Origin of the sequence: Ralstonia pickettii (genome assembly GCF_000607165.1) — a bacterium.
GTDB classification, from domain to species: Bacteria; Pseudomonadota; Gammaproteobacteria; order Burkholderiales; family Burkholderiaceae; genus Ralstonia; species Ralstonia holmesii.
In genome coordinates, this window is sequence record NZ_JFZG01000006.1 from 171,722 (window position 1) to 626,397 (window position 454,676).

The following is a 454,676-nucleotide window of genomic DNA, read 5'->3' on the forward strand; positions in this document are numbered from 1 at the left end:
TGTTCTGCTGGTGATGCGCCAGCGCGGCTTCCACGTAGGCCTTGAACAGCGGGTGGCCATCACGCGGCGTCGAGGTGAATTCCGGGTGGAACTGCACGCCGACGAACCACGGGTGCATCGACGCCGGCAGCTCCATCATTTCCGGCAGGTTTTCCGACGGCGTGCGCGCGGAGATGATCATCCCGGCCTTTTCCAGCTGAGGCACGTAGTGATTGTTCACCTCGTAGCGGTGACGATGGCGCTCGTTGACTTCCGCGCCATAGATTGCCGCTGCCTTGGTGCCAGATTGCACCGGCACGCGCTGCGAGCCCAAGCGCATGGTGCCGCCCAGGTCGGAGTCGGCCGAGCGCTTTTCCACGCGGCCATCGCGATCCAGCCATTCGGTAATGAGCGCGACCACCGGGTGTTCGGTCTCGTCGTTGAATTCCGTGCTGTTGGCGTCTTTCATGCCGGCCAGATGGCGGGCGAATTCGATCACTGCCAACTGCATCCCCAGGCAGATGCCCAGGTACGGCACGCCCTTTTCACGTGCGTACTGAATTGCGCGGATCTTGCCTTCCGTACCGCGCTTGCCGAAGCCGCCCGGCACCAGAATCGCGTCCAGCGTGTCCAGCACCTGCGTATGGCCCGATTCCAGTTCTTCGGAATCGATGTACTCGATATTGACGCGCGTCGAGGTATGCAGGCCGGCGTGGCGCAGCGCCTCGATCAGCGACTTGTACGACTCGGTCAGGTCAACATATTTGCCGACCATGCCGATGGTGATCTCGTGCTGCGGGTTTTCCAGCGTGTGCACCATATGCGCCCACACCGACAGGTCTGCCGGCGGCGCTTCGATGCGCAGCTCTTCGCAGATGATGCGATCCAGCCCCTGCTCGTTGAGCATTTGCGGGATCTTGTAGATGGTGTCGACATCCCACACCGAGATGACCGCGTCCTGCGGCATGTTGGCGAAAAGCGAAATCTTCGCGCGCTCATCGTCGGGAATCGGGCGGTCGGCGCGGCACAGCAGCGCGGTCGGCTGCACGCCGATTTCGCGCAGCTTCTGCACCGAGTGCTGGGTCGGCTTGGTCTTCAGCTCGCCGGCGCTGGCAATGAACGGCACCAGCGTCAGGTGTGCGAACGCCACCTGGTTGCGACCCAGGCGCAGGCTCATCTGACGTGCGGCTTCCAGGAACGGCAGCGATTCGATATCGCCCACCGTACCGCCGATTTCCACGATCGCCACATCGGCCTTACCGCCATGCGATGCAGCAGCACCGCGCTCGATGAACGCCTGGATTTCGTTGGTGATATGCGGAATCACTTGCACCGTCTTGCCGAGATACTCGCCGCGACGCTCCTTGCGGATCACGGATTCGTAAATCTGGCCGGTGGTGAAGTTGTTCGCCTTGCGCATCTTGGCCGAGACAAAACGCTCGTAGTGGCCAAGATCGAGGTCGGTTTCTGCGCCGTCCTCGGTCACAAACACTTCGCCGTGCTGGAACGGGCTCATCGTGCCCGGGTCGACGTTGATGTAAGGATCGAGTTTGAGGAGGGTGACTTTGAGGCCGCGCGACTCGAGAATGGCCGCGAGCGAGGCGGCGGCGATGCCCTTGCCGAGTGAGGACACTACGCCACCGGTAACGAATACGAACTTGGTCATGACCTAGCTTGCCGGGGAAAGCCGGATTATAGCAAAGGTCCCCTCTCCGATCCGTGACAGAACGGTGGAATTTGCCCCAAGGCAGCCTCGCCTATGCGGCGTGCCGCATGGCGCCTGCGTTGGCGCGCATTTCGTTGATCAACTCGCGGATCAACCGGGCCGTTTCGAGCGGCTTTTCCATCGGATAAAGATGACTGCCCTCGATCCAGCGCAGCCTCCCGCCGACGATGCGCCGGGTCGCGCCCAGTCCGACTTGGCGAATCTCGCGCGAACGCGTGCCAGCCACAAAGCTGACGGGGAACGCCGTGCCGCCAGCGACTTTACGCCCCATGTTGGTCGGCAATGTCCGATAGATTTGGTATTCGATTTCGCGCGAGAAGCGCAGTGTGCGCTCGTGGTCACGCCCGGTAGGCTCGGTGCCGTGCTCGACATAGTCGCGCAACACCTCTTCGTCCCAACGATCGAACTTGCGTTTGGCCTTGAAGTGGCTCCAGACGGAGTCGAGATCGGGCCACAGATGGCGCCGGTTTTTCGTCGCTGCAGCAGGTGATTGGCTCTCGTCGATGTCCAGCCATTGCGCCACGCGCAGCAGCTTGGCGCGCCATCCCGCGATGATCGGCGAATCGAGCATGACGACGCCACGCACGCGCTCGGGCCGGCGCAGCGCCGCCATCAAACTCAAGAAGCCGCCCAGCGAATGACCCACCAGCCAGACCGGCTCGGCCTGCGCGTCGATTTCGGCGAGCAGCTCCTTCACAAGACCTGGCCAGGAACGGGTGACAGGAAACCTCGGATCATGCCCAAAACGCTCCACGGCGCGGATGTCGAATTCGTCACCCAGCACGCCCAGCATCTTGCGATACGTTCCCACGGGAAAGCCGTTGGCATGCGAAAAAAGCATCACATCACGCATCGCAGATCCTGTGCCTCAGTGCGACTTCTGCGATCCGCCGGCCACGCGCTGGATCGTGGATACCTGCTCCAACGCAGGACCGGGCGCGCGCTCCGGCACTGCGGGCGCGTCAGCGGCGGGCGGCGCGATGCGCACGGGTCCGACCTCCGCGGAGGGATGACCCTCGCGGCGCAACGGGTACGAAGGCGAAGTGCCGGTTTCCCAATCCGGATCGTCGATTTCGGCAAACACCTGGCGCAGGCGCTTGCCCCATGTGCCGCGAATCATCGTGAAATATGGGTTCTCTTCGTCGATGGCGACAAAGCGCGTCACACGCAGGGAGTCGGTCTCATAGACCAGCAGATCCAGCGGCAAGCCCACGGAAATATTCGATTTCAGCGTTGAATCCATCGAAATCAGCGCGCATTTTGCAGCTTCGTCCAGCGGCAGCCCCGGGCTGACCACGCGGTCGATGATCGGCTTGCCGTACTTGGCTTCGCCGATCTGGAAATAGCAATTCTCGGGCGTGGCTTCAATGAAGTTGCCTGCCGCGTAGACGTTGAACAGGCGCGGCCGCTCTGCGCCGATCTGCCCGCCGAAGACGATGCTGACGTTGAAGTCGATTTTGGCCTTGGCCAGCGCTGCCGCGTCGCGGTCGTAGACGTCGCGCACGGCCTCGCCAACAATCGTGGCGGCCTCGAACATGTCCCGCGCCGTCCACAGCGAGCGCGGCTTGCCGCGCGCTTCGGTCAGCACTTGGCGCACCGCCTGACTGATCGCCAGATTGCCGGCCGTCAGCAGCACCATGACACGATCGCCTTCGCGCTCGAAGACGGTCATTTTGCGGAACGTGGAAATGGCGTCCACGCCCGCATTCGTGCGGGAGTCGGACAGGAACACAAGGCCTGCGTCCAGGCGCATGGCGACGCAATAAGTCATGGGCGAAGCAACAAACGGAAACGGTGGGTTGAAGGCATTCTAGCGCGCCGATCGGAACCCATCTGCGCGCTTGGAAGAGATGCTCAATTCACTCGGGTAGTGTCGGCGGGCAATGGCTCGATGGAAATGCTGACATCCAGCGTCTCGGCACCCCCGCCCTGCCGCACACCGCGAACCGGAGCCGCGGACTGGTAATCGCGCCCGACTGCCAGCCGGATGTGGCGGGCATCGGTAAAGCACTGGTGGGTGACATCGATGCTGCACCACGTGTGCGATTCGGCGTCGAGGCAAACGTCGGCCCAGGCGTGACTGGCAAGATCCTCTTCGCCCACGGCATGGAAATAGCCGCTGACATAGCGCGCCGGGACACCCAGCGCCCGGCAGCACGCGACCATCACCTGCGCCTGGTCCTGGCATACGCCCGTGCCCAGGCCAAACGCCTCCGCAGCGGTGGTGCCAACGTGGGTGGTGTTCGGCTTGTAGCTCACGCGCGTGGCGATGGCTTGCGCAAGGCGTACCGCAGATTCCGCGTCTCCGTGCACCAGCGCGTGCTCGCGCGCAAAGTTGATCATCTCGGGCGGCGCGGAAGTCAGCGACGTAGCACTCAGAAAATACAGCGGCGACACGCGATAGCGCCCTTGCCCGGGCGCATCGACAAACCGATGGCTGCCGGGCGCGCCCGCAGGAAACACCTCGACAATGCCACGCGCGTCGATGATGACGTCATCCGTGCGGTTGCCGAGGGTGAAGTGATGGACGACATTGCCGAAACCGTCCGTGGCACGCGTGAGGTTGCCAGGCGCGTGGATCTGCCAGCTGTCCACCTGCTGCAGCTCGCCGCTGCGAGGCGTCAGCCGCAGCTCATGCACGCTGTGGCGCAGCGGCTCGGCATAACGGTAGACCGTCGTGTGTCGAATTTGGTATTTCACGATGACACGGGCACCACCCGAAAATGGCGCCCCGATGTATGCACATTGTCCTGCACGTCACGCCACCTCGAGCGGCACCAGGAAATCCTGGCTGATGCCGTTGCCCAAGTCGCCGATCCGCTCCAGGAAGTTGGTCAGCCAGGCATGCAGGCCGACCGCAAAAATATCTTCGATGCGGGCGTACCGCAGGTCGGCGTGCAGTTTACCAGCGCGACGTTCGGTCTCTGCCGATTGACTGTTGCGCACAGTCGCAAGAATCTCAACCACCTCGTCCATGCTGGCCAGCAGCGAACGCGGCATGTCGCTGCGAAGAATCAGCAACTCCGCCACGCGCGTCGGCGTAATGACGTTGCGATAGATCTTGCGGTAGACCTCGAAGCCCGACACCGAGCGCAGCGTGGCGGCCCAATGGTAGAAGTCGCCCTGCTCCGCCGCGGTTTCATCGCGCGTGGGCGTGGACTGGAACTTCACATCCAGCAGCCGTGCAGTATTGTCTGCGCGTTCCAGGAACGTGCCCAGGCGCATGAAATGGAACGCGTCGTCCGTCAGCATGGTGCCGACCTGCACGCCGCGCGACAGATGCGAGCGGAACTTCACCCATTCAAAGAATTGCGACGGATCGTCCCGCAGCATGCCTTCGGCAATCAGGCGCTGAACGTCCAGCCACGTGGTGTTGATGGTCTCCCAAACCTCGGTCGTGATGGAGCCGCGTACCGCCCGGGCGTTCTCACGCGCGCCGCGCAGGCAACTCATGATCGACGACGGGTTGGTCATGTCACGCACCATGAAATCGATCACATCATCGCGCGAGAGCAGGCCATAGCGTTCGTCAAAGACCTGCGTCAGTTCGCAGATGTCGAGCATTGCCCACCAGCCCTGCTCGGCCACTTCCGCGGATTGCGGCAGCAGCGAGGTCTGGTAGTTCACGTCGAGCATGCGGGCGGTGTTCTCGGCGCGTTCGGTGTAGCGCGCCATCCAGAAAAGGTGGTCTGCGGTGCGGCTGAGCATGGCGTTCCCTTCTACGTATTCGATATGCAATTGATCGACTGCCAGTTGCGACAATGCGCGAGCTTTCAGCGCTCCAGCACCCACGTATCCTTCGTCCCGCCTCCCTGCGACGAGTTGACCACCAGCGAGCCCGCCCGCAACGCCACGCGCGTGAGGCCGCCCGGCACCATGCGCACATCCTTGCCGGACAGCACGAACGGCCGCAGATCGATATGGCGCGGCGCGATGCCTGCTTCCACATACGTTGGACAAGTCGACAACGCCAGCGTGGGCTGGGCAATGTATTGTTCCGGGCGAGCCTTCACCACCTCACGGAAGGCGGCAATCTCTTCCTGCGTGGCGGCCGGACCGACCAGCATGCCGTAGCCGCCTGCACCGTGCGTTTCCTTGACCACCAGTTCGCCCATGTGGTCGAGCACGTATTGCAGGTCGTCCGGCCGGCGGCACATGTACGTCGGCACGTTATTGAGGATCGGCTCTTCGCCAAGGTAGAAGCGGATCATGTCCGGCACATACGGATAGATCGACTTGTCATCCGCCACGCCGGTGCCGATGGCATTGCAGATCGTGACGTTGCCCGCGCGATAGACCGACAGCAGCCCTGCCGCACCCAGGGAAGAATCCGGCCGGAACACCAGCGGATCGAGGAAATCGTCGTCCACCCGGCGATAGATGACGTCGATGCGCTGCGGACCCTGCGTCGTGCGCATATAGAGGTGATCGTCCTGCACGAAAAGATCGTGCCCCTCCACCAGCTCAACGCCCATCTGCTGCGCAAGAAACGCATGCTCGAAATACGCCGAGTTGTACATGCCGGGCGTGAGCACCACCACCGTCGGATCGGCAATGTTCTGCGGCGACACGCTGCGCAGCATGTCGAGCAGCATGTCGGGGTAATGCGCGACGGGCGCCACACGATTGCGCGCAAACAATTCCGGAAACAGCCGCATCATCATCTTGCGGTTTTCCAGCATGTACGACACACCGGAAGGCACGCGCAGGTTGTCTTCCAGCACGTAGAACTCGCCCTCGCCGGCACGCACGATGTCAATGCCGGCCACGTGCGCGTAGATGTCGCGCGGCACGTCCACGCCGAGCATGTCGGGGCGGTATTGGGCGTTGTTGTAGATCTGATCGGGCGGGATAACGCCGGCACGCAGGATGTTCTGCTCGTGATAGATGTCGTGCAGAAAGCGGTTGAGCGCATCAACGCGTTGCCGCAGGCCGCGTTCGAGCTTGGCCCACTCACTGGCCGGGAAGATGCGCGGAATGATGTCGAACGGAATCGTGCGCTCGGTGCCGCTGTTCGATTCGTCCTTGTCGCCGTACACGGCAAAGGTGATGCCGACGCGGCGGAAGATCAGGTCTGCCTCGGCGCGCTTGTTCTGCAGCGTCGTGGCGGACTGCGCGCCCAGCCATTCGGCGAAACGTCCGTAGTGGCCGCGCACCTCGCCTTGCTGGACGAGGGCTGCCGGGGCCGGTTCGGCGGCGTGAGGGTTGCGGTCCCCGTCATGCCAGTTGAGCATTTCATCGTAGAACCGGACTGCCATGCTTTTCTCCCCTGACGGCGCCGCGCGATGTACGCGGCACGTGGTTTTTATAGCACAGCGGTTTTGACCCCCACAATGGGGCCAACCCGTTATGCCTCCAAGTTTACGGCTGGGCGTCGAAGGCGCCGGTGGCCGTTGCCAGGGATTCCACTTCCTGCGCGGAAGACCAGTACCGCGGCCGCATGGTACGCGCAGTCTGGACGTCCAGCACATCGCCGTCGGTCTCGATGACGACGGCACCGGTCCTGTCCGTGCGCAAACCGTCGATGTCGCGCGACACGTAGCGCTGCCAGACGTGCGGATGCGGATGTCCGTACCGGTTGCGGTAGCCGACCTGGAAAACTGCCACCTGCGGAGAAACTGCGTCCAAGAACGCGCCGCTGGAGCTTGTCTTGCTGCCGTGATGCGGCACAAGCAAGATGTCTGCCATCAGTCGCCCAGGCGTTTCGGCGGCGATGAGGGCGCTTTCCTGGGCGGCTTCGATATCGCCGGTCAGCAACGCAGCGTGGCGGCCATTGGCGATGCGCACCACACAACTGCGGGCGTTGCTGGACACGCGCTCGCTTTCAGCAGGCTGGCGCAGCGGGTGCAGCACCTCAAAGACAACGCCATCCCACGTCCATGCTTGCCCAGCCAAACAATCGGTAAAGCGGATGCCGTTTTCATCGGCCACGCTGCGCAAGGCGTGCCGTTGAGGCAAAGACGCCAACATGGTGCGCACTGGCACCGCATCGATCACCGTTTCGGTGCCACCGGCGTGGTCGCTGTCTTCGTGGCTGACGACAAGCGTGTCGAGCGATTCGACGCCGTGGCCCTGCAGATAGGGCGTGATGACGCGGGCGGCGGCATCCGCCTGATCGCTGTAGCGCGGGCCGGTATCGAACAGGAGTTGATGGTTGGTGGTTTCGACCAATGCTGCGGCACCTTGGCCGATATCGAACGCGATGAGCCGGAATTCGCCGGGCGGTGGAGCTGGCACACGCGCCAGCACGAGCGGCAAGAGGAGCAAGGCCCCTTGAGCGCGCCATGCCCATGCGCGCATGCCGCCAGGCAACAGCAATAGCGCCACGCCGCCCATCGACAGCAGCAAGGCCCACACGGGCGCGACCGGCGCAACCCACACCGACCAGCGCGGCTGTGCCAGCCATTCAAGCCAAATGGCCAGCCAGCGGAAGCTCGCCTCGGCCAACATCAGCACCGGCCGCGCTACCGGATCAGGGAGCGCCGCGCCGATCAGCGCCAGCGGTGTCGTCACGAAACTCACCGCGGGAATCGCCAGCCCATTGGCCACCGCGGAAACCACCGAGGTCTGCTGGAACAACAGCAAGGTCAACGGTAAAAGGCCGAACGTAACCGCAAACTGAATCCGCGTACCGGCCGCCAATGCATGCCAGGTGCGCTTCATCCAGCCCTCTGCTTTGCCATTGCGCCGGCCATCGAGCGCCATCTGCGCGGCGATGAAGATGATCGCCACCGCGCCGAATGACAGCCAGAACCCGGCCGACATGACCGCCCACGGGTCGACCACCGCCACCACGGCGGCCGCCCAGCACAGCGACAGGCTGGCCGGCACATTCCGATCGGTCAACCTGGCGATGGCTACGGTGGACAGCATCAGCAGCGTGCGCTGCGCAGGCACGCCCATCCCGGCAAGCAGGCAGTAGCCGAACGCCCCCAACATGGCCGCGATGGCGCCTGCGCGCGGGGTGGGCATGCGCAGCGGCAATGGCGTGTGCTGCCAGCGCGCCAGCCCGAACGACCGGCGCCACAACGCCATCCACAACGCGGCAAACAGCCCGGCGATCATCGTAATGTGCAGCCCTGAAATGCTGACGAGGTGACTGATGCCTGTGCGGCGGAACAGGTCCCAGTCATCGCGGGCGATGCCGCTTTGGTCGCCCACCACGAGCGCCACCATGACGGCCGCGTAGCGTGCATCGGGCAACGTCGCGAGGATGTGGCGCCGCACGCTGGCACGCCAGCGCTCTACCTCAACGCCGAAACCGGTGCCGGCCTCATCCAGCGCGACGTTCTGCGCGCGCTTTCCCGTACGGACGTAGCCGATGGCGCGGATGTTGTCGGCCAGCATTGCGTATTCGCCATCGAAGCCACCGGGGTTGGTCAGGCTATGCGGGCGCTTTACGCGTAGCGTCAGCTGCCAGCGTTGGCCGGGTTTCAGATCGGGGATGCCGGCACGTTGGTCGGGCTTTGCGCCCTCCTCGCTTACGTTGCCCCAGGTTCGCGTGCCATACCAGGACAGGCGCACGCGTGGCGGCACGGCATCACCCGCATTACTGGATTCGATGTGGAAGAGAAAACGCGTGGCGTCGTCGCCATTCTGCGGCAGCTCGGCAACCACCCCGGTTGCAATGATGTCCTTGCCTTCCCACGCAGGGCTGAGGGCCACGGCCATGCGCTGCTGCGCGCACCAATCGCTCCAGCCAAAACCCGCCGCGATGGCGCTGGCGACCAGCAAGACGGGAAACAGCATTGGCCGACGTCGCATGACAACTGCCAGCAACAGGCAGAGCAACACCACGCCCAGCGGCTGCCACACCGGCGCGAGCGTCGCCTGCATCTGCAATGCCATGCAGCCGGCAACAAAGCCGATCAGCCACAGACGCACGCGCGGCCGTCAGACTGGCAACAGCGCTGCCAGGCGAGGAATGGCTTCGATGCTGTTGCGGCACGCCTGCTCGGCCAACGCCTCAACGGAGATGCCACGCAATTGCGCCATCGCGTCGGCGATGCGCGCGACTTCTGTCGGAACATTGCGCACACGACCCTGCTCGCCGAACTGGTCGTCGGCCAACCAAGCGGGCGCGAGGTCGGGCGCGTCGGTTTCCAGCACGATCGACTCGATCGGCAATTCCTGCGCCAGCCGACGCACGCGATTGGCGCGCGAGAAGGTAAAGACGCCGCCGAATCCCAGCTTGAAACCGGAATCGACAAAGCGATGCGCCTGTTCCGGGCTGCCGTTGAACGCATGCGCAATTCCGCGTACGCCCGCCTTGGCGGCGGCGCTATGCACCTGGTCCTGCGACTTGCGCACGTGCATCAGCACAGGCAGGTCGAATTCGCGAGCGATGCCCAGTTGCGCACGGAAGACGGCGTTCTGCCGCTCAACGTCGTAGTCGGGAATGAAGAAGTCGAGGCCGATCTCGCCGACGGCCACAAAGCGCGGGTCATCCATTGACGCGGCGACCTGGCGGCGCAGTTCGAGCAGGTCGTCGTCGGTGGCCTGCGCGGCGTAGATCGGATGGATGCCCAGCGCATAACTGCAACCGGCATGCCGATGCGCCAGCGCCCGCACCGTATCGAAATTCCAGCGCGCGACCGCCGGCACGACGATGTGGTTGACGCCCGCCGCATGCGCCTGCGCAACGACTGCATCACGGTCGGTATCAAAGTCGCTGGCGTCGAGGTGGCAATGGGTGTCGATCCACATGGTCAGTTCTGCGCTAGAAAAGGCGGCAACGTACCGGAAAGCGCGGTGTTCTGGAATCCGCCTTTTCCGATTGTGCCGCCCGGCTCAGCGCTCTTGGTGCAAATGGCCTTCCCGCAGGCGGAAAATGCGGTCGCAGCGGCCCGCCAGTTCGATATCGTGCGTGACGATGACAAAGCTGGTGCCCAGCGTGCGCGTGAGTTCCAGCATCAGATCAAACACTTCACCGGCGGTGTGGTCGTCGAGGTTGCCGGTGGGCTCATCAGCCAGCACGCAAGCCGGGGACCCGACCAGCGCACGCGCAATCGCCACGCGTTGGCGCTCGCCGCCGGACAGCTCGCCCGGGCGGTGCGCCGTGCGCGGGCCCAGGCCCACGCGCTCGAGCATCGCCTGTGCGGTGTGGCGCGCTTGCGCTTCTTCCACGCCACGAATGCGCAGCGGCATCGCGACGTTGTCCAGCGCGGTGAATTCCGGCAACAGATGGTGGAACTGATAGACAAAGCCCAGCGCCCGATTACGCAGGGTGTTGCGCTCGCGCTCCTTCATTGCGGTGAAAGGCTTGCCGAGCAACGAGACGCGGCCCGACGTCGGCTCATCCAGCCCGCCCAGCACATGCAGCAACGTGCTCTTGCCGGAGCCCGACGCGCCGACGATGGCGACCTTCTCGCCCACGCCGATGCGGATGTCCACGCCCTTGAGCACGTCGACATTCAAGCCGCCCTGGTGGAACGACTTGGATAGTCCTTCGGCCTGCACCACCACACCCTGCGGCGCTGCGGCCGGCGCTTCCATGGAAGTCATGACGGCCTCACTCATAGCGCAGCGCCTCCGCCGGATTCACGCGCGAGGCGTGCCAGCTCGGATACAGCGTCGCCACCGACGCAAGGATGAAGGAAATGATGCCAATGGTCGCAATGTCGTTCACGCGGGGGTCCGAGGGCAGTTCGCTGATGAAGTAGATGTCACGCGGCAGGAATTGCACGTGGAAGAGACGCTCGATGAAAGGCACGATCACGTCGATGTTGTACGCGATGAGCGTGCCGAAGCCCACGCCCAGCAATGTGCCGATAAACCCGATCGCCACGCCTTGCACGATAAAGATCTTCATGATCGAGCCCGGCTGCGCGCCCATCGTGCGCAGGATGGCAATGTCGGCCTGTTTGTCCGTCACCGTCATCACCAGCGTGGACACCAGGTTGAATGCCGCCACGGCGATGATCAGCGTGAGGATGATGAACATCATCTTCTTCTCGGTCTTCACGGCGGCAAACCAGTTGCGGTTCTGGCGAGACCAGTCGCGGATGTACAGCTCGCCGGTCAGCGTGCGCGACAGGGCTTCGGCCACCTGCGGGGCACGGTCCATGTCCACCAGCTTCAGGCGCACGCCGGTCGGGCCGTCCAGGCGGAACAGGCGCTCGGCGTCTTCCATATTGACCAGCGCCAGCGAGCTGTCGAACTCGTAGTGGCCCGATTCGAAGATGCCCGTCACCGTGAACTGCTTCAGGCGCGGCAACACGCCCGCCGGGGTGATGGTGCCCTGCGGCGCCACCAGCGTGACCTTGTCCCCCTGGTGCACGCCCAGGCCGTTGGCCAGTTGGCTGCCTAGGGCGATGCCGAATTCGCCAGGTTTCAGGTCGTCGATCGTACCCGCCTTGAAGTCCTTCGCAATGTCCGAAACCTTCGGCTCGTCCGCCGGCGACACCCCGCGCAGCAGCACGCCGCGCACCGCCTCGTCGCGCGTGATCATGGCCTGCGCGCCCACGTATGGTGCCGCCCCGATGACTTCCTTGTTCTGCATCGCCTCATTGGCGGTACGCTGCCAGTCCGGCAGACTGTTCGGCGCCATGACCTCGATATGTGCCAGCACCGACAGCATGCGGTCCCGCACTTCCTTCTGGAAGCCGTTCATGACGGAGAGCACGATGATCAGCGCCGCCACCCCCAGCGCAATGCCGAGCATGGAGATGAGCGAGATGAAAGAGATGAAGCTATTGCGGCTGGCGCGCTTGCTTGCGCGCGTATACCGCCAGCCGATCTGCCATTCGTATGGAAGTTTCAAAGGGGATTCCCCGTGGGTGTGATTTGTCCGGCTCACTGGCCGACGAGCCGGAAGTTTACAATCTCGGAGCCATGATTCCTGAACTCACCCTGATTGTCCCGTTTTGCGCGCCCGCTGCCGAGGTGGCGGACGACGCTTACCGTCAATTGACCTTGCCAGGCCTGGAAAGGTTGCTCGCGCGTGCACGCGAGGCGGAACGCGAGCGCCACGACGACGCCTACCTGCCCACGCTGCCGCACGAGCGCTGGCTGGCTGCGCATGCCGGGCTACCCATTTCTCCGCTGCCGTCGGCGCCGTACATGCGACTGGCGGACGGCGGCAGCGCCGACACGCGCACCTGGGCCTGCCTGCAGCCGGTCCACATCCACGCCGCCCGGGACCATCTGGTGATGCTCGACCCGGCCCAGCTCCGCCTGGAAGCCGCAGACGCCGACGCCCTGCGCGCCGCCATCACCCCCCTGGTCGCCGAAATGGGCATCACGCTCGATGCCACGCACGCCGCCCGCTGGTACGTCGCCGATTCACCCTTTGGCGACCTCATTGCCGCCGCGCCGCAACGCGCAACCGGCCACAACATCGACATCTGGATGCACAAGGGCGAGCAGGAGCGCGCCTGGCGCAAGTTCCAGAACGAGATCCAGATGACCTGGTACGACCACCCCGTGAACCAAGCGCGCGAGGCGCGTGGCCTGCTGCCGGTCAATTCGGTCTGGCTATTCGGCCAGGGCGCGCTGGTCGACGCCCGCCCCATTGCCGAGCGCATGATCGGAGCCGATCCGTTCTTCGCCGGCCTGTGTCACGCCGGCAACGCCACTGAACTGTGCGCGGAAACGCTGGCCGCCGTGCCGTTCGACGACACGAGCGCCGCCGCGCTGCTGGACAACGCCGGCAAGCCGTATCTCTCCGCCGACTGGTACGACTGGATCGAAACCCTGCGCGCGTACGACCGCGACTGGTTTACCCCTGCCGCCGATGCGCTGGCCGACGGCCGCATCAATGCCGTCTCGCTCGTGCTGACCGGCGACTCGCACTACGCCCACTACCGCGTCACCCGCCGCGAACTCGCCAATGGCCCGTTCGGCTGGCTGCGCCGCTTCAGTCGTCCACGCACCTTGCGTGATGCGCTCTCCCCGCTTTCCATGGCCGCTTGAGGCTAATCCTGCATGACCCGCATCGCTGTCCGTTCGCATTCGGCCGACGCCGCCACCACGCTGGCCGGCCACGGCATTCACCCTGTGCTCGCACGCATCCTCGCCGCCCGGGGCGTCGCCCGGCCCGACGAACTGTCGACCGAGCTGACCGACCTGCTGCCGCCCGCGCAACTCAAGGGCATTGACGATGCAGCGCGCTACCTCGCCGATGCCATCGCCGCCAGCAAGCGCCTTCTGATCATTGCCGACTACGACTGCGACGGCGCCACCGCCTGCGCCGTCGGCGTGCGCGGCTTGCGCATGCTCGGCGCGCAGGTCAGCTACATCGTCCCGAACCGCTTTGAGTATGGCTACGGCCTGTCGCCCGAAATCGTGGCACTGGCCGCGCGCGAGAAGCCGGACGTGCTGGTCACCGTCGACAACGGCATCGCCGATGTGGCGGGCGTGGCTGCGGCCAATGCGCTGGGCATCGATGTTGTCGTGACAGACCACCACATGCCCGGGGCGCAGTTGCCCGAGGCGCGCGTGATCGTCAACCCGAACCAGCCGGGCTGCGGCTTCCCGAGCAAGAATCTGGCGGGCGTGGGCGTGATGTTCTACGTACTGCTGGCGCTGCGGGCGGAGTTGCGCAAGCGGGGCGTGTTCACGCCGCAAGATCAGCCGCGCCTTGATGCGCTGCTCGATCTGGTAGCACTCGGCACCGTGGCCGACGTGGTCAAGCTCGACGCCAACAACCGGCTGCTGGTCGCGCAAGGCCTCAAGCGCATGCGCGCCGGGCGGATGTGCCCGGGCATCGCCGCGCTGTTCCGCGTGGCCGGCCGCGAGGCGCGTCGCGCGTCGACGTTCGATCTCGGCTTCGGCCTCGGCCCCCGTCTGAACGCCGCCGGGCGCTTAGCCGACATGTCACTGGGCATCGAATGCCTGCTCACCGATGACTACGACCGCGCCATGGCCATCGCCGCGGAACTCGACGGTATGAACCGCGAGCGCCGCGAGATCGAAGCCGGCATGCAGCAGGAAGCGCTCGCCATCCTCGACAGCATGAATGCCCTGGACGGCGCGGGCCGCCACACCATCGCGGTCTACAACGAGACGTGGCACCAGGGCGTGATCGGCATCGTCGCCTCTCGCATCAAGGACAAATTCCACCGCCCCGTCTTCACCTTCGCGCCCGGCGACGATGGGGTCATCAAGGGCTCGGGCCGTTCGATTCCCGGCTTCCACCTGCGCGATGCGCTGGACGCCGTGCACAAGCGCAGCCCGGGCCTGATCGTGAAGTTCGGCGGCCATGCCATGGCGGCTGGGCTCACGCTGCGTGAAGACGGGTTCGATGCATTCGTCTCGACCTTCGAGGCCGTCGGCCGCGAATGGCTGACCGAGGCGCTGCTCTCACGCGTGCTCGAAACCGATGGCGAGGCGGACCCCGAATGCTTCACGCCGCAGTTCGTCGAGCTGCTCGAAACCCAGGTCTGGGGTCAGGGCTTTCCGGCGCCAAGCTTCTGCGGCGAATTCGATGTGCTGTCGCAGGCCGTGCTGAAGGAGAAGCACCTGAAACTCAAGCTTGGCCGCGGCAAGCAGCATTTCGACGCCATCTGGTTCAACCACGCGGAGCCGCTGGGCGCCTCGGCGTATGTGGCCTACCGGCTCGACAACAACACCTTCAACGGCATTACGCGCGTGCAGATGGTGATCGAGCATGCGCAATAGCAGATTGGTCAAACCTTGCGCGAACGCATAAACACATGCCAAAACTGTCTGACGGCACACAGATGACGCAGCAGTCGGGCACGGCCGGTGCGTTACAATGCGGGACTGCCGGCATGGGAACGCACAAGCATCCATGACCGCGCGCCCCACGAATTCCTAGCATCAACTTCCAAGCGAAATGACTCACGTCGTTACCGAAAGCTGTGTCCGCTGCAAGTACACCGACTGCGTGGACGTCTGCCCCGTCGACTGCTTCCGCGAAGGCCCGAACTTCCTGACGATTGATCCGGACGAGTGCATCGACTGCGCCGTCTGCGTGGCCGAATGCCCGGTCAACGCCATCTATGCTGAAGAAGACGTGCCCGCTGATCAGCAGAAGTGGATCGCCATCAATGTCGAGCTTGCACAAGCCGGCTGGCCGTCCATCACCAAGACCAAGCAACCCTTGCCCGACGCCGACGACTGGAAGGACGTGAAGGACAAGGAGCAGTACCTCGACCGCGGCTGAACTAGTTGAGTGAACTTGTCGGACACATTTTTGTAGTGCATCGCAAAAAAAAGGTGTTGACGGGCAGATCGAAAACTAGCTAGAATTCATTTCTTCGCTGTTGCAGCGATTCCCCGATAGCTCAGTCGGTAGAGCGCCGGACTGTTAATCCGTAGGTCCCTGGTTCGAGCCCAGGTCGGGGAGCCAAAATAACAAAACGCCTCGCTTCGTGCGGGGCGTTTTCATTTGTGGCGTCGGTCTCGTGTATTGTTTTGCACCCGCCCCAAGCCCGAGTGGTGAAATTGGTAGACACCGCGGACTTAAAATCTCCGGTGGATGTAGTATTGGCAAGGGATTGCGCGCTGTCGTGTGTAAATGTGCGTAATCCAGTCAAACTGCACATTCGGGGGCACCATGGGGTCTATCACCACGCGCAAAACGCCGGACGGCAAGACGGCATATCGCGCCTTCATCCGCCGCAACGTCAACGGCAAATCCGTCAGCAAGTCGAAGGTGTTTGCGAACAAGACGGACGCAAAGAACTGGCTACGCGAGAACGAAAACAGCGCTGGGCTGGCGGCGCTAGGCGCGGCAACTGGCCCGACCTTCTCTGACCTTCTGGACTCGTTCGTCAAGGCACCACCGACCAAGGGCACGCGGTACTGGTCCGCCGCTCACATTGATTTCTGGCGGGCCGAACTGGGCGCCATGAAAACGGGCGCTGTAGACCGAGGCGCTATCAACGCGTGCAAGGCCAAGCTGATGGCACAGCAGGCGCGGCACCACACCCCTGAAGGCACGAAGACGACAGACAAGACGCTGACCCCGGCGACAGTGAACCGGTATCTGGCCAGCTTGAGCAGCGTCCTGAACTTCGCCGTACAGCGCGGCGTCATCGACCACCACCCGATGAAGGCTGGACAGGTAAGAAAGGAACAAGAATCGAAGGGCCGGCGCCGCATTCTGACGGCAGACGAAGAACAGCGCCTGTACACAGCGTGCGAGGCGTCATCCTGGCCGATGATGCGGCTATTCCTGCGGGTGTGCCTGACCACTGGCGCGCGCAAGTCGGAAGTGTTGAACCTGCGCTGGCAGGACCTGGACATGGCGCAATCAGTGGGCTGGCTGCACGACACAAAGAACGGGGAATCGCGCGCCCTGCCCTTGGTGCGCGACGTGAAGGCATCACTGGCCGATGCCAGCAAGGTGCGCCCGCTCGGCAGCGATTACGTGTTCTACGATCCGCGCCACCCGAAGCGCGCCAAAGACATAAAGGAAGTCTGGAAGGCCGTCCGCAAGCGCGCGGGGCTATGGCAGGACCGCACTGACCCGCTGGACCAGGTTGTGCTGCACAGCGCGCGCCACACCGTTGCAACACGGCTTATCCGCGCCGAGAAGAACATCGCCAAGGTGCGGAACGTCACCGGACACAAAACGCTCGCGGCCCTGCAGAAGTACGTGCACCTGGACACCGACGACGCCGTGGAGCTTGCAGAGCGAACGCTTGGCATTGGTGGTGCCTAAACAACACACCGCTAAGAATTATTCTGAATTTCAAGGGGCGCAAAATGCGCCTCTTTTTTCATCAACAGAATCATCCTCATTCACGCGCGCTAACACCGATTCATAAAAGTATTCATGCACGTGAATACATGTCCTCACTCACCGCGCAAGCATCGAAGTTCAACGCCTATACGTTAGCCTTGTTTAAAAAACAGCGCGCGCGAAAATGACATCCATCGCAACCAAATCGATGGATTTAAACCGTGCAAACCACTCAAATAGAATTGTCGGACCTGTTCACCGTCAAGGAACTGGCTGCGCGCTGGCCGAAGATTCTTTCGGTACTGACGCTGCGCTACCAGCTTCGGAACCGCGATAACAACGGTCTTTCAAAAGCTGTCGTCAGGATCGGAAAGAAGTTGCTTATCAGCGAAAGCCGCTATCAGCAGTGGCTTGCTGAAGCAGCCGTGGAATGCAAATAAAAAGAGGCAGCCACCGAAGATGACCGCCTCTAAGAAAAACGCCTGCCGGAATTATAAGCGGACGAACACCAAATCGCCGCGCAGTTACCTTCGCTATTTTGAGCGTGTCGCTTTTGCGCACAACCTAGCGCAGATTCATATCGCGCTTGCTGACCTAGTGCCGCGCCTGTTGCGCCTGGGCCAGTCCCCCGAGACGGTGGAGCATGATCTGTCGCTGTTGGCGAGTCTCAACGGCTTCCGCGATTGCGTGGCGCCTGTCGTCAACGACCTGGCAATGCAGCGGGGTGAGGCATGAAATCCAATGCCGTGCGCACCACGTCTGCACATGACGTGATCGAACAATTCCGCGCCGCCATTGTTGCCGCTGGCGTCACTCCGCCCGACCACATTGAGGCAGACGGCAGCCTGCACCGATTCAGCACCACTGGACGCGCTGGGGGCAGGGCTGGTTACTATGCCCTTCACCTTGACGACAGCCCTGCGGGTTTCTTCGGCTGCTGGCGCGCAGGCATTCAGCAGAACTGGAAGTCCGGCACCGCGCAAGACTTCACGCCGAAAGATCGGGTGCAGTTGCGTGCGGCTCGCGCAGCCCGCGACGCTGAGCAGCAATTCCGTTGGATGGGCCGCGCCGGCATCGCTGCTGCGGTTTGGGAACTGGCCGACCCGGTAGACCCGTCGCACCCGTACTTGGCACGCAAGGGCATCACCAACGCGGCCGGCGTAAAGCAGGTGACCATCGAGCGCGCTGGATGGTTTGATGACCCCGAACAAAGCGGTGTGCTGAAAAACTGCCTCCTGGTGCCGGTGCGCGATGTCTCGGGCGAAATCCAGTCGCTGGAGGCCATCATGCCGAACGGCGACAAGTTTTTCCTGAAGGGTGCGCGCAAAGGCGGCGGCATGCTGGTTCTGCCTGGCACCGACAAAACAATTTTCGTTTGCGAAGGCTACGCGACGGGCGCGAGCGTGAGTGCTGCAACGAACGCCACCACCGTCATCGCCTTCGACGCTGGGAACCTCGGGCGTGTAGCCAAAGCCTTGCGCGAGAAATACCCGTATTCACGCCTGGTGGTCGCCGCCGATAACGACCATGCTTCGGCCGAGAACCGGGGACTGATCGCTGCCAGGGATGTGGCTGCTGAACTTGGAATAGACGTTGCTGCGCCGTCGTTTGAGCCTGGCGAGTCCGGGAAGGATTGGAACGACTTTGCGGCAACACACGGCATCGCTGCTGTGCGCGATGCTCTGCGGACGCACATGGCTGCAGCGAACGACAACGAACCGCCCACGTCCAATCGCTTTGCGTTCCTGAACGTGGGCGCCATGGTCGAACACCTGAAGCCCATTGATTGGCTGGTGCGCGGCTACGTCGAACGCGATTCCATGGCTGTCATCTACGGTGAGCCTGGACACGGCAAATCGTTCGTTGCCATCGACGTGGCGTGCAGCGTCGCCACGGGCACGGAATGGCACGGCCGCCCCGTCAAGCGCGGCGCCGTGTTCTATATCGCTGGCGAAGGCCACAACGGCCTGGCGCGTCGTTTCCGTGCGTGGAGCGAGGCGCGCGGTGTGAGCCTAGCCGATGCGCCGCTGTACGTGTCCAACCGAAGCGCCGCGCTGACAGAGGGCGCGAGCGCGAAAACCGTTTCTGCCACCGTACGCGAACTGGCCGCCGCAACCGGCGCAACGCCGTCGCTGATTGTGGTGGATACCCTGGCGCGAAACTTCGGTGCAGGCGACGAGAACAGCGCCGCCGACATGGGGGCGTTTGTCACCAACCTGGACAACGAACTGCGCCATCCATGGAAAGCCACCGTTGCCATCGTCCACCACAGCGGCAAAGACACCAGCAAAGGCGCGCGTGGATCGACCGCCCTACGTGGCGCTGTTGATGCGGAATACGAAGTCACCAAGGACGAAAGCGGCACCATCCGCATGCAACCGCACAAGATGAAAGACGCCGAGAACCCCGAACCGCTGGCGTTTCGACTACAGGGCGTCGAATTGCCCCTGACGGATGAAGATGGCAACCGCGTGTTTGGCGCGGCGCTGCATTCCACTGACTTCATCGAAGCGCCGAAGGGCGGAAAGGCTGGCCGGGGCAAGCATCAAACAGAAATGCTGCGCGTGCTGCAAGAACTGGAGCGCGAACACCGTGAACGGCTGTCAGCATCAGGATTTGATGAAGGCCAGGCGATGGTGAAGGTGGAGACGTGGGAAAACCGGATCAGGCGCGATGGGCACGTCCCACGTCAGCGCATGTATGACGCTCGGAAGTCGCTGGAGGAACAAGGGCTGATCGAATTCCTTTCTGGCGGTTACGTCCGAACACGGTGAGGGCTGTCCGGTTTGCGTCCGGTTTGCCCGTCCGGTTTGTCCGGTTTGTCCTGTTTCGCCGTGTCCGGTTTGTCCGGTTTGCCTATAGGCACCGGACGGACGGACAAAACCGGACAGCAGCATTCAGTTCGCTTCGCCCAGCTTCGTGTTGGCAGCTTCCCATGCTTCGACCTGGGCAGGCGGGTAACGCACCTTCGCGCCTAGCTTCATGTATGCAGGGCCGCGCTTCTGTTGGCGCCAATTGGCAAGCGTGCCCTTGCTGACGGCACCGGCCCAACGCTCGACAAGCTGATCGGGCGTGAGGAATTCACCTTGTGACATTGCTTCGTCTCTACCTGGCGGCTCACAGGCGGCCGCATCGCTGCCGGTGCGTAGCCTGCGCGCCGCTGGTGAGCAAGAGGGCGCGCAATCCCACGCGGATGGTGCGCTGCTGTGGAAAAGTGATCGCGGGTCCTCCCCGAAGGGGTGCGGGCCTCGGGGGCAAACGACCCCCGTGCATTCCTATCTGCCTGCGTTCGCCAATCGAACTTTATGATTAGCAAACGCAACACAGTTGCATCTACGCAGCCTAGTGGGCGCTGGCTGCGTGGCTTCCTGCCTGCGTACGACGGTAGCAAGAAAGCGCAGGCGTGCGCGCGGAAATCGCGCAGGTGGAATCCGGCCCATCAATCCGGAAAATCGTTCGCAGTTCTTCCACGCAAATCCTGCAAATGGAATCCCCCTGACACATCCGGAAAATCCTTCCTAACGGCAGCACTTTCCTTGGAAATTCCGCAAGAGGAAAAGCCATTGCAGCGCTGCGAAACTGGCCCCGCCATCAACGCCAACCAACGATCCCACGTGAAAAACAAAACCATCTCCGAGCTTCAAGTCCTGGTAGACACGCCGGAAGTCCCCACCGCTACCCGCGACGCAGCGCGCCTGGAGCTTCTCCACCGCGAGCGCAGCGGCCAGCGCGCCAACGCCAGCCGCACCGTGCAGGCAAACCCGCTGGACGGCCTGGTGGACGCTGCTTCGCGCGCCCTCGGTTTCCGCGACTACGGCCACGGTGACGACATGCGCCGCATGGCCCAGCCGGCTGCTGCATCGGCCAGCATCGACCTGGCGGCATTCATCAAGGATGGCAACCCGTCTCCAAACGTGTACGGCGTGCAGAACCGCCCCGCTGGCGAAACGCTGCCGCTCGATCCGCGCGCCGTGATCGAACAGCATTCCGTCGTCGCCCAGGCTGGCGCCCGAATCATCATCGCTACACCGCGCGACAAGGCCATTGCGATCAATGGCGAAAAGACGGATGCGCTGCTGGGCTTCTATGAAGACCCGCAACTGCTGCGCGTGGTCGATCCCGCAGCATTCCAGACCCTGGCGGACGGCTCCGACGCGACGGCCAGCGCGCTGCCGACCCACGATGCCGTGTTCACGTGGCCGAGCGTGCCGACCGCTGCATTCCGCACGACGATTACGCGCGCACAGAACCGCGCCCTGGGCGGTGGCGAAGACCTGCGCAGCGCATTGCTGGATGCGGTCTTGCGCGGCGTGGCCGAGTACGCAGACAAGCTGTTGCTGGCGGCAATCGCTGCCGCGACGCCGTCCGCATTCACGTTCGCGCTGGCTGCGGCGAAGCACCTTCAGGAAGGCGACCTGCGCGCCATCACGAACGGCACTGGCGCGGGCTATCGTGGCGATGGCGTTTTCAGCGTGCAAGGCGTGCCGGCGATGCTCAGTGCGCAGACTGCAGCCGCATACATCGGCGCGTTCGGTACGGCTGCCGTTGCTGTGTGGCCGGAACTGACTGTCACGGCCAAGCGCCTGAACGTCAGCGGCGACCTGGACGTTACGTGCCTGGTGAATGCCCAAGCCGTCGTGCCGGACACGTCGAAGTTCTGGACTGCATCGTGATGCGCCGCCTATTTGGCCGCACGAAGCCTGCGGGCACCGATGCCCTGCCGGCAGAAGTGGCAACGATCATTGCCGGCGCTTCGGTCGTGCCGCGCGGCGCGGACCACGACGGAAATCCACGCATCGTGATCCAGGCGGGCGCTGGCGGGTTCGTCTACAGCCGCGACACGGCGCGCGCTTGGTTCATCGCCCGCTGGCCCTCGCTGTCGGAAGCGCAGATGCGTCGTGCACTGCAGATGCTGGCCGCCCACGTGCGCGACCGCATAGAGCGCAGCCGCGAAGACGGCCTGCATCGGCTCCACGCGAACCGCAAGCGCTGGCGTGACCACGCACGGGACAACTGGCTTCATGAGGCATGAGCATGGACACGAAGAAACAGCAGAAAGTGAGCCTGGCCCTTCCAAGCCAGATGCTCGAAAAAATCGAAGCCCAGCGACGCGATATGTCGCGGCGTGTCGGCGTTGAACTGAGTTTCAACCAGGCAGCCACGTCGCTCCTGCACCGGGCTTTGTCCCAGAGCGAACCAGTTTCAGTTTCCGGCTGACGCCGAAACGCAGCGCGGCTCCTACTGCGCGGACAAAAGTGGGGCCACCTATTCACCCTGCTGCGTGGGCAACGCAGACCAGGCTGCTCGCGTCGCCTGGCCTTAGGCAAGTACGCGAGCGTGGCCTAGCCGCACCACGATGCTAGAACGCGGCTGATTCATTCGCCCGCAGGGGGGCCGGTAATACCCCTGCACCCAACGACAACACCATGACCACGCAACGACACACACTTATCGAAGCAGCCGACCAAATGGGCGCAGCGTCCACACTACTAGCGCGCTATCGCTCGCTGTTCGTGGCTGCTGGCAGCCTGCAGGCGCCCGCCATTGAGCACGCGATTCACGACCTGCGGCGCACCGCGTCCGAATTGGAAGTGCTTTCCATCACGCTGTCCCAAGCCCAGCGGGGGAATGCGTGAAGCTGCTTGCAAAGCTGTTTAAACGACTTGCGCGCCGGCAACGCGTGGAAGCACCGGCACCGGTTGCCGCCCCTGTGCCGACATCAACGCCAGCGCCGACAGCACACAAGCGCCGCCGCAAGAAACGCAATTCCAAACGCCGCGCCCCGGCTGGCTCGCGCCGCATCGATGCGAACGCGCCGTGGCTGGATCAAGCGCGACGGACCAAAGAATGAGCAAGGGTCACGCCTACCGCTTCGACGCGGACAAGCCGCTGACCGAGCCTCAATCCTGGGACTCAGTAGTGCGCCATCTACTGGGGCCGCGTTTCGTTGGCGATCCTGCCGACAAACGCCGTTGCAATGCCATCCAACTGGCGGCCGCTGCGCTGCGTGCCGCTGGTGACGATGCCCTGGCTAGACAGATCAGTTCCGCCGCCCACGATGCGCCCGTAACACCAGCACCCACCAAATGAACTGCAGTCTCTTCGACCTCATCACCGCCGCCGCCAGCTTGGCGGCAACCATTGGTAACGATCCCTCCATCACGGGCCGTGACAAGCTAGCCGCCCAGGTTCTAGCCGAAGACCTGCGCGCGCTCCGGACGCTGGCGTTTCGGTTCAACGACTACGTTCCGCTGGTCACACAGGCATGACCGTCCGCCCTAGCCTTGCCACTGCTCAGCATCAAACGTATAGGGCGTCAACGTGCTTACACTACGCCATAGCTTGACACGGGCCTTCAAGTCATCTGACGCGCAGTCCTTTATCACCGTCCCCCATTTCCCCTTTAGCTCCCCACGTAGGTACATGCTGCGCAACTCGTCTACCGTTGCTCCTACGAACGAACATGGACGCGCGAACACCGAAGCAGCACCGTACTGTCCCTCGGCAGCGAGCAACCTTCCGGCAACCCACGTGTAGGCAAATTTAACGGTTTCGTCCCTACAAAACTCAACGGGGTCCTGAATTTCCAACCCTTGGATAAGCGCGGTGCCAAAGGTAACTTGTCCGATCGAGATATGCCCCCCTTGGGCTGCCGTCAGTAGGCGATATTCCCCGATGAGCCCATCGCCCGAGCTATGATTTTCATCGACGGTAACGATCAGCATCGTTTCCCCTAAAACACCGGGGTGTGCATTCTCCAGGCGATAGATGAAATAAGGAGCCGTGTTCGGCATGTTGTCTCCCGTAGGTGTATCAGATGTTGGGCGCGCGACCGCGACAGACGAGTATAGATCGCACTAGACGCCGATTGACTGGCGACTCGATCGATAGTTAGCCTGGTGTGCACTCGCGAGTGGGAGCGCACTGACGTGCCCGTCGAATCGATTGAACCATGACATGATTATCTTGGTTGCCCTATGTACACTCGCGCCATGAAACTCGACCCCGAATCGCTGTATGTGCACCTGGGCCGCCTCGTTGAGACGATGCCCAACCTGAACCGCCCCGGCCCCGTTACGACGGAGACGAATCAGTGGCTTGGGCGAGCGGCGGCGCTCGTTGAGGCGGCATTCGGTCAATCTGTAGAACTCATTTCCTTCAACATCGCCGCAGAGAATCTTGATTCCGTACTCCGTGCCACGAATGCGCAGACCATCGCAGCTATCGTGCATCGGGCGCTCGCCAAAGCCGAATTGACGGCCCCAGCCGCTTCGCAAGGAGCGTTCATCCCAGTCGGAGAATCGTTTTCCGCCGTTGCAGCCGTATCGAAGGTTCTGTCCGCAGCACGCCAAGCTGTCCTGATTGTCGATCCATATGCAGACGCCAAAGCGCTTACAGACTTCGCAGTGCTGGCGCCTGAAGGTGTGCATGTCCGCATCCTGTCTGACGCAGGCACGGTGAAACCGAGCCTCAAACCGGCGGCCGAAAGCTGGGCGAAGCAGTACAACAGCACGCGGCCGCTGGAAATTCGACTGGCACCCGCCAAAAGCCTGCACGACCGCATCATCACCGTGGACGACGCACAAGCCTGGACCCTCACGCAGTCGCTGAAGGATTTTGCGGCGCGCTCTCCCGCGACCATCGTGAAGGCGGACGCCGAAACGGCTGGCCTGAAGATCGGCGCGTATGCAATCATGTGGCAGAGCGCAACGGCGCTGTAGCTTCCTACCCTGGAATGACAAAACCCCCGACACACCGCAATGTGTCGGGGGTTTTTGCTTATGCGGCATGGTGCCTGGGACGGGACTCGAACCCGTACAGCTTGTGGCTGGCAAATTTTAAGTCTGCTGCGTCTACCGATTCCGCCACCCAGGCGAGGCCGCGAGTATAGCGCCCCGTGTGTAATTCGTGCGTAACGCACATCGCAAACGACCACAAGCAAGCGACACGAACGTGAACGCGCGTGAAGGTATCTCAATGAAATCAATGCGTTACGTTGTGCACGATGTCACTGCTTTGCGTTGGGCCTAGACTTAAAATCCGCTGCGCCCTAATCGGCGCGTGCCGGTTCGATCCCGGCCTCGGGCACCAATCCTTTCTTCTCTTCTCCCCGCTCCTTTCCGCTCCTGCGCCTTACGACGCGCAGCACGCGTGCGCCTTCGGTGCATCTTCGTATTCATCGTGACGGCGCACCCACGACAAAGGACCCGCCTCGTTGCGGCCGAGCGGCGCGCGATCGAGCAGCAGCAGCGTACCGACCATGTCTTCCAAGCCGCGCGCATACGTCGAGTACGTGTGGAAGACAGCGCCCGTCTCGTCCCTGTAAAACGCGCTCAATCCGGGCAGTTCGTCATGGGCTTCTTCACGGGGCGTTGCGGTGTAGTTGTAGTCGACCGAGCCGCTTGCGAGTTCGTCTTGCGAGAAGCTCACGCGATAGTCATGGTTGAACGTCGTGTCGAACGACGATACCCACGGGAATCGCCAGCCCATGCGCTTTTTGTAAGCCGCGATTTTGTCCATCGGCGCGCGAGACACGGCGACGAGCGTCACGTCATGGTGGTTCAGATGCGTGAGCATTCCGCCAACATGATCGGAGAAGAAGGAGCACCCTGGGCAGCCTGCATCCCAGTCGGGGCCGAACATGAAGTGGTAGACCACCAACTGGCTGCGGCCGTCGAACAGTTCGGCCAGCGTCTTCTTGCCTTCCGATGATTCAAATACGTATTCCGTATCGACCTTGACCCAAGGCAGTGCCTGGCGTTCGGCGTTGACGGCGTCGCGCAGGTGGATGACCCCCTTCTCGCGGGCCAGCAGCGCACGGCGTCTGATGAGCCATTCATCTCTTGAAACTACCGGATGCGTTTGCATGGCAGCCCCTCTGTCTAAGACTCAGGACTTCATACTAGGCGGCCTCACGCGAATGAAAAGCCGCGGCGCGCAAGTCGCCAACCGGATGCGACTTGCGTGCCATGGAAGAGAATCAGCCGCCTCTGCACATGCCACTTCAGTGCCGGATCAACCCACCAGCCAGCGCACGCCCACGTTGATGAGCGCGCCGCCGCCCACCAGCCCCACCCACAGCACAGCGGCGCACAGCAGCGGACGCATACCGGATTTCAGCAGCATCGGCACATGCGTTTGCGTGCCGATGGCAAACATCGCGCAGGCCAGCATGGCGGTGTCGATGGCGTCGATGGGGGCGTGCCAGGCGGCGGGGATAGCACCGGCAGAATTGAGCAGCGTCACGATCAGCAACCCCACCGCAAACCAGGGCATCGCTTTCCAGGCGTGGCCGGCGGCTTTGCGAAGCGCATTCTCAGGAGACGTCGAAGCGGTACCCCGAGCTTCACTGGGCGTTGTGCAAGCCAGCACCACGAGCAACGGGGCCAGCGCCAGCACACGCACCATCTTGCTGACGACCGCCGCGTTGGTGGCGTCGTCGCCCAGCGGACGCGCCGCGGCAATCACCTGCGCAACCTCGTGCATCGTCGAACCGATGTAGACGCCAAAGTGCTCCGGCGTGATGGCCACACCGGCATGCGTAACAAGCGCGTACAGCCACGGATACAGAAAGATGCCGATCGTGCCGAACAGCACTACGCTGGCGATCGCCACGGCCGTTTCGCGTGGTGAGGCCTTCACGGCTGGCGCAACGGCCAGCACGGCCGCTGCCCCACATACTGCACTGCCGGCCGCCACCAGCACGGCTTGTGAGCGCGTGAGGCGAAACCAACGTGTGCCGATCCACGTACCGGCCAGCATCGTCGCTGCCAATACGACCAGCGGAATCACCACGCCCGAAGTACCGAGATCTTGGATCTGCGCCAGCGTCAGTCGGGCGCCGTAGAGAATCACGCCCGCGCGCAGCAGTGTATGGCGCGCAAACTGGATTGCCCCTGGCGTCAGCCAACGCTGGTGCCCAGGCACATGACCGACAGCCATGCCGAGCAGGATGGCGAGCGTCAGCGCACTCAAGCCCAGGTGCCCAGCCCACGGCATTGCCCCGAGCGCCACCGCAATCCCCGCACACCCGAACAACACCGCCACGCTGGCGAGCGTTCGCCCATCCAATCCCGCTGCCACGCCCTGGGGGGCCAACTGTTTCTGTGCAATCGTCATCACGTTCGCCTTGCTTATTCGCTATGCGCATAACGATATGCGTGTCGTGATAACATGTAAAACAGGTAATTTTCGTCATTTCAACTACTTTTATGGATAACAAAGCACCTCGGGTCACACTGCGGCAGTGGGCCGTCTTCGCCGCCATCGCCCAAAGTGAGACGACCACCGCTGCCGGTGAAACCCTTGGCCTGTCGCAATCGGCCGTAAGCGCGGCGCTGGCGGAACTGGAATCCACACTCGGACATCCGCTGTTTGACCGGCATGCGCGCCGTCTGCATCTGAATGCGCTGGGCCGGCAGCTTCTGCCGCAAGCGCAGGCGCTGCTTGATCACGCCGATGCGCTGGAACACGCAACCGCCCAGCCAAACGTGCGCCTGAAGCTCGCGGCCAGCAGCACGATCGGCAACTACGTGCTGCCCGCCCTGCTCGCGGGCTTCCGGCACGAGATCGCACCCGACAGCCAGCTCGACGTGCTGATCGGCAACACGCAAGACGTGGTCGATGCCGTGCAGCGTTTCGAGGTCGACATCGGCCTGATTGAAGGCACCTGTCGCGGCGAGGCGCTGGAAATCGAAACATGGATCGATGATGAGATGGTGATCGTGGCCGCGCCCGGGCACCCACTCACGCAAGGAACAGGGCCCGTCTCCCACGCAGCGCTGCGCGAAGCGGGCTGGCTGATGCGCGAACCCGGCTCCGGCACGCGCGAACTGATCGATAGCCGCATTGCTTCGGTGGTCGGGCCGCTGCATGTGGCGCTTGAACTCGGCCACTCCGAAGCCATTCAGCGCACGGTGGCGGCAGGCTACGGCATCAGTTGCCTGTCGCGCCACGTGGTGGCCGATGCGTTGCGCGATGGCCGCCTTGTCGAGGTCGCCAGCGGCCTGCCGCGCATCGCCCGACCGCTGCTGATCGTGCGCCATCGCGACAAGCATCCGACGCACGGGCTCACGCAATTCATCGACGTGCTACGCGGTCACACAACCGATTCGAAAAAAATTCGCGCAAAGGACTAGCGTGATCCAAAAAAGGTTGATATAGTCTCGTTTCTTCGCGGGGCGTTAGCTCAGTTGGTAGAGCAGCGGACTCTTAATCCGTAGGTCGAGTGTTCGAGTCACTCACGCCCCACCAGAATATGGAAGGCCCGACAGGCAACTGTCGGGCCTTTTTCATTTGCGCGATTTGCGACGCGCTTTCGCTTCAGTACGCACAAAACAAAACGGCCGACGCTCGTGGCGCCGGCCGATCGCTCTGCAAAGCCCCTCTCCCGCTCAATGCAGCAGCTTGAGCAGGATCGTCGCGGTCACCACCATCGCGGCCCCGCCGATACGCGTCGAGATCTGCGCGAACGGCATCAGCCCCATGCGATTCGACGCCGAGAGAATCGCCACATCACCCGTACCGCCCAACCCGCTATGGCACGCGGTCACGATGCCCGACTCGACCGGATACATCCCCAGCCATTTGCCGACGAAGAAGCCTGACGCCACCAGCGCCAACACCGTAGCCGCGCAGATGGCGAAATAGCCCGGTGTGAACGCCGCCATCAGCTCCTTCCACGACACGAACAGCACGCCAAGGCCGACAAGAATCGCGAACGTCAGGTTGGTCGAAACGAACTTGTACATCTGGTAGGCGCCGAGTTCCATGTTCTGCGGCAACAGCTTCGACACCTTCAGTAGCGCCGCACTGATGATCATGAGGATCGGGCCGGGAATCCCGGTGAAGCGCGAGAGCAGCGCGCCGAAGATAAAGAACGCGCAGCTGATCAGCAGGCCGGCACCCATGAGGCCCAAATTGAGCGGCGCCCCGGCGCGATCATTGCGCAGCAGATCGGTGTCACTGCACGATCGAACGAGATCGCCATCGCCGGTCAGGTGCGGCTGCTTCTCGCCCAGTGACTTGAGCACGCCGCTCGCGAGGATAGCGACAACATTGCCCAGCAGCGCCGCCGGCACCAGCATGGCGATCAGCTCTGCCTGCGGCCGGCCGAGAATCTCAGAATATCCGATCGACAACGGCAGGATGCCTTCGCCAATACCGCCGCCGACAATCGGGATGACGATGAAGAAGAACGTGTGCTTGGGCTCATAGCCGAAAAACAGCCCCACGGTCACACCCGCCACGATGGCCGCCAACGTGCCGATCAGCAGCGGAATGAACATCCGCATGAACCCCTGCACCAGCACCCGATGGCTCATCCCTAGAATGCTGCCCGCCACCAGGCAGGCGATGTACAGGTACTGCAGGTTGGCCGTCTTCATGGTGGTGGTGAGCGCCTTCAGCATCTCGGGGTCGATCACCTTGTAGCCGACCAACGCCGACGGCACGAACAGGCACAGGATGGCCGCGCCACCAATGTGCTTGAACACCGGCAGCCGAGCGCCGATTTCGCCCAGCAGGAAACCGAGCAGCATCAGCACGGCAAAGCCGCCGATCATGTCGTTGGGCAGCTTCTTGTTGAGCGCTGCAAGCAGCGTGATGACGGCAGTTGTGGCGTACACGGGAAGAGGTAGCGGCCCGATGCTGTAGCCGGTAAGCGCGCGCCAAAGGCCCACGCGTGTGCCTTCCTGCGCCCGGACGGATGCTTCCATGATGGTCTCCTGATCAGCCGTGCGGCGCGCCTCGTCTTCAAGCGAGCTGGCTGAGCGCCCGCGCCGTTGTATGGGGTTTCGAAAACGTGTTGGGAAAAATTCAGAGGGGGCTGCCCGGCGCCATTGCCGCCAGACGCGCGCGGGTCGTGGCCGCGACGTCGCGCAGCCACGGGCGCGCTTTCCAGTGCGTCTGCTGGAAGGCGCTGATGTCGCTCCAACGCGCCAGCGTCGCGCCGATCATGTCGAGCCCGTGCAGAAACATGTGGCGGTGGCGCTCGGACAGCGAGAACGATGCCTCCACGCTGTGGCTACGGACGGTCATCGATTCCACGTCGATGGCGATGTGGCTTGTGGATGCATCCGACACGTCTGCCAGGATGCGCTCCACATCAGCCTCATCAAGCATCACCAGCAGCAGGCGATTGTTCATGGCGTTGCTGTAGAAGATCTCGCCAAAGCTCGGCGCAATGACGGCGCGGATGCCGAATTGCTGCAGCCCCCACACCGCGTGCTCGCGGCTGGAACCGCACCCGAAGTTGCTGCCGCCCACGAGAATGGACGTGCCCTGATACGCCGGCTGGTTAAGCACGAAATCGCTACGCAGTTGGTGATTGGCGTCGTAGCGCAGGTCGTAGAGCAGGCCCTTGTCGAGCCCCGATTTGTCGATGCCGCGCAGGAACTGCTTGGGCATGATCTGATCGGTGTCGAGGTTGGGCGTGGGCAGCGGTGCTGCCATGCCGTCGATGTGTTTGGTATCAGGCATGGGCAGCCTCCGAGTGCTCCGATTGTGGTTGCAGGCGCAGTTGACGGACGTCCGTGATGCAGCCTGTGATGGCAGCGGCCGCCGCCATGGCCGGACTCATCAGATGCGTGATACCGCCCCGCCCCTGGCGCCCTTCAAAGTTGCGGTTGGTCGTGGAGGCACAGCGCTCGCCGGGTGCGAGAACGTCGTCGTTCATGGCCAGGCACATCGAGCAACCCGGCTGACGCCATTCGAAGCCGCTGGCGATCAGGATGTCGGCAATGCCTTCCTGCTCGGCCTGGGCACGCACGGCACCCGAGCCGGGCACCACCATGGCGCGCACGCCGGGTGCCACCTTGCATCCCTTGACGATGCCCGCCACGGCGCGCAGGTCTTCAATGCGCGCATTCGTGCACGAGCCGATGAACACGCGTTGCACCGGCAAGCCCTCGATGACAGTACCTGCCTGCAGGCCCGCGTAGCGCAATGCCCGGGCCGACGCCGCACGCGCGGCTGCATCCCTGGCCGCCTCGGGTTGCGGAATCCTGCCGGTGATGGGAATCGCCTGGTCGGGGCTGGTGCCCCAAGTCACGTACGGCGCAACCTCGCTCGCATCAAAGACATGCTCGACGTCGAAATTCGCCTCTGCATCGCTGAACAACTGCCGCCAATCCGCCAGTGCCACGCTCGCATGTGTGTGCGCCACATCGCGCGCATGTTCAAGCACGTAGCGCGTGGCCTTGGCATCTGGGGCGATCAGTGCGCCGCGCGCACCGGCCTCAACGGCCATGTTGCACAGGGTCATGCGCGCTTCCATGGAGAGCGCGGCAATCGCATTCCCCGTGAACTCGACCACATAGCCGCGTGCGCCCTGCGCGCCGATGCGGCTGATGATGTGCAGAACCAGATCTTTTGCCGTGGTGCCGACGGGCAGTTCGCCCTCCACGCGGATGCGCATGTCCTGCGCCAGCCGGTAGACCAGCGTCTGCGTGGCGAGCACGTGCTCCACCTCCGACGTGCCGATGCCGAAACCGAGCGCGCCGAACGCGCCATAGGTGGTCGTGTGGCTATCACCGCAAAGCACCACCATGCCCGGTCGGATCATGCCCAGCTCGGGCGCAATCACATGCTCGATACCCTGCAACGCATCGTTGGTGTCGAACAGCACGATGCCGTGCTCGCGGCAGTTCTTTGCCAGGTTGGACGCCTGCAGCGCCGACGCGGGGTCCTGGATCACCCGCACGCGCACGGGGTGCGTGGGGATGATGTGGTCCACCACCGCCATCTGCTGGCCGGGCGCAGCCACCGTGCGGCCCGCTTCCGCCAAGCCGGCAAAGGCCTGCGGGCTGGTGTACTCGTTCATGATGTGCAGGTCTGCGTAGAGCAGTACGTTCTGCGCGTCGAGCTGGGCAACGGTGTGCGATTCGACCAGCTTCTGATACAGCGTCTTCGCCATGCTTCCTCCGATTCGCGTGGCCGGCTGTATCAATCGAAACCGGACCACTGGCGAGAGGAAGTGTAGACATGCACAATGCTTTTATAATTGGCGCATATCTTTATCTATTCTTCATTTCATCTGAATAATGGATCGCGTATCGAATCTGGAATTTTTCACCCAGCTCGTCAAGCAGGGCTCGCTCGCGGCGCTGGCGCGCGAGCTTGGTGTGACGCCACCCGCCATTACCGCGCGCTTGGCGCAGTTGGAAAAGCGGCTCGGCGTGCGGCTGCTGAACCGCACCACGCGGCGCCTGAGCGTCACGCACGAAGGTGAAATCTATTTGGCCACCGGCGCACGCCTGCTCGAAGAGCTGCAAGAGCTGGAGCAGACCGTCTCCAGTAGCCGGGGCACGCCCAAGGGCTTGCTGCGCATCAACGCCACGTTCGGCTTCGGGCGGCGGCATGTGGCGCCCGCCATTGTGGAATTCGCGCGGCGTTATCCGGACGTGGAGGTGCAGCTTGAGCTGACCGACCGCTCCGTCAACCTGACCGACAAAGCCTTCGACATCGGCATCTGGTTCGGCACGGTGCCGGATTCGCGCATGGTGGCGCGCAAGATCGTGAGCAACAAACGGATGCTGTGCGCCTCGCCCAGCTACCTGGAGCGCGCAGGCCTGCCGCAGGTGCCGCGCGATCTGCAATCGCATCAGTGCATCGTGCTGCGCGAGAGCGACGCCGCTTACGGCACGTGGTACCTCACGCGTGGCAGTCGACAGGAGACCATCAAGGTGCGTGGCGTGCTCAGCACGAACGACGGCGAAACGGGCGTGCTCTGGGCACTGGCCGGTTACGGCATCCTGATGCGCTCGGAATGGGATATCCACGAGCACGTGCGCGCCGGCCGGCTGGTGCCGGTGCTGACGGACTGGACGCTGCCCGTGGCAGACATCTTCGCGGTGTATCCGGAACGCGCCCACCTGTCGGCCAAGGTGAGCGCATTCATCGACTTCCTCACGGAGTGGTTCGGCAAAGAAGCGTCGTGGGCTAGCGAGCGCCACTAACGCAGCGTCGCATTTCAGGCCGTGGTTTCGATGCGCAGTTGCATGCGCATCTGCAGCGTCTCGCCGGGCACCAAAGCGCGCAGGCCCGTGCCTTCCCATCCCTGGGCCGCCAGGTTGATCGCGTCGGCCACGTGCGAAACAGGCTCCAGACAGAAATACGGTTGCGCGTGGGGTGCGTGCAGGATGAAGTGATCGAGCGGGTCGTCGGCGGTGAGCGTGAGCACGCCGCCTGCACACGACACCACGGCACGCTGCCGCCATTCGCTGTAGTAGACGCTGAGCGCTGCGTCCGGCAATGCGCGGGCGTGGCGGAAATCTTCCTGCTCCGTGATCGGCTCGCGGCGGACGGCAACTTCACCCACATCGGTCGGCCACATCGTCGCAGCATCGAACTGCACACGTGTATCAGACGTGCGCGCGAAGTACGGATGAAAGCCGCCACCTGCCGGCATGCTGCTGTCGCCGTCATTGCGCAGCGTCATGACGGCATCCAGGCCGGACTCGCTCAGCAACAGCGTTTGCGTGGCGGTGAAAGGCCACGGCCAGTTGTCTGCCTCGGGCACATAGCGCAAACCAAGCTCGATCGACGAGGCGGTAACCTGCTTCACCGTCCAGGCACGTGCATGCGCCAATCCATGCATGGCATGCGCCTGGCCCGGGTGCGGTGCGAGACGAATCTCGCGCCCGTCCCAGTGGAAGCGCCCATCGCGGATGCGGTTGGAGAACGGCAGCAGCGGATAGCATCCGGCCTTGGGCCATGCCAGCCCCTCGAAGCCGTCACGCAGGCAATCGGTCGACATCGGCGCCAGCCAGTCGACACGATGGCCGCCCTCGCCGGCCGAAGCCAGCGAGGCGATGCGGCCCCCTGCCGCCGGCGCGACATCCATCGTCAACGCGCCGGCCTGCAGCGTATGCACCGGCCCCGGTGCGAGCCAAGTTTTGGTCTTGCTGTCCATCAGAACGAATGCCGAATGCCGACCATGCCCACAAACTGGCTGCGCCCGTTCGACGGCGTACCGTTCTGTGAGTCACCCACCGACGCCACCGCGTCCACGATGGACGTGCTCGCCCCAGAAGCGCGCAGCGTCTGGCCGTTGGCGCGCTGGTAAGCCTGAATCGCATAGAACGCAGTGCGCTTGGACAGCGAATACAACTGCTCCATCGAGAACTGGTTGTACTTGGCCGGCGAGCTGATGCCGTTGCGTGCCTTCTCAGCCGTGTAGCTGTAGCCAAAAGCGAGCCGCAATGCGGGCGTCAGATCGTAGGTGGCAATCGCGCCCACCGTATTGAACGTGGCGGACTGCGTGAACAGCGAGAGCGCACCCGGCTTGTACTGAACGTTCGAGTAGTTCAGACCCACCATCAGCTTGCCGAACGTATAGCGCGCGGCCGTAGCGATGAGCTGGGCGGAATCTGCCGTGGCGTAGCCGGAGTTGACCGGCGAGTTGTTGGCGAACGTCCCGACGTTGCTGAAGTTGCCTGCCGTCGTGCCGCTTGATACGTTTTTCAGGCGCGTGTAGCCCACGCCCCACGAGAAAGCCTGGTAGTCGTAGCGCAGCGCGGTACTCACGCTGCTGCCGTTCGAAACGCTGCCCGCTTGTTCACCAAAGCCGTATTGCACACCCGCTTGCAGACCGCCCCACACCGGCGTGGTGTAGGTGATGGAGTTGTTGAAGCGTAGCGTGGTGTCCAACGCATCCACGTCGCCGGGGTGTGCGCCAGTGGCACCCGTCAGCACGTTGGTCGGGCCCAGAGATGCGACGTATTGGAAGTACGGCGTGTACGCACGGCCCAGCGTGACCTGGCCGTAGTTCGTGTTGCTCAGGCCAACGTAGGCCTGACGGTTGAAGATGAAGCCGGCCTGCGCTTGCTGACCCGTGTCGGCATTGAAGCCGCTCTCCAGACGGAACAGCGCCGTGTTGCCGCCGCCCAGGTCTTCCGTGCCATACAGGCCAAACTTGCTGGCCAGCAAGGCGCCCGAATTGATGTAGGCGTTGGAGTGGCCGCCCTGGTTGCTCGAATAGGCAAAGGCGTTGTCGACCACGCCGTACAGCGTGACCGACGTTTGCGCTGCGGCATGCATCGAAGCTCCCGCGCAAAGCAGCGCAACCGACGCATAGACCGGCGTGAGGGAACGGGAACGTTTGGCTCGTGTGGTTTTCATCGTTGTTATCTCGGAAATCTCCTGCACCAAGGGAACACCGTGCATCCCGGGGTCTCTCCGGACCCCGCACGTGATGCGCAGCGAGGATGCGGCACTAGGCCAGCAATTGCAACTTCAGGCGGCGCCAGCCGCCCGCAACATCGGTTGCCAGCACGCGGGCACGCGGCGTCTGCACTTGCCGTGCATCACCCGCGGGCAGGTGAATCTCGACCGTGTCGGCGTGCGTCGGCATCTTGCCTTCGCGCGAGACGTGCAGCGTGATGGCCTCGGCGTCAGACACCGCACGCACACTCCAGCGGCCCTGCTCGCCATTGCGCCACGCTTCGGTTTCGCCGTCGTCTTCAATGCAGCCTCCAACCGCCTCGCCAACACCTTGCATGGGCACGACAAGGAAGCCGCGTTGATCGGCGCGCTGATCGAAATGCTGCTCCGCCACGTTCAGCGCGATCACGCCGCCTTCGCGAATCAGCATGACGGGTTGGTCCCACGGCGAAGGCAGCGTGATGGTCTGTCCGCCCTCGAACGCCGCGCCGCTCCAGTACGACACCCAGCGCGCGCCGGCCGGCAGATAGACAGTGCGCTCGGTCTGCCCTTCCTCCACGGTCGGCGCCACCAGCAGCGACGCGCCGAGCATCATGTCATCGCACTCGGCGTAGCAGCGGCGGTCGTTCGGGAACTCGGCAAACGTAGGCCGCAGCACAGGCTCATAGGCCTGCGTGGATTGCCACAGCAGTTCGTACAGATACGGAATCAGCCGATAGCGCAGCTTGATCAGCGAGGCGATTTGCGAGGTGACCTGCGGATACATCCAGGGCTCGTTGACGGTCTTGTCGTCGTTCCAAGAGTGGATGGAAAAGCGCGGCATGAACACGCCAAACGCCACCCAGCGCACCAGCAGCTCCGGCGACGGCGCGGGGCCCGCAAACCCGCCGATGTCGTGACCGATGTTCGAGACACCCGACAGCGCAAGCCCCAAACCCATCTTCAGGTTGTAGCGCAGCGTCTCCCACGAGGTGTAGTTGTCGCCGGACCACGTCTGCACATAGCGCTGCATGCCGACACCACCTGAGCGCGACACAAGAAACGGCCGACGCTGCGGCGCAAACTCAAGTTGCGCCTCGCGCGAGGCGCGCATCATCAGCATCGTGTGCAGCACCTTGGCTTCGCGGATGGGCGCCTTCTCGCCGAACCCGTGGGCGAAAGCGTCGGGCGTCCAGACTTCGAACTCGTTGTTGTCGTTCCAGGTCGACGCCATGCCGTACTCGAGCAGCGCGCTCTTGACGTTGGCCTTCCACCAATCGAGCGTTTTCGGGTTGGTGAAGTCGAGATACGCGCCGACCTCATCCCAGAATTGCACCCACGCCGGCTCACCCTTTGCATCGCAAATCAGCAGGCCGGCCTCTTTGGCTTCTTCAAACTTCGGGTGGTCGCGCAGCAGGCACGGCTTGATGTTCGGACACAGGCGGATGCCGGCGTCCAGATAGCTCTGGACGAAGCCGCGTGCATCCGGAAACTTATCGGTGTTCCAGTTGAAGACGTAGCGCTTCGGGCCGATCGACGTATAGCCCGACGAAAGGTGGAACGAGTCGCACAGGATGTCGTGCTCTCGACATCCCTTGATGAACTCGGCCATTTGTTCCTGCGCATCGGGCGCATCGGTGTACGTCATGGTCGAGCCGGAGTACCCAAGGCCCCACTTCGGCATCCACGCGGGGCGACCGGTCATCCACGTAAAGCGGCGCGTGGCATCGAGCGGCGTGTCGGGCGAGGCGATGAAGTAGTAATCGAGATCGCCATGCGGCGCCACAAAGTAGCGATAGTGGCCGTGATAGTTGTCCAGCTCGCGGCCCATGTCGAAGCTGCAGTCGGACAACGTGTCGTAGAACAACCCGAAGCCGGTGCTGTTTTCCGGTTGCCACGTCACGTAGAACGGGATGTGCTTGTACAGCGGATCGGTCGTGCGCGCGCTGTAGCCCATCGCATCGATGTTGCGCATCTCGTAGCGCTGGTGCGCACGGTTCATGTCACCGGCGCGCTCGCCCAAGCCAAAGTACATCTCGCCGGGTTCGCGGCGCACGTAGTGGTAGACCTGCTCGTCCCAGTAGCCAAAGTTGTAGGCCTGCGTGGGGCGATCATTCAGCACCGTTTGCCATTCGCCGGCCCTGCGGATCTGCCATGTGCAAAACCCGCCGGCGAGCGCAACGCTCAGGCGGATCTTGCTGGTTTCCACGCGCAGCGTGTCGGCATCGCTCAGCAATTGGAATGCCGGGAGCGAGAAGCCGGCGAGGTCTCGGCGGTCGCGCCCTTCGAGCGGCGTGTCATCACCGCCGGGTGCAATCGACCACGTAGCCGGGCCACGCAAATCGCCCTGCGGCAGCACCAGCACGCGAATGATGTCTTCTTCCAGCACGAAGAGTTCAATCGCAGCGCCGGTGCTGCTGGCCAGGCGCAGCCGGTTGCCTTCGTGCGCCTGGAGTTCGAATCGGGGGGGATGCAACATGGACATCGGTTTCAACTCAGTGTGAAGCAGAAAGACTCATCTGACGCGCGGCGCGCTCTTCCTGCGATTGCCCGCGAATCAACACGATCAGCAGCACCGCGCCGATCAGATCAAATGCGCCCAGCATGCCGAACAGCGGGCCATAGCCCACCTTGTCGGCCAGCGCGCCCACCAGCAGCGAGAAACCCAAGCCACCGATCCACGCTGCCATGCCGGCAAAGCCGCTCGCGGTGCCCACCTCTTCCGGGTCGAACACGTCCGCAGACAGCGTGTTGACCAGGCCAGAGATCATCTGGTGCGCGAAGCCGCCCACGCAGAACAGCGCAATCGCCGTATAGGGAGACGCCACGAGCCCGACGCACGCCGGGCCAATCATCATGAACGCACCCAGCACGACCCCGCACACACGCGACCACACCAGCGGAATGCGGAAACGCTTGATCAGGAACGGCGACAGATAACCGCCCGCCAGGCCGCCCAGGTCAGCCGCCAGGAACGGCAGCCACGCGAACATGGCGATCTCCTTCAGATCGAGGTGGCGCTCGTTGACGAAATAGAGCGGAATCCAGAAGCTGAAGGTTTGCCAGGCCGGCTCGGCAAAGAAGCGCGCCAGCGCAATCGCCCAGAAGCGGCGCGACGTCACAACATCCCTGACCGGGCGCTTGCCGCGCTCGGCACTCACGGGACGGAGCTGCCCGCTGATGATCTTTTCGCGCTCAGCATCGGACAGTGCAGCATGGTCCTTCGGCGAACGATAGAACGCGAACCACAACGCGGCCCACAAGAAGCCGAGGGCGCCAGTCACAACAAATGCCGACTGCCAGCCGTAACGCAGGTGCAGGAAGATCACCAGCGGCGGCGCCAACATCGCACCGAGCGACGTACCCGAATTGAACCAGCCGACGGCAACGGATTTTTCCTTGTCGGGAAACCATTCCGCCACGGCCTTCATGCCCGACGGAATGGCAGCGGCTTCGGTCAGCCCCATCAGGGCGCGAAAACCCGCCAGTGACAGCCACCCGCTTGCGCCCGCATGCAGCACGCCAGCAAACGACCACAACACACCAAACAGCGCAAAGCCGATACGCAAGCCAACCAGGTCAACGATAAAGCCGCAGACCGGCTGCATGACGGTGTAGCCGACCTGGAAGGCGGCCACCACGTAGGAATACTGCTGGGTGCTCATTCCCAGTTCATCTTTGAGCGTGGGCGCAAGCACACCCAGCGAGTTACGCGCCAGATAGTTGACGATCGTGCCCAGGCACACCAGCACGATGATCCACCAGCGCAAGCCCTTGATGGTCTTCACGGTGTTGTCTCCGATGTCTTCTTATTGGTTATTGATCTACGAGGCGACGTAATACCGCTTGCGCCGCCTCGGGTTCGCCGTAGCGGTCAGCGCACCATGCAGGGGCGCTTGTTGTCGAACTGCCAGTTGGGAATCAGCTGGCGCATGGCGATCGCATCGTCGCGTGCGCCCAGGCCGTGCTGCTTGTAAAGCGCGTGGGCCTTCTCCAGTTGGTCCATGTCGAGCGTGACCCCCAGGCCCGGCGCCGCCGGTACGGCAATCTCGCCGCCCACGATCTGGAACGGCTCGCGGGTCAGGCGCTGGCCGTCCTGCCAGATCCAGTGCGTATCGATGGCGGTGATGTTGCCCGGCGCGGCTGCGGCCACGTGCGTGAACATCGCCAGCGAAATGTCGAAGTGGTTGTTGGAGTGCGAGCCCCAGGTCAGGCCCCAGTCGTCGCACATCTGCGCCACGCGCACCGAACCCTGCATCGTCCAGAAATGCGGATCGGCCAGCGGAATGTCGACCGAGTGCAACTGAATGGCATGCCCCATCTGGCGCCAGTCGGTGGCGATCATGTTGGTGGCCGTCGGCAAGCCGGTGGCACGGCGGAACTCGGCCATCACCTCGCGGCCCGAGTAACCGCCTTCCGCGCCGCACGGGTCTTCGGCGTAGGCGAGCACGTCGTGCTTGTCGCGGCACAGGCGAATAGCCTCTGCCAGCGACCACGCGCCGTTCGGGTCCAGCGTGACACGCGCCTCAGGAAACGCTTCGGCCAGTGCCGTCGTGACGACCATTTCGTCATCGCCGCTCAGCACGCCACCCTTGAGCTTGAAATCCTTGAAGCCGTAACGCGCATGGGCCGCCTTGGCTAGGCGCACCACCGCTTCCGGCGTGAGCGCTTCTTCGTGGCGCACGCGGGTCCAGTCGTCAGTGGCGTCGCTGCCGTCTGCGTAGTCCAGGTCGGTACGTTTGCGATCGCCCACGAAGAACAGGTAACCGAGCACCGGCACCCTGGCGCGCTGTTGCCCCTGCCCCAGCAGCGCCGCCACGGGCACGCCCAGGTGCTGGCCGAGCAAGTCGAGCAGCGCGCTTTCCAGCGCCGTCACCGCATGAACGGTGGTGCGCAGATCGAAGGTCTGCAACCCGCGGCCGCTAGCGTCGCGATCGGCAAATTGACGGCGCACGCTGTTGAGCACGTTGTTGTATGCGCCGATCGGTTGTCCGACAACCAGCGGCGTCGCGTCCTCGATGGTCTTGCGGATGGTCTCGCCACCCGGCACCTCGCCGACACCGAGATGACCCTCGGAGTCTTCCAGGATGACGATATTGCGGGTAAAGAACGGGCCGTGTGCGCCGCTCAGGTTCAGCAACATGCTGTCTCGGCCGGCCACGGGAATGACCTGGAGGCGCGTGACGCGCGGCGTGTGCAGTGGGGGTTCGGAAGCTTGGTGATTCATGGTCATCACGTATGTCATCAGTCGTCGTACAACATGGAACGGGACTATAATTGACACATTCCTGCTGAACTACCCCTGGTAAACCCGCCCCTTTCCGGAGATTGCATGCCCACCCCCAATCCGCCCGCAACGCTTGTGCGCCGCACCCAAAGCTTGGCGGACGTCGTGGTGGACCACATCAAGGGGCGTATCGCGAGCGAATCCCTGCGCGTTGGCGACAAGCTGCCGACGGAATCCGCTTTGATGGAAGCACTGGGCGTAAGCCGCACCGTGATACGCGAAGCCATTTCGCGCCTGCAGGCCAAGGGGCTGATCGAAACACGTCACGGCATCGGCAGCTTTGTGCTGCCACCGCGCACAGACAACAGCATCCCGCTGGGCGACGCATCCACAATGCACGACATCCTGAGCATGCTGGAACTGCGCGTCGCCATTGAGACGGAGTGCGCGGGCCTGGCCGCCCAGCGCATCTCTCCCGCCGAGATCGACGCCCTGCGCATGGCGCTCGAAGCCATCGAGCAGGACCAGGCAGACGGCAACGACAGCGCCACCTCCGACCTGCAATTTCATCTGAGCATCGCGCGCGCCACGGGCAATGAACACTTTGTTGGCGCCCTCGCCCAGCTCGGCAAAACGCTCATCCCTCGCACGCGGATGGGACTGGAGCAGGTGGGTTACCTGAACGCTCCGGAACTGCGCGCCACCGTCAACCGCGAGCACCACAGCGTCTTTGACGCCATTGCCCGCAAAGACCCTGAAGCCGCGCGCGCTGCCATGCGCATGCACCTGTCAAACAGCCGCGAACGCCTGCGCCGCGCGCACGAAGCGGCCGGCACGCAAGCAGCGGCAACGGCGGGCTGAGTTGGCCCGAAGACCGTACAGTTGTACGACGTCTTATTACCCAGCACCAACCATCTCCCGCCCCAACGTATTGGCGCCGTTGATAAAGATTTGCATTCCCTCGCTCTCAGCCACGTAACCTGAGCTTGCACCGACCCCTCGTGGGTGCGCTCCGGTCGCGGAAGAGAGAGCCGCGGCCTTCTTGGCCCTGATGCTGCTGTCCCGAGTATCAGGGCGTTTCTTTTTGGCAGCCGTCACTCGATCCGCCTGCTCGAGCAATAAAAAAGCCCCGACTCGCGGGGCTTTTATGTTTGCGAGCGCTGCACTCAGCGATCGCGAGCCATCAGATGATAGCCGGCCAGCAGGATGACGGCGCCGGCCACCGAACCGACAAACCCCGCCGACTGGCCAGGCTCATACCAGCGCATCAACTGCCCGAGAAAGGCGGCCGCCAGCGCGCCGGCAATGCCAACCATGATCGTGAGGAGGAAGCCGCTCACACCCCGCCCTGGCGTGATCCACCGGGCCACAAGCCCGACCAGAAAGCCGATGAGGATGGTGATGCAGAGCAGTTGCATGGCAGTGGCTCCGTGGGTTGAGGCTGTCAGTGCGTTGCAGCCACATCCATCACGCGCTCCAGGCAGAAGCCCTGCCCGTAGATGGCGCGCAGGCGCAGGCCGTTCTCCGTGCCAAGCCGCAACTTCTTGCGCAGGCGTGAGACATGCGTATCGAGCGTGCGTGAATACGGGCTCAGCTCGCGGCCCCAGAGCGCGAGTTCGATGTCGGCGCGCGAGAGAACACGCCCCGCATTCGCGAACAGCAACAGCGCCAACTCAAATTCACGCGCATGCACTGACACCGAAGCATCATGCAGGCGGATGGAACGGTTCTGTCGATCGAGCGTGTACGGCCCCAGGCGAATCTCCGACGCTCTCACAGCCCGGCTCACGGCAAAGCGGCGGATCAACGCATCGAGCCGCGCCAGCAACTCAGGCGGACGGATATCACCTTGGAAGCACAGGTCTGCACCGTGGTTGAGCGCCTCTGCGGTTTCGGTATCGGCCTGGCCGTCGGCAAGGTAGACGATCGCCATACCAGGGCCGACGCGCTCGCGCACGGTACGCACCAGCGACAGCCCGGGCATGTCGTGCGCATGGGCACCGACCATCAACAGGTTGATGCCGTGCACATCAATGGCTTCAAAAACTTGGCGGGAGAGAAACAGCGGCACACATTCGAAGCGCGTGGGCTGCAGAGCGGAGTGGATCGCCTGCTGGCGGGCGAGGTGCGTGTCGATCAGACCGATTTTCATGGCTCGGTTTCGAGGTTGACTGCGTGCGGCGCGGTCAAGCGGTGGTGCGACGATGGTGCTGTGCATTGCCGTCGTCGCGACCACCGCCGCGCCACATGGATACATGCCGACCAGCCAGCCAGAAGCGTTCGACCTGCGGCGGGTTCCCGTCGCCGCGCAGGGCTTGATGCAGTTGGGCGCGAACGCGTTCGTAATCGCATTCGCTCAAAACATCGGTTGCAGTCTGGCTCAACATTCGTGGCGCCTCGGGCGTGTCTGTGCTCGGTTTTCCAAGGTGCCGTCGTCTCTCGACCGGCGTGTCACCGGCGCATGCTGTGCGGGTCGGCCAATGAACTGTAGGGCCGCCGCAGTGCCAAAATGCAAATGATTGAAAAGGAAATGTGGCAAAGGCCACACGAGACCGCGATGGCCTCAGGCGTCGTGGCGATGTGTGCCGCGCGGCAGCCACAATGTGAAGGTGGAACCCAGCCCCGGCGCGCTCTGCACGGCAATGCGGCCGCCGTGCCGGTCAACCACTGTCTTCACGAACACGAGGCCCAGCCCACTACCGGATGGCGCATTGGCCGCGCCCTCATGCAATCGATGGAACGGCTGGAACAACCGAGGCTGATCGGCAAGGGCAATGCCGGCACCCTGATCGGCCACGGCCACCGAGAACATCGCCTCGTCCTGCTCCACCGACACCGTCACCACAGAACCGGCCGCGCTGAACTTGATGGCGTTGTTAAGCAGATTCACCAGCGCGCGCACCAGCAAGCGCGGCTCGCCTCGCACGGTCGCTTCGATGTCGGCTACCACGCGCACTTCCACCTGGTGACGATTCGCGAGCGGCCAGACCTCATCGGCGGCATCGAGAACAAGGCCCAGCAGATCCACATCCACCAGCTTCAGTGTTTGCGATTCGGCACGCGCCAGGTCGATGAAAGCATCGGCCAGTTCGAGCGTGCGCGACGACAATTGCCCGATGCGCGAGAGCAGCGCCTCGCGATCCAACGCGCGGGATGTGTCTCGCTGCAGTTCAATCAGGGCGAGGATGGCACTCTGGGGCGAACGCATGTCGTGTGAGATGAAACGCAGCGCTTCCTCGCGGTGGCGCTCGGCCTGTCGCACCGGCGTGATGTCGGCAAAACTGACGATGATGTCGACGGGGCGACCCGCTTCGTCGCGCAACGCGGCAGCGTGCATCAACATCGAGCGGCCGTCGTGCGTTTGTAGCTCGACAGGTTCGAGCCCGGTGGGGTCGGCCAGCCAGCGCGCCCAGTAGTGCTCGCCAGCGGCGGGGTCGGGAAACGCACGCGCCAGCAGTGTCGGCAGGTCGCGCAACGCAGCCGCGCGGTTTTGACCGGGCGTCTGCAACTGGCCGGCGAGGTCCGCGCTGCGGCCATTCGCCAGGCGGATCGTGCCGTCGCGCGTGCAGACAACCGTGGCATCGGGCAGGCTCTCCAGCGCATCGGCCAGGAAACGGCGCAGCGCGCGCAGCTTGTCCGTGAGCGCGGCGACGGCATCCATGTGCGCACCCAGGGTGCGGCCGGTGCGAGTCAGCGGCGCGGTATCGCCCAACAGGCCGGGCTCGCGCGCCAGGCGCTGCATCTCGTCGCGCAGAAAGCGCAACGCGGCTTCCTGCTGACGCCAACTCCACAGCGGATACAACACCAGTGGGCCAACCAACGCAGCAAACGGCGGCAACCAGCGATTGCCGAACACGAGCACGCCAATCGCGCTCAACAACAACACGGCGGCACCCGTCATCGCCACGGCAAGCGCCATCCGCGGCGTGAGCCAACGCACCGCAAACGCGGTCATCAGCAGGGGAAGCAGCGTCATCGCCCAGAACACGCCTGGCGCCACCGGCAGAATGGCACTGCCGTCGAGTACCGTCTGCGTGGCATTGGCCAGCACTTCGACGCCGCTCATCGTGCGCGAAGGCGGCGTCGCAAAGATATCGGACACGCCCGATGCCGTCGCCCCGATCAGCACCAGCTTGCCGGCAAGCGCCTCGGGCGGCACGTGGCCGTTGAGCACGTCCAGCGCCGGCACATGCCGGTATGTACCGGCCGGCCCGGCAAAATTCAGGCGAATATGCGCCCGCCGCGTCCAGCCGCCGGCATCGGTCTCCACATCAGGCAGCGCCGGTATGGAGGCCGGCGGTCGCAGCGCCTGCCGCGCGAGCTGCACGGCAAGATGGTCCAGCACATGCGCACGCGGGCCCTCGGCCAGGTATATGCCGCGCACCACGCTGTCCGCATCGGGGGCGGCATTGATATGCGCGACGGACGCGTTGATACCGAGAAACGGATAGTGATACACGCGCCCGTGCTCCGTCCGTTCAGGCAGCGCAGGCAGGATGACGTGTCCAGCCTGCTCGATGGCGGCGGTCAAAGCCCGATCCCCTTCGGGCTGCGCAAGATCGGGTTCGATCAACAGAATATCGACACCGATGGCGCGTGGCTGCGCCTGCCCGACGCGCGCAATCAGATCGGCCAGGCGGGCGCGCGGCCAGGGCCAGCGTCCCACCGCATCGAGACTTTGGTCATCAATGGCAACGATGACGATATCGTCGCGCGGGGCATGCCCGTGCAGCGTGACGGCGGTGTCGTACAGGGCGGCGTCAAGCCGGGCAACCACGCTCCAGCGCACCGCACCCAACGTCAGCAGCGCAGCCAGCACCACCAGCACACCCCACTCCACCAGCGCGCGCCGCCCAAGGCTGCGCACGTCCGATTTGGCGGGTACGGGTTCAGTCATTGAGAAGGAGATTGCTGCCGCCGCTCTGCACCGGGCTGCGCGCGGAATCGCCGACGAAGGTGCCGACGTCAATGCGCTGCGGCTTGGCGTAGACCACCGATGCCGCATCGCCCAGGTCTACGCCGGTGCGGATGTAATACACGCCGGACGGCGGCCGCGGAATGGTGGCCTCGTTGCCTTCGCTCACAACGTCGGCGATGGGCTTGGCGAAGCTTGTGTCGCCGGCCAGTTGCACACGCGTGCGCGCGCCAGATGCCGCCAGCTCGGGCGACAGCGCAGACCAGTGGGCGTGCAGCTTGCCATCGTTGCCCGCTTCCACGGCGGCTGTCGGCACGGCATCCGGCGGAATGTCGAGCACGCGAAAACGCAGCGCGTCGCTCCACGGGCCAGTTTTGCCGTCCGCGGCCACGGAGCGCACACGCCACCACCATGTGCCTGCCGTCAATGGCTTGGTCAGACGCACATCGTTGGCATGCTGCTGAATGGCTGGCGAGGCGAAGGTCTCAGTGTCCGCGACTTCCATGTCGTAGCTGCCGGCATCGGACACGGCAGCCCATGCGAACGCCACGTCGCCGCTGCGGTAGGTCCGGCCGCTAGCGGGCTGGATCGTATATGGCGCTTCCGGGTGCAGGCGCACGGTGAACGGCCGCGTGGCCGACTCGCTTGTCAGCCCGAGCGCATCGATGCTTTGCACGACGAGCGTGTAGTCGCCGTCCTCGTCGCCGCAGAGCGTTACCGCGGGCGTCTTGCTCGATTGATAGGCGCTGAGTTCGGTCAGCGCGGCATCGCGCGCCACGGCAGCGCGATAGCCGACCGCGCCCTTGACCGGCTGCCACGTCGCGCGCAAGCATGGTGTCTGCACAAGTTCGGGAATGGCGTTCAGCTTGGGCGCCGCGGGCAGCGCTGCCCGCTTGAGATGCCCAGCCGATGCCTGCACGCCAAAGCCGGCCTTGATCGCCTGCTTCTGGCGACCGGCGGTCGTGGCCACCTCGCCTTCGAGCACGGAACTCGTCGATACGGCTTCGCTCGCCTGCACGCGGAAACGTGTACCGCGCACACCCGTCACCAGCGCCGGCGTGGAAATCTCGTACCGGCCCACGCCGTTCTTCCTGGGCGAGACATTGGATTCGGCCTCGCCCTGCTTCACGTGCACACGCACATCGATCAGCCCGGCACGCGCAAATGCTCGCACACGCGACAGCGCCACGTGGCTGCCCGGCGGCACCGTAACGCGCGTGCCGTCATCAAATGACAGGGTAACGGCGCCCTTGTCGCCGGTATCAATCTGCGACGCTTCTGCGAGCTTCATGCCCGCTTGCAGAGGCTTGCCGCCGGACGTTGCATCGCGGGCAAACACCACCTGCGCCGCCGCCGGCACCACCGGAATACGATCGAACGGAATCCGAAGGAGCGAGCCAGGCTTCAACCGATACGGATCTGCCACATGGTTGCGCTGCTGCAGCAAGCGCCAGCCTTCGACGCTGTCCATGTAACGCGCCGCGAGGTTGATCAGCGTGTCGCCCTGCTGCACGCGATAGAGGAAATCGGTGCCATCGGCGCCGGAAGGCTGAGCCGTCGCCGCCTGCCACACGCCGCCAAAAAGAACGAACGCGCCGACAAACGCGGCGCGCCCAATCAAACCACCCCAGATTGCGTCAGCTTGCTTCACCATCTTCCTGCGTGGTTTCGAGGCGATAGCCATGCGAATACACCGAGACCAGCCGCACGCCATTCTTCTGATTGAGATCGAGTTTGAGCCGCAGCTTGGAGATATGCGTGGCCAGCGTGCGCGAATCCGGGCCAATGCTGCGCCCCCAGACCGCCTGCTCGATCAGCTCACGCGGCACCAGCTTGCCGACATTACGGAACAGGTAAAGCCCAAGATCAAACTCGCGCGGCGACAGCTCGACCTGTGAGCCATTCAGCGTCAGCACGCGCCCGACCGGGTCCACCGCATACGGGCCGACGCGAATGCGCTCAAGCGATTCGCCCGTGCGCGGTGCAGCGCGGCGCAGCAGCGCACCCACGCGCGCCACCAGCTCGGCGCGGCGCACCGGCTTGATGACGTAATCGTCCGCGCCGGCGGCCAGCCCGCGCACCACATCGTCTTCGAGCGACCGGTTGGTCAGGAACAGCACCGGCAGCGCCGGGCCGACTGTCTGCCGCACCCAGCTTACAAGCTGAATGCCGCTGATATCAGGCAACTGCCAGTCGAGCAGCAGCAGGTCGAACGTGCGATCCCGCAGCGCCTTGACGAAGGCATCCCCGTTACTGAAACACTCGCATTCGTATCCGGACGAAACCAGGATCTCGCGGATCAAATCGGACTGCGCCTGGTTGTCTTCTACCGAGGCAATTCGTATCGCCATCTGGACTGCCCTTTCCCCGTAACGGGTCCGGCTATCGCTATGCGGAATGCCGGGTCACTCCCTTGGTCGTTGTGATCGGGGTCCCGGACCGGTGCATCGGTGTTCGATCCACCAGCCACCATTGGCGCGACATGTGCCCGCCGCGCAAGACCTTACCCACGCCCCACCAGCATGTATCGCACACCGGCTTGAGCCCAGCTCATGCTAAAAGGCCGCCCCCGTCATATTGCAAACAATTGTGAAAAGCTAAGCGCAGAGCCGAGTTTCCATGGCGTTCTATCATTTTTTATCACGCCATTACAAGGTGCGAGTTCTCAGGAAGTACAGGAGCGGGCCCACGGGCTGGTGGGGCTACCGGGTATACGCTGCCCGGGATCCCCGTTTCCGAACCTTCCGCTAGCGCGCTTGCCCGCGCGTCCAAGCCGCGGTCGCCGCCCAGAATCCAAGCGCCGCCAAGCTGAGCACCGCCCCCAGGACACACACTCCCGACCACCCTGCCGACGCATACACCGCAGTCGAAGCCATCGCCCCCAGCCCGCTTCCTGCCGCGTAAAAGAGCATGTACGCCCCAACCAGCCGGCTTTGCGCTTCCGGCTGCAAGCGGAAAATCAGACTCTGATTCAGCACGTGCACGGCTTGGCCACCCAGGTCCAACAGGATCACGCCGGCGATCAGCCACGCCAGATGCTGCAATCCGAGACCGAGCGGCCACCACGCGAGCAGCAACAAACCCAGCGCGACGCCGGTGGCCGTCTGCGCCCAACCACGGTCCGCCAGATGCCCGGCTCGCGCGGCAGCCAGTGCGCCAATCGCTCCAACCAAACCGAATGCACCGATGCCTGCCGGTGAGAGCGCATAGGGAGGAGCGCTCAAAGCGATCGCCATCGCGCTCCAGAACACATTGAACGCCGCGAACATCAACAAACCGATCAGGCCGCGTACCTGCAACACACGTTCGGTCAGCAAGAGTTGCCACATCGAGCGCAGGAGCGCGGCGTATCTCATGGGCGAAAGCGCAGTCGGCGGCGCAGGCAACGAGCGCCAGAGCATAAAGAGCATCGCTGCCGAGAGGCAGGCTGACACCGTATAGACGGCACGCCAGCCGGCGGCATCCGCGATCCAGCCAGCAACGGCCCGCGCCAGCAAAAGACCGATCACGACCCCACCCTGTACCGCGCCAACCACACGCCCGCGCTCTGTCGATTGCGCCAACGCGGCAGCGCAGGCGATCAGTCCTTGCGTCATCGCTGTGCCAAGCAAACCAACGGAGAACATGCCGAGCAACAACCACCAGCGCACCTCTGCACGTGCCACCGCGAGCAACGCCAGCGTGAGCAAGACGAGCTGCACCAACAGCAGCGGCTTGCGCGGCCAGCGATCCCCCAGCGGCACGACGAGCGCCAGGGCAAGTGCACAGCCAGCTTGTGTCGCGCCGATGATGCCGCCCGCCCATGCATCGCTAAGTGCGAACTCACGGGCCAATGGTTCGAGCAACGGCTGGGCAAAGTAGACATTCGATACGCTAGCCGCTGCGCAAAGCGCCAGCATGACAACCCACGCGCGGGGCAGCGCTGGGGAGGAAAAGGCACGCTCGGTCGACGAATGTTCGGCAACGCAGTCAGAGGGCATCGGCTGTCTCACATGGTTTCAAGTTAAAACCACTTGAGTCTAGGCAACCCAGTTTTTTCATGCAACCACTTAACCGAGGGGGGATTGGCTGGCGATGCCGTCTGGGTCTGCGCCAACGCCGCGGTGACGCACTGTCCAAACTGAGGAATGCAGGACGGAGACGTTAAGCCGAAGCACGCGCATCGCGCACGGTGCAAAAACAAAAAGCCCCGAACCAGTCGGGGCTTTTTTCTTGCATTCTGGAGGCGGAGGCCGGAATCGAACCGGCGTACACGGCTTTGCAGGCCGCTGCATAACCACTTTGCTACCCCGCCAGGGGCTCAGCACCGCATTGTAGCAATTCGTGAAGAACCGCGTGCTTGCCGTGCCGATAAAGAAAAAGGGAAGCAAGGCTTCCCTTCGGGATTGGAGCGGGAAACGAGGCTCGAACTCGCGACCTCAACCTTGGCAAGGTTGCGCTCTACCAACTGAGCTATTCCCGCGTAACCGGTTATGCCGCCGTGCCATCACATCAACACGGCCACACATTTCAAACTGGAGCGGGAAACGAGGCTCGAACTCGCGACCTCAACCTTGGCAAGGTTGCGCTCTACCAACTGAGCTATTCCCGCATTTTGGCTATCAGCACTGCCGTACAACCTTTGTGCTGCCAGACCGTTTGCGTCACATCACTGCAACGCGAGAACGAAATTATGGCAAAGAAAGCTCGTCCTCGTCAACAGTTTTGCGCAAGAGTTTTTACAGGCTCATTTTGCGCGCTCGCGAATCTGTGGCCAGGCGAGCTTCATGTAGTACGCCATCGACCACAGCGTGAGCACCGCCGCCACGTAAATCAGCCACGTGCCCCACACCTGCGCATCGATCATGCCGAACAGGCGACCCTCGAACAGCAGCAACGGAATCGCGATCATCTGGAAGGTCGTCTTCAGCTTGCCGAGGAAGTTGACGGCCACGCTCTTCGACGCGCCAATTTGCGCCATCCACTCACGCAGGGCAGAGATGGTGATCTCACGGCCAATGATGACGAGTGCGATGACGTCGGACACGCGGCCCAATGACAGCAGCACCAGCAGCGCGGCGGCCACCATCAGCTTGTCGGCCACCGGATCGAGGAAGGCTCCGAAAGCAGAGGTCTGGTTCCAGCGGCGGGCAAGAAAGCCGTCGAACCAATCGGTGAGGCTTGCAACGATGAAGAACACCGCAGCCGTCAGGTTCTTGGCGGGCAGTGCCATCCAGGTGTCCGGCACGTAGAACACGCCCACCACCAGCGGGATCATGGCCACACGCAACCAGGTCAGGAGGATCGGGAAGTTGAAAGGCATGGCAAATCGAGAGGACAACCGCCGCGCAAGCGCAAACCAACGCGACAAGATGGGGCATTGTCGCCGATCAATGCAACTGACGGTAGATTTCTTCGGCCAGAGTCTGCGAGATACCTTCCACCGTGGCGAGTTCGTCGACGCTTGCGGCCATCACGCCACGCAGGCCACCAAAGCGCGCCAGCAAACGCTGCCGGCGCTTGGCGCCGATGCCTTCGATCTCTTCCAGCCGCGACGTATTGCGCGCCTTGGCCCGCTTGGCACGCATGCCGGTGATGGCAAAGCGGTGCGCTTCGTCGCGAATCTGCGCGACGAGCATCAGTGCGGCGCTGCCCTGCCCCAACTCCAGTGACGGACGGCCATCGGCGAAGATGAGCGTTTCCAGGCCGACCTTGCGCCCCTCTCCCTTGGCCACGCCGACGAGCAATCCAATATCCAGCCCCAGCTCCTCAAAGACCTGGCGCGCGACTTCCACCTGCCCCTTGCCGCCGTCGATCAGCACAATGCCGGGCATGTTCGGGGTGTCTTCGCCAGCCTGCTCGACGATCTTTTGATAGCGGCGTGTGAGGACTTGCCGCATGGCCGCGTAGTCGTCGCCCGGGGTGATGTCCTGAATGTTGTACCGGCGGTACTCGCTGTTTTGCATGGCGTGGCTGTGGAAAACCACGCACGAGGCTTGCGTGGCCTCACCGGCGGTGTGGCTGATGTCGAAGCACTCGACGCGCAGCGCGGCCAGGTCTTCGAGGTCAATGCCGATGGTCTCGGCCAGCGCGAGTGTGCGGGCCTGCTGGCTGCCTTGCTCGGAAAGCCGGCGCATCAGCGACAGCTCGGCGCCCTTCTCCGCCATCTCCAGCCACGCGCGGCGCCCGCCCTGTGGCTGGCGCACAACCGAAACGCGACGCCCGGCCTGCTCGGCCAACGTGTCGATCAACTCGGTTGCGTGAATCTGATGACTGACCACCAACACTGGCGGCACAAACTGATCGAGATAGTGCTGCGCAACGAAGGCTTCGAGGATGTCGCTGGCCATGCGTTCGGCATCGCGTGCTATCTCTGCGGCAGCCTCACCGTCGGCTTCGACATCCACGCCGACAATGGCGGCGCCCTCTTCCACGTGCGTGGGGAAGTAAGCCTTGTCACCCAGATGGCGCCCGCCGCGCACCATCGCGAGGTTCACGCAGGCGTGGCCGCCCTTGATGGCAACCGCCAGGATGTCGATGTCGCTGGCATGGCCGACTTCTTCCACCGACTGCTGCTTGAGCACCGTCGACAATGCGCCGATCTGGTCTCGCACGATGGCGGCTTGCTCGAACTCCAGCGACTCGGCGTAGCGCTGCATCTTGTCCTGCAGCGTCTGCATGACTTCGTCCTGACGGCCTTGCAGGAAACCGGCCGCGTTGGCGACGTCGCGTGCGTAATCCTCTGCGCTGATCGCCTGTACACACGGGCCGCTGCAGCGATGGATCTGATGCAGCAGGCACGGCCGCGTGCGGTTGTTGAAGACCGTGTCTTCGCACGTGCGGAGCTGGAACACCTTCTGCAGAATCTGCATGCTCTCTCGCACGGCATGCGCACTCGGGAATGGGCCGAAATACTGATGCCTGCGGTCGGTCGCGCCGCGGTAATACGCCATGCGCGGATACGCGTGCTGCGTGAGTTTCAGATACGGATACGACTTATCGTCGCGAAACAGGATGTTGTAGCGCGGCGCCAGCGCCTTGATGAGGTTGTTCTCGAGCAGCAGCGCTTCGGCCTCGCTGCGCACGACCGTGGTATCGATGCGCGCGATCTTCGCCACCATCATCGCGATGCGCGGCGAAAGCAGCGTTTTGTTGAAGTAGCTCGACACGCGCTTCTTGAGGTCGCGTGCCTTGCCCACATAGAGCACGTTGCCCTGCGCATCAAAGTAGCGATACACGCCCGGCAGGTTCGGCAGGCGCGCGATGTGCGCTTTAGCGTCGAACTCGGGCACGTTTGCAGGCGCGCTGGGCTTGACGCTCTCGGGCGTCTCGGAGGGCTGGGGTTGCGTGGGGTCGGACGACATGGCGTTCGCTGGATCAGAGGCCGTCAGTGTAGAACAAGCCGCCGACTACAATGTCGGCCCATCTTCTTCGCTGTCCGGCTAGCCTTCCTGCATGCGCACCATCACATCCTGGGATCTCTTCTGCCGCGTCGTCGACAACTACGGCGACATTGGCGTCTGCTGGCGACTGGCTCGCCAGCTTGTGCAGGAGCACGGGCACACCGTCCGCCTGTGGGTCGACGACCTTCGCTCATTCGAAAAGATCTGCCCCACTGTTGACGCAAAGGCCGATGCGCAGCGCGTCTCGGGCGTGGACATTCGCCACTGGGTTGACGATGCGCAGGCCGCCAGCCTGCTCGCTGCCGACGCGCACCCCGCGCTGCACGACGTGGTGATCGGCGCCTTCGCATGCGCCGTCCCCGAGCCCATGCTGAAGCTCATGGCCGAGCGGGCATCCCAAGGATCGGCGCCGGTTTGGATCAACCTCGAATACCTGAGCGCCGAGAACTGGGTCTCCGAGCATCACGCGATGCAGTCGCCACATATGCGGCTGCCGCTCGTCAAACACTTCTTTTTCCCCGGCTTCGCCCGCAACACCGGCGGCGTCCTGCGGGAATCGCATCTGGGCGCCCAACGCAAGACGTTCGAGGCGAGCCCCGCCGCCCACCAGGCGTTGTGGCACCGGCTTGGCGTCGACGACCTGATGCGCGACAGCCCTGACGCCCTGCGCGTGAGCCTGTTCGCCTATGCCAACCCGGCACTGCCAACGCTGGTCGCTCAATGGGAGGCGTCGCCCCAGCCGGTGATTTGCCTAGTCCCGGAAGGCTTGGCCGCCCAGCAGATCGCCGAGCTGTTGGGTGACGCCCGTGGCGCCAAGACGGGCGCCCGCTGGACGCGCGGCAACCTGAGCGCGGCGGTCGTGCCGTTCGTGCCACAGGAGCACTACGACCCGCTGCTCTGGGCGTGCGACATCAATTTCGTGCGCGGAGAAGACTCATTCGTGCGCGCCCAATGGGCGCTGAAGCCCTTTGTTTGGCACATCTATCCTCAAAGCGACGAGGTGCACCTCACGAAGCTGGACGCCTTTCTGGCGCGCTATACCACCGCCCTGGCAGAGGCCGACGCCAAGGCGCTCGTCGCCTTCTGGCACGCCTGGAATGGTGCGCCCGCATCACTCAACTGGGCGCACTTTGCAGCTACGGCGGCGCGCCTGCGCGCACGGGCCGTCACCTGGGAACAAAGCTTGATGCAACTAGGCGATCTCGCCGCGAATTTGGTGGCATTTTGCCAAAAACAGGTAAAATAGCGGGCTGATCTGTATGCGACCCCCGGCTCTGACCTGGTTCGCGCGGCCCGGAGGGTATCGCGCGGTGCTTCGTTGCTTGGCGCGCATCGAACCCTCTTACTCTCAGGAAATGTGAAATGGCTTTGAAAATCGCGCAGGAACTCCGCGCTGGCAACGTGTTCATGATCGGCAACGACGCAATGGTCGTTCTCAAGACCGAGTACAGCCGTTCGGGCCGTTCGGGCGCCGTCGTCAAGATGAAGTACAAGAACCTGCTGACGGGCGCAGGCGGCGAGTCGGTGTTCAACGCCGACGACAAGATGGACCAAGTCATCCTCGAGAAGAAGGAAGCCGAGTACTCCTACTTCGACGGCACGATGTACGTGTTCATGGACCCGGTCACCTACGAACAGTACAACGTTGAGCCGGCCGCCATGGGCAGCGCGCTGAACTACCTGCAAGACGGCATGAAGGTCGAAGTGACGTTCTACAACGAGAACGCCATCTCGGTGGAACTGCCGACGACGGTTGTCCGCGAAATCGTCTACACCGAACCGGCCGTCAAGGGCGACACGTCGTCGGGCAAGGTTCTGAAGGCGGCTCGCATCAACGACAATGAAGAATTCACGATCATGGTCCCGCTGTTCTGCAACATCGGCGAGAAGATCGAAATCGACACGCGTACCGACGAGTACCGCAGCCGCGCCAAGTAAGCTGGCGTCGCAGTAAGAAGAAAGGCTCCCTCGGGAGCCTTTTTCTTTTGCGATCAATCTTCTTGGCGTTTGGACGCTACTTGATGAGTTTCGCCTCGCGCAACGTACGCAGCGCCTGCTTGTAAGCCGATTGCTGCTGCAGCTTCGCCCAGTCCTTCACGGCGCGACCACCAAACAACCGCCGCACGCGCCGCTGCGACGCCTTGCCCATCGGCACATCCAACTCGCCGAGCAGTTGATCGGCCTTTTCCGGCGCATTGCAGATCAGCACCATGTCGCAGCCGGCCGTGAGCGCCGCTCGTGCGCCATCGACGACCGTGCCGGCAACGCTCGCGCCTTCCATGCTCAGGTCATCACTGAAGATCACGCCGTCGAAGTTGAAATGCGCGCGCAGCATGTCCTGCAGCCAGAAGCGAGAGAAGCCCGCCGGATTCGGATCGACCGCCGAGTAAATCACGTGCGCCGGCATCACTGACTGCAGGCCGATTCCCATCCACCCGTAGGGCTGCGCGTCGTCAGCGAGGATAGCCTCCAGCGGGCGCTCGTCCACCGGCACGGCGATGTGCGAATCAGCCTGGACGTAGCCGTGGCCGGGGAAATGCTTGCCGCAGTTCGACATGCCGGCTAGGCGCAGGCCCAGTGTCAGGTGGTTGGCCAGCATCGTTACCACGCGCGGGTCGCGATGGAACGCGCGATCGCCGATCACGCTGCTGCTACCGTAGTCGAGATCGAGCACGGGCGTGAAGCTCAGGTCGATATCGCACGCGCGCAGTTCGGCGGCCAGCACGTAGCCGCAAGCCGTGGCAACGCGCGTCGCGGCCAGCACGTCGGTGTCCCAGAGCTTGCCCAGCGCGCCCATGGCGGGTAGATGCGTGAAACCGTCGGTCTTGGCGCGCTGCACGCGACCGCCTTCGTGGTCGATGCAAATCAGCACGTCGTTGCGAATCGCGCGAATGGCCTGCGTGAGCGCCGTCAATTGCGCGCGCGATTCAAAGTTGCGCGCAAACAGGATCACGCCGCCCGTCAGCGGATGGGCAATGCGTCGAACATCGTCGGGGCCGAGTTCCAGGCCGGCAACATCCAGAACGATCGGGCCCGGGTGCTTCTGCTTCTTGGTTTGAGTCATGCGGAGGATTTCGTTTGCAACTCGGCAACGGCGAAGGCGACTGCATAGTCGCGTTCGTCCGTCACACTGATCTGGATATGAAGGCCGTGCTGCGTGATCCAGTCGGCCAGTTCGCCGCTATAGCGCACCACAGGTTGGCCGGATGGCAAGTTCAGCGTCTGTACCGCCCGCCACGTCATCGGCCAGCGCATTCCCAGGCCGATGGCCTTGGACACGGCTTCCTTGGCGGCAAAACGCGTGGCAAGGAACGCAAGGCCACGCCGCTCGGAGCGCGCCTTCCGGGCATGGTAGACACGCAGCTCATCGGGCCCGAGCACCTTTTCGGCAAAGCGGCCGTTAGTCCGCTGCATCACGCCTTCGACGCGCTCGATCTGGATGATGTCGGTGCCGATGCCGTAAATCGCACCGGACGCCGCGGCGGCGGCGCGTTCGTTCATACGGGCACGCCCGGGTGTGCGGCCGCCGGCGTGGTGGACGACAGCCGCGCCGCGACCATGATCGCCTTCATCTCGCGCACCGCGTTCTGCCAACCGGCAAACACCGCGTGCGCAACGACGGCGTGGCCGATGTTGAGTTCGTGAATGCCAGCGATGGCCGCAATCGGCTGCACGTTCGTGTAGTGGAGGCCGTGGCCTGCGTTCACGCGCACGCCCCAGCGGATACCTTCTTCCACCGCGGTTTCGATGCGAACGAGCTCTGCCCGGAGCTCGGCGTCGTCCGTAGCTTCGGCATAGCGGCCCGTGTGTAATTCGATGACGGGCGCGCCGGCAGCGGCCGCCGCCTCGATCTGTGCCGCATCCGGATCGATGAACAGCGACACGCGGATGCCCGCATCGGCCAGTTGCTTGCAAGCGGCTTGCACCTTGGCGAAACCACCCACCACGTCCAAGCCGCCTTCGGTGGTGACTTCCTGGCGGCGCTCGGGCACGAGGCAGACATCCTGCGGGCCGATGTCGCACGCGATGTCGAGCATCTCCTGCGTGACGGCGCACTCCAGGTTCATGCGCGTGCGCAGTTGCGGCCGCAGCGCGCGTACGTCGGCGTCCTTGATGTGGCGACGATCTTCGCGCAGATGCAGGGTGATGAGGTCGGCGCCGGCTTCTTCAGCCAACAGCGCCGCGGCGATCGGGTCCGGGTAAGTGGTACCGCGCGCGTTGCGCAGCGTGGCGACGTGGTCGATGTTGATGCCCAGGTCGATGATTCCCGGCGAGGCATGAAAGATCATAGTTTCTGCAAGTCGATCAGGATCTGGCGCGTCGAAAGCGGCGTGCCGTGCAAATGATAATGCAGCAGGAAACGCATCAGGCTGCGGCTTTGCTGCGCGGTCGTTGGGCGTGACGCGTAATCGTCATGTTCCATGTCGATCAGCGTCTGGCCCCGCAAAACAGGCCAGGACGATGGATCGCTCGGCAGCGTCCGTCGGATGCCGCGCTCCGGGTGATAGACATATTCGGCGTCGGCTTGCACCGGCTCACCGTCGATGCAGCGGTCGAGCCGTGCAGCGAAGCCAGTCTCACGTAGCAGCACACGTTCGAACGCGCGTAGCGTGAAGGCCGCGGGTTCACCATGAGCAAGCTTGTTGAGCGCTTCGACGTAGTGTGAGAACAGTACCGGGTGGCCGTCTTCGCGGGCGACGAACTTGACGAGCAGTTCGTTCAGATAGAAACCGGATAGCAGCCCCTCCCCGCCCAACGGCAGCATGCCGCCGACCCACTCGGCACGGGTCAGCGTGCGCACATCACCTCGCCCGCTCCAGGAAAGCGACAGCGGCTGAAATGTCTGCAGCACCGCGCGCAGGGCCGAATGCGGTCGCTTCGCCCCCTTGGCGACCAACGCCATGCGCCCATAGTCCGGCGTGAAGACATCGATAATGAGGCTGGTTTCCCGATATGGGTAACTGTGCAGCACGAAGGCCGGCTGCGCAGCGACGCGTGTTTCGGAACGCCCGGCAGGAAAGCTCTTGCGCGGCGCGGCGCCGGCTACGCTTTCCTCGGCGAGCCATTCCGCGGCCTCGTCCGGAATCGGATCGGATCGTCCCGCCATCGAGCGTGTGTAGAGTGGCCCGGCTGAGTGGTTACTCGTAGCCGTAGGCGCGCAGGCCGGCTTCGTTGTCGGCCCAACCGCTCTTGACCTTGATCCAGACCTCCAGATACACCTTGCCGTCGAACAGTTTTTCCATGTCCATGCGGGCTTCAGTGGAGATCTGCTTGAGCTTGGCACCCTTCGCGCCAATGATCATCGCCTTGTGCGCATCGCGGTCAACCAAGATGGTCACGAATACTCGGCGCAGGCGGCCTTCGGTCTCGAATTTGTCGACGATGACGGTGCTGGAATACGGCAATTCGTCGCCAGTCCAGCGGAAGACCTTCTCGCGAACAATTTCTGCGGCCAGGAAGCGCTCGCTGCGATCGGTCAGCGCTTCCGGGTCGTACATCGGTTCGCCTTCCGGCAGGTACGGGCGCACGATGCCGAGCAAGCGGTCGATGTCGTCGCGGTTCTTGGCCGACATCGGCACGATTTCGGCAAACGGAAACACCTGTGCCATGTCCTGCAGGAACACGGCGACCATCTCGGCGCGCGTGTATGCGTCGAGCCGATCGACCTTGTTGACAATCAGGATCACGGGCGTCTCGCGCGGCAGCAGCGAGAGCACCTTCTCGTCGTCCGGGCCATAGCGGCCCGCTTCAACCACGAACAACACGGCATCCACCGACGTAAGCGTGGAGGTGACTGCGCGGTTCAGCGAGCGGTTCAGCGCCGTGGCGTGGCGTGTCTGAAAGCCCGGCGTATCGACGAAGACGAACTGGGCGTCATCGGTCGTCTGAATGCCAGTGATGCGGTGGCGCGTGGTCTGCGCCTTGCGCGATGTGATGCTGACTTTCTGGCCCACCAGGGCATTCATCAGCGTGGATTTGCCGACGTTCGGCCGCCCAACAATGGCGACCATGCCGCAGCGGAACCCCTCCGGCACACCAGATTCTGGCTGCGGAGGTTGCAATGGGGTGTCGCTCATTTATCTGATCATTCCTTCAACCTGAGAGACAACTGCGGATCGGGCGGCGTAGCCTGCTTGCGCGTCTTGCCGGTGCGCTCGGCGCGGCTGCGCTTGACGAGCTGCGGCACTAGGCGATGCGCTTCATCCAGGGCCAGCTTGGCCGCCGATTGCTCGGCCGCGCGCCGCGATGCCCCGCTGCCAGAGACGCGAATCTCCAGCTTCGGGATCGAGCACTCGACCTCGAACTGCTGATTATGCGCCGCGCCGTGGGTAGCAACCACCGTGTACAGCGGCAACGCAATCTTGTGACCTTGGAGGTACTCCTGCAACAGCGTCTTGGCGTCCTTGCCGAGCGTGCGCGGGTCGACCTGTTCAAGGATCGGGATATAGAGTTTGCGGATCAGGGTGCGGGCAGCATCGAAGCCGCCGTCGAGGAACACCGCCCCGAAAATCGCTTCGAGCGCATCAGCCAGGATCGAAGGCCGGCGGAAACCACCGCTCTTCAATTCACCTTCGCCCAAACGTAGGGCATCGGGCAACAGCAACATCTGCGCAATCTCGTACAGCGCCTGCTGCTTGACCAGATTGGCCCGCACGCGCGAGAGATCGCCCTCATCCAACTTGCCGAACATGCCGTAGAGCATGTCGGCGACGGCGCAATTCAGGATTGAATCGCCAAGAAATTCCAGGCGCTCGTTGTGCATCGCGCTGTGGCTGCGATGGGTGAGCGCCTGCTGCAGCAACTCCGGTTTGCTGAAGCGGTAGCCAAGACGTTGCTGTAGTGCATCCAAACTCATGTCAACGCTGGGTCCCCGAATAGGTGATCACCAGACCGATGGGGCCATACAACGGGATATCTCGCTTATAGGAGAAACGCACTGCCTGGATGGAACCACTGCCATCCAGCACTTCCAGATCTTCACCCTTGATCGACGTGATGTCGTCGATCGCGGCTTGCTTGTCAAAGGCGTTGGCCACTTCTTCGCGCGTGCTTGCACGTTCACGCGCCTGCTTCACGGCGCGCGTGATGGCTTGATATTCCATCAGGCTTGGGACGGATCGAATAGCCGGCAGCACAAACGTGATCAGCACAATGATGCCGATCAGGATGCCGAACATCGTAATCCCGCGCGACGGGCGTTTCAGACCGGCCTGACGAATCCGCATTGCATTTCCCCCGTTGTGCAATTGCCGAGTTTCAATAAGAGCTTTTTGCATCACTTACCGGATCAATGGAAAGCACCGATCCGCTTCAGGTCACCCAGGTTCATCCAGATGAAGAACGCTTTCCCGACGATGTTCTTGTCCGGCACGAAACCCCAGTAACGGGAGTCCGCACTGTTGTCGCGATTATCGCCCATCATGAAATAGTGACCTGCAGGTACCTTGCAGGTGAAACCGGTCTGATTGTAAGTGCAGTTTTCGCGGAACGGAAAATCGTCCGGACCGGAGACATAAGCGGGGCGGTCGGCGTCGTTCAGGATGTTGTGCGTGACGTTGCCGAACGTCTCCTGATACTGCTTCGAGTACGTCAAGCGCTCGCCATCGAGGTAATCGGACTGCGGTGCGTAGGTGGCCGGTTGGCCATTCACGGTCAGGCGCTTGTTGTCGTACTTCACCACGTCGCCGGGCACGCCGATCACGCGCTTGATGTAGTCCATCGACTCGTCTTTCGGATAGCGAAAGACCATCACGTCGCCGCGTTGCGGTTGATTCAACTCGACGATCTTCTTGTTCACGATGGGCAAACGGATGCCATACGTGTACTTGTTGACGAGGATGAAATCACCGATCTGCAGCGTGGGAATCATCGAGCCCGACGGAATCTTGAACGGCTCGATCACGAACGAGCGCAGCAGGAACACTGCGGCGATGACCGGGAAGAAACTGGCCGTGTACTCCAGCCACCAGGGCTGGCGCAGCTTGTCTTCAGCCAGTTGCAGACGCGCGGCACCGATGTCGCCACCGCCGCCGTACTGCGCTTGCACCTGCGCACGCGCGTCGAATTCAGCCAGTGCCGCGGCCGCAGCCGCCTGACGCTGGCGCTGGAACACGAGCTTGTCAGCCACCCACGCAATACCGGTGAGGACGACGAGAACAAACAGAATCAGGGCGAAGTTCATGGATGAGAGATCGTCCGAGCGATGTCTGGATTATTTTTCTTCGACGCGCAGGATGGCCAGGAAGGCCTCTTGCGGAATTTCAACGGTACCAACCTGCTTCATGCGCTTCTTGCCCTCTTTCTGCTTTTCGAGAAGCTTCTTCTTGCGCGAGATATCACCGCCGTAGCACTTGGCCAGCACGTTTTTGCGCAGCGCCTTGACGTTTTCGCGGGCGATCACATTGGCGCCAATGGCTGCCTGGATTGCCACGTCGTACATCTGGCGCGGAATGATCTCGCGCATCTTGGCGGCCACTTCACGGCCACGGTACGTACTGTTTGAACGGTGGACGATGATGGACAGCGCATCGACCTTGTCGCCGTTGATCAGGATGTCGACCTTGACCACGTCCGACACGCGGTACTCCTTGAACTCGTAATCCATCGACGCATAACCGCGCGAAACGGATTTCAGCCGGTCGAAGAAGTCCAGCACGATCTCGCCCATCGGGATCTCATACGTCAGCTGAACTTGGCGGCCGTGGTAGCTCATGTTGATCTGTGAGCCGCGCTTCTGCTCGCACAACGTAATCACGGCGCCCACGTAATCCTGCGGCATGTACAGATTGACCGTGACGATCGGTTCGAGAATCGCCTCGATCTTGCTCGGGTCCGCGGGCATCTTGGCGGGGTTTTCCACCTGCATCATCGTGCCGTCGCGCAGTTGCACCTGATAGACCACCGTCGGCGCGGTGGTGATCAGATCCATGTCGAATTCGCGCTCCAGGCGCTCCTGCACGATCTCCATGTGCAACAGACCAAGGAAGCCACAGCGGAAGCCGAAGCCCAGCGCCTGCGACACTTCCGGCTCGTACTGCAGCGAGGCGTCGTTGAGCTTGAGCTTTTCCAGCGATTCACGCAGCGCTTCGTACTGGTTGGCTTCCACCGGATACAGGCCGGCAAACACCTGCGGCTTGACTTCCTTGAAGCCCGGCAGCGGCGCCTCGGCCTTGCGCGGTGCAACGTGGGTGATGGTGTCACCCACCTTGGCGGCCTTCAGTTCCTTGATGCCGGCGATGACAAAGCCCACCTGCCCCGCGGACAGCGATTCGCGCGGCACCGACTTCGGCGAGAACACGCCCACCTGTTCCACCAAGTGCTGCGCACCGGTTGCCATCAGCAGGATTTTATCTTTGGCGCGCAGCGTGCCGTTCACCACGCGCACCAGCATCACCACACCGACATAGTTGTCGAACCACGAGTCGATAATGAGCGCTTGCAGCGGCGCGGCCGGGTCACCCTTGGGCGCTGGCACCTTGGCAATCAGCGCTTCCAGTACGTCGGCCACGCCTACGCCGGTCTTGGCAGAGCAGCGCGTCGCGTCTGTCGCGTCGATGCCGATCACGTCTTCGATTTCCTGGATCGCGTTGTCCGGATCGGCCGCAGGCAAGTCGATTTTGTTGAGCACCGGCACCACTTCCACACCCAGCTCGATGGCGGTGTAACAGTTGGCAACGGTTTGCGCCTCCACGCCTTGGGAAGCATCGACCACCAGCAGAGCACCTTCGCACGCGGATAGCGAGCGACTGACTTCGTAGCTGAAGTCGACGTGTCCCGGGGTGTCGATCAGGTTGAGGTTATAGACCTTGCCGTCCCGTGCTTTGTAGGACAACGCGGCGGTCTGCGCCTTGATGGTAATGCCGCGTTCCTTCTCGATGTCCATCGAGTCCAGTACTTGGGCTTCCATCTCGCGGTCGGAGAGCCCGCCACACAACTGGATGATGCGATCGGCCAGCGTCGATTTGCCGTGGTCGATGTGGGCGATGATCGAGAAATTGCGGATATTGTCCATCGAATGCGTCGAAAAGCGCCCATCCCGGGCGCGTCTGCCGGGAGCGCGAGGCGGTACCGGCATGGCCGGCGCACATTGGCTGCGCTGGCGGGAGGTATTGGATTCCAAGCCGAACTTGCGACACAGAAATCGTGCAATGCAAAAATCGGCGCTAACAGGCGATTTTACCGGATTTCAGGGGGCTTCCCGCGCCTCTTTTTGCGGCAGGGGCGCTGTGTCAGGCGCACGCGCCGTCTGCGCTGCAAGCCATGCCTGCACGGCAGGCACATCGAGAAAGTAGTGACACAACTCCCGCACGTCTTGGGGCGAGGCCGCCGGGCCCCCGGTCATCAGTACGGGCACCAACTCGTCAAACCGCGCTTCCAGCGCCGGATCGCTGTCGACGTCCACTTCGTGCAGCACAAAAGAAAAACCGCGCCGGAGCGGCTCCAGCGCGTTCTTCATGTCGTCGCACAAGTGGCAGTACGTGCGTCCGTAGAGCGTCAGCTCGATCACTGGCCGCTACCCGAACGGGCCGCGCTCGGGCGCAGTGTCACCACCTGGGTCGCATCGCCACGGCGTACAAACACGGCAACCATGCGGTTTTTGTCGAGCTTGGCGACCACCTCGTTGAACTGCTTGGCGTTGGAGACGTCGGTATCGCCCACGCGCAGAATGAGATCACCCGGTCGAATGCCGACGCGCGCCGCCGGCCCTTCAGAGACCTGCACTTCAACGCCACTCTTGGTCTTGAACTCGCGACGCGCGCCGTCAGACAAGTCAGCCACCACCAGCCCCAGCGCATTCGGCTTGCCCGGACCCTGCTGGCTGTTATCAGGCTGCGCGCCCTTGGCGCGCTGCGCCACCTTGGTGTCGGCCTGCAACTCGGCGACCGTCACGGTCAGATCGCGCGTTGCGCCCTTGCGCCAGACCTGCACGGTAGCGCGCGCCCCCGGCTTGGTTTCGCCGACTTGGCGCTGCAGGTCACCCGCCTTCTCGACATCGCGGCCGTTGTACTTCAAGACGATGTCACCGGCCTCGATGCCGGCCTTGTCCGCCGGACCGCCCGATTCGACATTGCCAACATAGGCGCCGCGCGCACGGCCCAGACCCAGCGACTCCGCTGCATCCTTCGGCACGTTGTCGATTGCCACACCGATGCGGCCGCGTGTCACGCGCCCCGTCGCCTTCAACTGCTCAGCCACACGCATCGCCTCGTCGATCGGAATCGAGAACGAGATGCCCATGTAGCCGCCGCTTTGGCTGTAGATCTGGTTGTTGATGCCGATCACCTCGCCGCGCAGGTTGATCAACGGGCCGCCCGAGTTGCCGGGGTTGACGGCTACGTCGGATTGGATGAACGGCAGGTAGTCGCCCGTATCGCGCCCCTTGGCCGACACAATGCCTGCAGTCACCGTATTGTCCAGCCCAAACGGGGAACCGATTGCGAGCACCCACTCGCCTACGCGCACCTTGTCGGAATCGCCGAGCTTCAGGCTAGGCAGAGCACTCGCCTCGACCTTGACGAGCGCAACGTCGGTACGCTTGTCCAGGCCGATCAGCCTGGCCTTGTACTCGCGCTTGTCGATCAGCGTGACATAGATGGTTTCCGCGCCTTCCACCACATGCGCGTTGGTCAGGATGTAGCCGTCGCCTGAAATGATGAAGCCGGAACCGACACCGCGGCTCTGCTCCTCTTCCTGTTGCGGCGGCGCGTTGCGGCGCTTCTGACCCTGCCCCGGCATGCCCGGCATCGGTACACCGAAGAAGCGGCGGAAGAACTCGGCCATGTCGTCATCGTTCGGACCACCCTGCTGCATACGGACCTTTTCGGTCGTGCGGATGTTGACGACAGCGGGGCTCACCTTCTCGACCAGATCGGCAAAATCAGGCAAACCATACGTGCCCGTGGCCACGCTACCCGTGGCGTTCTGTGCGTGGGCCGGCGCCAGCGCGCTCCCAACCGCCACAGCGGCGGCAACGCACAGCAGACGCAAGGCGTGAACGGATCGAGCGGTACGCATGAAAGCTCCCCGGAACAAGAACAGATAGAGAATTGGCACTGCGCGACCACGTCGCGCACCCAAGATAGATGCCGGCTTGTGGCTATTACGGCGCGCTGGCCGGCTTGTTGGCCGCGTTGGCGGACACCGGCTTGTAGTCGACTGCTGCGCCAAACTGCTTGATGGTAGCAAACGGGACTTCGCCCACGACCGTCAGCCAGAAATCGGCAACACGTCGCACCATCACATGCGTAGCGCCTTGTGAGATGAAGCCTTCGCGGCGCGTGCGCTTTTCCGATACCGGCTCGATAAAGAGCGACAGCCCTGCCAACCCGTCGCTAAACACGACCTGCTGGACCTCGAAACCGGAACTGTTCTTGCCGGCTGGCGCAATGTCGCCCAGCGGACGGCGCACCTCACGGATCTTCTGGAAGCCCTTGACAGGGTTGCCGATCGTCCAGCCTTGCTCGGCAAGGTTAGTCGGCTGGGTCACGATCTCGTATTGATTCCAGCCGTTCAGGTTCTTGAGCGCAGTAACGATCTTCTGCTTTTCCGACGGCACACCCAACTCAACTTGCGAGAAGGCAACCTGTTCAAGCACCTTGCCGTCTTCACCGATGGTCTGGGCGCGCATCAACAAACCACTGTTGCGCTCCGCCCAGATTCGGTAGGCATAACGGTAGCCGTCCTTCGGATCGAGCTGAAAGACTTCACAATCCATGCCTGCGACGCGCTCGGTCGGCAGGTGGCGCATGTCGTACTGATCAAGCACATCGCCATTGGTGGTGGCGAGCAGCGCGGGGAAGCTGTCCTTGTGCTCCTGCTTCTCCGTCACAACGAGTTTGACGTCGTAAATCAGGTTCCGGACGACGTCATTCTGGCGCAGCATTTCGCGCTGCTTGCCGTCCAGCGCCTCGACGCGCTCGTATTCGTTGTTGAAGAGATCAGCGTAATGCTGGATGCGGGTGGAGTGCATGCCGGTGCCACGCTGATACGTGAGCGTACCGACATAGTTCTGCTTGAGCGCTGCGCGATGGATTTTGGCCAGCCAGGAGGCGGCCTCCTTGCGCGGCATCGGATCGGGCTGCGGCTGGGCGGCTGTTGCCAGCGCCGAAACACACAGAAGGAGAAAAACCGACCGACGAACGGCCTGCAGCTTGCGGGCGCCTGCCCCGGCAACGGGGTGCCACACCTTCGACATGGATGCCCGCATTATTCCTGATTGGAGTCCTGGGTGTTCGCCACCCCATTGGCCACTGCACGCAGATAGGGAACCACCATACCGTTGGTCGCTGATTGCCGGTGGGCACTCAGGTATTCGTCCAGACGGGCATCGCGGATCATCGGCGTATTGTCAGTTGCCGCCACGGTCAGCGCCTGCGCGCCAGCACCTTGCGTCGCTTTGGCGACCAATGCTGGGGAGCCGTCAGCGCCATCGGCAGGACCGCGCAGTTGCGGCACGACAACCCAGCTAACAGCTGCCACCGCCGCCGCCACGGCAGTCGTAGGCACGATCCGGCGGACCCAAGCAGGACTGACTAGGAAGCGGTGCCTCTCTTGGGTTTTCGCACGCTGCGCTACTGCCGGCACCAGCAAGTGAGGCTCGGCGTCGAGCTTGGCCGAGAACCGGCTGAGGAAATCTTCAGAGGAACGCGTGTTCAGCAGATCTTCCGACCGGAGCACGTCGCCGATCAGTTGATATTCGCGCCAATGTGCTGCGCCCTCGCCATCCTTGGCGACTTCCACGGCAGACGACACCTCGTGCGCTGCGACTTCACCGTCCATCAAGGCAGAGATGCGTTGTGCGAACTCCGCTTCTGCCGTTTGCAATTGAGCCTGACCCATTTCCCGACCCCAAAAACTCCAACGTCCAATCAACGATCCGAGAGAAGACTTCCCGAGGTTTCACCGTTTGCAGCCGCATGCGGCCGCCGGCTTGTCATATCGGCTGGCTACCACCGTTTGCCCTCCACTGTTCCCAGCAGGGGGCGCAATTTCTCGGCAATCGCCTCGCGCGCCCGGAAGATGCGGGACCGGACCGTGCCGATCGGGCATTCCATCGCTTCAGCGATTTCCTCATAGCTCAGACCCTCGATCTCCCGGAGCGTGATTGCGGTACGCAATTCTTCGGGCAGCGCTTCCATTGCACGGTTGACCGTTTCGGCCACCTGCTTGGTGTGCAGCATGGAGTCCGGCGTATTGATATCCCTTAGTAGCTCACCGTCGGCAAAAGTTTCAGCCTCTTCGGTGTCGATGTCGCTGGACGATTCCGGGCGCCGCCCCTGAGTCGCCAGGTAATTCTTGGCCGTGTTGACGGCGATGCGATACAGCCACGTATAGAACGCGGATTCCCCCCGAAATTGGGGCAACGCACGGTAGGCCTTGATAAAGGCATCCTGTGCCACATCCTCGACTTCGGCCGGGTCACGGATCAGGCGCGAGACGAGCCGGATGATCTTCCGGTGATACTTGACCACCAGCAGTTCAAACGCTCGCTTGTCGCCTTGCTGGACGCGCTCGACGAGGATCTGGTCGGCTTCGCGTTCGCTCACGGATTCTTCACCTGCAGTGTATCGCCTTGAATTTTTGTGACTTGGAAACGTTGTATTTTACCTACGACACACCGGACACCTGGGAAACCACTCGCGGAGGCCCCAAGCGCAACAGACTTCGCATACGACGTAGCGTCCCGGCGGAAAACCACGGCGGCATCAGCACAAAAATCTGTGGACACCACCCACGCCGCGCGACCCCCAGGACCAAGACGCGCTCACCGAGCGCCCATGACCATAACAGAGCCGCATTTTGGACAGCTTCTGGTGCTTTCAATCGGACCTGCCACGCGGCTTGGCCGGGCTCTCCGTCTTCTTTGAGACGAGCGCGCCACATCAGTTCCATAGCAAGCGGCGAACGGTTCACCATCAAAGGAAGGCAGGCAACCATCGTCAACCCGCTGATGATGCCCCAAGTCACCGACGGCAACATGGCACCCCACGTTTTGATCGCCCAGAACACAACAGCGCAGACAAGGGCGACAATGCCGAATCGGCTGATCGCGCACAACCGCCGATACAGCGCCGGAAAAACAATGTGCTGGACAACCAAGGCAAGAACGAAGCAGCACGCGCCGTGAGGCTACGTGCCGCTCTGCCTTACGGGCGCTTAAACACCAGCGTACCGTTCGTCCCGCCGAAGCCGAAGTTGTTCTTCACGGCCACGTCGATCTTCATGTCACGCGCGGTGTTGGCGCAGTAATCGAGATCGCACTCGGGATCCTGGTTGAAGATGTTGATGGTCGGCGGCGACACCTGATTGTGCAGCGCCAGCACCGTGAACACCGACTCCAGACCGCCCGCGCCGCCCAACAAGTGGCCGGTCATGGACTTGGTGGAGTTCACGACGACCTTGCTGGCATGATCGCCAAAAGCCGCCTTGATGGCTTCGGACTCGTTCTTGTCGCCCAGTGGCGTGGAGGTGCCGTGCGCATTCAGGTACTGGATCTGATCTGCGTTCATGCCGGCATCGCGCAGCGCGTTGAGCATGCAACGACGCGGGCCGTCCATGTTCGGCGCCGTCATGTGGAATGCGTCGCCGCTCATGCCGAAGCCTGCGACTTCCGCGTAGATCCTGGCGCCGCGCGCCTTGGCCGACTCGTACTCTTCCAGCACCATCACGCCCGCACCTTCGCCCAGGACGAAGCCATCGCGGTCCTTGTCCCAGGGGCGCGACGCGGTGGCCGGATCCTCGTTGCGCGTGGACAGTGCGCGGGCGGCGGCAAAGCCGCCGATGCCCAGCGGCGACACGGTCGATTCAGCACCGCCCGCAACCATCGCGTCGGCATCGCCCGCCTGGATCAGGCGCGCAGCCAGACCAATGCTGTGCAGACCAGTCGTGCAAGCCGTGACGGCTGCCAAGTTCGGGCCTTTCAAGCCGAACATGATGCTTAGATGGCCGGAGATCATGTTGATGATCGAACCCGGCACAAAGAACGGCGAAATCCGGCGCGGCCCGCGATCGACATAGGTCTGGTGCGTATCTTCGATCATCGGCAGACCGCCGATACCGGAACCGACCAGTACACCGATGCGCTCTGCATTGGCTTCGGTGACTTCCAGCCCGCTGTCCTTCAGCGCTTGCACGCCGGCAGCGATGCCGTAATGGATGAAGGTATCCATGTTGCGGGCTTCCTTCGCCGGGATGTAATCCTCAGCGTTGAAACCCTTCACCTCGCCAGCGAAATGCACGGCCAGGTTCGACGGATCGAATTTGGTGATGGTGGCGATCCCGGACTTGCCGGCGACCAGATTGGCCCACCCCTCGGTGACCGAGTTCCCTACCGGAGAGACCAGCCCCAGGCCGGTTACTACTACGCGACGACGGCTCACTATGCTTTCCTGCAACTCTGTATCAGCGACAAAGGCCACAGAAAACGCGCCACCCGGTCAAGCCGGACAACCGCCCTTTCTGTGGCCCGCGATGTCAAGAGATCGATTGACGCTTACGCCTTGACGTGGGCGGTCGCGTAATCGATGGCTTGCTGCACCGTGGTGATTTTCTCGGCTTCTTCGTCCGGAATTTCCATACCGAACTCGTCTTCCAGAGCCATCACCAGCTCAACCGTATCGAGCGAATCCGCGCCCAGATCGTTCACGAACGACGATTCGTTCTTGATGTCTGCCTCGGCCACGCCGAGTTGCTCAGCAACGATCTTCTTAACGCGTGCGTCGATGTTGTCCATTTAACCCTCCAGGGAAGTATTCGACAAAAAGTGCGCGCATTCTAGCAGGTTTGCGCGGTGAAAAACCGCGCGGGAATCCATGCAAAAACTGCGCCCAACATGATGCTAAAAGCCAGTTAAATCAGCGATCGCGCAGGATTCTGCACATGTGCAAAGCCCGCGCAGCCGCCGCCGGGACGGCTTCCTTATCCCATGTACATGCCGCCGTTGACGTGCAGCGTCGAGCCCGTAATGTAGCCCGCCGCCGGTGACGCCAGGAAGGCAACCGCGCTGGCGATGTCCTCAGGCGCACCGAGCCGGCCCAACGGAATTTGCGCCTTCAGCGCGGTATGTTGCTCTTCCGACAGGACCTTGGTCATGTCGGTATCGATAAAGCCCGGTGCAATGCAGTTGACCGTGATGTTCCGGCTGCCGATCTCACGCGCCAGCGCGCGAGCCATGCCTTCCACGCCGGCCTTGGCCGCGGCGTAGTTCGCCTGACCCGGGTTGCCGACGGAGCCCACGACCGAGGTGATGTTGATGATGCGGCCACCGCGCGCCTTCATCATCGGGCGCAACACGGCGCGCGACAGGCGGAACACGGCGGAGAGGTTCGTATCGATGACCGACACCCATTCGTCGTCCTTCATGCGCATCGCCAGGTTGTCCTGCGTGATACCTGCATTGTTGACGAGAATGTTCAGGCCACCGTGCGTCTTGATGGTTTCGTCGATGACCGCCTCGCAGCGCGCGGCGTCATTCACGTTGAGCACCACACCCGAGCCCTTCACGCCGGCCTCGGCAAAGTACGCGGTGATGGCTTGCGCGCCGGCTTCCGAGGTGGCCGTACCGATCACCGTCGCACCTTGGCGCGCTAGTTCCAGCGCAATGGCACGGCCGATGCCGCGCGAAGCACCGGTAACGAGGGCAACCTGATTGTTCAATGCTTGGGTCATACGAATCCCGTTGATTATTTGAGTTGGCCCAGCACGGCTTCTAGCGACGCCGGATCGAAGATCGCGTCGCCAACGATCTCACCATCGATACGTTTGACCAGACCCGCCAGCACCTTGCCCGGGCCGCACTCGACCACGCGGGTAATGCCGTCGGCCTTCATCTTCTGGACCGTCTCGACCCAGCGCACCGGCGACGCAGCCTGGCGCACGAGCGCATCCTTGATGGCAGCCGGGTCGCTCACCACAGCCACGTCAACGTTATTGATAACGGGGATCACCGGGGCATTGACCGTCACGTTGGCGAGATACTCGCGCAGACGATCCGACGCCGGCTTGAGCAGCGACGAGTGGAACGGTGCCGACACCGGCAGCGGCAGCGCGCGCTTGGCACCCTTGGCCTTGGCGATTTCGCAAGCCTTCTCGACAGCCGCCTTGGCACCGGCGATCACCACCTGGGCCGGCGCGTTGAAGTTCACGGCTTCGACCACACCCGCACCCGAAGCTTCGGCGCATGCGGCGCGTACGTCATCGTCCGACAGGCCGAGGATCGCGGCCATGCCGCCCTCGCCCACCGGTACGGCTTCCTGCATCGCCTTGGCGCGGAAACGCACCAGCGGTACAGCGTCTTTGAACGCGATGGCACCTGCGGCGACCAGCGCCGAATACTCGCCGAGGCTATGGCCGGCCACGACGGTCGGCGTCGGGCCGCCGGCAGCCTGCCATGCGCGATAGACAGCAACAGCTGCTGTCAGCATGACGGGTTGCGTGTTGGTCGTCAGATTCAGCTCTTCAGCCGGGCCTTCGGCAATCAGCTTGCCGATGTCCTGGCCCAGCGCGTCGGACGCCTCGGCCAGCGTGGCCGCCACGGCCGGATGATCGGCAAACGCATTGAGCATGCCGACCGATTGCGAACCCTGGCCGGGGAAGACGAAAGCGAATGTCATGGCTCGTATTGTTCGTTCTGGAAATTCGTCGATCAGAAGCGCAGCAGCGCGGCGCCCCAGGTAAAGCCGCCACCTACGCCTTCGAGCATCACGTGCTGACCGCGCTGGATGCGGCCATCGCGCACAGCAACATCGAGCGCCAAGGGAATCGAGGCAGCCGACGTGTTGCCATGCTCGTCGACGGTCACGATCAGGCGCTCGTTCGAGAGGCCCAGCTTCTTGGTCGTGCCCTGCATGATGCGGATGTTCGCCTGGTGCGGGATCAACCAGTCGACTTGCGAGGCTTCGAGCTCCGCGGCCGCCAGCGCTTCACGGGCAACCTTGTCGAGCACCGTGACGGCCAGCTTGAAGACGGCTTGACCATCCATGTACAGGAAGGCGCTACCCTGAATTGCCCCTGCGGCCACGTTGCCCGGCACGCACAGGATGTTGGCGTGGCTGCCGTCAGCATGCAGCGCAGTCGACAGGATGCCCGGCTCGTCAGAAGCCTGCAGCACCACGGCACCAGCGCCATCGCCAAACAACACACAAGTGGTGCGGTCGCTGAAATCGATGATGCGCGAGAAAACTTCCGAACCGATCACGAGCACGTTGCGGTACGCACCCGAGCGGATAAATTTGTCGGCGGTCGCCAGCGCGTAGACGAAGCCGGAACACACGGCCTGTATGTCGAACGCGGGACACCCGTTGGTGATGCCGAGCTTTTGCTGCACCAAGCAAGCCGTGCTCGGGAACACGAAATCCGGCGTGGAGGTCGCCACCAGGATCAGGTCGAGTTCGGAGCGATCGATGCCGGCAGCTTCGATAGCGCGCTCAGCCGCCTTCACTGCGAGGTCGCTGCACGTAACATCAGGCTCGGCGAAATGACGCGCCCGGATGCCGCTGCGCGAGACGATCCATTCGTCGCTCGTCTCAATACCCTTCTCGGCCAATTGGGCCGCCAGTTCGTCATTGGTAACCCGCTTGGGCGGCAGGTAGCTGCCCGTACCGATGATCCTTGCGAAACGTGTCATGTGCGGTGGGGTGAAATCTGACTCGGGAGCGACGCGTTCAAGCAGCGTCGGCAGCCGGAGTGGAAGTGGAGACCGGCGCAGCGCCCGCTGCGTCATGGTGCGATTCGAACGCCTGCGCAATGCGGGCGATCACGCCGTTAGCCGCAGCGTCGTAGGCACGTTTGATGGCCCATTCGAACGCGTAGGCATCGGCCGAGCCGTGGCTCTTGATGACCAGACCACGCAGGCCGAGCAGCGCGGCGCCATTGTAGCGCCGATGGTCCACGCGCCGTTTGAAACGCGTCAACACTGGCAGCGCCACGACGGCGAGCAGCTTCGTGAACAACGAGCGGCCGAATTCCTGGCGCAGCATCTCACCGATCATCTTGGCCAAGCCTTCGGTGCTCTTGAGCGCTACGTTACCGACAAAGCCATCACAGACAACGATGTCGGTCGTGCCCTTAAAGATGTCGTTGCCTTCAACGTTGCCGAAGAAGTTGAGATCGGAGGCACGCAGCAACTCACCCGCCTGCTTGACGACCTCGTTGCCCTTGATGACTTCTTCGCCGATGTTCAGCAGCCCAACCGTCGGACGAGGCTTCTGTTCAACCACCGACACCATCGCCGAGGCCATCTGCGCGAACTGCAGCAGATGCTCGGGCTCGCAGTCGGCATTGGCGCCAAGATCCAGCACGGTGGTGCCGGCACCTTTCTCATTCGGGATCGCGGTGGCGATGGCTGGGCGGTCAATGCCGTCCAGCGTCTTGAGAACGTAACGCGACACCGCCATCAATGCGCCGGTATTACCAGCGGAAACGCACGCCTGAGCGACGCCTTCCTTGAGCTGATTGATGGCCACGCGCATCGAAGAATCTTTCTTCTTGCGCAGCGCAACCTCGACCGGATCCTCCATCGACACCACCTCGGAGGCGGGAACGATGTGGACGCGCGGGTTCGCGGTGGCGTGAAGTCGCTTGAGCTGCGCCGCAATGGCATCGGGCTGCCCGACGAGCAGCATTTCGACGTCTTCGTGTGCGGCGAGAAAATGAATCGCTGCAGGGATTGTCACGCCAACGCCGTGATCACCACCCATGCAGTCGATGGCAAGCTTGATGGTCATGCGAGTCTGAGTTGCGGTTTCATGTGCGGCTCCGGCCGTTGGCGCGCGTATGGTACACAAACCCGTACACGCATTGCCGAATTTCGCTCAACAAAAAAGCGGCAAATTGGCTTGCCGCTTTTTCGCTTGCATCATGAACCTGTGCGTTCAGACCAGCCCAACACGCTTGCCAGAAAACTGGCAAATCGCATCAGTCGTTCTTGGTCTTCACAACCTTGCGGCCACGGTAGTAGCCGTTCGGGCTCACGTGGTGACGCAGGTGCACTTCGCCGGTGGTCGGCTCGACAGCGACCGGGGCCACCGTCAGGAAATCGTGCGAACGATGCATGCCGCGCTTGGACGGCGACTTCTTGTTTTGTTGAACAGCCATGACTGACTCCTAAGCAATTTAATCAATTTTATCACATCACACGGAGCCGGAGCGTAGCCATTCCGGTAGGCGTGTGAAACGTACTGCCATCAGCGCGCGCAATACTCGCGCACGCCTAATGTTTGGTTTTCAGGTTGGCCAGCACCGCGAACGGCGACGGCTTCTTTTCAGCTTCAGCCTCCTCCGGCAATACCTCATCCGGACAGGCTGCATGACGCGGCGACACCGGCAACGCCAGCAACAGCTCATCTTCGATCTGCGTGATCAGATCAAAGTTGCGCGAGCCGACGATGACATCGGCCTCATCGTCATCCAGCGGAGCGGCATCGGCCTCGGCTTCCGAGCGCATGACCTCCAGGCGCATGCGCACCGGCAGAGGTTGCTCGTACGCTTTGAGGCATCGCTGGCATTGCAGCCAGACCGCACCCTCCACTTCCAGATCCACGAAGAGCCGCTGGCGCGGCAACTGACCGGCGGTGGCTTCCTCGCGCACCAGACCCTGCAGCTGCCAACGGAACTGCGCGTTGGCGTCAGCCGGAGCATCGGCTGCTTGCTCGGCAAGCAGGCGAGGCATGTCGGCCAGATGAACCGCGCCACTTGCCGGCTCGCCTGCGCGAATGAACGCGAAAAGATCGAATGCACGAAAATCCACGAATCGAACCTGCTAAACGCGTTGCTGTTGGTGCGCGAACCGGATCGACCGCCCTGCAGCGCCCGACACCTTGCGCCTGGGCGCCCGGTTTGCGACACTGCGCGGCCAAACCGCGAAACGCGGGATTATAGCGGGCAGAAACCTCTGGCGTCAAAAGGTTTTGCTCAAAATCCACTGCATCTTCAAGCACTTATGACTTCTGCATCGCGTCCGCCGCTAATTCTTGCCTCCAGCTCGCCATATCGGCGGGAATTGCTCGAACGCTTGCGCCTGCCGTTTGAGATCGTGGTACCGAACATTGACGAGACCCCCGCTCCGGACGAGTCGCCCGACCGGACCGCTCTGCGCCTCGCCCGGCAAAAGGCGGAGAAGGTCGCAGCGGGCCATCCCGGCGCGCTGGTCATCGGCTCCGATCAGGTCGCCACACTGGACGGCAAGCAGGTCGGCAAACCCGGCGACCATGCCCGCGCACTGGCGCAACTGCACTGGATGCGAGGACGCACCGTCACATTCCATTCAGCGTTGTGCCTGTACGACGGCCGGACCGGGCAGCACCAGAGCGAGGACATCCGCACGCTGGCGACCTTCCGCGATCTTTCCGATGAGGAATTGGACGCCTACTTGCATCTGGAACACCCGTACGACGTTGCAGGAAGCGCCAAATCGGAAGGTCTGGGCATCGCCTTGCTTGAACGCGTGGAGTCGTCCGACCCGACCGCGCTGGTTGGCCTGCCGCTGATCGCCCTGACCAGCATGCTGCGCAACGTTCACTACCCGCTCTTCGCCTGAACCATGGCCGGTACGCTTTACCTCATTCCAAATACGCTGGGCTCGCGCGATGCGGCTGACCCGCTCCCTGACGTGATTCCGGCCGGCGTGCAGCAGGTCACCGCGCGACTCGATTACTTCGTCGCGGAGCATGCCAAGACCGCACGCGCGCTACTGAAGAAGCTGGCCGAGACCACGCCGCTGGCGCGCCCACTGCAGGAAATCACCATCCGCGAGCTGAACGTCAAAACGCCCGAATCGGAGCTGGAAGCGCTGCTGGCGCCGGTGGTTGCCGGCCAGGACGCGGGGCTGATGTCGGAAGCCGGCGTGCCGGCGGTGGCCGATCCCGGCGCAAATCTCGTGCGTCTCGCGCACCGACGCGGCGTGCGCGTAAAGCCACTGGTGGGGCCGAGTTCGATCCTGCTGGCGGTGATGGCGTCTGGCTTGAACGGCCAGAGCTTTGCGTTTAACGGCTATCTGCCGGTCGACGCCGCGGAGCGTAAGACCAAGCTGCGCGCGCTGGAGCAGCTTTCACGCTCAGCGGGCCAAACACAGGTGTTTATCGAAACGCCATACCGGAACGGCGCGTTGCTCGAGGCCATTCAGGCTGGCTGCGCGCCAAGTACGCTGCTATCGATTGCAGTGGACCTGACGCTGCCCGACGAGCAGGTCGTCACACTGCCGGTGAGCGACTGGCGCGCCGACCGCATGAACCTGCACAAGCGGCCGGCAATCTTCTCGCTGCTGGCGCGGTAGCGCGCCTCTTCCCTCTTCTACTCCTTCATCAGCAGCTTGAGCTGGCCCGTAGAGGCCAGCGCCTTCACAGCGCCCGCGCCCATGGCCGTGCCGAGCTTGCGTGCCACGCGCGAGGCGAAGTTTTCCTTGACGGTGTAGTCGACCACGTCCGGAGCCTTGATGACGCTGCGAGCGACGAAATCCGAGCTGCCGATCGCGTCGGCCAGACCAAGATCCACGGCCTTGGCGCCCGTCCAAAACAGGCCCGTGAACAGCGTCGGATCGTCCTTCAGACGGTTGCCTCGCCCCTGCTTCACCACATCGATGAACTGCTGGTGCACCTGATCGAGCATCTCCTGCGCATACTGCTTCTGCTGGGGCGACACGGGCGAGAACGGATCGAGCATTCCCTTGTTCGAACCGGCCGTGAGCAGGCGGCGCTCCACGCCCACCTTGTCCATCAGACCAGTAAAGCCGAAGCCGTCCATCAGCACGCCGATCGAGCCGACGATGCTGGCCTTGTCGACGTAGATTTTGTCGGCAGCTGCGGCCACGTAATAACCGCCTGACGCGCACATCTCTTCGACCACAACGTACAGCGGAATCTTTTTGTACTTGGCGCGAAGACGGCGGATTTCATCGTTGATCATGCCCGCCTGCACCGGCGAGCCGCCCGGCGAATTGATCTTCAGGATCACACCGACGGTGTTGTCGTCCGCAAACGCGGCTTGCAACGAGGCGTTGATGTTCTCGGCGCTGGCGTTTGTATTGGCCGCAATTTCGCCGTCGAGCGTGACAACCGCCGTGTGGCGGCCCGTGCTGACGGTCTCGCCTTCCAGACTGGCGAACGCGTAAATAAGCACCCCGATCAGGCCCAGTGTCACGAAGCGGAAAAAGATGCGCCAGCGGCGCGCGGCGCGCTGCTCACGGACGGTTGCCATCAATACTTTTTCCAGCACCTCTCGCTCCCAGCCGCCGGCCTGCGCGGATGCTGCCGGCGCAGATGCCGATGCGGGCTTACCGGCAGCCGGGTTCCGCAATTCGGCTTCAAGCGGATGATCAGCGTGCTGGGTGACTTCCAGCGCTTCTGATTTGCCTGCACCCTCGTTGGGGGCGTCGTCGGGCCCTTTCGGCGGAATCGAGTCGGTCATAGACAAGGAGAAAAACGGTCGAGAAGAAAAACTGCGCTGCTAGGCAGAAGGTGTTGGCACCGGCGCGGGCTCGGGCGCCCGAAATAGCGCATCCGGTTGCCACCAGACTGCGCCGTCGCGCTCAGCAACCTCAAGCTTGGACAAATGCGAGCCCCGGCAAGGGCCGCCGACGCACCGGCCAGTATCCGGCTCGTAAATGGCGCCATGCGTTGCACACATCAGATACAGGCCCGAACTTTCAAAAAACTGGCCTTCCTGCCAATCCATTTCCATCGGCACATGCGCACACTGGTTCAAATAACCGTGGACGCCGCCCGCGTAACGGACGACAAACGCGCTGACGAGCCGCCCGCGCACCTCCACCTGAAACCGGACCCCCAGGCCGCCATCTTCCAGCGCGGCGCCCTCGCACACACGAATTTGCTCAGCCATATCAGGCATGTTGCGTCAGCCAATTGTGTAAATCGGGAACCGACTTGGCGCTATACAGTGGCGTAAGCGAATCCAGCACATCGGCAGGATGCGCGCCGTATGTGACGGCTACGCCGGCGGCGCCCGCATTGGCCGCCATCTGCAGATCGTGCGTCGTGTCGCCAATCATCACCGTGCGCTCGACCTCCATGCCGAGATCGCGCGTAAGTTCGAGCAGCATCGCGGGGTGCGGCTTGGAGAATGTCTCATCTGCGCAGCGCGTGTTGTCGAAGACGCCCGTCAGATTCGTCGCTTCCATCGCACGTTGCAGGCCAACGCGGGATTTGCCCGTCGCCACGGCAAGCAGATAATTCTGGCGGCGCAATGCCTCCAGCATCTCACGCACACCCGGAAACAACACGAGCTGCGCGTCGCGGCTGAGGTAATGGAAGCGATATCGGTCAGCCAGCTTGCCGTAGTCGGCAGGATCGAGGGTCGGCACAGCATATTCGAGGGCATCCCGCAGGCCCAGTCCGATCACGTGGCTCGCCCGTGTATCGTCGGGCACCGGGAGGTCAAGATCCCGGCATGCAAGCTGGATCGACCGGGTAATGGCCGACGTCGAATCCATCAACGTGCCATCCCAATCGAAGACGATCAGATCAAAGCGCTGCTGCGGCATCGGAATCGGGGCCCTGGAAAGCGTTTAGGAAATCGGCACACTCGGCGGGCAACGGCGCATTGAACGTGACGATTTCACCGCTTTGCGGATGCGTCAGCTGCAGGCGATGCGCATGCAAGAACATCCGTGCCAGCCGCGGCGAAGCATTCGCACGGGATAGAGCCTTGTTCAAAGCGAAATCGCCGTACTTGTCGTCACCCAGGATCGGAAAACCGGCGTGCGCGAGATGCACACGTATCTGGTGCGTACGCCCGGTCTTCAGCTCGGCCTCCAGCAATGTGTACGGGCCAAAAACCCCCACCTTGTTGAAGATCGTGTGCGACGCTTGCCCATCCGCCTGTACACGCACCCGGCGCTCGCCTTCCGGCGTGGTGTATTTGTGCAGTGGCGATTTGATGTGTTGACGCTTGTGCGGCCAGACGCCTTTCACAGCCGCAAAGTACCGCTTGTCCAACTGACCCTCACGGATCTGCTCATGCAGCGCTACCAGCGCAGAGCGTTTTTTGGCGAGCAGCAGAACACCCGACGTTTCACGATCGAGGCGGTGTACCAACTCCAGAAACTTCGCTTCCGGGCGCGACTGGCGCAATTGCTCGATCACCCCGAACGCGACCCCGGAGCCGCCGTGTACAGCCACCCCGGCGGGCTTATCGATCACCAACAGATGCGCATCTTCGTGAAGGATCGTGAATTCTGCCGCCGGCACCGGGCGCGCGGCTTCTACCTGCTGGGCGATCCGCAGCGGCGGAATACGAACCAGGTCGCCGAGTTTCAAGCGGTATTCCGCATCGATGCGACCCTTGTTAACCCGCACCTCGCCGGACCGCAGGATGCGGTAGATATGGCTTTTGGGCACGCCCTTGGCCACGCGCATCAAGAAATTATCGATGCGCTGCCCTTCGGCGTCCTCGCCGATTTCAACATAGGCGACCGACTTGCCGTCGAGTGCGTCGCCGAGTGTGCCATGTCCGGCCTGTTGAATGCGGCCATCAAATGGATGGCGTAACTCATTCATTTTCAATATAATTTTCTCGCTGGACAGTCGTTTAAGCGCCAGCAACAGCCGGTCGGAACGAAACAACAGGTATTGTACACAGCCACCGTTTCGGTCCGGAACGCGCCGATCTCTCGCCCACTTGTGTTACAAAGCTAATCACGTGGCCGACTAATCGGCACGAAAGCAGCACGCACCGCTGTCCCATCGCGCAGGACGTGAACCAAAGATCACGTCGGCAAGGTCGGCCAGCGTAGAACGAGCAGCTGGTAGAACAGAATTCAAAGGCGGGCGCCACATGGTCATCCATACGGCGCCCGCTTGGTGAAAGAAGCCCTTGCCGCACCAGACTGGTGCCGGCCGGCTGAACATCCGGTTACCGCGTTGCCATGGCGGTCCGGCGGCAAAACTCCAAAAAGCAGCACGCCGCCCGATCTGCCCCGCCGCGGGTTTCGTCCGGACAAGCCGTCCGTCAATTCGCTCTTTGTGGTCGCTTCACGCGACTCGCCGCCGCCGGCCCGCCTGCGAATGCATCGGGCCCGTGGCACGAGTGACAGGACGCGCAACTGGACGCCAACCGCGTCCGCGGACTCCGCCCTGCCATCCATGATGATGCGTGGAATGCCCTCATTTCTTTCACCCGTGCCCCGTCGCGCCTTTTTTGTTGGCCGACACCTCGGCAATTCGTTGACCACCCGCTCCGCCTTTGCGTGCTCCATGAAGCGCCGTGCTTGCACGGCATTGGAGTGAGGTTGCAATGAAACGCATGTTGTTCAATGCGACGCAGCAAGAAGAATTGCGCGTCGCCATTGTCGATGGTCAGAAACTGATCGATATCGACATCGAAACCGCCGGGCGCGAACAGCGCAAAGGCAATATCTACAAGGGTGTCATCACCCGCATCGAACCGTCGCTGGAAGCGTGCTTCGTCAACTACGGCGAAGAGCGGCACGGTTTTCTCCCCTTCAAGGAAGTCGCCCGCGCCTATTTCAAGGACGGTGTGGACGTGCGCGGCGCGCGCATCCAGGACGCCCTGTCTGAAGGCCAGGAGCTGATCGTCCAGGTTGAAAAGGAAGAGCGCGGCAACAAGGGCGCAGCCCTGACCACGTTCATTTCGCTGGCCGGCCGCTATCTGGTGCTGATGCCGAACAACCCGCGGGGCGGTGGCGTGTCGCGCCGCATCGAGGGAGAAGACCGCCAGGAACTGCGCGAGACGATGGCGCAGCTGGAAGTGCCGGACGGCATGAGCATCATCGCCCGCACCGCCGGTATCGGCCGATCGGCCGAAGAGCTTCAGTGGGACCTGAACTACCTGATGCAGCTGTGGAAGGCCGTTGATGGTGCCGCCGTCGACAATAAGGCCCCGCTGCTGATCTATCTCGAATCCAGCTTGGTGATCCGCGCGATTCGCGATTACTTCCAGCCAGATATCGGCGAAATCCTGATCGATACGGACGATATCTACGATCAGGCCCGCGCTTTCATGAGCGTGGTAATGCCCGACAACATGAATCGGGTGAAGAAGTACCGCGACGACGTTCCCCTGTTCTCGCGCTTCCAGATCGAACACCAGATTGAATCGGCGTACTCGCGCATGGTGATGCTGCCGTCGGGCGGCGCCATCGTGATCGACCACACCGAGGCGCTCGTCGCTATTGACGTGAACTCGGCCCGCGCCACCAAAGGCGCCGATATCGAAGAAACCGCCGCACGCACCAACCTTGAGGCTGCCGACGAAATCGCTCGCCAGCTCCGCCTGCGTGACTTGGGCGGTCTGATCGTGATCGACTTCATCGACATGGAGTCGAGCAAGGCCCAGAAGGACGTGGAAACCCGCCTGAAAGACGCGCTGCGCCACGACCGCGCCCGCGTGCAGATGGGCAAGATCAGCCGTTTCGGCCTGATGGAGCTGTCGCGCCAGCGCCTGCGTCCGTCGCTGTCGGAAGGCTCGCACGTCACTTGCCCGCGCTGTAACGGCACGGGCCACATTCGCGATACTGAATCCTCTGCCCTGCAGGTGCTGCGCATCATCCAGGAAGAGGCGATGAAGGAAAACACCGCCGCAATTCACTGCCAGGTGCCGGTGGAGGTGGCTGCGTTCCTGCTCAACGAGAAGCGCCCGGATATCAACCTGATCGAGACGCGCTTCAAGGTCAACGTGCTGTTGATCCCGAACAAGCATCTGGAGACGCCGCATTACAAGCTGGAACGTCTGCGCCACGACGATCCGCGTCTGGACGACGACAAGGCCAGCTACAAGATGGCCGAAGAGGCCGCTAAGGAACTGGAAGCCGACACCGCCTACAGCACCCGTAAGGAAGCTGCCAAGCCGCGCCAGGAAGCCGCTGTCAAGGGCATCACGCCGGACCAACCGGCACCCGTGTCGGTGCCGCGCGCTGAGCGTCCGGCTCGTACTGAAGCCGCTCCAGCACCGCAGGCACCGGCTCCGGTGCCCGCCCAGGGTGGTTTCGTTTCGTGGCTGAAATCGCTGTTTGGCGCCAAGCCGGCCGAGCCGGTGGTGGCTGCGCCCGTCGAAACACCGAAGCAACGTGCTGAAGAAGGCAACCGCCAAGGCCGTGGCAATCGTCAGGACCGTGGTGGCCGTGGCCAGCGCGGCGAACGTGGCGAGCGCCAAGGTCAAGGCCAAAACGGCCGTGATGGCAACCGCCAGGGCCGCGAGCGCAACGAAGTCCGCGAAGGTCAGCAACAAGGCCAGCGCGAAGGTCAACGTGACGGCCAGCGTGACGGTCAGCGCGGCAACCGCGATCGCAACCGCCAGCCGGCCCAGGTCGAAGGCGCTGTTCGCGAGACGGCTGAAGCTCGTCAGCCGCAGCAAGGCCAGGAAGTGCGCGGCGAGGGCCAGAACCAGGGCCAAGGCCAAGGCCGCCGCGAGCGCAATCAGGAACGCCGCGAACGCCAGCCGCGTGAAGCCCGTGAGGGTCGTGAGCCGCGCGAGCCACGTGAAAACCGCGAGCCGCGCGAAAGCCGCAGCGAGCGCGACCAACAAGCCAAGGAAGCCGCAGCCGTGGCCGCCGAAGCCCTAATCGACCCGACCGCCGCATCGCAAGTGCCGCAACCGCTGCTCGACACCGCTGCGCCGGCAGAAGGCGTCGTGGGCGAAGGCGTGACTCCTGGCGTGGAAGGCAACGGTGAAGGTGAAGAGCGCCGCCGTCGTGGCCGCCGTGGCCGCAACCGCTATCGTCGTGACCGCGAGGGTGCGGAAGGCGTCCGTGCAGAAAGTGAAGGTGAAGGTGAAGGTGAAAACGAAGGCGCTGAACACGCAGACGAAGCCGTCGCCGAAATGCATGCCGAGCCGGTGCTGCCCGCGACCGTGACGGAACCCGTGCAGACGACGTCGTTCGCACCTGTTGAGAACCCGGCTCCGGTGGTACACGAACCGGTGCATGCTCCGGAAGCTGTCGCACCTGTGTCGGCCCTGCCGCAAGTGCAGCCCGCGGAGCCTGCCCTTGCAACCGCTACCGTAGCGCCTGCCGCAGAAGTGCAAGCGCCTCAAGAGGCCATCGTGACGGCCTTCGCCGAAGTGCCGGCTCCGGTGCCGGCTCCGGTCAGCACGATCGCCAAGGCTTCACCGTTGCCGATCGAGACGCTGCAGAGCGTGCTGGACAACGCTGGCATGACATGGGTCCACACTGACGATCAGAAGCTGCGTGCCTCGCAGGAAGAAGCTGCGCGCACCGTTACGGCACCGCGTGTGCCGCGCGAGCGCAAGCCGCTGCCGCCGGTCCAGCACGGCCCGATGGTTTTGGTCGAAACCAACCGCCCGGCGGGTGGTGCAGACCAGCAGTAAGCAGCACACCGGCGGGTAACCGCCGGGGCAAATACTTGAGGGCGGCTTCGGCCGCCCTTTTTCCTGTGCGCGATATATCGAGTATGAAACCCCACCGCCCGCGCGGAACGGGGGCTGCGCTACACTCGAAGTTGTATCGGATGCAACAGTCCCGCTTCGCGGATTGACGCACCGCACCACACCATGACCGAAACCGTCATCCCCCTCTACGATCTGCGTGATGGCCAGCACCATCGCGCCACGGTGCCTAATGTCCCCAATGTGCTCGTCCCCGCAGAGGGCACGCTGACGGACACGCGCGGCCGCCGGCTGCACGATCTGCGCATCTCGGTGACGGACCGCTGCAACTTCCGCTGCGTCTACTGCATGCCGAAGGACGTGTTCGACAAGGATTACCGCTTCCTGCGGCATTCCGAGCTGCTGTCGTTCGAAGAGATCGAGCGCATGGCGCGGTTGTTTATCGAGCACGGCGTCGAGAAGATCCGCCTGACCGGCGGCGAGCCGCTGCTGCGCAAGGACATCGAACGCCTGGTCGAGATGCTCGCGCGCCTGACCACGGCCGAAGGCAAGCCGCTGGACCTGACGCTCACCACAAACGGCGCCTTGCTTGCACGCAAGGCGCAGTCGCTCAAGGACGCGGGCCTCAGCCGCGTAACCGTCAGCCTTGACGGCATCGACGATGCGACTTTCCGCCGCATGAACGACGTCGACTTTGCGGTGGGCGAAGTGCTGCATGGCATCGAAGTGGCGCACAAGGTCGGACTGGCACCGATCAAGGTCAACATGGTCGTCAAGAAAGGCGACAACGATGACCAAATCGTGCCGATGGCGCGTCACTTCCGTGGCAGCGGCATCATCGTCCGCTTTATCGAATACATGGACGTGGGCACGACCAATCACTGGGAAATGCGTTCTGTCGTGCCCTCAGCGGAGGTCATCAAGCGGCTCTCGGCGGAGTTTGCGATTGAACCCGTGTCGGCCAACTACAGCGGCGAGACCGCTGAGCGCTGGCGCTACGTCGATGGCACAGGCGAAATCGGCGTGATTTCCAGCGTGACGCAGGCGTTCTGCCACGAGTGCACGCGCGCCCGGCTGTCGACCGAAGGCAAGCTATATCTCTGCCTGTTCGCCACAGAAGGTTTCGACCTGCGCGCCCTATTGCGCAGCGGCGCGACCGATCTCGAACTCTCCAACGCGATCCGCACGGTCTGGCAAGGCCGCGCCGACCGCTACTCCGAATTGCGTGCCAGCGGCGAGGCCCATCCGGCCGGCCGGCGCATCGAAATGTCCTACATCGGCGGCTGAACCCGCCAGCATTCAACGACATGATTCCAACATCCGACATCACCGGCCTGATCCTGGCCGGCGGCCGGGGCAGCCGCATGGGCGGCGTCGACAAGGGCCTCCAGACATTTCGCGGCGCGCCAATGGCGATGCACACGCTGATGCGCCTGTCGCCGCAGGTAGGCCATATTCTGATCAACGCCAATCGCAACCTCGCCGCGTATGAATCGTTTGGCGTGCCGGTGGTGGCGGATTCGGTGGCGGACTTTGCCGGCCCCTTGGCGGGCATCCTGGCCGGGCTGGAGCAATGCCAGACGCGCTACCTGCTGACCGCGCCTTGCGATTCGCCCTTCGTGCCGACCGACCTCGCGGCCAAGCTCTCGCAGGCAATGGAGGAGGCCAACGCGCGCATCGCCATGCCGGTGACGATGGAGCCGGATGCGCAAGGTCAACTGCGTCGGCAAGTGCAGCCGGTATTCTGTCTGATCGATGCGCTGCTGGCCGACGACCTGATCGCCTATCTGCAAGGCGGCGGCCGCAAGATCGAAACCTGGGCCGCGCGCCACGCGACGGTGGACGTGTTGTTTGACGACAGCACCGCCTTCGCCAACATCAACACGCTGGAAGAGCTGCACCATCTGGCCGAGCGCCGCTAGAGCGCCAACGCCATCCGATCCCTCATCGACGCCATGACCACCCTCGCCTCTGTCGTTTCGTGCCTGTCCGATTACGATCCGAACGCCCTGCCCGTCGCGCAAGCGCAAGCCATCATGCGCGACTTCGTGCAGCCCGTGAGCGGCGTTGCCCGCGTGCCCATCCGCAGCGCGCTTGATCGCGTGCTGGCCGAAGACGTGCTGTCGTCCATCGATGTGCCTTCGCACGACAACTCGGCGATGGACGGCTTTGCCTTTGCCAGCGCGGAACTTGCAGGCGAGACAGGCGAAGTCTCCTTGCGCGTGATCGGTACGGCGTACGCGGGTGTCGCCTTTGATGGTGCGCCCAGCGCAGGTGAAGCCGTGCGCGTGATGACCGGTGCCGTCATGCCGGCAGGCTGCGATACGGTCATCCCGCAGGAATTCACGCAAGGCGATGCTGAGACCGTCCGCTTTGCTCGCGATGCCGTGCGCGCCGGCGACAACCGCCGTCTGCGTGGTGAAGACCTTGCGCGAGGCAGTGCCGCGCTGTCCGCCGGCCGTACACTGCGCCCCGCCGATATTGGCCTGCTCGCCTCCCTCGGCATCGCCGAAGTGTCTGTGCGCCGCAAGCTGCGCGTGGCGTTCTTCTCCACCGGCGACGAGCTGCGCTCCATTGGTGAGCCGCTCGACGCCGGCTGCGTGTACGACTCCAACCGCTACACGCTGCACGGCATGCTCTCGCGCCTGGGCGTGGAACTGCTCGACATGGGCGTCGTGCGCGACGACCCGGCGGCGCTGGAAGCCGCCTTCCGCACCGCCGCCGAAAACGCCGATGCGATCATCACTTCGGGCGGTGTCTCCGTCGGCGAAGCGGACTTCACCAAACAGATGATGGCCAAGCTCGGCGACGTGACGTTCTGGAAGATCGCCATGCGCCCGGGCCGACCGATGGCGTTCGGGCGCATCGCATCAAATGGCCGCAGCGCGTTCCTCTTTGGCTTGCCGGGCAACCCGGTGGCGGTGATGGTGACGTTCTATCACTTCGTACGCGGCGCGCTGCTGCGCATGATGGGCGCCACCGACGCCGGCGCACCACTGGTGCCGGCCGTGAGCGCTACCCCAATCCGCAAGCGCCCCGGGCGCACGGAATACCAGCGCGCAATCGCCGCCCTGAATGATCGCGGCCAGCTTGAAGTCCGCCTGACCGGCCAGCAAGGTTCGGGCGTCCTGCGTTCCATGAGCGAAGCAAATTGTTTCGTCGTGCTCGCCCACGAACAAGGCCAGGTCAACGCCGGTGACGCTGTGCAGGTATTGCTATTCGACGGCCTCGTCTGAGTGGCGTGGCGACGGCGGCTCTTGTGCCGGCTGCAACACCGCATGCTGTCGGTTTTTTGCGTCACCTGCTGGCTGCGGGTATCGGCGCATCGGTCGATTCGCTACACTCTGCGCCAGTTTGATTGTTTCGGATTTGAGCTTGAGCACTGCCATGATGACCAAGGAGATTGCGTATCTTCACCCGGCCCACACCGCACGCGCGCTGGTGCTGGTGTATCTCTGTTTCTCGCTGCCGGTCGTAGGGCTGTTTTTCTTCGTCGGCTTCGTCCGCTACGGTGAACTGCCGACGATTGTCGTGCTCAGCGGCCTGATCCTCAATGCTCTGGTGGGTTTTGGTGCGCTGTGGCTCGCCTGCCACGCCTACAACTGGGTAGCCGAGCGCTTTGGCGGTATCGAGATCCTGCTGCGCGACGTGCCGGAAGAAGCCTGATCGCTTCTGCGCGGACCAAGAAGAAGGGGCGGAAATATCCGCCCCTTTTCTTTTGCTGACGCCGACGTTCTGTTCGGCCCGGCTTTACTCGGCCTCGGTTTCGTCGTCCTGCGGCACGGCGGTTTCCAGCCCCAGCACGCTCTGCGCGGAATCGCTCGGCAGCGCCTCCACCGCCTTGAGCTTGCGGTTCATCTGGCGCGTCCGCACCTCGGCCTGCTCGATGTTGCTGACAGCCCGCTCCAGCGTCTTCTTCGTCGCTGCCAGCACATCGCCAAACTTCCCGAACTCGCTCTTCACCGCGCCGAGCACTTGCCAGACTTCGCTGGAGCGCTTTTCCAGCGCCAGTGTTCGGAAACCCATCTGCAGGCTGTTGAGGATAGCCGTAAGCGTGGTCGGGCCTGCCACCGTCACGCGGAACTTGCGCTGCAACTCGTCCGTCAGGCCCGGACGGCGCAGCACTTCTGCATAGAGGCCCTCGGTCGGCAGGAAGAGGATGGCGAAGTCGGTCGTGGCCGGCGGCGCGATGTACTTCTCGTGGATGGTCTGCGCCTCTTTGCGCACCGCGACTTCCAGTTCGCGGCTAGCGGTGGCAGCGGCGTCGGCATCGGCCCGTTCCTGCGCGTCGAGCAGGCGTTCGTACTGCTCTTTCGGGAACTTGGCGTCGATCGGCAACCAGACCGTTGCATCGTGATCGGCATCGGTCTTGCCGGGCAGGCGGATGGCGAATTCCACGCGCGCACCGGTACCGTGCACGGTCTCGACGTTCTTGCCGTACTGCTCGGGCGTGAGCATCTGCTCCAGCAGCATCTCAAGCTGAACTTCGCCCCAGGTGCCGCGCGTCTTCACGTTGGTCAGCACCTTCTTCAGGTCGCCCACGCCCTGGGCCAGCGCCTGCATTTCGCCCAGGCCGCGATGCACCTGTTCCAGCCGATCCGACACCAGCTTGAACGATTCGCCCAGGCGCTGCTCCAGCGTGGCGTGCAGCTTTTCGTCGACGGTGCGGCGCATCTCGTCGAGCTTGGTCGCGTTGTTCGCCTCGATGTCCTTGAGCTTCTGTTCCAGCGTGGCGCGCACCTCAGCCAGGCGGCGTTCGTTGCCCTCACCCAATTGGGAGAGCTGCTGCTGCATCGTCTCGCCAAAGCGGCGGAGCGCGTTACCCTGCTCCTCGCGTGCCTGCTGGGCTTGCTGCTGCAGGTTTTGGCGCACGGCCTCGAGCTGCTGCGTGTTCGTCTCAGTCAGCTTGGTGAGCTGCTGCGCAAACGTGTCGATCTGGTTGTTCTGCAGCGTGGCGACGCTGGTGAGCTGTGTCGCCAGCACCTGCTGGAACTGCCCCAGTTGCTGTGCGACGTCGCTGCGGCCGATGCGGGCCGTCTCAGCGATTTCGCCGCGCAGTTCTCGCTCGATGCGTTCGTTGCCGCGGATGAGTTCATCGCGCAGTGCCGCGAGCATCGGCGACGCATCGTTTTCCGCCGGGCGAGACACGCCACGCCAGATCAACACGCATAGCACAGCCACCACGGCTATGCCCAGCAAGGTCAGTAAAGCCAGCCAATCCATATCAGTTTTCGATCAGGAGGACGCGCGCTGCGCGAGCGCATCCGGGTTCAACAAGTTGGGCGGCTGCCCGGCGTGCGGGCCGAAGCCCAGCGCAGCGATCAGGTTATCGGCCGCCAGGTTGGCCATACCCAGGCGCGTGCCCAAGGTGGCACTGGCAATGTGCGGTGTGAGCGCCACGTGCTCGGCCTCCAGCAACGCCGGATGCACCTTCGGCTCGCCCTCGTACACATCCAGGCCGGCCGCGAAGATGAGTTTGTCCGCCAGCGCCTGCGCCAACGCTGCGTCATCCACGATGCCGCCGCGCGCGAGGTTGACCAGCGTAGCGGTCGGCTTCATCTGTGCCAGCTCTGCGGCGCCGATGGCGTGGTGGCTTTCCTTGGAATACGGCAGCACCAGCACGAGGTGATCCGCCTGCTTCAGCAGCACATCCTTGCTGACGTACGTGGCGCGCGTCTCCTGTTCGACTTCCGGCGAGAGCCGGCTGCGGTTGTGATAGATCACACGCATCGAGAAGCCGCTCGCACGCCGCGCCAGCGCCTGGCCGATACGGCCCATGCCAAGAATGCCCAGCGTGCTGCCGTACACCTCGGCGCCAAGGAAGGCGTCGTAAGTCCAGCGCTTCCAATGCCCCTCACGTAGCCAGCGTTCGGATTCGGACACACGGCGAGCGGCGGCCATGAGCAAGGCCCAACCGAAGTCGGCGGTGGTCTCGGTCAGGATATCGGGCGTGTTGGTGGCCAGGATGCCGGCGCGCGTCATCGCCGCGAGGTCAAAGTTGTTGTAGCCGACGGCCATGTTGCACACCGCGCGCAGGGTCGGCACGCGGCGGATCAGATCGGCGTTGATGGTGTCGGCGGCGTTGGACAGCAGGCCCACGCGACCCTGCAAACGCTCCGCCAGCGCTTCGGGCGGATAAGCGACGTCCGCCTGGTTGTCGATCACATCGAAGGTCTCGCGCAAGCGCTCGAGCACTTCGGGAAACATCGCGCGGGTGACAAGGATTCCGGGTTTCATACGTTCAGCACACGTTCGGTTAGCGGAAGAAGACGAAGGTCATCAGAACGAAAATCGGCACGAGAATGCACACAGACCACAACATGTAGCCAAAGAAGCTCGGCATCTGCAGGCCACGGCTTTCGGCGATGGCCTTGACCATCAGGTTGGGCGCGTTGCCAATGTAAGTGTTGGCGCCCATGAACACGGCCGCAGCGGAAATGGCGGCCAGCGTGGAGGCGCCCTCGCTCATCAGCATGCGCGCGTCGCCGCCTGCGGTGTTGAAGAACACGAGATACGTCGGCGCATTGTCGAGGAACGACGACAGCAACCCCGTCGCCCAGAAGTACATTGCGTTGTTCGGCTGGCCCGCGCTGTCGTTGACGAGATGGACGATGCCCGCGAAAGGACCGTCCACGCCAGCCTTGAGCATGGCGATCACCGGCCCGATCGTGATGAAGATGCCGGCAAACAGCTTGGCGACTTCCAGAATAGGCTCCCAGTTGAACTCGTTGCCGGCGCGCGCGCCCCCAGGCGTGAGCCACAGAGAAAGCAGCGCGATCACCACCAGCCCGATGTCGCGCACTACGTTCTGCAGCAGCACCTCGGTGCCCATCACATAGAAGACGATGCCGGGCTTCCACAGCCCGCTTATCAGTACGAGTCCGAGAATGCCTGCCAGCAGCACAAAGTTGACGTTGCCCTCGAAGCGTACCGGGCCGGCGTCGTCCGGCGTGGCGTCGGTGATGTTGGGCAGCTCTTCCTTGCCCGTGTGATAGAGGTAGCTGTCGATGACGAAGAAGATCGCCAGCAGCAGCACCCACATCGTGAGCGTCTGGCGCCACAGATGTTGCGTGGTCCAGAAGAAATCAACGCCCTGCAGGAAGCCGAGGAATAGCGGCGGATCGCCCAGCGGCGTAAGCGCTCCACCGGCATTGGCTACCAGAAAGATGAAGAACACGACGACGTGTGCGCGATGCCGGCGTGCTTCGTTGGCGCGCAGCAATGGCCGAATCAGCAGCATGGCCGCGCCGGTCGTCCCCATGATGCTGGCCAGGGCCGTGCCAAGTGCGATCAAGCCGGTATTGAGCTTTGGCGTGCCGTGCAGATTGCCGCGAATGCAGATGCCACCTGCAACAACGTACAAAGCGGCGATCAGAGCGATGAAGGGAATGTATTCAGCAAGGGCTGCGTGATTGACGGAAGCGATGGCCGCGTCAGAGCCGAACACGATCCCGAACGGGACCAGAAGCGCCAACGCCCACGCCGCTGCGATCTTGCCGTAATGGTCGTGCCATAGCTTTGGCACGACGAGCGGTGCAATGGCAATCGAAAGCAGGATGCCCGCAAACGGCACACCCCACAGCAGATGCAACTCAGCGCCGCTCACATCAGCGGCGCGCGCCAGGCCACAGACAAACAGGAAAACAAGGGGCCAGAGGCGTTTCACGTAGGCGTTCTCCTAATCGCGGGCGCACATCGCAAACGCAACTGCGCCACACAAACAAAGACGCCAGTGTAAACGCCAGAGGTCTGTCGCCCCTTAAACATCCACAGAGGTTTGATGCAGCAACGAGCCCCGAACGCTGTCTCAGGAAGCCGTCACCACGATCACGTGCACGCGGTACGGGCCATGCGCGCCAAGCACGATAGTCTGCTCGATATCACCCGTGCGCGACGGCCCGCTGATGACGTTGGTGGCGCGCGGCAGCTCGCCCCGCTCCGCTCGCATCAGCGCATAGGCGTCTTCCAGATTGGCGACGATGCGCGACTGCGGCACCACGGCGATATGTGTCTCGGGCAGCAGCGCCGTGGAGGCGACATTCTCCGGCCCCGACAGCAGCATCAGGGAGCCCGTCTCGGCAATCGCGCAGAAGCAACCTGTAATGCCAACGAGATCGCTGTGTTCATGATCGGCTTTTGCTTCACGCACGGGCGGACGGAATTCGACGCCGATGCCGGCCGCCGCCCAGTCAAGCGATTGCAACGTTGTCCAAGCCACCGCCTGCGGTTGAAGGTTCAAGCCAGACAGATAGCGGGCCACAGCGCCCGGCACGTCGGATAGCGCGCCCACCGTATCCAGCGTGGAGGCCATCTTCAGTGCCTGCTCGGCGAAATGCGCGGCGAGGTTCTCGGGCACTGGCGGGCGCGGGCCGGCGGGATGGCGCGCGAGGTAATCCACCACGGCGTCGTGCTCACCCTGTGTCGGCTTCTCGGGACGATGCTGCGCATTGCGGATGCGCCCAAAGATGGCATCGCGTGCACGGCTGGTGTCGAGCGGGTCGACGGGGGTGTCCGGTTGTGATTCCATGGCGGCTCCGAAAGATCGGTCGATTATACGAGCCGCTTCGAGCACGATCAGCCAACGCCGTTGAAACTTATTCGGCGCTGGCGTGAGCCTTATTGCACGCCGAACACTTGCTTCAGGTACGTGAGGTAGGCCGGATCGTCGCACATGGTCTTCTCCGGCGCATCCGACAGTTTGGCCACCGGTTGGCCGTTGCAGCGGACCATCTTGATGACGATCTGCAGCGGCGTGTAGCCCAGGTCGTTGGTCAGGTTGGTTCCCACGCCAAAGGCCAGCTTGCAGCGGCCGTGGAAACGCTCATACAGGCCGATGACCTTGGGCATGTCGAGACTGTCGGAGAAGATCAGCGCCTTGGACTTCGGCTCGGCACGCATGTCCTCGTAATGCTTGAGCATGCGCTCGCCCCACTCGAACGGGTCGCCGGAATCGTGGCGCACGCCGTCGAAGAGCTTGCAGAAAAACATGTCGAAGTCGCGCAGGAAGGCGTCGAAGCCGTAGGTATCCGACAGCGCGATACCGAGATCGCCGCGATATTCCTTGGCCCAGGTTTCCAGCGCAAAGTTCTGGGAATCGCGCAGGCGCGGACCGAGTGCCTGACAGGCTTGCAGGTACTCATGCGCCATGGTGCCAAGCGGCGTCATGCCGTGCTTCATGGCGAAGTAGACGTTGCTGGTGCCCGCGTACTGGGCGCCGAGCTGCGCACACGTCTCCAGCAGCACATGTTCGTGCCAGGTGTGCGAGAAGCGACGGCGGGTGCCGTAATCGGCAATGCGGCATTCTTCCAGGCCGGGGCGCTTCAGCGATGCCAGCTTGTCGGTCAGGCGGCGTTTGCCCTCCTCCCACTGCGGGTGCGTCTGCGTGCGGCTGAAGAACACCTCGTTGACGATGGCCAGGACCGGCACCTCGAACATGATCGTGTGCAGCCACGGCCCCGCGATGACGATCTCAATCTGCCCATCGTTGCTGGGCGCCTGACGCACGTCGATGTACTTCTCGTTGAGATGAAACAGGCCGAGAAAATCGACGAAATCGCTCTTGATGAAGCGCATCCCGCGCAGGTAATCGAGTTCCGCATCGGTAAAGCGCAGGGTGCAGAGATGGCGGATTTCCGCACGAATCTCGTCAATGAACGGCACCAGATCAACACCCGCGTTGCGGCACTTGAAGCGGTATTCGACGTGCGCGCCAGGAAAGTGATGCAGCACCACCTGCATCATCGTGAATTTGTACAGATCGGTATCGAGCAGCGAGCGGATGATCATCGGACGGCGCCAAAAGCCATATGGATTGGTCGTCATGCTAACCGAAGCCACGCGGGACGCCCGCGGCAGTCACACAAATCCCGGCGCGCAGCCCAGAAAATGGCCGTTTTGGAGTTCCAACCGGACGGAAAACCCCTTGATTCCGCTATAATTTCCGGTTTCCGACCAGATTTTTGCACCATGGAAGCAGAACGCCTCAATGCCATCCAGAACACGTTGGCCGACCTGAAGTCGCGCGCCGACGACCTTCGGAGGTATCTTTGACTACGACGTCAAATCTGAACGTCTAGTTGAAGTCGATAAAGAACTCGAAAACCCCGAGGTCTGGAACGATCCCAAACGCGCCCAGGAGCTGGGTCGCGAGAAGAAGTCGCTTGAAACCGTCGTGCTGGCGCTGACCAAGCTCGACGAAGACCTCACCGGCGGCGCCGAGCTGTTTGAGCTGGCCCGCGAAGAGGGCGACGACGACACCATCGAAGCCATCGAGGCTGACACCGCGGGCATGCGCGCCATTGTCGAAGACATGGAATTCCGCCGCATGTTCTCCGGCCCGATGGACGCCGCCAACTGCTTTATCGACATCCAGGCCGGCGCCGGCGGGACCGAGGCGTGCGACTGGGCGTCGATGCTGCTGCGCCAGTATCTGAAGTACTGCGAGCGCAAGGGCTTCAAGACCGAAGTGCTGGAAGAATCCGAAGGTGACGTTGCCGGCATCAAGAGCGCGTCGATCAAGGTCGAGGGCGAATACGCGTTTGGCTTCCTGCGCACCGAAACCGGCGTGCACCGCCTCGTGCGCAAGTCGCCGTTCGACTCCGCGGGTGGCCGCCACACGTCGTTCTCGTCGATCTTCGTGTATCCGGAAGTCGATGATTCGATCGAGATCGAGGTCAACCCGGCGGATCTGCGTGTCGACACGTATCGCGCTTCGGGTGCTGGCGGTCAGCACATCAACAAGACGGATTCGGCCGTGCGGATTACGCACATCCCGACCGGCATCGTCGTGCAGTGCCAGAACGACCGCTCGCAGCACCGCAACCGCGCCGAAGCGATGACGATGCTGAAGTCGCGCCTGTACGAGCACGAGCTGCGCAAACGTCAGGCCGCTGCCGACGCACAGGAAGCTGCGAAGACCGACGTGGGCTGGGGCCATCAGATCCGCTCGTATGTGCTCGACCAGAGCCGCATCAAGGATCTGCGCACCAACGTGGAAATCTCCAACACGCAGAAGGTGCTGGACGGCGACCTGGATCCCTTTATCCAGGCCAGCCTGAAGCAGGGCGTCTGATCCGAGCCAAACCAGAGCGACTGCCATGTCTGACACGTCCCTGTTCATCCTGACCGGTGCCTCGCGCGGCCTGGGCGCCGCGCTGGCCCAGGCGCTGATGCAGCCCGGTCGCCGCCTCATCTGCGTGGCACGCGGCGATAACGCCGAATTGCGCGCGCAGGCGGCAGCCGCCGGCGTGACGCTCGACTGGCACCAGGTCGACCTGTCCGACGCGCATGCCGCCGAGGCCTGGATGACCAAGACGCTTGCCGCCCTGCCCGCTTTTGCCAACGTGACACTGGTGCTGAACGCCGGCGCGGTCGAGCCGATCGGCACCATCGACACGCTGCGTGCCGATACGCTGCTGCCGCACCTGCAACTGAACCTGGCCGGCCCGATGGCGCTGACTGCTGCCCTGCTGCGCGGCACCGCCGAGTGGAACGCGCAGCGGCGCGTGCTGGCGATTTCGTCAGGCGCGGCGCGTCGGCCGATCGCCGGTTGGGCGGCATATTGCACGGGCAAGGCGGGGCTGGACATGTTCGTGCGCGCCCTCAATGCCGATGGCGACGCCAGCGTGCGCGCCGTGGCGCTGGCCCCGGGCGTGATCGACACCGACATGCAACGCACCATCCGTGGCGCCGACTTTGCCGGCGTGCAGCGCTTCCGCGATCTGCACGCGCATGGCGAGCTGGTCTCGCCGCAAGACGCCGCCACGCGCATCGCCGCCTACCTCGTCCGCCCCGATTTTGGCGCGACCGAGCTGGACGACCTGCGCAACATCGCCTGAACCGACATTCCTCTCCTCACCATCATGACCGAACAGAACAACCCGGCCGAATCGAACACCACGGCCGCCGTGCCGGCGCAGGACGACAACAAGATCATCGCCGAGCGCCGCGAGAAACTGGCAGAGATCCGCCAGCAAGGCGTCGCGTTCCCCAATGATTTCCGCCCGACGCACCATGCCGGTGATCTGCAAGCCAAGTACCGCGAGTTGGAGCAGGCTGCGCTGGAAGCCGAACCGGTGCAGGTGGCCGTCGCTGGCCGCATGATGCTCAAGCGCGTGATGGGCAAGGCCAGCTTTGCCACCGTGCAGGATGCCACCGACCGCATCCAGTTCTACATCAGCCGCGACGCCGTGGGCGAAGACGTCTACGCCAGCTTCAAGAAGTGGGACCTGGGCGACATCGTGGCTGCGCGCGGCACGCTGATGAAGACGAAGACCGGCGAACTGTCGGTGGCTGTGACGGAGCTGCGCCTGCTCTCGAAGAGCCTGCGTCCGCTGCCGGGCGACTACTACGGCCTGGCCGATCAGGAACAGAAGTATCGCCAGCGCTACGTCGATCTGATCGTGTCGAAGGAAACACGCGACACCTTCCGCGCCCGCACCAAGGCCATGGCCTCGCTGCGCAACTTCATGGCCGGCAACGGTTTCATGGAAGTCGAGACGCCGATGCTGCATCCGATTCCGGGCGGCGCGGCAGCCAAGCCCTTCATCACGCACCACAACGCGCTGGACATGCAGATGTTCCTGCGCATTGCGCCGGAGCTGTACCTCAAGCGCCTGATCGTCGGCGGTTTCGAGCGCGTGTACGAGATCAACCGCAACTTCCGTAACGAGGGCGTGTCGCCGCGACACAATCCCGAGTTCACGATGATGGAGTTCTACGCAGCCTACACGGACTACCGCTGGCTGATGGACTTCACCGAGCAACTGATCCGCCAAGCGGCGATCGACGCCTCGGGCACCGCCACGCTCACCTACCAGGGCCGCGAGCTGGATCTTGCCAAGCCGTTCCATCGCCTGACCATCTGCCAAGCGATCCAGAAGTACGCGCCGCAGTACACCGACGCGCAACTGGCGGATGTCGACTTCCTGCGCGCCGAGCTGAAGAAGTTCAAGATCGACACCAACGCGCCGCAATTCCTGAACGCCGGCGTGGGCACATTGCAGCTCGTGCTGTTTGAAGAAACCGCCGAGTCGCAACTGTGGGAGCCGACCTTCATCATCGACTATCCGGTCGAAGTGTCGCCGCTGGCACGCGGCTCCGACACGCTTCCCGGCATCACCGAGCGCTTCGAGCTGTTCATCACCGGCCGCGAGATCGCCAACGGCTTCTCCGAGCTGAATGACCCGGAAGACCAGGCTGAGCGCTTCCGCAAACAAGTCGAGCAGAAGGACGCCGGCGACGAAGAAGCCATGTTCTATGACGCCGACTACATCCGCGCGTTGGAATACGGCATGCCCCCGACCGGCGGCTGCGGCATCGGCATCGACCGCCTGGTGATGCTGCTCACGGACAGCCCGAACATCCGCGATGTGATCCTTTTCCCGCACCTGCGCCGCGAAGACTGATCGACTCGGTCCTCCATCTCAAAAAACGCTCCTTCGGGGGCGTTTTTTGTTGCCCCGCAGGTGCGCAAATCCCGCGCCCACCCCGCTATTTGTAACATCGCCCTGCTTTGACAATGTGTATCAAATCCTGCCAAGCCATTGATTTTAAATAGAAAAACTGGAGTACAGATGCTTACAAATTAAAACGGCATCCGTTCGGGCGATGGACCACACTGTGATCATCGAAGGGCCGAACCACGAACCAATCACGGGCCGCAGGAGAACGAAGATGACGAATAACATCCAACCGAACCAAGGTCAACAATATGGCGGCACGTCGCCGGGTCAGGTGCCGTCGTCGTCACGACACATGCATCCGCTGATGACCACGGCGGCTGTGGCTGTCATCATCGCCAGCCTGACTGCGGTGGCCGCCATCACTGGCGTGCTGCCGACCTCGAAGGCTACGCAGGGCAGCACAGATCCGAATGTAGCTGCGCAATCGGCAGCGGCAATGCCGGGCGCTTCGGCCCCGATGGCGCTGGCTGCACCGGGCCAGACCACGCAGCCGAATCAGGCTGCTCCGTATCCGGCGCAGAACATGGCTCCCGCTCCAACGCGAGCCCGTGAGCCGTCGTACGCTGAACGCGCGCCGTCGACCAGTCCGAGCTATGCGCAAACACAGCCGCGCCAGTCGGCCAGCCCATATGCAGGCCATGTGACGTCGGTCACCCCGATCACCACGCAGGGCAAGGAAACCGGCCTGGGCATGATCGGCGGCGCGGTGGTGGGTGGTTTGCTGGGTAACCAGATTGGGCGCGGTAATGGCCGTACGCTGGCGACAGTCGGCGGCGCAGTGGCGGGCGGTTACGGCGGCCACGTGGCGGAGAACTACTACAGCCGCGACACCCAATACCGCGTGAACGTGCGCATGGACAACGGCACGAACCGCAGCTTTACGTACAAGGCCGCCCCGGGCTTCCAGGCAGGCGAGCGCGTGCATATCGAGAACGGTACGCTGGTGGCTGGCTAACTCGCCGTCGCCTTCGCCCCAAAGAAAAACCGGCCTTCGGGCCGGTTTTTTCATGCGTACGCGTTTTAGCGCTACGCGCTTATTCGGCTTCGTCGATCCAGGCTTGCTGGATGGCCTCGAGGAACTTCTCGCCGCCACGCTTGTGGTCGTCGTCGAAGCCTTCCAGCGTGACGACCTTGTTGTGCAAGTCCACAAAATTCAGGCGCGTCGGATCGACGTCGGGGTACTTGTCGTACAGCGCTTCCGCGATCTGCTGGATGTCGTTCCATTTCATGATGGGCTCCCTCCACCGCTGGCCACTCGGCTCAGTGGTTTTCCTTGGCGTGGTTGATCGTGTACTTCGGAATCTCGACGGTCAGGTCGGTATCCGCCACTTTGGCCTGGCACGACAAGCGCGAGTTCGGCTCCAGGCCCCAGGCCTTGTCGAGCAGATCCTCTTCCTTCTCGGTCGCCTCTTCCAGCGAATTGAAACCCTCGCGCACGATCACGTGGCACGTCGTGCAGGCACACGACTTCTCGCATGCGTGCTCGATCTCGATGTCGGCGCCCAACAGCGCGTCGCAGATGGTCGTGCCGGGCTTGGCTTCGATCACGGCCCCTTCCGGGCAGTATTCGACGTGAGGAAGAACGACGATGTGTGGCATGAAGAAACTCGTTCGATAAGTGTGTTTTGGGGGATGCGATCGGCGATCAGCCGAGCTCCTCGATACGTTTGCCGGCGAGCGCCTTGCGAATGCCGCGGTCCATGCGGCGCGCGGCGAATTCGTCGGTAGCGTGCGACAGGGCGTCCACGGCGTCCTTGATGGCGCGGTGGTCTTCGCCCTGCATGGTGGTGCGCAGCGCGGCAATTTCGGTGTCGATGGCGGCGCGCTCTTCGGGCGACAGCAAATCGCTATCGGCCGCCAGCGCCTGCGACAGGGCCTCAAGCAAGCGCTCGCCTTCAACGCGCTCTTCCGCCAGCGCACGACGACGCATGTCGTCTTCGGCGGATTGGAAACCTTCCTTCAGCATGCGGGCGACATCGTCATCGCCCAGACCGTACGACGGCTTCACAGCAATCGCCGCCTCCACGCCCGACACCGTTTCGCGTGCCGACACCGACAGCAAGCCATCAGCATCCACCTGATACGTCACGCGGATGCGCGCAGCGCCGGCCACCATGGGCGGGATGCCACGCAACTCGAAACGCGCCAGCGAACGGCAATCGCTCGCCAGTTCGCGCTCGCCCTGCAGCACGTGGATCGCCATGGCCGTCTGGCCGTCCTTGAAGGTGGTGAACTCCTGCGCCCGAGCGACGGGAATCGTGCTGTTACGCGGGATGATCTTCTCGACCAGGCCACCCATCGTCTCGACGCCCAGCGACAGCGGGATCACGTCGAGCAGCAGCCAGTCTTCACCCGGCGCACGGTTACCGGCCAGCAGGTTGGCCTGCATGGCCGCACCGATAGCGACCACTTGGTCGGGATCGAGGTTCGTGAGCGGCGTCTGGCCAAACAGCTGGCCAACGGCACGGCGGATGATCGGCATGCGCGTCGCGCCACCGACCAGCACAACGCCCTTGATCTCTTCGACCGTCACGCCCGCATCGCGCAGCGCGCGGCGCACCGGCGACAGCGTCTTCTGCACCAGGTTGGCGGTCAGTTCGGCAAAGGCCTCTGCGGTCAGCACGAGGTGCACGGTCTCGCCGGTGGAGAGCATCGCGTCAATCTCGGTGCTGTCGGCGGTGGAGAGCCATTCCTTGGCGGCGCGTGCCTTGTTCAGCAGCAGGCGCGTGTCTTCGGCAGAGAGCGGTTGCAGACCGGCTTGCTCGACGATCCAGCAGACGATGCGCTGGTCGAAGTCGTCACCGCCGAGCGCAGAGTCGCCCCCCGTCGACATCACCTCGAACACGCCCTTGGTGAGCTTGAGCACCGAGATGTCGAACGTACCGCCACCCAGATCGTAGACCGCGTAAATGCCTTCGGCGGCATTGTCCAGGCCATAGGCGATGGCGGCGGCGGTCGGCTCGTTCAGCAGACGCAGCACGTTCAGGCCGGCAAGCTTGGCCGCGTCCTTGGTGGCTTGGCGCTGCGCATCGTCAAAGTACGCGGGCACGGTGATGACGGCGCCGACGAGCTCATCGCCGAGCGTGTCTTCGGCGCGCTGGCGCAGCGTGGCGAGAATCTCCGCCGACACTTCCACCGGGCTCTTCACACCGGCCACGGTCTTCAACTGCACCATGCCGGGCGCGTCGACAAAGTCGTATGGCGTGTTCTCGATGTGGGCCACATCCTTCAAGCCGCGCCCCATGAAACGCTTGACCGAGATGATGGTGTTCTTGGGGTCACGCACGGCTTCGACCTGAGCCTTGTAGCCGATGTGGGCACCGCCCGTGGGCAGATAGCGCACCACGGAGGGCAGCAGCGGGCGGCCCTGATCATCGGGCAACACTTCCGGCACGCTGCTGCGCACGGAGGCCACCAGCGAGTTGGTCGTGCCCAGGTCGATGCCCACCGCCAGACGGCGCTGGTGCGGTGCGGGCGATTCGCCAGGTTCGGAAATCTGCAGTAAAGCCATGGGGATGTCTCGATTGCGCGGATGGGCTGCCTGCCGAGGCAAACCCAACATTGTCGCAAATTCTGGGTTTTAGTCTTCCAGCCGGTCGATGGCCTCGGCGGTATCGCGTTCGATCTTTTCGATGAACATCAATTGGCGCACGGCGTCCGCTGCTGCCGCGGTATTGCCATCGCCATTGAGCAAGCCGGACAGCGCCTGATAGCGGGTACGTTTTTCCTTGCGCAGCATGCCAAGCAAATCGTCCAACGCATCGACGTTGCGCTCCACCTTGGCGTCGCCCAGGGCTTCGCGCCATTCCATTTGCTGCATAAGAAACGCGGCCGGCATGGCGGTATTGTTCTCGGCCTGCACGTCGATACCACGCAGATGCAGCAGATACGTCGCCCGTTTGAGCGGATCTCGCAGCGTCTGATACGCCTCGTTGGCGCGCGTGGCCCATTGCATGGCGACGCGGCGTTCGGCGTCGCCTGCGTGGGCATAGCGATCCGGATGCGCCTGCGACTGCACGGTGCGATACGCAGCGTTCAGCGCGTCGTCGTCGACCTCGAAGTGCTCGGGCAGACCGAAGAGGGAAAAATGCGTCGTGTTCGCTGACAAGCCGAAATTCATGAATAAAAAAAGCGGCTGCGCCGCCTCGTGTTCCTTATTCGACCGGCTCACCCCGATCGCACTTCAGGCATTCCACAATCACGCCGATCTTGCTGGCGCGCCCGGCTTCGGTTTCAGTCCAGGGCCGCAACTGCCAGGGCGGATCGTGGCGCATGTGCTGCCCATGCCCGCAAGCGAGACGGGCGACCCAGTGGCCCTCCTCGTCCCGCTCGAAACCGACAATCGCCTGCTTCAATGCGCCCCGCTCACACGCGGAACGACTCGCCGCAGCCGCACTCGTCCTTCACGTTCGGGTTGTTGAAGCGGAAACCTTCGTTCAGCCCTTCTCGCGCGTAGTCCAGCTCGGTGCCGTCGATGTACGGCAAGCTCTTCGGATCGACGATCACCTTGACGCCGTTGGACTCAAAGACCTCGTCTTCGGCGGCAATCTCGTCTGCATATTCGAGCTTGTAGGCCAGGCCCGAGCAGCCCGTGGTCTTCACGCCCACGCGCAAGCCCACGCCCTTGCCACGGCGGGTCAGGTAGCGGGAAACGTGCTGCGCGGCCTTGTCGGTCAGGGTGATCATGCTGCGTCCTTTCTATCCAATCCGGCTCAAGCCGCCTTCTGCTCGGCCGAGCCGTGCTTTTCCTTGTAGTCCGCCACCGCCGCCTTGATGGCGTCCTCGGCCAGGATCGAGCAGTGGATCTTCACCGGCGGCAACGCCAGCTCTTCAGCGATGGCCGTGTTGCGGATTTCCAGCGCTTGATCCAGCGTCTTGCCCTTCACCCACTCCGTCACCAGCGACGACGAAGCAATGGCAGAACCGCAGCCGTAGGTCTTGAACTTTGCGTCTTCAATCACGCCCTGCTCGTTGACCTTGATCTGCAGTTTCATCACGTCGCCGCAAGCCGGCGCGCCGACCATGCCGGTACCGACCGTGTCATCGCCCTTCTCGAACGAACCGACATTGCGCGGGTTTTCGTAATGGTCCAGAACTTGGTTGCTGTAAGACATTTCACACCTCTTTCAATCGTTGGCTGGCGCGGGGGCGCCGTTGTTCTCAAACGCCGCGCTTAGTGCGCCGCCCATTGAATGCTGTTCAGATCCACGCCGTCCTTGTACATCTCCCACAGCGGAGACAGGTCGCGCAGCTTGCCGATCTTGTTCTTGAGCAGTTCGACCACGTAATCGACCTCTTCTTCCGTGGTGAAACGGCCCACCGTGAAGCGGATCGAGCTGTGCGCCAGTTCGTCGTTGCGGCCCAGCGCACGCAGCACGTACGACGGTTCCAGCGATGCCGACGTGCAGGCCGAGCCCGACGACACGGCGACGTCCTTGATGGCCATGATCAGCGACTCGCCTTCGACGAAGTTGAAGCTGATGTTGAGGTTGTGCGGCACACGGGCTTCCATGTCGCCGTTCACATACACCTCTTCCATCGTGTTGAGGCCGCGATACAGGCGATCACGCAGCATGCGGATGCGCTCGTTCTCGGTCGCCATTTCTTCCTTGGCAATGCGGAAGGCCTCGCCCATGCCGACGATCTGGTGCGTAGCCAGCGTGCCCGAACGCATGCCGCGCTCGTGGCCACCACCGTGCATCTGCGCTTCGATGCGGATACGCGGCTTGCGGCGCACGTACAGCGCACCGATGCCCTTGGGCCCATACGTCTTGTGGGCCGAGAACGACATCAGGTCGACCTTCAGCTTTTGCAGGTCGATGCCCACCTTGCCGGTGGCCTGGGCGGCATCCACGTGGAAGATCACGCCCTTCTCGCGGCAGATTTCGCCCAACTGCTCGATGTCCTGAACCACGCCGATTTCGTTGTTTACCATCATCACCGACGCAAGAATGGTGTCGGGGCGAATGGCTTGCTTGAAGACTTCGATATCGATCAGGCCGTTGTCCTTCACGTCCAGATACGTCACTTCGAAGCCCTGGCGCTCCAGCTCACGCGTCGTGTCCAGCACAGCCTTGTGCTCGGTCTTCACGGTGATGATGTGCTTGCCCTTGCTGCTGTAGAAATTGGCAGCGCCCTTGATGGCCAGGTTGTCGGACTCGGTAGCGCCGGACGTCCAGACGATTTCGCGCGGGTCGGCATTCACCAGTGCTGCAACCTGCTCGCGCGCGGTTTCGACGGCCTTCTCGGCTTCCCAACCAAACGGGTGGCTGCGCGAGGCCGGGTTGCCGAAGCTCTCACGCAGGTACGGAATCATCTTGTCGACGACGCGCGGGTCCACCGGCGTCGTCGCGGAATAGTCCATGTAGATGGGAAGTTGCGGGGTGCTCATATCTTGTCTGCCTTGTGTGGGGGGCGATGTTCTTGTGTGGGGCTGGCGTCGTGGCCGGCCTCACGCTGACGCAATCACGACTGCGCCAGACTGAAAACGGAGTTGACCAGCGGCGGGCGCTTGACCGGCTCGGCGGCCACCGACGTGGTGGCAGACGTGTCGACGGCGCGGGCGCGTGTCGGTGCGCGTTCGCGGCGGGCCGGACGTGCTTCACGCATGTCCTGGATCACTTCGGGCTGACGCTCGCGTTGCTGATCGACCAAGTTCTGCAGCGATACCGAATCGAGATACTCGACCATCTTCTGGTTGAGCGTGGCCCACAGATCGTGCGTCATGCAGCGGCCTGTGTGACCGCCGACATGCTCTTCGCCGCCGCAGTTGCCCTTGCCACCGCATTGGGTGGCATCCAGCGGCTCGTCCACGGCGATGATGATGTCGGCAACGGTAACGTCGTCGGCACGGCGCGCGAGGCTGTAGCCGCCGCCCGGACCGCGCACACTTTCCACGATTTCGTGGCGGCGCAGTTTGCCGAACAGCTGCTCCAGATACGACAGCGAAATCTTCTGACGCTGGCTGATGCCAGCCAGCGTGACCGGACCCTGTTCTTGGCGCAGCGCCAAGTCAATCATGGCGGTGACCGCGAAGCGGCCTTTGGTGGTCAATCTCATGGCGTCGGGGAAATACCTGATCGTTTTGCTCAAGTATAAAGGAACCCGACAAAATCGGTCAACTAAGGTGTCGGGGGATTCCGCGTCGCAGCAAGGGGATTTGCAGAGCCCGGAAACCGGGATGGCCACGCGGCAGGCCGTATTGTGGACTAAAACAATCAACCACGTTCGATAGGGCTATCACGCCACTCCCGCAGCGCAACTTGCGGGGCCGTCGCGAAGGCGCCGTCACTGCGGGTTTTTCCTTATGCGGTGAAAAGCGCAATTTGATTGACTTCTGTTACGCGGTAGCCGAGACTGTCAGATACGCAAACGTTTGCGAAGAGCGAGGCGCGATTGCCCTTAGGAACGCCTTATGGCGTAACAAGTAACGATGCCCGCACCCACCCGCCCCAGACAGGCCTCTTCCTGGAGGAGACACCATGGATATCCGCCGTCGCCGCGCCTTGCAACTTGGCGCGGGCTCTGCCGTAGCTGCAGCTCTGCCGTTCCCGTTTTCGCTGGCGTACGCCGCCAACCAGCCGCCCAAAGTGGCGCTGGTCATGAAGTCGCTCGCCAACGAGTTCTTCCTGACCATGGAGAACGGCGCCCGCAAGCATCAGAAGGACCACGCGTCGGAGTACTCGCTGCTGACCAACGGCATTCGCGACGAAACCGACACTGCCGGCCAGATCCGCTTGGTCGAGCAGATGATCGTCGCGCGTGTGGATGCGCTGGTGCTGGCGCCGGCCGACTCCAAGGCATTGGTGCCGGTCGTCAAGAAGGCCGTGGACGCGGGCATTCTCGTCATCAACATCGACAACCGGCTGGACCCGGCGGCGCTCAAGGAGAAAGGGCTCAACGTGCCCTTCGTGGGGCCGGACAACCGCAAGGGGGCAAGACTCGTGGGCGACTTCGTTGCCAAGTCGCTCAAGCCGGGCGATGCCGTGGGCATTATTGAAGGCATTCCGACCACAACGAACGCGCAACAGCGCACCGCCGGCTTCAAGGATGCGGCCGAAGCCGCCAAGCTGAAGATCGCGGGGGTGCAATCGGGCGAATGGGAAATCGACAAGGGCAACAAGGTGGCGGCCGCCATGCTGCGCTCAGAACCTGACCTGAAGGCCCTGCTGTGCGGCAACGACAACATGGCCATCGGCGCCGTATCGGCCGTGCGCGCGGCGGGCAAGCTGGGCAAGGTGCTGATTGGCGGCTATGACAACATCGACGCCATCAAGGCCATGCTGGCTGATGGGCGTGTCGTTGCCACTGCTGATCAGCACGCCGATCAGCAAGCCGTCTACGGCATCGAGACCGCCCTGAAGGCGCTGGCCGCCAAGACGCCGCAGACGAAGCTGTCGGGTGTCGTCGAGACACCGGTCAACCTCGTCACGCGTACGTAACGCCACAGACCGGCAAGCCGCCGCCAGCCATGTCTGCCGCTTACGAACCGCGCCCGCCGCTGCTGAGCGTCTCCGCCGTCAGCAAGCACTACGCCGCCCCCGTGCTACGAGATATCGATCTCGACGTGCACGCGGGCGAGGTGCTTGCGCTCACGGGGGAGAACGGCGCCGGCAAGAGCACGCTTTCCAAGATTCTCTGCGGGCTGGAGACGGCAACGTCGGGTTCCATGACGCTGGGCGGCACGCTGTACGCACCCGATTCGCGCAGCGCTGCCGAAGCGCTGGGCGTGCGCATGGTGCTGCAGGAGCTGAGCATGGTGCCCACGCTGACGGTGGCCGAGAACCTGTTCCTCGGCGAACTGCCCCGGCGGCTGGGTTTTGTGGATCGCGCTGCGCTGCGCCAGCGGGCCGAACAGGCGCTTGCACGCGTTGGTCTGGACCTCGATCCCTGGACGCCCGTACACACGCTCGGCATCGGCCACCGGCAGATGATCGAGATTGCCCGCGCGCTGGCCAGCGCATGCCGGGTGCTCATCCTCGACGAGCCGACGGCGATGCTGAGCGCGCACGAAAGCGCCACGCTGTTCGAGCGCATCGACGCCCTGCGCCGCGAGGGCGTGGCCATCCTCTATATCTCCCACCGCCTGGACGAACTGGCGCGCATTGCCGATCGCATCGTTGTGCTGCGTGACGGCAAGCTGGTCACCGATGCACCGGCGGCCACGGTCACGCAGGACGCACTCATCCAAGCGATGGTCGGCCGCGACGTGGCCGCCTCATCCGAAACGCAACGGGCCGCGCGCGAGCCGTGGCTTGGTGACGGCTCGCCGGCGCTGCGGGTGACCGGTCTGACGCGTGCGCCAGCCGTGCGCGATGTGAGCTTCGAAGTGGCACCCGGAGAGATCTTCGGCATCGCCGGCCTAGTGGGTGCGGGCCGCACGGAATTGCTGCGGCTGATCTTCGGGGCGGACCGCGCGGATGCGGGCACCGTCGAAGTCGGCTCGCCGCTGGCGCCTGTGCGCATCCGTTCGCCCGGCGACGCGGTGCGTCACGGCATCAGCTTGCTCACCGAAGACCGCAAGGACGAAGGCCTGATGTTGAGCCTGCCCATCGCGACCAACATCGCGCTGGGCAACATGCCCACCGTCACGAAGCGCGGCTGGCTGCAACCGGCGCGCGAGCGTGCGCTGGCGCAGCGGCACATCGGCGCATTGCGCATCCGTTGCGCTGGGCCCGAGCAACCGGTCGGAGAACTCTCCGGCGGCAATCAGCAGAAGGTTGCGATTGCCCGGTGGCTGGAGCGCGACACGCCCGTGCTGCTATTCGATGAGCCGACGCGAGGCGTGGATGTCGGCGCCAAGTTCGACATCTATACGCTGCTCGACGCGCTGGCCGCGCGAGGCAAGGCGCTGGTCGTGGTGTCGAGCGATCTGCGCGAACTCATGCAACTGTGCGATCGCATTGGCGTCATGCGCGCCGGGCGACTGACACACATCTTCCAACGCGACGGCTGGAGCCAGGATTCCCTGCTCGCCGCCGCTTTTGGTGAATCGGGCGAATCCGATTCACGTGCATCACAATCGCCCTCGGAGACCGCAGATGCGCTCTGATTCCACCCTGCCCCCGACGCCGCCCACACCGGCTGCCGGCACGCGCGCGGCGCTGGGCATGTCGCTCGGCACCATCGGCGGGTTGCTCGCTGCGCTGGTCGCCATGCTGGTGCTGTTCAGCACGCTGTCGCCGACGTTCTTCTCGCTGCCCACGTTCACCACCATCGCCAACGAGATTCCCGACCTGCTCGTGATGGCCGTGGGCATGACGTTCATTCTGATGATCGGCGGCATTGATTTGTCTGTCGGCTCGGTGCTGGCGCTGGCGGCTTCGGTGCTGTCCGTTGCCATGACCCAGTTTGGCTGGGGCTTGTTGCCGGCGGCGTTGGCGGGCGTGGTGCTGGCCACGGCGGCGGGCATGCTGACCGGCGCGGTCACGGTGCACTGGGGTATCCCGTCGTTCATCGTGTCACTGGGTGTGTTGGAAATGGCGCGCGGCCTCGCCTACAGCCTCACCGATTCGCGCACGGTGTACATCGGCAGCGCGGTCGACTGGCTGGCCAACCCCATCGCCCTGGGCATTGCGCCGTCGTTCCTGATTGCGATTGTCATCACGATCGTTGGCCAGATCGTGCTGGTGCGCACGGTGTTCGGCCGATACCTCGTGGCTATCGGCACCAATGAAGAAGCCGTACGGCTGGCGGGCGTGAATCCGCGCCCCTACAAGATTGCGGTGTTCGCGTTGATGGGGCTGCTCTCGGGCCTGGCCGCGCTGTTCCAGGTGTCGCGCCTGGAAGCGGCCGATCCGAACGCCGGCGTGGGCATGGAACTGCAGGTGATCGCGGCCGTGGTGATCGGCGGCACGAGCCTGATGGGTGGGCGCGGTTCGGTCGTGCGCACGCTGTTCGGCGTGCTGATCATCTCGGTGCTCGAATCGGGCCTCGCACAGATCGGCGCCTCCGAGCCCACCAAACGAATCATCACGGGCGCGGTCATCGTCGCGGCCGTGGTCATGGATACCTATCGCAGCAAGCGCAACCGCAGCAAGCAACATTAAGAGACAGAGGAGATCGTCATGGCAACCATCAAGGACGTGGCCGCATTGGCCGGAGTTTCGTTCACCACCGTCTCGCACGTCATCAACAACACAAGACCGGTCAATGCGGAGACGCGCAAACGCGTGGAAGAAGCCATCCGAGCTACGCGCTATGTGCCCAGCGCCGTGGCGCGCTCGCTCAAACACCGCACTACGCGCACCATTGGCGTGCTCGTGCCCACCGCCACCAACCCGTACTTTGCGGAGTTGGCGCGCGGCATTGAAGATGTGTGCGCCGCCGCCGGCTACAGCGTCATCCTCTGCAACTCCGACGACGACCCCCGCAAGCAGCGCGACTACCTGCGTGTGCTGATGGAAAAACGCGTCGACGGCATCATCGTCAGCAGCGCCGGGCCGGACACGGCATTGGTTGAAGCGCTTGGTGAATCCGCTCTGCCCATCGTGATGGTCGACCGCCCGACCGAAGGCATCCAGGCCGATCAAGTGCAGGTCGATCACGAAGAAGGCGCCTACATGGCGACCAAGCATCTGCTGGACCTCGGCCACCGCCGCATCGCCTGCATCAGCGGGCCGTCGGCACTGAGCGTGACGACAGAGCGCCTAGCCGGTTTCCACCGTGCGCTACGCGAAGCCGGCGTGCCGGAAGCCTCCGCCCGCATTGCCGAAGGCGATTTCACCAGCCCCGGCGGCTACCGCGCCGCACGCCAGTTGCTGACCGAAGGCGAGATGCCCACGGCCATCTTTGCCGGCAATGACCTGATGGGCATCGGTGCGCTGCGCGCCGCGGCGGAACTGGGCATTCCCGTGCCGAAGGCGCTGTCCGTGATGGGCTTTGACGACATCGAACTGAGCCGCTACGTCTATCCGGCGCTGTCCACGGTTGGCCAATCGATCCGCCAGCTGGGCGAGACCACCGCGCAGACGCTGCTTGAACACCTCGGCGACAACGCCTTGCGCCATCCTGTGGAAGAGCACCGTGCGCGCCGCATCGTGCTGCCGCCGCGCCTGTCTTTGCGCGAGTCGACGGCCGAACCCGAACGCCCAGCCCGCGCAGCCTGATCCCGCATTCCTTTCACGCTTTCAACGTAGTTTTTGCCATGGTGGCCAAGCGCCCTTCCGCCTCTTCCGCCCACTCTGCTGCCGACGTGCTGATCGTCGGCAGCCTGAATATGGATCTCGTGATCCGCACGCCGCGCTTGCCGCGTCCCGGGCAAACGGTTGCTGCGCCTGCGCTGGAAACCATCCCGGGCGGCAAGGGCGCCAACCAGGCCGTGGCGGCTGCGCGCCTGGGGGCGCGTGTCGCCATGCTCGGCTGCGTCGGTGACGACCCATACGGCACCGCACTGCGCGACGGCCTGCGCCGCGAGGGCGTGGACACGTCGATGGTGTCGGTGCACGCCGGGGCGGCTACCGGCATCGCCTGCGTGACCGTAGCCAACAGTGGCCAGAACACCATCGTCATCGTGGCCGGCGCCAACGAATTGCTGACGCCAGCCATGATCGAAGCGCAGCGGGCTGCGTTCGAACGCGCACGCGTGATCGTCTGTCAGTTGGAATCTCCGCCGGATGCGGTGGAGTGCGCGCTCAAGTTGGGGCAGCGGCTTGGCAAAACGGTCATCCTGAACCCGGCGCCTGCCATCGGCCCGCTGCCTACCCCATGGATTGCGGCCTGCGATTTCCTGATCCCGAACGAAACCGAAGCCGCGCTACTGACAGCCCGCACCGTCGATTCGCCCGAAGCCGCACTGGATGCCGCCGCTGATCTGCATGCACAAGGTGCGCGGCACGTGATCGTCACGCTGGGGGCGCGCGGCGTGGCTTACGTAGATGCGCAGTCGCGCCTGTTGATGCCGGCACCGATCGCGCACGCCATCGACACCACGGCTGCCGGCGATACGTTTGTCGGCGCGCTGGCCGCGGCACTGGCGGAAGGCGTAGCGCCCGATACGGCCATCGAATTCGGGCAAGCTGCGGCGGCAGTGTCAGTCACGCGGCTCGGCGCGCAGCCGTCCATTCCGTTCCGCAGCGAGTTGGGCGCGCCTGCCGCGCCCGCAACCCACTAGACCTAGACCGGCGTGCTGCTGGGCGGCGTGCTCACAGTCGGGGCACGCGGCACCAGCAGGCACAGCGGATCGCGCAAGATGCGGCGCCACACGGCACTCGTCACGCGCTTGCGATCGACCCCGCGCAGGTTGCGCGAGCGCATCGCCATGTTAAAGGCCAGCGCAAACGACACCAGGACGTTCAGCACACCCATCAGCGCAATGCCGGCCACGGCCAGCCAGAACGGCGCCGTATGCATCACGCTGGGGCCCAGCACGCCCACGGCGGTTGCCACCGCACCGGTCGACAGCGTGACGTGACGCACTTCCATATGCGGGCCGAAGAAGGACAGGATCTCGGGCCCCAGCCCCAGCATGAAGCCCAGCGACACGTTGGCGACAATGCCCGACAGATTGCGCTTCCAGAAGCTGGCAATGCGCTGCGCGCCCTGCGTGCCGACCATGAAGCGCAAGCGCCGGTGGTAGGCAATCACGTCATGCACACGGTGCAGCGCGAACCAGTTGTCGGCCCAACCCGCCGCCAGGCTCGACGCCCACAGCAACACGCCCGTGAAGATCGCGTACAGCGGCGTCGGCCCAAGAATCGAGAACGAATCGATGGTCGCCATCGCCTTCGCTGCCGAAATCAGATCGGCATGGAAGAAACGCCCGGCCAGCCACTGCACCAGGAAAGCCACCGGCGCCACGGCCACAAGATTGCCCGCAATCGCCGCCGCGTTGGAGCGGATCATGGCGACCGTGTCGTCGACAAAGCGGTCCAACCCTTCCTGGCGGCCCACCTGGTCGAGCCGGTGCGCCAGCGCAGGGGCCGTCATGGCGGGCTGTTTGGTGGCCAGCGTGAAATGCGCGAAATGGATGCCGAGAAAGCTGACCGCATAGTTGATCGACGCGAACAGCCCTTCGGTAAAGCGCGACAAATGCGCCCCGGTGATGAAGAACTTGATGTACACCGTGGCCGCCGTAATGACGCCGCCGCCGGCTGCAGCCTTGACCATCGCGCCGTATTCCTTGCCGTCGCGGGTAATGTAGTGTTCGCCACTCTCCGCAGAGCGCTCGACCACCTTGCGCGCCAGATCAGCAAACGTGGAGCGGATCAGATACCCCACGCTGCGGCGATGCTGGCTGGCCGACACCAGCTCGGCCGTCATATGCACGAAGCGACGCGAGCCCTGCGTGTCCGCCCATGCCGTGAGCAGCAAATCGATGCGGCCCAGCCACGCCTTCATGCGCTCGACCTGGAACACGACTTCCACCGAGACGCCGTTCTCGTCCAGATGCTGATACACGCCGGTCGTAGCCGTGCGGCAGCGGTCCAGCACGGCGCGAAAGTAATTGAGTTCCTGCAGGAACCGCGCTGGGCTCGCAAGCTCCGTGTTGGGTCGTTCCAGAAAGATCGCGTTGGCTGCGTCGGCCAGTAGATAGAACGGAGAATCGGTGAGTTCCGCATGGTCCATGCGGCTGCGGATACCGCGCGACAAACCCGCCGCACGGACCTGGCTGATCAGGATCTGGATGCCGATGCCAAGGCTGCGCTCCAGGCGTGTCTGGCCAGCAGCGTGATCGGCGTCGGTCATCCCCGTGCGGAACAGCGCGTAAAGGCGCGTGACGAGTTCGTCGTCCAGGCCGTCCACCCACTGAGCATCGGTCGGCCCCACAAACAGCAGTGCAAACAACGTTGCCAGCTGCGGCTGATTGGGTGCGGGCGGCAGCAAGCGCACCTGCCAGCGGTCGATCAACTCGCTCCAGAAACCCGAGCGTGACGACAACCCCGTATCGCACAGCAGCGACACCGGATCGTTGTCCTGCACGATGCTGCGCAATGTCTGCCCGACGCGTTCGGCCAGGGCCGGATTGTTCTCCAGCACCTGCAGCAGATAGCGCAGACGCGCATAGCGCCAAGACTCTGATGCGGCACCAACGGGCCGCTCCGCCCGGCGCAACCAGTAAGCCAGCTCGATCAGCCATTCATTGCGTTCGGCCAGACTGCGCGTGGGTTCGAACTGGGCGAGGATGGCATCGAGTTGATGGCTGGCGTGCCGGGAAGCGCGCCACTTGCGCCACGGGTTAAGCAAAAAATTGAACATCGAACTCCCTTGATGGCGGACGCGTGCAGTCGAGCGCTGCAGCACGTGCCGATTCCCCGGTCAGGCGACGCGCGGCGCCTGAATTTGATCTGAAATGGTGCCAACAGCAACCCCCGCCGCCTACGGCAAGGCGGGAATCCGACAACGCAAGTGGCCGTGCAGTTCAGGCAGCCGGAACGATATGGTCTTCGCCGCTCGCGCCAAAGAGCTGCGACTTGAGCTTCGCAAGCTGATCGCGCACCGCCGCCGCCTTTTCGAATTCGAGGTTCTTGGCGTGGTCGAGCATCTGTTTTTCCAGGCGCTTGATTTCCTTGGACGCCTGCTTTTCGCTCATATCTTCGTACTTGGCGGCCTCTTGCGCGGCCTTCAGTTCGGCGCGCGCGTCATCGACGTTGTACACGCCGTCGATGATGTCCTTGATGCGTTTGACGACGCCACGCGGCGTAATGCCGTGCTCCTCGTTGTGAGCGATCTGCTTGGCACGGCGGCGCTCGGTTTCGCCAATCGCTTTCTTCATCGAATCGGTCATGCGATCGGCATAAAGGATGGCGGTGCCGTTCACGTTCCGCGCGGCGCGGCCGATCGTCTGGATGAGCGAGCGCTCGGCGCGCAGGAAACCTTCCTTGTCGGCATCCAGAATCGCCACGAGCGACACCTCGGGAATATCCAAGCCCTCGCGCAGCAGGTTGATACCGACCAGCACATCGAACGTGCCCAGGCGCAGGTCACGGATGATCTCCACGCGTTCCACGGTATCGATGTCCGAATGCAGGTAGCGGACTTTGACGCCGTTCTCCGACAGGAACTCGGTCAACTGCTCGGCCATGCGCTTGGTGAGCGTGGTCACCAGCACGCGCTCGCCAGCTTCGACGCGCACGTGAATCTCAGACAGAAGATCGTCGACCTGCGTCGTGGCCGGGCGCACCTCGATCGTCGGGTCGACGAGGCCTGTGGGGCGCACGACCTGCTCGACGACTTCCGTGCCAGCCGTCTTCTTTTCGTAATCCCCCGGCGTGGCAGACACGAACGTCACCTGCCGCATCTTGGTCTCGAACTCAGCAAATTTGAGCGGCCGGTTGTCGAGCGCGGAAGGCAGTCGGAAGCCATATTCGGCCAGCGTTTCCTTGCGCGCGCGGTCACCGTTGTACATGCCGTTGAGCTGACCGATCAGCACGTGCGATTCATCGAGGAACATCAACGCATCGGGCGGCAGGTAGTCGACCAGCGTCGGCGGCGGTTCGCCCGGCGCGGAGCCGGACAGATGGCGCGAATAGTTCTCGATGCCCTTGCAGAAGCCCAGCTCCTGCAGCATCTCCAGATCGAAGCGCGTGCGCTGCTCCAGCCGCTGCGCTTCCACCAGCTTGTTTTCCTTGTAGAAGAAATCGAGCCGTTCGCGCAGCTCGGCCTTGATGGTCTCGATGGCGCGCAGCACGGTCTCGCGCGGCGTCACGTAGTGGCTCGACGGGTACACCGTGAAGCGCGGAATCTTCTGCCGCACGCGCCCCGTCAGTGGGTCGAACAGTTGCAGCGATTCGACTTCATCGTCGAACAACTCCAGGCGCACGGCCATCTCTGCGTGCTCGGCCGGGAAAATGTCGACCGTGTCGCCACGCACGCGGAACGTACCGCGCTGGAAGTCCGTCTCGTTGCGCGTGTACTGCATGGCGATCAGGCGCGCGATCACGTCACGCTGGCTGACCTTGTCACCCGCGCGCAGCGTCAGGATCATCTGGTGGTATTCGCTCGGGTTGCCGATACCGTAAATGGCCGACACGGTAGCCACGATCACCACATCGCGGCGCTCCAGCAGGCTCTTGGTGGCGGAGAGCCGCATCTGCTCGATGTGCTCGTTGATCGACGAATCCTTCTCGATGAACAGGTCGCGCTGCGGCACATAGGCCTCAGGCTGGTAGTAGTCGTAGTACGAGACGAAGTATTCGACCGCATTGCGCGGGAAGAAATCGCGAAACTCCGAATACAGCTGCGCCGCCAGCGTCTTGTTCGGCGCAAAGACAATGGCGGGCCGCCCCACCTGGGCGATCACATTGGCCATGGTGAAGGTCTTGCCCGAGCCCGTCACGCCCAGTAGGGTCTGGTACGACAGGCCGTCGCCAATGTTCTCGACGAGCTGGCGGATCGCCTCCGGCTGGTCGCCGGCCGGCGGATACGGCTGGTACAACTGGAACGGCGAGCCCTCGAAAGTCACAAACTTCGACTCATCGTGCGGGCTGGGGACTTGGCTCAGATCGGTCATGGCGGCGGGTAGGATGGCAGCGCGGGAAGTCGACAAAGTGACTCGCACGCCCTCAGAAAGTGAGGACGGCAGCGGCAATTGCAACCAATCGTCTAGTGTAGCGTGCAGCCCGAGCAATCGTTTGGACAGCCGGACCCGCACATCTGTATTGGCCGTTCAAACGCTTTAGGCGCCTGTTCTGCAAGGATTTTTCGGGCGATTAGAGCCTGTATTCGGTACAATCGATCTCCGTGCGCGCCTCGTTGTACATCAGGCGCCGGGCGACCCGCCCCGGAGCCCATGCCGCACCGCCTGCAAGATCCCACCGAATTCCGAACCAACCGATCGAGACATCTCATGTCGCTTTTCTCCGCCGTCGAACTGGCTCCGCGCGATCCCATCCTGGGCCTGAATGAAGCTTTCAACGCCGATACCCGCACCACCAAAGTGAATCTGGGCGTGGGCGTGTACTTCACCGACGAAGGGAAAATTCCGGTGCTGCGCGCCGTGCAGGAAGCCGAAAAGGCCCGCCTGGCCGCCGCTGCCCCGCGTGGCTACCTGCCGATCGAAGGCATTGCCGCCTATGACCAGGCTGTGCAGAAGCTGCTGTTCGGCGCTGAATCGCCCCTGATCACCGAAGGCCGCGTCGTCACCGCACAAGCCCTGGGCGGCACCGGCGCACTGAAGATCGGCGCCGACTTCCTCAAGCGCCTGTACCCGAACGCCAAGGTCGCCATTTCCGACCCGAGCTGGGAAAACCACCGCGCGCTGTTCGAGTCGGCCGGCTTCGAAGTCGTCAACTACGCGTACTACGATGCCCCGTCGCACGGCTTGAACTTCGCCGGCATGATGGATTCGCTCAACAGCTACGCGCCGAACACGATCGTCGTGCTGCACGCCTGCTGCCACAACCCGACGGGCGTGGACATGACCACCGACCAGTGGAAGCAGGTCGTGGAAGTCATCAAGGCCAAGAACCTGATTCCGTTCCTCGACATGGCCTACCAAGGCTTTGCCGACGGCATCCAGCAAGACGGCCTGGCCGTGCGCCTGTTTGCTGAATCGGGCCTGCCGTTCTTCGTTTCCAGCTCGTTCTCTAAGTCGTTCTCGCTGTACGGCGAGCGCGTCGGCGCACTGTCGATCGTGACGACCAGCAAGGACGAGGCCACCCGCGTGCTGTCGCAAGTCAAGCGTGTGATCCGCACGAACTACTCGAATCCGCCGACGCACGGCGGCACGATCGTCGCCAGCGTGCTGACGAGCCCCGAGCTGCGCGCGATGTGGGAACAGGAACTGGGCGAAATGCGCGACCGTATCAAGTCGATGCGCAACGCACTGGTCGACAAGCTGGCCGCCAAGGGCGTGAAGACCGACTTCTCGTTCGTGAAAGCCCAGCGCGGCATGTTCTCGTATTCGGGCCTGACCTCCGCGCAAGTGGATCGCCTGCGCAACGAGCATGGCATCTACGCTGTGTCGACCGGCCGCATCTGCGTGGCCGCGTTGAACACGCACAACATCGACGCCGTGGTGAACGCCATCGCTGACGTCCTGTAAGGTGCGGTAGGCGTCACGCCTTAGGTGCAATTGCAAAAAGAAAAGCGGCTTCGGCCGCTTTTTTGCTGCATGGGACTAGACTGACACGGGCGCATCATAGAGCCACGCAACACTCTGTTATCAGGGTTTATGCTGCATCGCAGTAACATGCGCCTAGGTGCATAATCGTTTGCGTCGCCCCCGCCACCAGAGACCGGTCCAGCCATGCTTTACCAGCTTCATGAATTCCAGCGCGCCCTGCTCAGCCCCATGACGGCTTGGGCCCAAGCGACCGCCAAGACCTTCACCAACCCACTGAGTCCGCTGTCCCTGATGCCCGGCGCGCAACGCTACGCCGCGGGCTATGAACTGCTATACCGCCTGGGCAAGGAGTACGAGAAGCCGGAATTCGGCATTCGCTCCGTCAGATCCAACGGCCGCGACATTCCCATCGTCGAGCAGACCATCGTCGAGAAACCGTTCTGCCGCCTGATCCGCTTCAAGCGCTACGCCGACGACGCCGAGACCATCAAGCTGCTCAAGGATGAGCCGATCGTGCTGGTGTGCGCGCCGCTGTCGGGCCACCACTCCACGCTGCTGCGCGACACCGTGCGCACGTTGCTGCAGGATCACAAGGTGTACGTGACCGACTGGATCGACGCTCGCATGGTGCCAACCGAAGAAGGTGCCTTCCACCTGTCGGACTACATCAACTACATCCGCGAGTTCATCAATCACATTGGTGCCGACAAGCTGCACGTGATCTCGGTGTGCCAGCCGACCGTGCCCGTACTGGCCGCCATCTCACTCATGGCCTCGGACGGCGAGAAGACGCCGCGCACGATGACCATGATGGGCGGCCCGATCGATGCGCGTAAGAGCCCGACTGCGGTCAACTCGCTGGCGACCAACAAGTCGCACAGCTGGTTCGAAAACAACGTGATCTACACGGTGCCGGCCAACTATCCGGGGCACGGCCGCAAGGTTTATCCGGGCTTCCTGCAACACGCCGGCTTCGTGGCGATGAACCCGGACCGCCACCTGTCATCGCACTACGACTATTACCTGAACCTGATCGAGGGCGACACGGAAGACGCTGAAGCCCACGTGCGCTTCTACGACGAGTACAACGCCGTGCTCGACATGGCGGCCGAGTATTACCTCGAAACCATCCGCGACGTGTTCCAGGAATTCCACCTTGCCAACGGCACGTGGGTGGTGGAAGGCAAGCCGGTGCGCCCGCAGGACATCAAGAGCACCGCGCTTTTCACCATCGAGGGCGAGCTGGACGACATCTCCGGCAGCGGTCAGACCGAAGCCGCGCATGGCCTGTGCACCGGCATCCCCACCGCGCGCAAGCAGCACCTGACGGCGCCCAAGTGCGGCCACTACGGCATCTTCTCGGGTCGCCGCTGGCGCGAGCAGGTGTATCCGCAACTGCGTGATTTCATTCGCCGCAACGAAGAGAGCGCTCCGCGCATCAAAGCAGTCGCGTAAGCCTTAAGCATCCAAGAAAAAGCCTCGCACCCGCGAGGCTTTTTTTTGTCACGCGACGATGCTTCAGCCGATCAGTCCTTGGGCCGATCCAGATACGCCAGCAACATCTTGATATGCAGTTGCGCGAAGGCTTCGTGCTCGTCGGCAGAGGCAATGTCGCGGCCCACGACGGCGCTGATCGTGTAGCGATTGGACAGCACGTAATAACCCAGCGCCGAGATCGTCAGATACAGGCGCGACACATCGACGTCCTCTCGGAAGATGCCGCTGCGCTGGCCACGCTCGACCACGCCGCGCAGCACATCAATGACCGGATTGACCAGCTCGACCAGGTGCGGCGACGTCTTCAGATGCCGTGCCTCGTGCAGGTTTTCGCTGTTGAGCAGACGGATGAACTCGGGGTTCTCGTAATAGAAGTCCCAGACGAACCGTGCAAGCTGAATGACTGCCTCACGCGGGTCCGACGACTCGATCTGCACCTGCTCTTCCGCCTCTTTGAAGCGGAAATACATGTGTTCGAGCACGGTCAGAAAAAGCTTTTCCTTGCTGCCGTAGTAGTAGTACAGCATGCGCTCATTGGTCTCAGCGCGGCGGGCGATGGCGTCGACGCGGGCGCCGGCAAAGCCGCCCCGCGAAAACTCTTCGATGGCAGCAGCAAGGATACGTCGGCGCGTGCCGGCGGGGTCACGACGCGTGCGGGGTGCGGCGGATTCGCCATGAGCATCGACTTCGATGTCGGCGATGGGCGCGGCTGGGTGAGACGGCATGGCACGTCGGTCCGTTTAGAACGCAGGAATTATGTCATAGGGTTAAGACATGCCCGCCGTATGCGATGTCAGGGCATGCACGCCTTGCGCGGGGGCCAAATCGGCGATAATGGCAGACTATTCAAACGACAAGTCCCATCGTGGTTTCCTTGGTCCCCGCAGTGGCCGCATCCCTGGCCGACCGGCTCGAAAACCTCCTGCCGCAAACGCAATGCACCAAGTGCGGCTACAACGGCTGCCGCCCCTACGCTGAAGCCATGGCCAACGGCGAGGCGCTACCCAACCGCTGCCCACCCGGCGGCGCGGAAGGTGTCCGCCGGCTGTCCGACGCGCTCGGCCGCACAGGTGATCTGTTGCCGCTGGACCCTTCCAACGGCATCGAGCAGCCTCGTGCCGTCGCCGTCATTGACCCGGAACGCTGTATCGGCTGCACGCTGTGCATTCAAGCGTGCCCGGTTGACGCCATCGTTGGTGCGCCCAAGGCGATGCACACGGTGCTGGAAGACTGGTGCACCGGTTGCGACCTCTGCGTGCCGCCCTGCCCCGTCGATTGCATCGACATGATCCCCGTCACCGGCGAACGAACGGGCTGGGACGCCTGGAGCCAGCAGCAAGCCGATGTCGCGCGGGACCGCTACGTCTTCCGCAACGCACGCCTCAAGCGCGAACAAGCCGAAAACGAAGCGCGCCTTGCCGCCAAGGCCGCGGCCAAACTCGCTGCCGTCAGCGCCGAACAACCGGCTGACGACGCCGAACTCGCCGCACAGGCCCGCAAGAAGGCGATCATCCAGGCTGCGATTGAACGCGCGCGCCAGAAGCAGGCCGAGATGGCCGCGCGCGGGCAAGGTCCGCGCAACGTGACCGACGTGTCGGCGGATGTGCAAGCCCAGATTGACGAGGCCGAAGCGCGCCGCAAACGCATCGCCAGCCAGATCGAACACGGCACCAAACCCGACGCGGACAAACCCTGAACCCTGCCCGACGATGAATCCCGCCAAGCGCCACGCCATCTTCGAGACCCTGCGCGAGAACAACCCGACGCCGACCACCGAGCTGGAATACACCACGCCGTTCGAGTTGCTGATTGCGGTGCTCCTTTCGGCGCAGGCGACCGACGTTGGCGTGAACAAGGCGACGCGCAAGCTGTTCCCGGTGGCCAATACGCCCGCCAAGCTGCTGGCGCTGGGCGAGGAAGGCATCACCGAATACATCAAGACCATCGGGCTGTATCGCACCAAGTGCAAGCACATCCTGCAGACGTGCCGCATCCTGCTCGACCAATACGGCGGTGAAGTGCCGCGTGACCGCGCCGCGCTGGAAGAACTACCGGGTGTGGGCCGCAAGACGGCCAACGTGGTGATGAACACGGCTTTCGGCGAACCCACGATTGCCGTGGACACGCACATCTTTCGCGTGGCCAATCGCACCGGGCTGGCACCGGGCAAGAACGTGCTGGAAGTCGAGCTGAAACTGCTGAAGGTGGTGCCGGAAGCGTTTCGCCAGGACGCGCACCACTGGCTGATCCTGCATGGGCGCTACGTGTGCAAGGCGCGCAAGCCCGAGTGCTGGCATTGCGCCATCGAGCCACTGTGCGAATTCAGGCCGAAGACACCGGCGCCGAAGGAATAAAAAACGGGGACCGCCGCTGCTGAAGCGAGTCCCCGTTTTCTTTGCGCGACCAGTTGTCGATCAAACGATCTTGCACGCCTCTTCGAACGACAGGCGCGGGTTGCGCGGATGCAGCTTTTCGGCGTCGCCGTAGCCAATGTTCATGATGAAGTTGACCTTCCACTGGCCATCAGGGAAGAACGTCTCGTTCACCTTGTTGGCATCGAAGCCGGCCATCGGGCCGCAGTCGAGGCCCAGGGCACGCGCGGCGAGCACCAGATAGCCGCCCTGCAGCGAGCCGTTCATCAGCGCAGCCGCATTGATCTTGGCCTGATCGCCGGCGTACCAGGAACGCGCATCGGTATGCGGGAACAGCTTGGGCAGTTGCTCGTGGAATTGCGTGTCATACGCAACGATCACGGCCACGGGCGCCTGGCGAGTCTTTTCCTGATTGCCGGCCGACATGCACGGAATCAGGCGCTCCTTGGCGGCCGCGCTCTTGACGAACACGAAGCGGGCCGGCGTGCTGTTGGCGGCAGTCGGGCCGTACTTCACGGTGTCGTACAGCGTGTGCAGAAGTTCGTCGTCGACCGGCTTATCCAGCCATACGTTGTGGGTACGGGCTGCGTGGAACAGTTGGTCCAGCACGGACGGTTCAAGCATCGGCATTGCAAGGTGCTCCGGAAAGAGTTGAGGAGCGCATTGTAATGCGCTGTTTCCGCGCGCGCCGGACACCTGCACGCCCCGGATGGACATCCGGCACCCGCCAGGGCACAGATGCTTTAGAAAAAACGGCATGCCTTGTTTGTATTTAATCGCACTTATTGCGACGCGCCATGGCATGGGCATGGTGATTTTTACAGCCCATCGCACGCAATGAAAAAGAGCCCTTTACAACGGTTTGCTTACGAACTACTTTTTGGTTCGTCATTGTATTACCCGCAGGGTTGGACGTATCGGATTCGCGCCTGATTTTAAAACAGGTGCGTGGCCGCATTCATCCCCACGTTTTCGCACAGCCCCTTCCAGGCTTTGCGCAAACCCCTGAGGGCTTTATCCCAAGGTCGTTTCTTTTTGAAATCCCCTCGGATTTCAGGGGCCTCTTTTGCCCAATAAAAAGCAATTGAATTAATTTCCGCGGACAAGGCGGGAAATCAGAATATTCGTTTCGCGCCACAGAGAAATGACAAAACGCAAAACGAATATGGAGCCCACTTAAAACTAGACGTTTTAAGTGATGGCGTTCGTCACCCTGAAGAAGGCCATTATCGCCATGAAAAAATCCAGGTTATCGACCAGTGATTTTGCAGGATTGTCTCGAACCCTTGGTGTATCGTTTGCGGCTGCGGCGCTGTCAGCCGTGCTGCTGGCGGGCTGCGGCGGCGGCGACTCGTCCGCCACGGCCAACCCCAGCGGCGTTGCCGCCAACGCCGGCAACGCAACCACCCAGCCGGTGACGGCCGCCGTGCCGCCCGACCAGCCTTACGTCGACCCGAACGTCTACGGCACCGGGCCCAACGACGCCCTGGCTGCCGACCCGGGTGAGAGCGCAGCCATCACCCACCATACAGTCACAATCGGTGGCAAGAGCATCGCCTACACGGCCACCGCCGGCCACCTGACGACCATCGACCCGGTTACGTCGCAATCCAACGCGACGATGTTCTACGTGGCGTACACGCAGGACAACCCGGACCCCTCGAAACCGCGTCCGGTGACGTTCTTCTATAACGGCGGCCCTGGTTCGTCGTCGGTGTTCCTGCTGCTCGGCTCGTTCGGGCCTAAGCGCCTGCAGTCGTCGTTCCCGAACTTCACGCCGCCGGCGCCGTACAAACTGCCCGACAACCCGGACAGCCTGCTCGACCGCTCCGACCTCGTGTTCATCAACCCGGTCGGCACTGGTTATTCAGCCGCCATTGCACCGGCCAAGAACAAAGACTTCTGGGGCACCGACCAGGACGCGCATTCCATCGACCGCTTCATCCAGCGCTACCTGACCAAGAACTCGCGCTGGAATTCGCCCAAGTTCCTGTACGGTGAGTCGTATGGCACGGCGCGCAGTGCGGTGCTGTCGTGGGTGCTCCATGAAGACGGTATCGAACTGAACGGGATCACGCTGCAATCGTCGATTCTCGACTACGCGAATGCGCTCTCGGCCGTCGGCACCTTCCCGACACTCGCCGCAGATGCCTTCTACTGGAAGAAGACGACACTCAACCCGGCACCGACCGATCTCGACAGCTACATGGTCCAGGCCCGCAACTACGCCGACAACACGCTCGCACCGCTGGCGCAAGCGCCGAGCGCCGCGGATGGCGGCTTCGTCAACGTGCGTCTGAACCTGAACCTGGCGACGGCGCAGACGATGGGCTCGTACATCGGCACCGATCCGGTCTCGCTGATCCAGACGTTCGGCAATCCGGCGGCGCTCGGCAACGTACCGTCGCAGAACAACAACCCGCCGTACACGTTCTTCCTGACGCTCAACCCAGGCATCCAGATCGGCCAGTATGACGGCCGCGCCAATTACACGGGCCAGGGCATCGCGCCGTTCATCCTGCCGAACTCGGGCAGCAACGATCCGTCGATCTCGAACATCGGTGGCGCGTATACGGTGCTGTGGAACAGCTACCTGAACACCCAGCTCAAGTACACGTCGACCTCGTCGTTCGTGGACCTGAACGACGCCGTGTTCAACAACTGGGACTTCAGCCACATCGACCCGACGGGCGCCAACAAGGGCGGTGGCAACACGCTGTACACCGCCGGCGACCTCGCCTCGACGATGAGCCTGAATCCCGACCTGAAGGTGCTGCAGGCCAGCGGCTATTTCGACGCCGTCACGCCGTTCCACCAGACCGAGCTGACGCTGGCGCAAATGCCGCTCGACCCGACGCTCAAGGCGAAGAACCTGACGATCAAGAACTACCCGTCGGGCCACATGATCTATCTGAACGATGCGTCGCGCACCGCGCTCAAGGGTGACCTCGCTTCGTTCTACGATGGCGTGATGGCCGATCGTCCGGCCCTGATGCGGGTGCAGAGCCTGCAACGCCTGCCGGCCGGGCAGAAGAAGTAATCGCCTCAAGGCAGAAAGCAAAACCGCCCAGTTCACACTGGGCGGTTTTTCTTTGGAGTGAGGATCCGGCTTCAGGCCATGTCATCCACGCTGTGGCCGGCAGGTTTCGCGTCTGCACGCGTGAGCCAGAGCACGCCCGCCAGGATCAATGCGCCGCCCGCCATCTGCATGGGCGCGATCGATTCGCCGAGCAGCAATGCCGCCAGCAGCACCGTCACCACCGGCTCCAGCGTGGACAGCATCGACGCCTGCGCCGCTCCCAGCTTCTGCAAGCCGGCAAAGAACGTCAGGATCGCCACCACCGTCGACAAGCCCGCAATGGCCAGTGCCGCCGCCCAGCCACCCAACGTGCCGGGCAGGTGCGCAGGCGCGCCGGCCAGCGCCATGCTCGTGTAGACGACGGCCGCAGCGGTACAGATGACGGTCGTACACGCCAGAGGATCCAGCCCGCGCGTGACACGTGCACCGACCGTGATGTAGATCGAGTAGATCACCGCGGAAGCCACACCCAGCGCAATACCGAGCAGGCTACCGCCCGAGAGGCCCGCGCCGCCCACCGTCAGCCCCGCCCCGACCGAGCACAGCCCCAGCGCGATGATCGCCGTGGCGGTCAGCCGCTCGCGCAGGAAAATCGCCGCCAGCACCGTCACGAACATCGGATACAGATACAGCAGCAGCGCCACCAGGCTGGCCGGCGCGTAGTTCAATGCCGTGAAAAACGCGAACGACTGCCCCGCGTAGCCGATGCCGCCCATTGCCGCCAGCCCCGCCACGCGCGACCACGGCGGTATGCCGATGCGACGAACGCGCATCACCACCATCAGCGCCGCCGCCGCGATCACGAAGCGCACGATCAGCAGACCGACCACATTGGCACCACTCGCATAGGCGTAGTGCGTGAAGATGGCCATCGCGCCGAATGAAGCGGCGGACAGGGCGATCAGCAGCACGCCGAGGAGCTTGTCGGCGGCGCGCGCGGCGAGGGAGGAATCGGTCGGTTGTCTCATGGCGTGCGGCGTTTTTGTTTGGGGTCGCCGTCTGCGGGTGCGGGGCGCCATTGTAGCGTCGGCGTCTCGCCAAGCTGCCGGCGGGCATCCAGGCGCGCCGGTACAATGGCGAAATCATGTTCAATCCCTCCCGCGACGAAGTCCGTCAATTCTTCTGCGGCGCGTGGCGCAAGCACCGCCAGGCAGAAATCCTCACGCCGCTCGAAGCCATGGCGCTCGACTGGATGCTGCAGCATCCCGAATACCACGACACCCTGGAAGCCGGCGACGAAGCGCTCGCCCGCGACTACACGCCGGAAAGCGGCCAGAGCAACCCGTTCCTCCACCTGTCGATGCACCTGTCGATCAGCGAGCAGGTATCGGTGGATCAGCCACGCGGTATTCGCGCCGCTTATGAAGCCCTGGCCCAGCGGCTCGACTCGCCTCACGAGGCACAGCATCAGGTGATGGAATGCCTGGGCCAGATGCTGTGGACGGCGCAGCGCACCGGCCTGCCTCCCGACGGCGAGGCCTATATCGAATGCGTGCGCAAACGCGCCACTGCCCGCTGAATCCGACGCCATAAAAAAACCGCTCCGAAGAGCGGTTTTTCTTTACCGGCGATGCCGCATTACTTCTTGAGCACCAGCGAACCCGGCAGCGATTCGATGTACGCAGCAATGTCCTTCAGCTCGGCCTGCGTGAACGGACGTGGCTTGCCATCGGCGCCGATGGTCGCGGGGTTGCTGTTGACCTGGCCTGCCATGATGGCGTTGCTGCGGCCCACCAGCGGGTTGTTGCTAGTCTGATAGGCCAGCAATGCGTGATAGATGTAGTCGCCGTGCTGGCCGGCGAGCTTCGGATAGTCCGGCGAAATCGGAGCGTTCAGGCCAGCACCATGGCAGGCCACGCAGGCGCCCTTCTCCACCAGCTGCTTGCCCTTTTCAATATCGGCAGCCTGTGCCGACACGGCCGCGGCCAGCATCAGCGCGCCCAGATTGAACGAGATTGCGAGCGAGATCTTCTTCATGTTCTTCCTCGTCACTTCTGGGGGTTGTTCTGGGTAGCGGCCGTCTGCTGCGAGTAATACGCGGCAAGGTTGGCGATGTCCTGGTCGGTCAGCGAGCCGGCGATGGCGCGCATGGTCGGGTGCTTGCGGTCACCCTTCTGGTACGCATGCAGCGCGCTTTCGATGTACTTGGCGTTCTGGCCGCCCAGATAGGGCACGCGATACACCTCGGGGAACGACGTCTTGTAGTCGGGGATGGCATGGCAGCCGATACACATGGCGACCTTGTTTTCGGCGGCGGCCGCGTTGCCCTGAACGTCGGCTGCGGCAGCGCTGTTGGCTGCGGCGGACAGTACGCCGAATGTGCCCAAGGCGGCCACCATGGTGAGGATCTTTTTCATCTCGTTCTTAAGCGTGGAGTTTCAGAATCCTGCTCGCCCTGCCGGCTTGGCTCGTCTCAGCCGGCTGTCTCGCTGGGCGCATTCACCCGCCGTTGGCAACTGGCCAGAGGACGGTCATTTGAGGTGCGTCAAACCGGCGCATTGTACCGCACCGTTTTTTTGCCAGTCCAGTTAGGGCTCCCGTGACTTGACAGCAAGGAATGGCGGGGCCGCCCGCCCCTGCGGCCGCCCGGCGTCAAACAGCCAAATGCTCTTATACTGGCCGTTTCCAAATCTTTTACCGCTCAGTAGGCTTGCACGATGAACACCACCACCTCGCCTGCCCCATCCGACCAGCGCTCACGCTTCGAAGGCTCCGACCAGTACGTCGCCACCGACGACCTCAAGCTCGCCGTCAATGCGTCGATGACGCTGCAGCGCCCGCTGCTCATCAAGGGCGAGCCGGGCACGGGCAAGACCATGCTGGCCGAGGAAGTGGCCGCCGCGCTGGGCATGCCGCTGCTGCAGTGGCACGTGAAATCGACCACCAAGGCGCAGCAGGGCCTGTACGAATACGACGCGGTCTCGCGCCTGCGCGACTCGCAGCTGGGCGACAAGGAAAGTAGCAACCGGGTCCACGATATCCGCAACTACATCGTCAAGGGCGTGCTGTGGCAAGCCTTCGAGGCGGATAAACCTGTCGTACTGCTGATCGACGAGATCGACAAGGCCGACATCGAGTTCCCGAACGACTTGCTGCGCGAGCTGGATCGCATGGAGTTCTACGTGTACGAAACGCGCGAAACCATCCGCGCCAAGCACCGCCCGCTGGTGATCATCACGTCGAACAACGAGAAGGAACTGCCCGACGCCTTCCTGCGCCGCTGCTTCTTCCACTACATCAAGTTTCCGGATGCCGAGACGATGCAGGCCATCGTCGACGTGCACTACCCGGGCATCAAGCCGGCGCTCGTGAAGGCCGCATTGGACGCGTTCTACGAGATGCGTAATCTGCCGGGACTGAAGAAGAAGCCGTCTACATCCGAGCTGATCGACTGGCTCAAGCTGCTGTTGGCCGAAGATATTCCGCCGGAATCGCTGCGCAGCCAGGACAAGAACGCCGCGATTCCGCCGCTGCACGGCGCGCTGCTCAAGAACGAGCAGGATGTGCACCTGTTCGAGCGCCTGGTGTTCATGAATCGCGCCAACCGCTGAGCGAGTCCGACCATGCCGCGCCTGATCGAGCCCATCACGCTGTCCGGCCAGCACGCTTGCCTGGAGCCGCTCGGGCCAGAACATCTGGATGACGTGCGCGCCGCGGCCGCTGATGGTGAGCTGTGGAAGCTCTGGTACACCTCGGTGCCCTCGCCTGACAAGACCGGCGATTGGCTGGCCATTGCCCTGGACATGCGCGAACGCCTCGGCGCCATGCCGTTCGTCGTGCGCGAGATGCGCGATGGGCAACCCGGCAAGGTGGTCGGCGCCACACGCCTCTTCAACGTGGATGAAGCCAACCGCCGGCTGGAAATCGGCCACACGTGGTACGCAGCATCTGTCCAACGCACGGCCGTCAACACGGAATGCAAGCTGTTGCTGCTCACGCACGCGTTCGAAACGCTGCGCTGCATTGCGGTGGAATTCCGCACGCACTGGATGAATCACCAGAGCCGCGCGGCCATCGCCCGGCTGGGCGCCAAGCAGGACGGCGTGCTGCGCAATCACCAACGCATGCCGGACGGCAGCTTCCGCGACACGGTCGTGTTTTCAATCATCGAATCGGAATGGCTGACCGTGAAACGCCATCTGCAATACAAGCTGGAGCAACCGCGCGCCTAAGCGCCGGAGGACCACCATGCTCATCGATTTCTTCTTCACGCTGCGGCACGCCAAGCTGCCGGTCTCGGTCAAGGAATACCTGACGCTGCTTGAAGGGCTCAAGCAGCAGGTCATCGCGCCGTCGCTCGACGAGTTCTACTTCCTGGCGCGCATGACGCTGGTAAAGGACGAAAAGCATTTCGACAAGTTCGACCAGGCGTTCGGCGCCTACTTCAAGGGCGTGGAAGGTGCGGTGGATTGGCGCGCGGACATCCCGCTGGACTGGCTCATCAAAAAGCTGGAGCGCGAGCTGTCACCAGAGGAGAAGGCCAAGATCGAAGCCATGGGCGGCCTCGACAAGCTGATGGAGCGCCTGAAGGAACTGCTGAACGAGCAGCACGAGCGCCACGAAGGCGGCAACAAGTGGATCGGTACCGGCGGCACGTCGCCCTTCGGGCACGGCGGCTACAACCCGGAAGGCATCCGCATCGGCGGGCCATCGAAGGGCAACCGCACCGCCGTCAAGGTATGGGAAGCACGCGCATACAAAGACTACGACGACACCGTTGAACTCGGCACGCGCAACATCAAGGTGGCGCTGCGGCGCCTGCGCAAGTTCGCGCGTGATGGTGCGGACATTGAGCTGGACCTGGACGACACGATCCACTCCACTGCCGCCAACGCCGGCTTGCTCGACATCAAGATGCGCCCCGAGCGGCACAACAACGTCAAGGTACTGATGCTGATGGATGTGGGCGGCTCGATGGACGACCACATCAAGCGCGTGGAAGAGCTCTTCTCCGCCGCCAAGACCGAGTTCAAGCACCTCGAGTATTACTACTTCCACAACTGCGTCTACGAATGGCTGTGGAAGAACAACCGGCGCCGCCATGCGGAGCGCTTCTCCACCTGGGACGTCATCCGCAAGTACCCGCCGGATTACAAGCTGATCTTCGTAGGCGACGCGACCATGAGCCCGTACGAAATCCTCCAGGCTGGCGGCTCGGTCGAATACAACAACGCCGAAGCCGGCGCCACGTGGCTCAAGCGACTGATCGAACAGTTTCCTAAATTCGTCTGGCTCAACCCCGAGCCGGAAGGCTTGTGGGAATACCGCCAGTCCATCTCAGTCATCAACCAGATCGTGAAGACGCGGATGTATCCGGTGACGATTGCCGGGTTGGAATCTGCGATGCGGCTGCTATCCAAGTGATTTTTTCGGGAAGCCTGTTTCGCTATTCGCCGCCCACCGATGCCGGCATCATTCGCCTCACCGGTCCGGCAACATAGCGTGGGCCGCCTCGACGATTCGTCGCGCCTCTGCTGAACGTTGCTGAGGCGGCACGCCAAGCTGTTCTGCAACGTGCGCAGCCAGCCCAAGAATCTGGGCCCGATCCCCAGGAACAGCAAGCTTGCCCTTCACCCGTTGCGAGAAGTTTCTGTCAAGAACGTGCTGCTCACGCCAGTGACCAACACCGCTTGGCAAGACAGAATCGATAAAGGCAGCGAAGCGAGCGGTAGGCCGGGCTTCACTTTGCACGCGCCGGGCGATGTCCGCGGGGCCTGCAGAACGTGCCTCCAGAACCAGATCGTTGGCTGCAATGCGGGCGTCGCGGCCCGTTTCCGCATTGAAGTGCAGCGTAGTTTCCAGGCCGTCGCGACGCTTGGCGAAGCGGCCGTCGGATGCGAGCACCGCGGGCCCAGCGGCCCAGGCGTCCATCACGACCGTTCGCTCCGGCTGTTCGGCAGCGGCGGCAGCTGGCACCCGGCCTTCTGCCCACGCGTGTCCTGCGGCCGGATCACTCACGTAATGCACCTCTTCGCCGGGCGCCAACCGGCGACTGTGATAAACGCTCGTCGTGCTGGTGTGCTCGCCACAATTTCCTGCGCCAAATACCGATGCTGCCGCGGCGGAATACGGCGCACGCTGGTTGAACGCATTCCAGGGTATCTTCGCTTTCCGTTCACGTTCCAGCCTGAAGGTCCGCGCTGCGTTCGTTCGCCACGTACTTTCGTTGTGCGTGGCTCGCACGTCCACGTCGACGTTGCCGCGACCATGCTTAAGCAATTGGCGGGTCTCGTTCACGCTGGCGTTCGCCAGGCGAAGGCGAGATATTTCCGATGCGGCCACCGGGCGCCCATCCACTGCACGCGCAAGCAGGTACGCAGCGAGTGCCAACTCAGTATCGGAAATCTTGGCCGGCGCGGCGGAAACCCGTGCCGATCCGCCGGCACGCGAGGTGGGAAGACTCGCAAACGCTGGGGAACGCGTGCGCGCCGTCGGTTGACTTGTCCCTTCTTGAACCGTGCGCTCTGTTGGGGATACAGACGATGGCAACGGCGAGAGACTGCGCGATGGCTCACCTGTGATTTTCTTGTGCATGCCGGACCTCCAATCGGAGGTCGAAGGCTACCGGAGTCTCGCCGTCGATCTGCGAGCGCATGCGAAAGACGGGATCAGGCGACGAAACCGGATGACGATGCATTGCGCTGCGTATTCCCGTCCGGGAAAGCGCCAATTACCTGACGCGTAATCGACACCATCCACGCCGGCGCCGAAGATGAAGCCATCCAGCGCAATCGCTCATCCCCGCGCTGGCAAAGCTTCCCATTTCGAACGGAGAAACGCCATGACTGCCACCCAACTCGCCGCCAACGACACGCTCGCCGATACGCTGGTCGACCGTTACATCGCCGCGTGGAACGCGACGGACGCTGCCCAGCGCCGCGCCCTCGTCGCGCAGACCTGGACAGAAGGCGCCACGTATGTCGATCCGCTCATGCAAGGCACCGGACATGACGGGATCGACGCGCTGATTGCAGGCGTGCAGGCCAAGTTCCCCGGCTTCCGCTTTGCGCGCGACGGCGGCGTGGATGTTGTGCAGGACACGATCCGCTTCCGCTGGACGCTCGGCCCCGAGGGCCAGGCACTGGTCAAGGGCACCGATTTCGTGCGCATTGAAGGTGGCCGCATGCAGATGGTGACGGGCTTCATTGACCAGATGCCCGGCATGGGCGAGGCAGCCTGAGCCCTTCCCCCAAAAGCAAACGCCCCGCAATGCCGGGGCGTTTTGCATTGGCTGCGTGTAGAGATCAGATGGACAGCGCGCCTTCCTGGCCGGCATTGGCACGGCGCAGTCCGTCTGCCCAGCCTTTGGTCGGCAGCTTGAGTGAGGCCTGCAGCGCAGCAGCACGCGCCTGCACGGCTTCCCAACTAACGTGCAGCGGCGGGCCATTGAACGCCAGCGCAATCACGTTGCCGTCGTGCACCTCAGGGAAGACCAGCACGCGGTTGTCGAACGCATCGCAAATGCGCTCGATATTGCGCGGGAAACTGGTGTGGTCGCCAAACAGATTGATCGTCATCACGCCCGGCGAGCGCAGTACCTGGCGGCAAGCCTTGTAGAACGCCGGCGTATCCAACACGGGGCCGCGCGCGGTGGCGTCATACAGGTCGATCTGCAGTGCATCGACGGTGCCATGGTGGCTGGCGTCCATCACCCAGTCGTAGGCATCCTGCTCAAGCACGCTCAAGCGCGCGTCGTCAAACGGCATGCCAAACATGCTGCGCGCCGCGACGATCACGGACGGGTTCAACTCCACCGCCGTCACCTGCGCGGGCGCAAGTTGGCGGTGGCAGAACTTCGTCAGCGCGGCAGCGCCAAGACCGAGCTGCACGATGTGGAAATCCGGTCGCGCGGCCGGATCGAGAAACAGCAACCACGCCATCATCTGCTGTGCGTATTCCAGTTCGATGACATCGGGCTTGGACAGGCGCATCGCGCCCTGCACCCATTCGGTACCGAAGTGCAGATAGCGCACACCGGCCAGTTCAGAGAACGTGACCGGCGCAAAGCGCGGGGCCATGCGCTTCGGTTCGTCATCGTGGTCCAGGCGGTCTTCGCGCTTTGCGCGAGCCGGGCGGCGCGAGGCGACGGCCTCGATGGATTTACGTTTCAGCAGCGTCATAAAGCGGATCAACGGGAAGAAGACTGAGCGGCAGCAGCGCGCTGCAGCCACTCGCGATTGTGGTCTTTGGCATAGCGCGTCCAGTGCTTGGCGTCGCGCAGAATCTCTTCAAACAGGGCCTGCGCGCGCTGTTTGTCGGCGGCGTTGTTCTGCGCGAGCAGCCATTCGCCGAAGAGGCAACGGGCAGCGGCATCATTCGCACAGGTCAGGGCTTGCTCGAACGCTTGACGCGTATTCGGCGCATTTGTCGCGGCCAATGCGCGCGCGTACAGCAATGTCGGCTCGGGTTGCTGGCGCGTCACGCGATGCGCTTCGAACAGTTTGTCGAGCGTGCCTTTGGCGAGCGCCGCATCGCCCGTGGCGAACTGCGCGCGTGCCAGACCCAGCAGCACGGCCGGGTCGCCGGCAAACGGGCCCGTAGCGGCCTGCTCGAAATGCTCGCGCGCCTCCTTGGCATCGCCGGCATCCAGGAGTGCTTCGCCCAAGCGCAGGCGGTGTTGCACGGTTGGCGCGCGGTCGAAATCGTTGCGCGCTTCGCGCACGGCACGGTTCGGGTCGATCAGTTGTGTCACCGCGCGGCTGGCAACGCGTGCGCCGCGCGAGTGGCGCATCTCGGGCAGATAGATGGCGAAGAAATACACCACGCTGCCCAGCAATGGAAACGCAAAGAGGATGAACAACCAGTACATGTTCTGGTTGTTGCGCACAACATGCACCGCAAAGAACAGCGCGACGATGACGTGAAACCCGATTCCGAGAAACGGCATGTGAAGGCCCGATAGTGAAATGCACCGACGCCCCCCGCGTCGGCCACGGGCGCGATTGTGACAGATGCGCTGCGGCGCGGGTGTGACGCGCCCTTAACGTTTGCGCATTGACACCCCCCGAACCCGCATGGAGCCAAGCCTGACAGTCGGCCAATCAATAAACGCCGGCGCCTGTCATCAGGCAGCCGGCGTTGTATTTGACTTTGAAGCAAGGCGCTTCTTAGGGGCGCCCGAGAAAATCCATCTTGCCGATCTCCACACCGTTATGACGCAGCAGCGCGTAAGCCGTGGTGATATGGAAATACAGGTTCGGCAGCACGAAGCCACGCAGGTAATCAATGCCCGTGAACTGCAGTTCGCGCGTCGGGCTCTTGAGCGTGATCTGGCGATCTTCGCTGCCGGCAAATGCCGCGGGGTCGATGCTGTTGACGAACTCCAACGTCTTGGCAATGCGCGCCTTCAGCTCTGGAATGGTCGTCTCCACATCCGGGTACGACGGCACCTCGTTGCCCGACAGACGCGCCGCACCGCCCTTGGCCTGGTCACAGGCAATCTGCACCTGCCGCGGAAACGGATGCATGTCCGGCGCCAGACGCGCGGTCATCAGATTTGCCGGGTCGAACTTCTTCGCTTCTGCGTGGGCAGCAGCCTTGTCGAGCAGGGCCGACAGGTTACCCAGCATGCGGTTCACGGTCGGGACCAGAAACTCGTACATCGAAGGTGTGGTCATGGAGGTGATTTCCTTGGTATGCATCGTTGGGGCCGCCGACGTTCTTCTGCACGATCCGCCGGCGCCGCGCTTCCTTGCGCAGGGGCACAGTGTAGGCCAGCGATTCCGCCGCTGCATGACGCACGCGCACGCCTCGTCATGAGGCATTTGGCACGAGATTAGTGCAGCAGATCCTTTCGACGTGTGCTGATCGACAGGGCCGCCTGCATCTCTCGCGTGGCATGGCTATTGCATCGGCAAGGACAAGGCCAACGGCGGCCTTGATTCACCTTGGCACATCGCAATGACACGCTCCGCAGGGGGCGTCCGGGGCAACGGCGCTCCGAGGCGACACGGCACGACCCGGGCAACCGGTGCGTCGCCAGCTCGCTTCGGAGCGTTTTTTTTGGCCGACGCGCGGCATCAGCCGTCGGCACCACCACCCAGGCAATGACATGAACGCTTCCTCCACCCCGGCTTCTGGGGCCGATGTGTCCGTCGAGACCATTGGCGAGCTGATCAACCTGTCCGGACGGCAACGCATGCTGTCGCAGCGGATCGTGCTGCAAATGGTGTTGGCCGCTCAGGGTCACGCCGCAGCGCTCGACATCGCACGGTCATGCCTGGCGACATTCGCGTCGGCACACACCGATCTTGTCGAGGGCAATGCGCGCCTGCCCGGGGCATTCTCGGACGCGCTGCGTCAGCTCTACTTCGGCAAGCTGCGTGGTGATGCACGTGTCCGCGAGTTCATCGTACTGGTCAAAAGCGGTATCGATGCCTTGTCGACCGGCACGACACAACGCAACACGTCTCTCGATGCCATCGTGGCGCAGGCCACGCCCATGCTGGAACTTCTGCAGACCATCACACAGGCCTATCAAGAGGAGATGCACGTGTGCGAAGTCGCGCTGCGAAAGCGTCAGGCAGAGATCGCCGCGCACCTCGGACGCATCTCCATGCAGGCCAACATCGTCGCCATGAACGCGCGCGTCTCGGCCGCAAGGGCGGGCCCATATGGGCGCGAGTTCTCAGTGATCACTACGGTGCTCGCGGACATCATCCAGGAGATGGACCAGTTGATCCGCAATGTCGTCGGGACCGACGATGCCGCGCAGCCCGGTGCAGGCACGCGCCGGCCATCGACGCCGGCATCTCGCACGTTCGGGCACATGTCGCTGCGTTGATCATGAGACGGAGAACCGCTTGAAACCCTATCTGCAATTCATCCGCTTGCTTGTGTGCTCCGCCCTGCTGTCGGGGCTGATGGGGAGCGCGTGCGCGCAACCGCTGACGATCAACGCGGCCATCAACAAGGCGGGCCGCCAGCGCATGCTGTCGCAGCGCATGGCCAAGGCGTATTGCCAGATCGGCCTGGGCGTGGAGGTCGAGCGATCGAAGAAGATTCTCGAGCAGTCAGTCGCGCTCTTTGATCGGCAACTCACGGAATTGAAAGCATTCGCGCCCACGCCCGAGATCAAGGACACCTACGCCAAACTTGAACAGATGTGGTTCGTCTACAGGCAGTTGCTGACAGGCGGTGACCCGAACATCGACAACGCGAAGAAGATCGCCCAAGCCAGCGAGGACGTGCTGAAGCTCGCGCAACAGGGCACAGTGCTGCTGGAGAAGCACTCGGGCACGGCAACGGGCAAGCTGATCAACGTGGCCGGCCGTCAGCGGATGCTTTCGCAGCGCATTGCCAAGCTGAGCATGTTCCGGGCGTGGGACATTACCTCTGCGCAGATGACGCAGGATCTCGATTCAGCCATGAAGGAATTTACCGCCGCTCAGGCCTTCCTCACGTCTGCGCCGCAGAACTCCGGGGCAATCAACAGTGAGTTGCAACTGGCCAGCACACAGTGGCTGTTCTTTGCCGAAGCGCTCAAGCAGACCGAAGGCACGCGCGCAGAGCAGTTGCGCAACGTTGCCACAACCAGCGAACGCATTCTTCAGGTAATGGATGACGTGACTGGCCTGTACGAGGGGCTGGCCAGATAGCAGAGCGCTACGACAGCCAACCACGCAGCGCTTGCCACGCCACCAACTTCTTGGCGTACGGCACGGCTGCATAAGCAGGACTGCTGGAAGGGAGTTTGAGGATGGTGTGCCGGTCGCCGATGTGGCCCAGCGCCTTCACACCAATGCGCGCGGCGTATTCCATGCCCGGCAGGTCCTGGCCGATCACCTCGCCGGCCAGGCGCCAGAACTGGTTGATATTCTGGTTAATTTGACACCTGTGCTGCAAGCTTCTCGCCCAGAATGATTGCGAACGACCCCGCCCGGGACCACCGTGTTGCGAAGATGGCTTGAACTGAGTGGACGTAGGGTCAAAACTCCATCAGGTCCTTGGCAACGACCACTTGTCCGGAGAAGAATTTCTTCACCTCAGGCACATAGCGCTGATAATCGTCATGCTCGTTGACCGTAGGCAACAGGTGCGTAAGCACCACCGTTTTGACATGAGCGCGTGCCGCCATTCTTCCGACCGCATCCGGCGTTAGATGCTCCTCGACTTCATGCCGCATGAGCGCCGCCTGTTGCTCCGGTGTCATGCCTTGCCAAGTCCCGTTCTTGATGAACACCTGCTTCACGTCTTCGCTTGAGCCCACCTCCGACACGAGGGTATCGGCGTCCCTTGCCAGCTCAGTCACTGCGTCGCTGGGGCCAGTGTCACCGGTAAAGACAATGACACGGTCGGGGGTCTGGAAACGGTACGCATAGGATTTGTACTTGCCGTAGTACGGGCTGCCTTCAGGAATATGGAAGTGCGTGTTCTCCACAGCAGTGACCTTGATGTTCTGGTCCTGGTAGATCAGCCCCGGCGCAACGTCATGGCCAACGAACACATCGCCAAGCGGTGTGCGCCTACCTTCGGCCCAGCGGATTTCCGCATTCACCGTGAAATATTGAATGGCGCCTTTCACGAGCGCGGTGGTCCCGGGCGGGCCGTAGACGTCGATGGGATCATGGCGCTGAAAATCCCATGCCACTGACATGAGTGCACCCAGACCTGCAGTGTGATCGTCGTGGCCGTGCGTGATGAACACTTTCCCGATCTGCCGGAAATTAGCCCCCGCCTGCGTCACTCGGCGCAGCACGCCATCACCGGCGTCTACAAGGTAGCACGTCCCGTTGACGATCAACAGATTCGACGACTGCGCCCGGTCCTTGGCAGGAATCGGCCCACCGCGCGTACCGAGCGTGATGAGGTGCGTGCCGGTTCGGGTCTCCGTTGCTTCGCCGCTCGCTCGCCTAAGAGGGAGGAGGCTCAAGACAACGATGCTCGCAAGCAACAACTGGCCGATTTTCATCTCCATCTCCATCACTCGAACGATGCCGACCAAAATCAAAAACATCTGATTGAACGACCTAACGACCCGTCACCATCCATTATCAAAATGGTTGCCGACGCTTGGCAAAGACACACCAAGATCCATTCCGTCGATGGCGGGGCAGGACTTTCCTGAGCATGCGTTCCAGGCGACGCCACGACGAAAGCCAGGGCCACAGTCGCCATTGCCAGTCGACACGTATGTCGGAGCGCGGTCGCTGGGTAGTGCGCTGAAGCAATGTGGAGCAACATTCATGCTGACATCGGCAGGACAAGGTTTTCGGGTTCATGATCGCCACGGAGAGCCGATTCCGAGCCCAAGCCGTATCAGAACTGAAACAATGCCGACGGTATCGAGTGGGCGCGCTGACCGAGAACCGGCTTACGGGAACGCGTACGGCGATGGCTGAACATCAAGTCAAGCATACGGCGCAGCCATGCACATCAGTCTATGCAGTTCGCAGGTTGCTTCATGCTTGAATGACTTTGGCCTGGAATCAATCCCGCCGCTGGCCCCGCGGCCCCGAAACCCCGGCCGTACGAGCACCGGTACGAATCTTGCCGACCTCCGCAGATCACGCAACGTACGTGGCAGGGATCGTTGAACGCTTCACTGAAGAAACTCCAAGCCAATGCAATGGCATGGTTAAGGCGATTTACTCGAGGTGGGGGGCTTGATCTGTGACCATGCCGACGAAGCGATCTTAGTATCCGGAGAACAAAGGCCTTGCCAGTCGCGCGCCTACGGAGAACATGATGAGTAAGATCGTTGTCTTGACACTCAGCTTCACCTGCGTCGCTCCTGTCGTTGCACTGGCGCAGGAGTACAACTGCTCAGCACAGACGCTCAACGGCGAATACATCTTCGCCGGCCGCGGGTTTATCGAACCAGGCGAACCTGGGGTGCAGCGGGTGCACAGCGGTGTACTGATCTTCGACGGCGCTGGCAATGTTGCAGGTAAGCAATCATCAAGTCGCGGCGGGAAAATCAGCCGAGACAAGCTGCAGGGTACCTATGCACTTGATGCCAATTGCTCCGGAACGGCAACTTTTAGCTCGGTAGCAAAACCTGGCAGCCAAATTCATTGGGATCTGTATGTCACCCGAGGCGGCAAGATGGGACATATGGTTCGCATGGATGACGCAAGCATGGCGGTCCGCACCTTTCAAAAAGAGTAGACCGAACCTACAGCCCTCCCTTGCCCAACGCCGTAGATCGTTGACAGTCAGTCCCGGGGATGGAAACCCGGCGTCGGGCAATGCCAATTCAAGACGTATCGCACTTAACAACAATCACGATTTATTGGCACCGCCAACATCAGTCAGCTTTACCGAGCCATGACTCCAACTCCCGCCAAGCATACAGTTTCTCCGCATACGGCATCGTATGCGCCGGACTGCTGGAGGGGAGCCGGACGATCCGATAACTACCGCCATGCGAGCCGAGCGCTTTCAAGCCGATGCGCTCTGCAGTCCCGCCGTTGAAGGCGATCACCGCCAGGTTTGGCAACGAGGCAACCAAGCTGGAGAGGTCGTTGCCAGCATGGTCGCGAATCTTGCTGTCGAGACTGCCTTCTCGCTTGGCCTCGGCCACCACATCCCACAAGCCGATGCGATGCGCTAGCAGCGCCTTCAAGCGCGCGGCGTATTCCATGCCCGGCAGGTCCTGGCCGATCACCTCGCCGGCCAAGCGCCAGAACTGGTTGGAATTTTGGTCAATTTGACACCTTAGCCTTAGGCTGGCCACCAGCTATTTCGTGAGCCCCCGGGATAGTTGCCGGATCACGCGCACCAACATCTCGCCCTTTCCGGCTCGCTACACGCGATAAATCGTCATCAGACTGGCCGGCCCTTGACCAACGGACATGCATTGTTTAGATTGCGACGCATGGCACACGCCTCCTCCTCGCTCGCAGTAGATGTTCGGCCACGAGATATGCTGCGGGGGAAAACATTGGCAACTAGTCGTACGGATAACGCTCCGCTTCAACCAGCGGGGTAGGCTGCCGACCGCATCGGCAGTGATTTGCTCATTCCCTTAACCGACCGGGCATGAGTGTGTGGTGGCCGAGCACTTGAAGCCTGGACAAGGATTGCGCAAATGTCCGAACTCAACACGTATTCGCTCACGCTGCTGGGCGTCAAGCACAACGTCTCCAGAATTTTCTTCAACACGCGAGAAGATTTCACTGAAGACGACCGCTCCGGTAAGTCCGATTCGAGCCGTCGACGCCCCGCCCTCATCCCTACCACGCCGCTAGCAGTCGCCGCACTGTCTCAAGAAGACATTCTCGATCGGGCCAGCCAAGCCACCATCAAGAACCATCTTCGCATCGAGAGCCTGCGGGTTTCCGACACGGAAACCATAGGGGACTTTCTGTCGAAAGCGCTGATGCTGGACACGAACCGCGCAGTTCGCTCCGGTACAAAATACGACAACTACGCGAAACAGCGCTTCGGCAAGTCGTACTCGCAATTCGTGGACGAGCTGCGAAGGGATGTCGTCAAGCGTTTCCACGAGGCCTTTGACAAGCTTGAGTATGTCCCGCCCATGTTAAGCAACTGGCCACCTCATTCGCGCGACATCGTCAACGAATACGAAGTCGCCGCACCGCCGGATGTGATCGATGAACTCGCCGATCTCGCCAGCCAGGGACACATCCATTCGCAGTACCTAGTCGCCCTGCTACGCAGCTTCACGGAGCGCAAGCTGACGCGGGAGAGCGTGAATCTATTGCTTGAAGCCCACGAAAACAAGCATCCGCAGGCGCTTGACGCCCTAGCCCGATATCTGCTCGTCGGGCAGGACTATACGGCTGCCCTGCAGTGCGCACTGATCTCGCTGGAAGGACGGTACCCGCACGCAAAGTACACGATCCAACTGTTCGAGCGATCGGTGGCAGGCAAGGTGATCGTGATGCCAAGGGGCGTGATACCGGCGCTCAAAGTCGTCCTCGAATCGGAGCTCGACGGCAAATTCCAGTCGCTCGCACGCAAGCACTGTCCAGAGTGGTTTCCTTCGGAAGAGGAACTGATGCGCAGTTTCTTCCAACGTCATCTCGGCGGTACCGACCATGTGTGAGCGCCGAGACGATCTGAATGAGTGCGATACCGACGCACACTGCCTGGAATGCGGACGCGTGAGCGGTGCAAAGGACTACGAAGACGTCGATGACGAATTCGATCCAGATCATCCGATGTGCCCCGATTGCCAGCTCGCAAAGAGACTCAGCAACGCCCGCTGCGAATATTGCGACGATCCGGCCGAATACGAAACCGAAGTCGGATACCTTTGCTGCGACCATCACTCGGACTACGTCGACGGTTTCATCCGGGAATGATTGCACGGCAGGCTGCCTCCCAAGGGCAGCCTGCCGGCAAACGCCTTGACGTACCGTCCACCACGAACCGATTAGTCTTAGCCAAGGCCTCCGGTTTCTGCACGTATCAGTCCGTCTTACTCTTCTTCGATTCGCTTGATAGCCTGATGATGCTTCGCAATCGAAGTGCCGGTCGCTAACCCCACAAGCGAGGCGTATTTTTCGCCCGTTGCTGAATCAGACAGAATTTCAAGCAAATCGCTCTCTTTCAGCTCTAGTGTGCGTTCAGCCCATTTCGTCATCGCGTCGGGATAGCGACTTCCATACTGGAGTCCCTCACCTTGAACTTCTCGGGCAATTGACTGCAGCTTCTTGAACGAACGCAGCCCAGCCTCTCGCTGCGATTCCAGCTCGGGGGAAACGTGCCTACTCCAGTCAAAGCTTTCGCGTACTGCAGGCGCGACGGTCTTCAAAGAAGCCTGGTAACTCTCATAATTTCGAATCACTGTACCTGCCGGCAATAGCCCTAAGACATACGCGTCCAATATCGCAGTAGCGTGTTTCGAAGCCGTTGCAGTTGCCTCGGCCTCCAGCAAGACGATTCGTTGTTGCTTGGCTGAATTGGCACCATCAACAGCGCCCCATAGAGCCAATACAACGAGCACGGCCTGACCCAAATGATGAATGCGCAACGCGCGTTTCACCTCTGACGTCTTCGGCTCCAGCTTCCGATCCTTGTAGAGAGAAGCTGACAGCGCAAAAAGAGATGCTGTAGCAACTATGTATGGAAGCAAAATCATCAGTCAGATTCGTCAGGTGAAAGACGACTAATCGGCAAAGAACCGCTGAGACCTTAGAGACAGCATCATTCGATGCAACGCAAACACGTCTCCATTCGAGCGTTCTTCGCTTCGCTGACAGCGGGTCTCTGAGGCTTGACGATCCACAGGAATATGCGTCGATGCTCTTTGAATTTTGATCAATTTGACACCTTGACCGCAGGCAGCCTGCCCGCTACTTCGAGAGCCCGCCGACGAGTTGCCGGATCACACCCATCAGCATCTCGCGCTTCTCGTCCGGCAAGCCTTCCAGCAATTCCAGGATCTTCCGGGCTTGGTCTACCTCCCGGTTTGAAGCATCAGTCAGCAGCTCTTCTATGCCGCAGCCGAAGATCTCGGCCAACTCGGCGAGCCGGACGATGGACGGTACGGCAACGCCTGTCTCCATGCGGGAAACTGCCTCGCGACTAATACCAAGCACTTCGGCCACCTTCTCTTGAGACAGTCCGGCCGCAGCGCGCCTTGCGGCAATCGCCTGCCCTACTGCCCTCACCAACGCCGTCTTCTTACGTTCGTCCATCTGTGACCTCATACGCACGGTCGTAATGGTCGACTCGGTGAGGCCAGAATCACATGAACTACAAAATCACGTTGTGACGTTAAAGATTACAATGTGACGCCGATATATCTACAAGCCAGTAACGAATGCATCGGCTCGGTGCAGGTAGCAGTCAGAACCCTGCGAGTCGGGTGGCGTAAACGAGTTCCCAGCGAAGCGCCATAACCATTTGATTCTTCGAGAAAAAGTGGTGTACGAGCCCCAAAACGCTGGATAGTATTCAACTGTCGATTTGACAAACTTGATCGGAGAATACTATGAGCACGAAGCCCGAAACGAAGCCGTCCACCACCCCGGCCAACGCACCGGAAGCCACCGAGAAGCCGAAGGCCAAGCCGGCCCGGAACAACGTCGCCAGCGAGCCGCCCGAGAAATTCCGCGCGACCTTGCAGGAACTGGAAGCCGAACGCACCGCGTTGGCGAAGGCAGCTATCGAGAACATGAAGCCCGGCAAGCCGTTCGATCCGGCAGTGGTCCGGCAGATCAACAAAGTCGAAACGCGCAAGAACCGGCTGATCGTCTCGCGCTTCGCATCCCTTCTGCGGAAAGGCTCGCCGGAAATCCAGACCATCGTTCACCAGCTTGTCGAACTCTGAGCGGCATGTCCTGGCTCCATTCGACTGATCACCGATTCGGCTTCGCTGTGCTCCGGCATGGCGAAGTGAATACCTAGATTGCGTCCACGCAATTCCAACTAACAACAAGCCACAAGGGGTAGAGATGAAATTGAAGTTGGCAGGAGCAATTGCCATTGGGATCAGCGCGCTTGTGCTATCGGCATGCGGTGGCGGCGGAGACAGCGGCACAACATCACCCGCACCGACTGTGACCATGTCCTTCGATCAGCCGAAGGTAACCGCCGGTCAGAGCGCGAAACTCACGTGGTCTGCGACAAACGCAACGTCATGCACGGCGTCTGGTGCGTGGTCCGGTACGCAACCGACTTCTGGCACTTCGACTCAGACTGCATCGACACCCGGTCAGTCCGTGTTCACACTGACATGCACCGGCCCTGGTGGCTCTGTCCAACAATCGGCCACGATGATGGTGCCGCTGCCGGTTCAGAAGACGTCATATCTGAACAAGGTCACTGCCGCTGCCGCCATCGGTCCACAGTCTCTGCCCGCTGAAGTCATGTACGGCAATGCCGTCGCGTTCGCTGACTTCTTCCAAGAGGGCACATACTCGATGGTGACGCATTCGCTCGAATACAACTCCAGCGATCCGACGACGGCCAATAAATTCGGTCACATCCATTTCTGGAAGAGCGTCAACGGCCAATGGGTCGATCACACCGCCGACCTTCTCGCCAGCAACGCGGGTTGCCTGCATCCGCGCAAGGCAGTAGTGGCGGATTTCAATGGCGATGGCAAACCGGATGTCTTCTTCGCCTGCCACGGCTTCGATGCAAGCCCGTTCCCGGGTGAACAACCGCACTACCTGCTCAGTCAGGCTGACGGCACCTATAAGAACGTAATCGCACCGACGACTTGCTTCTGCCACAGCGCGTCCGCTGCGGACTTCAGTGGCAATGGTTATGCCGATGTCGTTGTGGTGGACAACGTTGTCCACGGCAAGCCGTACTTTCTCATCAACGACAAGAATGGCTCGTTCGCAGAAGACCTGACGCGCCTGCAGAACACGATTCCGTCCCACGCCCCAATCTTCACTGCCGAGTTCATCGACTTCGGCCGTGGTCAATACGACACGTTCCTGGGTGGTGACGAGCTATCCGGCGGCTGGATTCCGACCATCGTGCAGAACGATGGAACCGAGCACTTTGCCACGACCAAGACATTGGCTACCGATGCCAATTTCACGAACACGCTTGATGTCCTGTTCGTGAACGGTCAGGTGTACCTGAACCGTGTTCATGAGAACAGCACTGGCCCGCTGTATGGCTTCAGCGAGATCCAGAAGGTGGACTACAACACCAACGCCGCGAGCCAGATCTACACGAACACGACGTACTTCTCGAACGGCTCGTCCTGGCTGAACTGGATCATTCCATACCAAGGCAAGATCGATTCGCTCAACTCTGACTACGGCGTGTCTGTGCCGCAGTAATCAACGCACGGCGGGAACAACACACTGATTTCATCGCTATAGAGAGATGAAGAATGTGTTGTTCCCGCTTGCATAGCCCAGCGAATCAGCCTGCAACGATATCCACCACGGCCTTGCGTCGAGGTTGACCGAAACCTATGTCCAAAATCTTTCACCTGCTGTTCGCGCTCGTCATGAGCGGCTTCATCGTCGGCATGCTCAAGCCCGCATGGATCATGCGCAAGAGCGCGACGCCGAGTCGCAAGAAGATCGCACAAATTGCTTTGCCTGTGCTCGTTGTGACGGCCATGCTCGCCAACGTCACCCGTACCCCCGAAGAAGTCGCCCATGATCAGCAGATTGCCGAGGAAAAGGCGGCTGCCAAGCGTGAGAAGAAGGCAGCAGAAAACATCAAGCCGCCATTTCCGAACGACGTTGCAAACAAGCTCTGTTCCACCGTCGCCACCTATGTTTCCGGCATTCTCGGCTCGCGGCTACACGGCGAATCGGTCGATGTCGAGAAGTACGCCGCCCGGATTGTTTCGGAAGACCTCGCCGGATTGCCTGCGCAGTATCGGCCCTATCAGCAAAAGCTGTTGATCCACTTCGGCACTGGCATGGAACACGATCCGAACCCTGCCGAGACGATGCAGAAGTACACGGCCAATCCAACGGGATTTCTAGCAGCACTGATGAGCGCTTGCACAAGGCAGTTGAGCGGTGCTCAGTGAATATCAACCCCATCCAACACGATCATGAAAAGCAAGTACACCATCCTCTTCGGCACAGCACTGCTCATGCTTGGCGGTGCTGCCTTCGCCGCCCCCAGCTTCGATTGTTCGAAGGCGTCGTCCAAGGTCGAAAAACTGATCTGCTCCGATAAGAACCTATCGGACACGGACGCGATGCTTGCCGAAGACTACAAAGCATTGCTTGCCACCACGGATGACAAGGGCGTGAGGCAGCGTCAGCTCACGTGGCTGAAGACTGTCCGCAATGCATGTAACGACGTGGCCTGCCTTCAGAAGGCCTACGACGCGCGCGGCGATGAATTGATGCGCGAACGAGCACGCTCGAAGGGCGACGAAAAAGCGTTGCTGGCAGAGGCCGATGCGAAGGCTGTGCCTATGTCGACGAAGAGTGCTGGTATCCCGTCGCAATTCCAAGGCACATGGGGTGACGATGCACGGGCATGCAGCCAACTCAAGGGTGGTCTGGACACCGACAAGCTCGTTCGCGTCAAGTCCAACGAGATCGTCGGCTATGGCTTCACCTGCAAACTGCAAACCGGAACGCTCAACGGCTCGGTCTTCGACGGCAAGTTCTCCTGCGGCGATGAGGGCGGCAACTACAACGTCGGCTACATCCTCGGATCGTCTGGCCAACGGCAATTGCAGTTGAGTACCGTGAGCAAGGGAAAGAAGTCGCCTGCCACCAACATGACGCTTTGCACGGCGAGCCGCTAACTGCCATCGGGAACAACACAATCTCTATCTCTTTATAGTGATGAGATCGGTGTGTTGTTCCCGTCATCGAAGACGAAACATGCCCGATGACCTGTTGTCGATCACGATTGATTCGCCCGACGGCGCTGATGGCATGTTGATCTTCGATGCCACACCTGTCCGGTCGCAAAACCCATGGAAGCCTCGTGCCACGACCATGCTTGAAACGCTTCTGAGCATGTCCCACGATCTGGAGCACGGCGCTTACGTCATCACCGAGAACGAGGATGGATGGTTTCAGCGTGCAGGCTTCCCCGCCGAACGTTTGATCTCCCGACAAGCCGCTAGCCGTTCGCTGCGTGGCACTCGCCTATCGAGCCGGCTTCCGCCAGCCAACAGCGATCCGATGGACATCCATATGAAACGACGACGATTGCGATTCGAAGCCTGGTGGCTTCAAGTCGAACGACCCGTCATTGTCGATCTGACCACACGGCACCGAGAACCAGGGCACCCCGCCCTGGTTTTTTTTCGTCCATAGAACACGCACCAATCCACTCTGGAAATCGCAATGCCCACCAATGACAAAGAACCGATGCAGACCGCCATCATCATTCCGATGAAGCCGAAGCCACCGCTGTTCCCGCTCGGACAGATCGTCGCAACGCGCGGCGTACTGACGCACCTCGAACGCGAAGGCATTACGGCCGACGGCTACTTGAATCGTCATGTGCGAGGCGATTGGGGTGATGTGCCGCCGGAAGACACCGAAATGAACCGATACGCGATCCTAGTCGGCGCACGCATCATGTCTTCGTATCAGATTGCCGGCGAGCGCGTTTGGATCATCACGGAAGCAAATCGCAGCGTCACCACGTTGCTGTTTCCGAGTGAGTATTGATGCCATGATGACGCCCACGAGAACGCCGGAACGAATTGCAGACCTTCTGCAACAGATCCAGCACGGCATTAGCACACGCGACAACATAGCGTCGGCTGCGTTACATCAATCCGTGTCCCTTCTGAAAGCCGCGCTCCCCTTCCAGTTGCCGATACCGATTCTCACAGGGCACGTGCCGCCTACGGCAATCGGGCTTGAAGATTCACATGAGCCGTATGCCGGGATCCTCGTGCGCTGGTATAGCGAACTCGCGTCGCGTCCTACCCACAGCATTAATGTCGTGGCCGATGTCATCGTCGTGATTCGCGGAGCCGTCGATGCTTGGCTCTGGAATCTTCCCGATGGAGAGCATTCAACCTCACAGCCGCTTCGAAAGCGAAAGCACGCCGTCTCCGATTTGACCGACGCCACCATGACCAACTGGTTGTCGGCAATCACGCTGGAGCAACTGTCTGCACTGGCAACTCGATGGGATAGCAGTGGTCGTGCGAACAACAAACCCGGCGTTCTAGAAGAACTTGGCCTGACGGCGCGATCCATGCTGGACCTACCTGATGCAGAACTACGCAGGCTGAAGTTACTGGAACGATTCGAAGCGGAAGAGAGAGAACGTAGCGCCGAACTCTGGCGATTCCTACAGGCAGATGACATCGGCAGGAAAATTGAACGTCTCACCGCTGAAGCTGCCGCCGCGTTCGTTGCAACACACGGGAAACCGTAACGGCACGCGCATCCTCTCGTCGTATCAGATTGCCGGTGAACGTGTATGGATCATCACGGAAGCCGATCAAAGCGTCACGACGTTGCTGTTTACAAGCGAGTATTGACCTGATCGCCGCGAAACCTAGTCCACGGGTCGGTCTGACCTATCGGAGAATAGCCCCAAGATCTGGTACCCGGTCGCGACAACGCAAGAAGGCCAGAATCGAAGCCGGCGGACACCGCAATCCGCCCTGCATGTCTGCGGTGAAAATCAACGCTTCCCGAATCTGATTGCGGGCAAGATCCGCGTCACTGCAACATTCTCCATAAAGCCGAGATGTGCCGCAGCCGCAATATTCGCCTACACGCAATTCGAGAATCCGCTCGTAGGCATGACGTACTGCTTGATGCCCCGGCCATCGACCGAAAGCCCTTAGGTGAAGATGCCGGACCGCCCACAACGTGTATAAATCAAGCAACACAACAAGCGGGTCCGTGACAGCCCAGGTGCCGTCCGTTGGCTCAAATGCGCAGATTGACCCGTCAGGGAAATTGGTATGACGAGGGCCAATCCATTCGTACCCAATCGCCTGAGTCCCCAGAAACCCCAACCTCGAACCAAAGTGTCGGCGAACCGTATTGCCACGATGAAGACGGCTTTGTGAGAAAACCCCGGCAGCAGCGAACTCTCGACGATGAGCCACATGCCATCGTCATCGAGCCAGTGCCGCACACCGGGGTAAGCCTGCTGCACTGCCTTTAGCTCGTTCGCAAACTTGCTGCGAAGCTCTGAGACGACGAGCGATGTGGCGGGACGTGGCGCCCCGGATCCGGCGTATGACCATGCTCCGAATGATGGCCGTGGTCGGTCGGATGCCCATGCTTGTGGTCGTGATCGTGCTTCGGTTCTTGCTTTTCCTGGTTTGACATGATTCAACTCCGCGCCCAGGGTTCGAGGAGAAATGGCGGGATTGCTGGGCACTACAATCCCCCCATTTTTTACAACCGGGAACAGCGATGCATCCAACTGCTCACCGATTCGACGTAACTCAAACAGCACATCGTCCCGCATAACGTTTCTCCTTGGCCGGAGGTCTGTAACCGCACCGGCATGGAGCGTCGCTGGCTCGACTCCAACTCCTACCGAATGACTGAGCAACTCGAAAGGGGCTCGCCCTCCCGAGTCCTTCGTGCTACACTGAACTTGTCGACTTCGGCAAGTTCGACTTTACTGTAGCGGCAGTTTCCGTTTGTGTCAACATAGACTTTACGTTTTCGACAAATGCAAGATTCCAGCCGCAAGCTGTTCGCACAGCGTTTGCGCCACGTGCGAGAAGATGTTCGCAAGCTCACCCAGGCAGACCTCGGCCGCTTGTGCAATTTGCCCGCAACTTCGATTTCCCATTTCGAGAAGGAAGATGGGACGCGGAAGCCCTCTTTCGACAACCTCCGAGCCTTGGCAAAGGCCCTCGATGTCACCACCGACTACCTGCTAGGTAGAACCGATGACATGCTCGGGAACACGCTGCTTGACGAGAAGCTGTATCGTGACGTGAAATCTTTGAGTGAGGCCGACAGACAGATCGCTGAAAACCTCATCAAACAACTGGCAGCACTCAAACGCTCATAGGAGCCGACGTGATTGAGCGAAAGCTACGGGATGCCGAGCAGGTTGCTGAAAAGATTGTGCGCGACGAAGGCCTTACTCTGCCGATCGATGTGCTATCACTTGCGGCGAGCAGAGGCATCCACGTAGTTGCCAAGCCTGCCAGTGCGCAAGGCGTGTCGGGCATGCTCATTCGATCTGGCGAGCAATTCGCTATCGCATATGCCACGCACATTAGGAGCGAGGGATTCCAGCGCTTTAGCATTGCACACGAGCTTGGTCACTACTTCCTCGACGGACACCCCGAAGCCGTATTCCGGGGCGGCGATATCCATGAGTCTAGAGCCGGCTTTGACTCGCCCGACCAGTACGAGTTGGAGGCGGACCACTTTGCTGCGGGCCTCCTGATGCCGAGTCACCTTTTTGATGTCGCCGCAGGTCGATATTCCGATGGTCTGGAAGCGGTTAAAGGCCTAACAGGCGACTGCAAGACTTCGTTGACCGCATCCGCCATCCGATACGCGCAACTGACCGAGGCCGCAGTTGCGATCATCGTAAGTCATGGGTCGACAGTCGACTACTGTTTTGCATCGGAATCCATGCGCCGGGTGAAGGGGTATCGCCACTTGAAAAAGGGTGCCGTCCTTCCTCGGCAATCGTTAACGCGCGAATTCAACCAAGATCGTAAAAACATCGAATCCGCGAGCGAAAGCGACGACAGCACAGAATTGAATTTCTGGTTCCATACAGACGACGAAATTGATGCGTCAGAGGAAGTGATCGGGTTGGGGGATTACGGGAAGACGCTGACGGTCATAACAGCCGACGTCCCCGACAACGGGGAACATACTGAGCGCGACTGGCAAGCACCGCGTTTTAAGTATTGAAGTGTCCTGCGCCCCATAAAGAGCTAGACGTACCCGGCCACCACACCCGCACATACACCGATGGAACGATGGTTACAATATCTTCGATGAGGACTCATCGTGTTCAGCTATGATCCGATCTTCAAAACACCGATGAGGATTAGACATGGCGACGTACAAGGAACTGTTGGCTCAAAAGGCAAAGCTGGAAGAGCAACTTGAAGGCGCTCGCGTCAAAGAGCTTGAAGCGGTGATCCAGCAGGTCCGTCAGATCGTTGAAGAGTACGGTCTGACCGCAGAAGACATCGGCTTCGCGTCGAAGCGTGGCAGTGCGAGCAAGAAGAAAACTGTCGCGCCGAAGTACCAAGACCCGAAAACCGGAGCCACCTGGACCGGTCGTGGTCGTGCTCCAGCATGGATCGGCAAGAACCGTGACAAGTTCTTGATTGCTTAGTTTGCGGGGCTGTGTAGCATGGCCCACTGCCTCGGGCCAGGCCATGCTCGTAGTTACGATATGCGAGCCAAACATTGGTTCACAGAAGTAGTGCCCGAGAAACTGAAGGCGGACTCTCAGCAACGGAGTTAAGCATCGCCTATTTTAGGCCGCTGAACCTACTTCAGGCATCAAAAAATTCCTCCATAATCTGGAAGGAGAGTTGGACTTGGGTTTGCTCTGGGGCGAGCTGCGGTGCAATTTCTTCATCGAACAGCTTCTTCGTATTCTTCAACTCTCCATCAGTATAGATCAAGCACATAACGGAGTGTTCTTTGAAGTAAGCGCGATGCTTCTTCATCTCCTTCGCAAAGTTGTCCGCAGCCATCTCGTTAATTTTCTTCTGAGTCAGCCCTCCAATTTTTGAGAGGTACCCATGCGTAGACCATGGCGACAGCTCGAATCCAATCTTATCTAGCGTGTAAGGATTGACAACGAGAAAATCCAGGCGGTAGACATGCTTCTTCTCAAGTCCAGCGTATCTGAATTCTGGAATCAAGAGTGGAACCGAGCTTGGATCAGCTTGCTTTCGCACGTAGTCGCAGTAGTGATCGGCGATTTCATACTCATACTTGGACCCCGAATTTCTGACCAAAGTGTCTTGAAAGAATAGTAGATATTGATCAACATCACTAAACTTGAAGATTTTATCCTTACCTGGTATTACAAGGCCTGTCGTCATTACATGACCGATCGTCCAGTACGCTTTTTTGAATGACCTTATTTCGCTCTTATCGTTCTCCCATCGACCGTTTTTGAATCGCGGACTTACAAGAAGACCATAGTTCGCGTTCTCTTGTCCGATCCACAACTCCGCCTCTTCCACTTCTGGACGACTCTTCGATAGCTCATCGAAGTGCTTGAGATAAGATCGCTTCAAAAACAGTACCGTGTACTCCCGAAATTTCTTGAATTTCTTGAGGCGCTTCCAGATCCAAAGATGCGCATCAACTCCATCTTCGAGCGCACTGCGCTTCAGGCCATCCAGCCACCGAGAAACGAATTCCTCCTGGCTATGTATTACGTCATTTTTTAGATCAAAGAACTCATCGTTCTTGCTTCCGATAGTCGCATTCAACGACTGCTCGCCTTCAAGGCCGATCTCGTCGAGAACGTCCGGAAGCAGATCCCGCAGCTTCAGTTTGATTGAAGCAATCATCCTGTTTCGTGCCGTCTTGTTGGGGTCTCGCTTGGCCAAGGTATCTCCTTTGAGGCTAACGCCGAAAATGTGCCGGTGACTGGTGAAAGGCGAAGCCGTGGAGCGCCGCGGGGTGCCCAGGGCGGTCGGCCTACTAGACTGCATTTGCATTATGAGGCCCATTTTCCGCCCTGGGAGTAACGAACCTCGACCATCAACGCGCCAACTGTCCGCACGAACACCCGCACCGTGCGGGGCAGACAGCCAGCCTCCACCTGTTCATCAACACAGAACTAACCCGGATATAGACATTCATAGCAAGTCAGCACTGATCAGCTTCAATCGCACCGGATTGTCTTCGACATACTGCGCCGTCATGGCAATCGACGCATGGCCCATCAGAGTCGACACCGCCTTAATGTCTACACCCTTTTCGATCAGCGTAGTGGCAAACGTGCGCCGGCCCGAATGACTCGACGCACCGTGAAATCGTGCTTGCGCATACAGCCGATGGAAGAGCTGTTGCATCGTGTTCGGTGAGAACGCATCACCCTTCTGAGAACGGAACAGCGGCGCATCGTAGTTGAACAGGATTCCATCCTGTTCCTGCCGCTCATCGAGATAGTCGCGGATAGCATCGGCAACGCGTTGATTCGTCAAGAACACATGTCGTTGCTTCCGGCCCTTGGTCATCGAACCGTCGAGGTTGATCTCTTCCAGCAGTGAGCCATCCGATCCAAGCACATGCTTGATCGTGAGCGCTGACATCTCTTTCGCACGCAGGCCGAGGCCAAACGAACAGTAGAGCAGCGCGACATTGCGCTTCGCGTGCGCGTATTTCTTCGCAGTGTTGATGGTACGCTTGAACTCGGCTTCGGATAAAACCTTCGCCTTCCCTTCCCTCATCCGGCACCTCGGAATGTTTATAAATTGTTCGCCTGCAGAACTTTCTAAACATTCTATCCAGCCCGTTGGGCTTCGGACACTGCCGGGATGGCTCAGGGTATCGAAATGTTTACTAAATGTATTTAGTAAATGTTCCGTGGGCGGTCAGGTGGGATTGGGGACAGGTCAGAAGGCCAGCCGCCCAGGACGCCGCCAGGGCATTCATCCCGCCTCGGTCGATATGTCACCAGCCACCGCGAACACCCACGCCCTGGCGACGCCGGAGGAAGAATGCTCGTCGAAGCCGAAGACCTTTGTATCAGGAGCCCTCGGACACCTTCCGCAACGATTGCCCGAAAGGTGTGACGATGCTATGGCTAAGGTTACTCGACACAATCCACCCAAGACGCCATCGGGCTACGCCAGTCGGGTGGATGGATTGAATATGATGGCGTATAGATCGCATCGTTATGCGAATTTCCGTTTTCTTCCTTCAATGCGGCGGTAATGTTCTGGGCCAACTCAACACGGTGATGCTCCATCAACCAAGCACTCAAGCGGCCGAGAGAATCAGTATCATCCATCACCAATACCCGCGCCGCCTCAAATAGTGAATTCTGCAGGCGCTTACCACTGCAGCCACCGGGACCATTCAGCTTGAGTTTGTAGTTAGTTTCAATTGCATTGACAAAATGGTCCAACCTGATCAAATCCTTGTCCCGCGAGGATTCATTGCGATATTGATCAACACTATGCTCATAGTAGAATGCTTCTCTTCTGCGCCTGCCGCCCTTCTCGGTGAGGTCGAGCAGTCGATCCAAGGCCACATGCCAAACAGCGCAATTCGCGTTTTCCACACGGACGCCACCATCCCCAAGATACTCGTGAACTTCGCGAAGACTTCGCCCACGTGTTGCAGCGTATCCGTTACCTAAAAATTTGTAGTTTCGCAGCGGAATTGAAACATCCGGGTTGAATCTGTGAGGGTGATCTTCTGCGATTTGAATACCTAACCTTTCTAGTTGATCATCTCGCCTTCGATCCAGAAGCAAATCAAATGCACGCGACAATGATGGGCTAACAATATAGTCCATCAACCCGTCCCTGTTGTCTGCCTTACTGCCTCGCGAGTCGCCTTGATCGGCTACGTGGGCGTCCACCAAAATCAGTAGGCAAGACATGGATTGACTCCCCATTACCGCTTCAGAGTATGCGCGAACCAAGGCATCCACCCCAAGATTGTCTGATGCACCACCATCAGAAACATGCAGAAATTCCGAGCCTGGCAGTTTATATACCGTCTTGCCTGCGTTGAAGTTCTTCAATGCTAGTGGCTCAAAAAGCCCCGGATATGCGCCAGATGCCGCCACGGCGTCAGCGATGCGCAACCGACTTAGGTCTGACCCCATTTCACGGAACGCTCTCTCTGTAAATGTAAATCCTTGCAGATTATCATTTGGCGAGTTAAGCCCACGCGTTGTCAGTTCCTGACTACTGGAGACACGGTTTGTCAGCGAACCATTGATATACAGGAACGGCCGTCCGGGCCCAATCTTCCCCAGATCTCCATAGGTTGCGCCGTGAAAGATTTCCTCATCGAAGACATCTGCCAGAGTTCTAGTGGCGTTTCGACTAGTTGCAACACTAGATATAAGATTCACCGGATATAGCGAGTGAATCATCCATGACGACAAGAAATCAGTCCTGAAATGATCGGCCAGCGAATTGAATTCCTCGTTATTCTCCGGTGGCTTCATACTGATCGCAGCAGCGGCAAGCGATCCACCCGAGACCGAAGATATCGCCGTTACTCTGTCGTAGATTCCAAGATTCATCAGCTGCGCAGCAACACCCAGACCGAAATTCGCAGCGCGTGCGCCGCCACCTGAAATTGCCACTCCGATAAACATCGGATGAAAACATGGGTCATCCTTCAGAGCAATTACACAAGCTTGCATAGAAGGAAACCGCGCACGAGGCACAGGCACCGCTTCATCATTAACTTGCGAGTTAATATGAGCATTTCCTTCGTAACGAGGAAGAATTCCACACGCGGAGAGGATCACTATCCACGACAAGACGAATACACGAATCAAATTTTCAATGATTGACTTATGCTGCATTCTCGTTGCAACTCTATCTTTAGAGTACGTACCTAGTTCTTCGGGTAAATTTTCTACGCGAACACATTGCTGCTCGGAAGAGTTTTCTTTCGCAAGCCCACGCGAGCATCAATCGCTTAATCTGTTTGATTTCAAGTCAGCTGCGCGAACGGATAACCACTACAAACGGCACTTACCAAAGAACGTTTACCCCTCGTTGGTTGGGAGCAGCGGCAAGTGTTCTGGCATCGTCCACACGCATAGCACTTCTAGATCATGCCTTCCAACAATTCGCTAGCTTGCAGAAAATGCGACGTAGCATTTCTTAACATCCTCGGCTTTACTGTTCTTGAATAGGGCTTTGGCCCGACTGACAGGTGACTATAGCCGCCAACCCAGGCCGCCCCTACCGGACCTGACGGGAACACTACCACTCCATCTCTCTATAGTGATGAGGTCGATGTGCTGTTCCCGCTGGCGTCGCCAATCGTCCTCGCGCGCCAACGTTAGAAGCTCCGTTACTACGAACTCGGCGTGTGTCGCAGCGCGAGAAGCGCGTTACCGCGAATTCTCTTAAGCCGAGCATGCACCAGCTCTTGAGCACTCTCCCTGGAAGGCGCGCGCTCCCCTTCAGCGCTTGCTCTGACGAACTCGACAACAAGGGAAATCAACCGTGCTGCAAGCAATTCAGCTTGCAGTACCTTTTCATTACCAAGACCAGCGATCAGTGCCGTTCCAACAGCCACCGGCATGAGATCGAAACCGCAAGACCATTTCTTCAGTCTCGGCTGGTCGATTGTAGGTTTCGATACATCCGCCGCCAGGAACTGGGCAAGCTCGAAGAAGTTGCTCACTCCACGAGACGACATGACTCTCCCGAGCCAATGTCCGATTGGGTGCTTCGACGGCACTGCTAGATCAATGATTCGGTCTAGAGCGCCCTCATGATCCAGCTTGCACAGAAGGAAGTACAGACTAGCGCAAACCAACAGCACCGACAGCAGGCGCTCGGCAAATTCATACTCGGGCTTCTGCATGCGAAGCGATGCTTTAGAGGACCACCAAACATCCACGTCCGCTATCAAGTTCGCGCCGCAACCCTTGCAGGCAACAACACGGGAAACGATTAGCGCGTGAATAACGAATGGCAAGCTCTCGACGAGTTCAAATGGGGCAAGAAGGTCAGGCAGCAATGGGCCACTCTCGTTCCCGTGCGCCAGACTGACAAGCTGATCGGCGCTAAGACCAAGCGCCTGCGCGAGAACATTGACCGTAGTCGGTGAAGGCGTGTGCTTCCGCCGCACAAGGTTCTCTAGATTCTTGAACTGCGATCCGACCTGGGCACGAAGCATAGCCAGATGGGTGGGATAGTCAGTCGAGACTCGCACCAAGAAGTCAGAACGCGGAACCCCTGGCACGTTGGGCTCAAGGCCCAATGCCGTCGGGAACAACTGCATCTTCCGTCTAAGCGTTAACGGCCAGAACGGCACCCGCAGCTCGTTGAAAGTAAGTTCGCCAAGCTTGCGATTGAGTATCGACGTAGGCAGCTTCAGGTTTTCCATGTTACGGAACTCGCCACATCCCCATCTGGAGCAAGATTCTCATGTGGAGCGAGGCTTCGCGCAACCACTTCCAACCTTAAAGGAGAACATCGAAATGAGCGCAAATACGCAACAGCAAGGCGGCGGCTGGCCGAGCAAGCAAACCAACATGCCGTCTGGCGGTGATCGCTGGAACAATCCGCCCAAGAGCAAATAGTCTGGACCGCCCAGGCTGCCGTTAGGGACAAAATTCGAAGCCTGCCGATATGTAGCTATTGCCCTCGGACCAGGCTATCTCTGGTGGCTCGATGGGAACAACACCCACTCCATCTCTCTATAGTGATGAGGTCGGCGTGTTGTTCCCGCTCCTCGTTGATCATCTCCACACCCCACCTCAGAAGGCCGCGGGCCACGCGAGCCAATAGAATACCGGGGCCGCTGCGTTGCCATTGTCAGCACGCAGCCATCTGAAACCCACCGGACCCATGACCTCGCCCACCGCTACGCCAGACGACTCGGACAGCAAGTTTGATCTCTCCACCCTGCCTGACGAAGTGATACACATGCTTCTCGTCACGGAATGGCTCAAATGCTTTCGGACGAATCCTGACTTCAAGGCATATTGTGAGGCGAAGCGGACAGCCGATGCGGGAACGTGTGCCGCATTGGAGGCAACCCACGCACGAATCGCGGAACTCTACGAAGACTGGGGCGACATCCATGTCCTGTCCTCGTTGCAAGAGGAAGGCGTCTTCATGGACTGGTTTGCAGAGAAGCAGCATCTGTTCACCTTGCCGAAAGCAACAGTAGCCGATCCTATCGAATGGCTGGCGGAGCCGGAAGGCACTACATTGGTTGTCATCCCGAACGGACTCAGGAAGGAACAGCTTCTGCAAGTGCTCACCGACTTCGTGTCAAACCACCCCGAGTTACTTGGTGATGGCCCGAAGTACGAAATCACACCGGTCAAGGGTGAACGCCAAGTAGACACGCTGAAAAGACTCCATCGAGCACGCACGGTGTATCTCGCGCTGGCCATCGGGAAACTAGGCGCTGTCAAAAATGCATCAGCCCAGGCGGCCAAGTCCATCCTCAGAACCGAGGGAGCGAACCGAGTATTGCGCTTCAACTGGTTCGTCCACGGAGAGGTGAATAAGAAGCTGCTTGAACAAGACAAGCTGCCCGCCGATGAACTGAAGGACTACACACGCACCATCGGCAATCTCGACAAGTTCTATCGGGCGTGCATTGACAGCACGATTCGCGGCGTCTTCCCTGCCACGACGAAGTAGCAAGCCCACCTGCCATAGACAAGAGCCCAGAGATCGAAAGGTCTCTGGGCTTTTCCTTTTCTACGGCTACCACAAGACCCTCACTTCCGCAAGTGAAGGGCACTGATCCCTGCTCTTCGCCATCTGTTCGGCCTCGCGGAATCAGTATTCGTCCTGCCGATTCACTAACACACAGGAGGACGAAATGGCACTGAATGAAATCACCCAAGAATTCGATGAGATCGCCCAGAAGCGCGCCGCGCTGGAAGCGGAACTGAACAGCCTGACGAAGCATGAGGAAGAAGCCAAGGCACACATGCATGCCAATGTGGTTTCGCAAGTGCAGGGGTTGGTCGACTACTTCCAGATCGCCCGTGACGAACTGACTTTCACTGCGCCGCTCAAGCTTGTTCCCCGCTTCCTCAACCCCGAGACCGCCGACACATGGCATGGCTTCGGCAAGCGTCCTGACTGGATCAACGACGACAACATCGACGAGTACCGCATCAAGCCGCAGAAGAAGGGCAAGAAGACCAGCACGAAATCGAGCACTAAGAAGGCCCAGCAAGCGAAGTCGAAGACGACGCAGCCTGTGACCGAACAGGTCGAGGCCGACAACGCGGCGGCAACCGGGGCGGACATCAGCACCAACGCACCATCGGAAGCCACATCGCCTACCGCAATCATCGCCGCGCCGGAAAGCACTGCCGCTGTCAGCGAACTCACCCAGCGCCCCGTCGGCACGACGGCTGCCCAACCCACCGTCGCTCACGGCTTCTCCCTGATGGCCGGTGGCGTCCAGAGCTATCTGGCAGCAGTGAAGGCCAGCTAACGCAGCGAATCGCTCCCCGCACGGGAACAACACGTTGATCTCAACACTATAGAGAGAAAGAAAGTGTGTTGTTCCCGTCCGCGACGAATGAAGCAGGAAGCCTTACCCAAAACCAACCTTTAAAGGAGAAAGATCATGACGATCAATACGACAAACATTGCACAAGATCTGGCAGACCGCGATGCATTCGCACAGAATTTCATCAAAGTTGCGCAGCAGAACGGCATTGACCATTCGCTGACCTACGACAAAGACAAGTTCGCCATCGATGTGGGCGTTTCGTCCGGGCACCTGACGCAGAATCTGTGGAACGTCTACACGGAATACCGCGCCTCTCGTGGCAGCAATCGCAAGCGCATCCTGACCAACTATGTTCTCGGCCTCAAGGGAACACTGAAAATTCAGGAGTTGCCGAACCTGCCGTTCAGTGACGTTCGCAAAGCGTTGCGCCCGCAGGTTCGCTCCAAGAGCCTCACGGACAACGAACGCTACGAATTCAAGGGCGAAGACCTCAGCCAATTCGAGCCGACGCCTCGCCAGCCGTTCAGCACCGACGCGAATATCCTGCTTGCCTACGATGAGGGCGGAACCATCATGCATGTCGGGCAATCGATGCTGGACTCGTGGGGCGTTTCCTTCTCCGAAGCACTCGACATCGCGTTGAAGAATCTGGCCGCCATCTCTCGCCCGCGATTCAAGGAGATCAAGTCGGGGCTCTTCACTGGCGAATGGAACGACTACTACGACGATTCGCGCTTGCTTCTGCCCAAGCTGTTTTCCGAGTACCGTCACTTTGACGATCCGGTGATCATGATTCCCACGAGCGGACGCATCTTCATCGCGGACAAGGCAAAGCGCCGCGCCCAGCTTGACATGCTCTACTTCGTTGGCAAGGAGTTTGAGACCTCCATGAAGGTCGTCTCGACCCAGATGTATCACTTCGTTGATGGCAAGCCGACCGAGTACGCGCCGGAGGATGACCAAGTCTTGCGCAAGCTGAATGAAATCCGCAAGCCGCTGCTTCAAAAGTACGCCCAGCAGCAGAAAAAGGTTGTCGAAAAGCATCTCATCGGGACAGACAACCGGGCCTACTTCTATTCCCTCCAACTTGCTCGCAAGGAAGACCGCCCGACCGCAAGCGTGAGCATCTGGTCCGCCGATATGGAATGCATCTTCCCAGAGGCCGACTTCATCGTCGTATCCAAGGCGACGAAAACCGACGACGGTTATCTCGTGCACCACGACCCGGTCCTGCCTTGGAACGATGTGATCGAGAAGTACGGGCATCTGCTGCAAAAGCTTGATGGTTTCCCGAACCTCTATCGGGCCGCACCTTTCGTGGATGCCAACACGGTGTTAGCCGAGGCTGCCTAACCGCAGGGGACAGGCGGGAACAACACACCAATCTCAACACTATAGAGAGATAGGAATTGTGTTGTTCCCGTTCGCCGGGGCAAAGCCATTAGGCAGGAAGTTGCCACATCAAATTTCGAAATCAATAAGGAAGAATCATGGAATGCACGAACACTGAAGTGCAGGCAAATCAATGTGCTGAGGCTATTGATGCCTCTGACACATCGGCCACCACTCCCCTCACCACAGACAGTCTGCACACTCCCATGGCGGCGGGCGGTGATGATGAACCTGACCCGTGCCCTGCCTGCGGCGCGCGGGTCATGCATCAGAGCCATGAACAAAGGATGGACGACTGGCTCGGCATCGGCGAGACGGAGCACTGCTCCTTGTGTGGAGCGGACTACGAGCACTCAGCACCTTCGTGCAAAAAGCCTTTGTCCGAATGGACAATTCCAAGGCTGCTGGAGACTGCGCGCACGGTCGATCGTGCCTATGACGTATCTATCGGCAAGCGGATGACGCAGGAGCAGGTGGACCAAAACCGAGAATACTTCAAACGTCTGGTTACGGCCCTCGCTGCGGCGAACCCCCATCACATCGAGCACCGCGTGGAGAAATTCGCGGCCAAGGAGCGCTGGCTCGCATTGCGTATCGAGGCCGCGGGGTTGTACGACGAACTGCGCGGAACGCCGGGCGCTGGCCGGATGTTCCTCAAGTACGTTTCGGGTGACTACAGCGCGGATGAGCTTGCCGAGGTGATCGCCGACCTCAAACAAGAACTTGCGGAGGCCAAAGCTGCATAGCGCATGCCCCGGGAACAACACCCAACCTACATCACTATAGAGAGATGGAGATTGTGTTGTTCCCGTTGCCCGAAGACCGATAAATACCCTTAAACGCAAGAGCAACCTGCCCAGCATCACCGCTTCGCGTCGTTACCTCCTACATCAATGATGCCGTGGGTTGCACCTTGCTTCAGTCGTCTTGGTAACACGACTCAAACAGCGAAGCGGAATCCACCCCAGAGATTCCGCGCACATAACAAAAAAGGAATCTCATGCAACTCAAACGACCAATTGCCGTCAATCGGCATTTCATCGACAAGCTCGACAACAACGACTCGGAACAGAAGCGCATTCTCACTCACGAGTTTGAGAACCTAGAGCTGACGCCTGACGAACTGGTTGCCTTCATCAATGATGGCTATCCCTTCTGCGCTCAGCATAAAGGTGGAAGGAAAGAACCGAACTTCATCTGCTCCGGCTATCTGGCCGTTGACATCGACGATGGCGTGACTGTCAGCGAGGCATTGGACAATCCATATGTCCGGCAATACGCATCCTTCCTCTACACCACACCGTCTCACACGCCGGAGAAGCATCGTTTCCGGCTCGGCTTTCAACTGGAACACCCCATCACCGATGCTCAGAAGATGCGAGCGGCATATATTGGAGCCATTCGTCTCTTTGGTGGCGATGGCTCCTGTAAAGACGCATGCCGTCTCTTCTTCGGTAGCAAGGGGAGCAATCCCATCGTCCTCGGCAACATCCTGCCAACTGCCGAACTCGACAAGCTGATCATGTTAGGCAGCGAAGTCCGCGTGAACGATTCCAATGGTGACCCCGAGGGCAAGACGACATGGGCGCCTGTTGGCAATCGCTCCAAAATCTCCCTCGATAGAGATCAGCTCGTCCGGCTGAAGAATGGCGGCATGGCTGCACTGCAAGAGCTGAATGCGCGCACTCCGATTCACTGCCCTGTTCACTTGGATCGCAATCCCAGTGCCATGGTGACCATCAACAGGGACGGCAAGCGTGGTGTGTTTTGCAGCAGGTGCGTGAACACTTTCTGGCCAGAAGACCCGGCCCGTGCACGGCATTCCCATCATGACTTCAATCGGATCGCTGACGCGGTGCGTCAACTGGCACATGAGGAATTCCCGTACCACCACGATGACCTGTACAACGTCGATGACGCGGACAACCTGATCGAGCCGACGCCGGAAGATATCTCTGACTGGCAAAGCCTGCTTGCCGGCCGCGTTCACGTCGTGCATCACGACAAGTTCCTGCCGGACCGGTCACTTCAACCCGGCGTGGCCTTCGTCCGCAGCCGGAAAGGGTCCGGCAAGAGCGAGCAACTGAAGCTCATTAGCCGCCAGTGTAAAGAACGCGGTCAATCCATGGTGCTGTTCGGGCACCGGCAATTGTTGCTTCTCGACTTGGCCAATCGCCTTGACCTGACTCCGTACATCAAATCCGAGGACGGCAAGGTGAAGAACAATCACCCCACTGACCGCTACGCCATCTGCGTGGACAGCATGTGGAAGCTTCTGAAACCCCATATTCACAAGTACGACGTAGTGATCGTCGATGAGGCCGAACAGGTATTCAGTCACATCGCGGCGGCTGACACGCTTGGTCCGAAGCGCCGTCACTGTTACGAACTGCTCTGCTATTACTTGCGCTATGCCAAATCAGTCGTCCTGTGTGACGCCGATCTCGGCACGATCACCGTGGAAGCCATGAAGCAAGTCATCGAGGATGAGACGTCCTATCGCTTCTACCTCAACGACTATCGCCCGACAGAGAAGCAATATGACCTCTACGCGGACGAAAACCATCTGGTCACTGACATGCTGACGGCAATCGGCAACGGTGGGCGGCACTACGTGGCGACAAATTCGAAGCGCAAGGCGGAGAAGCTTCATGCCGCGATCACCTCTACATACCCCGACAAGAAGGCCATGCTGGTCACGGCTCAACGCGACCCCGAGGCGTCCATACAATACTTCGTCGACAACATCAAGACGGAAATCCTGAACTACGACGTGGTCATTGCTTCGCCGACCCTGGGCACTGGCATCGACATTACCTTCGACAACGAGACGCAGGAGATCGATACCGTGTTCGGCTTCTTCGTGTCGCGGGTCAACACGCACTTCGACATGGACCAGCAGTTGGCTCGTGTCCGCCACCCCAAGGCCGTGAAGGTCTGGGTGACACCCGAACGGTTCAATTTCGAAACCGATCCGTCTGCCATCGAAGCCGAACTGATCCTGTGTCGCAACCTGAATGACATGATCACGGGTTACAAGCGCGACGGCACCCCCGAGCTCGATGAGTTCTTCCTGAAGGTCTATTCGCACGTGGCTGCAACTCAGCGCGCTTCGAAGAACGCCTTGCGCCATCACTTCATACAGTTGCGCAAGCAAAATGGCTGGACGACAAATGTGATCGAGCGCTCGATTGATGCATCGAAGGAAGGTGCGACACAGATGAAAGAAGCAACGGCGCTGATCGAAGGCAACCGGATCGACGGCATTTGCAACGCGACGCCCGTCAGTGCTGAGGAATATCGAGAACTGGCCAACTTCGAGAAGATAAAGTCCATCGCGCCTGTCGATGCTCACTCTATGCGGCACTACGAGTTGACATCGTTCTACTGCAAGCCAGTGGATGCCGATCTGGTCAAGCTGGATGACCATGGGAAGTTTCGTGATCGCATCCGGCTGGCCGAGGTGTATTTCTCTCCGATGTGGTCAGCCGTCAGCCGCAGCCGCCGCTTCGATGACGAGAGTGTTCTCGCTCCCGACGCAGCGATGCTGCCCCTGAAACGCGACTTGCTGCAAAGGCTTCTCACCTCGGCAGGATTGGCCGACAAAACCAACGCAATCAAATGCGATGTTTCTCTCAAACAGGCGGACCTGAAGCGCTTCGCAGAGGCCTACCGAAACAATGCAACGACCATGGAGCAGATGTTTGGGTTGGCACCTCGTGGTGACTTGGATCGGAACCCGATGCAGAGTTTGACACCAGTTCTCAAGCTGATCGGTTTGTCGACGAAGAAATCGGCGAACTACAAAGTCGAGAAAGGCCGTGTGCGTGAATATCAGGTCGATCCGGCCTCCGTGGCGCTCGTCAAGGAGATCATCGAACGCCGGGCCTCCCGCTGAGACCGATGGGAACAACACACCTCTCTTCTCTCTATAGTGACGAGATCAGTGTGTTGTTCCTGCCACGACTCCTTAGCGAAGCTTTTGGAAGACTGAACCACCTTCAGTGTGGGTAGATTCAACCTTCCAGCCATTCGATAGCCGAAAGTCCGGGACGACCAGACATGAACTCTTCATGAGAAATGATTCGCCCCAACTCTCTTGGTCCTTGTAGCTGAACCGAAAGCCGAGTTTTTCGTAGAAGCTATTTCTTATCCTTCGAGCTTCATCCGTTTTCGCATCATCTGCCGCGAGATTAATTGGCGCCACGTCCACGACGTGCTCTCTGCCCTTGATCCAGTGGATAAGAGGTTGCATAAGCAGCGAGCCGAGGCCAATACCCCGCATCTCTGGGATCTGCAAGTCAATGCGCCCGTCTCCAAGCCAGGCCATGCCCGCCCCAACGCCGATGGGGGACTCATAGGAGGCCGACCACTGAGCTAGTACAGTCGGTACAGCGCATAACGGCCCTTCCTGGTACTGCACTATTACTTCCGCTCTCTCGCACCCGCCGATAAAAGCGACACAGATGGTGTGAGCCGTTCCATCGGGAGCCGTCACGCAAAGCACTTCTATCGAAGGAATTGTGTTGGCATCACTCATTTGCTTTCATCCTGAGTTCTTTGAAGTGGACAACGTGGGCGATGTTTGTACAGGCAGCGGAACACCAGAGAAGCTATCCACTAACAGAGTGCAGGAAAACGCCGACGCCGATGAGGGTCAGCGAAACAACCGTCCTACCTGATTGCCGCTGCCGACGCGGCGACCGTTCCATTCGAAGGTGTACCGCGCCGACGCATCGTAGTAACCCAGCGGTTTGCCTTGGGCGTTGTACGCGACGATATTGCCGTTGGCCCGATCCTCAGTGAAGCCGATCCTGCGGCCCGTTCCATCGAACAGAGGTGTGTTTGCCATCGCTTTCCTTCCTGTGAATGACCGTGAAGTCATTCTATCCAGCCTGCAGGGAAAGGGAGCGGAAGGTGCGGCGACTAAGACATCGCTTAAACTGTCCCTTGGAATTCGGAGCGCAACTTGGAAAAGTCGTCATCAGATACTTCCCTTGAATCATAGTCACTAGTGTCTTCGATCCTCCAAGGGAATACACTCACCACCTTGTGCTTATATCCAACATGCAAGGCGTTTGGCACGTACACAAGCCGAATGAACGGATGATCTTCCCAATCCCGCCGCAAGTAGATCTCGCCTGGAGGCGTGAATAGCCAAGGGAGCTGACCGAAGGCTGAAAACTGTGTTTCGATGATACTGCCGAAAGTTAGCAGCGCGCGAAGGGCTTCATCCCTGGTGTTTACTTCAGTTTCTGTATTGAAGTGAATAGCATTATTCCTTCGCTGCGACAGCTCACGGAAACCCTGTTCTGCTTGCGGCGTTAGAACATTCCAATCCCTCAGGGCGTCGATTGCAACTTCCCAGTTATCAAAGGAATTTTTTCTGTAAACTCTCTTGTAATGAGACGAGTTTTTGTAGTTATCTCGCAAGCCGAGCACCAAATGGTTGAGGACTCGTTCGCCAAGCGCACAAATTCCCGTCAGTGCCGGATAGTACTGACAATGCACGAAGGCCGAACGTGCTTGCGTGTAAAACTGATTGTGGAAGGCAACAACAGAGAATGGCTTAGCGCCGAGATCAATGAAATTTCTGAGCTTTTCGTCGAATCCTTGGGCTCCGAACTCTTGCTGTAAATGCGCGATCGTACTATCTCGATTTTGTCGGTGAATAGCCTTCACCTTCTCATCCCAGTCTTCATTAATGGGGTCAAACGAGCGAACTCGACTATCGAAGTCGAAGCTTAGGATTCGATAGCGCTTCATGTATGCCTGCACCTTTGTGACTGTATCGATTATCCACTGCCATGACGTGCGGGACGCCGCCAGGAACATCTTCCGGCCTCGGCCAGTAGTTCTGCACATGCCGACCTAGTTGGCCTGACGCATACCGTAGACACTGACACTCTCTGGAGATGGCTTTCGCGTCCTATCCTAACTTTTCGGCCAGACGTTCGTGAAGTCCATCTTTACTCGGATCTGCCCCTCGAAGTCCATGATCTTTCTGGCGCAATCAGCTTTGCCCCACCAACGATCCACGACGTACGTATTGATCGGATCTCGGTAGTGATACTGGTTGGTCCCGATCTTCTGGTCGGCGTTTGACGGAGCCAGGACACACGCCAAACCTAAAGCGTAGATGGCGCTCTGAGGCAAGGTCATCGCCTGCTTCTGTATGTCAACAAGGAACTGTTGGTGACCCGCCGCAATTTGCACGGAAACACCAAACCCATCAGGTAACTCGTCACCATGGGCCAAACTACAACGGAACTTCTCGTAGACGATGTCAGCAAAGCCGATTCCGATCTTTCCCTTGGCATCCTTGAAAGGGAAGACCGTCTCTTCCAGGTTCAGTCCTCCGAACATTAGTTCAATGATGTCCAAATTTTCGTCGATGAACTTCCGAAATCGCTCCCCCACTCTTGTGATGTTGGGGTACATTTTTTTGGAAGTGCCATCGACCGCTAGGCACACAAACAACATAGCCTGATCAAGCTCGCTCCTGTCACAGGCATCAAGAGAATGTTTGATGTGGTCGGAAATCTTCATATTAGCTATCTGCTCCGCTAATCATTTGGTGACTTCCTCTTCCCACTGCCCGGTTTTCTCGTTCCGATGCAGATGTAGCTCCGTCGGATAGTCGCGACCGACGGTTCGAAAGGCGGAGAGAATGATGTCGAGCCCAACGAAATAGAGTTTTTCGCCCCTTGCCCTGTCCGACGCCACATACACGCCGAAAAACGCTCCGCGTTCGTCGATCAGAGGTATGAAGACGTAGCTATGAACAAACTGATTGCAAAGGAATAGGAGATCTCGCTGCTCGGTATGCTGAGTTTCCAAATCGAATTTTTCCTCGATTCGGTGAGCGCTCATGTAGTCAACAGGTTCGAGGCATGGCGACCATGACATCGAGAACGTTGTCTTGCGCGTACTCGTCGATACCTTGAACGTGTCGAGTAGCTTACGAATTGCGTAGAAGCCGACAAATAGTTCTCGCTCGATGCGGACCAGATCGCGTTCCTCGTGTGCTTCCTGAACACGCAAACGCTCCAGCCATGTAGCTGCACGTAACAGTGGTCTTTTCCAGTAACGGGACTCGTATATCATCGTCAGTCTGTCTAGATAACGGTCAAGGCGTGGTCTCAGCTTGGGCCTTCATCTCGGTGATCGGCGTGAACAGTTGGTTGACTAGTTCGCAGACCACTCCAAATGTATTCAAGACTGTGGGATGAAGAAGCTCCGAACCGTGAGCGTAGGCATTGCGAATCTTTGGCAGGCTGTCGATGAAGGAGCCTATCCAATCATGGTTTAAATCTTCCGCTGATGGCTGCACATTTGAGTAGTCGACACGCATCGCCGTCAACCCAAGACGTTGCATTTCTAGTATCTGCTCGACTGGGGCCCTGCTCTTCGCTCGTTGAAGAGCCCACTCAGCTCGCCAAGAGATGCGATTGTTCGATATCGCACCTCGTTCCAAAGCCACCTCCAGCCACTTCTGCAAACCTCTCGGGAGTTGAGTTCGTTTCGGAGAGGCTTGCTTGAGCTCTTCCGCGAGCCGAGCACGTAACGCAAACTCCAGGGATGTGAGTGCGTGCTGCTCCGCTACAGCGTGGAAACGATAAACAAACCACGCATATGCATACAGGTTCTTGGCCGTTTCGAAATGCACTCTGACTGGCTCTGGCACCTCATCGCGAAGTGTGAACTGTGCAATATCGCCAAGCTGATCGGCCGCCGTGATCGGCCGGAAGCCCCCAGCGCTGTCGTCGAAGCGCAGGAAATCCAAGTTCCGGGGATCAGCCTCACACAGGGAATCGGCCGTCCTTAGTGACTCACTTGGGTGCAGGCCATCAGCTCTTCCTTCCGACAATTCGCCTCTCCTTGATGACAGTCGCACACAATTTTGCGTAGTGTTGCGTTGCTTGCGGCAGGCGTTTCCACATACTCGCCTTCCGCCCGATGGCCAGCGCTAAGCAACGGGGTCGGCGTCGGCAGCGGCGTCCGGCCTAGGATCTGTTTCTGCTTGTGGAACTGTCACACGCCGAACCGCAACCGCTCTCGCCTTCATAGTGCCGAGCATCTTCTTGCTCCAATCTTCGTCATTCAGAAGTGACTGAATAGCTTGGTCTGTCAGCAACCTTCTATCACTACTCACCTGAGTCGCCAGCGTGGAGATTTCCTTGCGCAAAGCAGGCAAATCTTTGGAAAGAATCCCATAGGGATCGGACGCGAACGAATCGAGAGCCGCCTCGACTAGATCAATCGGGATTTCGCCACAAGCAAGAATCTCCGCAGCAACCTCGGCAAGTGGATCGGGTGGAAACAATAGCTCTCCACCGGCATACATTTCGAGAAAGTGTTGCCCGACATGCCGATCATGTTGGAACTGCAACATCTCAACGCCCGGCTGCACCTCGAACGACGGATAAAAGGAGAGTTCGGTGACCCAAGCGCTCTGCTCACTAGGCCGGGGCAGTTGCTGTGGCCCAAGCGGTATGTAGCTATCGAAGGGAGCATCAAGCTTGTCGAGGTGGACTCGGTAGACTATGCCCTCGCCTGCATCAACAGGCGCCCAGCCATTCTCGGTTTCGCGGCAAGTTGCAAAGAAAGCGGCAACATTGAAGTCATCCGTGAGATCGAGGTATCCCGTCGGAATGCCGTAGTGTTGGGCGAGAGCAATTTCGTCCAGATCCAGGCGCAGATTCGCTGCATGAACAGCAATCGGGTGACGACGTAACTCGCGGGAGAACCGCCATGCTTGAGCTAGCCGGAAAACGATCTTGGCCTGATCTGCGATTGGGCTTCGAAACATCTCCCCGATATCGTTCGACTGCAAACCTCTAGCAATGGACGTTAGCAAAGGCGTATAGCGAGTGTGCTGGCCCCTGTACAAGGTGGAGATGGTGAACGGGAGCGCCCCTACCGTTTCTCCCTCCTTATACCAATACCAGCTGTCTTCGCGGCGCGCTCGATGATCGGCATAGTTCTTCGATATTTCGAGGAGAACCGTGGCAGGGACAGTTCGCATTGCCAAACTCCTATGACTCTATCTGAGCAGAACCTTCGCGACCATGATCGCAGGATCGTTTTCGTAGTCTCGATCCGCAAGCGCAATGACCTTTTGTCTTATGTCTTCCGGCGACCAGAAGAACATTTCCCGTGAGCGCATGAACTCTCGAACTTGTTCTGTTCGCTTCTGGTAAATTCTGCCAACTGCAAGCCCGAGAACCACTCTCGTCTGTTCGTTCGCCATTCCGCTATCGATCAGATCCTGCTTGAGCCGTGCGAGGACGATGGTTCTGTATCGCTCGGTGGTGAATAGCTTGTAGCGCCCCTCTGGTACATCATGCTCGGCCTGGAGCTCCTCGAACACCAAGCCCGGCGAATCCAAGAACGACTTGACCTCCACGGCGACCACCGTGTTCTCGCTGAAACGAAAGGCGAGAATGTCGATCTCCGGACGAGGTATCGAGTGCTTGCCGATAGCTCGCTTCTCTTCCTTGCTGACGTTGACCTTGAATGATCGCCGCAACCAATAGCCCTCAGCCTCAAGCAGCGTACAAATCAAACCTTCGAAGTGGTCCATACCGGCTCCGATTGATAGACACCCCTTTGGCCTCCCCAGGACGACGCCAGGAACATCCTCCGGCCTGGGCCAGCAATTCCATACTGCCCGACCGCCCTGGATGCCCTGACGCTGCCCGAAACCACCTACCTATCACTCTCGGAAGGCTCCAGGGCAAGTCATCGATTTGACCTATCGCTACGAGCCGTCAACGGACTCCGCCGACGTGATCTTCCCCTTGGTTATCAGCCGCACAAGTGGTTGCTGCTCGCGAATCACCAAAGCCACAATCTGACGCATTTCACCCTGTGAGTAGCCAAGTTCCTTTGCAAAACTGACAAACTCCTTGGCGATCGCAACCTGCAACTGCTGATTTTCCAACTCGCGGCGTTCGTTCTCCAAACTGCGCTGTCGCCGGGTTGACCAGAGATCGATGAGATGAAGCAGAAGGTCCTTTACGTGGCCGATGATCTCACCAATTCCTGCCAAGTCCTTGATCCCTGGGGAGGCATAGGATATTCGGCGCACAACTAAGCGCTCATCAGGCTCTAACAGTTCAGATATGGCTGAAATCCGTGCAGCTGAAACCAATGGCGCACGGTCGGGGTGAAGGAGAGACGACCGAGCGGCCACCGCCCATCGCCGCATGTATCTCATCGATGATGGGAAAGGAGTATCGAAATAGAACCTGCGTAGTTCGCGGAGTTCTTCATATTCCATCTCTAGTCCCAGCCTGAACGTATACAGCCGATCAAGCGCCGAAAACGATGCCGCAAATTCACTTGCTTCCCACCGGCCATCGATATTGATCCGAAGTACCTGCCTCTCTGTATCCATACGTTGCACGCCTCCAGTGATTCATGTGGCCACTACTATTGGGCCTTCCGACTCCGACGAGAGCTCGCTCAGCCAACACTGCTCGGTGCCGCCTGATTGTTTGTATCCGGCGCATCGACAGTAGTGGGTCGAACAGGGCCTACGATCTCAAGATGATCACGAAGGATGATTGTGAAATCGACCTTCGATGACGTATAGCGCCTAATCGGAATGCCTGCGGACGCAAGCAATGCGTCGCGTTTCGCATCCCTCTGTTTCGCCGATGCGGAGCCATGAGAGCGGCCATCAAGCTCGATCACATACAGAGGCTTGAGCGTACCGCGTTCGCAAACCAGGAAATCGACGTATTTCTGCGCGAATGCATTACGCCCACCGTTGCGCCTCTTTGCCTCCTTGAGGAAAGCAGACATCGCAACCTGCGGGAAAACATGGGAGGCTTTCAATGCGACTACGAGACGCTCGTAAAGCTCTGCCTCCCACTTGTCCATCAGAGCCGGTTTTGACACCAGCGAGACGGCAGAAGCTTGTGCACCGCCTGCACCGCGTTTGCCTTTCGTCGCGGCAGCCAGCACAGCCAAGCCGATCATCACGGCTAGTAGAACGAAGAACAGCTTCACACTCCCCTCCCAAGCTATGACCATCGACCCAATGACAACTCGCGTCCTACCGCAGTTAAAGGAGAATTGAAGGAGTCGTCACCGGTAGCCAGTAGGGGTAATGAGCTTCTTGGCTTCTTGAATGTCGATCCGAGCCCTATGCCCATGCTTTTCGAGCAAGCTTAGCAAGTTGCCACCATTGAGCAATGTTAGTGGCTTACCCTGTGCGAAGTCGTATGATTCAGATCCGTAGTCCGAGGTCGTGACCAGCACGCCCTTCGTCGCACCTTCTGCCATGACAGTGCCATACAGATCACGAACTGCTGCGACGCCGACAGTATTCGTCCAGCGTTTGGCCTGAATCACGATCTTTCCGCCTCGGATTGGGTCCGGATCAAATGCCACAGCATCCACGCCGCCATCCCGACTCGCCTGCGTTACCCTTACCTCACCGCCCGAGGACGTGAACTCCTTCTCAAATAGTTCACGGATCAGGTGTTCAAAGTCCTCCCAATCCATTGCGGCGAGATTGACACTGTCATCAAGAGTTCCAACCACCGCATAGCTTGCGATAAAGCGTTTGTCTTCGCGCGACCACTGCATGACGGGAGGAACAGCCGTCAGACCACTCAGTCTTGCACTTCCCACACCTTTGAGCGACTTGAAACACTCTTTCGGATCAACTTGTGCGAGGTTAATGTTCATGAACTCTGACTTATTGGCGCGAACGGAAAGTACGCAGGCCGACACGTCCAACCCGGTTTTCGGACTGATTGAGTTCACTATGCCATTCAAAACAATCGAGTCGATTGCATCGATTTCATCGCTTACAAAAATCTCGTAGAGAGATCTCAATGTGATCTGGTAAAGAACAGAATCGTATAGCCGAAGACGCTCCGCTTCAGATATGTGCGTCTCATCCAATTCATTCCTAACCGCAACGAATTTTACAGATTTCAGCGTCGGTAAATCACTCGGCGCCGGCAATTGCGCTTCGACTAGGAGCGTGCGCGAGGCAGCGTCGTAGTCCATCTCACTGGAAAGGTTAACGTAATCAGGATATGGCGAATCGCTGAGTACGTAACTGCAGTAGTTAACCACCGCTTGAGGTTCTCTTGCTAGGTAGGCTTTGTGCAGAATATCGACGGACCGGTGCTGCTCAGTCTGCCGCTCCTGCCAAGCAGTCCGCTCCGATTCCCACGCGCTGTGCAAGACCTTGTGAGCATGTTCGGCCTGACGTACAGATGAGTTATACGTCTCCAAAGCGGCCGTGTAGCCGGCCTGAATTCGTGCGTCTTCCTTATTCCAATAGAAGAGATCGGCTTGGTATTGCGCCTCCGCCTCGGAAAGACGTTTCTGCCGGCGACTAGGAATGAGCTTGTCCAGCAACCCGAGAGAGGGCTGATATCGCGGGTCACCACGCTCTGGTTTGTCTACTACGAAACCCCTCTTGGGTGGATGAGGCTGAGCCGGCATAGCCGGCTCAGATTCCGGGAACGGTGCCCGGTCCTTCATCGACTCCCAATCGATTCGGATACCTTCAGCAACACGGGCCGAGAGCAAGGTTCGCAGCAGCTCCAATTCCGCCACCGCATCTTCCGTAAGCGCCGCCGCCACCTCCTTGCTCTTGTCGAGGATGCGCTTGTCTACTGCTCGCTGTGAGAGAGCCGCCCATCTCTTATCCCACTCCTCAGCGAGAAGACGAGCTTTTGTTTCTACAATCTGCGAAGTCTCGCCCTTGATGACACGATGTTTCGCAAGCCCTTCGTGCCAGGCTTCGACCTGATACCCTAACACTGAGCCGCTTCTGCTCCATCTAACGGCAATCCCTCCAAATCTAGTGGCATGCATTATCGCCCCCGTTTCTTGGTGTGCAGATTATTTTGGTGTCGTGGCCGTATTATGCATGGTCATTCGTGGCTCACAACAACCCGGTAACGGGGCGGATATCAGCAGTAATACAGCCCAGTGTTCCCGGCAATGTGAGAATCGAGCTTCATTCCCCCCCTTGCCATCTGTATAGCCGACCACTGCTACCAACCCTTGCCAAGCATGTCAGGCCATTCAGAACGCCGCCCAGGCCATCTTCCAGACTCGGCCAGCAGTTCCATACATGCCGATCACCCTGGATGCCCTGACGCCGCAGATCGCGGACAGTCCTGGGCATGGTCAACTAGCACCGGGCCGATGCCAATAGGCGACATGTAGCGCTTACCTACAATCGACAGGTATTGGCACTGCGAGCGTCAACAGCCGTCAATCAGAATCGCCCAGCCATACCCGCAGCTCCCGCCAAGCACGCAGCTTTTCCGAATACGGCACTGTATGTGCGGGACTACTAGAAGGAAGCCGCAGGACGTGATGCTGATCGCCATATCGTCCGAGAGCCTTCAAACCAATGCGTTCAGCAGTCCCACCATTGAACGCAATCACAGCCAGTTTCGGCAGCGATTCGACTAAGCCCACCAGATCATTGCCGGCATGGCCGCGAATCTTGCTGTCCAGACTGCCCTCTCGCATCGCTTCGGCCACTACATCCCACAGGCCAACGCGATGCGCTAGAAGCGTCTGCAACCGAGTCGCGTATTCCATGTGAACCAAGTCTTCACCGAGGAGATCGCCAACCAACCGCCAAAAGTGATTCTGCCGGTTCGCATAGTATTGCCCTTCTGCAAGCGACACTTCCCCAGGTAGGCTACCGAGAATCAGAATCCGAGTGTTGGCATCGACTACTGGTGGGAAGCAGCGCTTAAGCGTCATCAGCCGTCTCTACCGCTACCGCACCTTCTATTGCAGCAGCGATCCTTTGTGAACGCATGGGGTCCATCTCCAAGACCTGTCCCTGTCGAACCGTGCGGCTGACCCCGTTCCGCAGATGCGCGATGAAGTAGCGTGCATTTCGATCTGGTTTGACGGGTAGCTGCGAAAAGTAGTCCTCTATGCGGACTTCATCAAACCCGTCATCCTTCAACTGGCTACGCAACGCTTCGATTTCATCCGATGCAAGCATGGGACCACCAGGGAATAGATCGATTCGCCGCACAACTTTCTGCACCTCGCTCAGCATTCGGAAACGCAAACGCAGCTTTTCATCGAGGTCGATTTCCTTGGACTCAAGCTGCCCCATCAGTTGGCTCAGCATTTCGAGCGATGCCTCTTCGTCCCGTGTGGTATTCGACAAAATCTGGACTTCGCTTTGTAGAGCAAGTCGCTGCTTCTTCAAGTCGTTCAGCTGAGACTGCACATCCCGCAGCCGTTGAACAAGGATCGGCATGTCGCCACCAGCTTCGATGGCCGCCACCAGATTCTTCTGTTTTGTCTCGGTTTCTTCCACCATGGCGCTACAGGCAGCCAAGCTGGCACGCTTTGCCGTCACCCCATTGTCAGCAGATACCTCACCAAGGACGCGATGCAGATCTAGCTCTCTCGTGAACGTAATGAACTCGGATTCCAGGTTCCTGATGTTGTACGAAACACTGACACAGCCTCCGCCCTGCAACGACTTTGAGCAGTAAAGAAATCCAGTGTTGATTCCAGGCTTGCGCCGGATGTGCATCGGACTGCCGCAGTAACCGCATTTGGCAGTGCCCTGGAAGATGTTGTAGCACTGACCTTTTCGGCCAGCGTTCATTGTTCCCTTGTTCCGGTCCCGGGCCTTACGCATCGCCTGCACTTCATAGAAGAGCGTCTTGTCGATGATTGGCGGGTAGTAGTCTTCGACAAAGGTATTGGTCGTTGTGCGCCCGTTGTTGTCTTGATCCATCTGCAAGACACCGATCACAGCGATGTTGTTGATATTGAACCCGACCGTACTGTTCTGCCAATGCTTCGAGTGCTGAGCCGTCGGGGTGCCACGGGCATTCAGCTCCTTCGCAATCAGCACGTTGCCCATCCCATCTTTCGCGAGATCGAATATCAATCGGATCGTCGCAGCACTCTCCTCAATGACTTCATACCTCGTCTTGTCATCGGAGATCTTGAGCCACCACGGGCAACGCCCGATCTTCACTTCCTTGTTGGCGATGACTCGCTTTCTTCTTGCGTCATACGCTGCCTTGATCCGCCTCGACTTCACGGCCGATTCTTCGTGCGCACGGGACATGCTCACCAATGCGATGAGCAATGGCGTCCAGTCGTTTCGCAGCCGATCCTTGCTATAGATGGCTCCGTCAACGAGCGTGACGATGGTGATACCGCGATTGATGATGGACTGAAAGACGGCTAGCGCTTCTGTCACAGGGAGACGTGACAGGCGATCCAGTGATTCGACGAGCAAATACGAATCGGGCTGAACACGCCCTTCGTCGATTGCCGCTACGAATTGACCGAGTGCGCCCCGTTCGATGTTCAATCCCGTGAATGCGGAGACACCAAGGTCCCGCACATTCAGCGACTGATCCAACGTCAGGCCGTGGTCAGCGGCATATTTTGCTGAGGCTTCAAGTTGGCGGCGGAGGGAGTCGCCCCGGATCTGCTCAGGGGTGGAGAACCGGATGTAGGAGTACGCGACGGGCATGAAATCGGCGGGCGGGCAGGCTCCCGCCGATTATATCTAGCCAGGTGTCAAATTGACCAAAGGTCTTTGTGCTTGTAAGCGTAGTACTGCGATTGCGCAAGCGATGCTTCGCCGGGAAGGCTGCCCAGGATCAGCACGCGCGTGTGCGCGTCGACCACGGGCGGAAAGCATCGCTTGAGCGTCACGCTTGTCGTCAGGCCAGCAGGCGGTTCACGCGTTGCACGTAGGCTGCCGGGTCGGCCAATGCGCCACCCTCGGCCAACAGTGCCTGATCGAACAGCACATGCAGGCGATCTTCAAACGCGGCGCGATCGGCGTCGTTGCCGGTTACCGTTTCGAGCAGCGCGAGCTTGCGCACGAGCGGGTGCGTCGGGTTCAGTTCCAGCACCGGCTTGCTGTCGGGCGCTTGTTGGCCGGCCTGCTTGAGCAGACGCGCCAGCGTGCCGCTGATGTCGCCTTCATCGGCCACGAGGCACGACGGCGAATCGGTCAGGCGATGCGTGATCCGCACGTCCTTGGCCTTGTCGCCCAGCACCGCCTTGGCACGCTCAACCAGCGCCTTGAACTCGCCCTCCACCTTGGCGTGCTCGGCCTTCTCGGCCTCGTCTTCCATCGCACCCAGGTCGAGATCGCCACGCGCCACAGACACCAGTTCCTTCTCTTCGAAGTCGTGCAGGAACGAGAGCATCCACTCGTCCACGCGGTCGGTCAGCAGCAGCACTTCCACGCCCTTCTTGCGGAAGATTTCCAGATGCGGGCTCGACTTGGCAGCCGTCCAGCTTTCGGCCGTCACGTAGTAGATCTTGTCTTGGCCTTCCTTCATGCGGCCGATGTAATCCGCCAGCGAGACGGTCTGGGCGCTGTCTTCGTTGTGCGTGGAAGCAAAGCGCAGCAGCTTGGCAATGCGGTCCTTGTTGGCGTGGTCTTCGCCGATGCCTTCCTTGAGCACCTGGCCGAAGTTCTGCCAGAACGTGGCGTACTTTTCCTTCTCGGCCGCGTCATCCGACTCCGCCATCGATTCGAGCATGCCCAGCACGCGCTTGGTGGAGCCTTCCCGGATGGCCTTCACATCGCGGCTTTCCTGCAGGATTTCGCGCGAGACGTTCAGCGGCAAATCGGCCGAATCGATCACGCCCTTCACGAAGCGCTGATAGGCCGGCAGCAGTTGCTCGGCGTCGTCCATGATGAAGACACGCTTGACATACAGCTTCAGGCCGCTGCGGCGCTCGCGGTCCCACAGGTCGAACGGCGCGTTGGTCGGGATGTACAGCAGTTGCGTGTATTCGCTGCGGCCTTCCACACGGTTGTGCGTCCATGCCAGCGGCTTGCCGTTTTCGTGGGCGATGTGCTGATAGAAGGCGATGTACTGATCGTCCGTCACATCAGCGCGCGGGCGTGCCCACAGTGCGCTGCCCTGGTTGATGGTTTCCCATTCGTCCTGGGCCACCATCGTTTTCTTCTCTTCGTCCCACGCCTCCTTGCGCATCTGGATCGGCAGGGAGATGTGGTCCGAATACTTCTGCACGACCGACTTCACGCGCCAGGCGGAGAGGAAATCGTCCTCGCCCTCGCGCAGGTGCAGCGTGATGGTGGTACCGCGCTCTGCGCGTTCAATGGTGTCGACGGTGAATTCGCCGTCGCCGGTGCTTTCCCAGCGCACGCCTTCATTGACGGCCACGCCGGCGCGGCGCGATTCCACCGTCACGCGGTCGGCCACGATAAACGCCGAGTAGAAGCCCACGCCAAACTGGCCGATAAGCGCGGCATCCTTCTGCTGGTCGCCCGACAGTTGGCTGAAGAACTCGCGCGTGCCCGAGCGGGCGATGGTGCCAAGGTTGCGGATGGCCTCATCGCGGCTCATGCCGATACCGTTGTCGGCAATCGTGATGGTGCGCGCGGCGGCATCAAAACCGATGCGGATGCCAAGCTCACCACCGCCTTCCAGCAGCGACGGGTTGGCGATGCCCTCAAAGCGCAGCTTGTCCACCGCATCTGACGCATTGGAAACCAGCTCCCGCAGGAAGATTTCCTTGTTGCTGTACAGCGAGTGGATCATCAGATGCAGAAGCTGCTTCACTTCTGCCTGGAAAGCCATCTTCTCGTGCGGTGCGCTCATGGTGTGCATAAAAAGTCTGGAAAGTGGAAAGAGAAGCGGGCTACACCTTTGCGCGTGCGCCCGCATGAATTTGTGAGGCTAGATGTGGTGTGGCGCCCGGTTTTCAAGCCCCGCGTTCGAGCTGTTCCGCCAGGAACCGGAGCAAGTCCGGGTCCGCGCTGGTCGCAATGTTGAAGCGCATCCACGTCGACGGCATCTGCGACGGCGAAAACAGGCTCCCCGGCGCAAACACATAGCCGTGCTCATGCCCGGCGCGCGCGATGGCATTGGTGTCCTGCCCCGTATCGGCCCAAAGGAACATGCCGGCGCCCTGCTGCGCAAACAGCTTCAGGCCCAAGCGTTCGAGGCTGCGTTGCACGCCGTCACGGGCGCGATCCAGACGGGCGCGTATGCGCTCCACGTGCTTGCGGTAGTGGCCTTCGGTGAGGATCTTGTAGAGCACGCGTTCGTTGATCTCTGGCGTGACCAGACCGGTCAGCAGTTTGCCGTCGACCAGGTTCTTGGCCAGCTCGGGGTGGCAGGCGATGAACCCCACCCGCAGGTTGGCTGCCAGCGTCTTGGAGAAACTGCTCAGGTAGATCACGCGTCGCAGCTGGTCCAGGCTTGCCAGCCGGGTGCCGGGGTGGCCGGGCGGCGCGAGGTCGCCGTAGATATCGTCTTCGACGATCAGGAAACCGTACTGCTCAGCCAGCCGCAGCAACTGAAACGCCTTGGCAGCCGACAATGAGGTGCCCGTCGGGTTATGCAGGATCGAATTGATGATCAGCAGCTTGGGCCGACGCACCTGCACCAGCCCTTCCAGAGCAACCAGGTCCGGGCCCTCGGTGGTGTACGGCACACCGATCACCTGTGCGCCTTGCGCGGCAAAGCGGCCGAACATCAGGAACCACGCCGGATCGCCCACCAGCACCGTATCGCCAGGCTGCACATACTGGCGCGCGATCAGGTCCAGCGACGAGGTGATGCCCGACGTCATGACGATCTGGTCCGGCCGGGCGCCGATCTCCAGTTCCGCCAATCGCGTCTGCAACTGCTGACGCAGCGGCAAAAAACCCTGCGGCGATCCCCACGCGAGAAACTGGTTGCCGTTCTGCCGGCCAAGGGTGCGCAGCGCGTTGGCGATCAATTCACCATCGAGCCAGCCGTTGGGCAGAAAGCCGATGCCCGGCGCCTTGCGGGGCTCGGCAGAATGGAACATGTTCCGCAGCAGCCAGGTCACGTCGATCTTGCGTGCGGCGGTGGGCGGCGGTGCGACCGGCTCCTCGGGCAGCGGCGTGTGGCGCTCCTTCACATAGAAGCCCGAGCCCCGGCGCGATTCCAGATACCCCTGCGCCACCAGGCGCTCGTATGCCTCCACCACAGTGAACCGCGAAATGCTCTTTTCCTGCGCCAATTGCCGGATCGATGGCATGCGCATGCCCGCGCGAAACACCCGCTCATCAATGCGCATGCGCGCCCATTCGGTGAGCTGATCCACCAGCGTCATCTGCGCAGACGGAATCGGGTCAGGCAACTGCTCCGCCGCCGGGCGGGCGGCCGCGCGACGGGCGTCCAGGCTGATGATGTGGGAGGTGGAATTCATGACGAGGAAGGCTGAAGCGGGGCCGAAAACTGTACAGAAAGCGCCACGACAAAGTGTACAGGTACTGTACAGACACAGTTCGGTAGGATCAAGGTCAGAATTCCGCCCACACCGAACCGGAGACATCACATGCCCACGTTGAAACGCTTTGACGAAGACGCGTACCGCGCCACTTGCGACGCCACGGTCGTCGCCGTGCATCCGGAAGGCATTGAGCTGGACGCGACGGTGTTCTACGCGCGCAGCGGTGGCCAGGCTGGCGACACCGGCACGCTCACCCTGGCCGATGGGCAAACCATCGCGATTGCCGACACCGTCTACAGCCCCGATCGCCAAACCGTTCTGCATGTGCCTGCCGACCACGCTGGCCTCACGCTGCTCGCGCCCGGCACGCCCGTCACGGCCGCCATCGACTGGGACCGCCGCCATCGGCTGATGCGGCTGCATACGTGCCTGCACCTGCTGGGCTCGCTGATTCCCGTGCCGGTCACGGGCTGCGGCATCTCGCCGGACGCCGGTCGCGTCGATTTCGACTTGCCTGAATCTACGCTCGACCGCGACACCCTCACCACGCAACTGAATGAACTCATCGGCCGCAACACGCCGGTGCGCATCGATCTGATCACACCGGAGGAACTGGCCGCGCAGCCCGAACTGGTGCGCACCATCGGCGCGGCACCGCCGGCGGGCGCATCGGCCATCCGCATCATCCACATCGACGGCATCGACCGCCAGCCGTGCGGTGGCACCCACGTGCGCGCCACCGGAGAAATCGGCCGCGTGGTCGTCACCAAGATTGAAAAGAAGAGCCGCCAGAACCGACGCGTGGCCGTGGCGTTTGCAGATTGAGCGGCCGCCATGAACAAGTCCGCCGCCCTGCCCATGCAACATGTTGACCACGCTGAACGCCGCGGCCTGCTGCTCGGCTTCATCGGTGTGGCCATCTTCAGCCAGACACTGCCGTTCACGCGCATGGCCGTCGCCGAGCTGGATGCCACCTTCGTGGCGCTGGCGCGCGCGGTGCTGGCAAGCATCCTGGCGCTGGGCCTGCTTGCGGCAACCGGCGCGTTTTCTGCGGCCAAACGCCCGCGCGGCAAGCAGTGGTGGCAACTTGCAGTGACGGCGATGGGCGTGGTGGTGGGTTTTCCGCTGTTTTCATCGCTGGCCATGCGCGATGTACCAGCCGCCCATGGCGCCATCATCACCGGCCTGCTGCCGCTTGCAACCGCCATCTTTGCCGCCTGGTTCGGGCGCGAGCGGCCGTCCGCAGGGTTCTGGCTCTGCGCAATGGTGGGCAGTGTGCTCGTCGTTTCATTTGCCCTGCTGCAAGGAGCGGGCGCCCTGCACCGCGCCGATTGGCTGCTCTTCGCCGCCATGGTGACCGGTGCCCTCGGCTATGCCACCGGCGGCAAGCTCGCGCGCGAACTGGGCGGCAAGCAGACGATTGCCTGGGCGCTGGTCGTCTCGCTGCCCGTGCTGCTGCCGCTGGTGGGCGCGCTTGCGTGGCTGCCGTCGACACATCAGGCCGAAGCGCTGGCGCATGCGTCGTCCCGCGCCTGGATCGGGCTGGCCTACGTGTCGGCCTTCTCTATGTTCATCGGCTTTCTGTTCTGGTACTCCGGCCTGGCGGCAGGCGGTGTTGCGCGGGTCGGCCAGATACAATTGCTGCAACCTTTCATGACGTTGATCGGCGGCTGGCTGCTGCTGGGCGAATCGCTCGACGCGCCTACCGTGCTGTTTGCGTTGGCTGTGATTGCCGTGGTCGGCATCGGCCGGCGAACGTCGGTACGCCGATAGCAACGTCTTCCCCTTTTGTTTACCGCACTCACCAAGGAGTCTTCATGACCGCCTCGCACGACGCACAGGCCAAGCTCAAGCAACTCGGCATCGAACTGCCCGCCGCCGGCGCCCCCGCTGCCGCCTACGTCATGGCCGCGCAAACCGGCAATCAGGTCTTCCTGTCCGGCCACATCGCCAAGAAAGACGGCAAGCCGTGGGTTGGCAAGCTGGGCGCCGACATGACCACCGAGCAAGGCAAGGCCGCGGCACGGGCCATCGCCATCGACCTGATCGCCACGTTGAACACGCACCTGGGCGGTGACCTCAGCCGCGTCAAGCGCATCGTCAAGGTGATGAGCCTGGTCAATTCCACGCAGGAGTTCACCGAGCAGCACCTGGTGACCAACGGCGCATCGGAACTGTTCGCCGACGTGTTTGGCGACGCCGGCAAGCACGCCCGCAGCGCCTTTGGCGTCGCGCAGATTCCGTTTGGCGCGTGCGTCGAGATCGAGCTGATTGCCGAAGTCGCCTGAGCGACGCTTTTTCCCGCAGTCTCTAAGGTGACGGCCCAACGTTGGATGGGCCGGTTGCCTGCTATTCTTTTCGCTTTGCCCACCCACGGCGCCTGCTCACGAGGTGGGCGCCGCAACACTAGGACCACACCATGGACCACACCGCCTGCACCTTCTCCAGCCGCGCTCAGAAACTGACCAGCTCGGCGATCCGGGAAATCCTCAAGATCACCGAACGTCCTGAGGTCATTTCGTTTGCCGGTGGCCTGCCCGCCCCCGCCACCTTCCCGGTCGAAGCGATTCAGGCGGCGTGCGCCCGCATGTTTGCCGACAACCCGCAGGCCTCGCTGCAATACACCCCGACCGAAGGCCTGTCGGTGCTGCGTGAGTGGATCGCCCAGCGTCATGGCACCACCGCTTCGCGCGTGCTGATCACCACGGGCTCGCAGCAAGGACTGGACCTGCTGGGCAAGATTTTCATCGACCCGCAAAGCAAGGTGCTGGTCGAAACGCCGACGTACCTGGGCGCACTGCAGGCGTTCTCGCTGTTCGAGCCGACTTATACGTCCATCGCCACCGATGACAAAGGCCTGCTGCCGGACGCGCTCACGCCAGAGCTGGCTGCCGGCGCGCGCTTCTTCTACACGATCCCGAACTTCCAGAACCCGACCGGCCGCCGCCTGCCGCTGGACCGCCGCCAGGCCCTGGTAGCCCGCGCGAAGGAACTCGGCGTGCTGCTCGTGGAAGACGACCCGTACGGCGAACTGAGCTACACCGGCGACGCCCTGCCGTCGCTGCGCTCGCTCAATCCGGACGGCGTGATCTACATGGGCTCGTTCTCGAAGATCCTGGCGCCGGGCATGCGCCTGGGTTACATCATCGCGCCCGAACACATCCACTTCAAACTCGTGCAGGCCAAGCAGGCATCGGATCTGCACACGCCCAGCTTCACGCAGCGCGTGGCGTACGAGGTACTGAAGACCGGTCTGCTCGATACGCACATCCCGAGCATTCGAAACCTCTATGGCAAGCAGTGCGAGGCGATGCTCGACTCGCTCACGCGCCATATGCCGGCCGGTGTGCACTGGAACCGACCGGAAGGCGGCATGTTCATCTGGGTGGAAGTGCCGGAAGGCATCGATACGATGGCGCTGCTGGAAAAGGCCGTCGCGCGCAACGTAGCCTTCGTGCCGGGCGCACCGTTCTATGCCAACGCGCCGCGTCGCAATACGCTGCGCCTGGCGTTCGTGACGGTGGCACCGGAGCGCATCGAGCAAGGCATTGCCGTGCTGGGCGAATTGATCCGCACGGAAATCGCAGCGCTCACGCCCAAGGCCGCCTAAATTACATAACAATCCATTCCATCCATTCAAGAAAGGAGCCGTCGTCGATGCTGCGGATCTGGGGAAGACTCTCTTCGGTCAACGTTCAGAAGGTCGTCTGGTGCGCGCATGAGCTGTCGCTGGACCATGAGCGCATCGACGTCGGCGGCGCCTTTGGCGGTGTCGACACGCCGGAATTCAAGGCGATGAACCCGAACGGCATGATCCCCGTCATCGAGGACGGCCTGAACGATTCCGGCGACACGCGTTTCGTGCTGTGGGAATCCAACGCCATCGTGCGCTATCTCTCGGCACGCTACGGCCCGGGCAACCTGTATCCGCTCGAACTTCACGAGCGCGCCGATGCCGACCGCTGGATGGATTGGCAGACCACGTCATACAGTCCGTCGATGGTGGATGCGTTCCTCCAGCTCGTGCGCACGCCGGAAGACCAGCGCGACGCCGCGCGCATTGAACGCTCGCGCCAGGCCTCCGAGCGCAGCACGGCCATTCTCGAAGCCGTGCTGGCCAAGCAGCCCTACGTGGCCGGCCAGCGTTTCACCATGGCCGACATCGTGTGCGGTTGTGCTACGCACCGCTGGCTCGGCTTGCCGATGGAGCGCCCCGCCCGACCCAACCTTGAGCGTTGGATGACGGAGTTGCGCGATCGGCGCGCTGCTCGCGAAGTGCTGGCGCTGCCTGTCGTATAAGCCATCAGCAAAACCGATTGCGGTAGCATCACCAACCGCGCACGGCACCTACGCCGGCGCGGTTTTTTGTTTTCACCGAGGGAAACCCGGATGCCATTGAACCGACCTTCCACCACCGTCGCCACGATCCTGTGGGGCGCGCTTTACCTGGTTGCCGCCATCGTGTCGCACCGGCTGAACGGGCCGGTCGACATGACGGGCTACATCTGGTTGCCGGCGGGCGTGACCATGGCCGCGTTCATGCTGCGGCCGTACCGCGAATGGCCGGGGCTGGGGGCAGCGTTTGCCGTGGCGCAACTGGCGCTGGCGGCCATTGAACACACCAACCCGGCCCACGCGATGCTCTTCGTGCTCGACGAGGCGGGCAGCGCGGCGCTGGCCGTGGCGCTGGTGCGGCTGGCGCGCGTGCCGCTTGAAGGGCTCTACTTCGTACGCGCGATGCTGGTGGCGGGCGCGGTCAGTGCGCTGCTGGGGGCGCTGTTCGGGGCGGCATGGTTTGCGTGGTCGCAAGGCGGCTCGTTCGGTCACGTGCTGCGCATCTGGGCGGCGTCGGATTTCCTGGGCGTGCTGATCGTCACGCCGGTGCTGGCGGCATGGTCGCGCTTTCGCGCATTCCGCTCGGGCGGTACGGACCGTACGGATTTCGTGCTCGGTCTGGCGGCCGTCGTTGCGCTGGCGCTGTCGGCGTACGTCATCTTCGATGGCAACAGCGATGCCAAATTTGGCGACGGAATCGGCTTTGCGCTGACGTACGTCCCGCTGTTCTTTGCCGTGGTGGTGGCCCTTCTGTGGGGCGGACGCGGTGGCTCGATGGCGGTGCTGCTGCTCACGCTGGTGGCGCTCACGCAAACCGCTGAGGGCGACGGCCCCTTCGCCGTGCTGGATCATCACTATGGCCAGTCGCTGCTCGAAGCGCAGCTGTACCTGGGCATTGCCGCGCTGCTGGTACTGCTGGTGAGCGCGCTCAAGACCACGCGCGAGCAACTGCACGAGCAAAGCGCGCAGTGGCAGAACCGCGTGGAACTGGCGTTGGCGGCGTCGGGCCAGCTCGTCTACACCATCGACCCCGCCAGCGGCCGCATCGACTGGGGCGGCGACGTCGCCCTCGTGTTCGGACACGAACCGGCAAGCATGGCGTCGATCTCGACCGTGCTGCAACTGGTGCATCCGGATGACCGCGATGCGCTGCGCGCGCGTTGGCTCGGGACAGGCGCACCGGAAGACGAGATCGTAACGCCCACACGCCGCCAGACACTGCGCATCACCGCGCGCGACGGCACGCTGCACACCGTGGTGGATACCGGTGGCCCACTGACGGACGCCGTTGGCAATACCGCGCTCGTAACCGGTACCTGGTCGGTCGAGACCGCACTGTGACCCCATCGGCATCCGGCAGCACGGCTGTGCTGCTGATCCATGGCCTGGGCGGCACAGCCTACGACCTGGGCGTGCTGCAGAAAGCGCTGCGCAGCGCCGGCGCCGTCACGCACGTGCCGACCTTGCCCGGCCACGGCACGCGGCCCGAAGACCTGATCCACATGCGCGCCGAAGCGTGGCTTGAAACGCTCACGCAAACCTATGAGCGGCTCGCCGCAGAGCATGACACCGTGCATATCGCAGGGATGTGCATGGGCGCACTGCTGGCGCTGGTGCTGGCGCATCGCGTTCGGCATGGCATTGTGCGCGCGCAAGACAGGCTGGCGCTGCTCGCCACGCCCATCCATATCGATGGCTGGTCGACGCCGTGGTATCGAGATCTGCGCTACGCGGTGTATCGCATCCCGGGCATGGCTGCGCGCATGCGCGTGGAAGAGGACGAGCCATTCGGCATCAAGAACCCGCTGTTGCGGCGGGTCATCAAAGCCAAGCTCGCACGCGGCGACAGCTTCCACTACCCCTGGGTGCCACTGGCGTGCATTCGGCAGGTGGATCGGCTGCGACGCTGGGCGCTGGCCGGGGCGCCCGATACGCAGTGCCAGACGCTGGTGATCCATTCGCGCGAAGACGAACTCACCAGCCTGCGCTCCGCCGAAACGCTGCAGGCCACCCTCCCCCATGCGCGCAGCGTGGTGCTGGAAAACAGCTACCACATGATCTGCGTGGACAACGACCGCGACCAGGTTGCCGCAGAGGTCCTCGGCTTCTTCGGTTTCGACCCAGCGGTAGCCAGGCGCAAGAGCCCAGCCACCGCGGAGTGATCGCGCCAATCAGGCGGCCGGCCCCACACTTTCGTGCTCGTGCGCCGCGTCCAGCCTGCGCTGCCGTTCGCTGCCCTTGAACACGCCCCGCACCACCACAAAGAACACCGGCACCAAAAACACCGCCAGCACCGTCGCCGTGATGATCCCGCCCAGCACGCCCGTACCGATGGCGCGCTGGCTGGCCGATGCCGCACCGCTCGCAATCGCCAGCGGCACGACACCAAACGCAAACGCCAGCGACGTCATCACGATCGGCCGGAAGCGCAGGCGCGCTGCCTCCAGCGTGGCTTCGATCAAGCCCATACCCTGCGCCACCAAATCCTTGGCAACTTCGATGATCAGAATTGCGTTCTTGGCCGACAGGCCGATGGTGGCAATGAGCCCGACCTTGAAGTAGATGTCGTTGGGCAGGAAGCGCAGCGTGGCGCCCAACAGCGCGCCCAACACGCCCAGCGGCACCACCAGCATGACGGCCAACGGAATCGACCAGCTCTCGTACAGCGCGGCCAGACACAAAAACACGACGAGGATCGACAACGCAAACAGCGCCGGCGCCTGCGCACCCGACAGACGCTCCTCGAACGACTGGCCTGTCCACTCGTAGCCAAAGCCCTCAGGCAGGCTGCGCGCAATCGACTCCATCGCCGCCATGGCCTCGCCGGAGCTGTGACCGGGTGCAGGCGAGCCGGTGATCGTCATGGCCGGAAAGCCGTTGTAGCGATCCAGCTTAAGCGGCCCGACCATCCACTTCGTGGTGGTGAATGCGGATAGCGGCACCATGGCCCCCGTCGCGTTGCGCACGTGCATGCGGCCAAGCTGCTCGACCGAGACGCGCTGCTTGCCGTCTGCCTGGACGATCACGCGGCGAACCTGGTTGCGGTAGACGAAATCGCCCGCGTAGTCGGAGCCGAACATCACGGCCAGCGTGCGGTTGATGTCTTCGATCGACACGCCCATCGACAGGGCTTTCTTGCGGTCCACATCGATCAGGACCTGCGGCGCATCGCCCTGGCCCGCGAACGTGACTTCCGATAGCGCAGGATGCTTGGCCGCCTCGGCCAGCATGTGGTCGCGCGCCTGCGCCAGGCGCTCGTAGCCGGCACCGCTTCGGTCTTGCAAGCGCAGGTCAAACCCGGGCTTGCTGCCCAGTTCCGGCAGCGCGGGAGAGTTCATCGCCATGACCATCGCGCCCTTGATCTTGCCGAACGCCGCGTTGGCGCGTTCGACCACGGCATCGACATGCTGGTCATCGCCCTTGCGCTGCTTCCAGTCCTTGAGCGTCAGGAACAGCATTGCCGCGTTCTGGCCGTTGCCGTACAGGCTGAACCCCGTGATGGCCAGCGTGGACGCAACGGCCGCCTCCTGCGTCATGAAGTGCTGCTCTGCCTGCCGCACGACGTCGAGCGTCTGCGCCTGCGTAGCGCCAGTCGGCAACGTGACGACGGTCATGAATTCGCCGGTATCTTCTTCCGGCAGAAAGGCCGTCGGCAATTGCATAAACAGCAACACCACCGCGCCGATGATCGCGCCATACGCCACCAGTGCGCGGCCCGTGCGGTTGAGCAGCCGCGCGACACCGTTCTGGTAGCGCGACGTCAACCGCGCAAAGCCCCGGTTGAATGCACCGAAGAAGCCCTTGCGCTCGGCACCATGACCGGCCTGCACCGGCTTGAGCAGCGTCGCGCAAAGCGCCGGCGTGAGCGTCAGCGCCAGGAATGCCGAGAAGACCATCGACACCGCCAGCGACAGCGAAAACTGCCGGTAGATATTCCCCACCGCGCCGCCAAAGAACGCCATCGGCACGAACACCGCCGTCAGCACCAGCGAGATGCCGACGATGGCCCCACTGATCTGGCGCATCGCCTTGGCCGTCGCCTCGCGCGGCGAGAGCCCTTCTTCGTGCATCACGCGTTCAACGTTTTCCACCACCACGATGGCATCGTCGACAAGGATGCCGATGGCGAGCACCAGGCCGAACAGCGTCAGTACGTTGATGGAAAAGCCCATCGGCAGCATCACCGCAAACGTACCCAGCAGCGCGATCGGCACGACCAGCGTCGGGATGAGCGTCGCGCGCAGGTTCTGCATGAACAGCATCATCACCAGGAACACCAGCACCACGGCTTCGAGCAGCGTCTTGACGACCTGCTCGATGGCAATGCCGACAAAGCGCGAGCTGTCGTACGCCACTTCGTAGCGCACGCCTGGCGGGAAATGCGCCTGCGCTTCGTCCAGCACCGCTCGCACGCGCTTGGCCACACCCACGGCGTTGGCGCCCGGCGCGAGCTTGATGCCGATGGTCGTGGCCGGCTTGCCGTTCATGCGCGAGAGGTACAGGTAATCGCTGCCACCCAGTTCCACGCGGGCCACATCGCGCAACAGCACCATGCGGCCCCGCGTGTCCGCACGCAGGGGAATCTGGCCGAATGCGTCCGGCGTGGTGAGCCCATCGTCACCGGTCACGCTCGCGTTGATGGGCGCGCTGCCCGGCACGGCTGCGCTGCCGATCTCACCCACGGTGATGCGCGCGTTGTAGCGGCGCACGGCATCGCTCAAATCACCCGCGGTGAGGCCCAATGCGGTGAGCTTGTCGGCATCGGGCCAGATGCGCATGGCGTATTCCGCGTCGAACAACTGCGCGGTGCCGACGCCCGGCACGCGGCGCAGCTGCGGGATCAGATCAGACGAGGCGAGGTCGCCCAGGTCGATGCCGTCAAAGCGGCCGCGCTCGGCTGCCAGCGACAGATACATCATGTAATTCTCGGCCGCCTTCTCGATGCGGATGCCGTTGCGGCGCACGACCTCAGGCAGGCGCTCCTCGACGATCTTCAGCCGGTTCTGCACCTCCACCGCCGCAAGATCGGGGCTCGTGCCCTGCGTGAACGACAGGTTGATCGACACGTTGCCCGCCGCGTCGGACGAAGACGACATGTACAGCAGCCCCGGCGCGCCGTTCATCTCGCGCTCGATGATGGCGGTGACGGCGCTCTCCACCGTGCGCGCGGACGCGCCCGGGTAGTTGGCGGAGATGCTGACGTTGGGCGGCGCGATGTTCGGATACTGCGCCACCGGCAGCTTGGGCAACGCGAGCACACCGGCCAGGATGATGGCCAGCGCAATCACCCAGGCAAAGACCGGGCGGTCGATAAAGAAGCGTGCCATGGTCAGCCCTTCTTCGGCTTCGTGTCGGCGCGCGGTGCCGCAGGAACCGGCTTGACCGCCATGCCTGCTGCCAGCGTCTGCATGCCGGGAATGGCAATGCGCTCGCCGCCGGACAGGCCGCTCGTCACCAGCCATTGATCGCCAGCCAACGTTTGCGCAGCCACGGGCTGCGCCGCCAGCGTGTTGTCTGCCTGCACCACAAACACCGTCGCCCCATGGCGGTCGCGCTGCAACGCGCCCTTCGGAATCGTCACCGCGCCTTGCCGCACAGCGTGCGAGAGCTTCACGCGCACGTACATGCCGGGCAGCAGCAAGCCATCGGGGTTGGGCAGCACGGCGCGCATCGAGACGTTGTCGGTCGCGCGGTCCACCGCCAGATCTGAGAACAGCAGCTTGCCCGGGCGCTCGTACGCCACGCCATCGCTCAGGATGACCTGCACGCCGATGTCCTGGCCGCTCAATGCAGCGGCTTGGCCCTTTTTGAGCGCGCGCTGCAAGGCGAGCACCTCGGCGGCGGGCTGGGCAAAGTCGACATACATCGGGTCGATCTGCTCGACGGTGGTGAGCGGCGTGGCAGCGTCTTCCTTGACCAACGCGCCTTCGGTCACCTGCGCGCGGCGCGAGCGGCCGGCAATCGGGGCTGTAACGGTGGCATAGCCCAGGCGCAGCTGCGCGGTTTGCAGCGCAGCGCGGCTGGACACCACGTCCGCTGCAGCCTGACGTTCGGCGGCTTGCGCTTCAGCGTATTCCAGCTCGCTCACGGCGCGCGTGGCAGCCAACCCCTTGTAACGCACAGCCTTGTCGCGTGCGATGGCGAGCTGAGCCTGCGCGCGGGCAAGCGCACCTTGCGCGGCGTCCACCTGTGCCTTGAGCGGCGCGGGGTCGATGCGGAACAGCACCTGGCCGGCCTTGACCAACTGGCCTTCGTCGTAGGCGCGCTTAAGGACGATGCCGTCGACGCGCGCACGCACTTGCGCCGTGCGATACGGCTCCAGGCGGCCGGGCAGTTCGGTCACCAGCGGCGCATCCGAACGTTGCGCAACGGCAAACTCGACCTCCGGCGGGCCGGCCGGCTTGGCGGTCTCATCCGCACGCTTGCCGCACGCCTGCAACACAGCCAACGCGCACGCGCTCAGCAACCACCGGGACGAACGGGAACGACGGAACAACACGGAGAACATCATGAGAAGGGGGCTGGGCGCGACCGCGCCCGAGGTCTTGAAAAAGCGAAGCGGAAGGCTAGCACGCACATCCGCCGCAAGCTGATCGATTGATTTTTCAATCTGATCAAGACCTTACGAAGCAAGCAGTGCCAGCGCGTGCAGGCAGGTGCGCTCCCGTTTGATGCTGTTTCAGAAGACGCGGCCGAGCTGCAGGTACACGTTCCACACGCCCTGCGGCGCCACCGCAAAACCGAAATACAGCGGCCCGATCGGGCTGTTGCCGCCAACGAATACGCTGCCGCTCTTCAGGTAAGGGCCCCGCCCGAAGTTGTTGCGCAGTTGCCAGACGTTGCCGGCCTCACCGCTAGCGCCGAACACGGGCGTGCGCAGGCCGAGCAGATCGTCGATACGAAGGTCGTACAGATACGTGAGCCGGCCGTAGAGGAGGTACTGGCCGTTGAACTGATCCTGCGCGTAGGCCGAGAGATGCTGGAAGCCGCCGAGGTAGAAGCCTTCGTTGGCGCCACTGCCACTATTGCCGCCGTTGTCGCGCGTGGGGCTGTTGGCGCCGAACTGCCCGGCACCTTCCAACGCCATGTTGAACGTATGGCGCCCGTAGCTCGTGGCCCACAAACCCTTGGCCTGGGCGGTGTTGTACTTCTTGTCGAGCGAACCGAAACCGGCTTCCATGCTACCAAACAGGTAGTAGCCGCTGCGGGGAAACAGCGGATCGTCGAGCTGGTCCAGCGTGAGCTGGGCACGAAAGGCCGGCTGCTGAGCGCGCAAGGTATCCAAGGTCGTCGCATCCACGATATTCCCGGACTCGTCCGCGATCAGTGCCAGATAATTGAACGTCGCCGTCTTCCTGACGTAGTTCACGCCTAGGCGCAGTTCACCCTTGCGGCCCAACGGGATGCCCAGGTCAACGCCGGCGCGCGCTGTCTCGATTGTCAGGTTGTTGAACGGCTTGGCGTCCCGGGTTGGCGGCAGATCGTCAAAGTAGAGATCCGATCTGCGGCGCGAATACTCCGCATACGGCGCGATGTAGAAGCCGCGCGCCTGCCACAGCGGCTGCCGCAGCTCGGTGTGGATGCCCGCCCGGTTGCTGCCGAGCACGATGTCATTGCGCCACTCCAGCCCGCTCTGCGTGAGCCACGGATACCGATGGCCGAGGTTGACGTTGAATGCGCCGCGCCCGTCGAAGTTGGTCGACATGCCCAGCCCGAACAGGAAGAACTGGTTGCCCCACGACTTTTCGTGCGCGTCGATCTTGAGCGTGTGCACGCCGTTCTCTTCCACGAGTTGCTGTGTGACGGTTTCGAAGTCGCCCGTGGTGGCCAGCGCCGACAGCTCGCGGTTGAGCGTTTCGGCGTCATACGCATCGCCTTCGCGCACCTTGATCAACTGGCGCACACGCGCGGGCGGCACGCGGCCGCTGGTCGTCACGTCAATGGCGTCAATGCGTGCGCCCGCCACCAGCACGCCCTGCGGCTCATGGGCCGCGCGGTACACGGCATACGCCTGCGGCGACAGCGACAACGCCGCAAGCTTCGCTTCAGCGCCCTGGGCGGCACGCTCACCCTGCCGCACGCCCTGCGGGCCCTTGGCGAAATCGGTAAACGAGAGCTCCGAGAGCTGCGGCTCGATCAGCACATCCTTGCCGCGCAGCAGCGCCTTTTGCGCGCGCACGTTCTGGCCAACGAGGATGGTGATCATCTGCTGCGTCACCGCCGCCGGCGAGGCCAGGTCTTCCGGCCGCTGCAAGTCCGACCCGATGTTGACGGCGATGATGATGTCTGCCCCCATGTCGCGTGCAAGCTGCACGGGCAGGTTGCTCACCAGGCCGCCATCCACCAGCGTGCGTCCGCCCACTTCGATGGGCGCGAACAGCCCGGGCACCGCCATGCTGGCCCGCATTGCCAGCGGCAGCGAGCCGTGGTCGAGAATCACCCCGTCGCCAGTGGCCAGATCCGTCGCCATGGCCTTGAACGGAATCGGCAGGCGCGAAAACTCGATGTTGTCGGGCCACTGCGCCGTCCAGTTCTTGAGCAGCGCAAGCAGGCGGTTGCCCTGCACCAGGCCGGTGGGCAGCTTGAGCTTGCCGTCGCCATAGCCGGCGGACAGGCCGATCGGATACTGGAAATCATCCTCGCGCAGCGATTGCGGCAGCTTGGCGCGATCATTGCGGTCGAAGGCGATGTCGCTCAGGTCGACCTGCGAGAGCTTCTGCTCCAGCGCATCCGCACGCATGCCGCTGGCGTACAGCCCGCCCACCACGGCGCCCATGCTGGTAGCGGCAATCACATCCACGGGAATGCGCATGCGCTCCAGCATCTTGAGCACGCCAATATGCGCATAGCCGCGCGCCCCGCCGCCCGAAAGCACCAGACCGATACGTGGCCGCGTCGATTCGGTGTTCGCCTGGGCGGGCGCTGCCGCTGTCTGGCCATGCACGGCGGGGGACAGCGTCGCCAGTGACACAAATGCGGCGAGCACGGCGGCAGCCCATCGGGAGCCGCGTCGGCGAATCGGAAAGGCCGTCAGAGAAGCCATGGATAGGGGGCGAAATGGGATGGTGGTCTGCGCTGCAGGCGCAATGATTCCACAACCCGGATTTACCCGGTGCAATTGCTTGAGCCGCGCCATACCACGCGCTGGCGCCGATGAATACTTTTCAGGGCGAAAGTGACAGAATATTGCCGTTACCCGGACACGCTTGTTCCTACAATCCGCGTTTGCCCCTGCGAAAAAGGGGCAGCAGAAGACGTTCGGTATCGAGAAGAACCGAAACGCCCAAACAGGAGGAGATCAAGATGTGGAATCAAGTCTATGACCCGCTCGGCAGCGCCGTGTGGTCAACCTTAGCGGCCGGGATACCGGTTGCCGTGCTGCTGTGCTCGCTGGCGTTCTTCCATATGCAGGCCCATCTGGCGGCCGGGTTGGCGCTGATTGTCGGGGTGGGGATCGCCTCGTTCGTGTTCGGCATGCCGACCGCAATGGCCGGCAAGGCGGCAGGCCTCGGCATCATTTCGGGCCTGTTCCCGATTGGCTGGATCGTCCTGAACATCATCTTCCTGCACCGGCTCACCACCTTGAACGGGTCGTTCAAGGTCTTACAGAGCTCGATTTCCGGCATTACCGAAGACCGCCGCCTGCAACTGCTGCTGGTGGCATTCAGCTTTGGTGCCTTCTTTGAAGGCGCAGCGGGCTTCGGCACGCCGGTGGCTGTCACGGGCGCCATCCTGATCGGCCTGGGCTTCTCGCCGCTGGCCGCCTCTGGCTTGGCCCTGATCGCCAACACCGCCCCGGTGGCCTACGGCGCACTGGGCGCGCCGCTCATCGGGCTGGCCTCGGTCACGGGGCTGGACTTGCTGAAGCTGTCGGCCATGGTTGGCCGCCAGTTGCCGTTCTTCTCGGTGCTGGTGCCGTTCTGGCTGATCTGGGCGTTCGCGGGCTTCCGCGGCATGCTGCAGATCTGGCCGGCGATTCTGGTGGCGGGCGTGTCGTTCGCCATTCCGCAGTTCCTGGTGTCGAACTTCCACGGCCCGTGGCTGGTGGACGTAATTGCCGCACTGGTGTCGATGGGCTCGCTCACACTGTTCCTGAAGGTGTGGAAGCCCAAGACGATCTGGACCTCGACCGCCCTGCGCAACCGCGAGGATAACTCCCGCGTCGACCCCGAAGCCGCTGCCGAAGCGCGTGCCGCTACCAGCGCTGATGCCAATACCAAGATCACGCGCGTGCAGGCTTGGCTGCCGTGGGTGATCCTGACCGTGTTCGTGTTCATCTGGGGCATTCCGCAGTTCAAGGCGTTCGCAGACGGTCTGTGGCAATTCAAGTTCCCGATCCCCGGTCTGGACAAGATGGTGCTCAAGGGCCCGCCGGTGGTCGCGAAGGAGACCGCCGAAGGCGCGGTGTTCCTCTTCAATGTGCTGTCGATGGCGGGCACGGGCATCCTGGTCTCGGCCATCGTGGGCGGCCTGCTGATGGGCTACTCGGTGCCGCGCATGGTCAAGGAATACTGGAACACCATCAAGCTCACGCGCTATTCGCTGCTGACCATCTGCGCGATGTTCGGCATCGGCTATCTCACCCGCTATTCGGGCCTGGACGCAACGCTGGGCCTGGCCTTCGCCCACACCGGCGTGCTGTACCCGCTGTTCGGCACGATGCTGGGCTGGCTGGGCGTGGCGCTCACGGGGTCGGATACGGCCTCGAACGTGCTGTTTGGCGGCCTGCAGAAGACCACGGCCACGCAACTCGGCTTGTCGCCAATCCTCATGTCGGCAGCCAACAGCTCGGGCGGCGTGATGGGCAAGATGATCGATGCACAGTCCATCGTCGTGGCCTCCACCGCCACCAAGTGGTACGGCCACGAGGGCGACATCCTGCGCTACGTGTTCTTCCACTCGCTGGCGCTGGCCTTCCTGGTGGGCCTGATGATCACCCTGCAGGCTTACGTGGAGCCGTTCACGCGGATTGTGGTGCACTAAGCGCCGCCTCCCGGATGAACAAGAAAGCCGCTCAACCGAGCGGCTTTTTTCATGGCGCGATGCGTCTCAAGAGCCGCCAGCAAGGGCACTTTCACGCGCGTATCATGGGCAGCTCTTCCGCGCACGTCCCGCCCTGGGGCGTCGGTCTCTTCTCCCCCGACCCGACATGCTGCTGCGCCGCCTGGAAAAGCTCATCGATCCGTTCCGTCCCCTGCCCGACACGCAGCCTCCGGCCAATGTCTGGCGCTTCTACGCGTACTTCCTGCGCGAAGTGCGCGGCGTCTTCGCATTCCTGCTGCTCGTTGGGTTGCTGGGCGCGCTGATCGAAGTCGCGCTGTTCGACTTCCTCGGCCGTATCGTCGACATGATCCAGGCGACACCCGGCTCAGCGTTCTTCGGCCGTCACCGCAACGAATTGCAGTGGATGGCCTTTGTGGCGCTGATCGCACGGCCGGTCATCTTCGGCCTGCACGACGTGCTTGTGCACCAGGTCATCAACCCGAACCTGTCGAACCTGATCCGCTGGCAGAACCACCGTTACGTGCTCAAGCAGAGCCTGACGTTCTTCCAGAACGACTTTGCGGGCCGCATTGCCCAGCGCATCATGCAGACCGGTTTCTCGCTGCGCGATTCCGCCGTGCAGTCGGTGGATGCGCTCTGGCATGTCGTGATTTACGCGATCAGCGCGCTGGTGCTGTTCGCCAAGGCCGACTGGTGGCTCGTGGTGCCGCTGCTGGTGTGGATTGGCTGCTACATCGCGGCCCTGAGCTACTTCGTGCCGCGTGTGAAGGCGCGTTCAGTTATCGCCACGGAATCGCGCTCCAAGCTGATGGGCCGCATCGTGGATGGCTACACCAACATCACCACGCTCAAGCTGTTCGCCCATACGCAGCATGAAGAAAGCTATGCGCGCGACGCCATGGCGGAGCAGACCGACAAGACGCGCCTGTCCGGCCGCATGATCAGCGGCATGGATTTCACCATTACGGCCATGAACGGCCTGCTGATCGTCGGCACGTCGGCGCTCGCGCTCTGGCTGTGGAGCCAGGGCCGCGTGAGCGCCGGCACCATTGCGCTGACCACGGGGCTGGTGATCCGCATCAACAACATGTCGGGCTGGATCATGTGGGTGGTCAACGGCATCTTTGAAAACGTCGGGCAGGTGCAGGACGGCATGCAGACCATCGCGCTGCCGCGCGCCGTGATCGACCAGCCCGGCGCCAAGCCGCTGCAGGTGACGCGGGGCGAAGTGCGCTTCGAGCACGTGGGCTTTCACTATGGCAAGGGCAGCGGCGTGATCGAAGGGCTGGACCTCGTGGTGCACCCCGGTGAACGTATCGGCCTGGTCGGCCCGTCGGGCGCGGGCAAGTCGACGCTCGTGAACCTGCTGCTCCGGCTGTACGACGTGGAGCGCGGCCGGATTCTGGTGGACGGCCAGGACATTGCCGCCGTGACGCAGGAAAGCCTGCGCGAGCAGATCGGCATGGTCACGCAGGACACATCGCTGCTGCACCGCTCCATTCGCGACAACCTGCGCTACGGCAAACCCGACAGCACCGAGGCAGAGTTGTTGCAAGCGGTACGCCGTGCGCGTGCCGACGAATTCATCCCGCAGCTATCCGACGTGCAAGGGCGACGCGGCTTTGACGCGCTGGTGGGTGAACGTGGCGTGAAGCTCTCGGGCGGCCAACGCCAGCGCATTGCGATTGCGCGTGTGCTGCTCAAGGACGCGCCGATCCTGATCCTGGACGAAGCCACGTCAGCGCTGGATTCGGAAGTGGAAGCGGCCATCCAGGAAAGCCTGGAAACGCTGATGCAGGGCAAGACCGTGATTGCCATTGCGCACCGGCTCTCAACCATCGCGCGCATGGACCGGCTGGTGGTGCTCGACGGCGGCCGCATTGTCGAGAGCGGCGCGCACGCCGAGTTGCTCGAACACGGCGGCCTGTATGCGCGGCTGTGGGCACACCAGACCGGCGGTTTCGTCGGGGTGGACTGAGCGTTACGAGAGGCGCCGGCCGAGGGTCTCGGGCACCATCGCCAGGCCGATCAGCGAGACCAGCCCGCAACCGATCACGTAGAAGGCCGGCGCGTTTGCGTTGCCCGTGAGTTGGATCAGCTCGGTCGAGAAGAACTGGGCAAAGCCACCGAAGATGGCAATGGCAACGCAGTAGGCGATCGACAGCCCCGTGGCGCGCAGCCGCTGCGGCAGCACCTCGCTCACGAGCACCATCGACGCCGGCGAGGTCATCGACATCGGCACCGACAGGCAGCCGACCACGATCAGCAACCGGGCAAGCGATGGCTCAGCGTTGATGAGCGCGAAGGCCGGATAGATCATCGCCAGCAGCGCAACGCGCGACCACAGCACGACCTTGCGGCGCCCGATGCGGTCTGCCAGCCGGCCCGCAAACGGTGAGAGCACCACCTGCACCAGCGCCGCAATGCACGCCGCCCAGATACCCAGCGACAGCGGCATGTGCAACACGCTCACGGCGTAATTGCTGAGGTAGTAGACGATGATGTACGTGGACGAAGCCACGCCGATCATCAGCAGAATGCTCGCCACCAGCGTGCGGCGGTGTTCGCGCAGCAGCGGCAGCGTTGCGTCGGCTTCGCGCGTGCTGTGCGGCGCGGCGGTTTCTTCGAGGCGCCGGCGGATAACCAGGCCGACCGGGATCACGAGAATGCCGATTACGAACGCGAGCCGCCAACCCCACGACTCCAGCGCCGCGGGCGCCAGCAGGTTGCTCAGCAGCAAGCCGGCCAGCGCGCCGAACAGCGCTGCCAGCCCTTGGCTGAACGGCTGCCAGCTCGTATAGAAACCGCGTGAGCGGTCGTCGGCGTACTCCAGCAGCAGCGCGGTCGAAGCGCCCATCTCACCGCCGATGGCAAAACCCTGCACGAGCCGTGCAAGCACGACGAACATGGGCGCGAGGATGCCAATCTGGGCGTAGGTCGGCGTGACAACGAAGATCAGCGACGACAGGCCCATCAGCCACAGCGTGAGGGCCACGGCGGGCTTGCGGCCTGCGCGGTCAGCGTACATGCCGATCAGCAGGCCGCCAAGCGGACGCATCAGGAAGCCGACGCCGAACGTGGCGAACGACATCAGCAACTGGCCGGTGGCGTTGCCGACCGGGAAATACAGCCGGCCGATCAGCGTGGCAAAGAAGCTGTAGACCACGAAGTCATAGAACTCCAAGCCGTTGCCGATGGTGATGGCGGCAATGGCGCGCGTGCGCGACAGCGGTTGCGCCGGTACTGCCGCATGCGCGCCGTCGCGGCCAGCGTACGACGGCGCGGTGGTGTGGTTCGACATGGGTTGTCTCCGAAACTCGCTTTCTTGGGCGGCCGGGCTCACGCCCCGCTTGCCTCTTCAGCCAACACGGCTGCGGCGTTGGGCTTGACGCGCACATACCACGCGGCCGACATGAGCAGCACCCAGCCTGCGCCGACGTACAGCGCCACGCGGGTGTCTTCCATGTAGCCCAGCACGCCGATCACGAACAGCATGAACGCGATGGCAAGCGCCGGCCCGACAGGCCACAGCGGCACCTTGAACTTGAGCGCACGCACTTCTTCGGCTGACAGACGCCGGCGCATGGCCACCTGCGAGAGCAGGATCATCAGCCAGACCCAGACGGTGGCGAACGTGGCGATCGACGCGATGATCACGAAGACGTTCTCGGGAATCAGGTAGTTCAGCACCACGCCGCCCAGCAGCGCACCGGCCATGAACAGCACCGTCACCCAGGGCACGCCGTGGCGGGAGGTGGCCGCAAAGATGCGCGGCGCCTGGCCCTGCTCGGCCATGCCGTACATCATCCGGCCCGCGCCGAAGATGTTGCTGTTGATGGCCGAAATGGCCGCCGAGATGACGATGAGGTTCAGGATCGCCGCCGCAGACTGGATGCCCAGCCCCGAGAAGATCTGCACGAACGGGCTGCCCTGGCCGTCGATGCCCGTCCACGGGAAGATCGCCATCAGCACACACATGGTCAGCACGTAGAACAGCAGGATGCGCGCCGGCACAGCGTTGATGGCCTTCGGGATGACCTTGTCGGGGTTCTGCGCTTCACCGCCGGTAATGCCGATGATCTCGACGCCGCCGTACGCAAACATCACCACGGCAAACGACGCAATGAGTCCGCCCACGCCATGCGGCAGGAAGCCGCCATGCGACCAGAGATTGCTGAGGCCGGACGCATGCTCGCCGTTCATCTTCACGCCGAGGAACAGGATGACGGTGCCGCCGACGATCATGGCGCCGATCGCCACGATCTTGATGAGCGCGAGCCAGAATTCCATCTCGCCGAACACCTTGACGTTGCACAGGTTCAGGCCGCAGATGAGCATGACGATGCCGAGCACCCAGATCCATTGCGGCACCTCGGGAAACCAGAAACCCATGTAGATGCCGAACGCCGTGACGTCAGCCAGGCAGACGATCACCATCTCGAGGATGTACGTCCACCCGGTCAGAAAGCCGGCGAGTGGACCGAGGTTGTCGCGCGCATAACGGCCGAAAGAACCGGAGACCGGCTGGCGCACCGCCATCTCGCCGAGCGCGCGCATGACCATGTAGACGGCCGCACCGCCGATGATGTACGCGAGGATCACGGCCGGCCCGGCCAACTGGATGGCCGAAGCGGACCCGTAGAAAAGGCCCGTACCGATGGCCGAACCGAGCGCCAGAAAACGGATATGCCGCGCGCGCAGGTTGCGTTGAAGGTGTTCCAAACTGTCTCCTCTTTATGTCGGCGAGGTTGCCCGCGGGGCCCGTACAGACTTGACGCGCAGGTCGAGCGGATGCGAATTGATATACAGACAACATCGCGTAGATATATATGTTGTTGTATATACATCATCAACGGCATTGGGGTATTCCCGAAGGGAAGCGGGGCCGGTATCTACGGCAAGCGCGCAAAGAAAAAGGCGGACTTTCGTCCGCCTTGGATTCGCTTGCGGTGAACGCCGCGCAGCCGGTGCGACTGAGGGCGCTACACCCAGCCCATGCCGCCAACTAACGCCCCCAGCCCTACCAGCACCAGCGGGTGGACGCGGGTGAAGGTGCAGGCCACGACCGTTGCGACGGTCAGCGCGACGGTGCTGAAGCTGCTGTCTGCTCCTCGGGCAAGCACCCAGCCGGTGGAGAACAACAGACCGATCGTCAGCGGTGCAAGGCCACGGCGGACCAACGCGATCCAGCGCGCGTCGGGCTTGCGGTTCATGACGCGCGCGATGACGGCGGCGATCACGCACGACGGCCCGCAGATGCCAACCAGCGATGCGACTGCACCGCCCAGACCCGCCGCCTGCCAGCCGAACAGTTCCACAAACAACACGTTGGGCCCGGGTGCCGCCTGCGAGATGGCATACATGGCGCTCAACTGTTCGCTCGTCATGTAGTGGCGCGTGTCGACCAGAAAACGATGCATGTCTGGCAGCGTCGAACTGGCCCCGCCGATGGCGAGAAACGACAGCACCAGAAAGTGCCAGAACAGATCGAAGACGGTGGTGAGGTAGCTCATCGCATCGCCCTCCATTCGAGCAGGAGGGCAAGCGGGATCAGCACCAGCATCACGGGAAGCAGCGGCCACTGCAGCACGCCGATGGTGAGGACGACCGCCAGACCGATGCAGACGGCACGCCAGGTGCGCGACTGGCCCTGCGCCAGCTTGACGGCGGTTGAAAGCACCAGCCCCGCCGCCACCGCTGCCATGCCCTTGAGCAGGTTCTGCACCAAAGGCAGCGCGCTGAATTGGTCGTACAGCATGACGATCAACAGCAGCAGCACGGCAGGCGTGAGCACAAGGCCGCCCATTGCGGCCGCGGCGCCACGCACGCCGTGGTACCGATAGCCGAGCATCACCGACAGGTTGACGACATTCGGACCGGGCAACACCTGCCCGAGACTCAGCAGCTCGGCGAACTCGGTGTTGGATAGCCAGCGGTTGCGATCCACAATGCCGGCACGCGCGAACGGCAGCACGCCGCCAAAGCCCGACAGCCCCATGCGCGCAAACTCGGTGAAGAGTTTGCGGCACGAGGGAACGTTTGCGTCTGTCGCCGAAGCCGCATCAGGCGGGGCGTGCGGATCGCTCATCAGATCAGGCAGCTGCCGGTGCCGGTTTCGACAGGGAGAGCTTCGGATCGCGCAGTTTGGGCTCCAGCGTCTTGCCCTTGCGTGCGCGCTTGCCTGCGTACGGCTCTTGCGCGCGGGTCGTCAGGCTCTGTTCGACGGCCTTGCCGCCGCGTGGGCCAGTGCCCGAGAGCACGAAGCCCGCCGCACCGAAGGCCAGCGCCTGGAGCAGCGTTTCGTTCTTCTCCAGCTCCATCAGGATCACGCCACGGCCACCGCTGGCGAGCGTCTTCAACTCGCTGATCTGGAACAGCAGCATGCGGCCGCCTTCCGACAGGCACGCCACGCCATAAGCGTCAGCCGGCACCGGCGCCGGCTTATTGGGCTGGTCGCCCTCGTCCAGCGTCAGGAACGCCTTGCCGGCCTTCTGGCGGCCGACCATGTCGCCCACCTTGGCGAGGAAGCCGTTGCCGCCGCGCGTGGAAATCACCAGATTCTGTTCGGCGTGGCCCGCGAACGTGTGGGCGATATGCGTGCCCGGCGTGAGTTCGATCAGCGTCGTCAGCGGCACACCATCGCCACGGCCGCCCGGCAGGTTGGCCACCGCTACGGAATAGACGCGACCCGTGCCCTTGTCGTCGCGCGTGCCGAAGATCAGCAGCGCGTCGGTAGTACGGCATTCAAACGTGTCGTACAGCGTGTCGCCTGCCTTGAAGCCGAATTGCGTGGCGTCGTGGCCGTGGCCCTGGCGCGTGCGCACCCAGCCCTTCTGCGAGACGATCACCGTGACGGGTTCATCGACGATCTTCACTTCGGCGGCGGCACGGCGCTCTTCCTGAATGAAGGTGCGGCGGTCGTCGCCATATTGCTTCGCGTCGGTCTCGATCTCCTTGATGATGCGACGGCGCATCATGGTCTCGGACTTCAGCAGCACGTCCAGCTCGCCCTGTTCTTCGCGCAGGTTCTTCAATTCCTGCTCGATCTTGATGGCTTCCAGGCGTGCGAGCTGGCGCAGGCGGATTTCCAGGATGTCTTCGGCCTGACGGTCGCTCAGGTTGAAAACCTGGATCAGCGCGGCCTTGGGGTCTTCGCTCTCGCGGATGATGCGGATCACATCCTCGATGCGCAGCAGCACCAGCTGCCGCCCCTCGAGGATGTGGATGCGGTCTTCCACCTTGCCCAGACGATGGCGCGTGCGGCGCGTGACCGTGGCAAAGCGGTAGGCGATCCACTCGCGCAGGATCTCCGCCAGCCCCTTCTGGCGCGGGCGGCCATCCGTGCCGATCATCACGAGGTTGATGGCCGCGCCCGACTCCAGCGACGTATGTGCCAGCAGCGTGTTGGCAAATTCCTGCTGGTCGATGTTCTTGCTCTTGGGCTCGAACACGAGGCGCACCGGTGCGTCCTTGCCCGACTCATCGCGCACCGCGTCGAGCAGACCCAGCATGGTCTGCTTCATGGTGAGCTGATCCGGCGACAGCGACTTCTTGCCCGTGCGCACCTTCGGATTCGTCAGCTCTTCAATCTCTTCCAGCACCTTCTGCGACGAGGTGTTGGGCGGCAATTCGTTCACCACGAGTTGCCACTGGCCGCGCGCGAGTTCTTCGATCTTCCAGCGCGCGCGCACCTTCAGGCTGCCGCGACCGCTCTCATACACCTGCGCAATGTCGGCTGCAGACGAGATGATCTGACCGCCACCCGGGAAGTCCGGCCCAGGCATGTACTGCATCAGATCGGAGCTGGTGAGCTTGTCGTCGCGAATGAGCGCCACGGTGGCGTTCGCCACTTCGCGCAGGTTGTGCGACGGGATCTCCGTGGCCATCCCCACCGCAATGCCCGATGCGCCGTTAAGCAGCACGAACGGCAGGCGCGCCGGCAGCAGCTTCGGCTCGTCCATCGAACCGTCGTAGTTGGGGATGAAGTCGACCGTGCCCTGGTCCAGCTCTTCGAGCAGCAGACGCGAGATGGGCGTGAGGCGCGCTTCGGTGTAGCGCATCGCCGCCGCACCGTCGCCATCGCGCGAGCCGAAGTTGCCCTGCCCGTCGATCAGCGGGTAACGCAGCGAGAAATCCTGCGCCAGGCGCACCAGCGCGTCGTAGGCGGATTGATCGCCGTGCGGGTGGTATTTACCGAGCACGTCGCCCACCACGCGCGCCGATTTGACTGGCTTGGCATCGGAGCGCAGGCCCATCTCGTGCATCGCAAACAGGATGCGGCGCTGCACCGGCTTCTGGCCATCGGCCACCTCGGGCAGCGCGCGGCCCTTGACCACGCTGATGGCGTAGTCGAGATAGGCGCGCTCGGCGTAGGCGCCAAGCGTGAGCGCTTCGGCCGGCTCGCTGGGGTCGAAGAGGATGTCTTGTTGTTCCATGGAGGCTCAAGCGAAAGCGGCGCGCTTCAACGTTGCGGCGCCGCCGGGATCAATGTTGGGGGATGTTCGTGGCCACGCCGGTGGCCGGGTCCAATACGAGTTCGATGCGTGCGGGCCGGCCCGTACGGCCTGGCTTGCGCGTGGCGATGACGCCGTTGGCGCTCACATTCATCAACCCGGGCACGGCGGCGACCGGGTTGTAGTAACGATAGAACTGCAGCACCGTCTTCACGTAGTTCTGGGTCTCGGCGTAGGGCGGAATGTCGTTGCCGTGCTTCTGCACCGCGCCTTCGCCGGCGTTGTAGGCGGCCAGTACGAGTTCAAGGTTGCCCGAGAACATGCGCAGCAGATCGCTCAGGTAACGCACGCCGGTGGTGATATTCGTTTTCGGGTCGGCCAGCTTCTGTGCGGCCGTGCGGCGGGCGTCGCCGGTCACGCCGTAGCGCGCGCCGGTATCCGGAATCACCTGCATGAGCCCGATTGCGCCCTTGGGCGACACGGCCTGCGGGTTGAAACCGGATTCGGCGGCAATCACGGCCTTCACCAGCGCGGGGTCGATACCGTGCTTGCTGGCGGCCTGACGGATCAGCGGCTCCACCGTCGGCACGTTCGGATGCTGCAACACCGCGCGCACCAGACGCTGGCGCATGCCGCCGGCGTTGTCGAGTGCATCGCGCTTGCTGGCGTTGAGGTAGGCATTGGCATCAGGCAGCTCGGTTGCCGGCAGGGCGATGGCGCTGTCGTCCTTGTTGCCGTCCTTATCGTCGCCCTTGCTCGCCACTGCGGCGCCCTTCATGAAGAGCACGTAGCGATCGTCCAGGCGTTCCGCAGAGAAGTGCGCGAGGCCGTTTTCATCGATGTAGCCGTAGACGTCCGCGCGCACCGGCTGGCTGGCCAGGAGGGCCAGCGCCGTCAATGCGAATGCGAAACGTGCGAAAAGCTTCATCGTTGTCGGTCAGCGGTCAAATGTCGGCTTCGACTTCGTTGCCGCGCGCTTCCAGCCACGTGCGTCGCGCGCCGGCTTCGCCCTTGCCCATCAGCATGTTCATCATGTTGATGGTCTGGTCTTGGCCCAGTTCGCCCAGCGCCACGGGCAGCAGGCGGCGCGTGTCGGGGTTCATGGTGGTTTCCCAGAGCTGCTCGGCACTCATTTCGCCCAGGCCCTTGAAGCGGGAGATCTGCCAGGCGCCTTCCTTCACGCCGTCCTTGCGCAGCTTGTCTTCAATGGCTTCCAGCTCGCCGTCGTCCAGCGCGTAGAGCTTCTGCGCGGGCTTCTTGCCGCGCGCAGGGGCATCGACACGATACAGCGGCGGCCGGGCCACGCATACGTTCCCGCGATCGATCAGTTGCGGGAAGTGCTTGAAGAACAACGTGAGCAGCAGCACCTGGATGTGCGCGCCGTCCACGTCAGCATCGGACAGGATGCAGATCTTGCCGTAGCGCAGGCCCGACAGGTCGACCGTATCGTTCGGCCCATGCGGGTCGACGCCGATGGCGACCGCAATGTCGTGCACTTCGTTGTTGGCGAACAGGCGGTCGCGTTCGGTTTCCCACGTATTGAGCACCTTGCCGCGCAGCGGCAGGATGGCCTGGAATTCCTTGTCGCGGCCCATCTTGGCCGACCCGCCTGCGGAGTCACCTTCCACCAGGAAGAGTTCGTTGCGGGTAACGTCGTCGGACTCGCAATCGGTCAGCTTGCCGGGCAGCACGGCAACGCCCGAGCCCTTCTTCTTCTCGACCTTCTGCGCGGCACGTGTACGCGCCTGCGCTTGCTTGATGACGAGTTCGGCCAGTTTCTTGCCGTGCTCAACGTGCTGGTTCAGCCACAGCTCCAGCGCCGGACGGCTGAAGGTGGAGACCAGCCGCACCGCGTCGCGGCTGTTCAGGCGTTCCTTGATCTGGCCCTGGAACTGAGGGTCGAGCACCTTGGCCGACAGCACGAACGAAGCGCGCGCAAACACGTCTTCGGACATCAGCTTGACGCCCTTGGGCAGGAGCGCATGCATCTCGACAAAGCTCTTCACGGCCTGGAACAGGCCTTCGCGCAAACCGGATTCGTGCGTGCCGCCCGCGGGGGTCGGGATCAGGTTGACGTATGACTCACGTACCGGAGAGCCCTCTTCCGTCCAGGCCACCACCCACGAAGCGCCTTCGCCGAAGGCAAAACCTTCTTCGCCGAGCTTGTCGGGGTCGGCAAAGTGTTCGCCTTCAAACAGGGGGATCACCGGCTCGGCACCGCTGCCCTGTGCGAGCGATTCGACCAGATAGCCGCGCAGGCCCTGGTCGTATTGCCATTCGAGCGTCTCGCCGGTTTTTTCCAGCGTAAGGCTGACCTTCACGCCCGGCAGCAGCACGGCCTTGCTGCGCAGCAAGCGCTGCAGCTCGGCCTGCGGGATGTTCTCGGAATCGAAATACTTGGCGTCCGGCCACGCGCGCACGCGTGTGCCGCTCTTCTTCTCGCCGCGTTCGGCCTTGCGGGTGGTCAGCGGCTCGATCACGTCGCCACCGGAGAATGCGAGCGTCGACACATTGCCGTCGCGCCAGACCGTCACTTCCAGGCGCGTCGACAGCGCGTTCGTGACCGACACACCCACGCCGTGCAGGCCGCCGGAGAACGCGTATGCGCCGCCGCGGCCCTTGTCGAACTTGCCGCCGGCATGCAGGCGCGTGTAGACGATCTCGACCACCGGCACGCCCTCTTCGGGATGGATGCCGACAGGAATACCGCGCGCATCGTCTTCCACGCTCACGCTGCCGTCCTTGTGCAGCGTCACGGCGATCAGCTTGCCGTAGCCGCCCAACGCCTCGTCAGCGGAGTTGTCGATGACTTCCTGCACGATGTGCAGGGGATTGTCGGTGCGCGTGTACATGCCCGGCCGTTGCTTGACCGGTTCCAGGCCCTTGAGGACCTTGATCGACGATTCGCTGTATTGGGAGGTTTTGCTCATGGAAGGCGGAAAAACTGACCAGGCTTGGGTCTGTCCCCAAGCACCGGGAATGCAGCGCGCATTGTAAAGGAAGCCGTCCTCAACAATGCGGAGGGATCGTCAGCGTTGGGATGCGACCCGAAACCCACATCCGGTCGACATCCCGCTGACATATTGCGTGGTTACTGCGGCGTCACACCGTGCCGGCGCGCTTGGCTTCGAGGGCTTCCCATCGCTCCAGCGCCTCCAGCAGTTCCAGTTCGATGGCTTCGTGGCGCTCGGCGAGCTTCTGCGCGCGCTCCGGGTCGCGGCCGTAGATCGTGCCGTCTTCCAGTTCGCCGCCGACCTGCTTTTGCTCAGCCTCCAGCGCCTCGATGGTGGCGGGCAACGCGTCGAGTTCGCGCTGCTCCTTGTAGCTGAGCTTGACCGTGGCGCGCTCGCGCGGCTTGGCCGCCTCGGGTTTCTTCTCTTCGGCGACGGGCCTGGCGGCTTGCGCCATCCGCGCCGCGCGCGCAGATTGCGTCTGCCAATCGGAGAACCCGCCCACGTATTCGCGCCAACGGCCCTCGCCCTCTGCCGCAATCACCGAGGTGACGACGTTGTCGACAAACGCGCGATCATGCGAGACCAGGAATACGGTGCCGCTGTATTCCTGCAGCAGCTCTTCCAGCAGTTCAAGTGTGTCGATGTCCAGATCGTTGGTCGGTTCGTCGAGCACCAGCACGTTGGCCGGACGGGCAAACAGGCGCGCCAGCAGCAGCCGGTTGCGCTCGCCTCCCGACAGTGAGGCCACCGGCGAGCGCGCACGCTCGGGCGGGAAGAGGAAATCGCCCAGATAGCTCATCACGTGCTTGCGCTGACCGTTGACTTCGATCCAGTCGCTGCCCGGGCTGATGGTGTCGGCAAGCGACCGGTTCAGATCCAATTGCGCGCGCATCTGGTCGAAGTACGCCACCTGCAGGTTGGTGCCGTTGCGCACCGTGCCCGAATCGGGAGCCAGTTCGCCGAGAATCAACTTCAGCAGCGTGGTCTTGCCGACCCCGTTGGCGCCGAGAATCCCCACCTTGTCGCCGCGCAAAATCGTGGCGGTGAAGTTGTCAACGACGGTTTTGTCGCCATAGCGCTTGGTCACGTCGATCAGCTCGGCGACGATCTTGCCCGAGCGATCGCCCTGCGAGACCTCCAGCTTGACGTTGCCCTGCACCTCGCGGCGCACCTGGCGTTCCACACGCATCTGTTCCAGCCGCGCAACGCGGCCGACACTGCGTGTGCGGCGCGCTTCCACACCCTTGCGGATCCACACTTCTTCCTGCGCGAGCAGTTTGTCGAAGCGGGCGTTTTCCAGGGCTTCGGCGTCCAGCTCCTGTGCCTTGCGCGTCTGATACGCCGTAAAGTTGCCGGGGTACGAACGCAGCTTGCCGCGATCGAGTTCGATGATGCGCGTGGCGACACGGTCGAGGAACGCGCGATCGTGCGTGATGAACAACACGCTGCCGCGGAACGCCAGCAGCAAATCTTCGAGCCAACGAATGGAGTCGTAGTCGAGGTGGTTGGTCGGCTCGTCCAGCAGCAGGATGTCGGGCGCACCCACCAGCGCTTGCGCAAGCGCCACACGCTTGGTCAGGCCGCCCGACAGCGAACCGATGCGCGCGCCCGGCTGCAGGCCCAACTGGGCGATGGTCGTTTCCACACGCGTACGCAGCTGCCAGGCGTCTGCGGCTTCCAACTGCGATTGCAACGCCTGCAGCTTGTGCAGCGCGTCTTCATCGTGGGAATCGCCCATCGACGTGATCAGCGCTTCGTATTCGGCAAGCAAGCCGGCGGCATGCGGCACACCCATCGCCACGGCTTCGGCCACGGTCTGCTCCGGGTCGAATTCGGGTTCTTGCGGCACATAGGCCGACGTCACGCCGCTCTGGCGAGCAATCAGGCCGTCATCCGGCGAGGTCGTACCCGCCACGATCTTGAGCAGCGACGACTTGCCGGTGCCATTGCGGCCGATCAGGCCTATGCGCTCGCCAGCCTCCAGCGAGAAGTCGGTGTGGTCGAGCAGCGCCACGTGGCCGAACGCCAGTTGCGCATCGGTAATGGAAAACAGGGCCATGCTGGAGTGAGAAGGAGGCAGGCCGCGTGCGGCCGGAAGGCGCGTATTGTAGTCGCCCCGCGTGTCGTCCACCGGCGGCATTGCGCTTGCAGATGCCGGTGCTATAACGCTTGTGCCGCCGGACTCTCTTTTTCCGGCCGCGCCATCCATACCGTTACGGAAGGGGAACGACGATGCGCGGACTATTCGGGCTGTTGATCATCTTGATCGTGGCAGGCATTCCGGTGCGGCAGATCTTGCTGCGAACCGGCTTCTCACAGTGGTGGACGCTGCTTGTGCTGGTACCGGTGGTGAACCTGGTGGCGCTGTGGATTTTCGCGTTCTCGAACTGGCCGCGGCAGTCGTCCCAGCCGGGCAGCGTTCTTCCCAACCAGAACTAGGAAACAAGCGCACCAAAGAAAAACGGCCCGCTTTCGGCGGGCCGGAAGAGTCTCTCCTCGATGCCTTGCGAACAAGACATGGCCGGAGCATAGCGCCCCTCGTCTGTCTCGGGCAGTCGGGACAAACCCGGTAGGGAAAAACGCCTAACGCTAGGCGCGGTGCGGCTTCGCACCGCAGCAACGCATGCACGGCTCGGGCATGCACCGCGGGGAGTCCACCGCACCGGCCGGACGGCTGAGACGGTGCGTCGCGCACGCCACGTGTGCGCAATGCACCACTGCAAGGCAATCGCCACGCGTCGGCTTTTAGAGGGTGGGGTCCAGTCTTGCAGCCTGCTTACAACACCAAAAAAGCACGGGCCTGCAGGTTGCAACGTCGCGCCGTATCATGCGGCAGGCCCTCCGGCCACGAGCCGGGCATAACGATAAAGTGGGCCGCCGATTCTTTCCCGGGGGATACAACCATGCCGTTCTTCACGCGCGCGCTGCAGGCTGCGGCGCTGCTCTTCGCTTCGCTATCCAGTGCTGTACCGGGCACGGCTGTGGCCTCCTCCACGCCGGTGCTCGACCGCATCCGCGACACGGGCACCGTCCGCGTCGCCTATCGCGAAAGCTCCGTGCCCTTCTCGTTCTACGACGCCGATAAAAAACCCGTCGGCTATGCCGTCGACCTGTGCCTGCGCGTGGTCGACAAGCTGCGCACGGACCTCAAGCGCCCTGACCTGAAAGTGCAATATGTGATGGTCACGCCTTCGACGCGGATGCCGGCCATCATCGAAGGCAAAGCCGACCTCGAATGCGGCTCGACCACCAATAACCGCGAACGCCGCGAGAAAGTGGCATTCACGATCCCGCACTACATCGCGGGCATCCGCATGATCGTCAAGACTTCGTCGGGCATCCGCAGGTGGGACGACCTGCGCGGCAAGACCGTCGTCACCACCAAAGGCACCACCAGCGTGGCGGAACTGCGCAAGATGAACGACGTCCGCGTGCTAAATATGAAGTTTCTCGAAGCCAAGGACCACGCTGAATCCTTCGCGATGGTCGAAACCGGCAAGGCTGACGCTTTTGCGATGGACGACGTGCTGCTCTTCGGCTTCCGCGCCAACACCAAGACGCCAAGCGACTACACCGTCGTCGGCGACATGCTGACGGTCGAGCCCTACGCGATCATGCTCAGCAAGGACGACGCCGAATTCAAGCGCCTCGTCGATCGCGCGATGACCAACATCATCCTCGACTACGACGCAGACAAGCTCTACAAGAAGTGGTTCCAACAACCGATTCCGCCGCACAGCGCGAAGCTGGATATCCCGATGAGCTTCCTGCTGCGCGACTCGTTCAAGTACCCGAGCGACAAGGTCGCCGATTGAACGTAATGGTGTGATCGCGCAACGCCGCCGTGCAGTCAGGCGGCGTTTTGCTTTGCGCAGTCAGCGCTGGGCCGGCAGCATCGGCTTGTTGAGCATGCGCGACAGGACAGCTTCGGGCGAATGGGTGCGATCGGCAATGGCCGCTGGGTCAAGATAGAAAGTCTGTTCCATCATCGCGCGGCCGCGCATCGCCGCATGCAGCGCCTGATCGCTGAAGACCACCCAAGTCGCACCCGGAGCAAATTCGAACATCTGTTGCGGTGCCCCGCGCTGATAGACCAGGTCGGCCTTCGCGAGATCGTGCAGCTGCAGCATGCGGTGGTCGTATTCGGAGCGTGGGCGCTTGGTGATATGCAGCTTGTGCATCAGCCACGATTGTCCCGGGAGCATCCCACGCGTTTTCGGCACAAACCGCTGGGCGAAGTCGGCAAAGGGTTCGCCGATGCGCCAAACGCGCGAGGCATCCGGGTCGACATTGTGGAACACACGCAAGAGGCGCTGGCCGTGCAGCGGGTTCGACGGGAATGCGTCGACGTGCAGACGCGTGTCGTCCTTGCGCCAACTGACCGGCCGCCCGGCAATCTCGGCCGGCCGCAACGACGTGCCGGCTCGCTTCAAATGCGGGGCGTAGTCGGGAAACAGCGTCAGCACGAGGCGCTCGGCAGCATCGGCGTAACGCTGAATCAAGGTAGCGAGATCGCCCAGATCGGCGGGCTGCCCGACGGCGCCGCGCACGCGGGATTCGTTCGCGCGCAGGTTGATGTTCTTCGTCTTGCCGTCAGACCAGCGCGCATCGAGAAACCGCTGCTCCCGGGCATCCAGTGGGAAATCGAGCGCCGGAAAATGCAGCACATTACCGCGCTCCAACGCGGACCGTATGGCCGCCGCCTCATCAGACGTCACCACGGGTGACCATTCACGCACCGGCCACGGCACCACCATGTCGATGACAGGCGGCGCAGCGACGGCTCGCTGTCTGGAATGATGGTTGCGCGCCGGCGGTGTGGCGGGTGCAAACCCTTGCATACTTCCCATGAACTTATCAATCGCTTACGTAAATATTTGCGAATGATAGAGCGCTCACCACCTCAGTGCATCGTCAGGCAACACAACACAGCATGTCTTACGACATGTGCCGAGGTGCTTGCCGGCGCGGGAAGCGGATTTCAGAGAAAGTGCTTGACGACCTGCTCTTCCAGGCCGACAAAGCGCACGAGCTGGCGTGAGCCGTCAGGAAATTGCTTGATGACGTGGCCGTCGGGGGTATCGGTGTGACGGAAATAGATCGGTCGATCGATCGTCCCGGGCCGATGCTTGGGAAGCAGGCTTTCCAGCGACGGCTCCACCGTCCACGGATCGTCCCGTTCTTCGGATGTCAGCATGTTGGTCGCCTAGGGGGTTCTGGAATAGGTGAGAAAGCATAACTTCCGTGAACAACCCTGGAAAGTTCGTAATACTTAAATCTGATTCTTTGACCGATCGTTCGTTCGCTTTAGCGTTTGCCCCATCACAAGAACGCCTTGACTGTGGGCGGCAACCTACAAAACCCATGGCGTCATCATCGTTTCACATGGCATCGGTAACTGCTGCCGACGCAGCCTGGCGCTCCCGCGGCTCACTGGTCTTGGCTCTGCAAATTGCGTAGAATCGCGGCTCGCTCGGGCGGCCGTTGGCGTCACCCGGGAGTCGGTCACTCGCCGTAGCACAATGGATAGTGCACGCGCCTCCTAAGCGTGAGATACAGGTTCGATTCCTGTCGGCGGGACCAGCAGATGCGACAAAGCCAGGCAACACGCCTGGCTTTTGTTTTTTGCCCGCACAAAACAACGAGGCCCGCCACACGCGGGCGGGCCTATGGCTGCGGATGGCCCCGGGCCATCTAGGTCAGCACCGGCAGCGCTTCGAGCACGAGCAGCCCGATCAGCACCCCGATAATCGTCAGCAGCACGCGAATCCCTACTCGCGCACCTCGGATCACCAGCGGCGCAGAGGCCAGTCCGATCACACCCGCAACGCAAACGGCGAGCAACAGGTACAGGTTGGAGAAGGCCATCGGGAATTCCATCATCCGCCCCTTTCCGGCTATGAGCATGGCCGGTCTTTTAAGTATAGGCCGCGCGCTCGATCCGGCAAGCGTCGGTGCCGGCACATACATCAATATCACTAGCATTTTTGCGCACTGCAAAAATTCGTGCTATAGTCCGTGACTTGGCTGCTTACTGCCGTATTTTTCGGTCCGCGGTTGGCCGATGTGCTTGCTGGTTTCAGACCGGCGCGCATCGTCCGAATCCCCGCCCGTTGCATGCATGCGCAGCCGATTGCCATTGTGCTTGGCATCGTCTCCGATCTCCCGCGTGGATTCACATCACGCCGAAGGGACCGCCGCCCCACCTCGCTGACCTGTTCAGCTTGAGGCCGGCCCATTCCCCCGCCTGTCCGTTCTGCAGCCCGTCTGTCGAACCGGCCTTATCCGATTGGCGCCGACGCCCGTGATTAACCGGTCGCCGTATCCCATTTCCGCTGTCTGCATCCGTTGATGTAGCGGCGCGGCAGCCTTACTACCTATTCGACATGACGCAGCCTCAAGACGGCAGCGGCGCTATTGCGCACGCTGAAACCAGCAACACCAATACCGAAAACCTCATCGCCGAAGCCGCGACCCGTGCTAGCGCCTTTGCTGCACTGGGCTTGGACGACCGCATCGTCCGTGCGCTGGGCGAAGTGAACTACATCACCCCGACGCCGGTTCAAGCGCAAGCCATTCCGGCCTGCCTGTTGGGCCGCGACCTGCTGGTCACGAGCCAAACCGGTTCGGGCAAGACCGCCGCATTCATTCTGCCGGCCATCCAGCGCATCAGCGAGCAGCCTGAGCCGCAGCGTCCGCGCATGGACGGCCCGCCGCAACGCATGAAGGGTCGCCGCCCCCGCCCGGCACCTGCCAAGCCGTCGCTGCTGGTGCTCACGCCCACGCGTGAACTGGCCCTGCAAGTGACTACCGCCACCGCACAATACGGCCGCCATCTGCGCCGCATCGTCTGCGCGAGCATCCTGGGCGGCATGCCCTACCCGAAGCAGTTGGACATGCTGGCACGCATGCCGGACATCATCATCGCCACGCCTGGCCGCCTGCTCGACCACATCGACTCGGGCCGCATCGACCTGTCGGCACTCAACATGCTCGTCTTTGACGAAGCCGACCGCATGCTGGACATGGGCTTCTCGGATGACATCGAAGCCATCGTCGGCGCCACGCCCGCCACGCGCCAGATGCTGATGTTCTCGGCCACCATGGACCGCCGCATCGAACAACTGGCCGAGCGCATGATGCGCGAGCCGCAGCGTATCGAAATCGCCACCGCGAAGATCGACCAAAGCAACATCGAAGAGCGCCTGCACTTCACCGACGACATGTCGCACAAGCAGCAGCTGCTGGATCACCTGCTGCGCGACGCGTCGCTCAAGCAAGCCATCGTCTTCACGGCGACCAAGCGTGATGCCGACTCGCTGGCCGAGCGCCTGACCGAGCACGGTTTCTCCGCCGGCGCCTTGCATGGCGACATGCACCAGGGCGCGCGTAACCGTACGCTGACGGCTCTGCGCCGCGGTCAGTTGCGCGTGCTGGTGGCCACCGACGTGGCCGCCCGCGGCATTGACGTGCCGGACATCACGCACGTGGTCAACTTCGACCTGCCCAAGCAAGCTGAAGACTACGTGCATCGCATCGGCCGTACGGGCCGTGCCGGCCGCAGCGGGATCGCCATCAACCTGGTGAACCACAACGACACGTTCCAATGGCGCCGTATCGAGCGCTTCGTTGATCGCCGCATCGACGCATCGGTTGTCGAGGGCCTGGAGCCGAAGCGCTCGGCCAAGCCCCGCACTGGTGGCCCGCGTGCCGGCGGCGACCGTGGCGGCTACCGTGGAAACGGTGGCAATGGCGGCGGTTATCGCGGCCAGCGTGAAGGCTTCGGCGCGCGCCAAGGCGGCAACGGGGGCAATGGCGGTAACAGCGAAGGCCGCCTCCAACGCAGCTTCGGCGGCGACCGCGACGGCTTTGCTCCGCGCCGAGATGATCGCAACGGCAACAGCAACAGCAACAGCAACAGCGGCGGCTACCAAGGCGCCCAACGCGAATGGAACCGCGACGACCGCGCCCCGCGTCAGTCGTATGGCCAAGGCCAGCAAAACCGTGGCGACTGGCAACAACGTCCCGCACCCGCACGCACGCAAGGCTCGCAAGACGGCAACCGTAGCTACGGCAACAGCGCGGGCACCAGCAACGGCGGCGGTTATGGCAATCGCGATGGCAACCGTGAAGGCGCCCCGCGTCGCTTCGGCGACAACAACGGCGCCAGCCGCTTCGGCGACGGTGGCAACGGCGCGCAGCGTCGCAGCTATGGCAACCGCGACAGCTACGGCAGCAAGGGCCGTCCGCGCGATTTCGATCGTTGATCGATAAAGGGCCATCTCCTCTGGATGGCCTTAGCGGGCAACCAACAAAAAACCCCACGTCTAACAGCGTGGGGTTTTTGCTTCTTGGGCAACGCCGGTTAATCGCAGTTGGACTTACAAGAAGACACCTGCGAGGCTTTTTCTGATGCTCATCGCGCGACTTGTTGTGTGAGCGCCGCAGGCAACAAAAACCCTCGCCGAAGCGAGGGTTGCGCTCGTCAAAGCGCGCAGGTCCGGAAGCCGACAAAAACGTCATCGCGTTCCGGCAGCAGGAAGCCCCGGAAACGCGGGTGACGCGTGCGCTGCGGCGTATGTACGGCAGCGCCTCGTACGGCCTGCATCGTCATGAAATGCGGTGCCGACAGGCTCGCCACCCGGCCGCGCGGCATGCCCGGTACGAAATCCGGATACGGCTCGAACGGCGACGACGTCCACTCCCATACCTGCCCCCAATGAAAGCCGGCCCTACCCTGCACCGCGGCCATCTCCCATTCGTCTTCAGTCGGTAAGCGACGGCCGGCCCAGCGGCACCACGCCTGGGCTTCGTACAGGCTCACATGGCGCACCGCTTCATCGCGGTTGATCGTACGCGCCTGACCGTAGCGCAGTGCCTGCCAGGTACGCGTGGCGGGATCGCGCTGCCAACCGAGCGGCGCCGAACGCTCCTGCATCATCAGCCACTCCATGCCGGCCGGCGACCACCACTGCGGATGATCGTAACCACGGTCTTCGATGAACTCCAGGTATTGGCCATTCGTAACCGGCTGCGCATCGATCTCGAACGCGGGCACATACGTGCGGTACGGCGGACACTCATTGTCGAAGAAGAAACCGTCGGCGTCTGGCCAGCCCATCTGGAAACGGCCGCCGGGCAACGACAATGTCTGCGCAGCCGGCACGGCCACGGCGGCCAGCGGAGGCTGTCCAGCGGGTTGCAGGCCTAGGACCTGCAGCAGCCCGTGCAGATGTTCGGCGCGCAGGTCTTCGTGGAACACCGCCCAGCGGAACGGTTCCAGCGCCGCGTCGTCGTCGGTGCCCAGCGTGGCGAGCTTGCGTAGCACGCGGTCGAGCACGCCATGCGCGTACTGCTTGATCGCGGCGATGCCGGGCAGCGTCAGGTCCCAGCATGCCTCTGGAGGCATGCGATCCATGTCGAAGAACGTGTCGGCGCCATCAAGCGCGGCGGGCAACGTGGCCTGCCAGAGCGCCAGATCCCACTCGGTGCCAGCGCCGTCCTCGATGGTATCGCTGCCGTTGCGACGCGGCTCGCGCAGGCACCAGAACTCTGCAAACCAGGCCAGTTGGCCCAGCGTCCAGAGCGGTGGGGCATGATGCTCCACGCGTTCAATCTGCCAGCCGCGCTGCGTATCGCCAAACGCCGACAACAACGCCAGCGTGCGATTGCGGGCGTCGACCAGGCTGTGCGCGATGCCCTGGCGCGGCAAGCGGCGGCCGTCGGTCCAGTCGGGAAGCGATCCGATGAAGGTCGGATCGGGGAGCATGAAGAATTCAGCCATCGCGGCAAACCTCGGGCGGGGATCGATCCATTATCGCACCGGCCTGCTTGGCGTTCCGCCGCCCCCGTCTAACGGCCTACGCTCGCGTGACAGACGGCAAAGTCGCTGCCGGCGTCGGTCCAGGCATGCAGATCTTCGAAACCGGCATCGGCAAACATCGCTTGCAGACTCGGCAGGTCGTATTTGACGGAGTTCTCGGTGTGCACGCGTTCGCCGGCGGCGAAGGTACGCGCCTGCTTGCCCCATTGCACCGTTACATCGCGGAGTGCTTCCAGGTGCATCTCAACGCGATGCGCCTCCGCGCGGTACAGCGCGACATGGCGCCAATCCCGCACGTCGAAATTTGCGCCCAGGAGGCGATTCAGGTTGCACAGCACGTTCAGGTTGAACGCCGCGGTCACACCAAGCGGATCGTCGTAAGCGGCTTCGAGCCGTTGGGCGTCTTTGATAAGGTCGATGCCGATCAGCACGCTGTCGCCAGGCGCGGAAGCCTCGTGCAGGCGTGAGAGAAATGCCCTCGCCTCTTCCGGCGTGAAATTGCCAAGGCTCGAACCGGGGTAGAACCACACGCGGCGCCCATCGCCAACGGCATCGGGCAACACCAGCGGCGCACACAGGTCGGCGCCAATGCCGACCATCGGCAATTGCGGATGCTGACGCGCAAGCCCCCGCAGCGTATCGCGCAGAAAATCCGCCGAGATGTCGATCGCCACATAACGCGACGGCGCGAGCGTGCGGAACAGCCGTGCAGCCTTTTCGCAATTGCCGGCGCCCAGGTCGATCAACGTGGCGCCGCGGCCCACGCGCATCGCGATCTCGGCCGCGTGCAGGCTGAAGATAGCGGCTTCGGTGCGGGTCGGGTAATACTCAGGCAAGTCGGTAATCGCTTCGAATAGACGCGAGCCGAGGGCATCGTAGAAGAACTTCGGGCTGATACTGGCCGGGCGTGAGAGCAGGCCGGCTTCCGCCTCGGAACGCAACGCGGCATCGTCTTCCGTAAAGAGCTGGTAGAAAGTCAGGCCCGCGCCAACGGCGTCAACCGTAGGCTGCGGCTGAATCAGACGGGCCAGCGCGCGGCGGGCATAGGCATCGGCGGACGGCTTGGTGGCCTGCATGGTGTCTCCCGTTGTGGGTGGAACGGCACGGTGCTGCATGGTCATGAGGGCCATTGACAGCGAGAAATGTGCCATCGCGCCTATGCCATCACCGCACGCTGATGGCGCACGGATGAAATTGCAGCGTAGACGCCGCTTTGTGACAGCGCCACCGTTCTTTCGCCGGAGGCCGCCACAACACGGCATCGCGCCAATCGTAAAAATCACCCGCGCCGCTGAAAAAATCACGCACACCGTGCTGGTAGGCCGATGTTGCGTTTTTGCAGCGCACAATCCGCCCGCCGCGATATAATGCGGGCTTCCTCAAAGGGGAGTAGCTCGGGGGTTCTTCAGCCCCAGGCACGATCGTCATGACGAAGCACACGCTTCCGGTCGTGCCGGCACCAGCAGGGTTCCCAACCTGTTCGTGTCGAGCAAGACCTTTGCAACCGGATTTCATGGTCTGCAAAGCGTCTCGCCCCAGCACTCCATGCAGTTCGGTCAACCGATTTTTATTGTTGTTTGACTTGGAGCCACCATGGAATGGTTGTCTGACATCTTCACCATGCAGTTTGCTGCCGCGCTGGCATCGATCATCGTGATCGACCTTGTGCTTGCGGGCGATAACGCCATCCTCATCGCGCTGGCAGCGCGCAACCTGCCGCCCGAGTTGCAGAAGAAGGCCATCATGTGGGGCGCCGCGGGCGCCATAGTCGTGCGCGCGCTCATGACGCTGGCGGTGGTATGGCTGCTGAAGATTCCGGGCCTGATGCTGGTGGGCGGTCTGGCGCTGGTGTGGATCGCGTGGAAGCTTCTGGCCGACGACGGCCAAGGCGGCGATGAACACGGCGCGGGCAGCACCACGCTGATCGGCGCCATGAAGACCATCATCATCGCCGATGCAGTGATGGGCATCGACAACGTGCTCGCCATTGCCGGTGCATCGCATGGCAGCTTCCTGCTGGTGGTGCTGGGTCTGTTGATCAGCGTGCCGGTCGTCGTGTGGGGTAGCGGCGTGGTACTGCGCCTGATCGAACGCTTCCCGGTCATCATCTACGGCGGCGCCGCTGTGCTGGCTTATACGGCCGCGCACATGATCGTGGCCGAACCGGTTCTCAAGGCGTTCTTTGCCCCACAGCCGCCGCTCAAGTGGGCAGTGTATGTGGTGGTGTTCCTGGTGGTGCTGGGCGGAGGTTGGCTGGTCCAACGTCGCCGCCAACAACCCGCCTAAACTAAGCCAGGATGGGCTGACCGGCGAGCACACGCGCCAGCTTGGCGCGATCAATGTTGCCGCCGGTCAGCGGCAGGCCGATGCGCTGGCCAACAATCCGCTCCCGCTGCTGCCATGCACCCGCAAGGGCTGCGGCCGCGGCGCCCTCCGCCACGTTGTGCGTGGTGGAAAAGTACAGGCGAATGGCCTCCGCCACTTCGTCATCCGTCACCGCAATGATCTCTTCGACGCCGGCTCGGATCACCTCAAGCGCGTTCGCGTCCGGCGTGCGGCACGCCAGCCCGTCGGCCAGCAGCGTCGACACCGGCGCCGACACCACGGTACCGCTTGCAAACGACTGCTCGTAGCACCGGGCATGTGCTGACACAACGCCGACAATGCGTGTCGACAGCCCCAACGCATCACGGGCCCGCACCGCCGCGCAAATCCCCGAACCCATGCCGATCGGCACGTAGACCACATCCAGCGGCGTGGCCTCAAGAAACTCCAGCCAGTAGCTCGCCACCCCGACGACCAGATCGTCGTGATACGAGGGCACAAAGTGCAAGCCACGGTCACCGGCTAATTGATCGGCGAACTCGCGGCTCGCCTGGAAGTCATCGCCCGCTTCAATGAGCTCTGCGCCAAGTGCGCGCATGGCGGCGTTCTTCTCCACGCTATTGCCGTGCGGCACGACGATGGTGACGGCCAGGCCATTGCGGCGCGCCGCCAATGCAATCGACTGACCATGATTGCCGCGCGTCGCCGCAATCACACCAAGCACGTCCGGCTCACGTTGGCGCAAGGCATACAGATAAGTCAGCCCGCCTCGCACCTTGAACGCGCCCACTTCGGTGTGGTTTTCATGCTTAACCCACACCACCGCCCCCACGGCTTGCGCCAGAAGCGGCCAACAATACTGCGGGGTCGGGGGAATCACCGCATGGACCAATTCGGCGGCTGCGCGCAAATGGCGCAATTCGGCGGCACGGGTGGCCGAAGCGGAGGTAGCTATGGACGACACGCTGTTTCTCCAGCAGACAGTTGAAAGCGATGTCGCGATCTTGCCAGCCTTGCCTACCAGGCAACATCGACAATTCTGCGCTTTATCGACCCGACCGTGCCGCCCGTCCGACCGGGCCAGTTTCCAGACACTGCCGGTACAGTCGACGCCGCGCCGCTCACGTTACAATGTGGCTCACCCGATATCCGACGCCCTCGCCTCTTCGCCCGCGCTCGCATGAAGCCTTATCTTGACCTGATGCGCCATGTCTACGAACATGGCACCGACAAAGCCGACCGCACCGGCACCGGCACGCGATCCGTGTTCGGCCACCAGATGCGCTTCAACCTGCAGGATGGCTTTCCGCTGGTGACCACCAAGAAGGTCCACATCAAGTCCATCGTCTATGAACTGCTGTGGTTCCTCCAGGGCTCGACCAACGTGCGGTGGCTGCAAGACAACGGCGTGACGATCTGGGACGAATGGGCTGACGCCGACGGCGAGCTGGGCCCCGTGTACGGCTCCCAGTGGCGCTCGTGGCCGACGCCCAACGGCGAACACATCGACCAGATCGCCGAGCTGATCGCGCAGATCAAGCGCAACCCCGATTCGCGCCGGCTGATTGTCTCCGCCTGGAACGTGGCCGACATCCCGCGCATGAAGCTGCCGCCCTGCCACGCGTTCTTCCAGTTCTATGTGGCTGACGGCAAGCTGTCGTGCCAGCTCTACCAGCGCAGCGCCGATATCTTCCTTGGCGTGCCGTTCAACATTGCCAGCTACGCGCTGCTCGTGCATATGGTTGCGCAGCAGACTGACCTCGATGTGGGCGATTTCGTCTGGACCGGTGGCGATTGCCACCTCTATAACAACCACTTCGAACAAGTCGAAACGCAGCTCGCGCGTGAACCGCTGCCGTTGCCGAAACTGCATATCAAGCGCAAGCCTGAAAGCATCTTCGACTACCAATACGAAGACTTTGAGATCGTCGGCTATCAGAGCCACGCTGCGATCAAAGCACCGGTGGCCGTGTAACCGTATGACCATCCTGACGCTCATCGTCGCCCGCGCCCGTAACGGCGTGATTGGCCGCAACAACACCCTGCCCTGGCGGCTTCCCGAAGATCTCGCGCACTTCAAGCGCACCACAATGGGCGCGCCCATCGTGATGGGCCGCAAGACGTACGATTCGATCGGCCGCCCGCTGCCGGGCCGACGCAACATTGTCGTCACGCGCAATGCCAAGCTCGAACTGTCGGGCTGCGAGATCGCATTTTCGATGGAAGATGCGCAGCGCCTGTGCGTCGGCGCCGAGCAGATCTTCCTGATCGGTGGCGCGCAACTGTATGCGGATGCCCTCCCGAGCGCAGACCGCCTGATCGTCACGGAAATCGACGCCGATTTCGAAGGCGATGCATACTTTCCCGCGCCCGACCCCAAGCTCTGGCACGAAGTCGCACGCGAGACGCACCACGCGGCGGCACCCAATGATTTCGACTACGCGTTCGTTACCTACGAACGCCCGCCATCGAACGAGCAGTAACTGGCGACAGGCAATAAAAAACGCGCTCAGTTCCGAGCGCGTTTTTCATTTCGGCGGTGGCGATTTATTCGCCAGCAATCGTCATCTGCTCGATCAGGATCGAGCCGGTTTCCTTCGTACCGCGTACCAGCGCATCGGCACCGATGGCGACAATCTGGCGGAACATCTCACCCAGGTTGCCGGCAATCGTAATTTCTTCCACCGGGTACTGAATCACGCCATTTTCAACCCAGTAGCCTGACGCGCCGCGCGAGTAATCACCCGTCACGTAGTTCACCCCTTGGCCCATCAGCTCGGTTACCAATAGGCCCGTGCCCATGCGGCGCAGCATGCCGGCAAAGTCGTCTTCTGGCGTGGTCTTGTTGGAGAACAGCGTCAGGTTGTGCGAGCCGCCGGCGTTGCCCGTGGTTTGCATGCCGAGCTTGCGCGCGGAATACGTCGACAGGAAGTAGCCCTCCACCACGCCGTTCTTCACCACATCGCGGCGCTGCGTGCGCACGCCTTCCTCGTCGAACGGCGCGCTGCCCATGCCGTTGAGGACGTGAGGGTCTTCCGTGATCTGCACATGCGGCGCGAAAACTTCCTTGCCCAGCGTATCGAGCAGGAACGTCGACTTGCGATACAACGCGCCGCCCGACACCGCCTGCACAAAGGCGCCCAGCAAACCTGCAGCCAGCGGCGCCTCGAACAACACGGGGCACTTGCGCGTTGTCAGCCGGCGCGCGGACAAACGCGCCAGCGCACGTTCCGCCGCGTACTTGCCGATCGCTTCCGGTGCGGCCAGATCGTCCGGCGAGCGTTTGGATGAATACCAATCGTCGCGCTGCATATGCGCGCCCGAACCGGCGATCGGCGCAGCCGAAATGAAGTGACGCGAATACGGGTAGCCTGCCATGAAACCGCGCGACGTGGCCAAGACGAAGTGCGAATGCTGGGCCGAGATGCTCGAGCCATCGCTGTTGCGGATCTTCGGGCTTACGGCAAAGGCAGCGGCTTCAGCGGCGCGTGCGATCTCCACGGCAGCTTCGGCGTCAATCATCCACGGGTGATAGAGCTGCAGGTCTTGCGGGTGCTTCTCCAGCAGTTCTTCTTCTGCCAAACCGGCGCAATCATCGTCGGCGGTGAAGCGCGCAATGTTGTAGGCAGCCTCGACGGTGGACCGCAGTGCCGCCGGCGAAAAGTCCGACGTGCTGGCGTTGCCACGCTTCTTGCCGAGCATGACCGTCACGCCAACAATCTTGTCGCGGTTCTGCTCGATGGTCTCGATCTCGCCCTTGCGCACCGTGACCGACAGGCCTTGGCCTTCGGAGATTTCCGTTGCGGCATCGGAGGCGCCGAGTTCGCGGGCAATGCGGAGCACATCGGTGGCCATCTCCTCGAGCTGTTCGCGGCGGTAGGCAAACACAGGGGCGGTCTTGGAATCGGGCGTTTGAGACATAGGCAATGGAGGGGAGAAACGGGTGCCGGGATTTTGCCAAAAGCGGGCAAGAACTGGCGAAAGCGCCCATCATAGCAAGATACAATGCGCGCCATGAGCCGAGCATCCCGACACAACCCCACGTATCTCCAACCCGTCGTGCGCACCGACATCGGTGACGAGGACGATCCGGATACGCCCAAGAGCAAATCGCAGCGCAAGCGCGAGGTGAACGCCTTGCAAGACCTGGGCACCGCCTTGGAAGCGCTGCCCAAAGACAAACTCGCCAAGGTGCCGCTGCCCGAAAAGCTGCTCGACGCCCTGCGCGAAGCCAAACGCACCACCGCCCATGAAGGCAAGCGCCGCCAGATGCAGTACATCGGCAAGCTGATGCGCGCCCTGACCGACGAGGAAGTCGAAGCCATTCGCCGCGTCCTGGCCACCTTCGTTGGCGCTTCCAAGGCGGAAACCGCACGTCTGCACGCCATCGAGCGTTGGCGCGACCGCCTGATCGCCAGCGACGACGCCGTTACCGAGTTCATTGCAGCGCACCCGGATTCCGACGTGCAGGCGCTGCGTACGCTGGTGCGCAATGCGCGCAAGGAAGCACAGTTGGCCAAGCCGCCCAAGTCGTCGCGCGAGCTGTTCCAAATGGTCAAGCAGGCCCTGTCAGGCAATGACCGCGACGAAGACGACGCCGATCAACCCGAAGCCGAAGGCGACGACGCATGACAGCCCCTGCCCCCTCCGCGCCGATCACCCGCCGCCACGCCGACGAACTGATCGTCGGTTTTGTGTCGATCTCAGACCGCGCCTCGGCCGGCACGTACCAGGATGAAGGGATTCCCGCGCTGCGGGACTGGTTTGGCGCCGCGCTATCGTCGCCGTGGCAAGGGGTGGAGCGGCTGATTCCGGACGAACAAGCGGCGATTGCCGAAACACTGATCGACCTCGTCGACCATGCCGGCTGCGATCTGGTGCTCACCACGGGCGGCACTGGCCCGACGCGCCGCGACGTGACGCCCGAGGCCACGCGGGCTGTCGCCACGAAGGAAATGCCGGGTTTTGGCGAGCAGATGCGCCAGATCAGCCTGCATTTCGTTCCGACGGCGATTCTGTCGCGTCAGGTAGCGGTGATCCGCGAAACGCCGTCGCGCGCCACGCTGATCATCAACCTGCCCGGGCAGCCGCGCGCCATCAAGGAAACGCTGGAAGGTTTGAAGGATGTGGAAGGCCGCGCCACGGTGCCGGGCATCTTTGCGGCTGTGCCGTACTGCATTGACCTGATCGGCGGCCCGTATGTCGAGACGCACGACAGCGTGGTCAAGGCCTGGCGGCCCAAGCACGCTGTACGTGTAAAACCGCTGCAGGTTTAACGCTTACGGGGCGACCGAAGACGCCAGCGCTTCAGCGTCCGGCGTTTGCGGCACGTCGCGGATGAAGTGCTCGCGGTAATAGCGCAGCTCTTCGATCGACTCGATGATGTCTGCGAACGCCGTGTGCCGCTGGTGCTTCGTAAAGCCCTTGGCAATGGCCGGTTGCCAGCGCTTGCAGAGTTCCTTGAGCGTGGAGACGTCCAGGTTGCGGTAGTGGAAGTACTCCTCGAGCTTGGGCATGTAGCGCGCCATGAAACGGCGGTCCTGGCAGATGGAGTTACCGCACATCGGCGACTTGCTCTTCGGCACCCACTTCTTGAGGAACGCCAGCAGTTCGGCTTCCGCTTCCGCTTCGGTCGTGGTCGACGCCTTGACCTTGTCGATCAGGCCCGAACGGCCGTGCGTGCCCTTGTTCCACGCGTCCATGCCGTCGAGCAGCTCGTCGGACTGATGGATCACCAGCACTGGGCCTTCAGCCAGGATGTTCAGCTCCGAATCCGTCACCACCACGGCCACTTCGATGATGCGATCGTTGTCGGGGCTCAGGCCGGTCATCTCCATGTCGAGCCAGACAAGGTTGTTATCGCTCTTGGCGGCAACGCGGTTGGCGGGCGAGGAGGATGCGACGGACGAAACAGGGGTACTCACTGGGGTGCTCACTCAAGGGCCTTGAGAAAATGACTGAAGGCTATAATTTTCGCATATCTGATAGGTGTTTCCCCACATGCCCGCCTTTACCGCTGTCTTCCTGATCGCCCTTGTATTGATGTCCGCCACGCGCCTGTGGCTAGCCGCGCGGCAAGTCCGTCACGTGGCGCGTCACCGCGATGCCGTGCCTGCGCAGTTCGCCGAGTCGATCACACTGGACATGCACCGCAAGGCCGCGGACTACACCATCGCTCGCACCCGCCTGGCGATGCTGGAAGTGCCGGTTCAGGCCGCCCTGCTGATCGCCCTGACGCTGCTCGGCGGGCTGAACTGGATCAACCAGGCATGGCTGGGCGTGTTTGGCCCCGGTTATGCGTATGGCGTGGCGCTGATCGCATCGGTCATCGCGATCAGCAGCGTGATCGAGTTGCCGTTTTCGCTGTATGGCCAGTTTGTCGTGGAAGAACGATTCGGCTTCAACCGCATGACGTTCAAGCTATGGTTGGCCGACAACCTCAAGGGCTTGGCCATCGGCACCGTGCTGGGCCTGCCGCTGCTGCTGGCGGTGCTCTGGCTGATGGACAAGATGGGCGCGTACTGGTGGCTTTACACCTGGATCGTATGGATGGCGTTCATGCTGTTTGTTCAGGCGATCTACCCAAACGTCATCGCACCGCTCTACAACAAGTTCACCCCGCTGCAGGACGAGGAAATGCGCTCGCGCATCGAAAGCCTGCTCAAGCGCTGCGGCTTCGCCAGCAAGGGCCTGTTCGTGATGGATGGCAGCCGCCGCAGCGCCCACGGCAATGCTTACTTCAGCGGCTTTGGAGCAACCAAGCGCATCGTCTTCTTCGACACGCTGCTCGCCCGCCTGAATCCGTCCGAAATGGAAGCCGTGCTCGCGCATGAGCTGGGCCATTTCAAGCGCCACCACATCACCAAGCGCATCGCCGTGACGTTCGTTCTGAGCCTCGGTGCACTGGCGCTGCTCGGCTGGCTCATGACGCGCACGTGGTTCTACCTGGGCCTAGGCGTCGCGCCGAACCTGTTCTCCGACAACCACGCGCTGGCACTGATGCTGTTTTTCCTGATGCTGCCGGTATTCACGTTCTTCGTCTCGCCGCTGGCGAGCCTGTCATCGCGCAAGGACGAATACGAAGCAGATGCCTTCGCCGCCGAGCACTCCGATGCCAATCAACTCGTCTCGGCGCTGGTCAAGCTGTTCCAGGACAACGCATCGACGCTCACCCCGGACCCGGTCTACTCAACGTTCTACTATTCGCACCCCACTGCATCGCAGCGTGTGGAGCGCCTTGTACAGGCCCGCACGGCATGACGCGCGGCAAACAGGGCCGCGCCCATAAGCAGGCCGCCACTGGCGAACACGGGCTCGTCATCGCCGCACACGGGCGCCATTACCTGGTAGAACGCGAAGGCGGCGGTTTCCTGCAATGCTTCCCGCGCGGCAAGCGCAGCGAATGCGCTGTCGGCGATCGCGTGGTCTATGAAGCCACCGCCGTCGACCAGGGCGTCGTCGTGCGCGTGGACGAGCGCCGTAACCTGCTCCACCGCTCAGACCAGTTCAAATCGAAGGTGCTGGCAGCGAACCTGGATCAGATCATCATCATGCTCGGCACCGAGCCGAGCTTTTCGGAAGACCTGCTCGGCCGCGCGCTTGTCGCGGCAGAGTCCCTCGGGATCACCCCTCTGATCCTGCTCAACAAGATCGACCTGACCGCGCGGTTGGAGACGGCGCGCTCGCGCTTGGCCCTCTACCGAGAGCTGGGCTACACGATCGTGGAATTGACCGTGCATGGCGCGCCAGACGCCGCGCACGCCGCGCTCGAACCGCACGTGGCTGCGCGCGCTTCGATCCTGATCGGACAGTCGGGCATGGGCAAATCATCGCTGCTGAATCTGCTGATTCCGGGCGTGGACGCGCAAACGCGGGAGATATCCGAGAAGCTGGATTCCGGCAAGCATACGACCACGTTCACGCGGCTCTATCACCTACCCGCTGAATGGGGCCAGGGCGGCGTGCTGATCGACTCGCCGGGCTTCCAGGAATTCGGCCTGCATCACCTGAGCGAAGGCATGTTGGAACGCGCCTTTCCCGAATTCCGCCCCCGCCTGACCGAGTGCCGCTTTTATAACTGCCGACACCTGCAAGAACCCGGCTGTGGCATTCTGGGTGCGATTACCGAAGGCAAGATCGATCCACGGCGGCACCAGCTTTACGCGCAACTGCTGCACGAATCGGAGCAACAGAAGCCTTGGTAGCGGCTTCGTAACACGTTCGGGGAGGCTGAGATGAAGTTGCTGATCAGCAGTTCATCGCTCGGCATGGCAGCACACTGGCAAAACGTGCTGTCTGCCGCCGGCATCCGCACCGAGCTGCGCAACATTTACCTGAGCAGCGTAGCGGGTGACGTTCCGCCGCAGGACTGCGCAGCGCAAGTGTGGCTCGTGAACCCGGCGCAGGAAGCGCAGGCCCGAGCGCTGATCGATCAAGCGCAGCATCCGCCGACCGGTCCGGCATGGCGTTGCGTGCATTGCGGAGAGAGCCACGAGCCGCAGTTCGCCCAGTGCTGGCGCTGCGGCAAAGACCGCGAGGATGCGGCCTGATTGATCGTTCAGCGGCTAGGTGACAGCCGCATCAGCCCAACCACACGGCAATCGACAGCATCGCCAGCAGCAGCATCCACAGCACCACCGCGCGCCACACCAGTCCCACAGCTGACTGCAGCGTGCGTACGTTCGGCTCCTGCCCCACTTCCATTGGATAGGCGCCGTCCTCGTCGGCAATGCTATCGACCGAATCGCGTTGCGGAATGGGCGTGCCAAGGCGCACGCCCAGTGCACCACCGCCGGCCGCCAGCAGGATGCCATTCACTTCGTCGTTCCACTTGGCAGCGCGGTTGCGCCACGCGTATACGGCATCTTCAAAGTTACCGACGATGGAGAAGCCGATCGCAGTCAGGCGCGCGGGGAAGTAGTCGATGACGAAAAATGCCTGACGGGCAAAGAGACCAAGCGCGGGGCTGCGCTCCGTCGACGTATCGCTCCAGTGGCGAGCGAGGTATTCGGCGCCGCGGTACAACACCACACCCGCGGGGCCGATCGGCACCAGGAACCAGAAGAACACGCCAAACACGTGACGATGCGCCGCCACGATCGCGCATTCGAGCGTATGGCGGACGATCTCATTGACAGGCATGTCGGTCGTGTCCTGCCCCGACCATTCGTTGAGGAGCAGGCGCGCAGTGACAACGTCATCGCTGCGCAGCGCCTCGTGGATATCGGTGAAGTAGTGGCTGAACTGGCGGAAACCAAGCGTCAGATAGACCATCAGCACGTTCCACAGGAACGCCAGCCCAAGGCTGATCGACGACAGCAGATAGTGCACCAGCGCCACGACCACCACGGCCGGCAGCGTGACCACACACCAGGCGAGCACGGCATCGCGACGATGGCCCGTGTCGAACCATTCTTCTGCCCGCGCGGCCAGTGCGCGTACGACGTCGTAGATCGGGTTGTCCCGGCTGAGCGCACGGAACTGTTCAAGAATCAGCGCGCAGAGTACGGAGAAAAAAGTCATTGGAAGGGCGTTGCGAAGGCGTGGATCACGCCGTGGAGGCGATGTGCAAGACGATAGCACACAGCGTGCGCGCAACAGCGCACCTTGGGGCCCATATTCGCGCCGACGCTACGCTGCCAACAGGTGATACAGGTTGCGCAGCATACCCGCCGTCGCACCCCATATGAAGTGACGACCAGAGTCAGACTCTTGGCCAGAGCGCCGATATGGCATCGCATAGAAACGACGCACACGGTCTTCCCACCGCAGTTCGCGCACTTCGTGGTTGGCCGGGTCCATCAAAAAGGCCAGCGGCACTTCAAACACCTCGGCCACTTCACTTGGGTCGGGCTGAAGTGTGAAATCAGGCACCAGCAACCCGACAATCGGGCTCACGTGGAAACCCGTCCCGGTGATGTAGTCAGGCAAGCTACCGATCACCTCGATGTGATCCGCACTGATGCCGACCTCCTCCATCGTTTCGCGCAGCGCCGTGTCGACCATGTCCCGGTCAAAGTCCTCGCGCCCGCCGCCCGGAAAGCTGACTTGGCCAGCATGTTGGCTAAGCGACGCATTGCGTTGCGTCAGCAGCACCGTCAGACCCGCCTCGCGCTGCACCAGCGGCACCAGCACCGCTGCCTCGCGCAACTTGAGCGAGGCGTCGATCAGGCGGGATTCATCCGTCTGCTCCGGCTGCCAGTCGGGTGGCATTTGCAGCCGCTCACGCACGAACTCGGCGGTCAGCCGCGTGACCCCGAGCGCCGGCAATGATGCCTCGGTCGGCACCACCGGCAACTGCTCAGGATCGAACACAGGACGGCGCATCGGATGGGAATGAATGAGTTGTGGGCGGAAGACACACATGTGGTCAATTTTCCGCCGCAAAAGAGAAAAAAGGCACCCGAAGGTGCCTTTTCGCAACGCGCGCAGATTACTCCGCTGCGGCTTCCTTGCGCTTGAAGGTCAGCTTCTCCTTGATGCGTGCCGACTTGCCCGAGCGTTGGCGCAGGTAGTACAGCTTCGCACGGCGCACATCACCGCGACGCTTCACTTCGATGCTGGCCAGCAGCGGCGAGTACAGCTGGAACGTACGCTCCACGCCTTCGCCCGAAGAGATCTTGCGAACGATGAACGACGAATTCAGGCCACGATTGCGCTTGGCAATCACGACGCCTTCATACGCCTGCACACGCTTGCGGGTGCCTTCAACGACGTTCACGTTGACGATCACGGTGTCACCAGGGGCGAACGGGGGGATCGTCTTGTTGGCCGTCAGGCGCTTGATTTCTTCCTGCTCGATTTGCTCGATGAGATTCATCTTTTTCTCCTAGACCATCATGCCGGCGTTTTGCCTGATCGGTTGACCGCGGCCCCGGTAGAGGATGGGAACTTCACTTGGCCGAACCTTCCGGTATGGAAGTCTCTGACCCCTTTGCCGTTATCGCCGCGGCAGCGAGGAAGACCTCATCGCTGCGGGACAACAAACCCTGCTTGCGCGCTGCCTCGATCAGATCGGGCCGCTTGCGCATCGTATTCAACAGCGCCTGCTGGCGGCGCCACTTCTCGATCTCGGCGTGGTGACCACCCAGCAGCACATCGGGCACACGCACACCTTCGTACTCTTCCGGCCGTGTGTAGTGCGGGCAGTCCAGCAAACCATTGACGAAACTGTCTTGCACTGCCGACTGCGCATCGCCCAGCACGCCGGGCAACTGCCGCACTACGGCGTCGATGATCGCCATCGCTGCAATCTCTCCGCCGGAGAGGACGAAATCGCCAAGGCTGATTTCCTCATCTACTCGACGGTCGACCAGACGTTGATCGATCGCTTCATAGCGCCCGCACAGCAACGTGAGCGCCGGCAGCTGCGCCAGCTCCATCACCCGCTTGTGCGTGAGCGGCTTGCCTTGCGGCGACAGCAGCACCACATGCGACGCCGCCGGCGCTTGCGCCTCGTGAATTGCATCCAGCGCAGCTTCCAGCGGCTTGGCCAACATCACCATGCCTGGACCACCGCCGTAAGGGCGGTCGTCCACGGTACGGTAGTTGTCCGTCGTGAAATCGCGCGGGTTCCAGGTGCGCAACGTATACACCTGCTGTTTGGCTGCGCGGCTGGTGATCCCCCAGTCCGTCAGCGCCCGGAACATGTCCGGAAACAGCGAGACGACGTCGAACTGCATCGCCGAATTCTCCGGCCGCATGTTCAGTAATCCAGACCCCAGTCGACGACGATGCGCTTGCCTGCGACATCCACCGACTTCACGTAAACCTCGACAAATGGCACGAGCCGCTCGACCTCGCCTTCACCGACGATACGCAGGACTTGATGCGCACCGTTGTCGATCAGGCCGGCCACCGTGCCAAGCGTTTCCTGTTGCTCGTTGACGACCGTGGCGCCGATCAGATCGACCCAGTAGAACTCGTCATCGTCCGGCTCGGGAAAATCGGCCCGGCTGACCCACACGGCATAGCCGCGCAGTGCCTCGGCGACGTTGCGGTCGGGCGCGGCAGGCGAACCCGCCACCACCGTACCGCTATGCTCGCGCGACGTGCCAACGGGAAACACCAGCCAGTCTGCCGACGTTGCCAACGCGCCAGCAGGCGGCTTGAGCCACCACGTGCGGGCATTCAACAGCGCGTCGGCATCGCCGTGCAACTGGACCTTGATCCAACCGCGAATACCGTAGGCCCCACCGACATAACCCACCTCGACGAGATCGTCTGGGAGCGTCGGATTGGTGCCTGCCCCCGGGCGCATGGCTTGCAGCCGTTCAGCAACCTTTTGCGAGGTTACTTGCGTTGCGGCAGCCACAGGACCGGGCCGTGTCGATGCGGCGCGCGTCACAGCAGGAAGTGCTCGGACGGCACCGTCGATCGACGCATGCTAAAACTTAGGCAGCAGCTTTCTTGCCGTTTTGCTTCACCAGACGGGCAACCGTCGGCGAGAGTTGTGCGCCCACGCCTTCCCAGTAGGTCAGGCGGTCTTGCACGATGCGCAGACCTTCTTCGCCTTCACCGGCGAGCGGGTTGTAGAAACCGACGCGCTCGATGAAACGGCCATCACGGCGGTTACGCGAGTCGGTCGCAACGATATTGAAGAACGGGCGCTTCTTGGAGCCACCGCGGGCCAGACGGATCACGACCATGGATCTATTCCTTGAAAAACTGGGTATGCGTACAGAGAAACACGCAAGTATAGCGCAATTTCTCCGACCAAACAAACACTTAGGCGTAGCGAGCGGAGATGCCGGGCGGCACGCGCGGTAAGGACGGTACGTAAAGCCCGCCATTGTGGTCGCAGCTTGGCTTGGTGCAGTGACTGCGGCGCTCGCCAAGCTCCCCATCGAGACACTCCACGTACCGCCCGGCTTCCGTGTCGAGGTGCTGACCGACGCGATGCCGGCCGCACGTGAAATGGCGCTTTCTCCGGCCAGCATTCTTTATGTTGGGAGCCGCGCCGGCAAAGTCTACGCGATGCCATTGCAGACCCCGAATGCGCCGATCCATGTGGTGGCGTCCGGGCTGCAACTCCCTGTCGGCGTGGCATGGCGTGACGGCAACCTTATGTGTCTGCGGTTTCGCGTGTGGTGCGGCTCGATAGCATCGACAAGCGACTCAGCAATCCACCCGAGCCCGTGGTCATCAACGACAAGCTGCCGACGGAAACGCATCACGGTTGGAAATTCATTGCATTCGGGCCAGACGAAAAACTGTATGTGCCTGTTGGAGCACCCTGCAATATCCGCCGCCCGGATGAAAACCGGTACGCCAACATCATGCGCATGAACGCCGACGGCAGCGGCCTGGAACTCGTCGCGCGTGGCATTCGCAACACGGTCGGCTTCGACTGGCACCCGACCACGCACGAATTGTGGTTCACCGACAACGGCCGTGATCTGATGGGCGACGACATGCCCGACGACGAGCTGAATCGCATCACCAAACCCAATCCGCACTTCGGCTACCCGTTCTGCCACGCGGGCAACATTCCGGACCCGGAATTCGGGGCCGGACACCCATGCAGCAACTACGTGCCCCCTGTCGCCAAGCTCGGGGCGCATGTGGCGGTATTGGGCATGCGGTTTTATTCAGGGATCAGCTTTCCGGCTGAGTACCGGAACAACATCTTCATTGCCGAGCATGGCTCCTGGAACCGATCGTCGAAAGTGGGCTACCGCGTCATGCGCGTCGCACTGGACGCTGCCGGCAATGTGACGAAGCAGGAACCGTTCGCGCACGGCTGGCTGCAGGGCGAACAGGCGTGGGGACGTCCAGCAGCGGATGTGCTCGTGGCACCCGACGGCAGCCTGCTGGTGTCCGACGACTTGGCCGGCGCTGTGTATCGCATCCGCTACACCGGGAAATGACCTCGGCGCCGCCCCTTGCCATGGCAAAGCGTGCACGAAACATCTCGTTACACGGGTAACGTTCGGACAGTGGATGCCTGCTGAGTGAAGCCTTACATTGACAAGCATGAACACGCGCTGCCGATCTCTGTTGCACATACCAGAAGCACGCGGCGCGTGGCGCTTTCGAATCCTTGCCCGACAGGAGATAGCCATGCCGATTCGCGCATTGCTTCGCCCCTTGGCGGCAGGCGTTCTGATCGTCGCCTCTGCGGGCGCTGTGGCTGCCAACGCATCGGCGCGTCAAGCCGCCGTCGCCTTTGCAAAATCCGCCCTGCCCGTCTGGACGCAAACGGCACAGACGATGCCGCAGGAGCGTCCGTTGGTGGCGCAATTCTTTGCCGACACGCGTAGCGAGCAGGCGGCCCGCATCCGCGCACAAATGGAGCGCATGGAAGCGCGTGCCCGTGCCGATGATCGCCTCAATGGCCGGGTTCAACCTCGGGATGGCGGCGGCCGCGGCGACTGGCAGCAGCAGGAACGCATGCGCCAGGAACGCGGCAACGGCGACCAAGGCAACTGGCGCGGCTCGCGCCGGGGCTAAGGCCCACGCGCCGCCGCATTTCACATCCCGGAACTTGCCGGGGCACGCCTGAGTCGTACCAGAATGCTACGTGCACACGTTTGGCATGCACGCAGCATCACACCAATCACAACGACAACAGGTGCTCCAATGTCATCCCCTCTCCACCGCCATGTGCGGCTTATCCTCGGCCTGATCTGGACCACGGCCTTTATGCTGATGCTCGCTCACCTGCTCTACGGTGAAGTCGGTTCGCGCCATCAAGCACCTCGGCTACAGCAAGACGCGACGGTTTCGATGAGCGTGCCATCGCTGCGTCCGGTTCCGATTTAGTGATCCTGCCTCTCCTGCCGCAAGCGCTCCGCAGCGTTGCGCGCATCCGGCCGAACCGACGGCCTCTTCTTCCAGTTGCTGATGCGTCTTTAGGACGCGCTCCCGGCGCCGCCATTTTGGCTGCGCCGCGGTTGATGTTGGGCGTAGAATGCGCGGCGCTGTCTCTTGCCGTGTGTCCACCGCCCGCTATGCCTACGACCGCTCTCCAGAAAAAATCCAAGCTGTTGACCGTGCTGCTCGCCTTCCTGTTCGGTAGCGTGGGCGCGCATCGCTTCTACCTCAAGGGCGGACGCGACTTCTGGGCGTGGTCGCAAGTGCTTGCCATGATGCTCGGTGCGGTTGGCGTGGCGCTGCTATGGTCGACGCAGCGCGCGAGCATCCCGGGCTGGGTCTGCGCAATAATCGGTGGATCTTCAGTGCTGGCGGGCTATCTGTCTGCGCTGGTCTACGGCCTGCGCCCCGACGAAAAATGGGATGCGCAATTCAATGCCGACGGGACGCCCACGCATTCGGGCTGGCCTGTCGTATTGCTCAGCGTCCTCACGCTGATGATCGGCACGGGCCTGCTGATGGCCGGTCTCGCCATTACTTTCCAGACGTATTTCGAAACGCAGGTGCAGGCAGCGAAAGAACTGTCGCAGTAGTCAAAACAAGCTGCCCTGGCGCTCATCGACCGGTTTTCGCGGCTTGGCAGCGCGCGCCGGAGGTTTGAACTGCGAGGTATCAAGCACCAGTTCGTTGTAGCGGTGGTAACTGAAGCCGAGCCTGTCGGCGGTCTTGTAGAAACGCTGCCGCAATAAGTCCGCCCAGATGCCGGTGCCGCGCATGCGCGTGGCGAAATCCGCCTTGTAATCCTGCCCGCCGTGCAGATCGCGGATGCGGTTCATCACGCGTTGCGCCCGGTCCGGAAAATGCGCCATCAGCCAATCCTGGAACACCGCGTTCAGCTCATTCGGCAAGCGCAGCACGATGTAGCTCGCGTACGTGGCGCCCGCCTCGTGCACAGCCTCCAAAATCTGCTCCATGTGGTCGTCCGTGATGAAGGGAATCATCGGCGCGACGCTGACTCCCACCGGAATACCCGCCTCGGCCAGCGTACGAATCGTGCGCAGGCGGCGCGACGGCGTGGCGGCGCGAGGCTCCAGCTTGCGCGCCAGATCGGCGTCAAGCGTGGTGATCGTAACGGCGGCTACGACGAGGTTCTTAGCCGCCATCGGGGCAAGCAGATCGATGTCGCGCTCAATCAATGTCGACTTGGTGATGAGCCCGACCGGGTGATCGCAATCGTGCAGCACCTGTAGCACGTCGCGCGTGATGCGCAACTCGCGCTCGATCGGCTGATACGCATCGGTGTTCACGCCCAGCGCAATCGCCTCGCAACGGTAGCCGGGCTTGGCCAGCGTCTCACGCAGCACCTCGGCGGCATTGGCTTTCGCGAACAGCTTGGTCTCAAAATCGAGCCCCGGCGACAACTCCAGATACGCATGCGTGGGCCGCGCAAAGCAATACACGCAACCGTGCTCACACCCGCGATACGGGTTCAGCGACACCCCAAACGGAATATCCGGCGACTGGTTATGGCTCAGGATCGAGCGCGCGCGTTCGATGGAGACGGAGGTCTGGATGCGCGGCGGCGCGTCATCCGGATCGAGGTGCCCGACAAGCGGTTGCCAGCCGTCGTCGACGCGCGTGCGTTCGTCGCGTTCGAAGCGGCCTTGCAGATTGGAAGTGGCGCCGCGTCCCTTGCGGGGGACGTGGCGATCGGACATATCGGACACAGCGGAACAGAATGGATGCGGGGGCTTGCTGATCCTATCGCATCCGCCCCCGCCCCGCTGCGGGTGACACCGGCTACGCCTCGGGATCGAGCTTCACTTCCCAGAGCGATTTGCCGTCTAGATCGTGAAGCGACACGTGCATCGTGCGCGTGGACGGATCAATCTTGGCGCGCCCGTAATACTGCTGCAGCGCCGCTGGCGACTGGTTCTGTGGGTTGTCCTTGGGAATGCTGATGTAACGCAGGTTCGGCCCAAAGGTTTGGTCGACTTCGTTCGGCCCGAACGTGCCCGCGTTGATCGGCCCGCCGACGAATTCCCAGAACGGCTTGAACTCCGTGAACTTCGCGCGCGATGGGTGGTAGTACGTGGCCTGTGCGTAGTGCACATCAGCCGTCACCCACACCACGTTCTGGATGTTCTCCTGCTTGATGAAGCGCAGTATCTCAGCCAGTTCCAGTTCGCGGCCCGACGGCGCGCCATCATCCGCATTGGCCCAGGCTTCGTAGGTGCCCTTGGGCACGTCCGGATTCAGATCGGGCACGACCAGCGAGATCGGCATGTCGCTGGCAATCACCTTCCAAGTCGCCTTCGACTGCTTGAGCGATTGCTTGAGCCATGCCGCTTGCGCCGGGCCGAGGAAGGCCGAATCGGCATCCAGCCGGGTCTGGCGGTTCGGCGAGTTGCGCCCGCGGTAGCTACGCTCGTCCAGCATGAACACGTCGAGCAGCGGCCCGTATTGGAACGCGCGATAGATTTGCTCGGGGTCGATCGGGTTGAAGCGGAACGGGTTGTACTCGAACATCGCCTGCTTCGCGCGCGCCGCCAATAGCGACGCGCTACGCTCCTGGTAGCGCTTCTCTTCCGGGCCGATCTGCTGGCCGGGATACCAGTTGTTGCGCACTTCGTGGTCGTCCCACTGCACGAGGAACGGCACTTCAGCCGAGAACGCCCGCTTGTTTTTGTCGAGCTGGTTGTAGGCGAAGGCACCCCGATAATCGTCGAGCGTTTGTGCAACGTGCGACTTGGCCTCGGTGACGAGGTTGGTCCACATCGAGCCGTCGGGCAGCTTCACCTCGGCCTGGATCGGGCCATCGGCGTAGATCTGGTCGCCAGAGTGGATGAAGAAGTCGGGTGATTCGCGGCGCATCGCTTCGTACAGCCGATAGCCGCCAAAGCGCTCGTTGATGCCCCAGCCTTGGCCGGCTTCATCGCCAGAGAAGACGAAGCAGATCGGGCGATTGGCCGACACGGGTGCCGCGCGAAACCGGCCAGTGACGGGCTCGCTGAAGACTTTGTCGTGCACGAGATCCTGGAAGCGAACGCGGTAGAACAGGTCAGCGCCAGCGGGCAGGCCCGTCAGGTCAACGCGTGCGGTAAACCCGCCGCTTTCTAGGGCCGCTGGGCCAACGCGACGCGCGGCGTTCTTGAAGGCGGCGTCCGTCGAGTATTCGACGATCATGCGCGCAGGCCGATCGGTGCGGCTCCAGACGATGGCACTGTCGGCGGTGATATCACCGCTCATCACACCGCTAGGCAGTTGGGGGCGCAGGCGCTCGGACGTCACAGCAGCGGGCGCGACGCCCTGTGCCAGCACGTCGCCAATACGCGAGCCGAGCAGCGCGGTGCCGCTGGCGGAAACGAGGCCCTTGATAAGCGTGCGGCGGGTCGGTTTGAAGATCGGCTGGTCGGACATGCGGGCTCCGGTGTCGGTGATGAAGGTGCCGACCAGCCTAAGGCGTTTCCGTGACAACGCTACGTCACGCGGCCCCTTCCGTCACATCGATGGCGAGCGTCTCCTTGATCTCTTCCATCACGATGTAACTCTTGGACTGCACGGCGCCAGGCAACTGCAGCAGGATGTCGCCCAGCAAGCGGCGGTATTCGCTCATCTCGCGAATGCGCGCTTTGATGAGGTAATCGAAATCGCCCGACACTAGATGACACTCCAGCACCTCGGGAATGCGCAGCACCTCGCGCCGGAACTGCTCGAACATGTTGCCGGATTTGCTGCCCAGGCTGATCTCCACAAACACCAGCAGCGACGCGCCCAGCATGGCCGGGTTGAGCCGCGCGTAGTAGCCCAGGATGAAGCGTTCGCGCTCCAGCCGTTTGACACGCTCGATGCACGGCGTGATGGTCAGGCCGACCGCCTCGGACAGCTCCTTCATCGACAGCCGTCCGTCCTTTTGCAGCAGGTCGAGGATGCGCCGATCGAGCTTATCGAGGGCCCGGACGGGCTTGCGCTGGGTTCGCATGGTTGAAAACGCCTCAAAATCGAAATAGTTTCTGTTTCTGACAAATATACAGAAACAATTGCTGGTCTTGTACGAATACGATAGCGACATCTATCGCAAATGCATCTCTGGGGAGTATCACCATGCGCGTGCTCGTTCTTGGCAGCGGCGTGATTGGCGTGACCAGCGCCTATTACCTGGCCCGCGCGGGCCATGAAGTCACCATCGTCGACCGGGAAGCCGGTCCGGCGCTGGAGACGAGCTTTGCCAATGCTGGCCAGATCTCGCCGGGCTACGCGTCGCCGTGGGCCGCCCCGGGCGTGCCGCTCAAAGCCATCAAGTGGATGTTCCAGCAGCACGCGCCGCTCTCCATCCGCCCCGACGGCACGCTCTTCCAACTCAAGTGGATGTGGCAGATGCTGCGCAACTGCGACGCCGCCAGCTATGCGCAAAACAAGGAGCGCATGGTCCGCCTGGCCGAATACAGCCGAGACTGCATCCGCGACCTGCGCGCCGACACCGGCATCGCCTACGAAGGCCGCCAGCAAGGCACGCTGCAAATCTTCCGCACCCAGCAACAGCTCGACGGCGCCGCGAACGACATCGCCGTGCTCGAGCGTGCTGGTGTGCCCTACGAACTGCTTTCACGCGAAGACCTCGTGCGCAGTGAACCAGGCCTGGCCTCGACCCGCCACAAGCTGGCCGGTGGCTTGCGCCTGCCCAATGACGAAACGGGCGATTGCCAACTCTTCACCACGCGCCTCGCCGCGATGGCGGAAGGGCTCGGCGTGCGCTTCCGTTTCAACAGTACGATCAACAGCCTCATCTTCAAGAACGACGCCGTACGCGGCGCGCTGGTCGACGGCCAGCCGATCGACGCCGATCTCGTGGTCGTGGCACTGGGCAGCTACAGCACGCCGTTCCTGAAGAATCTGGTGAACGTGCCGGTCTACCCGCTCAAGGGTTTCTCGATCACCGTACCGATGACCGACGCGGCGAAGAGCCCTGCGTCCACCATCCTGGACGAGACCTACAAAGTGGCCGTGACGCGCTTTGAGGACCGCATCCGCGTGGGCGGCATGGCGCAGATCGTCGGCTATGACAAGCGCCCGGACCCGGGCAAGCGCAAGACGCTGGAGTTCGTGGTCAATGATCTGTTCCCGGGTGCCGGGGATGTGTCGCGCGCCTCGTTCTGGACCGGCCTGCGCCCGATGACGCCGGACGGCACGCCCATCGTCGGCCAGACGCCCGTGCGCGGCCTGTGGCTCAACACGGGCCACGGCACGTTGGGTTGGACCATGGCATGCGGCTCGGGCAAGCTGCTGTCGGATCTGGTGTCCGGCCGCTCGCCTGCCATCCGCTCGGATGACCTGTCGGTGTATCGCTACCTGGGCGGCACGCCGATGCCGGCAACCAAGCCTGCGCTGGCCTGATCACCTACGCTGCATGCAATAAAAAGGGAGGCCGAAGCCTCCCTTTTTTGTCCTACCGATGCCGCTTAGAACTGCACTTCCGGCATCGCACCGATCGTCTCGCCCCCCGTCAGCACGCTCTGCGCAATACCGGGTGCCTGCGTGAGCAACACGTCAGCGAACACGCGCGCGGTGGCGATCTTCGCGCCATAGAAGTTCGGGTCTTCGCTCTCGCGGTCGAGGGCCACCAGCAGCGCGCGCGCCATCTGCCAACCCGACAGCACGATCCCGCATAGGCGCAAGTAAGGCACACTGCCGGCGAACACGGCGTTCGGCTGCGTCTTGGTCTGGGCCACCACAAAACGCACCACCGATTCCATTGCCTCGCGGCCAGCAGCCAGTCGCGTACGCATCGCCTCGCAATGCGCACCGCCCTTGGCCGCCAGCGCCGCTTCCACCTTGGCGATTTCCGCGCAAATACCGAGTGCCACCGCACCACCGTCACGCACCGTCTTGCGGCCGATCAGATCGTTGGCCTGGATGGCGGTGGTGCCTTCGTAGATCGGGAGAATGCGCGCATCGCGGTAATACTGCGCAGCGCCCGTCTCTTCGATGAAGCCCATGCCGCCATGCACCTGGACACCAAGGCTTGTCACGTCGATCGACATCTCGGTGCTCCAACCCTTCACGATCGGCACCAGGAATTCGTACAGCGCTGCGTTCTGCTTGCGTGCAGCATCATCGGCAGCGTGATGGCCCGCATCGCACGCTGCAGCGGCCACGTAGGCCAGCGCGCGAGCGCTTTCGGTCATGGCACGCATCGTCAGCAGCATGCGCTTGACGTCGGGGTGGTGAATGATGGGCACGGCCTTGGCAGCAGAGCCATCTACCGGGCGGCTCTGCACGCGCTCGCGCGCATAGGCGACGGCCTTCTGATACGCGCGTTCCGACACGCCGATGCCTTGCATGCCCACCGCATAACGCGCCGCGTTCATCATGATGAACATGTATTCCAGGCCGCGATTTTCTTCGCCGACGAGCGTACCGATCGCCCCGCCGTTATCGCCAAATTGCAGCACGGCCGTCGGGCTCGCCTTAATGCCGAGTTTGTGTTCGATCGACACGCAATGCGCATCGTTGCGCGCGCCCAGCGAACCGTCTTCATTGACCATGAACTTCGGCACCACGAAAAGCGAAATCCCCTTCACGCCTTCGGGCGCGCCCGGCGTCCGCGCCAGCACAAGGTGGACGATGTTCTCGGCCATGTCGTGCTCGCCCCAGGTGATGAAGATCTTCGTGCCGAAAATCTTGAACGTGCCGTCGCCTACCGGCTCGGCGCGCGTGCGTACGAGTGCCAGATCGGACCCGGCCTGCGGCTCGGTCAGGTTCATCGTGCCTGTCCATTCGCCCGAGATAAGCTTGGGGACGAAAAGCTGTTTCTGCTCTTCGGTGCCGGCCGTCAACAACGCCTCGATGGCACCATCCGTCAGCAGCGGGCACAGTGCGAACGACAAATTCGCCGCATTCAGCATTTCGATACACGCCGTGGCGATCAGCTTGGGCAAGCCCTGGCCGCCGTATTCCAACGGGTGCTGCACGCCCTGCCAGCCGCCTTGACCGAACTGGGCGAAGGCCTCCTTGAAACCCGCGGTGGCCGTGACGACGCCGTCTTTCCAGCTACTCGGGTTGCGGTCGCCTTCCACATTGAGCGGCGCAACCACTTCACCGGTGAAGCGCGCGCTTTCTTCCAGCACGGCCTGGGCCGTATCGGCGGTGGCGTCTTCAAAGCCGGGCAGCTTGGCGACGTTGTCCAGGCCGGCCAGCTCGTTCATCACGAACAGCATGTCCTTGACTGGGGCTTGATAGGTCATGTCTCTCTCCAACTCTTGTTAAGCGCGATCAGGACAGTGCCTCATCGAGTGCGTGACGCACTCTCCTGATGGCGCTCGCGTACAAAAAAAGCCGTTTCCAAACAGGTCGGAAACGGCTCTGCGTCGGGCATTGCTGCGCGCTTCTCTTGATGCGCGCAGCGCGGTGCAATCAGCCCAGTGCGGTCACCAGCTCCGGCACGACGGCGTTCAGGTCGCCCACGAGGCCGTAGTCCGCCACCTGGAAGATCGGCGCTTCCGGATCCTTGTTGATCGCAACGATCACCTTGGAATCCTTCATGCCGGCCAAGTGCTGGATCGCGCCCGAGATACCGACGGCGATGTACAGCTGAGGCGCGACGATCTTGCCGGTCTGGCCGACCTGGTAGTCGTTCGGCACGAAGCCGGCGTCCACTGCGGCACGCGAGGCACCCAGCGCAGCGCCCAGCTTGTCCGCCAGCGGCGTCAGCACCTTTGTGTAGTTCTCACCGGAGCCCACGCCACGACCGCCCGACACGATGATCTTGGCAGCGGTCAGTTCCGGGCGATCGCTCTTCGTCACTTCGCGCGAGACGAATTGCGAGATGCCGGCGTCAGCCACGGCGGTCAGGCTTTCGGTTGCAGCGGAGCCACCGGTGGCGGCAGCAGGGTCGAATGCCGTGCCGCGCACGGTGATCACCTTCACCTTGTCGGCCGATTGCACGGTGGCAATCGCGTTGCCGGCATAGATCGGGCGCTCAAACGTGTCGGGGCTGTCGACCTTGGTGATGTCGGACAGTTGGGCCACGTCGAGCTTGGCGGCCACGCGCGGCAGGATATTTTTGCCGTAAGCGGTGGCGGGCGCCAGGATGTGGCTGTAGTTGCCGGCGATGGCCAGGGCCTGCTCGGCGACGTTCTCTGCAAGGCCATCGGCAAACTGCGGCGCGTCAGCCACCAGCACCTTGGTCACGCCGGCGATTTGCGCAGCGGCCTGTGCAGCGGCGCCGCAGCCAGCACCGGCCACCAACACGTGGACGTCACCGCCGCATTGGGCGGCTGCCGTCACGGTGTTCAGCGTCGCGGCCTTGATGGATTGATTGTCGTGTTCAGCAATAACGAGTGCGGTCATCTTGATCTGCCTGTTCGGTGTGCTTGAAGTTGCGTGCAGTTGCGGGAGGGTTACAAACCCGCCGCTTACAGCACCTTGGCTTCCGTCTTGAGCTTGGACACCAGCGTTGCCACGTCGGGCACCATCACGCCAGCGCTGCGCTTGGCGGGCTCAACCACCTTCAGCGTCTTCAGGCGCGGTGCAACGTCCACACCCAGGTCTTCCGGCTTGACTGTGTCGAGCTGCTTCTTCTTTGCCTTCATGATGTTCGGCAGCGTCACGTAGCGCGGCTCGTTCAGGCGCAGGTCGGTGGTCACCACGGCCGGCAACTTGACCGACAGGGTTTCCAGGCCGCCGTCCACTTCGCGCGTGACCGAAGCCTTGCCGTCGGCAATCTGCACCTTCGAGGCAAACGTGGCTTGCGGCAGGCCGGCCAGCGCAGCCAGCATCTGGCCGGTCTGGTTGGCGTCGTCGTCAATCGCCTGCTTGCCGAGGATGATCAGCTGCGGCTGTTCCTTGTCGACCAGCGCCTTGAGCAGCTTGGCGACGGCCAGCGGCTGCAGCTCTTCGGCAGTCTCGACCAGAATGCCACGATCGGCGCCGATGGCCATGGCGGTGCGCAGGGTTTCCTGGCACTGCGTCACGCCGCACGAGACGGCGATCACTTCAGTAGCAATGCCCGCTTCCTTCAGGCGAACCGCCTCTTCCACGGCGATCTCGTCGAACGGGTTCATGCTCATCTTGACGTTGGCCAGATCGACACCGCTGCCGTCCGTCTTCACGCGAACCTTGACGTTGTAATCGATCACGCGCTTGACTGCGACCAGGACTTTCATGCGCTCACTCCACTAATTGATAAGACGATTTTGCAAAACGCCGGCCATTATAAGGGGGGCTGGTCGCTCGCGTAATTTTTCCGAACGGTCGTGCTATTTTAACCGCGAAAATTTGCCGGACGCCAGTCAAACGTCCGGCAATCTGTTCGGTAGAACCCTCTACCGGGTCACCGAGAAATCACAAAGTGATTACCAGGCCACAATCACCGCATCTTTGTACTTCGTCTTGACGAAGGACTTCACGGCGTCCGAATGATACGCCTTCACCAGCTTGGCGACCCAGGGTTGGTCCTTGTCGACAGCGCGGATGGCGATCACGTTGGCATACGGGCCTTTCGGGCTTTCGATGGCAATGCCGTCCTTGGTCGGGTCCAGGTTGGCCTTCTCGGCGTAGTTGCCGTTGATAGCGGCGGCATCCAGATCATCCAGCGAGCGCGGCAGTTGCGCGGCATCCAACTCGACAAACTTCAGCTTCTTCGGGTTCTCGGCCACGTCCCGGGGCGAGGCCTTGAAACCGGCGTTCGGCTTGAGCTTGATCACGCCTTGCGATTGCAGCAGCAAGAGCGCGCGGCCTCCGTTGGTCGGATCGTTCGGCAGGCCGAAGCGCGCACCGTCCTTCAGCTCCTTCAGCGACTTGATCTTCTTCGAGTAGATACCCATCGGGAAGGTGATGGTCTGGCCAACGCTTACGAACTTGTAGCCGCGCGTGGCAATCTGGTCGTCCAGATACGGCTGGTGCTGATAGCTGTTGGCATCCAGATCACCGGCAGCCAGGGCGGCGTTCGGCTGGATGTAATCGTTGAACTCGACGATCTGGAGCTTCAGGCCGTCCTTCTCGGCGACCTTCTTCACTTCTTCCATGATCTCTGCGTGCGGGCCGGCGGTCACGCCGATCTTGATCGGCTTGCTCTGCGCCAGGGCGCTGCCTGAGACCAACGCCAGTGCGGCACCAAGGCTCGCGGACCATTGCAGCAGTTGACGGCGATTCATTGTGTTTCCTCGTTGTGTCTGTCGATTGGGTGATTAACGGTGGCTCAGGCGGCGCACGAGCCAATCGCCCGTCGATTGCACTGCCTGCACAAAAACGATCAGGATGACGACAACCGCCAACATGATGTCCGATTCGTAGCGTTGATAGCCGTAGCGAATGCCCAGATCGCCCAGGCCGCCGCCGCCGATGGTGCCGGCCATGGCCGAGTAGCCGACAAGACTGACGAAGGTGATCGTCAGGCCGGCGAGAATGCCCGGCATCGCCTCGGGCAACAGCACCTTGTAGACGAGTTGACCCGTCGTCGCACCCATCGATTGGGCGGCCTCGATCAGGCCGCGGTCCACTTCGCGCAACGCGGTCTCAACCAGGCGTGCAACAAAGGGAATCGCAGCAATCGTCAGCGGCACGATGGCCGCGGCGGTGCCGATGGACGAGCCCGCCAACAAGCGTGTGAACGGAATCACCGCGACCAGCAGGATGATGAACGGCACCGAGCGCACGGCGTTGACGACAAGGCCTGCCACGCGGTTGAACATCGGCGCCGACAGCACGCCGCCCGAAGTCGTCAGATACAGCAGCACGCCCAGCGGCACGCCAAACAGCGCGCCAATGCCGCCCGACACGCCCACCATGGCGAGCGTTTCCCAGAAGGCCGGCAGGAACAGATCGGTCAGGTCAGACCACATGATTGATCTCCTCGACCACCACGCCTTGCTCGCGCAGGAAGTTCATCGCGTTATTGATGTCGGCGGTTTCGCCCGACGCCAGGATCGCCAGCGAGCCAAAGGCCTGGCCCTGAATTTCGTCGATATGGCCGTGCAGGATGTTGAAGTCGAGCCCGTAGTTGCGGATCGCCTGCGCCAGCACCGGCTGGTCTACGCCTGCGCCGGTAAAGGCGAGGCGGAACAGATGATCACGACCACCGTGCTCACGTGCGGTGAGACGGCTTTCCACGCGCGCCAGAACGGAGGCCGGCAATTCCTGCGAGATCACCTCGCCGATGAGAGCGCGCGTCACGTCATGCTCGGGCTTCAGGAACACGTCGATCACGCGGCCCAGTTCCACCACCAGGCCAGCGTCGAGCACCGCCACACGGTCGCACACCTGCTTGATGACTTCCATCTGGTGCGTAATCAGCACGATGGTCAGACCCAGTTCGCGGTTGATCTTGCGCAGCAGGTCAAGAATCGAGCGCGTCGTCTCCGGGTCCAGCGCGGAGGTCGCCTCGTCGGAGAGCAGCACATCCGGCTGGCTGGCCAGCGCGCGGGCGATGCCAACGCGCTGCTTCTGGCCACCAGAAATCTGCGCGGGGTAGCGGTCCTTATGCGCAGACAGGCCCACCAGTTCCAGCAGCGGCAACACGATCTCGCGTATGCGTTCACGCGACGTACCGGCCAACTCCAGCGGCAGGGCCACGTTGTCGTACACGGTGCGTGACGACAGCAAGTTGAAGTGCTGGAAGATCATGCCGATCTTGCGGCGCGCTTGGCGCAGGCCGTCGGCATTGAGTGCGGTGAGTTCCTGCCCCGCCACGGTGACAGTGCCAGACGTTGGGCGGTTCAGGAGATTGATGACGCGGACCAGCGTGCTCTTGCCCGCACCACTGCGGCCGATGATGCCGAAGATTTCTCCCCGGTCGATGGTGAGGTCCACCTCGCGCAGCGCGTGGACGTCATGGCCGCCCGCCCCCCGGAAGTGCTGCGATATCCCCTTGAGTTCGATCATGCGTACAGACAAAAACGGCAACCGCCCTGTGCCTAGGCCGTTGCCGTCTCTTTTTTGTTTGAATGAGGCGCTAGTGTAAGGCAGGCCCTACATGCGAGGAACGATTCTTTAACGATGTCTTTATTACTTTTTCGAATGTCATCGACGATTCGTCATCGTTGAGCGCTCAAAGCTCAGCCAGCGCCTTGACATGTGCCACCACGCTGCGGCCCAGCGCGCTGAGGTTGTAGCCGCCTTCGAGGCAACTGACAATGCGGCCCTTGGCGTGCGTGCGGGCCACTTGCATGAGTTGCTTCGTGATCCACGCGTAGTCGGCCTCGACCAGGCCCATCTGTCCGAGATCGTCTTCGCGGTGCGCATCGAAACCGGCGGAGATGAACAGCATTTCGGGCTGGAACGCCTCCAAGCGAGGCACCCAAATGGTCTCCACCACTTCGCGTACGGTCAAACCGTTCGTGTAGGCCGGCAGCGGGATGTTCACCATATTGGCCGCCACCGCCTCCGTGCCGGAATACGGATAGAACGGGTGCTGGAAGATGCTGCACATCAACACGCGCGGCTCATCGATGAACGCCGCTTCAGTGCCGTTGCCGTGGTGCACGTCAAAGTCGACGATCGCCACGCGTTGCAAGCCGTGATGGTCCAGCGCATGACGCGCGGCCACAGCCACGTTGTTGAAGAAGCAGAACCCCATCGCACGGCCCGGTTCCGCATGATGACCAGGTGGGCGCACGCTGCAGAATGCGTTCTCCAGCTCGCCGGCGATAACCTTGTCGGTGGCGTCCACCGCGGCACCTGCGGCCAGTACTGCGGCCATATAAGTGTGCGGGTTCATCGAGGTGTCGGGATCGATCGGCATATAGCCGGCAATCGGCACGCTGGCCACCAACTCGCGCACGTATTCGGTGCGATGGACGCGACACAGCTGCGCCTCGGTGGCGGGCGGCGCCTCGCAGGGAACGAGCAGGTCGTCGATGCGGCTGGCGATGAGCTGGTCTTCGATCGCGCGCAGGCGGTCCGGGCATTCGGGATGGTGCGGTCCCATCTCGTGCCGGAGGAATTCGGGATGCGTGTAGAGGCCGGTCGCCATGTTGTTGTGATCCGGTGTGCTTCAGTGTCTCCAGCCGCTACGTTAGCACGGCTGCGCGACAACGCCGCGCACCCTGGGCGATCCAGCAGAGGCATCCGCTACAATGCCCCGATCCCGTATGAAGCCTGCCCATGAGCCAATCGCCTTCTTCCCGTCGTCCCATATTGCGCGCCCTGGTGGCTGGCGCAGCGCTCTCCGCGCTCTCTTTCCCGGCGCTCTCGCTGGCTGCCAAGAAAGCTGCCAAGTCGCCCAAGCGCCGCGTAGCGGTGCATGAAGAAGAGATCGACCCCGATCGTTATCGCAACAACCCACAAACGCAGGCCTTTATCGGCATGCTGGTCGCGCAGCACAACTTTGACCGGACATCGCTCGATACGCTGTTCGCGGGCACGGCCTATTCCGCAACGGTGGCGCGCCTGATCCTGCCTCCGGCCACGCCCGCGCGTCGCAGTTGGACGGCCTATCGCGGCCGCTTCATCGAGCCGATCCGCATTGGCGCAGGCGTGCGGTTCTGGCAGCAATACGGCGACACACTGCGCCGCGCCGAGAACGAATTCGGCGTGCCGGCCGACGTGATCGTGGGCATCCTGGGCGTCGAGACGATCTACGGCCGAGACATGGGCAATTTCCGCGTGATGGACGCGTTGTCCACGCTGGCCTTCGACTATCCCGACACGCCCAACCGCGAAGACCGCAGCACGATGTTCCGCAACCAACTCAAGGACTTCCTGCTCTGGTGCCGCGACACGGGCGCGGATGCGTTCTCGGTCCTTGGCTCATATGCGGGCGCAGTCGGCATTCCGCAGTTCATGCCGACCAGCATCCGCGAATACGCCGTCGATTACGACCGCGACGGCCATATCGACCTGCGCAACAGTGCGGTGGATGCCATCGGCAGCGTCGCGCGCTTCCTGCAGATGCACGGCTGGGAGCCGAACCGCCCTGTGATGTGGAACATTGCCGGCGATACCGACAGCCAGGGCATTGCGGCAGCGGCCGCAGACGGCCAGCCGTATCCTGGCATGACGTTGTCCAGGCTCACACGCGCTGGTCTGGCCCTGGCTCCGGGCGTCGATGCCGCCCGTGAGCAGGAAACCGAAGTGCTGATGATCGATCTGCCCACGCCTGGGCAGCCAACCGAATACCGCGTCGGCCTGCGTAACTTCTACGTGCTCACGCGCTACAACCGCAGCTTCTTCTACGCGGCCGCGGTGTATGAGCTGGGCCAAGCCGTACGGCAGGCGATGGAGGGGTGATCCGTCGCCCACGCAAAAAAAAGCGCAGCTTCGGCTGCGCTTTTTTCATGGCGACGCGGCGTGTCGTCAGGCGGGAAAGACACCCGTCGACAAGTAGCGATCGCCTCGGTCGCACACCACGAAAGCGATCGTCGCGTTTTCGACTTCCTCGGCCACGCGCAGCGCCACGCACAAGGCACCCGCCGCAGATATTCCACAGAAGATGCCTTCTTCGCGAGCCATGCGACGCGCCATGTGCTCGGCATCGGACTGACTTACCGGCTCGGTGCGATCGATGTACTTCGGATCGTAGATCTTCGGCATGTACGCCTCGGGCCACTTGCGGATGCCCGGGATGCGTGAGCCTTCTTCCGGCTGTGCGCCCACGATCTGGATGTCGGCGTTCTTCTCTTTCAGGAAGCGCGAGACACCGGTAATCGTGCCCGTCGTGCCCATCGCCGAAACGAAATGCGTGATGCGGCCTTCGGTGTCGCGCCACAGTTCAGGGCCGGTGGTCTCGTAGTGCGCGAGCGGGTTGTCCGGGTTGGCAAACTGATCGAGGATGACGCCCTTACCTTCCTTTTCCATTGCATCGGCCAGATCGCGTGCGTATTCCATGCCGCCCTTGACGGGGGTGAGGATGATCTCCGCGCCATAAGCGGCCATGCTTTGGCGGCGTTCCACCGACAGGTCTTCCGGCATGATCAGCACCATCTTGTAGCCACGCACGGCGGCGGCCATGGCCAGGGCAATGCCTGTGTTGCCCGACGTGGATTCGATCAGCGTGTCGCCCGGCTTGATGCGGCCACGCGCTTCGGCGTGCTTGATCATGGACAGCGCAGGGCGATCCTTGACCGAACCGGCGGGGTTATTGCCCTCGAGTTTGCCGAGGATGACATTGCCGCGGCGCGCGTTGCCTTCGCCGGGAATGCGCTGGAGCTGAACCAGCGGCGTGTTGCCGATGGTGTCTTCAATGGTGAGATAGGCCATGATGCGTGGGGGACGGGAATCAGAGCATTGTAATGCAGCCCAAATCCCTCCCCCGCACATGGCAAAACGCCCCGCTCGGGGCAGGGCGTTGTCGGCAGATGATCGCAGACTTATTTCTTCTTCGCGTCCTTGCCGTCCTTCTTGGCTGTGGCCGGCGCCGCTGCCGGAGCACCGAACGTCAAACCTTCGTTCTCCAGCTTGACGAGCGTCTTGTCGCCAATGCCGGACACGCGAGCCTTGAAGTCGGCGGCGTCCTTGTACGGACCGTTCTTGGTGCGCTCTTCAATGATCGACTTGGAACGCTTGGGACCGATGCCGGACAGCGTCTCGAGCGCAGCATGATCTGCAGTATTCACATCTACCGCGGCCCACGAGACCGACAGCATCGACAGCGACATCAATGCAGTGGCCAACAACTTCTTCAACATGTGCTTCTCCTTGGTATAGGGAACAAAAAAACCGCCACGTGAGCGGCGGTTTCGGCACATCTTAAAGAGCATCTTGGCGATGCTGCAGCGCGCGGACAAAAAGTCACACGCTGTCTTATTGTTGAGGTGCTATGCGATCAGGCCGGCTGCTTCAACAGCCACTCGCAGTAACGTTCGACGCCTTCCTGGACCGTCAGGAACGGCGCCGTGTAGCCCGCCGCGCGCAGGCGCGACTGGTCCGCCTGCGTGAAGCACTGGTACTTGCCGCGCAACGCATCCGGAAATTTCACGTACTCGATCAGGCCTTCCTGTGCCAGTTCTTCGGTGGAAAGCGCCGGTTTGCCTTCCGCTGCGCGCAACGTGTTCACGACCGTCGTGGCGATGTCGTTGAACGGCTGCGCGCGGCCCGTACCGAGGTTGAAGATGCCCGACTTGTCCGGATTGTCGAAGAAGAACAGGTTGACCTTCACCACATCTTCCACGGACACGAAATCGCGCATTTGGCCACCTTGCGGGTAGCCGTTGTACTCGCCGAACAGCTTGACGGTACCTTCTGCGCGGAATTGGTTGAAGTTGTGGAACGCCACAGACGCCATGCGACCCTTGTGCTGCTCGCGCGGACCGTAGACGTTGAAGTAGCGGAAGCCGACGATCTGCGACAGCGCCGTCGGCATGACACGGCGCACGATCTGGTCGAACAGCAGCTTGGAATAGCCGTACACGTTGAGCGGCCGCTCGAACTCGGGCTCTTCGCGGAACGTTTCCGACGCGCCGTATGTGGCTGCCGACGACGCATAGAGGAACTGCACGCCTTGGTCCAGGCACGCGCGCATCACCGCCAGCGAGTAGCGGTAATTGTTGTCCATCATGTAGCGGCCATCGGTCTCCATGGTGTCGGAGCAGGCGCCCTCATGGAAGATCGCGCGGACCTTGCCGAACTCGCCGCGGGCAAAGCGTTCGACAAAATCGGTCTTGTCCAGGTAGTCGCTGATCTGGCAGTCGACGATGTTCTTGAACTTGTCGGCCCGCGTGAGGTTGTCGACGGCGATGATGTCGGTCTCGCCGCGCTCGTTCAGGCCTTTGACGATGTTGGCGCCGATAAAGCCTGCCGCGCCGGTGACGATGATGGTCATGATCCGTTGATCAGGTGATCAGTTGAAGAGTTCTGCGTGGGTGACGACAGCCGTGCCCAGCTTGCCGACCACGATGCCGCCTGCGCGATTCGCGTACTGCACGGCTTCCTTGATGTTGGCGCCCGCGCCCAGCAGCGTGGCCAGTGTGGCGATCACGGTATCGCCGGCGCCGGAGACGTCGAACACTTCGCGCGCCTGCGCCGACACGTGCAGCACCTCGTGCTCCGTGTAGAGCGTCATGCCTTCTTCCGAGCGGGTGAGCAACAGCGCCTCGAGCTGCAACTCGCGACGCAGGTTCTGTGCACGGATGGTGAGGTCCTGCTCCGATTTCCATGAACCCACCACCTGGCGCATCTCGGCACGGTTGGGCGTAATCATGGTGGCACCCTTGTAGCGCGAATAGTCATCGCCCTTCGGGTCGACCAGCACGCGGCGGCCCGCTTGGCGCGACGTCTCGATCATCTTGCCGACGTGCGTGAGACCGCCCTTACCGTAGTCCGACAGCACCACCACATCGTGCTGCGGCACTAGCGTGGCGAAACGATCAAGCACCGACATCAGCACTTCGTGCGTGGGCGCGTTCTCAAAATCGACGCGAATCAATTGTTGCTGACGTGCCAGCACGCGCAGCTTGATCGTCGTGTTGACCGCCGGGTCACGATGCAGGTGACCCGTAACGTGGCTCTCGCCAAGCAGCGTTTCGATGGTGCGGCCCGGCTCGTCGTCGCCAATCACCCCGAGCATGGTGGCCTGCGCGCCCAGTGCCGCCACGTTGCGCGCCACGTTGGCGGCACCACCCAGGCGTTCTTCCTGACGCTTGATCTGCACGACCGGTACCGGTGCTTCCGGCGAAATCCGATCGACGTCTCCAAACCAGTAGCGGTCGAGCATCATGTCGCCGACCACGAGAATGCGGGCGGCGTGGATCTGTTCGGAAGCGAGCGTGGTCATGGGTCTGGGCGTCGGCAGCGGCCGGTGGGTCTCGGTGATTACGATTGGGTGGAGCGCCCGATGGCCTGGTATTCAAAGCCCGCGTCGCGCATGGCTTGCGGCTCGAACAGGTTGCGGCCGTCGAACACCATCGGGGTCTTCAACAGGGCCTTCACGGCGTTGAAATCCGGGCTACGGAACGCCTTCCACTCGGTCACGATGACCAGCGCGTCGGCATTCTTGAGCGCGTCCATCTGACCGGCACAGAACGTCACACGTTCCAGTTGCTCGGCAGAAAGATCGAGTGCCAACGCGTGGCGGGCTTCTTCCATCGCAACCGGGTCATACACTTGCACCCGCGCGCCACGCGCCAGCAGCGCAGCAATCAGGATGCGGCTCGGTGCTTCGCGCATGTCGTCGGTGTTCGGCTTGAAAGCCAAGCCCCAAATGGCGAAGGTGCGGCCGGTCAGGTCGGCGCCCATGCGGTCTTCGATCTTGTCGACCAGCACTTCCTTCTGCTTGTCGTTGACCGCTTCAACGGCTTCCAGCACGTGCAGCGTCTGACCGTACTCCTGCGCCGTGCGCACCAGCGCCTGCACATCCTTCGGGAAGCACGAACCGCCGTAACCAGTGCCGGCGTAGAGAAAGCTGTAGCCGATACGCGGGTCTGAGCCGATGCCCAGGCGAACGAGTTCGATATCCGCGCCCACCTTGTCGGCCAGATTGGCCATCTCGTTCATGAACGAGATGCGCGTGGCAAGCATTGAATTGGCGGCGTACTTGGTGAACTCGGCGGAGCGCACGTCCATGTAGAACGTGCGTTCGTGGTTGCGGTTGAACGGCGCGTAGAGGGTGCGCATGATGGCCTTGGCGCGTAGGCCGTCGTTATCGCCATACGTGCCGAGCACGATGCGGTCCGGGCGCATGAAATCGTCCACCGCGGCGCCTTCTTTCAGGAACTCCGGGTTCGACACCACCGAGAAGCCGACGTCCGACTTGCCGCGCGTTGCCAGTACTTCACCAACCGCAGCGCGCACCTTGTCGCCCGTTCCCACCGGCACCGTCGATTTGTCGACGATCACCTTAAAGCCCGTCATGTGCTGGGCGATGTTGCGGGCGGCCGCGAGCACGTACTTCAGGTCGGCCGAACCGTCTTCATCTGGCGGCGTGCCCACAGCAATGAACTGCACGTCGCCGTGCGCCACGCTGGCAGCCACGTCGGTCGAAAACTGGATGCGGCCGGCCGCGCGATTGCGCTCGATCAGCTCCTTCAGACCCGGTTCGTAGATGGGCACGCCGCCGGCGTTGAGCAGATCGATCTTCTTCTGGTCGACGTCGAGGCAGAACACATCGTTGCCCAGCTCTGCCAGACAAGCGCCGGTGACCAGACCGACATAACCGCTACCGATGATGGTGATTTTCATACGAACACTTAAAGATTAAAAAAGCGCCAGCGCGGCCGCTACAAACACGCCACGCCGGACTGAGTTACATGCTGGCGCCGCCGCTGCCGCCGAGCGTCTCGGTCCGGCGCGGTGCATACGTTTCCCAGCGGTTGCAGCCGGGGCATTGCCAATAGAACAACCGCGCCCGGAAACCACACTCCTGGCAGGTATAGCGCGCCAGATTGCGCGTACGGCTTTGCAGCAGATCGCGAATGGCGCCGAGATCCTGCGCGCGCTGAATGTCGGCATTGCTGCCCGCTTCAACGGGGTCTGCCAGCGCACTTTCGGCTACATCGGCCGTCGCGGGCGCTTCATGGCCAACCGCCTCAGACGCCCGTGTCGCTTCGGCTTCCACCAGCCGCGTCAACGCCATCAACGAGGGCTGACGACGGATCTGGTCGCGCATCAGCGCCACGGCATCGTCGATACCGTGGACATCCAGTTCGTATTTGTAGACGGTGTCGAGCAGTTCGGGGCCCAGGCGCGCATCCATCTTGGAGCGCAGCCAAGCGAGTCCCTCGGCGGCACGGCCAAGCTGCGTGTACGCCTTCATCAGGCGTTCAGCCACCAGCGGCAAGAACGCCGTGTTTTGTTGTTCAATGCTGCGCCAACGCTTGATGGCGCCTTCAACATCGCCCCGCCCTTGCGCCACATCGCCCAACTGGATGGTAGCGCGCACGTTCTTGGGATTTTCCTGCAGGGCACGTTCCAGCCACTCGACGGCAGTCGGCACGTCCTTGCGCTGCAGCGCTTCCTGCGCGACCTCGCAGCAGAACTGCGCAATCTGCACGGCGTAATCCTTGCCTTGCAGCTTTTGCAATTCGCGCGCTGCGTCAATGGCCTTGCGCCACTCCTTCTCGATTTCGTACAACTCGAGCAGCACGCGCTTGGCCGGCTCGGCGAATGTGCCTTCCATCAGCATCCGCAGGGATTCCTCTGCGCGATCCAGCAGGCCCGCGCGCAGGAAATCCTGTCCCAGTTCAAACAACGCGTGATCGCGCTCATTGGGGGGTAGATCGGGACGGTTGACGAGATTTTGGTGAACGCGGATAGCGCGTTCGGTTTCGCCGCGCCGGCGGAACAGGCTACCGAGCGCAAAGTGCAGCTCCGTGGTCTCCGGGTCGAGACGCGCAACTTCAATGAAAGCGTCGATGGCCTTGTCCGGCTGCTCGTTGAGCAGGAAATTCAGACCCTTGAAATACGAACGCGGCAGCGACGATTGTTCGGTGCGCAACTGGCGGGCATCGAGCCGAGCAGCCACCCAGCCCAAGCCAAACACCAGGGGGATGGCCAGCAGCCACCAGAGATCAAAATCCATGCGTCAGACCTTGGGGCCGGGAACGTGATACGGAGAATCGGCGACCACGGGCGTCGGCACCTCGGTCACCTCTTCGGCCTTCTTCATGCGACCGATCTGGCGACGCAAGCGGCTTGCCGTAAAGCGATGCCGCATCACGCGCGGTGCCATCGCCAGCATGGCCAACAAGATGCCGGCGACGAAGAATGCCAAGGCGATCAGGATCAACGGTGCATGCCAGACCACGCCAAACGGGAGCACGAGCGAGACTTCCGCCGTGTTGTGCAGTGCCAGCACGAAGAGCAGCACGAACAACAGAATGCGGATGACCCAGACGAGAAATTTCATGCGGATTCGGAAACGGACGGCGGTGAACAGCCGGAAACGGCGCGATTGCCGGGTTGTGCCGCATTGTAGCGGATTCATATGGCGGCCAGCCACGCCGGGCTTGGCGGCAGACAAGCATCGTCGGAATAAAAAACGCCCCGACAAGCGGGGCGTTCTTGAAACTACCAAGTGCTACCTAGGCTTAGCGCGACATGGCTAGCGGCACCACCGTGTCTACCGGAAAACCGGCAGTCTGGCGGGTGCTGTCAGTCTGTCGCACGGCCTTTACAGCCGCAAGCGACACGGCAGGCTCGCCCTCCGAAGAAGGCTCGCCTTGTCGCTCCAGGCTGCGGTCAACCCGTTCGCGCAACTCCTTGCCTGCCTTGAAGTGCGGCACCCGCTTCTCGGGTACCAGCACCTTCTCGCCCGACTTGGGATTGCGACCGACACGCGGCGGACGACGATTCAGACCGAAACTTCCGAATCCGCGGATCTCGATGCGGTGGCCGTCCGCCAAGGCGTCGGACATCGCATCCAGGATCGTCTTGACCGCGATATCGGCATCCCGCAGCAGCAGCTGCGGGAAGCGGGCGGCCAGCTTTTCCACGAGTTCGGACTTGGTCATGGGCATCTTGCGCGCGTCCTCGTCGTTCTTTAGGGTCGACCCGGTTGATGCTTACTGATTGGTTTCGTTCAGCTTGGCCTTCAGGAGCGCGCCGAGGTTCGTGGTACCAGCTGCGCCGGTATCCGCCGAGAACTTCTGCATCGCTTCCTGTTGGTCAGCGCTGTCCTTCGCCTTGATGGAGACGTTGATGTTGCGCGACTTGCGATCGATGTTGACGATCATCGCGGTCATCGTTTCGCCTTCCTTCAGCACGTTGCGGGCATCTTCCACGCGGTCGCTCGAGATTTCCGAGGCGCGCAGGTAGCCTTCAACGTCGTCAGCCAGCTGCACCACGGCACCCTTCGGATCAACGGCCTTGATCGTGACCTGCACGATCGAACCCTTGTCATTGGTCGAGATGAAGTTGTTGAACGGGTCGCCCGACAGTTGCTTGATACCCAGCGAGATGCGTTCCTTGTCGACGTCGATGGCCAGCACAACAGCTTCCACTTCGTCGCCCTTCTTGTACTTGCGAACGGCTTCTTCGCCAGTCTCTTGCCACGACAGGTCCGACAGGTGCACCAGGCCGTCAATGCCGCCCGGCAGACCGATGAACACGCCGAAGTCGGTGATCGACTTGATCTGGCCAGCCAGCTTGTCGCCCTTCTTCTGGTTGCGTGCGAAATCGTCCCACGGGTTGGCCTTGCACTGCTTCATGCCCAGGCTGATACGACGCTTGTCTTCGTCGATATCCAGAACCATGACTTCCACTTCGTCGCCCAGTTGGACAACCTTCGACGGGGCCACGTTCTTGTTGGTCCAGTCCATTTCCGACACGTGGACCAGGCCTTCGATACCAGCTTCGATCTCGACGAATGCGCCGTAGTCGGTCAGGTTGGTCACCTTGCCGAACAGACGGGTGCCTTGCGGGTAGCGGCGCGAGATGCCGACCCACGGATCTTCGCCCAGTTGCTTGACGCCCAGCGAAACGCGGTTCTTCTCTTGGTCGAACTTGAGGATCTTGGCGGTGATTTCCTGGCCAACCGACAGCACTTCGCTCGGGTGACGCACACGACGCCATGCCAGGTCGGTGATGTGCAGCAGACCGTCGATGCCACCCAGATCCACGAACGCGCCGTAGTCGGTGATGTTCTTGACGATACCGTTGACGATCGCGCCTTCCTTGAGCGTCTCCATCAGCTTCTGGCGCTCTTCGCCCAGCGTAGCTTCAACCACGGCACGGCGCGACAGCACAACGTTGTTGCGCTTGCGGTCCAGCTTGATGACCTTGAATTCGAGGGTCTTGCCTTCGTACGGCGTGGTGTCCTTGATCGGACGCACGTCGACGAGCGAACCCGGCAGGAATGCACGAATACCGTTGACCATGACGGTCAGGCCGCCCTTGACCTTGCCAGTCACCGTACCGGAGATGATCTCGCCGGATTCCAGTGCCTTCTCAAGGTTCAGCCACGAAGCCAGACGCTTGGCCTTGTCGCGCGACAGGATGGTGTCGCCGTAGCCGTTTTCCAGCGCGTCGATTGCGACCGAAACGTAGTCGCCGACTTGCACTTCCAGCTCGCCCTGGTCGTTCAGGAATTCTTCGACCGGAACAAAAGCTTCAGACTTCAGGCCCGCGTTCACAACGACGAAGTTGTGGTCGATACGCACAACTTCCGCAGAGATCACTTCGCCAGCCTTCATATTGGACTTGGCGATCGACTCTTCGAACAGGGCGGCAAAAGATTCGTTAGTTTGGGACATAAAAAATAGGCATCCGCAGAACATGCCTCGCATTGCTTTCGCACAGAATGGGCGAAGACACGCATGCGGGGTTATAAGTTGAACAACCGCCGGCGGCGACATGCCACCGGCACCGATCGAACCGGTTCAGCCGAGTCAGTTCGCCTTGTTGGCGCCCTGCACTTGGCGGTACCAGTCCAGTACCTGCGCGACCACTTCATCGACCGTCATGTCGGACGAATCCAGTTGCCGCGCATCTTGCGCCGGACGCAGCGGCGCGACACTACGGGTGCGATCCCGCAAATCACGCGCCTCCAAGTCCTGCGAAAGACTTTCCACTGTAGCAGAAAAACCCTTTGCAATCAATTGTTTATAGCGCCGCTCGGCGCGTGCCTGCACGCTTGCCGTCAGGAACACTTTGAGCACCGCTTCGGGGAAAACCACCGTGCCCATATCGCGGCCGTCGGCCACGAGACCGGGCGCTTCCAAGAACGCCCGCTGACGTGCGTGCAACGCCTCACGCACCGCGCCATGCACGGCGATCGCCGAAGCTTGGTTGCCAACGGACTCATGGCGCAGCGCCAAACTCACATCCTCGCCCTTGAGCCAGATGTGATCTGCCTTGAAGCGCACATCGAGTTCGCGTGCGATACGCACAAGACTCTCAACGTCGTGGTCGTCGATGTTCTCGCGCATGCTGGCGAGCGCCACCAATCGGTACAGCGAGCCGCTATCTAGCAGGTGAAAACCGAGCAGATCAGCGATCTGGTGAGCGACCGTGCCCTTGCCAGATGCGGTCGGTCCGTCGATGGTGATGACCGGATACGGCATGGAAGCAGCGGTTTCGGACATGATGAACTCGGGCAGTTAATTGCGATTCAAGCGGTGATGCCGCCGAACGCCGTGAAATATTCCGGGAACGTCTTGGCGACGCAGCGCGGGTCATTGATACGCACGGACACTGGGCCGAACGCCGCCAGTGAGAAAGCCATCGCCATGCGGTGGTCATCGTAGGTGTCGATGCCGCCGGCCGGCGGGGTCCATTGCGACGGAGGCGTCACGCGAATGTAGTCGGGACCCTCCTCCACCTCGGCGCCAAGCTTGCGCAGTTCCGTAGCCATGGCGCTCAGCCGGTCGGTCTCCTTGACGCGCCAGCTCGCAATATTGGTCAGCGTGGTCGTGCCGTCGGCAAACAGTGCGGCCACCGCCAGCGTCATTGCCGCATCTGGAATGTGATTGCAATCCAACTCGACGGCGTGCAGCTTGCCGTCGTCCCGCTCGGCGCCCCGCACTTCGATCCAGTTGCCGCCGGCCATGACGTTGGCGCCCATGCGGTTAAGCGCGTCGGCAAAGCGGACGTCGCCCTGGATGCTAGACATGCCCACACCCTCCACACGCACCGGCCCACCACCAAGCGCGCCGGCGGCCAGGAAGTACGACGCGGACGAAGCATCGCCTTCCACAAAGATCTCACCCGGCGCCTTGTAGGCAACGCCGGTCGGCACGGTGAACGACGCCCAGCCGTCGCGCACGACCTGCACGCCGAAGCGCGCCATCAGGTTCAGCGTAATCTCGATATAGGGCTTGGAAATCAACTCGCCAACCACTTCGATGGTGACATTGCCGGCAGACTCGACCAGCGGCAGCGCCATCAGCAATGCCGTCAGGAACTGGCTTGACACATCGCCGCGCACGCGGATCGGTGCGTCGATCTTGACCGGTGCGGCGTGGATCGCCAGCGGCGGATAGCCAGCGTTGCCCGTGTAGTCGATGCGCGCGCCAACTTGGCGCAGCCCGTCGACCAAGTCCCCAATCGGCCGCTCGTGCATGCGCGGCACGCCGTGCAGCGTGTACTCGCCGCCTTGCAGCGCCAGCGCGGCCGTCAGCGGGCGGATGGCTGTGCCGGCGTTGCCCATGAACAGATCAGCCGACTTGTTCGGAAAGCGGCCGCCAGTGCCGGTGACACGGTATGCGTTGTCGCCCAGGCCCTCGACCGAGACGCCCAGCTTGCCAAGCGCATCGAGCATGACGCGCGTGTCGTCAGAGTCGAGCAGGTCGCGCACCGCGGTTTCACCCTGCGCGAGTGCAGCCAGCAGCAGCACACGGTTGGAGATGCTCTTCGAGCCCGGCAGCTTGATGGTGCCGCGCGCCGTCTTCAGCGGACCGACGTCCAGATATTCCATGAATCCACTCAGTTCAAAACAAACGTTATTCCGGTTGTGCGCCAGTGGCATTTCCCGGTGCCGCACGTTGCGGCCACGCCAAGCGCGCTTCGCTGGCACGGCGGAACACGCGCTCGAGCGCGACACCGTCGCGCTCCGCAATCATCGCCTTCAGACGCCCGATCACCGCTTCGTACGTTGTGAGTTCGCGCAGCAGCGCATCGCGATTCGACAGGCAGATGTCACGCCACATCTCGGGCGATGATGCGGCGATGCGCGTGAAATCGCGGAAGCCGCCACCGGCAAAATCGAGCTTGAGCGCCCCGTCTTCTGCATTGATGATCTGCGCGACCAGCGCATATGACAGCACGTGCGGCAGGTGGCTGACGGCGGCGAACACGGCGTCGTGCTGCACGGCCGACATGATGTGGCAATACGCTCCCGCCGCCTCCCACATCGCCTGCACACGGGCAACGTCGCTGCGCCGATTTTCCTGCAGGGGGCAAAGCACGGTCTTTTTGCCGACATAGAGATCGGGCAGCGCAGCCTCCACGCCGTTCAACTCGCGGCCGGCAATCGGGTGGGCCGGAACGAACTGGCTGACCTGATCCCCCAGCGCCGTCTTGGCGGCCATGATGACGTCTGACTTGGTGCTGCCGGCATCCGTGACGATGGTGTCCGGGCCCAGATGCGGCTGCATGGCGAGCAACAATGGCAGCGTCTGCGCGACGGGCGCGCACAGCACGACCATGTCGGCGCCGCGCACGGCCTCTTCCATCGGCAAGGCTTCGTCGATCACGCCAAGACGGATCGCCGCCTCAAGCGACGCGGCCGATCGCCCGACGCCTACGACATGCCCAACCACCCCCGCACGACGCAAGCCCAGCGCCAGTGAACCGCCGATCAGACCGACGCCGACAATCACCAACCGGGAACTGGAAAAAGAAGAGGCCACAACACCGCCCTGCCAGAAAAAAGCAAAGCGGCATTGTAGCCCGATGTGCGCGGCGCCCGAGCCTGATACGGGGCGCTGCAGCGGTTGCGATAGAAGTTACGCGGCGGCTTTTTCCTGCGCCAGCGCCACTTCGAGTGCATCGATGAAGGTGGCGTTTTCTTCTGGCAAGCCGATGCTGATGCGCAGCCATTGCGGCAAGCCGTAGTTGCCGACCGGACGCACGATCACACCTTGCTTGAGCAACGCAAGGTTCACACGCGCACCGGCGCCAGTGTCATCGCCCACGCGCACCAGCACAAAATTGCCCGAAGACGGCACGTACTGAAGGCCCAACCGATCAAACGCGTTCGTCAGCTGCACGTAGCCGGCAGCGTTCAGTTCAGCCGATTGCCGCAGGAATTCCGCGTCATTGAGCGCCGCCACAGCAGCGGCCTGCGCCAGGCTATTTACGTTGAAAGGCTGGCGGATGCGGTTGAGCAGATCGGTCAACTGCGGCTGCGCGATGCCATAGCCGACACGCAAGCCAGCCAGCCCGTACGCCTTGGAGAACGTTCGCGACACCAGCAGGTTCGGGTACTGGCGCACCCAGGCAGTGGAGTCGTACTGCTGGTCGGGCTTGAGGAACTCGTTGTACGCCTCGTCCAGCACGACGACGACCGTCGGCGGCACCTTGGCCAGGAACGCCGCAATCTCGTCGGCCGACAGAAACGTGCCGGTAGGGTTGTTCGGGTTGGCAATGTAGATCAGACGCGTGTCCGGCGTAATTGCCGCGGCCATCGCATCGAGGTCATGGCCGTACTCGCGAGCCGGCACCTCGATGGCGCGCGCACCCACCTCCTGGGCTGCCAGCGCATACACGGCAAAAGAGTGCTGCGCATAAATCACAGCCTGCCCCGGCGATACCAGCGCGCGCGCCGCCAGTTCGAGGATGTCATTGCTACCGTTGCCGAGCGTGATCCATGTTTCCGGCACGCCAAACCTGGCATGCAACGCCGCCTTCAGGCTGAAGCCGTTGGCGTCCGGATAGCGCGCCAGCTCGTCAATGGCCGAGGCCATCGCGTTCTTGGCTGACTGCGGCATGCCCAGCGGATTTTCGTTGGACGCCAGCTTGACGATGCGCGCGGCATCCAGACCAAACTCGCGTGCCACTTCGGAAATCGGCTTGCCGGCCACATAAGGGGCGATGGCGCGGACATACTCGGGGCCGAACTGCAAAGACATGGGGTGCTCCTCTGTTATCGACGCTCTGCCCGTGCAGAGCGCCTTGAATCCCTCAATGTGCCGAGGGATAGGACCCCAACACTTTGAAATACGCCGCGTCGTGACGCAGCTTTTCCAGCGCGCGCGCCACCTGCGGGTCACGCTGATGGCCTTCTACGTCGACGTAGAAGTAGTACTCCCACGCGCCGCTGCGCGCCGGACGCGACTCGAAGCGGCACATCGACACGCCGTTCTCTGCCAACGGCGCCAGCAACTTGTAGACAGCGCCGGCCTCGTTCGGCACTGACAGGATCAACGATGTCTGATCGCGTCCGCTCGGCTCCGTCTCGTAGTTGCCGATCACGACAAAGCGCGTGCGGTTGTGCGGATCGTCTTCTACGTTGGCACGCACCACGTGTAGGCCGTAGCGGTTGGCCGCCTGCACGCTTGCCAGCGCCGCAACGGTTTCGTCCTCGCCAGCCATGCGCGCTGCCTCAGCGTTGCTCGACACAGCCTCGCGGGGCAAATTCGGATAGTTCGTGTTCAACCACCGTTGGCACTGGGCCAGCGCCTGCGCATGCGCACGCACCACCTTCACCTGCGACATGTCGCCCGTCTTGTGCAGCAAGTTATGGTGCACCCGCAGCGCGATCTCGCCGCTGATCTTCAGCGACGTCTGCAAGAACAGATCGAGCGTGCGCGACACCACGCCTTCCGTCGAATTCTCGACCGGCACCACACCGCAATCGACCGTGCCGGACTCCGCCGCACGAAACACCTCGTCGATGCTCGGGCACGGCATCGGCTGGATCTCGTGGCCGAAATGCGCGATCACCGCCTGCTCCGAGAACGTGCCCGCCGGGCCGAGGTAGCCGATGCGCAGGGCCTGTTCCAGACCACGGCAGGCGGACATCACCTCGCGCCAGATGGCGGCGATGCTCTCGTCGTGCAGGGGCCCTTGGTTGCCTGACTGCATCTTGCGGATGACCTGCAGCTCGCGGTCCGGCCGGAACGCCGGTGACGAATAGCGCTTCTTCACCTCGCCCACTGCCTGCGCCACCTTGGCACGGTCGGAGAGCAGCGTAAGCAGCTGGTTGTCAATTGCGTCGATCTGCGTGCGCAACGGCGCAAGCTCCGCCGCCAATGCGGCGTCCTTGTTTTGCTTCGTATCGTCTGACTGACTGGTCATTGTAGGAATCTGGTTCGGCAACGGATTGCAAATTGCCGCGCGAAGCGGGCGCTTCGCGCAATGTTCTGCCGTGATTGAGAGTCAGCCTTACGCAGACACTCGTTCAAACTCACGCATGAAGTCGACCAGCGCCTCTACGCCTTCCAGCGGCATCGCGTTGTAGATGCTTGCCCGCATGCCGCCCACGGACTTGTGGCCCTTGAGCTGCACCAACCCGCGCTCGCGCGCCTGCGTGAGGAACGCCTCGTTGCGCGACTCGTCGTTGAGGAAGAACGGCACGTTCATGCGCGAACGGCACGTCGGATGGATTTCGTTGCGGTAGAAGCTGCTGGCGTCGATGAAGTCGTACAGCATCTTCGACTTGATGATGTTGCGCGTCTCCAGCGCCTCAACCCCGCCCTGGCGCTTGATCCACTGGAACACGAGCCCCGCGATGTAGATGGCGTAAGTGGGCGGCGTGTTGTACATCGAGCCGTTCTCGGCCACGAGGCGCCAATTGAATGCCGAGGGGCACAGCGGGTGGGCGTGCCCCAGAAGATCCTTGCGGACGATGGCAATCGTCAGGCCGGCAGGGCCGATGTTTTTCTGCGCGCCGCCGTACAGGACCTGATAGCCGCTCCAGTCGATCGGCCGCGAGAGGATGTGGCTCGACACGTCGGACACCACCACACGCCCGTGCGCCTGACCGACGTCTGGCGTCTCCTGATATTCAACGCCAACAATGGTTTCGTTCGTGCACAGGTGCACGTAGGCCGCGTCCGACGACAACTTCCAGCTCGATACATCCGGGATCTTGTGGAAGCGCTCGGCCTCGCTGGTGGCAGCGATGTTCACCTCGCCATACTTGCGCGCTTCTTGCTGTGATTTGACCGACCACGTGCCGGTGACGACGTAGTCAGCCTTCGGCGCATCCGCCGACAGCCGACGCATGAGGTTCAGCGGCACGATGGCGTTTTCGGCGATGGCGCCGCCTTGCAGGAAGAGGATTTCGTAGTTGTCCGGCACCGCAAGCAACTGCCGCAAATCGCCAAACGCGGCTGCCAGGATGCTTTCAAATTCCCGGCCGCGATGGCTCATTTCCATCACGCTCATGCCGCTGCCGTGCCAGGAAACCATCTCCTCTTTCGCCTGTTCCAGCACCTCGAGCGGCAACACCGCCGGACCTGCCGAAAAGTTGTACACGCGCGCCTGGCTGGCTTGAAGGGCTCGATCCGCTTGGTTCATAGGGCGAAGGGCAAAAGAAAAATGGCTGTCTGGGCGCAAACCCAAACAGCCATTATCTACCAACTGGCAGGGCGACGGGGATTGCGCCCCGATCGTCCGCCTATGCCGGCTAATTACTTCGCAGCGGCGGCAACTTCCTTGTCAGCCATGTCGCGCATCTTCTTGCCGACTTGCGGACCGTACTTCTGCATCACGTTGCCCCACACTTCCTGCATGGCCTTGCCTTGGTTGGCCATGAACTTCTGGCCGCTCGGCGTCTTCAGGAATGTGGTCAAATCTTTGATTTCCTGGGTCGAGTAGTACTTGCCCAGCGAGTCATAGTGGGCTTGCAGAGCGTCCTTGCGGAAGGCTTCCGTGTCGAAATCCTTGCCAGCACCGTCGGTCATGCGCTGCACGGCGCCGTTCTTCTTCAGCTTGTCGACAGCAGCTTGCTTCTGCTTGTCGTTCAGAGTCTTGTTCTCGACCAGCGCCTGCTCCAGCACTAGCGGGGCTTCCTGCTTAGCGCCATTGGCCAACACTTCACCCTGACCCTTGATGGCTGCATCAACGTTCATCGTCGTCAGCAGATCTTTGATGGCAGCCGTCTTGTCCGCGTCGCCAGCCTGCGCGAACGCAAACAGCGGAGCGAAACCGGCCACTACGATCAGATGTTTGAGTTTGAGACTCTTGTGCATTGTTGCTCCCTTGAGATAAGCGTTGCGTTTAGGCCGGGCGTGTGACGCAAAAGTTCCAAGCCCTTGCCGCGCACAGGTCCGGCATCATGACAGAACTGCGCCTAACGGCAAGCAAAAGATGTTTCTAATTATGTCTCGCTGCTGTCATCCACCTGTGCATCGGCACCCGGGGCGGCATCCGCCGCATCGGCACCCTCAACACCGTCCGCACCTTCAGCATCGGACTCCATCACGCGTTGCAGCCCGGACAGCTTGTTGCCCTCACCCACCGAGATGAGCGTGACGCCCTGCGTGGCACGACCCATTTCACGGATCTCGTCCACCCGTGTGCGGATCAGCACGCCGCCCGTCGTGATCAGCATGATCTCGTCTTCAGGCGCCACCAGCGCGGCGGCCACCACCTTGCCGTTACGCTCGGAGGTCTGGATGGCGATCATGCCCTTCGTCCCGCGGCCATGTCGCGTGTATTCCGAGATCGGCGTGCGCTTACCGTAGCCGTTCTCGGTGGCGGTCAGCACGCTGCCAGCGCCCGACTGGGCACCGTCGCCTTCGGTTTCCGCTGGCGCGACCAGCATGGCAATCACTTGCTGGCTCTCTTCCAAGTTCATACCGCGAACGCCGCGCGCCTGACGACCCATCGGCCGCACGTCGTTCTCATCGAAACGCACCGCCTTGCCAGCGTCGGAGAACAGCATCACGTCATGCTGACCATCGGTAATGTCCGCGCCGATCAGGAAATCGCCCTCGTCCAGGTCCACCGCGATGATGCCGGCCTTGCGCGGGTTCGAGAATTCCGTCAACGCTGTCTTCTTGACCGTCCCCTTGGAGGTGGCCATGAACACAAAGTGCTGCTCGTCGAACTGCTTGACCGGCAGGATCACGTTGATCTTCTCGCCCGGTGACAGCGGGAACATATTGACGATCGGACGACCGCGCGAGTTACGGCTGCCTTGCGGCACCTCCCAGACCTTCAGCCAGTACAGACGGCCGCGATTCGAGAAGCAAAGGATGTAGTCATGCGTGTTGGCAACAAATAGCGTGTCGATCCAGTCGTCTTCCTTCGTCGCAGCAGCTTGCTTGCCGCGGCCGCCACGCTTCTGCGCACGGTATTCGGAAATCGGCTGGCTCTTCATATAGCCGCTGTGTGACAACGTCACCACCAGATCCTGCGGCGTAATGAGGTCTTCTGTATCCAACTCGGTCGCATTGTGCTCGATTTGCGAGCGACGCTCATCGCCAAATTCCGCGCGGATCGCGGTAAGTTCATCGACGATGATGGCGGTAATGCGTTCCGGCCGCGCCAGGATGTCCAGCAGATCGGCGATCTGCGCCATCACTTCGCGGTATTCCTGAACGATCTTGTCCTGCTCCAGTCCGGTGAGGCGCTGCAGGCGCATCTGCAGGATTTCCTGCGCTTGCGTATCCGACAGCTTGTACAGGCCGTCGCCTTGCATACCGAATGCAGGCAGCAGGCCTTCCGGACGGTAGGCGCCACCGCCGCCTGAGGTTTCACTCTCGGCGCGAACGAGCATGTCGCGCACCAAGCCCGAATCCCAGCTGCGGGTCATCAACTCAGCCTTGGCAACCGGGGGGGTCGGAGCTGCCTTGATGATGGCGATGAATTCGTCGATGTTGGCGAGTGCAACGGCCAGACCTTCCAGGATGTGACCACGCTCGCGCGCCTTGCGCAGGTCAAATACCGTGCGACGCGTCACCACCTCGCGGCGGTGCAGCAGGAAGCACTCGAGCATCTGACGCAGGTTCAGCAGACGCGGCTGGCCGTCGACCAGCGCGACCATGTTCATACCGAACGTGTCCTGCAGCTGCGTATTCTTATAGAGGTTGTTGAGCACAACCTCCGGCACTTCGCCGCGCTTGAGTTCGATCACCACGCGCATACCAGACTTGTCCGACTCGTCGCGAATATCGGAAATGCCTTCGATGCGCTTTTCGGTGACCAGCTCGGCGATACGCTCGAGCAGCGTACGCTTGTTAACTTGATAGGGCAGTTCATCGACGATGATCGCCTGGCGTTGGCCCCGATCGATATCCTCGAAGTGCGTCTTGGCACGCATCACCACGCGCCCGCGGCCGGTGCGATAGCCTTCACGCACACCCGAAATGCCGTAGATGATGCCGGCCGTCGGGAAATCCGGCGCCGGGATCAGCTCAATCAGTTCATCGACCGTCGCTTCCGGGTTGCGCAACAAATGCAGGCAGCCATCAACGACTTCATTCAGGTTGTGCGGCGGAATGTTCGTCGCCATACCCACCGCGATCCCGGACGACCCATTGATCAGCAAGTTGGGAATGCGGGCCGGCAGGACAGACGGTTCAGTTTCGGAACCGTCGTAGTTTGGCTCGAAATTGACCGTTTCCTTGTCGAGGTCGGCCAGCAGTTCGTGGGCGATCTTCGACAGGCGGATTTCGGTGTAACGCATCGCCGCGGCATTGTCGCCATCGACCGAGCCGAAGTTGCCCTGGCCGTCGACCAGCATGTAGCGCAGAGAGAAGTTCTGCGCCATCCGCACAATGGTGTCGTATACAGCAGTGTCGCCGTGAGGGTGATACTTACCAATCACATCCCCGACGATACGGGCAGACTTCTTATAGGGGCGATTCCAGTCGTTGTTCAGCTCGTGCATCGAGTACAACGCACGACGATGCACCGGCTTGAGACCATCCCGCACATCTGGAAGGGCGCGGCCCACGATCACGCTCATGGCGTAAGCGAGGTACGAGCTGCGCATTTCTTCTTCGAGCGATACCGGGAGTGTCTCTTTGGCGAATTGATCCATTGGGCGAACGGTGAGAGGTCCCCTAGTGAGCACAGTGGTGCCCACAGCGGGACGCTGCGGTTGCGCGAATAACAGAACATTTTACCATGCCGCAAGCCCCTCCCCCTCATACGCGCGAGCGACGCATCGTCAACCCCGGGCACGTTCCCTGCGAGGGAGGACAAAACCGGCGAGCCAGTCCCCATAAGGGTTTGCGAGCCATTTCCTGCCTTGTTGCGTACACACCACAAGGCCGTGGTGCCCCGTTCGAATCGCTTATATTTGCTTTTTAGGAGTGCGTGCTTGTGGCACAATCCCCCAGCGAAGAGGCAGACATTGTTCGAAGTGGAGCCTTCACCACACCGAGAATGTTATACTCCGAAGAATGTATGACTTGTTTTCGTCCCATCTGCTCGCAGTCTTCTGCGGTGATCTCATCCTGAGAGGAGAAATATGAAAAAATTTGCCAAGCTCGCGTTCGCTGCAGCTGCGGTAGCCATGGCTGCGTCCGCTTACGCTCAGTCGGTGCCCTACGAAAAAAAGGCCGTCAACGACAACTGGGGTAACGGCACGAGCGAGTGGGTCTGGAAGAACGGCACGAACGAACTGTGCTGGCGCAATGGCTTCTGGACGCCGGCAACCGCCAACGCTCAGTGCGACGGCGCTCTGGCTCCGGCTGCTGCTCCGACGGCTGCTCCGGCTGCTCCGGCTGCCCCGGTTGTGTCGAGCGAAAAGGTTACGTTCGCTGCTGACACCCTGTTCGATTTCGACAAGGCTGTGCTGAAGCCGGAAGGCAAGGCCAAGCTGGACGACCTGGTCTCGAAGCTGAAGGGCATCAACCTGGAAGTCGTGATCGCCGTTGGCCACACCGACTCGTTCGGCTCGGACAAGTACAACGACCGCCTGTCGGTCCGTCGTGCTGAAGCCGTCAAGGGCTACCTGGTCAGCAAGGGCATCGAAGCCAACCGTGTCTACACGGAAGGCAAGGGCAAGCGCCAGCTGAAGGTTGATCCGAAGTCGTGCAAGGGCACTCGCAAGGCACAAATCGCCTGCCAGCAGCCGAACCGCCGCGTGGACGTCGAAGTGGTCGGCACCCGCAAGGCTCAGTAATTCGGTTCACACCGGGAAAAAGCCCAGCGAAAGCTGGGCTTTTTTTCGCCTATATATCGGCAGATGCCCTCCGCTGGTCTGCTAAGGGAATAGGCACGAAAAAAGCGATGACGCCCAATGCGCCATCGCTTTTTCTATTTGGGGCACCCGATGCCCCTTTCTCATGACCGCCCTTCTTATTGATAGGAAGGAGTCGCCTGGTCGTTAGCAACCATAGCGCGATCGCCAACCCGCAGATTGTTCGGGTTTCGCTGCGTGACGGTCGCGACGCGGCCATCATCCAGGCGCACGGTAATGCGGTACACCGTTTGACCACTCGCTCCGGCGCGCTGTTCGACTTGGTTGCCTGCATAGGCGCCAAGTGCTGCGCCACCAATAGTCGCGACTGTGTTACCCGTACCGCCGCCAACCTGATGGCCTAGAATGCCGCCGGCCACGCCGCCGATGATCGTGCCCAAAATACCCGGACTATTTGCCGGGGCCTGCATCGGCTGGATCGATTCGACCCGGCCATAAAGGGCGCCCGTTTGCTGTGGCTGCCCGCTATAAGCCGGTTGCTGGCCATAGGCCGGTTGTTGAGCATACCCACCGTTATAGCCACCGCCGTAACCCGGCGCGGCGCAGCCCGCCAGAGCCGTCAGGCTCGCAACACCCAGTCCTATCAGAATTTGTTTGGATTTCATTGATCTCTCCTTGAGCGAAGGTGACAGTTGGAGGAATTGCATGCGCGTTTGTTCACTTCTGTTTCAATGTGAAACCTTTTTGCGAACCCCGTGATTTGGTCGGGGCGACGCTTTTTGGTACATTTCCTCACCTAGCAGATATGCCCTGGCGCAGCGCAACATGACGACCACTCACGCGAACGCCGATCCCGGCGAACTCGAAAAATTCAGCGAACTCGCCCACCGCTGGTGGGACCCGAACAGCGAGTTCAAACCCCTGCACGAAATCAATCCGCTGCGCCTTGACTGGATTCAGTCGATTGCACCGCTGGCTGGCAAACGCGTCGTTGACGTCGGCTGCGGCGGCGGCATCCTTTCAGAGAGCATGGCGCGTGCCGGTGCCAACGTCAAAGGCATCGATCTGTCCCGCAAAGCATTGCGTGTCGCCGACCTGCATAGCCTCGAGGCGGGCATTACCGTCGATTACGAGGAGATCGCCGCAGAAGCACTGGCCGCACGCGAGCCAGGTAGCATCGACGTCGTCACTTGCATGGAGATGCTCGAACATGTGCCGGATCCGGCATCCATTGTGCGCGCGTGCGCGACGTTGGTGAAGCCGGGCGGTTATGTGTTTTTCTCGACCATCCACCGAAACGCGAAAGCGTATCTGCTGGCAGTCATTGGTGCGGAGTACGTCCTGAACATGCTGCCGCGCGGCACGCATGACTACGCCAAATTCATTCGCCCCTCGGAGCTAAGCGCGTTCGTACGTGGGGCTGGCCTCCAGGCGCAAGAGATGCGCGGGCTGGAGTACAACCCTATCACCGGCCGCTACGCCCTCGCGAAGGACACCAGCGTCAACTACTTGATGGCGACGCGCCGTCCGGCCGAGGCATGACGGTGCGCCTGTTTCCTGGTCCGCTGGGTGCGGTGCTGTTCGACCTGGACGGCACGCTTGCGGACACGGCCCCCGATCTGGCTGCTGCGGCCAACAAGGTACGCACCGACCGCGGCCTCGAACCGGTGGACTACGAAGCGCTGCGCCCGGTTGCCTCGCATGGTGCCCGCGGGCTGATTGGCGTGGCCTTCGGCGTTGGGCCGGGGGATGCGGAATTCGAATCGCTACGGCTGGCGTTTCTCGCCAACTACGAGGCGGAAATCTGCGTGCGCACGCAGTTGTTTCCGGGCATGGCCGACGTGCTGGTCGAACTGGGCCGCGCGGGTATCCCCTGGGGCATCGTCACCAACAAGTCTGGCCGCCTAACGGTACCGCTGGTTGCACAGCTGCCATTACCGGTGCCGCCGGCCTGCGTCGTTGCAGGTGACACCACGCCGCACGCCAAGCCCCACCCCGCCCCGCTGCTGCACGCAGCCGAATCCATCGGCGTCGATGCACGGCAGATCGTCTACGTGGGTGATGACCTTCGCGATATCGAAGCGGGCCGCGCTGCCGGCATGCCTACCATTGCAGCCAGTTACGGCTATTGTGGTAATGGACCATCACCCGTGGAATGGCGCGCCGATGCGCTGATCGCCAGCGCTGCCGAGCTGATTCCGCTGCTGCTCGAATCGCAACGCGCTTGACCACGATGCCCGGGTGAACGCCTGGGCCTCGCATCTTTCAGGACCGCCGCCTCCCATCGGGGACCTGGCGGTCGACCGACTGACGAAGTAGGCCACGCCATGGCCGGACCGACACCAGCATGAGCACCTCCCCCGATTCGCGCCCTGATAAGCAATCGAATACCAACGGCTGGCGCGCACGGCTTGACCGCGTGCGCGGTACGGCAGGCTGGCAACGCGCGGCTCAGGTCGGTACATCGCGGCGCACCAAGCGCACCGGGATCGGCGTGCTGATCTTCCTGGTGGTGTTCGGGCTGCTGGGCGCATTCGGTGGCCCCCCGTTGCTGCGCCACCTGGCTCAAACCCAGCTCAGCAAGCTGCTGGAACGGCCGGTTTCGGTCGGCAAGATCAGCATCAACCCATACACGCTGCGGCTTGATGTCGACCGGCTCCACATTGCCGAACGCGACGGCAAAACGCCGTTTGTCGACGTCGGCCATCTGCATGTGAACGCGTCGTGGAGTTCGATCTTCCGCCGCGCGCCCGTCATTGAAGAGCTCAGCATCGAGGCGCCGCAGGTGCGTATCGTGCGCACCGCCGAACAGCGCTTCAACTTCTCCGACATCGCCGACAGGCTAAGCCAGCCGGAAAACCCGCCCAAGCCCAAGTCGGACGAGCCGGCGCGTTTCGTCTTCGCCAATCTGCAGTTGACCAACGGCGCGATCGATTTTGTCGACCAGTCGCTCGGTACGCAGCACAAGGTGGATGGTCTGCAGATCGGTGTACCTTTCCTGGCGAGCCTGCCAGCCGACGTAGACATCTTCGTGCAACCGCTGCTGGCAGCGCGTATCGACGGCGCGCCGTTGCGTTTCGCTGGCAAGACAAAGCCGTTTGCCGATTCGCTCGAATCGAACCTCAACGTCAAGATTGATGGCCTGGATCTGCCCCGCTACCTCGGCTACGTGCCCGGCCCGTTGCCCGTGGCGGTGCCGCAGGGCAAGCTCACGACCGACCTGACGATCGAGTTCCAGAAGCCGAAGAGCGGCGCGCCGGTGCTGCGCGTGCACGGCACGACCGGCCTCGACAACCTGGAAGTGGTCGACGCCAAGAAAGCGCCCCTGGTGGCCGCCAAACAGGTGCGCGCAACGTTGAGCGACGTACGCCCGCTCGACAACGTATTCCACCTCGACGCGCTGACGCTGGATGGCGTGCGCGTCGATGCCACGCGTGGTGCAGATGGAGCGATCAATTTCGCGCAACTCGGCGGCAAACCCGTACCTGCCGAAGCGAATGCTGCCAAGGCAGAGCCAACGCCGACCGCCAAGCCGAAGCCCTTGGATGTGGTGGTCAGCAAGCTGCAAGTGGCGAACAGCACGGTCCATTGGCGAGACGCGACCACGCAGCCGGCTGCCGACCTGACACTGGAAGACCTCCACGGCGACATTGGCGTGCGCACGTTGGGCGGTCCGACCACGCTCGATGTGGGTGCCAAGCTGGCGCAAGGCGGCACGCTTAACGTCAAGGGGAACACATCGCTGGAGAAAAACACCGGCGAGCTGGAACTGAAGCTGGACGGCGTGAAGCTGGCCGGCATCGGCCCGTATCTGCGCCAGGCGGGCGCACCGCAATTGCAGAACGGCGCGCTGTCGGCCGACGGCAAGGTGGCGCTCGACTTCGGGCCGGACAAATTCAACGTGCGCGCGGAGCCGCTGACCGCAAGCCTGGCCGACCTGTCGCTGGCGCCCGCCACGGGCAAAGATACCGCGCTGCGCGCCAAGCTGCTGCGCGCCGATGTAAAGAGCTTCGACCTGAGCACCCGCACCATCGCACTGAACGAAGTGCGTGCCGACGGCCTGCAGATCGACGCGCTACGCAAGAAGGATGGTACGACCACGTTGACCCTGCTCGATGGCCCGCAGCCGGTGGCGGGCACTGCAGCGGGCAAATCGGCGGCGCCGGTCAAACCCAGCACCAAGTCGAACGCCCCGGCCGAAAAACCCTGGGCTGTGACCGTGCAGACGCTGAAGCTGGACAACAGCGCCGTCGGCTTTGAAGACCAATCCAATTCGCGCCTGGTCAAGGTGCGTGTCGAACCGCTGAACGTGGTCGTGCAGAACGCGTCGACCGATCTCGGCAAGCCCGTCAATGTGCAGATTGGTGCGGGGCTGGGCGCCAAAGGCAAGCTCGATGTGCGCGGCGAGGTGGTACCACAGCCGCTGAAGGCCGACCTGCGCGTGAACTCGCAAAACCTGTCGCTGGCGGGCTTCGACCCGTATCTGGACAAATCTTTGAATGCTGCGATCACGAGCGCGCTGCTGTCGATGGATGGACGCCTTGTGCTGAATCAGGGCAAAGCGCTGACGGTGAACTACCAAGGCAACGCGACGCTGGGCAACGTGCGCCTGCAAGACCGCGTGAGCTCGGATGACTTCTTGCGCTGGCGCTCGCTCGCGCTGAACCGCATCCAGGCGAATTACGACGGCACCACACCGCGCGTGCGGGTGGGCGCCGTTGCGCTTTCGACGTTCTACGCGCGGATCATCATCAACCCGAACGGCCGCCTGAACCTGCAGGATATCCGCGTGCAGCCGACCGAGGAGCGCCGATCGCTGACGCAAAGCGAACCTGCATCAGCATCGGCTGCCGCCGCTTCCGCCCCGGCAGCCGCGCCGGCGGTAGCTTCGGCCCCAGTTCCAGCGCCTGCGTCGGCCGTAACCGTAACAGCCACTGGTCCCACCACGCCCAAAGCGGGCAGCGCCGACTTGCGTGTTGATGCCATCACGCTGCAGGATGGCAACATCCGGTTCACGGATAACTTCGTCAAACCGAACTACACCGCCAACCTCACGGCCATCGGCGGCTCGATCGGCACGATCAGCACCGCCGCCAACCAGACACCTGCCGACGTAACGTTGCGCGGCAGTGTCGATGGCACAGCACCGGTGGACATCCACGGCAAGGTCAACCCGCTCGCGCCCACGGCCTTTGTGGATCTCACTGCCAAGGCCGACGGCGTGGAGCTGACCAACCTCACGCCCTACTCTGCCAAATACGCCGGCTACCCGATCACCAAGGGCAAGCTCACGATGGATCTGCACTACTTGCTCGACCAGGGCAAGTTGACCGCCGACAACCACATCTTCATCGACCAGCTAACCTTCGGCGATCGCGTAGAAAGCAAAGACGCCACCAATCTGCCGGTGCGCTTGGCGGTGGCGCTGCTGAAGAATTCTCGTGGCGAGATCGACGTGCGCGTACCAGTGTCGGGCTCACTCGATGACCCGCAGTTCAGCATCGGCGGCGTCATCCTGCGTGCGTTCGTCAACCTCATTGCGCGCGCCGTGACGGCGCCGTTCTCCTTGCTCGCCAGCGCATTCGGCGGCAGCGGCGGCGAAGAACTCGGCTACATCGAGTTTGATCCGGGCACTTCGGACATCACCCAAGCGTCCTTCGCCAAGCTTGACAAGCTCGCCACTGCACTCAAGGACCGCCCGGCGCTCAAGGTCGACATCGTCGGCCGCGTCGACCCGGAGTTTGATCGTGATGGCCTGCGCCGGGAGGCAGTGAACCGTCAGATCCGTGAACAGAAACTCAAGGATGCAGGCGACTCCGCCGAAGCCGATACGACGGTCAAGCCGGAAGAAGAGAACAAGTACCTTGAACGCGCGTATAAAGCCGCAAAATTCCCGAAACCCCGCAACGTGATCGGCCTGGCCAAGTCCTTGCCGCCCGATGAAATGCGCAAGCTGATGGAAACCAATGTACAAGTGACGGATGCGGATCTGCGGGAGCTTGCCCAGCGTCGGGCGAATGCGGTGCATGTGGCGCTGGCGGAACGTGTGGATCCGGGGCGCCTCTTCGTCGTAGCGCCGAAGCTGACCGCCGAAGGCATCAAGGACAAGGGCAAGACGACGCGGGTTGATTTCTCGCTGAAGTAGCCCATCTATGGGATAATCGACACCTCCTTACTGGGGCCGACCTGGTTTCGACGTGGGTTGCGAAGCAGTGGAGGGCATACCGAGGACCCGTCACCTCGTTAATCAATGGGAATGCAATAACTGCTAACGACGAACGTTACGCACTGGCAGCCTAAGGGCCGCCGTCCTCGCACTGGCTCGCTGACGGGCTAGGGTCGAAAGACTAGCGAGGTCATCTACGTCAGATAAGCTCTAGGTGAGTCACGGGCCTAGAGACGAAAACTTAGTGAATCGCCGTCGTAGAGCGTGTTCGTCCGCGATGCGGCGGTTAAATCAAATGACAGAACTAAGTATGTAGAACTCTCTGTGGAGGGCTTGCGGACGCGGGTTCGATTCCCGCCGGCTCCACCAATATCAGAACCCCGACCCATTCCGGTCGGGGTTTTTTCTTGCGTGCTTCCATCGGCGGAACCCGCGCCGCCTCCCTCCCCCGAGGCGCAGGCAACCGGCCATCCCGTAGTGGTGGCGGACCACCGCCACGGTTCTGATATCGCTTCCAGCAGTGCTTCGAAACAAGGTTGCAATGTGGCCGCGTGTCCGGATGGACTGCGAAGCCCACGGTGCCGCGCAAAGATGCGCGGCCACAGCAGCAGCCCTGGATTTATCAAACCACCTTGGGCTGGCTACTCGTAACTCATCACAAAAGTGACAGAACTGTTTGCCGTGCCCGGCCCAACCGCCGATTCGGTTTGACGGTAGGCCGCCTTCAGCGGAATGTTGAAATTGCCGCCCAGTTTGCTGTATCCCCCGAATTGGATATTCGTCTTCAGCGGCAGCGGGTTGCCTGCATTGGTCAGCAACTGCAAGCCGACACCTTTGGCGGTGGAATCGGCATCAAGGGCGATGACCGAGCGCGCAGCATCGAGGATTTGCGTGTTGGGTACTAGCTGGTATGACACCTTGCTGATGCCCGCCGGACACTCATTGAGGGCAATCGAGAAGTTGACCGGTGCCAGCGTTGTGCCAGCGCCCTGGAACAAGCTCAAATAATTCTTATCGCCCATCTTTACCGTGACGCCGGGCGTTTTGCAGGTGAGCGCTGAAACAGAGACGGTATTGCCTGCCTTGATCGTATAGATGGCAACGTCTCCGCCCGCGCTCAAACTCCCGAGAACGCCCTGCTGAATTCTTGCCCCGGCTTTAATAGGACCGATCGCTACGATTTTGATGCTGAAATTTTGCGTAGCCGACATTACATAACTATTATTCGGAAACGAAACCCCGTAAGCAATATCATTATAAGTTCCGAAAACCCACGCCAATCCGGTATTACCAATGGGAAGATAAGACGGGGTCGCTGCGTTTGCCGTGGCACCAACAGCGTTCACCATTCCAAGCATCCAGTATGTATTACATCCCCATTTCTGTGTGCTTGGCACAGTTTGCAGCGGCGATGTCCAAATAACCGTGCCAATCGTCGCATTACGCGGCACAACCAGGTTAGAAGGAAGCGTATAAGTCATGACCCCAGTGGAATAGCCTGAATCGAAGGAGCAGAGGGTGCGTGCTGGTGCCACAGAACCGATCAACAACGATAGTGCTAACGCCGTGCGCGTATGTCTCAACAGGGAATTGAACAGCATTATCAAAAGACTCGGGATTTTACCCTTCATAGCCAAACTCCATATTCCTTCTTTATCGAAACACCCCTACCACTTCTATCGAATTCCGCTAAGGCATAGCACATCACGAACTGTGCGTTGCCACTTGCTGTTCCTAGCTTGAGAAGCGATCTCGCTTATTGGCATCCCTCGTCGAAGAAGCCTTGCCGCTATTACCCTGCCAGGCGCCTCAGCAGGGTCAATGAGCGACTCCTACCCAGTCTTTCTGCGGGTGGGTGTTTCGAAACAGTGGTGCCCGCGTCCGCTGTTAGCCGCCCCCCTTTTTTTGTAGTTGTCGTGGTGGTGGCGGTACTGCGTCATTCGACGCCATGGAGCGTGCCCCATGTTGATGTACGCGAGGCACTCTTATGGAACGATCACAGCCCTCGCTAGCGGGCGAAGATCGATCGCGCCGTTTCATGAAGAGCTACGACGTCACTTGTAGTACATATCGATCAACACAGCCGCATTGAAGGGACCAGCCACGGGCTTCTTGCGCCAGATCAGTTGCGTGTTGAGATCGATCGAGGCCGGGGTCGATCCGCTCATGTCCGTCAACTTGAACCAATCGTTGAAGGCCAGCTTCTCCTGAGTCTCTGAGCGCAAGATCGAAATCCCGATGGAGTCGTTTTTTTCCGGGACCAACAGGCCGTCCACGACAGTTCCGGCCGTGGGCGTGAAACGCGCGTTGACCGTGTAAGGTGTCGTACAGGCGCGTTGCAGATTCAGGTTGACCCGCTTGCTCGCCGCGACCCCGCCCACTGTTGCACCCAGCACAAATACCTCACCAAAATCCACCGTGCCTGGTGAAATCGAAAGTTGGGGCGAACACGGAACAAAACGTACGTTATCCAAGCCAGTGAGTACGTAGTTGAGATTGCTGTCCTGTACATTGTTCAGCCCCCCAGAGCCGTCCAGCTGGAAGGTCCGATAGCTTGTGGCGGTTGTTGCCTGCCCTGTTGAGGGGGTCGCGCCATACTTCTGCACAAACACCGAGAAGGTCAGCGAAAACCGTGCTTCTCGCCAGCCCGTGCAGTTCGCCCAGGTGCATCCTTCCCACGTGTTATGGCCTGTAAAGTACCGCCCGGTCTCCAATGTAATCGGGACACCCTTGTAACGGATTCCCACGCGAATTCCGGTTCCAACGCTCACTTTGGCCGGGTTGACATAGAAATAGACCCCCTCCTGCCCGACGTCGAGGTTGTCGGAACAAATGACGTTGATGGTTCGGGTAGGCGACTCCCATATGATGGTTCCGTCGGGTGCGTCGGCCGGCACCGCCAAAACCACGCCGATCGGCTCCGTGATGGTGACGCTTTTCGCGCTGTCGTCCGCCTTACACATCAAGGCGAAACTCGTGGCAGGCAGCCATGTGAGCGAAAACACTAGAAGGAAAAGGATTCTGAACATATTCGTCGCAATTTCTCGTTGGGGGAATCGCGTTTAGTGAAGGTCAATTTCGTGTGGCACTTGCAGACCGACATCGTTGATCTCGACAAAGCGCAGGTTCTTGCGCCCTATCGCGCGCGGTAGCGTTACGTCAAACCGTTTGGTCGCGCCGGGTTGAAGCAACACATAGTCAGACACGAGCAGGTGCCCGTCTTGCCACTGCACGTCCAGATCGATCAATGACACATGAAACGGACTCGCGTTGACGACTTCGAGGCGGTCCCGATCGATCTGCCAACGCAGTGCGGCAACAGCGTCGGACACAGTGCCGTGCAGTGCCTTGGGGCGATAGAACAGTTTCAGTCGTTGCTTGATTGCGAACTGAACGGCGTTTTGCATTGCCGGTTTCACAGGAATCCCCACGATGTTCAGAAAGAACATCGACTCCCTGTCTGGCGGCATCCCGTCACCCGCGTAGAAGATGCGCACACCATTGCTTCGACCCGGCTCGATCTTGACCAACGGTTCGGCAATTGCGAACGGAATCGCGGGATGGGCCTCGTCACGCGCGTCGGTCATCCAGCTTTGCATCAGCACCGGCTCTTCGTCGTGATTACTCACTGACACGGTGACGCTTTTGTATGCTTCCGGATAGATGACCCGAGTCCCCCCAATTACAAGCGTGGCATGGGCCGGGACGATCAAGCCAAATCCCAGCGCAGGGATCAGGACCAACAGCGAAGATGTAGTCCGTCGCAGTGCGTGCAGCAAACGACCAAAGGCGCCGTGCGTTAGCTTGGTGGCGAGCATGCGTGGGCAAGCCGGCTTGTTGTCGGCCAACAAAACCGATCTGAGTTCCGACCGGTACGCGCTAATACCGTATCGTTTTCTAAACCTTCTCGACTCATGCATCTTCTTTGACTCCTATTCAGGCAGTGCGAGTACAAGGCGGTGTCTGAACAGAAACGCCCGCTGGCGCAATCGACAAAGCACCGCGATGTCCGGATGCCGGCACCGGTCCTGTGGATCGCTAGCGGCAATGCAGCGTTTGTCGCTGATAGTTCTGCCCCGCCTGCGCCTCGGACAACGCGTAGGGCGCCTGACACTGGCCGTCTTTCCACTTCACGGTCAGCATGCCTTTTTCCTCTTGCAGAAGGACGAATGCCTTGCCGGCGGGGTCTGCGATGCCAAGCTGCTTACCCGTTTGCGCGTCTTCCACGTTGGCGCCGAATGGCACCGGCTTGCCATCCGCCAGTTGCAGCGCGAACTGGGCACGCCGTCCGCTGACCCCGCGGAAGGTCGCCTGCACGATGGCACCACGGCGTGGCACCACCTGTTTGACCGTATCTTCGAGCTCGACGTCGGCACCCAGGTTATGCGTGTCAGGACGCAGTGCGTTCAAGCGGTACGGCTGCGCAAAAGTCACCACCGCGTAGCCATTGCGACTGACTGGAATACCGCCTTCGGTGCGAACGTCCGTGCCCTTGACGCCCTCCATCTTCATCAGCGCAAAGGTGTCCCCAACAGTACGGCTCAGGTTGACGCCGCCGCCATGCACCACTACCGCGCCCATGGCACTCATGCTGGCGGACTGGTAGTCCTGTGCCACGTTGGCGTTGGCCGAAAGCTGCCCCGCATCGGCGTCGTGGGTGATGCTTGCCCCGCCCGTAGCGCCGCGCCCACCGTTTGTGTAGCCGGCCTGCACGGCGTACGACGTTTTGTCCGTCACGAAGCCATTGAGGCCGCTCTGAATGTTCGTGCTGCCGTTGCTGTCATGGCTGACGTTGGTATAGGCGCGCGGGGAGTAAAGCTTGCCGCCGAGCGGAACCGACATCGTGAGCATGACCTGCGTGTTGTTGCCGTAACCACCAAAGCGCGTGTCCTTGGTCTGGCTCAGGCTCAGGTTGTAGCTCAGCTGCTTCCAGGTGTTTCCGTAGCCCACACTGACACTGCGGCTGGATCCCGGCTGATTCCAATAGGTTTGCTGGCTGACGTTCAGGTAGACGCTGCCGTACTTGCGCTCGGGGCCGCCAAGATCCTGGCTGGTCGTCAAGTCAATGCGGGAGCGGCTACGGCCGGACTGGATGCCCCCAGCGTTGCTCACGTCGTTGACGTGGTCGTTGAACGTGCGATAGCCCGAGGTCGAGTAGCGATAGGCGGCGAGCGTGAAATTGGTGTTGGTGCGTGTGAAGGTCTTGGCATACAGGATACGTACGCTCTGCCCTGTGTCGCGCTTGCCCTGCGCACGGCTGCTTGATTGAGTGATGTCCAACGACAGCGCGCCGATCGGGGTGTTTGTACCAACGCCCACGTTGACGGCCTGGAAGTCACGCGCGACCTGCAAGCCTCCAGCCACCGTGCTGTTGTCGGTCAGGCCATAGACCAGTGATCCACTGACCAGATTGGGCGACGTGTCTTGCTCACCATCGTACCGACCCGCAGCAAAGCTGTACTTCAGGCGCCCCTTGCGGAGCATCAGGGGCAAGCTGGAGAACGCCTGGTGGGTGACGCGCTTGGTGCCATCGGCCTCAATGACGGTGATTTCCAGATCGCCGTTGGAGCCGGACGGAAAAATGTCAGTCAGTTGAAACGGGCCCGGCGGTACGTTGGCACGGTAGAGCACGTAGCCACTCTGACGCACTTCCACAACGGCGTTGGTCGCCGCCTGCCCGCGAACAACCGGTGCATAACCGCGTTCGCTATCGGGCAGCATGGCGTCGTCTGAGCTGACTTGCACGCCGCGAAATCGCACACTGTCGAACAGGGTGGAATCAGAGTACTGCTCACCGAGCGTCAGTTGGCCCTTGATAGCGTCAAGGTCACGCTGCACCAGCGTGCGGTTGCTCTGGAAACGTGTCTGACCGTCGTTGCTGCCGCTCAGCGTCGATTCATTGCGCAGGCGCCAGCGGCCAATGTTCACGCCGTTCTGCAACCCCAAGTAATAACTGCTGCTGTCCTTGCCGATGCGCCCATGGCCGTAGGTTCCGCTGAACTGGTAGTTGACGTAGCCAGCGGTAACACCCTCGTCCCACAAGGCCGGATCCACATAGCCACGCGCTGCACGTGACAGGAATGCCTGCGGAATGCTCAGGTTAAGCCGCAATCGGCCCGAGTCGAAATCGACGGCCGCTTGATCCATTAGCCGAGGCAAGTCGATACACGCTTGGCTCTGCACATCCAGTGGCGGCGTGATGGCACCGAGATTGACGCCCACATCGTGCAGCATCCGGGCGGTTAGGCACGGACGGACCTTTCCGCCGTCCTGATGGAAATCGATGTCGCGGCGGCCGACGAGATCGCCATTCACCTGCACCTCGACGCGGTATGTGCCAGGCGGCACGCTGTTGCCTGAAGACAGCACAGCGCTCAAGTCGGCCGGGCGGCCTTCGCCATGCAAGAAGTTGGTGTTGAACGCAAGGAGCGTCGGGTCTGCCTGCGCCACCAGCATGTCGCCTTCAGCCGCGTGCGCACTGTTGAACAATGCCAAACACAACGCCAGATACATCGGCGTCGCAATGGGGCGAGCCGCGAGCGCTTTTCCGCCGGTCTTTCTGGGAAAACGTTTGGTGGTCGGGCGTTTAGACATCGCAATGCTCGCTTCGGGCTTTGAGAATCGGAGGTGTCACATAGGCAAGCTCCGCTACGAAAGGGTGCGGGCTACACCAACCCATGCGGGTTGGCTGATCGAACCCACCGGCTCAATCAGTTACCGGCGGGAACCGGTGTGCTCAACTGGTTGCCGTGCAGGACGACGCGGAAGCTTTCACGGCCGCCGTAGTCGTTGATGATTTCGTAGTGCAGTTCCGGTGCGGACGTCTGGCCACCGGGCAGCGTGATCGGCAGCGCCAGTGTCGAACCGGGCGCGATCATGTTGGCGTCCACAACGGTATGCTCCGCGCCGCCAACGCGCAGCTTGGCGTCCACCACCGTCACGTGATAGAGACTCGGATTGCTCAGACGGAGCGTGGCTTTACCTGCGTCCTGATTCAGTTGCCACTGCAGGCTTGCAGGTGCCTTCTGAGGGTCGCCCGCCAATCCAGCCGGTCGATAGAACACCTTGATGCGCTGGCGCACGGCAAGCTGCAACACGTTGTCGTTGTTGGCCGCCTGGGGAATCTCTTGCACGTTCAGCCAGAACGCAGACTCGCGATCAGACGGCATACCCACGCCCTCGTACAGCACACGCAGCAGTTGCTGCTGCTTCGCGCCCACCTTGGCCAGCGGCGGGGTGATGGCGAACGGCAATTGCGCATTGGCAGCATCATCGAGTGGGTCCAGCCAGGATTGAATGAGCGCTTCGCCGCCATCATTGCTGACCACCACGGAGCTTTCTTTGTTTTTGCCCTCGAAGATCACCCGTGTGGCATTCAAGGAAACGGCGGCGTGGCTCGCGGACGCTGCCAGCGCGCACGCCAACGCCGCGCCAGCGGCGAATCGTTTTGCTTTCATATCCGGAAGTGCCCGTGAAGAGAAAGAGGCGGCAGCGGCTAAAGCTCCGCTGCCGATTGATGCCAGCCAGATCGGCCGGCGTTTGGCTTACTCGTAGCTCAGCGTGAACGGCAGGCTTGCGTTGGCAATGCCGGGCTTGATCAGGGCAGCGTCCGGGGCCACGTATGCCGCAGCGAAACGCACGTTGATTGCACCGCCTTCTGCGGGCAGGGCGGTCTGCGCCAGGAGATTGCCGCTGCTCAGGTCGAACGCGGTTGCGCTGGCGCCCGTACCTTCGTACACGGCAATGCCCACGCCCTGGGCGAAGCCAGCAGAGGTGTTGCCGTTGTTCACGCGCAGCGTCTTCTTGTCGGCGCTCAGTTCAGCCGTCTTGCCGGCAAACTTCATGCTGACCTTGGCGCCCGTCTTGCACACCACGTCGAAGTTGGCCGAGCCGGCACCGCTCGTCAGGCGCTTCGGTGCCGCCACCGTACCGATGTCGTCAGCGGCAATGGTGCCCATGTCCACGTTGATGGTGCCCGCGTCACCCGTTGCCGACGACACCTTGCAGGTGTCACTGACAATCGTGCCTTGGAAGTTGATGACGCCATCCACCGACGTGGGCGTCGTCTGTGCCATTGCAGCGGCCGACAGAGCAGACATGGCGACGCCAGCCAGGAACAGTTTTGCTTTCATTGACTTACCCTTTGATTGAATCCGGGGCACGAACGTGCCGGATTGGTCGAGAACAAATGCCTATCGAAGAAGGCAGGCGCAAGTATTCCAGCGCGATTCGCGGTGCCATATCAGACTGCTCTGAAAAGCGGTGCGAGATGGACGCAGATGTTTCGCGCGTCCTCCGCCTTGGGCATCTGACGTGCAGAGGCGATCTCGCTATGAACGCAGCGGGTCAACCGGCCAAGCCGCCGAGATGGAGACCTTGAGGCGGGACAAGGCGCCACGCTGCCGCAAGAGAGTCGGGCAGCGCATGTGGGGGCGTCGGATCAGGACGAGGCTGCTCGCCCCCGGGAGGGAGATCAAGCGTTGGGAGTATCCGCCCCGTGCAAGGATTGGATTTCCGCCAAGAGGGCCTGCATGTCTGCGGTGATGTCGCCGGGCGAGTCCGAAAGACGCCGCTCCAACTCACTTGCCAAGCTGCGCGTCTGCAGATCGTCCACAACGGCGGCAGCACCGGAAATTCGATGAGCCGCTCGACGTGCCTGCTCAATGTTGCGATTGGCGAGGCCCTGAGCAAGCATCTCAAGATCGGTCTTCATGGTCTGCCGATAGATCGCAAGCACGTCAACCGCCGGCGCCACGTCGTGTTCCATTGACTCCGCGTTGGAGCCGGAATCGCCATGAGCACACCAGAGCTCGATCAGTTCCCGTAACGCGGCCAGACGCAATGGCTTGCCCAGAACACCGTCCATGCCGCTGTCGAAACACCGCACTCGGTGCGCGTCGTCTGTTGCAGCGGAGATGGCGACAATCGGCGTGCGCTCGCCTCCGCGCTGGCGCTCGATTTCTCGCATGCGTTGCGCGACGGTATATCCGTCAATGCCTGGCAGGTTGCAGTCGAGCAGCACCATGTCAAACGCTGCTGACGCAAACTGTTCGAGCGCCGCCTCGCCGGTGCCGGCAATGGCAGACCGGCAAGCCAGTGCGTCCAGCTGATGCTGAATCGCGTGTTGCACCGCCTCGTGATCATCGACCACGAGGACAAGCGGGCCCTCTTTCGATTCCGGCGACTGCGGCTTTTGCGCTCTGGGAGACGATATCGCGGGGGCCACAGACGCCAACGACTTTCCTGCAGTCTTCGCCAACGCCGCCTCTGTATGCGCCTCGCGTGTCGGCAACATGACGGTGAACACCGTGCCGACCTCTGGGCTGCTGCTGACGGTGATCACGCCCTCCATCAGCTCGACCAGTTCGCGGCAGATCGACAAGCCCAGCCCACTGCCGCTGGCACCGCGATTGCCCGGGCTTTCCACGCGTGAATAAGGTTCGAAAATGTTCCGCTGGCGCTCCGGAGGAATGCCCATCCCCGTGTCTCTTACCTCGAGTACGAGCGTTCCGGTACCGCGTCGTTTTCCGGGCAGATAGTCGACGCGGAAAACAACCTTGCCGGCCGTGGTGAATTTGATCGCGTTCACCAGAAGATTCAAAACGATCTGCCGCACGCGCATGGCATCGATGTCCACGCTGAAGTCGGGTGCACAGGCAAGATCGAGTGACAGCGCCAGCGCCTTGTCTTCGGAGCGCCAACGCACCATGCCAAGCGTCTGCTCCGCCCAGGGTCCGATCATCGTTGGCCGGAGCGCGAGTGTCACGGTGCGGGACTCCAGGCGCGAGTATTCGAGGACATCGTCGAGCAGAGCCAAGAGTGTTTCCGATGCCGAGACGGCGGCGTCCGCACGGCTGGCTTGCTGACCGGTCAACTGCGAGCGCTGCAGCAGCTCCAGCGAAGCAAGAATGGTGTGCATCGGCGTGCGGATTTCGTGGCTGATGAACGCAAGGAACATCGCCTTGTCGCGCTCGCTGCGCACGGCAGCAATACGCGCGCGCCATAGCACATACGCCAGCACCGCAAAGGCCAGAACGACGCCCGCAACGAGGGCGACCTGCCGCCAGCGGTAATGCAGGATCGACGCGAGCGACGGCGCGCCGTAGTCGGTTGTCTCTTGCCATCGCTGCCTGATCGCGTCAGCATCGGACGCCGAAATGGCGGTCAGCGATTTATCGAGAATCGATGCAAGCACGGGATTGTCATCGCGCGTGACCATCGTCAACGCATAGGGCCGGTCCCAGATGCTGCCTGAGAGGAACAGCTGGCCCTTGAACTGCCGGTGCAGTTGCGGAACGATCGATGCGTCCGTCCCGAGTGCGGCGTCGGCATCGCCATCAACAACCGCCTGCAACGCCTCGGACTCGTTTTGAAACGTCACCAACTTCACCGGGACAGTGCTGCGGAGGATAGCGAGTTCAAGTCCGCCGCCGCCCTTGATCGCGACCCGTTTGCCGGACAATTGCGAAAAACTGGCAAACAGGTTTTCCTGCTCCGCTGTAACGATTGCGATTGTCCCGACATAGTACGGCGTACTCGCGATGAAGCCGTCCCGGTACGGTGCTACGGTTTCGTCCTTGCTCCAGTCCGGCAGCATGTCAACTTGGCCCAGCTTCAATGCAGCCATCGAGCCGTTCCAGCACGCACCGTCCACATATTCGAAACGCAGCCCGCTCAGATGGGCAACCGCGTCGAGGAACGATGGAACCATGCCGGCCGCCTTGCCGGCTTTGACAAACTCGAACGGACGCCAGTGCGCGTCGACGCACGTACGTACCACCGGATGCGCGGCAATCCAGGCATGCTCTTCCGGTGTGAATAGCGAAGTCTCGGCCGCGTGGCTGCCGGCGGACATCAAGCCAAGCCATACGCCCAAGATCAGCGCGCGCACCGCCGCCGCTACATTGTTCATATCATCCCCAGTCGCCATATCGGAATCGATTGCATCGACGCGTCGCGCTCGCGATGTTGCCGATCTTGCCAATTCAGAAGCTTAAAGCACGTCGACGGATAGGGCGCTCAGACGGATGTCCGGCACTCAATGCAAAGCAATAACGCGCCGGCCGCCAACCCGGCCAGATGCGCAGCGGCAAGCGGCGGCGCTCCCAACCATGGCATCGCATCGGCGTTGCCAGTGTCGAGCCACTGCCAGAGCGCCCGTGCCACGAGCGCAAATAGCACGACGGCCGCAATCGGCTCATCAGGCACACGTGGCAGCAACGCGACCACGGCGAGACCGTATGCGATGCCCGAGAACCCGGCATAGTGCTGCAGCCCGGGCAGCGCGAGAAAAAGCACGAGACCGATCGACGCCGCAAGCCACAGGCAGCAGCGCCACACGCATAGCGACGCGGGAAGGATGACCGCCAGCACGATGAGACCACCGACATTGAGCAGGCAATGCGCCCAGTTGAAATGGACGAAGTGGCCGGAGATCAGCCGCCAGACTTCACCAGACGCGATAGCGGCGCGCTCGTAGCGCAGCGTGTCCGCGATCGTGACACCGCCGGCCTGCAAGGCGAGCATCAACAGCGCCGCCGCAAGGAAGCCGGGATGCACTCGCCCGCGCAACCACCACGCTGGACGGCGAAGTGTCGGGATGCTCAGGCGCGCCACGCGCGACGCCACACCAGGGCCACCACACCGCCCCCCAGCACGAGCCCGATCAGCGGATCTACCGCACCGGCGCCCGATTCCCCGGCACTGCCAGGGCCGCTACCCGTAGCAACATCGTTTTCGGGGGCAGTGCCGCCACCTGCAGCCTCCGTATTGAGCGCGAGGTCGACCAGCACCGGATCGTGATCCGACGAGCGATACGCGTCCGGCGCGTAGAAGGTCTGTTGCTGCTCGGCGCTCTTGTATGCGAATGCGTATTCCAACGCAATCGGTTCGTCGGCGTTGATGTGCCACTCGTGCACGGCGCGTACACGCTCGGCCAGGCCGGAGGTGGCAAGCGCATGGTCGATGTAGCCGGATTCGCCGCCGTAGACATAGCTGTAGGCATCCCTGCCAATGAACTTCTCCACCATGTCGGCGTATCCCCTGTCGGCAAGCAGCAAGACTGGATCTTCCTTGGCATAGCTGTTGAGGTCGCCGATGAGAAGCTTGCCTACGTCAGCCACACCGGTTGGCGAGGTCGCCAGCCAGTCGGCGATCAGACCGGCAGCACGCACCCGGGTGGGGTTCCAGCAGCTCTGGCCGTCGCCCTGGTCGGCGTCCTTACCGGTTGTGCCGGTGCAGCCCTTGGACTTCAGGTGATTGACGACCACGGTGAAGTTCTGCGCGCCGCCGATGCGTCGGAAGCTGCGCGCCAGCGGCTGGCGGTTCTTGTTGTCGATGGCAAGCGTGGCCGGCACCCCTACAGGCTCCACGGTGCGGCTGTTGTAGACGATCGCCACCGTAATCGCATCGCTGCCCAGCTTCGGCACGCCAGGATCGACATAGCGCCAGTCGGCGCCGAGCTGGCTCGTCAGGCGGCGGATGGCGCCGAGTTCACCGTAGCCGTCATTCTCGATTTCCATCAGGCCGACCACATCGGCATTGATGGCGCGGATAGCGGCGACGATCTTGGCTTCCTGGCGTTCGAACTCGGCCTGTGTCTTGGCGCCGCGGTTGGTCGGCCCATCGAAGCCGGCACCTTTGCCGTCACCGTTGAAGTAGTTCAGTACGTTGAACGAGGCGACGCGCACATCAGCTTGGGCATGGCGTGCAGGTGCACCCGCACGCGGGTTCGTGGCGGCATTGAAAGCCGGTGCGGCCGCGCCCGGCACAGGCTGCAGGCGCCAGGCGTTGTAGCGCATTTCCAGCACGCCCTGCACACCGCTCACGGTATAGCCGGCGCGCACGGAATTCGCCGCAGACAGGCCCGGCGCCGGGTAGCGCACGCTGGCAGGATTCTGCTGATTGGAACCGTCGTCAAGCACGATGCGGTTCAGGGCATTGCTTGCAGCCTGGGCCGCAGCGCCGGTCCCGGGTGGGGCCACGTTGGTGGGCAATGGCAGGCGCCCGTTGCTGAGGAGCAGACTGCCATAGCGTCCGAGTTCGTACGTTTCGCTCACCGTCAGCGTCTGCGGCAGGCGCACGAGCATCCCTTCATACGCCGAGAGCGCCGTGGCATCGGCCACGGGCAGTGTCACGTCGACCGGCGTCACGCTGTTGCCGCTGGCGCAGCTTGCGATGCCGTTGGTGACCAGCGTCAATTGCGTCTGGCCGTACTTCTCCTCCACCTTGCCGACAAGGTGGAGGAGGTCACCTGCACGGGCGGTGACGCCGGGCGCGTAGACGAACAGCCCTTCCGACACGCCGGGCAGCCTTCGGCGCTGCGCGTCGGGCTGTTGCACGAAGAAGCCGTTGAACCCGTTGGTGCCGCTGTAGTCGGCCGTCACGACCGCTTCGACCTCGACGTTCTGGCCGGCGAGCGGCGAAGTTGTGCCAGCGCCCTGCACATCCGCAAGATGCGTTGCAGCGGCACCGCACACGGCAGCGGCGGGTGGCGGCGTGACGGTGCCCTGCCCGTTGTACAGACCAAGGTCGGAGAAGTCGTCAACGTTGAACGCATCCCATTGCACGGATGGATCGAAGGCAGCGGTAGTGTTTGTGTCGCCCGCCTTCACCGTGCCTTTGCGGCGTAGCGTGCGGTCCTTGGTGCCGGCGCTGGCCGTACCCCAGAAGCCGGACGGCGGTTGATAGCCGACCTGCCCAATGCGATCGACAACGACGCCGGAACGCGTGAGCGTCAGCGCGTCGTCGCCGTTGAAGGAGAACGCCGCGGTCTGGTTGACGCGGATGCCCAGCGCACTGGCCAGCGTGCTGTGGGCCATCACATGCACAGAGCCCGGCGCCAGCTTGCCCGAGAGCGCAAACGATGCGGTGGGCGTGCTGGCGCCATTGTTGTACTGCTCGATCTTGTAGACCGACAGATCGGCTTCTGCCCCATCAGGGTTGTAGATTTCGATGGCCTTGTTGTTCGAGCTGCCTTCTACGTACTCGCTGATAAGAAGCTCAGCATGTGCAGGTAACGCCATGAACAGCACGGCGGGAAAGAGGAAATGCAGGCGCATGGGGACCAGGGGATGGGGGGGAGGAATGATCTCGGCATACCTTCAACAACGCCGATGACACACACATGGCGCGCGGTCGCCGATGGTTCAGCATTCTGTAAGCTGTCCCCTCCCCCCAGCCTGCCCGCACCAAAAAATGAAAAACCCGCGATGGCTTCCAGGCATGCGCCGCATGCGTTATCCAATGGTCGCGGTTGGCTCTCCTTGGAGGACCAATACAGAATTGCCGAAATTTGCGATTTTCTGTACCTGTCGGGCGGTTGGCGACGGGTGCTAGCCTGCAAGCTCTTCGTCCTTGCCGCTGACATCGAGCCCGCTATGCCTACCCTCACCAACCTGCTCACCTTTGCCCTGGTTGCTCTCGGCATGGTGCTGACGCCCGGCCCGAACATGATCTACCTGATCTCGCGTTCGATCTGTCAGGGGCGTAACGCCGGGTTGGTGTCGCTGGCGGGCATCGCCACCGGCTTTGTCTTCTACATGCTGTGCGCGGCGTTCGGCATCACAGCCTTGCTGATGGCCGTGCCGTTTGCCTACGATGCCCTGCGCTTTGGCGGCGCGATCTACCTGCTGTATCTGGCGTGGCAAGCCGTGCGCCCGGGTGGCCGCGCGCCATTTCAGGTGCGGGAGCTGCCGGTGGACAGCCCGCGCAAGCTGTACACGATGGGCTTGCTGACCAGCATGCTCAATCCCAAGGTGGCAGTGTTGTACCTGTCGCTGCTGCCGCAGTTCATCGAGCCGGCGCACGGCAGCGTGCTGGTGCAGTCGGTGTGCCTGGGGCTCACGCAGATCTGCGTAAGCGTGACCGTCAATTCGATGATCGCGGCCACGGCGGGCAGCATCGCTGCATTCCTCTCTCGCAAGCCGAGCTGGTTGTCGGCTCAGCGCTACCTGATGGGCACCGTGCTGACCAGCCTGGCGCTGCGCATGGCTATGGAAGCGCGCAAGTAAGCCACGCCCATTCGCGAAACGATCCGCAGCCAATGAAAACGGGGCGATCCGGCCAAACCGGATCGCCCCGTTTTCATTGAACGCGCTACCCGATCAGCGGCGGCGCATGTAGAACGTGAACACTTTGTCCTGCTCGCTGTGCTCCAGCAGCTCGTTGCCGGTTTGCTTGGCGAATGCCTGGAAGTCCCGCGTGGCGCCGGGGTCGGTAGCAAGAATCTTGAGCACGTCGCCGCTTTGCATGTCGGCAAGGGCCTTCTTCGTGCGCAGGATGGGCAGCGGGCAATTCAGGCCGCGCGCGTCAATTTCCTTCTGAAACTCCATGTCTTCCTCAGTGGTACGGGCAAGCGGCGCAGCGCCGCTTGCATCAGTTATTCCGTGATTGTAACGAGCCGTGTCGGCTGCCACTGGCGCGGCGGCGGCTCGGCGGGTTCGCCGGTGCGGATGTCGATGTAGCTGACAGGCAAGCCGCGCGCACTCAGGAAATCAGCGACGGCATAACCGGTGCCGGCCGTCCAGGGACGGACTTTCTCAAACGGCTTCAGACGGTACTCGACGAGTTCTTCCGACAGCGCGATTTCGCCATCGGCCACCACGTGGTACGCAATGATCAGCTCATTCTTGCGGATGAACTCATACACGCCGATCAGCGAGATCGACTGTGCATCGAGGTTCGTCTCTTCCTTCAGCTCGCGGGCAATGCCTTCTTCAGGCGTTTCATCTCGCTCCAGAAAGCCGGTGACGAGGGCAAACATGCCTTCGGGCCATAGCGCATTGCGCGCCAGAAACATCTGCCCGCGATACTCGACTACCGCCGCCAAGACCGGCAGCGGATTGTTCCAGTGGACGAAGCCGCAGTCCGGCACCGGACATGAGATGCGCAGGCGGCCGGCGTTGTGCTGCTCGACGAGCGGCGTGGCGCATTGGGGGCAGAAGCGGTAGTCGAAGCTCATGGCAGAGAGATGCGTTAGACAGCTTGCTCACAGGCCGTGCGGATGTCGGCGGCGAAGGCTTCCACCGTCTCAGGCTCCACATCCCACGAGCACATCAGGCGGCAGCCGCCGGCACCAATGAACGTGTAGAAACGCCAGCCGCGTGCGCGCAGCGCCTCGATGGCGGGCACCGGCAACTCGGCAAACACGGCGTTCGATTCGGTCGGAAACATGATGCGCACGCCCGGCACATCGGCAATGCGCGCATGCAGAAGCTGCGCCATCGCATTGCCGTGACGCGCGTTGCGCAGCCACACGTCGTTTTCAAGCAAACCCAGCCAAGGTGCCGAGATGAATCGCATCTTCGAGGCCAACTGCCCTGCCTGCTTGACGCGATAGGCAAAGTCTTCCGCCAGGCGACGATCGAAGAAGACCACGGCCTCGCCGACCGGCAGGCCGTTCTTCGTGCCGCCAAAGCACAGCACGTCCACGCCGGCGCGCCACGTGATCTCGGACGGATGCACGCCGAGCGACGCCACCGCGTTGGCAAAACGCGCGCCGTCCATGTGCACGCGCAACTGGCGACGCTTGGCAATCGCGGCAATGGCCCGCACCTCGTCCACGGTGTAGACGGTGCCGACTTCCGTCGACTGCGTCAGCGAAACGACCTTCGGCTTCGGGTAGTGGATATCCGAGCGCCGCGTAACGAGCGCTTCCACCGCGTCCGGCGTGAGCTTGCCGTTCTCGCCCTTGGCGGTCAGCAGCTTTGAGCCGTTGGAGAAAAACTCGGGGCCACCGCATTCGTCCGTTTCGATATGCGCCAGCTCGTGACAGATCACCGAGTGATACGACTGGCACAGCGACGACAGCGCCAGCGAATTGGCTGCCGTGCCGTTGAAGACGAAGAAGACTTCGCAATCGGTCTCGAACAGATCGCGGATGCGGTCGCACACGCGCTGCGTCCAGGAATCATCGCCATAGGCCGGCTCATGGCCGCTGCCGTTGGCCTCCAGGAAATACTTCAGAGACTCCGGGCAGAAGCCCGCGTAGTTGTCTGAGGCGAAATGCTGCTTGGGCTGCATGGCGGGCCGGCAAATGTGAGTGGAAGACGGGTTACTTCTGTTCGGACCACAGCACGCCGCCGGTGGCCCAGTTCTCGCGCTTGATGTCGGTGATGATGATGTCGACGGCGCCCGGCGCGCAGCCCAGCGATTCGCAGGTGACGCGCGTTACCTCTTCGACGAGCTTCCGCTTCTGCTCAACGCTGCGGCCCTCGAACATCTCGATATGGAAAGTCGGCATGGGGGTGTCTCCGGTTGAATGCGTAGCTTCGACAGTCGCGTCAGTTGCGTCAGTCGCGATACGAAGCGTCGATTTTATCCAGTTTGCGCAAGAGCGCCGGCCACTCGATCACGCCTTCAATGGCGCCGCCATCCTCAAGCTGTTCTGCCGCGCGATCTGCCACGTGCGGCGCGGGCGAGACGACCTCGCCGCCGGCGAGTGCGTGAATCTGGATCTCGCATGCCTTGATGAGTGTGGCCATCAGCACGTGCGCCTCGGCCACGGTACGGCCGACGGTGAGCGTGCCGTGATTGCGCAGCAACATGGCGAAATGGGTGCCCAGCGATGCGGTAAGGCGGCCGCCCTCTTCCGGTGTAAAGGCAAGCCCTTCGTAATCGTGATACGCAATGCGCCGGTGAAACCGCAGCGCATGCTGTGACAACGGCAGCAGCCCGTGCTTTTGCGCCGACACGGCAATGCCGGCCGTGTTATGCAGATGGATCACGCACTGCGCGTCGGGCCGGGCGGCGTGCACGGCGGCGTGCAATGCGAAGCCCGTCACGTTGACGGACGGACGCGTAGCTGCGTCGGGCCAATCGCCGACAAGCTGGCCGCGGCCATTGATCTTGACCAGGTTGGATGCGGTGATCTCGTCGAACGCGAGGCCGAACGCGTTGATCAGGAAGTGATCAGGCTCGCCCGGCACGGTGGCCGACAGGTGGGTGTAGACAAGGTCGTCCCAACCGTTGAGCGCGGCCAGGCGATATGCGGCGGCAAGATCGACGCGCACCGCGCGCTCGGCCTGGCTCATTTCGCCGCCAGACGTGACGGCATCGGGGCGCAGGGCAAAAGACATGGGGCTCCTCCAATGGAGGAGGCATTCTAGAACGGGTGCGCTGAGCGCGTTGTACACGCCTTCACATGCCGCGCATCACGCACGCGCCGGTGCCACCCGCTTCACCACAAGAAAGGTCGCCACGCCCGCCACGAGCGACACCGCTGCCACGGCCAGTGATGCATTGAAGCCGCCCGTGGCCGCAAACAGCCGGTTCGCAAGCGGCGGCCCGACGATCTGGCCGATGCCATACGCGGCCGTCATGAGCCCCATCAGACGCGGCACAGCATGCGGCCAGAGCCGGCGCGCCTCGCGCATGGCGAACAGCGTGATCGCCGTGAACGGCAGGCCGAGCAGCGTGCTGGAAAGCGCCAGCCCCGCCACCGTTGGCCACACGATGCTGGTAGTCACAGCAAGCGCCTGCATGGCGTAGGCCGTGGCCAGCAGCGAGCGGTTGTCGCGCGCCAGACTGATCCGCGTGGAAAGGAACGCCCCGAGCGCCACTCCCGCACCGAACATCGGCCAGAACAGATCGGGCCAGACCGAACCCGCCGGCAGCACCTTGCGCGCGATCACGGGCAGGAACGTGGCGGTGATGATGTAGCCAAAGCCGGCCAGGCCGTAGGCGAGCGTCAGCGCGCTGGTGGGCGCATCCAGGCCGGGTGCCGTCCCGGATACAGCCGGCGCCGGAGCAGCATGCGCATGCGCTTCCGGCCGGATGGTCGACCACACCGCCGCCGAGAGCAGCGCCGACAGCACGCCAAACGCAATCCATGCCGACGTTGCGTGCCAACCCAGCGCCACCATCCCGCTGGCCGCCAAGCCCGGTATGGCGATGCCAAGACCCGGCCCGCAGAAAATGATGCCGCCGAGCGCCGCATGGCCCAGCTCGGTCAGCCGATGGAGGCACCAGCCCGCCGTAAAGACAAACACCAGCGCGCTGGCCATGCCGGCTGCAAAGCGCAGGAGAAGCCACGCCGGCTGTCCTTGCAGGACGCCCATTCCGGCGGTCAGCAGCACTGTCGCAACCAGGCCGATGCGGATGAGCCGTGCCGCGTCGCCGCGCACCGCCATGCAGGCCAGCGCGCCAACGAAATAGCCCAGGTAGTTGCCGGTGGCCAGCCAACTGCCCTGCGCCAACGTCAGGCTGCCGTCGTGAAGCATCATCGGCAGGATCGGCGTGAAGGCGAAGCGGCCGATGCCCATCGCCACGGACAGCGCCACCATGCCCGCAATCGCCACGCGCCATGCGGTGGCCCGCTGGGAACGCGCGGCGGACAAGGTAGAGGTAGACGACAGCGTGTGCTCCATGGAAAGGCCCGGATGAGGAAATCGGCACTTCATCGTACGCAAGGCCGTCCATCCTGAAAAATGAATTATATTGAACAAACCCATTAGCATTTGAGATACATCATGGATCTGTCCTCGCTTGAGATCTTTCGGACGGTGGTGCGGGAAGGCGGCGTCACGCGGGCGGCCCAGCAGTTGAATCGCGTGCAGTCGAATGTGACGACACGCATCCGCCAGCTCGAGACCTCGCTGGGCGTGCAACTGTTCGTGCGCGAGAGCAAGCGCATGGTGCTCACGCCCGCCGGTCAGACCTTGCTGACCTACGCCGACGACATCCTCCGCCTGGCCGCAGAAGCACGCCAAGCCGTGCAGCCGCGCGAGCCGCACGGGCGCCTGCGCATCGCCTCGATGGAAAGCACGGCGGCAAGCCGGCTTCCGGCCCTGCTGGCCACGCTGCATCAGCGCTGGCCGCGCGTGCAACTCGAACTGGTAACGATGACCACGCGCCAGTCCCTCCAGGCGCTGTCCAACTTTGAAGTCGATTGCGCGTTCGTTGCCGAAACGGCGTGCCTGAACAACACGCGCGCCGCCATGACGACGCTGCCGGCCTTTGCAGAAGAGCTGGTGCTGATTGCCCACCGCGCTCATCCGCCAATCCGCCGCGCTGTGGACGTGCAGACCGCCGGCATGCTCGCGTTCGAACCCGGCTGCGCCTATCGGCAATTGATCGAAGACTGGTTCGCCGCAGATGGCGTGGTGCCTTCCCGGGTGCTGGAGCTTGGCTCGTATCACGCCATCGTCGCGTGCGCGGCGGCGGGCATTGGCGTGGCGCTGGTGCCGCGCTCGGTGCTTGAGCTATATACGAATGCCCCGGAAATCAGCATCCACGCGCTGGGTAAGCCCGGCCGTGTCGACACGCTGCTCGCCTGGCACCGCGACATGGCAGGGCCCGCCCTACAGGCGCTGGTTCAGTTGCTGAGCGAGCCAAAACCAGTGCCAAGCGCACCCACGCGCGAGGCCATTGCCGCCTAAACTGAAAGCGGATATCGGGACCGTGCCGCAGGTCTGATCAGGCAAAAACCGCGGCAATCACGGACGGAGGCGCGAATGCGGCCGTCGTTGCGGATGCGGCGTTGGATAGGATGGTTGGCAGCGGTCATCGCCGCGGTCTGGACCAGCCTTGCCGTGGCAGCCGCGCCGGTCGTGGTGTTGCCGGTCACCGGTGCCATCGGGCCAGCCAGCGCAGCCTATGTGATCCGCGGCCTGCAACAGGCGCGCGATCAAGGTGCGCAGCTTGTTGTGCTGCAAATGGATACGCCCGGCGGCCTCGATGCGTCGATGCGCCAGATCATTCAGGCCATCCTTGCGTCGCCCGTGCCGGTGGCAGGCTACGTGGCCCCCGGCGGCGCGCGGGCAGCGAGCGCGGGCACCTACATCCTCTATGCATGCCACGTTGCGGCGATGGCGCCCGCCACGAACCTGGGTGCGGCGTCTCCCGTGGCGATCGGCATGGGCGGCCACGCTCCCGGCCCCGGCGACAGTGCCAAACCGGCCAGCGCGCCAATCGTCTCTTCCAGCAACGAAGACACCCTCGCCCGCAAGCAGATGCACGACGCGGCGGCGTACATCCGCGGGCTGGCGCAACTGCGTGGTCGCAATGCGGAATGGGCCGAGCGCGCCGTGCGTGAAGCCGTGAGCCTCGACGCGCCCGAAGCCGCGAGCCAGCACGTGATCGATCTTGTTGCGGCAAGCCTTCCTGATCTGCTCAAGCAAGTCGACGGCCGCGCGGTGCGCACGTCCGCCGGCGTGGTCACGCTGCATACGGCAGAGGCCACGATCGTCACGCTGGAGCCGGACTGGCGCAACCACTTCCTCGGCGTCATTACCGATCCAAGCCTGGCGCTGTTGCTGCTGACGGTGGGCGTGTACGCACTCATCTTCGAGTTCTCGACGCCGGGCATGGTTGTGCCGGGCATCCTCGGCGCAGTGTGCATCGTGGTGGCGCTCTACGGGTTGCAGATGCTGCCGATCAACTACGCGGGGCTTGCCCTCATCGCACTCGGCCTAGGTTGCATGGTTGCTGAAGCATTCCTGCCGACGTTCGGCGCGCTCGGCGTGGGCGGCATCGTTGCGTTCGTGCTGGGCGCGGTGATGCTGATCGACACGCAAACGCCGGGCTTTGGCGTACCGCTGCCCTTGATCGTATCGATGGCGTTCGTGAGCCTGGCGGTGATCCTGCTGCTCTCGAGCATGGCTCTGCGGGCACGGCGGCGCCCGAACGTGGCCGGTGGCGACATCCTCATCGGCATGACCGGCGAATTGCTGGAGCTGGACCCGACCGACCCAAACGACCCGGCCGCCGGCTGGGCACAAGTGCATGGCGAGCGCTGGCGCGTGCACTGCGACGGGCCCCTCGCACGCGGCGACCGTGTGCGCGTGACGGCGCGGCACGGCCTGACGCTGAACGTCGTCCCGGCGTCATTCTGAGGAGAAGAACATGGTCTACGGATTTTTTAGTGCAGGCGGCCTGATCTTCCTGGCCGTGCTGCTGGTCATCTCGTCGTTTCGGGTGCTGCGCGAATACGAGCGCGGCGTGGTGTTCCTGCTCGGCCGCTTCTGGCGCGTGAAGGGGCCAGGGCTGGTGCTCATCGTGCCGGCCATCCAGCAGATGGTGCGCGTGGACTTGCGCACGGTGGTGATGGACGTGCCGCCCCAGGATGTGATCTCGCACGACAACGTATCGGTCAAGGTCAATGCGGTGGTGTATTTCCGTGTAGTCGATCCGGAGCGCGCCATCATTCAGGTGGCCAACTATCTTGAAGCGACAAGCCAGCTCGCGCAGACCACGCTGCGCGCCATCCTCGGCAAACACGAGCTGGATGAGATGCTGGCCGAGCGCGAAAAGCTCAACCTCGACATCCAGAAGGTGCTCGACATCCAGACCGACCCGTGGGGCATCAAGATCGCGAACGTGGAGATCAAGCACGTCGACCTGAACGAATCGATGATCCGCGCCATCGCCCGCCAGGCCGAGGCCGAACGCGAACGCCGCGCCAAGGTCATCCACGCGGAAGGCGAGCTGCAGGCATCGGAAAAGCTGCTGGAAGCCGCGCGCATGCTGGCCCAGCAACCCGAGGCAATCCAGTTGCGCTACCTGCAGACGCTCACGCAGATCGCCGGTGACAGAAGTTCGACGATTGTCTTTCCGCTGCCGATGGATGTGCTGGGCGCAGTGAAGAAAGCCGCCGCCGGCTGACACGCATCACAGATCGATCTTCATGCCGAGCTTGAAGAGCCGTGGCGCGCCCATCGACAGACGGTTGTTGCCGGCGCCCGCCCAGTAGCGCTTGTCGGTCAGGTTGTCGACATTGAACTGCAGCGTTGCCCGCTTGCCCGAGACGCGCGTCACGTAACGCACGCCTGCACTGAAGAGCGTCGTGCCGCCCAGCTCTGCCTGGTTGGCATCATTCACAGGGCGCGGGCCAAGGTAATAGGCGCCTGCATTGAACGAGACCGAACGCAGCATCGGCAGCGTGTATTCCGCAAAGACGCTGGCGGTGCTGCGCGGCGTGTTCTCCGGCGTTTTTCCGTCGAGGCCGTTACCGACACTGCGGAACTTCGCGTCCGTCCAGCCTGCGGAGGCCAGCAGCGACAGGTCCTTGGTGACGCGGCCTTGGGCGGTCAGCTCGATACCGCGAATGCGCTCGCGCCCATCCTGCACGAAGACGTTCGCGTCGTTGGTGTAGCTCGCGGCGCGGTCGATGTCGTACACGGCAGCGGCGAGCTGTGTGCCGGCTGGCGTCTCGTAGCGCACGCCCACCTCCTTCTGTTCCGACAGCGCAGGCGGCATGGCCACATTGGCGTTGGCGGCCGTGTTGGGCGCGCGCGCACCGGCTTCCAGGCCCTGCGCGTACGACGCGTATGCCGACAGCGCCGGCGTGAACTTGTAGATGACCGCGCCCAGCGGCGTGGTCTTGCTGGCCTCGTATCGGTTGGGCGCCTGCTCGCTGGTGTAGCGCGTGTAGCGCAGGCCCGCGATCACCTGCCAGTGCTGCGACAGCGTCATGCGATCCAGCGCGTAGACACCCGTATCCACGGCGCGCTGCTCTGCGGTGACGCCCGTGCCGGTGGTGGGCAGCCAGCCGAGATCGACCGGGTTGTACAGATTCTGCGCGCCGGAGAAGCGGTCCGAGTACACGGCCGCCTGGCGCATGTCGGATCGCGCAATGCCGAAGGTCAGGTCATGCGTGATCCAACCCGTTTTCTCGGTACCGGAGATGTCGGCACGCACGTGGCTGGTGTTCCAGCGGCCGCTCTGGCGCTGGCCAGAGACTGTGCCGGCGCCCGTCACCGCGTTGGTCAGGCGAAATTCCGAGAACGCCCGCGTGCGCGCCGTCTCCGACATGCCGCCTTCCACCGTCAGCAGCCACGTATCGGCGAGCGCGTAATCGGCACGCAGCAACGCATTGGTGTTGTTGCCGTCAAAGTCGGCCCACCCCGGCGAAATGCGTTTGGCCGGGTCGGGCATGGCCGGCAAGGTGATGACGCCGTTCTTGGCGGCGGGCAGCGTCACCACCGATTGTTCGGTGATGACCTTGCGCGAGTATTCCACGTCGGCCTTCAGGCTCAGGCGGCTGTTGACCTTCCAGTCGAAAGCCACGGCGGCAAGCTGGCGCGTACCGTCAATGCCGCTTGTTGGCGACTGCAGCGAGCCGCCCGCCGCATTGAAGCGCAGGCCGTACTGATTGTCTTCACCAAAGCGGCGCCCCACGTCGAGCGTGCCGACCACGGTGCCGTTGCTGTCGAACTGCATGCCCAACGTGGTGACCGGCGTATTGCCCGCACGCTTCGTGACTAGGTTCACCACGCCGCCCGGAGTCGTGTAGCCGTAATACAGCGCCGACACGCCCTTGAGCACCTCCACGCGCTCCTTGTCCTCAAGCGGGATGGCCGTGAGCGCCGGAATCGGCATCGAGCCGTTGAAGCGGAAATTGGTGCGGTTCTCCAGCGTCACGCCGCGAATGGCGAGGTTATCGAACGTCTCGCCCGAAAGCTGCTGGCGCGTCACGCCGGCCGTGTTGCGCAGGGCGTCGTACAGCGACGTGTCCTGCTGCGCGTCGAGCGCCTCGCGCGTGACCACGTTCACGGTGGCAGGGATGTCGCGCAACGCCATGCCCCGAAACGCGCCGACCTGCGCCGTGCTGGCCGCAAAGCCGCGCTGACTGCCCGCAGTGACGGTCGTCTCATTCAGGTCGACCGTGGCGGCACCTGTGGCCGGCGGGCTCTCTTCGGCATGCGCCCATGTGGAAACGGCAAGAGGAATGGCGGCGAGCGCGCAGGAGAATGCGCGGGCCGCGAGATGACGGTTCATCGCAGGCAACAGGGTCGATCAGGATTAGCGAAACCGGACGCGCGGACATGCGCTGAGAGAAGAGAAAACGCGCCGCAAAACATCACGCGGCGCGTCGATCCGTTGGCTGGCAGGTGGCAACCCGCTGGCTCGCCCGGCAAGAGCGATGGTCAGCGGTCAGGCAAGTTGCCCGTCGCCACCCATCAAATGAGAATGATTCGCATTATATAGATTGAAATGTGATGTCAGCAACTGTTAATTCGCCGGTACCCCCTGCTTCCACTGCGGCCAGTGCTGCACGATGTCGTCCAGCAACGGCTTGGCCGCATTGACGAGATTGTGCGTGGCCGGCACGAAACCGCCCTGCTGCGCGTAGTTGATGAGCCCGTCGGAGGCGCTCTGGCCATCGTAGGGGCGATCGAAGTCGGACCCGGCACGCAGCAATGCCACGCGGCTGAAATCGACCTTGCCCGCACGGGCGCCGCGCGTGAGCACTTCCAGTGTGGCGTTGTCCTCCTGCGCGGTCGTGCAGTACGTGCCCTTGTTGTCGGTCATCGTCTTCACCCAGTCACGCGCCCGCTGGCCCAGGTTGCGGCCGGCCCACCACGTATCTGCGGAAGCCACGTCGCACTGGATGACAGCGGGTGGCTGGTTGGCCGGCGCATAAGGGTAGTTCTTGCGGAAGGCGATGGCCTCGGGGCTGTCTTCCAGCGTCGCCGATTTCGACAGCGTGTAGGCCCGCTGCAGCAGCGTCTCGTTGAGCTGGAACACTTCGGTGCGGTAGTCCATCGGCGGCTTCTCGCCTGGGCCCTTGGTGCCGATGCCGAAGTAGCCGTATGGCCAGCCTGCCGGCATCTCGCGCGCATCGATCTCGTGCGAGAGGCCGTAATCGACCGCATACCGCGCCCACGCCGCCGAGCCCACCGTCCCCTGCGCCGGATCGATGCCCGCAATGCCGGCAATCACAAAGTAGGTGTGCGAGAGGTCCAGCTTGCTGCGATAGAGCAACGCGGAAATCGTCGATGCGGCATTCGCATAGCCCATGCCCGTGGTGACCTGGCAGATGCCGTCGTAGTTGCACAGCATGTTGGGCGCGTCGGGCGACAAGCCGGAGATGTAGACCTTCTCCTTCAGGTCGTAGCGGTCGATGAATGGCTGTGCCTCGCCCTGGAACATGTTGATGACGATGACTTTCACTCCGTCATACGCGCAACTGTTCAAGGTCAGCGCTGCGGCACCGACCGCACAGAGCTTGGCGATCGTACGCAAACGAGGCATGGGCATCTTGAGTCGGGAATCGATCATGGCGAGGGCACTCCGTGTTTCCACACGCTCCAGCGCGTGACGATCTCATTGACCAGCGGACCGCCCGCCAGATACAGGTTGTTGAGCGACGGCACAAACCCGCCCGAGTTGCTGTTGACCAGCGAGTCATACGGCGTCTGCCCCGGATACGGCCGGTCGAAGTTCGATGCAGTGCGCAGCACGGCCACACGCTGCAGGTCGAGCAGGCCTGCCTTGGAGCCACGCGTGAGCGCCTCGAACGTGGCGTTGTCTTCCTGCTGCGTGGTGCAGTAGGTGCCCTGCCCGTCCGTCAGCAGCTTGACCCATGCCGCTTCGCGCTCGCCCAGCTTGGCGCCGTGCCAGTACGTGTTGCCCGCAGCGGTGTCGCATTGCACGACTGAAGGCGGCTGGTTGGCCGGTGCGCTCGGGTAGTTGGCGCGATAGGCGCGTGCAGTTGCGTTGTCGTCCAACACCGCGCCCTTGGAAAGCGCCAGTGCCTTCTGTAGCAGCGCCTCGTTCACGCGGAAGACTTCGGTCTTGTAATCCAGCGGCGGCTTCTGCCCCGGGCCCTGTGTGTTGATGCCGATGAAGCCGTTGGGCCAGTTGGCGGGCACCTCGCGCGCATCGATCTCCCACGCGATGTCGCTGTCGACCAGGAAGCGCGCCCACGCAGCGCTGCCAAGCGTGCCCTGCGACGGGTCGATCCCGGCAATGCCCGCCACAAGGAAGTACGTGCGCTGCAGATCAAACTTGCCGCTGTAGATCAGCGCCGACACCGACGACGCGGCATTCGCCTTGCCCATGCCCGTGGTGAGCTGGCAGACGTCGCTGGCGTTGCAATGCACGTTCGGGTAATCGATGGACAGGCCCGGTACCGGCACGTCTTGCGTAAGGCCAAGCTTGTCGATCCACGGCTGCGCCTCGGGCGCGAACATGCTGATGATCAGCACCTTGACCTTGCGCGCGTGCGACTCCGGCGCAAGTTGCGCAACCGGTTGTGTCGATGCACCGACGCCGGCCGCCAGCAAAGCGCCAACCGCGACGGCACGCGCCAATCGTTTGCCTTTGCGCCCGAGCAGCCGGTGCGGCGGCTGCGGTGGCGGGGCGTCGACCTTGTCAGATAGGACGCTCATGGTTCTCCTCGGATTTGGGGATAGGGATGGGATCAACCCGTGCTGTGGGGAACAGCACGCGCCACCGATGCAAATTGCCTGCCAAGCGGCACACAATCCCTACACAATCGGCAACGTTTTCCCGGTATAGGCCATGGCGGGGCCTGTCTCCAGCCGGGCCGCGTTCCCGAGCTTGTTCTCACGGCGCAGACAAGCCCCAACGCGGGGCGCGCCGTGCCCTGAAAGCCGCGCGGCCTGCCCCACGGCAATCCGTTGCTCAGGTTTGTGAGGCGCCGCTCAGGGTCTCCGTAAGTTGTGCGTGATGTACTGCACACCGCCCCACCCGGACCGGATCGGGGCGTTCTGTCTGTCATCCAAGCCGATCGGCCCGCCACCTTCCGGGCCGCATCCAGCAAACCGGAAACCTCGCACCATGCAGGAACCCACACGCCCTGGACGGCGGAGCGCACACACGCCCGCCGCGACCACGCACGTGCGTGACTTCACAGCAAATCCTGCCCTGCTCGCCTCAGGTGGGGTGATCGCACCCGCGGCCCCATCAGTGCGCGCGTGGCCATGGCAAGCGTTGCGCAAATGGCTTCTCGTCGCGTTGATCGCCTGCGCCTACCTGCTGCCCGGCACCCTCGGCCACGACCCATGGAAGCAGGACGAAACCTATACGTTCGGCATCGTCCAGCACATGGTGGAAACCGGCGACGCGATCGTGCCGGTCAGCGCCGGCCAACCCTTTGTCGAGAAACCACCGCTCTATGCGTGGACGGCCAGCGCGCTGGTCTGGCTGCTGGCGGACGTGCTGCCCGCGCATGACGCCGCGCGGCTCGCGAGTGCGCTGTTTGCCGGACTGGCCCTTGCGTTCACCGCGCGGCTCGCGCGGGCGACGACAGGTGCATCTTCATGGACAGACGCGCGCGTGCTGGGCACAGTGGCGCTGTGCGCAGGCTCGCTGATCGTCGTCAAGCACGCGCACGAGATGATCACCGACGTGGCGTTGCTGGCTGGCACTGCCATCGGCTTCTGCGGGTTGTTCGAATGCGCGCTGCCGGCAACGCGTTCACGCGGCTCCGCATGGCTGCTTGGCATCGGTATGGGAATGGCGTTGCTGGCCAAGGGCGTATTCATCCCGCTGGTGTTCTGCATCACCATCGCCAGCGCGTGCGTGCTGCTTCCCGCGTGCCGCAGTCGCGCGTTCGCAAAACAACTCGGCACCGCGGCACTCGTCTTCCTTCCATTCGCCACGATCTGGCCGACGCTCCTCTACCTACGCGCGCCGGACCTCTTCCGTGTCTGGTTCTGGGACAACAACATCGGCCGCTTTCTGGGCTTTTCCGTACCCGTGCTGGGCGCGGAGAACGACGATCCGTTCTACGTCTGGCATTCATTGCTGACCATCGGGTTTCCAGCCGGCCCACTCGCGCTCGTCGCACTGGTTGGCGGCGCGTGGCGTGATTGGCGTACACCGCGTGTGGCGCTGCCACTGGCGTTCGCGGCTGTGGGGCTGCTTGCACTCCAGGTCTCGGCGACAGCCCGCCCGCTGTATCTGCTGCCGTTCATCGTGCCGCTGGCGATGCTGGGCCAGCAGGCGATCGCACGGCTGCCGACGCGCGCGCACGCCGTGTGGGATTACTTCAGCCGCGCGCTGTTCGGCAGCATCGTGCTGCTTGCGTGGCTGCTATGGGCCGTCATGACGGAAAGCGCATCGCGTGCAGGCCTGCTCTGGCTCGACCGCTGGTTACCGGTCGCCTGGATCTTGCCGATTCACCCCACGCTGGTGGCCGCAGCACTCGCCCTGACAGGGGGATGGATCTGGCTGCTGCCACGGCTGAAGCAAGCCGGCGCATGGCGCGGTGCACTGTCGTGGGCAGCCGGCGCCCTGGTCGGCTGGGGGTTGATCGGTACCCTCCTGCTGCCCTGGTTGGACGAGGCCAAGAGCTATCGCTCCGTGTTCGACAGTCTCAGTGCCAAGCTGGCGCCTGCATGGCGCGCCAATGATTGCATGGCGAGCCTGCATCTGGGCGAATCGGAAGCGCCCATGCTGCGCTACTTCACCGGCATCCTCCACCAGCCCGTTGCGCAATCCACCGCGCACAATTGCCGATGGCTGATCGTCCAGGACAGCCATTCGCACGCGCGAACGCCCGGAGATGAGTGGACCTTGTTCTGGTCGGGCGCGCGCCATGGCGATCGGAACGAACGGCTGCGCGTTTTCCGGCTGGAAACTACGCCGCCTCGCTGATCGCCCCAAAACAAAACGGCGCGCGCCCCGTTGCCGGGAACGCGCGCCGTTCAGCGCATCCGATGCGAAGGCGTTACATCAGACCTTCTGCTGCACCCACGCTGCCACACCGGCCAGCGCCTGCGGCAGGTTGTCCGGCTCCGTGCCGCCGGCCTGCGCCATGTCCGGACGGCCGCCGCCCTTGCCGCCGACCTGCTGGGCGACAAAGTTGACCAGTTCGCCAGCCTTGACCTTGCCCGTGGCGTCAGCCGTCACGCCGGCGATCAGCGCGACCTTGCCGTCAGTCACGCTGCCCAGCACGATGGCCGCGGTCTGCAGCTTGTCCTTGAGCTTGTCCATGGTCTCGCGCAGCGTCTTGGCATCGGCGCCATCCAGCTTTGCGGCCAGCACCTTGATGCCGGCAACGTCCACCGCCTGGCTCACCAGTTCGTCGCCCTGGCTTGCGGCCAGCTTCGACTTCAGGCGCTCCAGCTCCTTCTCCAGCGTCTTGACCTGATCCTGCACCTGGCCGATACGCTGCGTCAGTTCCGACGGCTGCGCACGCAGTGCGGCGGCCGCTTCGTTGATGCGCGTATCGAGCGTCTGCAGGTAATGCAGCACGTTGTCGCCGGTGATCGCTTCCACGCGGCGGATGCCGGCTGCCACGCCCGATTCGCTCACGATCTTGAACAGGCCGATGTCGCCCGTGCGCGCCACGTGCGTGCCGCCACACAGTTCCCTCGACGAACCAATCGACAGCACGCGCACTTCATCGCCGTACTTCTCGCCAAACAGGGCCATCGCGCCATTCTTGACCGCATCGTCAAAGCCCATGAGCTGGGCGCTCGTCGCAGCGTTGGCGAAGATTTCTGCGTTCACGCGGGCTTCCACTTCGCGAATCTGCAGCGGCGTCATCGGCGCGTTGTGCGAGAAGTCGAAGCGTGTCTTTTCCGCATCGACCAGCGAGCCCTTCTGCTGCACGTGGCTGCCCAGCACTTCACGCAGGGCTTTGTGCATCAGGTGGGTGGCCGAGTGGTTGCGCATGGTGCGCGCACGGCGCACGGCGTCCACTTCCGCCGCCACGGCATCGCCAACCTTCAGCACGCCGGTGCGCAGCTCGCCGTGGTGGCCGAACACTTCCGGCTGCACCTTGAGCGTGTCGGCCACGTCAAACCAGACGGTCGCGGCCTTGAGCGTGCCCTGGTCGCCAACCTGGCCGCCCGATTCCGCATAGAACGGGGTGTGGTCCAGCACCACCACGCCGGTCTGGCCCGGGTGCATTTCCTGCACCGACGCACCGTCCACAAACAGCGCCGTCACACGCGCGGTTTCGCGCACGAGCTGGTCGTAGCCGTGGAAGGTGGTCTTGTCGCCGGTGTAGTCGAGCGTGCCGGCGACCATCTTGAACTTGCCGGCCGCGCGTGCCTGCTCGCGCTGGCGGTTCATGGCGGCGTCAAAGGCGGCTTCGTCGACGATCACGTCGTTCTCGCGGCAGACGTCTTGCGTCAGGTCCAGCGGGAAACCGAAGGTGTCGTGCAGCTTGAAGGCGAGTTCGCCGTCGAGCATCCGCTCTTTCCCATCCTGGCCCGACGTCTTCAGCTCACCCAGCGCAGCGTCGAGGATCGACATGCCGTGCTCGATGGTCTCGAAGAAGCGGGCTTCTTCCGTGCGTAGCACCTCGACCACGCGGTCGCGCGCCTCGCGCAGTTCCGGATAGGCTTCGCCCATCTGCGCCACAAGATCGTCCACGAGCTTGTGGAAGAACGCAGCGCGGCAGCCCAGCTTGTAGCCGTGGCGGATGGCGCGGCGGATGATCCGGCGCAGCACGTAACCGCGGCCTTCATTGCCCGGGATCACGCCGTCGACGATCAGGAACGAGCACGCGCGAATGTGGTCGGCAATCACGCGCAGCGAGTTGTTGGCCAGATCCTTGGTGTTGGTCTCGCGCGCAGCCGCTGCGATGAGCGCCTGGAACAGGTCGATCTCGTAGTTGCTGTGCACGTGCTGCAGGATTGCAGCCAGACGCTCCATGCCCATGCCGGTGTCGACGCACGGTGCGGGCAGCGGGGTCAGCGTGTATTCGCCGGTCGCCGGATCGAGCTGGCGATCGAACTGCATGAACACGTTGTTCCAGATTTCGATGTAGCGGTCGCCGTCGGCTTCCGGGCTTCCCGGGGGGCCGCCCCATACGTCCGGGCCATGGTCGTAGAAGATTTCCGAGCAGGGGCCGCACGGGCCGGTTTCGGCCATCTGCCAGAAGTTGTCGGAGGCGTACGGTGCGCCCTTGTTGTCGCCGATGCGCACGACGCGCTCCGGCGGCAGGCCGATCACCTTGGTCCAGATGTCGTAGGCCTCATCGTCGGTCTGGTAGACGGTGGCCCACAGCTTGTCGGCCGGCAGCTTGTATTCCTGGGTCAGCAACTCCCACGCCCACACGAGTGCATCGCGCTTGAAGTAGTCGCCGAACGACCAGTTGCCCAGCATTTCGAAGAACGTATGGTGACGCGCCGTATAGCCGACGTTTTCCAGGTCGTTGTGCTTGCCGCCGGCGCGCAGGCAGCGCTGCACGGAAGCCGCACGCACGTACGGGCGCTTGTCGGTACCAAGGAAGACGTCTTTGAACTGCACCATGCCGGAGTTGGTGAACAGCAACGTCGGGTCGTTGCCCGGCACCAGCGGCGAGGAGCGCACCACGGTGTGGCCCTTGCCCTCAAAGAAGGTCAGGAATTTTTGGCGGATATCGGAGGCTTTCATGTCGCGGGGTGCCGGAGTCAGCATTGCGCCTCGGAGCATCCGCTCCTGAGCGCCTTGGATTAGTGCAAACCGTTGATTATACGGGGTTCGCACCCCGGTCGCGTCCATTCTGCGCCGCATTTTCCCCGGTTGGTCGCATGGGGCTGCGGCCCTGCCGGGGCGTGGTGTAGAGTGCACCCGTTCCAATCGTGTCGATTCGTCAATCCATGGGCGCTCTGAGCCATCTCCGTGTTCTCGACCTGACCCGCGTGCTTGCCGGCCCCTGGTGCGCGCAGAATCTTGCCGATTTCGGCGCCGACGTCATCAAGGTCGAACGCCCCGGCGCCGGCGACGACACGCGCACATGGGGCCCGCCGTGGCTCAAGGACGAAGCGGGCAACAACACCGCCGAAGCCGCTTATTACCTCGCGGCCAATCGAAACAAGCGCTCGATCACCGTCGATATCAGCACGCCCGAGGGCCAGGACATCGTCCGCAAGCTCGCGGCACATGCAGACGTGGTGCTCGAAAACTACAAGGTCGGCCAACTCAAGAAATACGGGCTCGACTACGCATCGCTCAAGGCGGTAAAGCCGGACCTCGTCTACTGCTCCATCACGGGCTTCGGCCAGACCGGCCCTTACGCCGCGCGCGCCGGCTACGACTTCATCGTGCAAGGCATGGGCGGCTTCATGAGCCTGACCGGCGAGCGCGACGACCTGCCCGGCGGCGGCCCGCAGAAGGCCGGCGTGGCCATTTCGGATTTGATGACCGGCATGTACGCCACCGTGGCCGTGCTGGCCGCCCTTGCCCATCGTGACCGCACCGGCGAGGGCCAGTACATCGACATGGCGTTGCTCGACGTGCAGGTCGCGATGCTGGCGAACATGAACACGAACTATCTGGCCAGCGGTCAGGCACCCAAGCGCTGGGGCAACGCGCACCCGAACATCGTGCCGTATCAGACGTTCCAGGCCGCCAATGGCTGGATCATCGTGGCAGTCGGCAATGACGGCCAGTTTCGCCGCTTTGTCGAAGCCGGCGGCATGCCCGAACTGGCCGACGACCCGCGCTTTGCCACCAACCCGCAGCGCGTAGCCAACCGCGACGTGCTGGTGCCGATCCTGGCCGAGATGGTCAAACGCTTCGGCAAAGGCGAATGGATCGACAAGCTCGAAGCCGCCGGCGTACCGTGCGGCCCGATCAACTCGCTCGACGAGGTGTTCGACAACGAGCAGGTGCAGGCGCGCGGACTGCGCGTCGACCTGCCTCACCCGAGCGCCGGTAACGTCAAGCTGGTCGGCAGCCCGGTCAAGATGAGTGCCACGCCACCCAAGGCCGCTAGCCACCCGCCGCTGCTGGGCGAACACACCGAAACCGTGCTGCGCGACGTGCTCGACTTCTCACCCGAGCAGGTCGAAGCACTGCGCGCGCAAGGCGTCATCTAATCGCAACTTCTTCCACCCAAGACGAGGTCCTCATGTGGCTTGATGCGTTGCTGGCTTACCTGCATTACATCTCGATCTTCACGCTGATCGTCTTTCTCACCGCCGAGGCCGTGGTGCTGCGCCCGGACATGACGCCCGAGACGCGCAAGCGCCTGGCGCGTTATGACGCCGTGTTCGGCTTCGCCGCGCTCGCGGTGCTGATAACAGGGTTGCTGCGCGTGGTCTACGGCGCCAAAGGCTACGCGTTCTACGTTCACAACCCGGTATTCCACGTCAAGGTTGGCCTGTTCGTCCTGATCGGGCTGATGTCGATCATTCCGACCATCAACATCCTGCGCTGGAAGAAGCAAGGCAAGACCTTGCCCGACTTCGTGCCCACGCCCGCGGAAATTGCGAAAACGCGGCGTTGGGTCATGATCGAGTCGCACCTGATCATCTTCATTCCGCTGGCGGCTGTGTTGATGGCGCGTGGTATCGGCATGTAAATGCACAGGGCCGCGCAACCGCATTGCTCGGCCCCAAGTTTTCCCCCAGGCAACGCTAGGGACAAACCCTGAACCGTTTGCCTAGGCGCCGCGCGAGGCCATGAGAACGCCCGCCTTCCCCTCCGCAAGGTGCTTGAAAGCCGGTCTGCTTAGCGTGCAAACTTGGCCGCCTTACAAGGCATAAGTTGGCCTGCCATACCCGGCGCTGCACGCCACCCCCGAGGAGACCAGACTTGCAGAACGATCCACAAGGTCGTCCGGTGATCCGCAGTCACCAGGACTTTGCATCCGGCGTCATGTTCATCGTCGCCGGTGCGGCGTTTGCCATTCTGGCGCGCAGCTACCGCATGGGTACGGCCAGCAGCATGGGCCCGGGCTATTTCCCGTTCTGGCTGGGCGTTGTGCTCGTCCTGCTGGGCGTGGTGGTGGTCGTGCAATCCCTCTCGCGCAAGGGCGTGGTCGATCGCATTCCGCGCTGGGACGTCAAAACGCTGCTGTGGGTTCTCGGCTCCGTGGTGCTGTTCGGGCTGCTGCTGCAACCGCTTGGGCTGGTGCTCTCGATTGTGGTGCTCGTGCTGGTCTCCAGCATGGCTAGCCACGAGTTCACGCTCAAGGGCGCCGCCGGCACCGCCATCGTGATGGTGGTGATGAGCCTCGCGGCCTTCGTCTACGGGCTCAAGCTGCAGTTTCCGGTGTGGCCTGCCTTCATCGGCAATTGAGCGGGACGCGGACGACACCATGGACCTCTTTGCCAATCTCGCGCTCGGCTTCTCCACCGCGCTCTCCATACAGAACCTGATCTACGCGTTCATTGGCTGCGTGCTCGGTACGCTGATCGGCGTGCTGCCGGGCCTTGGCCCCATCGCCACGATTGCGATGCTGCTGCCCGCCACATACGCGCTGCCTCCGGTGGCCGCGCTGATCATGCTGGCCGGCATTTACTACGGTGCGCAGTACGGCGGCTCCACCACAGCCATCCTCGTCAACCTGCCGGGCGAATCTTCGTCTGTCGTCACGACCATCGACGGCTACCAGATGGCACGACGGGGGCGCGCAGGCGTGGCGCTGGCCACGGCGGGCCTCGGCTCGTTCTTCGCAGGCTGCGTGGCAACGCTGGTACTGGCAGCGTTTGCCACGCCGCTGTCGGAATTCGCGTTCAACTTTGGGCCGGCGGAGTATTTCTCGCTGATGGTGCTGGGCCTGATCGGGGCGGTGGTGCTGGCCTCGGGCTCGCTCATCAAGGCGATCGCGATGATCGTGCTGGGCCTGTCGCTCGGTCTGGTCGGCACCGATGTGAACTCGGGCACCGCGCGTTATTCGTTTGACGTGCCGGAGTTGGCCGACGGGCTGAACTTCGTGTCGGTGGCGATGGGCGTGTTCGGCTTTGCCGAGATCATCGCCAACCTCGAGCAGAAGGAGCACCGCGAAACCTTTGTCGAGCACGTGCGCAACCTCTGGCCCAGCCGCGAAGACTTCAAGCGCATGATCCCGGCCGTGCTGCGTGGCACGGCGCTCGGCTCGCTGCTGGGCATCCTGCCCGGCGGTGGCGCGACGCTGGCGTCGTTTGCGTCGTACTCGCTGGAGAAGAAGACGTCGAAGTATTCACACGAGTTCGGCAAGGGCGCCATCGAGGGTGTGGCCGGTCCGGAATCGGCCAACAACGCTGCCGCGCAGACATCCTTCATTCCGTTGCTCACGCTGGGCATTCCTCCCAATGCGGTGATGGCGCTGATGGTGGGCGCGATGACGATCCACAACATCCAGCCCGGCCCCCAGGTGATGACCAGCAACCCCGCGCTGTTCTGGGGCCTGATCGCCTCGATGTGGATCGGCAACCTGATGCTCATCGTGCTGAACCTGCCGATGATCGGCGTGTGGGTGCGTCTGTTGAAGGTGCCCTATCGCTTCCTGTATCCGGCCATCCTGGTGTTCTGCTGCATCGGCGTGTATTCGGTCTCGAATACGACGTTCGATATCTTCCAGACGGCGCTCTTCGGATTGATCGGCTACATGTTCGTGAAGCTGCGCTGCGAACCGGCGCCAATGCTGCTCGGCTTCGTGCTCGGGCCGATGATGGAAGAGAACTTTCGCCGTGCGCTGCTGCTCTCGCGCGGGGATTTCTCTACCTTCGTCACGCGGCCGCTGTCGCTGGGGCTGCTGATTGCGGCGAGCATCCTGGTCTTGCTGGTGGCGCTGCCGGCCATCAACAGAAAACGCGAGGAAGCGTTTCAAGAAGAATAAGAACGGCGAGAACGGCGACGTTGCTGCATCGCACCCTACGAAACCGGAGGCCCGCCCTCCGGTTTTTGTTTGCGCACGCGGCAACGCAGCATTAGAGCCAAACCTCCACTCCAGTTGACGTTGGACGCGGCGCTTCGGATAACGGAGGGCGATCGGCCCGTAGAGGTCGACCACCAATCCAATGTCCAGGAGACAACCGAATGTCACAGACTTCCCTGCTCCATGCTGTCTATGGATCAGCGCGCAGCTTCCTGCGCACGCACGCTGCAGCCGCCGTCTTGGCCACATCCGCCCTCACCTTGGTTGCGGCCGCGCCCGCTCAAGCCGCCAGCACGTATGCCGCCACCAAGTACCCGATCGTGCTGGTGCACGGCCTGTCGGGCACCAGCAAGTTCCTCGGCGTGGTCGATTACTGGTACCAGATTCCGGAAGACCTGCGCGCCAACGGCGCCAATGTCTATGTGGCCGACGTGTCCGCCTTCAACGATGAAACCGTGCGCGGCGAACAGCTCGTCAGCCAGATCCGCAGCGTGCTGGCCACCACGGGCGCCGCCAAGGTCAACCTCATTGGACACAGCCAGGGCGGACTGACATCGCGCTATGCAGCCGCCGTGGTACCGAACCTCGTGGCCTCCGTCACCACCATCGGCACGCCCCACAAGGGGTCAGAGTTTGCGGACTTTGTGGAGTCGACACCCGCTCCGTTCCAAGCGCTCGTGAACCTCGGCGCGGACGTATTCGGCTCGGTGCTCGGCTGGTTCAACGGCAACAGCAATCCGCAGAATGGTTTTGCGGCGCTGCATATCCTGTCGACGTCGGGCGCCGCCGATTTCAACAAGGCATTCCCGAGCGCGGGCCTGGCCAGCGGGTGCAACACCGGCAGCGCCACCGACGTGCGCAACGGCAACGTGCAGAAGCTGTATTCGTGGACGGGCCGCTCCACCGCCACCAACCTTCTCGACGTGTTTGATCCGGTGCTGGTGTTCAGCGGCGGCGTCATGCAGGCGCGCGGCTCGGGAACAAACGATGGGCTCGTCTCCGTGTGCAGCGCGAAGTTCGGGCAGGTCTTGTCGACGGATTACGCGTGGAATCACCTCGATGAGGTCAACCAGTTGCTTGGGCTGATCGGCTGGGGCGCAGCGGACCCCGTTGCGGTGATTCGTACACAAGCCAATCGACTGAAGACGGCAGGCCTCTAACCCTCCACGCGCTGAACGCCACGATGAAGCCCCAATCGCCATCGATACAACCCATGACGTTTGTTGTTGCCGTGCTGGTGGCGGTGTCGGTCGCGGGCGGGGTCTACTGGTGGCACACGTCAGATGCGCCGCAGACCCCTGCGGCATCGCAGCCGCAGGCGGCCAAGGGCGCATTCATCGGCAGTGTGGGCGGCGAACCGTTGACGGCGGGCGCGCCGGCACCCGAGCTGGCCGACACACAGGCGCCGGACGGCCTGCACGTCGATGCACACGGCCACCTCATCGTCGAAGCCGCCAACCGCGCGGTGTTCGACTACTTCCTCGACGTGCCCGCGTCGCTGCCCGAAGCGCAGCGTGTGTCGATGGCTGAGGCGCATCTGCGCGCCAAGCTGGTCACGCCGGCGCTGGCGGAGGCGCAATCGCTGCTGCAGCACTACCTCGCCTATCGCAAGGCAGCGGCAGAACACGGCGGCGCAAGCCGCAACAAGCCGAGCGTAGAACAAGTCCAGCAGCGCCCCGAGCTGATCGCCACGCTGCGCCAGCAGTTGAGCGAGCGCACCGCGCAGCGCCGCCAATACCTGGGGGCGGACGTCGCCCAGGCCTGGTACGGCGATGACGACGCGATGGACGCCGCCGCGCTGGACCGCCTGGCCGTGATGGCCGACCCGTCGCTCACGCCGGAACAGCGCGCGGCCAGGATCGCCGCCATCGATGCCAACCTGCCGCCCTCGGTGCAGCAGGCGCGCCGCGATGCCTCTGCTCCCCTCAAGCTCGCCAGCGACATGGAAACGTGGACGAAGCAAGGCATGAGCGAGGCCGAGATGCGCCAGCGCCTGTCAGCCCGGGGCGTGGACAGCCTCGTGGCCGACCGCCTGATCCAGGGCAACCGCGAAGAAGCCGACTGGCGCAGCCGCTACGACACCTACACCCACGAACGCGATCGAATCAACGCCTTTACTGGCCTGTCGGAAGCCGATCGCGCAGCGCAAATCGCGCAACTGCGTCAGCAGACGTTCACCGCCTCGAATGAGCTGTTGCGCGCACAGGCGCTCGACGGTCTGGCCCAGCGCAAATAGCGTCCAGGGGCGTAGACCGCCGGGCACGGTAAAATCACGGGATTGCCGAATCACGCACTCCCATGAGCCAAGACAACGCCGCCGCCCCCACGTCCAACTTCCTGCGCCAGATCATTGACGGCGACCTCGCGCAAGGCACCTACGCCAATCGCCAGGACGCCACGGGTCAGCCGATCCCGCCGGTGGTCACGCGCTTTCCGCCGGAGCCCAATGGCTACCTGCACATCGGTCACGCCAAGAGCATCTGGGTGAACTTCGGCATGGCCAAGGATTACAACGGCCGCTGCCACCTGCGCTTTGACGACACCAACCCCGTCAAAGAAGACACCGAATACGTCGATTCCATCATCGACGCCGTGCACTGGCTCGGCTATTCGTGGAACGACGCCGGCGGCGAGCATCTCTATTACGCCAGCGACTATTTCGAGCAGCTCTACGGTTTTGCTGAAGTGCTGATCCAGCGCGGCGCGGCCTACGTCGACAGCCAGAGCGCCGAACAGATCGCCGCCAACCGGGGCGATTTCACCAGGCCGGGCACGCCGTCGCCGTTCCGTGATCGCTCAGTTGACGAAAACCTGGCGCTGTTCCGCGATATGCGCGCGGGCAAATACAAGGACGGCGAACTGGTGCTGCGCGCCAAGATCGACATGGCCGCGCCCAATATCGTGATGCGCGATCCGGTGCTGTATCGCATCCGCCATGCGCATCACCACCGCACCGGCGACGCGTGGTGCATCTACCCGATGTACGACTTCACGCATTGCATTTCCGATGCGCTGGAGAACATCACCCATTCGCTGTGCACGCTCGAATTCGAGAACAACCGCCCGCTGTACGACTGGGTGCTCGACCACCTGCGCGACGCCGGCGTGCTGCCCGCGCCGTTGCCGCATCAATACGAATTCGCGCGCCTGCACCTGACATACGCCATCACCAGCAAGCGCAAGCTGCTGCAACTGGTGACGGAAAAGCGTGTTGACGGCTGGGACGACCCGCGCATGCCGACGCTCGTTGGCATCCGCCGCCGCGGCTATACGCCGGAATCGATCCAGCTCTTCTGCGAACGCGTTGGCGTGTCGAAGGCTGACAGCTGGATCGACATGAGCATCCTGGAAGGCGCCGTGCGCGACGACCTCGATGCCCGTGCGCCGCGCTCGGTGGCCGTGCTGGACCCGGTCAAGCTGGTGCTCGACAACGTGCCGGCCGATTTCAATGAGCCGTGCTCCGCACCCGTGCATCCGAAGCAGCCCGAACTCGGCCGCCGCGAATTTCCGCTCACACGTGAGCTGTGGATCGAGCGCGAGGACTTTACCGAGACGCCGCCCAAGGGCTACTTCCGCCTCTTCCCGGGCAACAAGGTGCGCCTGCGATACGGCTATGTGATCGAATGCACCGGCTGCGACAAGGATGCCGCCGGCAACATCACCGCCGTGCACGCCAACATCATTCCGGACACGAAGAGTGGCACGCCGGGTGCTGACAGCGTGAAGGTGAAGGGCAACATCCACTGGGTGAGCGCCGCACATGCGCTGGAAGCTGAAGTGCGCCTGTACGACCGCCTGTTCAGCGACCCGCAACCGGATTCGGGCGACAAGAACTTCCTGGATGCGCTCAACCCGGACTCCAAGAAGATCGTCACGGCCTACCTGGAGCCGACGCTGGCAACTGCCAAGGCGGAAGACCGCTTCCAGTTCGAGCGCCATGGCTACTTTGTGGCTGACCGCACCGACTCGCAACCGGGCAAGCCCGTGTTCAACCGCGTGGTCGGCCTGAAAGACAGCTGGGGCAAGTAAACACGGGCCCATGCGCGCCATGGGCCTCTGATATCGGAGGCATCATGCGTGCATGGATCCTATTGCTGGCCGGGTTGTTCACCACTCCCGCCTTCGCCACGTCATTTGCGCCAGACCTGACGCACACATCGGTTTACTTCGGCGCATCGCACTTCGATCGCAGCACAATGCGCGGCCGCTTCGACAAGATCGACGGCGCCATCAACTTCGATGAAGCCACCAACCAGGGCGGCATCGATTTCACCGTCGATGCTGCATCCGTCAACACGGGCCTGCGAGTGCTGGACGGTGTGCTGAAATCCGAGCAGTTTCTCGACGCGGCGCAGTATCCGGTCATCCGCCTGCGCAGCGACCGCTTTGTCGTGGAAGGCGGCAAGCTTGCCGCCATCGAGGCCAAGCTGACGCTGCACGGCGTGACGCAGCCTGTGCGGCTGGAGGCGCTCCGCTTCAGTTGTGGCGACGAGAAGATGCCCGGCAGCACACGCCACGTCTGCGGGGGCGATTTCCACCTCTCCATTGCCCGTAGCGCCTTCGGCATGACGCGCTTTCTGCCCGACGTGGGGGACCGCGTCGACCTCGATATCAGCGTGGAAGCCACGCCTCAATAAACCTCGCAATCCATCCATGCCCAATATTGATTTCGCCCTGACCACCGAATACATCGAGCTGCACAAGCTGCTCAAGCTCACCGGCGTGGTGGACAGCGGCGGCGCCGGCAAGGCTGTGGTCGCCGATGGCGCGGTCACGGTCGACGGCCAACCGGAGCTGCGCAAGACGGCCAAGATTCGCGCAGGCCAGGTGGTCATGCTCGGGGATGTGCGCATTGCCGTGCAGGGTGTCGACTAGCGCCTCAGGTGTTTGAAAACGCACCTTATGCTAGGGTGCGGCACCCTCACAACCATCCACATCCAGGAGACTGACCATGCCGATCGCCCTCTGGTGCGTTCTGGTGGCAGCGGTGTTGCCGATCGTGTGCGTCGGCATCGCCAAGGCCAAAGGCCCGCGGTACGACAACCGCAATCCGCGCGCGTGGCTTGCACAGCAAACCGGCGCAGCGGGCCGTGCCGCAGCCGCACAGCAGAATCACTTTGAAGCGTTTCCGTTCTTTGCGGTGGCCGTGCTGGTGGCCATCCTGGGCGGCGGTGTCATCGACCGCATCAACCTGCTGGCCATCGCGTTCATCGTGGTGCGCGTGCTGTACACGGTGTGTTATCTCGCCAACTGGGCACCGCTGCGTTCGCTGATGTGGTTTGCGGGTTTTGCCTTGTGCGTTGCGCTGTTCGTTCAACCCGCCTTCGCGCACTGAACATCCGCTCTGCCAACAAAAACGGCGCCCAGGTGGCGCCGTTTTCTTTTGAGCAAGGTCGATTACGTCGATGCATCCGGCGGTACGGCCGGCGCGCGGAACAACCGCCAGGCCATGCCGCCCAGCACCGCCACCGCCGCCAACAGCGCGCCCCACAGAACCCACTGGCGCTTGCGGCCGCCCGGGGGCTCTGCCGTCAGCGCGTCGGCAGGCGAATCGCTCATCGCGCCAAGTTGTGCCTGCGCAATGGCAGGCGACGCACCCGCGAGCAAATCCGCCCGTGCGACCGGATTGCCGCGCGCCACTTCCGCCACCGCCAGCATGAACGGCACATTACCGCGCGCCGCATACGTGACCGTGGCCGGACGCCAGCCGATTGCCAACTGCGGCGCGCCGGCACCCAGGCCACCGCTGCGCGTGTCGACCTGCAGACGCCAATAGCGCTCGCCCGTCGCAGGCACGGTGATGCCCGCATTTTCCTGCTCCCCCTTCCCGTCGGCCCCCGCCAGCCGGAACAGGCGCGCGGAAGTCACTGGCCGCCAGGGCGCCTGGGCATCGGCACGCGCATACAGCGTCGCCTGCGCGACGGTGTTGGCTTGCGGCAGGTGGATCTTCACGCGTTCGACCGGGAACACGCCGCCGGTATCGAAGTCGTAATCGCCGGCGGCGGGCGTTTGCACTGGCGCCAGACCTGAGCGCCACTGGATGGCGTTATCCGCAAGCGCCACCGGCGCACCGGCGGCCAGCTCCGCACGCACCGCATCCGGCACAGGCGGCTTGCCTTGCCACGTCAGGCGCAAGTATTTCGCCCGTAGCCCCGTGAACTCGATGCGATCCTGCACCAGCGTGCTGCCCTGATTGGACAGGCGGAACAGCGTGGCCTGGGCGACGGGGCTCCAGTGCTGCAGGTCATCGCTGGCCTGCACGCTCACACCGCTCTGGAATTCCGCAGCGGGCAGCGCAACGATCAGCGCCGTCACCGTGTCACGAAGCTGGCTGAGGTCGACCACCCACGCACGGACAGACGCCTGAGATAGCTGGACGCCCGTTGCGCGCAGCACGCCATCGGTACCGAGCACGACACCAGCGGCACCCGGTTTCTGCACATCGTCGATGGGCGTGGCGAACCAGTGCACGTCGTGCAATGTGCGAGCCTGTGGCGCCGGATCGCGCGGGATATCGATGGTGAACGGCACGGGCTCGCCGTCGCCATTGAGGATGCGCAGATCAGCCAGGCTGGCCTCGTGCGCATGGGCGTAGACGTCTTCGCTGAGCGTGACGGCGTAGTAAGGGGCGCCGGGCGTGCCGGTCAACGCAAAGCGCTCGGCCCAGGCCGGCGCAGACAACAGCGATGCCGCAGCCATCGCAAGAACAACCTTCTTCACAGAACCTCCCCGGTTTCAGCTTCGGCGCTGGTTTTGGGCTTCGGCGGCAACGGCGACAGATAGCCGATCAGCAACAGCAGCACGCCAATACCGATGAATGACACGATGCGCTCGACACCCGTGACGCGCGACAGATCGAACAGGAACAGCTTGACCACCGTCACGCCCAGCAGCGCCCCGCCGGTGAACCACAGCACGCGGCTGGCGCGCCGCGTGGCAAACACCATCACCGCCAACGCCAGCACCGTCCAGAACATCGACAGCGACGCCTGCACCAGCATTGAGGCGCCCAGATCGTCCAGCGTGTAAGGCACGTGCGCCCAATGGTGCAGCGTGCGCAGCAGCACCGCGTTGGCCCAGATGAACAGTGTCGCGCCGATGGCGTAGCCGATCACCATCGGCTCAGGCACAAGCTTCTGCAGCGCCACGCGGCGCATCCACAACGCGATGGCGAAGAAGACCAGCAGTTGCGCGACGTCCAGCGGATTGAGAATCGGCAGGTAGAACAGCGGCGCGGCATTGCCATCGCTGGCGGCGCTCGCCAGGCTCCACAGCCACAGCAGGGCAGCCAGCGGCGCGGCACCCCATAGCAGGTAGGCGCGCTCGAACCGGGCGATGGGCCAGCGGATGCGCCAGCCTGCGCCCGCCAGCAGTGCAAGCAACGCGCCGTAGGCATAGGCCCAGGCGGCGAAGCTCCAGGTGCCCTCGGGCACGTAGGCATCGAGGCGCCAGTAGCCTTCCGTCGCGAGTACGCCGCAGATCAGCCAGAACAGCACGGTATGCAGCGGCGCGAGGATGGTGTCCTTCACGTCGCGCTCCTGGCGGCGCAACAGCACGAAGGTCAGCACCACAGCCGCAATCCACACCAGCCCGCCCCAGCCGGCCAGCGGTGACGGCACCCAGTGCTCGATCGCAGCCAGCGAAACCAACGCGAGCACCGGCGACAACGCCAGCGCAGGCCATTCGGCCAGCGCCCAATCGAGCTTGCGACGCAGGCCGTGCGCAGCCCACGCCGTCAGCACGGCGAAGGCCGCATACAGCGGAATGTCGGGCCGGTCGACTGTCTGGCTGGCGAAGCGCCAGGCCCAGCGGTCGATCTCGTTGCTGCCGCTGCCGAGCCACCACAGCAAGCCCCACACCGACGCGACGATGCCAAGCACCGGCGCCGCCTTCAGCCACGCCCGAGCCTCCGCCTTGCCATGCAGGCGCCAGCCGCTGAACACGCCCGCCAGCGCAATCAATACCCCGCCGATATAGCGGCTGTTGAGCACGGCCCAGCCGTTCTGCGGCGCCCAATCGAATACCGCGTCCACGGCGAATGCTGCGCCCGCCGCGAGCTGCAGGAGCAGGCCTGCCGCCAGCGCCAGCCGACGCTGCTGGCGCACGCCCAGCCACACCACGGCGGCCCCTTCCAGCGCCCACACCGCACTGGTGGTGCGCCCGTCGAAGGCCAGCGGAATCGCCAGCGTGATGAAGATCACGCCCAGCGCGAACATCGCCTCGTACAGGAGGCCAAGGTTCGCGCGCCTGGGCGCAAGCCAGCCCGCAATTGCCAGATAGAACGCGGCCAGCGCGGTGGCGCTCCACGCCATCGCAAACGGAATGTGGTGCACCAGCCCCGCCTGCAACCCCATCGCCACCAACGGCGTGCCGAACACCAGCGTGCCGTCAACGTAGTTCGTCAGGCTGATATGACGGCGCAGCGCGGTCAGCAGCGCAATGCCCACATACATCAGGAAGAAGAGGATCAGGAACGGTTCGGTGCTCGCCAGCAACGACGGCTGATAGCGCAGCACGCCCCACGCCGTGGCAATGCCGAACGTAAAGACGAAGCCCAGCAGATTCAGCGCCCGCCACGCCCGGAACCACGCAATGGCGAAGATGCCCGCATTGAGCAGCGCGTAATAGCTGAACAGCGCCACGTGGCTGCCTTGGCCCGTCGAGATCAGGATCGGCGCGAGGAAGCCGCCCGCACTGCCCGTAAAGGCCAGCGCTGGCGCGTTCTGCTTGACGGCCAGCCCGGCGGCCAGCGCGCAGATGAGCACCAGCAGCGGAAACGCCATTCCGGGGCTGAGCAGTGGCACCACGCGCGTGGCTGCAAATACCGTCAGATACAGCACGCCGACCCCGCCGCCCTGCAGCACGAGCGCATAGCCCGGACGCTTCTCACGCAGGTGCCAGCCGATGCCCAGCAACGCAATTGCCCCGACCGCCACACCCGCCAGCCGGAATTCGACGGGCAGCAGGCTGTTGTCCGCCGCGTACTTGAGCAGGAACGCCACACCGAAGAACAGGATCAGGATGCCGACCCGCACCACGCTGTTGCCGCCCAGCAGCCAGTCGCGGGCAGCGCCGACGGCGCGCTCGACCCAATCGGGCTCGTGCGGCGCCAAGACCGGCGCGGGCTGGGGAACAGGCTGAGGCATTGGCTGCGCAGCCACCACCTGCGGTGTCGACGCAGGTACGGCAGGCGTCTCCACCGGTGGCAACGCCTCGGCCACGATCGGCGGCGCCTCAACGGCAGCGGCCTCCACGTTGGCGGGCGCTGCAAACGTTCCACCTTTGATTTCAGCCATCTGCCGGCGCAGGAGCGAAACCTCGTGCTCAAGCTGCGCCACTCGTTCCTGCAGCGTGGCAGGCGGTGGCGACACGGCAGCCTGCGCGGGCGCATGGCTCTGCGCAGCGCCGGTTGCGCCCGGCGCGTCGGGCGGATTTGCCCACTGCGCGCTTGCCCGCTTGTCCATGTACAAAATCAGCGATGCCAGTCCCAGACCGATCAACGCCCCAAAGAACGCCCCGACGACGCCCCCCGACAGGCCCCCAAGCAGCAGGCCCACGATTCCGAATATCCAACGCATCGTTCTGATTGTCCTGTTTGGATAGGAAAAATATGCGCCGAATAGCGCACGCACCGCTCGTATACCGCAAACCGCCGCCGTTGGGAATGCGCCAGGCCAATGCCGTCAGCTTCACCAGCCCGTGCGACAATGCGCGCTTTGCCAAAAACGGCCCATCCACCGACCACCCGCATGGCCCTGAAATCCACGATCTACAAGGTCGATCTGCAGATCGCCGACATGGATCGCCACTACTACGCCAATCACGCGTTGACCGTCGCCCGCCACCCCAGCGAAAACGACGAACGCATGATGGTGCGCGTGCTCGCCTTCGCTCGCCACGCCAGCGAAACGCTTGCCTTCACGCGTGGCCTGTCCGAGCCCGACGAACCCGAACTCTGGCAGCGCGACCTGACCGACGCCATCGAACTGTGGATCGACCTCGGCAACCCCGACGACACCCGCATCCGCAAGGCCAGCAACCGCGCCGAACAAGTCGCCGTCTATACATATAGCGGCAACGCAAGCCGCGTGTGGTGGCAACAAATCGAGACCAAGATCACGCGCTTTGCCAACGTGTCGGTGTACGAAGTTGCGGCGGACACCGTGGCCGCGCTAGCCGCCATGGTGGAACGCACCATGCGTCTGCAAGTCACCATCCAGGACGGCGACATCTGGATCGCCAACGACGCCGACAACGTCCACGTCCAGATCGAAACGCTCAAGGCCGCGGACGCCGCCTGAGCCCTTTCCCCTCATCACCCACGCCACTCCACGAGGCTCATCATGACCATTGAAACCACCGCAAGCGGCCTGCAATACGAGGATGTCGTCGTCGGCGACGGCGCTGAAGCCACGGCCGGCAAATACGTCACCGTGCACTACACCGGCTGGCTGTACGAAAACGGCCAGTCCGGCAAGAAATTCGACTCCAGCAAGGACCGTAACGACCCCTTCGCCTTCCACCTGGGCGGCGGCATGGTCATCAAGGGCTGGGACGAAGGCGTTCAAGGCATGAAGGTCGGCGGCACGCGCAAGCTGATCATTCCGGCGGCCCTGGGCTATGGCGCACGCGGCGCAGGCGGCGTGATTCCCCCGAACGCAACGTTGCTTTTTGAGGTCGATCTGCTGGAAGTTTGATCCTGCGCTAGAATCCGCCCCGGCTTGCGATGTGCCACACGGTGCATCGCAAGCCGCCTCCCCCGGCGGGGTGGCAGAGTGGTCAATGCTGCGGCTTGCAAAGCCGTATAAGACGGTTCAATTCCGATCCCCCGCCTCCAGTTTTCCGGCTGCGCATGCTCCACCGTTGCGGCCGCGCCATAGTCAAACGCCCCCCGAGCATCGCAACGCCCCGTTTCCGGGCCATCGGCCGTCCGCCCGCGTGACCACTCGTAACGATTGCTCTATGCTTGCGACATGGCCGTCACCCGAGAGGATCTCGAACAGAACCGGTTGCGCGCCGCCCTGGGTGATTCGCCCGTCGCGTCGTCGTTGCTGACCGAGGCTGCGCTGGAAGCGTCGCTTGCATCGACGCTCGCGCGGTTGTCGGCCGCGCACGGCGAATGCCAGGACGCCTGGGTGTTCGGCTACGGCTCGCTCATCTGGAACCCGATGATCTTCCATACCGAGGCCGCCCGCGCCACGGTGCATGGCTATCACCGTGGCTTCTATCTCTACTCCCGTATCAATCGCGGCACTTGGGACAACCCCGGACTCGTGCTCGGTCTGGACCGTGGCGGCAGCTGCCGAGGCGTAGCCTTCCGCGTACCGCGCGACCATGCGGAGCACGAATTCCGCGTGCTCTGGCGCCGCGAGATGCTGACCGGCGCGTACCTCCCCCGCTGGCTGCCCACCGAAATCAATGGCCGACGCGTCATGGCGCTGGCTTTCGTCATGAACCGCGCGCATGAGGCCTATGCCGGCCGTCTGCCCGACGAGCGCGTGGTCGGCTGCCTGCGCGAGGCGGTCGGGCTGTACGGGCCGGCACGCGAATACCTACAGCGCACGCTGATCGGCCTGGCCAGCAATGGGCTGCACGATCCGTATCTGGACCGCCTGTGGTCACGCCTGCAGGCCACCGACGCGGCAAACGCCCCCTGCGCGACAACGGACGCAACCGACACCGCGCCGCTTCCCGATCCCTATCTCAGCGCCTGAACCCGCCCGCCATGCTTATCGCTCCGCGCCCCGCGATCAACCAGCTCATCGGCGTCATGCTGGGGATGGCACTGGCCGTGGGCGACATGGCCAATGCGTGGCAGGAGCAACACCTGCCGGTCCTGCATGTGGCAGCCAACGCGAGCGCCAAAGTGGCACCCGGCGCGGCACGCCCGGCCGACGCCCGCCCCACCCGCCGCAGCGACCCCGCCACGCGTGACCGCGACCTGATCCTCGCCGCGCAGGCCGGAAACACGATGGCCATCCAGTCGTTGCTGGCCGAAGGCGCCAGCCTCAAGGCGCGTGATGCCGAGGGCCGCACGGCCCTCATCGCCGCCGTCATGGCGCACATGGGTGCGGCGGCACGCTTGCTCATCCAGGCCGGTGCCGACGTCAACCTGCAGGACAACACGCAGAACAGCGCCTTCCTGCTCGCTGCCATCCAGGGCGATGCGGAAACGGTACGCCTGGCCCTGTCGCACGGCGCCAACCTGCGCGCCACCAACGCTGATGGCGATACTGCGCTTATCCCGGCTGCGCGCCGTGGCTACGTCGAAGTCGTCAACGAACTCGTGAAGGCCGGCGTACCGCCCGATGCCACCAACAACCTGGGCCTGACCGCGCTGATCGAAGCCGTGGCCCTGGGCGATGGCAGCGACAAATACGAGAAGACCGTGCAGCTCCTGCTCGACGGCGGCGCCGACCCCAACCTGGCCGACCGCGGGGGCGTCACGCCGATGCGGCATGCGCGTCAGCGTGGCTTCCACGGGATCGGCGCACTCTTGTTCAAGGCGCGCGGACATTGAAAAAGGGGCCACTGAGGCCCCTTTCTCATTATGCCGCCGCAGGTTTCGCGGCCACTTCGTTCCTTGCGTTTTCCTGCTCCTGCAACGTGCGCCACATCACCTTGCCCGTGCCGGACTTGGGCAGCGCATCCACAAACTCCACCACGCGCGGGTACTTGTAGGCGGCCATGTTGTCGCGCGCCCAGTTGATGATGTCCTCTTCGGTGGTCTTGCCCTTGGCGTGGGCCTTGAGCACCACCACCGCTTTGACCGACTCGCCGCGATACGCATCGCGCGTGCCGATGATGCAGGCCTCCTGCACGTCGGGGTGCTTGTACAGCAGGCTCTCCACCTCGGCCGGCCAGACCTTGAAGCCCGACGCATTGATCATGCGTTTCAGGCGATCGGTGAGGAAAAAGTAGCCATCTTCGTCCATCCTGCCGAGGTCGCCCGTGCGGAAGAAGCGCTTGCCTTCGAATTCGATGAAGACTTCGGCACTGGCCTGCGGCTTGCCCCAGTAACCCAGGAAGACCTGCGGGCCGCTGACGATGATTTCACCCACCTCGCCAATCGGCAGCTCCTGCAGCGTCTGCGGATCGACGATGCGAGCGTCGGTGTTGAACACGGGAATGCCCAGGCACTGCTGCTTGGCCCGATCCGCCGGATTGCTGTGCGTAGGCGCGATCGTTTCCGACAGGCCGTAGCCTTCCTGGTACGCGAGGTTGAAATCCTTCAGCAACCGCTCGGCCACTGCCTGCGGCATCGCCGCGCCACCGCCGCCGATGTAGGCCAGGCTCGACAGGTCGAACTCCGCCAGCTGCGGGCTCGCCAGGAAGTCGATCACCATGGTCGGAATGTTCGTCCAATGCGTGATCTTGTAGCGCGAGATCAGCCGTCCTGCCACCTCGCGGTCCCAGCGGGGCAACATCACGACCGTGGAGCCCATGTAGATCGGTGCGTTCATGCCGTACTGCATGCCGGTCACGTGGAACAGCGGGATGATCGACAGACTCACGCCTTCCTTGGTCGAACTCGACCACATCGAACCGCCCACCACGTTGTGCATGACCGTGCGATGCGGGTGCATGCAGCCCTTCGGAAAGCCCGTGGTGCCCGATGTATACGGCATCACCGCCAAGTCGTCCGGCCCAGCGGTGTGCGGGCGCGGCACGAGGCGCTGTGCGAGCGCATCGTTCCATGCCACGGCGCCGGGCTGCGTCGGATGCTGCGCGGTAATCCACGCGGGGGGGGCATCTTCGGGATATTCGTACTGGGCCGGCAGCGCATCGGCGTACGACGTGACCAGCAGGTGCTTGGTGCGTTGCGCCTCCGGCAGCTCGGCGTTGGCCGTGGTCACGTTGACGGCCAGATCTGCGCTGCAGATGACCGTAGCGGCGCCCGCATCGGTGATGTAATGCTTGAATTCTTCCGGCCGGTTCATCGGATTGACCGGCACGACCACCGCATCAGCGCGCAGGATGCCGTAATACGCGGCCATGAACTGCGGACAGTTCTGCATATAGAGCAGCACGCGGTCGCCCTTCTGGACCCCCGCCACCTGCTGCAGCCAGCCAGCCACGGCCACCGCATCGTCGTGCAGCTCACGGAAGGTGGTGTGGCGACCGTAGAAGATGATCGCGTCCTTGTCCGGATAGCGTCGGGCAGACACTTCCAGGTTGTACCAAAGGCTCGTTTGCGGCGAGCTGATGTTGTGCGGCAAACGTCGGGGCCAGAACTGGAAGTGCGGTCGTGTCATGCCATGTCTCCGTGAATCTGTGTGTTGTTTTTACCGGATGGTATCCGAACGATCGTTCTATTTTCAACCGTTGCCCTGACATACGTTATTGCGGCGGACAAAAGGCGGGCAGATCGCCTGGAAACGGTCTGCTCCACCCCCAAGTAAAATGCACGATACCTCTCGCCGGTGCGTATGCCGGCGCCATTGCCCCTCAGGAGAATCCCGACGATGAGCGACATCACCTCGCAGAATTTCGCGCAAGAAGTGATCGAAACCTCTCGGCAGGTCCCAGTGCTCGTTGATTTCTGGGCGCCATGGTGCGGTCCGTGCCGCACATTGGGCCCGATGCTGGAAAAGCTGGAGGCCGAGTACGCCGGAAAATGGAAGCTCGCCAAGATCAACTCGGACGAAAACCCCGAGCTTTCCGCCCAGTTCCACGTGCGCAGCATCCCGTATGTGGTGGCGTTCGTGGATGGCAAACCCGTCGACCAGTTCGTCGGCATCTTGCCCGAAGCGCAATTGCGCGCGTTCCTGAACCGCGTGATTCCGCAACCCGCAGAAGTCGCCTATCGCGAAGGGCTGGCCGCGAGCCAAGCCGGTGAAACCGCCCACGCGCGCGAAGCGTTCCAGAACACACTGGCATTCGACCCGGGCTTCGATGCCGCCCGCTTTGAACTGGTGAACCTGTTGCTGGACAGCGGCGACGTGCATGCCGCGCAGGGCGAATTCGCACTGCTCTCCCCCAAGGCGCCGCAGGACGAACGCTATGCCCCGCTGGAAACGCGGCTGAAGGCCACCGAACGGGCCGATACGCTGCCCGATGCCGGCGCCCTGCGCACGGTCGTGGGAGCGGAGCCCGGCAATCTGCAGGCGCGGCTCGATCTGGCGCAACAGTACATCGCCGGCAAGGATTACGAAGCGGCCTTGGAGCAATTGCTCGCCATCGTTGAGCGGGATCGCACATTCCGTGACGACCTCGCCCGCAAGACGATGGTCTCGGTATTCGACATGATGCGCGACGCACCGCAGGCGGTATCGCACTGGCGCCGGCAGCTGGCGTCCAAACTGAATTGAGGAGCCGTCATGCGACTGATCTACGTAGCCGATCCGATGTGCTCCTGGTGCTACGGTTTCGGCCCGCAGTTGGCTGACCTGCGCAAGCGGCTGGCCGACACCCTCGGCGCGCCTGTGCCCGTCACGCTCATCACCGGCGGCCTGCGCCCCGGCCAACGCGAACCGATGGCTGCAGACAAGCGCGACGAAATCCTGCACCACTGGCATGCCGTGGCCGAACGCAGCGGCATGCCGTTCGACCAGTCGCCCGAGGCGGCCATACGCCGCAATGGCTTCGTCTACGACACCGAACCCGCCTGCCGCGCCGTCGTCATGGCGCGCGAGCACTGGGCCGAGGACGACGAACGCGTGCTCACCGTCTTCCATGCCATCCAGCGCGCCTTCTACGCCGAAGGCCGCGACACCACACAAGCCGACGTGCTGCGCGACGTTGCACTCGCCAATGGCGTTGAGGCGGCACACTTCGATGCCGTGTTCGACACGGACGCGTTGCGCGACGAAACGCGCGAAGACTTCCGACTGTCGCGCCGCTGGGGCATCACCGGCTTTCCCAGCTTGCTGGCCGAACTGGGCGGTGCGCTGTATCAGATCGGGCGTGGCTATGCGCCGTCGGTGGCGCTATACACGCGGGCGGTAGAAGTGCTTCAGCAGCATCCCGCACCGGACGCCGGCTAATACGTTTGCCCGACGTCAAACTGTGGTGAGGTGGCCGTCGCTTAAGCTGACCGCCTCGCCCATCCAATTCTTCAGCCTGCCATGCCCGTGATCGAATGGTCCGAGGCGCTCCAACTAGGAGACGCCGCCACCGACGCCAACCACGCCGAATTCTGCGCGCTGCTCAACGCCATCGCAGATGCCTCGGACGCCGAGTTCATTCCCGCGCTCGACGCCTTCATCGACCACACCGAGCACCATTTCGGTGAAGAAAACGCGTGGATGGACGCCGCGGACTTCCCCCCGCGCCACTGCCACCGCGGTGAGCACGACAACGTGCTGGCGCTGTGCCGCGAGGTGCGCAAGCGCGCCGCCGCCGGCGAGATGGATCTGGGCCGGCGGCTGGTGGCGGAATTGCCAGAGTGGTTTGCCCAGCATGTGGACGTGATGGACCGCATGATGACGACGTACCTGGCGCAAATGGGCAGCGCGGTGCGCAACATCGAGCACGTCGGCTGAACCCGGGTTGTCGACCGGCGGTCTGCTGCCTAGAGTCAAAGTGGCCCTGCCCGCTGGCCTTCGTTGCGCGGGCGTCCACTCCACCCTGGGAGCGCCCATGAAGATCGTCAACGAAGCCTCGTTTCAATCCGATGTGATCGACGCCTCGCAACGCAGCCCGGTGGTGGTGTGCTTTGCCGCGGAGTGGAGCCACCCAAGCCAGTCCGCCGTGGCCAGCCTCGAACAGATGGAATCGAGCTACGCCGGACGCGCCACATTCGTCACCATGGATTTCGACGAGAACCAGCACACCGCTGATCGATACGGCGTGTCGGTCATGCCTGGTTTTGTGGTCTTTGCCAACAGCCAGCCACGCGACGGATGGTCGGGCGTGTATGCCGACGCCATCCGCGAGAAGCTTGATCAGGTCATCCCTCGATCAAGCAGCACGCCGTCAGACACCGGCGATCGCACGCAGCGCCGTTGACGCGGCCACCATCCCGAACACCGCCGTCACGCAGACGGACGAGCCAAAGCCCGCGCATGCCAGGCCTTGCGGCCCCTGCTGCGCAGGCTGCGGAGCGGGCGGCGCGTTGACCACGGCAATATCCCCAGCCGCTGCAAGGTCGTCGATGCCGGCGTGGCTCGACTCGACCGGCAACTCGACGGCGCACGCCTGCTGCTCGGGTTCGGGATAGCGCAGCGGCTCGTCCGAGAAGACGGCATCGATGCCGAAACGTGACTTCGGGTTTTTCGGAAAGCCATGCTGGCGGCGGAGGTTGCCGCGCACCTTGGCGAGCAGCGGATCTTGAATCGTGCGCGAGAGGTCCGTCACGCGAATGCGCGTCGGGTCCAGTTGCCCGCCTGCAGCGCCGCACGTCACCACGCGTTTGCCGGTGCGTTTGCAGAACGCGATGATGGCCGTCTTCACCTTCACCGCATCGATCGCGTCGATCACGTAATCGAACGGATGGCCAAGCAGTGTTTCGACGTTCTCGACCGTCACGAAATCATCGATGCGGCTGATCTCGGCGCGCGGATTGATCTGCAGGATGCGCTCGGCCATGGCGTCGACCTTGGCCATGCCATACGCATCGCCCAGCGCGTGAATCTGCCGGTTGGTGTTGGACACCGCGATGTGATCGAGGTCAATCAGGGTGAACTTGCCCACACCGCAGCGCGCCGCCGCCTCGGCCACCCACGAACCCACGCCGCCGATGCCGATCACGCACACGTGCGCCGCCGCAAACCGCTCCAGCGCCTGCGGACCGTACAACCGGGCAACACCGCCAAACCGGCGTGCGTATTCATCATCGAGGACGGGCGGGTGCGCTGGCGCGCTGATTGCTACTTGGCTCATGACACAATTGAATCGTGGTTGCGCCGAACTATATATCAACGTGCGCAGTCGCATTTTTGTGCCAATACCAACAAAAAGACGATGCGTACATCCGGCAAACTCGCCCTCGGACTGATCATCACACCCGTCGTCATCGTGGCAGCGGCGGTCATCTTTGTGCTGACGTTCGACTGGAACCGCGCAAAGCCGTATCTGAATGATCGCGTCTCGCAAGCCATCGGGCGCCCCTTCGCCATCAACGGCGATCTGATGCTCACGTGGAAGAAGCCCGAAGGCGAATCCGGCTGGCGTGCATATGTGCCCTGGCCACGACTGATTGCCAACGACATCACCATCGGAAACCCGGATTGGGCCAAGCAGCCGAACGTGGCCACCATCCATCAACTCACGTTTGTGCTGGAAGCGCTGCCGCTGCTGGCGCATCGCATTGTCATCCCCAGCGTGACACTGGACACGCCCGCCATTGCGCTGGAGCGCGACAAGCAGAACCGCAACAACTGGACGTTCGATCTGGCGGGCAGCGAGGGCGACAACAAGAAGCCGTCGGACTGGAAGCTGGACCTGCGCGAGATCGCCTTCAGCAAGGGCTCGCTGGCCCTGGACGATGACATCAAGCGCATTCACCTGACAGCGGCCATCGACACCGTCGACAACCAGACGCTATACACCGCCGCCAACGGCACCGCCATCAAGAGCGCGGACCAGCCCGGCGGAGTGCCGGCTGCATCCGGCACGGCAGCATCCGATACCGCCGCGCAGACGCGGGCGGAGCCGGATCCGCAGCAGCCTTACGGCATCGCGTGGACGGTCAAGGGCACCTACAACAACGCCACCATCAAGGGCAGCGGCAAGGCCGGTGGCGTGCTGCGCCTGCAGGAGGCACAACGGCCCTACCCGCTGCAGGCCGACGTGACGGTCGGTAAGACGCGTATCGACCTGGCAGGCACGCTCACCAACCCCGCCAGCCTGACGGCCATCGACTTACGCCTGCACCTGTCGGGCGCAAGCATGGCGCAGTTGTATCCGCTGACCGGCGTGGTGCTGCCGGATACGCCGCCGTTCGACACCCGCGGCCGGCTGATCGGTGAACTGCGCAAGCAAGGATCGACGTGGCGCTACGAGAAATTCTCGGGCCGCGTGGGCGGCTCCGATCTGGGCGGCACGCTTACCTTTGCGATGCGCGAGCCCCGTCCGCAATTGACAGGCGAACTCGTTTCGCATCAATTGCTGTTCGCCGACCTCGCGCCAATCATCGGTGCCGACTCCAACGCCAGCAAGGCCAAGCGCGCCGACCCGAGCGCCGACCCAGGTGACAGCAAAACCGTGCGCCAGCCGGCCGACAAGGTGCTGCCGGTCGAGCCCTTCCGTACCGATCGCTGGAACGCCATTGATGCCGACGTGAAGTTCACAGGCGAGCGCATCGTCCACACAGCAGATCTGCCGATCAACCACCTCGTTACGCACGTCAAGCTGCAGGACGCCCTGCTCACACTCGACCCACTCAACTTCGGCATTGCGGGCGGCACGCTTTCCTCCACCATCCAGCTCGACGGACACGCCACGCCCATGCAGGCTCGCGCCGCGCTGGCGGCACGGCACTTCAAGATCAAACAACTGTTCCCGAAGATCGAATCGGTGCGCGCCAGCGTGGGCGAGATCAACGGCGATGCGCGGCTCTCAGCCACGGGCAACTCGGTGGCGGCGCTGCTCGGTTCATCCAACGGCGAGGTGAAGATCCTGGTGGAGCAAGGCACCATCAGCAAGTTCATCCTGGAAGCCATGGGGCTGAACGTGGGCAACGTGATCCTCACCAAGCTGTTCGGCGACAAGCAGGTCACCATCAACTGCGCGGCGGGCGACTTTGCTGTGAGCAATGGTCTGGCGCAGGCGCGCACGTTTGTGGTGGATACGCAGGATGCCGTCATCGACGTGACCGGCGCGACGAGCTTCAAGCAGGAAGCGCTGGACTTCACCATTCATCCGGATTCGAAGGGGCTGCGCGTGTTTTCGCTTCGCACACCGCTGTATGTGAAGGGCACATACAAGCATCCGGATGTGTCGATTAACCCGGCAGTCGTGGCGCTACGGGCAGGCGGCGCAGTGGCGCTGGCATTGACGGCGCCGGTGGCGGCGGTACTGCCAGTGCTTGAGCTCAAGCCTGCACCGGAGAGCGCCTGCGGCAAGCTGCTCGCCGATGTGCGCCAACGCCCGACTGCGCCGCCGCCGGGCAAGACGTATCACAGCAAGAACCCGGGCCGCACGCCGGAAGGCAATTTGAAATCGACACAGCCCGACTCGGGCAAGACCGCTGTGCCCCAGCGTCCCGCAGCACCCGCGTCGCGCGACCCGCACACGACCGGCGGCTGACTTGCCGTCGCCGCTACTTCGCTGAACGCCGCTTTGCGATGGCCTCCGCCGTCACCGCCGGGGTGGCCGGATCGCCAAACTGGCGCGTGACGTAGTTCGTCAGCGCGGCGAGCTGTTCGTTGGACAATTGACGCCCAAACGCCGGCATGCCGATGTGCTTGTCGCCTGCCTTGCGCTCAATGCCAAACAACATCACCTGCACAAGGTTGGTCGTGTCCCGCGTGCCGACCGCTGAGTTGTGCAGCAGCGGCGGGTAATAGCCATCGGGCGTGCCACGTCCATCAGCCTGGTGACACGTGGCGCAATTGCCAAGGTACAGGCGCGCGGCGTCAATCGTGGTTTCGATCGGCTTGCCGCGCAGCGCGGTCACATCGGTGGCAGGCTTGCCCCAATCCTGTCGTGCGCGTTCAAGGTTGTTGCTTACCGCTGGCACGGTGCGCAGGTATTCGGCGATGGACTCGACGTCCTGCATGGTCATCCGCGAAAAGCTGTGCTGCACGGCTTCGCCCATCGGCCCCGCGGCTTGCGCCACGCCGGGCACGCTGCCGGTGCGCAGATACTGGACGAGCTGTTCAGGCTTCCAGGCGCCGATGCCGCTCGTTGGGTCCGACGTGATGTTGAATGCCGTCCAGCCCGCCAGGGTTGAGCCTGCAAGATAGCCGCTGCCGCGCTCGTCCAGTGCCTTCTCCTGCATGGCGAAGCCGCGCGGCGTATGGCACGTGCCGCAGTGTGCGAGGCCTTGCGTGAGGTACGCACCGCGATTCCACGTCGGCGACTTGTCATCCTTCGGGGTGTACGGCTCGCTCTTGAGGAAGACGAGGTTCCACAGCTTGAGCGGCCAGCGCATGTTCAGCGGCCAGCGGATCGTGCTCGGTGGCGGATCGTTCTGCACGGCCGTCACGCCGTTGTGGAAATACGCATAGAGATCGCGCATGTCCGCATCGTTGATCTTCGCGTACGACGGATACGGCATGGCCGGATACAGATTGTCGCCGTCGTCGTCCACGCCTTTTCGCACGGCGCGCTCGAATTCTTCGTAGGTCCATTTGCCGATGCCGGTCTTCTCATCGGGCGTGATGTTGCTGCTGTAAATGGTGCCCAGCATCGGAATCTGCATCGGCAAGCCGCCGGCAAAGGGCTTGCCGCCGGGCGCCGTATGGCAGGCCGCACAGTCCGCCACAATCGCGAGGTATTCACCGCGTTTGATCTGCGCAGCGTCAGCCGGTGTGTCCTTCGCCCAGGCATTCGTCACGAGGCCGGTCAGCAACAACATCGAGAAAGAAGCGATCGATTTCATCTCACGCCTCCTTCTTCAGTTGGTCAGCAATGCGCAGGGCCAGCGCCGCGATGGTCAGCGTCACGTTGACGGTGCCCACGGTCGGCATGGTGGAACTGCTGCTGATGAACAGGTTCGGATGATCAAACGTCCGGCAATCCTTGTCGACCACGGAGTCTTTCGGATCGGCACCCATGATGGTCGCGCCGGTGATGTGGTTGTTGGGCGCGAAGTCGTCGTGGAATTCGACATTGGTGCCGCCCATCACCTGCGCTGCCGTCGCGTAGACCTCGCGCGTATGCACCGCGCTGCGTTTGACGTAGTCGTCAATGTGGTACGTGATTTCGGGGCGTGGAATGCCGATGGCATCCACTTCCGTCGCGCTCGGCACGATGCGGTTCTCGGGCAGCGGCAGGATCTCGTGAAAACTGTCGAACTGGACGTAGCGCGCGGCCTGGTCGCGGATGCGCGCATCGAGTTCGGCCGGCTTGATCAGCTTGCCTTCCTTGAAGATGCGTTGCGTCTCCTGCTCGATGCGCGAGATGTTCGACAGGTGCAGCTTCTTGCCAGCCTGCGTGGCGCGGAATGGCCCGTCACGAAAGCCGATCAGCGAGGTCATTTCCTGCGGCCCGCGGCCGGGCCACAGCTTGCGGTCGGCATAGAAGCTCACGCCGGTGCCGGGGTGGTCCATCAGGTTGCGCCCCACCATGTCGGAGCTGTTGCCCACGCCCTTCGGAAAATCCTGGCTGGTCGACATCAGCATCAGCTTCGGCGTTTCGATGCCGTTGGCAGCCAGCACGAACCACTTGCCTTCCACGCGGTGCTCGGCGCCTTTCGAGTCTTTGTAACGCGCGGCCACGATGCGCTTGTTGGCGCCGACTTCGAGCTTGAAGACAACGGCGTTCTCGATCAGCCGCGCGCCGGCCTGCTCGGCTTTTTCCACATGGACGATGCCGTTGTACATCGCGCCGATCGGACAGATCGGCATGCAATTGTTGTTGCCGCAGCAGGTCGGGCGACCGTCGTACGGGCGGCTGTTGCGTGCCACGGGTTCGGTCACCACGTGGAAGCTCGCGTCATGCGCATTGAGCGCTTCCTTGATCGTGCGCTCATTGAACGAGAGCGGAGGGGGAGCCATGGGATACGGCTGGCTGCGCGGCGAGCCGAGGTCTTCGTCGTTCGGCCCCCATACGCCCAGCGCCTCTTCGGCCAGGCCGTAATAGCGCTCCAGATCCTGATACTGGATCGGCCAATCGCGCGCGATGCCGTACACGCTGCGCAGCTTGAAATCATTCGGCAAAAAGCGCCACGTCGATGCGGCCCAGTGCCACGTCGTGCCGCCCACCGCCCGGATGTACTGCGAGTTGAACTGATGCTCGCCCTTGAGCACGAGGTAGTTGTTGGGCGGCCCATATTCCGGGTGCGGCGCCCAGGGCGTGGATGGATACGGCGCCATGAAATCCATCTTGTCGGCCTGGTTGCGGAAGCGCTCGACGATCTCCCAGCGCGGCAGGCGCGGACCGGCTTCGAGCATCAGCACCGACTTGCCCGCGCGCGCCAGTTCGTACGCCACCAGTGCCCCGGCCACGCCGGAGCCCACCACCACGATATCGGCTTGTTGGGTATCGGCCATCAGACTTGCCTCTCGACAGGGGGCTCGGCCCAGAAGCCTGGCTGGTTCGGGCAATACGTGCGGATGACGAGCGTGTCGGAGACCACGCTGTACATCAGCGCTTGCTCGTACGTGACGACATTGCCGTCGACCACACCCAGGTACCACGCTTCCAGAATCTGCAGCGCGCTCTTCTGCTGCGCATCGGAAAGCGAGCCCGCCGCCAACGCCTGTGCCAGTGGCCGCAATTGCGCGGCAAAGTCGGCGCTGGATTTGCCCAGCGCCGCCAGCAACCGCGTGCCGACGCCGCGATCCAGCGCCGGCCGCGCCGTCAGTGCCTGTGACAACGCCATGAATGCATCCAGCGACTCAGTCGGGGCCTGGGCGACCGCACGCAGCACCTGCGAGCCCGCCAGCCCGGCCGCAGCCAACGCCAGCGTGCCCTGCAGCCACTGGCGGCGTGTCAGGCCGGCGACGGTGTCGGGAGAATGGGAACGGGGGGCCATTTCGACATCCTGTTGAAATTTTTGTGGGGAACATGGCAGGCGGCGCCAGCCTGACGCCCTTGACTAGCCAATATAGGCGGCGCACGGCGGACCGCCAGAACAGACGCCGAAGCGTGAAACGTGCCAGCCTGTGCTTGCGCAGGCGCAAACGGCGGCCGCCGATGTTTGTCTATACTCGGCCCGTTCGCATGTTGCATCCGCCACGCTCATGACCTCCATTGCCGATATCCGCACCGATTACGCCCGCGCTTCGCTCGACATTGCCGACGTCGACGCCAACCCCCTGCGCCAGTTCCGACGCTGGTTCGACGAGGCGCTGAAGGCCGAGGTGGCCGAAGTCAACGCCATGACGCTCGCCACTGCCGATGCGCAGGGCCAGCCGGCGGCGCGCATTGTACTGCTCAAGAATCTGGACGAACGCGGCTTCACCTTTTTTACCAATTACGCCAGCCACAAGGGCGAGGAACTGGCCGCTAACCCACGCGCTGCGCTGCTGTTCCACTGGATCGGGCTGGAGCGGCAAGTACGCATCCAGGGCATCGTCGAAAAAGTAAGCGACGCAGAGAGCGATGCCTATTACCACTCGCGGCCGCTAGGCTCTCGGTTGGGGGCGTGGGCGTCGGAGCAGAGCAGCGAAGTGCCCGACCGCGCCACGCTGGAAGCCCGCGAAGCCGAATACAGCCAGCGCTTTGGCGACTCCCCCCCGCGCCCGCCGCACTGGGGCGGTTATCGTTTGCTGCCGGAGCGGCTGGAATTCTGGCAAGGCCGCCCTTCGCGCCTGCACGACCGTCTGGAGTACCGCAAACAGGCAGACGGCAGCTGGACGATCGTCCGCCTCGCCCCGTAGCCGGACGCATAGACGCGCAATACGTTATTGCGCATCGCGTCATGTCGGCACGGCGCTTGCTGGCAGCGGATTGGCCCGGCACGCGCCCGTAAGACCCAGACAGCACAATGGGAAACTTTGTCGTAAGCTAATGTGATCCGTTCGGGCCGCAATCCGATGGCCGCCCCGAACATTTGCACATCAGGGAGGCGTCGACATGTTTTTCCAACAGGCGATTGACCGCAAACTCGAGCAGTGGATCCAGGAAATCCGCGAGTCTGCCGACCTTCCTTTACGCCTGCGGCTATGGAACGGTGATCAATATGAACTGGGCCGCTTCGAGCAGCCCCGCGTCACGCTCACCGTGCGCGAAGCTAGCGCACTGCCGCTGCTGCTGTCCCCCACGCTCAACAACCTTGGCGAGGCGTACGTTCAGGAGAAGATCGATCTGGACGGCAAGCTGGCCGACATCATCAACGTGAGCTACAGCCTGGCTTCTGCGGCTGCGGTCAGCAGTGGAAACGCGCTGGCCCGCGTGGTGCGCCACTTCGCCCACACAAAGGAAGGCGACAAGGAGTCGATCCAGTACCACTACGACGTTTCCAACGATTTCTACAAGCTGTGGCTGGACCAGAACATGGTCTACTCCTGCGCCTACTTCGAAAATGGCGATGAAACGCTCGACGAGGCGCAGCTCAAGAAAATCGACCATATCCTCACCAAGATCCGCTTGCAGCCCGGGCAAACGCTGCTTGATATCGGCTGCGGCTGGGGCGCGCTGGTGCTGCGTGCCGCGCAGAAGTACGGCGCGCGCTGCCTGGGCGTGACGCTGTCGCAAAACCAGTACGAGCTTGCCACCGAACGCGTGCGGGCGGCCGGTTTGCAAGACCAGATCGAAATCCGCATCCAGGACTACCGCGACCTCACCGGCCAGTTTGATCGCATCACGAGCGTCGGTATGTTCGAGCACGTCGGTCGCAAGAACCTGCCAGGGTATTTCCGTCGCATGCACGATCTGCTGGCCGATGGCGGCGTCGCCATGAACCACGGCATCACGTCGTCCGACACGGCTGGCGGCGAGAGCTCGATGGGCGGCGGCGATTTCATCGATCGCTACGTCTTTCCGCAAGGTGAACTACCGCACATCTCGCTGGCGCTGAGCGCCGCGCAGGATGGCGGCCTGGAAGCGCTTGACGTTGAAAGCCTGCGCCGCCACTATGCGCGCACGCTTGAGCACTGGGCTGAGCGTTTCGAAACCAACGGCGAGACCATCCGCGCGATGGTGGGCGAGAAAAAATACCGCATCTGGCGCGTCTACCTGGCCGGCTGCGCGCACGCTTTCGACGCCGACGAAATCTCGATCTTCCAGACCGTGTTGCAGAAGGCCGGCAAATCGGCGACGTCGATCCCGTGGTCGCGCCGCTATATCTACGCGTAACCATTTGACTGCCAGTTCCCCCATCGACGATCTGTTCGGCGCGCCGCCCATACCCAGCGACGGCGCGGCCGCCGAACCCGGCAAATCCGCCCCGAAAACCAAACGTTCCCCCACCCGCCAGGGCGTTCTGCCCGCAGCGGTCGCACCCGAAGTGGCCGAGCTCGCGCAACGCTTGCCGCGCGGCCTGCGCATTGGCACGTCGTCGTGGTCGTATCCGGGGTGGGACGGACTGGTGTATGCGGGCGAGTATTCCGATTCGATGCTCGCACGCAAGGGCCTGGCGGCTTATGCTCAGCATCCGTTGCTGCGCACGGTCAGCATCGATCGCGGTTTCTATTCGCCGATCCCCTTGGCGGACTACGTCGCTTACGCGGCCAGCGTGCCGGAAGATTTCCGCTTTGCTGTCAAAGCCACCTCTGCCGTATGCGACGCGTGGATTCGGGAATCGGACGGGCGCGGGCGCATAGCCAATCCCGCCTTCCTGAATGCTGAATTTGCGATCCGCGATTTTGTTGAGCCAGCCACCCGCGGGCTCGGGACGCGATGCGGGCCGCTGGTGTTTCAGCTCTCGCCGCTGGGCGCGCTGGCCGAAGATGCCACCGGCTTTGTAGAGCGGCTTGAGGCGTTCCTGACCGCCCTACCGCCGCTCGATCCGCAACTCAATCCCGATGCCGTCTACGCGGTGGAATTGCGCGATGCCACGCTGCTCACGCCACGCTTGATCAAGATGCTGCGCGCGGCAGGCGTGCGTTATTGCGTCGGCCTGCATGAGCGGATGCCGGCGGTGGACCGGCAAGCCGCCGCCGTTGCGCTGCTGGATGAGGGCGCGGGCGGCCCGCTGGTGGTGCGCTGGAACCTGAACAGCCGCTATCGCTACGCGCAAGCCGAAGCGGCGTACAAACCGTTCAACAAGCTCGTCGATGAAGACCCGCTCTCGCGCGAGACGCTGGCTGACATGGCAGTCGGCGCGCTGGCGGCCGGGCGCAAGGTGACGATCCTGGTCAGCAACAAGGCGGAAGGATCGTCCCCGTTGTCGTGCATCAAGCTGGCCGAGGCCATTGCCGCGCGCCTGCCGGCGGACGCAGCGTAGCCTCGGCGCCATCTCCTAACCCTGCAAGCGGTGCGCGAACTGCTTGCGGAACTTCGCCACCTTGGGCGAGATCACGAACGCACAGTAGCCTTGTGCCGGGTGGTCGCGGAAGTAGTTCTGGTGCTCGTCTTCCGCGCGCCAGAAGGTCACCTTGCCGTCAGCGGCATCCACCAGTTCCGTCACGATGGGCGCTTCAAAGATATCGCTGGCGCCCAGTTCGGCAATGGCTGTGCGTGCCGTCGCCAATTGCTCGGGCGTTTGCGCAAAGATAGCTGAACGGTATTGCGGACCGACATCGTTGCCCTGGCGATCCACGGTGGTCGGGTCGTGAATGGCGAAGAAGATGTCGAGTATCTCGCGATACGGGATCACGGCCGGGTCGAACTTCACGGCCACCACTTCAGCATGGCCGGTGTTGCCATTGCATACGGCACGGTAACTCGGACGATCGACATGGCCACCGGCATAGCCGGACACCACGTTTTGCACGCCTTGCACCTGCTGGAACACGGCTTCCAGGCACCAGAAGCAGCCGCCGCCCAGAACGGCGGTTTCAAGGACGCGTTGTTCAGTCATTCGAATTCTCCTGCGGTTGATTAGGCTGCCATTGGTCGGTCGAAGACCTTCATCCTGACACAGGCACCCTCATGTGATCGCAGGACCACGCAAAGCCCTACCCCGACGCGGCCTATCGGGCGTCCGTTACAATTGAGTATTACTTTCGGTAGTTTTCATGGACCAACACGGAGCCATTCCCATGGATGCGCGCGCCCCGGAATCCTCCGCGCGCGAGGCGTCGTCACATCGACGCCCACATGGCCGCGCCACCCCGCCCGATTTTGACGCCGCGCACTTCCGGCATGCACTGTCCCAGTTTGCTACCGGGGTGACGGTGGTTACCACGCGCTCTGAAGGCCGGCCGGGTACGCCGGCGTTCGTTGGGGTGACGGCCAGCTCGTTCAATTCGGTGTCGCTGGATCCGCCGCTGGTGCTGTGGAGCCTGGGCACGCAGGCCAATTCATTTCCGCTGTTCCACGCCGGCTCGCACTACGTCATCAATATCCTGGCGGCCGAGCAGTTGGACCTGTGCAAGCGCTTCGCCACGCTCAAAGGCGACCGCTTTGCCAACATCGACTATCGCCTGAGCCCAACCGGCTTGCCGATCCTCGCGCAATCGCTGGCGTGGTTCGAGTGCCATAACCGCAGCCGATATGACGAAGGAGACCACGTCATCTTCGTGGGTGAAGTCGAGCGCTGCGGCGTGATCGACGCGGACGGCGCACCGCTGGTGTTCCATCGCGGCGCGTTTTCGTCGCTCACGCACATCGGCGACTGATCCTCCGGCCACATCACGTAGAAGTCGCTGCCTTCTGCGGCGCTTCCGCCTCGATGCCCCAATCCCCGAATTCGTACCAGTCGTCGCCCAGCAGTTCGGCGGGGTGCTGCGTGCGGCCCGAGCCGTTGCCGCAGCCCAGGGCGTCGGTGGAGCAATACTTGTCGCAGCCCCAGCAGATGCGCTCAGGATGCACAGGATGCAGCGGAAACTTCTTGGCCATGGCCCGCTCCGGTCGACAACACAGGGCCACTATCCGCGCATGCTTGCAGTAGGGGATTGATTCTCGTCAGAAACTCCAGCGCTAGCTTCTACTTTGCCTTCCCGCGCTTGCTCGCCGCCCCGCCCTCCAGCGGGCGCACGCCACGTGCTTCCATCAGCAGCGCCAAGCCGCCATCGCGGTCCTTGATGGTACGCAGGACGATATTCGAGCGGATGTCCATCACGCCGGGCGTCTTGTACAGCCGCTCGATGATGAACTCCGAGTAGTGCTGCAGGTTGGGCGCCTGCACGCGCAGGATGTAGTTGCAATCCCCGGTGATGATGTAAGCGGCCACGATCTCGGGCCAACTCTGCACGGCGGCCATGAACGTCTCGTGCCAACCCGTCACGTCCTGGCGCATCGACACCTGCACGATGGCTTCCAGTTCCAGCCCCAGTGCCGCGCGACCCAGTTGCGCCCGATAACCGGTGATGGCTCCGCCCTCTTCCAGCATCCGCACCCGCCGCAGGCAAGCTGATGGCGACAACGCCACGCGCTCAGCCAGGTCCTGATTGCTGATGCGGCCGTCTTCCTGCAATACCTGCAGAATGCGCAGATCGGTGGTATCGAGTTGCATCTGTCGTCGTTCTTTGCGTGATTTCTTTGATACGTTGAATTTTATGCGAATTCATTGAAATAGCACGCACGATTATGCACACCCATTGCGCGTGGTTTTCCCTATCATTTCGGCACGGATTCAACGAATTTTCCGCCCTGGAGCCGCCTTGGAACGCACTTTGTGGGACATCAGCCCCGCCCTTTCGCCCGCCACGCCCACGTGGCCCGGCGACACGCCGTTTTCGCAGGAAATTGCGTGGAAGTTGGAAGGCGACTGCCCGGTCAACGTCGGGCGCATCACGCTCTCGCCGCATACGGGCGCGCATGCCGATGCTCCGCTCCACTACCGCGCCGACGGCGCTGCCATCGGGCAGGTGCCGCTGGACGCTTACCTTGGCCCATGCCGCGTCATCCACTGCGTGGGCGTAGCGCGCGTTGAGCCGGAACACGTGCGTGAAGCGCTGACTGGCGCACCGCCGCGCGTGCTGCTGCGCACGTACGCACACATGCCGCAGAACGCGTGGGACGACCACTTTGCCGCCGTTGCGCCCGAGACCATCGCGCTGCTGGCTGCCCACGGCATGAAGCTCATCGGCGTCGACACCGCCTCGCTTGATCCGCAAACCTCCAAGACCATGGACGCGCACCACGCCGTCGGCAAGCACGGCCTCGCCATCCTCGAAGGACTCGTGCTCGACGACGTGCCCGCCGGCGATTACGAACTGATCGCCCTGCCCCTCAAGTTCGCCACCCTCGATGCAAGCCCGGTGCGTGCCGTGCTCCGCAGCCTGCCCTGATCGATACCACGACAGAACACCAATCACTTCGCCCCCGCATTCACATGACAATCACCCGCAACTCCTGCCTCGAACGCGACGCGGCCGATCCCATCGGCTCGCTGCGCGACGCCTTTGCACTGCCCAACGGCGTGATCTATCTGGACGGCAACTCGCTCGGCGCACGTCCGAAAGCTGCTCTCGCTCGCGCGCAGGAAGTCGTCGCCAGCGAATGGGGCGACGGTCTCATCCGCAGCTGGAACCAAGCCGGCTGGTTTGAACTGCCGCGCCGCCTCGGCAACAAACTGGCACCGCTGATTGGTGCGCGCGAAGATGAAGTCGTCGTCACCGACACCACGTCGATCAACCTGTTCAAGGTGCTTGCCGCGGCGATTCGCGTGCAGCGCGAAGACGCGCCAGACCGCAAGATCATCGTTTCGGAAACGCACAACTTCCCGACCGATCTGTACATCGCGGAAGGACTGGCCGATATGCTGCGCGACGGCTACAAGCTGCGACTGATCGATTCGCCGGAAGAGCTGGAAGGCGCGCTGGGCGACGACGTCGCCGTCACCATGCTCACGCACGTCAACTACAAGAGCGGGCACATGTACGACATGGCGGCTGTCTCTGCGCTGGCGCACAAGCACGGCGCCCTGGCCATCTGGGATCTCGCGCATTCGGCCGGCGCCGTACCCGTGGACCTGCACGCAGGCGGTGCAGATTACGCCATCGGCTGTACCTACAAGTATCTGAACGGCGGCCCAGGCTCGCCGGCCTTCGTGTGGGTAGCACCGGCACTGCGCGAGCGCTTCTGGCAGCCGCTGTCGGGCTGGTGGGGCCATGCACGGCCCTTCGCGATGGAGTCGCGCTACACAGCCGACGCCGGCATCGGCCGCTTCCTGTGCGGCACGCAGCCGATCACCTCGATGGCGATGGTGGAATGCGGGCTCGACATCTTCGCGCAGACGTCGATGGCCGCGCTGCGCGCCAAATCGCTTGCGCTGACTGACCTCTTCATCACGCTGGTCGAAACACGCTGCGCGGGCTTCCCGCTCACGCTCGTCACGCCGCGTGAGCACGCCGTGCGCGGCAGCCACGTCAGCTACGAACACCCCAACGGCTATGCCGTGGTGCAGGCACTGATCGAGCGAGGCGTGATCGGCGACTACCGCGAGCCGCGCATCATGCGTTTCGGTTTCACGCCGCTGTACACGAGCTTTGCCGATGTGTGGGATGCCGTGGAGGTGCTGCGCGATGTGCTGGAGACCGGCGCATGGCAATCGGCCCAATTCAACGAACGTACGCTGGTGACCTGAGATGTCGAACCCAAATCAACCTGCAGCATCGGGCTGCCCAATGCATGCCGCCCCGGGCGAAGGCTGGCACGACGCACAGCTCGATTTCTCGAAATCGATGAGCTACGGCGACTACCTCGCGCTCGACCAGATCCTGAACGCGCAACACCCGCGCTCACCAGATCACAACGAGATGCTGTTCATCGTCCAGCATCAGACCACCGAGCTGTGGATGAAGCTGATGCTGCACGAGCTGCGCGCCGCGCGGGATTGCGTGCGCAATGACAACCTGCCGCCCGCCTTCAAGATGCTGGCGCGCGTGTCGCGCATCATGGATCAGCTGGTGCAGGCGTGGAACGTGCTCGCCACGATGACGCCGCCGGAATACTCGGCCATGCGTCCGCACCTGGGGCAATCGTCGGGCTTCCAGTCGTATCAGTACCGCGAGATCGAGTTCATTCTCGGCAACAAGAACGCGGCGATGCTCAAGCCACACGCGCACCGCACCGAGCATTACGAACAGGTCAAGACTGCATTGGAAACGCCGTCGCTGTATGACGAAGCCGTGCGTTACATGGCGCGCCACGGCTTTGCGTTCGACGCGGATTGCGTCGAGCGTGACTGGTCGCGCCCGGTCACCTACAACGCTTCGGTGGAAGCGGCGTGGCTGGAGGTCTATCGCGACCCGACGCACCATTGGGAGCTGTACGAACTGGCCGAGAAGTTCGTCGATTTGGAAGACGCGTTCCGGCAATGGCGCTTCCGGCATGTGACTACGGTGGAGCGCGTGATTGGCTTCAAGCGCGGCACGGGCGGCACCGAGGGTGTCGGCTACCTGCGGAAGATGCTGGATGTCGTGTTGTTTCCGGAGCTTTGGAAGCTGCGCACGGACCTTTGATCGACGCGGCTCAGGCTGGCTCGACCACTTGGCCGAGCCTTGCCGCGAACTCGCGCAGCGCGGGGGCCAGCTCGTCGCGAATGCGTTCCGCGTCGGCGGCCGTGTAAGGCGCGCTGCAGCTCACCACGTAAGGCTCGCGCTGGCTCGGCGCGAAGAACGCCACCGCACACGCGTGGATGGCTGGATGCCAGTCGCGCAGCGATACGGCATACCCATTGCGTATGCCGGCTTTCACTGCGTCATCTGCGGCGGCACCTTCTGCCGCCCACTGCGCCGGCTGCTGCGTGCGCAGTGCTTCGTACAGGCGCTCACGCCGCGCTGCAGCCAACGAAGCCAGATACGCCCGCCCCATCGAACTCGACAGCAGCGACAGCCGCGAGCCCACGCCCAGCCCGGACGACCCGCTCATCGAAGGGCTGTCATGACGGATCGTTTCCAGATACACCATGTCCAGCCGATCTCGCTTGCCTAGCGAGATCGATACGCCAAAGCGCTGCGCAAACGCGCTCATGTGCGGCCGCGCAAGCTGGATTACGTCGCTCGATGCGAGGTAAGCAAAACCAAGCGCGAGCACACCGGCGTCGAGTCCGTATTTGCCGAGCGCATCGTCGTAACGCAGGTAGCCAAGCGACACCAGCGTGCCGGCCAGCCGGCTCACCGTGGCTTTGGGAAAGCCGGTGCGCCGCACGAATTCCTGGTTGCCGAGCAGCGTGTCGCCCGGGCGGAATGCGCGCAGCAACTCCAGCCCGCGCGCCAGTGCCGTGACGAAATTCGGATCGCTCGACTCGGCGGGCGCCGTATCGAATTCGAGATCAGGGAGACGGGTTGTGCTCATGGCAAAAAAGCCCTGGAAATTGTCGGTGCTTGCGCTATGATAGCTCTAAATTTCGAAACTGTGTTCCGTATAACGGAACAACAAAGACTCGGAGACTACCGCTGTGACTGCTCGCAACGCCTTCAATTGGGCCGACCCGCTGCTGCTCGACCAACAACTGACCGACGACGAGCGCATGGTGCGCGACGCCGCCGCGTCGTACTGCCAGGACAAGCTGATGCCGCGCGTGCTGGAGTCGTTCCGGCATGAGAAGACCGACGCATCGATCTTTCGTGAGATGGGCGAGCTGGGCCTGCTAGGCCCGACGATTCCCGAGCAGTACGGTGGCCCGGGCCTGAACTACGTCAGCTACGGCCTGATCGCGCGCGAAGTCGAACGTGTGGATTCGGGCTATCGCTCGATGATGAGCGTGCAGTCGTCGCTGGTGATGGTGCCGATCTATGAATTCGGTAGCGAAGCGCAAAAACAGAAGTACCTGCCCAAGCTGGCAACCGGCGAGTGGATCGGCTGCTTTGGTTTGACTGAGCCGAACCACGGTTCCGACCCGGCTTCGATGATCACGCGCGCCAAGAAGGTCGACGGCGGCTACTCGCTGTCGGGCGCCAAGATGTGGATCACCAATTCGCCCATCGCCGATGTCTTTGTCGTGTGGGGCAAGCTGCCGAATGAGAACGGCGAGGACGAAATCCGCGGCTTCATCCTTGAGAAAGGCTGGAAGGGGCTGACGGCACCAGCCATCCACGGCAAGGTTGGCTTGCGTACGTCGATCACCGGTGAAATCGTGCTGGACGAAGTGTTCGTGCCGGAAGAAAACCTGATGCCGGGCGTGCGCGGCCTCAAGGGCCCGTTCACGTGCCTGAACTCGGCGCGCTACGGCATCGCGTGGGGCGCCCTGGGCGCTGCAGAAGCTTGCTGGCACATCGCGCGCCAGTACGTGCTGGACCGCAAGCAGTTCGGCCGCCCCCTCGCCGCCAACCAGCTCGTGCAGAAAAAGCTGGCCGACATGCAGACCGAAATCACGCTCGGCCTGCAAGGCTGCCTGCGTCTGGGCCGCATGAAGGACGAAGGCACGGCGGCGGTGGAAATCACCTCGATCATGAAGCGCAACTCGTGTGGCAAGTCGCTCGACATCGCCCGCGTGGCGCGCGACATGCTGGGCGGTAACGGCATCTCCGATGAGTTTGGCGTGATCCGCCACGTGGTGAATCTGGAAGTGGTGAATACGTACGAAGGCACACACGATATCCACGCGCTGATCCTCGGCCGCGCACAGACCGGCATTCAGGCTTTCTTCTGATTGCGCTTTGTTTTTCCGGCGAGTTGGGGCACACTCGTGCGCCACTCGCCACACCCCTGGCTGCATCTCTCGCCCGTTCTGGGCACCGTTGTTCTCCTTCCCTCGCGATATACCAATTTGCAAATGACCGGGATACGCCACGCCGCATGAATCGGCGGTAGCGCGCGTCTATGCTTCGGTCCAAGTGTCGGCGGATTGTTGGGCCGCACGCCCCTCACACCGATAGAACGAGCGCGCGGTCCACACGCAGATTGCAGCGCCACGCGACAAAACCAATCGCGAGACAACGGTCTGGAGAATGCCGGCGCGCGTACGCAGGCACCCGTACCGATATCAAAACCAGAACAGGGCACCTTACGCGGACGACCCAGATCGGCCGGCGCGGAGTCCTGCCAGGAGACAAACCCACCATGGCTGAACAGTCCATTCCGTCGTCGACGGAACTTGGCGCCGCTGGCATCGCCGATGCGCGTGCCATTGATCGCTATTTCCAGATTTCTGCACGCGGCAGCACGCAAAAGCGCGAGGTCGTGGCTGGCATCACCACCTTCATGGCGATGGTCTACGCCGTGTTTGTCGTTCCCGGCATGCTGGGCAAGGCCGGCTTTGATACCAGTGCAGTCTTCGTCGCTGTATGTCTGACCACTGCCTTCGGATCGCTGCTGATGGGCCTGTGGGCCAAGCTGCCGATCGCCATCGGCTGCGCAATTTCGCTGACCGCGTTCATGGCCTTTGGCCTGGTGCTTGGGCAAAAGCTGACGCCGGAAATCGCGCTGGGCGCCGTATTCCTCATGGGCGTGGCCTTCACCGCCATCTCGGCTACGGGCGTGCGCTCCTGGATCCTGCGCAATCTGCCTTCGGGCGTGGCGCATGGCACAGGCATCGGCATCGGCCTGTTCCTGCTGCTGATCGCCTCCAACGACGTCGGACTGGTGGTCAAGAACGCCGGCGAAGGCCTGCCCGTTGCACTTGGCCACGTCACCGCCTTCCCGGTCATGATGTCGGTGCTGGGTCTGGCCGCCATCTTCGGCATGGAGCGTCGTCGTGTGCCGGGCGGCATCCTGATCGTGATTATCGCCATCTCGATCCTGGGCCTGATCTTTGACCCGGCCGTGAAGTTCACCGGCGTGTTCGCTGTGCCTTCGCTCGCCGCCGCAGGTCACGCCTCGCTGATCGGTGCAATGGATATCCGCGGTGCCCTCACGGCCGCCGTGCTGCCGAGCGTGCTGGCGCTGGTGATGACCGCTGTGTTCGATGCCACCGGCACGATCCGCGCCGTGGCCGGCCAAGCCGGCCTGCTTAACGACAAGGGCCACATCATCAACGGCGGCCGCGCCCTCACGGCCGATTCGATCAGCTCGATTTTCTCGGCATTCTTCGGCGGCGCTCCTGCAGCGGCTTACATCGAGTCGACGGTTGGCGTGGCAGCAGGCGGCAAGACGGGCCTGACGGCTGTCGTGGTCGGCGTGATGTTCCTGGCGGTGATGTTCTTTTCGCCGCTGGCCGGCCTGGTGCCGTCGTACGCAACGGCCCCGGCGCTGATGTATGTCGGCCTGCTGATGCTCTCCAGCGTGAGCAAACTGCACATGGACGACATGGTTGACGCGCTGTCCGGCCTGGTCTGCGCCGTGTTCATCGTGCTGACCTGCAACATCGTCACCGGCATCATGCTCGGCTTCAGCACGCTGGTGATCGGCCGCCTGGTGGCCGGCGAATGGCGCAAGCTCAATATCGGCACCGTGGCGATTGCCGGCGCGCTGGTGGCCTTCTACGCGGGCGGCTGGGCGATCTGATCGCACACTGAACCGTCTTCACAAAAGACAAACCGGCCAGACCCGAAAGGGCTGGCCGGTTTTGTTTTTGCGCTGCACGTTACCGCACGGTCAGATTGTCATGCCGACGCAAAAACGCCCGGCACTAGGCCGGGCCGCAATCACACTACCAAGGAGACGGTCACTTGTTGGGCTGCGGCGTCAGGCGCAGATACGGCCGCACCGCCTTGTAGCCCTTCGGGAATTTCTGCTTTAAGACTTCCTCGTCCTTCAACGACGGCACGATGACCACATCGTCGCCGTCTTGCCAGTTGCCTGGTGTGGCCACGCTGTGGCTGTCGGTCAACTGCAACGAGTCGATCACGCGCAGCACTTCATTGAAATTGCGCCCCGTCGAGGCCGGATACGTAATCGTCAGGCGAATCTTCTTGTTCGGATCGATCACGAACAGCGAACGCACGGTAAAGGTCTCGCTCGCATTCGGATGAATCATGTCGTACAACTGCGAGACCTTGCGATCGGGGTCGGCAATGATCGGAAAGTTGACGCTGGTGTTCTGCGTCTCATTGATATCGTTGATCCAGCCCTTGTGCGACTCGACCGAATCGACCGACAGCGCAATCGCCTTGACATTGCGCTTGGCAAATTCATCCTTCAGCTTGGCGGTCAGGCCCAGTTCGGTGGTGCAGACCGGCGTGTAATCGGCCGGGTGCGAAAAAAGCACGCCCCAACTATTGCCCAGCCACTCATGAAACTTGATGCGGCCTTCACTGGAATCCTGCTCGAAATCAGGGGCGATATCGCCCAAACGTAGAGACATCGTGTCCTCCATACACAGATTGGGAACCACTATAGCCAGATTGCCATCCAACCAAAACGACTATAAATTCACAACAACATCACTTTTCGTCATTAGGCGCGGCATTTGCTGACAACAGGGTGGAAGGCGTGCGCACATTGCCGGACAATGACTGAAGCCTTGATCCATCGCAGTGCGCGCGACGCGAGCGCTTGAAGTTTCGCAGCGCTCACACATATGCTAGCGAATAAGCGCGCCAAGATATTGACGATTGAACTACCCCCGACACCGAGGACCCGACCATGACGAACACTTCCCCCAACCTGGCCGATTCCGTCAATAAGGAGAAACTGATGACCGACGTGAAGACTGTACTGTCCGACGCTGAAACCCTGCTCAAACAAGCTGCCTCCAGCAGCGGCGAAAAGGCCGCCGAACTGCGCGAACGCGGCATGGGCATGCTCCGCCAAGCCAAGGAAAAGGCGCAGGACCTGCAAGACGCGGTCGTCCACAAGAGCAAGGCTGCCGCACGCGCCACCGATGACTACGTCCACGATCATCCGTGGCAAGCCGTGGGCGTGGCGGCCGGCGTGGGCCTGCTGATCGGCCTGCTGCTCAACCGCAAGTAACCCGCAGCAGCCTTTCTGGCCGATGGCGCGCGCCCTGTGGATCGCGCCATCGGCCAGTTGCATTTTGGCGGCTCCATTCCGGGCATGGCGCGTGCTGCGTCCGCAGTGGCGCCATTGGCCTAGCACCCTCTCAACACCTCATGACCGACGACACCAGCCCAAAGCTGTTCGCTTCCTTGAAGAAACTGGCCGGCACGGTCGTCTCGATGCTGCAAACGCGGCTCGAGCTGGCGAGCGTCGAACTGGCTGAAGAAAAAGAACGGCTGCTCGGCACCGCCTTCCTGGGCATGCTGGCCGTGAGCCTGATCGGCCTGTCCATCATGACGCTGACTGCGCTGGTGGTCATCCTGTGCTGGGATACGTATCGCTGGCAGTCCCTTGCCGTGATGGCCGCGCTGTATGCGCTGGGCGCGGCGGCGTGCCTGTGGAAGGTACGCTCGCTGCTGCGTAACGCACCGCCACTGTTCGAGGCCACGCTGGCCGAACTCGACAAAGACCGGGAGATCCTGCGCCGATGACCGATCCGACCGAACACACGCCGTCGCCCGGCCCGTCTATGAACGAACCCGCATCGAGTGCACGACATCATGTCCGGCCATCACGCCGCGGCGCCGAAACGCGCCTGCCGCTAAGCGTCCGCAAGGAATTGCTACTGACACGCGCCGCGCTGGAGCGCTACGACTACGCCCAAGCCCGCAACGATGTACATCGCGCCACCAGCCGTACGTTCAGCCTGGGAGGCCTTGGCGCGTTGCTCCCTAGCTTCATCCGCCCGCTGGCGCGCCCCAATGGCCTGATGCGAGCGCTGGGCATTGCGCGTGAATATCCGCTGGTTGGCACGGCGCTGTCACTCGCATATGCAGGATTGCGCCGCACCGTCATCGGCCGGATCACGCGCAAGCTCGGCAAGGTGGGGATCGTGGCCGGAGCGGCGTGGTGGGGCTACAAAAAATGGCAGGATGCACAAGGCGAGCCGGTCAGTGCGCCAACGCCCGCGTCTAATGCCGACGCGAACGAGATCATCCCGGGCAGCACCTCCTGAGAGGGCTACCCGCCCGCCAAAAAAGGCCGGAGCAATCCGGCCTTTCTCGTTTGTGGCAGCACAATATCAGTGCAGCGGAATCGGATGGCGCATGCGCTCCCACCGCCGGGCCATGTTCTGACGCAATCCAGCGAGCCCGTGCGCCTGCGCCGTGGCATCAACCTGGGCTGGAACGGGTTGCGCTGCCACGTCCGCCTCATGCCCGATGCGCCGCCGGCCATGCCACATCAACGCGCCGCTGGCAGTCCAGCCAACTACAAACAGCGTGTCACCAACATGCCGAAGGGAATCGGGCGACGTACCCGCATGGAAGATGGCGCCGAGCATATCGGGAGGCAACTCCGCGCAGATCCACAGAAAAATCGCGGGCGCAGATGCAAAAACTCCCGGCTGCCACCATGGGTGGGCAACTTGCACTTTGTCGGTCTCCATGGCGCCCTCCGTCGCTTCTTCTAGTGATGCTTCGATCCTATGTCTCGCATGCGCAAATGGCGACCCTCCCGTTGCTGAATGGCATGTCGGATTCGTCCGACATCGGCCACCGGTCAACGCTTTGGGGCTGCTCCGTTTGGGCTAAGGGCCACTCCGCATGGCACGCGGATGGCGTAACCATGCGGCGATGGCACTGCGCCTGCGCAGGCGAGTTCAGGATTACGGCGGAGGACCGCCTCACCCGCTCATATGCATAATGCATAAAAGCGGCGCATTGATGCCGTACCGTACGCAACACACTCGCCCCACCATGCTGGCTGCCACCCATCTCCAACGCCGCGATGCCCGCACCGGTGTCACGCTGCTGCAACCCGCCACGCTTGCCGTGCGGGCTGGCGATCGCATTGCGCTGACCGGGCCATCCGGCGCGGGCAAGAGCGTGCTGCTGCGCGCGCTGGCATTGCTCGATCCGCTCGATGGCGGGCACGTGACATGGCACGGCCAGGCGATTGGCCCGCGCGCCGTTCCGGCCTATCGCTGCCACGTGGCGTACGTGCGCCAGCGCCCCGCGCTGTTGCCCGGTACGGTGGAAGACAACCTGCAGATGCCATACCGCCTGCATGCGCGGCGACACGGCGCCGGATTCGATCGCGACGCCGCCATCGCCCTGCTTGCGGATGCCCAGCGCGACGCCAGCTTTCTCGACAAGAACGCCATCGATCTTTCCGGCGGTGAAGCGCAGATCGCCGCGCTGGTCCGCACGCTGCAGACAGGGCCGACCGTCCTGCTGCTCGACGAACCCACGGCCGCCCTTGACCCCGCCTCCGCACGCGCCGTTGAGGCGCTTTTGCAGCATTGGTTCGCTCAGGCGCCCGAGCGGCATGCGTGGATGTGGGTGACGCACGACCCGGCGCAAGCGGAACGCATCAGCAGTCGGCATTGGCGCATGGTTGCCGGACAGCTCGACACGGAGCCCCCGCGATGAACGGGCAAGACCTCTCGCTTTCCGCCTTGCAGGTCGGCATTGCGGCGGCGCTGATCCTCGTGAACGGCGCGCTATCCGTCGGGCTGGGGCTTGGGCTCGAGCGCCGCCTGGCGTGGGCGGCCGTGCGCACCGTCGTGCAGTTGCTGGCGGTAGGCTTCGTGCTCGAATGGGTCTTCGCCCACGCGTATTGGCCGGTGGTATTGGGCATCGTGGCTGTCATGACGTTGATTGCCGGACACGCCACCGGCAACCGGGGCGCGCGCGGCTATGCAGGCCTGCAGCTGGACGGCACGTTGTCGGTCTTCGGCAGCACATGGCTGATCGGGGCGATCGGGCTGGTGGTCGTACTGCATGCGCGGCCGTGGTATGAGCCGCAATACGCCATCCCCATCATGGGGATGATTCTGGGAAACACGCTCACCGGCGTGGGCCTTGCACTGGAGCGCATGACCGGCGAACTCACGGCCACGCGAGACCAGGTGGAGACAATTCTTGCGCTGGGAGGCACACGCTGGGAGGGTGCGCGCGATGCCGCCCGCACGGCCGTGCGCGCCGGCATGACACCGATCATCAATCAGATGACCGTCGTGGGCGTGGTGAGCCTGCCCGGCATGATGACGGGCCAGGTGCTGGCCGGGCAGTCACCGCTGGAGGCCGTGCGCTACCAGATCGTCATCATGTTCCTGCTGGCGGCATCTTCAGGACTGGGGACGGTTGCGGCCGTGCTGCTGGCCTATCGCCGGTTATTCAGCCGCGAGCACCAACTGCTGAGCGCACGCATCGCACAACGCGTCGGAGCGAAATAACATGCCGATCGCCCTATCCTGCGGCCTCGTGCTGCTCAATGAAGACGGCGATGTGCTCCTCGCCCACGCCACCGAAACGCGCCACTGGGACATCCCCAAAGGCGCCCCCGACCCGGGCGAGAATCACCGTGACACCGCGCTGCGCGAGACACGCGAGGAAACCGGCCTTGTGCTCGACAGCCACGCACTGATCGAACTGGGCCGTTTTCCCTATCGCCGTGACAAGGAGCTGCACTTGTTTGCCACGCGCCTGCGCCGCGCGGAAGTTGCGCTCAACACGCTGACGTGCACGTCGATGTTCAACAGCTATCACACCGGCCGACTCATCCCAGAGATGGATGCGTACCGCTGGACCACGGCGGACGAGGTGCCGCTGTATGCGAGCCAATCGCTCACGCGGCTGTTTGCGCAGACGTTGACGCTGGCGAGTATTGATGCCCGTCTGGCCGAGGCAGGGCTATAGAAGAGTGGCGCCTACACCGGCACATCGCCTTCGATGGTGGTGCGATGGAGCGTGCGCCGCTTGTTGTATCGCGTATCCCGCGCGCAGCTACATGTAATGCGCCCGCATCCGCTCCAGGCACACGCGCGCATCACCCACAACGAGGCGGCAACTGCAAGCGACCATGAGGTTACGCGGCAGCCCGAAATCCTCCACGGTCCATCCTTGGGCATCGGCACCATTGGCGTTCGGAAACTGACCGACCAGAGGCACGGCGGGCACGTTGTAGCACCACACGTCTTTGCCACGGGCGATGGCGTAACCAATTTCGAAGCACGTGCCGGAATCGGGTTCGTAGCCGCGAAAATCCGCCACGTTGGCAAGCACGGCGTCGGCAGAGTCGATCAGCGCGATGTTCTGGCGGTAGATCTCCGCAGCGGTCGCAGGGCCATCGGCCTGTGGCGCAATCGTGTTATCGAGCGGATACAGGCCGATGTAGCCGAACTCCGCACACAGCGCCTTGAGCGCTTCGCCGTGCGCGATGGGCTCCGGACGGAAAACGTCCGGCCCGGCGAGATACAGGCGCAACGTCATGATGCGGCCTGTGCCGAATGCGCTGTCGAAGCACGTTCGACCAGCGTACCCGGGAGTAACACGACACGGGCATCCCCGCTTACGCCTTCGATGCGCTCATGCACGAATTCGACCGCCTTGTAACCGATGTCGTACGTCGGTTGCCGGATCGTGGTGATGCCGATCAACTCCGCCCATTCTGGATCGTCGATCGACAGCAGCGCCGTCCGCTCCTGCCAGGCTGGACCAAATTGCGTACGAAGATGCCGCGCAACGACCAGCGCAACCGGCGCGTTGGCAACAAACAGCGCCAGTCGTTCTCCGCCCCGCTGGTGCACCGCTTCGATGCGTGCATCGATCTCCGCCAGCGCACCCTCGACTGAGGCCGGATCGTTCGGGTCCAGCACCACGGTCGGCTCCGCTGGCCGGCCTCGCGCTGCCATCGTCTCTCGGAAAGCGAGTTCGCGCTCACGCCGGGAACTGACCTGCTCAAACGGCTGCACGATGAACTGGATGGAATCGAAACCTTGATCCAGCAAATGCTGCACACCCAACCTGACGGCGTCGCGGTTATCGAGGCCCACCAGGTCGGCGTCGAACCCTTCGACCGTGCGATCCACCAGCACGGCAGGAATGCCGCCACCACGCAGCGGGCGCAAGACGGCTTCTTCTGCACCGAGCGCGTTGACGATCAATCCCTCGACCCGGTACGTCGTCAGCAACTGGACGAATCGGCGCTCCATCTCGACCTCGTTTGCGGCGTGGCAGATGAGCGGCATGTAGCCCAGCGCGTGGCAGGCCGCCTCCACGCCTTGCAGCACTTCGACCGTATAAGGATTGGTGAGGTCGGCCACCAGCATGCCGAGCAAGCGATTGCGCCCGCGCTTGAGGCCGCGCGCCATCTGGTTGGGCCGGTAGTTCAACCGCTGGATGGCCCCTTCGATGCGCTGCCGCAAATCTTCGGAAAGGACTTGTGTCTCGCCATTCAGATAGCGGGACACGCTGGTCTTGCCGGTTCCCGCTTCGCGGGCAACGTCGGTGATGGTCGCAGGGCGCGAGGAGGAGGATGGGAAATCAGTCACGATGCGCTTCAGAGCAGTCCGTCGGCGCGAGGGGCCGGAGCCAGGGTGCGAGGATCATAGCGCAATCCCCGCGCCCCACTCATGAGACGCGAGCACGCTCCAGCACCTGCGGATTGACGAGGTTCTCACGCAACGTGCCAGCCAGCGCCCTGACCAGGTTGTCGGCCGCGCAGCGGGCCATTGCGTGTCGCGTCTCGTGCGTTGCGGAGCCGATATGGGGCAATGCCACCACGTTCTTCATCAGCAGCAGCGGCGAGTCTGCGGGCAGCGGTTCGTGCTCGAACACGTCCAACCCCGCGCCGCGAATCGTGCCGTCGCGCAATGCATGGATGAGCGCCGCCTCGTCAACGACGGGCCCACGCGACGCATTGATCAGGATCGCATTGCGTTTCATCTTCGCCAGCTCCGCCGCGCCGATCAGGTGCTGTGTTTCGGGCGTCAGCGGCACCTGCAGGCAAACAAAATCGGCTTCGGCCAGCAACGTGTCGAGCGTCACGCGGCGCGCGCCGTACTGCGCTTCGGCTTCGGGATGCGGATTCCGGTTCGTGTACAGGACACGCATCCGGAAACCCAGCGCTGCGCGGCGCGCCAATGCCGCACCGATCCGACCCAGCCCGACGATGCCGATCGTCTTGCCCTGAACGTCCGTGCCGTAGAGCTCAGGCCCGATGCTGCGCTGCCAGTTGCCGGCCCTGACCCACTCGGCCAGTTCCACGACGCGACGCGCCGACGCGAGAATCAGCGAAAACACGGTATCGGCGGTCGACTCGGTCAACACATCCGGTGTGTGCGCCAGCGCAATGCCACGACGCGTGAGATCAGGCACGTCGAAATTGTCATAGCCGACAGAGATCGTGGACCACACCTTGAGCCGGGGCGCGCGGTCGAGCATCTGGGGCGTGATCTTCAGGCTTGCACCGATCGCGCCCTCGGCGTTGGCAAGCGACCCGGTCAACGCCGCAACACCGTCGACCTGCACGAGTTCGACATGCTGGCGCAACTGGGCGACGACATCGTCGGGCAATGGCTTATAGGCAATGACGAGAGGTTTCATCAGTTCATTTTCCAGGCACAGGGTGGGCGAGCCCGTAAGCATCACGCGGTTGCGGCTTGACGCAGAGCGTGAGGACCACGGCCGCCAAGAGTGCGGCGCTCATGAATGCGTACGACGCCAGCGGCGAGCCGGTGGCACCGTTCAGGTAGCCAACGAAGTACGAGCCGACAAACGAACCGAGTGCGCCCATGCTGTTGATCAGCGCCATCGCGCCGCCCGCGACGTTCTTCGGCAGCAGCTCCGGCACAATGGCGAAAAACGGACCATATGGCGCATACATCGCCGCACCGGCAATGACGAGCAACGCATACGACATCCAGAAATGCGTTGACCCAAGTCCATACGATGCAGCAAACGCCGCAGCGCCCACCAGCAGGAACGGCCAAACGAAACCGCGCCGTGAACCGACCTTGTCGGACGCCCACGACGCCGCGAGCATCGCGATGGTGGCAGCCAGATACGGCAGCGCCGACAGCCAGCCCGTTTCGACCATGCTGAGCGACGAGCCGTTCTTCACGATGGACGGCAGCCACAGCACGAAGCCATAGACGCCGATGCTCCAGCAGAAATACTGCGCGCACAGCTTGATGACGACAGGCGAGCGGAAAGCCTCGCCATAGTTGCGCATCGGCTTGATGGCCGCTTGCTCCGCCGCCAGTACCTGTTCCAGGTCGCGCTTTTCCTGTGTGCTCAGCCACGATGACTGCGCGGGCTTGTCCTGCACCAGGCACCACCAGCACACGGCCCAGATGATGGCGGGCACGCCCTCGGCGATGAACATATGGCGCCAGCCGAACTCGCGCACGAGATAGCCCGACACCACCGACATCCAGAGCACGGTCACAGGATTGCCGAGAATCAGGAACGTGTTCGCGCGCGATCGTTCCTGCTTGGTAAACCAGTTGCTGATGTAGATGAGCATCGCGGGCATGACGGCCGCTTCGACCACGCCCAGCACGAACCGGATCGCCAGAAGCGAGGGAATGTCACTCACGACGCCCGTGAGCGCCGCGCACAAGCCCCACAGCACCAGGCTGATGAACACGAGCTTCTTCACGCTGCGCCGTTCGGCATAGATCGCGCCCGGAATCTGGAAGAAGAAATAGCCGAGGAAGAACAGCGCGCCAATCAACGACGACAGCCCCTGGCTGATCCCCAGATCGTGATTGATGCCGGCCGCCGCCGCGAAACCATAGTTCGCGCGATCGAGGTAGGCCAGGCTGTAGGTAATAAAGACGATCGGCATGATCATCCACCAGCGCCGCGCAGCCAGTTGCGTTGCCATGGTCGTGTCTCCTTTGGTGGTTTGCGTCGCCCACGAGGGGCGGCAGTCGAAGCGCTGCGTTACACGCTGGAAATGGGTTCCGGCGCGCGCATCATGCGAGCCGGTCGCTCAAGCACATCGAGCTCGGCGCGAGTCGGCAGGCCTTCGGAATCTCCGATCACCTGGATCGCCAGCGCGCCAATACGGTTGCCGCGCGCAACGGCCAACTCGGGTGACTGCCCTTCGAGTAGCGCGCTGACAACGCCCACTGCAAAACCGTCACCCGCGCCCACCGTGTCGACGACGCGCTCCACGCGCACGCCGTCGGCGATGCCTTCTGCGCCGTCGGCGGTCCGGTAGTACGCGCCGGCAGCACCCAGCTTGATGGCAACACCACGAGCACCTTGATCGAGATAGAAGCGCGCGATATCGGCCGGGCTGTCATAGCCGGTCAGTTGCTGCCCCTCGGACAAGCCGGGCAGCACCCAATCGGAATGCGCCGCCAGCGCGTTCAGGGTGTTCACCATCTCCGCAGCGGACGGCCACAGCGTTGGGCGCAGATTCGGATCGAACGAGATCGAGCCACCGGCTGCGCGCATCTCGCGCGCGAGGTGGAACGCAAGCTCACACGACGACGCTGAAATTGCAGGGGCCACACCCGTCAGATGCAGATGGCGCGCGCTGAGAACATAGTCGGCCACATAGTCGGCACAGGAGAGCCGGCTGGCGGCCGACCCCTTGCGGAAGTACTCGACACGCGGGTCGCTGCCGTCGTCAGCCCGCGACTTGAGCTGAAAGCCGGTCGGATATTGCCGATCTACCGCCACGCATGAGGCATCGATCCGTTCGCGCGCCAGCGTCTCCAACACATATTCGCCAAACGAATCCTGCCCCACCCGGCTCACATAGCCGACGCGAAACCCCAGCCGACTCAAGCCGACGGCCACGTTCAGATCAGCACCCGCAATGCGCTTGGTGAACTGCGTCGCCTGCGCGAGCGGCCCAGGCGCCGTCGCCACGAACATCGCCATGGCTTCGCCGTAGGTGATGACATCCAACATCTGTGACATGCGTAGGTTCCTTTGATGTCGAGTCACAGTCAGGCGGCCTTGAGCCACGTGACATGCCGATGCGCATCGACAGCGAGATCGACCGCGTCGAACGGAAATTCGATGCCGCGCGGAACATCGCCCGGCAATGCCGCCAGCACAGCCGCGAACCGCGCATCGTTGTCCGCTGGCGCCACCGCAAAACGGCGTGCTCCCTCGCCCGCGACGCTTTTGCAATGGATGTATTCCACATACGGGGCCAGGGCTCGCGCGCACGCCAGCGGCGCTTCGCCCGACCACTCCCAGTTGCCGACGTCGAACGTCATGCCCAGCATGTCGGCCACACCCGCCACTTCCAATGCGTCGAACAAACCTCGGAACTGCGCCAGCGAGCCGCCCACCGTCTGTTGACCGTTCTCAACCAGCACCCGCGCGCGCCAGCCTTGCAGCAGTTGGGCCAGCACCTCTGCCGACGCATCGCCGGCAAACCCGCCGAGCTGGAACTTCACGATGCGCGCGCCCAATGTTTGCGCTTCGATCAGCGCGCCGCGGATAGCAACAGCGTCCAGAGCGCCATCGTCCGTGTACAGCGTGGCCGGCGTCGAATAGACCGCCCAGAGACCATGCGCCGCAATCAACCGGCCCAAGGCAGCGAGGAGCTCTGTCGATACCGCGCCATCGAGCCCAGCGGGCAACAATTCACGCCGCACCTCGAAGCCGGCGGCACCGACCGATGCGGCCACGGGAACATAGGCGTGATGCCCCTGCTCAAGCACGTGGGCGGCGCCGAACGCGCTCGCCACTATCACGATATCTGCCATTTGTGCGCTTTTCTCCGTATGGAACCGGTTCCAGTAGAGGATATGGTGGTGGCTGCGTGTCGAGAGCGCTATAGAGAAAATCCCTAGCGGCGGCAGAATGCGACGCGCCCGCCATGTGATCGGCGGTGGTCAGGGGATGCAGCTATCGGGAAGGCGTCGCGTGCTATCGATGTGGAAGCTGCGACCGCGCAGAGTGCGAGGAGATGGCACTCGCGCGGAATTACCAAACAAAAAGGGCCGACAGTTGCCTGTCAGCCCTTCGAATTTTGGTGGGTCCTGCGGGATTCGAACCCGCGACCAATAGATTAAAAGTCTACTGCTCTACCGACTGAGCTAAAGACCCCAAAGACCGCGATTATAGGAAGATATCGGCGATTCTGTCAACGCCCGGCAGATCAAACCAGACGCTCCATCCGCCACATCTGGTAGCGGAACGCCAGCACCGCGCCGATCACGATACCGGCCAGCGCGATGAACGAGCCGATCGCCAGCGTCGACACGCCCGACAGCCCCTGCCCGATCGTGCAACCCAGCGCCGTCACGCCGCCAATGCCCATCAGGATGCCGCCAATGATGTGGTTGCCCGTGTCCTCGGCATTGGCAAAGCCTTCCCAGCGGAACGAGCGCGTGGCCAGTGCCACCGCCGCCGAGCCCGCAATCACGCCCAGCACGCTCACGATGCCGACCGTCAGCACCTTCGACGTATCGCTGAAGAACATCAGCCACTCCAGCGTGTACGACACCGGCGCCACGAAGCTCAGCGCTTCCATGCGGCCGCTGTTGGTCGCCACAAACGCTTCCTGCAGCGTGTTCGGATCTTCCTGTACGTAACCGAGATGCCCCGACACGTACCACATGCCGACGATGATGAGCCCGACGCCGATGCCTCCGAGCAAGTTGTCACCGGTGCGGAAATCGCGCGCGAGCAGCGCCCACAGCGATAGCGCACCACCAATTACCAGCGCCAGCACCAGGCGCAGCATGCGCGCATCGGCGGAGAACGCGTGGCCCAGCACGCTCGGTAGATCCTGCGACGTCGGCAACGTAATGGCCACGCTGTCCACCGTTGCCACACGCACCACGCCAAACACGCCCTTGAGCGTCATGTACGCCGCCAGCCCCAGAAACACAAACACGACGACCGACTTCAGATTGCCGCCGCCGATACGCACCAGTGTCTTGCTGCCGCACCCCGAACCCAGCACCATGCCGAAGCCGAACAGCAGCCCGCCTACCAACGATGACAGCCACAGCAGTTTGCTCGCCGTGTAGATCGTCTTGCTCGTATCGATCAGGCCAAGCCAGCTCAGGCACCCCGTGCCGATCATGGCCACGCCGATGGCCAGCGCCCACATGCGCAACCGGTTCCAGTCGCCGATGTTGACGACGTCGGACACCGCACCCATCGTGCAGAAGTGTGTGCGCTGGAGGATCGCGCCAAACACGAACGTAAGCGCAAACGTGGCCCACAGCACCGTGTGGGACAACGCGTTGAGGTCGATATCGGGCATGGTGCGTCAGACGTAGCGGGTGGGGTCGGGCACGCCGGCGGCTTCAAACCCGGCTTTGCGGATCCGGCACGAATCGCACACGCCGCAAGCACGGCCGTCGTCGTCGGCCTGGTAGCACGACACGGTCAGGCCGTAGTCCACGCCGAGCCGCACGCCGACCTGGATGATCTCCGCCTTGGTCATGTTGATGATGGGTGCGTTCACGCGGATGCGCTCGCCTTCCACGCCGGCCTTCGTCGCCAGGTTGGCCAGCGTTTCATAGGCGGCAACGTATTCGGGACGGCAATCCGGATAGCCGGAGTAGTCCACTGCATTCGCACCAAAAAATAGGTCACGTGCGCCAACCGCCTCGGCCCAGCCAAGCGCCAGCGACAGCATGATCGTGTTGCGCGCCGGCACATACGTGATCGGGATGCCTGATTGCGCGCCGTCGGTCGGCACGTCAAGCGCATCGTCCGTCAATGCGGAACCACCGAACTTGCGCAAGTCCAGATCGACGATTTCATGGCGCACTGCACCCAGCGTCGCCGCCACTTTCTTGGCCGCTTCCAACTCGGACGAGTGGCGTTGGCCGTAGCGCATCGACAGCGCGTAAGTCTCAAAGCCATCGGCATTGGCCATAGCGAGCACGGTGGCAGAGTCCAGCCCGCCGGAGAGCAGGACGATGGCGCGTTTTTTCATGGGCGAAGCCTTGCAAAGCAAATCGGGAAGGCCCGCATTTTAGCGTGCCGCCGCCCTGCTTGCGCCCGACGCGGCATATGCCCGCCATTCGGCGCCCCATGAAAAACGCCCGCCGGTGCAGCCACGGGCGGGCGTTTGTTCAGATGCCGGGCGGCTTGCCGATCAGCGCATCGTCTTCAGACGGCTTTGCGCGGTCTTGGCCTGCTCGGTACCGGGATACTGCGAGACCACCGATTCCAGCGTCTTGCGTGCAGCGGCCTTCTGGCCCGACTCGCCCTGGTTGGTCGCCACCTGCAGCAGCGCATCGGGCGCCTTCGGATGCTGCGGGTTGCTGCGCGCCATGTTCTCCAGCACGTAGCTCGAGCCCTTGTAGTCGCGCTGCGCATAGAGCGCATTGCCCAGCCAGAACTGCGCCAGCGGCAGATACGGGCTTTGCGGATACTTCTTCACGAACGCCGAGAACTGGTTGCCCGCGCCCTTGAAGTCGCCACCCTGGAACGCCTTGAGCGCAGTGTCGTATTCCGGCTTCTCATTCGGCTGGACCATGCCTTCGCGGCCGTCCACCGTCGCTTGCTGCGGCTCGAACTTCTTCAGGCGCGCATCCAGGTCAGAGTAGTAATCCTTCTGCTGCTTGGTCAGCGTATCGACGCTGTTCTGCAGCACTTCGTTCTGCCCGCGCAGGCGCGCCACTTCCGATTTGAGCGTTTCAATCTGGTTTTGCGCGTCGATCAGGTTCTTGCTGTTCTGATCGATACGCTGCGCCGCCGTCGACTGGAAGTTGTTGAACTTGTCGCGCATGTCGATGATGGCGCGGCGCGCCTCATCGTCGTCAAACACCCCCGCTGCCGCAGGGCCGGCCATGGTGAGGGCGCCACCCGCGACGAGCGTCGCCATCAGGATGGCCCGACGCATGGCCCCATAAGCGCGCTGTTTCATCATCGTATTCATGTGATTGCCAACGTAAGAACGCCGGCCGCAACCTCGCAGCCGGCGCGTTCCACTTCAAACCGTACCGATTAATAGACGATATCGGCGCGGCGGTTCTGTGCCCACGAATCTTCGTCGTGGCCGGTCGCTTGCGGCTTTTCCTTACCCAGGCTCACGGCTTCCATCTGGCTGTCAGGCACGCCCATCGACGACAGGGCGCGACGCACGGCCTCGGCACGCTTCTGACCCAGTGCGAGGTTGTATTCGCTGGTGCCGCGCTCGTCGGTGTTGCCCTGGATCAGGACCTTGCGCTGGTTGTGCGACTGCAGGTAACGCGAGTGCTGACCCAGCAGGCCTTGGTACTCCGACTTGACCGAGTAGCTGTCGAAATCGAAGTAGATGCTGCGCTTGGCCAGCGGGCTGTTCGGGTCGGTCAGTTCGTCACGGCCCACGTCCACCGGGGTCACCGTGCGGGCATCAGCGCCAGTGCCGGCAGCACCGCCCGTACCGTTCTTGGCGGTGTCATCGAGCTTCACGCCCGAGCTGCAAGCGCCCAGGGCCAGCAGCGCGGCAATGGCTGCGAGTTTGATCATGGTTTGGGACTTCGACATGTCCGATTTCTCCTAGTGGAACAGCTTCGTTATTGCATGAAAGGACCCCACGCCGGCTCACGAACTTCGCCGGCCTGGAGGGAAAGAACCTGACGCGTACGGCCATCGGTCGACACGGCGGCCAACACCGATTTGCCGCCAACGCGCGTGGAATACAGGATGAACTTGCCGTTGGCCGCAAAGCTCGGCGATTCATCGTGCGACGTATCCGTCAGCGCATTCACATCGCCGTTGGACAAGTCCTGCGTGTACAGGCGGAATGCACCGCCCACGCGCGAGATGTACGCCAGCAGCTTGCCGTCCGGCGACACACGCGGGCTCGTGTTGTAGTTGCCCTTGAATGTCACGCGTTGCGCACCGCCCGACTCTTCTCCATCAACCGACATGCGATAGATCTGCGGCGCACCGCCGCGGTCGCTGGTGAAGTAGATGTAACGGCCATCCGGCGAGAACGACGGTTCGGTATCGATCGCGCTACTGCGGCTCAGACGGCGCAAGCCCGAGCCATCGGCGTTGACCATGTAGACCTGTGTATTGCCATCGCGCGAGAGCGACACCGCCACGTGGCGGCCATCCGGCGACCAGGCCGGCGCCGAGTTGTTGCCCTTCTGGTTCGAGATGACCGTGCGGCGGCCCGCCACCAGGTCATGCACGTACACCACCGGCTTCTTGCTCTCGAATGACACATACGCGACCTTGGTGCCATCCGGCGACCACGACGGCGAGATGATCGGCTCATTGCTCGTCAACGCAATCTGCGGGTTGGCGCCATCCGAGTCGGAAATCTGCAGTTGGAAGCGGCGGCCAACCTTGGACACGTACGACAGGCGCGTCGCAAAAATACCGCGCTCGCCAATCAGCTTCTGGTAGATGTAATCGGCAATTTCGTGTGCAGCCAAGCGCAGTTGGCCGGGACCGCGCGTAAGCGACAGGCCGCCCAGGCTTTCGCCCTTGGCGGTGTCGTACAGGCGGAAGCGGATTTCGTAGCGATCGCCGTTGCGGGTCACGGTGCCGCCCACAAATGCTGCTGCGCCCTTGGTTTTCCAGGCACCCAGGTCAGGTGCCGGGCTTTCCGGCACCACCGCGCCGGCAACATCGACGTTCGAGAATCGGCCGCTGCGCACCAGGTCTGCCCGGACGATGGCCGAGAGGTTTTGTGGGGCCTGTGCCTCGCCCTGGAAGTTGGCGATCGCGATCGGGTACTGGCTGGCGCCGACGCCCGAGATCTCCACGTTGAGCTGGGCATGGGCAACGCCGGCGCTTGCCGCAGTCAGCAGCAGTGCCTGCGCTGCGCGTCGGAACATCGGGATCCACATCGTTCGCATCATGTTCATCTTCCCTACTATCAAATCCGGAATCTGAGTACCGTTGGCCAGCGCCGCCTGGGCGAGCGCCGACCCGTTATTCCTTCGGCCGGAACGTCAGGATGACGCTCGACGGCGCTTTGCCATTGGTATCGCGTGGCAGCGGGTCAGAGCGCTCGACCGCGCGCATGACAGCCTCGTCATAGGCGCCGTTGCCGCTCGATTTCGTCAGGCGCTTGGACAAGATCGAACCATCCGGCGCCATCTGCACCGACACGACCGCCGACGGGTTGCCGTTGACCGCCGAAGGATCGAACAGGATGTTCGGCTTGACCTTGGCCCGCACACGCTCGGCATACCCTGCCGATGCTGTACCGCCCGTGCCCTGAGCATTGCCAACACCACCGCCGGAGCCCGCCACCGTGCCAGTCGCGCCCGCCCCCGCCATTGCGCGCAACCGATCCAGTTGGGCCTGACGCTGTGCATTGGCACGCGATTCATTCGCCTTACGCTCGGCATCGGCCTTGGCCTTGGCTTCTGCGGCAGCCTTGGCTTTCAATTCCTTCTGCTTCGCTTCGGCTTCCGCCTTGGCCTTGGCTTCGGCCTGGGCTTGCAGTTGCGCATTCTTGCGAGCCTGCGCCGCGTCGGCAGCAGCCTTTTCAGCCGCTTTTTCCTTGGCCTGCTGTTCGGCCAGGGCCTTGCGTTGGAGTTCCGCCTGACGGGCTTGTTGCTCTTCCTTCAGACGGGCCTGACGCTGTGCTTCGGCGCGGCGGGCGAGCTCGGCCTCACGGGCCGCCGCAGCCTCCTGCTCACGCTTGCGCTTCTGCTGCTCCAGCGCGATATCGGCTTCCTCTTCCACCTTGGCCGGCGGCGCCTTGATCACCGGTTCCGGCTTAACTTCTGGCACCGGCGCGGCCTGCTGTACGGCTTGCTGAACCGCCGCCTCGTCCCACAGCTCCGCCTCTTCGCCGCGCGGGGTGCTGCTCTGCCACTGCACGCCAAAGTACAGAAAGATGATCAGCAGAACGTGTGTCAGGACCGCCAGCCCGAACGCGCGCAGCGTGCCACGCTCGCGCACAGGCTCATAACGATGCAACGACGTCGTAGTCATGACGTTCAGGTTGCCCCGCCTTGGTTCGTCAACGCTGGGTTCATCAAGGTGCTCATGACGATTTCACCATCAGGCCGACGCGCTTCACGCCATCGGCCTTGAGCACGCTCATCACGGTCAGCACGCGGTCGTATTGGACCGACTTGTCGGCGGCGATCACGACGGGCTGATCGGGGTTTTCGTCAGTGCGCTGCTTCACAAACGCGCGCAGCTCGTTGTTGTTGGCGAGCTTCTGCTCGATTGCTCCCGAACCAGTCTTGACGCGAGCAAGGATCGTGCCGTCACCCTTGATGGTCACGACGATGGGCGGCTGGGTCTGCTGCGGCGTGGCGTTGGCCACCGACGGCAGATTGACCACCCCCGGGTTCACCACGGGTGCCGCCACCATGAAGATGACCAGCAGCACCAACATCACGTCGATGTACGGAACAACGTTAATGTCGGCCTTGGCCCGTCGGGCGCGGCGCGTTCGCTGGATGGTAGCCATGAGCGCGGCTCCTTAGCGCGTTTGGCGCTGAAGGATGTTCGAGAACTCTTCCATGAAGCTCTCGAAGCGGTTGGCCAGGCGGTCCATCTCGGTGGCGTAGCGGTTGTAGGCAATCACCGCCGGAATGGCCGCAAACAGACCGATGGCCGTGGCGACCAACGCTTCGGCAATACCAGGCGCCACGGCCGACAGCGTCGCCTGCTGCACGTTGGACAGGCCGCGGAAGGCGTTCATGATCCCCCAGACGGTACCGAACAGGCCGATGTACGGGCTGACCGAGCCGACCGACGCCAGGAACGGCAGGTGCGATTCCAGCGAGTCCATCTCGCGCTGGTAGGCCGCGCGCATGGCACGGCGGGAAGCATCGAGAATGGCACTCGGATCGCCGCCGCCGCGCTGCAGCTCGCGCGCTTTGAGGTATTCGCGCATGCCGGCTTCAAAGATGCGCTCAAGCGCTCCGGTCGTGTGGCGGTTGTTGGCGGCGCTCTGATACAGCGCCTGCAGGTCGCCGCCGGCCCAGAAATCGCGCTCGAACGATTCGGTCTGGCTGCGCGCGGCGCGCAGGGCAAAGGCTTTGCGGAAGATGTACGTCCAGGAGAACAGCGACATCACCAGCAGCAGGCCCATGACGAATTGGACCAGGAGGCTGGCGTGCAGCACCAGCGAGACGATCGACAGATCTTGTGTGACCTCGACGGGATTCATGCGGCGGCTTTGATGGTTGCGAGTACGGGAGCGGGAATCGGGGTCGGCCGGAAAGTGAGCCGGTCGACACACCCAACACGAATCGTGCCTGATGCGAGCAAAACGTCGCCGCGCCAGCCTTCCTGGGCGAATTGGACCGACGCGGGGCCGACCCGTTCCATACGCGAACGGATCTGCAGCAGGTCATCCAGGCGTGCCGGCGCGCGGTAGTCCACAGCGGTGCTACGCACCACGAAAATGGCCCCAGTCGTGTCGGCCAGCGCCTGCTGGTCGACCCCAAGCGCGCGCAGCCACTCTGTGCGGGCGCGCTCAAAAAATTTCAAATAGTTGGCGTAAAACACCACGCCACCTGCGTCGGTATCTTCCCAATACACACGCAGGTTCCAGTCAAAAGAAGCCATCGGGTAATTTTACCAAGACGCAAGTGACGGCCAGCCATCCACCGACCGGCCGAGGGCTTGCGCTGGAATTCAGGCCATGCCTCGCGTCACGCTGGTGGCCGAGAATGACTGGCAAACGGGCATCAGCTCCATCGCGTTGACATTGAAGTGCGCGGGAAGCGCCGCCATCCAATAGACGGCCTCGGCGATGTCATCGGCCGTCAGGGCTTCCGTGCCTTCGTAGACCTTCTCCACGCGGGCATCGTCACCCTTGAAACGCACGTTGGAAAATTCTGTGCCGGAGCAAAGACCTGGCTCGACGTTCGAAACGCGTACGCGGGTACCGGTCAGGTCCGCACGCAAGTTCAACGAAAACTGGCGCACGAATGCTTTGGTAGCGCCATACACGTTGCCGCCCGGGTACGGGTACGTCCCCGCGATCGAGCCAATATTGATGACGTGACCGCGGTTGCGTTCGACCATGGCCGGAAGTAACGCACGCGTCATATGAACCAGCCCGGAGCAGTTGGTGCCGATCATGCGGTCCCAATCGGACAGGTCAGCGCGCTGGGCGGGTTCGAGGCCCAGCGCCAGACCAGCGTTGTTGACCAGCACGTCGACTTCACGCCAGCCTTCGGGCAGCGTGCCCGACAACGCCGCAACGGCATCGGCGTCCAGCACATCCAGTACGAACGGCAGCATGGCATCACCCAATTCAGCCTTGAGTGCGTCTAGACGGTCCTGGCGGCGGCCTGCCGCGATCACGCGATGGCCTTCTCGCACGAAACGCCGCGCGATGGCCGCGCCGAACCCGGCGGTCGCGCCGGTCACGAATACGATCATGGAAGTGTCTCCGGACCTTAAAAAGCGAAAGATCAGAGTTTACCTGAAGCCTGGAACCGCATTGCACCGCAATGTGCGTGTCTGCACGCTCGCTTCTTGCGGCGGCCATGGGGCTGTCGTACACTCGCGGGCAACCATTCCACCTTGCGCGACTGGCGAATCCTGGAGCAGCTTCAGAGGCTCCGACATGTGGGCAGCGACCACGAGGAAGCGCAAGGTTTCTGGCGTCATGCACAACGGCGCCTGCCGCTCGCCTGGGCAGCGAATGGGAAGCACAGGGTGACTTGGACACCCGCTGCAATCGGCCAACACCGGGCGCAGTCGTTCAAGCCGCGCGCATGTTTCCCCACGCCTCGCCCGATCTCCGCCATTTCCGTTTCGTTTCAGACCAGACACTCGCCATGTTCGAACGCAGCCGCTATACGATCGACCAGATCGATCCCGAAATCTTTGCCGCCATCCAGAAGGAAAATCAGCGTCAGGAAGACCATATCGAGCTGATTGCCTCCGAGAACTACACCTCGCCGGCCGTGATGGCCGCGCAGGGCTCGCAACTGACCAACAAGTACGCAGAGGGCTACCCCGGCAAGCGTTACTACGGCGGTTGCGAATATGTGGACGTGGTGGAACAGCTCGCCATCGACCGCGTGAAGCAGCTCTTTGGTGCCGAAGCCGCCAACGTGCAGCCGAACTCGGGCTCGCAGGCCAACCAGGGCGTGTTCTTCGCCGTGCTCAAGCCGGGCGACACGATCATGGGCATGAGCCTGGCCGAAGGCGGCCACCTGACGCACGGCATGGCGCTCAACATGAGCGGCAAGTGGTTCAACGTTGTGAGCTACGGCCTCAATGCGCAGGAAGACATCGACTACGACGCGCTCGAGGCCCTGGCGCAAGAGAAGAAGCCGAAGCTGATCATTGCCGGCGCATCCGCATTTGCGCTGCGCATCGATTTCGAGCGCATCGGCAAGATTGCCAAGTCGATCGGCGCGTATTTCATGGTGGACATGGCGCACTACGCCGGCCTGATCGCCGCGGGCGTGTACCCGAACCCCGTGCCGCACGCTGACTTTGTGACGACGACCACGCACAAGAGCCTGCGCGGCCCGCGCGGCGGCGTGATCCTGATGAAGGCCGAGCACGAGAAGGCCATCAACTCGGCGATCTTCCCGGGTATCCAGGGCGGCCCGCTGATGCACGTGATCGCCGGCAAGGCCGTGGCGTTCAAGGAAGCCCTGTCGCCGGAGTTCAAGGCTTATCAACAACAGGTCGTGAAGAACGCAGCCGCCATGGCTGAAACGCTGATGGCCCGCGGCCTGCGCATCGTGTCTGGCCGCACCGAAAGCCACGTGATGCTGGTCGATCTGCGCGTCAAGAAGATCACCGGCAAGGAAGCCGAAAAGGTGCTGGGCGACGCACACATCACGGTCAACAAGAACGCAATCCCGAATGACCCGGAAAAGCCGTTCGTGACCTCGGGCGTGCGCCTGGGTTCGCCAGCCATGACCACGCGTGGCTTCAAGGAAGCCGAGGCCGTGAAGGTCGCCCATCTGATCGCCGATGTGCTGGACAACCCGCACGACGAGGCGAACATCGCCGCAGTGCGCGCCAAGGTGGCTGAGCTGACCAAGCAGTTCCCGGTCTACGCCTAAGGCATCCGCCGATGGCCGGATCTTCCGGCCACGTAGTACCCTGCCGCGATGCGCCCGCCCGGGCCATCGCGGCGTTGTTCTTTTAGCGCAGTGCGTTCTTTGAGGTTGCCGAGGAGACCACCGGCATGAAATGCCCCTTTTGCGGCCACGCGGCCACCCAGGTGATTGATACCCGCATGTCGGAAGAAGGCGACACCGTACGCCGCCGCCGCCGCTGCGAATCCTGCGACCGCCGCTTCACGACCTACGAACGCATCGAGTTGTTCTTCCCCGCCGTCGTCAAGAAGAACGGCAGCCGCGTCGACTACGACCGCAACAAGGTCAAGGACTCCATGCGGCTGGCGCTGCGCAAGCGCCCCGTTTCCGCCGAAGCCATCGACGAAGCCATCGCCCGCATCGAAGAAAAACTCCTCAGCCACGGCGAGAAGGAAATCGGCAGTGACCGCGTGGGCGAGCTGGTGATGCGCGAACTCAAGCGGCTGGACAAGATCGGATACATCCGGTTTGCGTCGGTGTATCGGAGTTTTGAGGATGTGTCGGAATTTCGCGACGTTTTGGATGAGATTGCGGCGACGAATGTGCGGAAATGAACAAAGGCCCTGGAGGCCTTTTTTCTTTCCTGTTACCAACACTGCGCTGACGTAGTACCTGCCGCCATGCCGACGTTGCCTTGCACGCCGAGCTGGTTGATGGTGTATGTCCCGCAGGCGTCGGCCGTTTGCGGGCTGACCGGAACAGCAGAAGCGGAATAGCCAGGCGCTGCCGCACCACTCGCGCCTGCCGTGCCCGTTACCGCGACATTCAGCTGATAGTACGACTGCGTGCCGGACTGAATGGCGAACGGAAAGCTCGCCGCCGCATAGCCGAGGGAGGCAGGCGATGCTGCGTAGCTATTCTGCAGTGTAAAAAACCGCTCCTGGCGTGCTGCCAGATCCAGCAGCGCCGTCTTCGCATCCGCGCGGTGCGATTTCAGGATGTACTGCTGGTAGGACGGATAGGCAATACGGGCCAGGATGGCGATGATCGCTACCGTAATCATCAACTCCATCAAGGAGAAACCGCCTTCGCCAGGGGACAAGGAGGGAGTCTTGGTTCGGCTCATGATTAGCGCAGCTTGGTCCAAGTCATGCGAGAGCCAACACCGGCGGCGCTCGGGTTGATCTGGTTGACCGTACCCGTGCCGCTGACGGTCTGCTGCACCAGGTACGGCAGCTTATTGGCGGTCACGATAGACGGAGTGCCGGTACCACTCAAACCGATACCGCTGACAATGCCGCCGTTGAGGGTCGGGAAATTGTTGTTATTGTCGCCGAAGAACGAGGCGGTACCTGCCCCACCCGATGCGACCGAAATGGCCATGGTGTAGCCAGATGCTGGCGTCGAGCTACAGGATAAAACCTGCTGCGTGCCTGGCACGGTCGTATTGACGATGAACATGCCATAGGCCAGCGTTGGGTTATAGACCACCTGTTCATAGTTCGTGACCGCGCTCGAACCAGAGCCCGTGGTGGTGCTGGGCAGCGCGAGCTTCCAGCCAAACTGGGTATTAGCGGTACCGCTAGTGCCGCACGCTGTCGATCCCATCCAGCAAACCTTATTGTTGCTTACAGTCCGGTACGATGGCGTCGTGCCCGAGCTTGCAGACGTGTTGGTGATACTTTGTGTCTGCAGGGTAGAGGCGGTCACGGTCTGCGGGCCGGTCAGGGTTGCGTAGACTGCAGCCGCCGGTGCGATATTGTTCCAAGCGCTCATGTTCCAGTCCCAAACACCGTACAGGGACTGTGCAGTGTTGCTGGAATAGGCCGCAGCGCTGGTCTGTGTCACCGGGAAACTCTGACCGGTGCCGAAGCTGACGAGTACGCGCGGCGCGCCCGTGCCGCTGCCCGGAATGGCGGCAACCGCGACCTTGCTGGTAATCGGTTGACCCGCTGGCGTCGAGAACATCGGCGCAGACGAGACGCTCCACGATGCCGGGTTTTGCGAGGTCAGGTCGAAACGCCAGACGTTGCCAAATGCATCGCCCGCATAGACGTAGTCGGTGATGTGATCACCATCCAGGTCCGCTGGTGTGACATAGGCGATGCCGTTCTTATTGTTCGCCTTCAGCGGATCCTTACTCGGACCGTACTTTGTGTCGAGGTAGTAGAACGACGTGGTGCCGTTGCTGGCCACCAGCATGATGTACAGACCCGCCGACCCGTTTGCACTGTTCAAGCCGTTACCGAACAGCACGGCCCAGTTGCCGTTATGGAGCCGGCGAATGACGGGGGTGCCATAGGTGTTGCCCAAAAAGGCGCCACAGCTAGTGACATTGGTACAGGTGAGGGTCGAAGGCGTCCATTCACCGAGCACCAGCGAACCAGCGTTGCTCTCACTGAAGTTAGCAGGGTTGGTGATATCAAGCGCGTAGATAGCGCCCGTACCGACGCTGGTGTTGTCGGCGATGGCGCCCCCGGCGTTGCCGCCTCCGCCCAAGCCGCCAACCAACCATGTGTGCCAGGCATTGTTGTAGTAAAGCTCCCCTGTACCTGGCGTCGCATCCACGTACAGATTGTGAGCATACGAAGGCGAGCTGAAATCCAGCTTGCTACTGGTGTTGTAGATGGTGTTCAGGGCTGCCGCCGGCATGTAAGCCAGAACCTCCTGCCCATCGTTGGGGGTGGTCGCCGTGGTGAACTTACCGGTCGCGTCGTAACCACCTGCACGGAAACCATGCAACATGCCGTCGTTGGCGCCCACATAGACCACGTTCGCGCGCTGCGCATTGTTGGTCTTGAAGAGTGCGTAGCTGCCGGACGTTTCGGGCGGAACTGCCGTCCCGTAGAGAGAATCCACCCACGGGCCGTTGTACGGCGCCGACGGTGCACCAACCCAGGTCGGGCTGGAGTTCATGATGTCGCCCATCACGCCGGTGCGGGAGCGGAAAGAGCCGCCATTGGCGACTTCATTGGTGCGATCGCCCCGCAGATAGAGTTGGCGAGGGCTGCTGGTGCCGCTGGCTGAGCCGCTGTCCAGCGCATTCTTCTGTGCAGACGTGAGGCTCGACCATTGGAAGGGAATGCCAGTGGTGCCATTCCACGTCAAAATGTTTCGTGCTGATGGGGCTTGTGCAGTCAACGTCGAGGTGGAACTAATGGCCGGGCATGCCCCACCCGTTAAGGTGCAGCTGGCGTTCCAATTGGCATTGGTAGCAATGGAGACGATGCCCGTCGTCGGGTCCATCACCAGGTTTTGTGCGGTCAACTCGCCCCACCAGTTGGTCGGGTGATAGTAGGCGAGATACACCTGAGTCCCGGCTTCCACGCGGGCTGACTGCTGCACGTTGGTACCTGCCGAGCTGTTGGCTTGCCCCACCGGTGCTGCCTTGAAGCAGGTGATTTCGTGAACGTTACTGCCACCGCCGGTACCCGCCGAGAAGCCAAAGCGGAATGACGAAGGCAGCGGGCCGTTCGACGCGGTAATACTCTGGTTTGTGATCACAGGCTGGGCCGTGCCACCATTCACGCTATATGAAAGGCTCAGCAGACCGTCTTGCGTGATACTGAGTGCGTAGGTGATAGGGGTCGCATTTCCCCGCACCGCGTTGCTGCCTCCTGCCGAATTCTTTCCAGCAGCTTCCTGGCTGTAGAGCTTGACGGTACTACTTAACGTATCGCCGCCAAGATAGTTGTAGTTATATGGAATCTGCTCGGTCGTCTGGTTGCCGTCGTAGATGTAGTATCCGTTCGCGTCCTTCTGCCCCTTACCGCTGAAGTTATAAAGATAGCCTGCTGCACACGTGCTCTGTACAGCGTTCATCTGAGTCGTGCTCAGGGCTGACGGATAGTACTTCGCGTAGTTCGTGGACAGGTTCGCCCAGTTGGTGTTGCCCGCACCGCGCAAGCTAATGCGACCGGGAATCGCACCACCACTCGCCCCGGAGCTAGTGTTGTCGCCGGCGTTCGAGAAATTTCCGAACTCGTCGATACCGAGACCGATATAGCCACCCTGCACGCCATCGTACGTAGGGTTGCCGTTAGAACAGCTGTAACCAAGACTGCCCCCCAGCGCCCCCACCGTTGCCGGGTACTTGCCGTCGGCCAAGAAGAAACTGATGCCGTCAGCGCCAGACGCTTGGCCAGCGGCGTTCTTATAGGCATTACCACCGTACGTCACCGTCGTGAACGTTACCTGTATGCCCTGATTGGTCGGGAAGGTGAAGTTCGAAACGACAGCGCCCGTCTGGTTATTACCGTTGCTACCGGTGGTTGTATCACCATTGGTCAGACGCAGAGCCCCAGAACCCACCGCGTCAGGAAGCGTACCCGTGACACCACCCACAAGCGTCTTACCGCTGTAGTAACTGAGGCCCGAACAGGCCGGAATCGTGCCTGTACCGTTGCCCGCAGTCAGGCATGCGCCGTTCAGCGCCTGCCACTTGTACGAAGATGACGCCCCCGTCAGCGTGTCGCTGATCACCAACTGCGCCCTGGCAACCCCCGGCAGTAGCGCAGCGGTTGCCAGCAAACCCACCCGTTGAATTGTTTTCATCACTGTTGTCCCAGATCTTTGGCGCCAGAACTAATGCGATAGGTGCTCTGCACCACTGCTGCTGTCGTTGCATCACCGCCAAAGCCATAGGCGGTGACTTGGTAAAGCTGTGCGAGCCCGTTCGGGCTCATACCGATGTAGTTGATGTACAGGCCTGGGACACCCGCGTAGTTGATATCCCCCGCCGGAGAACTCGCACCGGCCATGCCTCCACCGCCATTCGCCGTCATGGAAGGCGGCAGATAGGTTGACCCCACGCCCCATGGCAAAGTAGAAGGAGTCGCCAAGGCGGTGTTGCATACCCGCATATTCGTGAGCGTATTGCCGTTGTTAACGCCCGAGCAGGCGATGCCGGTGGATCCGTTGCCCTGTCCCAACCACCATTCGCCGTACTGAAGGGCGCTCTGTGCAGCCTCGAGCGCACGCTGCTTATCCCGCGTGTTTGCCGCAATCTTCTCTTGCAGGCCAAAGCTACGAAACATGCCAATAGCAAACAGCGTGAGAACAACCAGCAACAGTAATCCAACAACAAGGGTGTACCCGCGCTCAGCGCGACTTGGCAGCTTGGAAAAACGCATGGTGGTGCTCATGACTGGTTCTTCAGGCTGATGTTCTGCACCCACGTTGTGCTCTGTGCCTGCCCAACTTGGTTACCAAACTGTGTGGTGAACGTGAGGGTGACTTGAACGGTATGGACTTGCGACCAATAGCCCGACGCTGCCACCTGCGCGGCCGTCAGATAAGAGTCGTCATAGCCGTTGCTGTTGGTATCGGTGCCATACAGCACGCTCAGTCCAGTGACCCCACTCACAAGCGGTACCGTGGTTGTTACACCACTGGACACGAGCGTCATCGCACACTGCAATTCGTTGTTTGCATTGACGGACAATGTGTTGATGTAGACCTGCTGGGCACCACTCGTGTTGGTCTGCCCTAGGCAATTCATGGTGCCGTCACCGCTGGCAGTCGCAAACTGCGTTGTCACCGTATCGGTGCCCGCCGTCGCACCCGAGGTACCGGAAATTACCTGGCCGGCAGCCAGCGAGCCAGTGGCCGGGAATGCCGACAGGGCCGTGTTGACTGTTGGGTTGGGGAAATACCCTGCCTGCTGTACAACATTGGTAAAGATGGTCAGCGCTAGCCGTTCATTGTCTTGCAACTGTGCAAGCTGATCCTGGCTGGTAAAGGTCTTCTGCATATTGACGAATACCACCACCACGCCGCTCATGATGAACAGCGCGATCACCATGGCGATCAGGATCTCAACCAGGCTTGTACCGGCCTGATTGCGTGCCGATCGCCTCCGCAGAGTCATGGAATTGGCACTCATGGCTGGACGTAGACCGTAAAGCTCTGGGTGGATGCCGTGGTCACCCCAGACGCAGCCGTCGTGCTGTTGACTGCAACGTATTTCTCATTCCAGTTCACTGTGATGTTGCAGCTCACCGGCACACCCGTTGCGGTCGTACAGTTAACCGTGGCGGAATAGCCGGGGAAGTTCGCGTTCATCGTGCTGGCCCATTGCTGTACATCGTAAGCAGCCAACTGAGCCGGCGTGCAAGACTTTCCGGAAAGACAGGCGCCAGTGGTCAGCGTCTGATTCAAGACATTCGAACTATCCGTAATAGTCGTGCCGGTCACACTAAACGTCGCTGGAGCGGTGCCACCTGCAGCCCAGAATGTGCTATTCCCGTGCATGGCCGCAGCCAAGCTTTCGGTCTGCAGGGCCACCAGCGAACGCACACGCGATATCTGCGTATTGCCCACCGCTGCCGCCTGAATTTTCGCCAAACCCAACAGGCCCACGCCGACCACTACCATGGTGATCAACGCCTCGATGAGCGAGAATCCGGCGGCTGTGCGGCACTTCATACTCAGCTGCATGAGCCGGTCCCCTTGGTCTGTACCACTTGCCGACCGACCATGTTGATTGCCACGCAACGCGTCGCGCTGTCATTGACAGGCGCCGCGGTGTGCAACGTCATCGTGACGGTGCCATTGGCCAAATTGGACGCGAAGCCATCGCGGTTATATGTCACCGCCGAAGCCGCCGGACTGGGTCTGAACGTATCGCCATTAGGAAGGGCGGCACGCACGCGTAGCGGCACATCGCTGGCGGAGTCGGTCGTACCCGAGCCATTGACGTCATTGAAGACAATCCAGCCAGTCTCCCAATTGCTCGTACTTGTCGTATTGCACGCCGTACCGTTAGACGAGGGACAAAGACTGACCGGCTGTCCACGCTTGATCGCCTCGCTGCGGGCAAATTGCAGATCATTCACCAAAGAATTGGCTTCTGCCTGCAACCGCGTGCGCTGTGTCAATCCGACATACGACGGCGTCGCAATGACCGCGAGAACAGCCACGATCGCCAGCGTCACCATCAACTCAACCAGCGAGATGCCGCGGATGCGGCTCGAACGAATGCAACCGGCACGCCCTCGCCCGCCGCTTTCCCCATTCGGGTACGACATATCTGTATCGATTTGACTGTGACACAACGCGTTCTCGGCGCGAACGCCGACAGCGTCGCCACGCCGCTCCGCCCGGTATTCACACCAACGGTTGCGTGACGATTGAAGTTGATGCGCGGTGAGGGAATTGCGGACCGCTGCCGCCATGTCAGCGCAAGAAACGACTGACTAGAAACCCGCACCGCCCAATGGACGAAATCCCGTTAAGCATGACTCGAACCCCCGACTATTGTTTTATGCGGCAACCGCGACGCAATCGATTTCGCACGCTGCCGATTTGAAGCTAATTTGAGTTCTTCTACGATGGCTCACGTCCGACCCCCGTGAACGCGATCATCTGCATGACAAAAAAAGCCCAGGCAGATGCATCTCTGGAATAGTGGGGAATTAGTCAAAAAGTGTCAACAACCCCCTCCTTCAACCAAAGACTTGGGAAGGCTCACGTTGGTGAAAAACCAACGGTCCGCCACATCACGGGATACCGCGCAGGCGATTCCTCAGGAGGGTATTGACCAGATATGACAGTTATACGGCCAAATTCCCACTAACTTGAGTGGCTCTCCAGATATCAGCCGACTCATGCCCGTCCACCATCACGCCAAGCGCCAACACGGCGCCATCCTCCTCGAATCCCTCGTCGCACTGGCCGTATTGTCCCTGTGCGCTGCGGGCACCCTGTCTGCACTTGAGCAGATGGAGGCTACGAGCCAAAGCCTGCGTCAACTATTGACCGACGTCCGAACGCAAAACGACCGAGTCGAATCCGCAAGCGGGCGCTGACATGCGGCAGCTCTCGCATGCTCGGCGTGGTGCGACGCTGGTGGAGTTGCTGATTGGCATGCTGGTAGGGTTGATCGTGCTGGGTATCGCTCTGCAACTCACACTCCTTGCGCGAGCAAGCTACCAGCGCGTTGCCGATGATGCCCTGATCGAAAGTCGCGGCACGCAAGCGCTGGAACTCCTAACAACGGCACTGCAGCATGCAGGCTGGGTAACCGATACACCGGCGGTATCGCCGGAGCGCCGATGGCCAGACGCCAAGGCAGCACTCTCGATCCAAGGTGCGGACAGTTGCACCCCTCGAGAAGCGGAGGCTCTGGAGTGCAATGGCAGCGACATCCAAGGAAGCGACGCGCTGCTGGTGCGCTTTGCCGGTCGCAGCATGCAGACCAAGCCAGACCGAACGGATCAGAGCATTGTCGACTGCTCCGGCTACGGCGTAGCTGAGCGTGTCCAAAACGGCAGCGAGGAGCAGCGTGCGGGATACATGCTGCTCTACCTCAGCCGAGCTCCGGATCAAGAACCGCAGCTGATGTGCCGCTCGCGAAGGCATCAAGACGGTCAGACTGTGGCAGGCGGTTGGACATCTAATGGCATGGTCCGCGGCGTCGAAACAATGCAGCTTCTATATGTGGTTCGGACCGCTGGCGGCACGGCCGCCACGACACTGTCTGCGCGCTCGCTCACCGCCGAGCAATGGCGCCAGGTTCAAGCCATGCACATCGTGCTGGTCGTCCGCGGCGACTACAACTCGCCCAGTTCAGCCAACAAGAGCACGTCAACACTTGCGCTATTTCCCAACCTCCAGCGAGTGGAAGGCGCCAACGCGCAGGACTTACAGTTCACGCCCACCCAACCCCACCGCCATCGTGCCGTCTTCACGGCAACGGTGCACTTACGCAATCCGCTCGCCTGCGATGTGGACGTATGTTGAGCGACAGGGCCAAAGCGCGTGGCTTTTCGATGATGATCGTGATGCCTGCAGTGGCGTTGCTCAGCCTGCTGACCATGGCGACCTTCCATCTGGTGTTGGATCAGCGGCATCGCACGTCTCTCATCGCCGATCGCGCCTTGGCCAAATACGCTGCCGAAATGGCGCTGAATGCGGCGGAGTGCGAACTGTCCGTCGCCACCGAAACGCCAACGAATCTCGAATGTATAGCGGCCGTGCCGCTCGAACGTATCGCTGCTCTCGATCCGGTTTCGGGACGCGGCTTCTTGGCCGGCACGTGCGGCGGTGGCGTCTCGCTCGGACTATGTCAGCCGCAGCCCGGCCAATCGCTCTGGACGTTGGCGCGACTGCTGGATACGACCACCCTCGCCGTAGAGATCGACACGCGCCTCCCGGGTAGCAAGCGCATTGCCAGACGCACTGCGCGGTACGTCATCGAGCGGATTCCAGATCGATGGCCCAGCCAAGCAACCCATACCGATGAAACGACAGCCCCTCGTTTGTATCGCCTCACGGCAGCAGGATTTGGCACCGACCCCGCCGTCAGCATCGTGCTGCAAACCGTCTTCCGCCCAAAAATACCGAGCCGTACGTCCACGGCCCAGGCAACCATCGAAGGTGCATCGCCCATCATTCGTCCCAATGGAACGGTGACACAACGCGTCTACACCACAGGCACCCAACAAGGCGCAATCGACACCCAAGTGCAGACATTCATGCTCGGCCGCTTGAGCTGGCGTGAGCTGATCGAGGAAGGCCTGCGATGAGGTGTCGCCATGCCGCATTCACCCTTGTCGAACTCACGATTGCATTGGCTATCGCCGCGTTGTTGACCAGCACTGCCATACAAACCTGGTCAAGACACCATGAGCGCGCGCAGCGGGCTGCGGTGCAAGCGGCGCTGGTCTCGACCATGGTGGAATGGGAGCGCCAGTACGCGCGCACAGGCGACAGCTCCGCATCGGCAAGCGTTCCGAACCACATCTCCGGTTATCACTTGATCACTAATCCTTGCGAAGGCCGCGCTCTCGTACATTGCGTTGAAGTCGTGGCCCAGCCGGTGCACCCGGGCACGGGGTGCGGCTCGCTCATCCTGCGCAGCACCGGCGAACGGTTCACGCAGATCGGCAATGCGCGTCAACCTGCATCGCATGCATGCTGGCCATGAAAGCGGCCCGTCTGCGGGCAGGCTTCACGCTCGCTGAGCTTGTAGTCGTCCTGAGCGTCATGGCGATCCTGGCGGTGTTCGCCGGGCCCACCGGCCTGAACTGGTGGCAACGCGAGACCGTCGTTGTTATGGCCGACCGCTTTGTCAGCGCCATCTCGCTGGCGCAGACTATGTCGCGCAATCAGCGTATGTGGATCCACCTCGGTCCGCTCAGCACTCAGCAGGGTTGGTCGTCGGGATGGGCGTTGTATATGACGCCCTCGCTGCAGACCCAGGCGACGCCTCTGGAGCCGGGCACCGAAGATATCTTGATGCGCGTATCGCCTCCGGTGGTGCCGCCGGTCGAATTTGCGTTCACGGCGTCACAGCGCGACGTCGACACCCTCTCGTATGCACCTGTGGGATACTCGCGACAGCGCAACGGCAGCCAGCTATACGGCACGCTAACCATCCGATGCGGAGCACATGTACGGCGAGTCCGCATCAGCTCAGCAGGCCGCGCCCGCATCTGCGATCCGGCCCAGGACACCAAAACGTGCGGCACTGGCGCCTCGACTAACGACGATTAATTCATACTCCCCGTTTTTGCCCATGTTCTCCGACTTCGACCACGCCATGATGCAGCGCGCCCTGGCGCTGGCCGAGAAAGGCTTGTTCACCACCACGCCTAACCCGCGCGTCGGATGCGTGATCGTGCGTGACGACACCGTCATCGGCGAAGGCCATACGCAACCCGCCGGCCAGGACCACGCTGAAATCCAGGCCATCAAGGATGCCCAGTCGCGCGGCCAGGACGTGCGCGGCGCCACCGCGTATGTGACGCTGGAGCCCTGCAGCCACTTTGGCCGCACCCCGCCCTGCGCGGACCGGCTGGTCGAGGCCGGTATTGCCCGCGTGGTCGCGGCCATGGAAGATCCAAACCCCGCCGTCTCCGGACGCGGCTTGCAGAAGCTGCGCGATGCCGGCGTCGACGTGCGTTGCGGACTGCTCGAGCGCGAAGCGCGTGAGCTGAACATCGGCTTCGTTTCACGTATGACGCGCGGCACGCCGTGGGTACGCGTGAAGGTCGGCGCATCGTTGGACGGCCGCACCGCGCTGGACAACGGCATCAGCCAGTGGATTACCGAAACCGAAGCGCGCAACGACGGCCACCGCTGGCGCGCACGCGCCTGTGCCATCCTCACCGGCATCGGCACGGTGCGCGAAGACAATCCGCGACTGACCGTGCGCGCCGTCAATACGCCGCGCCAGCCGCGCCGCGTATTGATCGACTCGGCGCTGGACGTGCCGCTCGACGCCCACATCCTCACCACAGATGGGCACCACGAGCCGACGTTGATTTTTGCCGCCCAGCCCGAAGCCGGCCGCATGCGCGCGTTGAGCGAGCGCGGCGCGGAGGTCATCCTCCTGCCCAACGCTGATGGAAAGGTCGACCTGGCCGCAGTCCTGCGCGAACTGGGCCGCCGCGAGATCAACGAGCTGCACGTCGAGGCCGGCTTCAAGCTCAACGGCTCGCTGCTGCGCGAAGGGCTGGTTGACGAGATCCTCGTCTACCTGGCGCCCAAGGTGCTCGGCTCGGGCCAGGGCATGTTCAATATGGGGCCGCTGCAAACGCTGGAAGGCGCGGCCGAATTCTTCTTTCACGACATTTCGCGCATCGGGGGCGACCTCCGCATCCTGGCGCGCCGCAACCCCACGGATTGATTGCTCATGTTCACCGGAATCGTCGCCGCAGTTGGCCGCATTGAAACCGTCTCGCCGCTTGGCGACAACGCCGATGCAGGCGTGCGCCTGTCCATCGACTCGGGCGGCCTGCCGCTGGCGGACGTGGCGTTGGGCGATTCGATCGCTATCCAGGGTGCGTGCATGACGGTTGTCGCCAAAACTGACAGCCGCTTCGACGTGGATGTGTCGCGCGAATCGCTGTCCAAGACGGTCGGGCTGGAACGTCCGGGCGAGGTGAATCTGGAGAAGGCCCTGCGCCTGGCCGACCACATCGGCGGGCACCTCGTATCCGGCCACGTGGACGGCCTGGGCACGGTCACGCATTTCGCGCCCGTCAACGAATCGCACGAACTGCGTGTGAGGGCGCCGGCGGAGCTGGGCAAATATCTCGCCTACAAGGGCTCCGTGGTGGTCAACGGCGTATCGCTCACGGTCAATACCGTCCGGGACGACGCCGACGGCTGCGAGTTCTCGATCAATCTGATCCCGCACACCGTGGCGGTCACCACGCTCAAGCACTTGAAGGCCGGCAGCCAGGTCAACCTGGAGATCGACCTGATCGCCCGCTACGTGGAACGCATGCTGACCCACGCCGCCATCGGCCTGCCCGTGGGCACCCAGCCTCTGGCAGCCGCCTGAACCGCTGACCCCACTGGCTTGGGGCCACCTTGGCGTACCCTTGGCGTACAATAGCCGGCTTCCCATTTACGCAGTCGCATGGCCCCCGAAATTACGAATTTGCGGGAGTTGGTCAGCGGCGCGCACCCCTGCTACGCCATGTCGATCGCCACAGTCGAAGAAATCATTGCCGAAATCCGCGCCGGCCGGATGGTCATCCTGGTCGACGAGGAAGACCGTGAGAACGAAGGCGACCTGATCCTGGCGAGCGATTTCGTCACGCCGGAAGCCATCAACTTCATGGTCACGCACGCGCGCGGCCTGGTGTGCCTGACGCTCACCGAAGAGCATTGCGACCAGCTCGACCTGCCAATGATGGCCAGCCGCAACGGTACGCAGTTCGGCACCAATTTCACCGTATCGATCGAAGCGGCTGAAGGCGTAACCACCGGTATTTCCGCCGCCGACCGCGCACGCACCATTCAGGTGGCCGCCGCCAAGAACGCGAAACCGTCTGACTTGGTGAATCCGGGCCACATCTTCCCGCTGCGAGCCCAGAAGGGCGGCGTGCTGATGCGCGCCGGCCACACCGAAGCCGGTTGCGACCTGACCGCGATGGCTGGCCTGACACCCGCCGCCGTAATCTGCGAGATCCTGAAGGACGACGGCACCATGGCGCGCTTGCCGGACCTCGTGGAATTCGCCAAGAAACACGGCCTGAAGATCGGCACGATTGCCGACATGATCCAATACCGCAGCCGCACTGAGAGCATCGTCGAGCGCGTCGGCGAGCGCACGATGGAGACGCAGTTCGGCACATTCCACGCCGTCGCCTTCCGCGATCGGGCGGCCGGCCGCGCCCATCTGGCGCTGGTCAAGGGCACGCCGACACCGGACACCGAAACGCTGGTGCGCGTGCATGAGCCCCTCTCGGTGCTCGACCTGCTCGAGTGCCAGCGCACGACGCACTCGTGGAGCGTGCCCGCTGCCCTGCGCGCCGTCCAGGCTGCCCCGACCGGCGTGGTCGTGCTGCTCAATTGCGGCGATTCGGCGGACCGGCTGTTCACCCAGTTCTCCGCGCTGGACGCGCCGCACGAGCGCCCGCGCACCAAACCCGATCCGCGCATTTACGGTATCGGCGCGCAGATCCTGAAGGAGGTGGGCGTCGGCAAGATGCGTGTGCTGGCCTCGCCACTCAAGCTGCCGAGCATGGTCGGCTACGATCTGGAGGTGACGGCGTACCAATCGATGGCGGATGCGCCCGACGTCACTTCCACTTCGTCCGCCGCCACGCATTGATTTTTCCGCCGGCAGCCTAGACTGCCGCGCCGACTTTCTTTTTTGACGTTGCCTAACCGGCAACCCCAACCGGAATACACCATGGACCACGGCTTCTACCCGACCAATCTCAACGGCGAAGGCCTGCGCATCGGCATCGTCCAGGCGCGTTTCAACGAGCCCGTGTGCGAAGCGCTGCGCGAGGCCTGCGTCGCTGAACTCGAACAACTCGGCGTGGCGGGCGAAGACGTGCTGCTCGTGACCGTGCCCGGCGCGCTGGAAGCCCCGCTGGCGCTGCAAAAGATGGCCGAATCGGGCCAGTTCGACGCCCTGATCGCGCTGGGCGCAGTCATCCGCGGCGAGACGTACCATTTCGAGCTGGTGTCCAATGAATCGGGCGCCGGCATCACGCGCGTGGGCCTTGACTTCAACATCGCCATCGCCAACGGCATCCTGACCACCGACACCGATGCACAGGCCCACGCCCGCACCCGCGAGAAAGGTCGCGACTGCGCCCGTACCGCCGTCGAAATGGCCAACCTGACCAACGACCTCGACGGTCTGCAGGATCACGGCCAGGACGACGACGGCGAGAATGAATAAGCGCTTCCTCGCGCAAAGGCTTTTCCCATGACGCAAGACAATTCCCAAGCCAAGACCAAGGCGCCCGCCAAGAGCGCGCGCCGCCGTGCGCGCGAACTGGCGCTGCAAGGTCTGTATCAATGGCTGCTCAATCGCAACGACCCCGGCGTGGTCGAGGCGCATCTGCAGGATGCGCAAGGCTTCAACAAGGCCGACCGCGCGCACTTCGACGCGCTGCTGCACGGCGCCATCCGCGAAGAAACCACGCTGACCGAGGCGTTCACGCCGTACCTGGATCGCCCGGTTGCCGAGTTGTCACCGGTCGAACGTGCCGCCCTGCTGGTCGGCGCGTACGAGCTAGTGCACTGCGTGGACATCCCGTACAAGGTCGTGATCAACGAGGCGGTTGAACTGACCAAGACCTTCGGTGGCGTGGAAGGCTACAAGTACGTCAACGGCGTGCTGGACAAGCTCGCCGCCCAGGTGCGCGCTGTCGAGGTCGCTGCCCGCCGGTAATTCGGCGTCTGCTCTTCGCTTTACCCTTTCGCTTCGCTTCAAGATGGACGCCCACAGCCTGCAGACAGCCGCCCGGCTGGCCAATATCCGCGCCTTTCACGTGATGGAGCTGGCCAAGCAGGCCCGCGAGCTGGAGCTGGCCGGACGCAGCATCATTCACATGGGCATCGGCGAGCCGGACTTCACCGCCGCCGAGCCCGTCGTGCAAGCCGCCGCCGACGCCATGCGGCGTGGCGTCACGCAGTACACCGGCGCATTGGGCATCCGCCCACTGCGCCAAGCCATCGCCCGCTACTACCAGACCACTTACGGCCTCGACATTGCGCCCGAGCGCATCATTGTCACGGCGGGCGCGTCGGCAGCGCTGCTGCTGGCGTGTGCGGTGTTGGTGGAGGTTGGCGGCGAAGTCCTGATGCCCGATCCGAGCTATCCGTGCAACCGTCACTTCGTGGCGGCCTTCAATGGCGAGGCAAAGCTGGTGCCATCGGGGCCGGAAGAACGCTTCCAATTGACGGCCGCGCAGGTCGAAGCTCACTGGGGGGAACGTACGCAGGGCGTGTTGCTGGCCTCCCCATCCAACCCGACCGGCACGTCGATCCTGCCAGACGAGCTGCAGCGGATCGTGCAGACGGTACGCGCGCAAGGCGGATTTTCGATCGTCGACGAGATTTACCAAGGCCTCTCGTACGATCAGGCGCCCGTTTCAGCACTGTCGTTCGGCGACGATGTCGTCACCATCAACAGCTTTTCCAAGTATTTCAATATGACCGGCTGGCGCCTTGGCTGGCTGGTAGCGCCCGCCGAACTGGTACCAGAGTTCGAGAAAGTCGCGCAAAACCTGTTCATCTGCGCGTCGGCGGTGGCGCAGTATGCCGCGCTCGCGTGCTTTGAACCGGAAGCGCTGGCGATCTACGAGGCACGCAAGGCCGAATTCCGTCGCCGCCGCGATTTCATCGTGCCGGCGCTGGAGTCGCTTGGCTTCAAGGTACCGGTCAAGCCGGATGGGGCGTTCTATGTCTACGCCGATTGCCGTGGCGTAAACCACCCGCACGCTTCCAATGCCGATGCCCTCACCCAGTCGATGCTGCATGACGCCGGCGTAGTGCTGGTGCCTGGGCTTGATTTTGGTCCGCACACGGCCCAGCACTACATCCGACTGTCGTACGCAACATCGATGGCACATCTGGAAGAAGCCGTCGCGAGGTTGGGCAAGCTGTTCGGACGGTAAAACGATCTCCGCGCCTCGTCCAAGCAAAAAGGCCGTCCCGAAGGACGGCCTTTCTTATATAGCGCAGCCAAGCAAGTCAATCAGGCCTGGCCTTGGGACTTGTCATCCAGACGCGCCTCTTCCTGCTGACCTGTAGCCGGTTGCTTGTCGGCCGCCTTGGCGGCTTGCGTCTTCGCCTCGGCTTGCGTCACAGGCGTTGCCGCTGCGACCGGCTTCGCCGATTCGCGCTCCGACGCCGCCGTCATCGGCGAACGGTGGCCGGTAGCCACCATGCGCAGGCGCGAACGCTCTTGCAGCACCTTGCCGCCGTAGCCGCCGTCGCCTTGTGTGACCGCACCGACATACAGCTTCAGGCCGCCTTCGATCGAACCTGCACGCGCGATGCAATCCTTCAGCACGAGCGCACCGACCTTGATGTTGGCGTACGGGTTGAGCGCGGCACCAACGCCACCCATCACCTCGTACTTGTCCTGGTGGACCTTGGTCATGACCTGCATCAGGCCCTGCGCACCCATACCGCTTTCGGCGAACGGGTTAAAGCTGGACTCGATCGCCATCACGCCGAGGATGAGCAACGGATCCAGGCCGACTTCCTTGCCGGTCTGATAGGCCGCCTTCACCAACTGGCCCGTGGCAGTGGCCGCCACGCGGTACTTGCGGGCAATGTACTCCGCCACGGCAGCCTGCTCTCGCGGGGTACCGGCGGTTGCCGACTCACGCGCGTCGCGGACGACTTGCGTGTTCGGAATCTGCGCGGCCAACTCGGCCACGGACGGCACCTTGGATAGCGTGTCCCAACCGGCAGCCGCCACCGTGCCGCCTTGGGCCGTAGCAGGGGCCACAGCCTGGGCGGCGCCCGTACCGGCAGACGGCGCAGTCGGCGCAAAAGCTACCGGCTGCACGCCAGCCGCAATCGCGGGTGACGGATTGGCCGAGGCGACACTGATGTCGACACCCGGCGTGAAATGCAGCACGCGTTGAGCGACCGTGGCACGCCACTCGCTGTTGAGCGAGAGCGCGACTGCAGCGGCCACAGCCAGCAAGCCGATGCTATTGAGCACGACATGCCCGCTGCGGAACACCAGCAGCACGCCAGGATGCAACTCATTGCGGGACGCGGCAGCGCCCCCTGCGTTCAACTCCATGCGCAGCTTACGAGGCAGCGCAACTTGACCTGCACGCGCGAGGCGGCGGCCAACCGGGGCTACGAGCCGGCGTTGCAGCGCCGATCCGATCCCGGAAGAATGAAGGGTTTTCCAACCGTTCATACTTACCTCCGTCCGCTGCGCTGATCCGGTAGACGCCTTTCTTTTGCATGGCGCCGTGCGTTTCGTGTCGCAACGGTTTTTAGTAAGGATGCCGCGCTGTTGCAGTCAGCCGGCATCTGTTGGGGGCACTCCCCTAGTGCCCAGAGAAATGCGGGCCGTGTCCTTGGGGAGGTCACGTCCCGCAGCGATGCTGATGTGCTCTGGTGTCGCCCCTCATACGTCGGAGAGTTGGGCGAAGGCATTAGCCGAAAACATGTTGCGTTGCAACAATTACCAGATCGGATTGGATTGTAGGAAGCGCGTTATGCCAAGTCAATCATAAAGAAGTAAGTTTTCATATCCAAAAGTTATGATTAAGCCGGTGTTGTTGGGGCTAGCTGACCTGCGATGCGTTCTGTCATCAGGGGGCCGTGGGGTTTTGGCCGTACAATCGCGGCCACCCTGCCTACACCAAAAAAATGTCTCCCGGACGACCGTTCGGAGGGCCGGCCCCTCCACGTTGTAGGCGACCCACCTTACCTTTGGTTACAAAATCTCCATGCAATACAGGGACTTACGTGACTTTCTCGCCCAGCTCGAACGCACGGGCGAACTGCGCCGCGTGCGCCAACCGGTATCGCCGCGCCTGGAAATGACCGAAGTCTGTGACCGCCTGCTGCGCGCCGAAGGCCCAGCGGTGGTCTTCGAGCAGCCGGTGGATGGCACGCAGAAGTACGACATGCCGGTGCTCGCGAACCTGTTCGGCACCACGCGCCGTGTGGCGCTGGGCATGGGTGCGGAGTCACTCGATGAACTGCGTGACGTGGGGCGCCTGCTCTCGGCATTGAAAGAACCCGAACCGCCGCGCGGTCTGCGTGAAGCCGGCAAGCTGTGGACGATGGCCAAGGCCGTGTGGGACATGGCGCCCCGCAAGGTGTCTTCGCCAGCGTGCCAGGAGATCGTGTGGGAAGGGAATGACGTCGACCTCGCGCGCATTCCCGTACAGACATGCTGGCCGGGCGATGCGGCACCGCTCGTCACATGGGGACTGGTCATCACGCGCGGGCCGCACAAGAAGCGGCAGAACCTTGGCATCTATCGACAGCAGGTCATCAGTCGCAACCAGGTCATCATGCGTTGGCTGGCGCACCGGGGCGGCGCGCTGGACTTCCGCGAACACGCCATCGCCAATCCGGGCCAGCCGTTTCCAATTGCCGTTGCGCTGGGTGCCGACCCGGCCACCATTCTCGGCGCGGTGACGCCGGTGCCGGACACGTTATCTGAATACCAGTTCGCAGGTCTGCTGCGTGGCAGTCGGACCGAGCTTGCGACATGCCTGACACCCTCGCTCGCGCAGGCACAACTGCAAGTCCCGGCTGGCGCCGAGATCATCCTCGAAGGTCATATCCAGCCCGACCCGACACACCCGAGCGGCTATCAGCACGCACTCGAAGGCCCCTTCGGCGATCACACCGGCTATTACAACGAGCAGGACTGGTTTCCGGTGTTCACGGTCGAGCGCATTACGATGCGCCGCGACCCGATTTATCACTCTACGTATACAGGCAAGCCGCCCGACGAGCCGGCCGTGCTTGGCGTGGCGCTCAATGAAGTGTTCGTGCCGTTGCTGCAGAAGCAGTTTCCGGAGATTGCCGATTTCTATCTGCCGCCCGAGGGCTGCAGCTACCGCATGGCGCTGGTCAGCATGAAGAAGCAATACGCGGGCCACGCCAAACGCGTGATGTTCGGCGTGTGGAGCTTCCTGCGGCAGTTCATGTATACGAAGTTCATCGTGGTGGTGGACGACGATGTGAACCTGCGCGACTGGAAGGAAGTGATCTGGGCGATCACTACGCGGGTCGACCCGGCGCGCGATACGGTCATGGTCGAGAACACGCCCATCGACTATCTCGACTTCGCATCCCCCGTGTCTGGGCTGGGTTCCAAGATGGGCATCGATGCCACCAACAAGTGGCCGGGCGAAACCACCCGCGAATGGGGCCAGCCCATCGTCATGGATGCCGCCGTCAAGGCTAAGGTCGACACCATGTGGGACACGCTCTTCCAATAACCACAAGGCCTGGCGGCTCAGTCTGCGAGCGAACGATCGTTCGGTTATTCTTAGCAAGTTAAGCGACTGCTGCATCTAAAAGGCGGGCCCTTTTTGTCTACTGGGTCCGCCTTCCTTATGGAGAACGCCATGGCCGAAGCACTCGACTCATCCCGCACCGCCGCCAACGCGCTGGAGCGCATCAAAGACCGCACCCTCGTCAAAACGCAGTCCTATGTGGACGGCGCCTGGGTTGGCGCCGCCGACGGCGCGACCTTCCCCGTCCACGACCCTGCGACCAACGCACACCTGACCGACGTCGCCAACCTCGGGCATGCAGAAACGCTGCGCGCGATCGACGCGGCCAACGCGGCGTGGCCTGCGTGGCGCGAGCTGACTGGCAAGGAGCGCGCAGCGCTGATGCGCCGCTGGTTCGACCTGCTGATCGCCAATGCCGACGACCTCGCCGCCCTCATGACGGCAGAGCAAGGCAAGCCGCTGGCCGAAGCCAAGGGCGAGATCGTCTACGGGGCATCGTTCATCGAATGGTTTGCCGAAGAGGCCAAGCGCGTCTCGGGCGACGTGATGGCCAGCACCTGGCGCGACAAGCGCATGGTCGTGCTCAAGCAGCCGGTGGGCGTGTGCGCGTCCATCACGCCGTGGAACTTCCCGCTGGCGATGATCACCCGCAAGGTTGCGCCGGCCATGGCGGCAGGTTGCACCATCGTCATCAAGCCGGCTGAACAGACGCCGCTGTCTGCGCTGGCGATGGCCGAACTGGCGCACCGCGCGGGCATTCCCAAGGGCGTGGTCAACGTGGTGACGGGCGATGCGGACCGCTCGATCGCCATCGGTAAGGCCCTGTGCGAATCGCCGATCGTGCGGCATCTGTCGTTCACGGGCTCGACGCCGGTGGGCCGCATCCTGATGCAGCAGTGCTCGCCGACGGTGAAGAAGGTCGCGCTGGAGCTGGGCGGCCATGCGCCGTTTATCGTGTTCGACGACGCCGACATCGATGCTGCCGTGGAAGGCGCAGTGCAGTCGAAATACCGCAACGCGGGCCAGACCTGTGTGTGTACGAACCGCTTCTATGTGCATGCCTCGGTGTACGACGCGTTTGTCGAAAAGCTCTCGGTCAAGGTGCGCGGCATCAAGGTCGGCAACGGCTTCGAGACGGGTGTGGTGCAAGGCCCGCTGATCGATGATCAGGCCGTGGAGAAAGTGCAGCGCCACATCAACGACGCGACGCAGAAAGGCGCACGCCTGACTGCCGGTGGCAAGCTGATGCAGGGCTTCGGCTCGCAGCGTTTCGTGGAGCCCACCGTGCTGGCTGACGCCACGCCCGACATGCTGATCGCGCGCGAAGAAACCTTCGGCCCGGTCTCCGCCATCTTCAAGTTCCAGGACGAGGCGGAAGTCGTGCGCCTGGCCAACGACACCGAATTCGGCTTGGCGTCGTACTTTTTCAGCCGCGACATCGGCCGCATCTGGCGCGTGGCCGAACAGCTTGAGTACGGCATGGTCGGCATCAACACGGGGCTCATCTCGAATGAGGTGGCGCCGTTTGGCGGCATCAAACAATCGGGCCTGGGCCGTGAAGGTTCGGTCTACGGCATCGACGAATATCTCGAACTCAAGTATCTGTGCATGGGCGGCATCTGAACCGCCATCCCCTATCGGCCGACCTGCCACATTGATAGAGCGGGCGGCCTTTCCCCTTGCCTGGCCGGCGGAGGAGACACATGAGCACCATCCAGGAAGGCGCCCTGCTATGGACGCCGTCTGCTGATTTCATCGCGCGTTCGCGCCTGACCCACTATCTCGATTGGCTTGCGCGCGAACGCGGCCTGCGCTTCTCAGCCACCACGCCAGAGGACTACGCCCAACTCTGGGAGTGGTCTACCACCGAGCTGGAAGCATTCTGGACGTCCGTCTGGGATTACCTCGACCTGCGCGCCTCGACACCGTTCACGCGGATGCTCGGCGACCGCACCATGCCTGGCGCGCAGTGGCTGCTCGGCGCCAAGCTCAATTACGTCGATCAGGTCATGCGCCATGTGGAAGAAGGCGGCAGCCCCGACCGCACCGCCATCCGCTACGCCAGCGAGACCAAGCCGCTGGCCGATCTGTCATGGCGAGAACTGCGCCAACGCGTCGCTTCTCTGGCCGATGCACTGCGCAAGATGGGCGTGGAGCCCGGCGACCGCGTTGCCGCGTATCTCTCGAACACGCCAGACGCCATCGTCGCGTTCCTCGCTGCGGCCAGCGTGGGGGCCGTCTGGTCAGTCTGCGCGCCTGACATGGGCCAGGTGGCCGTCACGGACCGCTTCCGGCAGATCGAACCGAAGGTGCTGATCGCGGTGGACGGCTATCACTATGGCGGACGCGCTTTCGACCGCACCGACGTAATCGCGGAGATGGTCGCCACGCTGCCCACCGTCGAACACCTCGTGCTCGTGCCGCAACTGCTCGGCGATATCAACCGCGCGCGCTTCCCGGACGCCCACGACTGGCGCGACTTGACGGCCAGCGACGTGCCGCTCGTCATCACACCGGTCGCTGCCGACCACCCGCTGTGGATTCTGTATTCGTCCGGCACCACCGGCATGCCCAAGCCCATCGTGCATGGCCACGGCGGCCTGCTGCTGGTGCAGACGATGATGGGCGCGCTGCATCTCGACCTTGGTCCCGACGACGTTTATCACTGGTACAGCAGCACCGGCTGGGTCATGTGGAATTCGCAGGCGAGCGGCCTGCTCGGCGGCGTCACGCTCGCCATTTACGACGGCAATCCCGGCACGCCCGATCTCAATACGCTGTGGCGCTTCGCGCAGGATGCGGGCGTAACGTTCTTCGGCGCCGGGGCGGCGTTCTTCGCCAATTGCCTGAAGGCCGGTATCGAGCCCGGTCGCGATTTCGACTTGTCGAAACTGCGTGCGGTCGGATCGACCGGTTCGCCGCTCTCGGCCGAGGCGTATGACTGGATCTACCACCACGTGAAGGCCGACGTCTGGCTCAATCCGATTTCCGGCGGCACCGACTTCGCCGGATGCTTCGTGGGCGGCGTCGCCACGCTGCCCGTCTATGCGGGTGAGATGCAATGCCGCAACCTCGGCTCGCGTGTGGAAGCCCTGGACGAGGCCGGCCAACCGCTCATCGACGCGGTCGGCGAACTGGTCTGCACCGCGCCCATCCCGTCAATGCCGCTTTTCTTCTGGGGCGACACCGATGGCAGCCGCTACCGCGACAGCTACTTCGATATGTACCCCGGCCAGTGGCGCCACGGCGACTGGATCAAGATCACCCCGCGTGGCGGCGCCGTCATCTACGGGCGGTCCGACGCCACCATCAACCGCCACGGCATCCGCATGGGCACTGCGGAGCTGTACCGCGTCGTGGAAGACCTGCCCGAAGTGCTCGACAGCCTTGTCGTCGACCTGGAATTTCTCGGCCGGGAATCGTTTATGCCGCTGTTCGTCGTGCTGCGCGAGGGCGCGACGCTCGACGACACGCTGCGCAGCACGATCAACGCGCGCATCAAGGCAGGACTATCGGCCCGGCATGTGCCCAACGTGGTTGTGCAGGCGCCCGGCGTGCCGCGCACGCTCTCGGGCAAGAAAATGGAAGTACCGATCAAGAAGCTGCTGCTGGGCGCGCCGCCCGAGCGCGTTGCCAACCCTGATGCAATGGCCAATCCGGACGTTCTGACGTGGTATGCGAGCTACGCCCAGTCGTTGGCTCAGCACAGCGGCACCTCCGGCGAACCCGCGCCAGCACTGGAATCGTGGCGGAGCTAGACCAATCGTTGGTTCCCCGTTTTGTCATCTCCGCCAATTGAACGATGGCACGGCCCGGATGTGATGACTAACGTACAGCTTGCACCGGCACATCAAGATGCCGGGCGAGCTGCTTAACGGGGAATCACTATGCTTGCAACGACGAACGTCCTGGTCAAAACCGAGGACGGCCGTGAAGCCTTGGCCGAGCGCCGCCACGACATGCAGATGCGCCAGCGCCATCTGCTGATCCTCATCGACGGTGCCCGCACGGTCGGGCAACTGCATCAACTGCTGAGCGACTGGCCCGATCTGGACGAACTGCTCGCGGGGCTACAACAGGCCGGCATGGTCGACGTGCTGCCCGGTATCTCGCGTGAGAACGCATCGGCCGCTGAACCGTTCGACCCCATCGCCCACTTCAACCGTCCGCTGCTTGACGATCAAGCCGACGGCGCACCTGCCGCCTTGTCGCTCATCTACGACGAACTGCCACCGTTGACCGGCATGACGCTGGGCCTGCAAGCGGTGGCGGCACCCATCGACGAGCCTGCGGCCAATGACGCGAGCACGCCGCCTGCGGCGCCAGTCCAGACTTTTTCTGTGCCACCGTCGGCCGTTCCGCCGGAGTTGGCCGACGTGTTGCCCAATGTCGTCAAGGTCGAGTTGATGCGTTTGGCTGTGCAGCACTTCGGTTCGGCTGCGGGTGCCGCCATGCCGCTGCTGCGCGCCTGCAAGGAAGATCCGCAATCGCTGTGCGACGTGGTTGCCGCGTGCGCCAAGGCTGCCTCCCCAATGGCGGGCGAACACGCCGCTGCGAAGTTCGTGGATGCGGCAATGCAGGCGATGGCGCTGCGGCGCTAGGCAACGGCACCGATAACACGGCGTGCGGCATTCCCACGCGTCCGTGCTTGGTAGCCGGAAGAAGCGGGGCGTGACGGCCTTTGCAGCTCGCTCGCCGGCTTCCGTTCGCGCAGCAAATCGGCGAGCGGGTTGCCTGGGTTCAAGGCAAAGTCATCCAGATCGATCAGACCAGCGTACAGGTCATATCCGACGCCACCGCAACGAGCGCGCCCGCAACCCGGTCGGTCTGCTCCGGTGCGAGTCCCGCAATATTGATCCGGCCGCCCTGGGTGCCATAGATGGCGTGATCTGCGCGCAAACGCTCCATGGCATCGGCATCCAACGGCAGCATGGAAAACATACCCTTGTGCCGCGCCAGATTCTGTAGCGAAACGGGGGCGCCCAGACTGGCCAGTGCGTCATCCAGACGGTGCCGGTTGCCCACGATGCGCTGACGCATGTGCTCCAACTCGTTACGCCAGGATGCCGTCAATGCGACATCGCCCAGGATGGCAGCCACGATGGCAGCGCCGTGGTCAGGCGGCATCGAGTAGTTGCTGCGTGTGATGCGCTCCAGCACGCCGCCCACCGGCTGCAGGGCAGCGCTGTTCTTGCCGATCACCATCGCCGCGCCGGTGCGTTCGCAGTACAGGCCCATGCTCTTCGAGCAGCTTGCCGCCACCAGCACCGTATCAAGCGCATCGACGAGCAACCGCAGGCCCGCGGTGTCCTGCTCCAGACCATCGGCGAGACCCAGATAGGCCATGTCGACCAGCGGGATCAGGCCCTGCTTCGCGCAGCGCTCCGCCAGGGTTTGCCAGACCCCGACGCCCATGTCGATGCCGGTCGGGTTGTGGCAGCAACCATGCAGCAGAACGATATCGCCAGCACGCGCAGCCCACAGGTCCGCGAACATGGCATCCGCGTCGAGCAGCCCGCCTTCGGCACGCCAGCGGTAGCGGTCTACTGCAAGCCCGGCCGCTCGCATGATGGGCACGTGGTTGACGTAGCCAGGGTCAGACACCCAGACACGAGCACCCGGCGAAGCCACGGCGATGAAGTCAGCGAGCAATCTGAGCGCGCCGGTCCCACCCACGGTCTGCATCGTGTGCTGGCGTGCCAGGCGACCCACGTCGTTGCCGAGCAGCAGCGTCGACAACCCGGCATTGAAGTCGGTGTTGCCGGCCAGCCCACGGTAAGCCTTGGAGGCACCGGCGGCGGCCAGGCGCTCCTCGGCGGCCTTCACCGCGGCCATGACCGGCGTCTGCCCGGTGTCATCGCGGTAGACACCCACCACAAGATCAACCTTGTCGGGCCGAGGGTCCGCGCGGAAAGCCGCGGTCAGTCCCCACAGCGGGTCCGGGGCAACGGTGGCGAGAGTTGCGAGCATAGTGTGGTCTCCGGAAAGGCGATGCGATGGTCTACGCACGGTTTGCGAGGATCACGCCAGCGGTGATCACAGCAATGCCGCATGCAACGGTCAGGGTCAGCGATTCACCGAGCAAAGGCACAGCCCCCAGACAGGCCAGCGCGGGCGCCAGCGAACCAATGGCGGAACAGCGCGGCGTATCCAGATGACGAATCGCCAGTGCATAGGACAGACTTGAAATCACGCCAACCCCCAAGCCCTGTGCCAGCAAGAAAGGCATGGCGTTGGCCACGGTGAAGTGCCCGATATGGCTGTCGACCACGCCCAGGCCCGCCAGCAGCGCCGTGAGCAAGAAAGACGGCACACTCAACAGCAATGCGCAACCGATGGCATCAAGCCCCGCCCGGCGCAGCCCCAACGTGTAGCTGCCCCAGAGCAGACTCGCCAGCAACAGCAATGCGGCACCGGCGACAAACGCGCCGTGCGACGCGCGCGATTGCGATACCAGCAAGAGCAGCACGCCTGCGAGGATGATCGCGATCGCCCGCCCGCGTGCCGCAGCGATACGCTGGCGGTCCACCACATACGCAATCAGCGCCACCGACAACGGCGTCGTGCCCGCGATCAACGCAGCCACGTGGGCGGCCGATGTCACCTTGCCGCCGGCCGAAGCCATGAAGAAGAACGGCACGCCGCCGCCTACCAGGACCATCAGTGCGCTGAGCGGCTTGACCCGCCGCAGCATCGGCCAGCGGGAGGGCAGGAACGGCAACAGCAACAGGGTCGGCAAGCCGAATCGGATGAGCGCCACGTCGGCAGGCGCCAGCGGCGAAGCGCCAATGGCCCGGATCGACAGCGCGAACCCGGCCCAGATCAGCACCGTCAGCACCATCGCCGCGTACCCGATCAGCGGGCTGGCCTGGAAGGCATTTCGCCCGGCCTGCACGCCCACGCCCACCGTCAATGTCGAACCACGCATGCCGCCCCACCCTCGATTTCGGAATGGAGACAGAATGCCCCAGCACAAAAGGTAGTATCTTGCTATTTCCGCTAATACTTCGCTCCGCTTTGGCAGAACCTGCCACACCGGAAAAATCATATGGATAAGAAAGACAGGCAGATCATTGCCGCCCTCCAGAAAGAAGGCCGCTTGACCAACCAGGAGCTGTCGGAGCGGGTCAACCTGTCGCCCTCGCCCTGCCTGCGCCGGCTGCGGTTACTGGAAGATGCGGGCATCATCCGCGGCTACACGGCCATCGTCGATGAAGAGGCGTACGGGCTGCCGGTCACGGCATTCGTGCATATTCGTCTGCAGCAGCACTCGCGGGAGGTGGTCTCGACGTTCGAGAACCGTATCCGCGCCATCGACGCGATCCTCGATTGCTATGTACTGACCGGCGAAGCGGATTACCTGCTGCGCGTGCTGGTGGAAAGCCTGCAGGACTACGAGCAGTTCGTGCGCGTGCAATTGCATGCCATTCCGGGCATCGCCGCCATCGACACAAGCTTTGCGTATGGCGTGGTCAAGCGATCGACGGTGTTCCCGGCGTGGGATGAGAATAAAAGGAGTATGGTGCGGCGGCGTGAAAAGCCATCTGGACGATAGGCTATTTGACCGGCCCGCCATACCACTTCGTCATTGAGGAGCTGATCGGCATGCGTACCGCTCGCAAGCAACATGCGCAATGTCGGCATTCGTGAGAAGACGCCCAATGCGGGGACGCGCTTCTTCTACAGCACGACTCGGGCCTAAGACCCAGGGCAACTTTTCTGCCCGCTCTGCGGAATCGACCACGGGCACATAGCAATGCTTGCCAGTGGATTATCTGGGTCCAATCAGAAGCGAAGCGATTAGCCGACAATTAGCCAATCCTTAAAGCACGTCTCTGCGTCGTGCCGAGTACTACAACACTTGCACCTTGCCCTATCCAGAAAAATCAGGACGTGGCGATCAAGGCTCGAAAGTGTCGAATTTTTTCTTCATTATCCGCCAAGATGGTATGCGTATCGATTGCCTCTCGAGGCACTCGACGGCAAATTTCGTGATCTTCCTCGAACACCTGTCGATTCACAGCAGCCGTGGACTGAAAGAATACGTCCGCGAGCGTTTGTTTCCCAGGTAAGGGGGGTGCTGTTAGCAATCGACTTGCGAAATGTGTGCGATCCGCACTGGCGGCGGGAAAGAAATTCTGCAGGGAGTAGGAAAATCCATAAGTCGATGACAGCATTGCATAGGGGAAAACGTAAAGACTCAAATAACCTTCGTACTGGAAATCCAGAGAAAAGAGTCGACTCATCGACTTGAGTCGCTTATCCAACCGTGCATCACCAAGCTCAGCGCGCCACACTGAGTTCACGCCGTGGAACGCGTTCACGCCATCAGTCAGCTGCAGGGCTCCCAACGAGTCAGGATGAATCAGGTCGATGTGATACGGCTCCAGCGCATTCTCAAGCGCGATTCGCCAATTGCACTGGTAGTCGTATTGGCTGAAATCGAAACGGCCAGCAATATTGAAGGAAATGTCCTCCAACAGAGGCATGATTTCCCCCAACTGCTCCGGCAGTGACATCTTTGGCTCGATACCAATGAACAGAAAATCACCCGCCCAGTCCATCTGGAAAGCATTCAAACGCGCGGAAGAGAGATCGCAAGGTTTAAATCTATCTGGACTCGGCACGTGAACCTTCCCGCCTCGGTAGCTCCAGCCGTGATAGGGACAGTGCGCAGGCGAGTTGCCGCTTTCGTCGAGGAACAAACGCGTTCCTCGATGCGGGCAGAGGTTGTCAAAGGCGACAAGGTCACCGCCGTCGTTGAAGATCACGAGGTCGCCGGCCGCCCATTTCAACTTGAGATAGTCGTTGTTGGTCGGCAGTTCACGTCTATGAGCAACCAAGTGCCAGTATTGGCGGGAGAGTCTATTTTCTAACACGGTATCTCTGCGGCGAAATGTCTTCAGTCGTGACCCGAAATGCAGCCTTGTCGACAAGCAACTCGACGAATTGCATGTACGCGAAACCAACGGCGCACACGCTTGTCCGTTACATTTTTTTGGAGGGCGGAGTGTATAAGGTCATACCATCAGGGAGCCGACGCATAGCAATAGCGCCTACGCCAACGGTGCATCGATTGCCAACCGTAACCTTTGGCATAACGCGAGCCCCCGAGCCTAGGAAGCACGCCTCACCCAATACAGCAAACCCCATGACGTCCACATGCGCACTAAGCGTGCTGTAGTGTCCGATACGTGCATCGTGGCCAACCGAAGAACACGCATTGATTGTCACGAAATCGCCTACATGCGCATCGGCCGAGACGAGGGACTGCGGGCAGATGATTACCCCTTGGCCCAGCTTGGCGGTCGCAGCAATCACTACGCTGGGGTGAACGATTGTGGCGAATTTTCCACCTACCGCACGCAGTTGCTCAGCCAACGCATACTTGGCGACAGGACTCCCCACCGCGAGCACAAGCTCAATATTATCGGCATGACGATACTCCTGCGGTGTCCCGAGGTAGGGGGCATCATAGTTGAAGCCATCGAGACATGCGGGGTTGCTATCTAGAACTCCGACAACATCGCCTCGCGCCTCACCCGACGCGATCTGACGAATCCATGAGATAACCTCTCGGCCGAATCCGCCACCACCAACAACTACGTAGCGTTTCATTAGCGCACCGTAAATCCACCGTCAACAACCATCGTCGTACCGGTAATCCAACGCGCGGCCGGTGAAAGCAAGAACACTGCAGCAGAAGCTACATCGTCCGCATGCCCGAAACCCAGCAAATGCTTTGCTTCGTAGGCCTCCATGGCTGCGGGAGGCAGCGTGCTCGCCAAGCGCCCATGCATTGCCGTCTCAACTGCACCGGCTGCAATGCTGTTGACGCGAATACCGCGAGGAGCCAACTCAACAGCCAACGAACGCATCATGCCGTCCACAGCGGCCTTGGAAGCGGAATACGCGGTCATGCCCGACTGCCCACGCAATCCAGCGGCAGAGGACATGATTACAAAGGCTCCCCCCTCTTCTCTCACCACACCTTTCAGCGACAGGGCACGGGCAATCCCGAAGGCCGGAAAAACACTCGACGCAAAAATCTTGTCGAGATTCGCGCGCTTCGTCATCTTGATGGGAAGTAGCAATTCAAGGCCCGCCCCATGAAATACCCCATCAACGCCACCGACCGCAACCGCTGCTTCTTTGACAGCATCGGCAGTTGTGTCTGCATCTTGGAAATCGACAACGACGGGCGTATGCGGCACATCCGTGCCCAACATCGCGACCGTCTCACACGTACGAGTCTCGTCTCGCCCCATTACGACCAGAGACGCGCCGCATGCGGCCAAGGCAACCGCAGTTGCTCGACCAATACCTGACGATCCACCGGTAATCAAATAACGCTTTCCAATCAGTGCTTGGCGATCAAACAGCATCGTAGAACTCAGTTTCGTTGCAAGATAACGGGCCAACGCTCATCAAAGCGGAACCCCAAGAGTAGCCCACTCCAAACCCCGCCATCAGCAAAGTCATGGGTGATGCAGCGAGCTGCTCGCTCAGGTTCGTGGTCATGAGCAGCGGAATTGACGCGCAACTCGTGTTGCCGTACAGGTCGATGTTGGTATGAAATTTTTCCGCGGGAATTTTTGACTTGCGCGCGAGATGCTTCAGCATGAACTCATTTGCCTGGTGATAAAGAACACCGTCAACTTCATCGATTGATCGCTTAGCCACGGACAGCGTATCTGCCATCAAAGGCGGTACCGAACGCAAAGTGAAGTTGAATATCTCTCCTCCGTCCATGAAGAGACAGGTCGGATCACGGCCGTTGAGACGCTCATCTTTAGTATTGCTCTCTCGATATGCTCCCTGAGGAATCAAGAGATTGGTTGCGCCACGACCGTCCGTACCCACGACAAACACGCTCGATTCAGCCTGCGCATCCAGCTCAATCGCTGTCGCGGTACCCGCGTCCCCAAACAGCATCGCAGTAGCGCGATCCGAGGGCGACACTGTGCGGCTGATCGTATCGCCGGCCAACAGCAGCACCCGGCGCGAACCCGCCCTAATCAGGCTGGATGCTAGCCATAGGCCATAAGTGTAGCCAGAGCATCCCAAATTGACATCGAACGCAGCACAACCGATATCCAGGCCTAAACGCCCTTGTAATACACACGCCGTCGCGGGAAGACGGTAGTCGGGCGTTTGAGAGACAAAAACCAAGGCGTCAACCGTTGATTTGTCCCAGTTCAACCGTGTGAGCAGCGTGTTGGCCGCCTGAAAACACAAGTCGGAAGCTGTAACCCCCTCTTCGACCCAATAGCGCCTACGCACACCGATCATCTTGACGACGTCGCGAACTGACTCCTCTCCGAACTCTACTTCGAAACGTCGATTGTCAATCTCACGACGCGGCAACACCGATACCACGCCACGAATGGCGACACCGTCAAGGCGGTGGGCGCTACCAGACGCTACCCGGTTACTCATGCCGTGGCTCGAGTGATCAACGCTTCAATATCGGCAACCGTTGCGCACTTGCCCAACGCCGCACCGTCCAGCGTCACGTTAAACAGTTCGTCCACAATCGCGATGGTCGATACCACAGCAAGCGAATCCCAACCGTGGTCGTGCAGCGCCAATTGCGGGCCAACGGTCGAGGGATCGATCTCCAGAATCTCGGCCAGTTCTGCGTATAGCTTTTCCAATTTCCTCTCCAATCAATAAAAGGTAGTTCGTCAGTAATCGATGATAGTACCGGCCCAAGACAATCCGACTCCAAATCCCACCACCATGATCCTGCGACTACGCCCCGTCACCTGCGGCAACGAACTAAGTGCGATCGGGATAGTTGACGACACGGTATTGCCACAGTGCTCCATATGAATGACAAACTTGTCCTCTGGGATTTTGCACTTCTTGCGCAAGCTCTCCAGGATGAACGTGTTTGCTTGGTGAAAGACAACATGATCGAGGTCATCCACCGCAAGTCCTGCTGTCTCCAGCAATTGCCTAACCAATGTGGGTACCGCCTTCAATGTGAAGGCCATTACCGCGGCACCATCCATTTTCAGGTGATTCTCAGTGCGCACATTGCCGGAAGTATCTTCGTACTCTACGGCAGACGCCTCATTACGCGCGTGACGAGCCCCGCCCGTTTTGACGATGAGGTCTTCCGCGCCCTCGCCATTCGTGCCAAAAATGAACGGTCCAATCGCGTCACCTTCGCTTGGGTGAGCCTCGATCAAGGTTGCGGCTGCGCCATCGCCGAAAATGGTGCGTACGCTCTTGTCACGCGGATGGATGAATTTTGTATAAGTGTCGGCCGTCAGCAAAAGAATGCGACGAACGCTACCCGCCTCAATCAAACCCTTTGCCAGAGAGAGGCCATACACGAACCCCGAGCAACCGAGGTTGAAATCCAAGGCGCCAATATCCTGACGCAAACCCAGCCTGCTTTGCAGGACACATGCCGTCGTCGGCAGAATGTAATCCGGTGATTGTGTGCAGAACAGCAGAAAGTCGATCGATTTCCGGTCGATTCTATGCTCGGCGAATAGCACCTCTGCCGCACCAAACGCCAAGTCTCCGGCCGTTTCATGAGGCGCGGACACTCGCCGCTCAGCGATACCGGTCTTGTTCAGAATTTTCTCTGCCGACCACTCCGGAAACAGGGCCGCCAGCTCTTCATTGTCAAGAACCGGGATCGGTAGGTAGGTACTGATAGCAGCGACTTTAGCTTTGATCATCTCTCATCTTCATAGGCTCAGAGCCCGAACGTCGCGCGCCTTAACGCGGCGCAGACTACGCTTGTTACCAGAACATTCCCCCTTCCCGGGGAGAGGGCTGGACACTTGCGCAACCCACCTAGACTCGACGGCCTTGTGCGCATTCCGGCACCGGACAAACCAACGACAATTTGTGCACACTGGCGTGTCCCGCTGCGTTGGGGCGTCAGTATAAATGATCCACTTTTGCACGGACCCCTTCGTCGCCATCTACAAGCGCATCAAGCAGCACCAGCGCGAACACTCTCTTGTCATTGCGGGTACTTGCCAGCGTTTGACAACCCCGCATAAAATGATGGACTGCGCGGGCGTCGTATAATGGTAATACCCTAGCTTCCCAAGCTAGAGCCGTGGGTTCGATTCCCATCGCCCGCTCCACCGAATAGTCTGAAGCCGCCCTCGGCGGCTTTTTTGTTGCCTGCTCGCCCCTCATTCCACCGACGGGCAAACGGCACGGGATCTCCATGCAGCCCATCGGACAACCGGGCACCGGCCCCGACGACATCACGCCGGAATCGCAAGACACCAATACCGCGGAAGGCGACGAAACGGGCGCGGAAACCGGGCACCCACGCCGCATCCGCTCGTTCGTGCGCCGGGCCGGCCGCACGTCGACCGGCCAGCAGCGCGCCATCGATGAACTCGGGCCCCGCTTCCAACTGCCCTACACTGCCGAGCCGCTCGACTGGGAAGCCGCCTTCGGCCGCACCGGCGCCAAGCGCATCTTCGAGATCGGCTTCGGCATGGGCGAGACCACCGCGCACATCGCGCAATTGCGCCCGGACGACGATTTTCTCGGTGTGGAAGTGCATGAGCCGGGCGTTGGCGCACTGCTCAAGCTGATCGGCGAACGCGAGATCGGCAACATCCGCATCGTTTCGCACGATGCGGTGGAGGTGCTGGCGCAGATGATTCCGGAAGGCACGCTTGATGGCATCCACGTGTTCTTCCCCGACCCGTGGCACAAGAAGCGCCACAACAAGCGACGCCTGATCCAAAGCCCGTTCGTGGCGCGTCTAGCGGCCCACCTGAAGCCCGGCGGCTACTTGCATTGCGCGACCGACTGGGAGGAATACGCTCACCAGATGCTGGAGGTGCTGTCCGCCGAACCGACGCTGGAAAACACCGCCGACGGCTTCGCGCCGCGCCCCGACTACCGCCCCGTCACCAAGTTCGAAAAACGCGGCCTGCGCCTCGGGCACGGCGTGTGGGACGTGGTCTTCCGCAAGCGCGGCTAGCCGTATCCGCGCACGCTAGCCCGCGTTAGCGTGCGCCGAAATGCGTATCGCCGAAGAGGTTCTTGGCGTGGCGCGGGAAAGCGCGCCAGTACTGCGGCGGCGCCTTGACCGTCGCGCCCAGTTCGGCAGCCGCAGCCCAGGCCCAGTGCGGGTTGTAGAGAAAGGCCCGGCCGACGGCGACCAAATCCGCACGCCCTTGCGCAACGATGGCCTCCGCCTCGTGTGCTTCGTTGATGAGCCCAACGGCGATGGTGGGGATGTCCGCTTCGTGGCGGATCTTCTCGGCGAACGGCACCTGATAGCCCGTAGAGAGCGGAATCTGCTGCAGCGGCGACACACCGCCTGACGACGCATCGATCCAATCGCAGCCGCGCGCACGCAGTGCCTGCGCAAATACCACCGAATCCTCCGGCGTCCAACCGCCCTCCACCCAATCGGTGGCAGACACGCGCACGCCAACCGGAATGTTGTCCGGCACCACGGCGCGCACCGCTTCAAAAATCTCCAGCGGATAACGCATGCGGTTCTCACGCGAACCGCCATAGGCATCGGTGCGCTGATTGGCAATCGGCGACAGGAATTCGTGCAATAGATAGCCATGCGCGGCGTGCAGCTCGATGGCCGATAGCCCCAAACGCACAGCCCGGCGCGCGGTATCGACAAACTGGTCGCGCACGCGGGCGAGGTCCGCATCGGACATCTCGCGCGGGGCGCGCTCTTCGGGGCGCTGCGGCAACGCGGACGGACCCATCGTTTCCCAGCCGCCGGCATCGAGCGCCAACAATGCACCGCCTTCCCAGGGCCGAGCGCTTGAAGCCTTGCGGCCTGCGTGCGCGATCTGCATGCCGATCGGCACCAGCGCGTTCTGGCGAATGGCAGCAAGCGTGCGCTCAAGCGCGGCTTCGGTCGCGTCGTCCCACAAACCCAGGCAACCGTTCGTAATGCGCCCTTCCAGCGACACGGCGGTCGCCTCGATCATCAGCAACCCGGCCCCCGAAAGCGACAGGCCGCCCAAATGTGTGTGGTGCCACGCCGTAGCTTGGCCGTTGACGGCCGAATACTGGCACATCGGCGAGATGACGATGCGGTTCTCAAGCGTGAGACCGCGCAAGGAAAAAGGCTGGAAAAGAGCACTCATGATCGGGAGATTCGGCAGTCAGCGGCTGGCTAAAGAAACCGCCAGTGTGTCCGAATCCGCCCGATCGTGCAGACGGTGCGAAAGCCTCGCACCGAGGAAGGGAAATGCTCGCCGGTGGCTTAGGCTTGCCAGGCGATGAGGTGCGTATAAGCCGTCACCAGAACGATGACCCCGAAGATGATCCGGTACCAAGCAAAGCCGCGGAAATCATGCGTGGCAATGAACTTCAGCAGCCAGCGCACGCAGAAGAACGCCGAGATGAATGCGGCCACAAAACCGACCGCGAAGATGGACAGATCGTCAGCCGACAGCAGCGCGCGCGACTTGTACAGCTCGTACACCGTCGCGCCAAAAATCACGGGAATCGCCAGGAAGAACGAGAACTCCGTGGCCACCTTGCGCGACAGCCCGAACAGCAAGCCGCCGATGATGGTCGCGCCCGAACGCGACGTGCCCGGAATCAGCGCGAAACACTGCGCGAAGCCCACCTTGATGGCATCGGAGATGCGCAGGTCATCCAGCGTTTCAATGCGTGGCGCGCCAGCCTTGGCGGCTTCGAGCAGTGCATTGGCGCGCGGATCGTGCGTCTCGCCGCGATGACGTTCGCGCCATTCGGCCCACAGAATCACGAAGCCCCCGAGGATGAACGCCGACGCCACCACGATCGGGTTGAACAGATGCGCCTTGATCGCCTTGCCGAAGATCAGCGCAAGCGTGATCGCAGGAATCGTCGCCACGATCACGTTGATTGCAAAACGCTGCTGGCGCGGGTCATTCGGCAGACCCTTGATCACGTCGATGATCTTGTGACGGAACTCCCAGCACACCGCTAGGATGGCGCCGAACTGGATCACGATCTCGAAGATCTTGCCCTTCTCGTCATTGAAATCGAGCAGTTGGCCAGCGAGGATCAAATGGCCCGTGCTGGAAATGGGAAGGAACTCGGTCAGACCTTCGACGATGCCGAGAATCAGCGCTTTGATGGCGAGTGCGATATCCATGCAGTAAGCAAAGAGGGAAAAGAAAATGAAGCGCTGGGCGCGCAGCAGGACTCAGGGCCGCTTGGCCTGAACGTGCACGCCTTCGGGCAAAACCGTGATTGTACCGGGCTCTACGGCAATGCCAGCCACTTTCAGCTGTTCGGGCTTGAACGTGTAGACGGCGTAGTCGCTGAGCAGTTGGCCGGCAATCAACGAACCGATCGAACTGATCTGCGGGCCGATGCCGCCGGGCACGTTCTGCAAATCGAAGCGATCGACAGTGGGCTGATCCAGGCGAATCGAATGCGTGGGCGAGTCGTAATGCAAGCCGCTGGATACGGCCAGAGGCCCCGTCAGCGGCTGACGGAACAGACCGCTCTGCACCACAGCGTCCGCCTGGATGGCAATGCGATTGCGCGCGGGGTCAAGCGACACCTGCGGGTTGGACAATGTCACGTCAAAGAAGCCGAGAAAGCGCCGCTGGAACGGAAACTTGCGCGCCAGGGCATCTTGCATCTGGCCGCGGGAAAAGGTGTAGCCGTCGCCAGTCCAGCCGGTCGGCATGCAAGCCACGAGCGTGACGGCAACGGTCACAGCAACAGCGGCCGCACCCGCCCACCAGCGGACGCGGTTGGAGCGGGCGGCAGGTTTCGTGGAATCGGTCATGGTAAATCAGTGCGCTGCGGTAGCGATTTCAAGTCGGGTCAGAAACTGCATGGCGTGGGTGGCCGAGCGGCCGCACATGTCGGGCTCGGGCTGCAGGCTACCGCACACCGCCGGACGTTCCGGCTGGCCGAAGATACGACAACCGTTGGCCTCGTCCAGTTGCGCGCAGCGCACGCCTGCCGGCTTGCCGTTCGGCATGCCAGGAATCGGGCTGGAGATGGAAGGCGCGATGCAGCACGCGCCGCAGTGGGGTCGACAGTCCATGCTGTCCAAGTCAACGAAATCGGGGCGGAAACCGCTATTGTGCACCAGCACAATCGAGGCCTAGTCTGATTGACAATGCCGATGCCGCTTGACCCACCCTTGCGGCATGCGTACATTAATGACCGGAAAGTAAGTTATCTGTGAGTCAGTGATCGTGCGCACTGACTGACCCCCTACCGCCGTGACTGATCAAGATTCCGAGTCTTCCTCCAAACGCTGGACCCGCCGCAAAGAGGCCCGCCCCCAAGAACTGGTCGCTGCCGCGCTGAACCTGTTCGTGGCGCGCGGCTACGCGGCCACGCGGCTGGAAGATGTGGCCTCTGCAGCCGGGGTATCCAAGGGCACGGTCTACCTGTATTTCGCCAACAAAGAAGAGCTGTTCAAGGCCGTTGTGCAGGAAAACCTGGTGCCCGCACTGGCTGAGGGCGAAGCCCTGATCGACAGCTTTGATGGCACCAGCGAAGCGCTGCTGCACGAGATTCTGATGGGCTGGTGGGAACTGATCGGCGAATCGCCAGCTTCGGGCCTCACCAAGCTGCTGATGGCCGAATCGGGCAACTTTCCGGACTTGGCGCAGTACTACCACGAAGAAGTGATCGAGCGCTGCGACCGCTTGTTCGCGCGCATCCTCGAACGGGGCATGGCCCGCGGCGAATTCCGCGACGTCAACATCGACCTCACCACGCTGACCATGGTCGCGCCGATGATCTTCCTCATGATGTGGAAGCATTCGTTCGGCCCGTGCTCGCACCGGGAGTTGGAGCCTAAGGCGTTCATCTCCCATGTGGTGTCGCTGCTGCTGCACGGCGTGCTTCGCAATCCAGTGACAGGCGCAGTGATTCCGCCGCCGCCCGCCCTCACCGCACAACCGTGGCGCACGTTGCCAGAAGGTCCTGGCAACCCCGATGAAGGCACCGCGTCATGACAATGTCTGCCGGAATGTCCTCCGGACTTGCTAAAATGCCGGGTTTGTCGTCAAACCCTCATTCGCATCACTCGCTCCGCGTGGAAGGCATGCCCATGGACATCGAAAAATCCCGGTTCAACATGATCGAGCAGCAAATCCGTCCTTGGGACGTGCTCGATACCGACGTTCTCGACCTGCTCAGCGTCGTCAAACGCGAACATTACGTGCCTGAGGCCTACCGCGCGTTGGCCTTTGTCGACATGGAAATCCCGCTGGCCGGCGGCCAGAACATGCTGGCTCCGCGTGTGGAAGCCCGGGTGCTGCAGGAGCTGGCTGTGCGCAAGCATGAAGACGTGCTGGAAGTGGGTGCAGGTTCCGGCTACATGGCCGCCCTGCTGGCCCATCGCGGCCGCCAAGTCACCACACTCGACATCGTGCCGGAGCTCGTCTCCTTTGCCCGCGACAATCTTTCGCGCAATAGCGTAACCAACGTCGACGTGGTCGAAGCCAGCGGCGCGCAGGGCTGGGGCGATGGCCTGTACGACGTCATCTGCGTATCGGGCTCGGTGCCCGCCGTGCCGGAAGCACTGCTCAAGCAGCTCAAGGTGGGCGGTCGCCTGTCGATCTTCGTGGGCGGCGCGCCGGTCATGGAAGCACAGCTGATCACGCGCATCTCCAACACCGAATATCAGACGCGCAACCTGTTCGAGACCTATGTGGCGCCGCTGGTGGGCGTTCCTGCACCGTCGCTCTTCCGCTTCTGATCCATCTCGGCTCCCCAATCATCATGCAACAGCTCGCTCCCACCGCCCTCGCCCAATGGCTCGCCGACGCATCGCGCGCGAAGCCCGTCCTGCTCGACGTGCGCTGGACGGAGGAGTTGGAGATCTGTGCCATTCCCGGCATTACGCACATTCCGATGGACCAGATCCCGGCGCGTGCCAGCGAGCTGAATGCTGACCAAGACATCGTCTGCATCTGCCACCACGGCGGACGCAGCGCGCAGGTTGCGCAGTATCTGATCACGCAGGGTGGCTTTGATGCCGCGCGTGTCTACAACCTGCAAGGCGGCGTCCACGCCTGGGCTAACCAGGTGGACCCGCAGATGGCGACGTACTGATTGGGGAAGCCGCCGCCGGGCACAAACCTGTTCACCATCGACGCAGTCTGAACAGGCTCTGACGCGCCCGCGCTGCCTTCCGAACGTTTTCCTCGCTCGGGGGCTTTATGACTGTTGCTCGCAGTAGCCGTACGCGGATGGCCGCGCGCGGTTCGCTTGTTGTGCTGTGCTGTTCCATGATGCCGATGTTCGCGTGGGCGCAGCCCCAACCGAACACGGCGACCGCGACCGACCTCCTCTCTGCCTACCGCGCCGCGCTGGCCAACGATCCGCAATTCGCATCAGCCCGTGCGCAGTCGCTCGCGCAACGCGAGAAGCTCACGCAAGGCCGAGCCGGTTTGCTACCGCAGATCGGCGGCGCCTGGAGTTCCACGCGCGTCATCTTTGATCAAACCGCTCCGGCCGAATTCAACAAGACGTTCTCGTCGACGGGCTGGACGCTGTCGCTGTCGCAGCCGCTCTTCCGCTGGGACCGCTGGGAAACCTACAAGCAAGGCGAAATTGCTGCGCAGGCCGCCGAGGCCTCGCTCGCGCAAGCGCAGCTCGACCTCATCACGCGTACGGCGCAGGCCTACTTTGACGTGCTCAACGCGCAGGACACGTTGCAGCTCGCCACCGCGCAACGCGATGCGATCCAGCAGCAGTACGAACAAGCGCGTCGCAACTTCGACGTTGGCAACGCCAACATCACTGACGCAAATGACGCACAGGCCCGCCGCGATGCCATCGACGCCAGCGTCATCGCCGCACGCAGCGACTTTGAGATCAAACAATCGGCGCTCAAGCAGATCATCGGGGAGCCCGTTGGCACGCTGGCCGGCGTGCGTCCAGGCGTCACGATCCCCCAGCCTGAACCGGCTTCAGCAGAGCCTTGGGTGGACCAAGCGCGCAGCAGCAACCTGCAAGTGGCGCTGGCGCAGTACAACCTGCAAAGCGCGGAGCGCGATGTGAAGAAGGCGACCGCAGGTCATCTGCCTTCGGTCGATCTGGTGGCGCAGACCGGCCACACCAATGCGAGCGGTAACCAATATCTGCCCTCGCTGCCCGGGGGCGCGCGTTTTGACAGTTCACAGATTGGCGTGCAGGTGTCGATTCCGATCTTTGCGGGCGGTGCGATCCAGTCGCGCGTGCGTGAGAACATCGCGCTGGAAACCAAGGCCGCGAACGACCTCGAATTTGCCCGCCGCTCTGCCGAGCAAGGCGCACGGCAAGCGTACATCGGCGTCATCGCAGGACTGGCGCAGGTCAAAGCGCTGGAAGCGGCCGAGCTGTCGGCGCGTACAGCGTACGACTCCAACCAGCTTGCCTACGGGGTGGGCGTGCGCATCGGCACCGACGTGCTGAATTCACAGGCGCAGCTCTTTCAGGCGCGGCGCGATCTGGCACGCGCGCGTTATGACACCATCGTCAACGGGCTGCGGCTGAAGTCTGCCGCCGGCTCGTTGAGTGAGGCAGACGTGATCCAAGTGAACACGCTGCTCACAGCCAACGGTTCGAGCGATATCACCGCGTTGCCGCCGGCAAGCGCCAAACCCGAACTGGCGAAACGTGCCGGCAAATCGGCCAAACGCTGATCAGTGTGTCTGGCCGCGCGGCGGCAGCGGCCGCTCGGCAAACTGCAGCAACGCGCCGCTCGTGGTCTTCCAGATGACTTGGCGGCCTTGCTTGCCGTTGGCCGAGGGCTGCATACCGACGGTCGCCAGGGGCGATTTGAGCGCCTCCAGGAACGCAGTCTCCAGCTCCATACGCGCCGGGTCGCACGCCATACGCGTTGACACCAGGTTGCCGAAGCGCATGCCCGAAGCGAGCTTCTCGTACGGCCCCGAGAACCGATTGCAGCCCGAGTAGCCGGACACCACGCCGTTGGCCGCCTCCAGGCCGCCACTGAATTCGATCGAGATCGGCTGCGTAGCCGGGTCAGCATCGTCGCCCTCGGCGGAAGGCAATTCCTTGGGCGCGGCGCCCGACTCTTGCCAACGCACGAGCACGAAACGCGAGCGGCCTTCGCCCTGCGCTTGCGCGAGTGTCGCCTGGCCCGGATTGGGCGCTGCGCTAGCGGGTGTTTGTTTGGTTTCAGCGGCCGGCGCTGACGCGGCTACGGGGGCCGCCACAGCGGGCGTGGATGAAGGTGTCGGCGTCATGCAGCCGGCACCGATGATGGTGGCGGCGGTTACTGCGGCCAACGCCATGGCGGTCAGCACCACACGGCGCGGCGTTCGCAGCAGGCTCGGCTTGGGACGATTCGGTAGGGACATGAACGGGTCGTGAACGGTGACGGAATGCAAACCACATGAAGAGCCGTTAGTCTGCCCGGCTCGCAATGAGTTCGCACTTTTCGTGCCGGACATGCACTGCGCCTTACAGCGTCGGCAACACCAAGGAGGCCACCGCTTCCACCGTGCGCGCCGTCGCGCCGCCGTGTGTGGCGGCAAAGGCCAGCGCGGCGCGCGATGCGCTCTCACGCGCGTCGGCATCCGACAGCCACGCGTCGATCACACGCATGACACCAGCGGCGTCTTCCACCTGCTCGCATGCACCCGCAGCGACCGCATCGCGCGTCGCCTGCGCAAAGTTGAACGTGTGTGGCCCGATGACCACGGGCGTGCCGACCGCGCAGGCCTCGATCAAGTTCTGCCCACCAAGCGGAAGCAAGCTGCCGCCGATGAACGCCGCTTCCGCCGCCGCGTAATACAGCGCCATCTCGCCCATCGAGTCGCCGAGCAGGACATCGGCATCAGCAAGGGCATCGGCATCCGCCACGCCTGCAGCAGACACCGACAATGCACTGCGACGCACGACGCGCAAGCCTACGCGTTCGGCCGCCAGGGCCACTTCATCAAAACGCTGCGGATGACGCGGCACGAGAATCAGCAAGGCATGCCGGCGTCCGACATGCTGCGCGCGATGCGCTTGCCACGCGTCCAGCAGCAGGGCCTCTTCGCCCTCACGCGTGCTGGCCGCCACCCATGCAGACCGACCGCGCAGCGCATCACGCAGCACGCGACCGGCCATGATCTGGTCCACATGCGGCGTAATGTCGAACTTCAGGTTCCCGGTGACGCGCACACGTGGCACGCCAAGCGAGCGATAACGATCGGCATCGTCAGGCGTCTGAGCCAACACGGCCGCGAGTTGCGCGTACGTCTGGCGCGCTGCATCGCCAAGGCGCGCCGTACGCCGGTGGCTGCGCGCAGACAGGCGTCCGTTGACGAGCACCATCGGCACGCCAGCGGCATAGGCGCGCTCAATCAGCACCGGCCAGATCTCGGTCTCCATTAGCAAACCAAGGCGCGGCTGGAAATGACGCAGAAACCGATCGACAGCACTCGGCAAGTCGTACGGCAGATACGCCTGGATGACGCGGCCGTTGCGTTGCGCCGCAAATTCGGCGCCGGTGCGGCGACCTGTCGGCGTCATGTGGGTCAGCAGGACGGCGTGATGGGGAAAGCGCGCAAGCAGCGCATCGATGAGCGGCTGCGCGGCACGCGTCTCACCAACGGACACGGCATGCACCCACAGCAACGGACGATCCGGATTCGGGCGTGGCGAGTAGAAGCCGAGCCGCTCGCCGACGTGCTGGCGATAACCGGGCTCCTTGCGGCCGCGCCACCACAGGCGCAGCAGCGCGAACGGCAGCGCGATGCGCCACAACCAGCGATACAGAACGCGGAGCATCAGAGCACACCCAGCGCACGCAGCGCATCAAGCGCTTGCGCGCTGGTGGGATGGGCCTCGGCGCTGCCGAGGTCGTGCACATTGGGCGTCCAATAACCGCCCGTGCGCCACGACGTGGTGAAGTTGTAGAGCGCCACCGTCGGCTTGCACAGCGCTGCAGCAATGTGCACAAGACCGGTGTCCACACCTACTACCGCAGTCGCCTGATCAAGAAACGCCGTCACATCGGGCAGCGACATGCGCGGCGGAATCACCACGCGCCCCACCATGCCCGGCGCCGCAGCGACGATGGCTTCGCGGATGGATTCACTCGTGCGCCGCTCCGTTTCACTGCCCCACGGTAGCGCGATGGCGTAGTCGCGTGCCAACAACTCGCGCGCGACGTCAACCCACGCCGCCTGCGGCCACCCCTTATCGGCACGCGAAGTCGCATGCACCAGCGCCACGTACGGGCGCGGCAGTTTGAACGGCAAGTCGGCCGGCGGCTGCAAACCGAAATCGATGGTATCGGGCAGCGCGTAACCGAGTGCCTCCGCCACCATGCGGCGCGAGCGCTCGACCACGTGCACGCGCGGCTCCATCTCGATCTTGCGCTGATAGAACAGCTTGGCGAGCGGCTCATAGCCGGCGCCTTCCGTACGATTGCCAAGGCCCGCCACGAAACCACCCGATGTCAGCTTGGCCTGCGCGGCAATGAGAGCAGTCTTGATGAGCCCCTGCGTGTCCAGCACAGCATCGTACGAATTGGCGCGCAACGCACGGCGGAACGCCGCCATCTCACCCCACGTTTTTCCGGCTCCGAGCGACTTGCGCCAACGCCGCAGCGCAAACGGAATCACACCCTGCACGCCGCGCACGATGCGGACAATACCCGCGAAGCCTTCTTCAACCACCCAGTCGATCTCGGCATCCGGATAGGCCCGCAGAATATCGGCCACGACCGGCGTGCAATGCACCACATCGCCAAGCGACGATACCTTGACGATCAGCACACGCATGCCGTTACCCTTTCCCCCAACTTCATGAGCGCGGACCGTGCGATCAGAACGGCAGTTGCGCGTCCGGCTTCTCGGCCAGGATCACGCGGCGGAATTCGCCCTGGATGCGCGCCATCGCGGCATCGTTGTCGGCCTCGAAACGCATCACCACCACTGGCGTGGTGTTGGACGGGCGCGCCAAGCCAAAGCCATCTTCGTATTCCACGCGCACGCCATCGATGCGATTGACTTCCTTAGCGCCTGCAAACGTGGCGTTGGCCTTGATCTTGTCGAGCAGCTCAAAGGACTCACCCTCGGCACACTTCAGTTGCAGCTCAGGCGTGCAGTGCGAATTCGGCAGCGCGTTGAGCGTGGCGCTCGGGTCTGCCAAGCGCGAAACGATCTCCAGCAGACGCGCGCCCGTGTAAAGCCCGTCATCAAAGCCGTACCAGCGGTCCTTGAAGAAGATATGGCCGCTCATCTCGCCGGCCAGCGGTGCGCCCGTTTCCTTCAGTTTGGCCTTGACCAGCGAATGGCCGGTCTTCCACATCGTCGCCTTGCCGCCGTGCTCACGAATGAACGGCGCCAGCTTGCCCGTGCACTTCACGTCGAAAATGATTTCACCGCCTGGGTTGCGCGACAGCACTTCCTGCGCAAACAGCATCAACTGACGGTCTGGGAAGATCACCTGGCCGTCCTTGGTGACCACGCCCAAGCGGTCGCCATCGCCGTCGAAGGCGAGGCCAAGTTCACAATCCGTGGTCTGCAGCGTGCGCACGAGGTCTTGCAGATTCTCAACGTGGGCCGGATCCGGATGGTGGTTCGGGAAATGGCCATCCACTTCGCAGAACAGCTCCGTCACCTCACAGCCCATCGCGCGAAACAGCTCCGGCGCAAAAGCACCTGCCACGCCGTTGCCACAGTCCACCGCAATCTTCATCGGGCGGCTCAGCTTAACGTCCGAGACGATTCGGTCGATGTACTGCTGGCGGATGTCCACCTGGACGTAGTCGCCGGCGCCTTCCGTGAAATCGCCCTGCTCGATGCGCGTGCGCAACGCTTGGATTTGGTCTCCATAGATGGCCTGGCCTGCCAGCACCATCTTGAAGCCGTTGTAGTCCGGCGGGTTGTGGCTGCCCGTGACCATCACGCCCGAGGTAGCGCGACGCCCGGCCAGTTCGATGTTCGTGCCGAAGTAGACCATCGGCGTGGCGACAAGACCCAGATCGATCACATCGACGCCGCTCGCGCGCAGGCCGTCTGCCAGCGCTGCCAGAAGTTCGGGGCCGGACAGGCGGCCGTCGCGGCCGATCACCACTGCGGACTCGCCCTTGGCGCGTGCTGCGGAGCCGAAGGCACGGCCGATGAGGCGTGCGGTGTCAGCATCGACGGTTTTTCCGACGATGCCGCGGATGTCGTAGGCTTTGAAGATGGTGGGGTGGATGCTGCTCATGCAGGACTTTTTCGGGAGGAAGAGTTCTTCTGATTCTAACAATGCAGGCCCTTATCGGTTGCCGCCGCCAAATCCTCCCGTCGGAAGACGCTCGGCCATGCGCTCTTTGACAGAGACTTCCTCAAAATCTGCCTGCATCGCACGTGGTATCTAGAGGGCCTCGGTAATTTGACACTCCTTTGCCTGTTGGAGTCCATATCCATGGACATGTTCGCTAAGGATGTCCTTGATTAGATCTTGGTCATTCCACTCCGCCGCGCTCTGCAATGTTGCTAGTACCGGCTCAAAATCCTTCCAAGGCACATAGTCCTCTCGAGCTTTCATGATTCGTTCGTGCGCCGTTGCTTCGGGATTGTCACCAATCAACAACTCCTCGTAGAGCTTCTCGCCTGGGCGCAAACCTGTAACCCTAATTTCTATATCACCAGCCGAGTTTTGTTCGTCTCGTACCGTGAGTCCTGACAATTTCACCATCTGGCGAGCAAGATCAATGATCTTCACAGGTTGTCCCATATCAAGAACAAATACCTCACCGCCATGTGCCATCGCACCGGCTTGCAAGACTAATTGCGCGGCCTCAGGAATCGTCATGAAATAGCGCGTCACGTCTTTGTGGGTAACTGTAAGTGGACCACCTTCCAGTATCTGTCGGCGAAATAGAGGCACCACACTGCCGCTACTGCCGAGCACATTGCCGAAGCGGACCATAGCAAAAACGGTCTGATTGTCTACGGTTGCCTTCGAGGAACCATCAAGTGCATTGAACTCTACAGTTCGATTTGCGGCCAACGCTTGCAACACCAACTCAGCCATGCGCTTGGTAGCTCCCATCACGTTGGTGGGCCGCACTGCCTTGTCGGTTGAAATTAGTACAAAGTACGCAGTGCCGCTCTCCATGGCCGCTCGCGCCATATTGAGCGTACCAAACACATTGTTTAGAACACCTTCTGCCGGATTGGCCTCCACTAAGGGCACGTGTTTGTACGCCGCCGCGTGATAGACCGTCGTTGGGCGATATAGTTGGCAAATCTCGCGCAAACGCCCAAGCTTGCTCACGCTCGCCAGCAGCGGGACGATTTCGACAGCCAAATGGTGCTCCGTGCACAACCCTTCCAGTTCCCGGTGGCTGGTGTATAAACCGAACTCGTTATGCTCCACCAGCACTAGCCTGCGCGGCTTTTCCATCACGATCTGGCGGCACAACTCGCTACCGATACTCCCCCCGGCACCAGTCACAAGCACCGTCTTGCCCGACAAATTGCGGGCGAGTAGTGCCGCATCGGGGGGCACCGGAGCCCGGCCCAACAAGTCCTCAGCATCAAGCTCCTGGAAGTCGCGTACGGTAACACGACCCGAAGCGAGATCGGCCATCCCGGGAAGCGTACGGACATGCACCGGCAACTCACGCAAACTCGCAATGATGGCATTGCGCCGCGCGCGACCCAGCGACGGCATTGCCAACAGGATGTCGGTTATGCCCATCCGGCTAACTGCATCGCTCACCTCGTCGGGGCCAATGATGTCCAGGCCGTTAATAGTGCGTCCAACCTTAGATGGATCCTCGTCAATAAATCCTAATAACGCAAACTGCTGCCCCACTGCAAGAGCAGATGCCGTCTGTACACCAGCGTCGCCTGCGCCATAGATCAAGAGACGCCCTTCCCATTGGCGGGATTTCGCTGGACGCCCCGTCAACCAAAAGCGCGCCATAGCCCGACTTGTACCAACCAATAGCAGAAACAACATCGGCTGGATTAAACCAACGCTACGCGGCACACCATCCCATTTGAAGAAAAGAAGCGTGCCGAAGAATAACGCACCGTAGATACCCACTGCTTTAGCCGTGCTCGCGAGCGCAGCCATTCCTGTATAGCGAAAAATGGCTCGATAAAGCCCGAAACGCACGAAGAGCGGAAATGCCAATACTGGCGCCAGCAAATACACATACTTCTGCTGCTGGTGGGGCAAGCCGCTCTGATCAATACGCAAGTAGAACGCTACCCAGACCGAAACCACAGCGAGGAGCAAATCCAGCGCCACCACGACGAACCGCTTGGCAGTCCGTGGTAACGTAAGAAGAGGAGCGATCAATTTGTTCACTTAGAGGCCCGCCCCAGGACATCGGCGATTGCCTTGCAGGTCTTAGTGATCTCAGCCTCGGTGAGTGTCGGATGAACAAGAAACATCAGGCTGCCTTCGCCCAAAGCGCGCGCCACAGGCAAACGCTCTGACGGCCGCCAGCCCGTACCATCAAATGCTCTTTCCAAATACACTTCCGAGCATGAGCCTTGATAACAAGGCACACCTGCAGCACAGATTTCTTCTATGATGCGATCACGAGTCCAGCCTACTGACAGCCGGTCCGCATCGACGTAGACGTAGCACTTGTAGTGCGCATGGATACTGCCGGTGGGAATTTCGGGCACACGAACCGCGGGAAAGCGCCGGCATGTATTCCAGATGGCCTCCGCGTTGATGGTACGCTGCCTGGTCCAGGCAGCCATTTTGCGCAACTGAATGCGCCCGATTACGCCCTGTATTTCCAGCATGCGCCAGTTGGTGCCGAAACTCTCATGCAGCCAACGGAAACCCGGCGGATGCTGCCTCTCATATACCGCTTCATAGCTCTTGCCGTGGTCCTTGAAAGACCACATGGCGCGCCACAGCGCTTCATCGTTGGTCGTGACCATGCCCCCCTCTCCGCCAGTGGTCATGATTTTGTCCTGACAGAAACTCCACGCACCGATATGGCCAATGGAGCCTACGCTGCGCCCTCGGTAGCTTGCACCGTGTGCCTGTGCACAGTCCTCGATCACTTTGAAACCGTACTGGTCCGCCAACCCCATGATAGGGTCCATATCGCAGGGCCAACCTCCCAGGTGAACACACACTACCGCCTTCGTACGAGGCGTCAGCACGCGCTGGATGGTGTCCGCAGAGATATTGCCGCTGTCTTCTTCAACATCAGCAAAAACAGGTGTAGCTCCAGCATTCACGACGCACGAAATGCTGGCGATGAATGTCCGTGGGGTGACAATGACTTCGTCGCCCGGACCAACATTTAACGCGTTTAGCGCCACATCCAATGCGAGCGTCCCGTTAGCAAGTGCGACGGCATAGCGCGTATCAACCCAAGCGGCAAACTCCCTCTCAAAGTCGCGGCACTCCGTACCAGTCCAGTAATTCACCTTATTCGACAAAAGCACGCGCTGAATAGCGTCGGCCTCTTCTGAGGTAAAATTTGGCCATGGAGAAAATGGTGTATTAAGCATTCTTATCTCTATGTCTAAATCTTAAGTCTATTGGTCAACGCTTCAGGACTCGCGCCGGGTTACCGACTACGGTAACGCCCGGTGGAACGCTCTTTGTCACCACCGCACCCATTCCCACAACCGCGCCATGACCAATGATGAGTGGCGAATCCGCGTGACCTTGACGGAGAATTGCGCCTGTCCCAATGTACGCGTGATCTTCCACGATGATGTTGCCGTTACAGTGCACGCCTGGGGCGAAAGTAACGAAGTCCCCGATCACGCAGTCGTGTGCGACGTAGCTGTAAAGATTGGCGTGAAAGTGTCGTCCGATACGTACATTGCTGGTCAATGTCACAAATGGGCATAGGATGGCGCCTTCGCCAATTTGGACATCGTCCATAACCACCGCACTTTCTGCACGGATTTGTTGGAATGCCATGCCGTCCGATTGGCATCGCAAGGCGAGAGACTTACGAATACTGCTGTCGGCCACTGCAAGGCTTATATGTTTTGACCCCGTCGATTCGTTGAGCCATTGGCTATACGTCAATACCCGATGACCGTTCTGAAATGTCGCTGCCGGCATATCATCAATGAAGACCAGATCCCATGGATCAGCTTCCGCATCCTGCAACTGTCGACGCAATACCGGCAAAATCTCTCGCCCGAAACCGCTGGCCCCGTATATTGCAAATTGCTTCATAGCGTACCGGCGCTTTACTCGCGCTTCGTTCCAGTAAATCTTGACATCGTCGCTTCGCCTGCCGCACTAATGCCGTCACGCATCAACACCTTGCGCACAGTCAACCAAAGTATCCGAATATCAAGAGCAAATGAACGATGATCGACGTACCATACGTCCATCGACAGACGATCCTCCCAACTCAGCGCATTACGGCCATTTACTTGTGCCCACCCGGTTACCCCGGGTCGGACTTCATGTCGCCGTGCCTGCTCTGACGAATATAGCGGCAAGTAATCCATGAGAAGTGGTCGCGGACCAACAAGGCTCATATCACCCTTTAGCACATTCCACAATTCAGGCAACTCATCCAGACTACTTGCACGCAAAAATCGACCGAAGCGCGTCAAACGATCCGCATCCGGGAGTAGTGTTCCATCCGGCCCGCGCTCATTTGTCATGGTCCGGAACTTAACCATGCGAAATGGCTTCCCATGCTTTCCTGGACGAACCTGCGAAAACAGGACCGGCTTGCCCAGTTTGACGCGAACAAAAACTGCCAGCACTAATAGCGGGCCCGCCAGCAACACCAGCGCCGTTGCCGCCACAAAAAAATCAAAGCAACGCTTCATCGCTGCCGCCTAGTAGCAAGTTTCCTAAAAATACTTCCGAACCGAGCTACGCCTACGCTGATCGACAACTTCTCTTGGTAGTACGCCTGCGCGCGGCGCCCCAAGGTCCTCAGCTCATCCGGTGACAAGGCAGCAAGCGACTCTGCCGCCTGCGCAATTGATTCGGCATTTTCGGACGTAGCGACTACGCCGCCGCCCGACTCCCTGACCAGCTCAGCCGCATCACCATCAACCGCCATGAGCAACGGCTTACCGACCGACATGTACGCTTGCGTTTTGGAAGGGATGGTGATCCGAAATAGAGGATCCCGCCGCAAGTGAACCAATAGAGCATCCGCCTCTTTCAGGAGGGTACCGACTTCGGACATTGGGACGGCAGGAATAAATGTCACATTATGTAACATTCGGGCCGATGCGCGACTCTTGAGGCCCTCAACCTCAACACCTCCGCCGACAAAAACAAAACAGACGCGAGATGTACGAGACTGCAACAAGGCGGCAGCATCAAGAACGGCGTCGAGCGCTTGTGCCCTCCCCATGTTCCCGGCAAATACAACCCGGAATTGGTTTGACTGCGGGAAATCGCTTGGCAAAATGCCACCAGGGTTGCCAAGCGAAGCTTCATCCGCCCAGTTACAGATGACATCCATCTTCGCCGCGGGCACCCCCCGCTCAATCAGCAGTCGCCTGAAGCCAGGTGACAGCACAACGATATGATCGGCGCGGCGGTACACCCACCGGCAAACAGCATCGACAACCTGGAGTACCCTTTGGTTACTGATCATGCCGGTCGCACGCAACGTATCCGGCCACATGTCCTGAATGTCATAGACCACCGGAATTCGGCGGAACAACCGAATAAGGCTTGCTGCGACGCCAACTGTCAGTGGCGGATGATATGCGTAAATTACGTCACAACGCCGTATCGAGAAGAGCCCATGAAACACCGCTGACATCGCGAAACTGACGTAATTTAGGATGCGCCGAATCGCAGATTGATCATGGCTGGGATACAACGGCACACGCGTCACGCGGATGCCATCGATAACCTCACGTTGCAACCAACTTACGCTATACCCTGGATAGAGCTTGCCGCCAGGATAGTTCGGGAAACCGGTCAGCACTTCCACTTCGAACCCTTGACGCACCAATTCGCGGGCAAATACGATGCCCTTGAACGTGGGTTCCGGATCGAACCACTGGGTCAACAGCAGAACACGTACGCTCATTTATCAGTACTTCTTCCAGACCACGCGGTTTACGTAGTCTGTGTAACTATGGATGATGCGGACTACCTTGTCCGATACGTTGGGCATACTGTAGTCGGCCACTTGGCGTAACAAGCGTGTGGCTCCGCGAGCTTGGCCATTCAGGATTTCGAGACCCTGTACGATGCGTTCAGCCTCCAGACCTACCATCATCACAGCAGCCTCTTCCATCCCCTCCGGACGCTCGTGCGCTTCGCGCAAATTCAATGCCGGGAAGTTCATGATTGAAGATTCCTCGTTGATCGTACCGCTATCCGAAAGCACAGCTTTCGCCTCGACTTGAAGCTTGTTGTAGTCGGTAAAACTAAGCGGCTTGAGCAGTTGCACGTTAGCGTGGAACTTGATACCCAGTGCATCAACGCGCTTCTGAGTACGCGGATGCGTAGAGACAATCACCGGTAAGTTATATAGCTGAGCGACAGTGTTGAGGACACTCACCAGCTTGCCGAAGTTGGCATCCGAATCAATATTTTCTTCACGATGGGCGCTCACCACAAAAAACTGACCGGTGGCTAACCCTAGGCGTGCCAGCACATCAGATCTCTCGATCGCCGAAGTGTGATAAGTCAACACCTCCGCCATCGGACTGCCTGTCTTGATGACCATGTCCGGCGGCAACCCTTCGCGCAACAGGTACTCGCGTGCAATAGAACTGTACGTCAGGTTGATGTCCGCAGTATGGTCAACAATGCGGCGGTTCGTCTCTTCCGGCACGCGGAGGTCGAAGCATCGATTTCCGGCCTCCATGTGGAAAATCGGTATCTTGCGGCGCTTAGCCGGTATGACGGACAAACAGCTGTTGGTATCTCCCAGCACAAGCAACGCCTCTGGTTTTTCCTGACCAAGCAAGCCATCAACAGCAATGATGATCTTGCCTATAGTCTCAGCGGCACCGCCGCCCGCAGCATTGAGAAAATGGTCTGGTTGTCGAATACCCAGATCACTAAAGAAGATCTGGTTCAGTTCGTAGTCATAGTTCTGGCCGGTGTGTACCAGTACGTGGTCACAATGTTCGTCTAGGCGCGCCATCACACGTGATAGGCGAATGATCTCAGGCCGGGTACCGACCACAGTCATGACTTTGAGTTTCTTCATCGGTGTCTGAGTAGGGGCGGCTGGCTTACAGCGGACAAGTGTAAGTATCTGGATGGGCTCGATCAAAAATCTCGTTGGCCCAGAGCATGACAATCATCTCGTCCTGACCAATGTTGGTGATGTCGTGCGTCCAGCCGGGCACGGTCTCAACGATCTCTGCCTTGGCACCACTGGTCACCAGTTCATGCGTTTCTCCTGTATGCATGTGGCGGAACTTGAAACGCGCCCGGCCCTTGATAACGAGGAACTTCTCGGTCTTCGTATGGTGATAGTGACCGCCTCGTGTAATGCCCGCGTGGGCGGTAAAAAACGAAAACTGCCCGCAATCGGGCGTCTTGAGCATCTCCACAAACACACCGCGCGGATCGCCGTACTGCGGCACGGTGTAAGCAAACGACTCGACCGGCAAATAGCTCACATAGGTGGCATACAGTGCTCGAATCAGGCCCGTACCAACGCGCCCAGTCACCAGCGTGTCGCGACTTTCCCTGAACGACTGAATATGCGCCGCCACTTCACCTACCGTCGTCGTGAACTGCGGCGCCATCAGCGCAAAGCCGTCGGCATCGACCGATGCGTCGGCGCCGTCCATCAGCTGCACGAAGCGCTCCACTACGTCGTCGACGTAAACCAACGTGAGAGACGCACTCGGATCGTTCACTTGGATTGGCAGACCGCGAGTTACGTTGTGGCAAAACGTGGCCACTGCGGAGTTGTAATTCGGCTTACACCACTTGCCGAAAACATTAGGCAAACGAAACACATGCACCGGGATCTGGTGACTTTGGCGAGCATCGAACAGGGCCGTCTCAGCGCCACGCTTGCTCCGGCCATAGGGGTTATCGTACGCAGCCTGGGTTGACGATGTATAAACAATGGGGATTCTGCGGCCGGTTGCATCAGCTTGGCTGCACAGAGCCTTGCAAAGTACCTGGGTCAGTTCCGCATTGCCTGCCGTGAATTCATCAGGATCCTGAGGACGATTGACACCGGCAAGATGGAAGACGAAATCGATCTCCCTCAGCAGTCCGGGCAAGAGAGCAACATCATCTTCCCTCGTAAAGCACCGCACCTGCACATCCTTGCGTTCGGATAAGCGCAAACGCAAATTCTTGCCGACGAAGCCATTGGCGCCAGTGATTAAAACGTTCATGCGTTCACTCCTCGGCAACCGCATGCTCTCCACGCGCAATGCGTTGCATGAAGTCAAGCTTCAGCAGCAGGGCCTTCATGCCTTCCACGTCTAGGCGCATGGTGTTATGCGAGTTGTAGTCCTCGCCATGCGCGCTAGTTGTTAAGCGCGACTCACCCTGCTCGACAAATTTCGCATAGTTCAGATCACGGCCGTCTGGCGGTACCCGGAAGTAATTGCCCATGTCTTCGGCGCAAGCCATCTCTTCCCTGCTCAAGAGGGCTTCATAGAGCTTCTCTCCGTGACGCGTACCGATAACATTCACCGGGTGGGTAGGCTTGCGCATCAAATCCAGAATGGCCTTCGACAGCACATCAACGGTTGCAGCCGGCGCTTTTTGCACAAAAATGTCGCCGTTGTTACCGTGCTCGAACGCGTAAAGAACCAAGTCGACCGCGTCGGCCAACGTCATCATAAAACGCGTCATGGTGGGGTCCGTCACGGTGATCGGGTTACCCGCTAAGACCTGTTCAACGAACAGCGGGATCACCGAACCACGCGATGCCATCACGTTACCGTAGCGCGTACCACAGATGACGGTACTGGTGCCTTCGAGGTTGCGACTCGCAGCAACCATGACCTTCTCCATCAACGCCTTGCTGATGCCCATCGCGTTAATGGGATAGACCGCCTTATCCGTACTCAAGCAAACAACTCGCTTGACTCCGGCGTCAACGGCAGCGCTCAGCACATTCTCTGTCCCCAGAACGTTTGTGCGTACTGCCTCCATCGGATGAAACTCGCACGACGGGACTTGTTTCAGGGCAGCAGCATGATAGACATAGTCCACTCCACGCATAACCGCATCCACACTGCGGCGATCCCGTACGTCGCCGATATAGAACTTCAGCTTCGAGCTAGCGTAGCGCTTACGCATGTCGTCCTGCTTTTTCTCGTCGCGGCTGAAGATGCGAATCTCGTCGATATCGCTGTCGAGAAAACGCTTGAGCACTGCATTGCCGAAGGAACCGGTACCGCCGGTAATCGTCAAAATTCCTTTCATTGGGATCATTCCTTGATTGATTTGCGGGACACAAGCCCATCGATCCAAACGCCACAACCGACACGCGCAGACAGCCACTCAGGGTTCAACCAGCCGTGCCTGCCCGACCATCGCCTTAGGTAGTGACGCGCCCGAACCTTTAGGACAACCCGTAATTTTAACCGTAGCAGCCCTACCATTGGAATTGTCTGCTTCAATAGCCGAGCAGGCCACAATCCTGTCATAGCAGCCGCTGCTGACTCAAAGGTTTCGCCGCTAGGTCTCTCGCCGACAACACTGGAGTTGAATCCGAAAGCGGCCATTTGATACCCAACTGAGGGTCGTTCCAAGCAATGCTCCCCTCACGCGACGGCGCGTAATAGTCAGTTACTTTGTAGAGAAAGTCTGCCAATTCGCTTAAAACCAGAAAACCATGTGCAAAACCGGGAGGAATCCACATTTGCATTCGGTTGTCCTCCGTCAAGAATTCGCCAACCCAACGCCCAAAGGTTGGCGACTCTTTTCGAATATCGACTGCAACGTCAAAAACGCTGCCGCGAACCACGTGCACCAACTTTCCTTGAGGCGATCCCACCTGGAAGTGGAGTCCCCGCAAGACACCTTTTCGCCCATGCGAGTGATTATCTTGGACAAAATCGACATCGACTCCAGTAGCCTTGGCAAAATTAGCCTTATTGAAACTTTCATAGAAAAATCCACGCGCATCGAAGAACGAATCAGGCTCAATCAACAAGACTTCCGGCAATTCGGTTGGCGTCACCTTCATCTCAACTCTCTACCCATAAAATTACCTTGCCGCGGTTCAGCTCTAAACCATCAAAAATTTGAGAGAAAGGCCACACAACACAAACATTTGTCTATAATTTAGAAAAATCGTGTCTTTAAAAGATGAAGAAATGCATTTTACCAAGACCTCATGCAGCATTTAACTATAGATCGAATATTATCTGATCAAGCAAATGATGAATGCATTCTCGCCAGTGAGGCAAATAGACACCAAACACCTCCCGAAGTTTATGAGTATCAAGGCAGGAGTTCGAAGGCCTGCTTGCCAAGGCCGCATACATCGAGGCGGGAATTGGCTCTATGCTTGAAGGAGTAGCCTTGAGAGACACTCCCTTACTTGCGGCATAGCGCACAATTTCTGATGCGTAGGCATGCCAAGTCGTCTGACCTGCGGCCGAAAGGTGGTAAAGACCGCACTGGAATTGATCGCGACGTCCGTGGCGCCAGTAGCGTGCAACGATTTGTGCTGTGGTATCCGCCACCACGGAAGCCGTTGTTGGTGCACCATGCTGATCCGACACCACCTGGAATCGAGAGCGCTCACTTGCCAGCGCAAGTATGGTTTTTGCAAAATTTGTCCCACGAGCGCTCGCCACCCAACCGGTACGCAGCATAATTGCTGCTGCCCCGGTCGCAACAATCGCATTTTCCCCTGCCAGCTTGCTCCTTCCGTACACCGAGAGCGGGCGAGGCTCGTCCGCTTCCACATAGGGGGAAGGCTTAAAACCATCAAAGACATAGTCAGTGGAGTAATGTACCAACAAGCTCCCTAGCCCTTTTGCGGTTTCTGCGATTATCCCAGGCGCAACCCCATTAACGGCAAAGGCGGTGTCTGCATCCATCTCTGCGCGGTCGACTGCCGTGTAGGCCGCCGCATTCACAATCACATCCGGGCGAATGCTTTTCACAGCTTGCCGAATGGATGAAGGATTGGCCAGATCACAATCTGTGCGACCCAAACCGATCACATGGCCAAGCGTCGATAAACTCCGGCACAATTCGAAACCAATCTGGCCATTACGTCCAATAACGAGCATGACCGGCGTTGCCCCTGTGTGACTTCTCATGCAGAGGGAAAACCAGTTGTGAATCGGGTCGAGGCACGTCGCACCCATTCCGGGTTATCTAAAAACCACTGCACCGTACTTCGCAAGCCGACCTCAAAGACCATTTGTGGCTGCCAACCAAGTTCATCATGAATCTTGCTGGCATCAACAGCGTAGCGCCGATCATGACCCGGTCGATCTTCGACGAAGTGTATTTGCTCTCTGTACGAGCCAGCCCACCTGGGAACCAATTCATCAAGCAGATCACACAACGCGTGGACGATCTGGAGGTTCGAACGCTCGTTGTTTGCCCCTATGTTGTACGTCTCACCTACCCGTCCGCGCGCCAGAATCGCGCGTAATGCCGCACACAGATCGCCGACATGTATCCAGTCACGCACATTCAGGCCATCACCATAAATGGGCAGCAGCTTTCCCTCGAACGCGTGCGTGATGATCTTGGGAATCAGCTTCTCTGGAAACTGATACGGGCCATAACTATTCGAACAGTTTGCTTTAACAACAGGCACCCCGTACGTGTGGTGATAGGCATGCACCAAGTGGTCTGACCCAGCCTTGGAGGCTGAGTAGGGGCTGCTGGGTCGGTACGGGGTGGTTTCTGTGAAGGGCGGATCCTGCGGGCCGAGCGAACCGAACACTTCGTCAGTGGATACATGAAGCAGACGGAACTCGGCTTGCGAATCGGCATGCAAGCCCGCCCAATATGCTCGCGCAGCCTCCAGCAGCGTGAACGTTCCGACCAGATTGGTTTGAATGAAGGCTGCGGGTCCGTAAATCGACCGGTCAACGTGGCTCTCAGCAGCGAAATGCACTACGACCCGCGGCTGAAACTCAGCAAACACTTGATCCAGCGCCGCGCGATCACAGATGTCAGCCTGCACAAAGACATAGCGGGAATCGCCCTCAACGGAGGCTAACGTCTGTCTATGGCCGGCGTAGGTCAACTTGTCAACATTGACCACGCCTTCAGCGGCCGGGGCAGATAACCACTGCAGTACGAAGTTACTGCCAATGAACCCGGCACCGCCAGTTACGAGGATATGGGACAAACTCTGTACTCCTGCCTATCATCGGGCCATGAGGGCCATAGCGTGCTGACACCCAGGTTGTCCCCACAACAAGGGCAGCAAGACAACGAACTGCCGCGCGTCACAATAAACCACGTATTCTATCTTGCCCTCCATCTCCCCCCTCGCGGGGCTCCGAGAATTTTGTAGCACGTTGTAAGAACCGAGACCCACTTCTCAGTCCTGGACAACGACTTCTGTTTACGTAGCCGCCGTGCATTCCAGCGTTCCCGTGACAACGTCCCCCCACGCCATCGGCGACCTCCAAGGCTGCTGCTCCCCTCTCCAGACCCTGCTGGCCGCCCTCCCCGCCAACGCCGTGCTGCGCTTCGTCGGCGACCTCGTCAACCGCGGCCCCGAGTCCCTGGCCACGCTGCGCCAGGTCATTTCGCTATGCGAAGCAGGCCGCGCACGCACCGTCCTTGGCAACCACGACATCCACCTGCTGGCCGTGGCGGCAGGGGTGCGAAAACCCGGCAAGCGAGACACCATCGCCGAGATTCTCTCCGCCCCCGATAGCGATCAACTGATCACCTGGCTGCGCCACCAGCCGCTGGCCATCTTCGAAAACAGCTTCCTGATGGTGCACGCCGGCGTCCTGCCTCAGTGGACAACAGGCGACGTACTAGAACTGGCCGGCGCGGTGGAGCGGGAGCTGCGCAGCCCACATTGGAAAACCTTCCTGGCCGATGCGTTTGGTAACCATCCGGACAAGTGGAGCAACGATCTCGTCGGCATGGATCGGCTGCGGCTGACCATCAACGCCTTGACGCGCCTACGCTTCTGCAAGCCCGATGGGACGATGGAGTTCGAGACTACTGACGCCGATGGCGCTCCGGATGGCCACATGCCGTGGTTCGACGTGCCGGGGCGCCGCACGCGCGGCACACCGATCGTGTTCGGGCATTGGTCCACACGCGGGCTGGTGATGCGCGACGATGTGATGGGCCTGGATACCGGCTGCGTGTGGGGTGGCAAGCTGACGGCGGCGAAGCTATCGCTGGCACCAGCCGGGCGTGACGTGATCCAAGTGGATTGCGAGCAGGCGCAGGACCCGCTCGCGCACAAGAAGAAATAGCCGAGTAGCCTAGCCCGCGCGGTCGATCAGCGCGGCAACAGCGTCGTGACTATGTGCAGCCAGCCCACGGCGGTCCATCTCCGGCGCCACGGCGGGGCCCACGAACACTTCCACCACCAACGGTGGCCCGTTCAGCATGGCGTTGATCGTGTCCATCATCGACAGATCACCGATATACGCCGGAATGGTCGTCAACTCACCCGTCTCGGCAATGCGATAGCGCAGCGCCAGCGGGCGGATCGGTGCGCCAGCGCTAACAGGCGCCTGAAACAGATTGGCGTGGAACGGCAGCAGCTGCAGCCCGTCCGACGTCGTGCCCTCGGGAAACACGCAAATGACATCGCCGGAACGCATCGCATCGGCGATGACATGCATGATGCGATGCGCATCGCGCTTGCGGGCGCGCTCGACGAACAGCACGCCGGTCTGCGCGCACAGCCAGCCAATGATTGGCCAGCTGCGAATCTCCGATTTGGCGACGAAGCGCGGTGGGTACCAGCTGTTGATCGCATAGATGTCGATCCACGAGACATGGTTGGACACCAGCATGGAGCCAGCCAGATCCTTGCCCGCGACCGGCTCGCCATGCACAACGAGCGAGACACGGAACAGCGCGAGCAACTTGCGCGACCAGCGCTGAATCAGCCTCTGCTTGGTCTCAAGCCTGACCCACCAGAACAGCAGCGCGCACGTGATAAGGCCTTCGGCCAGATGGGCGAGCAACCGCAGCTTGCGGCGCACATGCTTGCGCTGTGGCGTGCTCACCTCGCTGGGCGCGCTTGCCACGCGCTGATCAATGCCCGTCATAGGCAAGATGGCCAGCGACCATCGTGGCACGTACGCGGCCAGCCAGCTCGAAGCCCAGGTACGGCGAGTTCTTGCCCTGGCTCCGCAGAGCGCGCGGCTCAAGTTTCCAGGTCGCATCCGGATCGAACACGCACACATCGGCCATCGCCCCAACTTCCAGCGAGCCTGCATGCAGGCCCAGCACACGAGCCGGCTCGCTGGTGATGCGCGCCAGCGCCTTCGACAGCTCGACCTTGTGTTCGGTGGCCCAGCGCAGCGTGAGCGGCAGCAGGGTTTCGAGGCCGGTCGCGCCGGGTGTGGCCTCGGCAAACGGCAGCAGCTTCTCGTCGTCATCCACAGGCGTGTGGTCGGAACAGATCGCGTCGATGGTGCCATCGGCCAGCGCACGCACGATGCCGTCGCGGTCGCGCCCGGAGCGCAGCGGCGGCACAAAACGCATCTGCGAATTGAAGTAGCCGATATCGACGTCGGTCAGCGAGATATGGTGGACGTTCACGTCGCATGTGACCGGCAAACCCTCGGCTTTCGCACGGCGCACAAGCTCGATGCCCGCGGCCGATGACAAGCGGCACAGGTGCACACGGGCGCCCGTGCTACGAATCAGCTCGAAGATGGTATGCAGGCGCACCGTCTCAGCCATGACAGGCACACCCGAGAGGCCCAGGCGTGACGCCAGCGGGCCGCTTGCGGCCACGCCGCCCTTACCCAGATACGGGTCTTCGGGGCGCAGCCAGACGGTGAAGCCAAAGGTCTGCGCGTATTGCAGCGCACGCATCAGCACTTGCGTGTCGGCCATCGGCGCATCGGTCTGCGAGAAGCCAACGCAGCCCGACTCTGTCAGTTCGGCCATCTCCGTCAGCACCGCGCCCTTCAAGCCGACAGTGAGCGCACCGAGCGGATACACGTGCGCCTGATTCAGGTTGCGCGCGCGAAACTTGAGCATCTCGACCAGGCCGGGTTCGTCCAGCACAGGATCGGTGTCCGGTGGGCACACCAGCGAGGTCACGCCGCCGGCCATGGCCGCCGCCATTTCCGATTCGAGCGTGGCCTTGTATTCGAAGCCCGGCTCGCGCAGGCGGGCCGACAAGTCGATCAGGCCCGGGCAAACAACCAAACCCGTCGCGTCGATAGTCTTGTTGGCATGGAAATCCGCCGGCGCGTGGCCGACACCGACCACCTTGCTCGCCGCGATGTACAGGTCCTGTTGTGCGTCGATACCGTTGGCCGGGTCGATCAGGCGGCCGCCTTTGATATGCAGTTTCATCGTTTCAATATTTTTGAGATTGATGCAAAAACGAAGCGAAGCGGTTCTGGCGGTTCGGCGCCGACGCAGACAGTACAAAAAGTACGGCAAGTCGACGCCGGGCCGGCAGAATCGTTTTTCATCGATCTCAGTCGTTGTTGCCAGCCACAATGCCCATGACCGCCATGCGCACGGCGATGCCGAACGTCACCTGATTCAGGATCACCGATTGCACGCCGTCTGCCACTGCGGAGTCGATCTCCACGCCGCGGTTCATCGGGCCCGGGTGCATGACGATGGCGTCCGGCTTGGCCAGCGCCAAGCGCTCCTGCGTGAGGCCGTAAGCCTTGAAGTATTCCTGTGCCGAGGGCAACAGCGCGCCGCTCATGCGCTCGTTCTGCAGGCGCAGCATGATCACCACATCCACGCCCTTCAGGCCTTCTTCCATGTTGTGGAAGACGCGCACGCCCATGTGCTCCAGCCCACCCGGCAGCAGTGTGCGCGGGCCAATGGCGCGCACTTCGGCACAGCCCAGCGTCGTCAGCGCATGGATGTCGGAACGCGCCACGCGCGAATGCAGAATATCGCCGACGATCGCCACCGTCAGGTTGGAGAAATCCTTCTTGTAGTGGCGGATGGTGTACATGTCGAGCAGCCCCTGCGTGGGGTGCGCATGGCGACCATCGCCCGCGTTGATGACGTGCACGTGCGGTGCGACGTGCTGGGCGATCAGGTACGGCGCACCGGAACTGGCGTGCCGGACGACAAACATGTCCGCCTGCATCGCAGACAGATTGTTGATCGTGTCGAGCAGCGACTCTCCCTTGCTGGTGGACGACGCGTTGATGTTCAGGTTGATCACGTCCGCCGAAAGCCGCTTGGCCGCGATCTCGAACGTGGTGCGCGTGCGCGTGGAGTTCTCGAAGAACAGGTTGAACACGCTCTTGCCGCGCAGCAACGGCACCTTCTTCACCTCGCGGTCGGAATCCGATACGGAGACGAACTGCTGCGCGGTGTCCAGCACGTGCGTGAGGATGTCGCGCGACAGCCCCTCGATCGACAGCAGGTGCTTGAGCTCGCCGTTTTTCGTGAGCTGCGGGTTAGCGAAAGTCTTGGGCATGAGAAACGAAGGGCGACGAGGTCAGTACAGGTCAGTTCAAAGCGGGCGCGGCCGCGGCGCGAACTCAAGCGCCCTTGGGCTCGCGCGTGAAGGTGAAGCGGGCCGAAGCGCCCTCGCCGGTTTCACTCAGCACGAGCGATTCGTCGAGTGGCAACATGATGCGTTCACCGATGTAATCCGGGGCAACGGGCAGTTGGCGTTCACCGCGATCGACCAACACGGCCAGTTCCACCGCAGCTGGACGGCCGTAGTCGAACAGCTCGTTGATGGCCGCGCGGATGGTGCGGCCGCTGGCCAGGACGTCGTCCACCAGCAGGATGCGGCGCTCGTTCACGTCGAACGGCAGCGTGGTCGGTTGCGCCTTGGCGTGCAGGCCTTTCTTGGCGTAGTCGTCGCGGTGCATGGCGACGTTGACGACACCGTATTCCGGCAGGCCAAGGTCATGCGCCAGCCGCTTGGCGATCCAGGCGCCGCCGCTGACAATGCCGGCCACCGACCAGGCGTGGCCGTCGGCAAGCCGCGTGCGCAGTTGTGCAACGAGGCTCTGGTACAGCGCCTCGGCATCGATCTGTTGCGATGTCATGCGTGTTCGTCGAAAAACTGTTGGAGGATGATGCGCGCGGCTTCTGCGTCGAGCACATCGTCGGAGGCACCGGCGTCCTGCGCGGCGATCGACGAATAACGCTCGTCCACCCAGGTGACCGGCAGGCCATAGCGGCCGTGCAATTGATTGCCGAAGCGCTTGGCGAGCTTGATCATCGGCTGCTCTTCACCGTCGGGGTGAACAGGCATGCCGACCACGAAGCCGACGGGCTGCCATTCGCCCACAAGCCGCGTGATCTGGGTGAAACGGAAATCGACCGAGCGATTAGGAATGGTTTCCAGCGCACGCGCCGAGCGCGTAATCGAGTTACCCAGCGCCACGCCGATGCGCTTTTCGCCGTAATCGAATGCCAGCAAGGTGCCCTCTGCGAGCACGGAAGTGGTGGCTGGACCCGTCGACGATGCGGGCTCAGGCATGCCCGGCCTCGCCCGACAGCATGGCCGGGTTGATGCCGAGCAGGTTCAGCGCCGCGGCAAACCGCTCTTCAGCAGGCACGTTGAAGATGATCTCGGGATCGGCGTGGACGGTCAGCCAGCCGTTGCGGCTGATTTCGTCTTCCAGTTGACCGGCGCTCCAGCCGGCATACCCGAGGGTCAGGATGAAGCGGTGCGGGCCGCCCCCCTGGGCAACGGCTTCCAGCACATCCTTGGAGGTGGTCATTTCCAGCCCGCCCGGCACCGCCAGCGACGATGAATACGCGCCCGTGGCGTCGTGCAGCACGAAGCCGCGCTCGGTCTGAACCGGGCCGCCGTAGTACACGGATTGTTCTGCGAGGGGGTGGATTTCGAGCTTGAGATCGATCTTGTCGAACAGCGTCGCCAAGTCGATGTCGATGGGTCGGTTGATCACGAGCCCGAGCGCACCGCGCTCATTGTGCTCGCACATGTACACGACCGTGCCCGAAAACGTGGAATCCGCCATGCCGGGCATAGCGATCAGGAACTGATTCGTGAGATTGATAAGTGCGTCCGGCGAGGCCATGGGACTAGTTTACCAAAAGCCCCCGGCCGGTGCCCCTTTCATTTGGAGGAATCGGCCCTCGGCACAAGGTTTTTTGTTTTGGCGCATTGTGGCGCTTCAGGCACTCGCCCCGGCAGCGTTCGGCGGCGTGGTGTTCAGAGCCTCCAGGTCCGCGGCTTCCAGCCAGCGCCATTCGCCCGGGGCCAGATCGCCCAGCGACAACTCGCCGATGGCGCTGCGGTGCAGTCCGGCCACGTGGTTGCCGGCGGCCGCCACCATGCGTTTCACCTGGTGGTATTTGCCCTGCGTGAGCGCCATGCGCAGGTGGTGCGTGTCCACGCGATCAGCCCAGGCGGCGGCAACGTTTTCATTCTCATCAGCCAGCAGCACGCCGGCGCACAACTGGGCGATCTGCGCATCGGTCACAGGCTCGGCGGTGGCGATCTCGTACACCTTGGGCACCTGGTGGCGCGGGCTGGTGATGGTGTGAACGAACTGGCCGTCGTCGGTGAGCAGCAGCAGGCCCGTGGTGTCCTGGTCGAGCCGCCCGACGCACTGGACGGCCCGCTCGCGCAGCGGCACCGGCAGCAGCGTGTACACGCTAGGATGGTGTTTCGGCTTTTGCGAGCACTCCACGCCAGCCGGCTTGTTGAGCATCAGATAGGCGCGGGCGTGGTACGCCCAGCGTTCGCCGTCGACATCCAGCACCAGGCCAGCGGTATCGACCAGCGCATCAGGGCTTTCCATCTCGACGCCGTTGATGAATACCAGACCCGCGAGCACGAGGTCCTTGCAATAGCGGCGCGTGCCGAAGCCCTGGGATTGCAGGATGCGATACAGCGGAAGACGAGAAGAATCAGCCATGACAACAACGTGAACAAGACAAAAAAGGGCGATTTTTGCGATACGCTCGGCCAGTCCAAAGAGCAACCGATTCCATCCGATGCCCTCCACCGCCCCAAGCCGCCAGCCGTACAACATCGGAGCGCACTTCCAGCGTGGTCTGGTGTGGTTCCGGCGCGATCTGCGGCACTTTGACCACGCGGCGCTGCATTATGCCTTGCGTCACTGCCGCGAGGTCTATTGCGCGTTCGTGTTTGACCGCGACATCCTCGACGCGCTGCTTGCGCGCGGGCTCAAGGCGGACCGCCGCATCGAGTTCATCCGCGCGTCCATTGAGGAGCTGCGCAGCGCGTTGCGCGAGGCCGGCGGCGACCTGATCGTCGTGCATGATCACCCGCGCCACGCGATTCCCGAGATCGCGCGCAAGCTCAACATCGAAGCCGTTTTCGCCAACCATGACGAAGAACCTTCCGCGCAGGCCCGCGATGAAGCGGTGCGCAAAGTGCTGGCTCAGCAGCCGTGCGCCTGGTTCGACTTCAAGGATCAGGTGATCTTCGAGCGCGATGAAATCCTGAACGGGCAAGGCAAACCGTACGGCGTTTTCACGCCTTACAAGAACGCGTGGTTGGCAGCGTTGACACCGTTCGACTTGCGCGCGTATCCGACCGAGCCTTACCTCGGTGCGCTGGCCAAGCCGCCGCAGGCGCTTGCGCACGCGACGCCTGCGCTGGAAGCGATGGGCTTCGCTCGCACCAATCTGTCGGAGATTGCCCTGCCCACCGGCATGTCGGGGGGGCAGTCCTTGCTCGATGAGTTTGAAGAGCGCATGGACGACTACCATGCGCGCCGCGACTTTCCCGCCGTGCGCGGACCCAGCTATCTGTCGACGCACCTGCGCTTCGGCACCGTGTCGATCCGCACGCTTGCAGCGCGTGCACATGCCGCCATGCTCCGCGGAAGCCGGGGCGCGGCGACGTGGCTGTCCGAGCTGGTCTGGCGCGACTTCTATTTCATGATCCTGCATCACCGCCCGGACTTGGCCGACGCCGCCGCGTTCCATCCCGAATTCGATCGCATCCGCTGGGTAGACGGCGACACCGGCGATGCGCGCTTCGAAGCCTGGAGGGATGCGCGCACCGGTTACCCGCTCGTGGACGCAGCCATGCTGCAGATCTTCCAGAGCGGCTACATGCACAACCGTCTGCGCATGGTGGCGGCCAGCTTTCTCATCAAGGACCTTGGCATCGACTGGCGACGCGGCGAGCAGTATTTTGCCGACGTTCTCAACGACTTCGACTTCGCGGCCAACAACGGCGGCTGGCAGTGGGCGGCTTCCAGCGGGTGCGACGCGCAACCGTGGTTTCGCATCTTCAACCCGGTCACGCAGTCGGAGAAGTTCGATCCGCAAGGCCGTTTCATCCGCAAGTACCTGCCGCAGTTGGCAAAGCTGCCCGACAAGTACATCCATGCGCCATGGACAGCACCTGCCAATGTGCTGAAGGATGCGGGCGTCGCGTTGGGCGAAACGTATCCCTTGCCGATCGTCGACCACGCCAGCGCGCGTGCAGCGACACTGGACCGCTATGCGGTTACGAAAGCGCATCGCACATCGGGCGCTGAGGCGGCGGCACTCAGCAAAACCAGCGACGACGATTGAAAATCGCCATGCACCAAGAGCAACGGGCCGGTGTTTTACCGGCCCGTTGTTGTTTCTGCGATGCGCGTCGTCAGCCTGCGTTGGCCGCCGGCGCCCGCTCGCCGATGAGGTTGCGCAGATGCCGGAGCAATTCCTCTTCGTTGTACGGCTTGCCCAGGTAGACGTTCACGCCGATCTCTGCGGCGTAGCGGCGGTGTTTGTCCGCCGTACGCGAGGTGATCATGATGATCGGCGTGGCGCCGATGCGTTCGTCCGCACGCACGTTGCGCGTAAGGTCGAAGCCGTCCATGTGCGGCATTTCGATGTCGACGAGCATCGCGTCGGGCGTGATCTCCTGCAACTGACGCAGCGCGTCCACACCGTCGCGTGCGAGCACGGCCTGGTAGCCGGAGCGCGTGAGCAGACGCTGCGTGACCTTGCGCACCGTGAGCGAATCGTCGACAACCATGACGATTGGCTGTGTGGCCAAGCCCGGCACGGCGTCGGTGCTGCCGTCGCGGTGCAGCTCGGCAACAGCACCCGTCGCCTCCTGATCGGACAGACCACGCACGGCGGCTTCGCGCTCGAAGCGCTGCGTGAGCACCACGGGGTTGTAGATCAGCACGATCTCGCCGTCGCCCAGCGTGGTCGCACCGGCAATCCCTTCCAGACGCGCCAGGTGCGGGCCGATGTGCTTGACCACCACTTCGCGGTTGCCGATGACTTCGTCGACGTGCACGGCGGCGCGTTCGGCACCGTTGCGCACCACCACGGCCGGCGAGTACTTGCGCCCGCCCGTGACGGACTTCGCCTCTTCAAGCAGCGCGCCAAAGTAGTGGAACGGCACGGGGCCCGTCGGCAATTGCAGCGCGGCGGCGTTGTACGCCTCGGCCAGCGCCTGGGGGCGCAGTGGTTGCACGTGGTCGATCATGCCCGACGGAATCGCATACACGCGCTCGCTCACACGCACCAGCAGCACCTGCGTAATGGCAGTGGTCAACGGCAGGTGGATGGTGAAACGCGTGCCGACTTCCGGCGTGGTCTGCAGCGAGATCCGGCCGCCCAGGGCGACGGTTTCAGCACGCACCACGTCCATGCCCACGCCACGGCCAGCCAGCTCGGACACCTGATCCGCCGTGGAGAAGCCCGGCGTGAAGATCATCTCGGTGAGACGCGCATCGCTGGCCTCCTCCTCCGGCGCCAGAAGCTGGCGTTCCAGCGCGCGGGCGCGAATGCGGTCGAGGTTCAGGCCGGCACCGTCGTCGACGAAATGCAGCACGACTTCGTTGCCTTCCTGCTGCACTTCGAGCGTGAGCTCGCCGGCCGGATTCTTACCCTTGGCGCGGCGCTCGTCGGCGGATTCAATGCCGTGTGCGACGGCGTTGCGGATCATGTGTTCCAGCGGGCCGCCCATGCGGTCCAGCACGCTGCGATCCAGTTCCACCGTACCGCCCTTGATGAACAGACGGACTTCCTTGCCGGTTTCCGATGCGGCCTGGCGGGCCACACGATATAGACGGTCGGCCACGGTATCGAACTGCACCATGCGTGCGCGCATCAGGCTACGCTGCAAGCCGCGCGTGAGGCGTGCCTGCGTTTCCAGATCGAGCGACGCCTGATCGAAACCGCGGAACAAGTTCTGCTGCACCGTCGCCACGTCATTGACGGACTCGGCCATCATCCGCGTGAGTTCCTGCAAGCGCGTGAATCGGTCGAATTCCAGCGGGTCGAACGATTCGTCGTGTGCAGCCGCATCGGCAATGCGCGACTCCATCTGCGTTTCGGCCTGGATTTCGATCTCGCGCACCTGCGAGCGCAAACGCGCCACGTTGTCGTTCAGTTCCGACAGATAGGTCTTGAGTGCATCGACTTCCGACTCGAGACGCGCACGCGCGGCACCGACTTCACCCGCATCGTTGATGAGCGAATCAAGCGCGCGCGCCTGCACGCGCACCATCGCACGCTGGCGTTCGGCGACTTCCAGGGCTTCAGCTTCGGGGCTGCGCGCGCCGGTCAGATCGACGTTCGTCGATACCGCAACAGCTGGCAGCATCGATGCGCCCGACGATGCCTGCGCGCCGGCGGCCGTCTGCTGCGCATCGGCAGCATCGGCAAGGCCGGCATCGAGCGGCAGCAGATTGCCCGCGCCCAGCGCATCGACGTGCGCCTGAATGCGGTCAAACCAGACGTAGAGCTTGCGGAACAGCGCGTCGTCCACGCGGTTCTGGCGCAGGCCGCCTTCAATGGCGCTTTCCATTTCGTGCGCGGCCTGACCCAGCGTCATGGCACCGGCCATGCGCGCACTGCCCTTGACGGTGTGCAGGTTACGCAGCAGCAGGCCGGCGGCATTGCGGTCCTGCGGCGCGGCTTCCCACGCACGCAGGTGCTGGCCCAACTCGGGCAGCGCGACGTGCGCTTCCTCCAGGAAGATTTCCAGCAGCGCCGGGTCGAGCGCGTCGGACGGTGCCTGGCGGACCAGCTCACCCACGGCAGGCTCGGCAACCGGCGACTCGTGCACGGGCACCAGCGACGGCACAAACGTCGGCGTGATCTCCGCCGGTTCAAACCCGGGTTCGCCGGCCAGGCCAGCGGTTTCGTTCTCGGCCTGTTCGGCTTCGGCAAAGGCGGCGGGCGCCGGCTCCAGCGGCAGGCGCGGACGCACGAGCAGACGCTCGCACAGTTCGTCCAGGCTGCGGCGCATCGCCTCGTCAGCTTCCGGCCAGAGGCTGGCGGCGAATTGATGCAGCATGCCGCGCATGCGCTCGATGGATTGATCGAGCAGGCGGAAGTCGCCCGGATGCATTGCCACCGGACGGCTGTTCAAGTTCAGCAGCACCTGCTCCAGCGCCCCAGCCAACTGGCGCACTGGCTCCAGTTCGACCACGGCGGAGCTGCCTTGCAGCGTGTGTGCAGCGCGCAGTGCCAGCTCGCTCGGGGGCGTGCGGCCTTCGTGACGCCACTCCGAGAAATCCACGCCCAGGCGGCGGATCAGGTCATCGGCTTCCTGCAGGTAGACGTTGTACAACGCCACGCTGATGCGGACCGGGCCAATCTCCTTCACGCCATCGTCGTGCGGTGCTTCCTCCGGCTCGCCGGTCTGCGCGAACGGGAATGGGATCACCTTGGCGTCGACGTCAGCGTCAGCGGCCACCGGTTCAGCGGCAGTTTCCTGATGGGCCTCTTCGACGCGCTCTGCAACCGGCTCGACGGCCTCATGCTCGACCACCGGCGCGGTGGCCTCGGGCATCGGCGCCTCGACTTCGGGCAGCGCGGGCTCGTCATCCCATGTGAGCGCGACAGCTTCTTCGGCTTCCGCAACGGGTACGTCCGGCGCAGCCAGCTCCATCGGCTGTGCCGCGTCGATGTCGTGCGATGCGGCTTCCGCAACCGGTGCTTCGTGCGTTTGCGGCTCAACGTGTTCAGAAGCAGCGTGCGCTTCGGGCACCGTCTCCAGCCACACGAACGGACCGCCATGGCGCACACGCTCTGCGGCGGCGACCAGCGGTTCGATGGCGTGATCGGCTTGCGGCGATTGCGCAATGGCAGCCGCCCATGTCGACAGTTCGGACTCGGCGCGCGTCAGGAGCGCGGCCAGGTCATGCGTCGGCACGCGGCTCTCGGCCAGCCAGACGTTCATCACCTGCTCGATCGCCCAGGCAGCTTCGCCATAGCGCGTGAGGCCGACCATGCGGCCCGAGCCCTTGAGCGTGTGGAACGCGCGGCGCAGTTGCGTAAGCAAGTCCAGATCGGGGCCGGCAGCCAGGCCTCCGGTGCCCATATCGGCAGCGGCCTGTAGGCCATGCAGATCGGCACGCACGCCGGCCAGCACTTCTTCGGCTTCAGACAGGAAGATGTCGAGCAGTTCGGCATCGATGGATTGGGTATCCCGCACGGCAGCAGGCGCAGATGCGGCGGCAGCGGCAGGCACGGCAGCCGGTGCCGCCAATGCGGCCTGCATACGCTCAAGCGCACCGGCGCTGCCGACCTGCCATGCGTCGAACTGGGCCAGCGCCTCTTCCAGGCGACGTCGGCGAGCCGGATCGTCGTCGATGGCGGCGGCGTCGCGTGCTTCCTGCAGCGCGGCACGCAACTCGGCGGCCAGCGGGTCGGTCGGGTCAACCGGTTGCTTGGCCAGCAGGCGATCAAGCAGCGATTGCAGCGGCGATGCAGCCTCGGCATTGGACACACCTGCGCCGACGAGCGTTTCGGATTGCGGCTCGCGGCGGGTCAGCATGCCGGATTCGGTATCGAAGGCGAACTCACGCCATGCGGTTTCGCGCCCGGTCGGCGTCAACTGGCTTTCGATGACGATCTCGTCGACCTGGCCGCCGGTCAGTTCTGTGCCGGCAGCCAGCGCGTCGAGCAAGGCCTGCAGGCCGCTGACGTTGGCGGCCAGCGCAGCCAGGTAGCGTTCGCGATCGGCGGTGGCACCCTCGCCCGCCGCTTGCAGCGCGTTGATGGTCGATTGCGCGGCTTCGGTGGCGTGGACAGCCTCATAGGCGTCGAGTGCGGCAAAGGCACTCTGCATCTCGCCGAACAGGCGTGCAGCTTCTTGCAGACCGCCGCTTTCTTTGCCTTCACGCTCGAACGCATCGAGGTGCGTTTCGGCAGAGGCCAACTGCGTTTGCAGCGTGCGAACCTGCTCGGCGCGCGCGCGGCGTTGTGCGGCTTCTTCGGCCAGCAGCGCGAGCCATGCGGGTGCTGGCACGGCGTGGCCGTCTTGCGTGGCGCGAGCGTGTTCGGCCAGTTCGCTGCAGCGGGCGGCAAACCACGCGCTGCGCAAGTCGCCGGATTCGCCATGCACCGCCCACGGGCGGGCCAGCATGCGCGAGAGGAATTGCAGCGTGGGTGCAACGTCCTGGCCGGCAGCTTCGGTCAGTCGGTTCGACAGGTCAGACAGGGCCGGCTGCCCCAACGCGTCGGCATGCAGCGCAAGCGTCTGCAGTGCGGCGTCGAGTTCGTCCGCAGCGGGCGCAGGTTGTTGACTGAGCGATTCGAGCGAGCGGCCAACGCGTTGCAGCGTGTCGCTGGTGTCCGTCGGCAGCAGCGCGTAATACTGGCGCGTATGCAGTGCGCCAGCCGGTGCGTGCGTGGGCGGAATCGCAAAGGCCTGCACACAGGCCACGATGTCCGGGCCGAGCGTGTCGTCGCCCATTGGGGTTGCGGGCGCGTTGCTGTACGCCATGCCTGCCAGCAGGTACAGCGCGTCGGTCAGCAGGCCTTGCGGCAGATGAACGTTGTTGTGCGAGTACTGGCGCAGCAACAGGTTGACGCGTGCCGCCAAGCGCTTGGCGGTCATGTCGGCCGGCACCAGGCCCGCACGCAAGGCGCCGAAAGTCAGGGCCAGCACGAGCCACAGATCGCGCTGCAGATCGTCTCCGGCACGGCGCGGTTCGCGCTCGAGCGCGCGAATGCCATGCAGCAACTCTTCGAGCGGAGCGTAGGCTGCAGCGGCGGCGGACGGATCCACCTGCGCACCATCGGCGTTGGATGCCGGTGCGCGCAGCGCGGTCAGCAACGCGAGTTCGAACTTGCGGCGCAGGCGTGCCAGTCCGGGCAGATCGCGCGAGGGCAGCAGCAGAGCCGGCAGATGGCGCAGCTCATCGGCCCACAGATCAGCCGGGTGGATGCGCTCTTCGCCCAGGCGGGCAAGCACGGCTTGATACGGCTGGAACAGGCGCAGCGGCTCTTCGTCCATGCCGGCCATCAGGTCGGCCACGTATTCCTGCAACGCCTGCACGGCGCGCGAGAACACATCCAGCGTCTGCGCGTCAGCGGCTACGGTGCCGGCATCGACGGCTTCGAGCAGGCGCTTGGCGGCCTGGCAATACACGTCGACACCACGCAGCCCGACGATCAGCAGCGCGCCGGCAGCCTGGTGCAGATACTGGCCAGCCAGGCGCAGCGAGGTCGTATCGCGCGCACCGATGACCTCCGGATTGGCGATGACCTCGGCCGCGTATTCGCCGAACTCGCGCACGGCATCGTCCAGCGCGGCGCGCATGTTGGGCGCCACCCACGCCAGCGCGGAGAGGTCGCGCGCGGGCACGGCAGCTTTCGGACGAACCGCAGGGGCCCCGGTCGCCTCAAGCGAGGCAGGATGGGACTGGGCGGGCTCGGCGGAAGATTGATGACGCATGTGTGCTTCCAAAAAGCAGGTGGCGGTTGCCGCAATTGCCCAGGGGTGGCCCCTTCGGCGCTCCCGCCCGAAATCCAGTGGTGACGAGCTCAGGCGATGCGGAACCGCGCCACCGAGTCACGCAGTTCTTCAGCAAGCTGCGTGAGCTGGCGCACCGACTGTGCGGTCTGGCGCGTACCCGTCGACGTCTGTTCCGTGATGTGCAGGATCTGTTCGATGTTCTGCGCAACGTCCGAAGCCAGCGTCGCTTCGTGCGAGGTCGTCTGCGAAATGCTCTCGATCAGTTCGGCAAGCTGGCGCGACACGCGGCCGATCTCCACCAGTGCGGCACCGGCGTTATCGGACAGCTTGGCCCCTTCCACCACACCCGCCGTGCTGCGCTCCATTGCGTGCACCGCGTCTTGCGTGTCGGTCTGAATCGTGCGGATCAGCGCACCGATCTGCTTGGCTGCCTCAGCCGAACGCTCTGCCAGGCGCTGCACTTCCTCTGCCACCACCGAGAAGCCGCGGCCGGCTTCACCAGCCGATGCCGCCTGGATGGCAGCGTTCAGTGCCAGCACGTTGGTCTGCTCGGTAATGTCCGAGATCAGCTCCACGATTTCACCGATCTCCTGCGACGATTCGCCCAGGCGCTTGATCCGCTTCGAGGTTTCCTGAATCTGATCACGGATGTCGTTCATGCCCGTGATGGCGTTCTGCACCGCCTGCTGACCTTGCTCTGCAGCAGCCAGCGAGGCACGTGCAACGTTGGCCGATTCGGCTGCGCCGCGCGAGACCTGCGTAATGCGGTCGGCCATCTCCACCACCGACTGACCGGTCTGGCGAATCTGGCGGGATTGTTCTTCCGACGCGGCCACCAGGCTTTCCGACGTGGTCTGCACTGCCGACGATGCCTGCGTCACCTGCTCGGCCGTCTGCTGCACCCGGCCGACCAGCTCGCGCAGTTCTTCCACGGTGTAGTTCACCGAGTCGGCAATGGCGCCGGTAATGTCTTCCGACACAGTGGCCTGCTTGGTCAAGTCACCGTCTGCGATGTCCTGCAGCTCGTTCATCAGACGCAGAATTGCGGCCTGGGTGGAATCGTTGTTGCGCTTTTCCACCATCCGGCGCTCTTCAGCTTCACGCTGACGGGCTTCTGCTTCCATCGTACGCACGCGCGAATCGCGCAGGTACAGGGCGGCCAGGCCGGCCAGGCAGACCACGGTCAGGATGGCCGACAGCACCACCGCACCGAGCGTCACCGGGCGGCTACGCACGCTGCCGGCATAGGCAGACTGCAGGTCCGACAGGTCGGCACGCAGCTTTTCGTTGTCGTTGAAGATCTGCTGCTGGGCGCGCTTTGCGGCAATCAGGCCCGGCAGGTTTTCAAGAATGATCTGCGTGGTCTTCTGCACGTTGTCGAAGCGGGTCGACAGCTCTTGCAGATAGCCCTTGGTCTCGGCATCGGTGGCGGCCGAGAGGCGCAGCGCTTCCGAGCCGTTGAGCAGGCCGTTCAGGGTTTCGCGGAAGGTGTTCGTGTCCTTACCGAGCAGGAACGCCGTTTCCGGGTTCACGCCTTCGCCGGCCAGGAACTCGTTCATGTTCTTACCCAGACGCTGCGTCAACATCACCAGCTGCGACGAGGCGGCCACTTCACGGGCCGGCGCGTTGGTCTGCAGCTTCATCGACGAGATCTGCTCGGCTTCTTCCAGCAGTTCGGGGTTCGACGCGTTGAACACGTTCAGCGTCTTACCCACCGCCACCAGCGTCTTTTCCTGCGCCAAAATGGCCTGCGCGCTCTTGTCGCTGCGCTTCCACTCTTCGATCGACTTGTCGAGCAGGGCTCCGGCCTCGCCACCCGAGGCACGCACGCCGCGCTCGGAGCTGCCGTTCTTCAACGCCTCGAGGTTCTCCTGCAAGCGCGCGCGGCTTTCCTTGAGCTGGGCGAATGCGTTGGTGTTACCCAGCAGCGCCACCGGCACTGCCTTGGCCAGACGCTGCGAGTGCATCAGCGTGTCACCGGCAATTTCAATCTGCACCGAACCGTTGTTGGCCTGGCGGTTATCCAGGTACACCGAGATCAGCAGGGCCAGCAGACCGACCACCAGGCCAATCGTGAAGACACGCTGCTGCGCGGCAAACGGCACGCGCTCCATCCAGCCGACCACGGCATCCATGGGCGAGCGGCCCAACTGCGTGGGCGGGCCAGCGGGATTGTCGTCATCCGTATGGGACGCATTGTCCAACTGCGCCAACTGCGCGGAAGCCGCCGACGCGCCCTCCACTGCAACCTCCGGCGCCCCAGCCTCACCGGCACGGCGACCTGCGTTGAACCACTTGAACCCCATAGGACCCTCTTGTCTTGTCGATGCTGCCGTCTCGTTCTATCGAGATCAGCCGCATGGATTTCCCGTCCGCGTCCGCGCCTTGTTCCATCCGGCGTGGTACGCACCTTCGGCAGTGCCTGGATACATCTGGCGCGCCCTGTTGCGCGCCACGCACCGCCTCTTGCCCCTGCACACCCCGCTCCCGTTGCGGCGTGCTCAATCTTTCTTGTTTGGTCTACGGCTCTACGGCCTGATTGCCCAATCGCTTTATGTGCGGCTGCGGCCGACCTGCAGGAACGCCGGATGGGCTAGAAGCTGCCGCACATCCAGTTCGCGCCACTGCGTGCCCTGCGCGTCGCGCCAGGCGCGGCCCAACCACGGACGGCCCTCTTCCACGGAGGCTTCCGCGGGCTGCAGATCGCTCAGGCTGCGCAGGCCCGCCACGCGCGGCACAACGATCGCGCACGCCCGCTGCGGGTCTTTGGACAGCACCACGATCTTGGCGCCGCTGCCGCTGCCCGTCGGCGCTTCACCGCAGAACAGGCCGAAATCGATCACACCAAGCAAGTTGCCGCGCGCGTTCACGAGACCGAGGTACCACGGCTGCGTAAGCGGCACACGTGCGGGCGGCTGGTAGTCCAGCACCTCGCCGGTTTCAGTCAGGGACAGCAGCCAGTGGTGCTCGCCGATCTGCACGCCCAGAAAGCCTTCCGTCGACGACTTGGCGCGCGCCTCTTGGAGGCGGCGGGCCAGCATCGCCTGGTATTCATGCAGGCGCTGGCGGGAGGTCAGGTTGGTGCGCTGTTCGTTCACGTCTGGCTCATGTCCTGTGCTGTACGCCATGTCAGGCGTTGCGCGCGGTTGGATAACGATTGGCCAACTGCCGCGGGTTTACTGCGCCAGCTTGGCGATCTTCTCGAGCAGCTCTTCGGCCTTGACCGGCTTGACGATGTAGTCCGATGCGCCCTGGCGCATGCCCCACACACGGTCGGTCTCCAGGCCCTTGGTCGTGCACATGATCACGGGGATGCCCTGGAAACGCTCGTCCTTCTTGATGGCGCGGGTCGCCTGGTAGCCGTTTTGGCCCGGCATCACCACGTCCATCAGGATCAGGTCGAAGGTTTCGCCTTCGAGCTTGGTCATGGCCTGCTCGCTATCGGCAGCCACCGTCACCTTGAAACCGTTCTTGCCGAGGATCTCCGACAGGTGCAGCGCTTCGGTCGGAGAATCATCGACCACCAACACTTTCTTGATTGCCATACAAACAGTCCTTCGTTAAGAGAGATGCCATCACTGCGCGGCAGCTGGCGCCACCGGCAAATGCGTCTGGACCGCCTCCAGCAGCGCTTCCTTCGAGAACGGCTTGGCAAGGTGGTCCACCGCCCCGACCGACTTGCCCCGCGCACGGTCGAAAATTCCGTCGCGCGAAGACAGCATGATCACAGGCGTGGCATGAAACTTTGGGCTTTTCTTGATCAGCGAGCAGGTCTGGTAGCCGTCGAGATTCGGCATCAGGATGTCGCAGAACACGATGTCGGGCTTCAGGTCACCCACCTTGGCCAGTGCGTCGAAGCCGTCTTCGGCCAGCACAACCTGGCACCCGGCTTGGGTGAGGAAAATCTGCGCGGTACGGCGGATGGTGCTGGAATCGTCGATTACCAGCACCTTGCAGCCTGTCAGGGAATGCGCCAGCGGAGAGTTCGCCAGCGGTTGGGAGTCAGCCAGTTGTTCCACCCGCGCGGATTGCATCATGTTCTCGCAGTGCGCGACCACGGGTCGCCACGACATTCTGACCGGATGGATCGCGGCAAATCGCCGCGCAGCGTGCCCTCCAAACGGAAAAGGCCCACGCTGGCGACGACTTCAAAACTACGCCCCCCGGCCCGCTTATGAAGTGTGAAGCTCAGAATTTGACGAAGTGTGACAAGTCACCTATTCGCCGTCAATGGCGCCGGCCGTCCGCCGAGCGCTTGTGGCATGGAAGCGACGAGCCCATTTCATCGAACCGTCACTTCCTGATACTTGGCTGTCAGCAAGAGGGCAAACGCTCACTTGCTGACGGGAGACAGGTCAGATCCGGATCAGATCTGCACCATTTCGAAGTCTTCCTTGCGCGCGCCGCACTCCGGGCACGTCCAGTTGATGGGCACGTCTTCCCACTTCGTGCCGGGCGCAATGCCGTCGTCCGGGGCGCCTTGTTCTTCATCGTAGATCCAGCCGCAAATCAGGCACATCCACGTCTTGTATTCAATCTGTTGTTCCATAGGGCAAAGCTTCGGTGGGTTCCGTCTATTAAAATGGCAGGCCAGATGGTACCGAATCGCGCCCGGGTGCGCCAGAACACGCGCCGGGCAGACACGGTGTTTGACTGTATCCAACCCGGATCTGCGGCAAACCACCACATAATCACCTCGAACAGCCTTTAAACCGTGCCGCAGCGCCGCTCTGCTCGGCGCTACGCTCTCTTCCAAAACCCTCCATGTCGACTTCCTCCCGCAGCGCTGCCCTGTTTGAACGTGCCCAGAAGACCATCCCCGGCGGGGTGAACTCCCCGGTACGCGCCTTCCGCTCGGTGGGTGGCACGCCGCGCTTCATTGCCAAGGCAGCCGGTCCGTACTTGTGGGACGCCGACGGCACCCGCTATATCGACTACGTGGGCTCTTGGGGTCCGATGATCGTGGGCCACGCGCATCCGGATGTCGTCCGCGCCGTGCAGGAAGTGGCGGCCGACAGCTTCTCGTTCGGCGCGCCTACCGAGGCTGAAGTCGTCATGGCCGAGGAAATCTGCAAGCTCGTGCCGTCGATCGAGCAGGTGCGACTCGTATCGTCGGGCACCGAAGCGACCATGAGCGCCCTGCGCCTGGCGCGCGGTTTTACCGGGCGCGACCTGATCATCAAGTTTGAAGGCTGCTACCACGGGCATGCCGACAGCCTGCTGGTGAAGGCCGGTTCGGGCCTGCTGACGTTTGCCGATACGACGCAGAACGCGCCCTCTTCCGCCGGCGTGCCGGAAGACGTGGTCAAGCACACGATGGTGCTGCCGTACAACGACGTCACTGCGCTGCGCGAGGCATTTGCCCGTCACGGCAAGGAAATCGCCGCCGTGATCGTCGAGCCGGTGGCCGGCAACATGAACCTCGTGCGTGGCAGCAACGAATTCCACCAGGCCATGCGCGCGCTGTGTACCGAGCACGGGGCCGTGCTGATCTTTGACGAGGTGATGACGGGCTTCCGCGTGGCGCTCGGCTGCGCGCAGGCGCTGTATGGCATCAAGCCGGACCTGACGTGTCTGGGCAAGGTGATTGGCGGCGGCATGCCAGCCGCGGCGTTTGGTGGCCGCCGGGACATCATGGGGTTCTTGGCGCCGCTGGGCAGCGTCTACCAGGCAGGAACGTTGTCGGGGAACCCGCTGGCCGTGGCGGCTGGGCTGACCACGTTGCGGCTGATTGCTGCGGATGGCTTCCATGACCGTCTGGCGACGCAGACACGCAAGCTGGTCGATGGCCTGGCGGAAATCGCTCGTGAGGTTGGTGTGCCGTTTGCCGCCGACAGCGTGGGCGGCATGTTCGGCATCTACTTCCGCGAGGGCGTGCCGACGAGCTTTGCTGAAGTGACCAAGAGCGATGTTGGGCGCTTCAATGCGTTCTTCCACGCGATGCTGGATCAGGGTGTTTATCTGGCGCCGTCTGCGTTTGAGGCCGGATTTGTGTCTTCCACGCATGATGATGCGATTCTGGATGCGACGTTTGAGGCGGCTCGGAAGGCGTTTAGGGGTGTTTGAGTTTGTTTTCTTGGGATGAGCCTTGGTGGTGCATCCCTGGTTTCATCCCTTGCCGGGGCTGACTCACTTTCTTTGTCTTGCCAAAGAAAAGTAAGTAAAGAAAGGCGCGCCCGATGCGGCGAACCATTCCTTGAATTTATGTCGCAAGGAGGGGAAGGGAAAAACTCGCTTCGCTCAAACAGTTTCCCTTCCTCTTTCCTCCTTGCAACAGAAATTCAAGGCGCCGCATAGGGCAGCAAAGTCAAAGGACAAAAGCAAACCTTTTGGGTGCCCGCCCAAACGACAAGGCCAACCGCGCGATGGGTTGGCCTTTCTCTTTTGACGTTGAGCCCTTGATGGCGCCTTGAATTTTCGTAAGCGGGCGGAAAAAAGACGGGAAACTGTCTGAGCGCAGCGAGTTTTTCCCGTCTCCGCACGGTTACGCAAATTCAAGGAATGGGTCGCCATCTCGGGCGCGCCTTTCTTTTGCCTACTTTTCTTTGGCAAGACAAAGAAAAGTAGGTCGTGCCCGGCAGGGTACGAAAGCGGGATGGACCACCAACAAAAAAACTCAAACCCTCCCAACCACCCCCACCAACTCCCGCCCCACCCCCTCAGAAGCCATCATCATCGGCGCCCGCAACACATTCCGAATCAGCCCTTCGGCAGCAAGCCAAGCCTTCAGGGGCCCCGGATTCGTCTCTGCAAACAGCAACCGAATCACCGGCGCCAGCGCATGATGCAACCGCCGCGCGTCGTTCAACCGCTGCTCTCGCACCGCCCTTGCCATCTCAACAAACAGCTCCGTGCGGACATGCGCGGCAGCAATGATCGCCCCCACGCCGCCCGCACACAGCGTGCCGAACACCTGCGCGTCTTCCCCCGCCAGCACCTGCAACCGCCCATCGGCAATCACGCGCTGCGTCTTGTCCGTATCGCCACCGCAATCCTTGATGCCATGGATGTTGGGATGCGCCGCCAGCGCAAGCAGCGTTTCGGTGTCGATGTTCGCGCCGGTGCGATACGGAATGTCGTACAGCAGCACCGGCACGGGCGAGGCGTCGGCCAATGCGGTGAAGTATTCGATGATCCCGTCCTGCGACGGACGAATGTAGGAAGGCGCAGACACCAGGAACGCCGTGGGGCGGTGCTCGGCCAACCGCAGCATGCGCTCGCGCACCGGCGCCAATATGCTGCCGGGCAACCCCATCATCACAGGCAGGCCACCGGCGGCGGCACGTACCGTATCCAGCACGTCGGCCTGTTCCTGCTCGGAAAGCGCGATGGCCTCGCCCGTGCTGCTGCACGGAACAAAGCCGGCAACGCCCAGGGCGCGGTAACGCGCAACTAATGTATACAGTGCGCCATAGTCGACGGACCGCGTCGCGTCATCGGCAAACGGCGTCACGATGGGCACCCAGATGCCCGCATACGACGGACGTTGGTGGTTCGACAGATTGATGGATGAATTTTCAAGCACGACAACACTCCTGGACGAATCAACGACCGGTCAAGAACCATCAGAAGCGCTTCGGGAATGCAGGCCCGCGAGATGCGGGTGAGAGGCAACCGTGTGTAACGTATCGGTCAACCGCTGTTCCGTCGCCCATCTGACGGAACAGCGCTCCGGTCAGACGAGCGGCTGTTTGGTGGCTTTTTTGGCGCGCGCGAGCGTCGACACGACCGACAGGCTGAATGCCGGTGCCGAGCAGATCGACGAGGAACGGGAAATCGCGCGCATGGAAATTGTCAAAAAAGTCTCCATACCGTACTGATGTGTGACTGGAGCGTCAAGCGCATAAGCTAAAGTGCGCTGAAACGTCATGAGGCGATGTCGGTCTCATGCCACACTCTTTTCAGATTCAGATCTAGAGGACTTCATGACCCCTGCCCTGACCTCCCGCTCGACGCGTTTTTCGGTGCTGCGCTGGCTGACACTGTCGCTGGCCGTGCTGGCTGCGCCGTTCCTGTCTGCGTGCGGCTATAACGATTTCCAGGCGAAGGACGAAGCCACCAAGGCCGCATGGGCCGAAGTGGTCAACCAATACCAGCGGCGTGCAGACCTGATTCCGAACCTGGTGAATACGGTCAAGGGCTATGCCTCGCACGAAAAGGAAACGCTCGAAGCGGTGACCAAGGCGCGCGCCGCAGCCACCAGCTTCCAGATCACGCCGGAGGTGCTGAACGATCCGGCGGCGTTCCAGAAATTCCAGCAGGTGCAGGGCGAGCTTTCGAGCGCGCTGTCGCGCCTGATGGCGGTGTCGGAGAACTATCCGCAGCTCAAGGCTGACCAGTCGTTCCGCGATCTGCAATCGCAGCTGGAAGGCACCGAGAACCGCATTACGGTGGCCCGCCAGCGTTACATCAAATCGGTGCAGGAGTACAACGTGCTGGCCCGTAGCTTCCCGACCAACCTGACGGCCAAGGTGATGGGCTACCAAGTCAAGCCGAACTTCACGGTCGAGAACGAGAAAGGTATCTCCACTGCCCCGGCGGTGAAGTTCTGACGAGCTGACGATCATGTCGATGCGCGCACGTGCCTGCTTCGCCTTCCTGCTGACTGCGGCCCTATGGCTGGCCACTGCGCTGCCTGCGCGCGCGCAAAGCGACATGGTGGCCGTGCCGCCGCTGGCTGCGCGCGTGACCGACCTGACCGGCACGCTCAGCGCCGAGCAGAAAAGCGCGCTCGAACAGGTGCTGGCCGATTACGAACAGCAGCGCGGCAGCCAGATCTTCGTGCTGATGGTGCCGTCCACCGCGCCGGAACCCATTGAGGCGTATGGCATCCGCGTGGCCGATGCGTGGAAGGCCGGCCGCAAGGGCGTGGACGACGGCGCGATCATCCTCATCGCCAAGGACAACCCGGCGTCGCTGCGCAAGATGCGTATCGAGGTCGGGCGGGGGCTGGAAGGGGCGCTGACGGATGCGCAATCGAAGCGCGTCCTGCAGGACGTGATGGCGCCGCACTTCCGCCAAGGCGATTTTTACGGCGGGCTGTCAGCGGGCATCTCGGCCATCCAGACCGTCATTGCGCAAGAGAGCCTGCCGCCGGCTGAGCGAGCGAAGCATCAGCAATCCGGTGGCGGCATCGGCGATTGGCTGCCGGTGCTGTTTCCGCTGGCGATCATCGTGTTCTTCGTGCTGAGCGCGGCCATGCGCTCGGGCGGGCGCGTGACCGGCAGCCTGCCCGGCCGGCCCGGCTCCCGCGTGATGATGGGCAACCGCGGCTGGGGCCCGGGCACGATTGGCGGCCTTGGCGGAGGCCTGGGCGGCGAATGGGGACGCGACCGGGACGACTTCGGTGGCGGTGGAGGCGGCGGCTTCGGCGGAGGCGGCGGCGGTGGTTTCGGCGGCGGCGGCGCCTCCGGCAACTGGTAACCGGTGAACGCATCCATGACATCCACAACCCGACATCACCGCGGCGCCGGCCGCGCCCTGACCCACCTGCTGACAACCTCGTCGCACGCCAGGCGCGCGTTTCCGCCCGAGGATCTGCAAAAGCTCGAAGCCGCCGTGCGCGAAGGCGAACAACGCCATCGCGGCGAAGTGCGCGTCGTCATCGAAAGCTCGCTGCCAGTGCGCGACGCGTGGGCCGGCGTGTCGCCGCGTCACCGCGCCCGGATGCTGTTCGGGTTGCTGGAGGTGTGGAATACGCGTGAACACGTGGGCGTGCTGCTCTACATCAACCTGGCCGACCACGCGGTTGAGATCCTGGCCGACCACGGGATCGCCGCGAAAGTCGACGCACACACGTGGCGCACCATCTGCGAAATCATCACGCGCGGCTTCGCGCAGCGCGTGGCCATGGCGCCGGTGCTCGATGCGCTGGCGCAGATCAACGACCTCCTCGCCGCACACGTGCCTTCCGATGGCACGCCGCGCACCAATGAGCTGAGCGACCGGCCGGTCGTGCTGTAACGGCGCTACGTTGAGTGAGGCTGCCAAAGCAGCGTCCCAAGGACGGATCTGCCGCCACATCCGTCGCCTTGTTTCGCAGAGACCCGACTGCGGGTGCCATCCACGGCACGTGTTTCAGTTCTGATACGAAAGCGCACGCGCGAAGGCACGCATGGGCAACACGCCCAGGCAATCAGGCGTCTCATCTTTTAGGATGACATGATGGGCGCCGCGCCTCAGGCATCTGCTTCATGTTCTGCGGTGCCGTCACCCACATCGCCGAGAAGCCGTTACGCCATTTCCGCGACGCACATGTGCGTCGTGCGATACGAAGGCACCTGCCACGGTCTTTGGATTGCAGGATTTGCGACCCATGTTTCATGAATGCAACCATTCGAGGCCCCTCTGGTTGTCCCCGAGTTTTCGCACCGCAACAGGCATTAAAAGTCACTTTTTGCGTCCGTTTGCGCGATGTTTTGCGCACAAAACACCTCGGTCTGAGGCGATTTTCAGTAGCCACCGCCGCTATCCGGCACGTATCCAATTCGAAACATCCGACTAGCGCCTGCCACTGCAAACACCTTGATTCCGGCTGGAATCGTTGTGGCTCAACGGTTTATCCGCCGTGGCATGGTCGTCGCTCTACTGTCCAGGCCAGCAAGGCCAATCAGTGATCCGGAGGCTCGGCAATCAAACCAGAGCGGCATGCAACGCCGCCGCCGAGACCGCAGGACAGACTCAAGACGGAGTGCAAATTCAAAGGCACTCCGAGGGGAAGCTCAGAACGAAGGCGGTGCACCGGCCACACCAGATGGCCAGGCACTCAAGAAAGCGCCTGATACAGCCATTCATAACGGCCTCAGGCATGCGAGGGGAGTCCACTCGTAGCAGGGAAAGTCGAATTAGAAGTTGTCCGGGGGTAACGTCGGTGCGAACCGACGACAAAGCCAGTCTCGAACAAGCGAGACCGCCAGGTTGCCAGGCATGCACCGCACGCCGACAGCCGCATGGTGCAAAGAGGTTTCTCCCCCCAGACTGCATTTGCGGACGGACGGCTTTCCGCCCTTGTCCGACGGTTGACTTGGCAGTCCATTGGTGGCCGCAACAGCAGTGCGCGGCTCCATAGAAAAACGTTGGGGGAAAACATGAACGCGTACATCAATCGCCCGTTGCTCTATGTTTCACTGCGTCACGATGCAACGCGTTGCCGCTACCTGGCTCAACAGGGTTGGCAACTGCTGTTCGCCAACAACCGCCGCGACCTTGAAGCGCTGAACCTGCGCGATGAGCCCGTCCTGGGCGGTCTGCTGGATCTGGATTGCGGTTACTCCGACACCGAATTGGAAGAACTGGAACCGTGGCTTGCCCGGCAGAACATTGGCTGGATCGGAGTGGTCGGCAACGGCGACATGCTGTCTGACCCGATGCGCAAGCTGCTCGGCCTGTACTTTGTCGACTACTACAACATCCCGTGCGACAGCGCCGAATTGGCACACGCACTGGGGCACGCCGTCGGCATGGCAAACCTGCGCCCGGCGGCAACGCTCACACGCGATGCGCTGCGCCCCGATGGCATGATCGGTAACTGCCCCGCCATGCAGGGCTTGTTCCGCGGCATCGAGAAGGTCTCGAAATGGGATACGCCCGTGCTGATCTCGGGCGAATCCGGCACCGGCAAAGAACTCGCGGCACGCGCAATCCACTGCGCCTCGCGCCGCGCCGGCCAGCCATTCATCGCCGTCAACTGCGCGGCCATCCCCCCCACGCTGCTGATGTCCGAACTGTTCGGCTATGAGCGGGGCGCCTTCACCGGCGCCGTCAAGCGCAAGCCCGGACGCATCGAACTGGCGCACGGCGGCACCCTCTTCCTGGATGAAATCGGCGATATGCCGCTGGAAAGCCAAACCAGCCTGCTGCGCTTTCTGGAAACCGGCTGCATCGAACGGTTGGGCGGTACAGAGTCGGTTGCCGTCGACGTGCGTGTCATCTCGGCAACGCATGTCGACCTGGAAGCGGCCATCGCCGCCGAACGCTTTCGGGGCGATCTCTACCACCGCCTCTGCGTGCTGCGCGTCAAGCAACCTGCACTGCGCGAGCGCGACACCGACATCCTGCTGCTGGCCGAACACATCCTCAACAGCGTGCGTGGCCATTCGCCCGAACACATCAAGGGGTTCTCACCGGCGGCACTGCGTGCACTCAGCGCGCACACGTGGCCGGGCAATGTGCGGGAGCTGATCAACCGCATCCGGCACGCCGCTGCCATGTGCGAAGACGGCATCATCAAGCCGGCCGATCTCGACCTGCAGCCGCCCGTCGAGCCCTCGCACCCGCCTACCCTGGCCGAGGCCCGGGAAGCAGCCGAGCGCTGTGCCGTCAAAGAAGCCCTGCAACGCAATCATGAACGGCTCATCGACGTGGCCGAAGAGCTTGGCATTTCACGCGTCACGCTGTTCCGGATGATGCGCGAGCACAAGCTGCAGATCCGCAAGGGCGAACTTGGGATGGTGTGTGTGCAAGGGTAAAGACAAGGCGGATGGCGGGGACAGAACAAAAAACAGGGGCGGACCATGTCAGTCGGCCAGCAGGAGACGGCGCGGGTTGACACAGCGCCGAAATCGAGGGGAGCGAGGGGGGGAAGTTGGCAGGGGTCCCGCCGACTGTATGTGTATGGCGGGGCCCTGCTCTTCCTTGAGTATTTCCTGCTCGGCATGTGGTGGTGGGGCCACCACATCTTGCAAAACACCACCATTCCCTCGCCGGGGTGGGATCTGGCTGTCTTCTGGAGTGCCGCCAACCTGGCCATCACGCACGGCGCGACAGCAGCTTATGACTGGGGGTTGTTGCGCGCTGCGGAAGCCGCCATCCTGCCGCCCGACATTTTTGGGCCGTTCTCCTATCCGCCAACGTTTCTGCTGCTGATCTACCCGATCGGCATGTTGTCGTTTGGTGCGGCCACGGTGGTTTTCTCTGGCTGCGGCATTGCGCTCTATCTGGGGATGCTCAACAAAACGCTGCGGTCGGCGCCAGACGCGCTGCGGCTGCCCTGGCTCATTCCGGCGGTTGCGTTTCCTGGTGTGTGGGTCACGCTGGTCACGGGGCAGAATTCGCTCTTCACCGCAGCAGTTGCGGGTGCGGCGCTGGTGCTGCTGCGGCGATCTCCGGTGGCGGCAGGTGCTTGCATCGCCATGCTGTGCATCAAACCGCAACTCGGCATCCTGTTCCCGCTATACCTGCTCTGCGAGCGCCAGTGGCGCGCACTCGCATCGGCGGCGTTCTTCTCGATGCTGACTTTGGTGGTGAGTTGGCTCGCATTTGGCACAGCCACCTTTGTTGCCGCCGCGAGAAGCATGGCCATGTTCCGCCACGCTATTGTCGAGAACGGTGGTGTGATCCTGTACGGCGCGCCAACGGTATTCGGCACGCTGCGGTCCGCCGGGTACTCGACCACGGTGTCATATGCGGCTCACGCCGGCGTGGCGATGCTGGTGATTGCGGTTTGTGTTTGGTTATGGCGCAGCACCTGCCGCTTTGAGTTGCGCGCTGCCTCACTGCCCGTTGCGACGCTGATGGTGCAGCCCTATCTCATCTACTACGACCTCGCCTGGCTCGCTTTGCCGATGGCTTGGCTTGTGGTCGATTTTGTGCGCCACAGCAGCAACCGATTCGAAAATGCGGTGCTGCTTGCCGCCTGGCTGGTGCCTGCGCAAGGCCTGTTCGCTGTGCTTTCGCACCGGACAGGGCAATGGGCGCCGATCGTGCTGGTGGCCTTGCTCGCCATCATCGTGAGGCGCGCGCGTGCGCCACAACGCGTGATCGCACCACACGAGAGCTTTGACGCTGCAACACCACCCGTTGCCGCGATTGGCGCACACGCATCCAACCCGGCGCAGGGGACAACGGCGTGAACAGAAGCTTTGAGGGCCTGCGCGGCATCGCGGCCTTGTTCATTGTTGTGCATCACATGTTCTGCGCATGGCCGCACCCGCTCTCTGCCAATGCCTATCTTGCGGTAGACCTCTTCTTTGTCTTGAGCGGCTTCGTCATCAGCAGCGCGTGTGGCCCGCAGTTGTCGAATCTCGCATCGCTGCGCACGTTCATGATCCGCCGCATTGGCCGTCTGTGGCCAACGCACATCGCAACCACGGTCCTGGCCCTCGTCGTGGCCCGCCATCTGCCGGCGTTTGGCGAGACGCTGGCACTCGCCACCATGTCGCAGGGCCTGAACGTCTTCCAGGCCGGCATCGGCAACGCCGTGAGCTGGAGCGCCAGCGACGAAATGTACGTCTACCTTCTGTTCGGTGCGGGTTGCATCCTGATGCGCGGCCGCACCCGCATGGTGGTATTCGCAGCGTTAGCCTTGACGGCGTGGGCGCTGGCCGCCTGGATCGAGATCGACCGAGCCTGTCTTCTCCAGGGCGGCTGCCTCAGTAAGTTGGTTCACCAATTCGGCTGGCTGCGGTGTATTGCAGGCTTCTTCATCGGTGCCCTCATTTATGAGTTCCGAGATCGCCTTATTACCTGGGCGAGCCAACCCGTCTTTCAGGTGACGGCGTTTTCAGCAGCGCTGTTCCTGCTCATTTCGGCAGATGCCCTTCCCGGGTCTGCACTGACCGCGCCACTGACGTTCGGGGCGCTGATCGGTGCGCTCATCAGTGACCGCGGCCCGGTCGCGCGCATCCTTCAAACACCGGCTGCGCAGTATCTCGGCAAGGTGTCGTACCCGCTGTACCTTACGCATGGCGTCATGCTGCCGCTTGTCGTAAGCATGCCGGCAGACGTCGCGCTCAAGCAGCAACTTGTCACCTACGCGCTATTTCTCTTCTGGGCGTTTGCCTCCGCCAGTTTGCTGCACAACTACGTCGAGTTGCCGTTTCGTAACCGGTTCAATCGGTGGGCTCAAGCCATGCCCGGCGCAGCCATACCCACCGCTCAAGGGGTTGCCGGCGTTAGGTTGCACGAGCACCAACACAGCGTCATTGGCAATCAGAACAAGCAAGCGTGAGATACACCAATGCGAACCACAGTCACAAGCCTGGAAGGTCTTCGCGGCGTGGCAGCACTGTTCGTCGTGTTCCACCATATGTGTTACGCACCACCGCATCGGCAATTTGACAGCGCATACCTCTGTGTTGATCTGTTTTTCGTCTTGAGCGGCTTCGTGATCTGTCGGGCCTATGGCGGGCAACTAGCGAGCCGGGCTCAGCTGCGCACGTTTGCCATCCGCCGCGTTGGGCGTCTTTGGCCAGCGCATATCGCAACGTCTGCACTGGCCATTGCCTTCGCTTATCGTGTTCCGTCGGTTGGCGAAGTGCTCGCGCTCGTAACCATGTCGCAAGGCTTGAACCTGTTCCCTAACGGCGTGGGCAACCTCGTAGGCTGGAGCATCAGCGATGAAATGTTCGTCTACCTCGCATTTGGTGCGCTCTGCTTCCTGCTGCAAGGCAAAGCGCGCATCGCGGGCTTCGCTGCGCTTGCTCTGATCGGATATGCGCTTGCCGTTTGGATCACGCTTAGCATCGATCGCTGCCTGCTCACCGGAAAGTGCCTTGGCATGACGTTCAACTTCGGCTGGACGCGCTGCCTTGCCGGCTTCTTCATAGGTGCGCTGATCTGCGAGTTCAGGGATCGGGTCGCGGCACTGGCGAGGGGACGCGCCATTCAGCTCACAGCATCGGTCGCATCGCTATCGATGGTTATGTTTGCCAATGATCTGCCCGGTTCGGCGCTGTTTGCGCCATTGGTGTTCGCCATGCTGATCGGGTCGCTGTTAGCCGATCGTGGCCCGATCGCAAACCTCCTCCAGACCCGCCCCGCACAGTATCTTGGCAAGGTTTCATACGCGCTCTACCTCGGGCATGGTGTCTGGTTCCTGCAGATGCTCGGCGCAACGACCGGCACTGGCCTCAACGACAGGCTCATTCCCTATGCGTTGTTCCTCTTCTGGACGTTCGGCATCGCACACCTGCTGCACAAGTACGTAGAAGTGCCGTTCCGAGACCGATTCAATCGGTGGGCGCAATCGAGTGCTCAGGCAACACCGGTCTACAGTCAAATCAAGGAACCGCAACAATAAGCAGGCGAGCGCTGCGCGTCACCAAAGCCGTTCTTCAACGCGTGGTTCATAGAAGGACCATGATCGGAGCGGCCGGCGCAGACACGAGACCATGCAACGCACGCCACATCGTGCCCGATCGCCGCGCGGGCCCCCTTCAGGACGTAAAACCACACGGCCCAGTCGCGGAACCAAAACCCGGAGCATCAATGCGACCAGAGCATGGACGGTCAGGTGACGCGCCGGGTCCGGTGTGGACTCCCCTGTGCCCAGACGCACCTAACCGCGCTGACCTCGCATCATCTGAATCACGCGCCGCTCACCTGTCAACCGGTTGCGCAGCCGGCGCTCCTGATAGCGGCGCTTCACCAGGTAGATCGGGCGCCCCTTGGCCTCGTCGTAGATGCGGCCAATGTATTCGCCCACCACGCCCAACCCGATCAATTGCAAGCCACCAAAGAACAGCAACAGCGACAGCAGCGAGGCGTAGCCGGGCACATCCACACCCAGAACCATCGTGCGTGCGATGATGTAGCTGCCGTACACAAATGCCAGGCTTGCAATGGCTAAACCGATATACGTCCAGCTACGCAGCGGCCAGGTGCTGAAACTGGTGATGCCTTCCAGCGCGAAATTCCACAGGCGCCAGCCGGAGAACTTCGACTGACCTGCGCTGCGTGCCTCGCGCTCGTACGGAACGATCACGGTGTTGAAACCCACCCACGCAAACAGGCCCTTCATGAATCGGTGCCGCTCGGGCAACTGCTTGAGGGCATTGACGACCGCACGGTCCATCAAGCGGAAATCGCCAACGTTTTCCGGCAGCTTCAGGTCGGACAACGTGTTGTGGACGCGGTAGTACGCGGCAGCAGTTACCCGCTTGAGGAAGGTGTCGCAGGCACGGCTGGCGCGCTGTGCGAGGACCACTTCTGCCCCCTTCTGCCAGTGTGCCACCAGGGTGGGAATCAGTTCCGGCGGGTCTTGCAGATCAGCATCGATTGGGATGACGGCATCGCCAAGTGCCTCGTCAATGCCGGCCGTCAGCGCGGCTTCCTTGCCGAAGTTGCGTGTCAGATCGATCACCCGTACACGCTCGTCCATGCGTGACACCGCGATCAACTTCTGCAGTGTGTCGTCCTTGCTGCCGTCGTTCACGCACACGATCTCGAACTGTGTGAACTCGATCGATTCCAGGATCGGCACGACCCGTGCAAAGAAGGACTCCAGCGCCTCGCCTTCGTTGTAGAACGGCACGACCAGCGAAAGCAGTTGGTTTCTTTTGGTATCCAACATCATTGTTCTCCCCGTCCAAGGCGCCTTGGCACGCGGCTGTGTAACGCGTTGCGTGTGCGCTCAAGATGAATACGGCGCGCGATATGCGCGAGTGCCAGAAGCAATACAAGCGGCATCAGCTGAAAGCCGAGTCGGTCAATCAGGAGCATTCCGCCCAGCGGCAGAAGCCACAGCAGGATCAGCCCTTCACGTTCACCGGGCAGCCACCCTTCCCGCCAGGCATGAGAGGCCAGCCAGGCAATGGCTAGACCCAGGAACGCCAGGTCGTAGTCGTACAGGTAGGGGCTGGCGAGCATGCTTGCCGTCAGCACAGCCGCGGCGCGCAATGCAAAGCTGCATGGCCGGCTCCAGGCGTACGCGACTGCGGCACAAGCCGTGAAGGCCCCCATCAGGTGCAACGCGTAGGCCAACATCACACTGCCGTGCAGCATCTTGACCATGGCAAAGAGGGTCGGCATGCGCTCCAGATGAACTGCGCCGGATTCCACTGCCGAGCGCGCCAACGCCGCGTTGTGCAGAAACGCAATGAACGACTGCGGGCCGAACGCTGCCAGCGCCAGCACTGCCAGCGCGAGTGAGGTCAGCGCCATTGCAATCAACGCTTTCCAGGATCTGGCGCACATCAGTGCCACCGGAAACATCACAGCCAGTTGCGGTTTCACCGTCAGCAAGGCCAGCAACATGCCCGCTGCGACCGGGCTAGCGGGCCGCTTTGGACGAGGGGAATGCAGCAACGTGAGCGCAAAGCCAGCACACGACGCCAGCAGCAACGCGTTTTGCCCCGTTGCCAGCACAACTGCAATCCCGGGAAAGGCCGCGCACGGCAGCCATGCCTGCCGCCAGGGCACGATCCGACTGACAACCCACAGGAAGCAGCCAACGCTCATACTCAGGAAGACGAGCACGGCAAGCCAGTACGGCAGCAGCGCGAAGGGCGCGACGAAGGGCAGGAACGTTGGCGGATAGAACCAGGGCAACAAGCCCTGGGTAGTCGCCACCAGAGGGACGGTGGCCAGCTCCAAACTGTGCAGCACGGCCACATCGTAGGCAGCGAGTGGGTGCCCTTGCAGCACCAACTGCGCGGCGCTCCAGAACACCAGAAAATCGCCGCCAAGCGGAAAGACGCCCGCGACCTGCAACACACTGGCGCGAACGGCCCAGATTACAAAGTACGCGACGTAGCAGGCCAGCGCAGCCATCGAGTACACGCGCACGCGGTCCGGGCCCAACCAGTGGCGAGCACCCGCGGCGGCCACTGGTGACGCCGTCGTCCCCTCGGGCGCCCTGTGCTTGAGAAGGTTCAAGGTGATGGCCATGGCGCCCTCACACCCGCGTTGCCACGCGACGCACAACAAGCGCCATCATGGCAATCAGAACCAGCGGCCCGATCTGCGGCAGTTTCAGATACGGATTGGCGTGCTCATAGATCGGCAGCAGCCAAGCCACAACGAGCAGCGCCCGCTCGCCGCTCGACAGGCCATTGCCACTGTCATCACGCACACCGTCGCCCACCAAACCGGCAATGGCCAGCCCCAGCCATGTCAGCTCGTAGTCACGCAGATATGGCGACACCATCAGCGTGGCAATCGCCAGCGCCGCAGCACGTAACTCAAACGCCGTCGTCCGCCGCCAGACATGGGCCATCGCGGCGGCCATCGCCAGCGCTGTCAGCACCTGTACGGCGTACGCACCGGTCACGCTCGCCCCGGCCAGCCGGGCGGCTGCGATGGGCGTTGGCATGCCCCACCATAGGTTGGCGCCACCCTCGATGAAGCTCGCCCGCACCCATTGCGCGTTGGCAAGGAACGCCGGCACCGTGCGCCAGCCGCAGACCAACACGCTGACACTCGCAAACGCCACGGTCGTGAGCAGCGCACTGGCCAGCGCCTTCCATGCACGCGATATCACCAGGGCCAGCGGGAACAACGCCGCCAGTTGCGGCTTGATGGCAAGCAATCCGATCAGCA

At 62.4% G+C, this 454,676-nt stretch carries 425 protein-coding genes, 10 tRNA genes, 1 other RNA gene, 5 pseudogenes and 1 riboswitch (2 of these 442 running past the window's edge); of the genes and pseudogenes, 175 read left to right on the plus strand and 266 right to left on the minus strand.

The window, feature by feature from the left end; genetic code table 11:
- The 10 genes from BG83_RS0106995 to BG83_RS0107040 form a co-directional block, all read right to left on the minus strand.
- Positions 1-1,645: the 5' portion of a CTP synthase gene (locus tag BG83_RS0106995; protein WP_024976048.1), read on the minus strand. It extends 20 nt beyond the left edge of the window; only the first 1,645 of its 1,665 coding nucleotides appear in the window; the start codon lies at positions 1,643-1,645; the stop codon falls past the left edge of the window.
- Positions 1,646-1,736: 91 nt separating this feature from the next.
- Positions 1,737-2,558 carry an alpha/beta fold hydrolase gene (locus tag BG83_RS0107000; protein ID WP_024976049.1) on the minus strand — a complete coding sequence of 274 codons (822 nt, stop codon included), beginning with the start codon at positions 2,556-2,558 and terminating at the stop codon, positions 1,737-1,739.
- 15 nt (positions 2,559-2,573) lie between these two features.
- Positions 2,574-3,476: a peptidase gene (locus tag BG83_RS0107005; protein WP_024976050.1), complete on the minus strand. Its 903-nt coding sequence runs from the start codon at positions 3,474-3,476 to the stop codon at positions 2,574-2,576.
- Positions 3,477-3,559: 83 nt separating this feature from the next.
- Positions 3,560-4,405, minus strand: coding sequence for a transglutaminase family protein (locus BG83_RS0107010; protein WP_024976051.1), 846 nt, complete (start codon positions 4,403-4,405; stop codon positions 3,560-3,562).
- Between the two features lie 57 nt (positions 4,406-4,462).
- Positions 4,463-5,413 (minus strand): alpha-E domain-containing protein, encoded by a 951-nt coding sequence (locus BG83_RS0107015; protein WP_024976052.1) that lies wholly within the window; start codon positions 5,411-5,413, stop codon positions 4,463-4,465.
- Positions 5,414-5,478: 65 nt separating this feature from the next.
- Positions 5,479-6,963 carry a circularly permuted type 2 ATP-grasp protein gene (locus tag BG83_RS0107020; protein ID WP_024976053.1) on the minus strand — a complete coding sequence of 495 codons (1,485 nt, stop codon included), beginning with the start codon at positions 6,961-6,963 and terminating at the stop codon, positions 5,479-5,481.
- A 103-nt stretch (positions 6,964-7,066) separates the two neighbouring features.
- Complete coding sequence (locus BG83_RS0107025; protein WP_024976054.1) at positions 7,067-9,589, minus strand: DNA internalization-related competence protein ComEC/Rec2; 2,523 nt, start codon at positions 9,587-9,589, stop codon at positions 7,067-7,069.
- A 9-nt stretch (positions 9,590-9,598) separates the two neighbouring features.
- On the minus strand, positions 9,599-10,411 hold the full coding sequence (locus BG83_RS0107030) for a TatD family hydrolase (RefSeq protein WP_024976055.1): 813 nt from the start codon (positions 10,409-10,411) through the stop codon (positions 9,599-9,601).
- Positions 10,412-10,495: 84 nt separating this feature from the next.
- Positions 10,496-11,224, minus strand: a complete 729-nt coding sequence (gene lolD, locus BG83_RS0107035; RefSeq protein ID WP_024976056.1) for a lipoprotein-releasing ABC transporter ATP-binding protein LolD — start codon at positions 11,222-11,224, stop codon at positions 10,496-10,498.
- Positions 11,217-12,467 (minus strand): lipoprotein-releasing ABC transporter permease subunit, encoded by a 1,251-nt coding sequence (locus tag BG83_RS0107040; protein WP_024976057.1) that lies wholly within the window; start codon positions 12,465-12,467, stop codon positions 11,217-11,219. Before BG83_RS0107040 ends, lolD begins: the two co-directional genes overlap by 8 nt.
- Positions 12,468-12,538: 71 nt before the next feature.
- Between BG83_RS0107040 and BG83_RS0107045 the strand changes: the two genes are divergently transcribed.
- The 8 genes from BG83_RS0107045 to BG83_RS28590 all read left to right on the plus strand — a co-directional run bounded on the left by BG83_RS0107045 (position 12,539) and on the right by BG83_RS28590 (position 20,131).
- Positions 12,539-13,618 (plus strand): hypothetical protein, encoded by a 1,080-nt coding sequence (locus tag BG83_RS0107045; protein ID WP_024976058.1) that lies wholly within the window; start codon positions 12,539-12,541, stop codon positions 13,616-13,618.
- A gap of 12 nt (positions 13,619-13,630) precedes the next feature.
- Positions 13,631-15,325, plus strand: a complete 1,695-nt coding sequence (gene recJ, locus BG83_RS0107050; RefSeq protein ID WP_024976059.1) for a single-stranded-DNA-specific exonuclease RecJ — start codon at positions 13,631-13,633, stop codon at positions 15,323-15,325.
- A gap of 178 nt (positions 15,326-15,503) precedes the next feature.
- Positions 15,504-15,833: a ferredoxin FdxA gene (gene fdxA / locus BG83_RS0107055; protein WP_004626101.1), complete on the plus strand. Its 330-nt coding sequence runs from the start codon at positions 15,504-15,506 to the stop codon at positions 15,831-15,833.
- Positions 15,834-15,943: 110 nt separating this feature from the next.
- Positions 15,944-16,019 (plus strand) — tRNA-Asn (locus tag BG83_RS0107060).
- Positions 16,020-16,226: 207 nt separating this feature from the next.
- Entirely contained in the window at positions 16,227-17,336 is a 1,110-nt protein-coding gene (locus tag BG83_RS0107065; protein WP_024976060.1) for a tyrosine-type recombinase/integrase, read from the plus strand.
- Positions 17,337-17,578: 242 nt separating this feature from the next.
- Positions 17,579-17,797 carry a hypothetical protein gene (locus BG83_RS0107070; protein ID WP_024976061.1) on the plus strand — a complete coding sequence of 73 codons (219 nt, stop codon included), beginning with the start codon at positions 17,579-17,581 and terminating at the stop codon, positions 17,795-17,797.
- A complete protein-coding gene (locus tag BG83_RS0107075) occupies positions 17,769-18,092 on the plus strand; it encodes a hypothetical protein (protein WP_152543674.1) in 324 nt (107 codons plus the stop codon). Before BG83_RS0107070 ends, BG83_RS0107075 begins: the two co-directional genes overlap by 29 nt.
- Entirely contained in the window at positions 18,089-20,131 is a 2,043-nt protein-coding gene (locus BG83_RS28590; RefSeq protein ID WP_024976063.1) for an AAA family ATPase, read from the plus strand. The genes BG83_RS0107075 and BG83_RS28590 overlap by 4 nt, the downstream gene beginning before the upstream one ends.
- 123 nt (positions 20,132-20,254) lie before the next feature.
- Here the strand turns inward: BG83_RS28590 and BG83_RS0107085 are convergent, their stop codons facing one another.
- Entirely contained in the window at positions 20,255-20,452 is a 198-nt protein-coding gene (locus BG83_RS0107085) for a helix-turn-helix transcriptional regulator (protein WP_024976064.1), read from the minus strand.
- Between the two features lie 519 nt (positions 20,453-20,971).
- On the opposite strand from BG83_RS0107085, the gene BG83_RS0107090 reads away from it, so the two are divergent.
- From BG83_RS0107090 to BG83_RS0107120, 6 genes are all read left to right on the plus strand, one after another.
- A complete protein-coding gene (locus BG83_RS0107090; RefSeq protein WP_152543675.1) occupies positions 20,972-22,030 on the plus strand; it encodes a hypothetical protein in 1,059 nt (352 codons plus the stop codon).
- Positions 22,030-22,389 carry a hypothetical protein gene (locus BG83_RS27650; protein WP_024976066.1) on the plus strand — a complete coding sequence of 120 codons (360 nt, stop codon included), beginning with the start codon at positions 22,030-22,032 and terminating at the stop codon, positions 22,387-22,389. The genes BG83_RS0107090 and BG83_RS27650 overlap by 1 nt, the downstream gene beginning before the upstream one ends.
- 2 nt (positions 22,390-22,391) lie before the next feature.
- A complete protein-coding gene (locus tag BG83_RS0107100; RefSeq protein ID WP_037031627.1) occupies positions 22,392-22,574 on the plus strand; it encodes a hypothetical protein in 183 nt (60 codons plus the stop codon).
- A gap of 209 nt (positions 22,575-22,783) precedes the next feature.
- Positions 22,784-22,993 (plus strand): hypothetical protein, encoded by a 210-nt coding sequence (locus BG83_RS29245; protein WP_152543676.1) that lies wholly within the window; start codon positions 22,784-22,786, stop codon positions 22,991-22,993.
- A 211-nt stretch (positions 22,994-23,204) separates the two neighbouring features.
- On the plus strand, positions 23,205-23,447 hold the full coding sequence (locus BG83_RS29250) for a hypothetical protein (protein WP_152543677.1): 243 nt from the start codon (positions 23,205-23,207) through the stop codon (positions 23,445-23,447).
- Positions 23,444-23,626, plus strand: coding sequence for a hypothetical protein (locus BG83_RS0107120; protein ID WP_024976069.1), 183 nt, complete (start codon positions 23,444-23,446; stop codon positions 23,624-23,626). Before BG83_RS29250 ends, BG83_RS0107120 begins: the two co-directional genes overlap by 4 nt.
- 9 nt (positions 23,627-23,635) lie before the next feature.
- Here the strand turns inward: BG83_RS0107120 and BG83_RS0107125 are convergent, their stop codons facing one another.
- Positions 23,636-24,151 (minus strand): hypothetical protein, encoded by a 516-nt coding sequence (locus tag BG83_RS0107125; RefSeq protein ID WP_024976070.1) that lies wholly within the window; start codon positions 24,149-24,151, stop codon positions 23,636-23,638.
- A 198-nt stretch (positions 24,152-24,349) separates the two neighbouring features.
- On the opposite strand from BG83_RS0107125, the gene BG83_RS0107130 reads away from it, so the two are divergent.
- On the plus strand, positions 24,350-25,078 hold the full coding sequence (locus tag BG83_RS0107130) for a phosphatidylserine/phosphatidylglycerophosphate/cardiolipin synthase family protein (RefSeq protein WP_037031711.1): 729 nt from the start codon (positions 24,350-24,352) through the stop codon (positions 25,076-25,078).
- Positions 25,079-25,146: 68 nt separating this feature from the next.
- Here BG83_RS0107130 and BG83_RS0107135 read toward each other — a convergent pair.
- The 3 genes from BG83_RS0107135 to BG83_RS0107145 form a co-directional block, all read right to left on the minus strand.
- Positions 25,147-25,232: transfer RNA gene (locus BG83_RS0107135), tRNA-Leu, on the minus strand.
- Between the two features lie 258 nt (positions 25,233-25,490).
- Positions 25,491-26,225 carry a DUF899 domain-containing protein gene (locus BG83_RS0107140; RefSeq protein WP_024976072.1) on the minus strand — a complete coding sequence of 245 codons (735 nt, stop codon included), beginning with the start codon at positions 26,223-26,225 and terminating at the stop codon, positions 25,491-25,493.
- Positions 26,226-26,372: 147 nt separating this feature from the next.
- Positions 26,373-27,476 carry a YeiH family protein gene (locus BG83_RS0107145; RefSeq protein ID WP_024976073.1) on the minus strand — a complete coding sequence of 368 codons (1,104 nt, stop codon included), beginning with the start codon at positions 27,474-27,476 and terminating at the stop codon, positions 26,373-26,375.
- A 92-nt stretch (positions 27,477-27,568) separates the two neighbouring features.
- Here BG83_RS0107145 and BG83_RS0107150 point away from each other — a divergent pair, with 92 nt between their 5' ends.
- Positions 27,569-28,495, plus strand: a complete 927-nt coding sequence (locus BG83_RS0107150) for a LysR family transcriptional regulator (protein ID WP_024976074.1) — start codon at positions 27,569-27,571, stop codon at positions 28,493-28,495.
- Between the two features lie 39 nt (positions 28,496-28,534).
- Positions 28,535-28,610: transfer RNA gene (locus BG83_RS0107155), tRNA-Lys, on the plus strand.
- A gap of 140 nt (positions 28,611-28,750) precedes the next feature.
- On the opposite strand, the gene BG83_RS0107160 is transcribed toward BG83_RS0107155, so the two are convergent.
- The 3 genes from BG83_RS0107160 to leuC all read right to left on the minus strand — a co-directional run bounded on the left by BG83_RS0107160 (position 28,751) and on the right by leuC (position 32,271).
- Positions 28,751-30,073, minus strand: a complete 1,323-nt coding sequence (locus BG83_RS0107160) for a 2-hydroxycarboxylate transporter family protein (protein ID WP_024976075.1) — start codon at positions 30,071-30,073, stop codon at positions 28,751-28,753.
- Between the two features lie 100 nt (positions 30,074-30,173).
- Positions 30,174-30,836: a 3-isopropylmalate dehydratase small subunit gene (gene leuD / locus BG83_RS0107165; protein WP_024976076.1), complete on the minus strand. Its 663-nt coding sequence runs from the start codon at positions 30,834-30,836 to the stop codon at positions 30,174-30,176.
- Entirely contained in the window at positions 30,829-32,271 is a 1,443-nt protein-coding gene (leuC, locus tag BG83_RS0107170) for a 3-isopropylmalate dehydratase large subunit (protein WP_024976077.1), read from the minus strand. Before leuC ends, leuD begins: the two co-directional genes overlap by 8 nt.
- Positions 32,272-32,398: 127 nt before the next feature.
- On the opposite strand from leuC, the gene BG83_RS0107175 reads away from it, so the two are divergent.
- Positions 32,399-33,313, plus strand: coding sequence for a LysR family transcriptional regulator (locus tag BG83_RS0107175; protein ID WP_024976078.1), 915 nt, complete (start codon positions 32,399-32,401; stop codon positions 33,311-33,313).
- A gap of 14 nt (positions 33,314-33,327) precedes the next feature.
- Here the strand turns inward: BG83_RS0107175 and BG83_RS0107180 are convergent, their stop codons facing one another.
- The 5 genes from BG83_RS0107180 to gudD form a co-directional block, all read right to left on the minus strand.
- Positions 33,328-34,269, minus strand: coding sequence for an aldose 1-epimerase (locus tag BG83_RS0107180; RefSeq protein WP_024976079.1), 942 nt, complete (start codon positions 34,267-34,269; stop codon positions 33,328-33,330).
- Positions 34,269-35,477, minus strand: coding sequence for a porin (locus tag BG83_RS0107185; RefSeq protein ID WP_024976080.1), 1,209 nt, complete (start codon positions 35,475-35,477; stop codon positions 34,269-34,271). The genes BG83_RS0107180 and BG83_RS0107185 overlap by 1 nt, the downstream gene beginning before the upstream one ends.
- A 94-nt stretch (positions 35,478-35,571) precedes the next feature.
- Positions 35,572-37,983 (minus strand): TIM-barrel domain-containing protein, encoded by a 2,412-nt coding sequence (locus tag BG83_RS0107190; protein WP_024976081.1) that lies wholly within the window; start codon positions 37,981-37,983, stop codon positions 35,572-35,574.
- A 10-nt stretch (positions 37,984-37,993) separates the two neighbouring features.
- The gene (locus tag BG83_RS0107195; RefSeq protein ID WP_024976082.1) at positions 37,994-39,286 is read right to left on the minus strand and encodes an MFS transporter; all 1,293 of its coding nucleotides are present in this window, start codon (positions 39,284-39,286) and stop codon (positions 37,994-37,996) included.
- Positions 39,287-39,372: 86 nt separating this feature from the next.
- Positions 39,373-40,743, minus strand: a complete 1,371-nt coding sequence (gene gudD, locus BG83_RS0107200) for a glucarate dehydratase (RefSeq protein WP_024976083.1) — start codon at positions 40,741-40,743, stop codon at positions 39,373-39,375.
- Positions 40,744-40,830: 87 nt separating this feature from the next.
- On the opposite strand from gudD, the gene BG83_RS0107205 reads away from it, so the two are divergent.
- Positions 40,831-41,586 carry a FadR/GntR family transcriptional regulator gene (locus BG83_RS0107205; protein ID WP_024976084.1) on the plus strand — a complete coding sequence of 252 codons (756 nt, stop codon included), beginning with the start codon at positions 40,831-40,833 and terminating at the stop codon, positions 41,584-41,586.
- Positions 41,587-41,891: 305 nt separating this feature from the next.
- Here BG83_RS0107205 and BG83_RS0107210 read toward each other — a convergent pair whose 3' ends face one another.
- The 12 genes from BG83_RS0107210 to uvrC form a co-directional block, all read right to left on the minus strand.
- On the minus strand, positions 41,892-42,143 hold the full coding sequence (locus BG83_RS0107210; RefSeq protein WP_024976085.1) for a GlsB/YeaQ/YmgE family stress response membrane protein: 252 nt from the start codon (positions 42,141-42,143) through the stop codon (positions 41,892-41,894).
- Positions 42,144-42,169: 26 nt separating this feature from the next.
- Positions 42,170-42,877 carry a response regulator transcription factor gene (locus tag BG83_RS0107215; RefSeq protein ID WP_024976086.1) on the minus strand — a complete coding sequence of 236 codons (708 nt, stop codon included), beginning with the start codon at positions 42,875-42,877 and terminating at the stop codon, positions 42,170-42,172.
- 34 nt (positions 42,878-42,911) lie between these two features.
- On the minus strand, positions 42,912-43,112 hold the full coding sequence (locus BG83_RS0107220; RefSeq protein ID WP_024976087.1) for a hypothetical protein: 201 nt from the start codon (positions 43,110-43,112) through the stop codon (positions 42,912-42,914).
- A gap of 176 nt (positions 43,113-43,288) precedes the next feature.
- The gene (locus tag BG83_RS0107225; protein WP_024976088.1) at positions 43,289-45,622 is read right to left on the minus strand and encodes a CHASE2 domain-containing protein; all 2,334 of its coding nucleotides are present in this window, start codon (positions 45,620-45,622) and stop codon (positions 43,289-43,291) included.
- Positions 45,615-47,294: a FecR family protein gene (locus BG83_RS0107230; RefSeq protein WP_024976089.1), complete on the minus strand. Its 1,680-nt coding sequence runs from the start codon at positions 47,292-47,294 to the stop codon at positions 45,615-45,617. The genes BG83_RS0107225 and BG83_RS0107230 overlap by 8 nt, the downstream gene beginning before the upstream one ends.
- Positions 47,278-47,991, minus strand: coding sequence for a response regulator transcription factor (locus tag BG83_RS0107235; protein WP_024976090.1), 714 nt, complete (start codon positions 47,989-47,991; stop codon positions 47,278-47,280). Before BG83_RS0107235 ends, BG83_RS0107230 begins: the two co-directional genes overlap by 17 nt.
- 396 nt (positions 47,992-48,387) lie before the next feature.
- Positions 48,388-49,620, minus strand: a complete 1,233-nt coding sequence (locus BG83_RS0107240) for an MFS transporter (RefSeq protein ID WP_024976091.1) — start codon at positions 49,618-49,620, stop codon at positions 48,388-48,390.
- A gap of 240 nt (positions 49,621-49,860) precedes the next feature.
- Positions 49,861-49,934, minus strand: a tRNA-Cys gene (locus tag BG83_RS0107245).
- A gap of 92 nt (positions 49,935-50,026) precedes the next feature.
- A tRNA-Gly gene (locus tag BG83_RS0107250) sits at positions 50,027-50,102 on the minus strand.
- Between the two features lie 53 nt (positions 50,103-50,155).
- Positions 50,156-50,231 (minus strand) — tRNA-Gly (locus BG83_RS0107255).
- 135 nt (positions 50,232-50,366) lie between these two features.
- Positions 50,367-50,942 carry a CDP-diacylglycerol--glycerol-3-phosphate 3-phosphatidyltransferase gene (gene pgsA, locus BG83_RS0107260; protein WP_004635606.1) on the minus strand — a complete coding sequence of 192 codons (576 nt, stop codon included), beginning with the start codon at positions 50,940-50,942 and terminating at the stop codon, positions 50,367-50,369.
- Positions 50,943-51,009: 67 nt separating this feature from the next.
- A complete protein-coding gene (gene uvrC / locus BG83_RS0107265; RefSeq protein ID WP_024976092.1) occupies positions 51,010-52,983 on the minus strand; it encodes an excinuclease ABC subunit UvrC in 1,974 nt (657 codons plus the stop codon).
- A 91-nt stretch (positions 52,984-53,074) separates the two neighbouring features.
- Here uvrC and earP point away from each other — a divergent pair, with 91 nt between their 5' ends.
- Both earP and efp read left to right on the plus strand, forming a co-directional pair.
- Positions 53,075-54,268, plus strand: a complete 1,194-nt coding sequence (gene earP, locus BG83_RS0107270) for an elongation factor P maturation arginine rhamnosyltransferase EarP (RefSeq protein ID WP_024976093.1) — start codon at positions 53,075-53,077, stop codon at positions 54,266-54,268.
- A gap of 122 nt (positions 54,269-54,390) precedes the next feature.
- On the plus strand, positions 54,391-54,960 hold the full coding sequence (gene efp / locus BG83_RS0107275; RefSeq protein ID WP_024542043.1) for an elongation factor P: 570 nt from the start codon (positions 54,391-54,393) through the stop codon (positions 54,958-54,960).
- Positions 54,961-55,036: 76 nt separating this feature from the next.
- Here efp and nagZ read toward each other — a convergent pair whose 3' ends face one another.
- The 22 genes from nagZ to BG83_RS0107385 all read right to left on the minus strand — a co-directional run bounded on the left by nagZ (position 55,037) and on the right by BG83_RS0107385 (position 74,767).
- On the minus strand, positions 55,037-56,086 hold the full coding sequence (gene nagZ / locus BG83_RS0107280) for a beta-N-acetylhexosaminidase (protein WP_024976094.1): 1,050 nt from the start codon (positions 56,084-56,086) through the stop codon (positions 55,037-55,039).
- Positions 56,083-56,523, minus strand: a complete 441-nt coding sequence (gene acpS / locus BG83_RS0107285; RefSeq protein WP_024976095.1) for a holo-ACP synthase — start codon at positions 56,521-56,523, stop codon at positions 56,083-56,085. Before acpS ends, nagZ begins: the two co-directional genes overlap by 4 nt.
- Entirely contained in the window at positions 56,520-57,311 is a 792-nt protein-coding gene (pdxJ, locus tag BG83_RS0107290; protein ID WP_012435233.1) for a pyridoxine 5'-phosphate synthase, read from the minus strand. Before pdxJ ends, acpS begins: the two co-directional genes overlap by 4 nt.
- Complete coding sequence (gene recO, locus BG83_RS0107295) at positions 57,308-58,129, minus strand: DNA repair protein RecO (RefSeq protein ID WP_024976096.1); 822 nt, start codon at positions 58,127-58,129, stop codon at positions 57,308-57,310. The genes pdxJ and recO overlap by 4 nt, the downstream gene beginning before the upstream one ends.
- Before the next feature lie 31 nt (positions 58,130-58,160).
- A complete protein-coding gene (era, locus tag BG83_RS0107300; RefSeq protein WP_004635627.1) occupies positions 58,161-59,099 on the minus strand; it encodes a GTPase Era in 939 nt (312 codons plus the stop codon).
- Between the two features lie 8 nt (positions 59,100-59,107).
- Positions 59,108-59,878, minus strand: a complete 771-nt coding sequence (gene rnc / locus BG83_RS0107305; RefSeq protein ID WP_024976097.1) for a ribonuclease III — start codon at positions 59,876-59,878, stop codon at positions 59,108-59,110.
- 1 nt (position 59,879) lies between these two features.
- Entirely contained in the window at positions 59,880-60,248 is a 369-nt protein-coding gene (locus tag BG83_RS0107310) for a DUF4845 domain-containing protein (protein WP_024976098.1), read from the minus strand.
- A gap of 62 nt (positions 60,249-60,310) precedes the next feature.
- Positions 60,311-61,204 (minus strand): signal peptidase I, encoded by an 894-nt coding sequence (gene lepB / locus BG83_RS0107315; RefSeq protein ID WP_024976099.1) that lies wholly within the window; start codon positions 61,202-61,204, stop codon positions 60,311-60,313.
- 30 nt (positions 61,205-61,234) lie between these two features.
- Complete coding sequence (gene lepA, locus BG83_RS0107320; RefSeq protein WP_024976100.1) at positions 61,235-63,034, minus strand: translation elongation factor 4; 1,800 nt, start codon at positions 63,032-63,034, stop codon at positions 61,235-61,237.
- Between the two features lie 174 nt (positions 63,035-63,208).
- Positions 63,209-63,529: a glutaredoxin family protein gene (locus tag BG83_RS0107325; protein WP_024976101.1), complete on the minus strand. Its 321-nt coding sequence runs from the start codon at positions 63,527-63,529 to the stop codon at positions 63,209-63,211.
- Positions 63,526-65,037: a DegQ family serine endoprotease gene (locus BG83_RS0107330; RefSeq protein WP_024976102.1), complete on the minus strand. Its 1,512-nt coding sequence runs from the start codon at positions 65,035-65,037 to the stop codon at positions 63,526-63,528. The genes BG83_RS0107325 and BG83_RS0107330 overlap by 4 nt, the downstream gene beginning before the upstream one ends.
- Before the next feature lie 85 nt (positions 65,038-65,122).
- Positions 65,123-66,217 carry a MucB/RseB C-terminal domain-containing protein gene (locus BG83_RS0107335; protein ID WP_024976103.1) on the minus strand — a complete coding sequence of 365 codons (1,095 nt, stop codon included), beginning with the start codon at positions 66,215-66,217 and terminating at the stop codon, positions 65,123-65,125.
- An 11-nt stretch (positions 66,218-66,228) separates the two neighbouring features.
- Positions 66,229-66,861: a sigma-E factor negative regulatory protein gene (locus BG83_RS0107340; protein ID WP_024976104.1), complete on the minus strand. Its 633-nt coding sequence runs from the start codon at positions 66,859-66,861 to the stop codon at positions 66,229-66,231.
- A gap of 107 nt (positions 66,862-66,968) precedes the next feature.
- Entirely contained in the window at positions 66,969-67,568 is a 600-nt protein-coding gene (gene rpoE / locus BG83_RS0107345) for an RNA polymerase sigma factor RpoE (RefSeq protein WP_004635646.1), read from the minus strand.
- Positions 67,569-68,168: 600 nt separating this feature from the next.
- The gene (gene fabF / locus BG83_RS0107350; RefSeq protein ID WP_024976105.1) at positions 68,169-69,401 is read right to left on the minus strand and encodes a beta-ketoacyl-ACP synthase II; all 1,233 of its coding nucleotides are present in this window, start codon (positions 69,399-69,401) and stop codon (positions 68,169-68,171) included.
- Between the two features lie 113 nt (positions 69,402-69,514).
- Entirely contained in the window at positions 69,515-69,754 is a 240-nt protein-coding gene (gene acpP / locus BG83_RS0107355) for an acyl carrier protein (RefSeq protein ID WP_004635650.1), read from the minus strand.
- Between the two features lie 185 nt (positions 69,755-69,939).
- Positions 69,940-70,689 (minus strand): 3-oxoacyl-ACP reductase FabG, encoded by a 750-nt coding sequence (gene fabG / locus BG83_RS0107360; RefSeq protein WP_024976106.1) that lies wholly within the window; start codon positions 70,687-70,689, stop codon positions 69,940-69,942.
- 14 nt (positions 70,690-70,703) lie between these two features.
- Positions 70,704-71,633 (minus strand): ACP S-malonyltransferase, encoded by a 930-nt coding sequence (fabD, locus tag BG83_RS0107365; RefSeq protein WP_024976107.1) that lies wholly within the window; start codon positions 71,631-71,633, stop codon positions 70,704-70,706.
- Positions 71,634-71,665: 32 nt separating this feature from the next.
- Entirely contained in the window at positions 71,666-72,646 is a 981-nt protein-coding gene (locus tag BG83_RS0107370; protein ID WP_024976108.1) for a beta-ketoacyl-ACP synthase III, read from the minus strand.
- 37 nt (positions 72,647-72,683) lie between these two features.
- Positions 72,684-73,745, minus strand: a complete 1,062-nt coding sequence (gene plsX / locus BG83_RS0107375; protein WP_024976109.1) for a phosphate acyltransferase PlsX — start codon at positions 73,743-73,745, stop codon at positions 72,684-72,686.
- A 190-nt stretch (positions 73,746-73,935) separates the two neighbouring features.
- Positions 73,936-74,115, minus strand: coding sequence for a 50S ribosomal protein L32 (gene rpmF, locus BG83_RS0107380; RefSeq protein WP_024976110.1), 180 nt, complete (start codon positions 74,113-74,115; stop codon positions 73,936-73,938).
- 115 nt (positions 74,116-74,230) lie between these two features.
- Entirely contained in the window at positions 74,231-74,767 is a 537-nt protein-coding gene (locus BG83_RS0107385) for a YceD family protein (RefSeq protein ID WP_024976111.1), read from the minus strand.
- 192 nt (positions 74,768-74,959) lie between these two features.
- Between BG83_RS0107385 and BG83_RS0107390 the strand changes: the two genes are divergently transcribed.
- Positions 74,960-75,556 (plus strand): Maf-like protein, encoded by a 597-nt coding sequence (locus tag BG83_RS0107390; protein WP_024976112.1) that lies wholly within the window; start codon positions 74,960-74,962, stop codon positions 75,554-75,556.
- Positions 75,557-75,559: 3 nt separating this feature from the next.
- Entirely contained in the window at positions 75,560-76,291 is a 732-nt protein-coding gene (locus BG83_RS0107395) for an SAM-dependent methyltransferase (RefSeq protein ID WP_024976113.1), read from the plus strand.
- Positions 76,292-76,308: 17 nt separating this feature from the next.
- On the opposite strand, the gene BG83_RS0107400 is transcribed toward BG83_RS0107395, so the two are convergent.
- The 4 genes from BG83_RS0107400 to BG83_RS0107415 are packed head-to-tail and all read right to left on the minus strand — an operon-like array spanning position 76,309 to position 79,529.
- Positions 76,309-77,421: a S49 family peptidase gene (locus tag BG83_RS0107400; protein ID WP_024976114.1), complete on the minus strand. Its 1,113-nt coding sequence runs from the start codon at positions 77,419-77,421 to the stop codon at positions 76,309-76,311.
- Positions 77,422-77,460: 39 nt separating this feature from the next.
- Entirely contained in the window at positions 77,461-77,862 is a 402-nt protein-coding gene (locus BG83_RS0107405) for a Rieske (2Fe-2S) protein (RefSeq protein ID WP_024976115.1), read from the minus strand.
- The gene (locus tag BG83_RS0107410) at positions 77,855-78,514 is read right to left on the minus strand and encodes an HAD-IIIA family hydrolase (RefSeq protein ID WP_024976116.1); all 660 of its coding nucleotides are present in this window, start codon (positions 78,512-78,514) and stop codon (positions 77,855-77,857) included. Before BG83_RS0107410 ends, BG83_RS0107405 begins: the two co-directional genes overlap by 8 nt.
- Entirely contained in the window at positions 78,495-79,529 is a 1,035-nt protein-coding gene (locus BG83_RS0107415) for an RluA family pseudouridine synthase (RefSeq protein WP_024976117.1), read from the minus strand. Before BG83_RS0107415 ends, BG83_RS0107410 begins: the two co-directional genes overlap by 20 nt.
- A 736-nt stretch (positions 79,530-80,265) precedes the next feature.
- Between BG83_RS0107415 and BG83_RS0107420 the strand changes: the two genes are divergently transcribed.
- The 5 genes from BG83_RS0107420 (at position 80,266) to BG83_RS0107440 (ending at position 87,000) form a co-directional block, all read left to right on the plus strand.
- Entirely contained in the window at positions 80,266-83,316 is a 3,051-nt protein-coding gene (locus BG83_RS0107420; protein WP_024976118.1) for an Rne/Rng family ribonuclease, read from the plus strand.
- Between the two features lie 183 nt (positions 83,317-83,499).
- A complete protein-coding gene (gene moaA, locus BG83_RS0107425) occupies positions 83,500-84,621 on the plus strand; it encodes a GTP 3',8-cyclase MoaA (protein WP_024976119.1) in 1,122 nt (373 codons plus the stop codon).
- A gap of 20 nt (positions 84,622-84,641) precedes the next feature.
- Positions 84,642-85,256 (plus strand): molybdenum cofactor guanylyltransferase MobA, encoded by a 615-nt coding sequence (gene mobA, locus BG83_RS0107430; protein WP_024976120.1) that lies wholly within the window; start codon positions 84,642-84,644, stop codon positions 85,254-85,256.
- 33 nt (positions 85,257-85,289) lie between these two features.
- Positions 85,290-86,570: a gephyrin-like molybdotransferase Glp gene (gene glp, locus BG83_RS0107435; RefSeq protein WP_024976121.1), complete on the plus strand. Its 1,281-nt coding sequence runs from the start codon at positions 85,290-85,292 to the stop codon at positions 86,568-86,570.
- Positions 86,571-86,721: 151 nt separating this feature from the next.
- Positions 86,722-87,000, plus strand: a complete 279-nt coding sequence (locus tag BG83_RS0107440) for a hypothetical protein (RefSeq protein WP_004635681.1) — start codon at positions 86,722-86,724, stop codon at positions 86,998-87,000.
- An 84-nt stretch (positions 87,001-87,084) separates the two neighbouring features.
- Here the strand turns inward: BG83_RS0107440 and BG83_RS0107445 are convergent, their stop codons facing one another.
- From BG83_RS0107445 to pncB, 5 genes are all read right to left on the minus strand, one after another.
- Positions 87,085-88,557: a DNA recombination protein RmuC gene (locus BG83_RS0107445; RefSeq protein ID WP_024976122.1), complete on the minus strand. Its 1,473-nt coding sequence runs from the start codon at positions 88,555-88,557 to the stop codon at positions 87,085-87,087.
- 12 nt (positions 88,558-88,569) lie between these two features.
- Positions 88,570-89,571 carry a 2-hydroxyacid dehydrogenase gene (locus BG83_RS0107450; protein WP_024976123.1) on the minus strand — a complete coding sequence of 334 codons (1,002 nt, stop codon included), beginning with the start codon at positions 89,569-89,571 and terminating at the stop codon, positions 88,570-88,572.
- A gap of 19 nt (positions 89,572-89,590) precedes the next feature.
- Positions 89,591-91,000, minus strand: a complete 1,410-nt coding sequence (locus tag BG83_RS0107455; RefSeq protein WP_024976124.1) for a sodium:proton antiporter — start codon at positions 90,998-91,000, stop codon at positions 89,591-89,593.
- A gap of 141 nt (positions 91,001-91,141) precedes the next feature.
- Positions 91,142-91,861, minus strand: a complete 720-nt coding sequence (locus tag BG83_RS0107460; RefSeq protein WP_024976125.1) for a LutC/YkgG family protein — start codon at positions 91,859-91,861, stop codon at positions 91,142-91,144.
- Positions 91,862-91,950: 89 nt separating this feature from the next.
- The gene (gene pncB / locus BG83_RS0107465) at positions 91,951-93,120 is read right to left on the minus strand and encodes a nicotinate phosphoribosyltransferase (RefSeq protein ID WP_024976126.1); all 1,170 of its coding nucleotides are present in this window, start codon (positions 93,118-93,120) and stop codon (positions 91,951-91,953) included.
- A gap of 180 nt (positions 93,121-93,300) precedes the next feature.
- Here pncB and prfB point away from each other — a divergent pair.
- The 4 genes from prfB to BG83_RS0107490 all read left to right on the plus strand — a co-directional run bounded on the left by prfB (position 93,301) and on the right by BG83_RS0107490 (position 97,752).
- Positions 93,301-94,405, plus strand: a protein-coding gene (prfB, locus tag BG83_RS0107475) for a peptide chain release factor 2 (RefSeq protein ID WP_102064856.1) whose coding sequence is annotated in 2 segments (ribosomal slippage) — positions 93,301-93,381 and positions 93,383-94,405 — 1,104 coding nt in all. Because the reading frame shifts where the segments join, the coding sequence is not laid out codon by codon here.
- A gap of 25 nt (positions 94,406-94,430) precedes the next feature.
- Positions 94,431-95,171 carry an SDR family oxidoreductase gene (locus BG83_RS0107480; RefSeq protein WP_024976128.1) on the plus strand — a complete coding sequence of 247 codons (741 nt, stop codon included), beginning with the start codon at positions 94,431-94,433 and terminating at the stop codon, positions 95,169-95,171.
- Between the two features lie 24 nt (positions 95,172-95,195).
- The gene (gene lysS, locus BG83_RS0107485; protein WP_024976129.1) at positions 95,196-96,740 is read left to right on the plus strand and encodes a lysine--tRNA ligase; all 1,545 of its coding nucleotides are present in this window, start codon (positions 95,196-95,198) and stop codon (positions 96,738-96,740) included.
- A 268-nt stretch (positions 96,741-97,008) separates the two neighbouring features.
- Positions 97,009-97,752 carry a glycine zipper 2TM domain-containing protein gene (locus BG83_RS0107490; RefSeq protein WP_024976130.1) on the plus strand — a complete coding sequence of 248 codons (744 nt, stop codon included), beginning with the start codon at positions 97,009-97,011 and terminating at the stop codon, positions 97,750-97,752.
- A gap of 79 nt (positions 97,753-97,831) precedes the next feature.
- Here BG83_RS0107490 and iscX read toward each other — a convergent pair whose 3' ends face one another.
- From iscX to iscR, 9 genes are all read right to left on the minus strand, one after another.
- Positions 97,832-98,026, minus strand: coding sequence for a Fe-S cluster assembly protein IscX (gene iscX, locus BG83_RS0107495; RefSeq protein WP_009238557.1), 195 nt, complete (start codon positions 98,024-98,026; stop codon positions 97,832-97,834).
- Positions 98,027-98,057: 31 nt separating this feature from the next.
- Positions 98,058-98,396 carry an ISC system 2Fe-2S type ferredoxin gene (fdx, locus tag BG83_RS0107500; protein ID WP_024976131.1) on the minus strand — a complete coding sequence of 113 codons (339 nt, stop codon included), beginning with the start codon at positions 98,394-98,396 and terminating at the stop codon, positions 98,058-98,060.
- Positions 98,397-98,442: 46 nt separating this feature from the next.
- Positions 98,443-100,308 (minus strand): Fe-S protein assembly chaperone HscA, encoded by a 1,866-nt coding sequence (gene hscA / locus BG83_RS0107505; protein WP_024976132.1) that lies wholly within the window; start codon positions 100,306-100,308, stop codon positions 98,443-98,445.
- Between the two features lie 69 nt (positions 100,309-100,377).
- Positions 100,378-100,917, minus strand: coding sequence for a Fe-S protein assembly co-chaperone HscB (gene hscB, locus BG83_RS0107510; protein WP_024976133.1), 540 nt, complete (start codon positions 100,915-100,917; stop codon positions 100,378-100,380).
- A gap of 34 nt (positions 100,918-100,951) precedes the next feature.
- Entirely contained in the window at positions 100,952-101,152 is a 201-nt protein-coding gene (locus tag BG83_RS0107515) for a DUF3565 domain-containing protein (RefSeq protein ID WP_024976134.1), read from the minus strand.
- Between the two features lie 10 nt (positions 101,153-101,162).
- Complete coding sequence (iscA, locus tag BG83_RS0107520; protein ID WP_024976135.1) at positions 101,163-101,483, minus strand: iron-sulfur cluster assembly protein IscA; 321 nt, start codon at positions 101,481-101,483, stop codon at positions 101,163-101,165.
- Positions 101,484-101,509: 26 nt separating this feature from the next.
- Positions 101,510-101,911: a Fe-S cluster assembly scaffold IscU gene (iscU, locus tag BG83_RS0107525; RefSeq protein WP_004635709.1), complete on the minus strand. Its 402-nt coding sequence runs from the start codon at positions 101,909-101,911 to the stop codon at positions 101,510-101,512.
- A gap of 59 nt (positions 101,912-101,970) precedes the next feature.
- Positions 101,971-103,188: an IscS subfamily cysteine desulfurase gene (locus tag BG83_RS0107530; RefSeq protein WP_024976136.1), complete on the minus strand. Its 1,218-nt coding sequence runs from the start codon at positions 103,186-103,188 to the stop codon at positions 101,971-101,973.
- 74 nt (positions 103,189-103,262) lie between these two features.
- On the minus strand, positions 103,263-103,856 hold the full coding sequence (gene iscR, locus BG83_RS0107535; protein ID WP_024976137.1) for a Fe-S cluster assembly transcriptional regulator IscR: 594 nt from the start codon (positions 103,854-103,856) through the stop codon (positions 103,263-103,265).
- A gap of 422 nt (positions 103,857-104,278) precedes the next feature.
- On the opposite strand from iscR, the gene BG83_RS0107540 reads away from it, so the two are divergent.
- From BG83_RS0107540 to rbsK, 5 genes are read left to right on the plus strand one after another with little or no spacing between them, the layout of a single operon-like run.
- Positions 104,279-105,238 (plus strand): sugar ABC transporter substrate-binding protein, encoded by a 960-nt coding sequence (locus tag BG83_RS0107540; protein ID WP_024976138.1) that lies wholly within the window; start codon positions 104,279-104,281, stop codon positions 105,236-105,238.
- 29 nt (positions 105,239-105,267) lie between these two features.
- Positions 105,268-106,848 carry a sugar ABC transporter ATP-binding protein gene (locus tag BG83_RS0107545; RefSeq protein ID WP_024976139.1) on the plus strand — a complete coding sequence of 527 codons (1,581 nt, stop codon included), beginning with the start codon at positions 105,268-105,270 and terminating at the stop codon, positions 106,846-106,848.
- Complete coding sequence (locus tag BG83_RS0107550) at positions 106,838-107,845, plus strand: ABC transporter permease (protein WP_024976140.1); 1,008 nt, start codon at positions 106,838-106,840, stop codon at positions 107,843-107,845. The genes BG83_RS0107545 and BG83_RS0107550 overlap by 11 nt, the downstream gene beginning before the upstream one ends.
- An 18-nt stretch (positions 107,846-107,863) precedes the next feature.
- Complete coding sequence (locus BG83_RS0107555) at positions 107,864-108,904, plus strand: LacI family DNA-binding transcriptional regulator (RefSeq protein WP_024976141.1); 1,041 nt, start codon at positions 107,864-107,866, stop codon at positions 108,902-108,904.
- A 38-nt stretch (positions 108,905-108,942) separates the two neighbouring features.
- A complete protein-coding gene (gene rbsK / locus BG83_RS0107560) occupies positions 108,943-109,908 on the plus strand; it encodes a ribokinase (protein ID WP_024976142.1) in 966 nt (321 codons plus the stop codon).
- Positions 109,909-109,910: 2 nt separating this feature from the next.
- On the opposite strand, the gene BG83_RS0107565 is transcribed toward rbsK, so the two are convergent.
- Positions 109,911-111,992 (minus strand): site-specific recombinase, encoded by a 2,082-nt coding sequence (locus tag BG83_RS0107565; protein WP_024976143.1) that lies wholly within the window; start codon positions 111,990-111,992, stop codon positions 109,911-109,913.
- A gap of 163 nt (positions 111,993-112,155) precedes the next feature.
- On the minus strand, positions 112,156-114,246 hold the full coding sequence (uvrB, locus tag BG83_RS0107570; RefSeq protein ID WP_024976144.1) for an excinuclease ABC subunit UvrB: 2,091 nt from the start codon (positions 114,244-114,246) through the stop codon (positions 112,156-112,158).
- Between the two features lie 336 nt (positions 114,247-114,582).
- Here uvrB and BG83_RS0107575 point away from each other — a divergent pair, with 336 nt between their 5' ends.
- Together BG83_RS0107575 and BG83_RS0107580 are read left to right on the plus strand one after the other, a co-directional pair.
- Positions 114,583-115,779: an amino acid aminotransferase gene (locus tag BG83_RS0107575; protein WP_024976145.1), complete on the plus strand. Its 1,197-nt coding sequence runs from the start codon at positions 114,583-114,585 to the stop codon at positions 115,777-115,779.
- Between the two features lie 204 nt (positions 115,780-115,983).
- Entirely contained in the window at positions 115,984-117,255 is a 1,272-nt protein-coding gene (locus BG83_RS0107580) for a polyhydroxyalkanoate depolymerase (protein ID WP_024976146.1), read from the plus strand.
- Between the two features lie 71 nt (positions 117,256-117,326).
- Here BG83_RS0107580 and BG83_RS0107585 read toward each other — a convergent pair whose 3' ends face one another.
- On the minus strand, positions 117,327-118,022 hold the full coding sequence (locus tag BG83_RS0107585) for a TetR/AcrR family transcriptional regulator (RefSeq protein WP_024976147.1): 696 nt from the start codon (positions 118,020-118,022) through the stop codon (positions 117,327-117,329).
- 140 nt (positions 118,023-118,162) lie between these two features.
- On the opposite strand from BG83_RS0107585, the gene rsxB reads away from it, so the two are divergent.
- Together rsxB and nth are read left to right on the plus strand one after the other, a co-directional pair.
- The gene (rsxB, locus tag BG83_RS0107590; protein ID WP_024976148.1) at positions 118,163-118,993 is read left to right on the plus strand and encodes an electron transport complex subunit RsxB; all 831 of its coding nucleotides are present in this window, start codon (positions 118,163-118,165) and stop codon (positions 118,991-118,993) included.
- A gap of 13 nt (positions 118,994-119,006) precedes the next feature.
- The gene (nth, locus tag BG83_RS0107595) at positions 119,007-119,651 is read left to right on the plus strand and encodes an endonuclease III (RefSeq protein ID WP_009238572.1); all 645 of its coding nucleotides are present in this window, start codon (positions 119,007-119,009) and stop codon (positions 119,649-119,651) included.
- A 60-nt stretch (positions 119,652-119,711) separates the two neighbouring features.
- On the opposite strand, the gene BG83_RS0107600 is transcribed toward nth, so the two are convergent.
- Entirely contained in the window at positions 119,712-120,299 is a 588-nt protein-coding gene (locus tag BG83_RS0107600; protein WP_024976149.1) for a malonic semialdehyde reductase, read from the minus strand.
- Positions 120,300-120,903: 604 nt separating this feature from the next.
- Here BG83_RS0107600 and BG83_RS0107605 point away from each other — a divergent pair.
- A complete protein-coding gene (locus BG83_RS0107605; RefSeq protein ID WP_200869039.1) occupies positions 120,904-122,709 on the plus strand; it encodes a S10 family peptidase in 1,806 nt (601 codons plus the stop codon).
- A gap of 71 nt (positions 122,710-122,780) precedes the next feature.
- On the opposite strand, the gene BG83_RS0107610 is transcribed toward BG83_RS0107605, so the two are convergent.
- Positions 122,781-123,716, minus strand: coding sequence for a DMT family transporter (locus BG83_RS0107610; RefSeq protein WP_024976151.1), 936 nt, complete (start codon positions 123,714-123,716; stop codon positions 122,781-122,783).
- 116 nt (positions 123,717-123,832) lie between these two features.
- On the opposite strand from BG83_RS0107610, the gene BG83_RS0107615 reads away from it, so the two are divergent.
- Positions 123,833-124,267 carry a DUF1841 family protein gene (locus BG83_RS0107615; protein ID WP_024976152.1) on the plus strand — a complete coding sequence of 145 codons (435 nt, stop codon included), beginning with the start codon at positions 123,833-123,835 and terminating at the stop codon, positions 124,265-124,267.
- Positions 124,268-124,326: 59 nt separating this feature from the next.
- Here BG83_RS0107615 and BG83_RS0107620 read toward each other — a convergent pair whose 3' ends face one another.
- Both BG83_RS0107620 and BG83_RS0107625 read right to left on the minus strand, forming a co-directional pair.
- Positions 124,327-124,725 carry a c-type cytochrome gene (locus BG83_RS0107620; protein ID WP_009238577.1) on the minus strand — a complete coding sequence of 133 codons (399 nt, stop codon included), beginning with the start codon at positions 124,723-124,725 and terminating at the stop codon, positions 124,327-124,329.
- Between the two features lie 11 nt (positions 124,726-124,736).
- Positions 124,737-125,105: a c-type cytochrome gene (locus BG83_RS0107625; RefSeq protein ID WP_024976153.1), complete on the minus strand. Its 369-nt coding sequence runs from the start codon at positions 125,103-125,105 to the stop codon at positions 124,737-124,739.
- A gap of 300 nt (positions 125,106-125,405) precedes the next feature.
- Here BG83_RS0107625 and BG83_RS0107630 point away from each other — a divergent pair, with 300 nt between their 5' ends.
- From BG83_RS0107630 to BG83_RS0107640, 3 genes are read left to right on the plus strand one after another with little or no spacing between them, the layout of a single operon-like run.
- Positions 125,406-126,299, plus strand: a complete 894-nt coding sequence (locus BG83_RS0107630) for an AAA family ATPase (RefSeq protein ID WP_024976154.1) — start codon at positions 125,406-125,408, stop codon at positions 126,297-126,299.
- 12 nt (positions 126,300-126,311) lie between these two features.
- Positions 126,312-126,920, plus strand: a complete 609-nt coding sequence (locus tag BG83_RS0107635; protein ID WP_024976155.1) for a GNAT family N-acetyltransferase — start codon at positions 126,312-126,314, stop codon at positions 126,918-126,920.
- Between the two features lie 16 nt (positions 126,921-126,936).
- Positions 126,937-128,112, plus strand: a complete 1,176-nt coding sequence (locus BG83_RS0107640) for a vWA domain-containing protein (protein ID WP_004629032.1) — start codon at positions 126,937-126,939, stop codon at positions 128,110-128,112.
- Positions 128,113-128,169: 57 nt separating this feature from the next.
- Here BG83_RS0107640 and BG83_RS0107645 read toward each other — a convergent pair whose 3' ends face one another.
- Positions 128,170-128,985, minus strand: coding sequence for a hypothetical protein (locus tag BG83_RS0107645; RefSeq protein WP_200869032.1), 816 nt, complete (start codon positions 128,983-128,985; stop codon positions 128,170-128,172).
- A gap of 544 nt (positions 128,986-129,529) precedes the next feature.
- Between BG83_RS0107645 and BG83_RS0107650 the strand changes: the two genes are divergently transcribed.
- Positions 129,530-129,928, plus strand: coding sequence for a nuclear transport factor 2 family protein (locus tag BG83_RS0107650; RefSeq protein ID WP_024976157.1), 399 nt, complete (start codon positions 129,530-129,532; stop codon positions 129,926-129,928).
- 64 nt (positions 129,929-129,992) lie between these two features.
- Here BG83_RS0107650 and BG83_RS0107655 read toward each other — a convergent pair whose 3' ends face one another.
- The 3 genes from BG83_RS0107655 to BG83_RS0107665 all read right to left on the minus strand — a co-directional run bounded on the left by BG83_RS0107655 (position 129,993) and on the right by BG83_RS0107665 (position 132,365).
- Complete coding sequence (locus BG83_RS0107655; protein WP_024976158.1) at positions 129,993-130,868, minus strand: spermidine synthase; 876 nt, start codon at positions 130,866-130,868, stop codon at positions 129,993-129,995.
- 8 nt (positions 130,869-130,876) lie between these two features.
- A complete protein-coding gene (locus BG83_RS0107660) occupies positions 130,877-131,635 on the minus strand; it encodes a tetratricopeptide repeat protein (protein WP_024976159.1) in 759 nt (252 codons plus the stop codon).
- A gap of 220 nt (positions 131,636-131,855) precedes the next feature.
- Complete coding sequence (locus tag BG83_RS0107665; protein ID WP_024976160.1) at positions 131,856-132,365, minus strand: DUF1993 domain-containing protein; 510 nt, start codon at positions 132,363-132,365, stop codon at positions 131,856-131,858.
- 434 nt (positions 132,366-132,799) lie between these two features.
- Between BG83_RS0107665 and BG83_RS0107670 the strand changes: the two genes are divergently transcribed.
- Positions 132,800-133,531, plus strand: coding sequence for a type IV pili methyl-accepting chemotaxis transducer N-terminal domain-containing protein (locus BG83_RS0107670; RefSeq protein WP_024976161.1), 732 nt, complete (start codon positions 132,800-132,802; stop codon positions 133,529-133,531).
- Positions 133,532-133,610: 79 nt separating this feature from the next.
- A complete protein-coding gene (locus BG83_RS0107675) occupies positions 133,611-134,345 on the plus strand; it encodes a type IV pili methyl-accepting chemotaxis transducer N-terminal domain-containing protein (RefSeq protein WP_152543687.1) in 735 nt (244 codons plus the stop codon).
- Positions 134,346-134,352: 7 nt separating this feature from the next.
- Here the strand turns inward: BG83_RS0107675 and BG83_RS0107680 are convergent, their stop codons facing one another.
- Both BG83_RS0107680 and BG83_RS0107685 read right to left on the minus strand, forming a co-directional pair.
- Positions 134,353-134,592 (minus strand): hypothetical protein, encoded by a 240-nt coding sequence (locus BG83_RS0107680; protein WP_024976163.1) that lies wholly within the window; start codon positions 134,590-134,592, stop codon positions 134,353-134,355.
- A gap of 82 nt (positions 134,593-134,674) precedes the next feature.
- A complete protein-coding gene (locus tag BG83_RS0107685) occupies positions 134,675-135,658 on the minus strand; it encodes an MBL fold metallo-hydrolase (protein ID WP_024976164.1) in 984 nt (327 codons plus the stop codon).
- Between the two features lie 773 nt (positions 135,659-136,431).
- On the opposite strand from BG83_RS0107685, the gene BG83_RS28290 reads away from it, so the two are divergent.
- Positions 136,432-136,857 carry a hypothetical protein gene (locus BG83_RS28290; protein ID WP_235193165.1) on the plus strand — a complete coding sequence of 142 codons (426 nt, stop codon included), beginning with the start codon at positions 136,432-136,434 and terminating at the stop codon, positions 136,855-136,857.
- Between the two features lie 139 nt (positions 136,858-136,996).
- Here the strand turns inward: BG83_RS28290 and BG83_RS0107695 are convergent.
- Positions 136,997-137,383, minus strand: a pseudogene (locus BG83_RS0107695) (DNA-deoxyinosine glycosylase); the annotation flags it as partial.
- 396 nt (positions 137,384-137,779) lie between these two features.
- Here BG83_RS0107695 and BG83_RS0107700 point away from each other — a divergent pair.
- Both BG83_RS0107700 and BG83_RS0107705 read left to right on the plus strand, forming a co-directional pair.
- Positions 137,780-138,760, plus strand: a complete 981-nt coding sequence (locus tag BG83_RS0107700) for a hypothetical protein (protein WP_024976167.1) — start codon at positions 137,780-137,782, stop codon at positions 138,758-138,760.
- Positions 138,753-139,019, plus strand: a complete 267-nt coding sequence (locus tag BG83_RS0107705; protein ID WP_024976168.1) for a hypothetical protein — start codon at positions 138,753-138,755, stop codon at positions 139,017-139,019. Before BG83_RS0107700 ends, BG83_RS0107705 begins: the two co-directional genes overlap by 8 nt.
- A gap of 116 nt (positions 139,020-139,135) precedes the next feature.
- Here BG83_RS0107705 and BG83_RS0107710 read toward each other — a convergent pair whose 3' ends face one another.
- Together BG83_RS0107710 and BG83_RS0107715 are read right to left on the minus strand one after the other, a co-directional pair.
- Positions 139,136-139,798: a hypothetical protein gene (locus BG83_RS0107710; protein WP_024976169.1), complete on the minus strand. Its 663-nt coding sequence runs from the start codon at positions 139,796-139,798 to the stop codon at positions 139,136-139,138.
- Positions 139,799-140,012: 214 nt separating this feature from the next.
- Positions 140,013-140,357: a helix-turn-helix domain-containing protein gene (locus BG83_RS0107715; protein WP_024976170.1), complete on the minus strand. Its 345-nt coding sequence runs from the start codon at positions 140,355-140,357 to the stop codon at positions 140,013-140,015.
- 296 nt (positions 140,358-140,653) lie between these two features.
- Here BG83_RS0107715 and BG83_RS0107720 point away from each other — a divergent pair, with 296 nt between their 5' ends.
- The 10 genes from BG83_RS0107720 to BG83_RS0107775 all read left to right on the plus strand — a co-directional run bounded on the left by BG83_RS0107720 (position 140,654) and on the right by BG83_RS0107775 (position 148,416).
- Positions 140,654-140,992: a hypothetical protein gene (locus BG83_RS0107720; protein ID WP_024976171.1), complete on the plus strand. Its 339-nt coding sequence runs from the start codon at positions 140,654-140,656 to the stop codon at positions 140,990-140,992.
- 391 nt (positions 140,993-141,383) lie between these two features.
- Positions 141,384-142,463 (plus strand): FG-GAP repeat domain-containing protein, encoded by a 1,080-nt coding sequence (locus BG83_RS0107725; RefSeq protein WP_160169390.1) that lies wholly within the window; start codon positions 141,384-141,386, stop codon positions 142,461-142,463.
- Between the two features lie 173 nt (positions 142,464-142,636).
- The gene (locus BG83_RS0107730) at positions 142,637-143,173 is read left to right on the plus strand and encodes a hypothetical protein (protein WP_152543679.1); all 537 of its coding nucleotides are present in this window, start codon (positions 142,637-142,639) and stop codon (positions 143,171-143,173) included.
- Positions 143,174-143,197: 24 nt separating this feature from the next.
- On the plus strand, positions 143,198-143,908 hold the full coding sequence (locus tag BG83_RS28295) for a lysozyme inhibitor LprI family protein (RefSeq protein WP_024976174.1): 711 nt from the start codon (positions 143,198-143,200) through the stop codon (positions 143,906-143,908).
- Positions 143,909-143,987: 79 nt separating this feature from the next.
- On the plus strand, positions 143,988-144,428 hold the full coding sequence (locus BG83_RS0107740) for a hypothetical protein (protein ID WP_024976175.1): 441 nt from the start codon (positions 143,988-143,990) through the stop codon (positions 144,426-144,428).
- Between the two features lie 30 nt (positions 144,429-144,458).
- Positions 144,459-144,788, plus strand: a complete 330-nt coding sequence (locus BG83_RS0107745; RefSeq protein WP_235193166.1) for a hypothetical protein — start codon at positions 144,459-144,461, stop codon at positions 144,786-144,788.
- Positions 144,778-145,509 carry a hypothetical protein gene (locus BG83_RS29255; protein WP_152543680.1) on the plus strand — a complete coding sequence of 244 codons (732 nt, stop codon included), beginning with the start codon at positions 144,778-144,780 and terminating at the stop codon, positions 145,507-145,509. Before BG83_RS0107745 ends, BG83_RS29255 begins: the two co-directional genes overlap by 11 nt.
- A 1,263-nt stretch (positions 145,510-146,772) precedes the next feature.
- On the plus strand, positions 146,773-147,120 hold the full coding sequence (locus tag BG83_RS0107765) for a helix-turn-helix domain-containing protein (protein WP_024976177.1): 348 nt from the start codon (positions 146,773-146,775) through the stop codon (positions 147,118-147,120).
- 8 nt (positions 147,121-147,128) lie between these two features.
- Entirely contained in the window at positions 147,129-147,983 is an 855-nt protein-coding gene (locus BG83_RS0107770; protein ID WP_024976178.1) for an ImmA/IrrE family metallo-endopeptidase, read from the plus strand.
- A gap of 145 nt (positions 147,984-148,128) precedes the next feature.
- Complete coding sequence (locus BG83_RS0107775) at positions 148,129-148,416, plus strand: H-NS family nucleoid-associated regulatory protein (RefSeq protein WP_024976179.1); 288 nt, start codon at positions 148,129-148,131, stop codon at positions 148,414-148,416.
- Positions 148,417-148,579: 163 nt separating this feature from the next.
- Here BG83_RS0107775 and BG83_RS0107780 read toward each other — a convergent pair whose 3' ends face one another.
- The 4 genes from BG83_RS0107780 to BG83_RS0107795 form a co-directional block, all read right to left on the minus strand.
- A complete protein-coding gene (locus tag BG83_RS0107780) occupies positions 148,580-149,653 on the minus strand; it encodes a hypothetical protein (protein ID WP_024976180.1) in 1,074 nt (357 codons plus the stop codon).
- Between the two features lie 252 nt (positions 149,654-149,905).
- On the minus strand, positions 149,906-150,499 hold the full coding sequence (locus BG83_RS0107785) for a tyrosine-type recombinase/integrase (protein WP_024976181.1): 594 nt from the start codon (positions 150,497-150,499) through the stop codon (positions 149,906-149,908).
- Between the two features lie 362 nt (positions 150,500-150,861).
- Positions 150,862-152,601 (minus strand): patatin-like phospholipase family protein, encoded by a 1,740-nt coding sequence (locus BG83_RS28600; RefSeq protein WP_080693657.1) that lies wholly within the window; start codon positions 152,599-152,601, stop codon positions 150,862-150,864.
- Between the two features lie 500 nt (positions 152,602-153,101).
- Complete coding sequence (locus BG83_RS0107795; RefSeq protein WP_024976183.1) at positions 153,102-154,142, minus strand: hypothetical protein; 1,041 nt, start codon at positions 154,140-154,142, stop codon at positions 153,102-153,104.
- Between the two features lie 464 nt (positions 154,143-154,606).
- Between BG83_RS0107795 and BG83_RS0107805 the strand changes: the two genes are divergently transcribed.
- The 5 genes from BG83_RS0107805 to BG83_RS0107825 all read left to right on the plus strand — a co-directional run bounded on the left by BG83_RS0107805 (position 154,607) and on the right by BG83_RS0107825 (position 161,535).
- Positions 154,607-155,413: a hypothetical protein gene (locus tag BG83_RS0107805; protein WP_024976184.1), complete on the plus strand. Its 807-nt coding sequence runs from the start codon at positions 154,607-154,609 to the stop codon at positions 155,411-155,413.
- Between the two features lie 184 nt (positions 155,414-155,597).
- Entirely contained in the window at positions 155,598-156,224 is a 627-nt protein-coding gene (locus tag BG83_RS0107810; protein ID WP_024976185.1) for an H-NS family nucleoid-associated regulatory protein, read from the plus strand.
- A gap of 135 nt (positions 156,225-156,359) precedes the next feature.
- Positions 156,360-157,598: a hypothetical protein gene (locus BG83_RS0107815; RefSeq protein WP_024976186.1), complete on the plus strand. Its 1,239-nt coding sequence runs from the start codon at positions 156,360-156,362 to the stop codon at positions 157,596-157,598.
- A 137-nt stretch (positions 157,599-157,735) separates the two neighbouring features.
- On the plus strand, positions 157,736-158,383 hold the full coding sequence (locus tag BG83_RS0107820) for a hypothetical protein (protein WP_152543681.1): 648 nt from the start codon (positions 157,736-157,738) through the stop codon (positions 158,381-158,383).
- A gap of 254 nt (positions 158,384-158,637) precedes the next feature.
- The gene (locus BG83_RS0107825; protein WP_024976188.1) at positions 158,638-161,535 is read left to right on the plus strand and encodes a plasmid replication protein, CyRepA1 family; all 2,898 of its coding nucleotides are present in this window, start codon (positions 158,638-158,640) and stop codon (positions 161,533-161,535) included.
- 72 nt (positions 161,536-161,607) lie between these two features.
- On the opposite strand, the gene BG83_RS0107830 is transcribed toward BG83_RS0107825, so the two are convergent.
- The 16 genes and pseudogenes from BG83_RS0107830 to BG83_RS27680 all read right to left on the minus strand — a co-directional run bounded on the left by BG83_RS0107830 (position 161,608) and on the right by BG83_RS27680 (position 176,849).
- Positions 161,608-162,177: a GNAT family N-acetyltransferase gene (locus BG83_RS0107830; RefSeq protein WP_024976189.1), complete on the minus strand. Its 570-nt coding sequence runs from the start codon at positions 162,175-162,177 to the stop codon at positions 161,608-161,610.
- Between the two features lie 117 nt (positions 162,178-162,294).
- Positions 162,295-162,489 carry a hypothetical protein gene (locus BG83_RS0107835; RefSeq protein ID WP_024976190.1) on the minus strand — a complete coding sequence of 65 codons (195 nt, stop codon included), beginning with the start codon at positions 162,487-162,489 and terminating at the stop codon, positions 162,295-162,297.
- An 86-nt stretch (positions 162,490-162,575) separates the two neighbouring features.
- Positions 162,576-163,403: a hypothetical protein gene (locus BG83_RS0107840; RefSeq protein ID WP_037031731.1), complete on the minus strand. Its 828-nt coding sequence runs from the start codon at positions 163,401-163,403 to the stop codon at positions 162,576-162,578.
- 168 nt (positions 163,404-163,571) lie between these two features.
- Entirely contained in the window at positions 163,572-164,186 is a 615-nt protein-coding gene (locus tag BG83_RS28300) for a hypothetical protein (protein WP_024976192.1), read from the minus strand.
- Between the two features lie 21 nt (positions 164,187-164,207).
- On the minus strand, positions 164,208-164,744 hold the full coding sequence (locus BG83_RS0107850) for a hypothetical protein (protein WP_024976193.1): 537 nt from the start codon (positions 164,742-164,744) through the stop codon (positions 164,208-164,210).
- 22 nt (positions 164,745-164,766) lie between these two features.
- A complete protein-coding gene (locus BG83_RS0107855; RefSeq protein WP_024976194.1) occupies positions 164,767-165,423 on the minus strand; it encodes a hypothetical protein in 657 nt (218 codons plus the stop codon).
- Positions 165,424-165,606: 183 nt separating this feature from the next.
- Positions 165,607-166,665, minus strand: a complete 1,059-nt coding sequence (locus BG83_RS0107860) for an FRG domain-containing protein (RefSeq protein WP_024976195.1) — start codon at positions 166,663-166,665, stop codon at positions 165,607-165,609.
- Positions 166,666-166,683: 18 nt separating this feature from the next.
- Positions 166,684-167,223 (minus strand): hypothetical protein, encoded by a 540-nt coding sequence (locus tag BG83_RS0107865; RefSeq protein ID WP_024976196.1) that lies wholly within the window; start codon positions 167,221-167,223, stop codon positions 166,684-166,686.
- Positions 167,224-167,400: 177 nt separating this feature from the next.
- Positions 167,401-168,048, minus strand: coding sequence for a hypothetical protein (locus BG83_RS0107870; RefSeq protein WP_152543682.1), 648 nt, complete (start codon positions 168,046-168,048; stop codon positions 167,401-167,403).
- Between the two features lie 59 nt (positions 168,049-168,107).
- Positions 168,108-168,656 carry a DUF2726 domain-containing protein gene (locus BG83_RS27670; RefSeq protein ID WP_160169391.1) on the minus strand — a complete coding sequence of 183 codons (549 nt, stop codon included), beginning with the start codon at positions 168,654-168,656 and terminating at the stop codon, positions 168,108-168,110.
- A 78-nt stretch (positions 168,657-168,734) separates the two neighbouring features.
- Positions 168,735-170,432 (minus strand): restriction endonuclease, encoded by a 1,698-nt coding sequence (locus BG83_RS0107880; RefSeq protein WP_024976199.1) that lies wholly within the window; start codon positions 170,430-170,432, stop codon positions 168,735-168,737.
- 459 nt (positions 170,433-170,891) lie between these two features.
- On the minus strand, positions 170,892-171,395 hold the full coding sequence (locus BG83_RS0107885) for a DNA-deoxyinosine glycosylase (RefSeq protein WP_024976200.1): 504 nt from the start codon (positions 171,393-171,395) through the stop codon (positions 170,892-170,894).
- On the minus strand, positions 171,385-173,151 hold the full coding sequence (locus tag BG83_RS28305) for a recombinase family protein (protein ID WP_024976201.1): 1,767 nt from the start codon (positions 173,149-173,151) through the stop codon (positions 171,385-171,387). Before BG83_RS28305 ends, BG83_RS0107885 begins: the two co-directional genes overlap by 11 nt.
- Positions 173,152-173,201: 50 nt before the next feature.
- Positions 173,202-173,336, minus strand: a pseudogene (locus BG83_RS28605) (DNA-deoxyinosine glycosylase); the annotation flags it as partial.
- An 8-nt stretch (positions 173,337-173,344) separates the two neighbouring features.
- A complete protein-coding gene (htpG, locus tag BG83_RS0107900; protein WP_024976202.1) occupies positions 173,345-175,267 on the minus strand; it encodes a molecular chaperone HtpG in 1,923 nt (640 codons plus the stop codon).
- Between the two features lie 103 nt (positions 175,268-175,370).
- Positions 175,371-176,849 (minus strand): PLP-dependent aminotransferase family protein, encoded by a 1,479-nt coding sequence (locus BG83_RS27680; protein ID WP_037031643.1) that lies wholly within the window; start codon positions 176,847-176,849, stop codon positions 175,371-175,373.
- Positions 176,850-176,978: 129 nt separating this feature from the next.
- Here BG83_RS27680 and BG83_RS0107910 point away from each other — a divergent pair, with 129 nt between their 5' ends.
- The 7 genes from BG83_RS0107910 to BG83_RS0107940 all read left to right on the plus strand — a co-directional run bounded on the left by BG83_RS0107910 (position 176,979) and on the right by BG83_RS0107940 (position 183,370).
- Positions 176,979-177,698 (plus strand): alanyl-tRNA editing protein, encoded by a 720-nt coding sequence (locus tag BG83_RS0107910; protein WP_024976203.1) that lies wholly within the window; start codon positions 176,979-176,981, stop codon positions 177,696-177,698.
- Positions 177,699-177,707: 9 nt separating this feature from the next.
- Positions 177,708-178,646, plus strand: a complete 939-nt coding sequence (locus BG83_RS0107915; protein ID WP_024976204.1) for a DMT family transporter — start codon at positions 177,708-177,710, stop codon at positions 178,644-178,646.
- Positions 178,647-178,690: 44 nt separating this feature from the next.
- Positions 178,691-179,161 (plus strand): RidA family protein, encoded by a 471-nt coding sequence (locus tag BG83_RS0107920; protein WP_004629056.1) that lies wholly within the window; start codon positions 178,691-178,693, stop codon positions 179,159-179,161.
- Between the two features lie 131 nt (positions 179,162-179,292).
- The gene (locus BG83_RS0107925) at positions 179,293-180,483 is read left to right on the plus strand and encodes a PLP-dependent aminotransferase family protein (protein ID WP_024976205.1); all 1,191 of its coding nucleotides are present in this window, start codon (positions 179,293-179,295) and stop codon (positions 180,481-180,483) included.
- 47 nt (positions 180,484-180,530) lie between these two features.
- Positions 180,531-181,172: a glutathione S-transferase family protein gene (locus tag BG83_RS0107930; protein ID WP_024976206.1), complete on the plus strand. Its 642-nt coding sequence runs from the start codon at positions 180,531-180,533 to the stop codon at positions 181,170-181,172.
- Between the two features lie 90 nt (positions 181,173-181,262).
- The gene (locus tag BG83_RS0107935) at positions 181,263-182,549 is read left to right on the plus strand and encodes an MASE1 domain-containing protein (protein WP_024976207.1); all 1,287 of its coding nucleotides are present in this window, start codon (positions 181,263-181,265) and stop codon (positions 182,547-182,549) included.
- Positions 182,546-183,370, plus strand: coding sequence for an alpha/beta hydrolase (locus tag BG83_RS0107940; protein WP_024976208.1), 825 nt, complete (start codon positions 182,546-182,548; stop codon positions 183,368-183,370). The genes BG83_RS0107935 and BG83_RS0107940 overlap by 4 nt, the downstream gene beginning before the upstream one ends.
- 9 nt (positions 183,371-183,379) lie before the next feature.
- On the opposite strand, the gene BG83_RS0107945 is transcribed toward BG83_RS0107940, so the two are convergent.
- The 3 genes from BG83_RS0107945 to BG83_RS0107955 form a co-directional block, all read right to left on the minus strand.
- Positions 183,380-186,535: an efflux RND transporter permease subunit gene (locus tag BG83_RS0107945; protein ID WP_024976209.1), complete on the minus strand. Its 3,156-nt coding sequence runs from the start codon at positions 186,533-186,535 to the stop codon at positions 183,380-183,382.
- Positions 186,536-186,537: 2 nt separating this feature from the next.
- The gene (locus tag BG83_RS0107950) at positions 186,538-187,719 is read right to left on the minus strand and encodes an efflux RND transporter periplasmic adaptor subunit (RefSeq protein ID WP_037031646.1); all 1,182 of its coding nucleotides are present in this window, start codon (positions 187,717-187,719) and stop codon (positions 186,538-186,540) included.
- Positions 187,720-187,887: 168 nt separating this feature from the next.
- Positions 187,888-190,251 carry a patatin-like phospholipase family protein gene (locus tag BG83_RS0107955; protein WP_024976211.1) on the minus strand — a complete coding sequence of 788 codons (2,364 nt, stop codon included), beginning with the start codon at positions 190,249-190,251 and terminating at the stop codon, positions 187,888-187,890.
- Between the two features lie 260 nt (positions 190,252-190,511).
- On the opposite strand from BG83_RS0107955, the gene BG83_RS0107960 reads away from it, so the two are divergent.
- Both BG83_RS0107960 and BG83_RS0107965 read left to right on the plus strand, forming a co-directional pair.
- Positions 190,512-192,191, plus strand: coding sequence for an L-lactate permease (locus BG83_RS0107960; RefSeq protein ID WP_024976212.1), 1,680 nt, complete (start codon positions 190,512-190,514; stop codon positions 192,189-192,191).
- 166 nt (positions 192,192-192,357) lie between these two features.
- Positions 192,358-194,190, plus strand: coding sequence for an ABC transporter ATP-binding protein (locus BG83_RS0107965; RefSeq protein WP_024976213.1), 1,833 nt, complete (start codon positions 192,358-192,360; stop codon positions 194,188-194,190).
- A 3-nt stretch (positions 194,191-194,193) separates the two neighbouring features.
- Here the strand turns inward: BG83_RS0107965 and BG83_RS0107970 are convergent, their stop codons facing one another.
- The 10 genes and pseudogenes from BG83_RS0107970 to BG83_RS30115 form a co-directional block, all read right to left on the minus strand.
- Entirely contained in the window at positions 194,194-195,513 is a 1,320-nt protein-coding gene (locus BG83_RS0107970; protein WP_024976214.1) for an MFS transporter, read from the minus strand.
- A gap of 38 nt (positions 195,514-195,551) precedes the next feature.
- Positions 195,552-196,934 carry an amino acid permease gene (locus BG83_RS0107975; RefSeq protein WP_024976215.1) on the minus strand — a complete coding sequence of 461 codons (1,383 nt, stop codon included), beginning with the start codon at positions 196,932-196,934 and terminating at the stop codon, positions 195,552-195,554.
- 260 nt (positions 196,935-197,194) lie between these two features.
- Positions 197,195-197,740, minus strand: coding sequence for a chromate transporter (locus BG83_RS0107980; RefSeq protein ID WP_200869033.1), 546 nt, complete (start codon positions 197,738-197,740; stop codon positions 197,195-197,197).
- A complete protein-coding gene (locus BG83_RS0107985; protein WP_024976217.1) occupies positions 197,722-198,300 on the minus strand; it encodes a chromate transporter in 579 nt (192 codons plus the stop codon). Before BG83_RS0107985 ends, BG83_RS0107980 begins: the two co-directional genes overlap by 19 nt.
- 4 nt (positions 198,301-198,304) lie before the next feature.
- A complete protein-coding gene (parC, locus tag BG83_RS0107990; RefSeq protein ID WP_024976218.1) occupies positions 198,305-200,647 on the minus strand; it encodes a DNA topoisomerase IV subunit A in 2,343 nt (780 codons plus the stop codon).
- Positions 200,648-200,696: 49 nt separating this feature from the next.
- Entirely contained in the window at positions 200,697-201,593 is an 897-nt protein-coding gene (locus BG83_RS0107995) for a lytic transglycosylase domain-containing protein (protein ID WP_024976219.1), read from the minus strand.
- A 16-nt stretch (positions 201,594-201,609) separates the two neighbouring features.
- The gene (locus BG83_RS0108000; RefSeq protein WP_024976220.1) at positions 201,610-203,595 is read right to left on the minus strand and encodes a DNA topoisomerase IV subunit B; all 1,986 of its coding nucleotides are present in this window, start codon (positions 203,593-203,595) and stop codon (positions 201,610-201,612) included.
- 172 nt (positions 203,596-203,767) lie between these two features.
- The gene (locus BG83_RS30105) at positions 203,768-204,073 is read right to left on the minus strand and encodes a hypothetical protein (RefSeq protein ID WP_419177597.1); all 306 of its coding nucleotides are present in this window, start codon (positions 204,071-204,073) and stop codon (positions 203,768-203,770) included.
- Positions 204,074-204,331: 258 nt separating this feature from the next.
- A pseudogene (locus BG83_RS30110) lies at positions 204,332-204,643 on the minus strand (ATP-binding cassette domain-containing protein); the annotation flags it as partial.
- 204 nt (positions 204,644-204,847) lie between these two features.
- Positions 204,848-205,828: pseudogene (locus BG83_RS30115) on the minus strand (ABC-F family ATP-binding cassette domain-containing protein); the annotation flags it as partial.
- Between the two features lie 23 nt (positions 205,829-205,851).
- Here BG83_RS30115 and BG83_RS0108010 point away from each other — a divergent pair.
- Together BG83_RS0108010 and BG83_RS0108015 are read left to right on the plus strand one after the other, a co-directional pair.
- A complete protein-coding gene (locus BG83_RS0108010) occupies positions 205,852-206,058 on the plus strand; it encodes a hypothetical protein (RefSeq protein WP_024976222.1) in 207 nt (68 codons plus the stop codon).
- Positions 206,059-206,522: 464 nt separating this feature from the next.
- Positions 206,523-207,434, plus strand: coding sequence for an amino acid ABC transporter substrate-binding protein (locus BG83_RS0108015; protein ID WP_024976223.1), 912 nt, complete (start codon positions 206,523-206,525; stop codon positions 207,432-207,434).
- 60 nt (positions 207,435-207,494) lie between these two features.
- On the opposite strand, the gene BG83_RS0108020 is transcribed toward BG83_RS0108015, so the two are convergent.
- Together BG83_RS0108020 and BG83_RS0108025 are read right to left on the minus strand one after the other, a co-directional pair.
- Positions 207,495-208,469, minus strand: a complete 975-nt coding sequence (locus BG83_RS0108020; protein ID WP_024976224.1) for a Kdo hydroxylase family protein — start codon at positions 208,467-208,469, stop codon at positions 207,495-207,497.
- 131 nt (positions 208,470-208,600) lie between these two features.
- Positions 208,601-208,816, minus strand: coding sequence for a hypothetical protein (locus BG83_RS0108025; RefSeq protein ID WP_024976225.1), 216 nt, complete (start codon positions 208,814-208,816; stop codon positions 208,601-208,603).
- A 311-nt stretch (positions 208,817-209,127) separates the two neighbouring features.
- On the opposite strand from BG83_RS0108025, the gene BG83_RS0108030 reads away from it, so the two are divergent.
- Positions 209,128-209,202, plus strand: a tRNA-Arg gene (locus BG83_RS0108030).
- A gap of 111 nt (positions 209,203-209,313) precedes the next feature.
- Here the strand turns inward: BG83_RS0108030 and BG83_RS0108035 are convergent.
- Positions 209,314-209,502, minus strand: a complete 189-nt coding sequence (locus BG83_RS0108035) for a hypothetical protein (protein WP_012435166.1) — start codon at positions 209,500-209,502, stop codon at positions 209,314-209,316.
- A gap of 503 nt (positions 209,503-210,005) precedes the next feature.
- On the opposite strand from BG83_RS0108035, the gene BG83_RS0108040 reads away from it, so the two are divergent.
- Complete coding sequence (locus BG83_RS0108040) at positions 210,006-211,886, plus strand: DEAD/DEAH box helicase (RefSeq protein WP_024976226.1); 1,881 nt, start codon at positions 210,006-210,008, stop codon at positions 211,884-211,886.
- A gap of 218 nt (positions 211,887-212,104) precedes the next feature.
- On the opposite strand, the gene BG83_RS0108045 is transcribed toward BG83_RS0108040, so the two are convergent.
- Entirely contained in the window at positions 212,105-213,403 is a 1,299-nt protein-coding gene (locus tag BG83_RS0108045; protein ID WP_024976227.1) for an ergothioneine biosynthesis protein EgtB, read from the minus strand.
- Positions 213,404-213,471: 68 nt separating this feature from the next.
- Positions 213,472-214,518, minus strand: coding sequence for an L-histidine N(alpha)-methyltransferase (gene egtD, locus BG83_RS0108050; RefSeq protein WP_024976228.1), 1,047 nt, complete (start codon positions 214,516-214,518; stop codon positions 213,472-213,474).
- Between the two features lie 517 nt (positions 214,519-215,035).
- Between egtD and BG83_RS0108055 the strand changes: the two genes are divergently transcribed.
- Positions 215,036-215,728 carry a TerC family protein gene (locus BG83_RS0108055; protein ID WP_024976229.1) on the plus strand — a complete coding sequence of 231 codons (693 nt, stop codon included), beginning with the start codon at positions 215,036-215,038 and terminating at the stop codon, positions 215,726-215,728.
- Between the two features lies 1 nt (position 215,729).
- Here the strand turns inward: BG83_RS0108055 and BG83_RS0108060 are convergent, their stop codons facing one another.
- Positions 215,730-216,731 carry a threonine dehydratase gene (locus tag BG83_RS0108060; RefSeq protein WP_024976230.1) on the minus strand — a complete coding sequence of 334 codons (1,002 nt, stop codon included), beginning with the start codon at positions 216,729-216,731 and terminating at the stop codon, positions 215,730-215,732.
- A gap of 216 nt (positions 216,732-216,947) precedes the next feature.
- Between BG83_RS0108060 and BG83_RS0108065 the strand changes: the two genes are divergently transcribed.
- Together BG83_RS0108065 and BG83_RS0108070 are read left to right on the plus strand one after the other, a co-directional pair.
- Positions 216,948-217,742, plus strand: a complete 795-nt coding sequence (locus tag BG83_RS0108065; protein WP_024976231.1) for a thymidylate synthase — start codon at positions 216,948-216,950, stop codon at positions 217,740-217,742.
- A 4-nt stretch (positions 217,743-217,746) separates the two neighbouring features.
- Complete coding sequence (locus BG83_RS0108070; RefSeq protein WP_024976232.1) at positions 217,747-218,250, plus strand: dihydrofolate reductase; 504 nt, start codon at positions 217,747-217,749, stop codon at positions 218,248-218,250.
- Positions 218,251-218,314: 64 nt separating this feature from the next.
- On the opposite strand, the gene pmbA is transcribed toward BG83_RS0108070, so the two are convergent.
- Positions 218,315-219,688, minus strand: coding sequence for a metalloprotease PmbA (gene pmbA / locus BG83_RS0108075; protein WP_024976233.1), 1,374 nt, complete (start codon positions 219,686-219,688; stop codon positions 218,315-218,317).
- A gap of 93 nt (positions 219,689-219,781) precedes the next feature.
- Between pmbA and yjgA the strand changes: the two genes are divergently transcribed.
- Both yjgA and mog read left to right on the plus strand, forming a co-directional pair.
- Positions 219,782-220,399 (plus strand): ribosome biogenesis factor YjgA, encoded by a 618-nt coding sequence (yjgA, locus tag BG83_RS0108080; RefSeq protein ID WP_275426884.1) that lies wholly within the window; start codon positions 219,782-219,784, stop codon positions 220,397-220,399.
- Entirely contained in the window at positions 220,396-221,043 is a 648-nt protein-coding gene (mog, locus tag BG83_RS0108085; protein WP_051541458.1) for a molybdopterin adenylyltransferase, read from the plus strand. Before yjgA ends, mog begins: the two co-directional genes overlap by 4 nt.
- Before the next feature lie 3 nt (positions 221,044-221,046).
- On the opposite strand, the gene orn is transcribed toward mog, so the two are convergent.
- Entirely contained in the window at positions 221,047-221,691 is a 645-nt protein-coding gene (gene orn, locus BG83_RS0108090; RefSeq protein WP_419177593.1) for an oligoribonuclease, read from the minus strand.
- Positions 221,692-221,767: 76 nt separating this feature from the next.
- Here orn and BG83_RS0108095 point away from each other — a divergent pair, with 76 nt between their 5' ends.
- The 3 genes from BG83_RS0108095 to BG83_RS0108105 are packed head-to-tail and all read left to right on the plus strand — an operon-like array spanning position 221,768 to position 224,316.
- Complete coding sequence (locus BG83_RS0108095; protein WP_024976237.1) at positions 221,768-223,027, plus strand: M48 family metallopeptidase; 1,260 nt, start codon at positions 221,768-221,770, stop codon at positions 223,025-223,027.
- Positions 223,024-223,971, plus strand: a complete 948-nt coding sequence (rsgA, locus tag BG83_RS0108100; RefSeq protein ID WP_024976238.1) for a ribosome small subunit-dependent GTPase A — start codon at positions 223,024-223,026, stop codon at positions 223,969-223,971. The genes BG83_RS0108095 and rsgA overlap by 4 nt, the downstream gene beginning before the upstream one ends.
- Before the next feature lie 30 nt (positions 223,972-224,001).
- On the plus strand, positions 224,002-224,316 hold the full coding sequence (locus tag BG83_RS0108105; RefSeq protein ID WP_024976239.1) for a hypothetical protein: 315 nt from the start codon (positions 224,002-224,004) through the stop codon (positions 224,314-224,316).
- A 31-nt stretch (positions 224,317-224,347) separates the two neighbouring features.
- On the opposite strand, the gene BG83_RS0108110 is transcribed toward BG83_RS0108105, so the two are convergent.
- From BG83_RS0108110 to rpsP, 6 genes are all read right to left on the minus strand, one after another.
- The gene (locus BG83_RS0108110) at positions 224,348-225,289 is read right to left on the minus strand and encodes a CobD/CbiB family protein (RefSeq protein ID WP_024976240.1); all 942 of its coding nucleotides are present in this window, start codon (positions 225,287-225,289) and stop codon (positions 224,348-224,350) included.
- Positions 225,290-225,397: 108 nt separating this feature from the next.
- Positions 225,398-226,093, minus strand: a complete 696-nt coding sequence (locus BG83_RS0108115; protein WP_024976241.1) for a CoA pyrophosphatase — start codon at positions 226,091-226,093, stop codon at positions 225,398-225,400.
- Between the two features lie 106 nt (positions 226,094-226,199).
- Positions 226,200-226,586, minus strand: a complete 387-nt coding sequence (gene rplS / locus BG83_RS0108120) for a 50S ribosomal protein L19 (RefSeq protein WP_004629138.1) — start codon at positions 226,584-226,586, stop codon at positions 226,200-226,202.
- A 73-nt stretch (positions 226,587-226,659) separates the two neighbouring features.
- On the minus strand, positions 226,660-227,448 hold the full coding sequence (gene trmD / locus BG83_RS0108125; RefSeq protein WP_024976242.1) for a tRNA (guanosine(37)-N1)-methyltransferase TrmD: 789 nt from the start codon (positions 227,446-227,448) through the stop codon (positions 226,660-226,662).
- A gap of 23 nt (positions 227,449-227,471) precedes the next feature.
- On the minus strand, positions 227,472-228,113 hold the full coding sequence (gene rimM / locus BG83_RS0108130; RefSeq protein WP_419177594.1) for a ribosome maturation factor RimM: 642 nt from the start codon (positions 228,111-228,113) through the stop codon (positions 227,472-227,474).
- Between the two features lie 46 nt (positions 228,114-228,159).
- Positions 228,160-228,414 carry a 30S ribosomal protein S16 gene (gene rpsP, locus BG83_RS0108135; protein WP_024976244.1) on the minus strand — a complete coding sequence of 85 codons (255 nt, stop codon included), beginning with the start codon at positions 228,412-228,414 and terminating at the stop codon, positions 228,160-228,162.
- Positions 228,415-228,559: 145 nt separating this feature from the next.
- Between rpsP and BG83_RS27685 the strand changes: the two are divergent.
- The 4 genes and pseudogenes from BG83_RS27685 to BG83_RS0108155 all read left to right on the plus strand — a co-directional run bounded on the left by BG83_RS27685 (position 228,560) and on the right by BG83_RS0108155 (position 231,174).
- Positions 228,560-229,635 (plus strand): annotated as a pseudogene (locus BG83_RS27685) (PQQ-dependent sugar dehydrogenase).
- A 193-nt stretch (positions 229,636-229,828) separates the two neighbouring features.
- Positions 229,829-230,218 (plus strand): hypothetical protein, encoded by a 390-nt coding sequence (locus tag BG83_RS0108145; protein WP_024976245.1) that lies wholly within the window; start codon positions 229,829-229,831, stop codon positions 230,216-230,218.
- Positions 230,219-230,347: 129 nt separating this feature from the next.
- Positions 230,348-230,530, plus strand: coding sequence for a hypothetical protein (locus BG83_RS28610; RefSeq protein ID WP_024976246.1), 183 nt, complete (start codon positions 230,348-230,350; stop codon positions 230,528-230,530).
- A gap of 188 nt (positions 230,531-230,718) precedes the next feature.
- The gene (locus tag BG83_RS0108155) at positions 230,719-231,174 is read left to right on the plus strand and encodes an NINE protein (RefSeq protein ID WP_024976247.1); all 456 of its coding nucleotides are present in this window, start codon (positions 230,719-230,721) and stop codon (positions 231,172-231,174) included.
- Here BG83_RS0108155 and BG83_RS0108160 read toward each other — a convergent pair whose 3' ends face one another.
- The 3 genes from BG83_RS0108160 to BG83_RS0108170 all read right to left on the minus strand — a co-directional run bounded on the left by BG83_RS0108160 (position 231,175) and on the right by BG83_RS0108170 (position 234,563).
- Positions 231,175-232,299 carry a PA0069 family radical SAM protein gene (locus BG83_RS0108160; RefSeq protein WP_024976248.1) on the minus strand — a complete coding sequence of 375 codons (1,125 nt, stop codon included), beginning with the start codon at positions 232,297-232,299 and terminating at the stop codon, positions 231,175-231,177.
- An 82-nt stretch (positions 232,300-232,381) separates the two neighbouring features.
- Complete coding sequence (locus BG83_RS0108165) at positions 232,382-234,001, minus strand: alkaline phosphatase D family protein (protein ID WP_024976249.1); 1,620 nt, start codon at positions 233,999-234,001, stop codon at positions 232,382-232,384.
- A 64-nt stretch (positions 234,002-234,065) separates the two neighbouring features.
- Positions 234,066-234,563, minus strand: a complete 498-nt coding sequence (locus tag BG83_RS0108170; RefSeq protein WP_024976250.1) for an Lrp/AsnC ligand binding domain-containing protein — start codon at positions 234,561-234,563, stop codon at positions 234,066-234,068.
- A 122-nt stretch (positions 234,564-234,685) separates the two neighbouring features.
- Here BG83_RS0108170 and BG83_RS0108175 point away from each other — a divergent pair, with 122 nt between their 5' ends.
- Positions 234,686-235,975, plus strand: coding sequence for a D-amino acid dehydrogenase (locus BG83_RS0108175; RefSeq protein WP_024976251.1), 1,290 nt, complete (start codon positions 234,686-234,688; stop codon positions 235,973-235,975).
- Between the two features lie 65 nt (positions 235,976-236,040).
- On the opposite strand, the gene BG83_RS0108180 is transcribed toward BG83_RS0108175, so the two are convergent.
- The 7 genes from BG83_RS0108180 to BG83_RS0108210 all read right to left on the minus strand — a co-directional run bounded on the left by BG83_RS0108180 (position 236,041) and on the right by BG83_RS0108210 (position 243,551).
- Entirely contained in the window at positions 236,041-237,825 is a 1,785-nt protein-coding gene (locus BG83_RS0108180; protein ID WP_024976252.1) for an acyl-CoA dehydrogenase, read from the minus strand.
- A gap of 169 nt (positions 237,826-237,994) precedes the next feature.
- A complete protein-coding gene (locus BG83_RS0108185; protein ID WP_024976253.1) occupies positions 237,995-238,930 on the minus strand; it encodes an electron transfer flavoprotein subunit alpha/FixB family protein in 936 nt (311 codons plus the stop codon).
- A 65-nt stretch (positions 238,931-238,995) separates the two neighbouring features.
- Positions 238,996-239,745 carry an electron transfer flavoprotein subunit beta/FixA family protein gene (locus BG83_RS0108190; protein ID WP_024976254.1) on the minus strand — a complete coding sequence of 250 codons (750 nt, stop codon included), beginning with the start codon at positions 239,743-239,745 and terminating at the stop codon, positions 238,996-238,998.
- 189 nt (positions 239,746-239,934) lie between these two features.
- Positions 239,935-240,735, minus strand: a complete 801-nt coding sequence (locus BG83_RS0108195) for a MetQ/NlpA family ABC transporter substrate-binding protein (RefSeq protein WP_024976255.1) — start codon at positions 240,733-240,735, stop codon at positions 239,935-239,937.
- A 33-nt stretch (positions 240,736-240,768) separates the two neighbouring features.
- Entirely contained in the window at positions 240,769-241,422 is a 654-nt protein-coding gene (locus BG83_RS0108200; protein WP_024976256.1) for a methionine ABC transporter permease, read from the minus strand.
- Complete coding sequence (locus BG83_RS0108205; protein WP_024976257.1) at positions 241,412-242,461, minus strand: methionine ABC transporter ATP-binding protein; 1,050 nt, start codon at positions 242,459-242,461, stop codon at positions 241,412-241,414. Before BG83_RS0108205 ends, BG83_RS0108200 begins: the two co-directional genes overlap by 11 nt.
- Before the next feature lie 166 nt (positions 242,462-242,627).
- Positions 242,628-243,551, minus strand: a complete 924-nt coding sequence (locus tag BG83_RS0108210) for a histone deacetylase family protein (RefSeq protein WP_024976258.1) — start codon at positions 243,549-243,551, stop codon at positions 242,628-242,630.
- A gap of 131 nt (positions 243,552-243,682) precedes the next feature.
- Between BG83_RS0108210 and mltB the strand changes: the two genes are divergently transcribed.
- A complete protein-coding gene (gene mltB, locus BG83_RS0108215; protein WP_024976259.1) occupies positions 243,683-244,807 on the plus strand; it encodes a lytic murein transglycosylase B in 1,125 nt (374 codons plus the stop codon).
- A gap of 66 nt (positions 244,808-244,873) precedes the next feature.
- On the opposite strand, the gene cysM is transcribed toward mltB, so the two are convergent.
- The 17 genes from cysM to gyrA all read right to left on the minus strand — a co-directional run bounded on the left by cysM (position 244,874) and on the right by gyrA (position 263,882).
- The gene (gene cysM / locus BG83_RS0108220) at positions 244,874-245,776 is read right to left on the minus strand and encodes a cysteine synthase CysM (RefSeq protein ID WP_024976260.1); all 903 of its coding nucleotides are present in this window, start codon (positions 245,774-245,776) and stop codon (positions 244,874-244,876) included.
- A gap of 110 nt (positions 245,777-245,886) precedes the next feature.
- Positions 245,887-246,204 carry a ComEA family DNA-binding protein gene (locus BG83_RS0108225; protein ID WP_024976261.1) on the minus strand — a complete coding sequence of 106 codons (318 nt, stop codon included), beginning with the start codon at positions 246,202-246,204 and terminating at the stop codon, positions 245,887-245,889.
- Positions 246,205-246,341: 137 nt separating this feature from the next.
- Positions 246,342-247,337 (minus strand): ADP-glyceromanno-heptose 6-epimerase, encoded by a 996-nt coding sequence (gene rfaD, locus BG83_RS0108230; protein ID WP_024976262.1) that lies wholly within the window; start codon positions 247,335-247,337, stop codon positions 246,342-246,344.
- A gap of 18 nt (positions 247,338-247,355) precedes the next feature.
- Positions 247,356-248,288, minus strand: a complete 933-nt coding sequence (gene rfaE1, locus BG83_RS0108235) for a D-glycero-beta-D-manno-heptose-7-phosphate kinase (protein WP_024976263.1) — start codon at positions 248,286-248,288, stop codon at positions 247,356-247,358.
- A 38-nt stretch (positions 248,289-248,326) separates the two neighbouring features.
- Complete coding sequence (locus tag BG83_RS0108240) at positions 248,327-249,691, minus strand: UDP-glucose dehydrogenase family protein (protein WP_024976264.1); 1,365 nt, start codon at positions 249,689-249,691, stop codon at positions 248,327-248,329.
- A 64-nt stretch (positions 249,692-249,755) separates the two neighbouring features.
- Positions 249,756-251,030 (minus strand): lipopolysaccharide assembly protein LapB, encoded by a 1,275-nt coding sequence (lapB, locus tag BG83_RS0108245; RefSeq protein ID WP_024976265.1) that lies wholly within the window; start codon positions 251,028-251,030, stop codon positions 249,756-249,758.
- Positions 251,031-251,033: 3 nt separating this feature from the next.
- Positions 251,034-251,357: a LapA family protein gene (locus BG83_RS0108250; RefSeq protein ID WP_004629192.1), complete on the minus strand. Its 324-nt coding sequence runs from the start codon at positions 251,355-251,357 to the stop codon at positions 251,034-251,036.
- A gap of 181 nt (positions 251,358-251,538) precedes the next feature.
- A complete protein-coding gene (locus tag BG83_RS0108255) occupies positions 251,539-251,967 on the minus strand; it encodes an integration host factor subunit beta (RefSeq protein WP_024976266.1) in 429 nt (142 codons plus the stop codon).
- A 45-nt stretch (positions 251,968-252,012) separates the two neighbouring features.
- Positions 252,013-253,701: a 30S ribosomal protein S1 gene (rpsA, locus tag BG83_RS0108260; RefSeq protein ID WP_004629196.1), complete on the minus strand. Its 1,689-nt coding sequence runs from the start codon at positions 253,699-253,701 to the stop codon at positions 252,013-252,015.
- Between the two features lie 135 nt (positions 253,702-253,836).
- Positions 253,837-254,532 carry a (d)CMP kinase gene (cmk, locus tag BG83_RS0108265; protein ID WP_024976267.1) on the minus strand — a complete coding sequence of 232 codons (696 nt, stop codon included), beginning with the start codon at positions 254,530-254,532 and terminating at the stop codon, positions 253,837-253,839.
- Positions 254,533-254,558: 26 nt separating this feature from the next.
- Positions 254,559-255,863 carry a 3-phosphoshikimate 1-carboxyvinyltransferase gene (aroA, locus tag BG83_RS0108270; protein ID WP_024976268.1) on the minus strand — a complete coding sequence of 435 codons (1,305 nt, stop codon included), beginning with the start codon at positions 255,861-255,863 and terminating at the stop codon, positions 254,559-254,561.
- Positions 255,864-255,888: 25 nt separating this feature from the next.
- A complete protein-coding gene (locus BG83_RS0108275) occupies positions 255,889-256,797 on the minus strand; it encodes a prephenate dehydrogenase (RefSeq protein WP_024976269.1) in 909 nt (302 codons plus the stop codon).
- Between the two features lie 96 nt (positions 256,798-256,893).
- Complete coding sequence (hisC, locus tag BG83_RS0108280) at positions 256,894-258,018, minus strand: histidinol-phosphate transaminase (RefSeq protein ID WP_024976270.1); 1,125 nt, start codon at positions 258,016-258,018, stop codon at positions 256,894-256,896.
- Between the two features lie 52 nt (positions 258,019-258,070).
- A complete protein-coding gene (pheA, locus tag BG83_RS0108285) occupies positions 258,071-259,186 on the minus strand; it encodes a prephenate dehydratase (protein ID WP_024976271.1) in 1,116 nt (371 codons plus the stop codon).
- Between the two features lie 87 nt (positions 259,187-259,273).
- Entirely contained in the window at positions 259,274-260,410 is a 1,137-nt protein-coding gene (serC, locus tag BG83_RS0108290) for a 3-phosphoserine/phosphohydroxythreonine transaminase (protein ID WP_024976272.1), read from the minus strand.
- A gap of 113 nt (positions 260,411-260,523) precedes the next feature.
- Positions 260,524-261,084 (minus strand): DUF2059 domain-containing protein, encoded by a 561-nt coding sequence (locus BG83_RS0108295; protein ID WP_012761551.1) that lies wholly within the window; start codon positions 261,082-261,084, stop codon positions 260,524-260,526.
- 128 nt (positions 261,085-261,212) lie between these two features.
- Positions 261,213-263,882, minus strand: a complete 2,670-nt coding sequence (gene gyrA / locus BG83_RS0108300) for a DNA gyrase subunit A (protein WP_024976273.1) — start codon at positions 263,880-263,882, stop codon at positions 261,213-261,215.
- 432 nt (positions 263,883-264,314) lie between these two features.
- Here gyrA and ompA point away from each other — a divergent pair, with 432 nt between their 5' ends.
- Positions 264,315-264,971 (plus strand): outer membrane protein OmpA, encoded by a 657-nt coding sequence (ompA, locus tag BG83_RS0108305; protein WP_024976274.1) that lies wholly within the window; start codon positions 264,315-264,317, stop codon positions 264,969-264,971.
- 176 nt (positions 264,972-265,147) lie between these two features.
- Here the strand turns inward: ompA and BG83_RS0108310 are convergent, their stop codons facing one another.
- Positions 265,148-265,654, minus strand: coding sequence for a glycine zipper 2TM domain-containing protein (locus tag BG83_RS0108310; RefSeq protein WP_024976275.1), 507 nt, complete (start codon positions 265,652-265,654; stop codon positions 265,148-265,150).
- A 160-nt stretch (positions 265,655-265,814) separates the two neighbouring features.
- Here BG83_RS0108310 and ubiG point away from each other — a divergent pair, with 160 nt between their 5' ends.
- From ubiG to ssrA, 4 genes are all read left to right on the plus strand, one after another.
- Positions 265,815-266,531, plus strand: coding sequence for a bifunctional 2-polyprenyl-6-hydroxyphenol methylase/3-demethylubiquinol 3-O-methyltransferase UbiG (gene ubiG, locus BG83_RS0108315; RefSeq protein ID WP_024976276.1), 717 nt, complete (start codon positions 265,815-265,817; stop codon positions 266,529-266,531).
- The gene (locus BG83_RS0108320; RefSeq protein ID WP_024976277.1) at positions 266,528-267,217 is read left to right on the plus strand and encodes an HAD-IA family hydrolase; all 690 of its coding nucleotides are present in this window, start codon (positions 266,528-266,530) and stop codon (positions 267,215-267,217) included. The genes ubiG and BG83_RS0108320 overlap by 4 nt, the downstream gene beginning before the upstream one ends.
- A 119-nt stretch (positions 267,218-267,336) precedes the next feature.
- Entirely contained in the window at positions 267,337-271,134 is a 3,798-nt protein-coding gene (locus tag BG83_RS0108325; protein WP_024976278.1) for a DUF748 domain-containing protein, read from the plus strand.
- 32 nt (positions 271,135-271,166) lie between these two features.
- Positions 271,167-271,524: a transfer-messenger RNA gene (ssrA, locus tag BG83_RS28615) on the plus strand.
- A 272-nt stretch (positions 271,525-271,796) separates the two neighbouring features.
- Here the strand turns inward: ssrA and BG83_RS28620 are convergent.
- The 5 genes from BG83_RS28620 to BG83_RS0108350 all read right to left on the minus strand — a co-directional run bounded on the left by BG83_RS28620 (position 271,797) and on the right by BG83_RS0108350 (position 278,486).
- Positions 271,797-272,786: a fimbrial protein gene (locus tag BG83_RS28620; RefSeq protein WP_152543683.1), complete on the minus strand. Its 990-nt coding sequence runs from the start codon at positions 272,784-272,786 to the stop codon at positions 271,797-271,799.
- Between the two features lie 423 nt (positions 272,787-273,209).
- Positions 273,210-274,184 carry a fimbrial protein gene (locus BG83_RS0108335; RefSeq protein ID WP_024976280.1) on the minus strand — a complete coding sequence of 325 codons (975 nt, stop codon included), beginning with the start codon at positions 274,182-274,184 and terminating at the stop codon, positions 273,210-273,212.
- Between the two features lie 33 nt (positions 274,185-274,217).
- On the minus strand, positions 274,218-274,973 hold the full coding sequence (locus tag BG83_RS0108340) for a molecular chaperone (RefSeq protein ID WP_160169392.1): 756 nt from the start codon (positions 274,971-274,973) through the stop codon (positions 274,218-274,220).
- 220 nt (positions 274,974-275,193) lie between these two features.
- Positions 275,194-277,650, minus strand: a complete 2,457-nt coding sequence (locus tag BG83_RS0108345) for a fimbria/pilus outer membrane usher protein (RefSeq protein WP_235193168.1) — start codon at positions 277,648-277,650, stop codon at positions 275,194-275,196.
- 215 nt (positions 277,651-277,865) lie between these two features.
- The gene (locus tag BG83_RS0108350; protein WP_235193169.1) at positions 277,866-278,486 is read right to left on the minus strand and encodes a fimbria/pilus periplasmic chaperone; all 621 of its coding nucleotides are present in this window, start codon (positions 278,484-278,486) and stop codon (positions 277,866-277,868) included.
- Here BG83_RS0108350 and BG83_RS29810 point away from each other — a divergent pair.
- Positions 278,473-278,709 carry a hypothetical protein gene (locus BG83_RS29810; RefSeq protein ID WP_235193170.1) on the plus strand — a complete coding sequence of 79 codons (237 nt, stop codon included), beginning with the start codon at positions 278,473-278,475 and terminating at the stop codon, positions 278,707-278,709. The two genes, BG83_RS0108350 and BG83_RS29810, sit on opposite strands and share 14 nt — an antisense overlap.
- Here BG83_RS29810 and BG83_RS0108355 read toward each other — a convergent pair.
- The 4 genes from BG83_RS0108355 to BG83_RS0108370 all read right to left on the minus strand — a co-directional run bounded on the left by BG83_RS0108355 (position 278,700) and on the right by BG83_RS0108370 (position 285,215).
- On the minus strand, positions 278,700-279,287 hold the full coding sequence (locus BG83_RS0108355) for a fimbrial protein (RefSeq protein ID WP_024976284.1): 588 nt from the start codon (positions 279,285-279,287) through the stop codon (positions 278,700-278,702). The two genes, BG83_RS29810 and BG83_RS0108355, sit on opposite strands and share 10 nt — an antisense overlap.
- Positions 279,288-279,628: 341 nt before the next feature.
- A complete protein-coding gene (locus tag BG83_RS0108360; protein WP_024976285.1) occupies positions 279,629-282,067 on the minus strand; it encodes an ATP-binding protein in 2,439 nt (812 codons plus the stop codon).
- Positions 282,068-282,174: 107 nt separating this feature from the next.
- A complete protein-coding gene (rrtA, locus tag BG83_RS28310) occupies positions 282,175-282,771 on the minus strand; it encodes a rhombosortase (protein WP_235193171.1) in 597 nt (198 codons plus the stop codon).
- Entirely contained in the window at positions 282,759-285,215 is a 2,457-nt protein-coding gene (locus BG83_RS0108370; RefSeq protein ID WP_024976287.1) for an ExeM/NucH family extracellular endonuclease, read from the minus strand. Before BG83_RS0108370 ends, rrtA begins: the two co-directional genes overlap by 13 nt.
- Positions 285,216-285,533: 318 nt before the next feature.
- On the opposite strand from BG83_RS0108370, the gene BG83_RS0108375 reads away from it, so the two are divergent.
- Entirely contained in the window at positions 285,534-286,166 is a 633-nt protein-coding gene (locus tag BG83_RS0108375; protein ID WP_024976288.1) for a LysE family translocator, read from the plus strand.
- A 93-nt stretch (positions 286,167-286,259) separates the two neighbouring features.
- On the opposite strand, the gene BG83_RS0108380 is transcribed toward BG83_RS0108375, so the two are convergent.
- The 6 genes from BG83_RS0108380 to BG83_RS0108405 form a co-directional block, all read right to left on the minus strand.
- A complete protein-coding gene (locus tag BG83_RS0108380; RefSeq protein ID WP_024976289.1) occupies positions 286,260-286,487 on the minus strand; it encodes a sulfurtransferase TusA family protein in 228 nt (75 codons plus the stop codon).
- Positions 286,488-286,534: 47 nt separating this feature from the next.
- Positions 286,535-287,116: an NUDIX hydrolase gene (locus BG83_RS0108385; protein ID WP_024976290.1), complete on the minus strand. Its 582-nt coding sequence runs from the start codon at positions 287,114-287,116 to the stop codon at positions 286,535-286,537.
- A 14-nt stretch (positions 287,117-287,130) separates the two neighbouring features.
- Entirely contained in the window at positions 287,131-288,177 is a 1,047-nt protein-coding gene (locus BG83_RS0108390) for a threonine aldolase family protein (protein WP_024976291.1), read from the minus strand.
- A 31-nt stretch (positions 288,178-288,208) separates the two neighbouring features.
- The gene (locus BG83_RS0108395) at positions 288,209-288,397 is read right to left on the minus strand and encodes a 4-oxalocrotonate tautomerase (RefSeq protein WP_004629375.1); all 189 of its coding nucleotides are present in this window, start codon (positions 288,395-288,397) and stop codon (positions 288,209-288,211) included.
- Between the two features lie 49 nt (positions 288,398-288,446).
- Positions 288,447-289,232 (minus strand): class II aldolase/adducin family protein, encoded by a 786-nt coding sequence (locus BG83_RS0108400; RefSeq protein ID WP_024976292.1) that lies wholly within the window; start codon positions 289,230-289,232, stop codon positions 288,447-288,449.
- 75 nt (positions 289,233-289,307) lie between these two features.
- Complete coding sequence (locus BG83_RS0108405; RefSeq protein WP_024976293.1) at positions 289,308-290,522, minus strand: YbfB/YjiJ family MFS transporter; 1,215 nt, start codon at positions 290,520-290,522, stop codon at positions 289,308-289,310.
- Between the two features lie 102 nt (positions 290,523-290,624).
- Here BG83_RS0108405 and BG83_RS0108410 point away from each other — a divergent pair, with 102 nt between their 5' ends.
- The 3 genes from BG83_RS0108410 to BG83_RS0108420 all read left to right on the plus strand — a co-directional run bounded on the left by BG83_RS0108410 (position 290,625) and on the right by BG83_RS0108420 (position 293,757).
- Positions 290,625-291,533: a LysR family transcriptional regulator gene (locus tag BG83_RS0108410; protein ID WP_024976294.1), complete on the plus strand. Its 909-nt coding sequence runs from the start codon at positions 290,625-290,627 to the stop codon at positions 291,531-291,533.
- A gap of 75 nt (positions 291,534-291,608) precedes the next feature.
- Positions 291,609-292,988, plus strand: a complete 1,380-nt coding sequence (locus tag BG83_RS0108415) for an NfeD family protein (RefSeq protein WP_024976295.1) — start codon at positions 291,609-291,611, stop codon at positions 292,986-292,988.
- 10 nt (positions 292,989-292,998) lie between these two features.
- Complete coding sequence (locus tag BG83_RS0108420) at positions 292,999-293,757, plus strand: slipin family protein (protein ID WP_024976296.1); 759 nt, start codon at positions 292,999-293,001, stop codon at positions 293,755-293,757.
- Positions 293,758-293,763: 6 nt separating this feature from the next.
- Here BG83_RS0108420 and BG83_RS0108425 read toward each other — a convergent pair whose 3' ends face one another.
- The 3 genes from BG83_RS0108425 to BG83_RS0108435 form a co-directional block, all read right to left on the minus strand.
- Positions 293,764-295,872, minus strand: a complete 2,109-nt coding sequence (locus BG83_RS0108425) for a TonB-dependent siderophore receptor (protein ID WP_024976297.1) — start codon at positions 295,870-295,872, stop codon at positions 293,764-293,766.
- Between the two features lie 234 nt (positions 295,873-296,106).
- On the minus strand, positions 296,107-297,156 hold the full coding sequence (locus BG83_RS0108430) for a purine-nucleoside phosphorylase (protein WP_024976298.1): 1,050 nt from the start codon (positions 297,154-297,156) through the stop codon (positions 296,107-296,109).
- Positions 297,153-298,268: a purine-nucleoside phosphorylase gene (locus BG83_RS0108435; RefSeq protein WP_024976299.1), complete on the minus strand. Its 1,116-nt coding sequence runs from the start codon at positions 298,266-298,268 to the stop codon at positions 297,153-297,155. The genes BG83_RS0108430 and BG83_RS0108435 overlap by 4 nt, the downstream gene beginning before the upstream one ends.
- A gap of 412 nt (positions 298,269-298,680) precedes the next feature.
- Here BG83_RS0108435 and BG83_RS0108440 point away from each other — a divergent pair, with 412 nt between their 5' ends.
- Positions 298,681-300,501 (plus strand): ArnT family glycosyltransferase, encoded by a 1,821-nt coding sequence (locus tag BG83_RS0108440; protein ID WP_024976300.1) that lies wholly within the window; start codon positions 298,681-298,683, stop codon positions 300,499-300,501.
- A 78-nt stretch (positions 300,502-300,579) separates the two neighbouring features.
- Here BG83_RS0108440 and alaS read toward each other — a convergent pair whose 3' ends face one another.
- The gene (gene alaS, locus BG83_RS0108445) at positions 300,580-303,234 is read right to left on the minus strand and encodes an alanine--tRNA ligase (protein ID WP_024976301.1); all 2,655 of its coding nucleotides are present in this window, start codon (positions 303,232-303,234) and stop codon (positions 300,580-300,582) included.
- 206 nt (positions 303,235-303,440) lie between these two features.
- Between alaS and BG83_RS0108450 the strand changes: the two genes are divergently transcribed.
- From BG83_RS0108450 to BG83_RS0108495, 10 genes are all read left to right on the plus strand, one after another.
- A complete protein-coding gene (locus BG83_RS0108450) occupies positions 303,441-304,661 on the plus strand; it encodes a CaiB/BaiF CoA transferase family protein (protein ID WP_024976302.1) in 1,221 nt (406 codons plus the stop codon).
- A gap of 32 nt (positions 304,662-304,693) precedes the next feature.
- Entirely contained in the window at positions 304,694-305,146 is a 453-nt protein-coding gene (locus BG83_RS0108455; protein ID WP_024976303.1) for a DUF2214 family protein, read from the plus strand.
- A 296-nt stretch (positions 305,147-305,442) separates the two neighbouring features.
- Positions 305,443-305,865: a tripartite tricarboxylate transporter TctB family protein gene (locus BG83_RS0108460; RefSeq protein ID WP_235193185.1), complete on the plus strand. Its 423-nt coding sequence runs from the start codon at positions 305,443-305,445 to the stop codon at positions 305,863-305,865.
- Positions 305,866-305,884: 19 nt separating this feature from the next.
- A complete protein-coding gene (locus BG83_RS0108465) occupies positions 305,885-307,387 on the plus strand; it encodes a tripartite tricarboxylate transporter permease (RefSeq protein ID WP_024976305.1) in 1,503 nt (500 codons plus the stop codon).
- 200 nt (positions 307,388-307,587) lie between these two features.
- Positions 307,588-308,586: a lipase family alpha/beta hydrolase gene (locus tag BG83_RS0108470; RefSeq protein ID WP_024976306.1), complete on the plus strand. Its 999-nt coding sequence runs from the start codon at positions 307,588-307,590 to the stop codon at positions 308,584-308,586.
- A 53-nt stretch (positions 308,587-308,639) separates the two neighbouring features.
- Entirely contained in the window at positions 308,640-309,662 is a 1,023-nt protein-coding gene (locus BG83_RS0108475) for a lipase secretion chaperone (protein WP_235193172.1), read from the plus strand.
- A 62-nt stretch (positions 309,663-309,724) separates the two neighbouring features.
- On the plus strand, positions 309,725-311,455 hold the full coding sequence (locus tag BG83_RS0108480) for a glutamine--tRNA ligase/YqeY domain fusion protein (protein ID WP_024976308.1): 1,731 nt from the start codon (positions 309,725-309,727) through the stop codon (positions 311,453-311,455).
- A 44-nt stretch (positions 311,456-311,499) separates the two neighbouring features.
- Entirely contained in the window at positions 311,500-312,063 is a 564-nt protein-coding gene (locus tag BG83_RS0108485) for a YceI family protein (protein ID WP_024976309.1), read from the plus strand.
- A 16-nt stretch (positions 312,064-312,079) separates the two neighbouring features.
- A complete protein-coding gene (locus tag BG83_RS0108490) occupies positions 312,080-312,301 on the plus strand; it encodes an RNA-binding S4 domain-containing protein (protein WP_024976310.1) in 222 nt (73 codons plus the stop codon).
- A 76-nt stretch (positions 312,302-312,377) separates the two neighbouring features.
- Positions 312,378-312,761, plus strand: a complete 384-nt coding sequence (locus BG83_RS0108495; RefSeq protein ID WP_024976311.1) for an MAPEG family protein — start codon at positions 312,378-312,380, stop codon at positions 312,759-312,761.
- Positions 312,762-312,823: 62 nt separating this feature from the next.
- On the opposite strand, the gene BG83_RS0108500 is transcribed toward BG83_RS0108495, so the two are convergent.
- Both BG83_RS0108500 and BG83_RS0108505 read right to left on the minus strand, forming a co-directional pair.
- A complete protein-coding gene (locus tag BG83_RS0108500; protein WP_024976312.1) occupies positions 312,824-314,146 on the minus strand; it encodes a DUF3999 domain-containing protein in 1,323 nt (440 codons plus the stop codon).
- Positions 314,143-317,004 (minus strand): DUF2339 domain-containing protein, encoded by a 2,862-nt coding sequence (locus tag BG83_RS0108505; RefSeq protein WP_024976313.1) that lies wholly within the window; start codon positions 317,002-317,004, stop codon positions 314,143-314,145. The genes BG83_RS0108500 and BG83_RS0108505 overlap by 4 nt, the downstream gene beginning before the upstream one ends.
- 171 nt (positions 317,005-317,175) lie before the next feature.
- Here BG83_RS0108505 and BG83_RS0108510 point away from each other — a divergent pair, with 171 nt between their 5' ends.
- From BG83_RS0108510 to BG83_RS27700, 5 genes are all read left to right on the plus strand, one after another.
- Positions 317,176-317,727: a YaeQ family protein gene (locus BG83_RS0108510; protein ID WP_024976314.1), complete on the plus strand. Its 552-nt coding sequence runs from the start codon at positions 317,176-317,178 to the stop codon at positions 317,725-317,727.
- 42 nt (positions 317,728-317,769) lie between these two features.
- Positions 317,770-318,123 (plus strand): FKBP-type peptidyl-prolyl cis-trans isomerase, encoded by a 354-nt coding sequence (locus BG83_RS0108515; RefSeq protein WP_024976315.1) that lies wholly within the window; start codon positions 317,770-317,772, stop codon positions 318,121-318,123.
- A 64-nt stretch (positions 318,124-318,187) separates the two neighbouring features.
- Positions 318,188-318,263, plus strand: a tRNA-Cys gene (locus BG83_RS0108520).
- A 136-nt stretch (positions 318,264-318,399) separates the two neighbouring features.
- Positions 318,400-319,140: a gamma-glutamylcyclotransferase gene (locus tag BG83_RS0108525; protein ID WP_024976316.1), complete on the plus strand. Its 741-nt coding sequence runs from the start codon at positions 318,400-318,402 to the stop codon at positions 319,138-319,140.
- An 11-nt stretch (positions 319,141-319,151) separates the two neighbouring features.
- Complete coding sequence (locus BG83_RS27700; RefSeq protein ID WP_024976317.1) at positions 319,152-319,946, plus strand: ankyrin repeat domain-containing protein; 795 nt, start codon at positions 319,152-319,154, stop codon at positions 319,944-319,946.
- Between the two features lie 28 nt (positions 319,947-319,974).
- On the opposite strand, the gene BG83_RS0108535 is transcribed toward BG83_RS27700, so the two are convergent.
- Positions 319,975-321,681, minus strand: a complete 1,707-nt coding sequence (locus tag BG83_RS0108535; RefSeq protein WP_024976318.1) for a long-chain fatty acid--CoA ligase — start codon at positions 321,679-321,681, stop codon at positions 319,975-319,977.
- A 210-nt stretch (positions 321,682-321,891) separates the two neighbouring features.
- Here BG83_RS0108535 and trxA point away from each other — a divergent pair, with 210 nt between their 5' ends.
- The 4 genes from trxA to BG83_RS0108555 all read left to right on the plus strand — a co-directional run bounded on the left by trxA (position 321,892) and on the right by BG83_RS0108555 (position 324,376).
- Positions 321,892-322,737 (plus strand): thioredoxin, encoded by an 846-nt coding sequence (gene trxA, locus BG83_RS0108540; protein ID WP_024976319.1) that lies wholly within the window; start codon positions 321,892-321,894, stop codon positions 322,735-322,737.
- A 9-nt stretch (positions 322,738-322,746) separates the two neighbouring features.
- Entirely contained in the window at positions 322,747-323,412 is a 666-nt protein-coding gene (locus BG83_RS0108545) for a DsbA family protein (protein WP_024976320.1), read from the plus strand.
- Positions 323,413-323,493: 81 nt separating this feature from the next.
- Positions 323,494-323,910: a bacteriohemerythrin gene (locus tag BG83_RS0108550; protein ID WP_024976321.1), complete on the plus strand. Its 417-nt coding sequence runs from the start codon at positions 323,494-323,496 to the stop codon at positions 323,908-323,910.
- Between the two features lie 97 nt (positions 323,911-324,007).
- Complete coding sequence (locus BG83_RS0108555; protein ID WP_024976322.1) at positions 324,008-324,376, plus strand: thioredoxin family protein; 369 nt, start codon at positions 324,008-324,010, stop codon at positions 324,374-324,376.
- Here the strand turns inward: BG83_RS0108555 and tcdA are convergent.
- Complete coding sequence (gene tcdA / locus BG83_RS0108560; RefSeq protein WP_024976323.1) at positions 324,344-325,249, minus strand: tRNA cyclic N6-threonylcarbamoyladenosine(37) synthase TcdA; 906 nt, start codon at positions 325,247-325,249, stop codon at positions 324,344-324,346. The genes BG83_RS0108555 and tcdA overlap by 33 nt on opposite strands.
- A gap of 81 nt (positions 325,250-325,330) precedes the next feature.
- On the opposite strand from tcdA, the gene BG83_RS0108565 reads away from it, so the two are divergent.
- Complete coding sequence (locus BG83_RS0108565; protein ID WP_024976324.1) at positions 325,331-327,616, plus strand: AsmA family protein; 2,286 nt, start codon at positions 325,331-325,333, stop codon at positions 327,614-327,616.
- A gap of 13 nt (positions 327,617-327,629) precedes the next feature.
- Here the strand turns inward: BG83_RS0108565 and BG83_RS0108570 are convergent, their stop codons facing one another.
- From BG83_RS0108570 to BG83_RS0108580, 3 genes are read right to left on the minus strand one after another with little or no spacing between them, the layout of a single operon-like run.
- The gene (locus BG83_RS0108570) at positions 327,630-328,913 is read right to left on the minus strand and encodes a cytochrome c (protein WP_024976325.1); all 1,284 of its coding nucleotides are present in this window, start codon (positions 328,911-328,913) and stop codon (positions 327,630-327,632) included.
- 1 nt (position 328,914) lies between these two features.
- The gene (locus BG83_RS0108575; protein WP_024976326.1) at positions 328,915-330,525 is read right to left on the minus strand and encodes a GMC family oxidoreductase; all 1,611 of its coding nucleotides are present in this window, start codon (positions 330,523-330,525) and stop codon (positions 328,915-328,917) included.
- Entirely contained in the window at positions 330,525-331,010 is a 486-nt protein-coding gene (locus BG83_RS0108580) for a sugar dehydrogenase complex small subunit (protein ID WP_024976327.1), read from the minus strand. Before BG83_RS0108580 ends, BG83_RS0108575 begins: the two co-directional genes overlap by 1 nt.
- 208 nt (positions 331,011-331,218) lie before the next feature.
- Here BG83_RS0108580 and pdxH point away from each other — a divergent pair, with 208 nt between their 5' ends.
- The 3 genes from pdxH (at position 331,219) to BG83_RS0108595 (ending at position 334,364) form a co-directional block, all read left to right on the plus strand.
- Positions 331,219-331,857: a pyridoxamine 5'-phosphate oxidase gene (pdxH, locus tag BG83_RS0108585; protein ID WP_024976328.1), complete on the plus strand. Its 639-nt coding sequence runs from the start codon at positions 331,219-331,221 to the stop codon at positions 331,855-331,857.
- 196 nt (positions 331,858-332,053) lie between these two features.
- Positions 332,054-333,274, plus strand: coding sequence for an SAM-dependent methyltransferase (locus BG83_RS0108590; protein ID WP_024976329.1), 1,221 nt, complete (start codon positions 332,054-332,056; stop codon positions 333,272-333,274).
- A gap of 4 nt (positions 333,275-333,278) precedes the next feature.
- Positions 333,279-334,364: a DUF72 domain-containing protein gene (locus BG83_RS0108595; RefSeq protein WP_024976330.1), complete on the plus strand. Its 1,086-nt coding sequence runs from the start codon at positions 333,279-333,281 to the stop codon at positions 334,362-334,364.
- 15 nt (positions 334,365-334,379) lie between these two features.
- Here BG83_RS0108595 and msrA read toward each other — a convergent pair whose 3' ends face one another.
- Positions 334,380-334,940 carry a peptide-methionine (S)-S-oxide reductase MsrA gene (msrA, locus tag BG83_RS0108600; protein WP_024976331.1) on the minus strand — a complete coding sequence of 187 codons (561 nt, stop codon included), beginning with the start codon at positions 334,938-334,940 and terminating at the stop codon, positions 334,380-334,382.
- A 181-nt stretch (positions 334,941-335,121) separates the two neighbouring features.
- Here msrA and BG83_RS0108605 point away from each other — a divergent pair, with 181 nt between their 5' ends.
- On the plus strand, positions 335,122-335,700 hold the full coding sequence (locus BG83_RS0108605) for a flavin reductase family protein (RefSeq protein WP_024976332.1): 579 nt from the start codon (positions 335,122-335,124) through the stop codon (positions 335,698-335,700).
- A 13-nt stretch (positions 335,701-335,713) separates the two neighbouring features.
- Here BG83_RS0108605 and BG83_RS0108610 read toward each other — a convergent pair whose 3' ends face one another.
- Both BG83_RS0108610 and BG83_RS0108615 read right to left on the minus strand, forming a co-directional pair.
- Positions 335,714-335,920, minus strand: a complete 207-nt coding sequence (locus tag BG83_RS0108610; RefSeq protein ID WP_024976333.1) for a DUF3079 domain-containing protein — start codon at positions 335,918-335,920, stop codon at positions 335,714-335,716.
- An 88-nt stretch (positions 335,921-336,008) separates the two neighbouring features.
- On the minus strand, positions 336,009-336,536 hold the full coding sequence (locus tag BG83_RS0108615) for an Lrp/AsnC family transcriptional regulator (protein WP_024976334.1): 528 nt from the start codon (positions 336,534-336,536) through the stop codon (positions 336,009-336,011).
- A 148-nt stretch (positions 336,537-336,684) separates the two neighbouring features.
- Between BG83_RS0108615 and kynB the strand changes: the two genes are divergently transcribed.
- From kynB to kynA, 3 genes are read left to right on the plus strand one after another with little or no spacing between them, the layout of a single operon-like run.
- Positions 336,685-337,314, plus strand: coding sequence for an arylformamidase (kynB, locus tag BG83_RS0108620; RefSeq protein WP_024976335.1), 630 nt, complete (start codon positions 336,685-336,687; stop codon positions 337,312-337,314).
- Positions 337,315-337,358: 44 nt separating this feature from the next.
- A complete protein-coding gene (gene kynU / locus BG83_RS0108625) occupies positions 337,359-338,612 on the plus strand; it encodes a kynureninase (protein WP_024976336.1) in 1,254 nt (417 codons plus the stop codon).
- A 40-nt stretch (positions 338,613-338,652) separates the two neighbouring features.
- Complete coding sequence (kynA, locus tag BG83_RS0108630; protein ID WP_419177598.1) at positions 338,653-339,489, plus strand: tryptophan 2,3-dioxygenase; 837 nt, start codon at positions 338,653-338,655, stop codon at positions 339,487-339,489.
- Positions 339,490-339,499: 10 nt separating this feature from the next.
- Here kynA and BG83_RS0108635 read toward each other — a convergent pair whose 3' ends face one another.
- On the minus strand, positions 339,500-340,324 hold the full coding sequence (locus BG83_RS0108635; protein ID WP_024976338.1) for an IclR family transcriptional regulator: 825 nt from the start codon (positions 340,322-340,324) through the stop codon (positions 339,500-339,502).
- Positions 340,325-340,427: 103 nt separating this feature from the next.
- Here BG83_RS0108635 and BG83_RS0108640 point away from each other — a divergent pair, with 103 nt between their 5' ends.
- The gene (locus tag BG83_RS0108640; protein WP_024976339.1) at positions 340,428-341,621 is read left to right on the plus strand and encodes an acyl-CoA dehydrogenase; all 1,194 of its coding nucleotides are present in this window, start codon (positions 340,428-340,430) and stop codon (positions 341,619-341,621) included.
- Positions 341,622-342,031: 410 nt separating this feature from the next.
- Positions 342,032-343,414, plus strand: a complete 1,383-nt coding sequence (locus BG83_RS0108645; protein ID WP_024976340.1) for an NCS2 family permease — start codon at positions 342,032-342,034, stop codon at positions 343,412-343,414.
- A 160-nt stretch (positions 343,415-343,574) separates the two neighbouring features.
- On the opposite strand, the gene BG83_RS0108650 is transcribed toward BG83_RS0108645, so the two are convergent.
- Complete coding sequence (locus tag BG83_RS0108650) at positions 343,575-344,213, minus strand: peroxiredoxin (protein WP_024976341.1); 639 nt, start codon at positions 344,211-344,213, stop codon at positions 343,575-343,577.
- Positions 344,214-344,494: 281 nt separating this feature from the next.
- Here BG83_RS0108650 and BG83_RS0108655 point away from each other — a divergent pair, with 281 nt between their 5' ends.
- From BG83_RS0108655 to BG83_RS0108665, 3 genes are all read left to right on the plus strand, one after another.
- Entirely contained in the window at positions 344,495-344,821 is a 327-nt protein-coding gene (locus BG83_RS0108655) for a DUF883 family protein (RefSeq protein ID WP_009238780.1), read from the plus strand.
- A gap of 140 nt (positions 344,822-344,961) precedes the next feature.
- The gene (locus tag BG83_RS0108660; protein WP_024976342.1) at positions 344,962-345,339 is read left to right on the plus strand and encodes a phage holin family protein; all 378 of its coding nucleotides are present in this window, start codon (positions 344,962-344,964) and stop codon (positions 345,337-345,339) included.
- The gene (locus BG83_RS0108665; RefSeq protein WP_024976343.1) at positions 345,336-345,863 is read left to right on the plus strand and encodes a DUF3318 domain-containing protein; all 528 of its coding nucleotides are present in this window, start codon (positions 345,336-345,338) and stop codon (positions 345,861-345,863) included. Before BG83_RS0108660 ends, BG83_RS0108665 begins: the two co-directional genes overlap by 4 nt.
- Positions 345,864-345,929: 66 nt before the next feature.
- Here the strand turns inward: BG83_RS0108665 and BG83_RS0108670 are convergent, their stop codons facing one another.
- Entirely contained in the window at positions 345,930-346,295 is a 366-nt protein-coding gene (locus tag BG83_RS0108670; RefSeq protein ID WP_024976344.1) for a hypothetical protein, read from the minus strand.
- 310 nt (positions 346,296-346,605) lie between these two features.
- Between BG83_RS0108670 and BG83_RS0108675 the strand changes: the two genes are divergently transcribed.
- Genes BG83_RS0108675 through BG83_RS0108685 form a run of 3 tightly spaced genes read left to right on the plus strand, consistent with a single transcriptional unit; the run spans position 346,606 to position 348,549 of the window.
- Positions 346,606-347,280 (plus strand): ABC transporter ATP-binding protein, encoded by a 675-nt coding sequence (locus BG83_RS0108675; protein ID WP_024976345.1) that lies wholly within the window; start codon positions 346,606-346,608, stop codon positions 347,278-347,280.
- Entirely contained in the window at positions 347,277-348,086 is an 810-nt protein-coding gene (locus BG83_RS0108680; protein ID WP_024976346.1) for an ABC transporter permease, read from the plus strand. Before BG83_RS0108675 ends, BG83_RS0108680 begins: the two co-directional genes overlap by 4 nt.
- A gap of 1 nt (position 348,087) precedes the next feature.
- A complete protein-coding gene (locus BG83_RS0108685; RefSeq protein WP_024976347.1) occupies positions 348,088-348,549 on the plus strand; it encodes an NUDIX hydrolase in 462 nt (153 codons plus the stop codon).
- Between the two features lie 87 nt (positions 348,550-348,636).
- Here BG83_RS0108685 and BG83_RS0108690 read toward each other — a convergent pair whose 3' ends face one another.
- From BG83_RS0108690 to ydfG, 17 genes are all read right to left on the minus strand, one after another.
- Entirely contained in the window at positions 348,637-349,122 is a 486-nt protein-coding gene (locus tag BG83_RS0108690) for a nucleoside 2-deoxyribosyltransferase (protein WP_024976348.1), read from the minus strand.
- Positions 349,119-350,183 (minus strand): LacI family DNA-binding transcriptional regulator, encoded by a 1,065-nt coding sequence (locus BG83_RS0108695; RefSeq protein ID WP_024976349.1) that lies wholly within the window; start codon positions 350,181-350,183, stop codon positions 349,119-349,121. The genes BG83_RS0108690 and BG83_RS0108695 overlap by 4 nt, the downstream gene beginning before the upstream one ends.
- Before the next feature lie 79 nt (positions 350,184-350,262).
- Positions 350,263-351,237 (minus strand): NAD(P)-dependent oxidoreductase, encoded by a 975-nt coding sequence (locus BG83_RS0108700; RefSeq protein WP_024976350.1) that lies wholly within the window; start codon positions 351,235-351,237, stop codon positions 350,263-350,265.
- Positions 351,238-351,241: 4 nt separating this feature from the next.
- Positions 351,242-352,522 carry an MFS transporter gene (locus tag BG83_RS0108705; protein ID WP_024976351.1) on the minus strand — a complete coding sequence of 427 codons (1,281 nt, stop codon included), beginning with the start codon at positions 352,520-352,522 and terminating at the stop codon, positions 351,242-351,244.
- Positions 352,523-352,581: 59 nt separating this feature from the next.
- The gene (locus tag BG83_RS0108710) at positions 352,582-353,571 is read right to left on the minus strand and encodes a sugar kinase (protein WP_024976352.1); all 990 of its coding nucleotides are present in this window, start codon (positions 353,569-353,571) and stop codon (positions 352,582-352,584) included.
- A 29-nt stretch (positions 353,572-353,600) separates the two neighbouring features.
- Positions 353,601-354,371: a sugar phosphate isomerase/epimerase family protein gene (locus tag BG83_RS0108715; protein WP_024976353.1), complete on the minus strand. Its 771-nt coding sequence runs from the start codon at positions 354,369-354,371 to the stop codon at positions 353,601-353,603.
- Between the two features lie 267 nt (positions 354,372-354,638).
- A tRNA-Lys gene (locus BG83_RS0108720) sits at positions 354,639-354,714 on the minus strand.
- A gap of 52 nt (positions 354,715-354,766) precedes the next feature.
- A complete protein-coding gene (locus BG83_RS0108725) occupies positions 354,767-355,882 on the minus strand; it encodes a YeeE/YedE family protein (RefSeq protein ID WP_024976354.1) in 1,116 nt (371 codons plus the stop codon).
- A 6-nt stretch (positions 355,883-355,888) separates the two neighbouring features.
- On the minus strand, positions 355,889-356,563 hold the full coding sequence (gene queC, locus BG83_RS0108730) for a 7-cyano-7-deazaguanine synthase QueC (protein WP_024976355.1): 675 nt from the start codon (positions 356,561-356,563) through the stop codon (positions 355,889-355,891).
- A 162-nt stretch (positions 356,564-356,725) separates the two neighbouring features.
- Entirely contained in the window at positions 356,726-357,511 is a 786-nt protein-coding gene (gene ybgF, locus BG83_RS0108735) for a tol-pal system protein YbgF (protein ID WP_024976356.1), read from the minus strand.
- Positions 357,512-357,579: 68 nt separating this feature from the next.
- Complete coding sequence (gene pal / locus BG83_RS0108740) at positions 357,580-358,101, minus strand: peptidoglycan-associated lipoprotein Pal (protein WP_004629508.1); 522 nt, start codon at positions 358,099-358,101, stop codon at positions 357,580-357,582.
- A gap of 29 nt (positions 358,102-358,130) precedes the next feature.
- The gene (gene tolB / locus BG83_RS0108745) at positions 358,131-359,435 is read right to left on the minus strand and encodes a Tol-Pal system beta propeller repeat protein TolB (RefSeq protein ID WP_024976357.1); all 1,305 of its coding nucleotides are present in this window, start codon (positions 359,433-359,435) and stop codon (positions 358,131-358,133) included.
- A gap of 67 nt (positions 359,436-359,502) precedes the next feature.
- Entirely contained in the window at positions 359,503-360,516 is a 1,014-nt protein-coding gene (tolA, locus tag BG83_RS0108750; protein ID WP_024976358.1) for a cell envelope integrity protein TolA, read from the minus strand.
- A 52-nt stretch (positions 360,517-360,568) separates the two neighbouring features.
- On the minus strand, positions 360,569-361,003 hold the full coding sequence (tolR, locus tag BG83_RS0108755; protein WP_024976359.1) for a protein TolR: 435 nt from the start codon (positions 361,001-361,003) through the stop codon (positions 360,569-360,571).
- A 12-nt stretch (positions 361,004-361,015) separates the two neighbouring features.
- Complete coding sequence (gene tolQ, locus BG83_RS0108760; RefSeq protein ID WP_004629517.1) at positions 361,016-361,708, minus strand: protein TolQ; 693 nt, start codon at positions 361,706-361,708, stop codon at positions 361,016-361,018.
- The gene (ybgC, locus tag BG83_RS0108765) at positions 361,705-362,109 is read right to left on the minus strand and encodes a tol-pal system-associated acyl-CoA thioesterase (protein ID WP_004629519.1); all 405 of its coding nucleotides are present in this window, start codon (positions 362,107-362,109) and stop codon (positions 361,705-361,707) included. The genes tolQ and ybgC overlap by 4 nt, the downstream gene beginning before the upstream one ends.
- 69 nt (positions 362,110-362,178) lie before the next feature.
- On the minus strand, positions 362,179-362,931 hold the full coding sequence (gene ydfG, locus BG83_RS0108770; RefSeq protein ID WP_024976360.1) for a bifunctional NADP-dependent 3-hydroxy acid dehydrogenase/3-hydroxypropionate dehydrogenase YdfG: 753 nt from the start codon (positions 362,929-362,931) through the stop codon (positions 362,179-362,181).
- A gap of 138 nt (positions 362,932-363,069) precedes the next feature.
- Positions 363,070-363,198, plus strand: a riboswitch (ZMP/ZTP riboswitch).
- Between the two features lie 134 nt (positions 363,199-363,332).
- Here ydfG and glyA point away from each other — a divergent pair.
- Both glyA and nrdR read left to right on the plus strand, forming a co-directional pair.
- Entirely contained in the window at positions 363,333-364,580 is a 1,248-nt protein-coding gene (glyA, locus tag BG83_RS0108775; protein ID WP_024976361.1) for a serine hydroxymethyltransferase, read from the plus strand.
- A gap of 125 nt (positions 364,581-364,705) precedes the next feature.
- Positions 364,706-365,170, plus strand: coding sequence for a transcriptional regulator NrdR (gene nrdR, locus BG83_RS0108780; RefSeq protein WP_024976362.1), 465 nt, complete (start codon positions 364,706-364,708; stop codon positions 365,168-365,170).
- Positions 365,171-365,202: 32 nt separating this feature from the next.
- Here the strand turns inward: nrdR and BG83_RS0108785 are convergent, their stop codons facing one another.
- From BG83_RS0108785 to BG83_RS27705, 6 genes are read right to left on the minus strand one after another with little or no spacing between them, the layout of a single operon-like run.
- Complete coding sequence (locus tag BG83_RS0108785; protein ID WP_024976363.1) at positions 365,203-365,682, minus strand: type IV pilin protein; 480 nt, start codon at positions 365,680-365,682, stop codon at positions 365,203-365,205.
- Positions 365,683-365,684: 2 nt separating this feature from the next.
- Positions 365,685-369,110 carry a pilus assembly protein gene (locus BG83_RS0108790; RefSeq protein WP_037031652.1) on the minus strand — a complete coding sequence of 1,142 codons (3,426 nt, stop codon included), beginning with the start codon at positions 369,108-369,110 and terminating at the stop codon, positions 365,685-365,687.
- The gene (locus tag BG83_RS0108795; protein WP_024976365.1) at positions 369,110-369,700 is read right to left on the minus strand and encodes a pilus assembly PilX family protein; all 591 of its coding nucleotides are present in this window, start codon (positions 369,698-369,700) and stop codon (positions 369,110-369,112) included. Before BG83_RS0108795 ends, BG83_RS0108790 begins: the two co-directional genes overlap by 1 nt.
- Positions 369,697-370,425 carry a PilW family protein gene (locus BG83_RS0108800; RefSeq protein ID WP_200869034.1) on the minus strand — a complete coding sequence of 243 codons (729 nt, stop codon included), beginning with the start codon at positions 370,423-370,425 and terminating at the stop codon, positions 369,697-369,699. Before BG83_RS0108800 ends, BG83_RS0108795 begins: the two co-directional genes overlap by 4 nt.
- A gap of 11 nt (positions 370,426-370,436) precedes the next feature.
- On the minus strand, positions 370,437-370,994 hold the full coding sequence (gene pilV, locus BG83_RS0108805; protein ID WP_037031654.1) for a type IV pilus modification protein PilV: 558 nt from the start codon (positions 370,992-370,994) through the stop codon (positions 370,437-370,439).
- Positions 370,985-371,731 carry a GspH/FimT family pseudopilin gene (locus BG83_RS27705; RefSeq protein WP_037031655.1) on the minus strand — a complete coding sequence of 249 codons (747 nt, stop codon included), beginning with the start codon at positions 371,729-371,731 and terminating at the stop codon, positions 370,985-370,987. The genes pilV and BG83_RS27705 overlap by 10 nt, the downstream gene beginning before the upstream one ends.
- 432 nt (positions 371,732-372,163) lie before the next feature.
- Here BG83_RS27705 and BG83_RS29815 point away from each other — a divergent pair, with 432 nt between their 5' ends.
- From BG83_RS29815 to BG83_RS0108865, 11 genes are all read left to right on the plus strand, one after another.
- On the plus strand, positions 372,164-372,364 hold the full coding sequence (locus tag BG83_RS29815; RefSeq protein ID WP_024976369.1) for a type II secretion system protein: 201 nt from the start codon (positions 372,164-372,166) through the stop codon (positions 372,362-372,364).
- 1 nt (position 372,365) lies between these two features.
- Entirely contained in the window at positions 372,366-373,298 is a 933-nt protein-coding gene (locus tag BG83_RS0108820) for a PilW family protein (RefSeq protein ID WP_024976370.1), read from the plus strand.
- A 29-nt stretch (positions 373,299-373,327) separates the two neighbouring features.
- Positions 373,328-374,083, plus strand: coding sequence for a pilus assembly PilX family protein (locus BG83_RS0108825; RefSeq protein ID WP_235193173.1), 756 nt, complete (start codon positions 373,328-373,330; stop codon positions 374,081-374,083).
- Positions 374,080-374,484: a type IV pilin protein gene (locus tag BG83_RS0108830; protein ID WP_024976372.1), complete on the plus strand. Its 405-nt coding sequence runs from the start codon at positions 374,080-374,082 to the stop codon at positions 374,482-374,484. The genes BG83_RS0108825 and BG83_RS0108830 overlap by 4 nt, the downstream gene beginning before the upstream one ends.
- Positions 374,472-375,053: a pilus assembly FimT family protein gene (locus tag BG83_RS0108835; RefSeq protein ID WP_080693659.1), complete on the plus strand. Its 582-nt coding sequence runs from the start codon at positions 374,472-374,474 to the stop codon at positions 375,051-375,053. The genes BG83_RS0108830 and BG83_RS0108835 overlap by 13 nt, the downstream gene beginning before the upstream one ends.
- 22 nt (positions 375,054-375,075) lie before the next feature.
- Positions 375,076-376,188, plus strand: a complete 1,113-nt coding sequence (gene ribD / locus BG83_RS0108840; RefSeq protein WP_024976374.1) for a bifunctional diaminohydroxyphosphoribosylaminopyrimidine deaminase/5-amino-6-(5-phosphoribosylamino)uracil reductase RibD — start codon at positions 375,076-375,078, stop codon at positions 376,186-376,188.
- A gap of 6 nt (positions 376,189-376,194) precedes the next feature.
- A complete protein-coding gene (locus tag BG83_RS0108845) occupies positions 376,195-376,848 on the plus strand; it encodes a riboflavin synthase (protein WP_024976375.1) in 654 nt (217 codons plus the stop codon).
- 138 nt (positions 376,849-376,986) lie between these two features.
- Positions 376,987-378,126: a bifunctional 3,4-dihydroxy-2-butanone-4-phosphate synthase/GTP cyclohydrolase II gene (gene ribBA / locus BG83_RS0108850; RefSeq protein WP_024976376.1), complete on the plus strand. Its 1,140-nt coding sequence runs from the start codon at positions 376,987-376,989 to the stop codon at positions 378,124-378,126.
- Positions 378,127-378,207: 81 nt separating this feature from the next.
- Complete coding sequence (gene ribH, locus BG83_RS0108855) at positions 378,208-378,708, plus strand: 6,7-dimethyl-8-ribityllumazine synthase (protein WP_024976377.1); 501 nt, start codon at positions 378,208-378,210, stop codon at positions 378,706-378,708.
- Between the two features lie 27 nt (positions 378,709-378,735).
- Positions 378,736-379,203, plus strand: coding sequence for a transcription antitermination factor NusB (gene nusB, locus BG83_RS0108860; protein WP_012761449.1), 468 nt, complete (start codon positions 378,736-378,738; stop codon positions 379,201-379,203).
- Between the two features lie 43 nt (positions 379,204-379,246).
- Positions 379,247-380,431 (plus strand): pyridoxal phosphate-dependent aminotransferase, encoded by a 1,185-nt coding sequence (locus BG83_RS0108865; RefSeq protein WP_024976378.1) that lies wholly within the window; start codon positions 379,247-379,249, stop codon positions 380,429-380,431.
- A gap of 80 nt (positions 380,432-380,511) precedes the next feature.
- Here the strand turns inward: BG83_RS0108865 and BG83_RS0108870 are convergent, their stop codons facing one another.
- Positions 380,512-381,699, minus strand: coding sequence for a lytic transglycosylase domain-containing protein (locus BG83_RS0108870; RefSeq protein WP_024976379.1), 1,188 nt, complete (start codon positions 381,697-381,699; stop codon positions 380,512-380,514).
- Between the two features lie 538 nt (positions 381,700-382,237).
- Here BG83_RS0108870 and ubiD point away from each other — a divergent pair.
- The 4 genes from ubiD (at position 382,238) to BG83_RS0108890 (ending at position 388,368) form a co-directional block, all read left to right on the plus strand.
- A complete protein-coding gene (gene ubiD / locus BG83_RS0108875) occupies positions 382,238-383,749 on the plus strand; it encodes a 4-hydroxy-3-polyprenylbenzoate decarboxylase (protein WP_024976380.1) in 1,512 nt (503 codons plus the stop codon).
- A 129-nt stretch (positions 383,750-383,878) separates the two neighbouring features.
- The gene (locus BG83_RS0108880; protein ID WP_024976381.1) at positions 383,879-385,390 is read left to right on the plus strand and encodes an NAD-dependent succinate-semialdehyde dehydrogenase; all 1,512 of its coding nucleotides are present in this window, start codon (positions 383,879-383,881) and stop codon (positions 385,388-385,390) included.
- A gap of 80 nt (positions 385,391-385,470) precedes the next feature.
- Complete coding sequence (locus BG83_RS0108885) at positions 385,471-387,525, plus strand: acetoacetate--CoA ligase (RefSeq protein WP_024976382.1); 2,055 nt, start codon at positions 385,471-385,473, stop codon at positions 387,523-387,525.
- A gap of 129 nt (positions 387,526-387,654) precedes the next feature.
- Entirely contained in the window at positions 387,655-388,368 is a 714-nt protein-coding gene (locus BG83_RS0108890; protein ID WP_024976383.1) for a hypothetical protein, read from the plus strand.
- A 163-nt stretch (positions 388,369-388,531) separates the two neighbouring features.
- Here BG83_RS0108890 and BG83_RS0108895 read toward each other — a convergent pair whose 3' ends face one another.
- Both BG83_RS0108895 and BG83_RS0108900 read right to left on the minus strand, forming a co-directional pair.
- Complete coding sequence (locus BG83_RS0108895) at positions 388,532-389,737, minus strand: aromatic amino acid transaminase (RefSeq protein ID WP_024976384.1); 1,206 nt, start codon at positions 389,735-389,737, stop codon at positions 388,532-388,534.
- Between the two features lie 31 nt (positions 389,738-389,768).
- Complete coding sequence (locus BG83_RS0108900) at positions 389,769-390,695, minus strand: DMT family transporter (RefSeq protein ID WP_024976385.1); 927 nt, start codon at positions 390,693-390,695, stop codon at positions 389,769-389,771.
- Positions 390,696-390,815: 120 nt separating this feature from the next.
- On the opposite strand from BG83_RS0108900, the gene BG83_RS0108905 reads away from it, so the two are divergent.
- The gene (locus BG83_RS0108905; RefSeq protein WP_024976386.1) at positions 390,816-391,322 is read left to right on the plus strand and encodes an Lrp/AsnC family transcriptional regulator; all 507 of its coding nucleotides are present in this window, start codon (positions 390,816-390,818) and stop codon (positions 391,320-391,322) included.
- A gap of 331 nt (positions 391,323-391,653) precedes the next feature.
- Here BG83_RS0108905 and BG83_RS0108910 read toward each other — a convergent pair whose 3' ends face one another.
- From BG83_RS0108910 to BG83_RS0108935, 6 genes are all read right to left on the minus strand, one after another.
- Positions 391,654-392,646 carry an aromatic ring-hydroxylating oxygenase subunit alpha gene (locus BG83_RS0108910; RefSeq protein WP_037031656.1) on the minus strand — a complete coding sequence of 331 codons (993 nt, stop codon included), beginning with the start codon at positions 392,644-392,646 and terminating at the stop codon, positions 391,654-391,656.
- Between the two features lie 109 nt (positions 392,647-392,755).
- Positions 392,756-393,385, minus strand: a complete 630-nt coding sequence (locus BG83_RS28625; RefSeq protein ID WP_080693660.1) for an acetyltransferase — start codon at positions 393,383-393,385, stop codon at positions 392,756-392,758.
- A complete protein-coding gene (locus BG83_RS0108920) occupies positions 393,385-394,149 on the minus strand; it encodes an SDR family oxidoreductase (RefSeq protein ID WP_024976389.1) in 765 nt (254 codons plus the stop codon). Before BG83_RS0108920 ends, BG83_RS28625 begins: the two co-directional genes overlap by 1 nt.
- Positions 394,142-395,206, minus strand: a complete 1,065-nt coding sequence (locus tag BG83_RS0108925) for a ketoacyl-ACP synthase III (protein WP_024976390.1) — start codon at positions 395,204-395,206, stop codon at positions 394,142-394,144. The genes BG83_RS0108920 and BG83_RS0108925 overlap by 8 nt, the downstream gene beginning before the upstream one ends.
- Positions 395,203-395,424, minus strand: coding sequence for an acyl carrier protein (locus tag BG83_RS0108930; RefSeq protein WP_024976391.1), 222 nt, complete (start codon positions 395,422-395,424; stop codon positions 395,203-395,205). Before BG83_RS0108930 ends, BG83_RS0108925 begins: the two co-directional genes overlap by 4 nt.
- A 30-nt stretch (positions 395,425-395,454) precedes the next feature.
- Positions 395,455-396,465 (minus strand): 3-oxoacyl-ACP synthase III family protein, encoded by a 1,011-nt coding sequence (locus BG83_RS0108935; RefSeq protein ID WP_037031659.1) that lies wholly within the window; start codon positions 396,463-396,465, stop codon positions 395,455-395,457.
- A 343-nt stretch (positions 396,466-396,808) separates the two neighbouring features.
- Between BG83_RS0108935 and BG83_RS0108945 the strand changes: the two genes are divergently transcribed.
- A tRNA-Gly gene (locus BG83_RS0108945) sits at positions 396,809-396,882 on the plus strand.
- An 86-nt stretch (positions 396,883-396,968) separates the two neighbouring features.
- Positions 396,969-397,742 (plus strand): tRNA (guanosine(46)-N7)-methyltransferase TrmB, encoded by a 774-nt coding sequence (trmB, locus tag BG83_RS0108950; RefSeq protein WP_024976393.1) that lies wholly within the window; start codon positions 396,969-396,971, stop codon positions 397,740-397,742.
- A gap of 25 nt (positions 397,743-397,767) precedes the next feature.
- Here trmB and BG83_RS0108955 read toward each other — a convergent pair whose 3' ends face one another.
- The 4 genes from BG83_RS0108955 to BG83_RS0108970 all read right to left on the minus strand — a co-directional run bounded on the left by BG83_RS0108955 (position 397,768) and on the right by BG83_RS0108970 (position 400,790).
- Positions 397,768-398,880, minus strand: a complete 1,113-nt coding sequence (locus BG83_RS0108955; protein ID WP_024976394.1) for an NADH:flavin oxidoreductase/NADH oxidase — start codon at positions 398,878-398,880, stop codon at positions 397,768-397,770.
- A gap of 119 nt (positions 398,881-398,999) precedes the next feature.
- Entirely contained in the window at positions 399,000-399,881 is an 882-nt protein-coding gene (locus BG83_RS0108960) for an undecaprenyl-diphosphate phosphatase (protein ID WP_024976395.1), read from the minus strand.
- A 51-nt stretch (positions 399,882-399,932) separates the two neighbouring features.
- Positions 399,933-400,526: a DUF1439 domain-containing protein gene (locus BG83_RS0108965; protein WP_024976396.1), complete on the minus strand. Its 594-nt coding sequence runs from the start codon at positions 400,524-400,526 to the stop codon at positions 399,933-399,935.
- 6 nt (positions 400,527-400,532) lie between these two features.
- Positions 400,533-400,790, minus strand: coding sequence for a YkgJ family cysteine cluster protein (locus BG83_RS0108970; RefSeq protein ID WP_080693671.1), 258 nt, complete (start codon positions 400,788-400,790; stop codon positions 400,533-400,535).
- Positions 400,791-400,971: 181 nt separating this feature from the next.
- On the opposite strand from BG83_RS0108970, the gene BG83_RS0108975 reads away from it, so the two are divergent.
- The 4 genes from BG83_RS0108975 (at position 400,972) to BG83_RS0108990 (ending at position 404,391) form a co-directional block, all read left to right on the plus strand.
- Complete coding sequence (locus BG83_RS0108975) at positions 400,972-401,715, plus strand: TetR/AcrR family transcriptional regulator (protein WP_024976398.1); 744 nt, start codon at positions 400,972-400,974, stop codon at positions 401,713-401,715.
- 95 nt (positions 401,716-401,810) lie between these two features.
- Positions 401,811-402,461: a protein-L-isoaspartate O-methyltransferase family protein gene (locus BG83_RS0108980; RefSeq protein ID WP_024976399.1), complete on the plus strand. Its 651-nt coding sequence runs from the start codon at positions 401,811-401,813 to the stop codon at positions 402,459-402,461.
- A 23-nt stretch (positions 402,462-402,484) separates the two neighbouring features.
- Entirely contained in the window at positions 402,485-402,817 is a 333-nt protein-coding gene (locus tag BG83_RS0108985; RefSeq protein ID WP_024976400.1) for a rhodanese-like domain-containing protein, read from the plus strand.
- Positions 402,818-402,954: 137 nt separating this feature from the next.
- Positions 402,955-404,391 carry a TolC family outer membrane protein gene (locus BG83_RS0108990; RefSeq protein WP_024976401.1) on the plus strand — a complete coding sequence of 479 codons (1,437 nt, stop codon included), beginning with the start codon at positions 402,955-402,957 and terminating at the stop codon, positions 404,389-404,391.
- Here BG83_RS0108990 and BG83_RS0108995 read toward each other — a convergent pair whose 3' ends face one another.
- From BG83_RS0108995 to rfbB, 15 genes are all read right to left on the minus strand, one after another.
- Positions 404,392-405,072, minus strand: coding sequence for an META domain-containing protein (locus BG83_RS0108995; protein ID WP_024976402.1), 681 nt, complete (start codon positions 405,070-405,072; stop codon positions 404,392-404,394).
- Between the two features lie 103 nt (positions 405,073-405,175).
- On the minus strand, positions 405,176-406,492 hold the full coding sequence (waaA, locus tag BG83_RS0109000) for a lipid IV(A) 3-deoxy-D-manno-octulosonic acid transferase (protein WP_024976403.1): 1,317 nt from the start codon (positions 406,490-406,492) through the stop codon (positions 405,176-405,178).
- Positions 406,492-407,490: a lipopolysaccharide heptosyltransferase I gene (gene waaC / locus BG83_RS0109005; protein WP_024976404.1), complete on the minus strand. Its 999-nt coding sequence runs from the start codon at positions 407,488-407,490 to the stop codon at positions 406,492-406,494. Before waaC ends, waaA begins: the two co-directional genes overlap by 1 nt.
- A 43-nt stretch (positions 407,491-407,533) precedes the next feature.
- On the minus strand, positions 407,534-408,922 hold the full coding sequence (locus BG83_RS0109010) for a phosphomannomutase/phosphoglucomutase (RefSeq protein ID WP_024976405.1): 1,389 nt from the start codon (positions 408,920-408,922) through the stop codon (positions 407,534-407,536).
- A 150-nt stretch (positions 408,923-409,072) separates the two neighbouring features.
- Complete coding sequence (locus tag BG83_RS0109015) at positions 409,073-411,013, minus strand: polysaccharide biosynthesis protein (protein WP_024976406.1); 1,941 nt, start codon at positions 411,011-411,013, stop codon at positions 409,073-409,075.
- Between the two features lie 5 nt (positions 411,014-411,018).
- Complete coding sequence (locus BG83_RS0109020; protein ID WP_024976407.1) at positions 411,019-412,194, minus strand: DegT/DnrJ/EryC1/StrS family aminotransferase; 1,176 nt, start codon at positions 412,192-412,194, stop codon at positions 411,019-411,021.
- A gap of 34 nt (positions 412,195-412,228) precedes the next feature.
- Complete coding sequence (locus BG83_RS0109025; RefSeq protein ID WP_024976408.1) at positions 412,229-412,879, minus strand: acetyltransferase; 651 nt, start codon at positions 412,877-412,879, stop codon at positions 412,229-412,231.
- A gap of 14 nt (positions 412,880-412,893) precedes the next feature.
- Complete coding sequence (locus tag BG83_RS28630; protein ID WP_080693662.1) at positions 412,894-413,490, minus strand: sugar transferase; 597 nt, start codon at positions 413,488-413,490, stop codon at positions 412,894-412,896.
- Entirely contained in the window at positions 413,487-414,719 is a 1,233-nt protein-coding gene (locus tag BG83_RS27715; protein ID WP_037031661.1) for a glycosyltransferase family 4 protein, read from the minus strand. The genes BG83_RS28630 and BG83_RS27715 overlap by 4 nt, the downstream gene beginning before the upstream one ends.
- Before the next feature lie 3 nt (positions 414,720-414,722).
- Positions 414,723-415,853, minus strand: coding sequence for a non-hydrolyzing UDP-N-acetylglucosamine 2-epimerase (wecB, locus tag BG83_RS0109035; RefSeq protein WP_024976409.1), 1,131 nt, complete (start codon positions 415,851-415,853; stop codon positions 414,723-414,725).
- Between the two features lie 25 nt (positions 415,854-415,878).
- Positions 415,879-417,006: a UDP-2-acetamido-2,6-beta-L-arabino-hexul-4-ose reductase gene (wbjC, locus tag BG83_RS0109040; RefSeq protein WP_024976410.1), complete on the minus strand. Its 1,128-nt coding sequence runs from the start codon at positions 417,004-417,006 to the stop codon at positions 415,879-415,881.
- Positions 417,007-417,010: 4 nt separating this feature from the next.
- On the minus strand, positions 417,011-418,048 hold the full coding sequence (locus BG83_RS0109045; RefSeq protein WP_152543684.1) for a polysaccharide biosynthesis protein: 1,038 nt from the start codon (positions 418,046-418,048) through the stop codon (positions 417,011-417,013).
- Positions 418,049-418,268: 220 nt separating this feature from the next.
- On the minus strand, positions 418,269-418,814 hold the full coding sequence (gene rfbC, locus BG83_RS0109050; RefSeq protein WP_024976412.1) for a dTDP-4-dehydrorhamnose 3,5-epimerase: 546 nt from the start codon (positions 418,812-418,814) through the stop codon (positions 418,269-418,271).
- A 163-nt stretch (positions 418,815-418,977) separates the two neighbouring features.
- Positions 418,978-419,901: a dTDP-4-dehydrorhamnose reductase gene (gene rfbD / locus BG83_RS28635; protein ID WP_024976413.1), complete on the minus strand. Its 924-nt coding sequence runs from the start codon at positions 419,899-419,901 to the stop codon at positions 418,978-418,980.
- On the minus strand, positions 419,898-420,950 hold the full coding sequence (rfbB, locus tag BG83_RS0109060) for a dTDP-glucose 4,6-dehydratase (protein WP_024976414.1): 1,053 nt from the start codon (positions 420,948-420,950) through the stop codon (positions 419,898-419,900). Before rfbB ends, rfbD begins: the two co-directional genes overlap by 4 nt.
- Positions 420,951-421,200: 250 nt before the next feature.
- Here rfbB and BG83_RS0109070 point away from each other — a divergent pair, with 250 nt between their 5' ends.
- On the plus strand, positions 421,201-422,046 hold the full coding sequence (locus tag BG83_RS0109070) for a symmetrical bis(5'-nucleosyl)-tetraphosphatase (RefSeq protein ID WP_419177595.1): 846 nt from the start codon (positions 421,201-421,203) through the stop codon (positions 422,044-422,046).
- Between the two features lie 9 nt (positions 422,047-422,055).
- Here BG83_RS0109070 and BG83_RS0109075 read toward each other — a convergent pair whose 3' ends face one another.
- From BG83_RS0109075 to BG83_RS0109105, 7 genes are all read right to left on the minus strand, one after another.
- Positions 422,056-422,853 (minus strand): lysophospholipid acyltransferase family protein, encoded by a 798-nt coding sequence (locus BG83_RS0109075; RefSeq protein WP_024976416.1) that lies wholly within the window; start codon positions 422,851-422,853, stop codon positions 422,056-422,058.
- Positions 422,840-424,117 carry a dihydroorotase gene (locus tag BG83_RS0109080; RefSeq protein ID WP_024976417.1) on the minus strand — a complete coding sequence of 426 codons (1,278 nt, stop codon included), beginning with the start codon at positions 424,115-424,117 and terminating at the stop codon, positions 422,840-422,842. Before BG83_RS0109080 ends, BG83_RS0109075 begins: the two co-directional genes overlap by 14 nt.
- Positions 424,118-424,244: 127 nt before the next feature.
- A complete protein-coding gene (locus BG83_RS0109085; protein ID WP_024976418.1) occupies positions 424,245-425,216 on the minus strand; it encodes an aspartate carbamoyltransferase catalytic subunit in 972 nt (323 codons plus the stop codon).
- 64 nt (positions 425,217-425,280) lie between these two features.
- Positions 425,281-425,799 carry a bifunctional pyr operon transcriptional regulator/uracil phosphoribosyltransferase PyrR gene (gene pyrR, locus BG83_RS0109090; protein ID WP_024976419.1) on the minus strand — a complete coding sequence of 173 codons (519 nt, stop codon included), beginning with the start codon at positions 425,797-425,799 and terminating at the stop codon, positions 425,281-425,283.
- Positions 425,796-426,236 carry a Holliday junction resolvase RuvX gene (gene ruvX, locus BG83_RS0109095; protein ID WP_024976420.1) on the minus strand — a complete coding sequence of 147 codons (441 nt, stop codon included), beginning with the start codon at positions 426,234-426,236 and terminating at the stop codon, positions 425,796-425,798. Before ruvX ends, pyrR begins: the two co-directional genes overlap by 4 nt.
- Positions 426,229-426,801 (minus strand): YqgE/AlgH family protein, encoded by a 573-nt coding sequence (locus BG83_RS0109100; protein ID WP_024976421.1) that lies wholly within the window; start codon positions 426,799-426,801, stop codon positions 426,229-426,231. The genes ruvX and BG83_RS0109100 overlap by 8 nt, the downstream gene beginning before the upstream one ends.
- Before the next feature lie 96 nt (positions 426,802-426,897).
- Positions 426,898-427,644 (minus strand): pseudouridine synthase, encoded by a 747-nt coding sequence (locus tag BG83_RS0109105; protein ID WP_024976422.1) that lies wholly within the window; start codon positions 427,642-427,644, stop codon positions 426,898-426,900.
- Positions 427,645-427,723: 79 nt separating this feature from the next.
- Between BG83_RS0109105 and BG83_RS0109110 the strand changes: the two genes are divergently transcribed.
- A complete protein-coding gene (locus BG83_RS0109110) occupies positions 427,724-429,280 on the plus strand; it encodes a cryptochrome/photolyase family protein (RefSeq protein WP_024976423.1) in 1,557 nt (518 codons plus the stop codon).
- 70 nt (positions 429,281-429,350) lie between these two features.
- On the opposite strand, the gene BG83_RS0109115 is transcribed toward BG83_RS0109110, so the two are convergent.
- The 6 genes from BG83_RS0109115 to BG83_RS0109140 form a co-directional block, all read right to left on the minus strand.
- A complete protein-coding gene (locus BG83_RS0109115; protein WP_024976424.1) occupies positions 429,351-435,398 on the minus strand; it encodes an Hpt domain-containing protein in 6,048 nt (2,015 codons plus the stop codon).
- Between the two features lie 89 nt (positions 435,399-435,487).
- Positions 435,488-437,725, minus strand: a complete 2,238-nt coding sequence (locus tag BG83_RS0109120; protein ID WP_024976425.1) for a methyl-accepting chemotaxis protein — start codon at positions 437,723-437,725, stop codon at positions 435,488-435,490.
- A gap of 246 nt (positions 437,726-437,971) precedes the next feature.
- On the minus strand, positions 437,972-438,517 hold the full coding sequence (locus tag BG83_RS0109125) for a chemotaxis protein CheW (protein ID WP_024976426.1): 546 nt from the start codon (positions 438,515-438,517) through the stop codon (positions 437,972-437,974).
- Between the two features lie 78 nt (positions 438,518-438,595).
- Complete coding sequence (locus BG83_RS0109130) at positions 438,596-438,964, minus strand: response regulator (protein WP_024976427.1); 369 nt, start codon at positions 438,962-438,964, stop codon at positions 438,596-438,598.
- Positions 438,965-438,994: 30 nt separating this feature from the next.
- Positions 438,995-439,492, minus strand: a complete 498-nt coding sequence (locus BG83_RS0109135) for a response regulator (protein WP_037031664.1) — start codon at positions 439,490-439,492, stop codon at positions 438,995-438,997.
- A gap of 293 nt (positions 439,493-439,785) precedes the next feature.
- Positions 439,786-439,968, minus strand: a complete 183-nt coding sequence (locus tag BG83_RS0109140) for a rubredoxin (RefSeq protein WP_003261842.1) — start codon at positions 439,966-439,968, stop codon at positions 439,786-439,788.
- Between the two features lie 215 nt (positions 439,969-440,183).
- On the opposite strand from BG83_RS0109140, the gene hemL reads away from it, so the two are divergent.
- Positions 440,184-441,485 carry a glutamate-1-semialdehyde 2,1-aminomutase gene (gene hemL / locus BG83_RS0109145; RefSeq protein WP_024976429.1) on the plus strand — a complete coding sequence of 434 codons (1,302 nt, stop codon included), beginning with the start codon at positions 440,184-440,186 and terminating at the stop codon, positions 441,483-441,485.
- A gap of 550 nt (positions 441,486-442,035) precedes the next feature.
- On the opposite strand, the gene BG83_RS0109150 is transcribed toward hemL, so the two are convergent.
- Positions 442,036-442,944: a 4-hydroxy-tetrahydrodipicolinate synthase family protein gene (locus BG83_RS0109150; protein WP_024976430.1), complete on the minus strand. Its 909-nt coding sequence runs from the start codon at positions 442,942-442,944 to the stop codon at positions 442,036-442,038.
- A 91-nt stretch (positions 442,945-443,035) separates the two neighbouring features.
- On the opposite strand from BG83_RS0109150, the gene BG83_RS28650 reads away from it, so the two are divergent.
- The 8 genes from BG83_RS28650 (at position 443,036) to BG83_RS0109190 (ending at position 451,437) form a co-directional block, all read left to right on the plus strand.
- Positions 443,036-443,239, plus strand: coding sequence for a hypothetical protein (locus BG83_RS28650; protein WP_024976431.1), 204 nt, complete (start codon positions 443,036-443,038; stop codon positions 443,237-443,239).
- Positions 443,240-443,344: 105 nt separating this feature from the next.
- Positions 443,345-443,971, plus strand: coding sequence for a LemA family protein (locus BG83_RS0109160; RefSeq protein WP_024976432.1), 627 nt, complete (start codon positions 443,345-443,347; stop codon positions 443,969-443,971).
- Positions 443,972-443,984: 13 nt separating this feature from the next.
- Positions 443,985-444,842, plus strand: a complete 858-nt coding sequence (locus tag BG83_RS0109165) for a TPM domain-containing protein (protein WP_024976433.1) — start codon at positions 443,985-443,987, stop codon at positions 444,840-444,842.
- Positions 444,843-444,857: 15 nt separating this feature from the next.
- Positions 444,858-445,382, plus strand: coding sequence for a TPM domain-containing protein (locus tag BG83_RS0109170; protein ID WP_024976434.1), 525 nt, complete (start codon positions 444,858-444,860; stop codon positions 445,380-445,382).
- Positions 445,383-446,506: 1,124 nt separating this feature from the next.
- Positions 446,507-447,886, plus strand: a complete 1,380-nt coding sequence (locus BG83_RS0109175) for a sigma-54 dependent transcriptional regulator (protein WP_024976435.1) — start codon at positions 446,507-446,509, stop codon at positions 447,884-447,886.
- A 210-nt stretch (positions 447,887-448,096) separates the two neighbouring features.
- Positions 448,097-449,269, plus strand: a complete 1,173-nt coding sequence (locus tag BG83_RS0109180; RefSeq protein ID WP_235193175.1) for a glycosyltransferase family 87 protein — start codon at positions 448,097-448,099, stop codon at positions 449,267-449,269.
- Complete coding sequence (locus BG83_RS0109185; protein WP_024976437.1) at positions 449,266-450,366, plus strand: acyltransferase family protein; 1,101 nt, start codon at positions 449,266-449,268, stop codon at positions 450,364-450,366. The genes BG83_RS0109180 and BG83_RS0109185 overlap by 4 nt, the downstream gene beginning before the upstream one ends.
- 9 nt (positions 450,367-450,375) lie before the next feature.
- Complete coding sequence (locus BG83_RS0109190) at positions 450,376-451,437, plus strand: acyltransferase family protein (protein WP_024976438.1); 1,062 nt, start codon at positions 450,376-450,378, stop codon at positions 451,435-451,437.
- A gap of 258 nt (positions 451,438-451,695) precedes the next feature.
- Here the strand turns inward: BG83_RS0109190 and BG83_RS0109195 are convergent, their stop codons facing one another.
- The 3 genes from BG83_RS0109195 to BG83_RS0109205 all read right to left on the minus strand — a co-directional run.
- On the minus strand, positions 451,696-452,709 hold the full coding sequence (locus tag BG83_RS0109195) for a glycosyltransferase family 2 protein (RefSeq protein ID WP_037031666.1): 1,014 nt from the start codon (positions 452,707-452,709) through the stop codon (positions 451,696-451,698).
- Positions 452,709-453,908 carry a glycosyltransferase family 87 protein gene (locus BG83_RS0109200; protein ID WP_316683718.1) on the minus strand — a complete coding sequence of 400 codons (1,200 nt, stop codon included), beginning with the start codon at positions 453,906-453,908 and terminating at the stop codon, positions 452,709-452,711. The genes BG83_RS0109195 and BG83_RS0109200 overlap by 1 nt, the downstream gene beginning before the upstream one ends.
- A gap of 124 nt (positions 453,909-454,032) precedes the next feature.
- Positions 454,033-454,676: the 3' portion of a glycosyltransferase family 87 protein gene (locus BG83_RS0109205; RefSeq protein ID WP_024976441.1), read on the minus strand. Its footprint extends 628 nt past the window's final position; 644 of the gene's 1,272 nt are visible here — the last part of the coding sequence; its start codon lies off the right edge, out of view — the gene reads right to left on this strand; its stop codon occupies positions 454,033-454,035.

What these genes read in the sequence shown, in the direction of transcription:
- BG83_RS0107000 (WP_024976049.1), bottom strand. Translation starts at nt 2,558, where the DNA reads ATGCGTGATGTGATGCTTTTTTCGCATGCCAACGGCTTTCCCGTGGGA.
- BG83_RS0107005 (WP_024976050.1), bottom strand. Translation starts at nt 3,476, where the DNA reads ATGACTTATTGCGTCGCCATGCGCCTGGACGCAGGCCTTGTGTTCCTG.
- BG83_RS0107015 (WP_024976052.1), bottom strand. Translation starts at nt 5,413, where the DNA reads ATGCTCAGCCGCACCGCAGACCACCTTTTCTGGATGGCGCGCTACACC.
- BG83_RS0107020 (WP_024976053.1), bottom strand. Translation starts at nt 6,963, where the DNA reads ATGGCAGTCCGGTTCTACGATGAAATGCTCAACTGGCATGACGGGGAC.
- BG83_RS0107030 (WP_024976055.1), bottom strand. Translation starts at nt 10,411, where the DNA reads ATGTGGATCGACACCCATTGCCACCTCGACGCCAGCGACTTTGATACC.
- lolD (WP_024976056.1), bottom strand. Translation starts at nt 11,224, where the DNA reads ATGAGTGAGGCCGTCATGACTTCCATGGAAGCGCCGGCCGCAGCGCCG.
- BG83_RS0107045 (WP_024976058.1), top strand. Translation starts at nt 12,539, where the DNA reads ATGATTCCTGAACTCACCCTGATTGTCCCGTTTTGCGCGCCCGCTGCC.
- recJ (WP_024976059.1), top strand. Translation starts at nt 13,631, where the DNA reads ATGACCCGCATCGCTGTCCGTTCGCATTCGGCCGACGCCGCCACCACG.
- fdxA (WP_004626101.1), top strand. Translation starts at nt 15,504, where the DNA reads ATGACTCACGTCGTTACCGAAAGCTGTGTCCGCTGCAAGTACACCGAC.
- BG83_RS0107065 (WP_024976060.1), top strand. Translation starts at nt 16,227, where the DNA reads ATGGGGTCTATCACCACGCGCAAAACGCCGGACGGCAAGACGGCATAT.
- BG83_RS28590 (WP_024976063.1), top strand. Translation starts at nt 18,089, where the DNA reads ATGAAATCCAATGCCGTGCGCACCACGTCTGCACATGACGTGATCGAA.
- BG83_RS0107085 (WP_024976064.1), bottom strand. Translation starts at nt 20,452, where the DNA reads ATGTCACAAGGTGAATTCCTCACGCCCGATCAGCTTGTCGAGCGTTGG.
- BG83_RS27650 (WP_024976066.1), top strand. Translation starts at nt 22,030, where the DNA reads ATGCGCCGCCTATTTGGCCGCACGAAGCCTGCGGGCACCGATGCCCTG.
- BG83_RS0107100 (WP_037031627.1), top strand. Translation starts at nt 22,392, where the DNA reads ATGGACACGAAGAAACAGCAGAAAGTGAGCCTGGCCCTTCCAAGCCAG.
- BG83_RS29245 (WP_152543676.1), top strand. Translation starts at nt 22,784, where the DNA reads ATGACCACGCAACGACACACACTTATCGAAGCAGCCGACCAAATGGGC.
- BG83_RS29250 (WP_152543677.1), top strand. Translation starts at nt 23,205, where the DNA reads ATGAGCAAGGGTCACGCCTACCGCTTCGACGCGGACAAGCCGCTGACC.
- BG83_RS0107120 (WP_024976069.1), top strand. Translation starts at nt 23,444, where the DNA reads ATGAACTGCAGTCTCTTCGACCTCATCACCGCCGCCGCCAGCTTGGCG.
- BG83_RS0107125 (WP_024976070.1), bottom strand. Translation starts at nt 24,151, where the DNA reads ATGCCGAACACGGCTCCTTATTTCATCTATCGCCTGGAGAATGCACAC.
- BG83_RS0107130 (WP_037031711.1), top strand. Translation starts at nt 24,350, where the DNA reads ATGAAACTCGACCCCGAATCGCTGTATGTGCACCTGGGCCGCCTCGTT.
- BG83_RS0107140 (WP_024976072.1), bottom strand. Translation starts at nt 26,225, where the DNA reads ATGCAAACGCATCCGGTAGTTTCAAGAGATGAATGGCTCATCAGACGC.
- BG83_RS0107145 (WP_024976073.1), bottom strand. Translation starts at nt 27,476, where the DNA reads ATGACGATTGCACAGAAACAGTTGGCCCCCCAGGGCGTGGCAGCGGGA.
- BG83_RS0107150 (WP_024976074.1), top strand. Translation starts at nt 27,569, where the DNA reads ATGGATAACAAAGCACCTCGGGTCACACTGCGGCAGTGGGCCGTCTTC.
- BG83_RS0107160 (WP_024976075.1), bottom strand. Translation starts at nt 30,073, where the DNA reads ATGGAAGCATCCGTCCGGGCGCAGGAAGGCACACGCGTGGGCCTTTGG.
- leuD (WP_024976076.1), bottom strand. Translation starts at nt 30,836, where the DNA reads ATGCCTGATACCAAACACATCGACGGCATGGCAGCACCGCTGCCCACG.
- leuC (WP_024976077.1), bottom strand. Translation starts at nt 32,271, where the DNA reads ATGGCGAAGACGCTGTATCAGAAGCTGGTCGAATCGCACACCGTTGCC.
- BG83_RS0107175 (WP_024976078.1), top strand. Translation starts at nt 32,399, where the DNA reads ATGGATCGCGTATCGAATCTGGAATTTTTCACCCAGCTCGTCAAGCAG.
- BG83_RS0107180 (WP_024976079.1), bottom strand. Translation starts at nt 34,269, where the DNA reads ATGGACAGCAAGACCAAAACTTGGCTCGCACCGGGGCCGGTGCATACG.
- BG83_RS0107185 (WP_024976080.1), bottom strand. Translation starts at nt 35,477, where the DNA reads ATGAAAACCACACGAGCCAAACGTTCCCGTTCCCTCACGCCGGTCTAT.
- BG83_RS0107190 (WP_024976081.1), bottom strand. Translation starts at nt 37,983, where the DNA reads ATGTCCATGTTGCATCCCCCCCGATTCGAACTCCAGGCGCACGAAGGC.
- gudD (WP_024976083.1), bottom strand. Translation starts at nt 40,743, where the DNA reads ATGACATACGTGATGACCATGAATCACCAAGCTTCCGAACCCCCACTG.
- BG83_RS0107205 (WP_024976084.1), top strand. Translation starts at nt 40,831, where the DNA reads ATGCCCACCCCCAATCCGCCCGCAACGCTTGTGCGCCGCACCCAAAGC.
- BG83_RS0107210 (WP_024976085.1), bottom strand. Translation starts at nt 42,143, where the DNA reads ATGCAACTGCTCTGCATCACCATCCTCATCGGCTTTCTGGTCGGGCTT.
- BG83_RS0107215 (WP_024976086.1), bottom strand. Translation starts at nt 42,877, where the DNA reads ATGAAAATCGGTCTGATCGACACGCACCTCGCCCGCCAGCAGGCGATC.
- BG83_RS0107220 (WP_024976087.1), bottom strand. Translation starts at nt 43,112, where the DNA reads ATGTTGAGCCAGACTGCAACCGATGTTTTGAGCGAATGCGATTACGAA.
- BG83_RS0107225 (WP_024976088.1), bottom strand. Translation starts at nt 45,622, where the DNA reads ATGACTGAACCCGTACCCGCCAAATCGGACGTGCGCAGCCTTGGGCGG.
- BG83_RS0107230 (WP_024976089.1), bottom strand. Translation starts at nt 47,294, where the DNA reads ATGGTGAAGCAAGCTGACGCAATCTGGGGTGGTTTGATTGGGCGCGCC.
- BG83_RS0107235 (WP_024976090.1), bottom strand. Translation starts at nt 47,991, where the DNA reads ATGGCGATACGAATTGCCTCGGTAGAAGACAACCAGGCGCAGTCCGAT.
- BG83_RS0107240 (WP_024976091.1), bottom strand. Translation starts at nt 49,620, where the DNA reads ATGCCCTCTGACTGCGTTGCCGAACATTCGTCGACCGAGCGTGCCTTT.
- pgsA (WP_004635606.1), bottom strand. Translation starts at nt 50,942, where the DNA reads ATGCCTTTCAACTTCCCGATCCTCCTGACCTGGTTGCGTGTGGCCATG.
- uvrC (WP_024976092.1), bottom strand. Translation starts at nt 52,983, where the DNA reads ATGTCGTCCGACCCCACGCAACCCCAGCCCTCCGAGACGCCCGAGAGC.
- earP (WP_024976093.1), top strand. Translation starts at nt 53,075, where the DNA reads ATGCGCACCATCACATCCTGGGATCTCTTCTGCCGCGTCGTCGACAAC.
- nagZ (WP_024976094.1), bottom strand. Translation starts at nt 56,086, where the DNA reads ATGACTCAAACCAAGAAGCAGAAGCACCCGGGCCCGATCGTTCTGGAT.
- acpS (WP_024976095.1), bottom strand. Translation starts at nt 56,523, where the DNA reads ATGAACGAACGCGCCGCCGCCGCGGCGTCCGGTGCGATTTACGGCATC.
- pdxJ (WP_012435233.1), bottom strand. Translation starts at nt 57,311, where the DNA reads ATGATCTTTCATGCCTCGCCGGGAATCATCGACCTGGGCATCAACATC.
- recO (WP_024976096.1), bottom strand. Translation starts at nt 58,129, where the DNA reads ATGGCGGGACGATCCGATCCGATTCCGGACGAGGCCGCGGAATGGCTC.
- era (WP_004635627.1), bottom strand. Translation starts at nt 59,099, where the DNA reads ATGAGCGACACCCCATTGCAACCTCCGCAGCCAGAATCTGGTGTGCCG.
- rnc (WP_024976097.1), bottom strand. Translation starts at nt 59,878, where the DNA reads ATGAGTTTGGATGCACTACAGCAACGTCTTGGCTACCGCTTCAGCAAA.
- BG83_RS0107310 (WP_024976098.1), bottom strand. Translation starts at nt 60,248, where the DNA reads ATGCGGATTCGTCAGGCCGGTCTGAAACGCCCGTCGCGCGGGATTACG.
- lepB (WP_024976099.1), bottom strand. Translation starts at nt 61,204, where the DNA reads ATGAACTTCGCCCTGATTCTGTTTGTTCTCGTCGTCCTCACCGGTATT.
- lepA (WP_024976100.1), bottom strand. Translation starts at nt 63,034, where the DNA reads ATGGACAATATCCGCAATTTCTCGATCATCGCCCACATCGACCACGGC.
- BG83_RS0107330 (WP_024976102.1), bottom strand. Translation starts at nt 65,037, where the DNA reads ATGCGTACCGCTCGATCCGTTCACGCCTTGCGTCTGCTGTGCGTTGCC.
- BG83_RS0107335 (WP_024976103.1), bottom strand. Translation starts at nt 66,217, where the DNA reads ATGTCGAAGGTGTGGCACCCCGTTGCCGGGGCAGGCGCCCGCAAGCTG.
- BG83_RS0107340 (WP_024976104.1), bottom strand. Translation starts at nt 66,861, where the DNA reads ATGGGTCAGGCTCAATTGCAAACGGCAGAAGCGGAGTTCGCACAACGC.
- acpP (WP_004635650.1), bottom strand. Translation starts at nt 69,754, where the DNA reads ATGGACAACATCGACGCACGCGTTAAGAAGATCGTTGCTGAGCAACTC.
- fabG (WP_024976106.1), bottom strand. Translation starts at nt 70,689, where the DNA reads ATGACCCAAGCATTGAACAATCAGGTTGCCCTCGTTACCGGTGCTTCG.
- fabD (WP_024976107.1), bottom strand. Translation starts at nt 71,633, where the DNA reads ATGACATTCGCTTTCGTCTTCCCCGGCCAGGGTTCGCAATCGGTCGGC.
- BG83_RS0107370 (WP_024976108.1), bottom strand. Translation starts at nt 72,646, where the DNA reads ATGACACGTTTCGCAAGGATCATCGGTACGGGCAGCTACCTGCCGCCC.
- plsX (WP_024976109.1), bottom strand. Translation starts at nt 73,745, where the DNA reads ATGACCATCAAGCTTGCCATCGACTGCATGGGTGGTGATCACGGCGTT.
- rpmF (WP_024976110.1), bottom strand. Translation starts at nt 74,115, where the DNA reads ATGGCTGTTCAACAAAACAAGAAGTCGCCGTCCAAGCGCGGCATGCAT.
- BG83_RS0107390 (WP_024976112.1), top strand. Translation starts at nt 74,960, where the DNA reads ATGACTTCTGCATCGCGTCCGCCGCTAATTCTTGCCTCCAGCTCGCCA.
- BG83_RS0107395 (WP_024976113.1), top strand. Translation starts at nt 75,560, where the DNA reads ATGGCCGGTACGCTTTACCTCATTCCAAATACGCTGGGCTCGCGCGAT.
- BG83_RS0107400 (WP_024976114.1), bottom strand. Translation starts at nt 77,421, where the DNA reads ATGACCGACTCGATTCCGCCGAAAGGGCCCGACGACGCCCCCAACGAG.
- BG83_RS0107405 (WP_024976115.1), bottom strand. Translation starts at nt 77,862, where the DNA reads ATGCCTGATATGGCTGAGCAAATTCGTGTGTGCGAGGGCGCCGCGCTG.
- BG83_RS0107410 (WP_024976116.1), bottom strand. Translation starts at nt 78,514, where the DNA reads ATGCCGCAGCAGCGCTTTGATCTGATCGTCTTCGATTGGGATGGCACG.
- BG83_RS0107415 (WP_024976117.1), bottom strand. Translation starts at nt 79,529, where the DNA reads ATGAATGAGTTACGCCATCCATTTGATGGCCGCATTCAACAGGCCGGA.
- BG83_RS0107420 (WP_024976118.1), top strand. Translation starts at nt 80,266, where the DNA reads ATGAAACGCATGTTGTTCAATGCGACGCAGCAAGAAGAATTGCGCGTC.
- moaA (WP_024976119.1), top strand. Translation starts at nt 83,500, where the DNA reads ATGACCGAAACCGTCATCCCCCTCTACGATCTGCGTGATGGCCAGCAC.
- mobA (WP_024976120.1), top strand. Translation starts at nt 84,642, where the DNA reads ATGATTCCAACATCCGACATCACCGGCCTGATCCTGGCCGGCGGCCGG.
- glp (WP_024976121.1), top strand. Translation starts at nt 85,290, where the DNA reads ATGACCACCCTCGCCTCTGTCGTTTCGTGCCTGTCCGATTACGATCCG.
- BG83_RS0107440 (WP_004635681.1), top strand. Translation starts at nt 86,722, where the DNA reads ATGATGACCAAGGAGATTGCGTATCTTCACCCGGCCCACACCGCACGC.
- BG83_RS0107445 (WP_024976122.1), bottom strand. Translation starts at nt 88,557, where the DNA reads ATGGATTGGCTGGCTTTACTGACCTTGCTGGGCATAGCCGTGGTGGCT.
- BG83_RS0107450 (WP_024976123.1), bottom strand. Translation starts at nt 89,571, where the DNA reads ATGAAACCCGGAATCCTTGTCACCCGCGCGATGTTTCCCGAAGTGCTC.
- BG83_RS0107460 (WP_024976125.1), bottom strand. Translation starts at nt 91,861, where the DNA reads ATGGAATCACAACCGGACACCCCCGTCGACCCGCTCGACACCAGCCGT.
- pncB (WP_024976126.1), bottom strand. Translation starts at nt 93,120, where the DNA reads ATGATCATCCGCTCGCTGCTCGATACCGATCTGTACAAATTCACGATG.
- BG83_RS0107480 (WP_024976128.1), top strand. Translation starts at nt 94,431, where the DNA reads ATGTCTGACACGTCCCTGTTCATCCTGACCGGTGCCTCGCGCGGCCTG.
- lysS (WP_024976129.1), top strand. Translation starts at nt 95,196, where the DNA reads ATGACCGAACAGAACAACCCGGCCGAATCGAACACCACGGCCGCCGTG.
- BG83_RS0107490 (WP_024976130.1), top strand. Translation starts at nt 97,009, where the DNA reads ATGACGAATAACATCCAACCGAACCAAGGTCAACAATATGGCGGCACG.
- iscX (WP_009238557.1), bottom strand. Translation starts at nt 98,026, where the DNA reads ATGAAATGGAACGACATCCAGCAGATCGCGGAAGCGCTGTACGACAAG.
- fdx (WP_024976131.1), bottom strand. Translation starts at nt 98,396, where the DNA reads ATGCCACACATCGTCGTTCTTCCTCACGTCGAATACTGCCCGGAAGGG.
- hscA (WP_024976132.1), bottom strand. Translation starts at nt 100,308, where the DNA reads ATGGCTTTACTGCAGATTTCCGAACCTGGCGAATCGCCCGCACCGCAC.
- hscB (WP_024976133.1), bottom strand. Translation starts at nt 100,917, where the DNA reads ATGAATTTCGGCTTGTCAGCGAACACGACGCATTTTTCCCTCTTCGGT.
- iscA (WP_024976135.1), bottom strand. Translation starts at nt 101,483, where the DNA reads ATGATCACCCTGACCGACAAGGCCGCGCAGCACGTTTCCCGCTACCTG.
- iscU (WP_004635709.1), bottom strand. Translation starts at nt 101,911, where the DNA reads ATGTCTTACAGCAACCAAGTTCTGGACCATTACGAAAACCCGCGCAAT.
- BG83_RS0107530 (WP_024976136.1), bottom strand. Translation starts at nt 103,188, where the DNA reads ATGAGCACCCCGCAACTTCCCATCTACATGGACTATTCCGCGACGACG.
- iscR (WP_024976137.1), bottom strand. Translation starts at nt 103,856, where the DNA reads ATGAGATTGACCACCAAAGGCCGCTTCGCGGTCACCGCCATGATTGAC.
- BG83_RS0107540 (WP_024976138.1), top strand. Translation starts at nt 104,279, where the DNA reads ATGGATATCCGCCGTCGCCGCGCCTTGCAACTTGGCGCGGGCTCTGCC.
- BG83_RS0107545 (WP_024976139.1), top strand. Translation starts at nt 105,268, where the DNA reads ATGTCTGCCGCTTACGAACCGCGCCCGCCGCTGCTGAGCGTCTCCGCC.
- BG83_RS0107550 (WP_024976140.1), top strand. Translation starts at nt 106,838, where the DNA reads ATGCGCTCTGATTCCACCCTGCCCCCGACGCCGCCCACACCGGCTGCC.
- BG83_RS0107555 (WP_024976141.1), top strand. Translation starts at nt 107,864, where the DNA reads ATGGCAACCATCAAGGACGTGGCCGCATTGGCCGGAGTTTCGTTCACC.
- rbsK (WP_024976142.1), top strand. Translation starts at nt 108,943, where the DNA reads ATGGTGGCCAAGCGCCCTTCCGCCTCTTCCGCCCACTCTGCTGCCGAC.
- BG83_RS0107565 (WP_024976143.1), bottom strand. Translation starts at nt 111,992, where the DNA reads ATGTTCAATTTTTTGCTTAACCCGTGGCGCAAGTGGCGCGCTTCCCGG.
- uvrB (WP_024976144.1), bottom strand. Translation starts at nt 114,246, where the DNA reads ATGACCGATCTGAGCCAAGTCCCCAGCCCGCACGATGAGTCGAAGTTT.
- BG83_RS0107575 (WP_024976145.1), top strand. Translation starts at nt 114,583, where the DNA reads ATGTCGCTTTTCTCCGCCGTCGAACTGGCTCCGCGCGATCCCATCCTG.
- BG83_RS0107580 (WP_024976146.1), top strand. Translation starts at nt 115,984, where the DNA reads ATGCTTTACCAGCTTCATGAATTCCAGCGCGCCCTGCTCAGCCCCATG.
- BG83_RS0107585 (WP_024976147.1), bottom strand. Translation starts at nt 118,022, where the DNA reads ATGCCGTCTCACCCAGCCGCGCCCATCGCCGACATCGAAGTCGATGCT.
- nth (WP_009238572.1), top strand. Translation starts at nt 119,007, where the DNA reads ATGAATCCCGCCAAGCGCCACGCCATCTTCGAGACCCTGCGCGAGAAC.
- BG83_RS0107600 (WP_024976149.1), bottom strand. Translation starts at nt 120,299, where the DNA reads ATGCCGATGCTTGAACCGTCCGTGCTGGACCAACTGTTCCACGCAGCC.
- BG83_RS0107605 (WP_200869039.1), top strand. Translation starts at nt 120,904, where the DNA reads ATGAAAAAATCCAGGTTATCGACCAGTGATTTTGCAGGATTGTCTCGA.
- BG83_RS0107610 (WP_024976151.1), bottom strand. Translation starts at nt 123,716, where the DNA reads ATGAGACAACCGACCGATTCCTCCCTCGCCGCGCGCGCCGCCGACAAG.
- BG83_RS0107615 (WP_024976152.1), top strand. Translation starts at nt 123,833, where the DNA reads ATGTTCAATCCCTCCCGCGACGAAGTCCGTCAATTCTTCTGCGGCGCG.
- BG83_RS0107620 (WP_009238577.1), bottom strand. Translation starts at nt 124,725, where the DNA reads ATGAAGAAGATCTCGCTCGCAATCTCGTTCAATCTGGGCGCGCTGATG.
- BG83_RS0107625 (WP_024976153.1), bottom strand. Translation starts at nt 125,105, where the DNA reads ATGAAAAAGATCCTCACCATGGTGGCCGCCTTGGGCACATTCGGCGTA.
- BG83_RS0107630 (WP_024976154.1), top strand. Translation starts at nt 125,406, where the DNA reads ATGAACACCACCACCTCGCCTGCCCCATCCGACCAGCGCTCACGCTTC.
- BG83_RS0107635 (WP_024976155.1), top strand. Translation starts at nt 126,312, where the DNA reads ATGCCGCGCCTGATCGAGCCCATCACGCTGTCCGGCCAGCACGCTTGC.
- BG83_RS0107640 (WP_004629032.1), top strand. Translation starts at nt 126,937, where the DNA reads ATGCTCATCGATTTCTTCTTCACGCTGCGGCACGCCAAGCTGCCGGTC.
- BG83_RS0107650 (WP_024976157.1), top strand. Translation starts at nt 129,530, where the DNA reads ATGACTGCCACCCAACTCGCCGCCAACGACACGCTCGCCGATACGCTG.
- BG83_RS0107655 (WP_024976158.1), bottom strand. Translation starts at nt 130,868, where the DNA reads ATGACGCTGCTGAAACGTAAATCCATCGAGGCCGTCGCCTCGCGCCGC.
- BG83_RS0107660 (WP_024976159.1), bottom strand. Translation starts at nt 131,635, where the DNA reads ATGCCGTTTCTCGGAATCGGGTTTCACGTCATCGTCGCGCTGTTCTTT.
- BG83_RS0107665 (WP_024976160.1), bottom strand. Translation starts at nt 132,365, where the DNA reads ATGACCACACCTTCGATGTACGAGTTTCTGGTCCCGACCGTGAACCGC.
- BG83_RS0107670 (WP_024976161.1), top strand. Translation starts at nt 132,800, where the DNA reads ATGAACGCTTCCTCCACCCCGGCTTCTGGGGCCGATGTGTCCGTCGAG.
- BG83_RS0107675 (WP_152543687.1), top strand. Translation starts at nt 133,611, where the DNA reads ATGGGGAGCGCGTGCGCGCAACCGCTGACGATCAACGCGGCCATCAAC.
- BG83_RS0107685 (WP_024976164.1), bottom strand. Translation starts at nt 135,658, where the DNA reads ATGAAAATCGGCCAGTTGTTGCTTGCGAGCATCGTTGTCTTGAGCCTC.
- BG83_RS28290 (WP_235193165.1), top strand. Translation starts at nt 136,432, where the DNA reads ATGATGAGTAAGATCGTTGTCTTGACACTCAGCTTCACCTGCGTCGCT.
- BG83_RS0107700 (WP_024976167.1), top strand. Translation starts at nt 137,780, where the DNA reads ATGTCCGAACTCAACACGTATTCGCTCACGCTGCTGGGCGTCAAGCAC.
- BG83_RS0107705 (WP_024976168.1), top strand. Translation starts at nt 138,753, where the DNA reads ATGTGTGAGCGCCGAGACGATCTGAATGAGTGCGATACCGACGCACAC.
- BG83_RS0107710 (WP_024976169.1), bottom strand. Translation starts at nt 139,798, where the DNA reads ATGATTTTGCTTCCATACATAGTTGCTACAGCATCTCTTTTTGCGCTG.
- BG83_RS0107715 (WP_024976170.1), bottom strand. Translation starts at nt 140,357, where the DNA reads ATGGACGAACGTAAGAAGACGGCGTTGGTGAGGGCAGTAGGGCAGGCG.
- BG83_RS0107720 (WP_024976171.1), top strand. Translation starts at nt 140,654, where the DNA reads ATGAGCACGAAGCCCGAAACGAAGCCGTCCACCACCCCGGCCAACGCA.
- BG83_RS0107730 (WP_152543679.1), top strand. Translation starts at nt 142,637, where the DNA reads ATGAGCGGCTTCATCGTCGGCATGCTCAAGCCCGCATGGATCATGCGC.
- BG83_RS28295 (WP_024976174.1), top strand. Translation starts at nt 143,198, where the DNA reads ATGAAAAGCAAGTACACCATCCTCTTCGGCACAGCACTGCTCATGCTT.
- BG83_RS0107740 (WP_024976175.1), top strand. Translation starts at nt 143,988, where the DNA reads ATGCCCGATGACCTGTTGTCGATCACGATTGATTCGCCCGACGGCGCT.
- BG83_RS0107745 (WP_235193166.1), top strand. Translation starts at nt 144,459, where the DNA reads ATGCCCACCAATGACAAAGAACCGATGCAGACCGCCATCATCATTCCG.
- BG83_RS0107765 (WP_024976177.1), top strand. Translation starts at nt 146,773, where the DNA reads ATGCAAGATTCCAGCCGCAAGCTGTTCGCACAGCGTTTGCGCCACGTG.
- BG83_RS0107775 (WP_024976179.1), top strand. Translation starts at nt 148,129, where the DNA reads ATGGCGACGTACAAGGAACTGTTGGCTCAAAAGGCAAAGCTGGAAGAG.
- BG83_RS0107785 (WP_024976181.1), bottom strand. Translation starts at nt 150,499, where the DNA reads ATGAGGGAAGGGAAGGCGAAGGTTTTATCCGAAGCCGAGTTCAAGCGT.
- BG83_RS28600 (WP_080693657.1), bottom strand. Translation starts at nt 152,601, where the DNA reads ATGCAGCATAAGTCAATCATTGAAAATTTGATTCGTGTATTCGTCTTG.
- BG83_RS0107795 (WP_024976183.1), bottom strand. Translation starts at nt 154,142, where the DNA reads ATGGAAAACCTGAAGCTGCCTACGTCGATACTCAATCGCAAGCTTGGC.
- BG83_RS0107805 (WP_024976184.1), top strand. Translation starts at nt 154,607, where the DNA reads ATGACCTCGCCCACCGCTACGCCAGACGACTCGGACAGCAAGTTTGAT.
- BG83_RS0107810 (WP_024976185.1), top strand. Translation starts at nt 155,598, where the DNA reads ATGGCACTGAATGAAATCACCCAAGAATTCGATGAGATCGCCCAGAAG.
- BG83_RS0107815 (WP_024976186.1), top strand. Translation starts at nt 156,360, where the DNA reads ATGACGATCAATACGACAAACATTGCACAAGATCTGGCAGACCGCGAT.
- BG83_RS0107820 (WP_152543681.1), top strand. Translation starts at nt 157,736, where the DNA reads ATGGAATGCACGAACACTGAAGTGCAGGCAAATCAATGTGCTGAGGCT.
- BG83_RS0107825 (WP_024976188.1), top strand. Translation starts at nt 158,638, where the DNA reads ATGCAACTCAAACGACCAATTGCCGTCAATCGGCATTTCATCGACAAG.
- BG83_RS0107830 (WP_024976189.1), bottom strand. Translation starts at nt 162,177, where the DNA reads ATGAGTGATGCCAACACAATTCCTTCGATAGAAGTGCTTTGCGTGACG.
- BG83_RS0107835 (WP_024976190.1), bottom strand. Translation starts at nt 162,489, where the DNA reads ATGGCAAACACACCTCTGTTCGATGGAACGGGCCGCAGGATCGGCTTC.
- BG83_RS0107840 (WP_037031731.1), bottom strand. Translation starts at nt 163,403, where the DNA reads ATGAAGCGCTATCGAATCCTAAGCTTCGACTTCGATAGTCGAGTTCGC.
- BG83_RS28300 (WP_024976192.1), bottom strand. Translation starts at nt 164,186, where the DNA reads ATGAAGATTTCCGACCACATCAAACATTCTCTTGATGCCTGTGACAGG.
- BG83_RS0107850 (WP_024976193.1), bottom strand. Translation starts at nt 164,744, where the DNA reads ATGATATACGAGTCCCGTTACTGGAAAAGACCACTGTTACGTGCAGCT.
- BG83_RS0107860 (WP_024976195.1), bottom strand. Translation starts at nt 166,665, where the DNA reads ATGCGAACTGTCCCTGCCACGGTTCTCCTCGAAATATCGAAGAACTAT.
- BG83_RS0107865 (WP_024976196.1), bottom strand. Translation starts at nt 167,223, where the DNA reads ATGGACCACTTCGAAGGTTTGATTTGTACGCTGCTTGAGGCTGAGGGC.
- BG83_RS0107885 (WP_024976200.1), bottom strand. Translation starts at nt 171,395, where the DNA reads ATGACGCTTAAGCGCTGCTTCCCACCAGTAGTCGATGCCAACACTCGG.
- BG83_RS28305 (WP_024976201.1), bottom strand. Translation starts at nt 173,151, where the DNA reads ATGCCCGTCGCGTACTCCTACATCCGGTTCTCCACCCCTGAGCAGATC.
- htpG (WP_024976202.1), bottom strand. Translation starts at nt 175,267, where the DNA reads ATGAGCGCACCGCACGAGAAGATGGCTTTCCAGGCAGAAGTGAAGCAG.
- BG83_RS27680 (WP_037031643.1), bottom strand. Translation starts at nt 176,849, where the DNA reads ATGAATTCCACCTCCCACATCATCAGCCTGGACGCCCGTCGCGCGGCC.
- BG83_RS0107910 (WP_024976203.1), top strand. Translation starts at nt 176,979, where the DNA reads ATGCCCACGTTGAAACGCTTTGACGAAGACGCGTACCGCGCCACTTGC.
- BG83_RS0107915 (WP_024976204.1), top strand. Translation starts at nt 177,708, where the DNA reads ATGAACAAGTCCGCCGCCCTGCCCATGCAACATGTTGACCACGCTGAA.
- BG83_RS0107920 (WP_004629056.1), top strand. Translation starts at nt 178,691, where the DNA reads ATGACCGCCTCGCACGACGCACAGGCCAAGCTCAAGCAACTCGGCATC.
- BG83_RS0107925 (WP_024976205.1), top strand. Translation starts at nt 179,293, where the DNA reads ATGGACCACACCGCCTGCACCTTCTCCAGCCGCGCTCAGAAACTGACC.
- BG83_RS0107930 (WP_024976206.1), top strand. Translation starts at nt 180,531, where the DNA reads ATGCTGCGGATCTGGGGAAGACTCTCTTCGGTCAACGTTCAGAAGGTC.
- BG83_RS0107935 (WP_024976207.1), top strand. Translation starts at nt 181,263, where the DNA reads ATGCCATTGAACCGACCTTCCACCACCGTCGCCACGATCCTGTGGGGC.
- BG83_RS0107945 (WP_024976209.1), bottom strand. Translation starts at nt 186,535, where the DNA reads ATGGCACGCTTCTTTATCGACCGCCCGGTCTTTGCCTGGGTGATTGCG.
- BG83_RS0107950 (WP_037031646.1), bottom strand. Translation starts at nt 187,719, where the DNA reads ATGATGTTCTCCGTGTTGTTCCGTCGTTCCCGTTCGTCCCGGTGGTTG.
- BG83_RS0107955 (WP_024976211.1), bottom strand. Translation starts at nt 190,251, where the DNA reads ATGGCTTCTCTGACGGCCTTTCCGATTCGCCGACGCGGCTCCCGATGG.
- BG83_RS0107960 (WP_024976212.1), top strand. Translation starts at nt 190,512, where the DNA reads ATGTGGAATCAAGTCTATGACCCGCTCGGCAGCGCCGTGTGGTCAACC.
- BG83_RS0107965 (WP_024976213.1), top strand. Translation starts at nt 192,358, where the DNA reads ATGCTGCTGCGCCGCCTGGAAAAGCTCATCGATCCGTTCCGTCCCCTG.
- BG83_RS0107970 (WP_024976214.1), bottom strand. Translation starts at nt 195,513, where the DNA reads ATGTCGAACCACACCACCGCGCCGTCGTACGCTGGCCGCGACGGCGCG.
- BG83_RS0107980 (WP_200869033.1), bottom strand. Translation starts at nt 197,740, where the DNA reads ATGGAGGGCGATGCGATGAGCTACCTCACCACCGTCTTCGATCTGTTC.
- BG83_RS0107985 (WP_024976217.1), bottom strand. Translation starts at nt 198,300, where the DNA reads ATGAGCGATCCGCACGCCCCGCCTGATGCGGCTTCGGCGACAGACGCA.
- parC (WP_024976218.1), bottom strand. Translation starts at nt 200,647, where the DNA reads ATGGAACAACAAGACATCCTCTTCGACCCCAGCGAGCCGGCCGAAGCG.
- BG83_RS0107995 (WP_024976219.1), bottom strand. Translation starts at nt 201,593, where the DNA reads ATGAAGCTTTTCGCACGTTTCGCATTCGCATTGACGGCGCTGGCCCTC.
- BG83_RS0108000 (WP_024976220.1), bottom strand. Translation starts at nt 203,595, where the DNA reads ATGAGCAAAACCTCCCAATACAGCGAATCGTCGATCAAGGTCCTCAAG.
- BG83_RS30105 (WP_419177597.1), bottom strand. Translation starts at nt 204,073, where the DNA reads ATGGCGCAAGCCGCCAGGCCCGTCGCCGAAGAGAAGAAACCCGAGGCG.
- BG83_RS0108010 (WP_024976222.1), top strand. Translation starts at nt 205,852, where the DNA reads ATGCGCGGACTATTCGGGCTGTTGATCATCTTGATCGTGGCAGGCATT.
- BG83_RS0108015 (WP_024976223.1), top strand. Translation starts at nt 206,523, where the DNA reads ATGCCGTTCTTCACGCGCGCGCTGCAGGCTGCGGCGCTGCTCTTCGCT.
- BG83_RS0108020 (WP_024976224.1), bottom strand. Translation starts at nt 208,469, where the DNA reads ATGGGAAGTATGCAAGGGTTTGCACCCGCCACACCGCCGGCGCGCAAC.
- BG83_RS0108025 (WP_024976225.1), bottom strand. Translation starts at nt 208,816, where the DNA reads ATGCTGACATCCGAAGAACGGGACGATCCGTGGACGGTGGAGCCGTCG.
- BG83_RS0108035 (WP_012435166.1), bottom strand. Translation starts at nt 209,502, where the DNA reads ATGATGGAATTCCCGATGGCCTTCTCCAACCTGTACCTGTTGCTCGCC.
- BG83_RS0108040 (WP_024976226.1), top strand. Translation starts at nt 210,006, where the DNA reads ATGACGCAGCCTCAAGACGGCAGCGGCGCTATTGCGCACGCTGAAACC.
- BG83_RS0108045 (WP_024976227.1), bottom strand. Translation starts at nt 213,403, where the DNA reads ATGGCTGAATTCTTCATGCTCCCCGATCCGACCTTCATCGGATCGCTT.
- egtD (WP_024976228.1), bottom strand. Translation starts at nt 214,518, where the DNA reads ATGCAGGCCACCAAGCCGTCCGCCGATGCCTATGCCCGCCGCGCGCTG.
- BG83_RS0108055 (WP_024976229.1), top strand. Translation starts at nt 215,036, where the DNA reads ATGGAATGGTTGTCTGACATCTTCACCATGCAGTTTGCTGCCGCGCTG.
- BG83_RS0108065 (WP_024976231.1), top strand. Translation starts at nt 216,948, where the DNA reads ATGAAGCCTTATCTTGACCTGATGCGCCATGTCTACGAACATGGCACC.
- BG83_RS0108070 (WP_024976232.1), top strand. Translation starts at nt 217,747, where the DNA reads ATGACCATCCTGACGCTCATCGTCGCCCGCGCCCGTAACGGCGTGATT.
- pmbA (WP_024976233.1), bottom strand. Translation starts at nt 219,688, where the DNA reads ATGTCTCAAACGCCCGATTCCAAGACCGCCCCTGTGTTTGCCTACCGC.
- yjgA (WP_275426884.1), top strand. Translation starts at nt 219,782, where the DNA reads ATGAGCCGAGCATCCCGACACAACCCCACGTATCTCCAACCCGTCGTG.
- mog (WP_051541458.1), top strand. Translation starts at nt 220,396, where the DNA reads ATGACAGCCCCTGCCCCCTCCGCGCCGATCACCCGCCGCCACGCCGAC.
- BG83_RS0108095 (WP_024976237.1), top strand. Translation starts at nt 221,768, where the DNA reads ATGCCCGCCTTTACCGCTGTCTTCCTGATCGCCCTTGTATTGATGTCC.
- rsgA (WP_024976238.1), top strand. Translation starts at nt 223,024, where the DNA reads ATGACGCGCGGCAAACAGGGCCGCGCCCATAAGCAGGCCGCCACTGGC.
- BG83_RS0108105 (WP_024976239.1), top strand. Translation starts at nt 224,002, where the DNA reads ATGAAGTTGCTGATCAGCAGTTCATCGCTCGGCATGGCAGCACACTGG.
- BG83_RS0108110 (WP_024976240.1), bottom strand. Translation starts at nt 225,289, where the DNA reads ATGACTTTTTTCTCCGTACTCTGCGCGCTGATTCTTGAACAGTTCCGT.
- BG83_RS0108115 (WP_024976241.1), bottom strand. Translation starts at nt 226,093, where the DNA reads ATGCGCCGTCCTGTGTTCGATCCTGAGCAGTTGCCGGTGGTGCCGACC.
- rplS (WP_004629138.1), bottom strand. Translation starts at nt 226,586, where the DNA reads ATGAATCTCATCGAGCAAATCGAGCAGGAAGAAATCAAGCGCCTGACG.
- trmD (WP_024976242.1), bottom strand. Translation starts at nt 227,448, where the DNA reads ATGCAGTTCGACGTCGTCTCGCTGTTTCCGGACATGTTCCGGGCGCTG.
- rpsP (WP_024976244.1), bottom strand. Translation starts at nt 228,414, where the DNA reads ATGGTCGTGATCCGTCTGGCCCGCGGTGGCTCCAAGAAGCGCCCGTTC.
- BG83_RS0108145 (WP_024976245.1), top strand. Translation starts at nt 229,829, where the DNA reads ATGCCGATTCGCGCATTGCTTCGCCCCTTGGCGGCAGGCGTTCTGATC.
- BG83_RS28610 (WP_024976246.1), top strand. Translation starts at nt 230,348, where the DNA reads ATGTCATCCCCTCTCCACCGCCATGTGCGGCTTATCCTCGGCCTGATC.
- BG83_RS0108155 (WP_024976247.1), top strand. Translation starts at nt 230,719, where the DNA reads ATGCCTACGACCGCTCTCCAGAAAAAATCCAAGCTGTTGACCGTGCTG.
- BG83_RS0108160 (WP_024976248.1), bottom strand. Translation starts at nt 232,299, where the DNA reads ATGTCCGATCGCCACGTCCCCCGCAAGGGACGCGGCGCCACTTCCAAT.
- BG83_RS0108165 (WP_024976249.1), bottom strand. Translation starts at nt 234,001, where the DNA reads ATGTCCGACCAGCCGATCTTCAAACCGACCCGCCGCACGCTTATCAAG.
- BG83_RS0108170 (WP_024976250.1), bottom strand. Translation starts at nt 234,563, where the DNA reads ATGCGAACCCAGCGCAAGCCCGTCCGGGCCCTCGATAAGCTCGATCGG.
- BG83_RS0108175 (WP_024976251.1), top strand. Translation starts at nt 234,686, where the DNA reads ATGCGCGTGCTCGTTCTTGGCAGCGGCGTGATTGGCGTGACCAGCGCC.
- BG83_RS0108180 (WP_024976252.1), bottom strand. Translation starts at nt 237,825, where the DNA reads ATGACCTATCAAGCCCCAGTCAAGGACATGCTGTTCGTGATGAACGAG.
- BG83_RS0108185 (WP_024976253.1), bottom strand. Translation starts at nt 238,930, where the DNA reads ATGACCGCACTCGTTATTGCTGAACACGACAATCAATCCATCAAGGCC.
- BG83_RS0108190 (WP_024976254.1), bottom strand. Translation starts at nt 239,745, where the DNA reads ATGAAAGTCCTGGTCGCAGTCAAGCGCGTGATCGATTACAACGTCAAG.
- BG83_RS0108195 (WP_024976255.1), bottom strand. Translation starts at nt 240,735, where the DNA reads ATGAATCGCCGTCAACTGCTGCAATGGTCCGCGAGCCTTGGTGCCGCA.
- BG83_RS0108200 (WP_024976256.1), bottom strand. Translation starts at nt 241,422, where the DNA reads ATGTGGTCTGACCTGACCGATCTGTTCCTGCCGGCCTTCTGGGAAACG.
- BG83_RS0108205 (WP_024976257.1), bottom strand. Translation starts at nt 242,461, where the DNA reads ATGATCGAACTCAAGGGGATATCGCAGCACTTCCGGGGGGCGGGCGGC.
- BG83_RS0108210 (WP_024976258.1), bottom strand. Translation starts at nt 243,551, where the DNA reads ATGGCGACCGGCCTCTACACGCATCCCGAATTCCTCCGGCACGAGATG.
- mltB (WP_024976259.1), top strand. Translation starts at nt 243,683, where the DNA reads ATGAGCCAATCGCCTTCTTCCCGTCGTCCCATATTGCGCGCCCTGGTG.
- cysM (WP_024976260.1), bottom strand. Translation starts at nt 245,776, where the DNA reads ATGGCCTATCTCACCATTGAAGACACCATCGGCAACACGCCGCTGGTT.
- BG83_RS0108225 (WP_024976261.1), bottom strand. Translation starts at nt 246,204, where the DNA reads ATGTTGAAGAAGTTGTTGGCCACTGCATTGATGTCGCTGTCGATGCTG.
- rfaD (WP_024976262.1), bottom strand. Translation starts at nt 247,337, where the DNA reads ATGACCATCATCGTCACCGGCGCGGCAGGCTTTATCGGCGCCAACATC.
- rfaE1 (WP_024976263.1), bottom strand. Translation starts at nt 248,288, where the DNA reads ATGACCACGCTCGCTTCCGAACAGATCCACGCCGCCCGCATTCTCGTG.
- BG83_RS0108240 (WP_024976264.1), bottom strand. Translation starts at nt 249,691, where the DNA reads ATGAAAATCACCATCATCGGTAGCGGTTATGTCGGTCTGGTCACCGGC.
- lapB (WP_024976265.1), bottom strand. Translation starts at nt 251,030, where the DNA reads ATGGATTTTGATCTCTGGTGGCTGCTGGCCATCCCCCTGGTGTTTGGC.
- BG83_RS0108250 (WP_004629192.1), bottom strand. Translation starts at nt 251,357, where the DNA reads ATGAAATTTCTCGTCTGGGTCATCCGCATTCTGTTGTTCGTGCTGCTC.
- BG83_RS0108255 (WP_024976266.1), bottom strand. Translation starts at nt 251,967, where the DNA reads ATGCCCATGACCAAGTCCGAACTCGTGGAAAAGCTGGCCGCCCGCTTC.
- rpsA (WP_004629196.1), bottom strand. Translation starts at nt 253,701, where the DNA reads ATGTCCCAAACTAACGAATCTTTTGCCGCCCTGTTCGAAGAGTCGATC.
- cmk (WP_024976267.1), bottom strand. Translation starts at nt 254,532, where the DNA reads ATGTCCGAAACCGCTGCTTCCATGCCGTATCCGGTCATCACCATCGAC.
- aroA (WP_024976268.1), bottom strand. Translation starts at nt 255,863, where the DNA reads ATGGAATATCTGGACGTCGGTCCGCTGAAGACGGCGCGCGGCACCATC.
- hisC (WP_024976270.1), bottom strand. Translation starts at nt 258,018, where the DNA reads ATGTCTTTGCAGTTCGGCCCCGAGTATGTCCGCGCCATCGCCCCTTAT.
- pheA (WP_024976271.1), bottom strand. Translation starts at nt 259,186, where the DNA reads ATGACCAGTCAGTCAGACGATACGAAGCAAAACAAGGACGCCGCATTG.
- serC (WP_024976272.1), bottom strand. Translation starts at nt 260,410, where the DNA reads ATGAACCAAGCGGATCGAGCCCTTCAAGCCAGCCAGGCGCGCGTGTAC.
- BG83_RS0108295 (WP_012761551.1), bottom strand. Translation starts at nt 261,084, where the DNA reads ATGCACAAGAGTCTCAAACTCAAACATCTGATCGTAGTGGCCGGTTTC.
- gyrA (WP_024976273.1), bottom strand. Translation starts at nt 263,882, where the DNA reads ATGGATCAATTCGCCAAAGAGACACTCCCGGTATCGCTCGAAGAAGAA.
- ompA (WP_024976274.1), top strand. Translation starts at nt 264,315, where the DNA reads ATGAAAAAATTTGCCAAGCTCGCGTTCGCTGCAGCTGCGGTAGCCATG.
- BG83_RS0108310 (WP_024976275.1), bottom strand. Translation starts at nt 265,654, where the DNA reads ATGAAATCCAAACAAATTCTGATAGGACTGGGTGTTGCGAGCCTGACG.
- ubiG (WP_024976276.1), top strand. Translation starts at nt 265,815, where the DNA reads ATGACGACCACTCACGCGAACGCCGATCCCGGCGAACTCGAAAAATTC.
- BG83_RS0108320 (WP_024976277.1), top strand. Translation starts at nt 266,528, where the DNA reads ATGACGGTGCGCCTGTTTCCTGGTCCGCTGGGTGCGGTGCTGTTCGAC.
- BG83_RS0108325 (WP_024976278.1), top strand. Translation starts at nt 267,337, where the DNA reads ATGAGCACCTCCCCCGATTCGCGCCCTGATAAGCAATCGAATACCAAC.
- BG83_RS28620 (WP_152543683.1), bottom strand. Translation starts at nt 272,786, where the DNA reads ATGAAGGGTAAAATCCCGAGTCTTTTGATAATGCTGTTCAATTCCCTG.
- BG83_RS0108335 (WP_024976280.1), bottom strand. Translation starts at nt 274,184, where the DNA reads ATGTTCAGAATCCTTTTCCTTCTAGTGTTTTCGCTCACATGGCTGCCT.
- BG83_RS0108340 (WP_160169392.1), bottom strand. Translation starts at nt 274,973, where the DNA reads ATGCTCGCCACCAAGCTAACGCACGGCGCCTTTGGTCGTTTGCTGCAC.
- BG83_RS0108355 (WP_024976284.1), bottom strand. Translation starts at nt 279,287, where the DNA reads ATGAAAGCAAAACTGTTCCTGGCTGGCGTCGCCATGTCTGCTCTGTCG.
- BG83_RS0108360 (WP_024976285.1), bottom strand. Translation starts at nt 282,067, where the DNA reads ATGAACAATGTAGCGGCGGCGGTGCGCGCGCTGATCTTGGGCGTATGG.
- BG83_RS0108370 (WP_024976287.1), bottom strand. Translation starts at nt 285,215, where the DNA reads ATGCGCCTGCATTTCCTCTTTCCCGCCGTGCTGTTCATGGCGTTACCT.
- BG83_RS0108375 (WP_024976288.1), top strand. Translation starts at nt 285,534, where the DNA reads ATGCCTACCCTCACCAACCTGCTCACCTTTGCCCTGGTTGCTCTCGGC.
- BG83_RS0108380 (WP_024976289.1), bottom strand. Translation starts at nt 286,487, where the DNA reads ATGGAGTTTCAGAAGGAAATTGACGCGCGCGGCCTGAATTGCCCGCTG.
- BG83_RS0108385 (WP_024976290.1), bottom strand. Translation starts at nt 287,116, where the DNA reads ATGAGCTTCGACTACCGCTTCTGCCCCCAATGCGCCACGCCGCTCGTC.
- BG83_RS0108390 (WP_024976291.1), bottom strand. Translation starts at nt 288,177, where the DNA reads ATGCAGCCCAAGCAGCATTTCGCCTCAGACAACTACGCGGGCTTCTGC.
- BG83_RS0108395 (WP_004629375.1), bottom strand. Translation starts at nt 288,397, where the DNA reads ATGCCGACTTTCCATATCGAGATGTTCGAGGGCCGCAGCGTTGAGCAG.
- BG83_RS0108400 (WP_024976292.1), bottom strand. Translation starts at nt 289,232, where the DNA reads ATGTCTTTTGCCCTGCGCCCCGATGCCGTCACGTCTGGCGGCGAAATG.
- BG83_RS0108405 (WP_024976293.1), bottom strand. Translation starts at nt 290,522, where the DNA reads ATGGAGCACACGCTGTCGTCTACCTCTACCTTGTCCGCCGCGCGTTCC.
- BG83_RS0108410 (WP_024976294.1), top strand. Translation starts at nt 290,625, where the DNA reads ATGGATCTGTCCTCGCTTGAGATCTTTCGGACGGTGGTGCGGGAAGGC.
- BG83_RS0108415 (WP_024976295.1), top strand. Translation starts at nt 291,609, where the DNA reads ATGCGGCCGTCGTTGCGGATGCGGCGTTGGATAGGATGGTTGGCAGCG.
- BG83_RS0108420 (WP_024976296.1), top strand. Translation starts at nt 292,999, where the DNA reads ATGGTCTACGGATTTTTTAGTGCAGGCGGCCTGATCTTCCTGGCCGTG.
- BG83_RS0108425 (WP_024976297.1), bottom strand. Translation starts at nt 295,872, where the DNA reads ATGAACCGTCATCTCGCGGCCCGCGCATTCTCCTGCGCGCTCGCCGCC.
- BG83_RS0108430 (WP_024976298.1), bottom strand. Translation starts at nt 297,156, where the DNA reads ATGATCGATTCCCGACTCAAGATGCCCATGCCTCGTTTGCGTACGATC.
- BG83_RS0108435 (WP_024976299.1), bottom strand. Translation starts at nt 298,268, where the DNA reads ATGAGCGTCCTATCTGACAAGGTCGACGCCCCGCCACCGCAGCCGCCG.
- BG83_RS0108440 (WP_024976300.1), top strand. Translation starts at nt 298,681, where the DNA reads ATGCAGGAACCCACACGCCCTGGACGGCGGAGCGCACACACGCCCGCC.
- alaS (WP_024976301.1), bottom strand. Translation starts at nt 303,234, where the DNA reads ATGAAAGCCTCCGATATCCGCCAAAAATTCCTGACCTTCTTTGAGGGC.
- BG83_RS0108450 (WP_024976302.1), top strand. Translation starts at nt 303,441, where the DNA reads ATGGGCGCTCTGAGCCATCTCCGTGTTCTCGACCTGACCCGCGTGCTT.
- BG83_RS0108455 (WP_024976303.1), top strand. Translation starts at nt 304,694, where the DNA reads ATGTGGCTTGATGCGTTGCTGGCTTACCTGCATTACATCTCGATCTTC.
- BG83_RS0108460 (WP_235193185.1), top strand. Translation starts at nt 305,443, where the DNA reads ATGTTCATCGTCGCCGGTGCGGCGTTTGCCATTCTGGCGCGCAGCTAC.
- BG83_RS0108465 (WP_024976305.1), top strand. Translation starts at nt 305,885, where the DNA reads ATGGACCTCTTTGCCAATCTCGCGCTCGGCTTCTCCACCGCGCTCTCC.
- BG83_RS0108470 (WP_024976306.1), top strand. Translation starts at nt 307,588, where the DNA reads ATGTCACAGACTTCCCTGCTCCATGCTGTCTATGGATCAGCGCGCAGC.
- BG83_RS0108475 (WP_235193172.1), top strand. Translation starts at nt 308,640, where the DNA reads ATGACGTTTGTTGTTGCCGTGCTGGTGGCGGTGTCGGTCGCGGGCGGG.
- BG83_RS0108480 (WP_024976308.1), top strand. Translation starts at nt 309,725, where the DNA reads ATGAGCCAAGACAACGCCGCCGCCCCCACGTCCAACTTCCTGCGCCAG.
- BG83_RS0108485 (WP_024976309.1), top strand. Translation starts at nt 311,500, where the DNA reads ATGCGTGCATGGATCCTATTGCTGGCCGGGTTGTTCACCACTCCCGCC.
- BG83_RS0108490 (WP_024976310.1), top strand. Translation starts at nt 312,080, where the DNA reads ATGCCCAATATTGATTTCGCCCTGACCACCGAATACATCGAGCTGCAC.
- BG83_RS0108495 (WP_024976311.1), top strand. Translation starts at nt 312,378, where the DNA reads ATGCCGATCGCCCTCTGGTGCGTTCTGGTGGCAGCGGTGTTGCCGATC.
- BG83_RS0108505 (WP_024976313.1), bottom strand. Translation starts at nt 317,004, where the DNA reads ATGCGTTGGATATTCGGAATCGTGGGCCTGCTGCTTGGGGGCCTGTCG.
- BG83_RS0108510 (WP_024976314.1), top strand. Translation starts at nt 317,176, where the DNA reads ATGGCCCTGAAATCCACGATCTACAAGGTCGATCTGCAGATCGCCGAC.
- BG83_RS0108515 (WP_024976315.1), top strand. Translation starts at nt 317,770, where the DNA reads ATGACCATTGAAACCACCGCAAGCGGCCTGCAATACGAGGATGTCGTC.
- BG83_RS0108525 (WP_024976316.1), top strand. Translation starts at nt 318,400, where the DNA reads ATGGCCGTCACCCGAGAGGATCTCGAACAGAACCGGTTGCGCGCCGCC.
- BG83_RS27700 (WP_024976317.1), top strand. Translation starts at nt 319,152, where the DNA reads ATGCTTATCGCTCCGCGCCCCGCGATCAACCAGCTCATCGGCGTCATG.
- BG83_RS0108535 (WP_024976318.1), bottom strand. Translation starts at nt 321,681, where the DNA reads ATGACACGACCGCACTTCCAGTTCTGGCCCCGACGTTTGCCGCACAAC.
- trxA (WP_024976319.1), top strand. Translation starts at nt 321,892, where the DNA reads ATGAGCGACATCACCTCGCAGAATTTCGCGCAAGAAGTGATCGAAACC.
- BG83_RS0108545 (WP_024976320.1), top strand. Translation starts at nt 322,747, where the DNA reads ATGCGACTGATCTACGTAGCCGATCCGATGTGCTCCTGGTGCTACGGT.
- BG83_RS0108550 (WP_024976321.1), top strand. Translation starts at nt 323,494, where the DNA reads ATGCCCGTGATCGAATGGTCCGAGGCGCTCCAACTAGGAGACGCCGCC.
- BG83_RS0108555 (WP_024976322.1), top strand. Translation starts at nt 324,008, where the DNA reads ATGAAGATCGTCAACGAAGCCTCGTTTCAATCCGATGTGATCGACGCC.
- tcdA (WP_024976323.1), bottom strand. Translation starts at nt 325,249, where the DNA reads ATGAGCCAAGTAGCAATCAGCGCGCCAGCGCACCCGCCCGTCCTCGAT.
- BG83_RS0108565 (WP_024976324.1), top strand. Translation starts at nt 325,331, where the DNA reads ATGCGTACATCCGGCAAACTCGCCCTCGGACTGATCATCACACCCGTC.
- BG83_RS0108570 (WP_024976325.1), bottom strand. Translation starts at nt 328,913, where the DNA reads ATGAAATCGATCGCTTCTTTCTCGATGTTGTTGCTGACCGGCCTCGTG.
- BG83_RS0108575 (WP_024976326.1), bottom strand. Translation starts at nt 330,525, where the DNA reads ATGGCCGATACCCAACAAGCCGATATCGTGGTGGTGGGCTCCGGCGTG.
- BG83_RS0108580 (WP_024976327.1), bottom strand. Translation starts at nt 331,010, where the DNA reads ATGGCCCCCCGTTCCCATTCTCCCGACACCGTCGCCGGCCTGACACGC.
- pdxH (WP_024976328.1), top strand. Translation starts at nt 331,219, where the DNA reads ATGACCTCCATTGCCGATATCCGCACCGATTACGCCCGCGCTTCGCTC.
- BG83_RS0108590 (WP_024976329.1), top strand. Translation starts at nt 332,054, where the DNA reads ATGTTTTTCCAACAGGCGATTGACCGCAAACTCGAGCAGTGGATCCAG.
- msrA (WP_024976331.1), bottom strand. Translation starts at nt 334,940, where the DNA reads ATGACTGAACAACGCGTCCTTGAAACCGCCGTTCTGGGCGGCGGCTGC.
- BG83_RS0108605 (WP_024976332.1), top strand. Translation starts at nt 335,122, where the DNA reads ATGGATGCGCGCGCCCCGGAATCCTCCGCGCGCGAGGCGTCGTCACAT.
- BG83_RS0108610 (WP_024976333.1), bottom strand. Translation starts at nt 335,920, where the DNA reads ATGGCCAAGAAGTTTCCGCTGCATCCTGTGCATCCTGAGCGCATCTGC.
- BG83_RS0108615 (WP_024976334.1), bottom strand. Translation starts at nt 336,536, where the DNA reads ATGCAACTCGATACCACCGATCTGCGCATTCTGCAGGTATTGCAGGAA.
- kynU (WP_024976336.1), top strand. Translation starts at nt 337,359, where the DNA reads ATGACAATCACCCGCAACTCCTGCCTCGAACGCGACGCGGCCGATCCC.
- kynA (WP_419177598.1), top strand. Translation starts at nt 338,653, where the DNA reads ATGCATGCCGCCCCGGGCGAAGGCTGGCACGACGCACAGCTCGATTTC.
- BG83_RS0108635 (WP_024976338.1), bottom strand. Translation starts at nt 340,324, where the DNA reads ATGAGCACAACCCGTCTCCCTGATCTCGAATTCGATACGGCGCCCGCC.
- BG83_RS0108645 (WP_024976340.1), top strand. Translation starts at nt 342,032, where the DNA reads ATGGCTGAACAGTCCATTCCGTCGTCGACGGAACTTGGCGCCGCTGGC.
- BG83_RS0108650 (WP_024976341.1), bottom strand. Translation starts at nt 344,213, where the DNA reads ATGTCTCTACGTTTGGGCGATATCGCCCCTGATTTCGAGCAGGATTCC.
- BG83_RS0108655 (WP_009238780.1), top strand. Translation starts at nt 344,495, where the DNA reads ATGACGAACACTTCCCCCAACCTGGCCGATTCCGTCAATAAGGAGAAA.
- BG83_RS0108660 (WP_024976342.1), top strand. Translation starts at nt 344,962, where the DNA reads ATGACCGACGACACCAGCCCAAAGCTGTTCGCTTCCTTGAAGAAACTG.
- BG83_RS0108665 (WP_024976343.1), top strand. Translation starts at nt 345,336, where the DNA reads ATGACCGATCCGACCGAACACACGCCGTCGCCCGGCCCGTCTATGAAC.
- BG83_RS0108670 (WP_024976344.1), bottom strand. Translation starts at nt 346,295, where the DNA reads ATGGAGACCGACAAAGTGCAAGTTGCCCACCCATGGTGGCAGCCGGGA.
- BG83_RS0108675 (WP_024976345.1), top strand. Translation starts at nt 346,606, where the DNA reads ATGCTGGCTGCCACCCATCTCCAACGCCGCGATGCCCGCACCGGTGTC.
- BG83_RS0108680 (WP_024976346.1), top strand. Translation starts at nt 347,277, where the DNA reads ATGAACGGGCAAGACCTCTCGCTTTCCGCCTTGCAGGTCGGCATTGCG.
- BG83_RS0108685 (WP_024976347.1), top strand. Translation starts at nt 348,088, where the DNA reads ATGCCGATCGCCCTATCCTGCGGCCTCGTGCTGCTCAATGAAGACGGC.
- BG83_RS0108690 (WP_024976348.1), bottom strand. Translation starts at nt 349,122, where the DNA reads ATGACGTTGCGCCTGTATCTCGCCGGGCCGGACGTTTTCCGTCCGGAG.
- BG83_RS0108700 (WP_024976350.1), bottom strand. Translation starts at nt 351,237, where the DNA reads ATGAAACCTCTCGTCATTGCCTATAAGCCATTGCCCGACGATGTCGTC.
- BG83_RS0108705 (WP_024976351.1), bottom strand. Translation starts at nt 352,522, where the DNA reads ATGGCAACGCAACTGGCTGCGCGGCGCTGGTGGATGATCATGCCGATC.
- BG83_RS0108710 (WP_024976352.1), bottom strand. Translation starts at nt 353,571, where the DNA reads ATGTCACAGATGTTGGATGTCATCACCTACGGCGAAGCCATGGCGATG.
- BG83_RS0108715 (WP_024976353.1), bottom strand. Translation starts at nt 354,371, where the DNA reads ATGGCAGATATCGTGATAGTGGCGAGCGCGTTCGGCGCCGCCCACGTG.
- BG83_RS0108725 (WP_024976354.1), bottom strand. Translation starts at nt 355,882, where the DNA reads ATGCCCGATATCGACCTCAACGCGTTGTCCCACACGGTGCTGTGGGCC.
- queC (WP_024976355.1), bottom strand. Translation starts at nt 356,563, where the DNA reads ATGAAAAAACGCGCCATCGTCCTGCTCTCCGGCGGGCTGGACTCTGCC.
- ybgF (WP_024976356.1), bottom strand. Translation starts at nt 357,511, where the DNA reads ATGAATACGATGATGAAACAGCGCGCTTATGGGGCCATGCGTCGGGCC.
- pal (WP_004629508.1), bottom strand. Translation starts at nt 358,101, where the DNA reads ATGTCGAAGTCCCAAACCATGATCAAACTCGCAGCCATTGCCGCGCTG.
- tolB (WP_024976357.1), bottom strand. Translation starts at nt 359,435, where the DNA reads ATGAACATGATGCGAACGATGTGGATCCCGATGTTCCGACGCGCAGCG.
- tolA (WP_024976358.1), bottom strand. Translation starts at nt 360,516, where the DNA reads ATGACTACGACGTCGTTGCATCGTTATGAGCCTGTGCGCGAGCGTGGC.
- tolR (WP_024976359.1), bottom strand. Translation starts at nt 361,003, where the DNA reads ATGGCTACCATCCAGCGAACGCGCCGCGCCCGACGGGCCAAGGCCGAC.
- tolQ (WP_004629517.1), bottom strand. Translation starts at nt 361,708, where the DNA reads ATGAATCCCGTCGAGGTCACACAAGATCTGTCGATCGTCTCGCTGGTG.
- ybgC (WP_004629519.1), bottom strand. Translation starts at nt 362,109, where the DNA reads ATGGCTTCTTTTGACTGGAACCTGCGTGTGTATTGGGAAGATACCGAC.
- ydfG (WP_024976360.1), bottom strand. Translation starts at nt 362,931, where the DNA reads ATGATCGTATTCGTGACCGGCGCGACCGCCGGGTTCGGCGCGGCCATC.
- glyA (WP_024976361.1), top strand. Translation starts at nt 363,333, where the DNA reads ATGTTCGAACGCAGCCGCTATACGATCGACCAGATCGATCCCGAAATC.
- nrdR (WP_024976362.1), top strand. Translation starts at nt 364,706, where the DNA reads ATGAAATGCCCCTTTTGCGGCCACGCGGCCACCCAGGTGATTGATACC.
- BG83_RS0108785 (WP_024976363.1), bottom strand. Translation starts at nt 365,682, where the DNA reads ATGAGCCGAACCAAGACTCCCTCCTTGTCCCCTGGCGAAGGCGGTTTC.
- BG83_RS0108790 (WP_037031652.1), bottom strand. Translation starts at nt 369,110, where the DNA reads ATGAAAACAATTCAACGGGTGGGTTTGCTGGCAACCGCTGCGCTACTG.
- BG83_RS0108795 (WP_024976365.1), bottom strand. Translation starts at nt 369,700, where the DNA reads ATGAGCACCACCATGCGTTTTTCCAAGCTGCCAAGTCGCGCTGAGCGC.
- BG83_RS0108800 (WP_200869034.1), bottom strand. Translation starts at nt 370,425, where the DNA reads ATGACTCTGCGGAGGCGATCGGCACGCAATCAGGCCGGTACAAGCCTG.
- pilV (WP_037031654.1), bottom strand. Translation starts at nt 370,994, where the DNA reads ATGCAGCTGAGTATGAAGTGCCGCACAGCCGCCGGATTCTCGCTCATC.
- BG83_RS27705 (WP_037031655.1), bottom strand. Translation starts at nt 371,731, where the DNA reads ATGGCGGCAGCGGTCCGCAATTCCCTCACCGCGCATCAACTTCAATCG.
- BG83_RS29815 (WP_024976369.1), top strand. Translation starts at nt 372,164, where the DNA reads ATGCCCGTCCACCATCACGCCAAGCGCCAACACGGCGCCATCCTCCTC.
- BG83_RS0108820 (WP_024976370.1), top strand. Translation starts at nt 372,366, where the DNA reads ATGCGGCAGCTCTCGCATGCTCGGCGTGGTGCGACGCTGGTGGAGTTG.
- BG83_RS0108825 (WP_235193173.1), top strand. Translation starts at nt 373,328, where the DNA reads ATGATGATCGTGATGCCTGCAGTGGCGTTGCTCAGCCTGCTGACCATG.
- BG83_RS0108830 (WP_024976372.1), top strand. Translation starts at nt 374,080, where the DNA reads ATGAGGTGTCGCCATGCCGCATTCACCCTTGTCGAACTCACGATTGCA.
- BG83_RS0108835 (WP_080693659.1), top strand. Translation starts at nt 374,472, where the DNA reads ATGCTGGCCATGAAAGCGGCCCGTCTGCGGGCAGGCTTCACGCTCGCT.
- ribD (WP_024976374.1), top strand. Translation starts at nt 375,076, where the DNA reads ATGTTCTCCGACTTCGACCACGCCATGATGCAGCGCGCCCTGGCGCTG.
- BG83_RS0108845 (WP_024976375.1), top strand. Translation starts at nt 376,195, where the DNA reads ATGTTCACCGGAATCGTCGCCGCAGTTGGCCGCATTGAAACCGTCTCG.
- ribBA (WP_024976376.1), top strand. Translation starts at nt 376,987, where the DNA reads ATGTCGATCGCCACAGTCGAAGAAATCATTGCCGAAATCCGCGCCGGC.
- ribH (WP_024976377.1), top strand. Translation starts at nt 378,208, where the DNA reads ATGGACCACGGCTTCTACCCGACCAATCTCAACGGCGAAGGCCTGCGC.
- nusB (WP_012761449.1), top strand. Translation starts at nt 378,736, where the DNA reads ATGACGCAAGACAATTCCCAAGCCAAGACCAAGGCGCCCGCCAAGAGC.
- BG83_RS0108865 (WP_024976378.1), top strand. Translation starts at nt 379,247, where the DNA reads ATGGACGCCCACAGCCTGCAGACAGCCGCCCGGCTGGCCAATATCCGC.
- BG83_RS0108870 (WP_024976379.1), bottom strand. Translation starts at nt 381,699, where the DNA reads ATGAACGGTTGGAAAACCCTTCATTCTTCCGGGATCGGATCGGCGCTG.
- ubiD (WP_024976380.1), top strand. Translation starts at nt 382,238, where the DNA reads ATGCAATACAGGGACTTACGTGACTTTCTCGCCCAGCTCGAACGCACG.
- BG83_RS0108880 (WP_024976381.1), top strand. Translation starts at nt 383,879, where the DNA reads ATGGCCGAAGCACTCGACTCATCCCGCACCGCCGCCAACGCGCTGGAG.
- BG83_RS0108885 (WP_024976382.1), top strand. Translation starts at nt 385,471, where the DNA reads ATGAGCACCATCCAGGAAGGCGCCCTGCTATGGACGCCGTCTGCTGAT.
- BG83_RS0108890 (WP_024976383.1), top strand. Translation starts at nt 387,655, where the DNA reads ATGCTTGCAACGACGAACGTCCTGGTCAAAACCGAGGACGGCCGTGAA.
- BG83_RS0108895 (WP_024976384.1), bottom strand. Translation starts at nt 389,737, where the DNA reads ATGCTCGCAACTCTCGCCACCGTTGCCCCGGACCCGCTGTGGGGACTG.
- BG83_RS0108900 (WP_024976385.1), bottom strand. Translation starts at nt 390,695, where the DNA reads ATGCGTGGTTCGACATTGACGGTGGGCGTGGGCGTGCAGGCCGGGCGA.
- BG83_RS0108905 (WP_024976386.1), top strand. Translation starts at nt 390,816, where the DNA reads ATGGATAAGAAAGACAGGCAGATCATTGCCGCCCTCCAGAAAGAAGGC.
- BG83_RS28625 (WP_080693660.1), bottom strand. Translation starts at nt 393,385, where the DNA reads ATGAAACGCTACGTAGTTGTTGGTGGTGGCGGATTCGGCCGAGAGGTT.
- BG83_RS0108925 (WP_024976390.1), bottom strand. Translation starts at nt 395,206, where the DNA reads ATGAGTAACCGGGTAGCGTCTGGTAGCGCCCACCGCCTTGACGGTGTC.
- BG83_RS0108935 (WP_037031659.1), bottom strand. Translation starts at nt 396,465, where the DNA reads ATGATCAAAGCTAAAGTCGCTGCTATCAGTACCTACCTACCGATCCCG.
- trmB (WP_024976393.1), top strand. Translation starts at nt 396,969, where the DNA reads ATGCAGCCCATCGGACAACCGGGCACCGGCCCCGACGACATCACGCCG.
- BG83_RS0108955 (WP_024976394.1), bottom strand. Translation starts at nt 398,880, where the DNA reads ATGAGTGCTCTTTTCCAGCCTTTTTCCTTGCGCGGTCTCACGCTTGAG.
- BG83_RS0108960 (WP_024976395.1), bottom strand. Translation starts at nt 399,881, where the DNA reads ATGGATATCGCACTCGCCATCAAAGCGCTGATTCTCGGCATCGTCGAA.
- BG83_RS0108965 (WP_024976396.1), bottom strand. Translation starts at nt 400,526, where the DNA reads ATGACCGATTCCACGAAACCTGCCGCCCGCTCCAACCGCGTCCGCTGG.
- BG83_RS0108970 (WP_080693671.1), bottom strand. Translation starts at nt 400,790, where the DNA reads ATGGACTGTCGACCCCACTGCGGCGCGTGCTGCATCGCGCCTTCCATC.
- BG83_RS0108980 (WP_024976399.1), top strand. Translation starts at nt 401,811, where the DNA reads ATGGACATCGAAAAATCCCGGTTCAACATGATCGAGCAGCAAATCCGT.
- BG83_RS0108985 (WP_024976400.1), top strand. Translation starts at nt 402,485, where the DNA reads ATGCAACAGCTCGCTCCCACCGCCCTCGCCCAATGGCTCGCCGACGCA.
- BG83_RS0108990 (WP_024976401.1), top strand. Translation starts at nt 402,955, where the DNA reads ATGGCCGCGCGCGGTTCGCTTGTTGTGCTGTGCTGTTCCATGATGCCG.
- BG83_RS0108995 (WP_024976402.1), bottom strand. Translation starts at nt 405,072, where the DNA reads ATGTCCCTACCGAATCGTCCCAAGCCGAGCCTGCTGCGAACGCCGCGC.
- waaA (WP_024976403.1), bottom strand. Translation starts at nt 406,492, where the DNA reads ATGCTCCGCGTTCTGTATCGCTGGTTGTGGCGCATCGCGCTGCCGTTC.
- waaC (WP_024976404.1), bottom strand. Translation starts at nt 407,490, where the DNA reads ATGCGTGTGCTGATCGTCAAGGTATCGTCGCTTGGCGATGTGGTGCAT.
- BG83_RS0109010 (WP_024976405.1), bottom strand. Translation starts at nt 408,922, where the DNA reads ATGAGCAGCATCCACCCCACCATCTTCAAAGCCTACGACATCCGCGGC.
- BG83_RS0109020 (WP_024976407.1), bottom strand. Translation starts at nt 412,194, where the DNA reads ATGCTTAATACACCATTTTCTCCATGGCCAAATTTTACCTCAGAAGAG.
- BG83_RS0109025 (WP_024976408.1), bottom strand. Translation starts at nt 412,879, where the DNA reads ATGAAGCAATTTGCAATATACGGGGCCAGCGGTTTCGGGCGAGAGATT.
- BG83_RS28630 (WP_080693662.1), bottom strand. Translation starts at nt 413,490, where the DNA reads ATGAAGCGTTGCTTTGATTTTTTTGTGGCGGCAACGGCGCTGGTGTTG.
- BG83_RS27715 (WP_037031661.1), bottom strand. Translation starts at nt 414,719, where the DNA reads ATGAGCGTACGTGTTCTGCTGTTGACCCAGTGGTTCGATCCGGAACCC.
- wecB (WP_024976409.1), bottom strand. Translation starts at nt 415,853, where the DNA reads ATGAAGAAACTCAAAGTCATGACTGTGGTCGGTACCCGGCCTGAGATC.
- wbjC (WP_024976410.1), bottom strand. Translation starts at nt 417,006, where the DNA reads ATGAACGTTTTAATCACTGGCGCCAATGGCTTCGTCGGCAAGAATTTG.
- BG83_RS0109045 (WP_152543684.1), bottom strand. Translation starts at nt 418,048, where the DNA reads ATGAAAGGAATTTTGACGATTACCGGCGGTACCGGTTCCTTCGGCAAT.
- rfbC (WP_024976412.1), bottom strand. Translation starts at nt 418,814, where the DNA reads ATGAAGGTGACGCCAACCGAATTGCCGGAAGTCTTGTTGATTGAGCCT.
- rfbD (WP_024976413.1), bottom strand. Translation starts at nt 419,901, where the DNA reads ATGAGAAGTCACACAGGGGCAACGCCGGTCATGCTCGTTATTGGACGT.
- BG83_RS0109075 (WP_024976416.1), bottom strand. Translation starts at nt 422,853, where the DNA reads ATGACGGGCATTGATCAGCGCGTGGCAAGCGCGCCCAGCGAGGTGAGC.
- BG83_RS0109080 (WP_024976417.1), bottom strand. Translation starts at nt 424,117, where the DNA reads ATGAAACTGCATATCAAAGGCGGCCGCCTGATCGACCCGGCCAACGGT.
- BG83_RS0109085 (WP_024976418.1), bottom strand. Translation starts at nt 425,216, where the DNA reads ATGCCCAAGACTTTCGCTAACCCGCAGCTCACGAAAAACGGCGAGCTC.
- pyrR (WP_024976419.1), bottom strand. Translation starts at nt 425,799, where the DNA reads ATGACATCGCAACAGATCGATGCCGAGGCGCTGTACCAGAGCCTCGTT.
- ruvX (WP_024976420.1), bottom strand. Translation starts at nt 426,236, where the DNA reads ATGCCTGAGCCCGCATCGTCGACGGGTCCAGCCACCACTTCCGTGCTC.
- BG83_RS0109100 (WP_024976421.1), bottom strand. Translation starts at nt 426,801, where the DNA reads ATGGCCTCGCCGGACGCACTTATCAATCTCACGAATCAGTTCCTGATC.
- BG83_RS0109105 (WP_024976422.1), bottom strand. Translation starts at nt 427,644, where the DNA reads ATGGCTGATTCTTCTCGTCTTCCGCTGTATCGCATCCTGCAATCCCAG.
- BG83_RS0109110 (WP_024976423.1), top strand. Translation starts at nt 427,724, where the DNA reads ATGCCCTCCACCGCCCCAAGCCGCCAGCCGTACAACATCGGAGCGCAC.
- BG83_RS0109115 (WP_024976424.1), bottom strand. Translation starts at nt 435,398, where the DNA reads ATGCGTCATCAATCTTCCGCCGAGCCCGCCCAGTCCCATCCTGCCTCG.
- BG83_RS0109120 (WP_024976425.1), bottom strand. Translation starts at nt 437,725, where the DNA reads ATGGGGTTCAAGTGGTTCAACGCAGGTCGCCGTGCCGGTGAGGCTGGG.
- BG83_RS0109130 (WP_024976427.1), bottom strand. Translation starts at nt 438,964, where the DNA reads ATGGCAATCAAGAAAGTGTTGGTGGTCGATGATTCTCCGACCGAAGCG.
- BG83_RS0109135 (WP_037031664.1), bottom strand. Translation starts at nt 439,492, where the DNA reads ATGTCGTGGCGACCCGTGGTCGCGCACTGCGAGAACATGATGCAATCC.
- BG83_RS0109140 (WP_003261842.1), bottom strand. Translation starts at nt 439,968, where the DNA reads ATGGAACAACAGATTGAATACAAGACGTGGATGTGCCTGATTTGCGGC.
- hemL (WP_024976429.1), top strand. Translation starts at nt 440,184, where the DNA reads ATGTCGACTTCCTCCCGCAGCGCTGCCCTGTTTGAACGTGCCCAGAAG.
- BG83_RS0109160 (WP_024976432.1), top strand. Translation starts at nt 443,345, where the DNA reads ATGACCCCTGCCCTGACCTCCCGCTCGACGCGTTTTTCGGTGCTGCGC.
- BG83_RS0109165 (WP_024976433.1), top strand. Translation starts at nt 443,985, where the DNA reads ATGTCGATGCGCGCACGTGCCTGCTTCGCCTTCCTGCTGACTGCGGCC.
- BG83_RS0109170 (WP_024976434.1), top strand. Translation starts at nt 444,858, where the DNA reads ATGACATCCACAACCCGACATCACCGCGGCGCCGGCCGCGCCCTGACC.
- BG83_RS0109175 (WP_024976435.1), top strand. Translation starts at nt 446,507, where the DNA reads ATGAACGCGTACATCAATCGCCCGTTGCTCTATGTTTCACTGCGTCAC.
- BG83_RS0109190 (WP_024976438.1), top strand. Translation starts at nt 450,376, where the DNA reads ATGCGAACCACAGTCACAAGCCTGGAAGGTCTTCGCGGCGTGGCAGCA.
- BG83_RS0109195 (WP_037031666.1), bottom strand. Translation starts at nt 452,709, where the DNA reads ATGTTGGATACCAAAAGAAACCAACTGCTTTCGCTGGTCGTGCCGTTC.
- BG83_RS0109200 (WP_316683718.1), bottom strand. Translation starts at nt 453,908, where the DNA reads ATGGCTGCGCTGGCCTGCTACGTCGCGTACTTTGTAATCTGGGCCGTT.